Genomic DNA, 461,373 nt, shown 5'->3' with positions numbered 1-461,373 from the left:
GTTGTGAGATACCTGCGTGTTCGATGTGGTAGTTCCGCCTTGTAGTCCACAAAGGGGTCGATGTGAATGTATTTCTTCTGCTGCCCGATGCCGATGAGTTTCCGTAGGAAAATGACAACAATCTGAATGGTGGCAAGGGAGAGATTGCGCTCTGATTTAAGGTAGAAGTCCAGCTCCTCGATAAAGCCATAGTCCAACTGTGCGTATCGAATATCTTCCTGACCTAAGCGTTCACGCAGATAGGACTTAATGAGTTGTGCTGCATAGATGTAATTAGCAAAAGTCGGCTTGGCAATCGTCAGTCCTACGCATGGACGCTTTTCTTCAATAAATAGTCGTGTATCCTCCAAAAGAAAACCTTTAGGCTTGTCTTCTTCCATAAGTTCACGTTTGAGGAGCTCGGCGGTGATATAGCCACGTTGCCATATCAATTCCTGATACTTTGCTTTGGCTTGTTCCTCTTTGCTTTGTAAATAGCGGTTGATTTCCTTTGTCTCTTCGCCTGTTCCCTTGCATCGTCCCTTATGGCTGTCCCAAAGTTCAGGAGCAATTTCCTTGCCCGTGCTGTATTGTACCTGTTCTCTGTCTATGGTGATGCGCCCCATAATCGGGCATTTGCCGTTCTTCTTCTCTTTGGAACGGTTGATATAAAAGAGTGTCTTGAATGTGCTTCGTGCCATAATGTCAAAGTTTTAAGGTGAATGTATCTTGTATGCGTTGTTGTACTTTCTGCATATCTCGATGGATTCTCTCGGAGGAAACCGCCGCATAGATTTGTGTTGTTCTCAAATTTGTGTGTCCGAGCATACGGCTCACCGTTTCGATAGGTACACCCGCCGAGAGTGTGATGAGCGATGCAAAGGTGTGGCGAGCCATGTGAAAGGTCAGCGGAGTTTTCATCCCGATGTTTCTCTGTATGTAGTGCATGCCATTGAGGATAATGTCGGTAGTCGGCACGTCAAAAACAAAACCTGCCCTTATGCCTCTATAGCGATTCATAATTTCCAGAGCAGGAGGAAGTACCTGTACACGATACGGAGTCTTTGTCTTCATGCGTCTGCCCTTGATGCAGAGTTCACCCTCTTCAAAGACGATGTTTTCCTCTCTGAGATTGCGCACGTCAGAGATAGCCAGTCCTGTGAAGCAGGAGAAGACGAACAAATCACGGACAATGCGGTAGTTTTCCCACTCAATCTCCAAGTCAATTATCTTTTGTAGTTCGTCTTGCGTGATGCTTCTCGGCTCGCCTTTTGGTCGCTCGTAACTGTAGCCCAAGAACGGATAGAAGTCCAGCACGCCTTTCTTCACCGCCATGCGGACGATGGTCTGCAAAGTAGACAAGGTACTCGATATGCTACTGCGTTTCAGCTTTCGGTCAATGGTGAGATAATACTCGAAGCCCTCGATAAAGGCTTTGTCCAGCTGTGAGAGTGGAATATCGCTTACTTTGTGCTTCTTCTGCACATACTCACGGAGCAGGGAGAGTTGGTAGGTACGGAGTTTGAACGTCTTTAAGGCTCGATCAATGCCGATACGTTCCTTTGTCTGTGTAAGATACTCCCCAAAACTCTCCAAGAGCAAGGCTTGGCGGTGGATTTGCCCCTGATAGGCATCCCTCACGTCTGTGGCGGTAAAGGCTTCTTCTCTTTCACTGAATTCGTGAAAGCGTGCGTGAATGAGTGCGGTGCATTCACCGAGTTTCTGATTGACAGACACCGCCATTGCACTCTTGCCGACGAGCCGTTGCTTACGACTGTCCCAAAGAGTGAGCGGAGTCTTGCACTTGGTAGAAAAGCCAGAATGGGTTCTGCCTACTGAGAGGCGCCCGATAACAGGCACAAGTCCTTTCTTGTCGGTTCGTTTCGCCTGAACGAAGAACGATACTTTCAGTTTGTTTTCCTTCATTTTTCTGTCGTTTTTTCTAAATTTCCTTTGTTTGCAAAGGTACAGATGAGCAAGTATTCCTGAGCGATGCAGAAAAATGAAAGATGAGGAATAAAAACCTATGAAACAGTTGTTTAGCTTCAATTCGTTACCCCTTTTTGCTTTTCCCTTGATGGGTTACGATTTGGTAACGGAACTCATGCCGTTTGATGCTCGTTTTCGCTTACCCTCAAAATAGCAGGAAAAAGCTAAATAACACTATTTCAAATAGTTACATTCCCTGCGTTTCCCTCTGTTTCACTTAATTCTTAGCTACCGATTATGCCCGCAAGATGAGCCTTGATTTACGTATGATTGATGAAAATGCTTACTCAGATCATATCGACAACAAGGCAAGCCACTGCGCCAAGATGCTCAATGACTATTACCAAAAGTACGATGCACAGAAAGGAACACAGTTTGTTTTCTCTGATTTAGGTACTTACAAACCCGGTGGAGACTTCAATGTCTATTCGGAAATCAAGAGAAAGTTGGTGGAAGACTATCATATCCCATCCTATGAAATACGCTTCATTCAGGAATGCAAGAACGAGAAAGCTAAGAAGGCAATGGTAGATGCCATGAACCGTGGAGATATCCGTATTATTTTCGGCTCTACGTCTATGTTGGGTACTGGTGTGAATGCCCAGCAGCGTGCCGTGGTCATCCACCATTTGGATACGCCCTGGCGACCTTCGGACTTGGAGCAGCGCAACGGGCGAGCTGTGCGCAAGGGAAATCTTATTGCCAAGGAGTTTGCGGACAACAAGGTTGATGTGATTATCTATGCCGTGGAACGTTCCTTGGATAGCTACAAGTTCAACCTGCTGCACAATAAGCAGCTCTTCATCAATCAGCTAAAGACGAACACGCTTGGCAGTCGTACCATCGATGAGGGTTCGATGGATGAGGACAGCGGCATGAACTTCTCCGAGTATGTAGCAGTGCTTTCAGGTAATACCGACCTTTTAGAGAAAGCAAGATTGGATAAGAAGATTACCACCTTGGAATCAGAACGTAAGAACTTTCTCCGTGAGCGTGATGCCGCAACGAGCAAGTTGGCTGAGATTGAGAGTTCTGTATCCTTCCATACGGACAAAATCAAGGAGGCACAATCTGACTTAGCTCTCTTTGAGAAGCGTGTGGAGCGTAATGAGGAAGGTACACCTATAAATAAACTGACAATCAAAGGTGTGGAAGACAGTACCGACATCAAGGTCATAGCTGCACGTTTACAAGAAATAGACGAAAAAGCTCGCACCAAAGGAGAGTATAATAAAATCGGTGAAGTTTATGGTTTTTCCATCATGGTTAAGACGGAGAGCACTTCAAAAGACTTGTTTGACTGTTCAGTGAACCGCTTTTTTGTGAAAGGGCAGGAGTCTATCTACTACACTTACAATAATGGAAAGTTGGCAACTGACCCGAAACTTGCATGTCAGAACTTCATTAATGCCTTGGAGCGTATCCCAAAGGTGATAGAGTCGCATGAGAAGGAAATGGCAAAGGTTGTGGCAAATAAAGAAGTTTATACTAATATTGCTAACAGTTCTTGGAAAAAGGAGGACGAGCTTCGCACACTTAAAAGTGAAGCTGCGGAGCTGGGCAGAAAAATAGCCTTAACACTTTCACCTCCAGAAGAGGAACAAGATGCAAAGGAAGAAATGAAACAAGGAGAGGGCTTGTCCGGCAACAATCATTCTGTCGGGAAGGGGAATGATAACCTTTCTGTTCAGGATTCAGAAGAGGAGAAACATTCGCAGAGTTTTAAACCGAAATGGCGACATTATCTTTAATGTTATTCCTTAGTTCTCTCTATTAGATTTTGGCAAATAACGCTTATTATTGCCAAAATCTAACAAATTACTGGTGTTGTTTACTATTTGCTTATCCTAAACCTTTCTTGAAGTTCGGATAGTGCATCTAATAGTTCTTCAAATGAAGGTTTTCTCCCATAAATCATTGATTCAATCATTGCCTGATAGTCTGATTTCCATTCTTCAAGAATATCTTTCTGGGGGACAATCCGGAGACGTTTGCGTACATCGGGAGTATAATCCACATCTTTCACTGAAGTATAAATTTCTCTATGGTGACGAATAGATTCCCATAATGCATCATCTGCAATGGCTTTCTTTGCAAAATCTTTATTCATCATGACGTAAAGGTCATAAAGATGCCGGCTCTTGCGCTCTGCTATCATTCCGTGTCCGGGAATGGAGAATAGTTCGTGAAGCAAGAACGCCTTTTCAAGGAATGTCTTTGCGGGAATAGCAGTATGAATGGCACTGTCAGCCAATGGTGTAATCGAAAGATGCTCTCCAATAATACTTTTAATTTGTATTGATTCTGTCGGTTCAAGCAATGAACGTGCACTCACTTCCAATACAATATCAGGGCGGAGATATGTAAGCCCCTTGTCAAAAACTGATTTATAGTGAAGATAAATCTGACGTGGCTCGGGATAGGTGGCGTCACCTTCGCCATTGGGTTGAGCATTAACTGTGACAAACGACTGCAAGCCTTTTCTTTTTAGTTCTTCACAAATCATAGGGGTTAGTTCCTCTAAAACAAAAAGCGATGATGCCTTTCGCAATTTCTTGGCAACCCTACCTTATGTGCAACCGATTCATAGACACTTTTCCGTTGTGAGTCGGATAATCCAAGAAACCTATTCATATAGACCAACTATAAATTCCCTTACCTTTGAAGGCATTAGTTTGAGGTCGGCAACTTGAAGGTGAGGATTTTCGTTTAACTTCATTTTAATGATAGCAACCTGCTCATCAGTCAGGTTCTCTACTTTCCAGTCTTTAAGGGCTGTTGTTAAGAGAAGGGCTAACTGGCTACGGATGGAGAAATATCTGGGAGAGGCGCGCCTGAATTTTATGTTTTTCCCTTCGCCAAGATTTATAGTACGTGAGACGCCATCGGTTAAGTAAGCTATGTTCATCGGTATCTGTTGAGTCAGTCCTAACTGGTATTGGGCAAAAAGTCCCGTTGGGACAATTCTTGCGCCATCCCTTTTTGCCACTGCTTTGGCAATATCCTCAAGTGATGGAGGAACCACTCCAAGCCTATATATCTTTTCTATTTTAGGGTAGCAATAAATACCACGTGCCACCCTAATCATCAGTCCTTTTTCCGTGAGGCGCTCCAAAGCTTTATTGACTGCATTTCGATTCCCATACGAAACAAAATCTCCTACAAAAAACACAGAGCCTCTCCCGCACTTTTTTGACTTTATAAGTATATTGCTTTCAATGCTTTTACCCATAGTTATACTTTATTTTTGTCGCGAAACAATGCATTATTCACGACAACAAAGGTACATATAAAATTTCATAACCAGCACAAAAATGGAGAAAAACACAAGGTTGTCAAGCCATACAGATGTTCGCTGTCGATAAACGAAATGCCGGTGTATCCGCCAAAGGCATAGAGCTTCAAGAACAGCATCATCTTAAAGAAAACACGTGGTATGAGTTCCACGAATCGATTGTAGGAAACGGCATCCGGAAACTCCTGTTTTAGTTGACAACCAACGCAGCAGATATAGGACTCCTTGATGTTCCTATATGCTTGGTTAGCATCGTTTAAAAGTTTTGTAATCTATTGATTTTCATCTATAAAGATGCGAAAATTTAGCGAGATTACCAACTTTTACAAGACTTTCCTTATCCCGAACTCGCGTAGTGAATATAACAAAAAAGTATTTAGGAAAATCAGGAAAAGCCATTCATTAACTTTCTATTATGCCTGAAAAATTCAAGAACAGATGCTCCTCTAAACGATAAGGTGATGGATTTCCATGGTTCTTCTCCATGAAATCTATTACCTTACTGCACCTTGCCGACCATCTTTCTTCCTGTGTCATGCTAACTATGTTTGAAAGTCACATAAAACTGTCCATCTTTTTTTTCCACCTTACTTATATAATGCCCTTTCCTTTTTAGGTAGTCCAACAACGTGAAATTATGTTCATTTATATCAAAGCTAGCCCAACCACGAGCATAGGTTAGTTTGTGATACTCACCTCCTAATCCATCTATAAGTTTGTTTTCCAGTTCAGTATTATATTCCCATGTAGCATTGCACTTATTAATGAGGGTTATCTTTTGTTCCCAACTATCTCCACCTTGATAAATAGTTAATGCTATTACTACTAAATCCTTGTTAGCCCCATCAACACCACACTGGTTATAATAGAAGCAAACCAGTTTAGCCAATTCCCATGCGTCCTGACTCTCTTTCGTTATAAACAAGCATTCATTTAGGAATCGTTTCTTTTGCTCCAGCGCCAACTTACTATTAAGGATACGAACACCCATGCTATTCCTCATATACTCTTTCCACTCAATTGTTTCATCATCCATGAGTGCATCATAGTGAAGAATGAGATAATCATCCGCTACTTGAACAGAGCAGTTAACATTCAAATGCTTAAATATTTCTGAGTCTGCACTCACTTTTTTCTGTCTTATTACCTCGGCTATTCTTTCATCATCCATTTCTCCAAATTCAACTAAGGTAAATGTCATATCAAAGCTACGCAGCAACTTCACAAACTCAAGCATGGGTTGTTTCTCACCGGTAAATAATTGTTTATGCATCAACGTTACCAGGTTCTCATCCCCCACACACCTTTCTTTTGACAGTATGGTAGCATGTCTTGTCAAATATTCGTTCAGAGTATCATCCAAAGTTCCTAACACTTGATAAGCGCCAAGAACGCTATGCCATGCAACTGCCAGCTTATCCGCAGCCAGAATCAAGCCCACTGCTCTTGTGTCAAGGTCGCTTACATCATCAAAATCATATAATTGCTGGCTAAGATATTGTGTCAACCATTCATCATCGCCAACCGCCTCCTTTATCATATACACCAGCGTCTCTTTACTCTCCTCGTTACAACTCGTTTCAAACCATGTGGCTATGGTCTTCTGGTTATTTAGCAGGTATTTCTTCAACTTGTCATTTGACAGTTTAAAAATAGCCGTCATTGGTTTCTTAGTCAAACTATCACCCAAAATAACACCAAGATTTTTTTTACTAATCACGAATCCCTTATTAGTCAAGCAATATTCATATAAATCCTGTGATTCTTTGCTGGGTTTTACGAGTGTTTCAAAGCATAGATTGTACTTATTAATAAACTTCTTTAGTTTGGCAAGCTTATAGAACTTAATACTAGAATGCAAGAACTCATATTTACCCTCAAGATGCTTTATCTCTTCATCATTCAGTTTTATAGAGATGGGAGACTCTCTGAAGAAGAGTCTCAGTAATACATCACTATTCTCGGCTTTTTCTTGTCCCTTAATGATGTTAACACATGAATTCCAGCCTTCAAACACACGAGTAAAGAACTGATCGTTAACTTTTTCCGACATTTGGAAATAACTCACGATAAATTCAGGATTCTTTCGAGCGGTTTCTATGAAACTCGTCAGGAAATGTTCCTCTTTGTTATCAAGCAAGTAGTTCAGAATATCATAGTTAAGGATACTATTATTCTTAAAATCTTCAACTCTAAACTTGCGTATTACACTTTTGACATTATTTAGTTTATGATCGTACGCCCGTTCAGTACCCTGTAAAACAGCATTGATAAACTGATAATCACTCTCAGATGTAGATCCTTCATAGAATTTTGAAATATAGAGATAGTAATCTTCAGTGATATACCCGCCATAAATCATGGTTAATAGAGTATCTACCATTTCATTATTCATGGTCTTAGACTCATTTTCTTTGGCCGTGTACTCTTTGACGTATATCTTATTGAAAATCACACGGGCTTTTTCTCCCCCTATCTTTCTTAAGACTTCCCGTAAAGCAGTATTCTCGATTACCTTTATCTCCTTTTCGAGTTTCAGCCTTTCATCGTTACTCCTATTATATGCTTGTGAATGCTCGTCAATGGCCTCATAATAGCCTATATCCTCCGTGACTTTCTTCTCAATCTCATCAAATTCGAAATTATAGGTCATACTGCCAATTCCTCACGGTTATGGTCAGTGTAAGTATATCTATCAAACTCATCGTTAATAAACAGTTCAAAGAGATTATCCCTACTTGCCACCTGTCCCAAGGTATAATCATAGCCGTTTTTTATCAGAGTCGTAACTTCAACCTGATCGTTTAGTTTTTCAAGGTATTGTTTTCTAATATTGATTATCTTCTCCCGTGCCTCATTCATACTTTGAATTGAGGCATTTGCTTTCTTCCTTATTTCCTTTGTCTCGTCTTCACTAAATAATGACTTGTTCTTAAAAATCGCATAAAACAATCCCTGCTTTAAATATGCCTTAGCAAAATCTTGTGGGAACAGGTTCTTATAAACAATAACTGCAAGCAGGTTTTTGTTCGTAGTTCTCGTCATCACCACTTAAATGCGTCTTTAGACTCTTCTGGAAAAGCGTATATTCATTTACTATGTTCTTCAACTCACGCAGTCCCGTCACCTTACTCAACAACTGTTCCAGTACCGGCGTATCTACGGTTTTAAATAGACCTTTACTCTTATACTGTTTAATCAGATAGTCGGTCACATTGTAATGATCCATCACAGGGACAACCGCAATAATATAGTCAAAGCATTTTGTCCTAAGATCCCTGGTAAAGACATCATCCCTAATTGCATATATGAACCGAACAATACGCCTCCGCTTCTTAAACGTTTCCGACTCATTAATCAACATGTTCAGCTCTCGAATCTTCAAAAACAATTTGTCAGAATTATCTAATCGGTCTAAGTCTTCAAACAGTATATAATCATATTGGTTTTCTTGTATGATAAAGATAATCTCATCCAGATACTTATTGAATACGGACACATCCACATCTGCTGATGCTTCCAACTTAACACCATTTGCTTCAATTTTAATATTTCTGAATTGATTTAGCTTCAAAGCTGTTATTTTGCCAACCCAGAACAGAAACCAAACCAAATAGCCTACTGAACAAGCATCTGCTATAAGGTTAATCCACCATCCTACCTTCTCTCCAAAAAATCTATAATAGCCATCGTAGAAGCTATCAATTCTTAAAATGGAAGGTTCAAATGCTATAACAAAACAAGCTAAAGCAACAAGAATACAAATGATGTATTGTCCATAATTTCTCACGACCGGTTCGTGGATGCGTTTAAACCCAGAATGTGATATCTTATTTTTGTCGCATTTATACAGTAGATGCTGGACTATCTTGTATTCAATCTCATTTGAATTCTGATCTTCATTTTCAGAAGGTAGAGAAAAGGTTGACATGGAAATACGAAAGACTTTATTCGCTATTCCCATTTCATCTATACAGGTATTAGCAACAGAACTCTTACCGGAGCCATAATGACCGGTAATAGCAATATTCCTGGAATCGCTTTGCTCCAAAGCAAACTTCAGGTCATCCACGGCAAGGTGAGATGTGTCACCCGCAGGTATGTTACAAGGTGACAGAAGAGTTCGATATTCCTTAGGCATCTCTTCATCTTGAGCCTTACCCACTTCTTGTTTTTTAGATTCCTGTACTTTCATTCCTTAATTCATAACCTTTAATCAAAATAAAGTATTGAAAATCATTATGTTATCAAAATTGTAATTAGCAAAAGTCGACATTTTTTACAAACTTTCGCAAATTATATAGACAACCACCGTTCACCCTGCGTCATATTCCGTCCTTCCTTACCACCGTTCCTCTGTGGTTTCAGCATCCTTCGGATGTCTCACCCGAAGTTACACCTCTGTCAGCCATTTCCACACCGGCACCACGGGTATTCCCTCTTCCGTGCCCTTCTCATCATATGTAATCAGCAGACACTTCCAGTCCTCGTGTGCCTTGGCATACTTCACCAGTGGCGGCAACTCCCTGTTGTAAGTGGTCTCATCCTTGATGCTGTAGGACACCTGTATGGCTAGCTTCTCGTCAGGTACTATGAAGTCTATCTCCTTGTCAGCATTCAGATAATACACATTCTCCTTGCCGTATCGTCTGAATAGTTCCACCGCCACCATGTTTTCCAGTAGCGACGTCTCTGAGTTCATCAAGAACAGATTCAGCAATCCGTTGTCTATAAAATAATACTTCTTTTGCGTCTCCATCTCCGTCAGCTTCCCAATCTCATTCTCCATGGGCAGTATTAGCCAACTGTCAGCGGCATAATCCGCATAGTCTATCGTAGTAGGCACACTGATGGGTGACCCTGTTGCCACTATCACGTTCTTCAGCCTGTTATACGACAGCGGTTGCTTCACGCTCTCTGCAATCTTCTTAATCAGAATGTTCAACACCCTGTCGTTCTTAATGTTGTTTCGGGCACAGATGTCACCCAGGTAGATCTTCTGGTACAAACTCGAAAGCATAGCCCTTTTATTCTTGAATGACAATATCTCTGGCAGACCGCCGTAATAGAAGTACTCATTCAGATGCCGCTTTACTTTGCTTCTCTGGATAGTGTCATACTCCCAATGCTCCCTCAGTTCTACCTGCTGCGCTGCCAGATACTCTTTGAACGAATATGGGTACGCATCATAGATAAAGAACCGTCCTCCCAGCGTAGTTGCCACTTCCTTGCTCAACATCTTCGCATTATTGCCCGTCACATATACCCTGTATTTCGCATCAGTCAACCTCCGCACGAACTTGTCCCAGTGCGGAATATTCTGCACCTCGTCCAAAAACACCACCGGCTTCTTACCATACAGTTCCAGATGGGCTTCCAGCAGACTGTTAAAGTCTTCCGTCTGGAATTCCGCCAGACGCTCATCCTCAAAGTCCACAAACAGAATCTCGTCCCATCCCTTTCCTGCCGCCTGCAGCTGACGCACGCGCTGATACAGCAGGTACGACTTACCCGCATGTCTCACGCCAACTATCACATAGTTGCCATTCTCTTCAAAGTCTGTGGGGCGGTGCGTAATCACCGCCTCATCCACTTCGCGTTGCTTACTAATCAGGCACTGTTTGATGACATCTTTACTGACACCCATATAAATTATATTTAATAAGAATCGTACAATCTTATAAAGTTTGATTTACAAAATCAGGCATTTTCTATAAAACAAAATTGATAATCTTCGGTTTTTTACAATACTTTTACACTTTTTGTCGTGAATCATTATTTTCCTAGACCTATACTTGTGCTAGGGTTTGCCTATTGTATTTGGCATTGCCCTAAACACTTCTGTCAAATACGATACAATCCTTCTTCCACGTTGCCACTTTGAACTCTTGGAGGCGTCGAATTGTTTCTTCTCGTACAAAATGAAAGAATCAACTCCCTGGGCTGGATTATACTTGTATTTCTTCCCGGAGAAGTCGCAGATGGCAAGGAGAAACACAACAAAGGCAATATCTGGATCAAGATGGCGAGAACGGATGAGTTCCACCTTGATGTAGGCTGTGTTGTATTCGTGTTCCATATTGTTGAGTTATGAGGACGGTGTAAGCAATTTACGGCATTCAGCAAGTACATATGTCGGTCAAAGTTGAATATACGTTCAAGACAACTGAAGTCATTGTGCTCCATTTTTATCAATTCCACAGAGAAACGTGAGTATTCTTCTGGATGTTCCTGCTTCCAAGAATATACTCGATCTGGCGCCTCCTTCATGGCAGTCTTTTAAAATCTTCAAATGGTCTCATGCGAATAATAATATAATATACACGAGTTCGGGATAAGGTCAATATGCAAAGAGCTCCAATTGTCCTGATTTCTCTATCTGTACTGGTAGTGCCTCCGGTTTATTGTCAAAGAAGCAGTATGCCGTGAGTGCCGAGCACAGATTCATCATAAAGTTGTGTATGGACCTATGTCGCGAATACACGAGATTTGCTTTATTCTTAAGCAGCTCGTTGATACACTCGATAATGTACCTCTTTCTAAGCAGTAGTTCGTCCCATATGGGCATGAGCTTGTCCTTCATATTTGCCTTTAGACCATGTACGAGATGGACTCCCTAGTTGAAGAGACACCCAAAGAAGTCCTTCTTTATATATCCTCTATTGTAGGGCAATCGCAGGTTTTTATCCAACTCAGCATTCAAATTCTTATCAGACTCATCGATAATACAGAAAATTTCAGTGACTCCATTCTTTGTAATCTATTGATTTTCACCAACAAAGACTAAATTTTGGTAAGATTACCAACTTTTACAAGACTTTTCTTACCCCGAACTCGCGTAGTTACATAACAAAAAAGAGGAGAAGTATATCCAAAGCACCTACCATTCCTCTCGCTTTCGTACCATTTTATCTATCTCTTCCCAAAGAAAAAGCAATCGTCCATTGGCTTTGAGATAAGGAATTTTCCCTGCCCAAACCCAGTTGTAAATGGTTTTTTGTTCTACCTTCAAGATTTTTGAGACATCTATGATGTCCAAGTATTCCGGTTTCAATGGAGGGTGAACGGTTGTATCTATTTCCTGTTCCCGCAGGACGAGCAAACAGTCGAGCTTATCTTCCACATTCTTCAGTTTATCAAACAGGCATTTCTGCCATGTGTCTTCAGATTGTTGGTCTAAGTATGGCATAGTTCCCCTTTTTGATAATTTCCATTTACATCTTGTGTCAAGATACGTTGCTCTTTCATATAGACGATGTACTTCTTTGCGGTTCTGTCTTTGATTTCCATTTCGCGCATCAGAACCTCACACAGTTCTTGGTATGAGAGTTTGAAAGAACTTCGGAAAGCGTCTCTAATAATACCAATAAGTTCGTCGGTTTTGCACTTTTCCTTGTCTTCCTTGGATTTCTCACCACGATAGACGTGCATATCCTCTGCCTTATCCCAGCCGAAAAGCATCATCGGTACATCCAGCGGACTTCCGTCACGGACTTTCAATGCTTTTACCACCGAGTATTCCGGATTGTCGTCTTTCTCTATGGAAAGAATTCCCGCGGCTTTGCGTTGCAGCTCGGAACCGATGTGACCACGGAGCTTAATGCCATTCGGCACAAAGTGCAGCACGCAGATGATGCAAGTATTATATATGCCAGCTAAACGGTACAACTCATCTACAATGGCAATACTTTCCGTTTCATCGTTGGCGGAGCGTATCAAGTCGGCTATACCATCAATCACCACAAGATGGATGCCTCCATGCTTGTGGTGAAACAAATCCATGCTCTCACGGATAAGTCTCAATCTGTCCTTACGGGAGAGCGAGGCAAGGTACAGGGAGTGGTAAAACTCCGGTACGGTTTTCAATGAAGCACGTCGTAAGGTCTTACCCAAATTTTTGTGCAGTTGTGCCTCGGACTGTTCGGTGTCATAGTGCAGAACCGCCAAGCCTTTGGGATTGGCGGTAATCTCCAATCCCAAGGTCTTCTCTATCGGCAATCGTTTTTCTCCCAATGTTCCGGCAAGGATGGCACCAATATAGTTGCTCTTGCCCGTACCCTCACCTCCGGTAATGCAGAACAGATTATCCTGCGTACCGAGTGGAACACCATTCACAGTCACAACCGATTTGGAAATGTCCGGTGGATTCTCATAATCAATTTCACAGGAACGTAACATCATCATAGTTTGGCTATATAGGTCTGAGAACATCTTGGCAAGCAGCTCTTTCAATTCCTTTGCCCCGTTGCCCAAGGCAAAGAAATCTGAAATGTCTTTTTCAGACTTCGTGCCACTTAGCGGAAGTGAAAGGTTCAATACCTTGTATTCTGCCAGATGTTCTGCTTGTCTGTGACTCTCGCGTACGCCTGTCTCGTCAGCATCATACAGAAGTATGATATGTCGAAAGCGAAGCTGAAGGCTCTCGATGATGCTTGTCGGTATCTGTGCGGTTTCACTGTTGAAGCAGATTGCATTGAAGCCGTGTGCATACAATGAGAGTACATCCTTTTCTCCACCTGTTATGAAGAGCATATCGCCTTTAGCGGGAATCTGCTCCATACCGAAGCAATAGGTGGCAGGCATCCGTCCACCATAGAGAAAGCGGATTTTCGGACTGTGAGGTCGGTATATCTTTACATAGCCGTTTCCGATATAGGCAAACATAGGTTCCGTAGGTGAGCCATAAAGTTCAAACTTCCGACCTTCAGCAGAAATACTCTCATAGCGTTTAAGACTCCGTACCCGAAAGCGTCGGAGTGCATCCTCATGGATACCATAATGCGCCCAATAGTTTAGCAGCCCGTCATCAAAAGGCTGTATCTCAAAACTGTATGGTCGTTCTACCGTATGCTTGGGCATATCAGTCTCGGGACTGAAGCCAATAGTTTTTTTGTATGACTGTGTTATATGCTTGCTATGCTGTTCACCATCACATAAAGAATACAATCCAAGTTCTTGTACTATGGTTTCCAGGACCTCGGGAAAACTTGTTTTCAGGTTTAGGCCACGCATAGTTGCTACAAACCAAAAACAATCTCCCGAATAGGTTGTATCCCCATGATCATAGAACTTATAGGATGAACTCTTCCTATCATAGAAGATATGGCATGAAGCCCGCTTGTCATCATAGAAGGGACTGCGGAAGTTACGGTGCAGGTTCACCTCAAAGCCAAGGAAATGGGAGAACACGTTCAACCCTCCTTGTGTAAGCAAAAGTATTTGTTCTTTATCTATCATATTTATCTGTTTTTAGAATTAAGGCAAGAACTCATAATAAGGTTGTCCTTAAAGCGGTTGAGTCGTCCGAGAACCTCATCATTCCTCATCCCTGATACACGGAGCCGGTTACATTTCACGGCAATAATGATTGACTTGAAAAAGTAGCGCACATCACCACTCTCCGTGTAGCGGTAACGCAGCAACTGCTTTTTGCGCCAGCGGTAGAGGGTGGACTCTGAAACATTCAAACTCTCGATTAGGTCTTTCGTGGTCATTTCCAGCTCGTCATCTATATCCTGTATAAGGTGAGAGGTTCTCTCGACGTACTGCTCTATTCGATTGAGCCTATCTATCAATTCTTGATAAGCCAGACTCTCTACTGTGATTATTTCCATGACTATAACCGTTTTGTAGCCCCCGTCGCTTGTTCTGTTCCGAGTTCAATTAATAGTTGTGAAAGCTTATTGAACGCCTCCTCTGTAAAAACTTCTATATGCATCTCTACCATAGGTAAAGGTCTTGGCTGCCCATTCCGTGCAAGAACTTCAAACATTTCAGTAGAGCAGATGCCTACTTTAGAAGCATATTTTAGGATTTGGCAGAGAGTCATCTCTGTCTGTCCGTTTTCCCAACGTGAGATCCTACTTGAACTAACTCCCAGAATTCCAGAAAGATACTCCTGGGAATAACCTTTTTCTACTCTTGCTGACTTCAGCATTTCCAATAACTCTTTCATAATTATAAAGTTATTAAAGCACCGCCACAAGAGCAACCCGCTATATGCAAATGTTTTCACCCTATGCAATCCGTCTTGCAGCAGGTGCAAGGTTCAGCATCATAGCGGTAGCATAAGGACGAGAAATACGTAGTACAGACAAAAGAATCTTAAAGAATGACCTACTTTTAATGAAAAGATTTATAGTAAACTTATATAAGGGAATGTTAAAATACCATTCCTCTTAAAATCAACTATCATTTATAAAGAACAATCACTGTCAAAGAACAAAGAACTCACGGATCCCCCAGTGCAAGGTGCAAGTCCCTTTTTATATAAGGGCTTGCACCTTGCACTGGAAAATGTAGCAGTAAAATCTCTAAATATTTATGGTGCAAAGATTTGGAGGTTAGTACAATTTTATATACCTTTGTACCCAAGAAAAGAGAGCTGTTGTGCTTTCAAAAGGTAATCAGAACGGTAGTCATTAAGCAGTCAAAATACTGCTACAAAAATGCTACACAGATGATTTATCAAAATATATAGAAGATTTATATACAACGAGATACGAGAGCTTGGTTCATAAACCTCTCTCTCCGCAAATAAGGGTGTAAATCAGCGAGTTATGCGATTTGCACCCCTTATTACACCCAAAAATTATCGTTTAAGAAATGATTTCAAGGAAAGAGTCTTGAATCCTAAAATTTTTGATTTGAGTTGTAATCCATTATCAGACGTTAACATGATTGGATTTTGATCTTTATATTTCAACGCTACGGAAACAATCATATTGTCTGGTGAGCGCTTATCAAAATCTTCTGGTAAAAGAGACGTGTCGGCAAACTCATAGATAATCTCATGTTGAGTTTCGCTGTTGAGGTTACGGAGTGCTTTTTCTGCATTACGTTTGCCCTCATCGCTCAACTTTATCTTCATCTTATCGAGTTCATCAGTTACCTTAGCAGACAGAATAACAGGGTACTTCTTATCGATTTTTCTGATAATGTCTGGACAATTTACAAAGACATTTGTGTCGACGATGTAGTAGTTCTTCTTGTCTGAACTCAGTTCCTTCTTTTTGCACTCAAATTTCGACAGGTCTATCTTACCGACAACCTTCACGCCAATAGAAGAATTTGCAAATTCTTGTTTTGGAGATTCCTCTACATGTGGGCTAGGTTCTGCGATTGGTGTAGTTTCAAGTCTATCGTTTGAGATTACTCGCATATCACCATCATACTTATCGCAATTGTCAACGAATCGTATGACTGTTGGCGAAACGGTATGGAACTCGTTCAAAGGAATGTCAGAAATGATGAGCGTTGTGCTGAGCGAACGGCTGGTAGCCACATTGAAATGACGGTCTTCAAGTGCGAATCCTGGGTTGCGTCCAGGAACATAGAGCACAGCGTAATCAACTGTCATACCTTGGATTCGGTCGATGGTTTCAATAGTGATGTCCAATTCAATGTCTGACGTACAGAATCGCTTTTGCAGTTCTTTTACCGAATCGCGGAATGGAGTGATAATCGCCAGCGATCGCATTGGATAACACTTCTCCATCGTATAAATCACATTACGGATTATTGCATCTGCTTTATCAGAATACACGCCATTTCGAGCATCATTTGTGCAATGGTATAGTACACCGCCCTCGGATGGAAAAAGAGGGCTGTTTGCATCAGTAAAATCAAGGTATTCTTTCTTTACAGATACAAAGCGGTTGCCATAGAAATATTTTGTGAGTGCTGCCGAACGTCTGGTTAGACGGAATGTGGTGACGATACGGTACGACTTAATCTGCGAACCTAAAGCCATCGTTTTCAATCCTTCTACCTGCGTTGAAATATTCCACGAATTGTACTGAGGATTATTGAGTTTTACGATAGGCGGCAACTGCATTGGGTCACCCACGATCATGCAGTCAACACCTAACTGCTTGAATGCAATAATAGCTGTCAGGAATGCCTGAGAAGCCTCTTCTATGACTACCAAATCGTATTGTGGTAATTCATACAGAGTCATCTTCTGCTCGCTAAAAACGCTTGACAGCTGATAGTTCGTGGCACAAAGCATTTCGCCATCCGGAACTTGTAAGTCAACAGAGGAAGCTTTTACACCAGACACTTGTTTACGCTCGTCAATAGAAAGATTAGTCTTGCTGACACGACCTTCCTTCACATACTTCTGCAAAGGCTTCTGCTTGATAAGTTCTATAAGACCTTTGTTCGCCATAGTTGTGACGCAGACGTTTTTACCAGCGTCAAGATACGATGAAATTACAGAAGCGATGGTGTAGCTCTTGCCAGTTCCCGGAGGACCTTGTACGATACAACAATGTTCATTGGCGAGCGTGTCTATGATAGTGTCAGAGATACCTGTTGGCTTCTCCTCATCAAACGCAAGTTCCTCGGGAGCCCATTCTTCGTAATTGATGGTTGGTTCAAGGTTAAGTTCCTCGTTTGAAGAGAACGCATCCATGTAGTTGGCGAGGTTGCGAAAATACTCTACAGGAGGGAATGGATTGTGAACTATAAGTGAAAGGCTTTTGCCATCAGCCAATGCCTTTGATAATATATCATACAACTTAAAGCTGAACCCAGAGCATGCTACATAGTCATAATTGGAATCACCTGTATGCACATAGTACATCGGGGTCATATCAGAGCCAGGAGAATGGAAATCCTTATTACCCACGAACTCCTCCCAACGGCATATCCACTCCGTAACGTGCTCACCTAATGTCTGCTTTGCACCTTTCTTTATTATGCATACCCCCTTCTGTACTTTCAAGCGAGGAGCCATACGACGAGGGCATTTAAAGATAATCATACCTGTCTCATGCTGAATGGAATCTACATAAGCAAGAGACAACTCGCCTGTTTTGAACAAGTTTCTCATCTGCGAGCGGTTTATCTTTTGTTGCTCGTCGATAGCCTCCTTCACTTGGTCGGCGAAGAATGACTTATAGTTAGAAAGCTTGATATTGTCAATCATAATCAATAGTCGTTATCGTTGTAATCATCGTTACCATCTTCTGCTTCTGCCATAGCGCCAACATAGTGGGCGAATACGGCATCCATATTTGTACGTGCAGCTACACGTATCAAGGTATATACAGTACCCTTGGCACCTTCAAGCAATCCGCCATAGAGAGTCTTAACGACATCCACCTTCTCCTTGCCGGTAATCTTGATAACCACATCGTCCTTTTCTACGAGTTTCAGGAATTCTTCTGCGTTGTTAATGTAATGGAAGTTCTTGCCTTGTCCATCAAGATAAACACAAATCTTCCATTTGTCATCAACCATTTTATTCCATACAGAAGGAGAAGCGTACATTACGCCACGAGCCGCACTACAAGTGTGAATGTATCTGCCATCTTTAAGTTTGTGAACGGTTACATCACTCGCATTACGCACGAACTCTTCCATTGTTTCCTCAGGCTCTGCGTGCATCTCATTTCTGAGGTTCTGGTACAGACGCAACTGAGCAAGATAGTTGGTGTCGGCAATCTGCTCTGGCTTGATGTTACATTGAGCTAAGAGGTCTATTTCCTCCCTCGTTGGTGGTAATGATTCCAGTTCAAGAGGCGTTCCATGTGAGCGAAGGCGTTCTAATTCCTTTTTGGTGAAGATCTTCGGATGCTTACGTGTACGAGGTTTGTAAGGTCTGTCGCCAACAGGTTGATAATTCTTTTCCTTATCAACAGATCCCATGTACCCATTACGGTCAGGATCATAATCCTTATGAGGCATGTTTGATGAAGCGCGAGACGTGTTAGATGTATGAGTATTAGAAGACATTGTGCTGGCATTATCCGTTGTGTCAACATCTTCATCAACGTCAGCTTCTACATCGTCTGTGTCATCGTAGTCTTCAATATCCTCTTCATCGACCTGTTTGTATGTGTCATACTGACCAAAGTCATCTTTTGGCTCTTCCTCTGCTGTAGATGACGTTGTTTGACCAACTGGTGATTCAGTTTGTTGCGACTGCTGTTGTGGACGAGAGTCAGAAGTTGGCTGCTGCGATGCGGTTTGAATAGGTTCTTTTGGTAATGTCTCTGCTTCTTCCCCAACTTCAAGTTCGTTAACAGGTCTTGACGTTACATCTTTATTTGGTGCACCAGGCTTGTCATCCTCGCGAATAGTTTCCGTATCGTCAACATGCTGATTTTCTGTTGATGTCTCTGTCGTTGGTTCTGTAGCAGAATCTGTTGGTTCATTCGTAGCATTACTATAGTAATCGTTTTCTGTTTCGATAGGTTCTTCTTCCTCTGGCTCAACATTGATGGTCAAATCCAACGATCTAAGATAAGCGCGGAACTTTTCATCGTATGCAAGCGAAGAGCAATACTTCTCAATGCATTCTTCTACACTAACGCTATCAAGGACTTCCTCACATACGTCGTCATATACATCAAGTCCAACCAGTCGTTTCAATCCACGACAGAATTTTGCGAAGGTGCGTCTGTGCTTCCACGAGCTTACATAATAGAGATGGTAGTCGTCATTATAGATTCGCTCCACATCATTATGTATTGTGTCATAACCGAGGTCTATCTTTTCGCACACAACAAAATGATACTGTGACAGTCTTGTGTTATACCGCTCATACAATTCCTGGAATTTGTCGGGATTCTCAATCGCAGACAATATGAGTAGACGAGGTCTAAGTATGGCAACCATATCCATCGTCTGATCTTCTTTCCCTATAGGAGTTGCTTTGAAATCAGAACTTGTCAGACACTTTATCTTTAGCATGTCGCAAACTTTCACAAAAGAATCTGTGTCTTTTGGAAATGCGCTTGTCTGCATAACAAACTCATCGCCACGGAAGATATTTCTCTCCTGTGTTGCTTCTGGATGGATAGCATAGAGTTTTGTTATATGCTTCTTCTGACCTTTACCATTACGCCATTCTGCAGTTGGCGTTTTGCGATAGTTATCAACCAATCTTGCATCTTGATTAGGAGAAGAAAGCATCCAGTTTATCACAATACCACGGAAATGAGACTCATCTTCTCTTGGATGCGCGACACGAGCAAGGTAGTAAAGGCAATCTTCAAAAGAGAGTGCTTTGCAGAAGTTGATCTTTTCAAACAGTTCACGAGCTTCACGATTATCAATAGAGTCGACAACCGCTTTGCAAGGAACCTTTTCTTGCCACTGAGGAGCCTTGGCGCGAACGGCATAACCTGCTATATAAGGCGCATACAACAGTTCAGGCGTCTTAACAGAGTTCTCTGTTGGTATGCACATGCGGTTATTGAAACATCCATCTTCCACCCATGATTCATATTCGACCAAGCGACGAGAGAAACATTTCGACCAGAAATAACAAGCAAATGTGCGGTTTGCGAGATACTTCAAGTCCTCTCGCGTCATATTCTGATGCACGTTCTCCGCCTTGAAATATTGCTTGATGATATCCTTGTTATCTTCGAAGATGTAAGTGTCAGAAAGATACGACAATTCAGACACACCATTTGCCTCAAAGTCACAAGCTGGAGAATAAGAAGAACCAAGTGTCAATTCATGAGCATACTTGTAGATTGCCTCTTGCGACTTGACTAAATACTTAATCTGCTTACGGAGATTGATATTTATGTCGAACTCGTTCTGTATCTTGGCCACCTCGCGTACAAATTGGATGTGAATGGCAGCTACGCTATTCTCATCAGCACCAAACTGGTTAAGATAATCCTTAACCTTTGCATCAATCCACTTTTGTTTTGTGGTAATGAGGTTACGATTCTGGAATTCTGCTGAGATTGCAAGAAGTAACTCCTTGTTTGATTTCAAGATATCAGGATGCACCTCATTGGCGAGTGTGATATACTTGAACGGTTCAGAAACAGCATCTTCGTCCACCTTAACGATTGTGACTTGATCAAGAGTCTTATATTCACCAGATTGTGTGCGTACTCTCAACTGAATTATTTGGTGTTTCCTTTCCGCCCACTTATCCTTCAGATCTTTCAAATGCTTGGTCATCATCGCTACGACCGAATCCAATGAGTCAGTTTCAATAGTTGCAAGATTAGGCAAAATGTCGGAGAAAAGAATATCCTTGTTGTCTGATTTAAGACCAAGCTTCTTGAACAGCTTTATCCACTCGGCTTTCTCATTTTCATTAGTAGTTTCAATATACGATGAAGATACAAACTTTGCCTCCTTAACATATTTAGTCACCAACGATTCTATCTGCTCCTGTTGGTAAGTATCAGAGATATAAAGCAAGGTACTATTGATAAGTGCGTTATTCTTGTCAAGCAAAGGAATCGCCTTGAACTTGTCAACTGATGTAATCTGTTTTTGGTTAGCCCGTACCCATCGCCAGAAATCAATGCTGTTTGCTACAACTTTCACAGAATATTGCAAGAATGTATTTGTAACAAGGTTGTTAGTTGCAGTATTGAAATCAAACTTCATTATCTTGAATAACTGACGCATGTCTTGTGAGAAATCATCGGTATATTTTTGCGAAAGAATAACATATGTTTTCGGACACCATGTTTTCTCGAACAGAATCTTTGCGTCTTCGTCGTATTCTATATACTGTTTATTCCGTAACCTTGATCTTAATATGGTCCCGTCATAGGCAAGCAATGGCATATCTCTGATGTCGTTGAAGCTCATACTACCATCAAAGATTCTATCTGCATCACGCTTCAAATACTCCAAGAAGGTCAGCATGGTTGTTTCATCAACAAGGTTGGAATAGATAGCAGTCTTATTCTTGATAACTACATCCATGAAAAAAGACTTGTCAGTGAAAGTCTTTATCCCAAATTGTTGGCGTAAGAATGATTCCAACCTCTTACCTTCTTCCTTCTCATAGTCTTCAAAGTACGCATTTGAGAGTGCATACATCATATTTTCCTGCAACCATGCGTGATGGGTATTATCTGCATAGGTACTGTTTTGTGCAAATGCCTCCTGATTGAAGTATCGAACATCATCGTTGCAAAGATAAACTTCATTACCTTTGATATCAACACATCTCAAAACATAATCCCTGAAACTATTTTCTTTCAGCTGTGTCTCACAATTGAATATATAATCAACAAAAGCCTTGTTGGCTACATAATTGTTTTCTATGGCTGCATTAACCTTTGCACGAAAATTCGCATCGTTAACAACGACTGCTGTAATGAATGATTCTTTAACAAAATCGTGGAATCCGAGACGAGTAAAGATATTGATTAGATTATCTCTCTTGTCATCGCCCAAGCCATCAAAATAGATGTGCGATAGTACGTTGATAACATTCTCGCCCAACCATTTCTCACGTGTTAAGCCATGAGCTTCTTCGTTGAAGAAGTAGTGATAATTGGTATAGTCGGTACTTGCACCACCATCCTCGGTAATGTACGGAACCTTTGTCTTGTTAGCCTTTAAATCAACTTCCTTTACTGCAAGATAACGATAGAATGCAACAGAATTGCTTGGTACGTTAAGCAACTCCATAGCATCCTCATTGGATAGAATGTAATCTGTAATCATAGACGCAGCAGAGAAAGACAGGAAATACTTGTCTGCAAATGATTTCCAATTTTCATCTTCCTCAAAATTTGCTCTTGATGCCTCGCAAAGATGCGGTACAAATCTACGCAAGAATCCTATTCTATTACAATTCGTGTCAAAATCATAGTAGAGACTTCCTGCTGTAAACAAATTGCCTTTGTATTCAATAAATATATTTTTCTTCGCAAACTCGTTTAGTTCATCCTCACTCAACCAATGTCTTATAAATCGTGTATTGTTTTCGGGAACTGTCAACCATGTCTGGAAATCAGTTTCCTCACATTTCTTTACAACAGCATCAACCTTTACATCAAGGCTCGAAGGAGAATGCTTGTACAAGAAATCCATGAATGCCTCCGATTGTCTTAACTCGTCAACTGGCAAGGAGTAGTCACCCAACTCCATAAGAATTATGAAGTCTTCGTCTGAAATGACTCCGTTCGCTGTCATGCCAGTCATGTCGTTAATAATATTGTCGATGCATTCAAAGGTTTGTTCACCATCCTTATCCACGCATGGAACAAAAGGCTCTTCTTTTATGAGCTTTTCAAATTCTTCCTGGAACTCCTCTATAAACTTCTTATACACGCGTCTCTTCTTGCACTCATCAAAGTCTGGGATAAGTGCAAAGATAGAGTCAAGATCGTATTTTTTGCTTTCAATAAGCTGCTTGATCCAATAAAAGAACTGTTTACCTGCAATACGAGCAATAACGTGATTGAGTTCGATATCCTCAATATCATCACGCTGTCCGTTGGGCACCATATCGGTGTTCATTAGGAAATTGAAGCCCCAATCAGCCCGCTTTGCTGGCAGATAGCAATAAAGCATGGCATCATCAACTGGCATCAACTTTCTTTCAGCTTTCTTGCACGCAAACTTTACCGCAGTCTTACGAAAGTTCATGTACTTCTCTGGTATTTTCTCATAACCATCCGAACGAAGAGAGTCTGGATTTTCCAAGACATCGTTTATTTTATCTGTAATGTCCTCAGGAATATCATCTACAAGAGAATCTGATACACACCAGTCTTTATTGTCTTTCTCACGTACAATCGGTTCATCCTGACCATCAATAAAGATGCTAACCTTCTTGATGTTCGGGATAAACAATATGATGCGCTCTGATTCAAATACATCGGTAAACAAATCGATGTAGTTATCATCTCTGTCTTCGTCGGTCAGAATTTCCTTATCTCGTGGTTGAAGAGCGAACTTTACTCTGAACTCGTCATTAGGATGCTGGCGGAATACAAACTTGATGTCATTATCAATTTCATTATTCTCTGTCCAAATAGGCAGTATCTGCCATGGGGTGTTGATTACATCAGTTGCTGACTTATCAAACCTAAAAGTATAATTACCAGTATTTAGAAGCACATAGTCGTTGTCAAGGAATACGGTCTTAAAGCCAATGCCTTTATATCCAATGGCTTTTGTGTTGTCAGCCTTCTCGCCATCATTTATATCGCAAATGGCTGCAATATTCTTAGGATTGAAATATTCACCTGTATGCTGGAATGTTAGGTAGTTCTTTGTAATATGAAATTCCACATCTACGGGTAAGGCTTGATACTCGCCATTAATTTTAGCACGACGAGGATAGTCGTTTGCATTTTGCAACAGCTCATATATAAATACTTCTTTACCACTCTGTGTTAGCTGCTTTTTGAGTGTATCAAGTGAACGAGCAATCTTCTTTGCGGCACCAGCAGGATAACGCATAATGCCATCGTAAAGGCTGCTCACAATGTCTTTCGGCCATATTGGCGTTATTTCCTCGCGCAAGTCAATACCAAACTTGAGTGGTTCTATTTCAAGTAGCACCCACGTGAACTTATAATAAGCAAAACGATTAAAATCTTTATTGCTTCTGAATGGTATTGATAGATTCTTAACACCACGTTCCTTATCTTCAATCTTTGTGAAGTCAGTATTACGGATGTCTGTTATGGTGTACCAACCTTCATTCTTTTGCGGTGCAAACTGACCAATAAATAGGTTATTTTCAAGACGCAATCTTCGTTTGATATTTTCTGCATCTTTTGAATTTGCAGACAGAATATCCTTGCGTTGAGTGTTACGACGTTTCGATTCTAATTTCCTATTTACATACCAGATCTCTTGTTCTTTACAGAAAACAAAAATACCTGAATCTTTCAAGAACTCATTAAACCAGGTATAGCCCATGTCTTTGAAGTTAATTCGTTCTTTTAAGACTGCTTTTGCAAATTGGTTTTCGTTTACCCAACCATCTCCTTTTTTAGGCAAAGATTCCTTGGGCATTGAAAGAAATATATTGTGCAGTGATTCCTTTATTTTATTATCCAGCATATTGTATTTTTGTGAATAAATTATTCTACTAAATCTTTTGGTGACACACCGAGCAAGTCTGCCACTTTGAAGATGGTAGCAAGATTAGGCTGCTTGCGGTTGCAAACATAGGCGTTGGTTATACTGAAACTCATACCCAACTCTTTAGCGAGCCATGTTTGGGTGATGCCTCGCTTCTTCAAATGCTCCTTAATAAGGTTGCTATGCTCTTTCTTCTGTCCCATCGGATGATAGCTTATCTTGATATTGTCTACAAAGTTATGAACTTATAATGAATAAAACGAAGAAAATAGAGCTTTATCTCCACTGAAAATAAGTTTTCTTTCAAGAGGACACCAAAAGTAATCTCTTAAACAATCAATGATGGGTGAGAAACAATGTGCGTTTGCCCGAAATAGTCCACTTTTTGAATGTATATTGAGCGTTTTTGATTGTCTTTGATTTCCTTACATTTCCCTATACTTCCCGCTATATCCTTGCTTCTTGGAATAACATCAAAAGCCCTCTACTTTTGCATCGTCAGAACTGACAAATACCCTATGCGCAAGGGTGAGTTATTAACTTCAAGACACAAGGAATTATGACGATAAACGAATTATTGGGCAAACCTGTGTGGCAGATGACGGGTGAAGAATTGCTCTTCCTTGCACAGCACAGTAACATGTTCACAAGTGGAGAGGTAACAAAAGCTTCTTCCTCCAAAGAAGAAAGGCGGTATGTATATGGATTGGCTGGCATTGCACGCCTTTTTGGGTGCAGTCTGCCTACGGCCAACCGTATCAAACAGAGTGGTAAAATCAATCGTGCCATTACGCAAGTGGGGCGCAAGATTATTGTGGATGCCGACCTTGCGCTGGAACTGGCAGGACGAAAGACGGGAGGGCGAGGATGAATACAACTAACTATGAAAACATTTGGCAAGCATCGCTTATCCATGTTACGGACGAGTTTGCGCTTCCTCCAGTTGTACTGCAAGCAGGTGAAGCCATAATTGGCACATTGGGCAACTTCAGTGTGTCAACAGGTAAAGCCAAAGCAAAGAAAACTTTCAATGTGAGTGCCATCGTTGCAGCAGCCCTTGTCAATGGGCAAGTTCTGGAGTATCGGGCGTCATTTCCCGAGAGCAAGCGCACTATCCTCTACTTTGACACTGAGCAAAGCCCTTATCATTGCCAACTCGTGATGCAGCGCATTCTGCGATTGGCAGGATTGCCGACTGATAGAGAGCCAGAGCATTTGAAGTTCAGCCACCTCAGAGCCATTGCCGACCCAAATGAGCGCAGAGAAATAATCCGCTACGCCATCTACCATACACCCAACGTGGGCTTGGTGGTCATTGACGGTATTCGTGATTTAATGCTTGATATCAATAACTCAACGGAGGCGACTAAATTGGTGGGTGACCTGATGCAGTGGACGAGCGAGCAAAACATCCACATTCAAACCGTGCTTCACCTCAACAAAGGCGACGACAACGCACGAGGACATATCGGGACGGAACTCAACAACAAGGCAGAGAAAGTCTTGCAAATCACGAAAGACAACACGCTGCCTGAACGCAGTATTGTTGCGCCCTCCATCATCCGCTCCAAACCCTTTGAAAAATTTGCCTTTCGACTAAAGGAGGGTGAAGATGAGATTTGCATTCCCCAAATAGATTTCTCGTATTCCGACAATGAACGGAAGTCACATCGTTTCTCCTACCAAGAGTTAAGCACTAACGAACATCGAAAGGCGTTGGAACCAGTCTTCTCTACAAGCGAAATTTTGCCATATAGTAAACTTATCGTAGCTCTTAAAGAGGCTTATGCTAAGATTGTGGGGCTATCCTATGGGCAAACTAAACTCAAGGAACTTTTGCAATTCTTGCTCAACAAAGGCATAGTGGTTAAGGAAGAACGAGGAAAATATCGGCTCAGCCATAATTCTCTACAATAAAACCTTTGGTCGGTCGGACACAGGCTATATATACCTGAACCAATCCGACCAAAGAGAAACAAACTTGGTCGGACGTAAAGGTGTGCCTATAGTGTACGACTGTCCGACCAATCCTAAAACCTTCAGCCTCCAAAAGAAAAAGGCAGAAAGTTATTCATTTCAAACATTAAAACAAAATCACAATGGAAATACAAAATATCAAGCAAATCTCTATCACAGATTATTTGCAGCAACAGGGTTATTCACCTGCACGAGTACAAGGTATTCACTTTTGGTACTGCTCCCCACTTCGTAACGAAAGTACGCCATCATTCAAAGTAAATACAGAGCGCAACCAATGGTATGACTTTAGAACTGGCGAACATGGCGACATCATCGACCTTGTATGCGCTTTACATCGCTGCACTATCAGCGAAGCCATCGGGCTTTTGAGTGGTGCTAAACAAGTAGCGCATCAAGAATTTTCTTTTGGCGGTGAAAGAAAAATCTCCGAGTGCAAATTGGAAATTCTATCTACACAACCGCTTTCCAATCTTAATTTGCTTAGCTATCTCACAGTGCGTGCCATTCCCCTTACTGTAGCCAATTCCTACTGCTCGGAAGTTCTATTCCAAAACATGAAACGGACATACTATGCCATTGGATTTGCAAACGATGCTTTGGGATGGGAAATCCGCAATATGTATTTCAAAGGATGTATCGCCCCGAAGGCTATTACAACGATTAAAAGAGGAACCGACCGTCTACAAATCTTTGAGGGATTTATGGATTTTCTCTCGTGGCAAGTGCTAAATCCTTCTTCAACCTCCGATGCCATCGTTCTCAACTCTCTGGCTCTTTTGCCGCGCATTAGAAAACAGATTGCGGGCTATCGAGAAGTGGAAAGTTTTCTGGACAATGACGATGCTGGGCGCAAAACTTTTGCCGTTTTGAAGCAAATGTTTCCGCAAATCGTTGATGGTGCCACACGCTACCGAGCCCACAAAGACCTCAACGAATGGCTCGTTGCTCAATCTAAAATCAAAGAGAAACAAATGTTATTACCAACCATAAAATGTAGTATCAGAAGATAGTGTTTATCAGGGAAGCAAGTTTGTGTTTTGAGTATCTCAAAACCTACTTGCTCCCACCTTTGGGAGGTGAAAATCCCGTTGGTCTCATCAAAAAAAATAAAAATGGAACAGAAAAATAAAGGTGGACGACCCACTAAGACTTTATCAGAGAAACGGAAATATCAAGTGCTTCTTCGGCTTAATACAATGGAGTACTACACCTTGTTGGGAAAAGCACGTGAGGCCTCCATTCCTCGAACAGAGTTTTTACGGCTGCTCATTACAAATGCAGAAGTAAAGAGTCGAATCAAGCCAGAGGAAATGCAACTCATCCGTACAGTTTCTGGTATGGCAAACAATCTTAACCAAATTGCCCATCGACTCAATGCTTTCGGCATCTCTGCACTCAATGAAGGATTGAATGCGCTGAAACAACTTATTCACGAACTCATGAAACGATTGAAGCCATGATAGCCAAGATTATTAAAGGAACAAACTTCAGTGGAGTTGTCAGTTATATGCTTAGCAAGCGTGAAGGTCAAGTCAAGGTTTTGCAAGCTAATGGCGTGCGCAGTTCTTTACCAAATGACATTGCACACGACTTCAACTTGCAAGCCTCTATGCGTCCGAATGTACATAAACCTGTTTGTCATACGATACTCTCATTCTCGACACATGATTCAGAACGACTGACAGATGCAACAATGGTGAAGATTGCCAACGAGTATCTTCATGAAATGGGCTATAGCGACACACAGAGTCTTATCGTAAGGCACAGTGACCGCCAGCATCCGCACCTGCACATTTGTATCAATCGCATTGGAAATGATGGTAAGACCATCAGCGACCGCAACGAAAAGTATCGTTCAACGAAGATTTGTAGAGAACTGACTGAGCGTTATGGTCTAACCATTGGCGAAGGAAAGCAAGAGGTAAACCGCTCGCGATTGAGAGGAGAGGATAAATTGCGATATGAAATATTCGATACCATTAAGTCTATATTACCTCAATCTCAGACTTGGAAAGATTTTGTTGCAAGGTTAGAGCAACAAGATATTACCACTCGTTTCAAAACAAAAGGTAATACCGATGTTGTACAAGGAATCACCTTTGAAAAAGACGGATGTAGTTTCAGTGGCTCAAAGATAGACCGAACGTGCTCTTTCTCTCGCCTCAATGCAGCGATAGAACGAAATTCTCACAAACAAGAGCAAATTAATCAACAAAACGAACCTATGGTACATTCTGTAGATGAAAGCTATTTCATTACCGACCTATCTGAAGCAATTAGTGAAGTGTTTTCTATGCCAACACCAAGTAATGGCGTAGATGTTGATGAACTTCGATTTCAAAAGAAACTCCGTAATAAAGCTAATTGCAAACGTAGAATTTAATCACATCAAATTTATATCAGAATGAATAACGAAATAGCACCTGTTCTCGATATGCTCGAAGAACTCAAACAAGACTGCAAAGCCATCAGTAAGGCACAAGCAGAACTGCATACTACTATTGCAGAACAGCTATCTATTCCAAAGGGAAATAGTATTAAAACACAAGAAACCATGCAAAGCCATCTCTCGAAAGAAACTCAAGCTAAAATCAAAGAACATCAACTTTTTGTTTTGGAGGCACTATCAGAGTCGAATAAGAAACTCGAACCAAAGTTTGAAGCTTTGCACCAGCTCATCAGCAAGCAACAAAAGCCTGTAGGATATAAGAACTACTCGCTATTTGCAAGCGTACAATTAGCCGAGCGTATGCTGCTCTTATTAGTTTGTGGGCTGGTCATGGTTAGCTGTTGGTTCTTTGGTATGGGAGCCAACAAACTGCAAACAGCCTCAGATTACGACCTACGTTATCGCTATCTGCGAATGCAAGGCAAAGCTACCAAAAAAGATTTTGACTACCTTGACAGCATTTTTATCATGCATCGTAATCCCAAAGCCATCCAGCAAATGCAGCAGAAGGTTATTGATTATGAACAAGCCCTGCAACGGCAAGCAGAGTTGTTGTTGCAACAAGAACGTATCAAACAGGAACAAAGAAAACTTAAGAGGCAGTTGAGAAAATAGCAAACACTTCAAGAAATTGTTTAGTATAGTTTCTTGGAGTGTCTTCGTTTAGTAGTTGGTTTTTATGCTTGTAGGTAAACTAATAGTTTACTACTGAGTAAAAAATTAAACCTTTAATCCTCTTTTTGATAAATTACTAACGAATATAGATATTTCATCTTTCGCTATCTTGCTCTACTATCTTCGACAACTCTTCCTCAACTTCTTCCACCGTAGGCAGAGCCGACTTCAAATCATCAGGTATAGCCTTTGTCAGTTGATAATCACTGACACCAATAGGCTGATCATAGCCAGAAAGAGCATATTGTGCCACCACTTTATCTCCACCATTGCAGAGGAGCAAGCCGATGGTCTTGTTGTCGTGTTCGCCACGAAGGGTATCGTCCACAACATTGATATAGAAGTTCAGTTGCCCCATATATTCTGGTTTAAAAGGTGTAGCTTTTAGTTCGATAACCACGTATGCATGCAGTTGGATGTTATAGAGGATGAGGTCGGCATAGAAATCAGAATCGCCTACTTCAAAATGCTTCTGCTGTGCCACAAATGCAAAGCCACTGCCCATTTCTAGAAGATATTTGGTGATATGCGAAACCAATTGCCGTTCAATGTCTCGTTCTGCCATTTTATCTGTCTGTCCCATCATGTCAAAGATGTAAGGGTCCTTCATCAGATAGTTGGCAAGGTCGCTTTGCGGTTTGGGTAATCGCACAGAGAAGTTACTCACTTTCTTTGCCGTAATCTGCCGAGCGAAAAGGTTGGTTTCAATCTGCATTTGCAGAACATTACTACTCCAACCATTGGCAACCGCCTGCGTGATATACCAATAACGTTCACCCAAAGGCAGCTTGCTATTAAGCAATATAACATGGCTCGCCCAGTTAGTGCGAACTACAGCAGACTGCTTAAAAATGTCTTCTATCTGATTTATGTCGTGTTGGTAGATGACAGACACTGTTTCTGAAATCTCTCCTAATTGTGCAAGAGGTTCTTGCGTAATTATATTTCCTTGATTATCTGTAGCTTGAATTTACGCAAGAGGTTCTTGCGTAAATTGATTGAGCTCGTTTGTAAGTTGTAATACATTATCAACCGAAGGACTATTAAGCTGTTTTTCTGCCTTACCCATTTCTAATAGAATCTCCATAGGATAGGCTTTGGCGAATTGACACATATAGATAAGGTTACGAGTGGAATAACCTTTCTTATCTGGATATTTAGAACGTATCGCCTTGGAAAGATTATCTATGACCTTGCTGCCCCAACCTTCTTTCTTTTGGAGGTAGAGAATAAAATGCCCTACTTTCCAATAGTGGAAAAGCATATCTGCATTTGCAGAAGCTATCAAGCGTATTTGTGTATGCTCAAGGTCAGAACCAATGGCTCGGACAACAAGAGATAAATCTTGTTTCTCTACTTTATTGATTTCTTGGCTCATATTGTTTCGGTATTATAATTGATTGAATTTACTCATGGCATTCGCTTTGATGTCGTCTGCAATGTCTATGTATGGCTTCATAGCCTTGTAATCACTATGCCCTGTCCATTTCATCACAACTTGCGGAGGAATTCCCAATGCAAGGGCATTACAGATGAATGTTCTACGACCAGCATGTGTGCCGAGTAGGGCATACTTTGGGGTAACCTCATCAATGCGTTCATTACCTCTATAATAAGTTTGACGTACAGGCTCGTCAATGCCTACCAGTTCAGCTAATTCTTTAAGATAATCATTCATTTTCTGATTAGTAATAACAGGTAACACCTTATCATCTTCAAATGCCACATCCTTGTATTTATCAAGAATTGCTTTACTATGTTTATTCAATTCTATAATCAGGCTATCAGAAGTCTTAACTGTTGTTACCTCAATGTGGTCGCCCTTTATATCACTTCTACGAAGATTAAACACATCGGAATAGCGCAAGCCCGTGAAGCATTGGAAGAGAAATACATCACGCACCCTATCTAAAGCTTGCTTGGCAGCTGGTATTTCGAACTCTCGGAGTTTGTTCAGTTCCTCCCATGTGAGGAAGATGATTTTCTTCTGTGTGCTTTTGAATTTAGGTTTATAACTGTCGTAAGCATTGTTCTGATGCACATCTTTCTTGAAAGCCCAGCGTAAAAACCACTTCAAGAAACTTAATTGCTTACCAATGGTAGAATTGCGCATTTCCTTTACATCACGAAGATAGGTAACATAATCATTTAGACCTTTCTCATCAAAGAAATCAAATGTAAGTCCATCACGAAAGTTCATCAAATGATTTTTCACAGCAGCAAACTTCTCGTAAGTAGAATCAGTCCAATCATTCTGTTGTCCACAATCTCTCACAAAATCATCGAAAACCTTATAGAAAGCGTTAGGTGTTGGTTTTCTCGGTTTGACTTCTTCCTCTATAGGTTTGTGCAGCGCATTGAATGCTTCTTTAATTTGTTCAGGGGTTGGCATTATTTCTTCTACTTCAAACTTTTTGAAAATTTCCTGCACCTCGGTATAATAGCCCAAAAGTGAAGCATTGATTTCAGAAGCTGATTGTTTCAGTTTGTTTGTGCAACCATTTCTTACTCGCTGCTTATCAGAATCCCATTTCGCTGCATCAATACGATAACCTGTTGTAAATTCAATTCGTTTGGAAGCAAAATTAACACGCATACGGATAGGCACGTTCTCAACAATGAGAACTCCGTCCTTTTTCCTGCTTTCCAACGTGAAGATAATATTCCGCTTGATATTCATAATTACAATAAAGATTTTAATTTTCTAAACTCTATAGAATAATCAACGGCTGATTCATGATCCGATGTAATAAATACGTTTTCATCATTCCGATATTCAGCATTTGCCGACCAGTTATAACTCCCTGTTATAACAATTTGTGTGTCAATGACACAAAACTTATTGTGCATTATCCCTCCTCTAGTCCCGCGAATTTCTTTGTGGTCAAAGCTGGATAAGTCCACTCCACAGGTTGCATTTACACCATCTTTAAAGACTACAATTTCGATCCTTAGTCCCTCTAAACGTTTTTGTTCCAAGGCTTCTTTTATTATAGAGTTAGTAAACCATGCCATTGCCACTAAAATAGAAACTCTCGCACTTTTAATTGCATCAATGACTTTTTTTTCGTTTTCCTGAAATGATGCTAAATTTTGAATTTGCCTATCAACGATTACTCCTTCCCATTTAGCCTCTTCGTGATTGTCACCACATATTAGTTTTACTCCGTCTTGTTGTAAAATATAATTTATCTCTTCTATGGCTCTATCTGTGTCTGTTGAGTCATGAATAATTTCCATTATCAATGCTCTTAACTGCCCGTCGTTAAGTTGAAACAACCTATCTTTTGTGTATTGTGTTCTTGATGGCTTTGAAGTAGAACTATTAAGTTGTGGCAGCCCATCATTGTAAACATCATTTCTAAAACCATACTTTTGAAAGAGTGTCACAAGTTCTTGTCCTTTCCTATATTTCCATATATTCCCTTGATCTCCAGTGATGAGTGGACACAGATTTTCTTTAGATACATTGGTTATTGCCATATTGAAATTAGTTATATTGTTTTCTGCACCCAAATTTACACCCAAAAATTGATTCTACCAAAGATTTTCCATGAAATCTTATTTTATTAGTATTCTACTTAAAGGACTATTATACAATAGATTGAACGTTTATGATACTATTTGAAGGTTCAAGAGAAAGAGCCTCTCTCTCCGCTAATAGGCTTCAAAAGGACTTCACAAGGGTTGTCATTTTAGCCTTCAAAAATTAGATAATCGTTGTAAAATCAAGGTTTTACAACGATATTTCTTTGTATATACCTCCATAGCCTGACGGCATAACCCTATATTTTGACAGTCATCTTTCGGTCAATTTCTGCTACACTTTCTGCTACACAAAAATTGCAGCAGTAAAAAATGTAGCAGTGATGGGATTTTGAATACCATATTGACGGCATCAACTCTTTCTTTTTCAACGTATTAAGTATTAACTTTGCAGCCGAGTGCTACACAAAAGAATGATGCATTATGAGAACAAATTTCAAGGTGTCCTTCTACCTACGTTCAAACTATGAGAACAAAGAAGGAAAGTCGCCTGTAATGCTCCGAGTATTCCTTAACGGAGAGATGGCTAATTTCGGATCTACGAAAATATTCGTGGACAAGTCGCTGTGGAATAACACTACCAGCAGGCTCAAAGGTCGGACGGCAGAAGCCTTATCCGCTAATGCCGCATTGGACTCCATTTCCACAATGCTGAATAACATTTACCACAAATTCGAGGATGATGAATCCTTGTCATTGGATAAAATCCGCTCATTCTTTGTCGGGAAAGACAGGGAGTACACGACCTTTCTCCCTATATTCGACAAGTTCAACGAAGATGTCAGACAGCGTGTCGGACATACCATCAGCAAGGACAGCCTGCAAAAGTACAGCGTTTTAAGAAGGCATTTCGCAGAATTCCTTATCTATAAGTATGGGAAGAAAGATATTGGACTGGCAGAGTTCACGCCATCCGTAGTACAGGACTTTGAGCTGTACCTGAGTACGGCGGCTGGGTGTGCCTATAACACATCAGTCAAGAAATTGAAGGCACTGAAAACCGTGACCATCTATGCGCAAAAGCGTGGCTATCTTCTTCACGACCCATTTCTCAATCATCGTTTCCACTTGGAGCCGGTAAATCGTGGTTTTCTCACGGATGAGGAAATTATGAAGATAGCCAACAAGGATTTTGCTATTCAACGCTTGGAGTTAGTAAGGGATGTTTTCATCTTTTCATGTTTCACAGGTCTGGCATATATTGATGTTTCCAATCTCACACCGGACAATATCGTAACACTTGATGATAAGCAGTGGATTATGACCAAGAGACAGAAAACAAGTGTGGAGACAAATGTTTTATTGCTTGACATTCCCAAGAGTATCATCGCCAAGTACAGTCATAAGACCTATCGGAACGGCAAACTATTTCCCATCCTAACGAATCAGAAAACCAACGCATATTTAAAAGAAATTGCCGACCTTTGCGGTGTCAAGAAGAATCTGACCTTCCATCTTGCCCGGCATACATTTGCGACCATGTCGCTCTCAGCAAGGGCGTTCCTATGGAAAGTGTGTCGAAGATGTTGGGACATACCAACATTAAAACGACACAAATTTATGCCCGTATAACCAATAAGAAGATAGAACACGATATGGAACAGTTGGCTGGCAAGTTAGACAAGTTCAATGTTGCTATGGGCATCAACTCAAAATAATGTAAAACCCTAAACCAAGAAGATTATGACAACAACAAAGAAAGAGCTTTCTTACTTCCGTTTGAAGTTAGAGAACTACCTCAGTGAGCATTTTCCCGAAATGCTGGGTGATAAACCATTCATAACGGCAAGAGCCGGTGAAGCCCTTACTACCTACTGTGATGCAGTAGCGCAAGGCTTTTCTCATCCCGAGGCAGAGAGTATGGCAAGCGAAGTGTTGTATAGAGGACTGCATTTCTCAAAGTACGACACGCTTGTATCTGTCTTGGAGAATGAGTTTGAGAAAGAACTGCCCTCCCCACTCCCCGAAAGACTATCCCCGATACTCCTGAAGAACAAGGCTGTGCAAAGCGTTTTCGACAAGTATGAACTCACGGAAGATTTTGGCGCAAGTCCTGAGTATGAGAAACTCTACACCGAACTGACAGGAACAATCGTTCTGCTCATTGAGGTCAATGGTCTGCCAACGATAGGCGGTGAGAACATGACTTGATGCAGCACCATCGGGAGTTTTTGTAGTGTCAAGAGCCAAGATAACTATTCTTCCCCGCACACCAAGAGTTTGAACAAACACTTGGCTTTGTGAGGCAGAATATCTTGTTATTGCTCTTGAAACTATTAAAAGCTCCGATATGAATATAATCATCATGAATCAAGATGTTCACACACCTGCCTTCGTCAAGGCAGACGCATCGAACAAAACCGATAATATCAAACAGCAGCCGACTTCTCCCAAGCAAGTCCGCCACTTCGGTTGGACACGCTTCATCAAACTTACTACCCTGCTTTCTATCGTTATCGGTGCCATTTGGCTTACCTCGAAGATAGTAACGCCGCAAGTCGTAACTGTCGTCTCTAGGCTTTCTGATACTGCGCTTTATAGTTAGGGTGATTCTGAAAGTAACAATTACGCTGCTGAGCATTCTATTTTGGATGACTATTCTCTGTGCCATCCTGCTTTGCGTGCTTTGAGAAGCACAGCTCTGTAAAACCTTTCATGCTATTTCATCAGGTGGTTATCTCGCATTTTGAGATAGCCACCTTTTCTATTTTCCACTACGAGCGTTGCACTTTCGCTTCCTTTCCAATGCTCCACAATATGCGAAATAAAGAAGACGGATGCTGTTCCCTTTTTATCCGCAAAGGTAGTACGGGGCTTGTGGCTTTCAAAAGGTCTATGCCGCTTGGTTTGTCTGGAAAATCTCCACACCGTTGGGTCGTATTTTCCAACAAAACCTTGTGCAAACCCGCCCCGCTACCTCTATTTTGCTACAAAAAGGAATCAGCATACTCCGATCTTTGGACGCATAAAAAAAATGTCGCTATGGATAAGCAAAAAGTAAATACAACATCTTCGATGAAGAAAAAGGATATAGCTCCCCCTCTCATTACCGCATTAAATCTGTGGTTGGACAAAGTGAGCAAGTGTTGGCTACGAAGTTCGTGCAGTGGGACGTTGAGCCTTTGGATAAATTGAGTGGCAGTAAGGTGTATCTCCTGCGTATGAAACTCTATCGTGGCGAGTGTATGAGCCGTGAGGAAAAGAATTGGCTATGTGAAGCAGTGAACTCTAACACCTATTTCCGTACAGCCGTTCCACTGCAAGGCTATCGCTTTGACTTCTTTGACGTATTGAAGAAATACCTTGTCAATCAGTACGGACAATGGACAGAGTATTATGCACCTGACAGAACAAGCCTAAGAGCCTACCTATATGGGCGCATCAATCAAATAGTAGAAATTCCCAAGTATTAACAACATCAAAACATATACGACAATGAAAGGAACAGAACATTTCACACGGACAATAGCCGAGTATCTTAATCAGCGTGCTATGACAGACCCATTATTTGCCCCTAACTTGTTGAAGCCTAACAAGAACATAGAAGATTGTGTAACCTACATCTTAAACGAGGTGAAGAAAAGCGGTTGCAATGGCTTTGATGATGATGAAATCTTCTCTATGGCTGTTCACTACTACGATGAGGACGATATAGAAGTAGGTAAGGCTATTTCTTGCCAAGTTGCCGTTAATCACATTGTAGAACTCACGGAGGAAGAAAAAGCCGAAGCAAGGCAGGAAGCCATTAAGCAATATCAGCGTGAGGAACTTGCCAAGTTACAGAGCCGTAACGCACGAGTGAAAAAGACTGAGAACGCAGCAACCCAAGTACAACCATCACTATTCGATTTTTAAGCCTATGAAACCGAGAAACAAATTTGAGAAGGCGGTTTTGGAACAAAGCAAACATCTTTGCCCGATAACCAAGACACAAGACAAGTGGGCATTCCGTGAGTGCATAGACCACTTCGCCTACCGCTTGCCAAAAGGTCGCACTACTTGTATGGATTGTGGGCATAGTTGGGTAATGAACAAACATAGAGAAACTTGCACTTGCCCTCATTGCAGGGCAAAGTTGCAGGTCAAGGGAACCTACGAACGCAAGTTGCAGCAGAAGCAGTATTTCACTATACTTACCACTTGTGGAGAGTTTCAAGTATTACGTATGTTCCTACTTATCGTGGGTATGGAGAAAGGTTACAAAGCACAGACTTCCATAATAGAGATTGGGCAATATTGGTGGAATATGCAGGGACGAAAAGCTGTGGTTGCTATACAGAGGGTATTGGGACACTATGTTGATACCTTTTCCTATTTATAGCCCTATGGCAATCCGCAATGATAATGAAGCCTATCAGCATATTGCCTACTCACCGATATATCCGAAGTTCAAGGTTACAGACATACTTCGTAGAAATGGTTTTAAGGATAATTTCTATGGTATCGTGCCTATCCTGCTTATTCCTGCATTGCTTACAGACAGCCGAGTGGAAACATTGCTAAAGGCAGGTCGTACAGACCACTTACGTTACTTTCTTGGCAACAAGAGTGCTTTTGAAGAACTATGGCAGTCCTACAAAATTGCAGTCCGTAACGGCTATGAGATAGCAGACATTTCTCTTTGGAGTGATTATGTAGATACACTTAGAAGATTAGGAAAGGATATTCATAATCCAAAATATTTATGCCCAACAAACCTTAAAGGTGAACACGACCGCAAACACGAAGAACTTCTCAGACAGCGTGAAAGGGAGGAGATTAGACAGAAGCAGCAGAAGGCAATGGAAGACGAAAAACGTTTCAAGGAACTCAAATCAAAATTTTTCGGTATCTGTTTCACGGATGGCACAATCCAAGTCCACGTATTAGAGAGCGTGCAGGAGCATTTGGAAGAAGGTGTATCAATGCACCATTGCGTATTTTCTAATGCATACTACCTTAAGGAAGACTCCCTTATCCTTTCGGCTACCATTGAAGGCAAGCGAATAGAAACCATTGAAGTATCATTACGAACTTTGGAAGTGGTGCAAAGTCGTGGGGTATGCAACAAGAATACGGAATATCACGAGCAAATTGTAAACCTTGTCAATGCCAATCGAGGTCTTATAAGCCGAAGAATGAAAGCAACAGCATAAAGTATGAACCATTAAATTATCAGAGATATGAAGACAGAGATTGAAAACATCATCTACAATTGGACGGATGAGATACCGCATATTCTCATTAGGGTTATCAACGCAATAACCCTATCCGACAACAAAGAGGAGTTAAGGTCGGCTATCAACACAATAGCCGAAGAAACAGAACTTGACAAGTTCTTTGCATACGGTTATGGCACACACCATTTTTGGCTTACCCACCGCAGGTTATCAAATGGAGAGCCAAAGGAACACGGATTACTAATTGATAATTTTTGAGAATATGAAAAAGAGAGTTTTCAGAGTACGGATGCAATACATCGTCGATGGAGTGTTTGATGTGGTTGCGGAGAGCAAGGAAGACGCACGGCAGAAAGTCCTGCAAGATTGTGGGTTGGTCATGGGTGGAAGCATTCACAGCACTTTGCCCGATGATGAAATAAATTTTTCGAGCAATGCTCTCAACAACTCGTGGGCTTTTGACAGACACCCCAACAAACGAATAGACAGAATAACGAAAGTGCAAAAATATCCTTCTAAATAATAGCAAAAGCCACGCAAATTTTCGGTTTGCGTGGCTTCTTTTCTTTCTCTTTGAACGAGTAGGCGACCAAAGAAAAGAAGCAAAAGAAAGTCGCAAGAACAATCAATCATATCACGCTTTTATCTTCTTATACTCTGCAAGAAAATCCTTAATCTTATCTACGCAATCCTCTGTGTTTTGCAGATTGGTAGGAAATTCGTCTATCTGATAAATTTTTGCCCAATACATAAAAAACTGAACTAATAATACAGTGTATTTAGGATTGTCCTCTTTTATACACTCATAGACCTTAAATATTCTATCGTCCTCTGTAGGGTGAGTCTTATCAGGTTTTATTGATGGATTTAGGTAAAGTAATGAGAATAGGGCACAAAGAACCCCACAATTTGCAGAAAATTTTTCAGTTTCAGATATGTCAGAGTAAATATCCCAAAAGGATGAAAAGTCCGCGTCAATCTCGTCTTGTATAGCAGGGCTTTCCTTGTCCATATGCCCAAGAGAAAAATGTGATGCCTCATGTAGAAGGATAAAACAAATGCCAAAGCAATAAACAGAATTGATTTTCTGTCCATATGGGGTATTGATATTAATTGCAGAGAAGTCTTCTAAATTAAATACTTCTTTTTTCGTTAATTCGGACAATAATTTTATGTAATACTCTTGCTGACTACAAAACTCTATGTTATTTAATAGTTCAGGAATTCGTTTTAAATAATCAATATATTGTTCTATATTTATCTCTTTATATTCTGATGGAATCTGCTGACAAACCTGTTCTTGAGATAGACTTACTACTTGCTTTGAACCTTCTATAAATTGCTCTAAAGTAATTCCACATCGCTCACACTCCTCTCTAACAATGGACAGATCTATTTCTCTTATAATTATGCTGCACATTAGCCATAGATACTGACAATATGCAGCAGATAGACTAACATAACTTTTACCGTCTATTATGAATTTTACGATTTTAGCAATATCTGAAATAGGACAATCTTGGTCAGTAAAAAGAATTTCGTTGTTAAGTCCTTCCTTGATACTTTCATAAATACCAGCAGAAGGGATTTTTTTGATGAGCTGCGTAATGTTACTATTTAACGCCAGCACTGGAAAAAGATATTTCATGTTTTTTTCAGACAAAGTTACTAATTCATAGCGAGAAAGACGAATAAACCTGCAAGAAAAATGCCTCTTACAAAGTATCAAAATCATAAGAGGCGTATTTGAAAATCAGGATATATAAAACAATGCAAACTCAACCTTTCGCCGTTTAACTAACCCACGCAAAACTTTTCCCTTGTATTGGCAGAACGAAACATACTCCCGATAAAAGTTCTTGTCGCCAGCTTCTATCTTTCGTAGTAGTCTACACTTGGGGTGCTTTCCATAACCAAGCAGTCGCCCCACGCCCACATTATAGGCAAGGAGGCTGAGCAGCAGGGCATCCTTACCATACCCCTTGAAGTGTTCAAAGCATTTCCAAAGGTCGGCACGGAGCAGGGAGTCCGCTTGCCGTTCCGTCATATCCGCCGTGAAGTGTTCTCCAGGTTGCAGCTGATGCCCATAGCCGACATACGGATAATTCTTCCAGCCGTGCATGCCCTCAAAGTATTTTACTACAACTACTGCACGCTCAAAAGGAGGCAAGCCTGCCAGCCGCACCCTGCGCTGGGCAAGGGTCGGCTGACAGAACAGGCAGAATACACAAAGTAAAATGAAAGAATTTATCGTTCGCATCAATTATGGTCTTAGTGGCGAGAAGATGCAGGCTTATCCTTGCCCTCTTCCCGCTCGTTGTTAAAACTAAAGGTCAGCTGCTGAACCCTGCCGAAACTATCCTCCACATATACATCAATCGTCTGACGGTCAGATGACAACGAAGTGTAGTACAAGCGGAACACATCCTTCGTCAGCGGATAGCGGTCGTTAGGCTTGAACACCATACCGTTATCATTTCTTAGCAAACCTTTGCCATCAGACTGGAAATAACGTATCGTATAGCGAGTGTCGGCAAACTCACCGCCTCGCTTCAGCGTGCAGCGTATCTCAGCCGTCTGCCCCCTTATGATGTCCTTCTGAACCGGCATTGTCTCCACCGTAAACGGATAAGACTGCTGAACATCCAAATCCCTATCACAAGCAGATAGGCAAAACACGGCAAGGGTCAGCACACCCTTTACCCAAATCGTATTCAATATCTTCTTCATCTTTTCTTCTACTTAAAAGTTAAACCTTAGTCCTGCTAAAACAGCCGGACGGAAACGATGCACGTCCGTTCCAAAGAGGAAACGTCCCTGCGCCTTTACAAGAAAGAGAACCCTGTCCGTTAGGAATACTTCCACCGAGCCATGCACGGCACCACCATAGACAAAGCGGGAACGATTGAGCAGTGTCGCCCCATCGGGCAGCAGTTTTTTATCCTCGTTCAGTTGCTCATAACCACCCAAAGCAGATATACCACCATAGAGAAACACGTTCTTACCTCTGTCGGAGAGAACAGGGAGCATATAGCCCACCTGCAAAAGTGCATCCTTGAGTTTTACGTTATAACTTCTGTACGGCATATTCTGCTGTTCATACTCTGCCATAACAAAGGTATAATTCTCACGACCCAGATAGCGGGTGAGTGATACTCCCATGCCGAAATTGTCAGCTGCAAGGAACTTTTCACCCTTGATAAGCGGAACACTCCCTACGACCTCTACTCCCCTTTGCTTGGGTATCAGTCGCTGTGCCTGCGATGGCAAGCTTAAAAGCATAGCCACTGCAATGCATACTGTCATAATGATATTGTTCTTCTTCATTACCATTTCAGTTTGAGGTTATCAATCTTCTTTGCTATCTGCAGGTCTTCTGCCGTTACATAAAAGGTCAGCGTACGACCGCCATTTCTCTCATAGAGCGTCACTTCAAGCTGCTTGTCTTCAGCAAGAGAAAACTGCTCGAGTGCAAACACAGTGTGTTCACTACCCATGCCACGCACCTGCATTACCTGATGATAGGCACGAAGTGGCTGCAATATTGGCTCTTGTATGGCCGTACACTTTGCCATCTTCTTATCTACTACCTTGAAAGTGGTAAGATGCACAGCATAAAAGCACATTCTACCTCTAATGAGCTTATACTTATCATTCAACAAATGCTCACTCGACTGTTTTCAAAAATTAGTCGAGTATTTTTGAAAATTACTCGACTGTTTTCTTGTATTCTGATGATTGATTTTGTATCTTTGTAGTATTATTAAAAACCTGATACCGACAGAGGGCACGCGCTCCTAACCTCTGGAGGACTAACCTACGAGGAGCACCTGATATAAAACTATGTCAAACAGACCTTTAGCCTATGTGCTTTCAGAGCGCAAGGCAAATCTCGGAAAAATGGCTGGTAAGATTGTCATTCAGGCTCGTCCAACTGGGCGTAAGCGAGTAGATCATCGTAGTTTCTGTGATGAAGTAGCACATGCGACTACATTCACAGGAGCAGAGGTGGAAGCCGTCCTGCGACTTGCTGCCGAAATTGCAAAGCGGCACGTTGAGAACGGTGACATTGTGGACTTCGGCGACATTGGCACACTGAGCCCATCATTCCAAAGTAAGTTGGTAGAGAAAGACAAGGAGAAATTTAATCCCAACGTACACATTACCAAGCCTATTGTTCATCTTGCCCCTTCAAAAAAGTATTTCACGCTTACTGGCGTGAGCTACGAGCGTGTTACCGTAACTGACAAGGCATCCAAGAAGCCAGCTGAGAAGCATTCTCAATCGGGGCCAGAGCCAGCGGTAGAACCCTAAGGTAACAGACAAATCTGATTTTCTAATCTTTACATTGATGCGTGGAGTACAATGTTCCCCACGCATCAATTGTATTTGTCAGTATTATTATGCAAATCGGCGTAATGGACATTTGGTAGGCTGAAACCTCTCGGAATTCTTTTATTTACTACCTTTGCAGCATTTGAAAACCTATGAATAAAAAAACTGTATCTTCTGTAATAGCTCAAATGTTAAAAAGAATGGGCATCAACGTTCTGTTCAGATGTATTCCTGCAAGGATTGTGGTAGACAATTTCAAGGTGGTCTGCGTATAAATAATATTTCTCTATGTAATGACTATCTGACGGCAAATCGAACGATATCTGATCTATCCACTCTTTATAAATGTTCAGAGCGAACCATACGACGTAGGTTGAGCTTAGTGGTAGATAGCTTTACTGCTACTTACCCCAAATCTGCAGTAATAATATTGGATACAACATACTTTTCCAGGACATTTGGTGTGATGCTTTTTCAGGATGCTTCATCAGGCAAAATACTCTATCGCAAGTTTGTCAAAAACGAAACTAACAGAGATTATCTTGATGGACTTTGGTATATTGCGGAACGTGGAACTATGATAAAAGCAGTGGTGTGTGATGGGCATATAGGACTTTTACAAGCTATAAGTTTCTGTCCCGTACAAATGTGTCAATTTCACCAATTTCAGATAGTTAGAAGACTCCTTACTAACAACCCACATTTGCCTGCAGGCGTTGAACTATTGGCATTAATGAGAAGGATGTTCTATATGAAAAAAGAAGAGTTTATAACCGCTTTTGATAAATGGTGTGATAAATGGAAAGAGTTCCTAAATGAACGAACTCTCCTAATCTCGGGTAAGACAACTTATACACACAGAAGACTGAGAACGGCAAGACGTTCTATTAAGACACATCTGCCATGGCTCTATACGTGCGAGCAGCATCCAGATATACAAATACCTAATACAACAAACCTGTTGGAAGGATTTAACTCACAACTTAAAAGAGCACTGCATAATCATAATGGATTGAATGAAGCTAACAAGAAGATGTTTATAGATGGATTCATAAATACAAAAAAGTAGGCTGGAATAACCAGCCTACCAAATGTCCATTACTAAAACCCGAGAGGTTTTCAGCCTACCAAATGTCCATTACGCCTGCAAATCTTTTTAAGTTTAAGAGAGGTTTACTTATAAAATAGAGTTATCACAACAGGTGATCTTTTGATTATCGTTGAATTTTATCCATCTTTTATCTAATAATAAAATAAAAATGTTAATTTTGTTGCGTGTTTCTTCAGAGACATAATGACATCGTTGAAAAAATAAGAGGCGTTATGCTTATCTTGTAAAACTCAATATTTTAGAATGGGTGGCAAAATTGAATCAATTATAATTGAGAGTACATAATTGCTTAAAATATGACAAAAGAAGAATTATTACTATGGGGCGAGAAAACGGTTCAGCTGTATAATAAGATAGCAGACGAACGTGGTAGAGAAAATACTCCTGCATTCTATACTCAATCTGACTTAAACAAAATTATAGGAGTAAATTCTGTTGATATTTTAATAGCGGGTATTAATCCAGGGTCTGGTGGTACTTATCATCAAATGATAGAGAATCCAAATTGGGGAATAAGCTCGACTACAGGGATGACAGCAGAGCAACTAATCTCTGGAAATTTCAGTAGAGACCCACAACATGGGAACTGTACAAACTGGAGTCGTCGTCATACTTGGCGTTATTTTATGAATTTAAAGAGATTCTTTAAAGATATAGAGGGGCCTAATATTCTTGACGATGAAAGTAGATTTGTTCTAACAAATGCCTCTTTCTTCAACACTGTTAAGGAGAATGAACTGAGCCAATCATTGCTAAAGGCTACATTTCCACAGACTATAGATTTAGTCAGAAGAATTAAGCCTAAAATGATTGTATGGTTAAGCGGAAGGAAGGCGTTCAACAGATTAGCTTCGATTTCGATAGATGGCTTTTCTTTCAAGTATGATAAAAAGCAAAATCCTATAATGGCGCATATATATATGGGTACATTCGATGGTATACCATGTTTTGGAATTCCCCACCCTGGTGCGTTCCTAACTACAGAAGAAAGAACTTTAATTGCAAAATTCTTTTCTTATGTCTTTAATTATAAAAGTATTGAAGAGATAGACCTTAATAGCTTGGAGTCTTTCTGTATAAATGAAATTCAAGCATATCATAAGCGTTTAAAAGAGAAGAAACCTGCTTCTATAAAAAATAATATTGATGTAAAAAGTATAGAACATTCTATCCTCGAAAGGAAGAAAGCCTATATTTACAATAATGGAAATAGGATACGCAAAGATGAAAATGCCCAGTATGGAATTACACTTGCTAAGAATTGTATTTTTGTTCGGCAAGCTTATGAAGATAAATATAAGACTCCTCAAATCAACCCAAAAGATGGTGTTGTCATAGAAAAGCTAAAAGAAAGAGGTTATGAAAGCGGTAAAGGATGGCTTGGCTATCGAAAACTTACGGAATTTGGTAGTACTGAGAAAGAAATAGAACAGAATGTTATAAAGGAAATAAATGTCCTATTTGAGTTGTTAGATGTCTAATTTATAAAATATAATATCATAACATATTGGAAACGATGCCATGTGTACTATGCTACTCTTTAAGATAGTCTTAGGAAACAAATCGAATAATTAAGATAATAAGATGGTTTATAAAGAATTACTTGAAAGCGTATCTTTCTCAGAGATAGAACCATGGCTATATAAAATGTATCCTTCATTAAAATCCTCTATGGGCTGGATGAAGGTACACTATGATATGTTACGTATGATAGGATCTAAAAGTCATACTAATGCTGATAATGGAGAAATTACCATTGCGTTAGATGAAGAAGATGGTGAAACATTTCTTACTGCCTACTCTTTGGAAGGAGAAGTTTGGGAATGTGCTCTTGCAAAAGAGATTGTTATAGATAAAAAGGTAAAGGCTTCGTTACCAGAAATTGCAGCTTGTTGTTTGTGGCATTCTTCATTTTATGGATTTACACCAGAAACTGAAGAAGAGTGCTTTAGAGATATGTTTGGTTATGACTCCTGTAAAGAATTAGAATATAATAGGGAACTCATCCAAAAGTTTGGTGGTGTTGTCCCTTCATTTAATCAATTACCATCAAATGTAAAGGAAAAACTTAGGGAAATGGCGACTGATGAAGTCTTCATAAGTAAGGGTAATCGGAGCAAGCATAAGCAGGCGTTTCGTAAAAAATTAATGAGACTTCATTATGAGCGAATGGTTGTTATTTCTAATTTTATAATTTCATTTCTCTCTTTTAGAACGCTGAAAGAAACGGATATCAGTATTAAGGATTTATGTGATATGTTCTTTTCTACAGCTTTTAAAACCTCAATTATACCATCTTATTCTTTCGATGAGCCTGATATTGATTACCTTTGCAATATAATAGGGCAATACAATATGATTCCACAAATGAGTCGTCTCATTTTGTTGGTTGTTCTTAATAAAGATTCTCGTACTTTAGACGAGAAACAAAAAGAAAGGTTAGAAGGATTACTATCGTGTTATAATACTAAATATTGTAAAATCTTATTTATACAAAACAAGTCTTTGAAAAGGCAGGCGGCAATATATTACGCAGCATTTGACCTGTAAAATAAAATAGTAAGAAATAAATTCTGATTGTTATGGAAGAAGAATTCATGTGGTTTGTAAGACTAATATCTACTGACAAGGAAGGTGAACAAATTGTCGAGAGGCTTAGACTCGATGGAATATCCTGTTCGGAGGATGATGACACACCTCTTTTGAGTATAATATTGGCGTCTTCAGAGGATAGTTTGAAACATCTGAACATGTCTTCATTGAGGCAAAATAATAGACAAAAGATAGTCCTTCTCCAAATTTCTGGGATATTTGACATTGATGAGCAACATTTTTTCAACGCTATACTCTCATTCCCTCAGAATGATGATGTTTACAGTCAAATAAAGTCTTTTTTATATTGTGCTTATAATTTTATTGATGTCCATTCGATAATATCTGTTGATTTCCGTGATTTTTATTCCATTATAAGTGGACGAAAAATAATCTCTATGCAGCAATATGTTTATACAACAGATGTTGAAGATGCATTGTCTCAATTGAAGTATGACAAAACTAACAAACAAGATAAGTATATATATGCTATCAGGGGAGCACAAAGTCAAGAAGAAGAAGGTAAACAGCTGAAAACATTTGATAAGCATCTTTCAACAGAATTATGCGGTGAAGAATTTAAATTTAATATCGTTGCTGGAGAACAAAGACAAGTATTTTTACTGACTGCAACTCCTTATTGATAAATAATAGCAGAGGCTCGGTTTTATCGTATGACAGATATAGTTTGATCGTTTTACTTTTGCGCCACCCCTAGAACACTTTACAATATGAACAAAAACAATAGTTTTACAGATAGTATGAAAGTGGACGCTCGCCATCTTCCGAAACATCGCTGTCGCCATTCAATATGCTAGAGTCTGTTTCTGAATTTGGAGAAGCCCCTATATAGCCTTGCTGTAATTCCGCTTCTTCAGCCTTACGAATGGCAGCAAGCAGCTTTTGATGGTCTTTCTCCTGCTTGAGCATTGCCTCCTTAATATAACGTGAGTTCGACGAATTCAGAACAATGCAAGTAGTATGTCCATAGTTCTTTGTACATTGATGCACGGCTTCTTTGGAAACAGACAATAGGCGGCAATGGCTCCTAATAAGTTGACGATGAAATTGTCAAAGCATCTATGTCTGGAGTGTTCCGCTTGTGCAATGTTCTTAAGTTCATCATTCACCATTTCTATAATGGCTCTTTTTCTGAGTAAAAGTCTGTCTGAAACACTCATTAAACATCCTTTCATGTTACTTTTCAATTTGGTTATAAGCTGTATTCCATCAACAAAAAGCCTTTGAAAGAGATTCTTGCTGATGTACCCTTTGTCACCGAATAGTTTACCATGTATAAAATCTATGAATGCTTTGTACTCCAAAGGCTTACAGTCATCAACATCTCCCGGCGTTATCATAAAGTTGAGAAGTTCTCCTTTCTCATTGCAAATCAAATGCAATTTGAAACCGAAGAACCAACCCATAGAGCATTTTCCTCTTTGAGCTATGCCTCTGAAAACTTTGTGAATATGTATTCTTTGTTTTTTGCAGACACGCAATGGTGTGCTATCAACGAAGCTTATACCCGTGCATTTGCCTAAGAGAACCTTCTTGATAAACAAGGTTAAGGGTATGACTACATCCCTTTCCAATTCTACTATACGGTTATAAGAAACAACTTTTGGAAACAGATGGCGAAGATGCTTGCATACTTCTTCAAGATAGAAATGTTTGAAGCAGCGATAACCAGAATCGTGAAAAAGAATCATTATCAGTATAACTTCTGCCTTTGACATTGTAGAATTTCGATGATATTTTCTTTTTCCGGTAGGTTTTAGCGTATATTTTGTTGTCATTGCATCAAAAAACTTGCAGAAGTCGTCTGCCATACAAAATATTTCTGTAACTTTGTCCTCGGTGATCATAGCGATTTTTGTTTGTAACTATTTGTATGTTAACACCTTAAAGTTATAACAAATTTCGCTAATCACCAAATCTATAGACACTTATAATTCGTCGAACTCACGTTATATTACGTAATCATATAGTTGAGACATCGGTAATATCTCATACTTAAAAAGGATTATAGCTCTCATTAAAGTAACTATATTGGTGGATTTTAATTATTGGTACTTAAGATGGTAAAATTGTTATATGAATGTCTTTCTAACTGCGAGCACAATCTTATTTACTATTTTCTTTTTCCTGCTACACTAATTCTTCGCAATAACAGTCCCTCCAACCCTATTTTTGGTTTTTACGAATTTATCTATGAACTGCTTTTTATCCGTAATGAACTTTTATAAAATATCTTTTTGTATAATGATGTTTTGAGGAGATAGTGCTCCATGAACAACCTTTTTTGAGTAACTCCATCAATAAAATATAATAAAGATTAACTTATAAATGTCTTTTCACATTTAAATTGCAAGAATTACATATAATTTTTATAGCTTTGTGCCAGATTTGAGTATATTTGTAACTTATTAGATAAAACTTAAATATAAGAAATATGGCCATTTATGATTATGGAATTGGAGGAAATGAGGTGAATGTTGACGCTAATGAGTCAATTGCCGACATCCCTTCCAACAGAACTTTGTTAGTACAGAAGTTAACCGATGAGGCTCCAGCTAGTCCTGAAGCGGTTTATGGTTTACAAACAGTAGAAGATGTCTTTGAACATTTCTCACCATCTGTTACACTTGAGATGCAAGATGACAACGGTGAAGATGTCACAGAGACAATGCACTTTAATAATTTAGGAGATTTTGACTCAGAAAAGTTAAAAGAGCATAGTGCTTTCCTTAGTAAACTTGATGTGGAGAAAGAGCAGAATATAAAGATAGCTCGCCAACTTTCATCAAATAAAGCCTTACTGAAAGCTTTGGCTAATCCTGAAACCCGCCAAGCTGTAATTGATTTGTTACAGAGTTCACTTGACGAAATTAAGAATACAGAAGCCAAGTAAGAATCAAAACTAAATTAAAAATGGACAATAATAAAATAAAGGCTAAGGAACAGCAGGCTCCTTCTATTAGTAAAAGTACTATAGCACAGCAGGGAACCACTTCTGCAGCTAACGCAATAGACAAGCTGAAAGAATATGGTGGTTTTACTTTCTTAGAGAATATCATTGACGGCTTTTCTAATCTGAATCCTACACGCAAGGCACGCCGAAACATTTTCCTCTCTGATGCACAATGGGAGAATGAGCGTAAGGTTCTTGCCAATCGTCTTGAGGTTTGGATTGATCTTTTAAAATCTGGTCAGTCTGCTGAACAGATGAGAGATAAGGCTAAGGAAAGAGCATTGCATGTTGAGGACTTATTGAATAAAAATCTTAGTAAGGTTTTGGCTCGTACACGCGAACTTGAGACTTCTTACCGTTCAGTTGCTTTATTCTATCGTAATACAGAGAGTCAGAAGGTAAAGAACATAACGATTGTCAATGCTGAGATGGATCAATTGAAAGACTTAGACAATCCAGTTTTCATTGACTATATCAGCAACGAGCTTAAGCATAACTTCGACCGTCTCGACCTTCGTCGTAACTATTCTTTGCTTGTCATCCCTGGATATTTAGGTTCTAACGCTGTACTTGATAAGTGGGGTAAGATTGCACACAGCAATAAGGTAATGCTCCTAACCGACTTCCAGGATTTAGAAACACCAGACGATGTTGTTGATGTCTTCTTTAATGCTGACCATTCTGGTGGTGATATATACAAGTCAAACATTATTATGACATGTAACTGGCTTTTAGGACGTCAAAAAGTAGTACAGGTAGGAGAAGAAGACAATCTTTACGTTCCAGGCTCATCTGCACTTGCTGGTAAAATCTACAGCACATTGATGTCACAGGTTGTTGCTGGTAAGAAATTCGGTGGTCTTAATGATGTTGAGAGTGTACGTTTTGATCTGAAGAAAAGCGAGATTTCTGAAATAGAGCGCATGGGTCTTGTACCAATGGTCAACGAGTATAGTAAGGTGATGGCATTCTCTGCCAAGACACTCTTCAATGGTGATAACCTTGGATTGCAGACTTACTCTGTCGTTCGCGTATTCGATTATATCTCTAAAGTTCTTTTCGACTTCCTGAACCGTCGTGCATTCGAGAACTGGACTACTCGTACAGAGGCTGACTTGAGAAGTCAGATTGTGAAGTTCCTTGATAGCATACAAGGTCCAACTCGTCTGATAGAGAAATTCCGAGTGATGAGAATTGAGCAAGATCCAAACCAAAAGGATCGTGTATTACTTGATATTCACATTACTCCATACTTCCCTGCAAAGAGTTTCGTTATTCAGCTTGAGGGTCGTAAGGGAGAAGAACCGGAAGAGGCTAACTGGGAAAGCCAGTACTCACAAGATAAATAAGTTACTCTATTTCAGAGTCTTCAGAAATTTATAAGACTTGTCTCTTGCATTCAGAATTTTAGATGTAATGGACATTTAGTAGGCTGGTCATTCCAGCCTACTTTTTTTGTATTTATGAATCCATCTATAAACTTCTTTTTTATTGAGAATTCCCCCACACGATTCATTATAGGGTTTAAAAAACTCAATAACTATTACCACTTTATTATTGAATTTCTGAAACAGTACGACTGCGATGAATAAAAGAGACTTTTCTTTATTATAAGCTAAACCAAATAGTATAGACTCTTATCATACGATAGAATACTTCTATAGCGGCAGCAAGAATAGAAATGCTTTTTTAGTTTTATCTTCGTTTATTGCCTACTTTTCTGTTTTTAGGGGTATTCTTTATCCACAATGTAATTGCGAGTTTCTATTGGAATACCAATAATGAATATACATGGCAAAAATACAGGGAAGAAAAGCTTACCGATAATATTCCAAGTATTTCTCATAAGTCCTTTATCTATTTGCCAAAAGTGGTTCCATATCAAGAATTGTTCTTCCAAAAATTACGATCCAAAGTAAAATACTGCCAGCAACATAAATGTCCTTTGCACTGCGATTAAATACTTCTATTCGTTTGTCGCGTGGTACTCGCTCCAGTATCTTCACCTGCTTGGTAATCTGATTTATTCGTTCTTCCTTATCCATAATTTTCTATTCTGATAAATCTATTATTTTAACGTGAGTTCGACGAATTCAGAATAATGCAAGCTGTGTATCCATAGTCCTTTGTACATTATTAATACAAGGCTTCTTTGGAAACAGACAATAGGCGGCAATGGCTCCTAATAAGTTGACGATGAAATTGTCAAAGCATCTATGTCTGGAGTGCTCTACTTGTGCAATGTTCTTAAGTTCATCATTCACCGTTTCTATAATGGCTCTTTTTCTGAGTAAAAGTCTGTCTGAAACACTCATTAAACATCCTTTCATGTTACTTTTCAATTTGGTTATAAGCTGTATTCCATCAACAAAAAGCCTTTGAAAGAGATTCTTGCTGATGTACCCTTTGTCACCGAATAGCTTACCATGTATGAAATCTATGAATGCTTTGTATTCCAAAGGCTTACGGTCATCAACATCTCCTGGCGTTATCATAAAGTTGAGAAGCTCTCCTTTCTCATTGCAAATCAAATGCAATTTGAAACCAAAGAACCAACCCATAGAGCATTTTCCTCTTTGGGCTATGCCTTTGAAAACTTTGTGAATATGTATTCTTTAGTTTTTGCAGACACGCAATGGTGTGCTATCAACGAAGCTTATACCCGTGCATTTGCCCAATAGAACCTTCTTGATAAACAAGGTTAAGGGTATGACTACATCCCTTTCCAATTCTACTAAACGGTTATAAGAAACAACTTTTGGAAACAGATGGCGAAGCTGCTTACATACTTTTTCAAGATAGAAATGTTTAAAGCAGCGATAACCAGAATCGTGGAATAGAATCATTATCAGCATAACTTCTGCCTTTGACATCGTAGAATTTCGATGATATTTTCTTTTTCCGATAGGTTTTAGCGTATATTTTGCTGTCATTGCATCAAAAAACTTGCAGAAGTCGTCTGCCATACAAAATATTTCAGTAACTTTGTCCTCGGTGATCATAGCGATTTTTGTTTGTAACTGTTTGTATTTTAGCTCCTTAAAGTTACAACAAATTTCGCTAATCACCAAATTTATAGACATTTATAATTCGTCGAACTCACGTTAATATATTATGCAGAAAAAATATCATATCACGCAGACAACCAAACTTCTAATGAATGGTAGCATTATTGTAGAAAATTCTGTTACCCAGAAGTGGGCTGTATCGTTCCCTATTGAACGACATATACTCATAGAGGTTTTGGACGCACCGAAGCAAGAAGAGAATGCAGAAATATTTAAACTACTCACCATTATAAACAAACCTGCTTATAAGGTTATGTTCGACTTCGACAATGATGATAAGATTATAATCTGCAATAAAGAAGAAATAGAAGAAGAATGGGAAAAAAGTAAGGATGAAGTAGAAAAGACATTTGGTTCTGACGATTCTATAAAGAATTTCTTGGCTTTATCGAAAGAAGGCTATGCTTCTTTCGAGAACGAAATGAAAGACTCTTTACTTTATTATACATTATGGTCATGGTTTGGTGGAGGAAAATCATTTACCATTAGCCCAGCCTCTTCTCTTTTCAGCAATCATAAAGTAAGTGCAAAAGTAGAGAGAACCCGTAAAGAAACCTTACCCAATGGTGTTCTGGAACTGACACAACAAGGAGAAGGAGTTATAAAAGATATAGACACTATCGAAGAGCAATACAAGAGAGAAATTCTCCCCTTGACAGACCATGCAGTATTTGATTACCAATATCATATAGAGACTAAATATCTGTGTACAGACAAACAACTGGATTTCTTCGATTCAGCACAAACAATAGTGCATGAGCAGGCCAGTGAAGGTTACTCGTATATTACTCAGATAGAGTTTAAAATAGAAGGATCAGTATCATGAGTTTACAATATATACAAGACAAAGACATCACAGTATGCACACTTGGTGCACATCAGGCTTTGATTAAAGTAACAAGTCAAAATAGTGTCAAACGTAGTAATGGGAAACTAATCGCTACGGAGAATGACAGAATGGGCGAATGTTATAGATGCTATAAGACGCCAGCTTATATCAGTGTGCTTGCAACGGTATTGATGAATATGACTCTCTTTACCTCTGTTCTATGTCTGCGTGCCGCAATAGGTGGAGCTTTAGCAGGATTAGTAGTCGGTGGACTGAGAGGTTGGCGAGCGGGGAAAGATGCATCCAAGGATATGGGCTTCTTTAAAAAAGTTGGCACTATAGTTAGTGCAACAGTTCAAGGTGCCCAAGTAGGGAGTACTGCCGGTGCCGTGCTTGGTGCAGTGGGAATGTACTCTTTCCTGCATGGAAAAGTATCAAAGATGGTTCAAAATGTGATAATGCCAAATATCTGTGCCGCATATACAAAGATGTCTACTTGGACAAGAGTGCATCCATCTGTAAAAATCTGTGGGCAAAAAGCCCTACTTGAAGGAGCTATGCTGAATTGCATACAAGGAGGACTTATAACTATCATAAAACCCGACTTTTCCGAAGCCGCTAAAATGTTAGCCTTAAGTTACTTTGCTTATAATCGAACGACAAAAAAGAAAGATAAGGATGATTATGACATGGACAAGGCTATGGATGGGCTAAGCCTTGAGCAACAAGCTATGCTTAAGAGTGAAAAACTTGATGGGTATAAGCCACTGAATGATGAGGACATGCGTAAGTTAGATATAAAAGGTTCTGACCTAAAAGATCCCTCCACAGGATTCAAAGCAGATATCTATAAAGACAAGAATGGAGATTATGTACTTGTTTATCGTGGCACCTACAGTGACCCTGACCATCCTGAAAATGATTTGGTACATGACTGGAGTAAAGAATGGACTGACGATAACATGAGGCAGGGATTAGGTATGGGAAGTGAACAATATAAAAAGTCTATAAAATTAGCAGAAAAGGTTAAACAAGGCTCTGAAAAACAAGGTAAGCAAATGACTATTGCTGGTCATTCCCTTGGTGGCGGTTTAGCAACAGCTGCAGGTGCTGCAACTGGTAGTAAGACCTACGCTTTCTGCCCTGCAGGCGTTCATCCGAATACTTATAAAAAGTATGGCGTACAGAATCCTGATACTTCAAAGGTTCATACCTATTATTCAAATAAAGATTTCTTAAACATGGCAAGTAACAACCTATCCCTAATGCCAAAGGCTGCAGGCGAAAGAATTATGTTACACACTCTGGACAACTTTGATTTTGCTAAAGGACACGACCTACCTTTACTCCTTAAAGCAATACAAGCTGAGGAAGCAGAGTTAGGGAGACCAATTATTGCCAACATTCTTTAAAGAAAAAATCCACAACAATGAAAAAAATTATAGCATTATTATCATCACTTATTTTAACCTCATGCAGTATGTTTAACAATGAAGCACCTTACAAGCGTTTTTTCAGTGAGAAAGAATATCCCATTATTCAAGCCATCCATGATTGCGACAAGGATAAAATCCTTGATATGATGCACAAAGGATGGAACGTAAATTCTACGGGGGAAAATGGCATGTCCTATCTGCTTTATGCCATATGGGAACATAACTATGACATGACAAAGTTTCTTTTAGAAAATGGGGCAGACCCCAATTTTTTATCAGTATTTTGGGATGAGACACCAGAAGAAACCGTTTGCATGCTCCCTCTTGAAAGAACATGCTACGATAAATACGGAATGAATTATATGAAATTATTGCTCGAACATGGAGCTAATCCAAATGACACGCGAGCACAGCTTCCTTTATTTGCGGCTGCATTATATGAAGATAAGCAAAAGATAGAATACTTATTGGAGCATGGAGCAGATATTAATCAGTTTGATAGTGTAAAGGAAACTGTAATAATAGACCAAGCACTTGCAAGACAATGGGGCTTCGTACTGTGGTTATGGGACAAAGGTGCTGACCCGATGAAGACAGGAGGAGTCGGCGTTTTTGAAGGACAAATAAATGTAGCATATTGGGTACAAGTTTTTATAAACTATGGTAACGGAGATTACGATAATCCAGACTTTAAAAAGCTTGTTGCGCGACTAAAAAGTATAGGCGTAGAGTTCCCATATAAACCGGCTATGATTAATAGGAAAGACAATGAATGATAAGGCAATGAAATATATTATAGTATTATTATCATCACTCATTTTAACCTCATGCAGTATGTTTAACAATGAAGCACCTTACAAGCGCTTTTTCAGTGAGAAAGAATATCCTATTATTCAAGCCATTCACGATTGTAACAAGGATAAAATCCTTGATATGATACACCAAGGATGGAACGTAAATTCTACGGGGAAATATGGTATGTCCTATCTGCTTTATGCCGTATGGGAACATAACTATGACATGACAAAGTTTCTTTTAGAAAATGGGGCAGACCCTAATTTTGTGTCAGTATTCTGGGATGAGACACCAGAAGAAACCGTTTGCATGCTTCCTCTTGAAAGAACGTGCTACGATAAATACGGAATGAATTATATGAAATTATTACTCGAACATGGGGCTAATCCAAATGACACGCGAGCGCAGCTTCCTTTATTTGCGGCTGCATTATATGAAGATAAGCAAAAGATAGAATACTTATTAGAGCATGGAGCAGACATAAATCAGTTTGACAGTGTCAAGGAAACCGTAATAACAAATCAGGTGGTCACTGCCCAATGGGCTTTCGTACTATGGTTATGGGACAAAGGTGCTGACCCGATGAAGACAGGAGGAGTTGGGGTTTTCGAGGGAGAAGTAAATGTTGCCTTTTGGGTGCAAGATTTTATAGATAGCGGTATAGGAGATTACGATAATCCAGACTTTAAAAAGCTTGTTGCGCGACTAAAAAGTATAGGCGTAGTATTCCCATATAAACCGGCTATGAATAAAACTAAAGAGAATGAATGATAAGGCAATGAAATATATTATAGCATTATTATCATCACTCATTTTAACTTCATGCAGTATGTTTAACAATGAAGCACCTTACAAGCGCTTTTTCAGTGAGAAAGAATACCCTATTATTAAAGCCATCCATGATTGCGACAAGGATAAAATCCTTGATATGATGCAAAAAGGATGGAACGTAAATTCTACGGGAAAATATGGTATGTCCTATCTGCTTTATGCCGTATGGGAACATAATTATGATATGACTAAATTCCTTTTGGAAAATGGAGCAGACCCCAATATGGTTTCTCCACTGACAAGTACACCCGATGTGATAGAGCCTCGTCTTCCTTTAGAAATTTCATGTTATGATGATTATGGCATGAATTATATGAAATTATTGCTCGAACATGGGGCTAATCCTAATGACACGCGAGCGCAACTTCCTTTATTTGCGGCTGCATTATATAAAGATAAGCAAAAAATAGAATACTTATTAGAACATGGCGCAGATATTAACCAATTTAACCGTTCGAAAGAAACTGTAATAATAGATCAGGCGATAACCGCCCAATGGGCTTTCGTACTATGGCTATGGGACAAAGGTGCTGACCCGATGAAAACGGGAGGTATTGGAAGAAATACTGGAGGTAAGGAGAATGTTGCGTATTGGGTACAAGATTTTATAAACTATGGAAATGGAGATTACGATAATCCAGACTTTAAAAAAGTTGTTGCCCGATTAAAAAGTATAGGTGTTGAATTTCCATATAAACCAGCCATGGATAATACGGAAGACAATGAATGATAAGGCAATGAAATATATTATAGTATTATTATCATCACTCATTTTAACCTCATGCAGTATGTTTAACAATGAAGCACCTTACAAGCGTTTTTTCAGTGAGAAAGAATATCCTATTATTCAAGCCATCCATGATTGCGACAAGGATAAAATCCTTGATATGATGCACAGAGGATGGAACGTAAATTCTACGGGTAAACATGGCATGTCCTATCTGCTTTATGCCATATGGGAACATAACTATGACATGACAAAGTTTCTTTTAGAAAATGGAGCAGACCCTAATTTTGTGTCAGTATTCTGGGATGAGACACCAGAAGAAACTGTTTGTATGCTTCCTCTTGAAAGAACATGTTACGATAAATACGGAATGAATTATATGAAATTATTGCTCGAACATGGGGCTAATCCAAATGATACGCGAGCGCAGCTTCCTTTATTTGCGGCAGCGTTATATAAAGATAAACAAAAAATAGAATACTTATTAGAGCATGGCGCAGATATTAACCAATTTAACCGTTCGAAAGAAACTGTAATAATAGATCAGGCGATAACCGCCCAATGGGCTTTCGTACTATGGCTATGGGACAAAGGTGCTGACCCGATGAAAACGGGAGGTATTGGAAGAAATACTGGAGGTAAGGAGAATGTTGCGTATTGGGTACAAGATTTTATAAACTATGGAAATGGAGATTACGATAATCCTGACTTTAAAAAGCTTGTTGAGCGACTAAAAAGTATAGGTGTAGAGTTCCCATATAAACCAGCCATGGATAATACGGAAGATAATGAATGATAAGGCAATGAAATATATTATAGCATTACTATCATCACTCATTTTAACTTCATGTAGTATGTTTAACAGTGAAGCACCTTACAAGCGTTTTTTCAGTGAGAAAGAATACCCTATTATTAAAGCCATCCATGATTGCGACAAGGATAAAATCCTTGATATGATGCACAAAGGGTGGAACGTAAACTCTATGGGAAAACATGGCATGTCCTATCTGCTTTATGCCATATGGGAACATAATTATGACATGACAAAGTTTCTTTTAGAGAATGGAGCAGACCCCAATTTTGTATCAGTATTCTGGGAAGTAAAACCAGAAGAAACGGTACGTATCCTCCCCCTCGAAACAGTCTGCTATAAAGATTATAACATTAACTTTGTTAAGCTATTAATCAAATATGGGGCTAACCCCAATGATACGCAAGCGCAACTTCCTATATTTTCGGCAGCGTTATATAAAGATAAACAAAAAATAGAATACTTATTAGAACATGGAGCAGATATTAACCAATTTAACCGTTCGAAAGAAACTGTAATAATAGATCAAGCACTTGCAAGCCAATGGGCTTTCGTACTATGGCTATGGGACAAAGGTGCAGACCCCATGAAGACAGGAGGAGTCGGCGTTTTCGAGGGAGAAGTAAATGTTGCCTTTTGGGTGCAAGATTTTATAGATAGCGGTATAGGAGATTACGATAATCCAGACTTTAAAAAGCTTGTTGAGCGACTAAAAAGTATAGGCGTAGAGTTCCCATATAAACCAGCTATGAATAAAACTAAAGAGAATGAATGATAAGGCAATGAAATATATTATAGCATTACTATCATCACTCATTTTAACCTCATGCAGTATGTTTAACAGTGAAGTACCTTACAAGCGTTTTTTCAGTGAGAAAGAATATCCCATTATTCAAGCCATTCACGATTGCGACAAGGATAAAATCCTTGATATGATGCACAAAGGATGGAACGTAAACTCTATGGGAAAACATGGCATGTCCTATCTGCTTTATGCCGTATGGGAACATAACTATGACATGACAAAGTTTCTTTTAGAAAATGGAGCAGACCCTAACATGGTTTCTCCACTGACAAGTACACCCGATGTGATAGAGCCTCGTCTTCCTTTAGAAATTTCATGTTATGATGATTATGGCATGAATTATATGAAATTATTGCTCGAACATGGGGCTAATCCTAATGACACGCGAGCGCAGCTTCCTTTATTTGCGGCTGCATTATATAAAGATAAACAAAAAATAGAATACCTATTAGAGCATGGTGCAGATATAAATCAGTTTGACAGTGTCAAGGAAACCGTAATAACAAATCAGGCGGTCACTGCCCAATGGGCTTTCGTACTATGGCTATGGGACAAAGGTGCTGACCCGATGAAGACAGGAGGAGTCGGCGTTTTCGAGGGAGAAGTAAATGTTGCCTTTTGGGTGCAAGATTTTATAGATAGCGGTATAGGAGATTACAATAATCCAGACTTTAAAAAGCTTGTTGCGCGACTAAAAAGTATAGGTGTAGAGTTCCCATATAAACCAGCTATAAATAAAACTAAAGAGAATGAATGATAAGGCAATGAAATGTTTTATAGTATTATTATCATCACTTATTTTAACCTCATGCAGTATGTTTAACAATGAAGCACCTTACAAGCGCTTTTTCAGTGAGAAAGAATATCCCATTATTCAAGCCATTCACGATTGTAACAAAGATAAAATCCTTGATATGATGCACAAAGGATGGAACGTAAACTCTATGGGTAAACATGGCATGTCCTATCTGCTTTATGCCGTATGGGAACATAACTATGACATGACAAAGTTTCTTTTAGAAAATGGAGCAGACCCTAATTTTGTATCAGTATTCTGGGAAGTGAAACCAGAAGAAACGGTTCGTATCCTCCCTCTTGAAACAGTCTGCTATAAAGATTATAACATTAACTTTGTTAAGCTGTTAATCAAATATAGGGCTAACCCCAATGATACGCAAGCGCAACTTCCTATATTTTCAGCAGCGTTGTATGAAGATAAGCAAAAAATAGAATACTTATTAGAACATGGAGCAGATATCAACCAATTTAATAGTTCGAAAGAGACTGTTATAATAGATCAAGCCCTTGCAAGACAATGGAACTTCGTACTGTGGTTATGGGACAAAGGTGCAGACCCCATGAAGACTGGAGGTGTTGGAAGAAATACTGGAGGTAAGGAGAATGTTGCGTATTGGGTACAAGATTTTATAAACTATGGAAATGGAGATTACGATAATCCAGACTTTAAAAAAGTTGTTGCGCGATTAAAAAGTATAGGTGTAGAATTTCCATATAAACCAGCCATGGATAATACGGAAGACAATGAATGATAAGGCAATGAAATATATTATAGTATTACTATCATCACTCATTTTAACTTCATGCAGTATGTTTAACAATGAAGCACCTTACAAGCGCTTTTTCAGTGAGAAAGAATATCCCATTATTCAAGCCATTCATGATTGCGACAAGGGTAAAATCCTTGATATGATGCACAAAGGATGGAACGTAAATTCTACGGGGAAATATGGTATGTCCTATCTGCTTTATTCCGTATGGGAACATAACTATGACATGACAAAGTTTCTTTTAGAAAATGGGGCAGACCCTAACATGGTTTCTCCACTGACAAGTACACCCAATGTGATAGAACCTCGTCTTCCTTTAGAAATTTCATGCTATAATGATTATGGCATAAACTACATGAAATTATTACTCGAACATGGGGCTAATCCCAATGACACGCGAGCACAGCTTCCTTTATTTGCGGCTGCATTATATGAAGATAAGCAAAAAATAGAATACCTATTAGAGCATGGTGCAGATATTAATCAGTTCGATAGCACGAAAGAAACTGTAATAATAGATCAGGCGATAACCGCTCAATGGGCTTTCGTATTATGGCTATGGGACAAAGGTGCAGACCCGATGAAAACGGGAGGTATTGGAAGAAATACTGGAGGTAAGGAGAATGTTGCGTATTGGGTACAAGATTTTATAAACTATGGAAATGGAGATTACGATAATCCTGACTTTAAAAAGCTTGTTGAGCGACTAAAAAGTATAGGTGTAGAGTTCCCATATAAACCAGCCATGGATAATACGGAAGACAATGAATGATAAGGCAATGAAATATATTATAGTATTACTATCATCACTCATTTTAACCTCATGCAGTATGTTTAACAGTGAAGCACCTTACAAGCGTTTTTTTAGTGAGAAAGAATATCCCATTATTCAAGCCATTCATGATTGCGACAAGGGTAAAATCCTTGATATGATACACCAAGGATGGAACGTAAATTCTATGGGCAAACATGGAATGTCTTATTTACTTTATGCGATATGGGAACATAACTATGACATGACAAAGTTTCTTTTAGAAAATGGAGCAGACCCCAATTTTGTATCAGTATTCTGGGAAGTAAAACCAGAAGAAACGGTACGTATCCTCCCCCTCGAAACAGTCTGCTATAAAGATTATAACATTAACTTTGTTAAGCTGTTAATCAAATATGGGGCTAACCCCAATGATACGCAAGCGCAACTTCCTATATTTTCAGCAGCGTTATATGAAGATAAGCAAAAAATAGAATACTTATTAGAACATGGAGCAGATATTAACCAATTTAACAGTTCAAAAGAGACTGTTATAATAGATCAAGCCCTTGCAAGACAATGGGCTTTCGTACTATGGTTATGGGACAAAGGTGCTGACCCGATGAAGACAGGAGGAGTCGGCGTTTTTGAAGGACAAATAAATGTAGCATATTGGGTACAAGTTTTTATAAACTATGGTAACGGAGATTACGATAATCCAGACTTTAAAAAGCTTGTTGCGCGACTAAAAAGTATAGGTGTAGAGTTCCCATATAAACCAGCTATGATTAATAGGAAAGACAATGAATGATAAGGCAATGAAATATATTATAGTATTATTATCATCACTCATCTTAACCTCATGCAGTATGTTTAACAATGAAGCACCTTACAAGCGTTTTTTCAGTGAGAAAGAATATCCCATTATTCAAGCCATTCATGATTGTAACAAGGATAAAATCCTTGATATGATACACAAAGGATGGAATGTAAACTCTATGGGGAAACATGGCATGTCCTATCTGCTTTATGCCATATGGGAACATAACTATGACATGACAAAGTTTCTTTTAGAAAATGGGGCAGACCCCAATTTTGTATCAGTATTCTGGGATGACACACCAGAAGAAACCGTTTGCATGCTCCCTCTTGAAAGAACATGTTACGATAAATACGGAATGAACTATATGAAATTATTGCTCGAACATGGGGCTAATCCCAATGACACGCGAGCACAGCTTCCTTTATTTGCAGCTGCATTATATAAAGATAAGCAAAAAATAGAATACTTATTAGAACATGGCGCAGATATTAATCAGTTTGATAGCACGAAAGAAACTGTAATAATAGACCAAGCCCTTGCAAGACAATGGGCTTTTGTACTATGGTTATGGGACAAAGGTGCTGACCCGATGAAGACAGGAGGAGTCGGGGTATTTGAGGGAGAAGTAAATGTTGCATATTGGGTACAAGTCTTTATAAATTATGGTAACGGCGATTATGATGCTCCAGACTTTAAGAAATTAGTTGCGCGATTAAAAAGTATAGGTGTAGAATTTCCATATAAACCAGCCATGGATAATACGGAAGACAATGAATGATAAGGCAATGAAATATATTATAGCATTACGATCAATGTAGATAAGAGTTTGAAAAATCATTACATAATTTTGGATAAAACATCTATAAATAAAGGCAAAAATGCGTGTAAAAAGCAAGTTTGCAACCAACAGTAAATCAATTAGTTATAAAGTTGTGCAAGAAAAGGTGCTTAATTGGACTTCAAAAGGGCGTTAGTAACACCCAAAAGGGCATCTTTTGCAAGCCAATTAGGCTTCTTTTAGAAGCCAAAAGAGCATATATTAGTTTTGAGTTACATGAAAATAGTTTATAAATAGCGATTGATAAGGGAATAGGTTGTTTGTAGAAGACGGAAAGACATGGTAATGGATAGACATATATTTTCTATTGAGTCTTTCAATCCAATTGGTCGTATATATGCACCTTTGCACTTGCACAGGGAAGTCCATATATAAAGTAAGCGATGTTGCGTTCGGCTTTATACTTTTTCAATATTGGATATTTCTTTTCCCATTTGGCTACAAAAGTAATAAATTGTTCATATCCCAACAAAGATTCCACCTCTTTGTTTTTTCTAAAGCAAAGACCTCATTGAGTTCCTCAGCCAACTGCGGTTTGTCTTTATGTGAGACACAATTGAGATTACCGACTTTTAGAAGAACTTCCTTAAACCGAACTCACGTTAATTATGTTTGTTCAGTGTACTGAAACAATAAAGCATATGAACGTTGTTGTTATGCAAGCACATAAAACAACACACATTCAATATGATAGCATAATCAGTATGGAAAGATTAAAAGAAATGGACACCGAAAGAGATTCTCTTTTAAGGCTTCTAAAACTTAGTAAGGCGTTAATGATAAACTACCAGAAAATATTTGTCAGGCAGCAGTATAAGAAAATAGAATATGGATAAATACACCTGAAGTATGTCTGTGATGTATTTATCCATATCATTATATTCTATTACTTTTGTTCAAAGTGGTTTATGGAAGTTCCTTTAAAGGAATAAAGTAATAATTTTTACCAGCAATAGAAATGGTATTCAAGCGTCCAGACTTGAAGCGTGTCTCAAGATTAACAAGCTTCTTAAACATCTCTTTATAAGCCTGATCCCATTCACTTTCATTACACTTCTTACGGCGAATATCCTTTACACGTATAATATAGTTCAATGCATCTGAACTTGGAACTGAAACGCGATGATAATAAACCTTTGAAATTGCAGACTTGGTACTGAGAGCCTTGCGATAAGAAAGCATGTTTACCAGCTTGCTCTGACGCTTAAAGTTATTTCTCAATACTGCAAGTTCTTGGTTGCCAAGAGAGTCTGCATTGATATAAGGCATCAAATCACGATAGCCATCAAGAAGATTCTGCATCTCAGCCTTATCAAAAAGATATCCCTCATCATAAGTTGAAAGTTGCTGTGGTGTAAACCACATCTTCTTAAAGAGAAGGTCGTTGATGTTGTTCCTTTCAATGTCAGTTACAGATATAGCTGCACTGTCACATAGATTCACCACCTCTTGTGTAGGAATAGCACGTAGAACGCCATATTTATTCTCTGCATTACGTGTCACATTTACAAGTTCGTTGTTACGTGCATTGAGCTGCATAAACAGTGAGTCAAGCACATTTGAAAGACCTGAACTTGAGAGTTCAGAATAAAGTTTAGGATAGACAAAACCACCTGCAATAACACTGTTCTTTGGTGCATCGAGTAAATAAATATTCTCGTTATCGGTACTTATATCTTTGAATGAACCATTCTTTGTCCATTTTGGTTCGCAGATGTAGTCTCCTGAGAAACTCATATACTCCAAGATATTATTGTCAAGTAACTGCTTAGACTGAAAGATAAAGTCTTGATAAGGCATACCATCCTTAGAAAGGATTTGAGCAAGAAGGAGAGTAGCTGAGCGTGAATAAATCTCTGAGTTGATATCAGAGGTGAAAGTTGGAAACTCATCAGTACCTAATATAATGAATACATTATTTTCAAACTTGGAATAAGGTGTCTCTCTAAAGATTGTATTCATTGCATCGTGGAAGCCATAGCCACCATTTGCCCTAATTGTGTTTGGTGAAGTCATCTTTGTAAGATAATCAATCCACTTACCAAAGTCGGTTGTTGGTGAGAGATGTCTATTTCCCTTCTGAGAAACAGATGTCACCGAGAATTTCGCCTGCGAATCCTTTGATACCTTTTCGTTTATGCCCAGGAAAGCATTAACAAGGTTACGCACAAGTAGACGATCCTTATCAAAGAACACAAGGTGGACATTTATATTCTTGCTATTCTCGATGAGTTGATCGAGCTCTGTCACAGCAACATCTCCACCTTTTACATTGAGCATTAAAGTCTTCTTTCTGTCCCATACAGACAATGGAAGATTTATAGCCACTTTCTGGTCTGTCGAAGTGTTTATCCAATTCCCATCAGCAGTAAAAAGAAGTTTAGAACCCAATGGGAAACCAGCAAACTCTGGGTAATTAGCATCAAGCAGATAGACGCGATTCTGTCCTACCATTGCCGTGAGATCAGCAGGAATCCATCCGAGTGCTGTACGAGTAGAGTCTGAGAGTAAAGGACAATCAGAAACAAGTATAGCCTGTTTACTTACATCGTACTTATAAGCATACACAATCTGACCAGCTACAAGCTTTCCCTTGCTCTTATCGAGGAAGAAAGGATCGCCATAGAGGTTCAGAGAGTCAAGAGTAAAGAATCTCTTTATATTTGTCAATCGTGACACTGTGGATGCACCGATTCGATAACGTACTGGGAAGTTGTTATCTTTAGACACAAAGGCGTGATTATACTCCAGCACACTATTCTTATCAATCCATCCTACGAATGGTGAATTCTTAGCATCTTTAAAATGAGTTCTTGAACTGAAAAGTGGTGCAAACATACCCTTAGGCTGTCCAAGCAAGCTCTGGTCAGCAGCAACAACCTTATAGAATCCGTTTTTCTCACCAATAACATAGAATGGAGCACCAAGCTTCTGTTCACTCAGGATGCGCTGTGCATACGGTCCAGCGTATGCCTTGTTATGGTCACGATCAGAGAAGACGATATGCACATCCTTATTGTTGTGTGTCTTTTGCTTTCGTGTATCTTCTGTCAGGTAATTAAAACTCTTTTTACCGACAGCATGTGTCTTATCATATCTTCCCACCTGTGCCAGACTACTCTGAGCACCCAAAAAGAAAAATGCAAGACCTGCTATAATATGGAACGCTTTCATATTTCCTAATTTTATTTTCCTGTATTTCTTTGAGTTACTTCAATCTTTGTAATATGATGGAAATCATCTACCTTCACATCGTCAATAGTCACACGTCCGTAACGATTACTCTCGAGGAAGTGTAATCCTTGACAATAGTCTGGGAACACATTATAACGCTCGCCATTGATGTGTACAACGACCTGATTACCATTACCGCCGAGATAGTTATTGATAATGAAATTACGATGTGCATAGAACGCTTCCTTATCTCTTGCACCCGCATTGGCAATAGCTTGTAGATGCTTCTTAATACCATTCTGCACCATAGCTAATGTATCAATAGGCTCAGGTTGGGGCTGATCGACCTCATCAGCTGGATCTTCAATGATGTCTTCAACCTTTGGAAGGATAGTTATAACATGAGATACAGGATACAAAGTGGTGTTAGTCTTCAGTTTGACGAGATATTTACCAGGCTCGTCATATTTATAAACCACCTGACGCTCGAAAGCATCAATAGTTCCACTCTCACCGAACTCCCAAAGCCAGCTTGTCATACCGTCGCCTTCAGCTGAGAATACGAGCCGTTCACCTGCATAACCTTGCGTTGGTCCGACAATCTTAGGAATAGAATCAACTGCTACAGTGTCCTTGGTAATCTTCACAATATCAACAGTCTTCTCTTTGATAACCTTACCATCAACCTGTAGTGTGATGAGGTACTTTCCAGCCTGTTTGTAAACATAACTAATGTTAGGCTTACCAACGATACTGTCGCCATTACCCATTTTCCATAATACTCTCTTGTCAACAACTGCCGCAGAGTCATTAATGGTAAACTTCAAAGGCTCGTTTACTTCCAATTGACTATTCGCATTACGGTCCTGAATGAAAAAGTCAAGATTCTTGTTGACGTTGCGTGAAGGAAGAAGCAAAGCCACCAATAATCCGACTACAGCCAGTGCCGAAACGATAGCCAGAATGATTTTTTGTCTTTCAGTCATAATTATTGTTATTTAATTGCTATATCATAAGGGGTTTAATTTGTCAATTGTCAGCCACATACTACTTGGATGGTCGTAAACCAATGCTCTATTTTCATAGCAATAGGATTATGGAGAGCATACGTTTCTTGTGGATGAATGAGTTTATCAACTATTCCAGCAGAAAGGTAGACGAGAAACCAGCCAAAGCCAACAAAAACCTTATCTAATCTTAGTCTTCATTTCTTCGAGAATCTTTTTTCTGTCTTCCGTATTCTTGGTCGTCCAATAGAGTTTCTGCTTTATGTCGAAATAGTCTTGTATCGTTTTGAATGCACGCATACAATAGAGATATTTCGGATCATAAGAATGTTTGCGATAGTTGTCTTGCAGCTGTGTCATACGATCTTTTATTTCGCTGATACGCTGTGTCTGCTGTATCTCGAAATTAAGTGAGTCAATATCCTTCTTCATCGTAATCAGTTTCTCACTCATTTCTTTCTGATCTTCAAGAATAGCCTCGGCATCATTGATTTCGGTCACCGCATTACCTGTAATGGATTCTGGAATAGGTGTGACATACTTACAAAGGAGGATATAAAGTAAGGCCACAGAAAAGCATAACAAAAGCGTAAACTTAATACTGGACCATATTTTTTCGTCTCTTGTCATAATAATAAATTATTATTCTCTTTTTCTATTTAAAATTTCAGTTGCTTTCTGAATCTGTTCCATAATGTAGTCTAAGTCACGTTTCTCATCAAAGTAAGTCGCAGTGGTTTCCTGCGTAGCTTGTAGTTGATCAAACAGTGTCTTATAGAGAACATAGTTGGTGGTGTCATTATCATCACGATAGATTTCATCCTGCATGTCTTGTCTGTGACGAGCAATTATCATCTGATATTGCGCCTGCTCATTATCCGTACGCTTCTCAGTAACAAGATTGTTCATATCCTTGAACATTTGATCCATACGGAAATTATAGCTTGCCTGTTTACGGAATACCTCATCGTATCGCACTTTCTTTTCGTCTACCAAATTGATTCCTTGTTCAGCTGTTTTCAATGTGCAAACAGCAAAGAGTACGAAAAGCAATAGCGTGAAGCTAAAGATGAAAATAAAAGAATTCTTTGCCTGACGGCGTTCTTTTCTATTTTTTTCTACCATTGTCAAGTGTATCTGTTAATCCCACACCTTCCATGACTTGCGCTCACTCTCAGAGGCCTTGCCATTGTTATCTTCGCTAATAATAATATTCTCCTTAATGAGTCCAACGTATTCGAGTTCGCTCAACTTATGGAAAAGCGTATCAATTACATTGAGGAATGCTGCAATACTTATAAAGAGCGTATTCAACTCAAGGTGGTTATAATTCAGATGAGCAATATCGCTTGTCTTGTGCATGAAGTCAGACGGCTTAATATTTGTCCACTCATCAAAGTACTGCAACAGTGTCTCAAAGTCCTTCTCAGGTAAAGAACGGAGCGAAGTGAGTAGAAGATTAGCTAATGCATTTGCAAAGCGTACCGTATAGATTGGAGGCTGCTCAGCTGCAATATTCTTCAATTCAAAGCAATGCTGGCTATAAAAATTCTTCACCACATCGCAAAGAGCGAAAGTATTGTCTGCAAGCATACTGCGGTGAGGGTTAGAAACATTCTTAGCATATACCTTGAGTGCATTGTTGTGAATACGCTCAAGTGTTTCTGTCATATTCTCTAAAGCATACATAGCTCTCTCAGAACAGTTGATACGCTGAATAGCTGGGATATAATCGCTATCTATCGAGAAGGAACCACCATCAACGATAACCTTTCCTGCTACTATACTATTACCCTCAAGGAAAGCCTTATTAAGATTCTGCTCCAATACGAGCTGCAAGGTAACCTCTGGCAACATGTAAGGATGATGGAGCGGAGTCGTCTCAGGATCTGGCACACCAACCGGCAGCATCTTGTAAGGATTAACTGTAAGGAGGATGCAAACTACCTGACGTGTAGAGAGATCAATCTCAATATCTTTGAGCGTACACTTTGGTGTGAAATCGCCATACAATTCCTTTGTAAAGAGAATATGGTAACCATTACGAGTCACCGCATTACATGCTCTAAGTTCTACTGACAAAGTCTCTGCAGACTCACCCTTAATATCCATATCAATAGAACATTCTTCTTTTTCAGACTTTTCACCGAATCCATAGTTATAGCTTGTCAGTTCCTCTTCACGGTTCTGTCTTAGCATTTCAACTACATTGTAATAGGTCTCAAAGAAATGGGTATTATTAATCTTCTGACCGTTAACCCAGTTTATAGGCAAATGCTCAATCTTCTTCATGTTGTATCTGGTTTATGCTTTTTACTCGTTTTATATAGATAACTTGATTTTTCTTTATTTTGTTTTCTGTGGCTGTGCAACGTGGATCCAGCATCCGAATAAATAGAGGATAGCGGAACCATCGACTCGTATAGAATATCCAACCACTTTCAGCACCTTCCATATTAATCTCAATCTGAGCTTGTGGGAAACGTCGATTTTGGTCTTCAACAAGCCAGTCAAACCAGTCACCCAAAGCAATACCCTCAGCCAAGCGAACAGAAAGGGTCGTATAGTCGAAATCACCAATCTTTCGTTTAAGTTTTACTTTGACAGTTAATGCCTTGAAAGTATCGAGATTATCCCAATAGTTTCGATTAAATCCACTATGATTGATTCTCCACAAATCGTAGATAGCAGGTTGTATGTTTCGGAAATACTTGAAGCTACGGAAGACAAAGTAAGGAATCATAAACCAGCAGACAGCTGTCATCGCCCAAGGAGTATATTCCAATCCCCCGCTAATCCAGTTGAATACAAGATAGTAAATCCACATTCCGATAATGCCTGAGAGTACTGTTATGAGAAGCTCAATAGACATATCATCGTTCTTCTTGCTAATGACAACGCGCAATGCCCATAGATAGAAAAATCCGAGAATGAGATAAGAAGTAACAGTCAGTACAAGTCCTCCCCATACATATTCATTCTTCAAATAGCCGAAAAGAGAAGGAAGTCCAAGGAAAAGTCCTACCAAAAGGGCAAAGACAATAATCCTCTTCATGCTCAGCTGCTGTCGAATAGACTTTAGTGCTCCCATAACGAACACCATGACCATTGCAAGAAGCGGAGCCAATAAGTATTTCAAAAAGAAAAATATTAAAGGTTTCATTATTTCTTCTTATAAATTCGTATCATAACCTAAATAATTCTGTCCTAAGACGAGTTCTGTATTTGTCGTGACAGTATATATTATCTTTATATCTCTGGACGAAAGGAGAAAGAACGACAGCACATACTTTACTGTTTCTATCTGCTTTTTCAATACACTTTCTTTTATCGTATCATGAAAGCAGAGATTTACTTCAACATCATCCAGCTCACATAGTAATTGTCCATCAAGTCCTGAGTCAACTCCCAACATACAATCACCTAAACTGACGTAAGGAAGATTCTCTTCGTAATGATAGACATATCGTATCTTAGCATCAATAGCACAGACTACTGAAAGTAATTCTTCCAATGCAGAAAGATTCTCCTTGTAATGCTCTACCTTGAGAAGATACAAGAACATCTTATATCTTTCGTCAACAGAAAAAGGGGCAGTCTTCGGGAAGAAAAGACTGGTAACATTCTTGATAATAACATTCTCAGACGGTCTTTCAAACAAAGATAACTGCCGTTCAAAGATACGTACACTATCATGGAACATCATTGTATCAAACGGAGAGAAAAAGTGTATCGCCTTCTCTGCCTTCTTCCTATTCTCTCGAATCGCTTCAACAACCTCCTTGTTGCTCATTCTTGGCGAACTAAGAGAGATTGGGTGGAACATAAACTCAGGCAACTGATGATAAAACCCATTTCTTGCAAGGTTAAGTATCAGTCGTTCCCTTAATTGTCCATCCTTATAGACTTCCTCTTTTTGCAATTCAATAATATCCTGAGAGTTCACACGACTATTCATTCCGTGGCTCACAACAACAGTCTTATCAAGTAAATCCTCCCCAGTAATAAACTGCAGTTCAGCATAGAAGACTTCCGCAATGAGATGACGTGCATCACTATTACTGAATCCTTCTAAATCCCTGTTAGAAGTTGTTATGCGTGATTCCATTGCAGATTTCCATCTTTATAGGTTGCTATTATGTGGTCGCCAGGTTTGATAGCCTCTGAGACAATCAGCTTGGAAATAGTCTTCTTCAGATAAGTTCTTACGACACCTGCAATAGGACGCGCACCATACTGTGGTGAGAATCCCTTGGAGGTAAGGTAGGCTATTGTCTCTGGTGCTAAATCCAACTGAATATCCTTCTGTTCCAACAATTGCTTCTGTAGGCGTGAGAATTGGAGAAGGAAAATCTGCTGAGCAACCGCCTCGGTAATAGGTGAGAATGGAACTACCTCTGTCAAACGACCAAGGAACTCAGGCCGGAAGTACTTCGACATAACCTCTATCAGTTCGTTAGAGGTTGGCTGATGTCCCTTCTGAATCTGTTCAGCAATCCATTGACTACCAATGTTAGAAGTAAAGATGATGATAGAATTGGAGAAGTCACCTTCACGTCCTAATTTATCATGTACCTTACCTTCATCCATAATCTGTAGGAAGATATCGTAGACACTACTATGTGCTTTCTCAATCTCATCAAAGAGTACGACAGAATAAGGCTTTTGGCGGATTTTTGTCACAAGCAAACCACCCTCTTCATAGCCTACATATCCTGGAGGAGCACCATATAGCAAGGCTGCAGAATGCTCTTCCTTGAACTCCGACATATCGAAACGAATCATTGCCGTGTCATCATCAAAAAGAAGATCGGCTAACGATTTCGTCAACTCTGTCTTACCCGTACCAGTAGGACCAAGGAAGAAGAATGAACCGATAGGCTTCTTTGGGTCACTCAGACCACTTCGTGACTCGATGATAGCATCAGAAAGTGTACGAATAGCTTTATCCTGTCCCTTAACTCTTTCGTGCAACTTGGTTTCGATACCCAAGAGTCGGTCTTTCTCTTGTGCCTGAATCTTTCCGATTGGGATACCAGTGTCATCTGCCACAACTGATTCTATTTCTAATGAGCTAACCTTCTCAATACCTTTCTGTGAAAGAACTGAGAGTTCGTTCAACATCTTACCAAGCTTATCTAATTTCTCCTGTGTTGAATCATCATCCGTCAGTACGAAGTCGTCTTCTATCTTTGAAGTCAAAACAACACTCACCTTGTTAAAGATTGTGTGATAAAGCAGATGTAAGTCGAAATCGCTCACATCATCTACTGGCATTGCCTTGTACTTCTCATACTGCTCCACAAGTTGCTCTACAATACCTGCAGCATTCTTATTGCTCAGTCTTACCGAGGCTGCGGTACTATCAATGAGGTCTAATGTTGAGGCTGGTTGGCTCTTTTCCTTGTAGTATCTGTTAGAAAGATTATATGCACTTATGAATGCCTCCTCCGTCATTGGCAGACTATAGTAAGCCTGTAGAATTGTTCTATGTTTCAGTAATGCACTGCGGAGGATATTTGGTTCGAGTTCCTCTACATTTATAATATTCAGTCTATTTGCAATAGAATGTTTCTCAATGTGCTTACGGAAAGCATCCATAGAGAGAACCATCAGCAATGTGACTGCACCATCGCAAATTTGTGCATCAAGGTTGTTGAGTATATAGGTGGCTGCCGTTGGGTTACCACTTTCGAGCAACAACTGTAGGTCGTCAATGACAAGTACACCACGACTCTTTGCTTGATTCATCTTCTGCAAAAGTCCCGTAAGTTTTTGGGTAATCTCCGTTTCATTACCCGATTGTGCAAGAATCTTTGATGTGTTCAGCCCGACCAACGATGTCTGGTTGATAATCTCATCTTGGTTGATTTCCATTTCATGGGCAAGTGCTCTGATAATACCCGTCTTACCAACACCCGGTGCGCCTACAAGAAGAATACCTTGTCGTTCAGAACGTTCCAACGTTTCCAATATCAGACGTATTTCCTTACTACGTCCAATGATTGATTTACCTTCTTCTAAGAGTTCTGCTCGGCGGAGATCAGATACGTACTGGATAGAACTACCCATATCCATCTCTGCAACTGGAGATAAAGGAGAGGTTGAAGCCTCAAAATATTCCATTATCTCATCTTCTGTCACACCAATTGATTCTATTTGCTGATGGGAATAAACCACACCATCTCTGACAATTGCTGAGAACACACACAAGGCATCAACAGAGTCTGTACCAAGTTTTATCTTTGAGCGTTCTGCCTCATCAAGTACTGTCTCAACCTCGTGGTCGGCGATTATCTCACCTGCATCATGCTCAACACCGACATACATCTCACGATAAGTCTCAAACCAATCACTGATGTATGTCACTTCCTTTTGCATTGAGTTCAGAATCTCACGCAAACCAGTCTGTTCAGTCAACATAGCAATAACAAGATGAGCTACGCCGAACGACAGGTGTTTATCCTGATGTGCCATAGCCTTGGCCAACTTAATGGCAGCTATGAGGCTATTGCTGTAATTTTGTGTATTCATACGAAAAATATCTTGTAAGGCATCTTATTAATAGAACGCTTTGAAAGTTCGTTTTCTAAGAAACTTGTCATTGCAGGTAAATCAACATTCTCTTCTTTACTTGCACCTGAAAGTTCTATTCTTACTTCTGTTGTACGGATAATACCACGTCGCACATCGTTTGAGATAGCTATACCATCTCTGATATCTACAGATTTCGCCAATTTCCCTAAACTACAAAGTACGAAACTCTTTATATCTTCACGCGTAACAATACGGTCCTTTGATAGCAAACCATAACGGAGTCGATTAATCATATCACGTTCTGAGTCGTGAGCATTACCTTGTTTTGTCGTCGTCTGGAACAACAACCCACTTGCCGAGAATTTCTCATTCTCCGCTTGGTAGACTACCGTACGACTATCCAAACCATTAGCAACTTCGGCATCAGTAGTCCAATAACTCACCTCTACCTCTGATGTCTTCTTGTAAGGCTGTGTAAATAGAAAAGCACGAGGAATACTCTTATCTTGAGTGAAATCGTAGATGCTCTTTTCTATGTTCTCTATATTATTATAGAGATTGTTCAGCTGATCCGTGAGCGTATCTATCTCCATACTCTCAAAAGCACTTCCGTCTTCATGGATTAACTGAATTAGTTTGTTTATCAATATGCGAGCATTGTCTGAGTCAAATCTTTCTATGTTTCCAAAGTAAAGGCTGTAAGTACCTGTAGAGGACTCATTATAATTCCGCACAATATCCACGTACTGGTGGTTAGCATCATCATGAAAAGATTCTACATTGAGCAGGAAACGATTTTCTTTGCATCGTAGAGCTACGATATTACCTTTTCGTGCAAAATCATGTTGTATTGTTACCAAACTACGATTGACAACTGGATAAGTATTGAGTAGAAACCGTACTTTCCCAAAATCCACATGATTAAACATCACTGGAAATTTCAATTTTAACCATACAAGTTTACTGCTTTCATCGTCTCCCTCTTCAGAAACTTCCCATTCTGATGGATAGGTACTGAAAGGATTAGATGAGAGGGCTTTTGAATCAAGGCTTATCTGAACATAGTTTTTTGCATAATAGTCACTAATCTCATTAAAGTAGTGATATTTTTCACTGTGTTCCAGTGGAAACTGTGGAACCGATACTTCTAATCTCTCTCCAGCTCCATCATAAACATGCACATCTCTTAGGAAAGGCGTGAGGTTATTGTCTTCCAAAAGAATACACAATATCAGTTTATGAGTTGAACGTAGTAGGCTCTGCGTCATTTCCAGACCTATCCACACAATACTATCTTCTGACGGCACTACTACGTTTGGAAGTTCTGTTTCTTGCAGACTACCCTCATACGAATACATTACCCGACTATCGTAGGATAGGGCCTTTATCTTGGCATTTACTAAAGGGTAATTACTTAGGGGAGAGAAGTCAAGGTCTACCCATCCCTTTTCAAACATCATCTTCCTCGTATAAAAACGATCTGTTAATGTTAGTAAGCGAGACTCGTCACTCTTAGGTTCCACACTCAACAAAGCATGGGAAGGCATTGGAAGTGACCACTGCTGAGGTACTAACAAACATGCCAAACGATACAGAATATTTGAATCAGAATCAGATATATTCTGATGAAGTCTACTACTATTATAGGCTATTACGTCGAGAATTAAATCAATAACGGGATCCATCTGCCTCAGATCTGTGATATTCCACAAGTCCATTGCAAATCTCCGAAGACGTTCTTTTATATTCTGTTGTCTTTTATCTATCATATTTTATTTTCATCTCTAATAATGATGTATCTCACTTGGGTAAGCTACTTGGTCCTTTAACAAAGACTGTCAACGATTTGTATGCTCATTCCACCATAACACGTGCATACTGGGCTTGTACGGGATAATATTTTGGAGCCGTCAAAGCGGGCTGCCATACAAAAAGTGAATCGTTTCTCATATTGTCCATAGTTCTTTTACTGTCACACGATGTGCAACAGAAGAAAACTAACAAGAGTGTTAAGTAGTTCAATATGTTTATTCGTTTCATCTTCTTATATTACACTTTCCTTTTTATCAGCCAATCTTACTGTGATATTGGACTTATATAAAGATGTGTATTAAAGTTGAAGTGCTGGTCATTTCTTACAATAAGACCACTTACCCACAAGCGTACACGCTTTCGGGCATTAGGGAACTTATCTCTGACATCTTCCTCAACCTCAGTAAGTTCTACTCTTACATGGACGTCTTTTAAACGAGGTTCATACTTAATTATAGTGGCTTCAAGTGACTGTCTGACCTTATCTTCCCAGTCTTCGTTTTTCAAAACTTGATTGAATTCCAAGTCCCATATAATCGAACCGTAATCCTCTCTTCCTTCCACTTCTCCATGACGAGAAACCACCAACATCATGAGATGCTGGGCAATTGATTCCTCATAGGAGCATCGTTGAATTTGTCCATTTAAAGCCCCTGATAAATCCAAAGGCAGTTTTAGATAGTTCATTTTATACCAAAATATTGTGCAAATATATATTATTTTTAATAGATATGGGCATCTTTTTTCTGTTTTTTATACTTTATAAGTATTTGATTAAAGAAGTTCTCCACGTAAACAAGGATTTCTCATTTCTTAAAACAAGCTTTAACTCTGTATCTAAATCAATTGTTAGTATTATAAACGTTGTAGCTGAAAAGTTATTTAAAGAGCAATACTCCTTAATTACAAATGACTTGCTACGTTTTACACAATAAAAAACTCTATTGATATAGGAAAAAGGGCGAAGCGAAATGTCTTTACAGTATTGGGGGTTTTTAGTAGGGAAAATACGTTTGAAACTACAATTTTGGTAGTTTTATAAATAGCAAATAATCAAATACTTACGAGATAGCAAAACGAAAGGTGCTTAGTTAGCTTTCAAAAGGGTGTTAGTTAGCTTTCAAAAGGGCATCTCTTGCAAGCCAATTGGACATCTTTTCGAAGCCGATTAAGCATCAATAGAATTTTGAAAGATAAAATTGTTTACAAAGTACCTCAAGTAGATAAGTGAACGGGTGAACAGGTTGAGGGGGTAACAAGTTACTTCTTACATAATAATTATGGTCTTCAGAAATATGGAGTGATAAACTAAAGCTCTTACATAGTAAGGCACACAGAGAAGCAGAGAGGATGGATCTAAACGCAATAGTACAGAGATGTCAGAAGCACAAAGAGCAACAGAGGAATAATGGCTTGCTGATATTCGGGGATCACTTATTAATAGACCTTACAATAAAGTTCTAATACAATCTGCAAACAGCCTCCGTTGCTCCATGCACTGACAGTGCCTCCCTAACAACCATAACTTTGTATATAATACCCCTCCGTTCTCTCTGTTTCTCTGTGTAACTCTTAAAATTCTGGATATAAGAGGCAGGTCTTATCACTCCAAATTTCTTAAAGACCTATATTAAATTAGGGAATACTCTTACTCTTAAAAATAGTAATAAGATTTAGTATTTAGCTTATCAGATGTTAAACCCATTTTATTTTATGTTTTTCTTTTGCTTTTATAAAAATATCTTTTTACTTTTGATATCGTAAAACAACAGATTGCAAATCTTCCTCTTCTTCCAAGAGCAAGACTGTTTAACAGCCGTACAGAGGGGACTTCAAGAAGTTGTTGAGGTTTTCTCTTTTTTATTTTCCTATAATTAGGAGATGATAAGGGTGCCTCGTTTATCATTTTTTTTAATAACTTAAAACTTTTCAATTATGAGTTCATTTAGAGCAACTTTGGAATTGGGTGGTAAGGAGTACGATGTACTCTACTCTAACTACGAGTTCAGCCGTACAACTGACAAGAAGGGGCAGCCTGCATCAAGCATCTCTGGCGGTCGTATCAGTGTAACTATCGAGTCAACTGATGACACTTCTACTATTGAAGCTATGCTTAACAGCCAGTTTAAGCCTGTTGAGGGTAAGATTGTTTACAAGAAGAGCGAAGAGGATGCTAAGATGAAAGAGATTTCTTTCAAGAATGCTTACATCGTTCACTACAAGGAGACACTTGACGTTAACAATGAGGCTCCTATGACCATCGCTATGACTTTCTCTGCTGAGAATATCACCGTTGGTAATGCTGAACTTGACAACCGTTGGCCTCGCTCATAGGTCTAAGAAACTTAAGGATCGTGTCGGGCTATGTGCTTGACATGGTTCTTTTCACTTTCTATTTGGATCTCACCGCTGTAGGATATGCCTATAAGCAGCCGAATCCGACACCTTATTATATATATTGAGAATAAATCTTCTCAAAATGCTTTTAACCCTAATTACCTCAAAAAAGTAAATTCAATGGCAATACCTTTTAACCCCATCTCTATCACCATAGGAAAGGATAAACTTTCTTCTTTCAAATCACTTCATATTGACCAAAGAACTGGTGCACACCATCACTTTGACTTGAAGGTTGACCTTGAATCGGGCGGCAACAGACAGGTGCATAACATCAGTAGCAGTAAAGAGTGGCTCGGCAAAGATATCATAGTGAAGGCTGCGAGCAAACCATTCTTCTGTGGGATGGTGACGAACATTGAGTTGCATCGGGATGGTAGCGACTTCGGGTGTATACAAGTGTCGGGCTATTCTTCCACTTATCGTATGGAGACAGCACCAAGCTGTTACTCATGGAACGACAGGTCGATTGGCGATGTCGTAAAGAATCTGTGCGGAGATGGTAAGGTGCAGTTGGCTTTGAATGCGGCACACAAGAAACAGTTGGATTACATCTGCCAATACGAGGAATCTGACTTCGATTTCGTTCGTCGTCTTGCCTTGCAATATCAGGAGTGGATGTATTACGATGGTCTGAAACTTGTCTTCGGTAAGCCACGACGATTGCCAGACCCTATCAAGATGGAATTTGGTACGTCGTTGAGTTCCCTCAATATTGGTCTACAAACATTAGCTCGTCCAGAGCAGGTGTTCACGTTCCATTCTGGTGCAAACCGTGAGATGGATTGCAAGACACCTGATAAGGCTTACGGACATGACAGGATGGCGGGTGATGCGTTCCGCGCAGCGCTCCCATCCTACCCTAAAGCGGCTCGCCAGTACTCCATACAGCGTGTCAGCTCTACCGACGACCTCGAGAATTATGTGCTCCTAAAACAAGCGGCCGAAACAGCAGAGACACATTATATTACAGCCGAGAGCCAGGATCCAAGATTACATGTGGGTTCGGTGATAAGCTTGTATAGTTCTTTCTTAAAGGGAGTTGGCAATCTCTCGCAAGAGAGTCTGGGCAATTTCATCATTATTGAGATGACACATGAAGTGAGTGAGAGTTATTATTACAAAAACCGTTTCAAAGCCATCCCAAGTACTGTAATGAGTCTACCTAACCCGAAGGTGCGTATGCCGCTGGCTGAAACACAGATGGCAACCGTACTAAGCAATGCCGACCCACATGGAACGGGTCGTGTGCAGGTGCGTATGAATTGGCAGACCGACAACATGAGAACAAGTTGGGTGCGTGTGATGACACCTGATGGCGGCAGCAGCAAGGACGTAAAGAGCAACCGTGGTTTTGTGTTTATCCCAGAGGTAGGCGACCAGGTTCTCCTCGGCTTCCGCCATGGCGACCCAGCACGTCCTTACGTTATGGGTAGTTTGTTTAACGGAGTCACTGGTGGCGGCGGTGGTCAGGGAAATAACTGCAAGAGTCTCACCAGTCGTAGAGGTAGCTCCTTGAAACTTGATGACTCAAAAGGTAGTGTTACACTACACGACAAGGGTGGAGTAAAAATGAATTTTGATGGTGATGGTAATTCTAAATTAACTTCAAAAGCCACTCATACGGTGAATGCAGGCGATAATGCTTCTATAAATGTTGGAACTGCTGAAAAAGGGCAAAGTGCACCGTCTTGCCTGACTATGGATTCTGCTGGTAATATAAAGTTAAAGGGCTCCACAAATATTCGCTTGGAGATTGACGAAAATACTTATATAGACCTAACTTCAGGTAAAATTACGATTAAAGCAGCTACAGTTTCTGTTGTTGGTACTACCAGTGCTGCTATTGGTAGTGATGAAGGGGCTTCAAAGGGCTTGAAGGCTGACAATACAGGAGTAACCATTAAAGGTGGTGGCTTAAATGTTACTATAGATGGAAAAAATGTCAATATCAATTAGGTATTAGAAGCAAAAGAGGTTTTATGGACAATAAGGGAAATATGGGCAAAGGTCATGTTTATCAAAATAACAGAGTAAACACTGACGGTGAACAATTTACAGCTGATGCCCAAAAATATAATAATAAAATGGAGGAAGAAGAACTTCGTCTGTTATCTTCATTGGGGCTGACAGAGGAAGACATTATTGATAAAACAGACCCAGACCTCGGCACTACACGAAGTGCTGAGGCTATGCTTCGATCTATTGAACGTCAAAGACAGTATAAGCAGCGTGTCATAGAAGCGGCAAGGATAAAGAAAGAAACAGGAAAAGACATAGTAATAGAACAGGAGGATAGTAACAAAGAAAGAGATATTGAACGCATCTTAAAATATAGGTGTGAACAAATGTCTGCAACTCGCCTAAATGGTGTTTCTATTAATAATTCTCAGGTTAATCAAGATTTTAAAGTAGTTCAAAATGTTGATAATAAGGAAGGTTTATTTTTAGTAACTTTGTTAGACAACATTGTTAATGCTACTCCACAACCCCTAAAAGAATCAGTTGATTTGCTGATGGAGGTAGATAAAGCTCTACTCTCTAATGTTTTATTGGATATTGACGAACAGACGGGCAAAGTTAATCAGATTTTAAACCATGATGAGATTATTAAACAATGGGACCAATGTAAGGATTCTTTGAGAAAAAAATACGATTTTATTCGAAAAGAAGATACTCGTGATAAGTTGGAGTATTTCCTTAAGGTTGCAGAAGAACAGGCTCACAACTTAGATAGTTTGAGTATGATGTTTAATGCAAAACTGTTTGTTAATACATTCTTTGATAAATATTTGGTTACAGATAAGAACCTCTTCGACCCATATAAGCGAGTCTTTAACTCACAGCTCTTTGAGGATATTGCCGTTGAATTGGATTTTACTCAGGAAATTCTGAAAGAGTCACCAAATATGGTCCTCATTCAAAGAAAAAGCAAGATAAATAAAGACACTTTACCGTTATCACAGATTAAAGAGGGCTATGAGAAAAAGTTTCAACCAACGATTCAATATAAGTTTTCTGACTATAATTATTCTATGGTAGAGAAATGTGTTATCAACACGAAATATAATTTCATTGTCCAATCAGATGTTTTATTCATAGAGGAAGTTACCAATAACTTGGAAGTTGTAACAGATTTTAAACTGAGAAAATTAGTATAAGTATATGGCTGAATCGTATATTCCAGCAGAGGCTTATGTCATTTGTTCAAACATGACATGCGGTGTACCACGTAAGTTATTACCATCACGTGGTGCTAAAACAGTTGCCCACTCAAATGGTTCCAAGATTCTTCTGACAGTTGAAGACCGAAAGATTGACGAATCGTTTGAATGTGTGGAAAAAGGGTTGAGCTGGGGAGGATTTGAGGCGTTAGCAGCAGGTATATGTATAGGTGCATTGGTTGTTGCTACAGTTGCTACAGGAGGACTCGCCTTGGCTGCAACAGGCGTTATGTTTGCAGCTGCAGGCGCAACTGTCATCTCTGGAGTAGGGGGAATTATAAGTATTGCTCATGCTTGTGATTACACACTTGAATCAATATGGGCTGGTAAAAGTTCATCTGTTAAATTCAATAAGCATGCAGCCCTATTGAATAAATCTTCTATGAAATGTTTAGGCAGTGGTGGCGTTATCAACATAATATTAGATAAACAGATAGCTATGGATGCTGCAAAAGCCATCAGTGACAGTAATATGAATGCCTTTTATTGGAAGATGGGTTCTCAGTTTGTTATGGGTGCAATAACTGCTATTACTGCAGCATCAAGCAGTGTGTCTCTTGTTGCTGCAGCAGTTTTGGCTGTTCCTTCATACTTTAGTTGGAAAATACCAGAGAAATATTCACCAACAATACGTAATATAGGTGCTGGCGCTATTACCTACATCGCTGGTCTGGTTGGCACCAAAGAAGTTAAGAGTACGGCTTCATTAATAATGACAGGTGCCAAGACTGCAGGTGGATATGCCCAATATGGATATGCAGTGTTGAAAAAAAATTTGGATGCCCAATTGGAAGGAGCAATACGAGCTGCGATACACTCTAAGCAGATAAACCCAAGTCAATTAAAGGGATTTGCTGCTGGACTTGGAGGGGCTGCGGTAAATGTGGGAATTGGAATTGTGGCTGATAATAATATCGATGATTATAAAAATGAAGCTTTAGATGAAAATAAAAACGCAAATAAGGATGATAAATTAAACTCTATTAATGTTGTATCAATACGAGGATAATATATAATATGAAAAAGATTAATATGGGCTGGTTTCTGGGTGTCGGGCTTGTTGCAATGTTGTTGACTATTGGTAATCTGATTTACACCTGCACACGGAATGACGGGGAAAAGTATGTACAGCAGTATATTGACGAGTCGGAGTATGTTACATTGCATATTCCAGAAGGGATAAAGGACGTTACTTATAGAGCGGGGAGTATAATGACAGGTGTCCTAATGAACTCAACAGAAAGGATTAGAACGGATAGTATTCTTTTTTATGATAGCATTTATAAGAAATACTTCTGTGTATTCGTTATCGAGCCAGAGCGTCGGGATATGGGTAGACAAAGTTCATTTGTAGAGGATGATATAAGTTACCGTAAGACTATCAAAGCTCGGATAAACAAGTACGAACTAAACTCTCCTCGATACGGTTCTAAAGCCAACCCTGTCCCTGTGTTAGACTTTGACTATGATTTACAAGAATTCAGAGGTGTTTATTATGGCAAGGAATACGAATATGCGTTCAGTAGACCTGCCTATTACAAGAGAGCAGTAGAACTATATCTCACTTATATGATGAGTAAGGAAGAATTCAAGGAACGGTTTGAAAAGGAGTAATTTGAAGGGGCTATCAATACAACGGTAATACGTTATGAGAAAGAGCGGTATAGGCTGGTTTACAGGTGTTGGACTTGTTGCAATGTTGTTAGCAATTGGTAATCTGATTTACACATGCACACGGAATAATGGGGAAAAGTATGCACAGCAGTATATTGACGAATCGGAGTATTTTACATTGCATATTCCAGAAGGGATAAAGGATGTTACTTATAGAGCTGGGAGTATAATGACAGGTGTCCTAATGAACTCAACAAAAAGGATTAGAACGGATAGTATTCTTTTTTATGATAGCACTTATAAGAAATGCTTCTGTGTATTCGTTATCGAGCCAGAGCGTCGGGAGACTGTTAGGCAAGGTATGTGTGTAGAGGATGATATAAGTTACCGTAAGACCATCAAAGCTCGGATAAACAAGTACGAACTAAACTCTCCTCGATACGGTTCTAAAGACAATCCTGTCCCTGTGTTAGACTTTGATTATGAGATAGCACATTTCCAGAACGATAAGAATAGCAAATACTACGAATATGCGTTCAGCAGACCTGCCTATTACAAGAGAGCTGTTGAACTATATCTCACCTATATGATGAGTAAGGAAGAGTTCAAGGAACGGTTTGAAAAGGAGTAATTTGATGACTCTGCAGGTAGCGTAACATTGCATGATAAGGGTGGTGTAAGCATGAACTTTGATGGTGACAAAACAGTTGCCCACTCAAATGGTTCCAAGATTCTTCTGACGGTTGAAGACCGAAAGATTGACGAATCTTTTGAATGTGTGGAAAAAGGTTTGAGCTGGGGAGGGTTTGAAGCGTTAGCTGCAGGTATATGTATAGGAGCGTTGGTTGTAGCAACAGTTGCCACAGGAGGACTTGCCTTGGCTGCAACAGGCGTTATGTATGCAGCTGCAGGCGCAACCGTCATCTCTGGAGTAGGGGGAATTATAAGTATTGCAAATGCCTGTGATTGTACTCTGGAATCGACGTGGTCAGCTGAAAGCTCATCTGTTAGATTTAATGAATACGCAGCCTTACTGAACAGATCTTTTATGAAATGTAAGAATAAAGGCGTTATCAATATAATATTAGATAAACAGATAGCTATGGATGCTGCAAAAGCCATCAGTGACAGTAATATGAATGCCTTTTATTGGAAGATGGGTTCTCAGTTTGTTATGGGTGCAATAACCGCTCTTACTGCAGCATCAAGCGGTGTGGCACTCGTTGGTGCAGCAGTTTTAGCTGTACCTTCATACTTCAGTTGGGGGTTGTCAGATAATCTATCATCAACTACAAAGAACACAGCCTCTGGAGCTATAACCTATGGGGCTGGTTTGGCAAGTGGAGCTGGAGCTGCTGGTGTCGGAATTGGTATTATGGCAGGAAGTAGTGTGAAAGGAAGTCTTTCGGGAACAATTGTGGGTGCTGTCATAAATAAAATTGGTGTAAACGAACAGAAAGCTACAATTGAGACTTTAAAGAATGCTGGTCCTGCTATACGAAATACACCTGCAATGATAACGACTGGCACAAAGACAGCCTTTGGCTATATCCAATATGGGTGGGGAGTTTTAACTAAAAATATAGACTCACAATTAAAAGGCGCAATAAGGACAGCTGTACATTCTAAGCACTTCAAGGCTATTGAGGGGAAAGGATTTGTTGCTGGAATTGTAGGAGCTGCGGTAAATGTTGGAATTGGAATTGTTGCTGATAAGAAAATAGAAGATTATCAATACAAAGCTTCAAAAGAAAATAGTGTGGCAAATATATCTGATTCAATTAATTCTATTAATGTAGTATCAATACAATCGTAGTATATATGAGAAAGAACAGTATGGGCTGGTTTACAGGAGTTGGGCTTGTTGCTATGTTGTTAGCAATTGGTAATCTGATTTACACCTGTACGCGGAATGATGGAGAGAAGTATGCACAGCAGTATATTGACGAGTCCGAATATGTTACATTGCATATTCCAGAAAGGAAAGGTATTTCTTATGAACCTAATTATATTACTACTGGTGTTGTCATGAACTCAGCTGAAATATTAAGGACTGACAGTATAAGATTTTACGATAGTTCTTATAGAAAATACTTTTGTGTACTTGTGATTGAAAAGAAAAGGCGTAATATGGTTAGGCAAAGTATGATAGTTGTAAATGATATAGCTTACCGTAAGACCATCAGAGCTCGGATAAACAAGTACGAACTAAACTCTCCTCGATACGGTTCTAAAGAAAACCCAGTCCCAGTGTTAGACTATGACTATGATTTACAAGAATTCAGAGATGCTTATGATGACAAGGAATACGAGTATGCGTTCAGCAGACCTGCCTATTACAAGAGAGCTGTTGAACTATATCTCACCTATATGATGAGTAAGGAAGAGTTCAAGGAACGGTTTGAAAAGGAGTAATTTGATGACTCTGCAGGTAGCGTAACATTGCATGATAAGGGCGGTGTAAGCATGAACTTTGATGGTGATAAAACAGTTGCCCACTCAAATGGTTCCAAGATTCTTCTGACAGTTGAAGACCGAAAGATTGACGAATCGTTTGAATGTGTGGAAAAAGGATTGAGCTGGGGAGGATTTGAAGCGTTAGCTGCAGGTATATGTATAGGAGCGTTGGTTGTAGCAACAGTTGCTACAGGAGGACTTGCCTTGGCTGCAACAGGCGTTATGTATGCAGCTACAGGCGCAACGGTCATCTCTGGAGTGGGGGGAATTATAAGTATTGCACACGCTTGCGATTACACATAAAAATCTTCATGGGAAAAGGAAAGTTTATCCGTTAGATTCAATAATCATGCAGCCTTATTGAATAGATCTTCTATGTTTTGTTTAGGCGGTAATGGCACTATCAACATAATATTAGATAAACAGATAGCTATGGATGCTGCAAAAGCCATCAGTGACAGTAATATGAATGCCTTTTATTGGAAGATGGGTTCTCAGTTTGTTATGGGTGCAATAACTGCTATTACTGCAGCATCAAGCGGTGTCGCACTCGTTGGTGCAGCAGTTTTAGCTGTACCTTCATACTTCAGTTGGGGGTTGTCAGATAATCTATCATCAACTACAAAGAACACAGCCTCTGGAGCTATAACCTATGGGGCTGGTTTGGCAAGTGGAGCTGGAGCTGCTGGTGTCGGAATTGGTATTATGGCAGGAAGTAGTGTGAAAGGAAGTCTTTCGGGAACAATTGTGGGTGCTGTCATAAATAAAATTGGTGTAAACGAACAGAAAGCTACAATTGAGACTTTAAAGAATGCAGGTCCTGCTATACGAAATACGCCTGCAATGATAACGACTGGCACAAAGACAGCCTTTGGCTATATCCAATATGGGTGGGGAGTTTTAACTAAAAATATAGATACACAATTTAAAGGCGCAATAAGGACAGCTGTACATTCTAAGCACTTCAAGGCTATTGAGGGGAAAGGATTTGTTGCTGGGATTGTAGGAGCTGTGGTAAATGTAGGAATTGGAATTGTTGCTGATGATAAAATACGTGAAAACCAAATTGAAGCTTCAAAAGAAAATAGTGTGGCAAATATATCTGATTCACTTAATTCTATTAATGTGGTATCAATACAATCGTAGTATATATGAGAAAGAACAGTATGGGTTGGTTTACAGGTGTCGGGCTTGTTGCATTTTTGTTAGCAATTGGAAATCTAATTTACACCTGTACACGGAATAAAGGGGAAAAGTATGCACAGCAGTATATTGACGAGTCAGAGTATGTTACATTGCATATTCCAAACCGAATGAATGTTTCTTATAATCCAGATTTTGTCACTACAGGCGTTGCAATGAACTCGACTGATGCAATAAGGACAGATAGTATCATCTTTTATGATAACTCTTATAAAAAATACTTTTATGTTGTCGTTATTGAGCCAGATCATCGGAAGACAATTAGGCAAAGTATGATAGTTGTAAATGATATAGCTTACCGTAAGACCATCAGGGCTCGGATAAACAAGTACGAACTAAACTCTCCTCGATATGGTTCTAAAGAAAACCCTGTCCCTGTGTTAGACTATGATTATGATTTGCAACGATTAAGAAGTGCTTATGATGATAAGGAATACGAGTATGCGTTCAGCAGACCTGCCTATTACAAGAGAGCTGTTGAACTATACCTCACCTATATGATGAGTAAGGAAGAGTTCAAGGAGCGGTTTAAAAAGGAATAATTTGATAGGCTATCAATACAACGGTAATACGTTATGAGGAAGAGCAGTATGGGTTGGTTTACAGGTGTCAGTCTTGTTGCAATATTGTTGGCAGCTGGTAATCTGATTTATACTTGTACACGCAATGATGGCGAGAAATACGCACAGCAGTATATTGACGAGTCGGAGTATGTTACATTGCATATTCCTCAAAGAAAAAGTATTTCTTATGAATTCGATCATATTGTTACAGGTGTTGTCATGAACTCTGCTGAAACAGTATGGACAGACAGTATAACATTTTACGATAGTTCTTATAGAAAATATTTTTGTGTACTTGTGATTGAAAAGAAAAGGCGTAATATGGTGAGACAAAGTATGTTTGTAGGAGATGATATAGCTTATCGTAAGACCATCAAAGCTCGGATAAACAAGTACGAACTAAACTCTCCTCAATACGGGTCTAAAGAAAACCCAGTCCCAGTGTTAGACTATGACTATGATTTACAAGAATTCAGAGATGCTTATGATGACAAGGAATACGAGTATGCATTCAGTAGACCAGCCTATTACAAGAGAGCTGTTGAACTATACCTCACCTATATGATGAGTAAGGAAGAGTTCAAGGAGCGGTTTGAAAAGGAGTAATTTGGTGGGCATATCAATACAACGATAATATGTTATGAGAAAGAGCGGTATAGGTTGGTTTATAGGTGTCGAGCTTGTTGCAATGTTGTTGGCTATTGGTAATCTGATTTACACATGCACACGGAATAATGGGGAAAAGTATGTACAGCAGTATATTGACGAGTCGGAGTATGTTACATTGCATGTTCCAGAAGGGGTAAAGAATGTTACTTGTAGAGCGGGGAGTATAATGACAGGTGTCCTAATGAACTCAACAGAAAGGATTAGAACTGATAGTATTCTTTTTTATGATAGTATTTATAAGAAATACTTCTGTGTATTCGTCATCGAGCCAGAGCGTCGGGATATGGGTAGACAAAGTTCATTTGTAGGAGATGATATACGTTACCGTAAGACCATCAGAGCTCGGATAAACAAGTACGAACTAAACTCTCCTCGATATGGTTCTAAAGCCAACCCAGTCCCAGTGTTAGACTTTGACTACAAGATAGCACATTTCCAGAATGATAAGAATAGTAAATACTACGAGTATGCGTTCAGCAGACCTGCCTATTACAAGAGAGCAGTAGAACTATATCTCACCTATATGATGAGTAAGGAAGAGTTCAAGGAACGGTTTGAAAAGGAGTAATTTGAAGGGGCTATCAATACAACGATAATATGTTATGAGAAAGAGTGGTATAGGCTGGTTTTTGGGTGTCGGTCTTGTTGCAATGTTGTTGGCAATTGGTAATCTGATTTACACCTGCACACGGAATAATGGGGAAAAGTATGCACAGCAGTATATTGACGAGTCGGAGTATGTTACATTGCATATTCCAGAAGGGATAAAGGATGTTACTTATAGAGCGGGCGGTATGAGAATTGGAATCCTTATGAACTCAACTGAAAGAATTAGAACTGATCGTTTGGCTTTTTATGATAACTATTATAAGAAATACTTCTGTGTTTTCGTCATCGAGCCAGAGCATCGGGGGACAGGTGGGCAAGGCGAGATAGTTGTAAATGATATACGTTATCGTAAGACCATCAAAGCTCGTATAAACAAGTACGAACTAAACTCTCCTCGATACGGTTCTAAAGACAATCCTGTCCCTGTGTTAGACTTTGATTATGAGATAGCACATTTCCAGAACGATAAGAATAGTAAATACTACGAGTATGCATTCAGTAGACCTGCCTATTACAAGAGAGCAGTAGAACTATACCTCACCTATATGATGAGTAAGGAAGAGTTCAAGGAACGGTTTGAAAAGGAGTAATTTGATGACTCTGCAGGTAGCGTAACATTGCATGATAAGGGCGGTGTAAGCATGAACTTTGATGGTGACAAAACAGTTGCCCACTCAAATGGTTCCAAGATTCTTCTGACGGTTGAAGACCGAAAGATTGACGAATCATTTGAATGTGTAAAAAAAGGTCTGGATTGGGGAGGATTTGAAGCGTTAGCTGCAGGTATATGTATAGGAGCGTTGGTTGTAGCAACAGTTGCCACAGGAGGACTTGCCTTGGCTGCAACAGGCGTTATGTATGCAGCTGCAGGTGCAACCGTCATCTCTGGAGTGGGGGGAATTATAAGTATTGCAAATGCCTGTGATTGTACTCTGGAATCGACGTGGTCAGCTGAGAGCTTATCCGTTAGATTTAATAAAAACGCAGCCTTACTGAACAGATCTTTTATGAAATGTAAGAATAAAGGCGTTATCAATATAATATTAGATAAACAGATAGCTATGGATGCTGCAAAAGCTATCAGTGATAGTAATATGAATGCTTTTTATTGGAGGATGGGCTCTCAGTTTGTCATGGGTGCAATAACTGCTATTACTGCAGCATCAAGCGGTGTGGCACTCGTTGGTGCGGCAGTTTTGGCTGTACCATCATATTTTAGCTGGTGGTTACCTGATGATTTATCATCAACAACAAGTAATATAACCTCTGGAGCTATTACCTATGGATTAGGTTTGGCAAGTGGAGCTGGAGCTGCCGGTGTCGGAATTGGTATTATGGCAGGAAGTAATGTGGTAGGAAGTCTTTCGGGAACAATTGTGGGTGCTGTCATAAATAAAATTGGCGTAAACGAACAGAAAGCTACAATTGAGACTTTAAAGAATGCAGGTCCTGCTATACGAAATACACCTGCAATGATAACGACTGGAACAAAGACAGCCTTTGGCTATATACAATATGGGTGGGGAGTTTTAACTAAAAATATAGATACACAATTTAAAGGCGCGATAAGGACAGCTGTGCATTCTAAGCACTTCAAGGCTATTGAGGGGAAAGGATTTATTGCTGGAATTGTAGGAGCTGTGGTAAATGTAGGAATTGGGATTGCAGCTGATAATCATATCGATGATTATAAAAAAGAAGCTTCGGATAAAAATGATATTGCAAATAAGGCTGATAATTCAAACTCTATCAATGTTGTATCAATACGAGGATAATATATATGAAAAAGATTAATATGGGTTGGTTTACAGATGTCGGTCTTGTTGCAATGTTGTTGGCAATTGGTAATCTGATTTACACATGCACACGGAATAATGGGGAAAAGTATGTACAGCAGTATATTGACGAGTCAGAGTATGTTACATTGCATATTCCAGAAGGGATAAAGGATGTTACTTATAGAGCTGGGAGTATAATGACAGGTGTCCTAATGAACTCAACAGAAAGGATTAGAACTGATAGTATTCTTTTTTATGATAGCACTTATAAGAAATACTTCTGTGTATTCGTTATCGAGCCAGAGCATCGGGATATGGGTAGACAAAGTTCATTTGTAGGAGATGATATAAGTTACCGTAAGACCATCAGAGCTCGGATAAACAAGTACGAACTAAACTCTCCTCGATATGGTTCTAAAGACAATCCTGTCCCTGTGTTAGACTTTGATTATGAGATAGCACATTTCCAGAACGATAAGAATAGTAAATACTACGAGTATGCATTCAGTAGACCTGCCTATTACAAGAGAGCAATAGAACTATACCTCACCTATATGATGAGTAAGGAAGAGTTCAAGGAACGGTTTAAAAAGGAATAATTTGATGGGCGGTAATACGTTATGAGAAAGAGCGGTATGGGTTGGTTTACAGGTGTAGGGGGAATTATAAACATTGCACATGCTTGCGATTACACATTAAAATCTTCATGGGAAAAGGGAAGTTTATCCGTTAGATTCAATAAGCATGCGGCTTTGCTAAATAGGTCTCTTATGAAATGTATAAACAAGGGCACTATCAACATAATATTAGATAAACAGATAGCTATGGATGCTGCAAAAGCCATCAGTGACAGTAATATGAATGCCTTTTATTGGAAGATGGGTTCTCAGTTTGTTATGGGTGCAATAACCGCTCTTACTGCAGCATCAAGCGGTGTCGCACTCGTTGGTGCGGCAGTTTTGGCTGTACCTTCATACTTTAGTTGGAACATATCAGAGGAATATTCACCAACAATACGTAATATAGGTGCTGGCACTGCTACCTACATCGCTGGTATGGTTGTCACCAAAGAAGTTAAGAGTACGGTTTCATTAATAATGACAGGTGCCAAGACTGCAGGTGGATATGTCCAATATGGATATGGAGTGTTAGTTGAAAATATAGGAACCCAATTCGAAGGAGCAATACGAACTGCGATACACTTTAAGCAGATAAACCCAAGTCAATTAAAGGGATTTGCTGCTGGACTTGGAGGGGCTGCGGTAAATGTTGGAATTGGAATTGTGGCTGATGATAATATTGCAGATTATAGATATAATGCTAAAGATAAGAATGATACATCAAATACGGATGATGCATTAAATTCTATCAATGTTGTATCAATAAGGTGATAGTATATATGAAAAAGATTAATATGGGTTGGTTTACAGGTGTCGGTCTTGTTGCAATGTTGTTGGCAATTGGTAATCTGATTTACACATGTACACGGAATGACGGGGAAAAGTATGCACAGCAGTATATTGACGAGTCAGAGTATGTTACATTGCATATTCCAGAAAGGATAAAGGATGTTACTTATAGAGCGGGCGGTATGAGAATTGGAATCCTTATGAACTCAACTGAAAGAATTAGAACTGATCGTTTGGCTTTTTATGATAACTATTATAAAAAATACTTCTGTGTTTTCGTCATCGAGCCAGAACATCGGGGGACAGGTGGGCAAGGCGAGATAGTTGTAAATGATATACGTTATCGTAAGACCATCAAAGCTCGTATAAACAAGTACGAACTAAACTCTCCTCGATACGGTTCTAAAGACAATCCTGTCCCTGTGTTAGACTATGACTATGATTTACAAGAATTCAGAGATGCTTATGATGACAAGGAATACGAATATGCGTTCAACAGACCTGCCTATTACAAGAGAGCAGTAGAACTATATCTCACCTATATGATGAGTAAGGAAGAGTTCAAGGAACGGTTTGAAAAGGAGTAATTTGAAGGGGCTATCAATACAACGGTAATACGTTATGAGAAAGAGTGGTATAGGCTGGTTTACAGGTGTTGGACTTGTTGCAATGTTGTTAGCAATTGGTAATCTGATTTACACATGCACACGGAATGACGGGGAAAAGTATGCACAGCAGTATATTGACGAGTCGGAGTATGTTAAATTGCATATTCCAGAAGGGATAAAGGATGTTACTTATAGAGCGGGCGGTATGAGAATTGGTGTCCTAATGAACTCAACAAAAAGGATTAGAACTGATAGTATTCTTTTTTATAATAGCACTTATAAGAAATACTTCTGTGTATTTGTTATTGAGCCAGAGCGTCGGGAGACTGTTAGGCAAGGTATGTGTGTAGAGGATGATATAAGTTACCGTAAGACTATCAAAGCTCGGATAAACAAGTACGAACTAAACTCTCCTCAATATGGTTCTAAAGCCAAGCCAGTCCCTGTGTTAGACTTTGATTATGAGATAGCACATTTCCAGAACGATAAGAATAGTAAATACTACGAGTATGCATTCAGTAGACCTGCCTATTACAAGAGAGCTGTAGAACTATATCTCACCTATATGATGAGTAAGGAAGAGTTCAAGGAGCGGTTTAAAAAGGAATAGTTTGATGAGCTATCAACACAACGGTAATATGTTATGAGAAAGAGCAATATAGGCTGGTTTACAGGTGTCGGACTTGTTGCAATGTTGTTGGCAATTGGAAATCTGATTTATACTTGTACACGCAATGATGGCGAGAAATACGCACAGCAGTATATTGACGAGTCGGAGTATGTTACATTGCATTATCCTGAAGGAATACAGGATGTTACTTATAGAGCAGGGAGTATAATGACAGGTGTTCTAATGAACTCAACAGAAAGGATTAGAACTGATAGTCTGGCTTTTTATGATAACTATTATAAGAAACACTTCTGTATTTTCGTCATTGAGCCAGAGAGTCGGGAGACAGTTAGGCAAGGTATGATAGTTGTAAATGATATACGTTACCGTAAGACCATCAAAGCCCGTATAAACAAGTACGAACTAAACTCTCCTCGATACGGTTCTAAAGACAACCCAGTCCCTGTGTTAGACTTTGACTATGATTTACAAGAATTCAGAGAAGCTTATGATGACAAGGAATACGAATATGCGTTCAGCAGACCTGCCTATTACAAGAGAGCTGTAGAACTATATCTCACCTATATGATGAGTAAGGAAGAGTTCAAGGAGCGGTTTAAAAAGGAATAATTTGATGGGCTATCAATACAACGGTAATACGTTATGAGGAAGAGCAGTATGGGTTGGTTTACAGGTGTTGGACTTGTTGCAATGTTGTTGGCAATTGGTAATCTGATTTACACATGCACACGGAATAATGGGGAAAAGTATGCACAGCAGTATATTGACGAGTCGGAGTATGTTACATTGCATATTCCAGAAGGAGCAAAGGATGTTACTTATAGAGCTGGCGGTATGAGAATTAGTGTCCTAATGAACTCAACAGAAAGAATTAGAACTGATCGTTTGGTTTTTTATGATGACTATTAAGGAAAGCAAAGACTATATCTGCCAGTACGAAGAGTCGGACTTCAACTTTATCCGTCTTCTTGCACGTCAGTATCAAGAGTGGATGTATTACGATGGATCAAAGCTGATCTTTGGTAAACCAAGGAAATTGGCTGACCCTATAATATTGGAATATGGAACGACGCTGTCTTCACTCGACATTGGTTTACAGACCCTCGCACGCTCAGAACAGGTGTTCTCTTATCACTCTGGTGCTGACCGTGAGATGCAGCGTATGACACCCGACTTGGCTTATGGTCATGATAAACTTTCGGGCGATGCTTTCCGTGCATCATTAGGGATGTTCTCAAAACCCGCACGACAGCATGCGCTGCCACGTATCAGCGATGAATCAGAACTTATTAATTACATGGGGCGTAAGCAGGCAGCTGAGACAGCCGAGACACATTATATTACGGCTGAGAGTCAGGTACCAACCCTGCGTGTCGGTTCTGTCGTAAGTCTCTACAGCTCGTTCTTAGAGCGTGTAGGAAACATATCAAAAGAGAGTTTGGGTAACTTTATCATCATCGAGATTACGCATGAGGTAAGCCAAGGAAGCTACTACAAAAACCGCTTCAAGGCTATCCCTGCAACGATAAAGGTACTACCAAGTCCAAAGGTGCGTATGCCATTAGCTGAAACACAGATGGCAACCGTGCTCAGCAATGCTGACCCAGAGGGTAAGGGCCGTGTGCGTGTACGTATGAATTGGCAGACGGATGGCATGCAGACAGGTTGGGTGCGTGTGATGACACCGGATGGCGGTAGTAGTAGTGACGTAAAGAGCAACCGCGGTTTTGTGTTTATCCCAGAGGTAGGCGACCAAGTCCTCCTCGGCTTCCGTCATGGTGACCCAGCAAGACCATATATTTTAGGTAGTCTATTTAATGGAGTTACAGGTAACGGTGGCGGTAATAGTAATGCTATAAAGAGTATAACCACGCGAAGTGGTATCCATATTAGACTTGATGATAATGGTAAGTCATTGCACATTCAGGATGCCAGTGGCAATGTCGTTGACATGGATGGTAAAGGTAGCATGGTAGTCAATGCTCCAAATAACATACAACTAAATGCAACAAACATTGATATTACTGCAAGTAATAATATCAATATAAGTTCTGGTGGCAACCTTATAACTAATGTTGGCGCTAATTGGATGATAAACGTTGGAAAAATTATTAATAGCATAGCAAGTTACATGCGTAGTACTGTAGCTTTCTCCCATCAAATGTTCAGTGGAACTTCATTGTGGAGTTCCAGAGAAGAGATGAAAATCCAGTCTGAAGATATAACTGCCATCGGTACAAAGAAGATGTTTCTGCATTCTGAAAAAGAATTTCTTGCAAATAGCCGTGGGACGCTTGAAATGAAAAGTGATGGAGCTTTGTCATTATTACCTAAGGCTGATAAAGCAGAGACAGAAGAGCATGCGTCAATTACAATAGCTATGGTTGATTTTCGAACAACCCAAATGTATGATGGTAGCTTTGGATTCGACTGGCTTAGAGTTGATGACAATGGCTTAGAGAAAGAGGAACATTATTTGGGTGAAGAACCATATGATAAAATAATAGAAGGTGGCTATAATGATGGTGAAACAGATTTAACAAAGGATGAAGCATATAAGAAACTAAAGAAAGAATACGAAACAATCGTTGTTAATATGCCCAATATAGCTGAAAATAAGGAACGAGCAAAAGAATATTTTGTTCCTTATCTAACCCTTTATCCCAAGCCTTACGTTGATTCACTTAAAGATGTAGAGGAGTATGCAAAGCCTAAATACGAGGCAAAGTTACGTGTGTTAGTTGATATTGCAGTAGATGAGGTTGACAGTTTGGAATTTAAGTATAATAAAGACATCTTTGATTTGGATAACACAAAGTTATCCGATAAGAATAAAACACCCAAAGGAAAGGTTCAATCCAATGACAAGACTGTTAAGATTACTTGTAAAAAAGAAATAATCAAAGCCAGTGAAGGAGAAATATTTGTTTATGCCTATCCGAAAGAAGCTGCAGGAAAAACAGTAGCAGAACGTGAGTCTATGAGGACACTGGCAGGAAAAATAAGGGTGTTGCCAAATGGAAAGGAAGAAAGGAAAAGACAAAATATTGTTTTAGTACAGGTAAAGACAAAACCTTTATCAACAGATATAATTCCAAGAGTAGGAAAATTTGATGAAAATGAGATAATCTTATTGCATAAAATTATGCATCAATCACTTATAGAATGTGATATTCTACGCGTGAAAAAGGGACCAGATGGGAAAGATATTATTAATCCTAATAGTGGTAAAAAAATGAAGATAGAATTAGATTTAACCTCTGATAGTAACTTTAAAGTTGAATCTATCCAAAAGAAAGGTAGATATATATCAAAAGATGGAAACTTTTTGTTGAAATATGACCCTTATGGAAGTGAGAATTTAGTTAAGTATTTACGGCGTGAATTCTTAAAAGTTTCTGATAACCATGCTTATCAAAATAGTTTCACAGTCTTTGCTGTAGACCATTATGGTGGAACAGAGCAAAGTAAAATATTAGGTTATACGGATGCTGTTTGGAAATTGAAAATTAACAAATATATCCTTTTAAAATTTCTCAAGAATATTATACTTTTTAAGAATAGAAATACTGCAGATTATTCTACACTTCCGCATGAGGCGCTACATGGGTTGGGGCTATCTCATACACATAGAAATGATAGCCCAATATCAGAAAAGAGCAGAAAGTACATTTATGTGAAAAATGAAACAGACAACGTAATGAGTTATAATACTAATAATATGATTTCAACATGGAAATGGCAATGGGAATTCGTAAAAGGAAATATCTAATAATGAGTAAATTATCTGTAAGTTTATTGTTATTGTTATTTACGATAACTTGTGTTGGACAACATAATATAGAGAAGAATAATAAAATTGACAAGAATATGTTAAGATATAAAAGATTTGATATTGAAGAATATAAGAAGTTAGTAAGCAATAATCCTACTGCTTATCATATATACAAAGAAGGGCAGCCAGGTGAACTTATAGAGTTGGATGATGAATATGTTGATAACTCATTTTCAGGTTTTCGAGAATCTCATACATATAGAGACTCTCCATACGAGTATATATATATATAATACAGAAGGGTATATAACTGCGTATTGTGCATATTTTCACAAAATGCCTGTAGGAAAAGGCTATCAATTTGATGGTCATGGAAATGAAATAAAATGTATGGATTATGATTTGCCCTATAAGTTTAACATAGATGCATTAAAAAATAAGATGTTACATCAGTATGGCATTAATCTCATGGATATGAAACAAGTGTTTAGTATGAGACGTTATGAAGAACAAAAGTACATTAAAAGACCTGTTTATATAATCTCTGCTCGTCGGAAAGATAATAGGAATGACATTTATCTTATTAATGGGATTACTGGAGAAACATTATATATCCAGAAGAATGTTGAAATAAGTCGGGATGAAGATTCTCCTGCTAATAAGAAAAGCATAGAGGAAATGTATCACGATTTTAAGAAATCCTCATCAACGTCACCCCATCAATAATAGATTCTATAAACAATGTCAAAAATAGTAACTGACGGAGCTTTGATGTCATGCACATTAGGCGATATAGATAGTGCATTAATTGTTGATAGTCAATCTTTCGTAAGCATCTCCAGTAAGTTTATTGGAACGGAAACAGACAACCAAGGGCTTAAGAATATTCCATCATTTGGACTTTGTAAGTGTAGTTCTCCGAATCCTCCTTGTATTCCTCAGCCACAAGGCTGGCAGCATACAACACAGAAAGACTGCATCAATGGAATGAAAAAATTGACGGAGCAGTCATTCTGTATGTGTGCTAAAGGAGGAAGAATATCATTCGTTGATACTGGAAGTAACACTTTTGTTGAAAGCGAATAAAACTCAATCGGTCATTAGAACACAATATGTATAACTCTTAGATGCTATTGTTTCCTAACATATTTTATTATCGAGCATCTTGCTTGTCTTTGTTACTTGACGTAGCCCGCTACGACTGCGCCCAAAAGCCAAACAATCTGCTCGATAATAAAAAAAATATGTTTAGGCTCTAATAACCGATTCAGCTTAATTTTATCTCAAAACAAACAACCCATGTCAATTCCTTTCAACCCCATTACCATCAGCGTAGGAAAGAAGTCTCTTTCTTCTTTTATTTCTCTACAAATCGAACAAAACATAGGTAAACACCACCGATTCCAAATGTCTGTTGAGTTGGAAACAGGTAGCAATAGATATGTACATAATATCAACAGCAGCAAGAACTGGCTCGGGGAGAGTATCGTGGTCAAAGCGGCTAACAAGCCTATCTTTGTTGGTGTGGTGACAAATGTACAGTTACACAGAGAAGGAAGTGACTTTGGATGTATTATCGTTTCTGGCTACTCTGCTACTTACAGAATGGAAACGGCACACAGCTGCTTCTCATGGAATGATACAACGATTGGGGATGTGGTTAAGAAACTATGCGCAGAAGCTAAGGTGCAGTTGGAGTTAAATCCGGCATTCAAGGAAAACAAAGACTATATCTGCCAATACGAAGAGTCTGACTTCGACTTTATCCGCCGTCTTGCACATCAGTATCAAGAGTAGATGTATTTCGATGGAACAAAACTCATCTTTGGTAAACCAAGAAAATTGGCTGACCCTATAATATTGGAATATGGAACGACGCTGTCTTCACTCGACATTGGTTTACAGACCCTTGCACGCTCTGAGCAGGTGTTCTCTTATCATTCAGGGGCAGACCGTGAGATGCAGCGTATGACGCCAGACTTGGCCTATGGTCATGACAAACTTTCGGGCGATGCTTTCCGTGCACCATTAGGTATGTTCTCAAAAACCGCACGACAGCATGCACTGCCACGTATCAGCGATGAATCAGAACTTATTAATTACATGGGGCGTAAGCAGGCAGCTGAGACAGCCGAGACACATTATATTACGGCTGAGAGTCAGGTACCAACCCTGCGTGTCGGTTCTGTCGTAAGTCTCTACAGCTCGTTCTTAGAGCGTGTAGGAAACATATCAAAAGAGAGTTTGGGTAACTTTATCATCATCGAGATTACGCATGAGGTAAGCCAAGGAAGCTACTACAAGAACCGTTTCAAGGCTATCCCTGCAACGATAAAGGCACTACCAAGTCCAAAGGTGCGTATGCCATTAGCTGAAACACAGATGGCAACCGTGCTCAGCAATGCTGACCCAGAGGGTAAGGGCCGTGTGCGTGTACGTATGAATTGGCAGACGGATGGCATGCAGACAGGTTGGGTGCGTGTGATGACACCAGATGGTGGTAGCAGTAAGGACGTAAAGAGCAACCGTGGTTTTGTATTTATCCCAGAGGTAGGCGATCAAGTCCTCCTCGGCTTCCGTCATGGTGACCCTGCCCGCCCCTACGTTATGGGTAGCCTGTTTAATGGAACAACAGGTGGTGGCGGTGGTCAAGGCAACAACTGCAAGAGCCTTACCAGTCGCACCGGCAGTTCCCTCAAGCTTGACGACTCTGCAGGTAGCGTCACATTGCACGACAAGGGCACCGTAAACATGAACTTTGATGGTGCAGGAAATGCTTGCATAGATGCTCAATCAAAAATAGGTCTTTCAGTAGGGGATACTAATAGTGAACTCATACTTAAAAAAAATGGTAACGTTTTTTTATCTGCTGATTCTATTATTACCTTTATGGTTGGAAGTTCTTCTATCGTTATGGATAATAATAGTGTTAATATAAAAAGCCCTAATATTAATCTTAATGGTACTACAATAAGCATAAAGGGAACAACAAATAGTATTGAAGGAAAAAACAATACGATATCGGGGACTAACTCAATTACAGGTGGTCCGACGACAATAGACAAGGGCAAAATTAAACTGAATTAAAGATATGGATGATACATCACAAAACATTTTTACAGAAGGACTGTCTCTATATACCCAAGTGTTAAAATTTCCCTTATTATATAAAATTACCCAATATAATGAGATAAATATGAATGGAATGATTTTAAATGTGACAAAGACAGAATTTGACTTTAATATTGTCTCTTTTAATAAAATAGATGAAGGGGCTATTATGCACATTAAAATGGGAAACCATAGATTACTTGAATACAAAGGAATCTTTAAAAAGTTTATTGACTTTATGAATCTTTTTAATGTTCCATTCACCGATATACAACTTAGACTTAATTCCAGCGGAATTCCCATAGAAGTGTTGAATCAGCCAGAAATATTCACGCGCTGGATGAATCTACGTGAAGGAGAGTTAAAAAAATTAACAGATAACAGTGTCAAATCAATAATAGAAGGAGCAGACAAAGATTTTAGTGACTCCCTTCAAGCTATTAAGGATTCACTATTTTATCAATTTCTTTTACCTTCTGTTTATGGAGAACGATCTCAGAAACCCATACATAAAGTTATCGTACAGTCACAATTATATCAAAGTGAAAAATTCCCAGTTGTCATAGAAGATAACTTTAGGCGTAATGGACATTTGGTAGGCTGAAACCTCTCGGGTTTTAGTAATGGACATTTGGTAGGCTGGTTATTCCAGCCTACTTTTTTGTATTTATGAATCCATCTATAAACATCTTCTTGTTAGCTTCATTCAATCCATTATGATTATGCAGTGCTCTTTTAAGTTGTGAGTTAAATCCTTCCAACAGGTTTGTTGTATTAGGTATTTGTATATCTGGATGCTGCTCGCGCGTATAGAGCCATGGCAGATGTGTCTTAATAGAACGTCTTGCCGTTCTCAGTCTTCTGTGTGTATAAGTTGTCTTACCCGAGATTAGGAGAGTTCGTTCATTTAGGAACTCTTTCCATTTATCACACCATTTATCAAAAGCGGTTATAAACTCTTCTTTTTTCATATAGAACATCCTTCTCATTAATGCCAATAGTTCAACGCCTGCAGGCAAATGTGGGTTGTTAGTAAGGAGTCTTCTAACTATCTGAAATTGGTGAAATTGACACATTTGTACGGGACAGAAACTTATAGCTTGTAAAAGTCCTATATGCCCATCACACACCACTGCTTTTATCATAGTTCCACGTTCCGCAATATACCAAAGTCCATCAAGATAATCTCTGTTAGTTTCGTTTTTGACAAACTTGCGATAGAGTATTTTGCCTGATGAAGCATCCTGAAAAAGCATCACACCAAATGTCCTGGAAAAGTATGTTGTATCCAATATTATTACTGCAGATTTGGGGTAAGTAGCAGTAAAGCTATCTACCACTAAGCTCAACCTACGTCGTATGGTTCGCTCTGAACATTTATAAAGAGTGGATAGATCAGATATCGTTCGATTTGCCGTCAGATAGTCATTACATAGAGAAATATTATTTATACGCAGACCACCTTGAAATTGTCTACCACAATCCTTGCAGGAATACATCTGAACAGAACGTCGATGCCCATTCTTTTTAACATTTGAGCTATTACAGAAGATACAGTTTTTTTATTCATAGGTTTTCAAATGCTGCAAAGGTAGTAAATAAAAGAATTCCGAGAGGTTTCAGCCTACCAAATGTCCATTACGCCTAATAAAGCAGTTACGAAAATTGATTTTTGAGTAAAAAAGCTATTAAAAGATGTGCAGAAGTAAAGTGTTCTGCACATCTACATGGGTTACTAAACCAACGATTTTAGCTACTTAAGGATGAAAATTTTCGTCTATATCTGGATCAGAATGTTCTTCAGGTTTAGGCTTCTTTCCATCTGTGGCATTCACGATATCCTCCTGTGGTACAAATTCAAGAAGACGGGCATCAAGGGTGTCGCGCATGGTTGTACTCTTCGTAAATTGTACATTAACCTGCTTGATAAGTTGTGCGCCTTTCTTCTTTGCCTCGGCTGCAGTCGGAGCACCTTGCGATTTCATTGTGAGGCGGAACGAACCTAAATCACCAAGTCGGACTGTATTACCATTTTCTAATACCTCCATAACCTCGTATTGCAAAGCATCTAAAACGGCTTTAACGTCAGCACTTGAAACGGTCGAACGTTTTTCCACACGCTTTACTATCTGCGCAAGCGACATCGGTGTGGTTGGCGCCATTTGCGGATAATACTTAATCTCGTTTTTCTTCAGCGGATTTTTCTTCGCTTGAATTACATATTTTATCATATCCTATAAATTTAAGGAGGTTAGTAACGAGCGCAAAGGTAATGATTTTTCTTTATAATCTACAAAAAAACAAAATAATATTTTCTAACATTTCTTGAAAAATATTTTCTGAAAACACCGCTCCATCAGAGGCGCAGCGTGCAGAGACCGCTGCTTCTACGGCAAAGATAGAAAGCTCCATGCATCGCTATGAGGAGAATAATCGGCTCTTGAACTCTTTTTACGCTCCCGACCCACACGAGCAGGAGCGTGAAGCCTTGCGCTCGGAGATAGATAACCTCAAGAAGGAACTCTCTGTCAAAGACAGTAGGGAGGACAATGAAGAGAAACGGCAGCTTGCCTTGATGGAAAAGAGCTATCAGATGGCAGCGAAGTATTTACCCAAGGCTTCTGCCGCTGCACCATCTTTGGGTAATGACTTTACCGAGGGTAAAGGGCAAACGTCAACGAACAAAGGTCAGAGTATGGGCAGTAATATAAGCGGAGGTTCGGCCGACTTGCCTGCAATGGAAATCTTGGCGGAACGCAAACAGGCAGTATCCTCACTGGGGCAGCCGATGAGCGATGCTGACTTCATCAAGGAGTATGGCACGAAAGCACGCAACTTGGGCTTCCATTCGCTCGCAAGTGCGGCTGCACCCACGATGCGCAATACACTCAAAGTGGTGGTGGACAGGACAACGATGCTCAAAGAGGGCGACAATGTCGTGCTCCGTCTGCTTGAAAGTGCCAAAGTGCAGGGCTTGCGTATTCCACGACAGAGCCGACTCATAGCCGTCGCTAAGATTGAGGGCAACCGTATGCACCTGCTTATCAAAAGCATTGAGGTGGACGGCCATATCATAGCCGTCAAACTCTCGGCATACGACACAGACGGACAAGAGAGCGTGTATATACCAGGTTCGGAGGACATCAATGCTCTTAAGGAAGTCGGGGCGAACATCGGTGGTTCAATGGGAACCTCCTTTACCTTCGCTTCCTCTGCTAAGGACCAGATTATCTCCGAGGCTGCCCGTGGGGTGATGCAGGGTGCAAGTCAGCTGCTTCAGAAGAAACTGCGCACCATCAAGGTAACGCTCAAAGGTGGCTACCGCCTTTTCTTGGTTCAGTCCAAATAAAACAATCGAAAATGATAAGTAAAAAATAACATCAAATAAAAAAGGAACAATGAAGAAAATTATTTTATCAATGGCTATGCTTGCCATGGTGGGAGCAACAGCCACAGCACAGGAAAACAATGATGGTCTGACACCGAGTCGTCCGCTTACTTCGGGAGAGCTCTTTCAAGGTATGAGCCGTTCCATACCAACGGGGCGTGTCGTTCTTCCGTATGGTCTTGACGTCACCTTTGACAAGACCGTGCATCTTATCTTCCCTTCTGCCATCCGCTATGTAGACTTAGGTTCGCAGAACATCATTGCAGGTAAGGCGGAGGATGCAGAGAACGTACTACGTGTAAAGGCTTCGGTGAAGGACTTTGAAACGGAAACCAATATGAGTGTCATCTGTGAGGACGGCTCATTTTACGCTTTTAATATAAAGTATGCCGATGAGCCGGAGAAGCTCAGCATTGAGATGAAAGACTTCTTGTCACCAACGGACGGACGCCTGCCAAGCAATCGCTCTGACATTTACTTCAAGGAACTCGGTAATGAGTCGCCCGTATTAGTAAAGCTGATGATGCAGACCATCTATCAGAATGACAGACGCTGCATTAAGCATATCGGTGCACAGCAGTTCGGCATGAAGTTCCTGCTTCGTGGCTTGTATGCCCATAACGGCTTGCTGTATTTCCACACTCGTATGGAAAACGGCACGAATATGCCATATTCGGTGGACTTCATCACATTCAAGGTGGTAGATAAGAAGATGGCAAAGCGCACTGCCATTCAGGAGCAGGTATTGCAGCCACTTCGTGCCTATCATCAGGTGATGCAGGTGCGTGGCATGGGTAGTGAACACGCTGTGTTTGCGCTCGAGCAGTTTTCTCTTGCAGAGGACAAGCAGCTTGAAGTGACGCTTTATGAGAGAAATGGCGGTCGCACGCTGACCTTCCATGTAACGGCAGAAGACCTGCAACTGGCAAAGAAGATTGATAACCTCAAACTGAAATGGTAGACATTATGAAGAAGAAAATCATTTTATCGGTTTGTGCAGCGGTGGCAATGGCTTTCAGTCTGCCAACGCAGGCACAGCGACTGATCCCCAAGCAAAGGGGAATAGAAGTCGTGGGGAGTGTTCCACTTATTAAGGGTGAAAAGTTCCTTGCAGCTGACAATTTCGGTATGGGAGCATCACTCACCCGATATTTGAGTCGTGAGAATTATACCTTTGTTATGGCAGAGTATGAACAGCAGAATATGCCGTACAGAAGTTATAACGTAAAACTCAAGGATGCGCTCTTACAGGTGGGCTACATGCACCCGATACTCTCCGACAATGGCAAGAATGTGTTTTTCTATGGTGGTATATCCGCCCTGGGTGGCTATGAGCAGCTGAACGAGGATAAAAAGCTGCTGCCCGATGGGGCAACACTGCTCGACCGCTCTCGCTTTGTCTATGGCGGTGCCGTGCATGGCTCGGTGGAAGTGTTCCTAACGGACAGAGTTCTCTTTCTTGTAAAGGCGCAGGGACGCTTCCTCTTTGGATCGGACGTGCATCGTTTTCGTCCTGCTGTTTCAGCAGGACTAAGGTTTAACTTTTAAGTAGAAGAAAAGATGAAGAAGATATTGAATACGATTTGGGTAATGGGTGTGCTGACCCTTGCCGTGTTTTGCCTATCTGCTTGTGATAGGGATTTGGATATTCAGCAGTCTTATCCGTTTACGGTGGAAACAATGCCGGTTCAGAAGGACATCATAAGGGGGCAGACGGCTGAGATACGCTGTACGCTGAAGCGGGGCGGTGAGTTTGCTGACACTCGCTATACGATACGTTATTTCCAGTCTGACGGCAAAGGCTTGCTAAAAAATGACAACGGTACGGTCTTCAAGCCGAATGACCGCTATCCGCTGACAAAGGAAGTGTTCCGCTTATACTACACCTCGCTCTCCACCGACCGTCAGACGATTGACGTGTATGTGGAGGATAGTTTCGGCAGGGTTCAGCAGCTAAACTTTAGTTTTAACAACAAGCGAGAAGAGGGCAAGAAGCCTGCATCTTCTCGCCACTAAGACCATAATTGATGCGAACGATAAATTCTTTCATTTTACTTTGTGTATTCTGCCTGTTCTGTCAGCCGACCCTTGCTCAGCGGAGGGTACGGCTGGCAGACTTGCCACCTTTTGAGCGTGCGGTAGTCGTTGTGAAATACTTTGAAGGCATGCACGGCTGGAAGAATTATCCGTATGTTGGGTATGGGCATCAGTTGCAACCAGAAGAGCGTTTTACGGCGGATATGACGGAACGGCAGGCAGACTCCCTGCTCCGTGCCGACCTTTGGAAATGCTTTGAACACTTCAAAGGGTATGGTAAGGATGCCCTGCTGCTGACCTTGCTTGCCTACAATGTGGGTGTAGGGCGATTGCTTGGATATGGTAAGCACCCAAAGAGTAAGCTACTGCGAAAGATAGAGGCTGGAGATAGAAACTTCTATTGGGAGTATGTTTCGTTTTGCCGATATAAGGGTAAAGTTTTGAATGGGTTAGTCAAATGCCGAAAGGTTGAGTTTGCGTTGTTCTTTATCATCTGACTATATTAAACCAAGAATTATTCCTATGATGTTGTTTCTATTTTGCTGAAAAATTGTAACTTTGTATTACGATTAAATAGGATAAGCAATGAATAAAGAAACAAAAAAGGTACTCTTCGTCTTATTGAATGAGTACACAGATTGGGAAGGTGCTTTTCTCTCTACAGCCCTTCATGTTGGCGTAATACCAGGTAGTGAAATCAAGTACAGAGTGCATACAGTTGCTCCGACATTAGATGCAGTCTGTTCCATTGGTGGATTCAAAACATTGCCCGACTATTCTTTTGAGAACATGCCCAAAGAGTATGCAGCCTTAGTGCTTATCGGTGGCAATCAATGGAATTCTCCTGAAGCAGAACTTGTTGAGCCATTGGTACAAGAAGCATTGGATAAGGGTAAAATAGTAGGAGCGATATGCAACGGAGCATCGTTTCTGTGTGCTCATGGCTTCTTGAACAACGTAAAACATACGGGTAATGGTCTCGACCAACTTAAACAATGGGGTGGTGAAAGATACACGAACGAAACAGGATATGTGAACGCACAGGCTGTAAGTGATAAAAACATCGTTACAGCAAATATTACTGGTCACTTGGAGTTCACTCGTGAAATGCTCTTACTTCTGAAAGCCAATACCTCGGAAAAGATTGCAGCTTGGTATGACTTTTATAAGAATGGATTTGTAAAATAGTAGTCATACTACTAAATAAAATTGATGCGTGGAGTACATCGTCTCCACGCATCAATTTTATAGTTAGCAATCACACATACATCTTATTTTATGGATGCGGTTCTGGCTGAGGTCCTGGATTGGGATGTTCCTCACCAGACTTCTTGTCAGGTGCTGAAACACGTTCGTAGCTCACGCCAGTAAGTGTAAAATACTTCTTTGAAGGGGTGAGGTGTACCACAGGTTTCGTGATATGAACCTTTGGGTTGAACTCCGTTTTTCCCTTCTCAACCAATTTACTCTGGAAAGAAGGTGTAAGTGTCCCGATGTCTCCGAAGTCTACAATGTCTCCGTTCTCAACGTGCTTCTTTGCTATCTCAGCTGCAAGTCTGAGAACAGCCTCGACTTCTGCACCTGTGAACGTTGTAGCGTGTGCCACTTCATCACAGAAACTACGATGATCAACTCTCTTTCGTCCTGTAGGATGAGCCTGCACAACGATTTTCCCTTTCAAATTTCCAACTGTTCCTTTACGCTCCTTTAGCGTATAGGCAATAGGTCTGTTCGCCATAGTAATTAGTGTTGCCCCTGATTGTTAAGCCTTTGGAGGCTGGGGCTTTATCCTCCTCAACTTGTTAGTAGATTTATATCACAAAGGTAAGAAAATTCTTGACTGTCTCCAAGGAAAACACATACTTTTTTTTGATACTTCTCAACCCTTTTTCGCAAAAGGGTTCACCTATTTTAGTAAAACCATCTACCTATTATCAGAAAAGGGTCTACCTTTTCCGCCAAAAAGGTAGACCCTTTTTGAAGAAAGTGGCAAACCTTTCTGCAAAGATACTTTTGAAATGAAATTTATCTTGTAGTTTGTTAGTCTAAGTCAAACAATCAAAGATATTAGTGTCTCTAAAAATTGTTTGAATTTCTTTTTTATTTTACATTTAATTGATTACTTTTGCAGCAATAATATTAAATCTATAAATTATGGAGAATAATTGTTGTGTAGAAATTATAACAGCTGTAACAGCTATTTTAGGTGTATGTTTTTCTAGTATCTCATTATGGCAGAATTACCAACTGAATAAAAAACAAAGAAAAGATTCTCTGAATGGCAAATTAAATCATCTTTTAGAATTTGCTATTCAATATCCTGAATTAGAATCTCAAGCCTTTATAGACAAGTGGGTAGAAATGAAAGATAAAAATGTTAAAGAATATATGAGATATGACATATATTGTAACTTGCTGTTTAATTTTTTGGCTGAACTTTATGAATTCTATGATGGGAATAAAACAAATATTGAGAATTTCTGTGATGTTAAAACTTGGATTAGAATGCACAAGTTTAATTGGTTATATCCAGTAGACCCGAATGAAAATATTGATGGCTACAGTGAAGATTTTAGAAGATTTATAAATTCTTATTTAAAATAGTATGAGAAAAATAGCATTATTAATTGGTAACTCTGATGGTTTAGAAGGAGTGAAAACCGATTTATTTGAATGGAAAAAGTTTCTAACATCTCCAAAGGGTGGGGCTTGGGAGCATGATGAAATCGAAATGATTATGAATCCCCAAAGGAGTGAACTTTTAAGTCACATCAATGAGCTTCGTAAAACAAAGGTATATGATTTCGCAATTGTTGTATACAGTGGACATGGTGGCTATGATAGAAATACAATTTTAGAAATAAACGAGCAGGAAGAAACAATAGATGAAACTGACCTATATTCCATTGCTCCTAGACAGATTTCTGTTTTTGATTGTTGTCGTAGTCTTGTTGATGGGCATGAACCTATCAATGAAAGTCAAAGAACATTTTCTTCAGGTGGTATTCTTCCTAATCTACAAATGATTAGGATTGCTTATAATCGGCGAATAATGCAGGCTATACCTCAGCAGATCTGTTTGTATGCTTGTAGTATAGGTGAGATGGCTTTAGATACAGAAAATGGGGCACTCTATATCCAAACATTGCTAAGGCAAGCAAAGTTGTTCCCGAATAATGAAGAGTTTAGAACAGTTGAAGAGATACATAAGGAGGCATCGGAACTCACATATATAAAGGGATTGCTTAAAAAACATACCCAACATCCTGCTGCTAGTTTACCTAAATGTCTGACAAGCCAGAAACTGATACTGTCGATTAATCCCAATAGGATTTGAATTAATCTGCGACTTATTGCTTTAACCGCATAGCTGTTTAAGAACTAAGAAAAGATAGCCACGCAAATTATCGGTTTGCGTGGCTATTAGCATTGCTTGGCTTTAAAGACTGCTCAGTCACGAGGAGGAACATACGTAATACTTGAAACTCTCCACAAGTAGTAAGTAGGGTTAATGCGGTAATGAGAGGAGGAGCTATATCCTTTGCTGTTCATCGAAGATGTTGTATTTATTTTTTGCTTATCCATAGCGACATTTTTTTATGCGTCCAAAGATTGGAGTATGCTGATTTTTCGGGCAAGCCCTCAACAACTCGTCCTTTTTGTAGCAAAATAGAGGTAGCGGGGCGGGCTTACACAAGGTTTTGGCGGAAAATACAACCCGTAGGTGTGGAGATTTTCCAGACAAACCAAGCGGCTTAGGACCTTGAGAAAGCCACAAGCCCCGTACTACCTTTGCGGATAAAAAGGGAACAGCATCCGTCTTCTTCATTTCGCATATTGTGGAGCATTGGAAAGGAAGCGAAAGTGCAACGCCCATAGTGGAAAATAGAAAAGGTGGCTATCTCAAAATGCGAGATAACCACCTGATGAACGATAAATGAAAGTGTTTACAGATTACATCGTCGTGCTTCTCAAAGCACGCAAAGCAGGATAGCACAGAGAATTGCCAGCCAGAAGAGAATGCTCAGCAGCGTAAATGTCACTTTTAGAATTACCCTGACTATAAAGCGTAGTATCAGAAGGCCTGCAATGACAGAGACGGCAGTTACGACTTGCGGCGTTACTATCTTTGAGATAAGCCAAATGACACCGATAACGACAGAAAGCAGGATAGTGAGTTCGATGAAGCGTGTCCAACCGAAGTGGCGGACTTGCTTGGGAGAAGTCGGCTGCTGCTTGATATTATCGGTTTTGTTCGATGCGTCTGCCTTGATGAAGGCAGGTGTGTGAACGATTTCGTTAAGCCGTGAGGACAATGGAAGCTCGCTTCTATTGTCTCGGCGAGAAATCGCACTTTTAAGAACGTCTTGATTCATGATGATTGTATTCATATCGGAGTTTTTAATAGTTTCAAAAGCAATAACAAGATATTCTGCCTCACACGAGTTGTTGAGAGCTATGCTCGAAAAAAGCCAAGTGTTTGCTCAAACTCTTGGTGTGTGGGGAAGAATAGTTATCTTGGCTCTTGACACTACAAAAGCTCCCGATGGTGTTACATCAAGTCATGTTCTCGCTATTGACGGTTGGCAGACCATTGACCTCAATGAGCAAAACGATTGTCCCTGTCAGTTCGGTGTAGAGTTTCTCATACTCTGGAGTTGCGCCAAAGTCATCTGTCAGTTCATACTTGTAGAAAACGCTTTGCACAGCCTTATTCTTCAGAAGTATCGGGGAGAGCCTCTCGGGGAGTGGGGAGGGCAGTTCCTTCTCGAACTCATTCTCCAAGACAGATACAAGCGTGTCGTACTTTGAGAAGTGCAGTCCTTGATGTAACACTTCGCTTGCCATTATCTCTGCCTCTGGGTGAGAGAATCCTTGTGCCATTGCATCACAGTAGGTAGTAAGGGCTTCATCGGCTCTTGTCGTTATGAATGGTTTATCACCCAGCATTTCGGGGAAATGCTCACTGAGATAATTCTCTAATTTCAATCGGAAGTAAGATAGTTCTTTCTTTGTTTCCATAATCGTCTATTATTTTAGGGTTATACATTAATATATTATATGCCCATGGCTGTGTTGAACTTACTGAGTTTTCCAGCCAGTTCTTCCATATCATGCTCTATCTTCTTGTTGGTGATGCGAGCATAGATTTGTGTAGTCTTTATGTTGGTGTGCCCCAGCATCTTCGACACACTTTCCATCGGAACGCCCTTACTCAGCGACATTGTGGCAAATGTGTGGCGTGCAAGGTGGAAGGTCAGCCTCTTCTTGATACCGCAAAGGTCGGCAATTTCCTTGAGATAAGCGTTAATCTTCTGGTTTGTAAGTACCGGAAGGAGTTTACCGTCCCGATAGGTCTTATGCCCATATTTGGTGATGATACGCTTAGGAATGTCAAGAAGCAGCACATTGGTTTCCACGCTTGTCTTCTGTCGTTTGGTCATAATCCATTGCTTGTCGTCAAGCGTAACAATGTTGTCCGGCGTAAGGTTGGACACGTCTATATATGCCAGACCTGTAAAGCAAGAGAAGATGAAAATATCCCTTACCAGTTCCAGGCGGTTGATACCGAAATCCTTGTTGGCAATCTTCATGATTTCCTCGTCAGTGAGGAAGCCACGGTTTACCGGTTCCAAGTGGAAATGATGATTTATGAACGGGTCGTGGTTCAACGCGCCCATCTTCCTTCCCAGTATGGTGATGGTCTTGAAAGTCTTCATCGTTTTCGTGACCGTATTGGGATTCTGCCCAGCGGTTGTACGCAGATAAATGTCAAAGTCATGAATGACGGTGAATGTCAGTTCAGACAGGCGAATGTCACAACGCTTGTACTTTTCGTTCAAGAAGGCCGCAAAGTGTTTCTTACACACGTTGTATTTCTGCAATGTTGCCACACTCACCGAGACACCAACCTGTTCCTGTATGTCCGTATTATGCTTCTCGAAAAGCTGCATGAGTGTGCAGACATTGTCCTGCCTGCCGAGATACTCAGACTTGATGCGTTCCAAGCACAGGTCGTCCGTCATTTCCAACTTGCGATAGATGGTTTGCAGGTCGTTTTGGATGCTGTCCAACTGCAAGTTCATGCTTAGGGCTTCGGTATTGCGTCCTTTCACCCGTTCTCGCGTACTGTCCCATTGGTTCTGTTCAACGGCGACCCCGGCTGAGCCTATGCACAACCGTTCGTTGTTAAGGTAAATCCTCAACATCACAGGGGTCTTGCCCTCCTTGTTTACATAGTTGCTTCTGAGATAGAAGACTGTTCTGAAAATTGATTTCATACATTGACTGTTTTTAATTGTAGCTGGATTCATGGGAAATTGTTCCACATCGAAAGGAATTTTATCGCCTAAATGGATGGAATGAACTTCCATATATCCCACTGCAAAGTTCTACATAATCATTTGAATAACAGCAACATATAAGTACTCTAAACAATCTCTGTACGTACTCTTGGTTACAATTTTTATTCGGCTCATCTTTTTGTAACCAGATTGTAACCGTAGGAGAGTATTTTGGGCGTTTCGGCACCCTCCTTACGTACTCTGAAAAAACATGTAAGTATAAAACAAAAGTATCGTAACTTATTGAAGCTACGATACTTACTGATTTTTTGAAGTGTTTTCTGAAGTCTTCTCCAGAGTACTTCCTGCGGAGAGAGAGGGATTCGAACCCCCGGTACCTCTCGGTACGACGGTTTTCAAGACCGTTGTAATCGACCACTCTACCATCTCTCCAGAAAGTAACTATTGTAGTCAACCTGCTTCCTTATAGAAAGCGAGTGCAAAGATAGGAATAAATTCTTTAACTGCAAAATAATTAGATATTTTTTTCAAGAAAAGTGCTTTTAAGAGCGAAGAATCAGCTTAATAAGTTATAAATTGGGGAAGAAAGTAATAAACGATAGCATGAATAATAGAGTACTCCCCCACCCCATCCCTAAAATGAAAGGACTTGAGTGGTTGGAAATAACGAATATTCTTACAGAAACACCTATTTAATTTATGATTTAAGTTGCTGTCATTTTTAACACTTTTGCTAACATCTTTATCATCAACTACTTATCATCATTAAACGCATGACACTTATGACAGCAAAATTGATTTAGTTCTTCGCCCGACTCCCCAGCCCATAACAGGGATAAGTTGCAATAAAGTGGATCAGAGACTTGAGCGAATTAAACACTTCGCTAACCTTATCACAAACGAATTCAGATTCCCATGCAGATATTCACATGGAATATTTATCAATTTTGGGAAAACTCTTTACCAATGGGTAAGATATCATATCTAAATCAACTCACCCACTATAAGGATCATTCGGATAAGAGAAAACATATATAAACACGACATCCCATCTCCATAGCTAGCACCAGTTTACCCATTGTCTGATAACGTTTCAACCCACCAACATACAAACTATCAGCCCAACTTAAGTATATTGGCAATAATACTCCTATCATAAACCACTTGCCGTTTATTACAATTAAGGAATAGATAACGTCGTTCCACCGAACATAAGGTCGACATCATACGCCCCACCCTACCTATCATCCATTCGAAAATGACAAAAATAATGTACCGCTGTACACATCTTAATCACAGAAAAAACGGATTAAATAGAACATAACAGGAACACAGAGTTTATTGCGGAACATAAGAACACACGACAGGCGATGCCCTTGTGTAATTCAAGGAAGCCTCTTCTCCATCTGAAGAAAGCGTTTCTTCAGATCAAAGAAAGGCTTTCTTTATTTCCAACAACAATCATATTTTGTTTGGAAAATACTATTCATATTGATTTTAAAAAGGTATATTTGTACTTGAGAGGAATAACACTTTCAAATGTAAATAATGATTTAATTAAAGATAATCGCGTATTTCTTTGAAAGAGAAGACATAAGATAAGACCGATATTTACAAATATGTTACAAAGAAAAGACAAATATCTTAACGTAATATTACTCGCCTTAGAGTTTCCCTTTGCATGCTTCCTTGCATTGTTTACATTAGATGGCTCGTCAAGTATGCACGCATTCAAAGAACACCCTTGGGCTATATTTATGGAGAGATTTCTATTCACTTTAATTCCCATACTATCCGTTGTCTTCCTCTTTTTACTTAGTCTAAGTATTTCCTTTATTCTTTTTTATAAGGATAAGAATCCCAAAAAGACTTTTACATATAAGTTCTTTGCGATACATACCTTGCATGTCTCATTAATGGTTTTGCTATTACTTCTTTTGAAACTGTTAATCTTTGGATATTGTTAAAAGAAATGAGTGGACGGGTGAACAAGCTAACAAATCAACGAATAAAGTTGTATATTTGCTTTCGATATAAGAACAGATCGCAAGCATCTATTAAGATCAACGTTTCAAATATAGAGATAAAATAAAAGGAGGTACAAGTAATTTCAATCAAAGGATTATGACGATAAATAAAATAGAATATAAGCAGGCACGTAAATACCTTTTACTAATTACCATGGGATGTGTTATATATTTCTTTTATAGCATCATTGCCATCTATTATGAGAGAGAAGCCATAAAGAATGGTCCCATCAGGACATATAAAATAGTATCCAGACATAATGGAGCAATAAACGTAACATCATATAACATCATACGTTATTTGGGGAAAGAATATACCATCACTGTAAGTAGGAAGGAAATAAATGAAGGGAAGCTACAAAGACCTATATATTATAACAAATGGAATGACACGCTCATTTATGATGAAGCTGGAGATAATTACGTCAGATTGGGGATTCTCTCTTTAGGCTTGCTCGCAATACTCGGTTTAAAGCTCTATATCAAACACTATCATGGCGAAAGAAACGAACATTCAATGAATGGAGAATGATGATAAGTTGCTTATTTTATGGATGTCCATATATCGTTATCAACGAATTACTATATACAAATTCAATTCCACAAAGGCAAAATAGAAAAGAAAGCAATGTATAACTTGAATTATATTTTATTGGTTGTCTTTACTGTTATATACACAGGATGCACTCACAAAAAGGTACAAAAGATAAATGCAGACAGCGCATTATACGAAAAGATATGTGCGACAGAAGTCCCGAAAGAGAACTTGGATATTCCGATGATAGCCACTGCTACATATAATAACGGAACTCCTTTTTACGGGAAGGGAAGGAAGTATTATGAACTCTCCGAGAATGATTTGGCGGAAATAAAGTCTATCTTAAATAATCAGATACCGAAAGAGAAGTCTCTCAAAGCAATACATTTGAATATAGATAATTATTTCAGACAATATTTAGCATATACCAATCAAGACGGAATCTTCGTTTTGGTCAATCTTTATAAATATTATTATATCTCTCACCCAGCAAGCCAGACAAAAGGAATATATGCTCCAGCAAAAGGAATACATATCATTTCATTAATACAAGAAAGGAACAGAGCGAGGTATGACAACGTTCTTATTCTTTTGAACTTATCTCAAAAACGTATCAAAAAAGTTGATATCATCTGATGGATCGTCATAATTCATGACCCAAAATTGTGATTAGTTTAAAGTTAACGAGCGAATGAGTTGATCGTTCACTAATATAGTTTTAATTTTAGTTGCTGTCACTTTTAACATTTGAGTTATATCTCTTATTATCAACCACTTGTACACAACAATAAGATGACAGTAGTGACAGTAAAAACAAAAATGGCTTCACTCCACCCTCTTCACGTAGAGAGTGAGGGCTTAACAGGAAAGACTTCAGAGGCAGAAAGAATAAGAATACGTTTCAAGTTAGCCTCCACTCCTCCTGTGTTGATGCCAGACACGGGGCGTGATGAGCGTAAACACGGAACTGATAGAACATAGGTACTGGAGAACTGGAGGATATGCAAAGAGAAAAGGTACCCCAAAGGCATATTGTTTCAATGACTTACTTTTGAAGAAAAGCATAACAATATGCGGACAGACGAGGGCGTCTGTCCCTACTCTTGGCACTACATTCAATAGAAATAACAGCTTGATAACCTGTCAACTTACTCTCTCATCAACTTAAAACTAACAATTTACTCCACTTTAAAATAAGTAACAAAGTAGGGACAGACGCCCTCGTCTGTCCACCAGAATGCAACCAACAAGAACCCCTTCAAGTTCCTCTGAGGGAGAAAATGTTGCCTGAAGGGATGACACGAAAGGGTAAATTAGCGGACAGACGAGGGCGTCTGTCCCTACTTGTGGCACTACATTCAATAGAAATAACAGCTTGAGAACCAGTCAACCTATTCTCTCATCAACTTAAAACTAACAATTTACCCCACTGTAAAATAAGTAACAAAGTAGGGACAGACGCCCTCGTCTGTCCACTGGAATGCAACCAACAAGAGCCCCTTCAAGTCCCTCTAAGGGAGGAGATGTTGTCTGAAGGGATGACACGAAAGGGTAAATTAGCGGACAGACTCCCTCGTCTGTCCCTACTCTTGGCACTACATTCAATAGAACTAATAACTTGGGAACCAGCCAACCTATTCTCTCATCAACTTAAAACTAACAATTTACCCCACTGTAAAATAAGTAACAAAGTAGGGACAGACGCCCTCGTCTGTCCACCAGAATGCAACCAACAAGAGCCTCTTCAAGTTCCTCTGAGGGAGAAAATGTTGCCTGAAAGGATGACACGAAAGGGTAAATTAGCGGACAGACGAGGGCGTCTGTCCCTACTTGTGGCACTACATTCAATAGAAATAACAGCTTGAGAACCAGTCAACCTATTCTCTCATCAACTTAAAACTAACAATTTACCCCACTGTAAAATAAGTAACAAAGTAGGGACAGACGCCCTCGTCTGTCCACTGGAATGCAACCAACAAGAGCCCCTTCAAGTCCCTCTAAAGGAGGAGATGTTGTCTGAAGGGATGACACGAAAGGGTAAATTAGCGGACAGACTCCCTCGTCTGTCCCTACTCTTGGCACTACATTCAATAGAACTAATAACTTGGGAACCAGCCAACTCATCCATTCGGTAACCGAAATCTAATCATAACTTTGAGTTGTAAATAATGAATCGCGAATTAAAGGAAACAAGTTGGAACTATCAGAGAAGAGGGTAAGGAAGAAGAAAAGAGATATCAGGTTTTTTATAAGGAAACGAAAAATAACATGATAAAATTTTGAGAAATCAAATTAAAGCATTACCTTTGCACCCGCATTTGAGTTGGTGTTAAGTAATTCAGCTAACATACTTTTTAGGAAGGATGGGTGAGTGGCTGAAACCAGCAGTTTGCTAAACTGCCGTGCGCGTAAGCGTACCGGGGGTTCGAATCCCCCTCCTTCCGCATTACTCAACAGGCTTAGATGCAACCCTGGTCGATTCATCTAACGGTTAGGATACAAGATTCTCAATCTTGGCATAGGGGTTCGATTCCCCTATCGACTACCATCCCTTACATTTGAGTCAAGTTGCTATTCCGGTCGATTCATCTAACGGTTAGGATACAAGATTCTCAATCTTGGCATAGGGGTTCGATTCCCCTATCGACTACAGAAGCTCTTCCTTTTGGTGGAGCTTTATTTATTTTAAATTGATAGGGGGACTTCATCTAATCTTAATAATAGTTTGAAACTTATTTATTGGGTGCTTTCAAATTGTCTATACATATCCAACTTTAATAGTTAAAATCATTTAATTGCTATATTATTAGGGGCGTTTTATTCGATTATCAGTAATAAATTGTTACTTTTGCATGCGCTAAGGTACATTGAGTCTATCCTTAAATGGATTGTCTCATATAGGCTGCAATAGATAAGGAGTTGTGCCTTTAATGTGGAATTGTATAGTATCCTCATTGGTAAGATGGGATGAAGAACAATACAAAAACATTCGTCCAATAATATTGGGAGTGAATTGTTGGGAGACACATGAAACCTAAGAAATCGTAAGAACCTAAAAAATAAAACAAGTTCCTATATATAATAAGGTGTAAAAAGGATGGTTTGCAGTAGACGATAAATCTGTTATTTACTCCTTACGAATCCATTAGAAGTATAAAATCAAACATTCATATAATTAAAAACCTAAACCTGATGAAGAACTTTAAGGAATCTACGCAGAAGCATCTGTACTTCTCAGTTGCTTTTGCCTGCTCGATGGCTTTCATGCCAATGAGTGCTAATGCAGGTACGAGTATCGGCCAAGAAACATCTGTGCAAGCCGTTCAGCAGAGTGGTAATCACAAGGTGACTGGAAAGGTGGTAGACGCTTCGGGCGAGCCATTGATTGGTGCCTCAGTTATGGTCGAAGGTACGACCGAGGGTACAGTTACCGATATTGATGGTAACTTTATGTTGAACACGAAGCCTACAGCAAAGCTCGTCTTCTCTTACGTTGGTTATACTTCTCAGACGATTGCCGTCAACGGGAAGCAAACTTTCAATGTAACTCTGAAAGAAGAGGCAAACGCTATGAACGAGGTAGTTGTAACCGCTCTGGGTATCAAGAGAGCCGAGAAAGCATTGAGCTACAACGTTCAGAAGTTAGCTTCGGAAGAGCTTACTCGAAACAAGGATGCCAATTTCGTCAACTCCTTGAATGGTAAGATTGCGGGTGTAAGTATCTCTAAGAGTGCCAGTGGCGTTGGTGGTGCTACACGTGTCATCATGCGTGGTGCAAAGTCAATCGAGGGCGATAACAATGTGTTATACGTGATTGATGGTATCCCATTGTTCAACTTTAGCGGTGGAACAGATAGTGGTATTATGGGTGAGGGGCGCGTTAGTAGTGAGGGTATAGCCGACCTCAACCCTGAAGATATTGAGAGTATTAACGTCCTCGCAGGTCCTTCTGCTGCCGCACTCTATGGTAGTAACGCTGCTAACGGAGCGATCCTCATTACCACAAAGAAGGGTAAGGAAGGGCGTGTGGAGATAGCCTTCTCTACTTCTGCCGACTTCAGTTCGCCTTTGTTAATGCCTAAGTTTCAAAACAAGTATGGCAATAAACAAGGCTCGTATGAGAGCTGGGGTGAGAAACTGGATAAGCCCAGTTCGTATGATCCAAAGAAGGATTTCTTCCGTACAGGAACGAACTTCATCAATGCTCTGACTATAAATGCAGGTAACGAGATAAACCAAACCTTCGCTTCAGTAGCAGCCACTAACTCACGTGGCATAGTACCGAATAACACTTATGACAGATATAACTTTACGGTACGAAATACCACTCGCATGTTTAATAAAAAGGTGCAGTTAGACCTCGGTGCATCGTATATTAAACAGAAGGATAATAACATGGTGTCACAGGGCGAGTACTGGAATCCAATCGTCGCAGCCTATCTCTTCCCACGCGGGGAGTCGTTTGAAGCAATCAAGACATTCGAGCGTTACAATAATGTACGTAACTTCCCAACACAGTACTGGCCTATCCTTGATAGTCGATTTGCCAATCAGAACCCTTACTGGACAGCCTATCGTAACTTGGCTCCAGACGATAAGGATCGCTTCATGTTCAATGCTGGTCTAACCTATAACATCTGTGATTGGCTGAGTGTAGCAGCCCGTGTGCGTTTGGATCAGACCTTTATGACAAGTGAAAGAAAGATTTATGCGTCTTCTTACGATTACTTCGCAAAAGCCAACGGAGCGTATGACTATTACGATTATAAGGATCATCAGACTTACATTGATGCAATAGCTAATATCAACAAGCACTTTGGTGACTTCAGTATAGCAGCCAACTTGGGTTACAGCTATTCGGACTATGGATCGCTAACACGTGGTTATGGAGGTAACTTAGTATTAGTTCCTAACAAATTCTCACTCAATAACATCGACCCGTCGGATAGTAAGGTTCGTGAGAAAGGTGGTGAGTCGAACGTTAGAAACGTAGCTGCTTTTGCTAGTGCCGAATTGGGTTGGAAGAGTATGCTCTACCTCACTTTGACAGGTAGAAACGACTGGAATTCACGTCTTGTGAACTCTTCTGAGGAGTCATTCTTCTATCCTTCAGTGGGCTTATCTGGCATTATCTCCGAAATGGTTAAGCTCCCTTCATGTATCTCTTATCTGAAGGTTCGAGGCTCATATACCGAAGTCGGATCCCCTGTATCACGCTCTGGTATGACCCCGGGAACCATCACCACGCCTCTTGTTGGTGGAAGTCTTAAATCCACAGACATCTATCCCTTCACCGATTACAAGGCTGAGCGTACGAAGTCATACGAGCTTGGTTTGACTGCACGTTTCTGGCAGAAACTATCGTTTGACTTCACTTGGTACAAGTCAAACACATATAACCAAACATTCATCGGAGAGCTCCCGGAGAGTTCTGGATATAAAGCAGTTTACTTGCAAGCGGGCAATGTTGAGAACCGAGGAATTGAAATGTCTCTGGGCTACACCGATAACTTCGGAGGGCTTCAATGGAACTCTTCTCTTGTCTACTCAAAGAACGTTAATGAGATAAAAGAGATGGTTAAGGACTATCATCATCCGTTAAGTCCGAAGCCAATCAATATCCCCGAAGTATCGAAGGATAAGGGTCGTGTACTACTAAAGGTGGGTGGTTCCATCAATGACATCTATGCCCGTAAGGTGTTAGCAAAGGACAATCAGGGCTTTGTTAACGTAAGTCCGTCAGGCGGAATCAACCTCGAAACAGTCGACCCAATATACCTTGGCAAGACAACTCCAGACTTCACGATGGGCTGGAACAACACTTTCACGTACAAGAACTTCGGTCTTTCTTTCCTTATCAATGCTCGTTTCGGTGGCGTTGTGACCTCTTCAACACAGGCATTGTTAGATCGTTTCGGTGTGTCGAAGGCTTCAGCTGATGCCCGAGATGCTGGTGGTGTAATGCTACCTAACCAAGGTCTCTATGATGCAAAGAAGTATTATACGCTCGTTGCAACCGGTGAGACAGACCTTGCGGGATACTACTGCTATAGTGCTACTAACGTCCGATTACAGGAGTTGACATTGAGCTATAAGTTCAATCCACGCTGGTTTAACAATGTTGTTAGAGACCTTACACTATCGTTCGTAGCTACCAATCCTTGGATGATCTACTGCAAAGCTCCATTTGATCCTGAGCTTACTTCCTCAACAGGAACGTATGGTCAAGGTAATGACTACTTCATGCAACCAAGTTTGAAGAGCTATGGGTTCAGCCTAAAATTTAAGTTCTAAGCGTGTTGATAGGCATGTTTAATTCTAATTCTAACATAGTATGAAAGCAAAAGTATATAAATATATAGCAGGTGTATTGGTGCTTTCTTTGTTCGCATCATGCGACTTTGAGAAGATCAATACCAATCAGTTTGAACTGCTCCCAGAGGAGGGACTGATGGACGGAATAGTAATTGGTGGTCCTATAACAGCCATGGAGAAGTGTGTTGTCCCAGTAGGAACTCAAGCCGACGGAACCGATGTCGTCAATCGTTATCAGACGGCATATAACCTCGCAGCAGACTGCTGGAGCGGTTACTTCGGACAGAACAATAACTGGGGAGGACCTAATAACCTCAATTACTTCCTACGTGATGGTTGGGTTGCATCATCCTATACAGAGGCTTATTCAACAGTAGTTCCTCTATGGCAGGATCTCAAGGGGAAGACCGAGACGAAGTTCCCTGAAGCATTTGCATTAGCGCAGATCTTGAAGATATCTGCATGGCATAAAGCAACGGACATGTTCGGTCCCATCCCTTACAAAGAGGCTGGGAAAGGACTCATCACTGTGCCTTACGATAGTCAAGAGGATGTTTATAAAGCTATGTTCGAAGAGCTGACAGCAGCAATAGATGTGCTCACGCGATACGCTGATAATGGTACAACTCTCTTGTTACCAAAGGCTGATGCTGTTTATGGAGGCGATGTCCATAAGTGGGTCGTATATGCTAATTCATTGATGTTGCGCCTTGCTATGCGTGTTTACTACGCCGACCAAGACCTCTCTAAGAAGTATGCTATGCAAGCTATCAACCATCCTTATGGCGTGATGAGGGCTAAGGCTGACGAGGCAAAGATGGACAGAGGAGCTGGATTAGTATTCCAGAATAACCTCGATGTATTGATCAATCAGTATAATGAATGTCGAATGGGTTCATCCATGTTAGCCTACTTGGGAGGTTACCAAGACCCACGTTTGGAGAAGTACTTCACGACAAGCACCCTCCCTCAGGCAGTCTCTGTTGACGCTATGGGAAACTATCTTGCGGTGCCGACAGGTCACGATGTGAGTTCAAACAACACCTTCAAAGGTGCCTCCCGACCAGCTATCACGACAGCAACTCCTACGTATTGGATGCGTGCATCAGAGGTTTACTTCCTCTTATCAGAGGCTGCCCTCCACGGCTTCCCAGTAGGTCAAACGGCTGAAGACCTATATAAGAAAGGTATAGAAACATCTTTCGAAGAGAACGGCATACCATCTTCTGAGGTTGACACCTATATCAGTTCTGGACTCACCCCACTAACTTATTCATTGCACATGAGCAATCCTAACGTGAATGTTGATGCACCAGCTGTTACGAATGCGACGACGGAGTGGACTGGAACAGACGAGGAGAAACTCGAGAAGATTATGATTCAAAAGTGGATCGCACTCTACCCTAATGGTCAAGAAGCATGGTCAGAGTATCGCAGAACGGGCTATCCTAAACTCCACACAGCCATCTCTAACCACAGTAATGGTGAGGTTGACACACAGACGGGCATACGCCGTATGCGTTTCCCAACTAATAAGGCAACCTCAAAGGAGGACATTGAAAATCTGGAGAAAGCACGCCAGATGCTTCGTGGTGGGCAAGATAAAGCTGGCACAAGACTATGGTGGGACAACAAGAATCATTAATAATAAAGCGAAAGATAATGAAGAACTTAAGATATGCAAGTCTATTACTAACCCTTTGCGCAGGCTTTATCTTCTGTGCTTGCAGTAATATGACTGATGTTGAAAATGAGCCGTTTGACCACATTGGTGGTTATAACACAATGAACAACAAGCAGAGTGAGAAGTATTATGCCGACCTACGTGCTTACAAGCAGCAAGCAGTTAATTATGGTCGACCAGTAGCTTTTGGCTGGTATTCCAACTGGTCTCCTGCAGGTACTTATCGCCGTGGCTACCTCACCTCAATGCCTGATAGTATGGACATCGTGTCCATGTGGAGCGGTGCTCCTAACCGCTTCAAGATTACCCCAGAACAAAAGGCTGACAAGGAGTTTGTGCAGAAGGTTAAGGGCACAAAGCTGCTGGAAGTAACCCTATTATCCTACATTGGCAAGGGACGTACCCCTGATTCTGTCTATACGGCAGTAGAGAAACAAGCCGAGAAAGAGGGTTGGGCGAATGACGCCAATCGTTTGAACGAAGCCAAGAAACAGGCTCGTTGGAAGTTCTGGGGTTTTGATGGTAATGTTGACAGCGATAGTCATAAGCAGGCACTGAGCCGTTTTGCAAAGGCATTGTGCGACTCCTTAGTTGCAAACGACTGGGACGGATATGACATCGATTGGGAGATTGGCAGTGGAGTGTTCGATATGGACGGTACTCTAAGCCGTAACGAGGACCTCATCTACTTGGTTAAGGAGATGAATAAATACATCGGTCCGAAGAGTGATCCAGACCATAAAGGACACCGACTCATCTGTATCGATGGGCATATTTGGAGCTTAACTCAAGCCTTGGAAGGCTATGTTGACTATTGGATCGATCAGGCTTATGGACGTTCAACCTACTATGATCAATATGGTATCGATCCGAAGTCTATCATCACAACTGACAACTTTGAGTCATCCTTCAAGACGGGTGGTGTACTCTTGAGACAAGCTGCCAGTATGCCAACTAAGGGTTACAAGGGTGGCTTCGGAGCCTATCGCTTCGATAATGACTACGATAACACGCCGAACTACAAATGGATGCGTCAAGCGATACAGATCAATCAGAAGGTCTTTGAAGACTGGAAGAAGAATGGCACTCCGTACAAGTCTGGCAACTAAAAGAGGCTATCGTCGCATATTATTAAATTTCAAATAACACAGAGAATATGAAGTTTTCAATTATAAAATATCTATCCTTAGGCCTTGTAGCATTGTCTATTGCCGCTTGTCAAGATAGTGAGAGCGACCTCTTGAAAGCGAAGGTTTACTTTGAAAATAACGTGCAACACGTGTCCATGCCGGATACTGGTACGAGTCAGGATGTTGACATCACGGCACGAATTTCCAATAAGCAATCATCCTCAACGGCTGTTTCTTACTCATTGGCAGACCCTTCACTCGTCACTACTTACAATCACAAGTATGGCACTGATTATATTGCTTACAAGGCAGAAAACGCCACATTAAGCAAGACTTCATCGACCATTGAGGCAGGACAAATCTATGCCGATAAGGTGGTGTTGAGCCTTAATAACCTTGATCAACTCGAAGAGGGCAAGAACTATATGCTCCCTATTAAGGTTCATTCAAGCTCTACTTCCATCATAGAAGGCGAAGACATTGAGTACATCTTATTAGCTAAACCAATCAGAATTAGCAAGGTTGCTCTATTCTACGACAGCTTTATCTCGGTTAAATTCCCTACTGGAACGTACTTCAAGTCATTTACCTACGAGGCCTTAATTAACCCTTATTACTTTGGTAATAACAATACAATCATGGGTACTGAAGGTATAATGATTCTACGCATTGGAGATGTTGGCGGCGGTATTGCAAAGGATATTTTGCAGATTGCAGGACAGCAGCATTACGAAGCTCCAGAGGCTTTGCAGACCAATAAGTGGTATCACATCGCCTTGACTTACGACCAAGCTACGGGCAAGACAGTCATGTATCTCAATGGCACAAAGTGGGCAGAATCAGCTTGGAGCATACCCGGCTTCAATCCAAACAGCGATGTTGGCTTTAACATTGGTAAGATTCCTAACTTCCCATGGGGTACTCGCCCGTTCTATGGATACATGAGTGAGGTGCGCGTATGGAGTGTTGCTCGAACAGAGAATCAGATTAAACAGAATATGCTAAGCGTCGATCCGAAGTCGGAAGGATTGGAGCTTTACTTCAAGATGAATGGTTCGGAGAAATCAACGAGTTCGAAGATTACCGATGCTGCTAAGGGCATTGAATGTTCTACGAACAATGTGACTATCGAGAATCTTGACCACCCAATTATGCTGAAAGACTTGCAATAAGAGGGAAAAAGGAGCCTCACTTACAACTCCTCAACAGCCTCATCCCCAGCCCCTCTCCGAATGTTAAAACCTCCCCCCACCCCTCCCAAGGAGGGGAGTGCCTAGCGGGAGTTAGTTAGGGAAAAGTCTCTTTAATTCAAAGAGGGCGTTTCTTCAATGTGAAGAGACGCCCTCTTCATTGCAAGGAAACGCCCTCTTCAATGCGAAGAGGGCGTTCCTTTATTTAAAGAACATGCCAACCTGTAGGGACAGACGCCCTCGTCTGTCCGCCAAATTACAGCAAATAAAAAGCCTCCCCAAGGAGGGTGTGTCAAAATAGCCACACACTCTTTTTTATGCACAAAGCCCCGACTTTCTCAAGCCAGGGCTTTGCTATTTCCTAAAGTTTTTGTACCTTTAGGCATACAAAAAAATCTCATTATGACAAAGGTACACTTTCGTTCTTACATACACAAGAAAATGATTCTTTTTCCTCAAAGAATCGATAAGGACATCGCAGAAGATGATCCTGTTCGTCTTTTAGACGCCTTGGTGGATAATCTTATGTTGGATAATGTCTACAAGCTTTATAAGCCCAGTGGTCGCAAGCCTTATCATCCACAAATGATGCTCAAGGTGATTCTTTACGCCTATATGAATAATATCTATTCCTGCCGTCGTATAGAGTCGCTTCTCAAGCGTGACATTCATTTCATCTATCTGGCAGGATATGAGCAGCCTGATTTTATTACCATCAATCGTTTTCGTAATCGTGTGAAAAAGGAAATCAACAATATCTTCACACAAGTGGTATTAGTACTTGCAGCCAAAGGTTTGATAAGTCTTGACGTTGAATATATTGACGGCACAAAAATAGAATCGAAAGCCAACAAGTATACCTTCGTTTGGAAGAGAACCGTGGAAAAGAACCGCGCCAAGTTGCAGGAACAAATACGCACACTCTTGCTCCAGGTTGATGATGTCATAGCGCAGGACAATGCCGCTAAGACAGAAGGTGTCGAGTTTACTGCAGCTCTGCTCGATGAGATATCCGAGGAATTGAACAAGTCTTTGGAATCATCCCCTGAGCCTAAGACAAAAGAAGAGAAGCAGGCTGTTAGAACCAAGAAAAAACAGCTTAAAGAGCTTGAGAAGAAACGTAATAAACTCCAAGAGTATGACCAACACCTTGAGATTATGGGGGAGAGAAACTCCTACAGCAAGACCGACCTTGATGCTACGTTTATGCACATGAAGGAGGATGCTATGCGGAACGGACAGACTAAGCCTGGATATAATCTGCAGATAGCAACTGAGAACCAGTTTATCATCGACTTTGCACTCTATGCTAACCGTACAGATACGCTTACACTTCCTTCTTTCTTGGAGTCCTTCAACTCACGTTACCATCGTTATGCCAAGACAGTCGTAGCCGATTCAGGGTATGGCTCCGAGGAGAACTATCTGTTCATGGACGTACATAATATGGAAGCCTATGTGAAGTATAACTACTTCCATAAAGAGCAGCATCCACGCTATACACCTAACCCATTCTGTCCTGCAAGCCTTTATTATAATAAGGAACAGGATTTCTACGTCTGCCCTATGGGACAGCATATGAAGCGTATAGGCATGAAGCGTTCCCTAACCTCTAATGGATTCGTTACTTACAGTGTACGTTATCAGGCAGAACGCTGTGATGGTTGTCCGTTGAGAGGCTCATGTTTTAAGGCAAGAGGGAACAGAATTATAGAAGTAAACCATCAACTACAGCACTATAAACAAAAGGCACGGGAACTACTGACCTCGGAAGAAGGCATCAAGCATCGAGGACGAAGGTGCATAGAACCTGAAGCTGTTTTTGGACAAACAAAATATAATAAAGTCTACAAGAGATTTAGGCATTTGGGAAAAGACAAGGTCAATATGGACTTTGCCTTCTTTGCTATTGCCTTTAACATAGGAAAAATGTGCAAAAAAAATAATCTCAAGGAGCTAAAAGCTATTATGGAGGTACTTTTAGTCACCTTCAGATGCTCTATAGAAGTTTATATAAGCTATTGGAAGCCCAACAAATCATTTTATATGAAATTAGCGGCATAGCTGCAGTAAATAACGAATTATGCGGTAGATGAAGTAAAGAGGAGTAGAAAAGAGGATGTGTCCATTTTGACACACCCTCATGTTGCCTATCGGAATATCATGAAAGGGTAACTGAGCGGACAGACGAGGGCGTCTGTCCCTACTGTGTGGTATCCTTTTGTTCAGAAAGAACCATACAAATTAGCTTCCGGCAGGCACCCCTCCCCTTGGGGGAGGCTGGGAGGGGTTTCCAGACGGGGGCGTCTGTCCCTACTGTGTGGCATTCATTTTAATCAAAGTAGATAGTAAGTATTATCTAAAAAACGGTCTTCTCACAGTCCCTCTCTAAATGGAACAACCCTTACCAGCCTCCCCGAAAGCCTCCCCCACCCCTCCGAAAGGAGGGAATGCCTAACGGAAGTAAATTAGGGGAAGCTTACATCAATTCAAAGAGGGCGTTTCTTCGATGTGAAGAGACGCCCTTTTCATGGCAAGGAAACGCCCTCTTCAATGCGAAGGGGACGTTCCTTTATTTAAAGAACATACCAACCTGTAGGGACAGACGCCCTCGTCTGTCCGCCAGAGCATTACCTATAAAAAGCCTCCCCAAGCCCCTCCAAAGGAGGGGATGTTGCCTAACGGGATGTCATGAAAGGGTAAATGAGCGGACAGACGGGGGCGTCTGTCCCTACTGTGTGGCATTCATTTTAATCAAAGTAGATAGTAGGTATTATCTAAAAAACGGTCTTCTCACAGTCCCTCTCTAAATGGAACAACCCTTACCAGCCTCCCCGAAAGCCTCCCCCACCCCCTCCAAAAGGAGGGAATGCCTAACGGAAGTAAATTAGGGGAAGCTTACATCAATTCAAAGAGGGCGTTTCTGCACATCGAAGAAACGCCCTCTTTGTTTGCTAATAGTAGTATTTACTCCCCTCTCCATTCGGAGAGGGGTTGGGGGTGAGGCTTCTTCTCTCCCCTTGGGGGAGGCTGGGTGGGGTTATCCCATTCGGAGAGGGGATGGGGTGAGGCAGCCTCGTTACACACCGAGCAACCATCGTCAATAACACAAAAGTATGTACCTATTCCACAAAGAAAGAACTTTCACCACTTTAAAATATCGATATTCTCATCCGTGATTCAAGTATTTTTTATAATTTTGTCGGCGTAATGAGGTACACAGTTAAATGTAATGAATGTGGTCGCAACTTTGTGGCTGAGACGGAGAAGTATGGGACAATGAAGTATCGTTGTCCATATTGTGGTAATGTATTAACCTGTCGCTTCGATGCACCGACAGCTTTCCGCACCCGTGCCCGTTCAGTTCTTCCCTTGGCAGATGCTACTCCCATCGAAGTGAAGAAAGCGGCTAAGTTACCCACAGTGGAGACCAACCTCATTAATAATCCATCAAAAGAAAAGCTGACAGAGATGCGTGAGAAGCTGGCAGAAGCGTCTCACAAAGCCCTTCAGGCATCGTTACATGCTGGCGAAACATTGCGTAATGCAACCGATAACGCAAGCGAGTTTATGTCGAAATCAAGCTCTCGTCTGCGCCAATTTCAGGAGAAGTATGAGGATGGCGACCTATGGATATTCTTTGGATTTAGCCTTTTGTTCATCATATCAGTCGTCCTTTTCCTCTTTATCTCTGCAGAGATTGTAAAGGTTGTAGCCGATGCCAATGCCAGTTTGTTCAAGGCATATATCGAGTTTAGAAACACCTATTTATAGTTGAGGTATGCCTCTTTTGAATGAAGGGAGGGCGTTCCCTTCTCGTATATGTCATCCTTTTTCATTATTTTTGCAGTATAAAATAAAACCTAATGAACGGACAACAATTATCTACACTCATCCTGTTTTGTGCCATGAATACACTCGCAGGAACAGCAAAGACCCCTTCAAACATTTTTCCAGAACTCTCTTTTGTAAAGAAAGAAACATGTAATAACAACGTAGAGGATAACCAACAGCAACGCTTCACACTAAGTGGTTATGTGAAAGATAGCAATGGTGAGCCACTCATCAATGCAACTGTTTACGACCTCATAACGCGTCAAGGGACGATGACCAATGCTTATGGGCATTTCTCGTTGACCTTAGTTGAGGGGCAACATGAACTCCGATGCAGTTATGTGGGTTATAAAACACTCGTGGAGAAGGTGGTTCTCACAAACAATAGAAACCACGATTTCGTGTTGCAAGGGGACACCCAATTGGACGAAGTGACTATCACCACCGACCTCAATTCACCATTATTAAAGACACAAACAGGTAAGTTGTCGCTTTCACAAAGCGATATTAAGACCGAGTTTTCGCTGATGAGTAGCCCCGATGTCATCAAGACTTTGCAACGAACAAGCGGTGTGGCAGAGGGTATGGAACTCTCCAGTGGACTCTATGTACACGGTGGGAACAGCGATGAGAACTTGTTTCTTATAGATGGAACTCCGCTTTATCACACCAATCACAGCCTCGGTCTCTTCTCTTCCTTCAATGCTGATGTGGTGAAGAACGTCGACTTTTATAAGAGTGGATTCCCTGCTCGTTATGGTGGAAGACTATCAAGTGTGATCGATGTACGTACTGCCGATGGTGACTTCTATCGCTCTCATGGCAGCTACCGAATCGGTCTTTTAGATGGCAGTCTGCACTTTGAAGGACCTATCCGAAAGGGTAAGACTTCTTATAACATCGGTCTTCGCCGCAGCTGGTTAGACCTGTTAACGCGTCCATTCTTCGCTATCTATAATCGAAATAACCATGATGAAGACAAGATGGATGTATCTTATTTCTTCCATGACCTTAATCTCAAACTAACCAATGTGTTCTCTTCCCGATCACGATTGTCGCTGAGTATCTATTCAGGCGAGGATCGACTCCGCTCGAAAGATGAGTCACGTTACATCTATAATAACAATACTTCCACCGATTATGACGTCTATAAGAACCGCTTCCATTGGGGTAATTTCAATGCAGCAATCGATTGGAACTATCAGTTCTCACCAATGCTTTTTGCCAATCTAACGGCTGTTTACACGCATAACCGTTCAACTGTTAACACGTCGGATAAGTCGGTTATCACGCGAAAAGGACAGGACGATGAGGTGACATTACTATCGCATGGCTACCGGTCAACCATTGATGACATTGGTTATAGGGCTGCTTTCGACTTCAGACCAAGTCCACATCATCACATACTGTTCGGTCAGGACTACACACATCACATGTTTAGACCACAGACTTACACGCATTTTGATAGCTATGCAAGTGATGGGACTAATGCAAATGACACCATTTCGGGACATAGCAATAACCGAAATGTTGCCCATCAGGTGACTCTCTACGCTGAAGATGAGGTGACTATGAACGATAAGTGGAGCGTGAATGGCGGTGTAAATGCCGACATCTTCCATATTAATGGGAAGACTTTCACCACCTTGAGTCCCCGTCTTGCCATGAAATATCAGCCCTTTGAGAAGCTATCTATTAAGGTCAGTTACACGATGATGAGCCAGTTTGTACACAAGATAGCCAATTCTTTCCTTGATCTCCCTACTGATTACTGGGTGCCAACGACTGCTCGCCTGCACCCAATGCGCTCTTGGCAGGTGGCTGCAGGGGCATATATGCAACCCAACAAACATTGGACACTGTCGCTGGAAGGTTATTACAAACATTCAACTCACATCTTGCAATATGCGAGCTGGGCTGGTTTAGAACCGCCAGCAACCAATTGGGACTATATGGTAATGGATGGGGAAGGACGTTCATACGGCGTTGAATTGGATGCTGACTACCATCGCTCCAACCTCACCCTACATGGTTCTTACACGTTATCATGGGCTGAGAAGAAGTTTGATGACTTCTTCAACACTTGGTTCTATGATAAGTTTGACAACCGCCACAGGCTCTCGTTCTCTGCACGATGGCAACTCTGTCGTAAGATCTCGGCTTTCGCTGCATGGTCATTCCATACGGGTAACCGTATGACCATACCAACACAATACATTGGATTGCCTGTTGTTCCAGGTCAAGAAGGGGGACAAAGGCAGCACTTCGATGGTTCGGATGATAGTAATCTGAGCTTCGCTTACGAACGACCTAACAATGTTGTTCTCCCTGCCTACCATCGTTTAGACCTCGGGGTTGACCTCCATCACACTACAAAGAAGGGTCATGAGCGTATATGGAACATAAGCCTCTATAATGCTTATTGCCATCTTAATTCACTCTGGGTAAGGGTTAAAATCACTGGAGACCACCATGTGCGAGTAAAGAATAACGCCTTTATTCCAGTAATTCCATCGTTCAGTTACACAATTAAATTCTAATCATCTACAATATGAAAAAGCTATTTCTCCTCTTGTCTCTCACCTTATTTATAATGGGATGTAAGGATGATTTCAATATTGATAACCTGCCCGAAGCATCTGCAAAGATGGTGGTTTATTGTATGCCTTCTGCATCTGATACCACCTACATCACCGTTTCTCGCAGTATTCCCTTGAAGCAGTTGAATGATAGAAAACCGAACCCTATGATCGATAATGCACACATTCACTATCATTTGAATGGGCAGGCTCTTCCAGTAACAGCACTCGGTGACGGACGATATAGGGTCGTGGCGCATCAGAAAACAGGTGATAAAGTGAACCTGCATGTAGAAGCGGAGGGGGTGACATCAGTTGATGCTTCAACGGAGATACCCCCTGTTATCACTGCTAATAACCTATCAGTAAGGAAGGTAAAAGTAAAGGATTTATCATCATCCGAACTGCGAACTTACCAGCAGGTGATGGCTACGTTCACTGACCCAGCACCCTCACACGATTATTATGCGGTGCGAATAAAGGCAAAGGTGATCAATGCCTGTATTGTACATTGTTATCATCGAAATGCCGATAACACAATGCATTACGTGCAAAGTTTTGCCTCGTATGATGATTACATGCGCTATCGTGACACAGAGCATTGGGACAGTGTGGCTGTAAATATAGCCCATTCGGCGGAGTATCTGCCCATTGCCACATCAAGCGAGAGACTTTTGAACCCTATTACCGATATAGATGATGACTTCGATTTCAGCAGTGATTTCTATCAAGACTTCTATATCTTCGATGACGCAACGATAAATGGTCAGACCTACACATTGCACTTGAACGTTGCACCAAACTATCGTAGTATTCCCTTGAGTACGTTAGCAGCAGCAGAGCTAAAGGCAAAGTACGGCATTGAAGAGGGTTTTGAATTAGAGTTCTATCACATCACACCTGCCTATTACCGCTTCCTTCAAGCACTGAATGACGTGTCGAACAACTCATTGGCACAAGCCGGACTGTCGCAGGTACGCTCCACCTACAGCAATATCTATAATGGTATGGGAATTTGTGCAGGGTTTAATGTAGCCAAGTCAAGCATTGCTAAAACAGAGTGAAAGGGTTGGTTCAAGTTGACGAGTTGACAAGTTAACAAGTAAACGAGCATTTTGTAAAAGTAAAAAGATAAAGAAGTAAAGAAGTAAAACTGCTGTTTGTGTACAAGGCAGGCACTTCAATGTAGGGACAGACGCCCTCGTCTGGAAACTCCACCCAGCCTCCCCCAAGGGGAGGAGTGCCTAACGGAAGTCAGTTAGGATTGGTATTTTCGATTGAGGATGACACCACCAAGTAGGGACAGACGCCCCCGTCTGGAACCCCCACCCAGCCTCCCCCAAGGGGAGGAGTGCCTAACGGTAACCTATTTGAATAGTTCTTTCTATCCAAAGGGATGCCACAGAGTAGGGACAGACGCCCTCGTCTGTCCGCATAAGGGAGGCTGCTTGTAATGTAAGGTGGAATATTGGAGCGGACAGACGAGGGCGTCTGTCCCTACTTAAGAAGCCTCACCCCCGCCCCCTCTCCGAATGGAATAACCCCTCCCAGCCTCCCCCAAGGGGAGGAGTGCCTAACGGGAGCCGGTTAGGAAAAGGCATTCTTAATACAAAGAGGGCGTTTCTTCGATGTGAAGAGACGCCCTTTCCATTGCAAGGAAACGCCCTCTTCAAATTGAGAAGGGCGTTCCTTTAATTAATGATAATACTAACCTGTAGAGACAGATGCCCTATTTTTCAAATAGAGCTAATAACTTGTTTACTCGTCAACTCTCAACTCGTCAACTCTACCTAATCATAATTTTGAATTGTGAATTTTGAATTTTGAATTGCACTTGGGCATCTGTTTCCATGGATTCCCATGTTCCGTAAGGAACTCTGTGTCGCCTTCAGGCTTCGTGCCATCTGTGTATTCCGTGTTAAAAATGTCCCAGCAAAGAACTTTTTGATGCTTTTTAACAACAGAACTAATCACAATTTTGAATTATGAATTTTGCATTTTGAATTGAAGAGAAGTCTCTCCTAACTTGCTCCCGTTAGGCAACATCCCCTCCTTCGGAGGGGCTTGGGGAGGCTTTTGGGAGGCTGGGCGAAGTGTTAATTCCAGTTGATTTGCGTAATCCTACCGCTCTTCACCACCGCTGAAATCATGTATTTACGATTGGAAGTACCGCCTTGACGCTCAATGCTAAGCGTTGCAGGCACTTTAATCTTCAGTGGGGCATCATCGTCATTGCTGTCTTTTGTCACTTCAGCAGGCGACCCGAGCCGCCAATTCACCGTCTTCACATCAGCCTGATAGAGCTTATTGTGCACGTAGGACTGTATGTCCTTTGCCGTAGCACCACCCGCTCCGAGGAAGTTCAGTTGGCTGGCTACAGCCCCAGAGATCTTCTCGTTGCTCTTACTATTTATCCCTTGCAACAGCTGGCGGACTACATTAACAGCATTAGACTTATCCGCATCAGCCACAGTATGCTTCATCAACTTCTTCAACATGGCATCGGCTTCTGTGGCATGTGCCCCATCCTTGTGCATAGCAAGGTAACCGGCGTAGGCATCTTCATCGTTCTTTTTTACCGTCATAGCCCAGTCTATCTCGTCAATCTTCGTGAGTAACTGCTGCTTATGAGGAGAGTCTGGGTGCTTAGAAAGATACTCCTGCATTGCTTCCTTCGTGTTGCTTGACAGAACCTTAGCCCAGTCATTGTCCGCATGTTGCAATGCCTTGATCTGTAAAGCCACACTGTCGCGGTGCGCCTTAGGTGCATCTGGGTATTGCTTAAGGTAATTCTGCATAACAGTAGGCTCACCGCTTGCCATGACCTGGGTGTATTCTTCCTGTTCATCGTTCGCCATATTGTCCTTAACTCCTTGGTTATAAAGGAATAACAATACGGCTGCTGTAATAACAGCAATCAGTAGCGACACAGCCAGTGAAGCGTGGTTATGCTTCTTCTCCTGCTGTTCCTCCTCATCGTCCGAAGCCTCTTTTTCCAGTCTTTCAGCTGCATCTATCACCGCTGCCTCCTTTTCATTCTCCACGATAAAGTCGGCATCTACAACGTTATCATCCTCCTCATCGTCCCTTGCCGTCGGTTCTTCCCCTGGCAAACCAGCATGAATGGGCTCGTCAATAGGCTTTCCCACGATCTCATCCTCAACCTCCTCGGGAGCCTCCTTCTCGGTAATCTGCTCTACAGCAGAAACCTCTTTCGCTCCTTGTGGATTCTCCTTTGCATCCTGTTCAGCCGTTGTTTCCGCCTTAGGAACGTTCGTTTCAGTGTGATGACAATTAGGACATGAAGGCTCTTCTATAAGGTATAGCTCCCCACAATGGCTGCACTTGATGATATGCCCAGCTATCTCTACACCACAGCTGGGGCACACTGGAGCTTTATCACTCACCTGATGACCACATTCAGGACATTTAATTATCATGGATCTAACGTATTATTCAATTATTGCAAATAATTTCTTCTTCTCCTCTCAACGCGCTTCTGCTATCTTCGTCGGTGGTATCTAAGTTCGCGCATACTATGTTTTCCGAGCAAACGGCTCTTGTCGACGTACCCGTTCACACCATTGATTCGACCCTTACCAGTGTACTGCCAGGCAAGAATATCATGTCCGTCGGACAGTTCAGGCTCCTTGTTATTGTATTGCGCAATGAATAGCTTGTATCCATCCAACGCCCCCACGAGGTACCGATTATAGAAGTTTGTATAGGTGTAAACCAATGGTCTCACCCCATACTCCTTAGTCATTAGCACCAAGAACGTCTGTAAGCTATCACGCAAAGCCTGCGTACTTAGACCGCCAGTAGTCTCTATGTCAACCATTGGAATTAGGTCTTGATCCTGCGGGCGACACTGAGTTCGGAAATTGCGAAGCTGCTCTATCTGTGAAACCGATGGTCGATAGAAGTGGTAAGAGCCCACATTCATACCGTAGCGTTGCGCTGCCTCAATATTATCCAAGTATCGTTGATCGATTCTACCGCTGCCTTCGGTGGCTTTCAGATATACGTAATTGAGTTTGTGATTGCTGTTTGCTGCCACCGTCTCCCACCACACGTCACCTTGATAATGGCTCATGTCAAGTCCATGAATATGGCTACATGTGTCCTCACATTGTATAGTGTATTGTGCTCGTAAGCCCGTAAAAGAACATAAACAGACTATAATTGATAGTAAATATTTCATTTTCATAGATGCAAAGATAGTGTTTTATGTTGACATAGAGCCTGTGTCGTAATAGATTTAAGGGCTTAGAAACGTAATTTAACGTTGTTTTTTAGACAAAAAGTACATAACAGACAGAGGATTAGCAACATCTTTTTAGACAGGAAGTACATGATGAACAGAAGTCGATGGAACACATTTTTGACACGGAATACACGGATGACACGAAGCCTGAAGGCGACACAGAGTTCCTAAAGGAACATGGGAATCCACAGAAGCTGACGCCCACGTACAATTCAAAATTATGATTAGTTCGAGTTGATGAGTTGATAGTTGACGAGTTAACAAGTTATTTGTTCTGTGGAATAGAGCACCACAAAGTAGGGACAGACGCCCTCGTCTGTCCGCATAAAGCGGGGAAGTTGGTTGCGAATCTGGCGTGCTCTGGCGGACAGACGAGGGCGTCTGTCCCTACAGGTTGACATTATCTTTAATTAAAGAAACGCCCCCTTTCAATCGAAGAGGGCGTTCCGTTGCATCGAAGAGAGGCTTCCTTCATATCAAAGAAACGCCCTCTTTGTTTGTAAATAATACTATCTACTCCCCTCTCCATTCGGAGAGGGGGCGGGGGTGAGGCTGTAGTTGGGTTGGGGGTGAGGCTCCTTCTTTCCTCTTGGGGGAGGCTGGAGGATCTATTCGGGACAATGTCTCCCATCAAACAAACCACTTATTTATTTGTCAACTCGTTAACTCATTAACCTGAAAAGAACATTTGTTTACTTATTAATTAGTAATCTTATCAACCTGAGAAATATTTAAAATACTTAGAAATAGGTATTGTGGTAAGCGTGTCAACATGCTACCTTTGCACAAAATTTACAAACAATTCGTAAACAACTTGTCTACATGCAGTGGCATGCTAAACGATTAGCTGCTATAAAAGAAGAATCTTCGGATTCTCAACCCAATGCAAGGTTGCTATAAGTTTGATTACCTGAATTATGCTTTATAATACAAAATACATGTTGCCTCTACTGTTTGTTCTGACACCAATGAGCGTGTGTGCCCAGACACAAGACAGCCTACAAACAGAGAAAAAGAGTGCTTTAACTGACTCGGTTCATCGTATGACCGAAGTGATTGTACGCTCCAATCAAATGCTGGGGAGCAAGTTTGAAGCCCGTAACCGCACTGGTTCGGCTTATTATATATCTCCCACTGAGATTGTGAAATTCGGTTACACCGATATTAACCGTATGCTCAAGAGTGTGCCGGGAGTGAATGTTTACGAGGAAGACGGATATGGTCTTCGACCGAACATCAGTCTTCGAGGCACCAAAGCCGAGCGCAGTGAGCGCATCACCTTGATGGAGGATGGTGTGCTGGCAGCCCCTGCTCCCTATGCAGCTCCAGCCGCTTATTACTTTCCGAATGCGGGTCGTATGTACGCCATAGAGGTGTTGAAGGGTAGTAGTCAGGTGCAGTACGGTCCTTTCACGACGGGTGGTGCTATTAATATGGTGTCTACCCCCATTCCTTCCAAGTTCAGTTTGAAAGCGAACGCATCCTATGGTAGCTATAACACATTGAAGTCTTACTTCAGTGTAGGTAATCGCTTCAAGTACACTGGATTCATCATTGAGTATCTACGTTACCAATCGGATGGATTCAGAAAGGACGTTCCGAATGAGCGAACAGGATTCAAACGCAATGACATCATAGCCAAGTTTGCCGCCCAGACCAATAATGAGGAAGGGCTCAATCATCTGTTTGAACTGAAGTTCGGGTTTGCCAATGAGACCTCAGATGAGACCTATCTCGGATTGTCCGAACAGGATTTTGCTCTCCGCCCGTACTATCGCTATGCAGGAGCACAGAAGGATAACCTCAAGACGAGACATACCCAATGGGTGGCAACTTACGTCATCGAGTCGCCAAGGAAACTCAAAATAACCACCAACCTATACTATAATTACTTCTTTCGTAACTGGTATAAACTCAACGAAGTAAGGGTGGGGAATACTAAAGCTGAACGCCGTTCGATTGATGCAGTATTGGCTGACCCCGAGACAAATAAAGCCTACTTTGATATTGTGACAGGGCAGACCGATTACGTAGGGGAGGCTTTAATGCTGCGTGCCAACCATCGTGTTTATCACTCACGAGGCATTCAGTCGAAGGGAGAATACCGCACAATGCTATGGGACGGATACCTCACTGCCGAGCTTGGATTGCGTTATCATGCTGACAGTGAAGACCGTTTTCAGCAAGACGACGGCTATTCCATGCAAGGAGGACGCATGCAGCTCTTCTTGAAGGGGCTCCCCGGAAGCAACGCCAACCGCATTACTACGGCACATGCTTGGGCTGGTTATTGGTTGGCGAAATGGTCGAAAGGGATCGTCACCCTTACTGCCGGCATGCGTTACGAAGACGTTGATCTGTTGCAGAGAGACTACACTAAGGCCGATCCTCGTCGAACAGGAATGGTGCGCATAGAGACTTCTAACCATGCAAGAGCACTATTGCCTGGTATTGGAGTAAACGTTAAACTCCTGCCTACACTATCGGCTTTCGGCGGTCTTCATAAGGGTTTCGCTCCCCCCAGTGCCACTTTAGGTCAGAAGGCAGAGAGCAGTGTTAACGTTGAAGCAGGCTTGCGATACACCACCACAAAGATGAAAGTTGAGGCTATTGTGTTCAATAACAACTACTCCAATATGCTTGGGAGTGACCTCGCAGCACAGGGTGGGCAAGGTACACTGGAGCAATTCAACGTGGGTAAGGCACTGGTCAATGGGTTAGAATTCATGTTCCATTATCAGCCCATCCCGCAACATCTCGCTCTCCGTCTGCCCTTACAACTATCTTACACCTATACCAATACGAAGATGAAAAACGATTTCGTCAGTTCGGCATGGGGACATGTTGTTTATGGAGATGAGATACCTTATATATATAAGCACGCTGTGAACCTACAGATCGGACTTGAGTATAAATGGTTGGAAGCCAACTTTGGAGCACGATACAATGGTGACATGCGCACAACGGCAGGGCAAGGTCGCATTGCAGAAAGGGAAAAGATTCCACATCACCTTATATTAGATGCCTCATTGAAAGGGCGTATCAATAAGCGACTTACCCTCACTTTGAATGCTATCAACCTAACGAATAAACGCTACCTCGTGTCCCGTCATCCTTCAGGATTGCGTGCCGGTCACCCTTTGGGAGTGTATGGAGGATTGCAATTTAAGCTCTGATAGTGTATAAACCATCAATAGTTACAAGCAAAAAGAACAATCATGATAAAAGAGATAAATAGATTTATCAACAAACGAAAAGCTCTATTGACCCTCATCTTGCTGTTTATGACGCTCACACTGACGGCACAGACAACAGGAACCATCAGTGGAACGGTCAAGAACGAACAGGGCGAAACACTCATCGGAGCCTTTGTGCAGGTTGTAGAAACTAAGCAGAAAGCAGTGAGCGACATGGATGGTCACTTCACTATAAAGGCTTCGCAAGGACAGACCTTACAGGTGAGTTACATCGGAATGACACCTCGGAAGGTAAAAGTGAGCGGTCAGAACCTTACCATCACACTAAAGGCTGATGCGCGACAGATTGATGAAGTCGTTGTTACAGGCTATCAGAACATCCGTAATAGAGTATATACAGGAGCGGCAACATCGGTTAAGATGGATGATATTAAGCTGGAAGGTGTTGCCGACGTATCGCGTATGTTGGAAGGTCGAGTGCCTGGTTTGTCTATTCAGAGCATATCGGGAACCTTCGGATCAGCCCCTCGTATTAATATTCGTGGTGGTGCTTCAATCATCGGAAACGTGCAACCTCTGTATGTCATAGACGGTGCGGTGTATGAAGACTTGGTGCATCTCAGCCTCGATCAACTCGCATCTGGTGATGCTGTGACGCTCATCTCCTCGGCAATATCAGGTTTGAATCCTGCCGACATACAGGATATTCAAGTGTTGAAAGACGCTTCTGCTACATCAGTCTATGGTGCTCGTGCCTTGAACGGAGTAATCGTCATTACCACAAAAGCGGGTAGAAGAGAGTCTCCCCTACGTGTAACTTATTCCACAGAGAACTCCATTCGACTCAGACCGAGGTACTCCGACTTCGACTTACTGAACTCACAAGAGACCATGTCGCTCTATCAGGAGATGAATGATAAGGGCTATTTCGGTGTGACCAAATCGTTATATGGACGGCGAAGTGGCATTTATTACCAGCTATATAAGGCTGTTAGCACCGTCAATCCAGCAACGGGTACTTACTATCTGCCCAATACGCCTGATGCAAAGATGGACTTCCTGCGCAAGAGGGAGTATGCCAATACTGACTGGTTTAAGCTCCTTTTTACGATGAATCCTACCACTAATCACATGATAACACTGTCGGGTGGTGGAAAGAACACAGCTACTTACGCTTCATTAGGTTTCTATCATGATGCTGGATGGACGATAGCTGATAAGGTAAGTCGCTTTACGGCAAATGTAAAAAACACCTTTTACATTAACGACAAACTGACTGCCACGCTCACAGCACAGGGCAATATCCGTTCGCAGAAAGCACCGGGAACGATGCCGCAACGCAAGAATAACGCCTTAGGAGTGTTCGAACGCGACTTCGATATCAATCCTTTTTCTTACGCTTTAGGTACGAGTAGGACTTTAAGTCCTTATGATGACGAGGGCAATCTGGCATATTATCGCAACAACTGGGCACCTTTCAACATCTTGAATGAGTATGCTAATAACAAGATGGATATCGATGTCTTGGACTTCAAGATACAATCCGAAGCAACCTACCGAATCAACCCTGAGTTGGCTTTGAAAGGCTTAGTTGCACTCAGACATGCTTATACCAATACGACGCATGAGGTGCTTGAAGGATCGAATATCATACAGGCCTTCCGTGCGAATGAGAATCCTTTTGTTGCCAAGGAGAATATCTATTTGGTGCATGATAAGGACAATCCGCAGCTGCAACCAAAGGTGGGTCTGACCCACGGAGGCATTCTCAACAAGACAGAAGCATCCTTAAAGAGTTTCTTGGGACGTATAGCCATCGACTTTGATAAGCGGTTGGGACAACATGACCTAAAGGCTTTTGCCTTCACAGAGTTGCGTTCGGCTATTCGCACAACCAATCCTTTCGAGGGTTACGGCATCCAATACGACCGAGGCAATCAGGTATATACTAACCCCTTGATATTCAATAAGCTCATTGATGAAGGGAGTAGTTACTTCAGTTACCATAAGCGGAATGACCGAGGAGTAACCTTCTCTTTCAATGGTACTTATGGGTATGCTGGCAAGTACATATTCAATGTTGTGGTTAATACCGAGGGTTCGAACACATCGGGAAAGGGTGCTCGTGCCTTGTGGTTACCCACTTGGAACATCGGAGGAAAGTGGAACTTAGACCAGGAGGAATGGTTAAAAAACAATCAAACCATCTCTCGTTTGGCACTAAGAGCAAGTTACGGCTTGACCGCGAAGATGAATGAAGAGGCCATCAATGCTAATGCTGTCTATCGAAGCGGGATAGTGAATCGATTCCAGTTCGGCGATAGAGAGAACAAACTAAACATCTTTCACTTAGAGAACAGAGACCTCACATGGGAGAAGATGTACGAGTTGAACATTGGTATGGAACTAGGTTTATTCAACAACCGAATAAGTACAACACTGGATGTATATCAACGAAATACATTCGATCTCATCGATCTCGTCCGAACATCGGGAGTAGGAGGTGAATATTACAAGTATGCTAACTTTGGTGATATGCGTACGCAAGGTGTGGAACTCGGAGTGCATACAAAGAACATTATCAGTAAGGACTTTCAATGGTCGACAAGCCTCACCTTGAGTGCTATGAATCAAAAGATTACACGCTTACTGAACACTCCTAATGCCTTTGATATGGTCGCTGGGCGAGGCAGAGGAAACATAGTTGGTTACCCAAGAGGCTCTCTCTTCGCCTTTAACTTCCAAGGATTGGATCAGAACGGACTGCCTACTTTTGACTTCGGACTTTATCCCTCTAATCAAGGAGAGTATGCGAAGAATGCTGGGGCGGACTTCCTTGATACGCAGTATGCCAAATCTTACCTCTTATATTATGGACCTATTGAACCACAGGTAATCGGTGGTTTGTCCAATACTATTAGGTATAAAGACTGGGAACTGTCGTTCTTTCTGACCATGCAAGCAGGTAATAAGATCCGGCTGAACCCCACTTTCGACCCCGAGTTTGGTGACTTAAACGTCTTCTCGAAGTCTTACTACAATCGATGGCTCAATCCCGGAGATGAGAGAAAGACGGATGTTCCGGTGCTTCCATCGCAAGAGTTGATTGAAAAAGTGGGTAAGGAGAACATCGAAAGGGCGTATAATACTTATAACTACTCGCAGATGATGATTGCAGACGGTAGTTTCGTGCGCATGAAGAACATCTCTTTAGCCTATCATGTACCCAGTGACTTCCTAAAGAAGATGAGGCTCCAAACAATGGATCTACGCCTTAATGTGACCAATCCCTTCCTCCTTTATTCAGACAAGAAACTAAAGGGACAGGATCCAGAGTACTATAAGTCGGGTGGTGTGTCACTACCAACTCCTAAGCAATATACCCTAACATTGAATATTGGTTTCTAACTGAATGAAGATGAAGAAATACATATCATTACTGCTTTTAGCCGTTAGCTGTCTGCTTGTCGGCTGTAACGACTTCCTCGATAAGAGCCCCGATTCGGACTTGGATGTCGATATTGATTCTGAGAAGAAAGTAGCTGAACTACTTACGGGAGCCTATCCGGAAGCAAGCTATATACCCTTTCTTGAACCTCGAACAGATAATGTGGAGGAACGCACGAATGGGATTCATACACGGTTGAATGAGGCTATGTTCTTCTGGGAAGACTATGATCAAGAGGATTTAGACACGCCTCTCAACTATTGGAATGCATGCTACAAAGGTATTGCGCAGGCTAACAAAGCATTGGAACTATTAAGTCGTTACCCTAAAACGGAGCGTGTGAAAGCGTTGTACGGAGAGGCTTTCTTGTTGAGAGCCTATCTACATTTTATGTTGGTGAATATATGGGCGGAGCCTTATGGAGGAGCTTCGGATAACCCAGGAATACCCTATATCACCAAGCCAGAGAAGCACGCCTTGGTCAATTATGAACGTGGGACTGTAAATGAGGTGTACGATAAGATAGAGAAAGACTTACGCTTAGGTATATCCTTAGTATCGGATAACTATTATACACATCCTAAGTTCCATTTCAATAAGAAAGCCGCTTACGCTTTCGCAACTCGGTTCTATCTCATGAAAGGGGAATGGCAGTCTGTGATAGAGTATGCCGATTATGTCTTAGGGAGTGAACCGAAGAGTCAGCTTCGATCATGGCGTCATTACGCTGATGAAATGGAGTTTTCTCCACAAAACCTATACCATAGGTACATGGCTGCAGATGAACCAGCTAACCTCTTGCTAACAACTACTGAGTCGCGATGGGCACGTTCAGTGGTGAATGAAAAATATGGTTCTACATTCAACACCATTGATAAGATCTTTGCGCAAAGGGGCATAGAAGGAGGCGGAGATTACGCTAAGATGAATTTCATTGGTACTTATCTCTTCACTTCCTCACCAGCTCCTACAACCACAGGACGATATATGGCTAAATTTGATGAGTTGGCTAATTCAGAGCAAACAGGCACTAAGCCTCGTGGCATCTATGTGACCAATGCGCTCTTCACAGTCGATGAAGTGCTCCTCAACAGGATGGAGGCTTATGCTATGCTAAGGAACTATGATCATGCAATCGATGATTACCTGCAATATATGCAAGGCAAGTTTGGCTTCATGCCATCCGTCGAACGAGCAGTGTACACATCGACTAACAGCAATCGATATAACCTATATTCTCCCTTCTACGGGATGACCTTGAAGCAGCTTGCAATGGTACAACTAATACTCGACTTCCGCCAAAAGGAGTTCTTCCAAGAGGGCTTACGTTGGTTCGACATCCGCCGCTTTCACATTGCAGTGAAGCGTTCGTCGAAGAGCTCCTATTACTTCCCCTTGGAGAAAGATGACCCTCGAAAAGTTCTTCAGATACCAACAGAAGCTATCCAACGAGGGCTTACTCCTAATCCCCGTGAGCGTCAGCAATTGCCAAGATAAGTATGATGAACAAGTAAATGATTAGAAAGATGATAAAGATAAAAGCAATTCTTCTCCTGTTCGCAACCATCATTCTCGCTGCTTGCAGTAGTGAGAAACTAAATGAGACAAGCGTCATTGACGAAGGGAGAAAGCAGATAGCAACCACCGAACTGGATAAGTGGATCCTTGAGAATATCACAATCCCTTATGGGATAGAGGTGGTCTATCGATGGGAAAAGAACGCTGGTTCAGCTGGCTCTTACATTTATCCTCCAAAGCTGGAGAACGTTCGTGAGGTGCTTGAAGCAGTACGAGTAATGGGCTTGGAGACCTATCGGCTCAAAGAGACGGGTGGGGAAAAACTATTGCTCGGGAGGCTCCCTATCAAGTTATATCTATATGGAGGAGGGAATCCAGATACGCATGGTGTGGAGCGACTTAACAATCCGCAACTCACTGCGAAAGAGATGTGTATCTATCATGTAGACGATTTCAACCCTGCAGATAAGGATAAGGTCTTTGTCCTTATGCGCAGTGTTCACCATCAATTAGCCAAGTGCTTAATGCTACACATTGCCTATGACCGTGACAAATTCTCGATGATCAGTAAACAACGATACACTGGTTCGACTGAGTCTCTGGCTGCTCCTTTGAGCTATGCACGCACTGGCAAGGAACGTTTTGGGCTCGATTCCTATGCCAATAAACGTGGTTTTTATACGATGTTAGGCTTCCTCTCGCCTGAAGATGACTTTGCCGAAATCATCAGTGCCACGCTTACCAGTACGCCTAAGGAGGTTTATGACGCATCAACCACAGCCCAAACTCCCGACACAGACATCGATCCCGAGGTAAATGCCCGATATGCAGAAGAGGCGAAGCAAGCCTATAAGGAGTTTACTGAGAAACAGTCGTTTGTAACCGAATATGTACTCAAGTCGTGGCATATAAACCTAAAGCAAATGCAAGTAATAAGCATCAGAAGAATCAATGCTTACGTCAAACAACACCAGAGATGAATAACAATAAGATGAAATACTATCTATTAGCAATGGTGCTCCTCTTGGTTGCCTGCACCAGTAATGACGATGTTTTCGATAAGAGTCCAGCGCAACGCAATAGTGAGAGTATCGCTAACTTGAAACGAGAACTCGTCGAGGCACCTTATGGATGGCGTGTCCTTTATTTCCCAAAGACCGACTCCTTGCTCTTTTCCAACCCTTCAGAACTGATTTCGCAACAGGCTTTCAGGGGTCGATATGGCTATGGAGGCGACTGTTACACAATGCAGTTTAAGGATGATAACACGGTTGTAATGCGTGCTGACTACACCGAGCAGACTGCTACACAACCAATGACAAGCGAGTATCTTATTGGTAGGAACAGTTTCACCCAACTGACTTTCTCCACCTATAACTATATCCATCAATTAGTGAACGACCGCTTTGAAGGGTCGTCAGACTTCCTTTTCATGGGGCGAAATGAGGATGGAGATTTAGTTTTCCGCACGGCATCCTATCTTCAACCTGCACGTGAGTACATCGTCTTTTCGAAGTTGAAAGCACCAGAGGAAACAACCTCCTTCGTGCAAAAAGCGTATGAGAATCGGGCGTTCTTTGAGCGTATGACGAACCCACAACTGCGTATCCATCGTGGTGGGCGCACGTTCTTTCAAAGTGACATATACATCAAACGCAACGTAGAGACTAATCAAGCTCTATTGAAGGAGATTGTTGCGAAGCGTTATTATCTCTTCCTTTTCACACAGAAGAAGAATCCTATTCCAGGTTATCCAGCCAAAGAGATGACCGGATTAGGCTCTGGTTATGCAGGCACAGAACAGGGTATTACCTTCCGAGCTGGGCTTCGTTATGACAGTAAAACGATGTTTTTCGACTTCCAACGACAGGGTGATCGCTTTGTTGCCGAGCTTGTTTCGGTGTACGATCCACTATTGCGTACCACCCGACTGGTCAGTAAGCACCTTCATCCCGAAGGTGAGTTTACAGGCTTGGAAGCCGAAATCTGGGATGCACCCACCGAATAATTCTACAATAGAAGATAGGTAAATACATTCAATAAGACAATCAACTATGGTGAAAAAACTGATTCATTATATATTAATAGGTGTGCTGCTCCTTACTACGGGTTGCACAAGGAGTAGTGAAGAATATGCCGAGGAGGACTACGAGAAACTATTTCCTTTCAAAGGAATAGATAAACCGAAGCTCTCTTACGAAGATCAGGTTATACAGCTCGGGAACCCCGATGCACCTGTTACTGATTATAAGTATCCCGGTGTAGACATCACCGATAACGTAAGAGACTACACCGTTACGCTCACGTGTTCCTATACCGAGGTGAACCTTTTGGGGCAACTCGTGGCAGATAACGACATCTCTTCTCGATACACCGTAAGGTACATTTCGCCCGATAAACAGCTGCGTGTCATAGCAAGCAATCGCCGAGATGAAACAGCAACAACCTTCCTGACCAATGGAAAGGAGTATAAGCTCACCTTCACTGCACACTCTGGTTATCCTATGTATATCTGTGTGAATGGCGTCGGTCCACGTGGTTCTTCCATCAAGGCAACCATCTCTGCTGTATCAGAAGATGGACTCACTATCGTGAAGCCACTCACTGTCAACCAGCATCAAAACGAAGAGGGAATCGACAAGATAAAGTCTCCTTTCTGTGGTTATATTATCCTTCCATAATAGAGAAAATGATGAAGAAGAATCCAATCAATTATATCTTACTATTCTTATTACCGCTCTGCTGCTTCGCTTGTAACCAATGGGAAGGAGAGACGGTAGAGTCGGCTTATCGTGAACCAACTATCCCCGACCCTGTCTATCAGTTTAAACGCAATGGAGCAAGTAGCGTTGATTACTTGGAGTGTAGTTTGTTACGTGACCCCATGGACTATATCTATAACAGCTATTTAAAGATAGCGGCTATCATGTATCCAGCCAACATGACGAAGGTACAAGACTATTTTCAGAATGGCGAATTTGGCTTAAAACCAATAGAGGAAGTAGCTGCTTCGTCTTTACACAAGGCTGACCGCAAACGCATATTGGCTGATATTGACGAAATCTTCACCACTACGGGCAAGTTAAGCGGACTATCACAACCGAGTCCGGGAACGGCTCGTAATCATCGTGCAGCACGAGGAGAAGCAGGCTATGTGGGTACGAATATCGGTGATGTCAATATCGCTTTTGTTAATGAGAAAGGGCTTGTTGTGGCAGAGCTGTTTAATGGTATCGTATGGGGAGGAGTGTATCTTGACAAGGTGCTGAACGTACACCTCAATGACAGTTTATATACAGACAGCCGTCTACGACACGACCATGAGCAAACAAAACTACTGCCCGGTCGTAATTACACAGAGCTTGAACACCATTGGGACTTGGCTTATGGCTATTATCAATATTGGTTACCTGTGATCCAAACAAGCAGTTTGCCCGTGCTAAGGGAGAGTCGCATTAAGATTTACAACGCCTTTGCACGAGGTCGACAAGCACTCACGGAATATCGTTATGACGATGTACACGAACAGTTACAACTGATTAGGAGTGAGTTATCAAAGGTCGCTGCCGTACAAGCCATGACCTTCCTTGTGGGCGAGATAACACGTGTCAATCTTGATGAAGATGCCCAGAATGCCCTCGTTTTCTTGTCTCGTGGCTGTGGAGCTATATATGGTTTGCAGTTCACGGTGCAGTCTTCTGGCAAGCCCCACCTTAGTTATGACGAGGTGAAACAATATATCAATCAGCTCACAGCCGATGGCGGACTATGGGACACGCAACGCCTCTTAGCACCGGAAAGCACCGAGGGTTCGCTGCGCAATATTGCTTCGGCAATAGGCAAACACTATGGCTTGACGCTGGCAGACATCAATCAATTTAATCAATAAATGCGCATTCTATGACAAATAAAATCTATCTCTTTCTGTTCTGCCTATTGTCCTTCTCTTATACAGCAAAGGGACAAGTGGGACAAGAACTGATACTCAATGGGGGATTTGAAGACTATCCCCCTGAGACGAAGCAACCAAGTGATGATGAGGAAGAAGGCGAGGAACAGGATCCTAACTATTATGATCCTTACCTCAAACCACGCTATTGGTACTTCAATTCCTCATTGGCTTACTCAAGGACAAAAGATGCCCATAACGGCACCTATGCTATAAAACTCTATCCCAATGGAGGCTCTTTCTTCTCACGCGACAAGGAGTTTAATCCTTATCACATCGTGGTAGAACCGGGTGCTGAATATCAACTTACTTATTGGTACAAAGGCTCTTTGAAACGTCCAAACATTACTGTTACGGTGGACTGGTATCGTGACTTAACATCCATAAAAAAGGATACGCGCGAGAAAGAAAAGGTTCGGAAGTTTACGAATCAATGGCAGATGATGACCATAACAATCAAAGCGCCGGCAGGAGTGAATCGTGCAGGTGTGGGCTTGTATATCGAGAATGACTATGAGTCGGCAGAGTCTGGTGGATTCGTTCTCATCGATGATGTCTCCTTTAAAATGACGAAGAAAGGAACGGTGACACCTACCTTGGAGGCTCCTTCTAACCTCGTTGTCCGCCCGCAACAACGTGAGGTTGAACTTTCATGGAAGCCTGTTGCTGATGCTGATGTGCGTTATCAGGTGTTAAAGAATGGACAGGTAATTGCCACGACAACGTCAACCTCTTTTGTTGTTGAGGCTCTCGAGCCGGGCAGTTCCTATCAGTTTAGCGTGAAGACTGTCAAAGGTTCGGAGCAATCGAAGCCCACAGACCCTATCACCGAACAAACGCAACGCATGAACATGGGCGTTGAAGAGGAAGGACGCATACCTTATTTATATAAGGTGAGTGAGGCTGGAACCTGTCCTCGAAGCCTACCGCTTTATTATCACGACTTGGCTAATCCGAATGCAGCTATCACTTATCAAGTGGACGGCACACCGGTTACGCCAGTCGAAGGAAAGATTGTTTTCCCCTCAAAAGGGCAGCATCTTCTACAAATAGAGATTGTGGAGACGCCTGAAAGAAAGTGGGAGATTGAATATAAACTGATGGTAGATTAAGACGTTATGAGACAAAAGTTATATCTTATCTTACTCTTTGCTTGCAGCATTCTCTTTGTTGCTTGCGATAAAGACAATAGTCCTGAAGCGAAGGACATACAGCTTAATGGGGAGACACCGAACGAGGTTGCACTCACGAAACTATCCACACGTATGTTCCTCCTAACGGGTGGTACAGGGAAATATATCGCTTATGTTGCCGATTCAAAGGTAGCTGGTGTGAACATCAGTAAGGACACTTTGCGTGTAAATGGTATCTGGGAAGGTACGACCTATGCGACTATCATCTCTGGAGATAAGCGTCAGCGTATTGACATCCATGTGGTTGCTCCGGAAATCAGTATTAGTCAGTCGGAGATCAGACTCTTCCCTCGTGACGAGAGCAAGTTCGTTAGTTTGAACGGAGGAGGGGATATTGTCGACTTGAAAGTGGATGATCCTGACAAGGTGATGAGCGTTAAATGGAATGCAAAAACCAATATCTTGGAGATTCAAGCACACTATGAAGGGGAGGCAAAGATACGTGTTATCTCGCAAGACAAGCAAGAGAAAACATTGAAAGTGACGGTACGTTGTGAGGGAACTGCCTCTCGTGTGGGTGTTTATGGCACCACTTCGCACAGCCTTTATGCGCAGATGAACACGGTGATGGCGGTTCGCCGACCAGGAGTAGGCGTTTGGCTCTGCAATGGAGCACGCCCTTATTCTTCGAAGAAGGTCGTTAAGATTACGCCAGCCATCGTCAACCCAGTTGTTGGAACACGTATTCCTGTCTCGCTCTCTATGCTTTATCCCGATGAATTTAGTAGTAGTGGACTAAAAGAGGGAGCACAACAATTATATGTGGAAGAGGTTCGGGAGAAGGATGTTGTACTACGAGGACGTGGCTACAAGTTCGTTATCCCTTATGAAAAAAGATGATATTTATTAATAAAAAAACAATCAGTAACAAATGAAAGTCTTTACATCAAAGAAAGTATTAACCGTAATTGCACTGGCATGTGCGTGTTTCACAGCTCATGCTCAGGAGTCATTAACAGTGATAACAGAGGCTGGGAAACTCGCAACTCACATCCCAGAGGCTAAGAAGTATCAGATAACTGACTTGAAGGTGACGGGCGAAATCAACGGAACCGACATCCTGCTCCTCCGCCAAATGGCTGGTAAAGGGCTCAAGGAGGACGACCGGACGGAGGGGAAACTCACCTCTCTTGACCTCTCGGATGTGCGTATTGTTGAAGAAGGTGAGAACTATTGTGCGATAAAGCAAGGGCTGTCAACCAAGTTTTATAAGCCTACCGAAAAAGATGCTATACCCCCTTATATGTTCTATAGGCTCAATCAACTCACTAAGATCCAACTCCCTGCTTCGATAAAGAAAATAGACAAATTCGCTCTGACGGGTTGTACTGCTCTGGTGGAATGTGCCATCCCTGAGAAGGTAACAAGCATTGGGGATTATGCTTTCGCATCGTGTGAAAAGCTCACAACTATGACTTTCCCGTCTGCTTTGGGAGAGATTGGTGCGCATGTTTTTGAGGGTTGTTCTGCCCTTACTACGCTTTCCGAGTTCCCCCAGACATTGACAGATATAGGAGAGAATGCCTTTTATAAGACAGCTGTGACTGCATTCTCTGTATCAGAGGAAAGCGAAGATTATGCTGCTGTTGATGGTGTGCTTTATAATAAAGAGCTGACTTCTCTCATAGCTTACCCTACTGGTAGCACCTCAACAACAGTACAGTTTCCTGCAGAGATAGCCGATATAGAAGCAAACGCATTCGCCTATGCTAAGAACCTAAAGAGCATTGTTTTGCCTGAAGGACTTACCAACATTAGAGAGAGCGCATTTGCTTACTCTGGTCTAACTCATATAACATCTCTTGCCTCAGGGTTATCTATTGAGAAGCAAGCCTTTACTGGTTGTGTGGACTTAGTAAGCGTCAACTTTAAGGGAGCTGTCTCTGGTATCGATAATAAAGCATTCTATGGTGCAAAGAAGTTAGCTGTGGTTCATTTCGCAGGTACAGGTATCCCTTTGTTCGGGAAGTCGGTTTTTACACCTATCCGCACGCAACTCTCCATCTATGTACCTGCTGAGGTGATAACGAAATTCAAGGATGCTCTGGTGAAGAACAGCGTTGTCTTGGGCAGCCGATACGATGTACTCGATATTACGACATCGGATATTAAGACTGCAAATCAGCTTTACAACGTCTCTGAATCAGCACGTTATGACCTGAATGGCAACCGCCTCTCTGCACCAACAAAGGGCATTAACATCCTCAAGCTATCGAATGGTAAAGTCATTAAGAGGGTGGAGAAGTAGGAAAAACAAAGTCTCATAATCCACAACAACGAGCCTCACCCCCACCCCATCTACAGTTTCCCCCCACCCCCCTCTCCGAATGGAATAACCCCACCCAGCCCCTCCCAAGGGGAGAGAAGGAGCCTCACCCCCAACCCCTCTCCGAATGGAGAGGGGAGTAAATACTACTATTAGCAAACAAAGAAGGCGTTTCTTTGATGTGAAGAGACGCCCTTTTCATTGCAAGGAAACGCCCTCTTCAAATTGAAGGGGGCGCTCCTTTAATTAATGATAATACCAACCTGTAGGGACAGACGCCCTCATCTGGGAACCCCTCCCAGCCTCCCCCAAGGGGAGGAGCGCCTAATGATAACCTATTTGAATAGTTCTTTCTATCCAAAGGGATGCCACAAAGTAGGGACAGACGCCCTCGTCTGTCCGCATAAGGGAGGCTGCTTGTAATGTAACGTGGAATGTTGGAGCGGACAGACGAGGGCGTCTGTCCCTACATTGTGGTGCTCTATTCCACAGAACAAACAACTTGTTTACTTGTCAACCAGTCCACTCGTCAACTCGAACTAATCATAATTTTGAATTGTGAATTATGAATTTTGAATTACAACGAGAGGCTCTTATCCATGCTTGCAGCAGCCCTTCTACCATCGCCCATAGCGAGGATGACAGTCGCACCACCACGTACAATGTCACCACCGGCATATATCTCTGGACGCGAACTCTGCATCTGGTCGCTGACAACTATCGTGTTCTTACGACCTAACTCAAGCCCTTCGATAGACTTCGGAACCAATGGATTCGGTGAAACTCCTACTGCCACAATCACTTGATCGCACTCCACTGTCACCGTCTCGCCCGTTACCTCTGGACGTCGACGCCCACTGGCATCAGGCTCACCAAGCCTCATCACATCCAATACCGCAGCACAGACGCGACCCTTCTCATCGGCTTTGTACGATTGAGGATTATGTAACGTGAGGAAATGGACACCCTCTTCTTTGGCGTGTTTCACCTCCTCCAGTCGTGCAGGCATCTCTGCTTCTGAACGTCTGTATACCAATGTCACATCTGCCCCAAGACGCTTAGCTGTACGGCAGGAGTCCATCGCTGTGTTGCCTCCTCCTATAACGAGAACCTTCTTACCTATTATGATCGGCGTGTCCGTTTCGGGGTTAGCTGCATCCATGAGGTTTACTCTCGTGAGGTATTCGTTACTGGAGAGTATGTTGATAGAGTTCTCTCCTTCAATACCCATAAAGTTCGGTAAGCCTGCTCCGGAACCGACAAAGATACCTTTAAAACCATGTTCTTTCAACTCGTCAATACTGATGGTCTTGCCCACAATCGTGTCTGTTTGGAAGTGGACACCCATACGTCGGAGGTTCTCAATCTCTACATCTACTATCCTGTTAGGGAGGCGGAACTCGGGGATACCATACTTGAGTACGCCACCGATCTCATGTAATGCTTCGAACACATAAACCTCATATCCACGCTTTACCATATCGCCTGCAAAGCTCAAACCAGATGGTCCTGAACCTACAACAGCTACCTTGATACCATTTGAGGGGGCTACTTTTGGCAAGGTCATCTGCCCACTCTCACGCTCATAGTCGGCTGCGAAACGCTCGAGATAACCAATAGCTACGGCGGGCGAATTCATCTTTAGATGGATACAACGGCTCTCGCACTGCTTTTCCTGTGGGCATACACGACCGCAAACAGCGGGCAATGCCGATGTTTCCTTTAGTATGCTGGCTGCCTGAAGGAAGTCTCCATGCTCTATATGTTTGATGAAGTCGGGGATATGAATGCCCACTGGGCACCCTTCCACACACGTTGGTTTCGGGCAATCGAGGCATCGCTTCGCCTCTTGCATAGCCATTTCGGGTGTCAAACCAATGTTCACTTCCTCCAAACGAGTCGTTGCACGATAGGCAGGATCAAGTTCCGGCATCTGCACACGAGGGATGGCTGTACGCTCCTTAGGCTTCAACTCCTTGCGAAGAGCCTTGCGCCAAACCTCTTCGGGTTCGTTTGCTTCATCGGTGGAAACGTTGTTTTTGTCGATAGAAGATGATTTTGCACTATCCACAGAAGCCCCATCTCCTACATTATTAATAGACGAGTTTGAATGCTCGGAGCCCTTCTTATCAGCAGGATTAGGCACTGCCATGTCCTTAGCCTCAATCTCCTTGAAGGTGCCCATACGCTTAAACATCTCGTCCCAATCGACTAAGTCGCCGTCAAACTCTGGTCCGTCAATGCAGACAAACTTGGTCTTTCCACCGATAGTCAATCGACAAGCACCACACATACCAGTGCCATCCACCATGATAGTATTCAGTGATACATCGTTCGGAATACCGTATTTCTTTGCCAAGAGTGAGGTGAATTTCATCATAATAGGAGGTCCAATCGCCAACACCTTATCGACATGCTCACGTTGAATCACCTTCTCAACTCCCACCGTGACAACGCCCTTCTCACCATAAGAACCATCATCCGTCATGATGATCACCTCGTCTGAGTACTGTCGAACATCGTCCACCATGATAACAAGTTCCTTGCTTCTTCCTGCCAAAACAGATATTACCTTGTTGCCAGCTTGCTTAAGAGCTGTGAGGATGGGGAGTATCGCTGCAATGCCAATACCACCTCCCGCACATACGACTGTACCATATTTCTCAATGCGAGAAGGAGTGCCCAAAGGACCGACAATATCGACTATCTCATCTCCAACCTTTAGTTGGCAAAGCTTCGTCGAAGAGCGTCCCACCTCTTGAATAACCATTGTCAACGTGCCCTTCTGGGCGTCAGCTTTGGCAATGGTGTATGGTACTCTCTCACTGTGATGATCAACACGTACGATGATAAAGTTGCCTGGTCGACAACTACGAGCTATGAGTGGTGCCTCTACTTCAATACAAAACACCTTCTCAGAAAACTGCTTCTTGCTTATAATCTTGTTCATAGTCTAAAAGGCTCATCCACGTCCCCTCTCCGCTTGGAGAGGGGGGATTAGGATCCACGAGGGATGAGTTTTGTTAAAAGGTTGATTGTTAGGTTATGTCTTGTTCGTCGTTCCGTATTAGTGGGCTAAGGCTTAGTCCATCTTATCGTCGAGCATTTCAAAGCCGCAATAAGGTACGAGCACCTTCGGAACACGTATACCCTCTGGGGTTTGATTGTTCTCTATGATTGCCGCAACAATGCGTGGCAAGGCAAGTGCCGAACCATTCAGTGTGTGGCACAACTCTATCTTCTTATCCTCTGCATGACGGTAACGACAATGCAAACGGTTCGCTTGATAGCTCTCGAAGTTAGATACACTTGACACCTCCAACCAGCGTTCTTGGGCTGCACTCCATACCTCGAAATCATAGCAGATAGCCGATGTGAAGCTCATATCGCCACCGCAGAGACGAAGGATGTGATAGGGTAATTCGAGCTTTTTCAATAGACCTTCTACATGGTTCAACATCTCATCCAATGACTCATAAGAGTGTTCTGGCTTATCGATGCGCACGATCTCCACCTTATCAAACTGGTGTAGACGATTCAGTCCACGCACGTCTTTTCCATAGCTACCAGCCTCTCGACGGAAGCAAGCAGAGTAAGCACAACGCTTAATCGGAAGCTCTTTCTCGTCAAGAATCTCATCACGGAATATGTTGGTAACAGGCACCTCTGCCGTTGGAATCAAGTATAGATCATCGAGGTTAGCATGGTACATCTGACCCTCTTTATCAGGCAACTGACCAGTGCCAAGACCGGAGTCTTGATTAACAACCAATGGTGGTTGCACCTCAAGATAGCCGCTCTTTCGTGCCTCATCAAGGAAGAATGCCTCTAGAGCACGTTGGAATCTTGCCATCTTACCGATGTACAATGGGAAGCCAGCACCCGTTATCTTCACACCTAAGTCGAAGTCAACTAAATTGAACTTCTTCAATAGATCCCAGTGGCATTGGGCGTCAGCTGGGAGGTTAGGCTTCGTTCCGCCCTCCTTAACAACAACGTTGTCGTTAGCGTCCTTGCCCTCTGGAACATCGTCGTTAGGGATGTTTGGAATGGTTAAGAGCACCTCGGTCATCTCCTTCTGGGCATTCTCCATAATCTCTTGGAGTGCTTTGTCGGCCGATTTAAGCTCTGCCACCTCTTCTTTTATATTGTTGGCTTCATCCTTCTTACCGTCCTTCATCAGTTGACCAATCTGCTTTGATAGTTGGTTCTGATGCTGTTTATTGGTATCAAGTTTCTGCTGAGTCTCACGACGCAAGCGGTCATATTCCAATACTTTCTCTACTGCTTCACGTGCACCAGAGAAGTGTTTCTTCTCCAATCCTTTGATGACACGCTCGGTCTCTTCGCTTATAAGCTTTAATGTAAGCATATATCTATATCCTTTTTGATTGTTATTTATCTGAGAGCAAAGTTACAAAAATCTTCTATAAGTCAGTCATGTTTACCATACTTATTTGTTGTTTAAACCTCTCCTAACATCCCCCATAACCCCTCCCAGCCTCCCCAAAGGGGAGAGAAGGAGCCTCCCCCCCTGCCCCTCTCCAAATGTTAAAACCCCACCCAGCCTCCCCCAAGGGGAGAGGAGCAGCCTCACCTCCAAGGAGGGTGTGTCAAAATAGCCACACACTCTTTTTTATGCACAAAGCCCCGACTTTCTCAAGCCAGGGCTTTGCTATTTCCTAAAGTTTTTGTACCTTTAGGCATACAAAAAAATCTCATTATGACAAAGGTACACTTTCGTTCTTACATACACAAGAAAATGATTCTTTTTCCTCAAAGAATCGATAAGGACATCGCAGAAGATGATCCTGTTCGTCTTTTAGACGCCTTGGTGGATAATCTTATGTTGGATAATGTCTACAAGCTTTATAAGCCCAGTGGTCGCAAGCCTTATCATCCACAAATGATGCTCAAGGTTATTCTTTACGCCTATATGAATAATATCTATTCCTGCCGTCGTATAGAGTCGCTTCTCAAGCGTGACATTCATTTCATCTATCTGGCAGGATATGAGCAGCCTGATTTTATTACCATCAATCGTTTTCGTAATCGTGTGAAAAAGGAAATCAACAATATCTTCACACAAGTGGTATTAGTACTTGCAGCCAAAGGTTTGATAAGTCTTGACGTTGAATATATTGACGGCACAAAAATAGAATCGAAAGCCAACAAGTATACCTTCGTTTGGAAGAGAACCGTGGAAAAGAACCGCGCCAAGTTGCAGGAACAAATACGCACACTCTTGCTCCAGGTTGATGATGTCATAGCGCAGGACAATGCCGCTAAGACAGAAGGTGTCGAGTTTACTGCAGCTCTGCTCGATGAGATATCCGAGGAATTGAACAAGTCTTTGGAATCATCCCCTGAGCCTAAGACAAAAGAAGAGAAGCAGGCTGTTAGAACCAAGAAAAAACAGCTTAAAGAGCTTGAGAAGAAACGTAATAAACTCCAAGAGTATGACCAACACCTTGAGATTATGGGGGAGAGAAACTCCTACAGCAAGACCGACCTTGATGCTACGTTTATGCACATGAAGGAGGATGCTATGCGGAACGGACAGACTAAGCCTGGATATAATCTGCAGATAGCAACTGAGAACCAGTTTATCATCGACTTTGCACTCTATGCTAACCGTACAGATACGCTTACACTTCCTTCTTTCTTGGAGTCCTTCAACTCACGTTACCATCGTTATGCCAAGACAGTCGTAGCCGATTCAGGGTATGGCTCCGAGGAGAACTATCTGTTCATGGACGTACATAATATGGAAGCCTATGTGAAGTATAACTACTTCCATAAAGAGCAGCATCCACGCTATACACCTAACCCATTCTGTCCTGCAAGCCTTTATTATAATAAGGAACAGGATTTCTACGTCTGCCCTATGGGACAGCATATGAAGCGTATAGGCATGAAGCGTTCCCTAACCTCTAATGGATTCGTTACTTACAGTGTACGTTATCAGGCAGAACGCTGTGATGGTTGTCCGTTGAGAGGCTCATGTTTTAAGGCAAGAGGGAACAGAATTATAGAAGTAAACCATCAACTACAGCACTATAAACAAAAGGCACGGGAACTACTGACCTCGGAAGAAGGCATCAAGCATCGAGGACGAAGGTGCATAGAACCTGAAGCTGTTTTTGGACAAACAAAATATAATAAAGTCTACAAGAGATTTAGGCATTTGGGAAAAGACAAGGTCAATATGGACTTTGCCTTCTTTGCTATTGCCTTTAACATAGGAAAAATGTGCAAAAAAAATAATCTCAAGGAGCTAAAAGCTATTATGGAGGTACTTTTAGTCACCTTCAGATGCTCTATAGAAGTTTATATAAGCTATTGGAAGCCCAACAAATCATTTTATATGAAATTAGCGGCATAGCTGCAGTAAATAACGAATTATGCGGTAGATGAAGTAAAGAGGAGTAGAAAAGAGGATGTGTCCATTTTGACACACCCTCGTAGATAGCATTATTCGCAAACAAAGAGGGCGTTTCTTCAATGTGAAGAGACGCCCTTTTCATAGTAAGGAAACGCCCTCGTCAAATGGAGAGGGGCGTCCCTTTAATTAATGATAATACCAACTTGTAGGGACAGACGCCCTCGTCTGTCCGCCAGAACACAGCCAAGAAAAGCCTCCCCAAGCCCCCCAAAAGGAGAAGATGTTGCCTGACGGGATGATACATAGGGGTAAATGAGCGGACAGACGAGGGCGTCTGTCCCTAAAGGTTCTCCATTGTTTCCAACAGAACAAACAACTCGTTTACTTGTCAACCCGTCCACTCGTCCACTCATACCAACCACACTTTAGAAGTTAAGCAAGACCTTGGGGGAGGACATCCCCTCCTTCGGAGGGGCTTGGGGAGGCTTTAATTTGAATTATGAACTTTGAATTTTGAATTATAAAAGAGGGTCTTTTAATTGCAAGCCCATAACAATAAACAAGGCAGGAGGGGCGTTATATAGTCGTTATGATAGGTAAATATCTGAAAACAAGTATATTATTTGTGTTCTTCCTGATGGTTACGCAAGTAGCTATTGGTCAGTCTTTTACGCTGCAAGGAAAGGTTTCTGATAAAGATGGAAACCCCATTGAATTAGCATCCGTGATGGTTGTTTCGCAAGGAAAGTTGGCTATGACGAATCTAAAAGGCGAATTTCACATACTGTTACACAGCGAGGATTCGGTGAAAGTACGCTTTTCGATGATTGGTTATAAGAGTAAGGAGCGTGTGCTCCGACGCCCACAAGGGAAGCAGACGCTGCTCATTCAGCTCGCAGACGACAACGAATTGCAGGAGGTGATAGTAGAGGGTAAGACCAAGCAACACGGTACGACCGAGGAACTCGACGTCGATAAGGTGAAACAGGGACCCTCTGCTTCGGGCAATGCAGTCGAAGAGATGGTGCAGACACAAGCGGGTGTCTCCACTCATTCCGAGCTCTCCTCGCAATACAATGTGCGTGGTGGTACGTTCGACGAGAACTCTGTTTATATCAATAACATTGAGGTCTATCGCCCCTTCTTGGTACGTAGTGGGCAACAGGAGGGCTTGTCTATCATAAATCCTGACATGGTTCAGAGTGTCGGCTTCTCAACTGGTGGCTTTGAAGCAAAGTATGGTGATAAGATGAGTTCAGCCCTTGACATCACTTATAAGCGTCCGAAACGAACCGAAGCGAGCCTCACTGCCTCCTTACTTGGAGCCAGTGCAAACCTTGGAATAGCGTCAAAGAAGTTCACTTGGACTAATGGTGTGCGTTATAAAACGAACCGTTATCTACTCGGATCGTTGCAGACTAAGGGTGAATATAAGCCCTCGTTCTTGGATTATCAAACCTATCTTTCATGGCAGCCCAGCAAGCGTTGGCAGATAGACTTTATAGGAAATATATCGGACAACCACTATAACTTCCAACCAGAAGACCGTGAGACGAACTTCGGAACGCTGCAGAATGTGAAGAAGTTCCGTGTTTACTTCGATGGACAAGAGAAGGATCTCTTCCGCACTTACTTTGGTTCTCTCTCCATCACACGCCATCTCTCGCCTCGAACAGACGTATCGCTCTTGGCATCGGCATTCTCAACAAAGGAGCAGGAACGCTATGATATACAGGGACAATACTGGCTTACGCAAACCGAAACATCGGAGAATCTGGGCGTGGGAACCTATATGCAGCACTCGCGCGACTACCTGAAAGCGAACGTGAAGAGCCTCAAGTTAATGCTACAACATCGAATGGGTAAACACAAGATTGACGGTGGACTGACTTACAAGATAGAGCAAGTTCGAGAGAACTCTACCGAGTATGAGTATCGCGATTCGGCTGGTTATAACGTGCCACATACCGGTCGGGATCTTCGCATGATATATGCGCTTCGGGCGAAGAACGAGCTGAATGCTAAGCGAACAGAAGCCTATCTGCAAGACACATGGAACTTCCAAACACGTGATTCAGTGCCAACGCTCTTCACGTTAAACTATGGTGTGCGTTTTGCCCATTGGTCGTTTAATGGCGAGAGCATCGTTTCCCCACGTGCTTCCCTTACCATTACTCCGGGCTGGAATCGCAATCTTAGCTTCCGAATAGCAGGTGGTTTGTATTATCAAGCACCGTTCTATAAGGAACTGCGAGACACTTCCATGATCAATGGTGTTACCTATGCAACCTTGAACGAAAGGATTCGTTCGCAGCGATCTATCCATGCCTTGGCATCGATGTCCTATCGTTTTGAGATGATGGGCAGACCGTTTAAGTTCACAGCCGAAGCCTATTACAAAGCCTTGTCACGCCTCGTTCCTTATTCCGTAGACAATGTGAAAGTCACATACTACGGCGATCAGCAAGCCACGGGACATGCAACAGGATTGGATCTAAAGCTCTTTGGAGAGTTTGTTCCTGGTACTGATTCATGGTTGACACTAAGTGTTATGAACACAAGAATGCGTCTGAACGGAAAGAGCATACCGCTCCCGACCGATCAACGATATGCACTGAATCTATACTTCACAGACTATTTCCCGGGTACGACGAGATGGCGAATGTCACTCAAGTTAGCCTATGCGGACGGTCTTCCCTTTGCTGCTCCTCACCAAGAATTAGAGAACAATTCCTTCCGAGCACCAGCCTATAAGCGAGCCGATATAGGTATGAGTTACCGTTTGATAGGTTCTGATAATCGTAGAAACTCCGTCTTCAAGAATGTCTGGTTAGGGCTTGACTGCTTAAACCTATTCGGTATCAACAATGTCAATTCATACTATTGGGTGACCGACATAAGCGGTCAGCAATATGCCGTACCGAACTATCTTACGGGTCGACAGATTAATGGTAGAGTGACAGTAGAGTTTTAGTTCTCATATTCCGTAGGGTCTTCAACACCTGCATCAGCGAATGCCTCCTTGCGTTCCACACATGTTCCGCACTTGCCGCAGTGTATCTCTGAACCCTTATAACAGCTCCATGTCTTGGCGTAATCGATGCCAAGAGCAGTGCCACGGCGCACGATGTCAGCCTTAGAAATGTTCGTGTAAGGAGCTTCGACACGCACATCAACGAAGGTGCCAGCCGATGTTGCCTTATCCATGGCATCAATAAACTCGGGGCGACAATCAGGGTAAATCGTGTGGTCGCCACCATGATTTGCAATATAAACACGCTTTAGTTCGTGGCTTTCCGCTATACCCGTAGCAATCGCCAACATGATTCCGTTGCGGAAAGGAACCACTGTCGACTTCATGTTCTCCTCCTCATAATGCCCCTCGGGGATGGCTTCTGCACCTTCAAGCAGCGAACTCTTGAAGTATTGGTGCATGAAGGTAAGAGGTATGGTAATATGTGGGATACCTAGTTTCTGACAGTGGTATTCAGCATAAGGTAACTCCTTCTTGCCATGGTTCTGACCGTAATCAAACGATATAGCTAAGGCTATTGTCTCCGCCTTGTCATATAATAATGTGATGGAATCAAGGCCTCCACTGACGATAATAACAGAATCTTTCATATCCAACGAATTAATCAATAACAATACAGCTCAGTGCTAACTGCGCTTTACAAAATACCCGATTAAGGGTAAACCATACGTGCAAAATTACAAAAAAGATACTAATCTCTTCCCTAATTCATCGAAAAGTAGTATTTTTGCGGTAGGTTAGTAATCACATTAAAAAGTATTATATAAGAGATGAAAATTAATGATTTCAACTTCGCCGGACATAAGGCTATCGTCCGCGTAGACTTCAATGTGCCATTAGATGAGCATGGTCATGTAACAGACGACACACGTATCCGCGGTGCTCTTCCTACCTTGAAGAAGGTGTTGGAGGATGGTGGTGCCCTCATCATGATGAGCCACATGGGTAAACCAAAGGGTAAGGTTAAACCTGAACTATCATTGAGTCAGATCGTAAAGAACGTTAGTGATGCCTTAGGAGTTGATGTTAAGTTCGCTAAGGACGCTGGTAATGCTGATGCAGAGGCAGCTGCCTTGAAGCCAGGTGAGGCTCTCTTGTTGGAGAATCTACGCTACTATCCAGAAGAGGAAGGTAAGCCAGTAGGTGTTGAAAAGGGCACTCCTGAGTATGACGCAGCCAAGGCTGAGATGAAAGAACGCCAGCAGAACTTTGCAAAGAAACTTGCTTCTTACGCTGACGTGTACGTTAATGACGCCTTTGGAACAGCCCATCGCAAGCACGCATCAACGGCTGTTATCGCTGATTACTTCGATGCCGACCATAAGATGTTGGGCTTCCTTATGGAGAAGGAAGTTACTGCCATCGATAACGTCCTACGTAATGCTAAGCACCCATTCACAGCCATCATCGGTGGTTCAAAGGTAAGTTCTAAGCTCGGAGTAATCAAGAACCTCCTTGACAAAGTGGACAATCTTATCATCGGCGGAGGTATGGGTTACACCTTTATCAAGGCTCAGGGCGGTAAGATCGGTAAGTCTCTTCACGAGGATGACCTTATGCCAGAGGCATTGAATGTGATAGCTGCTGCGAAGGAGAAGGGCGTTAACCTCTCATTGTCAGTGGCTACTGTTTGTGGCAAAGAGTTCTCTAATGACACTGAACGTAAGGTGTTCCCAATCGATCAGATACCTGATGAGTGGGAGGGAATGGACGCTTCTGAAGAGAGCATTGAGGCTTGGAAGAAGATCATCCTAAGCTCTAAGACCATCCTTTGGAACGGTCCTGTAGGTGTGTTCGAGTTGGAGAACTTTGCTAAAGGAACAGGCGAGATCGCTAAGACCGTAGCACAGGCAACACAAGAGAACGGTGCTTACTCACTCGTTGGTGGTGGTGACTCTGTAGCTGCAGTCAATAAGTTTGGACTTGCAGATAAGGTTTCTTACGTATCTACAGGTGGTGGTGCTATGCTCGAGGCAATCGAGGGTAAGGTGCTTCCAGGAGTAGCTGCAATCAATAAGTAAGCGCATTGCTTGCACTTAGATATATAAGCCGTCGTTCCGTAGGGGGCGACGGCTTTTTTGCTAAATGACCCCTTCAACCTAAATAATGAGTATTAAGAACCTAATAATGAGTAGTTTATCGTTACTATCGGGACTATCTGCAAATGCGTTCACAACCGATAGTTTGACACAGATGAAAGGATTTCCTACGACCGAAACGGGTATCGAACAAGGTGTATCAGCCTGTTTCGCAGGACATATAGGAGCATATATTGTGATGGCAGGAGGCTGCAATTTCCCTGTTAACACGCTCGCTCCCGACAGCAAGAAGAAGTTTTATAAAGGTATATACAGCGCACGTTCCACCACAGGCGACCAACTGGCATGGACGCAGATAGGCTCCCTGCCCGAGCCAATAGCTTATGGTGTTGCCGTGTCATGTGCGGACGGAATGATCATAGCAGGCGGTCAGAACGAGAGCGGAAGCAAGCATGGTGTCTATCGCATTACGCTCGCTAAGGATGGTCAAGCACGTGTGACAGCCCTCCCCTCTATGCCTTGCAAGGTGGATAATATGGCTGGCGCACTCGTCGGTCGACACCTATATATCGTTGGCGGAATGGTAGATGGAAAGGCAAGCAATCGTGTGTTATGCCTCGACTTAGACCATCTCAACCGTGGATGGAAGGACATCCAACCCTTCCCCGGGCTACCTCGTGTACAGCCGATAGCCGGTTCTTTAGGCGAAAGAAAACTCTGTCTTTTCGGTGGATTTGCCCCTGCTACAAGCGAGAAAGAGGCACAGTTGGCTATGGATGGCTACCTCTTTGATGAAGAAACTGCCACTTGGAAAAACCTCGATTGCCCTAAGGATGACACCGGCGAAGACCTCTTTGTGGGTGGCGGAGCAGCTATCAACATTGCAACTGACCATCTCCTGGTCACGGGCGGAGTAAACAAAGACATCTTCCTGTCGGCTGTCAATCATCCACAACCCGACTATCTCTCTCACCCGATAGCGTGGTATCAGTTCAACCCTTACACCTTATTATATAATGAGGGTGGTTGGCAAGTATTGTCGAAACATACGGAAACAGCACGTGCGGGTGCTGCCATGGTCAAAACCGATGATGGTGTCTTTGTCATCGGAGGTGAGTTAAAACCCCGTGTAAGGAGCAATCAGATTATAAAATACCCCGAACAAGCTCCACACGAACGTGAGATAAAATAAGAAGAAACCTAATTTTAATATAACAAAATCCCTTTCCTCCATCCTTGAAAATTGTTACGATGGATGGAGAATAGGGTAAAAACCTATCAATGAAGAAGTATTATCCCTGGGTGCTTGTCGCCCTCTTATGGTTCGTAGCACTCTTGAATTACATGGACCGACAGATGTTGTCCACCATGCAAGAGGCTATGAAAGCCGACATCAGTGAGTTGAATCAAGCCGAAGCATTCGGTGCTTTGATGGCAGTCTTCCTTTGGATCTATGGCATCGTAAGCCCCTTTGCAGGTATTATAGCCGACAGGATGAGCCGTAAGTGGCTCGTCGTCGGTAGCATATTCGTATGGTCTGCGGTCACATTCCTTATGGGTTACGCTCACAACTTCACGCAGCTTTACTGGCTAAGAGCCTTTATGGGCATTAGTGAAGCACTCTATATCCCTTCCGCCCTGTCGTTAATTGCCGACTGGCATGAGGGTAAGTCGCGCTCATTAGCTATCGGAATCCACATGACCGGACTCTATGTTGGACAGGCGATAGGCGGCTTTGGTGCCACACTCGCAGCCATGCTCTCATGGAATGCGGCGTTCCATTGGTTCGGCGTTATCGGTATCATCTATTCAATCGTGCTCCTTCTCTTACTCAAAGAGAATCCGAAACATGCGCAGAAAACGCCCGCCGCAAATGGTGAAAAGCCCTCGCGTAATCCATTCCGAGGCTTATCTGTGGTCTTCTCAACGTGGGCATTTTGGATAATATTGTTCTATTTCGCCGTACCCAGCCTCCCCGGATGGGCAACAAAGAACTGGTTACCAACACTCTTTGCCGATAGTTTGAACATACCAATGGCTAATGCGGGTCCATTGTCGACGATTACTATTGCCGTATCGTCCTTTATTGGTGTCATTCTCGGAGGTATCGTTTCTGACAGATGGGTACAGCGCAACATCCGCGGAAGAGTCTACACAAGTGCTATTGGGCTTGGTTTGACCGTCCCAGCATTGATCCTCTTGGGCTTTGGACACAGTCTCGTCGCTGTCGTCGGAGCTGGTTTATGCTTCGGAGTGGGCTATGGTATCTTTGATGCGAACAATATGCCGATCCTCTGCCAGTTCATTTCTTCAAAGTATCGAAGCACTGCCTATGGTATAATGAATATGACGGGCGTCTTTGCCGGGGCTGCCGTTACACAAGTGTTAGGCAAGTGGAAAGATGGAGGAAACCTCGGATTGGGCTTTATGCTGTTAGGAGCTATCGTGGTTGTAGCCCTTATCTTGCAGCTTTCCTGCCTACGACCAACCACTGACAATATGGAATAGTAATACATTAAAATATAGTTATGGAAAAGATTATTGGACTTATCGACGCACCATTCACACCCTTTCATGCGAATGGCGATGTCAATCTCGAACCTATCGAGAAGTATGCAGCTATGTTGCAGAAGAATGGTTTGAAAGGTGTATTCATCAATGGTTCTTCAGGCGAAGGATACATGCTTACGACCGAAGAACGTAAGCAATTAGCTGAGAAATGGGTGCAGGTTGCGCCCGAAGGGTTTAAGGTTATCGTACACGTGGGGAGCTGTTGTCTACGTGAGAGTGTCGAACTGGCGAAGCATGCCGAGCGCATTGGTGCATGGGGAATAGGCGCAATGGCACCTCCTTTCCCTAAGATAGGACGCATCGAGGAGTTGGTGAAGTATTGCGAAACCATCGCTTCAGCAGCCCCTTCCTTACCGTTCTATTATTATCACATCCCAGCCTTCAACGGAGCCTTCTTGCCGATGCTTGACTTGTTAAAAGCCGTTGATGGACGCATAGAAAACTTTGCAGGAATCAAGTACACCTTCGAGAGTCTCTATGAGTACAATCAGTGTCGTTTGTATAAAGAAGGCAAGTATGACATGCTTCATGGTCAAGACGAAACAATCCTCCCAAGCCTTGCTCAGGGTGGAGCACGTGGTGGCATTGGTGGTACAACGAACTATAACGGGCGCGAGCTGACGGGTATCATCGAGGCATGGAACGCTGGCGACATCGAGACAGCACGTGAGAAACAGAACTTCTCACAGGCAGTGATCAATGTTATCTGCCACTTCCGTGGTAACATCGTAGGCGGTAAGCGCATCATGAAACTGCTCGGTTTCGACCTCGGACCGAACCGTGTTCCCTTCCAAAACATGACCGATGAAGAGGAAGCACGTATGCAGAAAGAACTCGAGGAGATTGGTTTCTTTGAGAGATGCAATAGGTTTTGAGAGAGGAACTACAGCCTCACCCCCGTCCATCTACAGCCTCACCCCCGCCCCCTCTCCGAATGGAGAGGGGAGTGAATAGTATTGTTAGCAAACAAAGAGGGCGTTTCTTTGAAGCAAAGAAAGGCTCTCTTCAATACGAAGGAACGCCCTTCTCGATTGGAGAAGGGCGTTCCCTTGTTTTTAGTTCTGCTGTTCCAGCTAACGAGGCATAGCCTCGCTACACCCCGACTATACACCATTTTGTACGCAAACAACTCTGTTTACTCCCCTCTCCATTCGGAGAGGGGGCGGGGGTGAGGCTGTAGATTGGTTAGTGGGAAGCCTGTTTCGCCTGAGGGTGAGGCTTCTTGTCCTCTCTCAATGAGCCATATAAAAGGCTGCACCTAAGGCTCCTTTATACTCCTCAACATCAATTCTATCCCCCTCATGATAGGTCTCATACTCCTTTTTCGATACTATTATCTCACCATCCTCTTGCATAGTTCCGCAGGAGGCAAAGCGCACTTTATACGCATGACTGCGTCCGTTCGTCTCAAACTTATCCTTCACATAACTGATGTGATGATCTGGTTCGGAGTAATCAAACACTACATTATAGGTTATGATGGTGCCAATCGCATAAAAGATAGCGAAGAAGAGGACAAAAATGAACTGCTCGGTTGGATTGTCCACGCGTGATTTTGTGAAACTGAAGTTGTACCAGAGGAACGGAATAGAGACCACAACAATGCACAGAAGCATATAGGGTATGAGCGGATAAATGTCTATTATGTTCTCACGCAACGATAGATACAACAGCACCAAAGACACTAAATAGGTACTACTAAACAGTGTTGGGCGGTCGGAACTATCACGATATACATCGAAAAGTGCCGTTCCTTTCGACTTGATAAACACAATGCTCGCCAGCCAGGGCATTGCTGCTGCCGCCAAAAAGACGTATCGGTAATAGGGCATTGGCACGAAGAAGAGGGCGACGGTGACGATGTTTGCAAGGATATTCACCGCTCGTGCCCATAGACGGTTGCGTTCGTTCTGATTGAGCCGTTCGACTGCGCTGACTCCTAAAGAGCTATTCTGCCTTATCGACTGGCGGTCTTTTCTCTTCTCACGGAGGAAGTAATTATGGAAATAACGCCCTGCCCAGCGTTCCACGTCATGGTAATCTCGATAGTAAACACCGAAGGTTATCTTCTTTCCTGCACCCTGATAGGGTACGAATTCGATACCATTCCCGTAAGAAGGTAGCACACATTCAATACTATTGAAGAACAGAACTCGAGTGCCAAAGAGGGTTTCCTTGACGATTCTATCTTCATAGATATACACCTTATCACGCCTTGTATAGAGGATGGCAAATACTGGAAAAAGGAGGAGGAAAAGCTCCATAAGTGTGGAGATAAAATCGTCCAGTGAGGCAGAACCATGTAAAATAGTGGTCAAAACGCCTGTTTGTACGGCATCATAGATGATTGCGATGCCGAAAGCAAAGAGTGCGATAGCAAAGAGATACAATATGATTTGTCCTGTAAGTGCCATCATATAGGGTCTTGCTACCCTACCCTCTCCCATCTTTCCATCCGTTGCCGAAGCTGGAATCTGTATGTTTTTTCTATGTTTCATTATCAATGTTTTAATATAAAGAAAAAGCCTCACTTCTACCCAACTACAGCCTCACCCCCGCCCCCTCTCCGAATGGAATAACCCCACCCAGCCTCCCCCAAGGGGAGGAGTGCCTAACGGGAGCCAGTTAGGAAACGCCTACTTTAATTCGAAGAGGGCGTCTCTTTGATGCAAAGAGAGGCTCTCTTCAATACGAAGAAACGCCCTCTTCGATTGGAGAAGGACGTTCCTTTGTATTTAGTTCTGCTGTCTCAACTACCGAGGCAGTGTCTCGTTACACCCCGAGCAACCTCCCTTTCGTATGCAAATAATACTATCTACTCCCCTCTCCATTCGGAGAGGGGACGGGGGAGAGGCTTTAATTTTGAATTGTGAATTATGAATTTTGAATTACCCAAAGCCCTATATTTCCTATTACGGTTCGCCCCTTCCGACTGCAAGAAACCGAATGATACGAGTTGACGGAGGTAACGTTTGGCAGTGGTTGGAGTAAGTTGGAACTCCCGTGTTATGAGTTCGGTCGTAAGCTCCTGATGGTTATTTGCGAAGTAAATAATATCGACCAGTTTCGCTGCCAATGATGGTTTTATCGACCATTTACCAATTATTTCCTCCTTTAAAGCCTCTTTATCGACCATTCCCTCACCTATCGACCGCATGAAGTGGTCGATCTCCTGCTGTAGATGCTGGCAATGTAAGAGCGTCATATAGTCAATAAAAACATCGCAATCATTACCTTCCCTCGCCCTAACCAAGGCTTGAATATATTCAGCTCTGTCCTCTTTTAGAACCTTTGTCGGCAATACATTAAACTCCATCTGAAGTAAATTCATCAACAAACGGGATGTTCGTCCATTACCATCTACCCACGGATGAATCGTTACCAACTCATAATGTGCCCAGAAACTCAACTCATATATTGCAGCAATATCTGTCGGATTGAGGTGCTCTCGCCGCCTATTTAGTTCGGAACAAAACGCCTCCAAACGGGAAGGAACTTTAAGATAAGATAAGTAAGAAGCCCCTCCGAATCCTGCTGTAACATTGAGTTTCCGCAGTTCGCCACGTGCTGCAGAGAAGTCGCCAACCATTGTGTGATACTCACCACCAGTGCGTGCCATCACCTTCGAAGCAAGTAGAATAAGGTTATCAACCGTTATCTTTTCATGTTGTTGAATCCATTTCATACCAAAGTCATAGGCAACTTTCAAGTCAAGATTCATCAGTTGCTCTATCATCGTTCGCTTGTTAGAGGTGATCCCCTCATCGAACAACAGTTGAGACTCAAGTTCGGTAACGGTCGATCCTTCGATAGCTGTAGAGTGAGTAATAATGGAGTAGAGATAGAATTTATCATAGTCTATCTGTTCATTGACCCTTAACTCCTCATATTGACGGAGTAAGTTCAGTAGTTTCTCTTTGTCTGCTTGCTTCATTCTTACTAATATTCAATCTCTGACGAGGGTAGTGTCTAAGCCTCACCCCGCCCCCTCAGAAAGGAGGGAAGTGCCTCACGGGAGTCCCTTCGTACCTATCTTCTTTTATCAAGTAGATACCTCAATGTAGGGACAGACGCCCTCGTCTGTCCGCCAGAGCACGCCAGATCCGCAACCAACTTCCCCGCTTTATGCGGACAGACGAGGGCGTCTGTCCCTACTCTTTAGCATCACCTCCGTTTGACAAGGGCGTTTCTTCATAGCGAAGAGACGCCCTCTTCATAGCAACGAAACGCCCTTTTGCTATCGAAGAAACGCCCTCTTACTTTTGAAGGAAGCACCCCCTTGTTTTTACTCCTGCTGTTCCAGCTAAAGAGGCACAGCTTCATTACGCACCAACCAACCATCCCTTAACTTACTTCCGTTAGGAACTCCACTCCTTTTGGAGGGGTCAAGGGAGACTTCCTCAACCATCCCTTCGTACGCAAACAGTACTATCCACTCCCCTCTCCATTCGGAGAGGGGGCGGGGGTGAGGCTGTAGTTGGGCTGATGGTGAGCCTGTATAGCTTGCGAGTGAGGCTTCCTTTACAGCAGACTCTCCCCAAAGATAGCGTTCTTGATGTCCTTTTCATGCTCGAAGACGAAGCGCGCCACGATAGCACTCAATATAGCTGTTGACGGCAACTTGATACTCGTAGCCGACTTCAAACGATCCAAGACGCTCTTCAAATCAGAGTCTATATACACCGTTGCAAGGCGTGAGTCGCGCATTTTATAGTCTCGCGCAAGGTCGAGGAAGAGCCGCCAACTGTCCTCACCACTGTCCTTTGCCATTGAATACTCACGTGCCAACTGTCGCCCCTCGGCTTTGGGCAACTTCTTAGCAGCTGGTGCCGTGCGGTCTTTCTCATCCTTGACAGCCTCGGTCACAGTATGCTGACCGAAGTGAGAAGTATGTGCTGTCGCCTCCGTTTCAGCCGTCTCATCCGTCGTTTCCGATGCCCTTTCGACCGTTTCTGCATGCTCGTTTTCAACTGTTTCGACCGCCTCACTCACTTCCTTTGGAGCCTCTTCAGCAATCGCTTCTGCGTCTTCAACTATCTCATTATCAGATTGTTTCTCTTCTGCATTAGTAGTAGCAGCATTCGTACTAACCCTCTGAACGCTATGTGCCAAGTCTGCCATTGCACCCGGCATCATTACCATTGTTTTCTTCTTCTTTGCCATGTTTAATTCAAAATAGTTCTTTTAAAGCCTCACCCCCGACCATCTACAGCCTCACCCCCGCCCCCTCTCCGAATGGAGAGGGGAGTGATTAGATAGTGTGGAAACTGTTGCCTATTAGGTTTCAATCCTTCCTCTTTGGTTCTATCTAATCTCCTTTTCTTTCGAGAAAGGCTAATTAGACAATGTGACTTATCGTCATCATCAAATATCCTAACTCCCGCCTTCTGTACTATCTACTCCCCTCTCCATTCGGAGAGGGGGCGGGGGTGAGGCTGGTTGGGGTCTGATTAGCTTCTATTTCATCCTCTTTATCATATACTCAAACGCTTCCTTCACCGCACTCCGTTGGGTAGCTAAAAGCTCAAAAGTATTCGTGCGCTTCAGTGTGGCACGACTGTTTACGGCTGGCGTAACCTTTCCGAACTTACCAAAAACATCGTCCGTTTTCTCCCACATGTCCTGCTCCTCCGCCGTACCAATGCGTGGATCAATGCGGTTAGGAACGAAGAACAGCTGTGCATGCATTTGTGGGTTATGCTCGCGTAAGACGTTGAGAACCTGCACGAAAGTACCTGTCGAATCGAGTGTCTTGTCCTCATATTCATACGGACAAACGATGTAATCGGCATCAACGAACAGTGGTGCCAATCCGTCCTCACTGATGTTACCAGGTGAATCGAACAACACGAAGCCGTCAACCTGCGATGCCGAATCCATCAATTCTTGCATGGTCTCGACATCAGTCACATCGAAATCCTGCACGTTGTAAGGCTCTTCTTCGCCCTCATAGAGCTGTGCATCTTTCTGACGTTGCATGAGGATGGTCTTCTGCAAGTCGGTATCGATAATGCAAACATCCTTGCCTTTTGAGGCGAGATAATTAGCAAACAGGATGCAGAGGGTGCTCTTCCCTACCCCACCCTTTTGGTTTGCAAATACTACTTTCTTATTCTTCATTATTGTTATTGATATTTGTTTCTATTCTTATTAATTATATTGTCGTATTATTGTCACCTATCAGCATTTTCTTCCAAAGCACTCCGATACCTATCACATCAGCGATAATAAAGATGGGAAGGGCATAGGAATAAACATCTGAAATCCATCCTTTTACTCCCGTATCAAGCCCCATAAGGAAGATTAGAAACGAACCGATAACGACCAAGACAAGGGCCGATAACATCCATATCTGTTTGATTATCAGATGGTAAAGTTTGCCTCCTGTAAGTATTATCAGGCGTACCATAAGGAATAAATAGGCGGTTATTGTCACCCAACGAGATAGACTCACGATGGTTTTCCAGCTTATATAGAAGGCTTCGCCACTATAGTCTGCCTCGGAGAAAAGCTCTAAGGGTTTTACATCCGTTAGGTAGATTACACCGAAGACTACGCATATCCATGATACGTAACTAACTATTGTCCAACCACTTACAGTTCGTCCCAAGCGGTGCGCCACACGTGCAAATACGGCGATCATAGCCATGAAGGAATAGCTCACCAAAAGCTCTGCTATCATGGAGAAATGGTCGATGAGCGTGTTTTGTTCATCTGTGAAAATGTTGTCATTAACGATCTCTAACTGACTACCTAATGCCATTACATCACCCAATACACCTAAGATGAAGAGCGAAAGGAGGGCACTCATCAGATTCTCTTCGAGCCTCGTTGCAGGCAAACGGTCTATTATCTTTTCTTTTCTCATTGCTTTATTCGTCTATAAAGGGGTCTTCTTCGTCGCGCAACAACCACATTCCATCGGTGGTGTTATCCATGCTCGGAGCATGGAGATGGGCTGCATCTAAAACTCTTCTCCATAGTATTCCGATGTAGAGAACAACGGAAACATAGGATAGAATCAATGGTATTTCAACAATCCAGGGGGCGTTAGTAGTGGCTGTAGGTAGGCAGAATTGAAATAGGATAAGGAATGCGCAAAAGGTAGCTAACTGCTTGACAAACAATATCCTAAGGTCTCCTTTGCTCAAAAAAAGCGACCGAACGAGGATGTAAACATAGCAGAGTAAGCTCAAAGAAATGCACGATAGGTACAGTCCGCTGGCTAAATTGAGAATGTTATTATCGGTCACGGCGACTGAAGAATAGTTGATTTCACACATGACAACGATGTCTGCACAGAGGTTGACGATCAGGAAGAAAGCAAACAGCCAAGCAGCTACTGCAATGCTCATCCAGCCGAAGTGCGACCGACCAATGCGACGGATTACGATTCCAAAGAGGGTCATCAATCCCGCAAAACCGCAATAGAATGGGACGATGGCAATAGTCTGAAGCTCCATTTGACTTAGTCCGGAACCATACCAAAAGAGGGTGTTTGGACCAAGGATATATACCACGCTATAGGCAATTATGCCCATGATATATAGCAAAAGGAGGATATTTGAAGCTCTTTGCTCCCATTTTCTCACAGGCAAAAAAGTTACATCTTTAGCATCCATAACGGTATTTAATCGCTGTTTGGGTGGCTTTTAATAGCCTTATTGAACATTATTTACTTATTAAACTATCATTTTGTAAACTCTACCCTACCCTTTTCTTCGTCATTTCTGGCGTATTTTAGACTTCCTTACCATCTGCCCGCAAATATCGAAAATATGCGCTGTATTAATGTAGAGAAATCTTACTTTGAGTAGGAGTAACGCCACTCTTCCACCTTATTATATATATATTATATGTAAATTCGTGGTTGGGAGGTAGCTTCTCTATGGTTGAGTCACCTCTACCCTATCACTTCTTCGTCTGGAATATCCGACGACATCGAACCGCGAAGGGCTATCGCTGGAATCAAACCGAGTACGAAGACAATCAGTGTGAGGATGGTTCCGTAAGTGTCAATGGCTGTCATTGACAGTCCGCCAACCTCATTGTACATATAATAAAACACTCCGCCAGTTAGGAAAATGAGTATCGGACAAATAATGAGGGACATTCCGTACAAACGAATCGAACCTCGGAACTTACGGATCAGACCGATTCCCAAGAATAGATTCAATAGACCAATAACAACGTTGTTGTAGCCTCGGAAAGTCTGAATCAATGCTTCCTCGCGTGGCGTTTCCATCATTAAGTCGTGCGCTGGCAACAATGCTTTGTAACAAACAGCAGCTGTTCCTAAAACAGACAAAACCATAATCACGAGCAGTGCCAACTGCAAAATGAAATGCTTACTATTATTCAGGCATCTGCGAAAAACCTCCCACATCACGAGCTGGGTGGCGCAAACAAGAATCGACTCAGCTATCTGAATGGCTGAAGAACTCTGAACAGTAGCAAAGGTCTCAGTCAATGAAGTCGACCCTTCAGTGGGTGCTCCTGTCCAATGATCTACGATGTTTACCAAACTAAACGCTATAAATAGTCCAATGCTCCAGTTGAGTGTCTCACTCTGAACAGCAGATATTTTAAACCTCTTCATACGTATTTATATATTTACATTAACGCTTATCTATACAAATAAAAACCTATTCGTTCATTTATATTAATGTGTATGCAAATATACACTTAAATACTGAAAGAAGCAAATACATTCAAATGTTTTTATTGAAAAAGATAATCATTTAAATCACTAAAAACGCATTTAAATAAGCAAACAAACATACTATTACGTTATTACATTTTTATATATATAATTACTCAAAAGCACTCTTTCAAATATAGACAAGTACTTAAATAAATATAGAGGTTCCATCAAGAGCACTTTAAAACATTATCAATTAAATATATATTTACGTATTAATAGAAGATGAGAAAATGCTTAAAACAAATATTATATATTTATTTATTCACATAAACAAACAATCTTAAAGCAACTAAAAGAGATACATATTTATATATAATAGCGTTATACAAGAAAGCAGAAAGATGAGAATTAAGGTATAAATATATATTTAAATAAAGATACAAAAGTATTGGGAAGAAAAGAAGAAACGCACTTCTATAAGAGAAGTATCAATAAATAAATAAATATATAAACATTTATAATATTGTTATTCAATGTATTATAAATTATTTATAAGTATTTTGTGATGTAGAGGAGATACATTGAACAGTGTGAGGAGATTGACTCCTGCAACAAATTAAAGTCTCTCTTAGGCAATAACATCATATTTTGACATGAAAAGAAAAGTAAGTGATAAGGTGGAGCCAAATATCTATTTATATATAATTGGATAATAAAGATAACATAAAAAGGATATAAGCAGATATATAACAGACGCCAACATGCAATTATAAAAGGTATAATATACTTTTATATTAATATATATTTTAAGGTTAAAACAAAGATAATTTTAAATGAATAGATATTTAATTAAAAACATAATAAGCATAAATAAAGATATAAACAATCAATAGTATATTTATATATAATTGGTAATTACAGAGAAAATAATTATCTTATTATGTTATTACACTTATGTATTTTTATATATCTAAGTGCTTAAACAAATAAGTAATAACGTATTAAAACAAAGGAGAAGATAGACAAAGATATATAAAAAAGAAAAGTATTTTTATATTTATATATAGATACGTTTAAAAATAAGGAAGTATAAATATAAATAAAAAGAAGTGTAAATAGACATAAAGGGGACTGGAGTTTAAGTCAGAGTAATGGGTTGGGAAAGACAGAGGAACATAGGAACACGAGACTTAGAAATCTATTCCTAAAACGGAAAAGTATAAAGACATGCTGTTTTAATGACGCATCCTTAGAAAGAAAAAGCATAATGAGCATACCTTGAATGAACATATTTCTTTCCTCTAAATACACCCAAAAAGTAGGGAGAGACGCCCCGTCTGTCCCTACTTGGAGGCATCCTTTGGATAGAAAGAAACAATGAAACAGATTACTGTTAGGTACTCCTCCCCTTGGGGGAGGCTGGGAGAGGTTTCCATCCACGGGCGTCTGTCCCCATTTGGAGGCACAAGGTAGCAGAGAGGTGGAGGAAAGGAAGATGAAAAGAAGGAACTAAATCAGTGTAAGAAAGGAGTTTTGTGATAGCAAAGAGGGCATATATTGAGCGTAAAGAGGGCGTTTCGTGATAACAAAGAAGGCGTTTCGTCAATTTCAAAAGATGTAGGATAAAACTATGAAAAAGAGTGAGTTAGATTAGGGAGGACGAATGGGTGAATAATTAAAGGCGGACAGACGAGGGCGTCTGTCCCTACTGGTGAGGAGGAAGAATGACACTGCAAAATGGATTAAGTTAGATTCGCATAACCTTTAAAGAGGTGGGATAGAGTCCTTCGGGGGCTGCGATAGGGTATTGGAAAGGGCTGGAATAGGCATTGGAGGGCTGCGATAGGCTATTGGAGAGAGCCGGAATAGGGTATTTTGGGGGCTGCGATAGGGTATTGGAAAGGGCAGGAATAGGCATTGGAGGGCTGCGATAGGGTATTGGAGAGAGGTGGAATAGGGTATTTTGGGGGCTGCGATAGGGTATTGGAAAGGGCTGGAATAGGCATTGGAGGGCTGCGATAGGGTATTGGAGAGAGGTGGAATAGGGTATTTGGGGGCTGCGATAGGGTATTGGAAGGGACTGGGATAGGGGATTGGAGAGGCTGGGATAAGGTATTGAGGGAGGTGCGATAAAGTGGTTGGGGAGATAAGATGGGGAAAAGGGAAAGGCAAAAAAGGGAAAAGGGGGAGGCGAAACAGAATTATAGCATGGGTGGATTATTTATTAAATGGCTGCTTTGCAATGTGGAAGAAACGACAAATTAGAAAAGAGAAGAGGGTGGGGGAGGGTTGAAAGAGCCACAAATCAATAAGGTGACGAGTGGTAAAGAGAAAGGGAAAGAACAACAAATTAATAAGGTGATGAGCGGCAAAGAGAAAGGGAAAGAACGGCAAATTAATAAGGTGATGAGCGGTAAAGAGAAAGGGAAAAAACAACAAATTAATAGGGTGATGAGCGGTAAAGTGAGGGGAAAGAGACGACAAATTAGTAATGTGGTAATTGATGGGGAGAAATGCAAAGAGCGACAAATAGGGAGAGAAAACTTGAGAGGGTAAAAGGAAGAAGTCCGACAAATTAGTAAGTAAAAACGCAAGGGAAGAGAGGAGGAAAGCGTTAAAAGGGCGACAAAAAAGGAAGTTTTAAATGGAAAGAAAGGCTTGCGACAAATTAGGAAGGTGTTTTCTTGGGTGCAGATAACGATGTATTCCCCTGTAAATCAGTATGTTTATGGTAGGAGTTAAAGGCAAACGGCGACAAAAAAGTGAATTGTTTGGACTGGTGTTAAATGTTTCGTGGAGAAGAGGAAAGTTATATATTTGTTTTACAGATGGTTAGTTAATATCATTGGAGGGATTTTGAAGAGAAATAAGTTACTAATATGTCGCACATAAAGAGGGCTTAATTGGCGACGAAAACAGGATAATTTAACAGAGAGGAGGGGGTTATTCGACAAAAAGGGAAGAAAAAACTCAAATTGAAAGAGGCGTCACTTCTAATAAAGGAGACACATTGGGAGCATTAAATAAACGACAAAAAGGGAAGAAAAATATGGTGCTGCACGATGTGAGAAGAAGTCGGATTTGAACCTTAAAAAGGGTAGAAGGAGTTGGAGAAAATCGATAGGAAAAATAGGAGAATATTGGTTGGGAAAATACCAAACGAGGCTTCTCTGAAATTGAGAACAAGGTAGACAAAAATAGAACTTACCGAATGACAGGAGGGTAAGGGAGGTCTGAAAGCGAACGTAAGAAAGACGAAACGGGACAGAGCTATACGACTAAGAACAAAACACTTATCCGATGAGTTGCACACAAGCTAAGCGATCAAGAGAATTGGAGGAGACCGATAGGCTCACACGCACGGGAGCGACAGAAAATGAACAAAAGACCGACAACGAACGATAAAACGAAGCCGAAGAAACAACGGAAAAAACGAACAGCAACAAACAAGCAAAGCCCTCCCTTTGAATGAGCGGACACCCTTCTGCAAACAAAGAGATGCCTTCTTCACATGGAAGAGACGCCTTCTTCACATGAAAGAAACGCCCTCTTTGAATCGAAGAAACGCCTTCTTCGCAGCGAGCAAACGCCCTTCAATGCTATGTGCGACAAATAGGGAGGGTCGCCCAAAACACCTTAGTAAAAGTCATCTCCACACAGGGAATAATCTTTTAAACCCTTAATTTAAAAACTTCTCTTCGAGTTAGATATCGTTATTTAATCAATTATAAGATATTAGTAAGGGTACTTTAAGATGCTGATACACAATAGTTTGAGAGGTTATTTGCCGACATATTAGTAAGTTAGCGACGACAGATTAGTAAGGTGGTAGCGACAGATTGGGAAGGAGAATGCGACAAATTAGTAAGTAAAAGGTGTATCGGTTCGACAGAAAAGGAGGGTTGGTTCGACAGGAAGGGAGGCTTTTTCGGTTTTTTGTGAATAGTTATGACAAAACAAGGGAATTGTTAGCTGTGATAGAGAGGATAGTCGTCTTTTTGATACGAAAAGCTGTTTTGGGGCGGAGTAAATAGTGAGAACTAATATAAAGGATAATCAGTTATAAGATACTAATTGCTTGATAGTTACAAAAGTAATCGTTTTTAAGGTCGACAATAAGGGAAGATTTTATGTGAAGAGAGTTATGCAAAGATACGACAAAATGGTAGTTTTTTGAAAAACCTTTACTTGCTTTGGGGATAGAGGAGGGTGAAGAGTGAGGCAGATGGGGCTGATTGGGCGGATAGAGGAAGGTGAGGAGTGAGGCAGATGGGGCTGATTGGGCAGATAGGTGAGGGTGAGGAGTGAGGCAGATAGGGCGGATTGGGCGGATAGGAGAGGGTGAAGAGTGAGGCAGACGGGGCTGATTGGGCAGATAGGTGAGGGTGATGAGTGAGGCAGATGGGGCTGATTGAGCGGATAGGGAAGGGTGAGGAGTGAGGCAGATGGGGCTGATTGAGCGGATAGGGGAGGGTGATGAGTGAGGCAGATGGGGCTGATTGGGCAGATGGGTGAGGGTGATGAGTGAGGCAGATGGGGCTGATTGGGCAGATGGGTGAGGGTGATGAGTGAGGCAGATGGGGCTGATTGGGCAGATAGGGAGGCATTGGAAAGCCACCAAACCAGTTGGTTATCCATCATTTTAAAGGCTGAATTTTGGATTATGAGAATAATTGCTTACTTTTGCCTATTGATATATAAGGTTCCTGCGAAACGTCGGTAAGACCATTGCGGACGGTGAGCAGGAGCGGAATTTATCGATAGAGACACGAGAAGATATGGAACCATTGGCAGAAAGGATGCGTCCTCGGACGCTGGATGAATACATTGGGCAGGAGCATCTTGTGGGTCAGGGAGCTGTCTTGCGACGTATGATCGACAGCGGTCATATCAGTTCGTTCATCCTCTGGGGACCACCGGGCGTAGGCAAAACCACGCTCGCTCAGATCATTGCCCATCAATTAGAAACACCCTTCTACACGCTCTCGGCGGTGACAAGTGGTGTAAAAGATGTACGCGAGGTGATCGAACGGGCGAAGAGCGGGAGGTTCTTCAATTCGGTTTCCCCGATACTCTTCATCGACGAAATTCATCGATTCTCTAAGTCGCAGCAAGACTCCTTGTTGGGTGCTGTGGAGAGAGGAGTTGTGACGTTGATAGGCGCAACGACGGAGAATCCCTCATTCGAAGTCATCCGCCCACTGCTGTCGCGTTGCCAGTTATATGTGCTGAAATCGTTAGAGAAAGACGACCTACTCCGCCTCGTGCAACGTGCAATCACGGAAGACACGGAGCTGAAGAAACTCACGATAAAGCTCTCCGAGACGACCGCCCTACTGCGTTATAGCGGTGGCGATGCACGTAAATTGCTCAATATTATCGACCTCCTTGTGAGTGCTCGGGCGTCAGATGAGATTGTTATCACCGATGAGTTGGTGGAGAAAGAGCTGCAGGAAAACCCCTTGGCATACGATAAGGACGGTGAGATGCACTATGACCTTGTGTCTGCATTCATCAAGTCGATTCGTGGAGGAAACGCCGATGCCGCCCTCTATTGGATGGCTCGGATGATTGAAGGAGGCGAAGATCCACGCTTTATCGCACGCCGAGTAGTGATCAGTGCAGCCGAGGATATCGGACTTGCGAACCCCAATGCTCTGTTATTGGCAAACGCTGCCTTCGCTGCAGTCGACCGCATAGGATGGCCGGAGGGACGCATACCTTTGGCGGAAGCGGTGGTCTATCTCGCTCGTTCCAAGAAGGACAATTCGGCTTATAAGGGTATCAATGCCGCCCTTGAGGAGGTGCGCCGTTCGGGTAATCTGCCCGTTCCGTTGCACCTTCGGAATGCACCGACAAAGTTGATGAAAGATCTTGGTTATGGCGATGGATATAAGTATCCTCACGATTACGAGGGGCATTTTGTCGAGCAACAGTATATGCCGGATGAGTTGGAGGGGAGGGAGTTTATACCCGACTAATAGCCTTATCCCCGTCCCATCACAGCCTCACCCCCGTCCCCTCTACAGCCTCACCCCCGCCCCCTCTCCGAATGGAGAGGGGCGTGAATAGTGCTGTTTGCGTACGAAAGTGTGGTTGAGAGAGCCTCCCCCGACCCCTCCGAAAGGAGGGGAGTTCCTAACGGAAGTAAGATAAGAGATGGTCGGTCGGTGTGTAACGAGGCAGTACCTCTTTAGCTGGAACAGCAGGACAGCAAACAAAGGGGTGCTCTTTTTAAAACGAAGGGGGCGTTTCTTTGAAGCGAAGAGAGGCTTTCTTCATAGCAAGGAAACGCCTTCGTCATGGCAACGAGAGGCTCTCTTCATAGCAAGGAGACGCCTTCGTTATGGCAACGAAAGACTCTCTTTATAATAAGGAAACGCCCTCGTTGATGGGGACAGGTGCTTTCGTTGGTAGGAATGGTTGCCTCAAAGTAGGGACAGACGCCCTCGTCTGTCCGCTAAAAACGGGCAATAGGGGTTCCCCCAAGCCCTTCAAAAAGGAGGGGATGTTGCTTGGTGGGATGCTGTATAAGGGTGTGGCAGCGGACAGACGAGGGCGTCTGTCCCTACTTGAGAAGCCTCACCCCCGCCCCCTCTCCGAATGGAGAGGGGAGTAGATAGTGCTATTTTCCACAGAACAAACAACTCGTCTACTTGTCAACTATCAACTCGTCAACTTATAAAAAACAAATAATAACAACAAAAAGAGGCTCTTCCTCTTATCCTAACTTGCCCCCGTTAGGCTACATCCCCTCCTTCGGAGGGGCTTGGGGCGGCTTTAATTAAATAATAAAAAAGTATGAAAATAGTCATTCTCGACTGCCATGCAGTCAACCCAGGCGACCTCTCGTGGGAGCCAATAAAGCAACTTGCTGATTGTACGATATACGAAAGAACACGACAGGAAGATGTCGTTGAACGTGCAAAAGACGCTGACGGAATACTCATCAATAAGGTGAATATCACAGAAGAAGTGCTCCAACAACTGCCTAAACTGAAGTATATTGGAGAGCTGGCAACAGGTTATAATAATATTGACATCGCTGCGGCACGTGCAAGGGGAGTTGTGGTTTGCAATATCCCAGCCTATAGTACCGATAGTGTGGCACAACATGTTTTCGCCTTACTGTTGAATGCCGCAACACGAGTAGACCATTACGCCGAGGCTGTCAGACGTGGCGAATGGTGCAAGCAGCAGGACTTTTGCTATTGGGACACACCTCTGATCGAGCTTGCGGGGAAAACTCTTGGTATTGTCGGACTCGGTCACATCGGTCAGAAAGTGGCGCAGATTGCGCACGCCATGGGCATGGATATCTCGGCATACACCAGTAAGAACAGCACCGATCTACCCGAGTGTATCCGCAAGACAACCCTCGAAGGACTCTTTAGTACGTCCGACGTCATCACCCTTCATTGCCCATTGACGGCAGAGAATGCGCACATGATCAATGCAGAAAGGCTACAGAAAATGCGCCCCGGAACCATCCTTATTAATACAGGACGCGGTGGGCTCATTGACGAACAGGCTGTTGCTGATGCCCTCGAAAGCGGTCATCTCAAAGCCTATTGTGCAGATGTTATGACCGACGAACCGCCTCGGAAGGACAATCCCCTTCTACAACAACCCAACGCATATATCACTCCGCACGTGGCATGGGCTACTCGTGAGGCACGCGAAAGACTTATGGCTATTGCCGTGGAGAATATCAGGAAGTTTATAGAAGGCACTCCGCAAAACTGCGTATGACCTACACTGACCCTCATCTCGTCCGTACCCTTCAGGTCATCTTGGAGTTCCTTGGTACCTTTGCGTTCGCCATCTCCGGTATACGGCACGCCGCCCAAAAGCACTTCGATTGGTTCGGAGGCTACGTATGCGGCTTTGCTGTAGCCATCGGAGGCGGTACGATACGTGATGCCATGCTTGGTGTGCGCCCGTTCTGGATGTCGAATATCATGTACGTGTTGGTTACTGGACTTGCACTCTTCCTCGTTATCCTATCAAGGAAATGGATCAAGAGGCTCGATAACGCATGGTTCGTCTTCGATACACTGGGCTTAGCTCTGTTCACCATAGCCGGTATTCAGAAGACCATCGCATTAGGTCATAGCTTCTGGGTAGCCGTTATCATGGGTTGTATCACAGGTGTGGCAGGTGGCGTCATACGTGATGTTCTGTTGAATAACATCCCCGTCATCTTTCATAAAGAGATTTACGCCGTGGCAAGTGTGGCAGGAGGTCTCACCTATTGGACGCTCTTCTCGCTCGGAATGGGGCTTCCCCTGACGGTGATAGTCTCCTTTCTTATGATCTGTATAATACGCTTTGTTGCAGTAGGTTATCATATTTCGCTGCCCACACTACACGATGAAGACGAAAAGAAAACGTAAAAAAGTTGATGAAAAGTTTGGTGGGTTGAAATAAAAGTGATACCTTTGCACTCGCAATTAAGCAATAGCATTATTGCTCTTAGCGTTTGCAACCATTTTAATGGTTCCGTAGCTCAACTGAATAGAGCACTTGACTACGGATCAAGAGGTTACAGGTTTGAATCCTGTCGGAATCACATAGAGGACATCTTAACGGTGTCCTCTTTTTTTGTGTGCGTGTGCAAAGACGGAGTAACAGGTTTTTTGAAGACAAAGTAATGGGTTTTTAAAGACAGAGTAACATAGGAACATGGGGGTAGTAACAGATGTTTTAGACAGAAGGACATAGTGACATGGGAACCCCACCCAGCCTCCCCCAAGGAGAGGAGCGCCTAACGGAAACCTATTTGAATGGTTCTTTCTATCTAAAGGGATGCCACAGAGTAGGGACAGACGCCCTCGTCTGTCCGCCAGAACACAGCCATAAGAAGCCCCCCAAGTCCCTCAAAAGGAGGGGAATGTTGCCTAACGGAGTGTCAAAAGGGGGCGAAAAGGCAGACAGACGAGGGGTCTGTCCCTACTTTGTGGCAACTCTTTTAATGGGAGAAGCAGCCTCACCCCCTTTCCTCTCTCCGAATGGAGAGGGGCGTGAATACTCCCATTTACATGTACGCCAATACCTGATAGATACAGAGGTAATAGTATTTTAAAATGAAAGAAACACCTTTCTTCAATATGAAGAGGGCGTTTCCTTGATGCAAGGAAAGCCTCTCTTCGATGTGACGGAACGCCCTCTTCCTTTTGACGAAGGCATCTCCTTGTTCTTGCTCCTGCTATTCCTGCTAATGAGACACCGCCTCGTTGCACTCCAATCCACCACCCCCTCTTATGCAAACAGCACTATTCACTCCCCTCTCCATTCGGAGAGGGGGCGGGGGTGAGGCTGGTTGTGTTTTGTTGTGAGGCTCCTCTTTGTTAACAGATGTTACTTCTTAGACTAATTTAAGGAAACTTTTTTATCGAGTGAACATCTTTTGCACAACTAAAGACTATCTTTGTCAGCGATTCAGGTGAGTGCTACTTTCCCCAGAGCGGTGCCCACTGATGACCAAAAGATGCCACATCCTGCCCATCTTCTCCGATCATTTAACGATGGTAATGAGCAGGAACAACGTGAGAGAAAACACAGTATAAATTGTTAGAAGAGATCATCTATGAACAATGAACACAAGAAAACTACGGCTTTGAAAGCGACAGTGAAGTGGACAGAAGAGGACAAGCAACGATTGAAGTCCACGATTATTAATGATTTTTACGACCTAATCAATCGAAGTGAGAAGGAGGGTTTGTATTGGAAAGGTGCCACCTGCGACCTTATTGATATGGCGCACATGGTATGGGAGAGTGGTGCTTTGCTGCGATCAGATGGGCGTCCGATGGATTTCATCACGATAGTGCGCAACATCTGTCGGGTGCTCCATGTGCTTGCTCCCCGCAACCCCTCTTCAACGATTATGGCGGTTCGTGCGCGCAAAAACGTGCGTGTCGGTCCCCTGTTGGATCGCTATTTATATGTTATGAATGCCGCTGGTATTCAGGATCCCATGCGGTTGGAGATTAGGAGGAGACGTAAAAGTAATCGCGAACCATAGCCTTCAACAGCCCCCTCTACAGCCTCACCCCCAGCCCCTCTCCGAATGGAGAGGGGAGTGAACACTACTATTAACAAACAAAGAGGGCGTTTCTTCACATCGAAGAAACGCCCTTTTCATTGCAAGGAAACGCCAACCTGTAGGGACAGACGCCCTCGTCTGTCCGCCCATTTACCCCTATGTGTCATCCCCTCAGGCAACATCTTCTCCTTTTGAGGGATTTGGGGAGGCTTTCGCTGGTTGTGTTCTGGCGGACAGACGAGGGCGTCTGTCCCTACAGGTTGGCGTGTTCTTTAAATAAAGGAATGCCCTCTTTGTTTGCTAATAGTAGAATTTACTCCCCTCTCCATTCGGAGAGGGGTTGGGGGTGAGGCTTTTCTTTCCCCTTAGGGGAGGCTGGGTGGGGTTCCCATGTTACTATGTCTTCTGTCTAAAACATCTGCTACTCCGCCCGTGTTCCTATGTTCCTTTGTCTTTAAAAACCTGTTACTCTGTCTTCAAACAACGATTTTATGCTTACCTTTGCAGCCTAAACAGGGAATCAATACATTATGATGTCTATCAAAACGAAGCTACAGGGACTATCTTTCCGGACGGGCGCAATCATCCTTCTGGTATGTGTTCCGTTCTATATACTGTCCTTTGCTCAGATGCTCCTACCGCTTTCCACCAGTACAAAGACGGTGTTATGGGCGGTGTTCTTTGGCATTGCGAAATTGTTTCAATATGGTGGTACTGCCATCCTCGGGGTCGAAGGCTACAAACGATTAAAACGCAGATTGACACGCAGAAGAGGCAAGGGAGGAAGAATAGAATTGGTGATCTTCGACTTTGATGGAACTCTCGGCGACTCGCAGAAGCTCATTACTGATACCATGCTTGCCACTGTTAACGAACTCGGACTGCCGTCGCCTACACGCGAGCAGTTTGCTACAACCATTGGACTCCCGCTGCGCGAGTGCTTCACGAGTATAATGACCTTGACCGAAGCGGAGGCCGATGCCTGCGAGAATACCTACCGTCGTATCTTCGACGAGAAGAATGTTAAGGGTGCTGTGACGCTGTTCTCTGGTGTGAAGGACACGCTCAAGCGATTGCATGCAAAGGGTATTCAGCTGTCGATAGCCAGTAGCCGTTGCCATCGAACACTGGCTTCATTGGTCAGCGATCTATCCCTCGGTTCATATATCCAGTACGTCATTGGCTCGGATGATGTACAGCAGCATAAACCTGAGGCGGAGTCTGTTTTAGTAACACTGGAGCATTTCGGTGTGCGTCCCGAGGCTGCTGTTGTCGTTGGTGATACCGAGTTTGATATCCTCATGGGGCGCAATGCTGGGGTGCATACCATCGGTGTAAGCTATGGAAACGGGAGTCGGGAGAGCCTTGAGAAAGCTGGTGCTGAACAGGTGATCGACCATTTTGAAGATTTAGAAAAAGTGCTGATGGTATGATGGAAAGTACCAATAAAACCATAGGAAGGTAATATTTTTTTCGATATTATTTGGTAGTTCGGATAAAAAGTAGTACCTTTGCACACGCAATTCAGGATTAGGACTAATTCAATTAGTCGTTATCTCTGATTAATATCGCGGGTTGGAGCAGTTGGTAGCTCGCCAGGCTCATAACCTGGAGGTCGCATGTTCGAGTCCTGCACCCGCAACACTTCATCGCTTAGGAATCCTTTTTCGAGGATTCCTAAGTTTTTTTTATATAGGAGTAATAAGTCTTTAAAGACATAATAACAAGTTATTAAAGACAGAGTAACATAGGAACAGAGGCAGGAATAGCAAGTTTTTAAGACAGAGTAACAGGTTTTTAAAGACAGAGTAACATAGGAACACGTGCGGAGTAGCAGATGTTTTAGACAGAAGGACATAGTGACATGGAACCCCCACCCAGCCTCCCCCAAGGGGAAAGAAAAGCCTCACCCCCAACCCCTCTCCGAATGGAGAGGGGAGTAAATACTACTATTAGCAAACAAAGAGGGCGTTTCTTCGATGTGAAGGAAGCCTCTCTTCGATGCAACGGAACGCCCTCTTCAAAGCGAGGAAGGCGTCTCTTTGTTTTTAGTTCTGCTGTTCCAGCTAACGAGGCATAGCCTCGCTACACCCCGACTATACACCACTTCGTATGCAAACCACTCCGTTTACTCCCCTCTCCATTCGGAGAGGGGACGGGGGTGAGGCTGCTTCTCCCATTAAAAGAGTTGCCAATCTGTAGGGACAGACGCCCTCGTCTGTCCGCCAGAGCACGCCAGATCTGCAACCAACTTCCCCGCTTTATGCGGACAGACGAGGGCGTCTGTCCCTACTTTGTGGCATCCTTTTGGATAGGAAGAACCATCCTCACTTGCTTCCGTTAGGCACTCCTCCCCTTTGGGGAGGCTGGGTGGGGTTTCCATACGAGGGCGTCTGTCCCTACGTTATAGCCTCACCTTCCAGCTCCTCTCCGAATGGAGAGGGGAGTGGATAGTACCATATGCCAACAAAGAGGGCGTTTCTTCACATCGAAGAGACGCCCTTTTCATTGCAAGGAAACGCCCTCGTCAAAGCGAAGAAGGCATCTCCTTGTTCTTGCTCCTGCTGTTCCAGCTAACGAGGTACAGTCTCGTTATACACCAACCCACCATCCCTTCGTACGCAAACAGCACTATTCACGCCCCTCTCCATTCGGAGAGGGGGCGGGGGAGAGGCTGTAGATGGGTTGAGGGAGAGGCTGTAGATAGGGCAGGGGAGAGGCATTTTCCTCCCCTTTGGGGAGGCTGGGGCGGCTCTAATCTGCCGTATGCACCTTCTTTCTCTTACCACTAAATTCGGTGAAGTCGATGCGTATTATCTCCACACGATGGAAACTCTTGTGGGCGTATTTATCGCCAATTTCCTTGAAGTCTGCCGATAATTTATCAATAAGAAGGTGTAGAGCGTGCATCTTCTCTTCGTCCGACAGATGTACACGAGCCCGTCCGAAGAAGATCGCACTCTCGTATTCTGTGGTGAAGTTACGCGGTAACAAGTGGACGTTACCAATGATGCATAACGACACATTAGGGTTCTTTTCAATCGCTTCCAACTTCCTTCCGGCTGGCGCACAATGGATATACACGCTGTGATCACCATCCCAAACGAAGTTGACGGGGATGCCATAACCAGCGTTGTCAGCCACCATGCTCAACACACCATATTCACCTTCTCTTAATAACTCAAGTGCCCGCTCCTCGTCCATCAGGCGATCCTGGCGACGCACCCCGTCATTTACATATTTCATTTTCATACTTTTTTATTGAGATCTTAAACGAGTACTTGATTTAAAACAAGTGTATCGTTTACGAATTATGTTTATAAATTAGGGTGTAAATAAGCCTCTTTTTTAGAGGAAAAAACCCTATACACTAAAAAAACCTTGACTGATTCACATCACCCAAGGTTTAAATACTAAAACTAAATTAACCACTAAAAAAACTTGATGCAAAGGTAGTGTTTTTCTTTTGAATACCAATACACTTACGCAGAAAACTTGCCTCTACACCCCAAACTTTAACCTTTATTTTGAAATGAGAGCCTTGTCTTGGCGATTGTGACATGTTAGGACAAATAGAGAAAAAGGTGGAGCAGATCAGAGGAGAGTACTGGTAAAGAACAACGGAGTGTTTATTATGAAAAATCTAAACACTTTATTGTTCGTAAAAAGCATGATATAGACGTCTATAAATGGACTTCTTTTTTCTTTATAATGGGCTTTTTTATCTATATTAGTATGTGTATTTTCTTTTACGAATGAGGGTCGTGCGGTGTGTAACGAGGCAGTACTTCGTTAGCTGGAACAGCAGGACTAAAAGCAAGAACGTGCCACAAAGTAGGGACAGATGCCCTCGTCTGGAAACCCCTCCCAGCCTCCCCTAAGGGGAGGAGTTCCTAACTACAACCTATTTGGATGGTTACTTCTATCCAAAGGGATGCCACAATGTAGGGACAGACGCCCTCGTCTGTCCGCTCCAACAGTCCACCTTACATTACAAGCAGCTTCCTCTATGCGGACAGACGAGGGCGTCTGTCCCTACTGTGAAGCAGATTCTTCAATCAACGAGAGGGACTTACTGCAATTCAAAATTCAAAGTTCATAATTCAAAATTGTGATTAGTTCTGTTTGAAATAAGGGTTTGCTGGAATGCTCGTGTAATATAGTTTCAGTGTATCGAGGTAGAGTTTCGTTCGCAAAGAGCAAAAGAGCAGAAACAAAGAGACGCCTTCGTTAAACAGAGATGAAGCCTCACCCCCAAGAGGGTGTGTCAAAATGGACACATCCTCTTTTCTACTCCTCTTTACTTCATCTACCGCATAATTCGTTATTTACTGCAGCTATGCCGCTAATTTCATATAAAATGATTTGTTGGGCTTCCAATAGCTTATATAAACTTCTATAGAGCATCTGAAGGTGACTAAAAGTACCTCCATAATAGCTTTTAGCTCCTTGAGATTATTTTTTTTGCACATTTTTCCTATGTTAAAGGCAATAGCAAAGAAGGCAAAGTCCATATTGACCTTGTCTTTTCCCAAATGCCTAAATCTCTTGTAGACTTTATTATATTTTGTTTGTCCAAAAACAGCTTCAGGTTCTATGCACCTTCGTCCTCGATGCTTGATGCCTTCTTCCGAGGTCAGTAGTTCCCGTGCCTTTTGTTTATAGTACTGTAGTTGGTGGTTTACTTCTATAATTCTGTTCCCTCTTGCCTTAAAACATGAGCCTCTCAACGGACAACCATCACAGCGTTCTGCCTGATAACGTACACTGTAAGTAACGAATCCATTAGAGGTTAGGGAACGCTTCATGCCTATACGCTTCATATGCTGTCCCATAGGGCAGACGTAGAAATCCTGTTCCTTATTATAATAAAGGCTTGCAGGACAGAATGGGTTAGGTGTATAGCGTGGATGCTGCTCTTTATGGAAGTAGTTATACTTCACATAGGCTTCCATATTATGTACGTCCATGAACAGATAGTTCTCCTCGGAGCCATACCCTGAATCGGCTACGACTGTCTTGGCATAACGATGGTAACGTGAGTTGAAGGACTCCAAGAAAGAAGGAAGTGTAAGCGTATCTGTACGGTTAGCATAGAGTGCAAAGTCGATGATAAACTGGTTCTCAGTTGCTATCTGCAGATTATATCCAGGCTTAGTCTGTCCGTTCCGCATAGCATCCTCCTTCATGTGCATAAACGTAGCATCAAGGTCGGTCTTGCTGTAGGAGTTTCTCTCCCCCATAATCTCAAGGTGTTGGTCATACTCTTGGAGTTTATTACGTTTCTTCTCAAGCTCTTTAAGCTGTTTTTTCTTGGTTCTAACAGCCTGCTTCTCTTCTTTTGTCTTAGGCTCAGGGGATGATTCCAAAGACTTGTTCAATTCCTCGGATATCTCATCGAGCAGAGCTGCAGTAAACTCGACACCTTCTGTCTTAGCGGCATTGTCCTGCGCTATGACATCATCAACCTGAAGCAAGAGTGTGCGTATTTGTTCCTGCAACTTGGCGCGGTTCTTTTCCACGGTTCTCTTCCAAACGAAGGTATACTTGTTGGCTTTCGATTCTATTTTTGTGCCGTCAATATATTCAACGTCAAGACTTATCAAACCTTTGGCTGCAAGTACTAATACCACTTGTGTGAAGATATTGTTGATTTCCTTTTTCACACGATTACGAAAACGATTGATGGTAATAAAATCAGGCTGCTCATATCCTGCCAGATAGATGAAATGAATGTCACGCTTGAGAAGCGACTCTATACGACGGCAGGAATAGATATTATTCATATAGGCGTAAAGAATAACCTTGAGCATCATTTGTGGATGATAAGGCTTGCGACCACTGGGCTTATAAAGCTTGTAGACATTATCCAACATAAGATTATCCACCAAGGCGTCTAAAAGACGAACAGGATCATCTTCTGCGATGTCCTTATCGATTCTTTGAGGAAAAAGAATCATTTTCTTGTGTATGTAAGAACGAAAGTGTACATTTGTCATAATGAGATTTTTTTGTATGCCTAAAGGTACAAAAACTTTAGGAAATAGCAAAGCCCTGGCTTGAGAAAGTCGGGGCTTTGTGCATAAAAAAGAGTGTGTGGCTATTTTGACACACCCTCCGGGGGTGAGGCTGTAGAAGGGCTGGGGGAAGGTCGTTTTTCTTTCTTTCTGAGGGGCGGGGGAAAACTTTCTGGGGGATCAGATGGGACTGTTCCCACACTCTTTAGTCTCGGCATAGACCATCATTAGTAATCAAATTATTAGACTTTATTCCGGCTCTGTATCATCTTGATAATTAAAGGCTTACACTGCTAACTGCCGACAAAATAGTAAGTTTCGACCGACCAGAGGGGAACTTCGAGCCGACAAATAGGTAGACTCTCTGCGACAAAATGGGAACTTATTTTAAACGAAAGCGACAGAAAGGGAAGAAGAGTGCGACAAATTAGTAGGTTGAAGTGCTTTTCTTTCCTTTTTCTTTACGTTTTCTTGATTATTTAGAACTTTTCCCTTGATTTCGATCTACTTTCTTCTCTTTTAAAGGTGTTTGTCTTTAATAATGGACTTGTATAACTATCATGTTATCAAAGATCTGCATTTATATGCGACAGATTAGTAAGGTTTTATAGAACAAAGCCTCCCCTGTTATGCGACAGATATGGAGTTTGTTGAAAAGAATTAAACTTTACACTTTTTTGTCGCCATTTATATAAATATATAATAGCACGTTTATGTTTGAAAATAGAGGAACCATTGGACAGAGTAAGGGGTTAGAAGCGACAGAGTAGACTCTAAGTTTGCAGCAAGAAACTTAAACAGGGTATAATCTCCCTTTAGGGAGTAAGGTTGATTCATTACCTTTGTTGTCAAAAAGAAGAACCAACCTACAGGATAGGGAAACTATAAAATGCATAGAACAGGAGCCTTATCCGACCTTAAAGAAGCCTCACCTCCGCCCCCTCTCCGAATGGAGAGGGGAGTAGATAGTACCATTTCCCACAGAAAAAACAACTCGTTTACTTGTCAACCAGTCACCTCGTCAACTCAAAGTAATCATAATTTTGAATTATGAACTTTGAATTTTGAATTAAAGAAAAGCCTCCCCTAACTAACTTCCGTTAGGCACTCCTCCCCTTGGGGGAGGCTGGGTGGGGTTTTCGGAAAACTTAGGAGGTGTTCTCTCTATATACCAAAAACAGGGATACACATGCTGTGTATTCCTGTTTGATATTAATATTCAGATTGATTGTGATTACTTACTCGTCATCATCGTTATCATCATCAAGCAACATTGTATCGGCTACCTTCATCCCTTCGATAGGTAGGGCGCGGTCGATAACGGCATTGTAAGAGATAGAACTCTCGCTACGTGACAGACCAAGGGGCATGAGTTTGTCATGGATGATAGACATCAGATGATGGTTATTATGTGCGTACATCTTTAAGAAGAGGTCGTATTCACCAGTTGTATAGTGGCACTCCACGATCTCTGGAATCTGCTTTAAAGCATCGACAACATCGTCGAACTTCTCTGGATTCTTTAGGTTAAGACCGATGAAAGCGCAGGTTTCGTAGCCTATACGCTCTGGGTCGATAACAAATTGCGAACCCTTTAGTACACCTAAGTTTGTTAACTTCTGAATACGTTGATGGATAGCTGCTCCACTCACATTACACGCACGGGCGACCTCAAGGAAAGGGATTCGTGCATCCTCAGATATTAAGTGCAATATCTTCTTGTCAAGCCTGTCTAAACTTCTATGTGCCATTCTGAATAAACTATTTATTTATCTGCAAAGATACAAAAAAGCCTTTAATCCGCAAAGAAAAAAGTCTTCTTTCGTAATAATCCACAACTAACAGTGATTATTCCTACCCTTTTTTATGGCTCATAGTGGCTGAGAAATTAACGTTGAGGATGTTTGCTTCACGCAGAGCTTGTTTAAGGTCAATGATCAAACCCATGTCTACGTGACGGTCAGCCTTTATGCTCACGCTTAACTGCTTGCGCTGTTCTGGAGGCATGGAGGCGGATAGATGGATGAGATAATTGCGTATCTCGGGAATGTTGGTGACCTTATCATTCATCTGCACAACGGGTGTTTGGCTTGTTACCTTGCCTGTTCCGTCCATCGGTCGACCTATATATATATGTTGAACGAGCGACTTATTGTCCAGTCGGGACAGTTCCGTAGCCGATGGCACTTGGTATTTTACGTGCACAGTAGCCTTTCGCATGTGTACAACTAACATGAAGAAGAAGAGGATGGAGAAGATAAGATCAGGCAAAGAAGCGGTGTTCAATGCTGGAATATCGTGGTTACGACGTCTGTAAAGTCTCATTCCGTACCTCCTTTCCCGGCTTTTCCTGTTGCAGGAATAGCATATACTTCGGATATTCTTAGCGGTATCTCGTCCATGATTTGAGCCTGTTGTTCATGACTACAAAGCTCAAATTCCTTTCCAAATAACTCCTCCGAACGAGCATTGCGAAGGGTATTATAAGCTTCAACTAACTGGTTTTGCACCTGCACATAGACGTCATACGAAGCCTTACGGGAGGTCTGCAGTTGTATCATGTGCGCCTTTCCGTTCGTCTCAACAAACTGTTGTACACGCTGATGGAGCGTCCCCACGGCAATAGCCTTACCCTCCAACTGCACCTTATTATCGTCCTCTATCGCAATACGCATCAGTTTCTTCCCATCAATGGCAGTTGCCTGTTTCTGCGTCTTATCCATCGGTGGTAACTGACGGGAGATTCCCTTGTCGAGGTCCATAGATGAGGCTACGAGGAAGAGGATCAACAACATGAATGAGATGTCGGCTGTTGATGTAGTGTTCAAGCTCGGTACTGTGCGTTTCTTTTCACGCCTAAATCGCATCATTTCTGGTGTTCCTTTCTATAATAACGGGTTGCTCCAAAGATCACAACACCAGCTGCTATGACCAGAAGTGACAATGAGGTATTGACGAACATATCGGTCACACGCAACCAAAAAGCATCTGTGAAGTGTGCTCCGTTGACCATCATTGCTTTCGAAGATCCCAATGCGAAAGACAGAACAAGGAGTAGAATCGTTACCCCGTAAGTAATATATGCAATCTTCCGAGACGGTATTCCATTGCTCAATCCCTCCTCTTGATTGCTCGTGCGCAGCCCTTTCACCATTGCTACTAACGCTGCAACAACAGCAACAACGAGCAAGAACCACATGAAACCGATCAGCACATCGGTGAGCAAAGGAGCATTAAATGCAGGGTCACTTGCCAATGGTTCGTTGAATCCAAATAGGTAGAATGCCATGAAGACAACGGCTATTAACGCGACTATCACGTAGAGGATTCGTTGCGAAATACGCTCCTCATCCATCTTAGTTATACCTTTTATCTTCTTCTTCATATAGTTAATTCAAAATTCAAAGTTCACAATTCAAAATTATGATGAGCATTAATTCACAATTCAAAGTTCATCATTCAAAATTATGATAAGCATTAATTCACAATTCAAAGTTCATCATTCAAAATTATGATAAGCATTAATTCACAATTCAAAGTTCATCATTCAAAATTATGATAAGCGTCAATTCACAATTCAAAGTTCACGATTCAGAATTATGATAAGTCCTGATTCCTAACTCATAAACCATCATTCTCAATTATAGATAGATGCTTTCAGCAATTGAAAGTAATCATAATTATGAATTTTGAATTATGAATTTTGAATTGAAACAAGCCTCCGTTCGCCCGCTATCTCTTGAGTTTATACTTCATAATAGCGTCTAATAAGGAGATTGCCGATTCCTCCATTTGCGCCGTGATGTGCTCTATCTTCGATAGAATATAGTTATAAAAAACCTGCAAAACAAGGGCTACGATGATACCAAAAATCGTGGTGATCAACGCTACCTTCATACCTGCTGCAACAATCGTAGGGCTGATGTCGCCCGCTTCCTGTATCTGATCGAATGCCATCACCATACCAATCACGGTTCCAAGGAAGCCCAGTGACGGTGCCATAGCGATGAAGAGCGTAATCCATGAACAGCCCTTTTCAAGGTTAGCACTTTGTACGCTACCGTATGAGGTAACGCTCCGTTCGATGTTATCAATCGAATCGTCAATGCGAAGCAAACCCTGATAACAGATTGAAGCAACGGGGCCGCGCGTGTCACGACTTAGTGTTTTTGCCCCCTCAATATCGCCTGCCTCAATCATATTCTCTAACTTACCAACGAAGCGTTTAGCGTCTATCTCTGACAGACTCAGATAGATGATTCGCTCAATGCAAAAGGCTAATCCTAATACTAATGATAGTGCCACAAGCGACATGAAGCCCGCATTTCCCTCAATAAACTTACGTTTCAACGACTGGTGGAAACCCATTGGCTGGGTCGCAGACTGCACCTTACTGGTATCGGCAACACCCGTATCGTTGAGAGCATCATCCGATAGAGTATCGGCTGACGCAACGGCTGTTACTGCTGGAGTTTGATTACTTTTCGTTTGTGCTGACACGATGGTTACGCCCGTTAAAGACATAACCGTTATCATTGCAAAAGCTGCAAATACTTTCTTCATAATTGATAACCACTTATGGTCTCCATTGATTTCTAAGGGCTACCTCGCCCTTTCTTTAACTTCGCAAAGGTATAGAAAATAATTCAAAATTCAAAGTTCACAATTCAAAATTATGATTAGGTAGAGTGGACGAGTTGATAGTTGACAAGTAAACGAGTTACTTGTACTGTTGTTAGATAGTATTATTTACAAACAAAGAGGGCGTTTCTTCGATATGAAGGAAGCCTCTCTTCGATGCGACGGAACGCCCTCTTCAAAGCGAAGAAGGCGTCTCTTTGTTTTTAGTTCTGCTGTTCCAGCTAACGAGGCATAGCCTCGCTACACCCCGACTATACACCACTTCGTATGCAAACCACTCCGTTTACGCCCCTCTCCATTCGGAGAGGGGACGGGGGTGAGGCTGCTTTTCCAACAGAACAAACAGCTCGTTTACTTGTTAACCAGTCCACTCGTCCACTCATACCAACCACACTTTAGAAGTTAAGCAAGACCTTTGGGGAGGACATCCCCTCCTTCGGAGGGGCTTGGGGAGGCTTTAATTTTGAATTATGAATTATGCATTTTGAATTACACAAGAGCCTCTTTAATGCGTGTTTTATTTACATTTTTTAAACAGAAAGATGCTTTTTAGTTGCATAAGATACGTATTTTTAGATTATAAATAACATTAGATACAATAAAATTGAGGGCTAAATGAATTTTTTATATCAATTGCTTGCTTTTATTCTAAATATTCCCTAAATTTGTCATCGAGCCTGTTAACAATGTATGATAGGCTTCAAAATATGATAATTAGTTACTAATAACATTAAAAAGTGGCAAAAGTCACAAAAAAAGAGACCTAATTCTATACTTAAAATAACTATGCGAAGCATTATTGCTGAGCGGTGTATTTAATAGTATAATATCACTATTTCAATTCAAGTTAAATCAAAAACGAGATCTATGGAGAAAAGATTAGCACTGTTCTTGTTTGCTCTCTTGCTGTCGATTGGTACAGCTTTCGGACAAACGAAGATTACGGGTACTGTTGTTTCTCAGGACGATGGTGATCCCATCATAGGTGCTTCTGTCATGGTACAGGGCACGACGATGGGTACAGTTACCGACATTGACGGTAAGTTCTCACTTGATGTTCCTGCAGGAAAGAAACTTGTTGTGAGTTACATTGGTATGGTTACACAAACCTTGAGTCCGAAGGCTGGGATGAGGGTTGTGCTTTCTAACGACAATCACACTCTAAATGAAGTGGTCGTAACTGGTATGACCCAACAGGACAAGAGATTGTTCTCTGGTGCGGCAACAAAGATTGATGCATCGAAAGCAAAGATAGACGGTATGGCGGATGTGAGCCGTTCTTTGGAAGGACGAGCAGCCGGTGTGAGCGTTCAAAACGTGTCGGGAACCTTTGGTACAGCACCTAAGATTCGTGTGCGTGGTGCTACTTCTATCTTCGGATCATCAAAGCCTCTATGGGTTGTAGACGGTGTCATCATGGAAGATGTGGTCGATGTATCGGCTGATGAACTCTCTTCAGGTGATGCTAACACCCTTATCTCTTCAGCTATTGCGGGTTTGAACTCTGACGATATAGAGAGTTTTCAGATCCTGAAGGATGGTTCTGCCACCTCTATATATGGTGCGCGCGCGATGGCGGGTGTGATTGTTGTAACGACAAAGAAGGGTCGTGCAGGTCAAGCACACATCAATTACACTGGAGAATACACCTTGCGACTGAAGCCAAGTTACCGCAATTTCAACATAATGAACTCTCAAGACCAGATGGCGATCTATCAGGAATTGCAGCAAAAGGGCTATCTTAACTATGCAGAGACGGCTAATGCAGCCAATAGCGGTATCTACGGAAAGATGTATCAACTGATAACTCAATACGACCCAGATAAGGGGCAGTTCGGACTTCCTAATACGGAAGCTGCGAAACTGGCGTATCTTCGTGATGCAGAGTACCGCAATACGAACTGGTTTGACGAACTCTTCTCTAATGCCATCATGCACAATCACTCTGTAAGTGTGTCCGGTGGTACGGATAAGAGCCAATACTATGGTTCTTTGTCAGCAATGTTCGACCCAGGATGGACGCTTGACAGTAGGGTTCAACGTTACACCGCAAACCTCAACTTTACACATAATATAAGTAAGAAGCTCTCTGTCAATCTCATTGGCAACGCTTCTTATCGTAAGCAGAAGGCTCCGGGAACGTTGAGTTCAGATACTGATCCAGTAACTGGAGCAGTAAAGCGTGACTTCGACATCAACCCTTATTCTTATGCGCTGAATACATCCCGTGCATTGGATCCACACACTTTCTACACACGTAGTTATGCACCGTTTAATATCTTCAGTGAGCTTGAGAATAACTATATGGACTTGGCAGTGAACGACTTCCGTATCTCTGGTAGCATTGATTATAAGCCTACGAGCAAGTTGAAGTTCACTTTCTTGGCTGCTGTGAAGTCAGCTGCTACATCGCAGGAGCATAATATTCTTGATAATTCAAATCAAGCGCTTGCTTATCGTGAGATGGGTACATCAACCATTCGCAAGACTAACCCATTCTTGTACAAAGACCCTGATCACATCTACGACTTGCCTATTACGGTTCTTCCTTATGGCGGTATCTATGAGAGAACAGACAATAGCTCGTTCGGTTGGGACACCCGTCTTTCTGTTTCTTATAATGATGTATTTGCAGAGAAGCACATCGTTAACGTCTATGGTGGTATGGAAACAAACTATACCAACCGCCATTCTACATGGTTCCGTGGCTGGGGTCTGCAATACACGAAAGGTGAGATTCCACTCTACGCATACCAAGTCTTCAAGAAAGGACAGGAGGAGAAGTCGGATTACTTTTGGATGAATAACACTCATTATCGTAGTGCTGCTTTCTTCGGAACAGCCACTTACTCTTTTGCACATCGCTATCAGGTGACTGGTACGGTACGCTATGAAGGAACCAACTACTTAGGTAAGGCACGTTCTGCCCGTTGGCTTCCTACATGGAACATATCAACCGCTTGGAATGCACATGAGGAGAGTTGGTTTGCCAATACATTTAAGGATGCACTCACACATGCTACTTTGCGCTTGAGTTACTCACTAACGGGTGACCGTCCAAATGTAACCAATGCGCTCCCAATTTATCGTAGTTCAACGCCTTGGCGTCCGTTTGCAAGTTTGTCAGAAACGGGTATGAGCATGACAATGGGTAACCCCGATCTTACTTACGAGAAGAAGCATGAGTTCAACATCGGTGCTGACTTAGGTTTCTTGAGCAATCGCATTAACTTCAGTATAGATGCTTACTGGCGTAATAACTATGACCTTATTGGTTACTTCAATAGCCAGTTGTATGGTGAGTTCATGCGTGCCAACGTTGCTTCTATGCGATCACATGGTTTGGAGTTCACGCTTTCTACACAGAATATCAAGCGTAAGAACTTCTCTTGGAACAGTGACCTTATCTTCTCACATGCCAAGAATAAGATTACTGACCTTTACTCTCCAGCACGTATCTTAGACCTTGTGAAGGGTACAGGTTTCCCACTCGTGGGTTATCCAGTACGCTCAATGTTCTCTATCCCGTTCCGTGGTTTGAATAAAGAAGGACTCCCAACGTTCCTCGATCAGAATGGTAATATTACCACAACGGGCATCTACTTCCAAGAACGCGACAAAGAGAAGACAAAGTTCCTCAAGTATGAAGGTCCTATCGACCCTACTATTACGGGTTCATTGGGTAACTCCTTCCGTTACAAGAACTTCTCGCTGAACATCTTCGTAACTTACTCTTTCGGCAATGTCATCCGTTTGGACGATATTTTCAGCAATGAGTATGACGACCTGACATCCATGACTAAGGAGTTCCGTAACCGATGGGTTGTACCCGGAAATGAGAAGACAACGAACGTTCCTGTTATAGCTTCTCGCCGTCAGAACTTCAATGATTCTAATCTAAAGTATGCTTACAGCGCATATAACTATTCGGATGTTCGTGTGGCAAAGGGCGACTTCATTCGTATGAAAGAGATCTCTTTGGGTTACGACTTCCCTAAGTCTATCGTGAAGATATTGGGTGTTAACACACTTGCAATGAAACTTCAGGCAACCAATCTCTTCTTGATTTATGCCGATAAGAAGCTCAACGGACAGGATCCGGAGTTCTTCAATACTGGTGGTGTGGCTGTTCCTACACCAAAGCAGTTTACTTTGACGCTGAGATTAGGACTTTAAGAGAGACAATAAGAAACTGTATTCTCATAATAGATAGATATTTATAATATGAAAAAGAAATATATTTTCCTATCGGTTCTGGCTACTGCAGTATCTGTAACTACGCTTTCTTCTTGCGATGATTACCTTGATACAATGCCGGATAACCGTACTGTTCTTGATACAGAGGATAAGATGTCAGACCTTCTGACAAGTTCCTATCCTTCTAACGAATACGCTCTTGTGAACGAACTGATGTCGGATAATGCTGATTACTATGGTGCAGAGAATCCTAACGGAGAGCGTTTGGGTGACCAGATATACTTCTGGAAGGATGTTACCGAGTCTGCGAATGAGGCACCGACACGCCTTTGGTCGTCATGTTACTTGTGTATTGCGAATGCTAATCAGGTGCTCGAATCACTCAAAGAGTATAAGTTTTCGGATGAAAAGGCACAACAGCTGAAGGCGGAGGCATTGCTATGTAGAGCTTATGCACACTTTATCTTGGTCAATGAGTTTGGTCTTGCTTACAACACAAAGACGAGCGCAAAAGATCCAGGAGTACCTTTGTCGACAAAGGTGGAGAAGATTGCTGCTAAGTATCAACGTGCTTCTGTGGCTGCTGTCTACGAACAGATTGATAAGGACTTACAGGAGGCTTTGCCATTAGTAGGCGATAACTATAAGGTGCCTAAGTATCACTTCAACGTGAAAGCGGCTTATGCTTTTGCCACTCGGTTCTATCTCTTCTATGAGAAATGGGATGAGGCTATCAAGTATGCCGACCTCTGTTTGGGTGGTCAAAATGGTCCGCTGCGTGACTGGTCAGTACTCGGAAGCATGGCAGATGATAATTATGCATTGATTGATCATTATATCAGTGCAGACTTAGGATGTAACCTTATGTTCTCCGACTTCTACTCTTCTTCAGGTATCTACCTCGGTGCATACGTTGTTTACAAGCGCTATTCTCATGGTCGATTCCTCGGTGCCAACGAGGACATCTTGGCTAACAATGTATGGGGATCAGGCGGTTATTACAAGCGACCAGTTAATATGGCGGGTGCGAACTTCGATATTTGTCTCTTTAATAAGATGGCTTACAAGTTCCAATATATCGACCCTGTGGCACAGACGGGATACCGTCGTCTGACCTTGCCATTGTTTACTACGGATGAAGTCTTGCTTAGTAGAGCAGAGGCACTCATAATGAAGAAGCAGTATGACAAGGCTTGCGAAGACCTCAACGCATGGATGCACAACATCGTAAATACTACTGTTACGTTGACTCCAACACTGATTCAAAACTTCTATAACGGCGTCAATTACTGTTATGATGATGCTGATCACTTGCAGTCAACAGTAAAGAAACACCTCCACCCAGCCTTTGATATTGATGCAGAAGGCTCTGTACAGGAGACGATGTTACAATGTGTATTAGGCTTCCGACGCATTGAGACTGTACAAGAAGGTAAGCGTTGGTGGGACATCAAACGCTATGGTATTGAGATTCCACGCCGTGAGATGGATGCCAGCGGTCAGCCAAGTAAGGTCTTGGATGTGCTGAAGAAGGACGATCCACGTCGTGCCGTTCAGATTCCTCTACCGCAGCGTAACGCCGGAGTTCAGCCTAACCCACGTAACGGGGAGAGCTCAACTGTGGTTGCACCAGCTGGTCCTTGGGATAAATTCTCTGGTAATGTAACAACGGATATAGACCTCTCGAAGCAGCTCATCAGGGCTCCGAAGAAGTAATAATGTTGGTTATTTAAATAAGACATAGTTATGAATAAATACTTTATATATAGCTTATTGCTGGCAATGGCAGGCATGACTTTCACTGCTTGTAGTGAGGATAAACTGGACAGCACCAGTGTTATTCAGCCTGATGAAACTGGCAATAGCGAGTTTGACAAGTGGTTGGATGCCAATTTCGTAGCACCTTATAATATTGAGTTCCTCTATCGTTACAAGGATAACGAGACTGATATGAACTATTTCAACATACCTGCAAAGGTGGAAGATGCGGTCAAATTGGCACATATCGTGAAGTATTCTTGCTTGGAGGCTTACGATCAAGTGGCAGGCGTGAACTTCACTCGTGCTTACTTTCCAAAGATGTTCTATGCTGTTGGAGACTTCGAGTATAAGAGCAATGGAACGATGATCTTAGGTACTGCCGAGGGTGGAAAGAAAATCTTTCTGGCTGGTACTAACCATTTAGATGAGTTCTTGACGAGTCGAGAAGAGCTCAACACGTATTACTTGAAGACGATTCATCATGAGTTCACGCACATCATGAATCAGACAAAGGACTATCCTGCAAACTTCAAACTCATCACGGGTGATGGATACGTGTCCGATGCTTGGAGTCAAGCTCCGTATGGAGGAAAGCCTTATTACCTAAAGCATGGCTTCATCTCAGCCTATGCGCAGCATTCACATGTGGAGGACTTCGCAGAGATGTTATCTATCTATATCACTAATCCAAAGACCCAATGGGATGCGTGGATGACGGAGGCTGGAACCGATGGGGCTAAGCTCATCCAACAGAAACTGGACATTGTTCGGTCGTACATGAAGACCCAATGGAAGATAGACCTTGATAAGTTGCGTGATACAGTGCTCCAACGTGAGGATGATATAGTGGCTGGCAGAGTGAATCTGACCGACCTTACCGTTAATCATTAATAGTTTTGAAGATTATGAAGATCAATAAGTTATTAGCATATTTATTGCTCCTTCTTCCGGCACTGATGCTTCAGTCGTGCCTGAAAGACCAAGAGGATGTGTTCCCTGATTCGTCATCTGCACGCATGCAGAAATATCTTGATAAAGCGAGAGAGGTGCTGGCAAGCTCCGAGAAAGGCTGGGTGATGGACGTATACCCCGATAAAACGCAGAAGTATGGAGGCTTTGCTTTCACGATGAAGTTCGATACAGAAAAGGTTACTGTAGGTAGTGAGTTGGCTAAAAATCCCTCTGATGTAATCACATCTTTATATAAGACCACATCAGATAACGGTCCTGTACTCACGTTCGACTCATATAATGAGTTGATGCACTTCCTTGCTACACCTTCTTCTGATCATACTACGGCTTTCGGTGGAGACTTTGAATTTGTCATTGATAGTATTGCCAGCGACTTAGTAGTGGTACACGGGAAGCGTAACCAGAATGTGATGTACTTCCGTAAGTTGACCGATAAGAGCATGACGGAGTATCTCACGGGCGTTAAAAAGATTAAATCTACCTTCAAGATGACCGAAGGAAAGGGCAAAGTCGGTGATAAAAAGGTCGTGATAAAGTTCTCTGGTCACAGATTAAACTTGTCCGTTGGTGGTGAAGTAGTAGCCAGTAAGGTGGCTTACACACTTACTGATAAGGGCATCCGGTTCTATAAGCCATTGGATATTAATGGTGTGAAAGTAACCGAAATGACCTTTGATGCAGAGGCAAACACGCTTACTGCAAAGGAAGATGCCAATATCGTGCTACACGGATTCATCTCTAAACTGTTCAAGAACGACGATGCCTTCGAGAAAGAACTCTATGTTGGCGATGACATCCAGTCGGTTTCTACCTCTGAAGGTTCCGAATGGCTGACGGTTACGCAGACCTCTACTGGTATAAAGGTAACGGCTCCTGCCAATACTTCTGGGCACATCCAAAAGGCTGTCATCAAGGTGAAAACCGCTGATGGAGTGTCTACTATCACTGTCACACAGGCTGACTTTGATAAAGACGTGGCGGGTAATTACACCCTATACTTCAATGACTTCTATAATGCCGCACAAACTACTCCAGCGACAATAAGCCGTGAGACAGATGGAAAGATACTCATGAAGTGGACGACCAATGGTGTACCTGTTACCATAGAGTTGACTTGGGATGCTGAGAAACTTGCCCTAAACATGGAAAGCGGACAGCTTATAGGAAAGGCTTTGATGTCTAGTGGCGATACATGGTACTTCTACAACATCTTCTTCTATGCAGGTAATGAATGGTCAGGTTACAATGGTAAGTTCACTTGTAGCTTCCCATTGAGTTATGCCAAGAATGCTTCTAACACTTACGAAACCTCCAGTTCTCTCACAGGAACATCTTCATCAGGTGGTTCAGTAGAAGCTATTTGGATGGCAGCATTCAAAGGTGAGGGTAGGAGTAAAGCTAATTACCTTGGCAACTATGAAGAGTTTAAGAAGTTGAAGATAGTTAAGAACTAAGTAATAGTACACATTTAATATTCTCGGAGTAGCCTTGCTGTGGGTGTAAAATATTACACTTCGCAGTGAGGTTACCCCGACTTTATAATAACAAACAGACGATGAAGAATTTATATTCTATGCTTATGCTGCTTATCACCACGTTTGTTATGGTCGGTTGCAGCGATGATACAGAGAATCCCTATGTAATGGAATCTCAAGTGAAGGTGCTGAAAGCAAATGTTCTCTTCGGTGCTAAAGGTGGTGAGGGGAGCGTAGAAGTATCAGCTCCAGGGGCTATTACAGCTACACTGAATAGTTCATGGGCGGTTGCAACGGTTGAAGGAAAGACCGTGAAAGTGGTTGCACAGCCTAATGAAAATGCTAATGGGCGTTCTACCAGACTTACTATTAAGAGTGGTAAGGATTCTACGCAGCTCACAGTTCAGCAGACTGGGTTAGTCTTCTCATTGCAGACTGATCCTTCCATTGTGGTTGGTGACCAAGCAGGAGAGAAGCAATACAGTCTTGAACATTCGAATACTCTTGATATATCTACGACTGCTGATTGGCTTACTGCAAGTTATGATGATGACAAATTCACGGTGAAATATACGCAAAACACCACAGGGCGCGTTCGAACAGCTAGGATTAATTACAGTAGCGGCAATGTTAGTAATTCCATCGTAGTGACCCAAGGTACGTTAGCAGACATCATTGACAAGTCATATCTATTGGTAGGTACTTTCGAAGCTAATGGTCAGCAACGTGGTATAGAGTTCCCTGCAAGCTTTGTGCAAGAGTCTGGTAAGCTCTTCCTGCATGTTAGTAGTACTAGTGCAGGCTTCGATTGGAAGATTCCTGTGACGTTTGATGAGGCAAACCTAAAGCTCTCTTTAAAGTCTGCGAACAATGTCGGTACCTTTACAGGAGATATTAAAGGCGATGGAACAAGTATGACTGCGAATGTGTTCCTATTGATGTATAGCACAAAGGGAGGTGGAAAGTCAATCGTAAGTGATGATAGCGGAATCTTCTCTGGTAGCTTCTTTGCTGCAAAAACAGGTGAGATGAATTGTAATCTTGATGGTAATGAAGCAAATGGCTACCGCCTTGATTCGTTCCTCTTTGCCGCTGCTACGGGTGCAACTTTCAGTGCCGATACATTTGTCGGAAGCCTTTTGTCGATGAAAGATCCATTCTTACGTGAGGTCATGCCAGCATCTACGAGCGCAAAAGCTAAATAGGATTAGCCTATTAAGGAGTTAAGAACTATACCTGAATACAAGTTCTTGAGAAGTGTGGTTAGCACTAACTTCTCTTCGTAAAAAATCCTTTCTTGTTATGAGGTATAGGTCTTAACCCCTTGTATCTCATCCTACATTATTAATACTAATACGTCAACTTATTATGAAAAAGAGTCTAACATGTGTAGTTTTTGCTACATTGCTTACCTTCTTACTCGCTGCATGTAGTGATAAGGAAGATACTGTTCAGCCGTTAAAATTGCAACTGAATCCAAGTGAACTCACACTTACAGTTGGTGAAAAAGCAACGGTTACAATTACAGGTGTCCCCCAAGATGCAGATGTCTTGTGGATGACTGATGCTGAAAATATTGCTTCCCCTGTCAATCGAATGCATGATAAGACAGATGTCCAAGCTGTTGGTGTGGGTAAGGCAAATGTTATAGCTGTCGTAAAAACTAATGGTCAGCGTCTCGAACTGAAGTGCCCTGTTACTGTTAAGCAGAGTCCTAATAAGCAACCCATTACTTTTGAGGATTCTAACTTAAAACGTCAACTCCTTGCCTTACAGCCTTCTATTGATAAAGATGGTGATGGAGAAATAACGCCGGAAGAGGCAAAGGCGGTGACAGATATTGATTTCCACTTTGATAATAAGAGTGATGCTACACCAGAGAAACTTATCAAGAGTCTTGTAGGATTGGAACAGTTCTCTAATTTAAAAACACTGAATCTGAAGAATCAAGGCATTACCAGCACTACTGCCATTGAGAAGTTAGCTAACTTAGAAGTACTGAATTTATGTGGAGATAATATCACAAAGCTGGATGTCTCATCGATGAATAATCTTAAAGACCTGCGTCTTTATGATACACAATTAACGGCTCTTGATCTTTCCAAGAATGTAAATTTGGAGCAACTCTACATTCAGCGAACAGGCATAAGCAGCCTTGATATTAGTCAACTAAAGAAGTTGAAGCTTCTTTTGGCTAATGGGGCAGCCCTTACGGAACTCACGGCAATAGACTTGCCAGCCCTTGAGCAGATTCAAGTCACTAAGAATAACATTAGGAAGATGACCATCCGTAACCTTCCAGCACTACAACAGTTGCATGCAAATAGCAATGTTTTGAAAGAGATTACACTTGAGAATCTACCATTGTTGCAGCGTCTTAACCTCTATGATAATGCTCTTGAGTCTCTCTCTTTGAACCTTCCTAAGCTGATGTTCCTCTTTGTTTATGACAATCAACTTAAGCAGCTTGATACATCGCACTTGCCAATGCTCTTCCAGATAAGCGTGTCTAACAATCCAATTAATAAACTCGACTTCTCTTCTAATCCTATGATTCGTAACATAGAAGCCGAGAATATGCCTGCAATGACAGAGCTAAATCTAAAGAACAATGGCGACTTTGACGAGGATTATGAGTATCTCATTATAGATGGGAACACCTCTTTAAAGACGATATATGTGGATGCTGGGAGTGAAGCAGCAGCCGTAAAACGACTTGTCGGATCGAAGCCAATCAATGTAATTGAATAACAGACTGGTGTAGTGGAGTTGGTAGGATAGGGACGATCAGAGGTGAGTTCTGATTCCTATCAATGATGAGGCTGCACACAAAGTAGTATTTTGATAGTTAAGATAGTAATTTTTTATGGTATTAAGTGAGCCTTGCGGACAGTGATGTTAGCAAGGCTTTTTGTTTTTGTCAATAGTATAATGCAGTATTATCTACCTGCATTTGTATAAGATTGAAAGGTGTGGAATAGGTGACGATACGATTGGTTTGCATACGAAAGAACGATCAGTCGGATGTAACGAGGCGGTAAAAGCCCCCTCCATTCCCATCCGAAAAGAGGGGAAAGAAGCCTCACCCTCAACCCCTCTCCGAATGTTAAAACCTATCCCAGCCTCCCCCAAGGGGAGAGAAGAAGCCTCACCCCCGCCCCCTCTCCGAATGGAGAGGGGAGTAGATAGTATTGTTTCCCACAGAACAAATAACTTGTTTACTCGTTAACCCATCCACTCGTCAACTCGAACTAATCATAATTTTGAATTATGAACTTCGAATTTTGAATTAAAGAAAAGCCCCTCTTAACTGGCTTTCGTGAGGTGCTTTCTGCCCTTGTTCCTATGTTACTCTGTCTCAAACACAGCTTTACTCTGTGCGAAGAATGTGTTTTTCTGTCTACAACAAAAAAGCCTTAGCGATGAAGCTAAGGCTTTCAGCGGTGCGTACGAGACTCGAACTCGTGACCTCCTGCGTGACAGGCAGGCATTCTAACCAACTGAACTAACGCACCATGCAATACGTGAAATGAAGCTTCAGCGGTGCGTACGAGACTCGAACTCGTGACCTCCTGCGTGACAGGCAGGCATTCTAACCAACTGAACTAACGCACCATCGCATTGCTAAAGAGTGCCCCATTTCCGTTTTGCGAGTGCAAAGATAGCAATAAAAAACTAATCCTACAAATTTTACTTACGCTTTTTCGATAAAAAGTTGCATTACTGCTGCATCTTGATAAGAGCCTTTGCAACAGAGCCATTGTTGAAGTATTACACCCGAGCTAAAGCCTAATGCCATCAGACAATGGCGTGAGATGCGGTTGTCAACACCCACAACTGCGTATATCTGTTTGAGATGTAAGGTGTTACGAACGTACTCCACTAATGCACGAATAGCCGATTTCGCATAGCCCCGACGCCTGTGTTGCTCCATGATGATGATTCCTAACTCTGCACGTTGGTGCTTGGCATCGAAGTTAACGAGGTCGATTACACCCACCACAATGCCCTCTTCGTTCTCAATCATCATGCGTATCTGCCCATCGATATAGATGTCGTTCTTCGCATCCGCTATGTAGTTATGCAGCGCGTAACGGCTGTAAGGAACATTCGTAGAGCCAATGTTCCACAATCGGCGGTCGTTCTCAATGCGATAAAGGGCGTCCAGATCCTCTGGTTCCATGGCTCGCAAGGTGACAACGGGTGCTGAGTTTGTTACCATCTTATCAACCAATTATTTCTTTAGAAGTGATGATTTTGTCTATAGAATGATGATAGAATCCCATGTGAATGGGCGCCATTGGGTGTGATTCAAAAGCTTCTAAGATATCATGGAAAGCAAAGAGTGAACAGTCATACACGATGTAGAGCGTTTCTTTCTGCCCATCCCAATCGGCTAATAAAGCGTTATGAATATTCGAGAGGCGGGCTTTCTCTGCCACATGCGACTCTGCTGTCAGTCCGTTGTCGGCTGCTATTTGTTGGCAACGAGCCGTCATCTCCTCTCCACCAACAAATATATAATGTGGCGAACGGTACTTTTTTCGACTTCGGAAGCCCAACATCTTACCAATAGCATGGTGTGTCATCCCCACAAGCGAAAGCAGTGCTCGGGCATAAATAGCCATTTTGATGGGTATAGTCAGCAATCGACTCGCCCCATCGTAATGCTTCTGAAAGAAGATCAACATGGCATTGTAGAACACATGTACGTATCGGAAGCTCGACTTCTGAGTGCTTTCTCCCTTGTAATGGAGTATCTGTACGGGCAAATACCAGTTCTCGTAGCCTGCTTGTAAGAGTCGGTAACTAAGGTCAACATCCTCTCCATACATGAAGAAGTCCTCATCCAGCAATCCAATCTGGCGCAACGCCGAGTGCCGAAGGAAGCAGTAAGCCCCACTAATCACCTCTATCTGTCCCGGAACATCCCACGACAAATTACCCATATAATAGTGTGCAAAGCTCTTGTGAGTGGGGAAGTGCTTGCAAAGACCAACCATTTTATAGAAGGCGACACGTGGAGTTGGCAGTCCACGACGGCTTTCCAAAGCTCTATCTCCTGTGTCCGTCAGCATCATCACGCCCAATCCTCCCGCCTTCTCATGCCCTTCCATGAAGGCAAGTGACGAATGGATTGCCTCTTCCCCCACGATCGTGTCGGGGTTAAGCAATAGTACATACTCCCCCTTGCATTGCTTGATAGCAATGTTATTCGCCTTTGCGAAACCTTGATTATGCCCACTTGTAATGAAGTGAACGGCTGGGAATCGAGGCTTGAGATAGTCTATTGACCCATCAGAAGAGTGATTATCCACAACGAGCACTTCGCCTTCAATGCCCTCCAAAGCCCTTTGTACGCTCAGAAGACATTGTTCGAGATAGTACTTAACATTGTAGTTTACGATGATAACACTAATCTTCATCTATTCATCCGTTGGGTTATCCAAATGACATTCATGCTCACATCGCTTCTTACTGGGATAGATGAAGACGAGACTAAGGGCTAAGATAACAGCGAGATAGAAGTAACTAACAACCTCACCAGTAGCATAATACAAGAAAACGTTGGCTACCATTGGCACACAGAGGAGCATCATGCGCACCGTTCCCCACATCAGTAAAGCCCTGTTCACATGGCTTTCATCCGTGCTTAAAGCGTCCCTTATCGATCCAATCTTGAATAAGAATAGAGCTAAGGGGATGGCTGCTAAGGTGGTTAACTGCATAATGAATTGCAGCATAACAAGTACGTGGTTCTCCGCACCTACCCACATCCCGGGTAAGAGCCATTGGCATTCATAGACAATGATAATGATGAATGCCAACGCACATGATGCTATTAACTCCGTCAAAAGAGTTTTTCTTGTTTCAGTCATTGCTAATTAGTAAGGCTCAACAAAGCCTGCTGTTAAGAATCAAAGGGCGTTCGGTTGAGAATACTTCGCCCCAGAGTGACCTCATCGGTGTACTCCAGTTCATCGCCAACAGATATTCCGCGGGCTATAATCGACAGCTTCACATCCTTGTCCTTGAGCTTCCGTGAGATATAGAAGTTGGTTGTGTCGCCCTCCATCGTGCTTGCCAAGGCAAGGATCACCTCCTTTACTTCGCCCGTATCTACACGTTCCACCAATGAATCAATCGACAGATCGTGAGGTCCGATACCATCCATTGGGGAGATAATACCGCCTAAAACGTGGTAAAGACCATGGAACTGCTGTGTGTTCTCAATAGCCATTACGTCCTGAATGTTCTCTACTACGCACACAACAGAGCTATCCCTGCGTGGGTCGGAACAGATCGAACAGATGTCAGTATCCGATATATTGTGGCAGACCTTACAGTATTTTATGTCGTGGCAAACGTGTGTTACGGCATCAGTAAAGCTTTCCACCTCTTCCACGGGTTGGCGAAGTAAGTGCAAAACAAGGCGTAAGGCGGTCTTACGTCCTACTCCCGGTAATTGCGAAAAACCCTCAACAGCACGTTCCAAGAGCTGTGATGAATATTGTTGCATGCGTGTTTTGTGTTGTTATCGTTGTGCCTTAATCATCGAAGAGATAGACACCAATGCCCACTTTGAGCCCTACTGTAGAGTAATCAGAACTCTTGAACGACTGATCGTAATAGACAGCTGGCTCGATGGTTACCGATCGATTGAGGAAGAAGGCATACCCCACTTCCATGCCCGGCATTATGTCGTTATATCGGTGATTGGCGTGTAGAAACTTCACACCAGCACCGAGGTACAGTCCGTTCTGCGTAATGTAATAACGTCCACCAGCACCCACACTGATGTGATCAGCCACAGTCTTCGATCCATTATGTACAGCGTCAACGGAAGCCAAAACCATCACGTTGTCCCAAGGGAAGTATCCCGCCTTAGCTTGAACACCCATATTAAGGCCGTCTTTACTATTATAATGCAAGTCAAGACCAGTCAGTGATGCACCCACATAGCCCTTTCCTTCTTGGAATTGAGCCGATGCGCAGAGGCTAACAATCATTGCCGCAGCAAGCAGCAGACACTTTCTTATCATATTGATACAAGTTAAAATGAATATTAATGATTGATTGATTGCACGTAACCTATACGTTCGCAAATCAAGACAAAGGTAAGGATAATATTTGGATTAAAGAAATCTTTGCTGTATCTTTGTGCTTTATTTGCATAAAGGAGGAGCCTCACCCCCATCCTATCTACAGCCTCACCCCCGTCCCCTCTCCGAATGGAATAACCCCTCCCAGCCTCCCCCAAGGGGAGGAGTGCCTAACGGGAGCTGGTTAAAGGGGGCATCGGTCGGGTATAACGAGGCAGTACCTCGTTAACTGGAATAGCGGGGGTGCAAATGAAGAGGGCGTTTCTTTCATGCAAAGAAAGCCTCTCTTCGATGTGAAGAGACGCCCCCTTTGTTTGCAAACAATACTATTCACTCCCCTCTCCATTCGGAGAGGGGGCGGGGGTGAGGCTGTAAAAGGGCGGGGGAGAGGCTGCTTCTCCCCTCCTTCGGAGGGGCTTGGGGAGGCTTTATAACATTCTTAATTCATTATTTATGAGACTTTTTTACCTTATTATATTAGGCTTATTTACATTGCAATCGCAGGCTCAAACGAATATTGCGGATTATCTCACTCTACCGCAACCAAAGCGAGAGACACGTGCAGTATGGCTCACTACACTATCGAACTTAGACTGGCCTAAGACTTACGCAACGTCGAAAGAGAATATAGAAAAGCAAAAGCAAGAGCTGAGAGACATACTCGATAGCTATCAAAAGGCGCATATCAATACCGTATTACTGCAAGCGCGTGTGCGTGCAGCGACTATTTATCCATCCGAGATAGAGCCTTGGGACCATTGTATCACAGGTGTGGAAGGGCGTGCGCCGGGCTTCGGTTATGACCCATTAGCCTTTGCTATCGATGAATGTCACCGCCGTGGCATGGAGATTCATGCGTGGATTGCCACCATACCAGTGGGTATGAAGAACACACTGGGCTGTCGGACGATTGTAAAAAGGGGCTTCCGTGTGCGCAACTATTCCACTGGTTCGTATTTAGACCCAGCCGACCCAGCTGTGCCGGGCTACCTTGCTCGCATCTGCGGAGAGATTACGAGGAAGTATGACATTGATGGTATCAACCTCGATTACATACGTTATCCCGATGGATGGCCGCTCCCTTCGTATCGAAATGGCGATACCCCCGAGGCGAGAAGGGCGCATATAACAGCGATTGTGCGGGCTATTCACGATGAAGTGAAGGCTATCAAGCCATGGGTGAAGATGTCATGTTCGCCCATCGGGAAGTACTCTGACTTGAGTAGATACAGCTCAAAGAACTTCAATGCACGTGATCGTGTGGCACAAGAAGCGCAAGAGTGGCTACGAGAAGGTCTAATGGATCAACTCTATCCTATGCAATACTTCCGTGGCGAGAACTACTTTCCTTTCATCGCAGACTGGGTGGAGAACCGATACAGCAGGGACGTTGTTACGGGCTTGGGAACGTACTTCCTCGACCCACGACAGGGCAACTGGCGATTGTCGGATATGACTCGACAGATGTACGTCAGTCGTTCCTTGGGTATGGGACACGCTCATTTCCGTTCTTACTTCCTCACTTCTAACCAACAAGGAATCTATGATTTTGAATGTAGATTCAACTCTTCTCTTGCCTTGCCACCCGTCACGAAGGGGGGACGAGCAGTATCGGCTCCAACGACAGAGGCGATGTCGCCACTCGTAGAATATGGTTCCGAACGAGGGATGACAATGCGTTGGAAGGGCAATGCACCTTATTATAATATATATGCCAGTAGGTCTTATCCTGTCGACATACGCAATGCACGTAATCTTTTATACGCCCGTTTCAGAGGTAACCAGTTGCACTTCTCCAATGTCAACGAGGGTCTTTACTTTGCCGTGACAGCGATGGACAGATACGGAAACGAGAGTCCCGCTCTTCAGGAACTGTCGTCTCAACCCTCTCAACACAAAGCCCCCTTGCTCGCAACCGATGGTCAATCGGTCACCTTACCACCGATGGTGAAGCAGGCAGACATCGTGCAGTATGAACTGCGGAGCATGCAGGGTGTCACTCTCCTCCGCCTCCCGAATCCCACAAACAGGCATTCTTCCCTCAACATTTCCTCCCTCTCTCCCGGTATGTATCAGCTCTTTGGCATTACAAAGAAGCGTAGGGAGTATTGCATAGGAAGCTTGGCAAAGAAGGACAAGTAGTCCTTCTTTAATTCAAAATTCATAATTCACAATTCAAAATTATGATTAGGTAGAGTGGACGAGTGGAGAGTTGACAAGTTAACAAGTTGTTTGTTCTGTTGGAAACAATGGAGAACCTGTAGGGACAGACGCCCTCGTCTGTCCGCTCCAATATTCTACCTTACATTACAAGCAGCTTCCCCTATGCGGACAGACGAGGGCGTCTGTCCCTACTTTGTGACTACACATCCAACAGGACAAGGCTCCTTTTGGATATTATTTTACAATCTGTAAGAAAGGAGGGGAGGGACTTTAGGATAAGTCATAACCTATGGACAACAAAAAAGCGATGGCCTTCTCAGGTGATCGCTTACAGTCTAATAGGTATTAGTCATTCCTAAAAGGTAAAAGATTGTGTTCAGGATAACACTGCAAAGATATGTATTTAAATTGTAACTAACAAACTTATCGAGTACTTTTTTATGACATCTTACATGTGCGCGAACACATGTTTTAAATAGAGAAGGTGCACAAGTCTCATCCAGCTACAGCCTTATTCCCTACTATATACAGCCTCACTCCCATCTCCTCTCCGAATGGAGAGGGTCGTGAATACTACCACTTGTATTCAAGCTAATACTCTACAGAAACATTGGTAACAAGATCTTAAAATTAAAGGAACGCCCTCTTTAAACAGAAGTATCCTCACAATGTAGGGACAGACGCCCTCGTCTGTCCGCCAGAACACAACCAGCGAAAGCCTCCCCAAGCCCCTCAAAAGGAGAAGATGTTGCCTGACGGGATGACACATAGGGGTAAATGGGCGGACAGACGAGGGCGTCTGTCCCTACATTGTGGTGCTCTATTCCACAGAACAAATAACTTGTTTACTTGTCAACCAGTCAACTCGTCAACTCGAACTAATCACAATTTTGAATTACACGTGGGCGTCTGCTCTTTTCGTCCCTTTCATTTCTTTTTTCCTTTCTGACATCAAAAAAGATACGAAAAAAGACTTTCATATAAAAAAATTAACCTATCTTTGGGGCGTTAGATATAATACTTCTGGGTTATAAATCATTGTTATTTGACACCAAAAAGCTATGATAATGCTTGCAAACAAAGGGTTTGATGAGTAATTGTTAATCTATATGGTCTCATGGAAATAACATGTTTAAATACCTTTAATAACACTTAGAAACAAAAGAAGACTTAATTTATTAAATACTTATGAATAGAAAGCTACTCCTGTGTTTGGGCATGCTCTTTCTTTGTATCAGCATGACTTTGGCACAAACCAAGATTACGGGTACGGTGGTGGCAGCCGATGATAACGAGCCAGTTATTGGTGCAACTGTCACTGTCGTGGGTGCTAAGATGGCTACAGTCACCGATGTTGACGGTAAGTTCTCATTGACTACTGACGTCGCAAACCCACAAGTGACAGTGGCGTACATCGGTATGGTGTCGCAGACGCTAAAGGCTTCCACGGACATGCATGTAGTACTGAAATCGAATGCAACAACCCTCAATGAGGTGGTTGTGACAGGTCTTACTCGCACCGACCGCCGCCTCTTCACGGGTGCTACCGATAAGTTGGATGCCGACAAAGCGCGCCTCAATGGTGTGGCAGACATCAGTCGTTCGCTTGAGGGACAGGCTGCTGGTGTATCTGTACAGAATGTTAGCGGCACCTTTGGTACATCACCTAAAATACGCATCCGTGGCGCAACGTCCATCTATGGAAGTAGTAAACCGCTGTGGGTTGTGGATGGTGTTATCATGGAAGATGCGGCTAATGTGGGTGCTGACGACCTTGCCTCTGGTAACCCCGAGACGCTTATCTCTTCGGCAATCGCTGGTTTGAATGCCGACGATATAGAGAGTTTTCAAATCCTTAAGGACGGTTCCGCCACCTCTATCTATGGTGCGCGTGCGATGGCAGGTGTCATCGTTGTAACCACAAAGAAGGGTAAGCAGGGACAGTCGCACATTAGTTATACGGGCGAGTTCACCACTCGCTTGGTGCCATCCTACAGCAATTTCGACATCTTAGATTCGAAGGAGCAGATGGGTATCTATCGTGAATTGGCGGATAAGGGATGGCTGAATCTCTCGGAAGTGCTCAATGGTAGCGAGTATGGTGTATATGGTAAAATGTATGAACTCATCAATCATTACGATCGTACAACGGGGCAGTTTGCATTGGAGAATACGCCCGAAGCACGCAATCGTTACCTACAACGTGCAGAGTTCCGGAACACCAACTGGTTCAAAGAACTATTCTCTTCGAACATCATGCAGACCCACTCTGTTAGCTTCAGTGGCGGTACGCAGCGTTCAAACTACTATGCTTCGTTTAGCGCACTACTTGACCCAGGATGGTACAAGCAGAGTAGTGTGAATCGTTATACACTCAACATCAATCTCACGCAGCACCTTACTGATAAACTCTCATTGAACCTTATCGGTGGAGCAGCTTATCGCAAGCAGCGTGCGCCAGGTACTCTTGGACAGGATGTAGACGTTGTGGGCGGTGAAGTGAAGCGTGATTTCGACATCAATCCATATTCTTATGCGAGCAACACATCACGTGTTTTGGATCCAAATGAGTATTACGTGGCAAACTATGCACCGTTTAATATCTTCCACGAGTTGGACAATAACTACATAGACTTGCATACTCTTGATGCGAGATTCCAGTTAGAATTGAAGTATAAACCTATCCATGACCTTGAGTTGTCAGTGTTAGGTGCATTCAAATACATGGCATCTACGCAGGAACATAACATTAAGGACGATTCCAACCAGGCGTTGGCTTATCGTGCAATGGGCAATGGTATCATCCGAGATGGCAATAAGTACTTGTACAAAGACCCATCGAATCCAAACAAACTACCGCAGACAGTATTGCCATACGGCGGTCTCTACCATAAGGGGGACAACCGAATGAGTGACTACGACTTGCGTGCTACGGCTAATTATAACCACACTTTCGCTGATAAACACATAGTGAACTTGTTCGGAGGAATGGAGCTTAAGAGCATTGAAAGACAGCGTAATGTGTCCGAAGGAATGGGTTTGCGCTACAATGCGGGTATGGTTCCTTTCTACGTATATGAGTACTTTAAGCGTGCAATAGAGGCTGGCAACACCTATTACACCATAGTCCCAACCAATTCACGTAGCGTTGCTTTCTATAGCAATGCCACGTATAGTTACATGGGAAAATACGTCTTCAACGGTACTTTGCGATACGAAGGTTCTAACCAAATGGGACGTGATACGAAGGCAAGATGGATGCCTACATGGAACGTGTCGGGCGCTTGGAACGTGCATGAAGAGAGTTGGTTCAATAAGTTATCACCATTGAATAAACTCACGCTGCGTGCTTCTTACAGTCTTACGGGTACTCCCCCAGATGCCTCCTACAGCAATTCAACCGCCATCATAACGGCTTCTAATCCCTTTAGACTATTCTCCGAAGACCAAGAACCACAGCTTGAAATAAGCGAATTAGCCAATGCGAACCTCACATACGAGAAGAAGAACGAGTTGAACTTGGGCTTTGATGCATCGCTGTGGAATAATCGACTCGGTATCACACTGGACTATTATACACGTAAGAACTTCGATGAGATCGGTCCAATGGTTACTGCCGGGCTGGGCGGACAGATAATTCGTGCAGCCAACGTAGCCTCTATGAATTCAAGTGGTGTTGAGTTAAGTCTATCGTTAGTAGGCGTTAGGAACAAGTATTTCACATGGTCGACGAACTTCATCTATTCGTATGCTAAGACCAAGATCACTAAGCTCTTCAACCAAGGGAATGTAATGAGCTTAGTCAGTGGAAACGGCTTCGCCAAGCGCGGCTATCCTGCTCGTGCATTGTTCTCGATACCTTTTGTGGGCATAAACGACGAGGGTATGCCTATGGTGCGCAATGAGAAAGGAGAGGTAACAACCGATGATATCAACTTCCAAGAGCGTACCCAGACTGACTTCCTCAAGTATGAAGGACCGACAGACCCGCCTCACACGGGTTCACTTGGCAACCTCTTCACGTATAAAGGCTTCACACTTAACGTCTTCGTTACCTATGCTTTCGGTAACGTTGTACGCCTTGATCCTAAGTTCCGAGGGCGTTATAACGACTTAGTCTCTATGACTAACGACTTCAAGAACCGCTGGATGAAACCTGGCGATGAGGCTGTTACAAATGTTCCGGGTATATTGTCAAAGAGCCAGTATATGGCAAATACGAATGTGCGCATGGGTTACAACGCTTATAACTATAGTGATGTACGCATTGCAAAGGGCGACTTTATTCGCATGAAGGAGATTTCCCTCGGTTATAACCTACCTGCACAATGGTTCAAGAATAGCGTTATTCAGAACCTTTCTCTCAAACTCCAAGCCACTAATCTCTTCTTGCTTTATGCTGACAAGAGACTCAATGGGCAGGATCCAGAGTTCTATAACGTGGGTGGTGTGGCGTCACCAATGCCAAAGCAATTCACCCTTACTGTAAAAGTTGGACTTTAAAACTTATGAAGATGAACGTCAATAAATATATAATGTGCCTATCGCTTGCGTTCGCTGCACTTGCCTTTACATCGTGCAACGACTTCTTGGACAAGTATCCCGATAGTCGTATGGACTTGAAGACACCCTCTGAATCAAGCCAACTACTCGTCAGTGCTTATCCACAAGGACACCCTGCTTACCTCTTGGAGATGTACTCTGACAATACAGATGAGCAGTTGCACAGCACTTGGAGTGCCTTCGATCGCTTTCAAGAGCAGGCTTATCAATGGAAAGACATTGATGAGGTAAGCAATCCCGAGACGCCCCATCAGTTGTGGGAAGCGCATTACGCTGCTATCTCAACATGCAATGAAACGCTTGATCACATCGATAAGGTGAAGGACAAAGAGGCGTATGATGCGCAGAAAGGAGAGGCTTTGTTATGTCGTGCCTTCGCTATGTTCCAGTTGTCAACAGTATTCTGTCAGGCTTATGACAAGACCACTGCGCAGAACAATCTGGGCTTGCCTTATCCTAAGCAACCCGAACGTGTCGTGGGCAGACTCATGGAGCGTGGCACCTTGGCAGAGCTTTACAAGAATATAGAAAACGACTTGGTGGAAGGCATGAAACTTGTTGGAACGAAGTATGCTAAGCCTAAATTCCACTTCACTAAGCAGGCTGCTTATGCCTTCGCAACCCGTTTCTATCTCTATGCACAGCAATACGACAAGGCGGTGGAGTATGCTAATAAGGTGTTAGGAGACCACCCTGAGGACATACTACGCAACTGGGCAGAGTGGAACAGACTGGGTCCCAGTGGCAACGTGCAGCCTTATGACTTCATAAAAGCAAGTAAGAACGCCAACATCATGCTGCTTCCTGCACCTTCACAGTGGGGTGTTATCAGTATTCCAATACTTGCTGGTAGCAAGTACGCACACGGAGAGTTGATCAGTAAGAACGAGACTTTACAGGCTGCCGGACCGTGGGGTAACAGCGGAACAGACCTTAACTACACCGTTACCTATAATAATGGTGTATCGAAATACGCCTTGCGTAAGATTCCATACATGGCTAAGGTCATCGATACACAGGCTGAAATAGGTATTCCCTATGGTGAGTTTGCAGTCTTCACAACCGATATCACCCTCCTTGAACGCGCCGAGGCTTATGCCCTCTTAGGTCAGTATGACAAGGCAGTAGCCGATATCAACAGCGAACTGGCAGCCTTTTCGAAGCGTCATGTGGTCTTGACTCTGAACCAGATAAAGGACTTCTACAACACGTTGGCATATTACACTCCATCGCAGCCAACGCCTAAGAAGGAGCTACACCCACTGTTCACTATTGAGCAGACAACGCAAGAGCCCCTCTTACAATGTATATTGCAACTGCGTCGATTGGTGACCATTCACGAAGGTTTCCGCCTACAAGATGTGAAGCGATATGGCATTACGATATACAGACGAAAGGTCGACGTGCAATCGAATGTCACGGCTATCACCGATACGATGAAGGCTGGCGACCCACGTTTAGCCATCCAGTTACCGCAAGACGTGATAACTGCTGGCATTACTCCTAACCCACGTAATAAATAAAAGGAGACCTATTTATGAAAAGAAATATTCTATTGGCTGCTATCGTAATAGCCTGCGGAACCATGGTTCTCACGGCTTGCAACGATGAAAAAGTGGGCGGTGATTCCATCTTCCCAACCACTGCCTTGAAGCGAAACAAGTTCGATCAATGGCTGTATAACAACTATACTATGCCTTATAACATCGAGTTCCAATACCGCTTGAAGACGGAAGAAACCGATAAAGCCTACAACTTCGTGCCTGCCGATTCAGCAAAGACTGCCAAGTTAGCTATCATCACTAAGTACATGTGGTTCGATGCTTACGCCGAGACAGTGGGCTTGGATTTCGTCAAAGAGAACGTTCCGCGCATTATTGTTGCAGTAGGTATTCCGGGCTACACACGCTATCGCACGGAGGTAGTAGGTAGTGCAGAAGGTGGTTACAAGGTGACATTAAGTAAGGTGAACGCCCTTACTGACGACCTATTAAAGGACTACGGCAGTATGACGGGGTTCTATTTCCACACCATGCACCACGAGTTTATGCATATTCTGAACCAAAAGAAACCTTACGACGAGTCGTTTGATGACATCTCACGTGCTGATTATGTCAGTGGCAACTGGACGTCAGTACCAGAGAAGCAAGCCTACTCACAGGGTTTTGTCTCACCTTATTCAATGGAGAATCCAGCAGAGGATATTGCAGAGCTGTACTCTATCTACGTTACAAGTACGCCTCAGGAATGGAATAAAATCTTGCAGATTGCAGGTCCAAAGGGTACGAGTATCATCAATCGGAAGCTGAAGATGGTGCGTGAATACATGCGTAATTCATGGGATGCAGACATTGATTTGCTCCGTAACGCTATCCTTCGTCGTGGTTCGAAGATAGCAACGCTCAACTTGGAAAGCCTGGAATAAGAGCGATAAAAGAGGATTCTTGGGAAAGTAAAAAGAGTAAGAAGTAAAAGCGTAAAGCCTTAGCAATCTTGCTATTGTCTCTCACTTCCTTAACTCCCTTCATCTCTTTAAATCCAAAGAAAGCCTCCCCTTGAATGGAAGAGAGCCTCCCTTCGCATCAAGGGAACGCCCTCTTCGCATCAAAGAGACGCCCTCTTCAAATTGAGGAAACGCCTTCTTCGAATCAACGACGTGCCGCCCTTCACATCAACAATGTGCCACCCTCACATCAACAACGTGCCACCCTTCACATCAACGACACGCCACCAGTAGGGACAGACGCCCTCGTCTGTCCGCACAAGGGAGCATGATCGACTATGACACAAGGGATTTCTGGCGGACAGACGAGGGCGTCTGTCCCTACACCGAGGCATCATTAGGATAAGAAAGAACCACCCCAACTGGCTTCCGTGAGGCACTCCTCCCCTTAGGGGAGGCTGGGTGGGGTTTCCATCCGAGGGCGTCTGTCCCTACACAGAGGCATCATTAGGATAAAAAAGAACCACCCTAACTGGCTTCCGTTAGGCACTCCTCCCCTTTGGGGAGGCTGGGTGGGGTTTCCATCCGAGGCACTCCTCCCCAACTTTAAACGCATTTGAAACAACGAAATAAACGAAAGAAGAAAATGAAAAAACTATGTTTTCTATTCTTAACCATCGTGCTGGGACTGTCTATGCAGTCGTGTTTACATGATGATAAGACACTCTTTGACCAGCCAGCAGCCGAGCGTATCGACAAGAGTGTATCGGATTACACCCAGCTACTGGAGTCCTCCGAGGGTGGTTGGATGTTACATTATTATGCTGGAAAAAACTATAGTTATGGTGGTTACACGCTCTTGTTGAAGTTCAAGAATGGGCATGTAACGGCTATGGGTGACGTGCAAGATCCAGAGGAACAGGCTACTTCTGGATACGAGGTAGTCAAGGATCAAGGTCCGATGTTGTCCTTCAATGAGTATAACAAGGTGATCCATCCACTTGCAGAACCATGGTTGGGCAACCCTGATGGAGTGCAAGGTGACTATGAGTTTAGTATTCTTCGTGCTACAAACGACAGCATCTACTTGCGCGGAAGGAAGTGGAAAAACGAGATGGTACTCACTCGCTTGCCTAAAGACGTTAGCTGGGAAGAGATGATGATGGGCATTATCACCGTCAAAGATGGGATGAATGTCAACACCTACGATTGCTTCCTTGGCACCGACTCAATCGGTCAGTGCAACCTCGACGGATCGACTCGTCGCTTCACAATGACTATAGGTGATAAGACATTGGATATGCCTTATTGCACCACACCAACAGGTATTTCGCTACGCGAACCATTGCTCTTCAATGGTAAGAAATACCAAAACTTCACATGGAACGAAGCGTCGCGTTCGCTCACAGAGGGCGATTTGCGCATCGTTCAATTCCTACCGAAAAACCATAAGGACATCGACTTCTGGATTGGTACTTGGCGTCTGAAGACCAGCTTGAGGAAGAAGATTACGCTCACACTAAGCATGGGTTCGGTGGCAAACACACTAAAGGGAAAGTTGCAGATAGGTAATGTTGAATATGAGATACTCATGACTTATAACCCTGCAACAGGCAAACTCGAATTGCCTGGGCAACCTGTTACTGACCCCACATATACCTATCCTGCAGGTATAGTTCTTATACCGGGATCGAAGCAGGAAGGCAAGCTCTTCGGTGAAGGAAAGGGTAGTTTACTCTTCACATGGGACGAGGATATGCAGCGCGCAATGGCTGAAGACAGTGGACAAATCACTGGTCATACTGTCGATTCGTTCTTTGGTGTGGCTTATGGAGAGGACTTGTCGCCTATTATGAAGCCTGATGGCAGTTACACCTATGCGTTTACTCTGCCGGGAATAGAGTACATGACGAAAATAAATTGATACTGATTATGAACAAATATATCTATATCTTCATAGCTGCCGTATCGGTCTTCTTCGGTGCAGCATGCAGTAGTGACAATGATTTACCAGTGTATGCAACGGGGCTGAAGGTGGTGAAAGCAGAGACAGACTTCGGTGTGCTCGGTGAGACCAAAGAGGTGATTATGAGTAAAGAACCCACTCGTGCCTATGCACTTGACGCTTGGCTTACGGTGTCGAAAACGGCAGAGAAGCTATCACTGACGGCTCAACCGAACACGAGCGAACAGTCGCGTAACACGCTATTGGTGGTTAAGAACGAGCAAGGAGACTCTATCACACTGAATATCCAACAGGAGGGTGTGACCTTCGGGTTGCCTACTGGCGAGGATATCTATGCTGGCGATGAGGCTGTTGAACGCTCTTTGATTGCTACTTCTAACGTCCCAGTTGAGTATAGTGGGACGGCTGATTGGATTAAGGTAGGCAATACGAATGGGAAAATCAACGTCAAGGTCGAAGCCAATACGACTGGGCGTCCACGTGTAGGGTGGGTTACAGCCAAGGCAATCGGGCTTGTTGACTCATTGAAAGTGGTACAGGCTTCGCTCAACGATGTGGTTGGCGATTATGTTCAAACGGCTAAAATGCGCCTTCCAAGTCGTGACTTAGCAGAGAAGACATCGTCTGTTCGCATTGAGGCAACGGGTACGAACAAGGCAAACTTCATCGTTGACAATCAATACAAGTGGGAGGTTAGCTTCACACCGGGCAAAGGCTTTGAGATGATGAACGGTAAGATCGTGGGCAAGAAAGAGGTTGTTCCAGGCGTATATGAGTACCTCATCACCGTAATCGTGGCTGACGACTTCAGTAAGGAGCATGAGACTGCCATCAACGGAACGAAGGAGAGCATCCTTCTCACGTTCGATAACAAGGGTAATCTCGTGTTCCGTGAGGCACAGAAGTTAGCTTCCGAACAAACCTTCTCATCCTATGGTTGGAACCGATTTACCGACACGAAGCCCGTTATGGGTGCTTTCCGTGGAATCGGAGAGGTGTACGTTAATCCGAAGCTAACCCGTAGATAAGCGCAACTTTAAACTCTATCATGATATAGAAAAGGGTGTTTCCACCCTGACTCCGCCCTTGCATGTGAATGTAGGGGCGGAGTTTTTGTTATCAAGAAAAGCCTCACCTTTAATTCAAAATTCAAAGTTCACAATTCAAAATTATGATTAGTTCGAGTTGACGAGTGGACGGGTTAACGAGTTGACGAGTGATTAGCTCTGTTGTTGAAAAGCATCAATAAGTTCTTTGCTGGGGCATTTTTAACACAGAATACACGGATAGCACGAAGCCGCAAGGCGACACAGAGTTCCTAAAGGAACATGGGAATCCACAGAAGCTGACGCCCACTTGTAATTCAAAATTATGATTAGGTAGAGTTGACGAGTGGACTGGCTAACAAGTTGACTGGTTATTTGTTCTGTACAATAGAACACCATAATGTAGGGACAGACGCCCTCGTCTGTCCGCTCCAACATTCCACGTTACATTACAAGCAACCTCCCCCATACGGACAGACGAGGGCGTCTGTCCCTACTTTGAAGCAGGCTCTTCAATCAATGAGAGGGACTTACTGCAATTCAAAATGCAAAGTTCATAATTCAAAATTATGATTAGGTAGAGTTGACGAGTGGACTGGTTAACAAGTAGACTGGTTATTTGTTCTGTGCAATAGATTACCACAAAGTAGGGACAGACGCCCTCGTCTGTCCGCTCCAACATTCCACCTTACATAACAAGCAGCTTCCCCTATGCGGACAGACGAGGGCGTCTGTCCCTACTTTGAAGCAGGCTCTTCAATCAATGAGAGGGACTTACTGCAATTCAAAATTCAAAGTTCAAAATTCAAAATTGTGATTAGGTAGAGTTGACGAGTGGACTGGTTAACGAGTAAACAAGTTATTTGTTCTGTGGGAAACAATACTATCTACTCCCCTCTCCATTCGGAGAGGGGTTGGGGGTGAGGCTTCTTAAGTAGGGACAGACGCCCTCGTCTGTCCGCCCATTTACCCCTATGTATCATCCCGTTAGGCAACATCCCCTCCTTTGGAGGGGCTTGGGGAGGCTTTCGCTGGTTGTGTTCTGGCGGACAGACGAGGGCGTCTGTCCCTACAGGTTGACATTATCTTTAATTAAAGAAACGCCTTCTTCAATTTGAAGAGGGCGTTTCCTTGTATCAAGGAGAGGCTTCCTTCACTTCAAGGAAACGCCCTCTTTGTTTGCTAATAGTAGTATCTACTCCCCTCTCCATTCGGAGAGGGGACGGGGGAGAGGCTGTAGATGGAATGGGGGAGAGGCTGTAGTTGGGTTTTGATGAGGCTCCCTTTCCTATTTAACAACAAATCTGCTCATTTCTTTGGAAGACTTCTTAAAAAGTATTACATTTGTGTCGACAAACCTAAATGGGGGTGATTACGGGAGATTAGACTCGCTGACTATGATTCTGACAGCCCTCCTTTAAAACCTAAAAGTAAGTCATTACCTATGCAAACTAAAATCCTATACTGCATAACAGGCACCCTCGCCTTGGGAGCCATCCTACCTGCTCAGGCACAGAAGAAGCCCATGAATATCGTTTATATCATGAGTGACGATCATTCCTATCAAACGATTAGTGCCTACGACAAGCGTTTCATTGATACACCGAACATCAATTGGATTGCTAATCATGGTGTGAAATTCCAAGAGAGCTTCGTTGCAAACTCCCTTAGCGGACCCTCCCGAGCATGTATGTTAACAGGTAAGCACAGTCATGCAAATGGTTTCACAGATAACACAAAGACGTTTGATGGAGGACAGCAAACCTTTCCTAAACTCTTACAGAGTGCAGGGTATCAGACCGCAATGATCGGTAAGTGGCACCTTACATCACTGCCTACTGGCTTCAACTATTGGGACATTCTCATTGGACAAGGCGACTATTACAACCCCGATTTCCTATGTAATGGCAAGCCACTACAGCGTCAGGGATATGTAACGAACATCATTGCTGACCTCGCAATAGACTGGATGGAGAATAAAAGAGACCCCTCCAAACCCTTCTGCTTATTGATGCACAACAAGGCTCCTCACCGTGTTTGGAACCCCGACACATGCGACTTGAACCTCTTTGATGATATACAGTATCCGCTGCCCGAAACGTTCTATGACAACTATGAAGGGCGTTTGGCAGCACAGAAACAGAAGATGAGTATTATCAAAGATATGGACATTGTCTATGATAATAAGATGGCGGATCATGAGCAGGAGATACACTCTGACAAGGAGTTGGAGGCGTGGGGAAGACGAAACTATGAGCGTATGACACCCTCACAAAAGGCTCAATGGGATCGCTATTATGACCCAATTATACAGAAGTTTAAGGCTGATAAGCTCACCGGAAAGGCGTTAGCTGAATGGAAGTACCAGCGTTACATGCATGATTATATGCGTGTGATTCGATCGGTAGATCGCAATGTTGGACGTGTAATTGAGTATCTCCGTGAGAAAAATCTATTGGACAATACGATGATAGTCTACACCTCCGACCAAGGTTTCTACATGGGTGAACATGGTTGGTTTGATAAGAGATTCATGTACGAAGAGTCGTTCCGTACACCACTGCTAATCTATTGTCCGGGAGGGAAACAAGGCGTTGTTAATGAGATGGTACAGAACATTGACTATGCTCCAACATTCTTGGAAGCGGCAGGTGTAAAGGTTCCTTCGGATATTCAAGGGCGTTCGCTCTTGCCTTTGTTACAGGGTAAGAAGCCTGCTAACTGGCGTAAATCGCTGTATTACCATTACTATGAATACCCCGCAGAGCACTCTGTCTGCCGTCATTATGGTATTCGGACGAAACGTTACACACTGATTCATTTCTATAACGATATTGATTCTTGGGAGTTTTATGACCTCAAGAAAGACCCCTCACAACTGCATAACATCTATGGAGAAAAGGGTACAGAGAAGCTCACTGAATCGCTCAAGAAGGAGCTAAAAGAGCTTCAAGTGCAATACAATGACCCCATAAGAAACCAATATTAACGTGAGTTCGATATAAGAAAGTTGTTTTAAAAGTTGTAGGAGTGGAATATTTTTCGTACCTTTATACTTGTAAACCAAAGAGTTACAAACAAATACCCACTCCTATGACTGATACAAATTTAATAGAAATATTCTGTATATTCGACGATTTTTGCAAGTATTTTACTCCTGAGTTGAAAAAACATACGCTTCAAGTACCCGGCAAGCGGCACCGTAACCGTACTTCCCATATGTCGGACAGTGAAATCATGACCATTCTGGTCCTGTTCCACACTCACCGCTTCCGAGACCTCAAGTCCTTCTACTTAGGCTATATCTGCCAGCATATGCGTGGAGACTTCCCACATCGGCTTTCCTACAACCGCTTTGTCGAGCGGCAGGCACAGGTCGCACTGCACCTGCTGCTGTTTTTCCAGACATGTGCACTGGGCAAGTGTTCAGGCATATCCATCATTGATTCCACACCACTGGCTTCCTGCCACATCAAGCGTGAGCGGCAGCACAGAACCATGAGGGGCTGGGCTGCAAAGGGAAAGTGCACGATGGGCTGGTTCTACGGCTTCAAACTCCATCTTGTCATCAATGACAGAGGAGAGATTATCCAGTGGAAGCTAACGCCGGGCAACGTAGATGACAGGGAGCCACTGAAGGATAAACGCTTCACCGAGAGGTTGTTTGGAAAACTCTTTGCAGACAGGGGGTATATCAGTCAGAACCTCTTTGAGATGCTCTTTGTGGACAATATACATTTGGTGACCAAGATAAAGAAGAACATGAAGAACTCCCTGATGAGCCTGTATGATAAGTTGTTGCTCAGAAAGCGTTCTGTGATAGAGACGGTGAACGATGAACTGAAGAATGTGTGCCAGATAGAACACACCAGACATCGCTCTTTTGATAACTTTGCAACAAATCTGATAGCAGGACTCATTGCATACAATCTGTTGCCAAAGAAGCCAGAAATGAACATAGAAATAATTGATAAAAGCAGGATAATTGCATAGAGCTTATATCGAACTCACGTAATATTAGGTAGCGACCTTTGTACTTTTCAAGGACTGTTAACTATCATGAAGAAGCCTTGGCTCGGGAGAGTCAGGGCTTCGCTTTTTGACAGAAGAAGCCTCACCCCCCAACCCCTCTCCGAATGGAACAACCCCACCCAGCCTCCCCGAAGGGGAGGAGTGTCTAACGGGAGTTAGTCAGGAAATAGTTTCTTTAATTCAAAGAGGGCGTTTCCTTGCAATGAAAAGGGCGTCTCTTCGATGTGAAGGAACGCCCTCTTTGTTTGCTAATAGTAGTATTTACTCCCCTCTCCATTCGGAGAGGGGCTGGGGGTGAGGCTCCTTCTCTCCCCTTTGGGGGAGCTGGAGGGGAAGAGCACAGCCTCTTTATACCCCTTCTTCTTCGGAGATCTCCTCTTCAGTCTTAGGCTTTGAGGGAGCATCCTGATCGCTACCAGTGTCTAACTCGGTGGCATTTGAGATACGAACACGGCACGACTTATCAATGACAAAGTCCATTGGAACATACTCATCGCTATTGGGGTCAGGCGAACCAACGCTCACTCCGAAACGCAAGGCATCGCCTTCTACATGGTCAAACATAAACCCTACGAGTGAACCATGCTCTCCGTAGTGGTTGTTGGTGAACTCTTTAAAGTCGTTCTTAGTAAATGTTCTGTCATAGAAAGTGGTGCCATCTGGACGCTTGATGGATAATTGCACCTTATTGTCGTAATACTTTCTTCCGTCTTCATCTACGGCTAATTCGAGGTCTTTGTCAGCATATCGATGAATCGTGATAGTATATGTTCCGCCCATCCATTCGACCTTCTTTTCGTATTTAAAGTCCGATAGGCTCTTCGGTCCGGTTGGTACTTTCGGGCGCGGAGCCATCTTAGTTATGATATCATTCGACTTTCTCTCTTTCTTACAAGCAGCCACACTGCAGAGAGCAAGGGCTATGATAAGAGCAGTAATAAGGTTCTTTGTCATAATAAAGTGTAGTTATACAGTACAAAAGTACATATTTTCTTTGAATTTCGCAAGCGTTGTTATAGATAGAGTGGTTTGTCATCGCCCTATTAACACACAAATAGCTTTGTTGATTGCAAAGGCTTTGGACATTGCTGCCGATCTCTTGCTTCGGTTACAAGCAAGGGATAAAATTATCATGTCTAAGCGTAACCACTCTTATATGGAACGCATGGATAAGATTAGGAAGATTGCTGCAGTGCTTTGATAAGGGCTAAGGATTTGGTGGTGAAAAGCCCAAGTAAGGCAATGTCAGTTTGAAAGTTGCTGTCACTACTGTCATACTTTTAATGGGTGTAATATGCTGTTTATAAGGGAGTTGTCGTAAATGTTAAAAGTGACAGCAACTATAATTAAAACTAAATTACGGTATTAGAGAGTGATAGAGTGCGTGTTTTTATGACTTCCGGAAACCTCTAAATTCAACAAATTGACCATGCTATGGAATGTAAATATACGAGAATAGCTGCGAGTGATAAGTGATGTCTGTTAGAGGAGATACAAAGGGAGCAGAAGTAAGGATGCCGAAGAGTGATTGACGTAAGGTTTAATTTTTCTGAACTAAATCGTAACTTTTTATAGTCAGTGTTGCTTATATCTCATTTATTTATTATCTTTGTGCATGATTTACTAAAAGAATTATAGCGAAAAAGATGGCTAAAATAAAGACAATAGGTATTCTGACTTCAGGAGGCGATGCGCCTGGCATGAATGCTGCTATCCGTGCAGTGACACGTGCAGGCATCTATAATGGTTTTAATATCAAGGCTGTCTATCGTGGATATGACGGTTTGGTAACTGACGATATAAAGCCTTTTACAACAGAGAATGTGAGTGGAATTATCGGGCAAGGCGGTACGATTCTAAAGACTGCACGCTCGAAAGCATTTGCAACAGTGGAAGGCAGAAAGACAGCTTATGACAATCTCGTGGCTGAAGGCATTGATGCTCTTGTTGTAATAGGCGGTAATGGCTCGCTAACGGGTGCTATGAAGTTTGCACAGGAGTATGATTTCTGTTGCATTGGATTGCCGGGAACGATTGATAACGACCTCTATGGAACGGATAGTACCATTGGTTACGATACGACGATGAATACTATCATGGAGTGTGTAGACCGTATTCGCGATACTGCGCAGAGCCATGAACGAATCTTCTTCGTTGAGGTGATGGGGCGTGATGCAGGTTTCTTGGCACAGAACTCGGCTATTGCAAGTGGTGCAGAGGCTGCTATTATTCCAGAAGACTCTACTGATGTTGACCAGTTAGCGCGCTTCATGGAGCGTGGAATACGCAAGTCGAAGAGAAGTTGTATCGTCATCGTGTCAGAAAGCCCGAAGTGTGGTGCGATGTTTTATGCCGATCGTGTGCGTAAAGAGTTCCCTGATTACGATGTGAGAGTGTCCATCCTTGGACACTTGCAACGCGGTGGTCGTCCTTCAGCACGTGACCGTATTCTTGCGAGCTGTACGGGTGTTGGCGCCATCGAAGCGATTATGCAGGGTCAGCGTAACATCATGGTTGGTGTGAGAAACAATGAGGTTGTTTACGTTCCATTGTCTGAAGCCATCCGTTCGGATAAGCCTTTCGATCGCAAACTCATTAAGGTGTTGGACGAACTAAGTATTTAGTCCATCGCTCCGAATGGTCACCTGCAAAGGTGTTACACCTTATTATATATAGAGAGAAGAAATAATAATAAAAAACAAACATATTTTATGTCACAGATTAATGGGCGTATCTCCCAGATCATCGGCCCTGTTATCGATGTATTCTTTGATACTAAGGGAGAGAATCCAGAGCAGGTTTTACCTAAGATTTACGATGCCCTGCGTGTTAAAAGACCCTCTGGGCAGGATTTGATTATCGAGGTGCAGCAGCATATCGGGGAAGATACTGTGCGCTGCGTAGCCATGGATAATACTGAAGGTCTGCAACGCGGACTTGAGGTTGTACCAACTGGCAGTCCTATCGTCATGCCTGCCGGTGAGCAGATTAAGGGTAGAATGATGAACGTGATAGGTCAGCCTATCGATGGTATGGAGGTCTTGAAGATGGAAGGTGCATATCCTATCCACCGTGAAGCACCAAAGTTTGAGGACTTGTCTACCCACAAAGAGATGCTTCAGACAGGTATTAAGGTCATCGACCTACTTGAGCCTTATATGAAAGGTGGTAAGATTGGTCTCTTTGGTGGTGCTGGTGTAGGAAAGACAGTGCTTATCATGGAACTGATTAATAACATCGCTAAGGGTCATAACGGATACTCTGTTTTTGCTGGTGTAGGCGAGCGTACTCGTGAAGGAAACGACTTGATTCGTGATATGTTGGAGTCTGGTGTTATCCGATATGGCGATAAGTTCCGCAAAGCAATGGAGGAAGGCAAGTGGGATTTGTCGTTAGTTGACCCCGAAGAGTTGCAGAAATCACAGGCAACACTTGTCTATGGGCAGATGAATGAGCCTCCTGGGGCACGTGCATCAGTGGCACTCTCTGGTTTGACAGTTGCTGAGGAGTTCCGCGATCATGGTGGTAAGAATGGCGAAGCAGCCGATATCATGTTCTTTATTGATAATATCTTCCGTTTCACGCAGGCTGGTTCTGAGGTGTCAGCATTGCTGGGTCGTATGCCATCAGCCGTGGGTTATCAACCTACATTGGCGAGTGAGATGGGCGCAATGCAGGAGCGTATCACCTCAACCAAACGCGGTTCTATTACTTCTGTACAGGCAGTTTATGTACCAGCAGATGACTTAACCGACCCTGCTCCAGCTACGACTTTCACCCACTTGGATGCTACGACAGAGTTAAGTCGTAAGATTACGGAGTTGGGTATATACCCTGCTGTAGATCCATTGGGCAGTACATCTCGTATTCTTGACCCATTAATCGTGGGAAAAGAGCATTATGAGTGTGCACAGAGAGTAAAGCAATTACTACAGAAGTACAATGAGTTGCAGGATATCATTGCTATTCTTGGTATGGATGAGTTGTCAGATGACGATAAGTTAGTCGTTAATCGTGCTCGTCGTGTACAGCGTTTCCTCTCTCAACCATTTACTGTTGCCGAGCAGTTCACGGGTATTAAGGGTGTAATGGTTCCTATCGAAGAAACCATCAAGGGTTTCAATGCTATCTTGAATGGTGAAGTTGATGACCTTCCAGAGCAGGCTTTCTTGAACGTTGGTACGATAGAAGATGCCAAGGAGAAGGCTAAACAACTCCTTGCAGCTACGAAGTAATGGTCTTCCATACCGAAATAGAATAATAATAGGATTGTCTATGCTGACACTTAAAATAGTATCTCCTGAAAGGATTGTCTATACTGGTGAAGTTGATAGTGTGCTCGTTCCGGGTACAGTGGGGCAGTTTGAGATACTCAACGACCATGCCCCTATCATCTCAACGTTGGTAGAAGGTAAGGTTGTCTATAGTACGAAGGGCACGAAGAACGAGCTTCAGATCGTTGGCGGTTTCGTCGAGGTGAAGAAGAATGAGGTGAGTCTTTGTGTGGAGATATAAAGATAGTACTCTCTTAGAGACGAGGTTTTTGAATGATGGATTATAATAAGGTGTATAAGAGGTATCACAAGATGAACCTTTGGATTATCTTTGGGTTGTACCTTGTGGGTATATTGATTGCGCAAGTGACTACGCACTCCTCTTACCTTAACATGCTAACGATTAGTGCGTTATTCTCCCTCATCACAGCCTCAATCTATGGAGGAGCTTGGAAAGCGATAGCGGCTAAGTCGCCAGCTGTTTTGGGTAAGTTTTATCTTGCTGGTTCGGCTTTCCGTATGCTATTAGCCTTCCTTACGATTCTGGTTTATGCCTTGATTGTAAAGGAAAGAGTTATGATTCTGAGCTTTGCGGTCATCTTTATGATTTTCTATCTGGTGCTATTAGCATTCGATACCATCTATTTTTCTAAAGTAGAAAAGAACAATAAAACTAATAATTGACGAATGAAATATCTCAAGCATTTGCTTTGCATGGCTGTAATGCTATTTCTTCTCTTACCTGGTGCGGCTGCATCAGAGAGTAAGGGAGACGGTGTTGACTTGCAAGGCATATTGTGGGGACACATCAAAGACTCCTATGAATGGCATGTTACCAATATAGGAGATAAGCCCGTCATCATCAATCTTCCAGTTATCGTGAAGACATCGGATGGCTGGTACACGGGTTGGGCAGAAGACTTTGAAGAAGAACCTTTAGAGCATGGTCCACACGCTGGTTATCGTCCTTGTAAGAACAACCCGAACTTGTTTATAGCGACAAAGGGAAATTATGAACGGCGTATTGTTGAATTGAAACCAGATGGAACAGAGGTACGTCCATTCGATATTTCGATTACAAAGTCGGTGTGTGTACTCTTTATTGATGCTATCCTTTTGTTACTTTGTATATTGATACCAGCACGCTGGTGTCGCCGTCACAAGGTTACAGATAAGGCTCCGAAGGGATTCACTGGATTGATGCACATGTTCGTGATGTATGTCTATGATGAGGTGATAAAACCAACATTAGGTAAGGAGGCAGATAAATATGCACCTTACTTATTGACCTGTTTCTTCTTCATCTTTGTGGCTAACATCATGGGTATCGTACCATTCCCACCGGGTGGAGGAAACCTCACGGGTAATATTACAATTACCTTCTTTTTGGCTATCTGCACCTTCTTAGTAACCAACTTCTCGGGTACGAAGCATTATTGGAAGGATATCTTTTGGCCAGACGTACCCGCATGGTTGAAGGTACCAGTACCTTTGATGCCAGTGATTGAGATTTTTGGTATCTTCACGAAACCCTTTGCATTGATGGTGCGTCTCTTTGCTAATATGATGGCAGGACATGCTATTGCATTGGCTTTGACCTGTATTATCTTCATCATGGCGACTATGGGTATTGTACTTAGTTCTTCCATGACCATTGTGAGTGTGGGAATGAGTATCTTTATGATGCTTTTAGAGATTCTTGTTAGCTTCATTCAAGCATTGGTATTCACGATGTTGAGTGCTGTATTTATCTCTTTGGCACGTGTTCATGAGCCTGCAGAAGAGAAGGTGAAAGCTTAGGGAATAAGGATAGAATAGAGAGATAATCCTTTAAAATACAGGTGATACTTTCCTAATCTATCATAAGTAACGAAATAAATAATAAGAAATAATTAATATTAAAAGTAAAAAACTATGTTGACATCATTGTTATTAGCAGCAGAGACTGCAAAGTTAGGCGCCGCAATCGGTGCAGGTATCGCAGCTGTAGGCGCAGGTCTTGGTATTGGTCGTATCGGTGGTCAGGCTATGGATGCTATGGCTCGTCAGCCAGAGAAGATCGGTGACCTTCGTTCCTCAATGATTATTGCTGCAGCATTGGTAGAGGGTGTTGCCTTCTTCGCAGCGATCATCGCTCTTCTTTGTGTATTCTAAACTACACAAGAGGAGTTAGTTAATAAGAGTAATAAGAAAAGTAATTTAGCAGCTTATGTCATTATTATTGCCAGATGGTGGTTTGCTCTTTTGGATGACAATTGTCTTTCTGGTGGTCTTCTTCATCCTATGGCGATGGGGCTTCCCATCGATTATTAAGATGGTGAATGAGCGCAAGAACTATATAGATGAGAGTTTAGCAAAGGCAGAGGAAGCTAACTTGAGGCTTGCTAATATTCAGAAACAAGGTGAGGAGCTGCTTATGGAAGCACGCGAGAAGCAGGCGCAGATACTTCGTGAAGCGTCTCAAACGCGTGACTCTATAGTTGAACAGGCTCAGGAAAAGGCGCACGAAGAGAGTGCTCGAATCCTATCAGAAGCCAAGGCAGAGATAGAGAGTCAGAAGCAAGCGGCTATACGTGATATCCGTTCACAGGTAGCTGAGTTGTCTGTACAAATTGCTGAGAAGATTCTTCGCAAACAGTTGACAACATCTGCAGAACAGGCTCAACTCATCGATAGCTTATTGGATGAAGTTGCTTCTTCTAATGGTACAGAAAGTAAATAAACGCTTATGAATACAGGTGTAATATCGGTTCGCTATGCTCGTGCGTTATTCAAGGCTGCTTGTGAACAAGGGCTTGAAGACAAGGTATATGCAATTATGCAGACCCTTGCTCAGGCTTATTTGCAAGTAAAGGATTTACGTGTGACTATCGAAAGTCCGATGCTTCCTAAGGATAAGAAGCGCAGGCTATTGGAAGTAGCCTGTGGTGACAAATGTCCCGAGTTGGTTAGTAACTTCTTTTCCCTTGTACTGAAGGAGGATAGAGAAGACCTGTTACAGTTAATGGCAAACGATTATGTCTCTCTGTATAGAAAGCAGAAACATATCATTCAGGGCAAGGTTATCACCGCTTCACCCGTCTCTGAAGAAACAGAGAATAAGATGAAAGCATTGGTGGAAGCCCGTAGTCAGGGTATTGTCGAGTTCAACACCGAAGTCGATCCATCGCTCATTGGGGGATTCATACTCGAGTATGATACTTACAGGATGGATGCGAGTGTGAAGAACAAACTGAATGCTATCCTCACACAATTAACAAAGTAATAAATTAATAACATGTCAGATAAAATTAAACCAAGTGAGGTGTCTGAGATCCTTGTAAAGGAATTGCAAGGCATTAACTCAGAGGAGAAGTTTGATGAAGTCGGCACTGTGTTAACCGTTGGTGATGGTGTAGCACGTGTGTATGGTCTTCGTAATGCTGAAGCCAATGAGTTGCTTGAATTTGAGAATGGCACTATGGCTATTGTCATGAACTTGGAGGAAGACAATGTCGGATGTATTCTTCTTGGTCCAACAACGGGTATCAAGGAGGGACAAAGCGTTAAGCGTACACATCGTATCGCCTCAATCCGTGTGAATGACAACTTCTTGGGACGTGTGGTAAACCCTCTTGGAGAAGCGATTGATGGTAAGGGTGATATCGACCTAACCGACTCTTTCGAAATGCCATTGGACCGTAAAGCTCCTGGTGTGATCTATCGTCAACCAGTGAAGGAACCGCTCCAAACAGGTTTGAAGGCTGTCGACTCAATGATTCCTATTGGTCGTGGTCAGCGTGAGCTTATCATTGGTGACCGTCAGACAGGTAAGACTGCGATTGCTGTTGATACCATCCTCAACCAGAAGAGTTTCTATGAACAAGGCAAACCTGTATATTGTATCTATGTTGCCATAGGGCAGAAAGCATCTACAGTAGCTACTTTGGTGCAGAATCTAAAGGAACGTGGTGCATTACCATATACGATTGTCGTGAGTGCAACAGCGGCTGATCCTGCAGCTATGCAGTATTATGCTCCGTTCGCAGGTGCCGCTATTGGTGAATACTTCAGAGACCGTGGTTACTCTGCTCTTGTCGTTTATGACGACTTGTCAAAACAAGCTGTTGCCTATCGTGAGGTATCTTTGATCCTTCGTCGTCCATCTGGTCGTGAGGCTTACCCAGGCGATGTGTTCTATCTTCACTCACGTCTGTTGGAACGTGCAGCACGTATCAATGACCAGCAAGAGATTGCTGAGCAGATGAACGATCTACCTGAGTGTATGAAGGGACATGTCAAGGGTGGTGGTTCGTTAACAGCCTTACCTATCATCGAGACTCAGGCAGGAGACGTGTCAGCTTACATTCCAACTAACGTGATTTCCATTACTGACGGACAGATATACCTCGAGTCAAACCTCTTCAATCAGGGCTTCCGTCCAGCCATCAATGTCGGTATTTCAGTATCTCGTGTAGGTGGATCTGCACAGGTAAAGAGTATGAAGAAGGTGGCAGGAACACTGAAGATTGATATGGCACAGTATCGTGAGCTTGAGGCATTCTCTAAGTTCTCTTCTGATATGGATCAGGTGACAGCAATGACACTCGACCGTGGTCGTAAGAATAACCAGCTTTTGATACAACCTCAGTACAGCCCAATGCCAGTAGGAGAGCAGATTGCCATCCTTTATTGCGGTGTACATGGTTTGATGCGCGATGTACCAGTTGATCAGGTTCGTCATTGTCAGGATCAATTCCTCGACAGCATGCGTTCATCTTACGCCGACGTCATCAGTTCCCTTGCTGCAGGTCAGTTAGAGGATTCTTCTATAAAGGTAATAGAAGAAGTGATGGGCAATATTGCCGGACAATATAAATAAGACAATACATAATGGCATCGTTAAAGGAAATAAAGACTCGTATAGCCAGTGTCCAAAGCACGCGTAAGATTACGAGTGCAATGAAGATGGTAGCATCGAGTAAGTTGCATCATGCACAGAATGCAATCGAGAACATGCTCCCTTACGAAGCGATGCTCGAGCATATTCTCAAGGCTTTCCTTGTCTCTACACCGAATACCGAGACTCCTTTTGATGTACAGAGACCGGTCAAGCGTGTAGCCTTGCTTGTGTTCTCCTCCAATAGCTCGCTCTGTGGTGGATTTAATGCGAATGTCATCAAGCTCATGCAGCATACGATAGATGAATATCATGCGCAGGGGTTGACAAAGGATGATATTGTGATCTATCCTGTTGGTCGAAAGGTGGCTGAGACAGCGAATAAACGTGGTTACACATGCGTCTATCCTTATCCAAACCTTGCTGATAAGCCTAACTCGGAAGAGTGTCGTAACATTGCTAAAGAGCTGGGACAGAAGTGGTTGAAAGGCGAGTTTGATAGGGTAGAGATGATTTATCACCACTTTAAGAGTGCTGGTAGTCAGATTCTCCAGCGCAAACCTTTCCTACCAATAGACCTTAGCGAAGAGCTGAGTCGTGATACTGAACGTGACCTATCATCGGATATCTCAACCAAAGCAGCACAAGACTATTTGAAGAAGAAAGGGCAGGTTAAAACACAGAAGACGAATAATGAGGTCGTTACTCCATTGAATGATGACTTCATCGTTGAGCCTGATTTACCTACAGTATTGCAGGCTTTAGTGCCAAAGCTGCTCCATCTTATGGTGTACACAGCACTTCTTGACAGCAATGCCTCCGAACATGCAGCCCGCATGGTGGCTATGCAAACGGCAACAGATAATGCCGATGAGTTGCTTCGTTCACTCAACTTGCAATATAACAAGTCGCGTCAAGCAGCCATCACATCCGAGTTGTTGGATATTGTTGGAGGTACGGTGAATAATTAATATGCTTGTTGCGTTGTCGTCGTAACGGCACATAACGTTATAGAAAAGGTACAGATCATAAAGAGTCTGTACCTTTTTTAATTCAAAATTCACAATTCATAATTCAAATTGGGGATTGTGTAGAGTTAACAAGGAAACGAGTTAACGAGTAGACGAGTTGTTTGTTCTGTTGGAGAATAGCTTCACAAAGTAGGGACAGACGCCCTCGTCTGTCCGTCCCGAGTCCCTCTTTTTTGTTCGGAACATTGCTGAGTTTGCGGACAGATGAGGGCGTCTGTCCCTACATTGAAGGGGTCATTTCGATCAAGATGGACACTTCTTTTAATTCAAAAATTCACAATTCATAATTCACAAGTATGATTAGTAAGGACAGATGCCTCCACCCATATACCTGTTCATAAATCTCTTTGACAGGATGGTATAAGGACATATTGCCGTAACGACATGTTCCTTCTATTCTAATGGGCTATTTGTGTGGACGGGCGAGAACTTCTTTCCCAACAAACCCACTATCTTTTCCAACAGAACTAATAACTTGTTTACTCGTCGACTCGTTTCCTTGTTAACTCTACCTAATCATGATTTCGGATTAAATGACATACTCCTTCTGTCTCAAAACACCTGTTTAAGTTTTTTATTATAGTTGCTGTCACTTTTAACATTTGAGCTAACTATTTAATTGCCAGAGGCTTGTAAACATAAGAACCGTGACAGAAGTGACAGCAAAAATAAAACTTCTATTCAATGATACTAATCTCACCAGCAATCGAACGGTTCATGTAATAACGCACCATATCAGCGTCATCATATCGTGCTTGAAGGTACATCAACTTCGTTACAGCAGCCTCGACCGTACTGTCATAACCACTGATAACACCTGCATCCTTGAGTTGGTAACCCGTATCATAGCGGCTCATCTCAACGCGTCCACTGATACATTGACTGATGTTCACGACGATAACTCCACGTTCTGACGCCTGTTTCAATAATTTCATCAGCCAAGGACGTTGTGGAGCATTGCCACTTCCGTAAGAACGCATTACGATACTGCGTAATTCTGGGGCATCGAGAAGATGGTGCATGAGCCCTTCCTCCATTCCAGGAAAGAGGGAGAAGATAATCACATTATTATCCAGCTCGGTGTGTGTGATCAATGGTTTTGAATAGTCAGGAGTAAGTATTCGGTGTTCATCAAAGGTGAAGTTGACCCCAGCCTCACATAAATGCGGATAATTAAAAGAGTCGAAAGCATTGAACTCATCGGCATTCTGCTTCGTAGAACGGTTGCCTCTCAACAAGTGCCCACTGAAGTAAATGCACACTTCAGGTACCATAGCCGTTCCATCCTTATGATGTGCTGATGCCAACTCTATACTCGTCATGAGGTTCTCTTTGCCGTCTGTACGCAACTGACCAATAGGTAGTTGAGACCCCGTAAGGATAATTGGTTTCGTCAGATTTTCGAACATGAACGATAGAGCCGATGCTGTATAAGCCATCGTATCTGTGCCGTGGAGAATCACAAAACCATCATAGTCATCATAGCATTCGGATACGATCTGCACAAGTTGCGCCCAACGACAAGGGGTCATATCAGACGAGTCGATGGGTGGATCGAACTGATAGGTATCTACCTCCGTAGGTACTAATTTGAACTCTGGAACATTATCAACAAGATGACTGAAGTCCAATGGTTCTAATGCACCCGTACGTTTGTTATGCCCCATACCGATGGTTCCACCAGTGTAAATGAGTAACACTTTATTCGTTCTCTTCATCGCACATTTATTTGTTATTATTTACCAACTGAATTGAATGAACATATTGAAAGCATTTCTCCATATTATTATTCATATCCAACTCAGGTGAGGATTGTAACGTGGGAAAGGTCTTGCTTTTGCTTTCAGATTGTCATTCAAGACTCTACACTGCAAAGATAAGAAAAACATTTAAGTATTACCTCGCTTGGACATAATTATATTTATAAAATGAGACAAAGTTTTTCCGAAGCGTTGAAAAAGCGTTTATGGGACGGATGAAACATGGTTCTTTAATTCAAAATTCATAATTCGAAATTATGATTAGGTAGAGTTGACGAGTTGCTTGTTCTGTGGGAAACAATACTATCTACTCCCCTCTCCATTGGGAGAGGGGGCGGGGGTGAGGCTTCACAGTAGGGACAGACGCCCTCGTCTGTCCGCCAAAACACAAGCAATAGATGTCTTCTTACCCCCCTCGAAGAAGGGAATGTTGCCTGACGGGAAGCCATGAAGGAATGGAAAGGCGGACAGACGGGGGCGTCTGTCCCTACTTTGTGGCATCCTTTTGGATAGGAAGAAACTCCTTCTCCACCTGTTCCAACTAACTTCCGTTAGGCACTCCTCCCCTTGGGGGAGGTTGGGTGGGGTATTCAAGGGAAGCAGAATGGGGTTATCCCTACCGCAACAACTCCAATTGTGGGACGATGATAACACCACGACTGATGGTTATCAGACCTTCTGCCTGTAACCGGTTGAGCATACGGGAGACGTTCAGACGACTTTGATGAAGCTCATGCCCGAGTGTTTCCATCTTTATTTTGAGCACTTTCTTACCGGCTTGCGTGATACAACGGAGGCGTAAGAAAGCAAAGAACTGTTGGCGAATTTCACTCGGATTCTGCCTCCATGGAATGCGACCCTGCCGTTGCGCTTGCATGGAAAGGATGTTGAGAAAATTCAAACGGAAGATGAGGTAGGAATCAAGGAGGCGGAGAATCTCCTCCTTACTGAGTGCCAGTAAGCTGCAATCGGTCTTTGCAGAGAATGTACGGGAGTATCTTGACATGAGTCCGAAGAGGTGTTCTGGTTGTATGACAGCTGGTGCTGATAACTCTTCGATGATACTGTATCGATGGTTATCAGCATGACTCTCCACACTCAGTGAGCCTGCCATGAGAAAGAAGAGTTGTGTGCATCGGTCGCCTTCTGCCGCCAGTAGCTGCCCTGCCGACAGTTTATAGAATCCAAACTTGGTGTGTCCAACAATCTCGGAAAGCTCATCTGTGCCTATTCCGAGGAAGAGTGGGAAGCGGAGAAGGTCGTTGTGAAGTTGTAACATAACAATTAAATAAACCCAAACAAGTCCCGATCAAGCCCCAACCTTGCCCCTCTCAAGCCTCACCCCCGCCCCCTCTCCGAATGGAGAGGGGAGTGAATAGGTAGAAAGGGTATGGTTTTCTTTGATATATCCTAACCTCATTTACAGTACTATCTACTCCCCTCTCCATTCGGAGAGGGGGCGGGGGTGAGGCTTTTATTGGGCGGGGGTGAGACCTTTACTATACCAAACTCTTAGCTTCCCCCTGCTATCTGAATAAATAAAATACGCCATCAACTCGGGGTGACGATCGAGTAACTGCTTGGCTTTCTCTATGCCCATCACCATGAAGGAGGTGGCGTATGCATCCGCAGTGGCGCAGTTCTTGGCAAGAACAGTAGCCGAAAGGAGGGAGTGTTGGACGGGGTATCCTGTCTTAGGGTTGATGGTGTGCGCATATTTCTTACCTCCTTTATAATAGAAGTTACGATAGTTTCCACTCGTCGCCATAGCTCGGTCGGTCACATTCAGCACCGCCTCGTAATCTTGATTGACGTTCACACTGTCGTCCGTAGGCTTTGTCACACCAATACGCCAGGGCAATCTCTTTTCGCTGTTGCCCTTGGTTACGATCTCACCACCTATCTCTATCATGAAATTCGTTACTCCCTTGCTTTGCAGCAAACGTGCTACGCAATCGGAACCATAGCCCTTTGCAATCGCAGAACAGTCTAACATAACGCGCGGATCTTGCTTGCGAATGGTGTTACCAACCAGTTTCACCTTATTAAAACCAACGATTTGTCGCAAGCTATCAATCTTCTCTTTCGATGGATGAACACCCGTTTTGAAGCCGAAGCCCCACAGGTTTACCATTGGTGCTACCGTGATGTCGAACGCACCATTGGTCTCTTTCGATACCTGTTGAGCGAGTGTAAACACCTCATCAAACATCTCATTCACCTTGACGGGTTTGTTCTGATTGATCAACGAAATGACCGATGATGGCTCAAAAGTTGAGAAGGTCTGGTTGACACGTTTAAGTTCTGCATCAATCTCGGGCTGCAGGTCTTCGTCACTCTGGTACGTGATGTGATAGACAGTACCGAAGATAAAGCCCGTATTATGCTGATACGGCATATCGTGCTGACACCTCACAATGGCGATAGAACCAATGAGCAGCACCAAAAGAAAGGGTATTTGCCAATAGAGTTTCTTATTCTTCATTATCGTAATCTGGTCATTTTAGTGATGGAAAAGGATGTTTGTTAGATGAGTGGTTATAGTTCGAGAAGAACGTTAAATGTGGCTCCAAGCGTTGAGGAACCGCCCCTTCCGTATCCCGGCACATACCAAGGTTCGCCCAAGTCATTGCTTTTCTGATGCGCACGAATCTTGTATCTCACGCTCCAACCCATACGTATTGGTCCCCAGATTTTGGCATCTACGCCGAAAGAAGCCTCTAACCAAAGCAGGTGCGAACGCACGTCAGTACCGCCAAAGGGCACTAATCCGCCCCAAATGGGGTCTTTCACGGCAGGCGCGTTGACGTCATATTTGAAGCTGGTATAGCCCACCCTGCCGCCAACCAAGACGCGATAGACATCGTGCTTGTCTTTGAGTACATTGAAGTCCATACCCACACGACCGTATGGGGCACGTGTTTTATACTGTGTTGAGGTCTCATCAGCGGTCTTATCAGCGTGTCCCACACCGAGTTCCAGCACTGGATAATACTTGTCGCGGATGTTCACTCGCAATAAGGCTTCGTATTGTCCGTAGGCAGAAAGAGCCTTCATAGCGGGCCCGACGATGTCTACTCCAACTGCAACGCCCCTGAAGAACGATACAGTATCAGCCTGTACGGGTTGTGCCTTACGCTTCTGTTGTGCCCGGAGAGCCGTTGGCTGCAACAGAAGAAGACTAAGGGCGAGTAATACGAATGTGCATATTCTCTTTCGTTCCATCGTAGTCTACGTTGGGATTGTTGATACTTATCTGACTAATTCCGCGTCCCGTTGTACTCACGGCAGTGAGTTTATGGAAGAAAGCGGGCGCACAATCAACACTTTCAAAGTGGCTCACATTGGTCTTACTAATCGTTATCGTGTCAACGACAGAACGCCCAGCTGCATTGGTGAGGACGAACCGCAGGCGGTCTTGCGCACCTCCGTAGCTCATCGGCAGACTGAATTTTGTGGTCTTAATAAGGCGGTTGACGAGTACAGTGTCGGGCTTGCTGCCACGGATGGCACTGATAGTCAGAGTATCACGAAGGCTGTCGCCCTGTATGACATAATTAGCCATTACAGGATTGTGAACGCCACAGTCAAGGTCAGAGCAGCCTGTCAAAGCAAGGAGTGAACCTATGGTAAAACAGCTGAAAACGCCTAAGACATATTTTATCAGCCCTCTTCGGCTTATCGTCTTACGCCTCATATCATTCGTTATTAGTCATTATTTACACTTTATAAGTTACTTATTTACAGTTCTTTCTCTATCTGGTAATCATTGCGTCGAGGGTTACTCCGACTGATCAAATCGCCTATGAAGCCTGCAAGAAAGAGTTGTGTACCCAAGAGAATAGCAGTCAGAGCGATATAAAAAGAGGCATGATTCGACAAGAGATCACCATATTCTCCATTGTACAACATTATCATCTTCTCGACGAATAAGGTAATAAGAGCGATGAAACCAATGAAGAATACGAATGAACCAAGCAGTCCGAAGACGTGCATAGGCTTCTTTCCAAAGTTAGTCAAGAACCATAAGGTGAGTAGGTCGAGATAGCCATTAAAGAAGCGATTAATGCCGAATTTCGACTTACCATACTTGCGCGCCTGATGGTGAACCACCTTCTCTCCGATACGAGCGAAGCCTGCTTCCTTGGCAAGATAAGGTATATAGCGATGCATCTCACCATAGACTTCGATGTTCTTCACCACATCCCGGCGGTAAGCCTTCAGTCCACAATTAAAGTCATGGAGGTTATGTACACCACTGATCTTACGTGCCGTGGCATTGAAAAGCTTAGTAGGCAAGGTCTTAGATAATGGGTCGTAACGCTTCTGCTTATAGCCACTTACGAGGTCAAACTTATCCTCCGTGATCATTTGGTAAAGCCCTGGTATCTCGTCAGGAGAGTCTTGCAGGTCTGCATCCATTGTAATGACAACATCGCCTTTAGCCGCTTTGAAGCCACAATAAAGGGCTGGACTCTTACCATAGTTACGGCGGAATTTAATGCCGTGAACGTGCTCGTCCTTGTGATGAAGCTCCTCGATGATTCCCCAACTATTGTCGGTTGAACCGTCATTAACAAATATTATTTCATAAGAAAAGCCGTTGGTATTCATCACGCGTTGTATCCATGCGTGCAATTCAGGCAGACTCTCTTCCTCATTGAATAGAGGAACTATAACGGAAATATCCATTGCGTATGTTCAAATTAATATTGTTTTGAATTAGAGGTGCGTACTTGCTTCATCATTAACGCAGCAATGATTAATGAGAAAACAACGCCCGATAACACTGCTGTTATAAAGCTATTTGCAGCCAAGACAGTCGGTTCCGTCATCATTGAAAGGAGCCGAATTACATCGTTGTAAGATACGTTCAACTGACTGTACATCTGCTTTGCTTCGGGCGTGGAATAGATAGTTGTGAAGACAGCTAACAGTCTCCCGTTGTCAACATAGTTCATATACAACCATTGAAGAAGGCTGAAGATCAACGCTGCATTGAAGTAAACTCGAAGGCAATAAAACAACCCACGCCTAAAAGAAATTACCCCATTGCGACCTTCCTCACGGAACTTTTTAAAGCGATAAGCCACGAAGAAAGGTGTAGAAAAGAGCAATATCGTATAGACCTGACCTAAGAAAGGAACGTAAGTTGTATATAACAAACAAGCAAAACTGGCAACCCAAAGGATTGCAAGATAGAACCCGTCGTATCGAGAATACGCCGATAACTGTTTGATCTCATCGTGTGTCATACTGCAAAATTACGGATTATTTATTATATAAAGGTGCGTCTTTATCAAAATTAAGATTATTTGTTAAAATGCGAAAAAGGCGTCCTTTCTTTTCGTAGTTATAAATTAATTGTGTACCTTTGCACCGCTTTCTCCAAGTAGGGAGAGCGTTTCATACGGACAAGTCTCCTACGACCAGCTCCCTTCAAATCCCCCAGGTTGGGAACAAAGCAAGGGTAGAAGGTTGTAGCGGTGCGATAGGAATCGCTTGTCCACCTGCCTCTTTAGCTCAGTTGGCCAGAGCACGTGATTTGTAATCTCGGGGTCGTTGGTTCGAATCCGACAAGAGGCTCGAATAGATAAAATGGCTAAGAACAATAGAGAAGGTATGTCGTGAGACATACCTTCTTTTGTTTTTAGCAATGCTGATGGGGGTTGGTATGACCCCACCCAGCCTCCCCCAAGGGGAGGAGTGCCTAACGGGAGACTGTTAGACAAAGCCTCTCCCCCGGCCCCTCTCCGAATGGAGAGGGGAGTAGATACTACTATTAACAAACAAAGAGGGCGTTTCTTCGATGTGAAGAGACGCCCTTTTCATTGCAAGGAAACGCCCTCTTCGTATCAACGGAACGCCTTCTTTGTTTTGAAAGGGGCGTTCCTTTAATTAAAGATAATGCCACACAGTAGGGACAGACGCCCTCGTCTGTCCGCCCATCTACCCTTTCATGACATCCCGTTAAGTAACATCCCCTTCTTTGGAGGGGCTTGGGAAGGCTTTTCTTAGCTGTGTTTTGACGGACAGACGAGGGCGTCTGTCCCTACTCTGTGGCATCCCTTTGGATAGAAAGAACCATTCAAATAGATTACCATTAGGCACTCCTCCCCTTGGGGGAGGCTGGGAGGGGTTTCCAGACGATGGCGTCTGTCCCTACTTTGAAGACTCACCATCAGACAACGGGGGCGTTTCTTCATTGTCAAGAGAGGCTTTCTTCGAAACAAAGAAACGCCCCTGTTGTATCAACGGACGCCCTCTTTGTTTTGAAAGGGGCGTTCCTTTAATTAAAGATAATGCCACACAGTAGGGACAGACGCCCTCGTCTGTCCGCCCATCTACCCTTTCATGACATCCTGTTAGGCAACATCCCCTCCTTCGGAGGGACTTGGGGAGGTTTTTATTAGCTGTGTTTTGACGGACAGACGATGGCGTCTGTCCCTACTTGTGGATATGTCCTTCATTTAAAGAGGGCGTTCCTTCACATCGAAGAGACACCCTTTTCATGATGAAGGAACGCCCTCTTCAAAACGAAGAGGGCGTTCCGTTGTTTTTAGTTCTGCTGCTCCTGCTAACGAGGCATTGCCTCACTACACCCCGACTATACACCACTTTATAAGCAAACAATTCTGTTTACTCCCCTCTCCATTCGGAGAGGGGCTGGGGGTGAGGCTCCTTCTCTCCCCTTGGGGGAGGCTGGGTGGGGTTTAAACTACGCCCCACAGAAGAACAGCACAATGATTTGTGCGGTGAAAATACGCAAGAACATGCTTAAAGGATATACCGTTGAATAACCAATGGCAGGGGCTTCACCATTACAGATGGAGTTCGCGTATGCCAGTGCTGGTGGGTCGGTATAGGTTCCGGCAAGCATTCCCATGATCGTAAAATAGTTGAATTTATACTTCATGCGAGCGATAGTACCAACGATGAGGATCGGTATGATCGTGATGAGGAAACCTGTATATACATACTTCAAACCGTCTCCTTGCACCACAGTATCCCAGAAACCTGCACCTGCTTTAATGCCTACTGAAGCAAGAAACAAGGCTAATCCGAACTCGCGTAACATCATGTTTGCGGAGGTTGTGGTATAGGTGACGAGGTGCATGCGATAGCCAAATCGACCAATGAGGATGGCTATGATCAATGGACCACCAGCCAAACCGAGCTTCAATGGCACGGGCATGTGTGGTATAGTGAATGGTAGGCTACCAAAGAGGATGCCCACAATGATGCCGATAAAGATGGTTGCGATATTCGGAGTATTTAGGCGTTTTTCAGAGTTACCCATTAGTTCGGCAACACGATTAACATTCTCTTCTGGACCCACAACCATAATGCGGTCGCCCACATTAAAGTGGTGGTTACGACTTGCGAAGAGATCCATTCCCTGACGACTAATGCGCGTTACGTTCACACCATACACTGAACTGAAGTGCATCTTAGCCAGTGTTTTACCATTCATAGCACTGTTGGTGATGATAATACGCTTGCTGACCATCTTCTTGGGTTGGTCTTCTTCATGCCAATCAACCTCAATCTCCGGACCAATGAAAGCCTGAATAGCCTTTGCATCGACCTCTGCTGAAACGATGATCACCTCATCGTCCAACTCAAGAATTGTATCACGAGTAGGCACAGAAATCACCCCGTTCTTCATAATACGTGTACAAACAATGTCGCGATTAAGGAACTCTGAGATCTCTTGCAATGTACGTCCTGCAATGTAAGCATTGGCTACCTTGAGTGACATAATGTGTGGTTTGGCATTCGGGTTCTCCCCTTCTTCTTCCATCAACTTGTCGTTCTCCGCTTGAAGATTAACCTTGCAGATGTAGCGAACAGCGATAGTTGCACCGATGATACCCACTACTCCCAATGGATAAGCGCATGCGTAACCATTGGCGATATCGAAGTTCATGTTGTCTTTGAACACACTATGCAAGGCTTCGGTGGCTGCACCAAGACCTGGGGTATTGGTTACGGCACCATAAAGTGTACCTACCATCATAGGCAGGTTGCTGCTGTTTGAGGTGTCAAAGAAGATGTAATAGCATGCAAACATCATCAAGATGTTCAGCAGAATGGCTACGGACGAGAGGATATTGAGCTTCAGTCCGCCTTTACCGAAGCTCTCAAAGAATCCCGGACCAACCTGTAGACCAATCATAAAGACGAAGAGTATCAGTCCAAAGTCTTGTAGGAAGTTCAATACAGGGCGTGGTCCAGTGAAGTTAATGTGCCCTGCGAGGATGCCAACAAAGAGTACGAAGGTGACGCCGAGGGATATTCCTCCGATCTTAATCTTACCTAAGTAGACACCAAGAGCAATGACGATAGAATACAGTAACACGATGTGTGCTACCGAGTCTTGTGTTTGGAATAAATTAATTAACCAGTCCATAAGTATTAATATATCGCCTACAAAGTTAGACTTAATATTTTACTCCTGCAAATTTAATGCTTAGAAAAGGGAAAGAAGTAGCCTCACCCCCGCCCTTCTACAGCCTCTCCCCCGTCCCCTCTCCGAATGGAGAGGGGTGTAAATAGAGTTGTTTGCTTATAAAGTGGTGTATAGTCGGGGTGTAGTGAGGCAATGCCTCGTTAGCAGGAGCAGCAGAACTAAAAACAACGGAACGCCCTCTTCGTTTTGAAGAGGGCGTTCCGTTGATACAAGAAGGGCGTTCCGTTGATACAAGAAGGGCGTTTCTTTGTTTCGAAGGAAGCCTCTCTTGACAATGAAGAAATGCCCCCGTTGTCTGATGGAGAGTCTTCACAGTAGGGACAGACGCCCTCGTCTGGAAACCCCTCCCAGCCTCTCCCAAGGGGAGGAGCGCCTAACGGTAACCTATTTGAATAGTTCTTTTTATCCAAAGAGATGCCACAGAGTAGGGACAGACACCCTCGTCTGTCCGCCAGAACACAGCCATAAAAAGCCTCCCCAAGTCCCTCAAAAGGAGGAGATGTTGCCTAACGGGATGCCGTGTAAGGGTAAGTAAGCGGACAGACGAGGGCGTCTGTCCCTACTTTGTGGTGATCTATTGCACAGAACAAGCAACCCGTTTACTTGTCAACCAGCTGACTCGTCAACTCTACCTAATCATAATTTTGAATTATGAATTATGAATTTTGAATTGCAGTAAGTCCCTCTCGTTGATTAAAGAGTCTGCTTCAAAGTAGGGACAGACGCCCTCGTCTGTCCGCATGGGGGAGGTTGCTTGTAATGTAAGGTGGAATGTTGGAGCGGACAGACGAGGGCGTCTGTCCCTACAGATTCCCTATTTTTCAAATAGAGCTAATAACTCGTTTACTTGTCAACCAGTCCACTCGTCAACTCGAACTAATCATAATTTTGAATTTTGAATTATGAATTTTGAATTAAAGGAGAGCCTTTGCTCTGACAGAGAAGTTGCGATTTGAAACTTGTAAGGCGTACACCCTTTGATTCTAAAAAGCGCATAAAATTGAGGTAAAAGCACATTATTAAGTTATAAATATAAACGTTTTAAACAAAAGTACACGCCAATTGTAATTTTTTATGTGAATCTCTTGCATCTAAATTAAATATTTCCTAAATTTGTGACCAGTGATTGTGTTCAAGTTTAAAAGTATCAAAACATAACGAATTGTTACTGGCGATATATATAATAAGGTGAAGCCTCCAATAGTGACAACCGTTAGATGGTTCTCAAAAGGCTATTTTCAGCATTCGAGCTGATTTGACATAATGAAAGCAAAGTATCATAATATAAATTCAGTTAAACAAAAGAGATCTATGGAAAGAAGATTCGCTTTATTTTTGTTTGGACTATTGCTGTCCATCGGAACAGCCTTTGGTCAGACAAGAATCAATGGAACCGTAGTTTCTCAGGACGATGGTCAAGGGGTCATCGGAGCCTCTGTCATGGTACAGGGCACGACGACTGGAACTGTTACCGATATAGACGGTAAGTTCTCACTTGACGTTCCTGCAGGCAAGAAACTCGTAGTTAGTTACATTGGAATGACCACTCAGACCGTCACACCTAAGGATGGTATGAAGGTCACCTTGGCTAATGATAACCACCAACTCACGGAGGTTGTCGTTACAGGTATGACCCAACAGGACAAGAGATTGTTCTCTGGTGCAGCTACAAAGATTGATGCTTCGAAAGCAAAACTCGATGGTGTGGCAGATGTGAGCCGCTCTTTGGAGGGTCGTGCAGCAGGTGTCAGCGTTCAAAACGTGTCTGGTACCTTTGGTACGGCACCAAAGATTCGTGTGCGTGGTGCCACTTCTATCTATGGATCTTCTAAACCACTTTGGGTTGTAGATGGCGTCATCATGGACGATGTAGCCGAGGTGAATGCCGACAACCTATCATCAGGTGATGCTGCAACATTGATTTCTTCGGCTATTGCAGGACTCAATGCAGATGACATCGAGAGCTTCCAGATATTGAAGGATGGTTCTGCCACCTCTATATATGGTGCACGTGCAATGGGTGGCGTCATCGTAGTTACGACCAAAAAAGGTAAATCAGGAAGTAACCGAATAAGCTACACTGGCGAGTATACAATGCGTCTTCGTCCTAGTTACTCACAGTTTAATATCATGAACTCACAGGAGCAGATGGGTGTTTACAAAGAGATGGCTGCAGACGGATTGTTCTCCTTCTCTCGTACACTTCGTGCTGCCACAAGTGGTATCTATGGTAAGATGTACAAGCTCATCAACAGCTACAACGAGAGCACGGGTAAGTTTGGTCTTGCCAACACAGAGGAAGCTATGAATGGTTACCTGCGTGAGGCAGAGATGAGAAACACTAACTGGTTTGACGAGTTGTTTACTAACTCGGTTTCAATGAACCACTCCATCTCTATGTCTTCAGGTACTGACAAGGCTCAATACTACACCTCGTTCTCATTCATGGATGACCCGGGATGGACCGAGCAGAGCAAGGTTAGACGTATGACATATTCAATCAATGCGAACTACAACATCAATAAGAAGGTGTCGTTAAACCTAATTGGTAACACCTCATATCGTAAGCAACGCGCCCCAGGATCATTCAATCAAGAGGTCGACCCAACGTCTGGTGCGGTGAGTCGAAACTTCGATATCAACCCGTTCTCATACGCAATGAATGCTTCACGCGCATTGGATCCGAATGCTTCTTACATACGTAATTATGCTCCATTCAACATTCATAACGAGTTAGCCAATAACTTCATTGACTTTGATGTGCTCGATATGAAAGTGCAAGCCGAACTGAAGTATAAGCCTATCAGCAAACTTACACTTGCCGTACTCGGTGCTTATAAGTTCTCTACAACGACGCAGGCTTCACAGGTTCGCGAGCGTTCTAATATGGCAATGGCTTATCGTGCTATGGACGATGCCACTATCCGTGACAACAATCCATGGCTCTATCAAGACCCTGACTTACCAAACTCTCTGAAGTACTCTGTGCTTCCTCAGGGTGGTTTCTACAATGAGAAAAAGTACAAGATGAATAGTTGGGATTTCCGTGCAACGGCCAGTTACAATGATGTCTTTAATGATCGTCACATCGTAAACCTATATGGTGGTATGGAAGTCAACAACATTGTTCGTAAACAAAGTGCTTACGACGGTGTCGGCATGCAGTATGATATGGGTTACCTTCCTAGTTACGACTACCACTACTTCAAGCAGGCAGTGGAAGATGGTAACCTCTATTACCAGTTGAGCAACAGCTATATGCGTGACGTTTCATTCTTCGGTACAGCTAACTACTCGTGGAAAGGACGCTATGCAGCTAACTTCACCACCCGTTACGAGGGTAGTAATCGATTAGGTAAGGCACGTTCTGCACGTTGGTTGCCTACTTGGAACGTATCAGGAGTATGGAATGTTCACGAGGAGCCATGGTTCCAACAGACATTCAAGAACTCTTTGACTCACGCTACTCTTCGTGCATCTTACTCACTGACAGGTGATAAGCCAGCTATTACCAACTCACAGGTAATTATCCGCAGTACCAACATCTGGCGTCCATTCGCAGTCGATCAGGAGTCAGGTTTGTATATCAGTCAGTTCGCAAATAAGGATTTGACTTATGAGAAGAAACATGAGTTTAACATTGGTGCAGACCTTGGTTTCTTCAATAACCGCTTGAATGTAGTCTTCGACTGGTACACTCGTAACAACTACGACCTCATTGGTCCACGTACAACTAATGGTACAAAGGGTTCAATCATAGAGTATGCTAACGTTGCATCTATGAAGTCTCATGGTGAAGAACTTTCTATTTCGAGTAAGAACATATTGAAGAAGAACTTCCAATGGAGCACCGACTTCATCTTCTCACACGTAAAGACTGAGGTTACATCACTCGATAGTCGTTCACGCATTATGTCGATGGTTTCAGGTACAGGATTTACTATGGTGGGTTATCCTTATCGTGCCCTTTTCTCCTTCGACTTCAAAGGCTTGAATAAAAACGGTATCCCTCAGGTAATCAATCAAGATGGTAAATTGACCACAAGTAACGTTGACTTCCAAAGTTACGACCTTAGTCACTTGAAGTATGAAGGTCCAACTGACCCAACCATTACCGGTTCTTTGAACAATACCTTTAGTTATAAGGGTTGGCACTTGAGCCTCTTTATGACCTACGCCTTTGGTAACAAGGTTCGTTTGGATCCGTTCTTTAGCACAGGCTATAGTGACATGTTGGCTATGCCTAAGGAGTTCCGCAACCGTTGGACAAAGGCTGGTGATGAAGAGAAAACCACTATCCCTGCTATTGCCGACCTACGTACACAACAGCAGGATGGTTACCTCATTCGTGCTTATAACGCTTATAACTATTCGAACGAGCGTATTGCAAAGGGCGACTTCATCCGTATGAAAGAGATTTCACTGTCGTATGATTTCCCTGTACAACTGATTCGTCACTTGTCATTGAGTGCGCTCAGTCTGAAGCTCCAAGCTACCAACCTCTTCCTTATCTACACTGATAAGAAGCTCAACGGACAAGATCCAGAGTTTATGAATGCCGGCGGTGTGGCTCTTCCAACACCTCGCCAGTTCACCTTGACATTGCGTCTTGGCATCTAACACATTATTATATATAGACAAGAACATGAAGAATTTAAATATACTGCTTGCTGGATTAGGGCTCATTGCCCTATCCTCTTGCAACGACTTCCTCGATAAATTGCCTGACGATCGAGCAGAGGTTAATACCTTTGAGAAAGCTAAGAAGCTCGTAGCTTCAGCCTATTCAGAGGGGTCACCAGACTTCCTAATGGAGTGGAGTAGCGATAACGTCATAGACAATGGCAAGACATTCATGTATCAAACTAACCAAAGTGAAGTCTATCGCTGGAAGCCTGTTACGACCGATGGTAATGATGATCCACGCAGCGTGTGGAATAGTTCTTACCGCGCAGTAGGGCATGCCAACGAGGTGTTAGCAAGCCTTAGTAAGGTGAAAGATCGCGATCCTTCACCAGTACGTGCTGAAGCCTTGCTGTGCAGAGCATGGACAATGTTCCGCCTTTCAAACATCTTCTGTATGGCATACGATGGTACGAAAGCCAACCAATACTTAGGTCTTCCTTATCCAAAGGAGCCCGGAGTATCTGTTAACGAACGTGGAACTCTGAAGCAACTATACGAGAATATCAATGCAGACATTGAAGAAGCTCTGCCGTTACTGGACGATAGTTACTTGACAGCTCCTAAGTATCACTTCAACAGTCGTGCGGCTTATGCCTTCGCAGCTCGCTTCAATCTCTATTATGGACAATGGCAGAAAGCAATCGATTATGCTACTAAGTCGTTGGGTTCTGCTCCATCAGCTGACTTGCGAAACTGGCCACATTATAAGACACTCAGTGGTTCGGTAGATATCCACAATGCCTACATTAGTTCAAGTGAGAAGGCTAATTACATGCTTCAAACAGCTTACTCTTCATTGGGACGGTTGATTAGTACGGGTGCTCTTCGCTTCAACTTCGCACAGCAAGTGATAGCAAAAGAACTCTTCTGGGCACCTATGCCATGGGGTAGAGGTTCACAGAATAACACGCTATATCAGTCTCGTATGCTCTATGGTAATACACAGCTTACGTTCTTCCCAAAGATTATGTCCGAGATGCAGTACACCAATGCAGCTAAGACGGCAGGCTATATTCATAGCTTGGATGCCGTGTTTACAGCTGATGAAACCCTATTGGTACGTGCAGAGGCAGAGATCTTGTTGAAGAATTATACAGCTGCTTTGGCGGATATGAATGCGTGGGTTGTATCACACACAGAGGAGACTGCGGGTTCTGCCACACGTCCTACTCTGACCGAGGCATCAATCAACAGTTTTTTTAATGGGCTTCCAACAGTTCCTGCAAAGGTGATGCTGGATGCACAGATGGGTATCAAGAAGCCATTACATCCACAAGGCTTTAGTGTTGAAGATGGCACACAGACCAACATGCTTTACGCCCTCTTGCAGATGCGTCGTATAGAGACTTGGCAGCAAGGATTGCGTTTCCAGGATATTAAACGTTATGGCATTGAGATCACCCACCGCATAGATGGTGAAGATCCGCTCTATTTCGTGGCTGGCGATCTACGTGGTGCTATACAGTTGCCATCCGATGTTATCAATAGTGGACTACAAGCTAATCCACGTAACTAAACGGTGAAGGAGGTAATAAAATATGAAGAATATAAAGTTAATGCTTATAGCAGCTGTACTCGTACTAACGGCTGCGGCTTGCTCAAATGATGATGTCGATAAGGGAAATTCAATATTCCCTACGAAGTCAACGGAGCGTCAGAACGATTTTGATAAGTGGTTGTATAAGAATTACACCGAGCCTTACAACATCAAATTTAATTATAAGTACGTTGACCAGAACACCAACCTTGGCTATAACGTGACGCCTGCTGAGCTGAAACGTTCTATCGCTTTGGCAAAGATCATCAAGCATGTTTGGTTGGACGCATACACTGAGTTGATGGGACCGAAGTTCTTGAAAGAGCATTGCTTCCGTGAGTTTCAGCTTGTAGGATCAGCCCAATACAATGGTCAGGGGTCAATTACCTTGGGTTTTGCAGAGGGTGGTGTACGTGTGAATCTGTTCCAAGTTAACAACCTCGACTTCAATAACCTCTACATCGAGGAACATGACCCTTATAACACATCAGGCGTCTTTGACTTGAATTTTGCATACTTCCACACTATGCACCATGAGTTTGCTCACATTCTAACGCAGCTCAAGAACTATTCAACAGACTTCCGTACGATCTCTCAAGGTAAGTACCATTCATCCGACTGGGTCAATGTGAAAGATATAAATTCAGGTGCTGAAGGATTCGTAACAGGCTATGCCAGCAGTGAATACAACGAGGACTTTGCCGAGGTATTCGCGTGTTATGTGACCGACACAGACGAGATGTGGCAGAAGAGACTGGCGCAGGCTGTTACCGCCGCAGGTGGTAAGGAAGACGGAAAGAAAGCTATTCTCGCTAAGTTGTCACTGATTCGCAGCTACCTAATGGACTCTTGGGGCGTTGATATCGATAAGTTACATAAGATCGTATTGAAGCGTGAGAGCGAGATAAGTAGCCTGGATTTGGAAACATTAAATTAAGAGAGTTAGATTATGAAGAAGTTATTTAGTATGTTACTTGTACTGACATCAATCCTGCTTTTAGGTGCTTGTACACCAGAAGTGGATAGTGTCTTTGACAAGTCTTCAGCGAATCGTATAGCTGAATCAATCAGTAACACAAAGGAGATTCTGACCTCTGCTCCTAACGGATGGAGGATGACCTATTATGGTGCAGAGCAGTATGGCGGATACAATGTGTTCTGTAAGTTCGATGCAACGGAGAATGTGAAAGTGATGGAAGAGACCGAACAGACGGAAGCTGAATCACATTATCGTGTAAGCCAGTCACAGGGCGTTCAACTCTCATTCGATACTTTCAACAAAGCCTTCCACAAGTTTTCTGACCCTGTAGGAAAGCTCGATGGCGCACAAGTAGGGCAGGCTGGTAAGGGCTTCGAAGGCGACTTTGAGTTCCGTGTGTTGTCTTGCTCGAAGGATAGTGTGGTTCTGCAAGGTAAGAAGGGAGGTGCTCGCATTGTCATGACACCTATGCCGGAGAATAAGACATGGGATGATTATGTTGCTGATGCACGCTATATGAAGACGTTGATGACCACTGATCACTATCGTCTCGTGCTGGGGAATGACACCTTGAAAGCCGTTAAGACCGATTATAATGTTATTGCGGCAACCGATACAAACGGTGTTGTTATCGACCTCCCATTCGTTTACACCGATAAAGGAATGGACTTGCTTGCACCAAAGAAAGTGCATGATAAGATCGTAAGAAACTTCACTTACTCTGAAGATGACAAGTGGGCAGACAAAAACGACAATACCGTCAAGCTTTTGCCATACTATCCTTCACCTGTTGAAGCCCTCATTTCGGGTCTATGGACAGTCAACGTGAGTGAGACAAACTCCCAGACTGTAACTGTATGGAAGACTGTTAATACTTATGCAAAGGCTGTTTCTGGTAATAAGTATCCACTCCGAAGCCTGTTTATAGGTACTTATGATGGTGATGATGTGTTCACTATTGGTGCTGTGTATGGTCAGTTTGGAGGTCGAGTAGTCTATGATTACGAGAAAATAGATGATAACCACGTTCTCTTCTTAGGTCCTAATGAAGCAAAGAATGCTGGGTTGAGCGGTGCTGCCAACAATAACTACCCAATCTTTAAGCAATATCTTAGCTTTGAAGATGCACTCGTTCGCTTCAAACTGAATGGTCTTGAAACAACCTACGAGGTATCGCTTGATGATCCGAAGAGCCCAACGAAGTTGACACTAACATCTACTTTGGATCCTTCCTACAAGCTCGTCTTCGATAAAGGATTACGGCTTGTGAACTTTAATTAGGTATGAGCTTAAATGAATTAAATATGATATTCATAGATAAATAGCGGTGAAGAGGTACGTTGCCAGGGTGCAATGTGCCTCTTCTTGCTATGATTCTTACCTATATTGAATCAATGAATATTTATCGAAAAGCCACTTAGTAACATAAGAGGAAATCGATCAAAGAAGAACAATTAATAACCAAAACCCTTAAAAGTATGAGGAAATTATACTCTATTATGCTGTTGGCAGTCATGCTGCTATTGTCTGCCAACGTCTTTGCCCAGGGCGGGGACAATAAAGAGACGGCTGTAATTGTCAAAGTCGATGATGTTAATCATGTGGCAGTACGCGTCAACTATGGTCAGCCACTGACCTTAGTTAATGGAGACAATACCGTGAAGGTGCCACAGTATGGATCGATTCAGATTGAGGCAAAACAGGGCTGTATCCTTTTAGGAGTGACGAAGAGTAAACTTGGTGAAGAGCCTGTTGACCAGGCTATCAGCAATTATAAGAGCTGTGCTGTATATGTTTCTAACCTTGATGCAGGTGCACTTTTTGAAGTGGAGTCAGGCGTGTTGGACGATTATCGCGACGCATCCTTTACGTTGAAGGTAGACGATGCTTCGAAGGTTCGTGCGAGCTTACAAGAAACCCAATCTCCCCTTTCTCTGCAAAATGGTAATAATACTGTTAAGTTTATAAATGGCACAGAGAACACCCTTATCCTTGGTTCCGCGAACTATGGTGGAGCACCTATATATAAGGTGACACAGGATGGTAGGGACGTTCAAGGCAGTGATGGTGAATACAGGCTACCACTTACCTCTAACACAGTTATCGATGTTCAAGCCAACTATCCAGATGTTGATTGCCCCGTAAAGTTCACTTTTTCCGATGAAGCAGCTAAGGGAGTAATCGCCAGTGTGATGGTTGATGGACAGGCTGTTAGCAATTTCCTTGCTGGCAACTTCACAGTGAAAGCAGGCAAGAAAATTAGTTTAAACTTCAATACCAAGGACTTCGCTCTGGACGAACTCAAGATAAATGGTAAGAAGATAACCATCTATGGCATCTCTTATGATTATCTCGTTACAGGCGAAACCACCATTGATGTGAAGTCACATAAGTATGCTATGCTTCACGCCAAAGTGTCTATCGACAATCCAGCTAATGCCATTCTCTATCATGGACAGAGCTATCAAAATAAGGTAGTTAGCCTTGTTGCAGGCGAAAACAACATTGAGTTCGGCGAGCGCAGTAAACAATTTGAATTAAAGCCGACAGCTGATTGCAAAATTGAAAGCGTCAAGATCAATGGTGCACAGCAGTCTGCCAATTATGATGGATCCTATCAGTTCTACCTTTCTGAAGGTTCGGTTGTTGAGATCAAGACCTCTAAGATTGTAAGAGATAAGAAGGCAACCGTTGTTATTGATGACCTTTCTGCAAGTCCGTATGGCTTCAACTTCGAGCGTGCCGACCACTCTAAAGTTGCCATGCAAACTGGTGAGAACACCCTCATGTTCATGTCTGAAGACAATCCATTCCGCTTCTCTGCCTATGGAGCAGACGCCAATAAGATGCTCGTGAAACTTAATGGCACTAAGGTTGAAAGTGCTTATGAAAATAGCACCGCGTATGAGGTTACATTGCAGGATGGCGATCTCTTAGAGATTAAGATTAAGGGAGATCCAACTGGAATTGAGGCTGTTCGCCAATCAGCAAACGGCAAGAACGAAGTCTATCGTTTGGATGGAACACGCGTAAATGAGACCAAGTTACCACGTGGAATATACATTATTAATGGTAAGAAAGTAATAATCAATAAGTGATGAGAAAATTTCTATTTACTGTTTTAAGCCTCGGTTTGGCTTGGACTGCACATGGTCAGTCCAAGTTAGACCTACAGAGTCAGATGGAGTTGTTGCGTATGCGCAATACCTCTATACCGACTTATAATGCCCGTACTCGTGCTTATGAGTTCCAGAAATCGTTGCCAAAAGGAACCATGGCAATGGTTGAGTTTAAGGGTGATGATGCCTTGCAGAAACTCGAAGAACAAGGTGTAAAGGTGCTTCGTGTGCGTGGTAACATCGCAATAGTTTCTTTGCCTGTTGCTGATGTAGAGCGTGTTGCAAGTCTGAAGTGCGTTCATCGCATTGAACTCCCACGTCGCGTGTATCAGAAGATGGATGTTGTTCGTAAGGAGATAGGTGTCGACAAGATTCATCAAGGGCTCGACCTCCCACAGGCTTACACTGGTAAAGGCGTTGTGACGGGTATTGTTGATGGTAGTATCGAGGCTAACCATATCAACTTCCTCAAGTCTGATGGCACCACACGTTTCGGTTACATCAGTAAGATCACGAAGTCATCAGCCACAAAGGAAGGCTACCTCTATCAGAATTATTATCCACAGGCTGTGATCGACACTATGGCACACAAGGATGAGACTTATTCGATAGAGAAGGAATTCACAACCGACTCTGAAAAGAGTTTCCATGGTACGCATACTACTGGAATCATGGCTGGTGGCTATAGAGGAAACATCACTTATGCTCAGAGAGTGACTGACCAAACATCCAAGCAAGTGGTTGGTCCGAATCCATTCTACGGCTGTGCGCCCGAATCCGAGCTTGTTGCTTCATGCGGCGACTTGCAAGATATGTTCATCGCAATGGGTGTTGACGACATTGTCAACTATGCGAAGCTGTCTGGCAAAGAGCCTAAACCTTGCGTTATCAACCTTTCTTTAGGTAGTAACGTTGGTGCTCACGACTCTACAAGTGTGATGAATAAGTTCCTTGCAGAGTGTGGTAAGGATGTAATCATTTGTGTGGCAGCCGGTAACGAAGCTAATTATCCTGTGGCATATACGGCTAAGTTCGATAAACCGGGGCAAATCAAGCAAACCCTCATACGCCCAATGGCAGAGGGAGAGTTTAAGATGACGAGTAAAACTTACTATAACTTGCGCAACGGACAGGTAGCTGCTTATAGTCAGGACTCCACCGAGTTCGAGATGCAAGTCATCATTTACAATGGACAAACGGGTTTTATCGCTAAGCGATTCACCGTTAAGAGCAATACTAACGGTCAGCCCGTTACCATCTCATCAGGTGGCGATTATGCTGTTAATGGTGCTGCCACGGATGTTACTTTCGCAAAGGCTTTCGATGGATATATCGGTCTTGCGTCAATGAAAGACCCTGAAACAGGTCGTTACTACGCTCTTGTTCAGTTCCTGACCAGCGACAATCAAACCACAAATAAGGATGGGCAGTACAAGCTCGGACTCTTGTTTAAGAGCAAGAAAGCCGGTCAGCGCATTGATGCCTATGGTGATGCACAGTTTGTTTACTTCGATAACTATGATATAAAGAAGTTCGATAAAGGTTCGCGCAATGGCTCAATTAGTGATATGGCATGTGCCAAGAATGTTATTAGCGTGGGCAGTTACAATGTTCGTAAACACTGGCCCAGTCTCGACGGATGGGTCTATGGTTATAATGTAAAGGATGGTATTGATGAGTATCCAGATGGACAAGCCACTCGATTCTCATCTTATGGCACTATTGCTGACGGCAGAAGCCTACCTAATATATGTGCACCTGGTGCAGCAGCTATCATCTCTTCTTACAATGGCTACTTCGTTGACGATCCTGCCAATGGTGTTACTGATGCCGGACTACAGGGTAAGTTGAAGAAAGGGAACAAGACTTATTACTGGGCGCAGACGTTGGGTACATCCATGGCAACGCCTGTTGTAGCAGGTTCCATTGCTCTTTGGCTTCAAGCTAATCCTAAATTGAAGTACAAGGATGTGTTCCGTATCATCCAGAAGACTGCCGTTAAGGACGATAAAGTGCTCCATACAGGCGATCCTGTGCAGTGGGGTGCGGGCAAGTTCAACGCTTATGCTGGTTTAAAAGAGGTGTTGAATGAGATGAAGACAGGTATTGATGGTGTGAAGACAGTGGCTGAGAAGACCGAACCACTCATCACCATGACCGGCGAGCGTTCGTTCCGTGTATTCCTCGCAGGGGCTAAGCAGTTTGGTCTGCGCGTCTATACCGTCTCTGGACAGCTTGTTCATGCACAGCAGTGTGTGGGCGATGAGGCTGAAGTTAATGCCGCTTCATGGGGCAAGGGCGTGTACCTTGTGCAAGTAGCAGGCGGAGTTTCAAAACGAATAATCATTTATTAATCTATTCAATGGATATGAATAAAAAGTTTACCTACCTATCATCATTCCTCATAGGATTGGTGGTAATGCTGTTAAGTCCGCTCGTTGTGCATGCACAAGAGGGCGAGCCTATCATCTCCTTCCATACTAATGTGTATGCAAAGGCTAAGAGTGCTGGTACCACTCCAATGGTTTATCTATCTCTCGGAGCCACCGAATCGACTACACTTAGCGTCGATGGCGGTAACGGAGAGGAAGAAGCTGAGATCGGAATAGCCAGCTTGACGACTACAGAACAGGGTGAAGTTGCTGTGAAAGGTTCACCTGTTTCTGTGCAAGTAGACGATAAAGGCTGGGTCAAGATCTATGGTGATGCAAGCAAGATCGACTATTTCAATGCTTCTGGTCAAGAGATTGATCAAATCAAGTTCAGCGATCAGTTGGGCTTAAAGATTCTCAACCTCGAACATAACTCGTTGCAGGCTTTGAACATTGATAAGCTCCAGAAGTTGCAAGTAATCTATTTGGAGGACAACCCCTTCACAGCTGCAACACCGTTGATGATTGGTCGTTTGCCTAACCTTCAGGTGTTGGAAGTAACGCAGATAGGGCATATCTCGCCAAGTTTCACACTAAAGAACTTCCCGAAGTTAGTATCTTTCGATGCTTATCACACACTTAGTCTGACTTCTTGCGACCCTACAGGATGTGAGAATCTACGCCGTTTGAGCTTGGACATGACCTCTGTCTCTTCTGTAAATCTTAGCAAGAACCCTCTTTTGGAGGTGCTGAATATCAGCGACTCACGCATTAAGAACCTTGATCTCAGCCGTAGTGGAAAGATCAAGCAGTTATATGCCTCTCATTCATCGGGTAGCGTTAATACAGACATCAAGTTTGATAACATTGATGTAACAAGGTGTCCGCTACTTACGATCTTCTATTGTGATGGTAACAATCTAACCAATCTCAACCTCACAAGAAACCCTGAACTCTTCACCTTCTCATGTGCTCGTAACAAGCTAAGAAGCCTTGATTTAACAAAGAACACAAAGCTCTATAGCGTGAATGTTCGTTATAACTATCTTGACTTCGTAACGCTCCCTCAACCTAAAAACTGGTTCGAGTATTATCACGAACAGAATGATCTTGAAGTGAACCCAACCTATAGTGTCGGTTCTGTTGTCGACCTTTCCAGTCGTGTCAATCGTCCTAATTCAACCACAAATGGTGTGCTCTATCGTGTGCCAAAGGATGACCCAACGAAGCCAGAGAAGCTCTCTGGCGAGTATTACGACTATAACAATGGTAAGTTAACACTGAAGCGTGCGGTTGAAGGTGAAGTCTTTATCCAGTATGAGAACTCTGTCTTGAAGGATTACTCACTACGCACTGCGAACTTCCGAGTAAAGACTACAGCTGAATTTGGGCAGGACGACAAGGCTTTCTCATTTGTTACTGGCAACGCACAAGGCTCTGCCATCAAGATGGCGATTGGTGTGAAGGATGCTACGGCAGCTGCTCCTGTAAAGGTGAAGATCGACTTTGGTGATGGCACGAAGGTTGAGAGAACCATTGTAGACGAGCTTCCTACGGCCGTTAATGTTACAGGAACTCTTACCGGATCAAACGTTGTTACGGTTTATGTACCACAGGATAAGCAGATCACAGCATTAGGAACTGATGGCGTGAAGATGTCTAAGATTGACCTCGATAACCTCCCTCAACTCCGTCACCTCGCTTTGATTCATGCCGACTTAGACTCTGTTGGGCTTGGATATAACAACAAGCTCGAGACGTTAGACCTCTCTTATAACAACATGAGAAAGGTGAGCTTGAAGGGACCTTCTACTTACTTCGATAAGAGTATATTGACTGACATCAACCTTAGTCACAACAAGTTGGAGACGATCGAGTATAACAACATCACTGTTGTTCGTCATCTTGATGTAAGTTACAACAACCTCGTTAAGCTCGGAGTAAACAATGCCGACAACCTCCGCTCATTTGATGCTTCACACAACCAGTTCAACACCATGTTGCTGAACCATAGTGAGTTGCTTGAGAATCTGAATATTTCTTATAACCAGTTGTCGAAGTTCTACGTTCCTGCTAATGCTCCATTGAAGACATTGGACATCCGTGGTAACTTCTTCACATTGGCTACTATGCCTGATTATCTCGGTCTCGGGCAGGGCAAATTCCTATATGCTCCACAGAACCCATTGGAGATCTCTACTGCTTCCCCTGGTATCGACCTATCCGAACAATATGTAACCAAGAACGGAAAAGTTACTCAGTTCGTATGGAAGAAACTGAATAATCAGGCTCTTATAGAGGGCACAGACTATACCATCAACAAGGGTTCTTCTAAGTTCAAGAACACCAGTACGGGGCGTATCTATTGTGAGATGACACACGAGGCATACCCTGATTTCAAGGGTGTCAATGTGTTCAAAACAACCTCAACAACGCCTATCCCAATGCCAACAAACGTATTGGCAGAGTTCACAACAGTCAACCAGACCGATAGTGTAGAACTCTCTTTGGCAAGTCCAGTAGCAGGTACTTCGGTTTATTTCGAGTGGAGTGGCGATAATAATGTCTATCAATATACACTAAAGAACACCTACACCCGCTTCCGTGCTAAGTCTAAGGAAGGAGCCAGAGTACGTGTGCTTGTTGCCAACCCAACCGATGAGCTTTCAGTCTTCAGTGTATCAAATGTACAGATGGAGAACGCTGATCTCTCTAAACTGGGGCGTACACACGCTATCACGCTATCGAATACAGGCTTGGAAAGTGTTAAGCTCCCGGCCGACGGACAGTATATTACTCAGCTCAATCTAAGCGGTAATAAGCTCGCTAACTTTGATGTGTCTAAGTATCCAAACTTGTCCTTCCTCACATTAGCTGACAATAAGATCACATCCATTGACCTTTCTTCTGCAAAGAAGTTAGAGCTTGCGATGATCTCAAACAACAGCTTGACAAGCATTGTCCTCGATAACCCAATCTTGTGGAACTTAGACTTGAGTGTGAACAAACTGGAGTCTATCGACGTGTCAAAGTTGCCTAAATTGCAACAGTTGTTCTTAGCTTCTAATAGATTGACAGCCGTTTCTGTACCTTATACACAGAACCCAGAGTTGCAGATCCTCAACCTTGTTGGTAACCGTCTACGCTTCTCTACGATGCCTCCGGCTAATGAGAAAGTAACGAAAGGACTATCCAAGAAGCAGCGTTATAACAGATACTCGTACAACCTTCAGGACCCAATTAAGGTTGAATGTGTCAATGGTAAGGTTGATCTCAGCTCTGAGGTGACAGCTGGCGGAGAGCCAACTACCTTCCGTTGGTTCGTTGGTAAGATACAAGTTAGGGATGGCGAGCTTGATGGCGAAGAGCTGGAACTCAACGAATCATACACACTTGAGAATGGTGTCACTACACTGAAACTGGATAAGGCTATTAATAACCTCGTATGCGTAATGACGAATCCTGCCTTCCCAAAAGCCGTTCTTAGCACTGATTACGTTAAGTTTACTCCAACAGGCATTGACGCAGTGAAGACCAATGAAGACGTCAAGATTCAGTTCGTTGCAGGTGGTATTAACATCGTAGGAGGCGAGAACAGCCCTGTAGCTGTTTACTCCATTGATGGCAAAACCATCTATCGTGCCAAGGTCGCAACCGCTGATCTCCACATCTCATTGGCTCCCGGCACATACGTTGTGCGTGTAGGCAATAAGGCTACAAAGATCTGTTTGAAGTAAAAGAGCAGCCTCAATGCGGCTCCTCTACAGCCTCACCCCCGCCCCCTCTCCGAATGGAGAGGGGAGTGAATAGTATTATTTGCATACGAAAGGGGTGTCACAAGTAGGGACAGACGCCCTCGTCTGTCCGCCTTTTCGCTCCCTTTTGTCATCCCGTTAGGCACATCCCCTCCTTCGGAGGGGCTTGGGGAGGCTTTCGTTAGTTGTGTTTTTGCAAACAAAGAGGGCGTTTCTTCACATCGAGGAAACGCCCTCTTTGTTTGCTAATAGTAGTATTTACTCCCCTCTCCATTCGGAGAGGAGTTGGGGGTGAGGCTTCTTCTTTTCCTTTCGGGGAGGCTGCGTGGGATCTTCCCCATCGATAAATTACAATGGAGATAATCAATCTATAAAAAAGCATAAAAGTGCTTGAATCAATACAACTGGATTTTGTTTTTCACATAATTATATGTACCTTTGCACGCCGTATCAAATTAGGATAACGGAAATCAACCATTTTTTTAGGAGAAATTAATAGGTTCTTAAAGGAGGAGATAGCAATTATTCATGAGACAACTTAAGATTTCTAAGAGCATCACAAACCGTTCTAGCGAGGCGTTAGATAAGTATCTTGTTGAGATAGGACGCGAACCGATGATTACGGTTGATGAGGAGATTGAACTCGCACAGGAGATCCATAAGGGCGGACGAAAGGGTGAACGCGCTAAGGAGAAACTGATTAAAGCCAACCTCCGATTCGTCGTTTCTGTTGCTAAACAGTATCAGCACCAAGGTTTGTCACTAACCGATCTTATCGACGAGGGCAACATTGGTTTAGTAAAAGCAGCTGAGAAGTTCGACGAAACGCGTGGTTTTAAGTTCATTTCATACGCTGTGTGGTGGATTCGTCAGAGCATTCTGCAGGCTATTGCAGAGCAGAGTCGTATCGTGAGATTGCCTCTTAATCAGGTTGGTGCTATATCGAAAATCAACCAGGTAACGAACGAATTTGTGCAGAAACACAACCGTCGTCCATCTATCCATGAGCTTGCTGAGCTCACGGGGATCGAAGAGTCGCGCATCAGACAGAGCCAGAGTGCGGATAACCACCACATGAGTATCGATGCACCTTTCAGTGACGATGATGACAATTCAATGAGTGATATGCTCTCTTCTGGTGATGATTCTCGTACAGACAAGGGCGTTGACTTCGAGTCAATGTCGGATGATTTGCGTGCCGTTCTACAGAATACTCTGAAGGACCGAGAGATTAAGATCGTCACAGAATGCTTCGGTATCGGGTGCCAAGAGAAAGGTCTTGAGGAGATCGGAACCGAGATGGGGCTTACTCGTGAGCGTGTTCGACAGATTCGAGAAAAGGCTATAGAGAAGATACGTGAGAGTGGTAACGCCCGCGTGTTGATGAAGTATCTGGGCTAAAATACGACTTCTTTCAATCAGAGGGCAGCCTCACTCCCAGCCAACTACAGCCTCACCCCCAGCCCCTCTCCGAATGGAGAGGGGAGTAAATACTACTATTAGCAAACAAAGAGGGCGTTTCTTCGATGTGAAGAGACGCCCTTTTCATGGCAAGGAAGAGGGTGTGTCAAAATGGACACATCCTCTTTTCTACTCCTCTTTACTTCATCTACCGCATAATTCGTTATTTACTGCAGCTATGCCGCTAATTTCATATAAAATGATTTGTTGGGCTTCCAATAGCTTATATAAACTTCTATAGAGCATCTGAAGGTGACTAAAAGTACCTCCATAATAGCTTTTAGCTCCTTGAGATTATTTTTTTTGCACATTTTTCCTATGTTAAAGGCAATAGCAAAGAAGGCAAAATCCATATTGACCTTGTCTTTTCCAAAATGCCTAAACCTCTTGTAGGCTTTATTGTATTTTGTTTGTCCAAAAACAGCTTCAGGTTCTATGCACCTTCGTCCTCGATGCTTGATGCCTTCTTCCGAGGTCAGTAGTTCCCGTGCCTTTTGTTTATAGTACTGTAGTTGGTGGTTTACTTCTATAATTCTGTTCCCTCTTGCCTTAAAACATGAGCCTCTCAACGGACAACCATCACAGCGTTCTGCCTGATAACGTACACTGTAAGTAACGAATCCATTAGAGGTTAGGGAACGCTTCATGCCTATACGCTTCATATGCTGTCCCATAGGGCAGACGTAGAAATCCTGTTCCTTATTATAATAAAGGCTTGCAGGACAGAATGGGTTAGGTGTATAGCGTGGATGCTGCTCTTTATGGAAGTAGTTATACTTCACATAGGCTTCCATATTATGTACGTCCATGAACAGATAGTTCTCCTCGGAGCCATACTCTGAATCGGCTACGACTGTCTTGGCATAACGATGGTAACGTGAGTTGAAGGACTCCAAGAAAGAAGGAAGTGTAAGCGTATCTGTACGGTTAGCATAGAGTGCAAAGTCGATGATAAACTGGTTCTCAGTTGCTATCTGCAGATTATATCCAGGCTTAGTCTGTCCGTTCTGCATAGCATCCTCCTTCATGTGCATAAACGTGGCATTAGGGTCGGTCTTGCTGTAGGAGTTTCTCTCCCCCATAATCTCAAGGTGTTGGTCATACTCTTGGAGTTTATTACGTTTCTTCTCAAGCTCTTTAAGCTGTTTTTTCTTGGTTCTAACAGCCTGCTTCTCTTCTTTTGTCTTAGGCTCAGGGGATGATTCCAAAGACTTGTTCAATTCCTCGGATATCTCATCGAGCAGAGCTGCAGTAAACTCGACACCTTCTGTCTTAGCGGCATTGTCCTGCGCTATGACATCATCAACCTGGAGCAAGAGTGTGCGTATTTGTTCCTGCAACTTGGCGCGGTTCTTTTCCACGGTTCTCTTCCAAACGAAGGTATACTTGTTGGCTTTCGATTCTATTTTTGTGCCGTCAATATATTCAACGTCAAGACTTATCAAACCTTTGGCTGCAAGTACTAATACCACTTGTGTGAAGATATTGTTGATTTCCTTTTTCACACGATTACGAAAACGATTGATGGTAATAAAATCAGGCTGCTCATATCCTGCCAGATAGATGAAATGAATGTCACGCTTGAGAAGCGACTCTATACGACGGCAGGAATAGATATTATTCATATAGGCGTAAAGAATCACCTTGAGCATCATTTGTGGATGATAAGGCTTGCGACCACTGGGCTTATAAAGCTTGTAGACATTATCCAATATAAGATTATCCACCAAGGCGTCTAAAAGACGAACAGGGTTATCTTCTGCGATATCCTTATCGATTCTTTGAGGAAAAAGAATCATTTTCTTGTGTATGTAAGAACGAAAGTGTACCTTTGTCATAATGAGATTTTTTGTATGCCTAAAGGTACAAAAACTTTAGGAAATAGCAAAGCCCTGGCTTGAGAAAGTCGGGGCTTTGTGCATAAAAAGAGTGTGTGGCTATTTTGACACACCCTCAGTAGATAGTATTATTTACAAACAAAGGGGGCGTTTCTTTGATGTGAAGAGACGCCCTTTTCATTGCAAGGAAACGCCCTCTTCAAATGGAGAAGGGCGTTCCTTTAATTAATGATAATACCAATCTGTAGGGACAAACGCTCTCGTCTGGAAACCCCTCCCAGCCTTCCCCAAGGGGAGGAACACCTAATGATAACTTATTTGGATGGTTCCTTCTATCCAAAGGGATGCCACAATGTAGGGACAGACGCCCTCGTCTGGAAACCCCTCCCAGCCTCCCCTAAGGGGAGGAGTTTCTAACTACAACCTATTTGGATGGTTCCTTCTATCCAAAGGGATACCACAATGTAGGGACAGACGCCCTCGTCTGTCCGCTCCAACATTCCATGTTACATTACAAGTAGGCTCCCTTATGCGGACAGACGAGGGCGTCTGTCCCTACTGTGAAGCCTCACCCCCGCCCCCTCTCCCAATGGAGAGGGGAGTAGATGGAATCATTTTCCACAGAACAAACAGCTCGTTTACTTGTCAACCTGTCCACTCGTCCACTCCTACCAACCACACTTTAGAAGTTAAGCAAGAGCTTTGGGGAGGACATCCCCTCCTTCGGAGGGGCTTGGGGAGGCTTTAATTTGAATTATGAACTTTGAATTTTGAATTAAAGAAGAGCCTTTCCTAACTAACTCCTGTTAGGTACTCCCTCTCCTTGGGAGGGGTGGGGAGAGGTGTTCAAAGCCCTCTCCACACTCTCTACCAACATCACTATGCACTTCTTCCTTGCTTTTGCTTGCTCGAAATAGTACCTTTGCAATGTGTTCAGAAAGTATCTGAACATATAAAAAAGGTATAATATAAATATATAAGTATATGAATAATAAAATTCGAACTCCAACCTTTGTTGACTTCGATCAACGCCTTTCCCCTCACTTTACACTCGGTGAGATGTTGCGATCAGGACGCGCTATACTGCTCCAAATAGATAATGTTCCGAGTGAGAAAGCAAGCCCTTTTGAATCTTCTTATACGGAGGTTGTTGAGAATATGAAGGCATTGGCAATGAATGTGTTAGAGCCTCTCCGCCAACAAGTGGGACGCGTGATCATCACAAGCGGATTCCGTTGTAAACAGCTTAATGACGCTGTTGGCGGTGTAGCTAACTCTCAGCATCTGCGTGGCGAGGCTGCTGATATCCATATCACAACGCGTGAGATGTTGGATAAATACACCCGAATATTGCTCAAAACCGACTTCGATCAACTCATCTTAGAGCCTATCAACTCCCCTATAAAGCGTTGGATTCATGTTAGTTACAAACGTTCTGGCAAGAACAGGCACGAATTGATCGATAAGAGATAAGGCCCATTATGAATCAAAACTACACTTTTATAGTATTATCTTTATATATATTTACATTTTCAATCATTTGTTTTTTACATCATTAATTATTCACTTTTTAAATCTTAAAAACTATGGCAATTAAGTATCGAATGTACCAGGACAATCGTAAGAACAGTAAGAACAAGGGGGCATGGTACGCCCGCGCTTACTCTCCCGACCTTGTGGGAATGAAGGAGTTAGCCACTCGCATCAACAACACCTGTACGGTGACAGAGTCGGACGTGTTGGCTGTTATCACCGCACTTGTGGTCGAGATGAACTACGCCCTGCGTGAGGGTAAGCGTGTGAAACTCGACAGTTTGGGAATATTCCGAGTAGGGATTCACTCTCAGGGGGTGAAGAACATCAAGGATTTCAACGTCCAGAAGCACATCAGTCGTCCGCATGTTATCTTCACGCCAGCCGTTAACGTGGGTGCAGACCGCCGTCGCACACCGCTTTTGCTGAATGGTTTGAAGATGCAGGAGGCGCTCATCTTCAAGGGTTCTGCTAAGAAGAAAGCGGGCAAGAAGGACGGTGGTTCGCCTTCAGGAGCAGGCTCCGAGAGTGGTGGTCCAGAGCTTGACAGCAGTCATTCTGCCTAATCGCTTGTGTCGAGTTAACTTTTAATTCATTCACTATTAACACTTTACAATTATGATCAAACCATCAACATGGAGAACAATTCTCCAATTGGCTGTGACCATCATCACGGCTATTGCAACTTCACTGGGCGTATCATCCTGTATGTAATCAGCCCACTCCTGTAACGCAGCTGGCGGACAATCAAGTGTGTATTGTTCGCTGGCTGTAATCTTATAAACCTGTTAGCTGTAATCTGGCAAGCCATTAACTGTTATTTTGAAAATCATTGTTTACCATTTTGCAAACCTTTGTTTTCACCTTTTCAAGTCCATTAGCTACTGTTTCTCAAGCCTTTAGTTTTACCTTTTCAAACCCATTAGCTACTATTTCCCAAACCTTTGTTTTCACCTTAGCAAATAGGTCTCCTCCCCTTTTGGGGAGGTCGGTTGGGGCTTTGTTTTACCTCTTATTATTACTTTTAATATTATTGCTGTCCGGTAAAAAGAAACTGAAACCTCTGTGTATCTTTATCCATCGGTATTGCAGCCGTTTTACCCATCCAGAGCAGAGGCTTGGTTTTCAGTTTCAAACTATAAGCATCATAAAATGCGCTCATTTTAGCAAGAGAAGACCTATAATAACCGATAATTCTAACAAATACGCCAGTTCGGGTTAAGCTTAGTATGCAAATAGTTCTAACAGCCTTGATTTCTCTATATATACAGGTAGTGCTTTAGGTTTATTCTCATAAAAGCAATATGCCGTAAGGGCAGAACATAAGTTCATGATAAAGTTATGTATCGATCGGTGTCGTGAGTGTACGATGCTCGCTTTGTTCTTTAGCAGTTCATTAATGCACTCGATGATATATCTATTCCTTAGCATAAGCTTATTCTTCATCTTTGCTTTAAGATTGAATACCTTGACTGAATAGACTTTCGAAGAGTTCTTGCTTAATATACCCTCTGTCAGCAAAAACCTTTCCATAGAGTAGTACCTTTGCAAATACCGACCACACTCTTCTATCCCTGTCATCAACGTTTGCTCCTGTAAGACAGAATGTTATTACTTCACCTGAATCATTGCAAAGAAGATGAAGCTTAACTCCATGACATCAATCCATAGTCCCCTTGCCACTCCCGGCAAGTCCAGCAAAGACCTTGTTAAAATACCGTTTTACATTGTAACAAACAGGAATCATCATATTGTCAACGAACGTTATACCTGTACATTTACCAAAGGCATAGAGCTTCATGAAAAGCATCATCTTGAAGAATACACGAGGCATGAGTTCTACAAAACGGTTATAGGATACCGAAGCAGGGAAGTCATCCTTGAGCCAACCACGGATACAATTCAGATAAATACTCCTTAAAATTACGATATGTACCGAAATGATAACATATAAGTATGGTCATGATCTCACTCTCGCTAAGCCTTCCCTTGCTATTTCTGCAACGTTTCCCATTCCCATTATAAGAAAGTAAACATAGGTTTTTGCCCAGTTCAACATTTAAATTCTTGTCAAACTCATCAATAATACAGAAAATTTCTATAACTTTGTCTTTGGTAATCACCGCTTAGTTGTTTTGTAAATTATTGAATTTCAACTATAAAGTTACGAAAACTAACGAGATTACCAACTTTTAGAAGAACTTTCTTAAACCAAACTCACGTAATATCTAAATAGTTTAATCTTTATTTGCTGTCACTTTTAACGTTTTGTGTAAATGCCATTTAATGAATTACTTACAATTCATATTGTTATAGCGAGAGTGATGGTAAAGTTGAAAAGTCTTGTAACATATAGAATGTAGATAGGTTGAAATATCTTTGACTTTCCCTTTTGTTACTTCACCTAAATGCTCTATTGTTATTCCGTTGACCATGTTGTGATACAGACAGACGACTGCATTTGTCCCTACTTTTTACTATAGTCCCAAACTAAGTAAGAGAGGGTATGAAGTAATGAGGGTTGTTTATGCTATGGGATTGGGGCACTTAGGGGGGAAAGTAATGATAAAGAAAGATATTAAGAATTCTTAACTAAGAGAGAAAGAAGCGTGTTGATAAAATGATTATATTTGCAATTATATTATTCTAAACATTCATTTCTATTACAAAAACAGAGTATTATGAAAAAAATCGGATTATTTGTATTTGCTGTAATAGCATTTAGTTTTGTTGCATGTAACAATCAAAAGAGTCAAGGAAAGGCAAGTGAAACGCCAATGGAACAGGCTAGTCCAGCTTCAAGCGATGATTCTGATGCAACGGCTGCATCAGCAGATAGCGGAAAAGAAGTTGCTGATTCAGATGACCCAGAGGCTCTTATTAAAGCCTACGACTCCTACGCAGACGATGTGATCAATCTTATGCAGAAAGCAGCAAAGGGCGATGCTTCAGCTATGTCAGAATACTCAACAATCATGCAGAAAGCTCAAGATTTGAGTGCAAAGTTGGATAAGGTTAAGGACAAATTAACCCCAGAACAGACAAAGCAGTTAGCTGAGATAGCAACAAAGATGACAAAGGCTGCACAGGGAATGCAGAAGTAATACGAGAAATCTAAGTGTCCTGATAGAGTTGAGGAATAGTTTTTCTAGTGGAGTTAGCCAGCTATAGTTGTTCTAAAGCAACTAACCATTTTAGAAGAAATTGCTTAATTCTGAAAAAGCAAGGTAGACTTCTCAGAGAAGAAGCAGCATTAAAAAGGACAAAAAAGAAGTAGGAGGGGAACAAAACAGTTCTTCTCCTACTATGCTTTATTAGCTATTCACATCGGAAATCACTCTTTTAAAGGATATTCTTCCGTATTAGCTAAGCCCTATCTATCGGTTATAAAACGATAGAAATCGCCTGCGAACGGGTGCTTTCTAATCGAATAGTTTATGTTTTAAAATGGTTATTGGTGATGGCTCCCACCACTAATAACCTATGTTCAAACTAATAATTTAATATTTACAGAGTACCGTTGTTTGCCTGGCGAACCATCTCTTGGGATGCATATAGATACACTTCTACGCGGCGGTTCTTCTGACTAACGGTCTTATTCTCAATCGGGTTCTGGCTTCCGAAGCCTTCTACCGAACGGATCTGACGGCTTGTTACACCTTGATTCTGCAAGTAAGAAGATACAGAAGACGCACGACGCTGAGACAATGGGATGTTAATCTTGTCGTTACCAGAGGCATCTGTGTAACCTTGAATAGCCACGTCACAGTTTGAATTACGCTTCATAAGACCTGCCAACTTCGTTAGATCATTCTTAGCAGCCGCATTCAAGTCAGAACCATTGAGTGGGAATAGAATACCAGAATCGAATGTTACCTTCACACACTCAAGTCCGTTAGCATCCGTAACCTTGTCAACACTGGCGTTAGGAAGCTGTTGTGCAGCCTCACGAGCCACCTTATCCATGTGGCGACCGATGATAGCTCCAGCGCCAGCACCTACTGCGCCACCAATAGCAGCACCTATGGCAGTACTCTTACCATTCTTTCCTATGATCTGACCAACGATGCCGCCGAGTACTGCACCAGCACCACCACCGATCAATGTTCCTGTTCCTTGCTTTGTTTGACAGCTTACGACAGAGAGCACACACAGCCCTGCTGCCATCATTTTCATATTCTTCATAACTATATATATTATAATGTGATAATCCTCTTTTGCCTTTCCTGCAATTAATCTGATGGTCAGTTCTCCTTTAATCCATGCAAAGTTAAACAATTATTGCAGTATTGGGTCTTTTGCAAACTATTTTTTGTAATTTTGCACAAAGATAGACATTATACCCCTTAAAAGGGTGGGGGAAATGCCTAAATGAAAGTGGCTTTTCCCTAAAACAAGCAATAAGTAAGATTATAGATATATGGCAAAAGAACTAAAACACATGACCAAGAGAGCTGAAAACTACTCTCAATGGTACAACGACTTGGTAATCAAAGCCGACTTAGCAGAGCAATCTGCAGTCCGTGGATGTATGGTTATCAAGCCTTACGGATACGCTATTTGGGAGAAGATGCAGGCTCAACTCGATAAGATGTTCAAGGAGACTGGTGTGCAGAATGCCTATTTCCCCCTCCTTATTCCTAAGAGTTTCCTATCAAGAGAGGCTGAGCATGTAAAGGGATTCGCTAAAGAGTGCGCTGTAGTCACACACTATCGTTTGAAGGCAACTGACAATGGTAATGCTGTTGAAGTTGACCCTAACGCTAAGTTGGAAGAGGAGCTAATCATCCGTCCAACGAGTGAAACAATTATTTGGAACACCTATAAGAATTGGATTCACTCGTGGCGTGACCTGCCACTGATGTGTAACCAATGGTGTAATGTGATGCGTTGGGAGATGCGCACGCGCCCCTTCTTGCGTACTTCAGAGTTCCTTTGGCAAGAGGGACACACGGCACACGCTACTCGTGAAGAGGCCGAGAAGGAAGCACAAACAATGCTTCATGTCTATGCCGACTTCGCTGAGAAGTGGCTCGCCGTGCCTGTCGTTCAGGGTGTAAAGAGTGAGACTGAACGCTTTGCAGGTGCTTTGGACACCTACACTATCGAGGCTATGATGCAAGACGGAAAGGCCCTGCAGAGTGGTACATCACACTTCCTTGGTCAGAACTTTGCTAAGTCTTTCGATGTTACCTACCTAAATAAAGACAACAAGCCAGAATATGTTTGGGCTACCTCATGGGGCGTTAGTACACGCTTGATCGGTGCTCTCATTATGACACACTCCGATGATAACGGACTCGTTCTACCACCGAAGATTGCGCCAATACAGGTTGTTATCGTTCCAATCTTCAAAGGCGAAGAGCAGTTGAAAGAGTTAACTGCAAAGCTACAACCCGTCATTGATAGTCTTCGTGAGCTTGGTATCACTGTTAAATACGATGATACTGACAACAAGCGACCGGGCTTTAAGTTCGCAGATTATGAGCTCAAAGGTGTGCCAGTGCGCCTTGCAATGGGTGGACGTGACCTTGAGAACAATACAATCGAGTTCATGCGTCGTGACACATTAGAGAAAGAGAGCGTTAGTTTCGATGGTATTGTCGAGCGCGTTAAAGCCCTTCTTGACGACATTCAAGACAATATCTTCCATAAGGCAAAGGCGTTCCGTGACGCGCATATCTACGAATGCGACAACTACGAAGAGTTTAAGGAGAAGGTGAAAGATGGCGGTTTCTTCCTCTGTCATTGGGATGGAACTGAAGAGACAGAAGCCAAGATCAAGGAGGATACACAAGCCACTATCCGTTGCGTCCCATACATGTTTGAACAGACACCGGGCGTTGATATGGTAAGTGGAAAGCCTGCTAAATATCGCGTTATCATCGCAAGATCATATTAAAAACATATTGTCTCCAATCCGAGGAATCAACTTCTTGGGTTGGAGATAATTGCTTTATACAATATTAATATTCTATTCACTAAAAACCAAAAGCGTATGAAAAAGACATTTCTAACATTCGTCCTCTTATTCACAGCAGTAGCTTTACAGGCGCAAACGCTCATCAAAGCGAACTTTAATAAGGGCGATAAAGCTACCTATGAATATACTGCAAACATTGATTTGGCAAGTATGATGCAAGGCAAAACACTGACTGCCAACGTGACAAGTAAGCTACATGTCGATGTGAAGGAAGCCAATGCCGAGGGCTATCAGATCGAACTCCTCTTCTCCGATTTAAAGGTAGATGGTGATGAGACAGCACTCCAGCAGGGAGGTGGACAGCTATTGACAATGCTGAACGACGTACCTTTGCTCTATCAAACCGATAAGAATGGAGCTCTCAAGAAGTTGCTTAATTCCGAGGAAGCAGTGGGCAAGATGAGTAAGACAGGCATAGCTAAGATTGATTCATTATACGCCAAGAACCCAGAGATCGAAAAGGTTAATCCAAAGATGAACATGCTCATGGCACTTAGTAACACACTCACAGAAGAGTTCATAACAGAGTATGTTAAGGAGCAAACTGTATTCAGTCTCTATGGCAAGACATTGAAGACTGGCGATCAAGAAGATAAGTCGGTTCAGGGCATGAAGACCACTACCTCTTATGATGTCAACCAAATCCTTGGAATGCTCACCATCGTGGGTAAGGTCAAAGCGAACATGTCAGAAGATGACGTAAAGGGCTTCCTCATCGGTAATATGAAGAAGTTTGGAGTAGGCGATGATGCCGTTTCGCAGATTGAAAAGAACTGGTCGCAAATGAGAGCAATGGGCATGACTACTATCACTTATAACGCCACTGACACCTATCATTTCACCCCTTCTTTTTGGGTAAATGACTATACCACGGAGTCGAGAATGAAGCTCATGGGGATGGATGTAAAGGGTAAAGGCGAGTTTAAGTTGGGTGAGCATAGTTGGAAGTAAAGCCCCTCGAAACCCCACCTAACCTCCCTGAAAGGAAAAGGAGAAGCCTCACCCCAAACCCAACTACAGCCTCACCCCCGCCCCCTCTCCGAATGGAACAACCCCACCCAGCCTCCCCCAAGGGGAGGAGTTCCTAACGGGAGTTAGTCAAGAAATAGTTTCTTTAATTCAAAGAAGGCGTTTCTTCGATGTGAAGAGACGCCCTTTTCATAGTAAGGAAACGCCCTCTTCAAAGCGAAGAAGGCGTTTCTTTGTTTTGAAAGGGATCATTCCTTTAATTAAAGATAATGCCACACTGTAGGGACAGACACACTCGGCTGGAAACCCCTTCCAGCCTCCCCCAAGGGGAGGAGTGCCTAATGGTAACCTATTTGAATGGTTCTTTCTATCCAAAGGGATGCCACAGAGTAGGGACGGACACCATCGTCTGGAAACCCCACCCAGCCTCCCCCAAGGGGAGGAGTGCCTAACGGTAACCTATTTGAATGGTTCTTTCTATCCAAAGAGATGCCACACAGTAGGGACAGACGCCCTCGTCTGTCCGCATAGGGGAGGCTGCTTGTAATGTAACATGGAATGTTGGGGCGGACAGACGAGGGCGTCTGTCCCTACATTGTGGTGCTTTATTGCACGGAACAAACAACTCGTTTACTTGTCAACCAGTCCACTCGTCAACTCTACCTCATCATAATTTTGAATTGTGAACTCTGAATTTTGAATTTCAATGCGCCCTTTCCTTCCTCAATATCGTCTGCATTTTAAACACTTCCTCGGGCTGTTCAGCTGCGCAATTATGCGTTTCGTACTTCTCTGCCTGCATATCATAAAGCTGGGGGACAGGCGCATTGCCCGTCTCAATCTTCGGTCCCCATTGAATCATCGGACTACCATCGTTCGGTTCAATATACCGCCATCTGTGGGTGAGGACAGACAGGACATGATTGCTGGAAAGCCCAATGACATAATCGCGACCCTGTTTATTGCGACCGAGTAAGGTTGAGAGATAATCCTTACTGTCCGGTGCGCTCCCCTTTGGAAGGGTGGCATGAATGAGCGAACCGAGCGATGAAAGAAAATCAATCTGGCTCACCAAGGCATCCGAAACCTCGCCTCCTTTCACCTGTTTAGACCATGACACGATCAGAGGAATAGCCGTCCCACCCTCGAAAGCACTGTATTTATTCCCACGGAAAGGACCTGCCGGGCTATGACCATGCAGCAGTTCCTCGGCTCGGTCGGCATATCCATCATCCACAACGGGACCGTTGTCGCTCGTAAGAATCACCAAGGTGTTATCGTCAAGGTGCAGTTCTTTGAGCTTGCGGAGCAACTCTCCGACCGTCCAATCAAACTGTTCGATGGCGTCGCCACGCACTCCCATGATGTTATGACCCCTGAATCGGGGATGAGGAAAGCGTGGGACGTGTACATCGTTGGTAGCGAAATACATGAAAAAAGGCTCCGTCTTGTGCTGTTCCATGAATCGCGTGGCATGCACAAGGATAGAGTCTGCGATGTTCTCATCCTTCCATAACGCCTTACCCCCGCCTTTCATGTAACCGATCCGACCGATTCCATTGACGATAGACATATCATGTCCGTGGCTTGCATGCTGATTGTAAAGGAGTTCGGGATGGTCCCGTCCAGTCGGCTCACCGTCGAAGTTCTTTCGATAAGACACCTCAATCGGATGCTCGGGATCATAGTTTGCCACCTTCCCATTCTCTATGAATACGCAAGGAACACGATCCGCCGTAGCCGCCATGATGTAGTGATAATCGAAACCAATGTCCCCCAACGCCTGTGGCAAGGGTGCGTTCCAATCCTGCTCACCGGTCTTATCACCCAGTCCGAGGTGCCATTTGCCGATGGCGCAAGTGGCATATCCCTGACTCTTAAACATATCTGCCATTGTAAACTGGCTCGGTTTGATAATCATCCCAGCGTTACCCGGTGCCACATCTGTCCCCTCTCGTCGCCAAGCATACTCCCCCGTGAGGAGCGAGTAACGTGAGGGCGTACTCGTGGCAGCCACAGCATGCCCATTAGTAAAGCGTATGCCCGACTGTGCCAAACGGTTGATATTCGGCGTGTGAACGTTCTTTGCCCCATAACACTCTATGTCTCCATAGCCCAAGTCATCGGCTAAGATGATGATAACATTTGGTTTGTTAAGATGTTTCCCAGCTTTTTGTGCCATAGTCGGAATGCTTGCTCCCATGGCAGAAGAGAGCAACGCCAGTGTGATAAGTCTTTGTTCCATATAGGTTTTAATTGTCTTCAACGTGTCATTAAAGGCTCCCTTATGGGAGAGTTTGTCTATCTTCTCGGATGGATTTAGGCATACAAAGAAAGTAAAAAAATATGGAGTAATCAAATAAATAAGCACTTTTTTTCTATAATAAAATATATGATTTGAAGCAAAGATGATAATATAAAAAATGTGAAAACGAGCCTTTCTGTTTGAAAAATACGGGTTTTTATACTTGAATATAAGTATAACCTCGTATCTTTGCATTGAAAGATTGAATAAGGGAGGAGGCTTCAATGAAACGGAAAGGACAATCAGTAGCATCTCAAACCTTTTACCTAATGTCTCGAGGAGATGCCTATCTCCGTCGCAGATTATTCAAGTTTACAGTATAACAACTAATAGGTTTGGGCTTATGAGACGGATTTCACTTCTGGCATTCGACGCTGATGACACCCTATGGGGCAGTCAGACGTACTTCAATTCAGTAGAACATGTGTACTGCGAGATACTTGCTTCGTATGCAGATGCGGCTGAAATCACCAAGTCATTATTGTCTACTGAATATAATAATAGGGTTCTCTTTGGTTGTGGAAGTAAGGCATTCATACTGTCCTTGGTAGAGAATGCGGTTTATGTAAGCCAAGGTAAGGTTACAGGAGACGAAATAGAACAGATTATAGGGATAGGGAAAGAGTTGCTGCGATTGCCTGGTAGACCCTTTGATAGGGTTCGGGCAACTTTGGAGCAACTGCAAGCTACGGGCTTATATCACATGGTTGTATTCACACGAGGCGAACTGCTCGATCAGGAAAAGAAGATGGATCGATCGGGATTAAGACCTTTCTTTGATGATGTCATCATCGTTTCGGACAAGACACAAGATGCTTATCACCGCTTATGCAAGCGTTATAACATCACAGCAGACCAGCTGCTGATGGTGGGTAATTCGTTTTCTGCGGACATCGAACCCGTTTTGAATTTTGGAGGATGGGGTGCCTATATTCCTATAGAGGATTTGGAACAGGAAAACACAGCCGTTGATTATGTTCATCCCAGGCTCCTGCGCTTGTCAAAGATTACGGATCTTGGACTGTACCTAAACTCTCCATCAATGCTTATTGACACCTCGAAACTCTCGTGAAAAAGCCTCACCTGAAGCCTCCCCAAGCCCCTCCGAAGGAGGGGATGTTCCAGTGGGAGCTAGTTGGGAGAGGCTCTTCTTTAATTCAAAATTCAAAGTTCATAATTCAAAATTATGATTAGTTCTATTTGAAATAAGGCTTTGCTGAAATGCTCGTATCATATAGTTTCAGTGTGACGAGGTAGAGTTTTGTTCGCAAAGAGCAAAAGAACAAAAAGAAAGAAACGCCTTCTTCACTTTGAAGGGGGCGTTTCCTTGATGTGAAGGAAGCCTCTCTTCGATGCGACGGAACGCCCTCTTTAATAGAACAAACAACCCGTTAACTTGTCAACCCGTCCACTTGTCCACTCTACCTAATCATAATTTTGAATCGTGAACTTTGCATTTTGAATTGCACGTGGGCGTCTGCTTCTGTGGATTCCCATGTTCCGTAAGGAACTCTGTGTCGCCTTGTGGCTTCGTGCCATCCGTGTATTCCGTGTTAAAAATGCCATAGCAAAGGACTTATTGATACTTTTCAACAACAGAACTAATCATAATTTTGAATTATGAATTATGCATTTTGAATTAAAGAAAGGCTCCCTCTCCCCAAGTACTGACCTGTAAGACTTTCCTTGCAGTTGGCTACCTCCTCTGGAGTACCAGCTATCACGAGGCGACCGCCTTTGTCTCCTCCTTCGGGACCAAGGTCGATGACGTGGTCAGCACACTTGATGACGTCAAGGTTATGTTCGATGACTAGGATGCTGTGACCACGTTCGATGAGTGCATGGAAGGCTTTGAGTAATCGCTTAATATCGTGGAAATGAAGTCCTGTAGTCGGTTCGTCGAAGATAAAAAGCGTTGGTTCCTGTTGCTCTTGACCAATGAAATAAGCCAATTTAACACGTTGGTTCTCTCCACCTGACAGCGTGGACGAGTTCTGACCGAGCTTGATATAACCTAAACCAACATCTTCCAAAGGCTTTAACTTATTCACTATGGCACGTCGTTTATGCTCCGTAAAGAACTGAATAGCCTCTGATACGGTCATATTCAACACGTCATTGATGTTCTTACCATGGAACTGCACATCAAGAATCTCACGTTTGAAACGTTGCCCGTGACAGGCTTCACACTCCAAAACAAGGTCTGCCATGAACTGCATCTCAACCGTTATGACGCCCGCCCCCTTGCATTCTTCGCATCTACCACCGTCTATGTTGAACGAAAAGAACTGTGGGCTGAAGCCCATCTGTTTGGCTAATGGCTGTTCAGCAAATAGCTTTCTGATCTCATCATACGCCTTCACGTAAGTCGCCGGATTAGATCTTGTACTCTTACCGATGGAGTTTTGATCGACAAACTCCACGTGTTTTATCTGCTTCCAGTCGCCTCCAAGACTTGAATACTCGCCCGGGACTTCGGCAACCTCATCCAGCCTGCGCTTCATGGCAGGGTAGAGTATGCCCTTGACGAGCGACGACTTTCCACTGCCACTCACCCCTGTTACAACCGTGAGGACGTTTAATGGGAATCGAACATTTATGCCCTTGAGGTTGTTCATGCGTGCTCCTTTCAGTTCGATAGCCATATTCCAAGGGCGACGAGAGGTTGGAGTTGGGATCGTTTCAGTCCCCGTAAGATATTGAATAGTATGTGATTTCGGATATTCCGACAGTAGTTTCTTCGATTCGGCATTGCCTGCTTTGTCCTTACCAGTGGGGTCAAGGTGCTTAATATCAGACACTTTGCCTTGGAAAACAATCTCACCTCCAAGCCTACCAGCGTCAGGTCCCACGTCAATTAAGTAATCCGCCGCCCGCATAATCTCCTCATCATGCTCCACAACTATCACCGTGTTGCCCAGAGCTTGCAACTCCTTGAGTACGTGGATGAGCCTGTCAGTATCGCGACTATGCAGTCCGATGGACGGTTCATCAAGTATATACAACGATCCAACGAGCGAGGATCCAAGCGAGGTGGTGAGGTTAATGCGTTGACTCTCACCTCCACTCAACGTGTTCGATTGGCGATTTAGGGTCAAGTAACCCAATCCCACGTCCAAAAGGAACTGTAATCTGTGGGTGATTTCAGTGATAAGTCGCCTGCTAACTTCCTTTTCGTGTTCCGTAAGTTGCAGTTTGTCAAACCATTGCTTAAGCTCAACTATAGGCATATCAACGAGGTCTGTGATTGCACGTCCGCCTATCTTCACCCACGAAGCCTCCTTTTTTAATCGCGTTCCGCGGCAGTCTGGGCATACAGTCTTCCCCCTGTAACGACTCATCATGACGCGATATTGAATCTTATATTGGTTCTCTTTGACCATTTGGAAGAATGAATCAATGCAGACACGGTCGTGTATATCCTTCTTCCGATCGCTTGGTAGTCCTTTCCATAGGCACTCCTTCTCTTGCTTCGAAAGCTCGAAGTAAGGTTTAAAGATGGGGAAGTCGTCTTGAGCAGCACGTCGGCAGAACTCCTCCCTCCATGCTTCCATCTTGTCACCATGCCAACATTGCACGCAACCATCATACACTGACAACCCCGAATCAGGTATGACTAACTTCTCATCAATGCCTATCACGGAGCCAAAACCCTCACAGGTTGGGCACGCACCGAGCGGTGAATTGAACGAAAACATATTGTCGTTGGGTTCTTCAAAGCGTATCCCGTCTGCTTCGAAACGTGTAGAAAAGGTGTAAGTGAGCTTTGCGGGCAGTATCATCAGGCGTAGTGTGCCATCTCCCTCATAGAAGGCTGTCTCGCAAGAGTCGGTTAATCGCGAAAGAGCATCCTTTGAGTTCTCCACCGATATACGGTCTATTACAAGGTAGATTTCGGCTTTCTCTTTCTCTTCCAATGGTTTTTTCTTATCCTCAGAAGAGTTATCAGCCTCATTTACAGGGTGTTCTTCGAGCCAATCCTCTATGCGGATGAACTCGCCGTTGACATAGATACGAGAATAACCCTCCTGCATTTCCATCTCCAGTTGCGCCTCCTGCGACCGCCCTTCGACTACATGTAGAGGCGAGAGAATGCAGAACTTTGTCCCTTCAGGATATGTTTTTACACGTTCGATGACGTCATCAACGGTGTGATGCTTCACCTCCTCGCCCGAAATAGGGCTGTAGGTGCGCCCGATACGAGCGTAAAGCAGACGGAGGTATTCGTAGATTTCAGTCGAAGTACCCACCGTTGAACGTGGATTACGTGCTATCACCTTCTGCTCAATGGCTATTGCTGGGGGCAAGCCTTTGATGAAGTCGACCTCAGGCTTCGCCATTCTCCCAAGGAACTGACGTGCGTATGCCGACAAGCTCTCTACGTATCTACGTTGTCCCTCGGCGTAGAGTGTATCAAAGGCAAGGGACGATTTGCCCGAACCCGACACTCCCGTGATAGCAACGAAATCGCCTTGAGGAATCTTAACATCAATGTTTTTGAGGTTATTCACCCGTGCTCCTTTTACCTCGATATACTTCTTCATAACCTTAATAAATCTTATCTCTACACAACGGACATACTTAAAAGAAGTTTAAGCATGGTTGGGAATTGTGCAAAAGTACGAAAAAACTTTGGTTCTTTGTGGCTTTTCGCTTATATTTGCAGCGTATTTTTGATTTTAAAAGAATAAGATTATGAGAGTTAAAAAGTTATTGGTAATGGCTCTGATAGCCCTTCCTACAATGGTAATGGCGCAGAGCACTTATGAGCCAGTGGGCAGTTCGGATAACAAAACACCATTAGAGAACAAGACTATAAACCCTGTTTACCAGCAGTGGTTGAGCCAGTATGTAGAGGTAGGACGCAAGATTAACGATATATCTGCACAATACCAACGTGAGGTGGACAAGCGTGGTTACCCTAAGAAGAAGACAGTTCAAGCTAAAATGGAGCTTGTTAGCCAGTACATCTATTTGTTGAAACAAGAGCGTGATACGCCCGATTTGAATCAAAACCTTGATGTTCAGAAGGTCAACGATAAGATTAATCTATGGCAAAGTCAGCTTGATGGCTTGGCAAACTTGCTGAAGAAGATCTAAAAAAGAGCATTAGACAATACGCATGAAGGCGTCAGAAGTTTTGTTAATCGAACTTCTGACGCCTTCAGTTGTTTGTGGGGACGAGTGGAATTAAGGGTTTGGATCAATTCTTGGGGTGCTCCTTTCCGTCCGTATCAAGCAATACCTCTCGGTCACCGATGCGTGCCTCGAAGTACGGCGGTTCGTCTCTTAGCGATATACTGTCATATATGAAAGGTGCGACGATGGTGTCTTTTCCATCAGGGAGGATCAGTCCCAACTTACCGTCCAGTTGTGCGATAAGCGGCATGGTACGCAAGTCGTCTACATAAACATAGCATGTGCGGAGGAACTCATACTTAGGTTCTACGAGTATGCGACCCCTATGGTCAAGGATACCAAAGCGTCCGTTGCGCTCAATGACCTCGTGATACTTGATGTAAATCTCACGTATCAAGTTCAAGTATCTGACCATCTTTCGCTTGTCATTGACCAACGTGATGAGGTAAGCAAAGGTGTCAGAATAGTTCGCCATAGCACGAGCAAGGACGATCTTCATGTCTAATCCCTTGATAACCTTGCGATTCAAGTCGATGTAATGGGCAATGGCTGCCTCCTTCTCCTCCAACGATAAGTCCTTTAAATGCTCTTCGAAGCGCAACATCTGTTGCTTACTTCCGCGCATAGCCTTGATATATCGGTGGATACGACGCCCCATTTCCATGCAAACGAAATGGCGTATTCGTTGCTCCTCTATCGGATCCGTGTATTCTTGGTTGAAGTTATCTATCGTAATCATGGGCGTTACCTCCTATGTTTTTCGCCAAAGTTACTGACTTTTCGTGGCTCCACCAAGAATTATAAAGAGTTTTTTATAAGTTCAATGTAACATCCTTTCCGAATGGAGCAAGGCATAATCCAGCCATCTTAAAGTGCTGCTTTGCGAAGGGAATCCCTATAATGGTTATCCCCAAGAGAAGCCCGAAAAAGACATGACAAAGCCATGCCCACAATCCACCGAAGATAATCCAAAGGATGTTAAGGGGCAGAGTGAGGCACCCAAAAGTATTGTCGGTGTTATGCACCTCGGCTCCGAACGGCCATAAACAGAGCAATCCGAGCTTGAAAGTTTGTATAGCGACAGGGATGCCAACGATGGTTAATGCCATGGCAAGACTCCCCGTGAAGTAACCGATGGCAGCCTCCAGACCACCGAAGAGCCACCACAGAAGGTTTCCAATAAAGCGCATATATATAATAAGGTGTAAGTTGTTAAATAAGGTAGAAAGCGTGGCGAGGTTAAGTTATACTATCTCCGTAATCTCCTCCAAAGGCTTCCGTTTCTTCTCGTTTATCGGACAGTCAGGGGCGATGTGACCAATAGGAATCACCGCAATAGCCTCATATCCAGGGCGAGCGAAGAGTTCGGCGAGTTTCGCCACCTTATAGTTACAAACCCAGCAGCTGCCCAATCCCCGTTCAGCAGCAGCCAAACAGAGGTGCTCGGTGGCAATGGCTACGTCAATATCTCCGTGTGACTTGCCATCTTGGGGGCGTACCCAACAGGCATCCACAGCCTTCATACAAATGATGTAAAGCGGTGCTGAATTGATCCACTCACGTGCGTAACATTCCTGCAAACGCTTGCGTGCCTCTGACGACTTGACCACAACGAACTTCCAAGGCTGTTTGTTCACTGCCGAAGGTGCCATGCGTGTCACTTCAAGGATATACTTTAAGTCCGCTTCCGACACTGGTTCGTCAGTGAATTTACGTACTGAAAAGCGCTTTTGTGATAGTTCTAACAAGTTCATAATACCTTTGTTTTTAATTGATCTTTATAATAGAGAAGCGCCTTGATAACCACCTGTTCCGCCTCTTCGAGCGTACAATTCAGTTTGCCACCGGCTGCATCTGCATGCCCACCACCATTGAAGAACTTTGTAGCCATGGGTTGACAATGGAACCCGTTACATGACCTTAGGCTCACCAAGACGGTGTTTTGCTTCTCAGTATCCTCTCTTAACGATATACTGAGTTTAAGTCCTTTGATCTGTTGAGGTATGTTCACGAGTCCTTCCATGTCTCCTTTGACAAAGTGGAATTGCGTCATATCCTCCTTCGTCACCGTATAATACGAAGCATGTAACTCCTCAACGACCTTCATCTTATTAAGAATAATATGCGAGCGAAGGCGTAGTGCATTCGTAGAATAGTTGTGGAACACTCGGTTATAAATCTCATCTTTATCAATCCCCTTCGTTAGTAACTGTCCAATTATGTAGTAGATCTCTGGTCGGGAAGAGTTATAAGTGAAGCCACCGGTGTCTGTCATCATACCGCAATATATACATTCAGCACACTGACGGGTCATCGTCTCGAATCCATCTAACTGACAGATGAGGCGGAAAACAATCTCACTTGTGCTCGACATATCCGGTCGGGAGATAGCCAGCGCACACCCTTCATCAGGATCCAAGTGGTGGTCGATGAGTAAACGAGGGGCTTCGGACGATTCCAATGCCTCCTGCATTGCATCCACACGGGAGGGCTGGTTGAAATCGAGACAACACACCAGATCAGCCTCTTTAAAGATTCGCTCCACCTCACGAGGGCGTCGGTCATAACGAATGACAGCGTTGCTACCTGGCAACCAATGTAAGAAATCGGGTGTAGCATCAGGCATACACACCTTCACGTTGGTTTTTCCTGTCCCATTCAGATAGTCCATCCATGCCAGAGAAGAGCCCATGGCATCTCCATCGGGAGCTCTGTGAGCACAGATAACAATATTTTTTGCAGTGGTAAGCAACTGCCGCAACGAGGCGAGTTCCTCCTCTTTTAATAGGTTTAAATCCATTGTGTGTTGTTCTTCTTTTAGATGGATTGGGGTGAAAAGAGCCTTATCTCAAGGAGTAAGACTCGGATAGAAAGAATCTATTAGACATGAGGATGCGTGCCTCCTGTAGCTTGCATGATTCACACATCCTCAATGTCCTCATTGTTTAAAATAGCTTAGCTGGGTAAGTACCATCGTCTATCAACGACTGAATCTTCGCAACGACACTCTCACGATCGGCAGCGTATGTAACGCCAAACCACTTGCTCGTCGTGTCGAGCACCTTCACTGTTGCAGTGCCATCGTTGATGAGTTTGTTCACCATCAGCGGTATGAAGTACTCCGCCTTCTTGTTTTCTATATTCTTCGGATCCGATAGGAACTCCTTGAAATAAGCCTCGCTATAATCGAAGTAATCAGGTGTGAAGCCCCATACGTTCATAGAGACAGGTGTGTTATCGCTCACTGCCACCCATTCACCCTGCTCATCCTTGTATTTCACTTCGCCGTCGCGACGTTCAATCTCGGTGCGTTCCACAACCGTTGTGAGGTTACCCTCTGCATTCGTAGAACAGATACCGCGCGCCACAGTTCCATTATCGCTAAGGGTGTTACCAACGCGGAATCCAACCATAGCATACTTGTTCTTAGCACCTTCGGGGAGGTCGGCAAGGAACTTACCAATGACCTTGAAGCAGTCACGATTGTAGAAATCGTCGCAGTTGATGACGCAGAAAGGCTCCTTGATAACGTCCTTTGCCATCAAAACAGCATGATTGGTGCCCCATGGTTTCTCACGTCCTTCAGGTACAGAGAAGCCCTCTGGCAGTGCATCAATGCTTTGGAAGACTAACTCGGCAGGGATATGTCCTTCATACTTAGATAGTACCTGCTTGCGAAACTGTGCCTCGAAGTCCTTGCGGATAACGAACACAATCTTACCAAAACCAGCCTGAATGGCATCGTAAATAGAGTAGTCCATGATGGTTTCACCATTGGGTCCGAGCTCATCGAGTTGCTTGAGACCACCGTAGCGGCTTCCCATTCCAGCCGCAAGGAGTAATAATGTAGGTTTCATTCTTTTGTATTTATATCATTAATCTATCGTGGTTTGTCATACAAACCAATTATCGTTCTATCTGCAAAGGTAACAAAAAGATTCATATATCAGCGTGTTTTTAGACAGAATGAACATGCTCCTTAAATTCAAAATTCAAAGTTCATAATTCAAAATTGTGATTAGGTAGAGTTGACGAGTTGATAGTTGACGAGTTAACAAGTTGTTTGTTCTGTTGGAAACTATGGAGAACCTGTAGGGACAGACGCCCTCGTCTGTCCGCCCATTTTCCCTTATATGGTATCCCGTTAGGCTACATCCCCTCCTTCTGAGGGGCTTGGGGAGGCTTTTATTTGCTGTGCTTTGGCGGACAGACGAGGGCGTCTGTCCCTACTGGTTGGCAACTCTTTTAATGGGAGAAGTAGCCTCACCCCCGTCCCCTCTCCGAATGGAGAGGGGTGTAAACGGAGTTGTTTGCATACGAAGTGGTGTATAGTCGGAGTGTAGCGAGGCTATGCCTCGTTAGCTGGAACAGCAGAACTAAAAACAAAGAGACGCCTTCTTCGCTTTGAAGAGGGCGTTTCCTTGCAATGAAGAGAGCCTCTCTTCACATCGAAGAAATGCCCCCTTTGTTTGCAACCAGAAGTATTCACTCCCCTCTCCATTCGGAGAGGGGGCGGGGGTGAGGCTACTTCTTTCTTCGTCGGGGAGACCGGCTGGGGTCTTAACATTCGGAGAGGGGGCGGGGGTGAGGCTACTTCTTCCCTCCTTGGGAGGGGTGGGGGAGGTTTTAACATTAATCTTCTCTATCACAGCTAACGTCAAAAAAAAACTCAAAAAAGTTTGGTCAGTTCATTAAAAAACAATACCTTTGCACTCGCAAAAGCGAAATGAGCGCCCTTAGCTCAGCTGGTAGAGCAACTGACTCTTAATCAGTGGGTCTAGGGTTCGAGTCCCTAAGGGCGCACAACTAATAGTTTTTTGACCCAGAACTATCGCTTAGCATGCGCCCTTAGCTCAGCTGGTAGAGCAACTGACTCTTAATCAGTGGGTCTAGGGTTCGAGTCCCTAAGGGCGCACAAAGAGGATTCCTATTTTATAGGAGTCCTCTTTTTGTATGCTTTAATACTATTCTTTCTCCTCTTTGCAATGCCTAAAACTAAAATTAGATACTTCTTCTATCGTTATTATCATCTATATCTTTTGTAAGAGATAAACGATCCGTTTATATCAAACAAATTGATTGTCTGATATAAATAACACTTTCTGCTATATAAGCTGACAATGAGTAAGATTCTTGCGGATCAATGTTTTCCAGTGGAGAAAAGGGTTGAGCGGAATACGGGAATCGAACCCGCCTCTCAGGCTTGGGAAGCCCGTGCACTACCGATATGCTAATTCCGCAATGGAGCCGATACCCGGACTCGAACCGGGGACCTACGCATTACGAATGCGTTGCTCTACCAACTGAGCCATATCGGCGGTCTTGCGAGTGCAAAGATACAGCAAAAAAAACAAACAACCAAATTTTACTTCTTTTTTATAAAGGTTTGTGTGCAAGTTGATGAGTGTGCAAGTCGACAAGTCCACGAGTTGACAAGTTCATGAGTAGACGGGTGGGTGAGTTGTTGGTCAAGTCGACGAGTGAACGAGTTGACAAGTAGACGAGTTGTTGGAGTAAGTTGACAAGTTCACGAGTAGACAGGTGGATGAGTTGTTGGTCAAGTCGACGAGTGAATAAGTTGACAAGTCGACGAGTTGTTGGAGTAAGTTGACAAGTTCACGAGTGGGCAGGTGGACGAGTAATTTGTTCTGTTGTTAATGGTACTCTTCACTCCTCTCTTCATTCGGAGAGGGGTTGGGGGTGAGGCTGTGAGGGATTTTGGACTGATTCCTCTTTTTCTTTTTTGCTGTCACTCCTGTCACCCTTTTGAGTATAGCAAAAGCTTAGTAATGAGTTAGTTACAGTAAATGTTAAAAGTGACAGCAACTTAAATTTAAATTTAGTTTGTGTTTTGATAGGGTAGAGGAGTGGATATGTAAGCAGCTTATTAGTTGTATGCTCTTGTATAGTTAAAAATACTTATAATAGTTAAATAGCTAAGGAAAGTGTGTTGTTATTACCATTATTTTCTTAATTTTGTACTCGTGAGGATTAAACAAACCTATACAATACAAGGTGATGTTATAAGTATCTCTTTGATTGTCAGTCTGTTATTATGTGCAGATAAACTGTTGTGAGTATGATTACAGAGTGATGGAAGAGTGATAAGTAACCCTAATAACAACCTAACGTGAACAAGACCTAAGACGAAAAGTTCCGTATTTAAAATATAAGTGGATAATCTGAATCAGTGAAATCCCTTATATATATAAGGTGTAATAGAATCAGACACAAATGTAGATAAACTACGGAAGTGTTTGAATCCTCCATTTGAGCATTTGAAAAGGAATATTAAATAATAATGTTTAAAAGCCTAAACCTAATGAAATTCTTTAAAGAATCAAAGCAGAAGCACCTGTATTTCTCAGCTGCTTTTGCATGTGCTCTGTCGTTGGCTTCAACGAATGTTTATGCTAACAGCAGTACTGTTCAAGCAACCTCTGTGCAGTCAGTGCAACAGAATGGTAATCACAAAGTAACAGGTAAAGTTGTTGACTCTGCGGGTGAACCACTTATTGGTGCAACCGTAATGGTTGAGGGTACCACAAATGGTACTGTTACCGACATTGATGGTAACTTCGTTCTCAACACAACACCTAATGCCAAGCTTGTCTTCTCGTACATTGGTTACACTGCGCAGACCATCCCTGTGGCTGGTAAGTCAACCCTTAACGTATCCATGAAAGAAGAGACTAACACCATGAATGAGGTGGTTGTGACTGCAATGGGTATTATGAGAAAGGAGAAATCACTTACTTATGCAACCCAGCAAGTGAAGGCTGAGGATCTTATGAAGGTACAGGATCCTAATGCCGCAAACTCTCTTGAAGGTAAGGTAGCTGGTATCACGATTACACCAAGTGCTGGTGGTGCCGGTGGTGCATCGAAGATCGTTCTTCGTGGTAACCGTTCTATCCTTGGTAACAGTTCGCCATTGATTGTTGTTGATGGTGTGCCAATGAGTAATGGTATTCGTGGTCAGCAGGGTATGAGTGGTGAAGGCTTCGGTTCAACAGGTATGTCCGAAGGTTCTGACCCATTATCATTGATTAACCCAGATGACATCGAGTCAATCAACGTCCTCAAGGGTGCTAATGCTGCTGCGTTGTATGGTTCGCGTGCAGCCAATGGTGTTGTCATGATTACAACGAAGCGTGGTCGTGAAGGAAAGGTGGATATCAATGTTACCTCTAACATCACTTTCGATTCTCCACTATTGACACCAAAGATTCAAAAGACATACGGTTCAACATACGACCCAGCAACAGGTGCATTGTCATTGAATAACTGGGGAGGTAAAGTGGCAGATCGTGCTGATAACGATCTCATCGTTCGTTCTCCATTAGACGATCGTTGGGTAGGTTATGAACCAGAGCAGATTGGTACCGATGCTATGACGGGGGCACCCATCATGGCACGCCGTCATGACGTACACTTGCGTAATCGCACTGTAAATGATGTAGACAACTTCTTCCGTACAGGTGTAACCACTAACAATTCTATCTCACTATCAGGAGGAACTGAGACATCACGTACCTATGTTTCAGTAGCCAATAGCCACGCAACAGGTATGATGCGTAACAACTCCTACAATCGTAATTCTATCAGCTTCCGACAGACTTATAACTTCTTTAAGCGTCTTCACATCGATGCTTCAATGAACTATACTGAGACGAAGACAAGAAACCGTCCGGGTGGTGGTACGGTTGGTAACCCATTGTATCACTTGTACACTGCACCACAGAATATCGATATGGAATATTATCGCGACCATTATGTAAATGCAGAAGGAAAGTGGTTGTCTAATCCATCATCATATTATAAGTTGGATGGTAAAAACTTTACTTGGGCTGCAGGACAGCGTACAACCTTAACAGGTCCACAGCAGGAATGGGCATTCCTCTCACATCCAAACAATAACCCATACTGGTTGTTGAACATGGGTAACAGTCAGCAGAAGGAGAGCCGCCTCTTTGGTACATTGCAAGCAAATGTTGATATCTATGATGGTTTGACCTTCCAGGCACGTGTCAACTACAGTCAACTTCGCTTCAAGAACCACGCTACACGTTATGCAACTACCTTCTTACCAGCATCAATGGAAGACTACGGTCGCCTTTGGGATTCAGATGAGAAGACAACAGAGTTCTATACCGATTACCTTTTATCATATAATAAAGCCTTCGGAGACTACTCTGTTTCTGCAACAGCAGGTTTCGTTGGTCATACCATCAAGGGTGAAACAAAGAGTACAGACGTTGTTGCAACCTATTATGATCGCTTGATGCGTAAGCTCCCAACTATGGTTAACTACTTTGAAACGAGTGCCGGTGGCTATGGCGCAACCAGTACATCAAAGAGTTCTAACTGGGATCGTTCTTACCTCTTCACTACGCAATTAGGTTGGAAAGAGACGATCTATCTCGATGCTTCTTATCGTCGTGACTGGTATCGTCCGTTCCGTTACTTCAAGCAGTTAGGTAAGATCAACACTGATAACTACGGTTACTTTGGTATCGGTGCGAATGCTATTGTTAGCCAGTTGGTTAAGTTGCCAGATTGGATTAACTTCTTGAAATATCGTGTATCTTACTCTTCTGTAGGTAACTCTATACCAAATAAGGCATACGGTGCTATGAGTCGCAACCTTCAGACAGGTGCGCTTTCTGGTAACAAGTTACTTGACTTTGCTCCAGTACCAGAGGAGACGGGTTCTTTCGAGACGGGTATTGAGTCATTATTCCTCAATAATCGTTTGAGTTTCGACTTCACTTTCTATAATACGGTGGTAAGACATCTATATATGGAGTTGGGTTCTCTTGGTGGTAACACTGAATTGTTGAACTCTGCAAAGGTTCGTAATACAGGTTTTGAAACCACTATCGGTTACGACTTCAAGCTCGGTAAGGACTTGCGTTGGCGTACTTCTTACAACCTCTCATTCAATGATAACAAGATTCTTGAGACGGGTTACGATAAGGACGGAACCTCTCGTAAGTATCAGCAGACAGTAGGTGAGGCTAAAGTTGTTTATCAGAAGGGTGGCTCTATTGGTGATATTTACGCTGGCGACTTCATGCGTGATGCCAATGGTCACATCGTCTTGACAGCTAAGGGTGAGCCAACATTTGATAAGACAGGCTCTAATGACCGTTATCTCGGTAATATGAATTCTAAGTGGCAGATGGGTTGGACAAACACATTTAACTATAAGGACTTCCAGCTCTCAGTACTTATCAATGGTCGTATCGGCGGTAAGGTGTTCTCATTGACAGAGTCTTATCTTGATTACATCGGTGCTTCACAGCGTACAGCAGATGCACGTTTAGCAGCAGAGAAGAACAATATTGTTGCTAAAGACTATGGTAATGTTCCGGGAATGGTACTGAATGATGGTAGTGGTCGCATTGTTCCAATACAGGCTTACTATCAGGCATTGGGTGCTTCAAGCAACCCATCAAGCTACCTCTATAGTGGTACTAACTTCCGTCTCCGTGAGCTATCATTGGGTTACACCTTCCGTGATGTTTTCGGTATGAACCGCAACTTGACACTCTCATTCATTGCTCGTAACCTGTTCTTCCTGTATAAGGATGCACCAACAGACCCAGATGTATCACTCTCTACACAGAATGGTCTCGGAGCATTTGAGAGCTTCAATATGCCATCATCACGTTCATTCGGTTTCTCTGTGAAGGCTAATTTCTAAGAGAGAAAGAGAGTTTTTAGGAGTTAAAGGGGCGAAAGGGAGTGAAAGAAGTTAAGATAATAGTGCTGATTGCGAAACTTCTTTGATAACCGAAGGGATTAGAGATGTTATCCTTTACGTGTACTTTCTCTTTTTACTCCTACTCTCTATAGATAAGGAAAATCAATAAACTAACAATCTAAAGAATAAAGTAATGAAAAGTAAACATATAATCGTACTCATGGCGATGGCATTGCCTACATTCGGTTTACAGTCATGCCTCGACTATGATAACCCTGGTGATGAGTTCAACTCAACAACTAAGAACGTTGAGAAAGTTACCAGCCGTGGTGATGTGGATAAGATTCCTTTCCGTCAAGCTACTGATGCAGCGGCTGCTGGTGCAGCATTGACTGCTATGCAAGATTTGCTCGATGCAGGTGTTGGTGGACAGTTCTCTATGCGTGGAGGTAAGAATGGTGAGAACCCAGGTCCACATGCTTATCAATACCAGTATTCTCTCGGTGTAGACAACTATGCAGAGTATTCTGTCGTTCCACACACCTTCTTCCAGTATTCAAAGATTCGTTTGGCATCATCTTACGCTATTGATCAAAAGTGTTATGGTGGTGCATGGGGTTCATTCACAGAGATGAAGACGAGTCTTGTACCTATCTTGAATAACGAGAAAATCAATGCTATTCCAGAGCTGAAGGCTGCTTACTTGACACTTTTCAATCAGCAAGCTGTAGAAGTTGCTGACGTTTATGGTCCAATGCCCTATCGTGAGTTGAAGACGAACTTACAGGTTGGTCCTTATACATATAATAAGGTGGAGGATGTTTACAATGATGTTATTGCCAACCTTGACACCGCTGTTGCTTGCTTCCATTACTTCGATCAGAAGCCAGCAGCTTATAAGCAGAAGATTAAGGACGCTTTCGTTGAACGCTTCGTAGTAATGAACAATGGTGGAACTGCTGACGGAACATTGAAGGAGTGGGCTCGTTACGCAAACTCTTTGAAGCTCCGTATTGCCATGCACATGGTAAAGAGCGACCCAGTTCGTGCACAGAAGTTAGCGGAAGAGGCTGTTACTGATGGTGTCATTGAGAATGAGTCTCAGAGTGTTTCTATCCGTCCGGGTGTGATGGGATTCAGTCATCCATTGCCAGGAGTAGAGAATTGGGGTGATGCTCGTATGAGTGCAACGATGGAGATAACCTTAAAGACCTTCGATCACCCATGGTTGAAATACCTCTTTAAGAAGAACGATAACGTAATTAAGAACAACAAGACGGGTGAGACGACACCAGCAAATACTCGTATTTGTGGTATACGTACAGGTACACACCCAGGTGAGGGACAAGGTTACGATGAGAACCAGTACATCGCATTCAGTAAGTTGAATGAACAATACTTCACCACTGCTCCGCTTTATCTTATGAAGTATGCAGAGGTTTGCTTCCTACGTGCTGAAGGTGCACTTCGTGGTTGGAACATGGGCGGAACACCACAGCACTTCTATGAGGAAGGTATTCTTCATGGTAACTGCGAAGACCCAGAAATGAAGTCGAATGACGGTGAAGGACCTGCAGGTCAGCATGGTGTCAACTGGTATGACGCATGGATTCATAAGTACATGGAGCAAGAGAATCCTGTTGCTTACGTCTATAAGGATCCTACGGGTGATACCCCTGACGCTGCTTCTCCTATCCATGTTGGTGTGAAGTGGAATGATGGTGACTCTCAAGAAACCAAACTTGAGAAGATTATCACACAGAAGTATCTTGCCACATATCCTAATGGTTTCGAGGCATGGGTAGACCTTCGTCGCACTGGCTTCCCACGTATGTTGCCTGTTCTTAACATTGATGAGGCTGACGGTAGTTTGCATCCTGGTGACATTATGCGCCGTTTGCCATTCCCTGGAACAAGTGATATTGCTACCAAGCAGGATGTTGACAATACTGGTATTCCTGCCTTGGGTGGTCAAGACAAGATGGCAACTCGCCTCTTCTGGGATAAGTTGACTCCTAACTTCTAATCGTATCGTTATTTTGAAACAACGTCTTAGCAGAGAGCATGAATCGGCTCTCTGCTGGGAATCAAATTATAGAAAGCTAATAACCAAGCCTAAATTATATGAATAAAAAAATTACTCTTAGTGCATGGCTCATTGCAGCCATGATGACAATGGCACCTGTTGGTGCTAATGCACAAACCTATTCTCCAACTGCTTCAACGCAAGTTTATGATCTTTCTAAGCTTAGCGATCAAGTCTTGTTAGAGCATTTTGCAAAGCTCGCAGACCAAGGGAAGAAGTATCCAACAGATGCTGATCTGAAGGAATGGGGCATTAAAGACGAGGTGGAATTCATTCGTTCTCACGTGAAGAAACGTGCTATTGAGTCGCGTGAAGACCGTCTTATCAAAGGCACATACGAGAAGCGTAACCTCTTTATGAATATCCCCGGCGGTGCTGGAAAGAACCTCGGCGGTTATCCATCAAAGACTTTTGCGAATGATAACTTCTCTATGTGGAACTATACCAACCTATTTGGTGCATGGAACTACGGGCTTTTCCAGGCTCCGGGTTCATGGGCTGATGCTGCGCACCGCAATGGTACAAGCATCTTTGCTGGTATCAAGTTCTTCGATCATACGACTGGTTCTGCAGCTGATAGTTGGGCTACTTTCATCATGAAACGCAATAAAGATGGTAACTTCCGTTATACACATGCAATCATCAACTGCATGCGCTTCCTCGGTTTCGATGGTATCAACTATAACTGGGAAAATACAACCAAGTATAAGAATCGAGACAATGTAGCATTCCATCAGGAGCTTTATAAGATTGCAAAGGATGAAGGGTTCAATGATTTCAAAATCATGTATTATACAACGAACTCAAGTCTAACAGACTATACTTCAAAGTTTATGTGGGGACAAGACCCTGATCATCGTATCTCTGAAGTAATGTTGAATTACGATGGTAATGACTTCAGTCGTTCTATGGACAGCTCTGTAAGAGAAGCAGAGAGGACAATGAACTCTGCTGATGGTCTATATGCTGGTGTATGGATTGTTAGTATGAACAGAAGTTGGAACAGCCTCAATAAGAATGACGATGCTAAGCGTTGTGGTATCTGCCTATGGGGTGAACATGCAGAAAGTCGCTTCTGGAGCTATAATACAGGTGGTGATGCTTTGTCGCGTATGTCTAATTATCAAGAGTATTTAGAGCGTGCTTTCTCTGGTGGTAATCGTAATCCTTTGTTACGCCCAGAGATTAGAGACTATGGTAATGAGGTTGAGGCACAAGGTAGCACACCTCCATTGAAAACATTTGCAGGTCTTGCTTCATGGATTCCAGAGCGTACTGCCATTTCTGGAAAACTACCTTTTGCAACTCACTTCAACATGGGTAATGGCGAACTTTATAATTATAAAGGTAAGAAAACAGCTGGCTCATGGTATAACATGAGTAGTCAGGACGTTGTTCCAACCTATCGTTGGTTGGTTGTTAATGCAGGTACAGAGACTGCAAGCACAGCTATTCAACCATCTTTGACAAACGAAGATGCCTATACAGGTGGTGCTTGCTTGAGCTTGAAAGGTGTAAGCAATGCAGGTCCAACAGACGTTGTTCTCTATAAGACTAACCTCACCCCTTCTAAGGGTAAGGTCGTAGCTAAGGTTGCTATTAAGACTGGTAAAGAGGGAACAACAGACTCTAAACTTTCTTTGATTGTACGTGTGAATGGTGCTTGGAAAGCATACGAACTGGGTAAAACAGAGAATAGTAATTGGACAGAAAAACGTGTAGAACTGAATGATATCACTACTAATCAGAAGATTGATCGTATCGGTTTGCGTGTAAATAATCCAGATGCTAACTATAAAGTTCTTGTTGGTAAGCTCGAAATCAATGATGACGTGACTGCCACACCAGCAAATGTTAAGGATCTGACCATCCAAGTGAAGGAAGAGACCAAGACCTCTCTTTCTGTAAAGGCTGTATGGGGTATTGATAAGGAATCAGGCTCGGCTCCAATCGTATATAACGATGATGCAAACATTGATCACTTCGAGATTCTCTATAAGAATGGACAGAACGGAACTGTTTCAGAGATCGGTCGTACTTCACAGTGGGCTACTTTCGTTCCTAACATTCAGTTTACAAGTGTAAATGATAAGCCATTTATCGGTGTTCGTTCAGTAGGAACTGACCTCAAGACATACTCTAAGGTAGTATGGAAAGAAGTACCTCGTGCTAATCAATCAGAGCTTCCTGCTGCGAAAGAAGAGGAGTATGGAACCGTAGAACTCGATAATGCTGCAGCTGGTGCTGCCATTGCAAAGCGTTTTCGTTATGTTGAGAAGTTCCAGACAGAGGGCGGTACACAGAACATAGACTACACTGCTTCTGGTCCTGCTGGTAATGAAACCAACTATGTTGACGCAACTAATCATAAATTGGTAGTGGCTCAAGGCGCAAAAGTTACGGTGAAGATTAAGGGTCGTGAAGCAAAAGATTATCCTGATGGAACGCATGATGACCTCCGTTACTGTATGGGTAAAGCATGGATGGACTTTGATGGTGACCATCAGTTCAATCCTGATAACCTCTCTGAAAAGCCAGAGTCTGGCGAGTGTGTAGTCTTCTTTGGTAAGGTTCGTGCTGGTGTTCCAGAACAGGTACAACAGCTTAATACATACGAGTTCACCGTTCCTAAGGATGCTAAACCGGGTAAGAGTCGTATCCGCCTCGTATTCTGTGACGCATGGTTCCAGGGTGGTTTGACCCCAACGGGTAAGTTCAATAAGGGCTTTGCTATCGATTTCGACGTGGAAATCACAGGTACAAATAAGGCTCGTGGCAGTAAGGTTGACACCCACGATAAGGGCACAGCAGACCAGCCAGAGATGCTTGAAGGTGGTTCAACTAACATTGAGACAGCTAATGCCGGTGCGGCTTCTTCAGTTGTAGTTGCCGATGGTAAGGTTAACTTTAGCAATGTTGAGCGTGCATGGATCTTCTCTGCTGATGGTCAGACTATCAAGAGTATGGTTCAGCCAAAGGCGTTCAATACAAACGAGTTAGTACCAGGTGTTTACCTTGTTAAGATGTTGAATAAGAATGTTATCCGCACACAGAAGATAGCAATCAAGTAATAAAAACGGAATAAGGTTAACTGACTTGCACACTACAAGTTGGTTAGCCTTATTCTATTTTATGGTACAAACCGATGCCCTCATCCATCTTCTATGATGAAAAAATTGATGGTGAGGCATAGGAAAACAAGTCTTTAATAGAAAACCTAATCAATAAACGTAAAACTTAAATTATTTATGAAGAAATTAAATTTGCTCCTTTTGGGCTGTTGCTTGGCTCCTTCTACGCTTATGGCGCAGGAACTAAAGGATGGCTACATCTCGTGGGGATTCGAGTCACAACAGTTCCCCTCAAAATTGAGAGATTGGTCAAAAACCAGCCCAAAGATTACTGATGATGACAACTTCTTTATCTCTCGTGTGAAGCCAAAGATGCGTTTCCGCAATGCTGATACACAGGTAAGAACAAACATTACAGCGGAGAATGATAAGCGACTTATAGCTTGGTTGCCATGGAACGTGCCGAGCAAGAATGCTCTTCCTGATGGTGTCTTCGATTCCGAGGTGTTCTCAATGTGGCCTTACGTTACCCATTGGGGTGACTGGAACTGTGGCTTAGGTCGTATTCCAGCTGCGCTGCTTGACGTTGCTCATAAGAATGGTGTGCCTGTAACATCGGTTGCTGGTATTCCTAATGCGAACTTGTCGGGTAATTGGAAATCAGCTTTAGAAACCCTCTCTAAAGTTGATGCTAACAAGGCAGCAGCCTATATGAATTACTTTGGTTATGATGGTTTCGGTTATAACTCAGAGTATTATGAGACTTATACCCGTGGTAGGACAACTAAGGCAATTAGGGACTTACACGTTAACTTGAATAAGCTTATGAAGCCTATCAACCCTATTTTTGAGAATGTATGGTATGATGGTACACAAGAGAATGGCAGTATCAATTTTGACCAGGGATTGACAGATAATAACAAGAGTATCTTTGGTGAGGCTGGTAAAGAGGCTGCTTCGCTATTCTTTAATTACAATTGGAATCGTTCATGGTTATTGAAGAACTCAGTAGAGAAAGCTAAGGAAATCCATCGTGACCCATTATATCTCTATGCAGGTATCAATATGCAAGGTGGTGAACCACACTCAATGCCTCGTTGGACATTGTTGAAGGACTATCCAATCTCTATTGGCTTGTGGGGTGCTCACTCTCAGAACATGTTCTTTGAGAGCCGTGGTGAGAAGGGAAGTGACCCTGAAACCAAGCAACGCACCTATATGTTGCGTACAGAGCGTTGGTTCTCAAGTGGCTCACGTAACCCTGTTAACAACCTTGAAATCAATAACAGTTTGAATTACAACGCTGACAACTTTGATTTTGCAGGTATGTCTGCTATGATGACAGCGCGTAGTTCAATGTCATGGGATTTAACAGAAGAGCCATTCATTACCCACTTCAACCTTGGTAATGGTAAGTTCTTTAATTACGATGGACAGCGTAAGAACGACCGCCCATGGGTTAACGTTGGTGTACAGGACTACTTACCAACATGGCGTTGGTGGTTTGCTACCAAGTTATTAGGTCGTCAGCCTATTGATGTCCCAGATGATGGAACAGGCTTAGATGCCGAGTTTGTATGGGATGATGCTTATCTTGGTGGTTCTACTGTACGCATCTTTGGTAACACTCCTAAGGAGTATCTCCACCTCTTCAAGACCGATTTTGAGTTGAAGTCAGGCGATAAGATCACCTTCCGTTATAAGGTGAAGGCTGGTAAGTCAGATGCTTCTTTGGTTCTTTTAACAAAGGATAATGTAAGTGCCGAGAATGATTATAAGGTATTGAATGCTTCTGATGAGACAGATGAAGATAAGTGGGTAGAGAAGACTATCACCGTTGATGGCACCTTAGCTAACAAGCACCTTGCACTCGTTGCATTGAAGATGGAGAATGCAAGTAACCTTAATCTCTATCTTGGTGAGTTCTCTATTGTACGTGGTACATTCGAGAAACCAGCAAAGCCAGAGGTAGTATCTACCACCTTGTTGCACTCTGCAAAGAATGGTGTTGATGGTAAGATCATCTTCAACATGCCTAACAACAAAGCTACAGGTGAGCCTTGCTACAATACCGATGTGAAGACTTCTCTCTTCAAACTCTGGGCACAGCAGGGTAATGGAGATCCTATCTTGATGGGTGTTACAACCTCTTGGGCAGGTATGTACTACTCTGTTCCGGTTAATCTTGAGGGCGAGGGTACGATTAAGTTCGGTGTTTCTGCCGTATCTCTTGATATGAAGAAAGAGAGTGACATAGCATGGGGCACAGAGCAACACTCTATCTTTACTCAGTACGAATATAATGATGAAATCAAGGCTAATAAGTCTATCATCAAACCTAACGAAGAGTTTACAGTAGCTTATGTAGACCCACGTCATGAGGCAGGAAACTGGAAGATTGAGCATAATGGGAATGTTGTTGCAAGCAGTGACAACACTAAGGAGATCCATGTTAGTGGCTTAAACGATACGGGCTTCTATGACCTTGTGCTTACAGGTATGGTTAAAGAGAATGGACATCGCGTCAATAAGGAAGTAAAATACTCTAACTACATTCAGATTACTTCTGATGCTGTCGGTGCTGTACCACATATCAACTCTCTAACTGCCAACGATCAGACAACTTCTATCGAAGTTCTTCCAAATGCGGAAGTGACAATGAAGTACGAGGGTAAGAAGGCTGACGGTGCCGGCTCAAGAGCTATCAAGGCACTTGAAAAACCTATTGCTGTTAAGGTTTCCGACCTTGGTCTGACAAATAACAATCAGCCTTGGTCACTTGCTTTCTGGGTGAAGTTCAATAGCTTCTCTGGTGGTACTCAGATAATTGATATGCGTAGTCCAGGTATTGGCTGGCCACAGAATCACTGGGGAACAATGTGGTCTACATATGATCCAAACACTGGTATCTACGAGTTAACACTACGTGCAAAGAATGGTGGTGGCTCTCCAGAGTACAAACAACGTTGGAAGGTTGACTTCGTTCCAGGTGCTTGGACACACTTTACATTGGCTATGGATGGTGATGGAACAACAACCAAACCTATGCTCTATATCAATGGTAAACAGGCTGAAGCTACTACTTGGGACAATGGTACTAATGGTACAGGTCTATGCCCTCATAGATTTGCTAACAATGGTTGGTGGGATACTAATATTCTCGGCATCAGTCTCGGACGTCATCAAACAGCTGCAATGAATGCCACGGTAGACGATGTTAAGTTCTATAATAAGTATCTCTCTGAAGCCGATGCCACAAAGTCTATGATGTCAACCGACATCAATGAAGACGGTTTGAAGGCTTATTGGAACTTTGAAGACAATGCTGATGGTGACAACTACTTTGTTAGTAAGGTTGGTTCAGCTAAGTTGGCTCATGGTGAACTACGTGCTGGAGTAGGTGAGGGTGTTGCAGGATTTGTGCCAGATGCACCTACTTACGATGCTGGTAGTCCATTCGTTACAGGTAACTTCAAGGTTACTACAACCGCAGAGTGGGCAGCAAAGAAGGCAACCATCATAGAGAAATCAGGTAACGACCTCGCTGGTAGTGCTAAACTGAAGTATGCTAAACCAGGCGATTATGAGGTAACTTTGACATTGAAGAATGCTCATGGTTCAGATACTCGCACCTTCAAGGTAATCAAGGTGAAGGCTGATCCAACAGGTATCAATGGTACTGAGGCTGCTGACATGAAGGTTTATTCAGTTGATCGTGATGTATTACTCGACATTGAAACAGCGGGTAACTATCTTGTTCAGATCTACTCTACAAATGGTCAGCTCGTAGCTGGTAAGAGTCTATCAGTCAATGGTGCCGATAATGTTCGCCTCCATCTTGGTGCTCAAGGCGTTTACATTGTAAACGTAAAGAAGGATGGTAAGACACTTCGTACCGTTAAGTTAATCTGCAGATAAGATGTTTTTTGAGAAGTGAGGGGAGTCCAATAAAATGAAAGTATCTCCCTTTGCTTCTCAAAACTCTGTTCACTTCTCAAAATAACTCCCCTTAAAAACCTAAAATAATAACCCCTTAAACCAATTATTAACTAAACATTTAAATCATGAAAAGGTTTACGCTTTTTGCGTCCTTGGCTCTGGTTAGTTGTTTGAGTGCTACTGCACAGCGCACTCCGACACATCCGTTAGACATTCAGGACGCTAAGTTTGAAGATCTCCCTAATTATCTGGAAGCCTGGATGAAAGGAGACATGAAACAGCCACAGGGCGTTAGTGCGATTGATGATCAGTTCTACATCTCTCGCGTTCGTCCGTTGGAACGTATCAAAGATGGTGATTATCAGGTACGTCCGGCAGTTAACCCAGAACGCAAGATGTGTCTCTGGACACCACTTGATGACCCTACCTCTAAGTGGAAGGCATTGCCTCGGTATTGTTTTGAAGGCGATAACTTCAGTCTTTGGTCATACATTGACATTCACGGAAACTGGACTTCTCCATGGGTTCGTTCGTCTGCCGGTCTTACTGACGTAGCCCATAAGAATGGTGTGTCAGTAGGTTGCGTGATGTCAATAGGCTATGGTGCTTATGTTTATCCTAATCCTTTTGCGGGTAATACCTATGGTAAAATCCTGTACAAACTGCTTCAGAAACAAGGCGACAAGTATAAGTATGCTGCGCCATTCGTGCGTTTAATGAAGTATTACGGCATCAATGGTGTCGGTTTCAACTCGGAGTTCCACACCTCTGCCGCTGTAATGGAAGAGCTAACTAACTTCTTCGTTGAGTGTCATAAAGAGGCTAAGAAGATTGATTGGAAGTTTGAGGTACACTGGTATGATGGTACTGGTGATAATGGCGGAATCCACTTTGATGGTGGTTTAGGTGACCATAACAAGAAGATCTTTGGTGATAAAGACCACATTGCAACCGATATGCTTTTTGCCAATTACAACTGGTATGGTGGGCTTCTGAGCGGTTCTGTCAACACTGCGAAGAGCTTAGGTCGCAGTAGCTTCGACTATTATGCAGGCTTTGATATACAAGGACGTGCATTGCGGAATGACCATTGGAGTGCATTACTAAACAATGACATCTCTATCGGCTTTTGGGGTGCTCACTCACAAAGTCTCATCCATCAGAGTGCAACCGACGATGGAACATCAGACGTAGCGATACAGAAAGCCTATCTAAAGAAGCAAGAATTGATATTCAGTGGAGGTAATAACAACCCCGGTTATCTGCCTGGTATCAAAACGAATTGTACGTTGGCTAACTCGAGCCTAAGGAACTTCCACGGTCTTGCAACATTCCTTACAGCGAAGTCAACCATACAACAGATACCATTTGTCTCACGTTTCAACCTTGGTAACGGATTGAGCTTCCGCAAGGATGGACAGGTTGCTTTTGATCATAAGTGGTATAACCTCAATACCCAAGACTACATGCCAACATGGCGTTGGTGGATTACTGATCGCACCGACCAAGTCAATGGTGGTAACATCAACGGACTGGTGAAAGCAGAGCTAACGTTCGATGATGCTTATTGGGGAGGCTCTTGTTTGTCACTCTCCGGACAGACAGACTTCTCTCGTGTGAAGCTCTTTAAGACCATGCTTGAGGTGCAGCCTGACTATGAGTTCTCGGTTACCTATAAGACATTGAAGGGTACAGAGTCACACGCGAAACTCTTTGTTGCATTGAAGGATCATACTACTGACTATAAACAAGTTGATTTACCAGCTACAGAGACAGCAGGTAAATGGAGCACATTCACCGTTAAGGCGTCCGAACTTGGGCTTGCTGCAGGTGATAAGGTGGCTATGATGGGACTTGTTGTAGAGAATAGTCCTGCTGATTATCAGCTCCATGTTGGTGAGATGGCATTGCGTAATAAGGCACAATCATTCAATACTGTTACTCCTACCATTAAGCAAGTACAGGTGCTCCGTGGGCGTTACAATGCTTGTGACTTTAAGTTGCAGTATGCTTCAAAGGAGGAGAAAGACTGGGAGAAGACCTATAATGATGAGGTTGGCACATGGTATTATGAGATCTACTTCCAGCAGAAAGGACAGGAAGAAAAGCTCCTTACCGCCACAACTTCATGGGCTGCTTACGTTGTAGATGCACCTATGTTGTCAGGTGCCGACAAGCGTGAATGCCGCTTCGGAGTGCGTGCCGTTGCCCCTGATGGTAAGCAGGGTTCAGCGATCGTATGGTCTAACTATCAAACAGTTGATTATGACCAGCCATTAAGCGACGTAGTTGCTGACCGCCCAGTCATCAAGCCGAACGAGGAGTTCACATTGAAGTATCTTGACGAGATGGTGCCTGCTGCAAAGTCATGGACATTGAAGAACTCTGTGACGGGAGCTACTGTTGCAACCGTGGAAAATGGTACAAGTGCTACATTCAAGGTTGAGCAGGAAGGAACTTACGACCTCGTTGTTGTTGATAGTAAGGGTAAGTCAACCACAACACGTGGTAAGGTGAAGATTACACCAGAAGCTACTGGTGCTGTTCCTCACATCAACTCGCTCACAGCAAACAAGTCAATGGAGCAGACCACCAAGCCCGTTACTTACACCTACGACGCTCGTTTGGGTGAAGGTAAGGCTTCTCATGGTTTGGTAATCAATGATCCTAAGATGTTCCGCATCCCTGGTGACGTTCAAAGAGGTAAGTCTTATTCATACGCATTGTGGTTCAAAGCTGATAACTTCAACCATGATAAGCAAGGAACAAACCTTATCAACAAGAACTCTATCTATGATAAGTGGCCTCACAACAACTGGGGTGACCTTTGGGTAACTATCCGTCCGGAGTGGAGAAGTCACCCTGCTAATGAGGTGTCATTCAATACAATGGGTTGGACCGAACATGACAATCCATACGAGGATGTGATGACTAAGGACTATAGCATTACTCCTGGTGTATGGAACCACATTGTTGTGACCCACGATGATGGTAACATTCAAAAGATCTACTTCAACGGTCGTCAAGTTGCAAGTCACAGCTTCGCAAACTCTAAGCGTCGTGAGGATGTAGCGCAGAGTGACCGTCGTATCGATCCAAGCAAGGTTGCCGACATCTTCATCGGTGGCGGTGGTGTTTACAAGAGCGGCTTCAATGGTGTCATTGATGAGGTTCAGGTATGGGACAAACCACTGTCTGAAACTGAAGTTTTAGAGGCTATGCAGGGTTATAAAGAAGGCTCTGTACCTTCTCACCTAAAGGCTTACTTCACCTTTGAAGAGGCTAATGGTATGAAGTTCAAGAACCTTGGTAGTGCTGGTAGCGATTATGATGGTTCTGTTGTCGTTGTCTCTGGTAGCGGTGGTGAAAACACCTCCGGAGCTTCTTATGTAGACCAACAACCTAACAACGATGTACTCGGTTTCCCTGGTATCGTTGGTACCTACGATGTGAAGACCACTCCTACATGGGTATTAGGTGATGGTAAGATCTCATCAGAAGCAGATAAGACAGCAGTTGTTACATACGCTGCTCCGGGTAAGAAGAATGTCACCTTGAAGTTGAAGAACGGATGGGGTGAAGATGAGAAGACGGTGAATGAAATCGTTGAAATCACTGCTTTACCAGACGGCATATCTACTGTTGAGACCGAAACAGGCTTGAGTGTTTATCCGAATCCATTTGTTGAAAGCGTCAACATGCGCTTCGCTGAGGGTGGTCATTACACATTAAATATCCTTGGCGCAACCGGTTCGCTCTTACAGAGCAATCAGTTTGATGCAGTACAGGGACAGGTTGTTAACGTTGCTATCAGTGGTACACGTGGCATCTATTTCGTACAGGTAATGAAGGATGGAAAGACTTACAAGACCTTGAAAGTAGTCAAGAAATAATTTAGGTTTAAGTTTTATATCAGTGAGCTGGGCAGCTCCTGCAAGTAATTGTGGGTGCTGTTTCAGCTCACTTCTCGTTAGACAGAGTACCTAATAGGGTGTGTTAAAGACAGAGTAACATAATAACAGGTCATGTTGTAACACGTTTTTAGACAGAATGACACGATGACATGCAATTTTACTGATATATTCTTAGACAGAATGACACAATGACATGCGGTTTTACTGATATATTCTTAAGCAAAAGAACACGATGACATGCGATTTTACTGATATATTCTTAGGCAAAAGAACACAATGACATGCGGTTTTACTGATATATTCTTAGCCAAAAGAACTTTAAGATCCTTGCTGCAAACTTAGAGTCCTTTTTGTCTTAAACAAGCTGTTCCTCTGTTCTTTTCTTTGGTTAATTATTATTAAAGATACCCTGTTTAATACAATAAACAAGGTGAAGGTATGGCGGAAATTGTTATCTTTGTAGCTAATATAAAAGCATTCGTCTATGGTAAAAAAGATATTTACTCCTTTCATACTCACCTTAATACTTCTCATGGGGGGTGTTACTACGGCTCGTGCAGAAGCTCCCGCTGATATGATAGAACAGGAGATTCCGTCAATCACCATTACTATCACAAGCAACATCCTACATGTTGTTGGGGCAGAGAATGAGGTTCTTTCGATCTATAACATTACAGGTGTAAAGGTACTGAATGTGCGTGTTGATGGTAGCGATAAGCACTACACTCTGAACTTCCCAAGGGGTTGTTACATCGTGAAAGTAGGTAAGTTAGTCCGCAAAATATCAATTCGTTAAGACAAGTGAGCCCTCTTGTCTGATACAGAAATAGCTTTTTGACAATCGTGTCTCCCCTCGATGAATCGGAAGAAGTTCGCTTGTTGGCGAGCTCGGAAGAGCGACAAAAAGCGTTCGAAGACATTGTTAACCAGTATAGTGAGCAGCTATATTGGAAGATTCGTAGTATTGTTCTTACGCATGATGATGCCGATGACGTGTTGCAGAATACGTTGTTAAAGGCATGGAAAGGACTTGACAATTTTCAAGGTAAGTCCCAGCTAAGTACGTGGTTATACCGCATTGCTATCAACGAGTCGCTCGCTTTTCTACGCTGTAAGCGTTCGGAGGTCATCGCAGGGGTTGAAGCTGAAATGCACATCGCCAGTGAGTTGTTGGCTGATGAGTATTTCGATGGTGATAAGGGACAGGCGGTGTTGCAAGAAGCCATCGCCACCTTGCCTGATGTGCAGCGTATGGTATTCACCTTACACTACTTTGATGAGATGAAGTATAGCGATATGAGCGACTTACTGGGTACGAGTATCGGAGCATTAAAAGCCTCCTATCACATTGCAGTAGAGAAGATTACAGCGATTATGAAGCGTTACGAGTGATGTTCCTCATCGTTCAGAACGAAATTAAATGGCACCTTGTTTAAACCAATGGGTCGACTCTGAATCAAAGAAGTAACAAGTATAATACTCTTATGAAACCAGAATTTTACCTACAAACAACCTATGGAAAGGTGCGTCCCTTCCGTGTTCCCGATGATTATTTTGCGTCTTTTCCCAGCCGACTGATCGATAAGCTGTTAGCGAATGAGGCTGTGGCAAGTTGTGAGGAGCTGTGCCAGCGGATGAATGAAGACCATCACCTGTCTGCTAATATATAATAAGGTGTAGCGGAGGAGACCGATTTTAATAATTAAAAACATGACAAAGAGAAAGATAAAACACATGAGACAGATTCGTGAAGGCATGAAAGTTCTATCGTTGATAGTACTTTTCATGGCTGTGAGTATGGGCACCTTTGCCAAGAGTCAACCGTCAAAGCGTGAGTTTCGTGGGGCTTGGATCCAGTGTGTCAATGGGCAGTTTCAGGGTATCGGAACGCAACAGATGCAGCAAACCCTGCGCTATCAGTTGGACGAACTACAAAAGGATGGGGTTAACGCCATCATCTTTCAGGTGCGACCAGAGTGCGACGCCCTCTATCCGAGTAAGTTAGAACCATGGAGCAAGTTCCTCTCTGGGCGGCAAGGACAGGCTCCTTCGCCTTATTGGGATCCCTTACAATGGATGATTGAAGAATGTCATAAGCGGGGAATGGAGCTGCATGCGTGGATCAATCCCTATCGTGCTAAGACGAAGACAACCAACCAGTTGGCTAATAACCACATCGCTGTGCAACATCCCGAACGCGTCTTTTCATACGACGGACAATACATCTTGAATCCAGCTTTGCGTGAGAACCGTGAGTATATATGCCAGGTTGTTAACGACATTGTGACCCGCTACGATGTAGACGGGCTTCATATTGATGATTACTTCTATCCTTATCCTGCTGCCGGACAGCCCATTCCCGATCAACGCAACTTCCAACAGGATCCGAGAGGATTCTCGAATATCAACGACTGGAGGCGTGATAACGTTGATGTCTTCGTCAAGGAGTTAGGCGAAACGATACATAAAGCGAAGCCATGGGTGAAGTTTGGCGTGTCACCCTTTGGTATTTACCGCAATCAAAAGACCGACCCTCGTAACGGAAGTAGGACGAATGGACTTCAAAACTACGATGATCTCTATGCCGATGTACTAAAGTGGGTAAATAACGGATGGGTTGATTATTGTGTTCCACAGCTCTATTGGGAGATCGGCAATCGTGCTGCTGACTACAAGGAGTTGATTGGTTGGTGGAATCGCAACGCTGGGAAACGCCCATTATACATAGGTGAAGACGTGCTGCGAACCGTCAAATTCGCTGATCCACAGAACCCTTCTATCCATCAGTTAGCGGCTAAGCGCCGCTTACACCAGCAGTCGGCAAATGTCAATGGAACGGTACTTTGGTATGCAAAATCGGCTGTTGACAACCCCGGAAACTATGGAACTCTCTTGCGAACAGACTACTGGCGCTATCCAGCCTTGCAACCCTTAATGCCTTTCATAGACTCTGATGCACCGAAGCACCCTAAGCGGTTGAAGGCAAAATGGGAGCGCGATGGCTATTACCTGACGTGGAAAGCTCCGAAGGGAAAGGGCTGGCAGGATGAAGCCTACCGATATGTTGTCTATCAGTTCACGCCCGATGAGCCTCTTAATACCGATGACCCATCAAAGATTATAGCCATGCCTTACGACAATAAGGTGCGTTTGAATTATAAAGATGGCAGTCGTAAGTACGTCTATGTGGTCACTGCTCTGGATCGAATGAGCAATGAGAGCGCAGGAAAGAAGAAGAAGGTGAAGCTGTAAAGAGGTTCTATTCTCAGCCACAACCAGCCTCACCCCAAGGCGATACAGGCTTCCCACCAGCCCAATCTACAGCCTCACCCCCGCCCCCTCTCCGAATGGAGAGGGGAGTAGATAGTATTATTTACAAACAAAGAGGGCGTTTCTTCGATGTGAAGAAACGCCCTCTTCATTGCAAGGAAACGCCCTCTTCGATTGGAGAAGGGCGTTCCTTTAATTAATGATAATACTAACCTGTAGGGACAGACGCCCTCGTCTGTCCGCATAAGGGAGGCTGCTGGTAATGTAAGGTGGACTGTTGGAGCGGACAGACGAGGGCGTCTGTCCCTACAGGTTCTCCATTGTTTCCAACAGAACAAACAACTTGTTAACTCGTCAACTATCCACTCGTCAACTTTACCTAATCATAATTTTGAATTATGAACTTTGAATTTTGAATTAAAGAAGAGGCTTCTTTTACTAATTATCCATCGTCTAAATAGATTAGTTGAGAGGTAAAAGTATGTGAAAAGAGTTGCTTGTTTCGGATATAATTCATACCTTTGCAACGTGATTTGGAATAATTACAAAAATACTAAAAGGATAACACTTGATGGCGAGCTGATCGTTAGGAGCGATGGAGCTATCAATGAAGAATAAGATAGATATACATTATTTAAATACAAAAACATTATGAAGAAGAAGTTTATTTGCACAGTTTGTGGTTACATGTATGAGGGTGCTGAGGCTCCTGCTGAGTGCCCAGTTTGTCACGCAAAAGCCGATAAGTTCAAGGAGTTTAACCCATCAGCTTTGAAGGGAACAAAGACAGAGCAGAACCTAAAAGCAGCTTTTGCAGGTGAGAGTCAGGCTCACACTAAGTACCTCTACTATGCTTCTAAGGCAAAGAAAGACGGTTACCAGCAGATCGCCGGGTTCTTTGAAGAGACCGCACTAAACGAGAAGGAGCATGCTAAGCTATGGTTCAAGTTCTTGCATGAAGGCGATATCCCAACAACGACGAAGAACTTAGAAGACGCTGCAAATGGCGAGAACTACGAGTGGACGGATATGTATGATCAGATGGCAAAGACCGCTATGGAGGAAGGCTTCCCAGAGTTAGCTGTTAAGTTCCGCGGTGTTGGTCAGGTTGAAAAGCACCATGAGGAGCGTTATCGCAAGCTGTTGAAGAACATTGAGGACAAGGTTGTCTTCTCTCGTGATGGCGATTGCATTTGGCAGTGCCGCAACTGTGGTCATATCGTAGTAGGTAAGTATGCACCTGCTGTATGCCCTGTTTGCAACCACCCACAGAGCTTCTTCCAGGTTCAGGAGAATAACTTCTAAATTCTCGCCGAGCGTGACGACGATAAGACAATAAGTCGGTCTTTATAATTCCACATCGTCAGTCGCACTGGAGAAGAAAGACTATAAGAGTTGTATCAACGCTTGATACAACTCTTTTTTATATCACCTTTTGCCACGAAAGGACCCGTTTTCTCAGATAATTTTCGTACTTTTGCGCCACTTTTTGCCCTTTGGCAACAACATAAACATAACGTTTTACGATGGAAACTGCAATGGATAACGAAACAGAAAGTCTACAAGCATGGACTGAAGTAAATCACCAGTCAGAAGATTATAACCCTTTCGTGAAGGCACCGCTACTAACTCGTGCCACACGATTCAGCCTTTGTCGCACGGGACGGGAGCCTGAGCAGGTGCGCCAGAGCTTTGTTGTTTTTCGTGCGAAAGGCACTACCGAGTGGGAAGATAATGCCCCACTGGGACGCATTGAAGCGATGGTCTTAGGCGATGATGACGAGGAGGTGCGTCCTACGGAAGTAATCAATTTAGGTGTAGACCCAGCCGATTTCCTCACGATGGTGCGCCAGGATGCCGAGTCAACAACCTTTCGGATTGATTGGTATCATGGTGAGGTACGGGTCGAAGGAGCGAAGAAGACCGATGAAGGATACAAGGTTCATAAGGCGGATTGTGCTGATGGTAAGCCACTGACGTGCACCCTCACACCTGATAAAGAGGGCGATTCGTTCACTTTGGAACTGCAGTTACCCTTTTCCGGGTTTAATATCACGGGCGAAGATGGGGCTATGGTAGTGGGCGATCTGACCATTTCTTCTGACGAATTAGACAAATATACCTATCGTTTCGAAGGTAACGAGGATGATGATCGGTTTGCTGTTAGCCTCGACGACTTGGCTCAGAGCTATCAATATATATGGTATGAGGATGGCACGCTATCGGTTCGCAACCTCCGAAAGAAGATGGAGAAGGTGCGCGAGCAGGCTGCCCAAGGAAAGCTGTCGGAGCTGTTACAGGGTTCGCGCAACGCTTTGGTGAAACATAAAGACACCCGTTGGCGAATCATCGTTACGAAGGCATTGCAGACAGAAGAGGCTATGGATCTGAATGCGGTGGACTTATGTCGGATGGTATTCACACGTTTTCAGACCACAGATGTGGATGAGGATGCATTGATACAGGAGCTAATTGCGATGGAAGACCACCATTATTTCCAATGGATGTGGCTCAAATCGGACGATTGGCAGCATGAGCATCTGGCTGATTTGATGGGACTTGATGGTATAGAGCAGGATCAGGAGAAGATGATGCAACTGGCATTACGTTATAATCAGTTCGAACGGTTCATGCAGAAACTGCGCCGTGCTTCATTGGATGAGGTTGGTCCGGTACAGGCTGATGCACTCCAGATGCGCAACAACAAACGTAAGATTGCACGTTGTCTGAAGCGTTTAGAGCGTCATCAACAAGGCGAGGAATCCCTATGGGAAGCCGATTTGGAGGAGCGAGAAGAGCAGTTGCTGTTCTTCCGCAGCTACCATAGTGCATTTGAGACAGTCGATTGATTGCTTTGCAGTTCGGATTCTTTTTTGTATTTTTGCAGTGCTGTCTGAGTTGGCGAGTAGACGAGTTAGCAAATAAACAAGTTGCTTGTCTTGTGGGAAACACCGCACCGAAAAGTCAGTTGGGATGGTCGGTTGGTGTGTAACGAAACTGCGCCTCATTAGCAGAAACAGCAGGGGCAAGAACGAAGAGACGCCCTCGTCAAAAGGAAGAGGGCGTTCCGTCGCATCGAAGAGAGGCTTTCTTCACATCAAGGAAACGCCCTCTTTAAATTGAAGAGAGGCTTTCTTCAAATGAAGCGAACATCACCGTGTAGGGACAGACGCCCTCGTCTGTCCGCCAAATCACGATTAATCCTCCCCAATCTACCTCTCTTTAGGCGGACAGGTGAGGATGCCTGTCCCTACATTGAGGCACTACATCCAACAGAACAAGTAACTTATCTACACGTCAACTCGTTAACTTGTTTACTCAAACAAACAACTACAATAAATCAAGACAATGGCAAAATTAATTGTAAATAACTATGATGAGCTTGCTGCCCGATTAGGTGAGAAGCTTGGAGAAAGTGAGTGGTTACTGGTTGATCAGGAGCGTATTAACCTCTTTGCTGACGCTACCCTTGATCATCAATGGATACATGTTGACCAAGAGCGGGCTAAGGTGGAGAGTCCTTATAAGAGTACGATTGCACACGGATACCTTACCCTTTCGCTCTTACCACACATGTGGCAGGAGATCATCGAGGTGCATAATCTTAAGATGATGGTTAATTATGGCATGGACAAGATGCGCTTCGGAAAGCCTGTATTGTCTGGCTCACGCGTTCGACTCGTTGCCAAACTCGACAGCATTGAGAACCTCCGTGGCATTTGCAAAGCAGGTATCAAGTTTCAAATTGAGATTGAAGGCGAGCGCAAACCAGCCCTTGAAGGCGTTGCAACTTTCCTTTATTACTTTGAATAAGGACATCGCCTAAGTTTTAGGAAAGGGGTGTTTCAAAGGTTCGGGCGCATGAAGAGTGTGCCCGTAGAAGCTCATCTTGTGGGATATGTGAATCGTTTTATCCTTTAAAAGATAGTGAGAACGACCTTTGAAGCACCCTTTTTACTATCAAAAAGTGTTAAATGTTTTATGCTATCAGCTGATAGTTAGAACATTATAGTACCTTTGTACATTATTCTAAGAGGGATAACAACACAAGAAAGTTAGCTTGATAGCAAGGCTGACACAAACAAACACAAATTAAAACAAGATATAGAAATATGGCATACGACCAACTTAAACTTCGCAATCAGATATGTTTTAGATTGTACACAGCAAGCAGACTCGTCACACAAACATATTATCCTCTGTTGGAGAAGTTGGGGATTACTTATCCACAATACCTCGTCCTCATGGCATTATGGGAGGAAGATGGACAGAAGGTGATGGAGTTGGCGCATAGACTCTACCTTGATTCCAATACGGTAACACCGCTTATTCAGCGCATGGCAACCGAAGGACTCGTGACGAGAAAGAAGGGTGAGAAGGACGCAAGAGAGACTTACGTTTACTTGACGGAGAGTGGAAAAGCACTTGAAAGTGAGGCTGCCAGCATTCCTTCTTGTATGTTGGGAAAGATTCTCAGTGACGCTACCGGCGTTGAGACTTTACGCTCTTTATCAGTCGAATTAGACGGCGTTATCAAGACACTCTCCGAGCAACGTGCTATGGAGAAGGCACTTGCAAAGGATAAAGGTAGCCAAGTTTTGTAGTAAAGAAAACTACTAAATAGTAAAGAGAAAACAATGGACAAAAAAGGAATATACGGTCTGACGAAAGGTACAGGACTTGAGAAATTTATCGAGGCAGTCGCTATGAGCAAGGCAATGGGTGTGATGAACTATTACTCATTGGCGTTGATGGCAGAAGAGCAGGGGCTTCCTGAGGAATTGGCAAAGTGTTTCCGCGAGTTGGCGGATCGGGAGTCTGTGCATGCCGGGTTCTATGCAACGCTGAATGCAAAGCTCCCTTCGGATGTCTTCCAGATGATGGAAAACATGCAGAAAGGCGAGTTGGGGGCAGGAAAGTTCCTACAACCTCTTGCCGACAAGTTGCGTGAGTTGGGTCGAGAGGATGTAGCTCTTCAGATTGAGGAGTATATCCGGCAGGAGCTTCACCATGGTGAGATTCTTGGCGAATTGTTGGCTAAGTATAAGAAATAAGGAAGCCTCACTCCGTCCCCCTCTCCTATTGGAGAGAGGCGTAAATAGTGCTGTTTGCATTCAAGCTAATACTCTACAGAAATATTAATAACAATATCTTAGAATTAAAGGAACGCCTTCTTTGTTGGCAGATGGTACTATCCACTCCCCTCTTCATTCGGAGAGGAGCTGGAAGGTGAGGCTATAAAGTAGGGACAGACGCCCTCGTCTGTCCGCCCATTTACCCTTATATGGCATCCCGTTAGGTAACATCCCCTCCTTGGAGAGGCTTAGGGAGGCTTTTTATTTGCTGTGCTTTGGCGGACAGACGAGGGCGTCTGTCCCTACAGGTTGGTATTATCATTAATTAAAGAAACGCCCTTCTCCATTTGAAGAGGGCGTTTCCTTGCCATGAGAAGGGCGTCTCTTCACATCAAAGAAACGCCCTCTTTGTTTGCTAATAGTAGTATTTACTGAGGGTGTGTCAAAATGGACACATCCTCTTTTCTACTCCTCTTTACTTCATCTACCGCATAATTCGTTATTTACTGCAGCTATGCCGCTAATTTCATATAAAATGATTTGTTGGGCTTCCAATAGCTTATATAAACTTCTATAGAGCATCTGAAGGTGACTAAAAGTACCTCCATAATAGCTTTTAGCTCCTTGAGATTATTTTTTTTGCACATTTTTCCTATGTTAAAGGCAATAGCAAAGAAGGCAAAATCCATATTGACCTTGTCTTTTCCCAAATGCCTAAACCTCTTGTAGGCTTTATTGTATTTTGTTTGTCCAAAAACAGCTTCAGGTTCTATGCACCTTCGTCCTCGATGCTTGATGCCTTCTTCCGAGGTCAGTAGTTCCCGTGCCTTTTGTTTATAGTACTGTAGTTGGTGGTTTACTTCTATAATTCTGTTCCCTCTTGCCTTAAAACATGAGCCTCTCAACGGACAACCATCACAGCGTTCTGCCTGATAACGTACACTGTAAGTAACGAATCCATTAGAGGTTAGGGAACGCTTCATGCCTATACGCTTCATATGCTGTCCCATAGGGCAGACGTAGAAATCCTGTTCCTTATTATAATAAAGGCTTGCAGGACAGAATGGGTTAGGTGTATAGCGTGGATGCTGCTCTTTATGGAAGTAGTTATACTTCACATAGGCTTCCATATTATGTACGTCCATGAACAGATAGTTCTCCTCGGAGCCATACCCTGAATCGGCTACGACTGTCTTGGCATAACGATGGTAACGTGAGTTGAAGGACTCCAAGAAAGAAGGAAGTGTAAGCGTATCTGTACGGTTAGCATAGAGTGCAAAGTCGATGATAAACTGGTTCTCAGTTGCTATCTGCAGATTATATCCAGGCTTAGTCTGTCCGTTCCGCATAGCATCCTCCTTCATGTGCATAAACGTAGCATCAAGGTCGGTCTTGCTGTAGGAGTTTCTCTCCCCCATAATCTCAAGGTGTTGGTCATACTCTTGGAGTTTATTACGTTTCTTCTCAAGCTCTTTAAGCTGTTTTTTCTTGGTTCTAACAGCCTGCTTCTCTTCTTTTGTCTTAGGCTCAGGGGATGATTCCAAAGACTTGTTCAATTCCTCGGATATCTCATCGAGCAGAGCTGCAGTAAACTCGACACCTTCTGTCTTAGCGGCATTGTCCTGCGCTATGACATCATCAACCTGGAGCAAGAGTGTGCGTATTTGTTCCTGCAACTTGGCGCGGTTCTTTTCCACGGTTCTCTTCCAAACGAAGGTATACTTGTTGGCTTTCGATTCTATTTTTGTGCCGTCAATATATTCAACGTCAAGACTTATCAAACCTTTGGCTGCAAGTACTAATACCACTTGTGTGAAGATATTGTTGATTTCCTTTTTCACACGATTACGAAAACGATTGATGGTAATAAAATCAGGCTGCTCATATCCTGCCAGATAGATGAAATGAATGTCACGCTTGAGAAGCGACTCTATACGACGGCAGGAATAGATATTATTCATATAGGCGTAAAGAATCACCTTGAGCATCATTTGTGGATGATAAGGCTTACGCCCACTGGGCTTATAAAGCTTGTAGACATTATCCAATATAAGATTATCCACCAAGGCGTCTAAAAGACGAACAGGGTTATCTTCTGCGATATCCTTATCGATTCTTTGAGGAAAAAGAATCATTTTCTTGTGTATGTAAGAACGAAAGTGTACCTTTGTCATAATGAGATTTTTTTGTATGCCTAAAGGTACAAAAACTTTAGGAAATAGCAAAGCCCTGGCTTGAGAAAGTCGGGGCTTTGTGCATAAAAAAGAGTGTGTGGCTATTTTGACACACCCTCTCCTTTATTTAAAGAACATGCCAACCTGTAGGGACAGACGCCCTCGTCTGTCCGCCAAATCACAGCAAATAAAAGCCTCCCCAAGCCCCTCCGAAGGAGGGGATGTTGCCTAACGGGATGCCAAGAGGGGGGTGAAAAGGCGGACAGACGAGGGCGTCTGTCCCTACAGGTCCTCTATTGTTTCCAACAGAACAAACAACTTGTTAACTCGTCAACTCTCCACTCATCAACTCGAACTAATCATAATTTTGAATTGTGAACTTTGAATTTTGAATTGCACAAGGGCATCCGCTTCTGTGGATTCCCATGTTCCGTAAGGAACTCTGTGTCGCCTTCAGGCTTCGTGCCGTCTGTGTATTCCGTGTTAAAAATGCCCCAGCAAAAAACTTATTGACGCTTTTCAACAACAGAACTAATCATTCGTCAACTTGTTAACTCTCCACTCGTCAACTCTACCTAATCATAATTTTGAATTATGAACTTTGAATTTTGAATTAAAAGAGACCATTTACTATCTGTTTTAAAAAAGTTTCGTATATTTGTCTCTCAAATCATTTCGATGGATGGTAACGACTCAATACAATAGATGAAGACGAGTAGAACAAAAGAGATAATTGTGACATTGGCGGCAAGCTGCCTACTCCTGTTCTTCTCGGCATGTACGGCTCCACATAGACAACTGGCGGATGACTATAATGAAAAGGCGTATGCTGCCCATTATAGGAATCTTGACTCGGTACGAATCTATGCGAAGCAAGCCCTCGCCTTGTCGGATGGTTACAGCGCAGGTAAGGCTGAGGCGCTGAACAATCTGGCGTTTGTCGACTTGATGCAAATGCACTTCGACAAGGCTTATACTAAGCTCAATAAGGTGATCCAAAGCACTGATGACCAAGTAGAACTGCTTGTTGCCGACATACAAATGATGCGTCTTTGCCAGCGCGAATCGAACAATAAGGAGTTTTACGATTATAACGAGAAAGCCAACAAACGCTTTCATCGTATCTATGAGGATAACCGACTCCTGACCGAAAGACAGCGACGTCGCATGGTATATGCCCGTTCGGAATATGCCATAGTGAGCTCTACTTATTACTATTATGTCGGTTTGGAGCAACCGTCAGTACGTGCTCTTGAATCCATCAACCCCGATGGTGAGATTCAAACAGACATGCCTCAACTGCTCGCGTACTTATATAATGTGGGTGCAGGAGGTGTCTTTACGAAAGGAAAACAAGAGGAGATTAACCAGAAGGAGTTCGATTATCTCATTCGCTGTTACATGCTTGCTATCCATAATAACTACCCTTATTGGGAGGCAAACTCATTGCAGGCTCTGAGTGAGCACTTGGTGAATAACGAGAGTAGAGAGAAACTTATCCGTGATAACCTGCCCTCTTTTCAATACTTAAATGTCACGAACTTGCCCGATAGTCTTATCGCGGGCAACCTCGCCGAACGCTCTTTAAGTATCTTCAAGAAGTATGGGGATGTCTATCAAACAGCTGGTTCTTACCGTACTCTGGCGTCTTGTTACTGGCAGATAAAGGACTATCGCTCCGCACTTATCTGTCTTCAGAATGCCTTAAAACAGAATCCTGCCATTAACCAAGCCCCCGACTTGGTGGCTTCTATTCGTGAACAACTCTGCGTGGTGTACTCTGCTATAGACAATAAACAGGCGAGTGATTATAACAGGAACATATATCTTGACTTGCAGGAACAGACCCGTCAGGACCGATACTACGAAGCGCGTGCCGATCAACTGGACTCTACTTCGCAGCAGTTGAACATCATGATCTTCGCAATCGGGTTCATCATCGTTGCAATTCTGTCCTTGTTAATCATCTTCCATTACCTTCGCAGGCGCACAGGAAACCAATCGGAACTGGACAATCTACTCTTGCCTTTAGAAGAATGGAAGCAACATAACATCGCTTATATGGCTCAACTCGGCGATGAATATGCGGAGATTTCAGAGCAGTTGACCATTAGTAACATTCATCTTGTCGATAACAAGCGACGCTATCTGGAGCAACGTGCGAAGGTATCGTTGGTTAACAGCATCATGCCACTTATCAATCGAATGCTACATGAGGTCAACAAACTAAAGACGGGAGGCGAGTCTGAGGCAGTGAGAAGCGAACGCTTCACTTATATTAGGGAACTCACGGACATGATCAACGACCTTAATTCGACGCTGACAGAGTGGATTCAACTCCGACAAGGGCGTCTCTCCTTACATATTGAGAGTTTCCCTGTACAGCAGGTGTTCGACATTGTGAAGAAAGGACGCATGGGTTTCCAATTAAAGGGAGTGGAGCTGAATGTGGAGGATACGCCTGCCATCGTCAAAGCCGACCGCATCCTCACGCTCTTCATGGTAAATACTCTTGCCGACAATGCGCGTAAGTTCACGCCAGCAGGGGGCGAGGTATGTATCAAGGCAGTGGAGGAAGCCGACTATGTGGAGCTTTCTGTGGAGGATACAGGCTGTGGCATCAATGAGGAAACACAGCAACATCTATTCGACCGAAAGCCTATTCACGATCAAAAAGACAGTACTTCACATGGTTTCGGACTAATGAATTGCAACGGAATTATCAATAAATACCGCAAGATCAGTCAGATATTTTCAGTCTGCCAGATAGGAGTTAAGAGTGAAGAAAACAAGGGATCACGCTTCTTCTTCCGCCTTCCTAAGGGCGTGAGTCGCATCCTCTTGTTCCTACTTATCGCCACTTCGTCCCTCTGTTCGGCACAGGCACGACCCCAGCGGAACGACGATAAGGCAGCAGCCATAGCCCGAAAGGACTACAAGACATTAGCGGGTATCTATGCCGACTCGGCTTACTTCAGTAATATCAACGGTCAGTACGAGCAGACCCTACGCTTTGCAGACACGTGCCGATATTATCTTAACCAGCAATACCTTAGGTTCAATCCTCATGGGAAGCTCCTCATGCAACGCATCGGAAGCCTTTCTAATGTGCCGGCAGAGATTAAGTGGTTTCATGCCAACGTCCCCATTGATTACAGGGTGGTTCTGGATATACGCAACGAGAGTGCTGTTGCAGCCTTAGCTCTGCATCAATGGGACATCTATAAGTACAATAATAGTGTTTACACACACCTCTTCAAGGAGCGATCAGCCGATAGTTCGCTGGGCGAGTATTGCCGAATGATGATGAAGTCAGAGACCAATAAGAACGTAGCTATCGCCCTCTTGGTGCTCTTACTATTGTCTATTTTCCCTGTGTATTACGTGATGTACTATCGTCATAGGCTCACTTATCAATTCAGCATAGAACGAGTAAAGCATATCAATGCCGTTCTCTTGAGTGATGTAAGCGTCGAAGAGAAACTCAAGGAGGTTGATCGTGTAAACAGCGACCGCTTCCCTGAGCGTCTACGGAACATTGTTCAGCAAATCAGAGAAGCCTTGGTAGCATCACAGGAAGCAAGCCAGAAGAGTAGAGCTGACATTGAGGCACTGGAAGACGAAGTGCATTGTGTGGAATACGAGAATGAACGCTTGCATATTAGTAACAGTATTCTCGACAACTGCCTATCGACGCTCAAGCACGAAACAATGTATTACCCGTCACGCATCCGACAGTTGGTTGAGTCCGACACAGACAGACCTTTGGAGGCTATTGATGAGTTGGCTGTCTATTACAAGGAGCTTTACAGTTTGCTAAGTCAGCAGGCGATGCACCAGTTAAGGGCTGTGAAATTGGTAGCAAAGAGCGTTGATATTACAGCAATCGTACCCGAAAATAAGTTGAAACAGCCGTTAGCACCCATCCCATTGGTGGCTGGCGACCCTGTAATGATTGCTTATCTCTTCGATATACTCTACTCTGAAAACCAGAACCAACCGCTCGTTATCAGTGCAGAAGAGTATCAACAGCGATATGTCGCACTGCATGTTCAGCTCTCATCGTTGCACCTCTCGACTGAAGTATGCCATGAACTCTTCTCACCACAAGCGCAGGGAATGATGTTCTTTATATGTAGGCAGATCGTGAGAGACAATGGAGAAGCAACCAACAAGCGCGGTTGTGGCATTACAGCTAAGCCCGCAGACGAGGGGACAGAGATAGATATTATCCTGTCAAAAGCCTAATAGGAGGAATAAAGAAAATACCGAATTAAATAGAAAAAGATATATAAAATGGAGAAGTTCAAAGTAGTAATAGTGGAAGATGTGCCACTCGAATTGAAAGGTACGGAGGGTATCTTCCGCAACGAAATACCCGAAGCTGAAATCATCGGAACGGCTGAAAACGAAGTAGCATACTGGAAGTTGATTAAGCAACAACTACCTGATCTGGTGCTCTTAGACCTTGGTTTGGGTGGATCAACTACTGTTGGTGTAGAGATCTGTAGGCAGACTAAGGAGGCATATCCCAACGTTAAGGTCTTAATCTTTACTGGTGAGATACTCAATGAGAAGCTTTGGGTGGACGTATTAGACGCTGGTACCGATGGAATATGCCTAAAGAGTGGGGAGTTACTTACCCGTGGTGACGTGTCGAGTGTGATGTCTGGTAAACGCTTAGTATTCAATCAGCCGATCTTAGAAAAGATAGTTTCGCGGTTCAAACAGAGCGTGAATAGCATGCTAATGCACCAAGAAGCGATGGTAGGATACGAGATCGACGAGTACGACGAACGCTTCCTTCGACACCTTGCACTCGGTTACACGAAGGAGCAAATAACCAATCTTCGAGGCATGCCATTCGGTGTGAAGAGTCTTGAAAAACGCCAGAATGAACTCGTGCAAAAGCTCTTTCCAGATGGTAATAAGGGTATGAGCGTCAATGCCACACGCCTTGTTGTGCGCGCATTGGAGCTTCGCATCATCGATATAGATAATCTCCGTGCTGATGAAGAATAAGTTAGGTTATGTTGTCATAGTGCTTTCCTTAACGCAGATAGCCGTCATCCTACTGTCATGGTTGATAACCGCAGCCAATCCAGACTGGGCTCTTCACTCATTGTTGAGCAGTGAGGGAATACGCTGGTTCTTCGGTTCTTTCGTTAGCAATCAACTAACGTCATGGCTTGTATATCTCATGGTTGCGAGCATAGCGGTGGGTGCTTTCGTGCGCACAAGGTTCTTGAAAGCCTTACAGCGGAGGCTCTCCCGACAGCAACGACATCGTTTTCCCCTGACTTACCCAGAGCGAATAGGACTGCGCATAGCCCTTGTTGAGTTCATAGCCTTTATAGTGGTAATGGTGCTGCTGACGCTTGTTCCGCATGCAATCTTACTGAGTGTGACGGGTCAACTCTATCCCAGTAGCTTCTCCGCAAGCCTCATTCCCGCTCTATCCTTCATCCTTCTTGTCATGTCACTATCCTATGGTATAGCGAGCAAAACCATCGACAGCATTACTACCATGCACGACATGCTCACCTACGGGTTACTTCTTTCCTCCCGCTATGTCCCCACTTACGTCCTTGCCATCCAGCTATACATGTCCTTGAGGTATGTGTTTCAGTAGGAAGGAACACCCTCCCTTAATTCAAAATTCAAAGTTCATAATTCAAAATTATGATTAGGTAGAGTGGACGAGTGGACAGGTTGACAAGTTAACGAGTTGTTAGTCCTATTGAAGAGGGCGTTTCTTCGATGTGAAGAGATGCTTTCCTTAATGCAAAAAGACGCCCTCCTCGAATTGAGAAGGGCGCCTCTTCATTTGCTGCTTTATGACTCGTGCTAACGAAGTACGGCCTCGCTACACTGAACTATATAGTACAGAACATCTTAGCAGTCCATCATTTCAAACAGAACTAGTCATAATTTTGAATTATGAACTTTGAATTTTGAATTGTACGTGGGCGTCCGCCTCTGTGGAATCTCGTGTTCCGTAAGGAACTCTGTGTCGCCTTTGGGCTTCGTGCCATCCGTGTATTCTGTGTTAAAAATGCCCCAGCAAAGAACTTATTGATGCTTTTCAATAACAGAACTAATCACTCGTCAACTTGTCAACCAGTCAACTCGTTAACTCGAAGTAATCATAATTTTGAATTATGAACTTTGAATTTTGAATTGTACGAGGGCGTCTGCCTCTGTGGATTCCCATGTTCCTTTAGGAACTCTGTGTCGCCTTTAGGCTTTGTGCTATCCGTGGATTCTGTGTTAAAAATGCCCCAGCAAAAAACTTATTGACGCTTTTCAACAACAGAACTAATCACTCGTCAACTTGTTAACTCTCCACTCGTCAACTCTACCTAATCACAATTTTGAATTATGAACTTTGAATTTTGAATTAAAGAAGAGCCTTTCCTAACTAACTCCCGTTAGGCACTCCTCCCCTGGGGGGAGGCTGTGAGGGGTTGTTCCATTCGGAGAATGGGTTGGGGGAGAGGCTTCAAAGTAGGGACAGACGCCCTCGTCTGTCCGCTCCAACATTCCACGTTACATTACAAGCAGTCTCCCTTATGCGGACAGACGAGGGCGTCTGTCCCTACGTTGTGGCATCCCTTTGGATAGAAAGAATTATTTAAATAGGTTATCATTAGGCGCTCCTCTCCTTGGGGGAGGCTGTGAGGGGTTTCCAGATGAGGGCGTCTGTCCCTACTTGTGTAGTGTGTTTAAACGAAAGAAATATGTATATTTTAATCCTGTTCATTATATCTTCTGTGATAAAGATGCGCAGACTCAATATCTGTTCATTATGTTTTCTGTGATAAAGATGTGTACATTCAATATTTGAACATTATCTTCCCTCTGTCTAAGAAAGCATCATCTATTATATAAGGTGTAGATGTCTATCATCGTAAAGAATCATTGATTAGGTTTTAAGACAGGGGCACAAGGGATAAAAGGAAGTGGTGATCACCACATCATTTAACAAAGTTATTAAAAAAACATAAGGCTTTTGCCTGTCATTCGAAATATTTATCTATCTTTGCAAATGGTATTCTTACCATTTTATAAAGCCATTACCAAAAGAGAATATAACGATATTTATCTATAAAAACAACAGATGATAAGCTACTTAAAAACACTTCGCTCGCTGGTTACAGCCCTTTTATTAATATTCTGTACGGTGCAGGTTCAAGCGCAACAATGGGATGATAAGATTCTTATCTCGCAATGTGACGAACAATACGCATTGACTTTTGATGGCGACAAGCCCATTGTTAAGAACACAGAAAAGATTACTTATCTGTCTAATTCGGTAGCGAAAGTACTGCCGCAAACCACCGTCTTCTACGGAGAATTTATCTCTTTGGATAACATCTCGGGGCATGGTCAGAAGCAATATACGAATGTTACGCCAGAAAATGTGTTCTACGACGATACGAAGGCATGCACCCTTCAAGGTGAGATAAGTAAGAAAGGCAAAACAAGCAGTGCCTCCTTCGAGCGCACCTTCAAGGATATTAAGTATTTCACACGCGTTTACTTGCTCGAAGAATACTTCATTCAGCACAAGACACTGACCATCACTATTCCGAAGAAGTTGGCTGGTTATAGGCTTAAAGAGATGAATTTTGAGGGGTATAACATACAGGTTGCGCACGAGTCGACCGCCACGAATGACGTTTATCGCTATACTTTGACGAATTGCAATCGCATGAAAGAGGATGCGCAAATGCCCCCTTCGTCGAGTGTCTATCCTTATTTGTTGATTCTCGGACCCTTTGCTGATGTCAACGCATTGTACAGCTGGTCGATGAAAATGGCTGATGTTGATTGCAATATACCGAATCTTCAGTCGCTCTTAGCCGAGATTAACAAGACAAGTAAGACCCCCGAAGACCGTATCAGCAATACTTATCGATGGGTACAGGACAATATTAGATACATAGCCTACGAAGCCGGGATAGCCGGGCACCGCCCCGATACACCTGCCGAGGTACTCCGCAAGCGTTATGGTGATTGTAAGGGAATGGCGTTACTGCTCACTACCTTGCTCAAAGCACAGGGTTTCGATGCACGTTGGACGGACATTGGTACGGAGGAGATACCGTTTAAGATGAGTGATGTACCTACTCTCGCGAGTGCCGATCACGTGATTTGTACGCTCTTATATAAGGGTAAGACTTACTTTATTGACGCCACTTGCAAGCATATCCCATACACTTATACACCGCAAGGAATACAAGGTTCGCAGGCAATGATAGCCAACGGCGACCGCCCAAGACTTGAGATTGTGCCTGTCAGGAAGCCTGATGAATCGATTGATAGCCTCTCTTACAATTATCAACTACAAGGGGATGCGCTCGTGGGAACGGCTACCTATATGACACGAGGCGATATGAAAGAGTGGTTCATGTCGGTTTCTGATGGTGTAGGAAGCAAGCGCACCGATGATCTCCTTGCTAACAACCTTAACTCGGATGCGCATAATATGACCGTATCGGACGTTAAGTGGATCGATGATGACGCTCGCCACGAGTGGGGGAAGTTTACGGGTAAGGTCGTAAACAAGCCTGCTGTACAGCAAGCGGATGGTGAGGTTTACATTGAGATGAACCCTCATAACAATCTTTTCGATGCCCGCATTGATACCACCCAACGCACACACGACTATTATCTGCCTGTTCGCTGTAACGTTGTTAGGCAGTCGGTATTGACGATTCCGGCTGGTTATCGTGTGGATTACCTGCCCGCTTCTGCCACTTTCAACACTCCCGAGGGTACGCTTACCTGCCGTTTTACACAGAAAGGGAACGTCGTTACTTTCCATCAGAAGATGCAAATTAACCACAGAAGAATACCTTTAAAGAACATACCACAATGGAATGACGCCCTAAGGAAGTGGACGGATGCCTGCAACGAGCAAGTTGTCTTGAAGCGAAAATAGTCCCTTGACCATTCCACCTAATAGCTATTAACAATATTCAAAACATATCTTATGAAGAAAATCATTGCATTGCTTTTCCTCACCATCATAACTCTTCCGATGATGGCATTCGATGAGGAGGATTACAAACAGTTTGCACGTGAAGTGAAGAAGGAGGTCTGGAACAAGGATCTACCACAATTCAACAACCGCACAGTACCGGCAAAGTATAATAAAGAGTCGGCTGTTGTCTTGGCAAGATATGAGGAGGTTGGAGTCGATTACACCAACCACTTCAACCCTCTCAGCCTTGGTAAGGTGAAGCAATGCACGGGTACTCACCTCGTCCGAAGCCTTATTAAGATCAATGATAAGGCTGCTTTGGATAAGTTCTCCACGTTTGAGTTCCGCACATACGACTACTCCCTCAACAACGGACTATGGCGTAATGACCGCCGAACAGTGCTCGGTGTGCGCGTTATCAAGCCTAACGGAACCATTAAGGAGGTAGAGGAAAAGGACTACCAAGACGATAACGAGGGAAGGAAAGGAGAAGAGAAACATGCCAAACTTGCCGTTCCGAACCTCCAAGTAGGCGATATGCTCGACTACTTCTACTATGACTTTGACAAGCTAAGAGAGGAGAACATCGACCCGATGGCATTCTTCTTTGGCAGTCAATATCCCATCCTTGACTATCAAATTCATTGCTCTATTGATAAGGACCTGTGTACTCAGTACCGCACGATGAATGGTGCTCCAGACTTCAAGCAAAGCACTGACAAGGATGCTATTATCCTCGATGCTCGTGTGAAAAACATCGATAAGACGATGCCAGACTACGCCTATAACCCATTGGCGCAGACCCCTTATACAATGCTATTCATCAATGCGAACGTGGCGTTGGAGTACATTCCAAAGAGCATGAAGACCAAAGGCTTGCAGGCAAACCCCGATGCGAAGGCTATTCAAGAGGATGCTTGGACACTCTGGAATGCGTCTACCAGCAAGTGGAGCTTCTATAAGGCGTTCAACAAAGTGATTGATGATGCGAAGAAGATAAGCGATCCGACAGAAAGAGCTAACTATGTTTACAACTACATCATGTTGAGAACCTTGGTGCATGGTAAACCTTATTTCAATTATAGCAACTTTGCTTCTGCGTTCTCATACATACTCGATAAGCTCAAAGTTCCATACTCTCGTGTGTTGGTAACTGACCGCATGACCGAGCCTATTGGGCAATTAGCGAACATCTGGAACGCAACGTATGGAATCATGTTAGATAATGGTCAGTGTTACTTCCCAGTAAGTACTCGATACGGCACAACGGCTAACACCATCCCTTCTATCTATCAGAACCGGGACGCAGTGGCTACTAATGCGAAGAAGAAGTTCCAAAATGGACCTTTTAGAAACGTGACTATCCCAGGCAGCCAGGCGAAAGATAACACGGAGAAGGTGGATGTTGATGCTACAGTCGATGGTATCTTGCTCAACATCAAACGCCAAGATGCCACCACAGGATGCGACAAGGAGGGTAACATCATGGACTATACTTCAGCCGAGCAGATGGCTCAGTCATGGGGAGCCGACTATGGCGTGACAAAGTTCGCACAGCTTTTCGACAAGGGACTAAACGTTGCTGACCAGCGAGCAAGCGAACGCGCGGAGCAAGACAAGAAGTCGATTGCGGAGAACTTCAGCGATGAGATAAAGGCATATCACGACCACGCAGCAGTGAAAGTGAATGAAACTAAGGTGCTGTCATGCGGTGAGAAGGATAAACCCTTTACTTACCTTATTGATTACCAGATGGACGGCCTGGTGAAGAAAGCCGGTCGCAACCTTGTAATCTCCGTCGGTCAGCTTGTCGGGCAACAAATGCATATCGAGGGAGCAGAGCGTCAGCGCAATGTAGATATCATCTATTCTTACCCCAGAACCTACTCTGTTACGGTGCGCTTAGCCATCCCTAATGGTTACAGCGTAGCTCCCGAGAGTTTGCAAAAACTCAATTCTCATGTAGATAATAGTGCTATTTCCTTTACTTCCAAAGCTTCTGTCGAGGATGGTAAACTATTGGTAACTTTCGAAAAGGTATATAAGCAGTATCGAGTACCCGCTTCCCAGTGGTCGAGCATACTATCCGTTCTTGATAAAGCCTACGACTTCAATAGTGTGCAAGTGGTGCTGAAGAAAGGGTAGGAACAGCAAGACTAAAAAGAAGAACGTGCCACAAAGTAGGGGTAGACACCTTCGGATGGAAACCCCACCCAGCCTCCCCCAAGGGGAGGAGTGCCTCACGGAAGCTAATTTGTATGGTTCTCTCTATCCAAATGAATGTCACAAAGTAGGGACAGACGCCCTCGTCTGGAAACCCCTCCCAGCCTCCCCCAAGGGGAGGAGTGCCTAACGGAAGCTAATTTGTATGGTTCTCTCTATCCAAATGAATGCTACAAAGTAGGGACAGACGCCCTCGTCTGTCCGCCCATTTACCCTTATATGGCATCCCGTTAGGCAACATCCCCTCCTTTGGAGGGGCTTAGGGAGGCTTTTAATTTGCTGTGCTTTGGCGGACAGACGAGGGCGTCTGTCCCTACAGGTTGGTATTATCATTAATTAAAGAAACGCCCCCTTCGCATTGAAGAGAGCGTTTCCTTGCAATGAAAAGGGCGTCTCTTCACATCGAAGAAACGCCCTCTTTGTTTGCTAATAGTAGTATTTACTCCCCTCTCCATTCGGAGAGGGGCTGGGGGTGAGGCTGCTTCTACCATTAAAAGAGTTGCCACACAGTAGGGACAGACGCCCTCGTCTGTCTGCCTTTTCGCCCCCTTTTGACATCCCATTAGGCACATCCCCTCCTTCGGAGGAGCTTGGGAAGGCTTTCATTTCCTATGTTCCTCTCTCTAAAGCATTCTGCTTTTCTGTCCGAAAAAACTTGTTACTTTCCGCTTTTTTACGTATCTTTGTCAATTAAGAGATAGTAGTTATAATATTTACCCAAACACCTTTTGATATGGAGAAGAAGTATTTTGCTCCCTCAGAGCTCATTATCAATAATGATGGAAGCGTTTTCCATCTACACTTAAAACCTAAAAATTTAGCTGACAAAGTCATCCTTGTGGGTGATCCCGGGCGTGTGGCACTCGTTGCGTCACATTTTGAAGACATTGAGTGTGAGGTATCTAACCGTGAATTTAGAGCCATTACGGGTACTTACCACAAGAAGCGTATCACGGCATTAAGCACAGGTATCGGTTGTGATAACATCGACATTGTTGTTAACGAACTGGATGCTTTGGCAAACATCGACTTTAAGACACGTTATGAAAACGAGCAGTTGCGACAGTTGACATTGGTTCGCATTGGTACATGTGGTGGTCTGCAGCCTTACACCCCAGTGGGTACTTACATCGCGTCAGCCAAGAGTATTGGTTTTGATGGGCTTCTGAACTTCTATGCCGGGCGCAATCAAGCATGTGATTTAGACTTTGAACGGGAGTTTAAAGAGCAGGTGCAATGGGACTTACAGATGGGTAATCCTTACGTGTCATGCGCTGATAGCGAGTTGCTCGACCGTATTGCGGGCGATGATATGGTGCGAGGTGTGACCATCGCGTGCGGTGGCTTCTTCGGTCCGCAGGGTCGCGAGCTACGCTTACCACTGCAAGATCCAATGTTAAATACGAAGATTGAGAAGTTTGAATACCATGGTTTGCGCGTGACGAACTTTGAGATGGAGTCGTCAGCGTTGGCTGGCTTGGCTACACTCATGGGTCATAAGGCTGTCACCTGTTGCATGGTTATTGCCAACCGATTGGCTAAAGAGGCGAATGCCAACTATAAGAATTCCATCGACGGATTGATTGAGACCGTCCTCAGACGTATATAATAAGGTGGGAGAGAAGTAGTCTTTATGGTATTAGACACGATTTCTTCGACCGCAACAGATACGATTACAGCACTCGCAACGCAGCCCGGTGGAGCTATTGGAGTGGTCAGAGTGAGTGGTGCAAAGGCGATTGAACTGACAGAGAAGGTCTTTCGTGGGGTGGGAAAGAAGCCGCTCCACGAAGCAAAGGGGAACACGCTACATTATGGAGTGATTGTCGACAAGGACGGAAAAGAGATTGATGATGTCCTTGTGAGTGTGTTCCGTGCCCCGCATAGTTATACGGGTGAGGATAGTACGGAAGTCTCGTGTCATGGTTCGGCATACGTTCTTAATCAGGTGGTAAAGGCACTTATCGATGCTGGATGCCGACAGGCTCGACCGGGGGAATACACCCAACGAGCGTATCTGAATGGTAAGATGGACTTAAGTCAGGCGGAGGCTGTTGCCGACCTAATTGCTGCAACGAACAGAGCCTCCCATCAGGTGGCATTGAGCCAACTGAAGGGTCACTTCAGTTCGGAACTCTCCAAGCTACGAGATCAGCTCTTGAAGATGACGTCCCTACTTGAGTTAGAGCTCGACTTCTCCGATCATGAGGAGTTAGAGTTTGCTGATCGGGGGCAGTTGAAGGCGTTAGCAGAGACAATACACGAGCGTATCTCGGTGCTTATCAAGTCGTTTGAAACAGGTAACGCACTGAAGCGTGGAGTGCCGGTAGCCATCATTGGCAAGACAAACGTGGGTAAATCAACGCTTTTGAATTGCTTGTTACACGAAGAGAAAGCGATAGTTTCAAATATTCATGGTACGACCCGCGATGTCATTGAAGACACGACAGAGATACAGGGGATCACTTTCCGCTTTATTGACACAGCTGGTTTGCGTAACACGGACGATCAGGTTGAGCAACTCGGAATCGAACGATCGTATAAGAAACTGGCGGAGGCTCGCATCATCCTGTGGGTGGTTGACACTCCGCCCAGAACATCGGAACTGTCTGATATGCAGGCTCGTTGCGAAGGAAAGAGCCTTATTCTTGTGCGCAATAAAGTGGATGAGAGTGCCGCAGAAGAGGTTTCCGCGAGCGATAGTCCATGCCCCGTGGTTGCCATATCTGCCAAGTATAAGCGTAATATCGACCAACTGGAACAACTTATCTACACATCGGCTAATATTCCAGAGATCAACGAGAATAGTGTAATCATCACTTCCGTCCGCCATTACGAAGCCCTCACTCGTGCCAACGAGTCCATCCGCCGTGTCATAGAAGCCCTCGCCACGAACCTTTCCGGCGACCTCATCAGCGAGGATCTCCGCATTTGTCTTAACGAATTAGCCGATATTACCGGTGGACAAATTACCCCCCATGAGGTGTTGGGGAATATCTTTAAGCACTTTTGCATAGGTAAGTAAGGACGGAAAGACGGTCTCCCATAATCCCATCTACAGCCTCACCCCCGCCCCCTCTCCGAATGGAGAGGGGAGTAGATAGCATTATTTGCAAACAAAGAGGGCGTTTCCTTGATGTGAAGGGACGCCCTTTTCATTGCAAGGAAACGCCCTCTTCATATTGAAGAAGGCGTTTCTTTAATTAAAGATAATGCCAACCTGTAGGGACAGACGCCCTCGTCTGGAAACCCCTCCCAGCCTCCCCTAAGGGGAGGAGCGCCTAATGATAACCTATTTGAATGGTTCTTTCTATCCTAAGGAATGCCACAAAGTAGAGACAGACGCCCTCGTCTGTCCCTACTTTTGGTACTACATTCAATAGAACTAATAACTTGTTAACCTGTTAACTCGTGTACTCGTCAACTTGAAGTAATCACAATTTTGAATTATGAACTTTGCATTTTGAATTACACAAAGTGCTTAAAAGCTATACTGGAAGCCGACAGATGCGAACTCTTTGAGCTGCCAGAAAGCATAATGGGAGTCTCGGCTCACACCGTCATCGAAGCGGGGATAGATGAACAACTGGCTTGAGATGAAACGATTGAAGCGGAGGGTGAGGGTGTTCTCCCACTCCAGTTCGGCGCGCTTATAGGTGGTGTAGCCATAAAGACGGGTCTTCCATGAGAGCATATCCATAATTTTCCACTCCAAGTCGACGGTGAACTCCGATCCAAAGTCGTGTAGGAAGTGATTGTCATTACCGATTCCCAACCGCTTTGACAGGCTCCGGAAGCGGGTGTACTTCATGTTATATGCCAACGGAGCAAGGTGTACATTGCCTTTCAAACGATGTTCAAACCAGTCGACCGAATAGTCCATACCGAGAGAGAGGTTCAATGTGAAAGGTGCAAGGAAGTCGGCATATATCGTTGGATCATTCGACTTATACGCCCGCGAGAATTGCGTTTGTCCGATGAACTGAAGCGTATAGTACCATCGTTTCGTAGCCTGTAAGCCCAGCTTGGAAGTAAGGCGTATCAAGTCCTCCGTACTCTTGAAGCTATGTAACGAGTCCGACCTGCTACTCTGCAAACCGTATCTTAGCTCCAAGCAGTTATCCCATTTCACCTTTTGTTTATTGTTATAATTAGCCTGCATGACCACTAATCCACGTGCAGCATAGTTGCTTTCGCCCCCTCGATACCAGTTTCCTGACACGTAGTTCTGCAAGAACTGCAGGGCATAATCGCCTTTGTAAGTCCAGAAGTTAGGCTTTTTAACGAGCACTTCAACCGGTACCTCGATAGGCTCAACAGGTGGTTCTTTCACCCTACTGACCATCTCCGCCTCATGCTGAATAGGCTTTTCTATATCGTTGATGGTCGTTTGCTGCTGTTGCACCGCCCGTTCCGTCGTACTCACTAAATCGGGTCGATTGAGGTAAAGGTGCATGAGATTGGCATTGAAATCACGCTCGGCATTGGCGTTAGAGAACAACTGTTGCGTCACATCCCGATAGAATGTCAATGGGAAGAGAAGCCGCATGTGGTTCTCATCTGCCACTTTCAGCGATATTAGTTTCTGTTTTTTCGGTTTGAAAAGACTGTCTCTCAACGATTGCAAGGAGTCGGCATAGGCTTGAGCAACACTGCTTGTTGCATTGTCACCACGCACGGCCATGGTCGAATGATGCGATTGCGCAGCCACCTCAAGACCGATTGAGAGGAATAAAAAGAACAATATTTTCTGCTTCATATAATAGATATTCACCAATAATAGACTTACTGAATTGCAAAAGTACATCATTCTTTTTAATTACCTCGCAATTACCTGAAAAAACTAAGCGGAGCCTCCGCTCTATCCTTGAATATCGCTGGGTACAGAAAGCGAAGCAGTCTTTTATCGTACTGATGACACATTTTTCCATCGTTTTATTTGCTACTCTCGTTCTTTTTTAAGAACTTTGTCAACCGAAGTCTAAGCCTTTCTCTATCCATGGGAACGCCCAAATGGACTTTAAAAACCTATAGATTAATTATTTATTCTAACCTACATAATTTACAGAATGAGGCAAATTAAACTCTTACTATTGGCAGTCTGTCTGCTGGCAGCAGGTTCTGTCGTGGCTGCAAAACAAACGAAACATACGTTCGCCATCGCTAATGGCAACTTTATCTACGATGGGAAGCCCATCCAGATACACTCGGGTGAGATGCACTATGCGCGTGTTCCGGCTCCATACTGGCGTCATCGCATGAAGATGATGAAGGCTATGGGGCTCAACGCAGTGGCTACTTACATCTTTTGGAATCATCACGAGACGAGTCCGGGGGTGTGGGATTGGACCACAGGAACGCACAACTTGCGTCAATTCATTAAGACTGCGGGCGAAGAGGGACTGATGGTTATCCTCCGACCAGGCCCTTATTGCTGTGCAGAATGGGAGTTCGGCGGTTATCCGTGGTGGCTTCCTAAGGCAAAGGACTTGGTGATTCGCACCGATAACAAGCCTTTCTTAGACTCCTGCCGAGTGTACATCAATCAGTTAGCAAAGCAAGTGCTTGACCTTCAGGTGACGCAGGGTGGACCCGTGATAATGGTTCAAGCAGAGAATGAATTTGGTTCCTACGTGGCTCAACGCAAGGATATTCCACTCGAAACACACAAGAGGTACGCTGCACAAATACGTCAGCAGTTGCTCGATGCGGGCTTTACTGTACCCATGTTCACGTCTGATGGCAGTTGGCTCTTTAAGGGTGGAGCCATCGAAGGAGCACTTCCAACAGCCAACGGAGAGGGGGATATTGATAAACTCAAGAAAGTTGTCAATGAGTATCATGGTGGAGTTGGACCTTACATGGTGGCTGAGTTCTATCCAGGATGGCTCAGTCACTGGGCGGAACCCTTCCCACGTGTATCGACGGAGAGCGTTGTTAAGCAAACAAAGAAGTATCTCGACAATGGTATCAGCTTTAATTATTACATGGTACATGGCGGTACTAACTTCGGATTCAGCGCTGGGGCGAACTATAGCAACGCAACGAATATACAGCCAGATATGACCAGCTACGATTATGATGCACCTATCAGCGAGGCGGGTTGGGCTACTCCTAAATACAACGCATTGCGCGACTTGATTGCAAAGTCGGTCTCTTATAAGGTGCCCGAAGTGCCTGAACGCATCCCAGTCATCGCTATTCCAAACATAACCTTGGGTAAATCGGTCGACGTAATGACGATGATTAACACGATGAAAGCCGTTGAGAGCGACCATCCTATGACTTTCGAGGAACTCAACCAAGGCTCTGGTTATGTGCTCTATCGCCGCCATTTCAACCAACCCATCAGTGGACTCATGCGCATGAAAGGCTTGGCTGATTACGCCGTAGTCTATGTGAATGGTGAGAAGAAGGGCGAGTTAAACAAGGTATTCGACAAAGATAGCATGGAAATCGACATTCCTTTCAACAGCACCTTGGATATTCTTGTGGAGAACATGGGGCGCATTAACTACGGAGCACGTATCGTTCAGAGTTCGAAAGGCATAACCCGTCCTATCACAATAGACGATAACGAGATTACTGGCGAGTGGCAGATGTACCCGTTGCCAATGGCTTCTATGCCTGATACCAACCGATTACCAGCAGGCTACAAAGCAGGTTTGCCAGTTCTTTATAGTGGTTCGTTCAACCTCGACAAAGTAGGTGATACGTTCTTAGATATGGCTCAATGGGGCAAAGGAATCGTCTTTGTCAATGGTATCAACTTAGGTCGTTACTGGAAAGTGGGACCTCAGCAAACCCTTTACTTACCTGGTTGTTACCTCAAGAAAGGCAAGAATGACATTGTAATCTTCGAACAACTCAACGACAAGAAGCAGTCCTCTCTATCGGGAGTCACCGTTCCGGTGTTGGATAAGGTAGTGAAGTAAAGCCTCCCCCAGCCCCTCAAAAGGGGAAAGAAGGAGCCTCCCCCCCGTCCCCTCTCCGAATGGAACAACCCCTCCCAGCCTCCCCCAAGGGGAGGAGTGCCTAACGGGAGATAATTAGGAAAAAGTTTCTTTAATTCAAAGAGGGCGTTTCTTCGATGTGAAGAGACGCCCTTTTCATTGTAAGGAAACGCCCTTCTCCAATCAAGAAGGGTGTTCCTTTAATTAATGATAATACCAACCTGTAGGGACAGACGCCCTCGTCTGTCCGCCAGAACACAGCCATAAAAGCCTCCCCAAGTCCCTCAAAAGGAGGGGATGTTGCCTAACGGGATGCCATGTAAAGGTAAATAAGCGGACAGACGAGGGCGTCTGTCCCTACTTTTGGTACTACATTCAATATAACTAATAACTTGTTAACCTGTTAACTCGTCCACTCGTCAACTCTACCTAATCATAATTTTGAATTTTGAATTATGAATTTTGAATTAGACAAGAGCCTCCACACGCAAACACTCGGTGGTTGATTCGGTGAGGCGGAAGTGGTGATTGATACGCTGACCGACTACCCATAGGATCGTGCCAGTGGCATCTTGCAAGACAAGTTGGGTGCGCTTCTCAAAGCGGTTACACTTCCGATTGGTTAAGAAGTCGCTTACTAATTGTGTTCCCTGCATACCCAATGGGGTGAAACGATCGCCTACCTCTGTTCGACGAAGGGTCAAAGGGAAACGGATGGAGGCTGCATCTAAGTCGATGATATTCGCATCCTTCGAGAAAGAAAGGGGTGTTTGTGGGTTGCGAAAAGACGTCGTTAGTCGGATAGAAGTATGTTCATCATAGATATAACGCCCCGTTTCAGGAATGACGAGTGGGCGTGGAACATCGTGTTCAAGCGGTAGAACGAGCAGAGAATGCCGATCGTGAGTAAGCTCATAAGCCGCTGACTCCCATAGTTGCCCCGTCTTTTCGTCTGCAAGTTCGGCAACTTCTGTAATCTGCGAAGTGGTAAATCCGAGTGGTTTCAACACATAAAAAAGAAGGTAAGAAGGCGCAGAGAATTGCCGAACGACCTGTAAATCAAGAGTGAAAGGAACATTCTCTTCAGGTTTAAAAGGACGTTTGAAAGATATTTCCTGACCTTTCCTAAGGGGCTTGACAGCCGATTGTAACGCCTGTAATAAAGATGCCTCTACAATCTTATCAACATCCATTAAGTGCCGAGCCGTTGTAAGAATAGCATCGTTAACAGACGGGTTGATAGCTGCTAACTGGGGTAAGATATTCAATCGGAGTTTGTTTCTTACAACGTCATCAACAAGGTTTGTACTGTCTGTAACATACGAGATAGCTTGCTGATGGAGGTATTCTTCTATCTCCTTACGGCTCACGCAGAGCAGAGGACGCACAATGTCGCCCTTCTTCGGACGGATTCCAAGCATACCACTAAGCCCCGTTCCACGCACAAGATTGATGAGTATCGTCTCGACCGAATCCTCTTGATGGTGCCCAACACATATCGCATCAGCCCCAAGAGCCTCTTTCAACTGAAAGAAGTAACGATAACGCAATTCACGTGCAGCCATCTCTATGCTCACTTTATGCGCCTCGGCATAGGTCAAGGTGTCAAAGTGAGCAATGTGAAGAGGTATGTTTAATTGTTTACACAGGCTCTGGCAATACTCCTCATCACGATTGCTTTCATCGCCACGGAGGTGGAAATTGCAATGAACAGCGTCTGTCTCGTAACCTAACTGGCGCATTGTCAACAGCAGGGCGACGCTATCAGCACCGCCCGAAAGGGCTACAAGGCAATGAGCCTTAGGCTTTAAGAGCTGTTCCGAGGCTATGTAACGCTTGATCTTATTCAACATATAGCACCAAGCCCTTCAAGTATTCGCCTTCAGGATGATATATATTGATAGGGTGATCGGCTGGTTGATGGAGCTGATGGAGTATCCGCACCTTTCGACCCGCTTGTGCAGCAGCTGTGAAAACAGCCTGTCTAAAGTTGTCTTTAGTCACTACCTGCGAGCAACTGAACGTAAAGAGAATACCGCCAGAGCGTATCTTTTCAAAGCCTTTCACATTAAGACGTGTATAGCCACGAAGCCCGTTCTTCAATGCTTGTCGGTGTTTGGCAAAGGCGGGGGGATCGAGTATAATAAGGTCATACTTGCCTTCGTTGTCATCAAGATACTTAAAGGCATCCTCGCAGAAAGCCGCATGTCTCTTATCATCAGGGAAGTTTATTTCGATGTTCTTATTGGTTAGTTCGATGGCTTTCGCCGAACTATCGACAGAATGAACACACTTAGCTCCACCGCGCATAGCGTACACTGAGAATCCACCCGTGTAACAGAACATATTGAGAACACTGCGTCCTTGGGCATAGTATTCCAATAAACTGCGGTTCTCCCGTTGGTCAATAAAGAAGCCTGTCTTCTGTCCTTTCAACCAATCAATATGGAACTTTAAACCGTTCTCAATCGCTATGTTGTTATCCGTCTGACCATAGATAAACCCGTTCTCCTGCCCTAAGTCGGCTTTAAAGGGTAAGGTTGTCTCACTCTTGTAATAGATACTATCGAGTTGATCCCCCATCACTTTCACCAGTGCGCGAGCAATGACTTCACGACAGACGTGCATCCCGACAGAGTGAGCCTGCATAACAGCTGTTGTGCCATATACGTCTATTACAAGTCCGGGAAGGTTGTCGCCTTCACCATGAACGAGGCGGTATGTGGTATTGGGATAGCCCTCCTTGACATCACCCGACTGACGAATTACCCCGATGGCATTGCGTACCTGCAAGGCAGCAGAGAGCCTACTCTCCCAAAACTCATCGTCAATCTCGATATCATGGAATGATAAAACACGTACAGAGATAGAGCCTATTTGGAAGTGACCAACAGCTATAAAGCGGTTGTCATGAGTCATCACTCGGACGATATCTCCCTCTTCCAATCCTTCATCTATTCGACTGATTGCACCCGAGAAGATCCATGGATGGAAACGAAGCAGGCTGTCTTCCTTTCCTCGCTTTAAGTATATTTGCTTATACATAAGTGTTTTTTCGTTTTTAATTCCTTTCATCTTATAAACAATAAAAGGCTTGCACACAGACTTATTCAGCCTTGTGTGAAGCCTCAACAGGGGTTGCTGGTTCCGGAGTGGGTACAACAACTAATTGGTAATCGCCCGTCTCCTTCATCTCATGCAGGCGTTCATAGAGTTTGATGCAAGTCCAAGCATCGGTGGAAGCATAGAGTTTCTGCTTATCATTCAACACCTCGTTCTCCCAGTTGGAGAGCTGTTGACGCTTGGTAATACGTTCATGGAAGACGTTAGCATATAGTTTCTGAAGACTCATGTCTTCGATTCCTAACGACTTAACATAGTCTTGTAAGTCAATAAAATAGCCCGGTTTGAAGTTGGCGCGTTGGTGAAGCATGAGCATATCATCGCTTAGTGAGAGTCCAACCTTGGGCACTGTGGTATCTTCCAAGAACCGCTTTATGCAATCAGGAAACCCTATGTAGTTCAGACGAAAGAGGAAACACACCTCATGATCACATGCTTGTAAGAGCGCAACCTTGCGTCGGTGCCCCTTTTTGAACACTGGTCTTGTCTCCGTGTCGACGCCTATAATATCTCTGGAGAGCAAGTAGTCTACTGCTTTCTCAGCCTCCGTCTCATTGAGAATGACAACAATTCGACCGGGAAAGGTCACTCTTGGTAATTGAGATATCCTACTTTTATCGAACTTATTATATATTACTTTATTCATTTCCAATACTCAACTGACTTGCAAAAGTATAAAAAAAGTATTAAAACCTGTACTTATGTGGCATGAAATTATTACTTTTGCAAGGATAAAACATTGATAAGATAAATGGCAAAGAAGAAATCCGAACGCAAGAGCAAGACGTTCACTGAGGCACTGGGACTCGATAATATCATCAATGACAAGACGGGGTTTGTGGTCGGACTCATACTTTTGTGCGTTGCTATATTCATCTGCATTGCTTTCTTCAGTTACTTTTCTACGGGACAGGCAGACCAGAGTTTGGTTGTAGATATGCGTCCCGGAGAGGTTCAGAATAGTGCTCGTGAGTTCCAAAACTACTGCGGTTCTATCGGAGCATTGCTTTCTTACTGTCTTATCTCACGTTGTTTCGGTATTCCGGCATTCCTTATTCCCGCCTTCATAGCACTTTGTGGCGTTCGAATGATGGGTGCTTACAAGAAGATAAGTTTGTTGAAATGGTTTCTTGGAATGGCTCTTATGATGGTATGGGGCTCTGTTACGTTTGCGAAGTTCCTAACTCCTTTGATGGGAGATCAAGTCTTTAATCCCGGAGGAGACCATGGTGCGTTCTGCGTGCAATATATGGAGAACCTTATAGGAGCACCCGGTTTGGTGTCATTATTAGTGATAGTTATGATCGCATACCTTACCTATTTGACCGCAGAAACTATCACCATCGTACGCAAACTACTGAATCCTGTGGGCTACATACGTAATAAGGTGAAGTTCACGGTGGTGCATGATCATTTCCACGGAGGTACTGACAATGAGCAAGAAGATGATGAGGTCATGCCGAATGAGGCGTTGGATGATGAGGAGGAAACGATCGATCCAACTCTTGCAGAGCCTATCGACTTATCAACCACAGCCTCTGGTGTGGAGCGACTCCCCGATTCGTTCCCTGACATAAAAGCCCCTTCTGCAAAGAAGAATACCGATAAGCAGGATGACAAACCGGGCTTTGATGTGGAAGACACACATAAGACCGAGGAGGCAAAAGGGAACACTGTTGCCAATGAAGAATTACTCTTAACGCCGATAAACCCACGTGAGCCGTTCACGAATTGGAAGTTCCCTACACTCGACCTGTTGAAGCAGTACGACTCAGATAACAAGACTAACTATGTGAGCCATGATGAGTTAGAAGCCAACAAAGACCGCATTATAAAGGTTCTAAGCGACTTCGGCGTACAGATCCGAAGCATACGTGCAACGGTAGGACCCACTATCACGCTCTATGAAATTACTCCCGCACAGGGCATACGCATATCTAAAATAAAGAACTTAGAGGATGATATCGCCCTAAGTCTTGCTGCCATCGGTATAAGAATCATAGCTCCTATGCCGGGAAAGGGCACCATTGGCATTGAAGTTCCTAATGCGAAACCTAATATAGTATCGATGTTCTCCATCCTAAACTCTAAGAAGTTCCAAGAGTCGAAGATGGAGTTACCAATCGCATTAGGCAAGACGATCACCAATGATGTGTACATGGTCGACCTCGCGAAGATACCTCATCTACTCGTAGCGGGCGCCACTGGACAAGGAAAATCCGTTGGTTTGAATGCTATCATCACTTCGCTCTTATACAAGAAACACCCGAATGAATTGAAGATAGTGCTTGTTGACCCTAAAAAAGTTGAGTTCAGCGTGTACTCCCCAATAGCTAAACCATTCATGGCAGCCGTTGAGGAGAACGAAGAAGAGCCTATTATCACTGACGTGCAGAAGGTTGTTAAGACGCTGAAAGGACTTTGTGTGCTCATGGATGAGCGTTACGACAAACTCAAGGCAGCCCGTGTTCGTAACATAAAGGAGTACAATCAGAAGTATCTGAACCATCACCTCAATCCCGAGGAAGGGCATGAATACATGCCATACATCGTTGTTATCATTGATGAGTTCGGTGACTTGATCCTCACGGCAGGTAAGGAAGTGGAGATGCCAATCACTCGTATCGCCCAATTAGCACGTGCCGTTGGTATCCACATGATTATTGCTACACAGCGACCAACGACCTCTATCATCACAGGTAACATCAAGGCGAACTTCCCAGGACGCATTGCTTTCCGCGTTGGAGCGATGATGGACTCTCGAATTATCCTCGATCGACCGGGTGCGCAACAGCTTGTTGGACGTGGAGATATGCTTTATCTCAACGGAGCCGACCCTGTTCGTGTGCAGTGCGCATTTGTAGATACACCCGAAGTAGAGAGTATCTCGAAGTTTATCGCTAATCAGCTGGGGCCTGTGGCACCATTGGAAATACCAGAGCCATTGTCTGATGACGAGGCAGCTGGCGGTGGTTCGCTCGATACCCACAGCCTCGATCCGCTCTTCGAAGAGGCTGCTCGCGCCATTGTTGTCAATCAACAAGGATCAACGAGTATGATTCAACGCCGCTTCTCTATCGGTTACAACCGTGCCGGAAGACTGATGGATCAGATGGAGAAAGCCGGTATCGTGGGGGCTGCGAAAGGCTCTAAACCACGTGAGGTACTGATCAGTGACGAGGTAAGCCTTGATAATCTCATGGCAACACTACGTGGGTAACACTCACCGAAGAACAACTTTAAGAAGAAAGAAACACGTCGATTAAAACAATACGACAATGAAACAAATTAAGTATCTACTATTATTTGCAGCCATCCTGATGGCTAACAGCACCTTTGCACAGAGTGCGGCAAAGGCTAAGGAATGCCTCGATAAGGCAACTGCGATCGTCTCTAACCAGAGCGGAATCACGGCTCGTTTCACACTGTCAAGCCCCAGCACGGGTCGCACCAGCGGTTCTATCTCTGTCAAAGGGGCTAAGTTTGTTGCCACAACACCGCAAGCTACGATTTGGTTTAACGGCAAGACGCAATGGACTTACATGAAGTCTACGAACGAGGTAAACGTTTCTAACCCTACAGAGAGTCAACGAGTAGCCATGAACCCATACGCTTTGATGACCATGTACCGCCAAGGTTACAACCTCTCAATGACGTCTCAAGGTGGCTCATACGTCGTTCACATGAAGACTACTAACGCTAAACGCAGTGTGTCAGAGGCTTTTGTAACCGTTAGCAAGGGCTATCAGTTGCAGGGAATAAAGATGAAGCAAGGAGGGAAATGGACTACTATTAAGGTTAGTTCTATCCAACGCAAGAGTCTGTCAGACGGCATTTTTAACTTCAATAAGAAGCACTGCCCGAGTGCAGAAGTTGTCGATTTAAGGTAGTATATCACCTCTCTTCAAGTCTTATTCATCGATAAATAAGAATATAGGAAGAGCCGAAGATGACTTATTGGGAGACCCTTCTAACCATTCACCAACACTTCTCTCTCGCTGTAAAACGTATTAAACAAAGGAGAGCCAACCGCATAGCAAGGTATATCTACTATGTGGTGAGGCTCTTTGCCTATGGTTATATTGCGTGGGGCGGATGGCAACTTGCGACCATGGCAACGCAGGATGGTTATGGTGGCTATCGTCTTATCTTCGTTCTCCTACCTCTCTTTCTCATCGTAGATTACCTCTTTCGATGTGCTACCACACGTCAGGAGTTTCTCCGATTACGCCCTTATCTACTCTTACCCCTACCTCGTTATGCTTGTGCCGACTATCTCATCTTTCGTCAAATAGCACAACCAAGCAACCTATTCTTACTCCTTATCGCCGTTCCCTTTGGTCTCCACACGTTGACACCCGCTTTCGGAACGATGGAGATAGTAGGGTATATCATTGGTTTCTACGTACTTAGTCTCATCAACGGACAGTTTTATCAACTCTCGCAAACGCTCATTTCGCACCATATCGCCTATTGGCTCCTGCCCATAGTGGTTTATCCTCTCCTCTTTATCCCCATCTTCTTCGTCCCATCCATCGATGCCCTCTTCGAATGGGCAGCCCTCTTTGCACAATTAGTAATGCGGGGGAACATCGCTTTTTATCTACCAGCTCTCCTCTTACTCACCCTTCTCTTTGCCCTAAACAGGCGTATTGTCCTGCGTCATATCTATTATGAAGCATATACAATAACGGCTCAGAAGAAGACAAAACGCCGTGTTCTATCGCTCAACTTCTTGGAACATTTCGAAGAGTTAAGCGAATACTTGAAATTGGAAGTGCGTTTCATCCAGCGTAACAAACGTATGCGTCGAGCCTTCATCGGCAACACCTGCTTTATAATCTTCTATTTGTTCTTGACGTCCTACAGCTCGGATGCGAGTTCCGCAACGTCCGATTCCATCCTCCTCTATTGTTTCTCTACCTACGGCATAGCCTTTCTTACCCCCTTGATGTGCTATGATGGCAACTATTTCGAGTGCCTCATCATGCTACCGAATAGCTTATATCAACTCTTGTTAGCCAAGTATTATTTCTATTCTGCGCTCCTCCTCATCCCCGTTCTGTGCTCTGTTCCGGCAGTGATTGTGGGTAGTGTGAGTGCATGGACAGTCCTTGCTTTCCTCCTTTATACCGTTGGATTCACCTATAGGATACTCTTTCAAATGGCTATATATAATAAGGTGTCATTCCCAATGAATGCCTCGCACTCTGCCAGCCGTTCGAACACGAAGATTCCTTACATGCAATACCTCATGCCATTCATAGTGCTCGGTCTGCCCGTACCTATCATCATCTTAGGAAGAAACCTCAATCTTGAGCATCTCTCCAACCTCCTCCTTGCCCTCATCGGATTACCCTTTATCCTCACACACCGCCACTGGCTCCGACAGATCAACCGCCGAATGGAGGAACAGCAGTACGACCAGATCGCTGGCTTCCGAGGCTGTTAGACAGAAGAACTAAGGGACTGGTAGAATGGAGAGGAAGCCTCACCCCCGCACACTACCAGCCTCACCCCCAACCCCTCTCCGAATGGAGAGGGGAGTAGATAGTATTATTTACAAACAAAGAGGGCGTTTCTTCGATATGAAGGAAGCCTCCCTTCGATGCAACGGAACGCCCTCTTCAAAGCGAAGAAGGCGTCTCTTTATTTAAAGAACATGCCAACCTGTAGGGACAGACGCCCTCGTCTGTCCGCCAGAACACAACCTGCGAAAGCCTCCCCAAGCCCCTCCAAAGGAGGGGATGTTGCCTAACGGGATGATACATAGGGGTAAATGGGCGGACAGACGAGGGCGTCTGTCCCTACTTTGTGGTGCTCTATTGCACAGAACAAATAACTTGTTTACTCGTTAACCCGTCAACTTGTCAACTCGAACTAATCATAATTTTGAATTAAGAACTTTGAATTTTGAATTAAAGAAAAGCCTCCCTTAACTCGCTCCCGTTAGGCACTCCTCCCCTTGGGGGAAGCTGGGTGGGATTATGGGGGAGGTTAGGAGAGGTTATGGGAAAGGCTGGACGGCTCTTTCCTATTACTTTGCTGGGGTGAAGATGTCCTGACATGCCTTCCAATCGTAGTGCTTGTAAAGCATGTTCAACTTCGCTTCGCGCTCCTTAAAAGAGGTGTAGTTCTTCTTCGTGTTATCGGTCCATCCCGTCTCTGCCAAGGCTGCCACACGTGGTAAGAGTTGGTAGAAAGCGAGGTCACGACCCATTATATACTCTGTCCAAAGGTTAGCTTGTACACCCTTAACATGCGCCTTTAACGCTGGTGTTGCATCATCAGGAACGGGGTTATAGCTATATGTCTTCTCTGTCGGGAGGTACCCTCCTATGAGCGTGAGCCTATTGTCCTTCGTCTGGTAGTAATCGATGTAGTAGTACGTAGTAGGCGACATGATGACATCCAAACCACGCTTAGCAGCTTCGAAACCTCCGTCTGTTCCACGCCAACTCATCACTGTTGTGCCCTTGTCGACATCGCCTTCGAGGATCTCATCCCAGCCTATTATCGAGCGTCCCTTAGCGGCTAAATGCTTCGCAACTTGGCTCATGAAGTAGCATTGTAATTGTGCTTCTGCGGTAAAGCCGTTCGATCCCTTCAAGCCGAGTCGTTTAATCTCCGCTTGGCAACGGGGGCATTGTTTCCATCTGTCGCGAGGCGACTCATCACCTCCGATATGGATGTATTTCGATGGAAAGATGTCCGTTATCTCATCGAGAACATTATAGATAAACTCGTAAGTCTTCGGATTCCCGGCACAGAGGATATCGGCAAACACGCCCCAAGACTCAGCCACTTTGTAAGGTCCACCAGTACATCCGAGCTCTGGATAAGCAGCCAGTGCGCCCAGCATGTGACCGGGCATATCGATCTCAGGAATCACTGTTATGTGGCGGTCGGAGGCGTACTTTACTATCTCACGCATATCTTCCTTCGTATAAAAACCACCGTAAGGAATACCATCATAAAGCCCTGTGTTGCGCCCAATTACCGTCTGCGCACGCTTTGAACCGACCTCAGTTAACTTCGGATAGCGGTCTATCTGCACTCGCCACCCTTGGTCTTCTGTGAGGTGCCAGTGGAACGTGTTGAGGTTATGAAGTGCTAACATGTCGATGAACTCCTTAATGAATTCCACCTTAAAATAGTGTCTCGCACAATCGAGCATCGTACCACGATAACCGAAACGAGGCTGATCCACGATTTGAGCAGTAGGGAAACTGACGTTCTGTGCCTGCTCTACTGGCAACGACTTACGCAATGTTTGTATGCCATAGAACACTCCTGCGGCTGTCTTCCCTTCGATAGTTATGTTCTTAGTTTTTACTGTTATGACATATCCTTCGGCGTTTTCAATCTTGTCATTGAGCTTTAATAGGATAACAGAACCTTTCTTGCTGGTGCCTTCGGGACTAATGCCTGTGGTCTCACGAATATATTGTTTCAGGAATTGAACATTGCGTTGCATCGCCTCATCGGTGCTTAGTGAGAGCACAGAAGTTGTACCATCAAGGACGAAGGCATCGCCTTTCTGCATTGTAATTGATTGTGGTAAAGGTACTACCTGATAGTTTGCATCCGTGGCATGTAGGGCTATTGACGCCATCATAAGAGCCACGGAAAGTAGGATCTTTCTCATTTTCTTCGTTGTTTCTAAATGTTTTGTATTGATAAATAAATTGTTTTCTTCGTTAGAAATAGAACTTGGTAAGATCATTGCTCATAGTCCCGTGAGATTGTCTAAAGTGTGAGTTCGAGAACATAGTCAATCTCCTTAGGAGCCTCACCCATGTTAACTGTAATACCATCACCCGTCTTTGTGAATCGAACAGGCTTACCCGTGGCAAAGACTTTAGCACTCTTTACCTTGCGATTGCCCATTGGGAGGAACAGACTGGAGTCTATGCAATCAAGGATGTGGACGTACAGCTTGTTGCCACGCTGCGTACTTACGCCCCAGTCGTGAGGCGCAATAATACCGCCACGAGTGCCGTAGATGGTCTCACCATATTGTTTCAACCATTCGCCCATAGCCTTTAGTCTATTCAAGGCAAGGTCTGGCAAGGCTCCACCAGGCTCTGGACCGATGTTGAGCAAGAGGTTTGCATTCTTACCGGCAGCCCTCACGAGCATCTGAATCAACTCCTTCGGCGATTTGTAAAGGGTATCGGTAATGTTGTAACCCCAGTGATCGTTGATTGTTTGACACGACTCCAACGGTAACCGACTGATGTCTTGTCCTGACAAACCAGCCTTGTTCTCGCCCGGTAAGTCACGCTCGAATATCTGGATGTCTTCGCCTTCGTTAGGCGTTTGATGGTGGTTATTGGCTACGAGGCATTGCGGTTGTAGCTTGTGAATGAGGGCATATTGCTCTGGTAACTGCCAATCGAAAGGCTTTGAATCGCTATCATGATCCCACCAACCATCAAACCATATCGCACCGACGGGACCATAGTTTGTGAGCAACTCGGTTAGTTGTGTGTTCATGAAATGATAGTAACTTGCCCAGTTTGCTTTGCTCTTGTCACGCCCAGTACCAAGTCCTGTGCGCCCTTGTGGATAGTCCTCCCTCCCCCAATCGAGGTGTGAGTAATAGAGGTGGAGCTTGATCCCTTGCCGCTGACAAGCCGCTGCCAGTTCCTTAATAATATCCCTTTTGAAGGGCGTTCCATCGACAGTGTTATAGGTACTTGTCGCTGTCTTGAAGAGCGAGAAACCATCGTGATGACGGGTGGTAATGGTAATGTACTTCGCACCAGCATCCTTGATAGCCTTCACCCAAGCGTCTGCATCGAACTCAGAAGGGTAGAAGGTCTTAGCCAACTTAGGGTATTCTCGATAGCTGATGTCCTTGTTTTGCATCACCCACTCGCCCACTCCCATCATCGAGTAGAGCCCCCAATGCAGGAAGACACCGAACTTCTCATCTTGAAATTGTTGACGTGCTTGAATGTTTTCAGGCGTGGGATGATAGGCTTCTTGTGCCCAACTCGTGTGCGCAAGGAGCATAATTGCTACTGAAAGTAAAGTCTTTTTCATTCTAATAGGTAATTGTTTAGGTTGTTTGCAAAGATAGTTAAAAACTTTGATAAGTATGCACTCAAAGGGAAGAAGATATGTCCTTTATACAGGTTAAACCTCTTTTCGATTGCAGGAAACCCACCTTTAGTGGATTACCTGCACCTTTCTTGGCTCTTCCTCGCCCACCTTTATTATATAGACACCTGATGGTAAGTTGTCGAAGTAGAGCTTCTCTCCCTTGCTCATCATACTCTTAACCAGCATACCTGCCGTGTTATAAATACCAACAAGAGTACCAGTCTTCGTGCCCGTGAGCGTTATCTGTCCTTTATATGTAGTGATGTTAATGGCATCTGAAGCCTTGGTTGTGGAGATACCATCGGGTGTGTTGCCCGCAGTATCAGTCTTTCTACGTTCGATAAAAAGCTGTATACCACTTGTCTTCCCGCCTCGTTTCACTGTCCATGTGCGTGTGGTGAGGTTGTCGTCAGTAGTTTCCGTATAAGTGACAGGTACCATCTGTCCCTGTACTGATGCTGTGATATTTGGTTTCGGAGGCATTTCATCGTTTTTGCCAATGGTGATATAGGTCTCTTCAGGAACTCCACTGAACTCTACCTCAGCCTTCGTAACCTCAATACCACCGTCTTTTTTCGAGTTATTCGATATGTCGTAATAACGGATATCATCACCGATTGTTTCTATACGGAGTAGTCCCTCACTGGCAAAATATATGTCTATTCGCTCTCCGGTCTCGGGTACTACATAAGTATAAGTAGGCACTCTCTTCATCAATCGTTGTGGGATAAAGACGTCACAAGCGCCATCGTTGTCCGTTGAAGGGAGTAAGACGTGGCGGAAGGTATGCCCCATATCATCCGACATCAGCACTCGCACCTTACTTCCTGATCGAAAGAATGACTTGTCAACTGTCCATGTCAAATGCAGGAGATCACCCTTCTCATAATGGTTATCAATGGTTGTTGTAAGTTTAAAAGGCGTAGCTTTTACGACCTTGATGTTCGCTATGTAACTATCATAAAGGGGTGCTTGATGTTTCTTCATAGCCTCCTCTACAGGGAGAGCATCACTCACACTGAACCAGAAACGATAGTCTCCTACAGGGATACTATTCGAATTGGTCACCTCCGCACCAGTGCCATTATACCTCACACCAAAGTCTATTACATTGCTTTGTTGTGGTGCATAAACAGGGAAGTGAGCGGGCTGCTGCGGTGTACATCCATATTGATTAAAGGTGTAATTAAGCGTTTTTTGCTCTTGATCCGTTGCATAAATAGGAATAGAGAAGAACGTTCCTTCTGGTACAACATAAGTGTCCTTCATGCGTTCGCGATCGATGTGTGGCGCTGTATTAGTCGTATTTGGGAATCGTTCCACCAATCGGTAATCAGCCTTCGGAGTCTCATGAAGAATCCTCTTGAGGCACTCCAACGAGACAAAGTCCTGCTCCGATGATGATCCATAACTAATGATTGACTGTCCAGAACCAGGTTCCGTGCCATATCCGAGCATCCCTTGACTCCGTGTGAAGGGGTGGTTTGAACCCAGTAAATGCCCCAGTTCGTGGGCGATGGTAGGCATGGATTGATTGATGACAATGCCCGAAGCCTTCCAAGTATCATTCACTATCGCACCGACAGAAGCAAGTCCTTGCATGCCACCACTATCCGAATAGTCGAGAACAATACCTATATCGTAGTTGTCAATACCGATAGCTGCATTGATGAGAGGGGTTCCATCTTGATAAGTATAGTCCCGATGGTAAGTCTTTTCAACTAATCGTTCGTCCTTAATAACCTTGAATTGCAGTCCAAAGTCACGTACATAGATACTATTTAGATAGGTCTCCAATTCTGTCCAAAAGGCTTTGATCTTATTGTAATCGCGGTTGAATTTATCGGAGTTATACTCTTTTGCACTCATAAAGACAGCCAGTCTCATTACACGATAGACACCATCGGTTACCTTTGTGTTGTCCTCATCGTTTCCTCTTGTGCGTACTTTCTGTTGCAGGGGATCAATTCCCAATACCCCACACTTCATTTCTTTTGTTCCTAACGGGTGGTTTACAACCTGTGCATGGAGCTTCGATAGCGATGCTGGAAATACTGTTAATACACTTACGAGAGTGATAGTTGGTAAGATTCGACTCATGTTGTAATGTCTTAAATAGTTGATTATTAGAAATAAATAGAACTCTGTTTGATTACTGCAAAGGCTTGACAGGTATCTTATCGACATACTTTTTCAATAGATCTCGTCGACAGAAATTGAAACCAGCAAGGCTTAGGTAGGCTGCATCCTTCGATATTCTTTCACGGAAACTATCGTAGTTTTTGAGCTTTTCGGGCGTCCATCCTGCTTCAGCAACAGCCAAGAGACGTGGCAAAGCGAGGTATTCTAAGTAGGAAACAGTCTTTACATGCTCTGTCCAAAACGTCGCTTGCACACCTTGATAATAGGTTTGTAAGGATGCTGGTAAGCCTTCGGGAACAGGTTTGACACAATAGGTTACACGCAAGCTATCCGCTCCCTTGCCTGCTGCGTTAGGCTCATCTGCTGCCGTACTCTGCCTCCTGTTGATATAATAAGGACCGAAGAAAGTAACGATGTTATCGAGCTTCTGCCCCGCTGCCATGCGTGCCGACTGTGCTGCGGGATACCAACAATAGACCTTCACGTTCGCTTCCTTGATCAGCTCTAACTCTGCTCCTTCAGCCGTAATAGCCTCGTTCCACACCGCTGTCGTGCGTCCTCTCGAATGGAGATAATCCGCCATCTGCTTGATAAAACGGCTCTGTAACTGTCGGTAGTTATGGAGTCCTTCTGTCTTATAGAGGCTTTGGCACTCCTCATTCTGCCGCCACGCATCATCTGGACACTCGTCCCCTCCAATGTGAACAATGCGTCCGGGGAAGAGATCGCACACCTCTTTTAATATGTCACGAGCGAAGTTCACGGCTGCAGGATTAGCCACATTCAACACGTCATGAGATACTCCCCACTCTGTCCAAACGCTGTGCTGCCCTGCAGGGGTGCAACTATACTCTGGGTAAGCGGCCATGGCTGCCATGAAGTGACCGGGCATGTCGATCTCAGGAATCACGTTGATATGTCGCTGATGAGCGTAAGCTACAACCTCCCGAATCTCCTCTTGCGTGTAAAAGAAGGGTCCGTAAGGTTCGTTACTACGCACTTCTCCCAACTTCACATCCGAGTATTTCGTGCCCGGGGCAGTAGCTCCAACGGTGGTTAAGCGCGGATACTTCTTTATCTCGATACGCCATCCTTGATCGTCAGTGAGGTGCCAATGAAAGTTATTCATCTTATAGTTCGCCATGAGATCAAGCAGTCTTTTAATCTCAGAGACGCCGAAGAAGTGGCGAGCCACATCTAACATGAAGCCACGATAAGCAAAACGTGGACTATCCGTAATGCTCATGCAAGGTAGAGTGGGGGCTGTCTTCTCCATCTTCTGACGGGCTGCGAAGGCTGGTGGCAGGAGCTTTTTAATAGTTTGGAAGGCATAGAAAAATCCTGCTGTGGTCGTTGCCTTAATTGTAATATCCTGCTGCGTGATATGGAGCTGATAACCTTCTACGCCCTCGGTTGTCGTGCGTATGAGATGGATAAAAGGGTTCTTAAGATTCTTCGAAACCTTGAGTTGGCGGTTAGTTACCTGCTGGTAATGGGCAGCAAAGTTCTTAGCTTCCGCCAAGATAGTATCTGGAAGTTGTCGACCACCTATCGAGAACGTGGCGGGCAAACGCAGTGTTCCACCCGTCGCAACGATTTCGCGCGGTTGAGGAATGAGTCCGATGGCTTGTTGCGCACGCATGGCACAACTGAAAGTAACGGCTATCAGTAAAAGAAAGAATCTATTCTTTTGCATGAGGAGATAGTTATATAATAAGGTATTGGTTATATTGGTCTACATAAAGATTAGGTTTTCATGTGCCATAAACACGCCCACAAAGATAGCAAATTATTTTGACTTGTTCACTTCTTCACCCCTTTTTTGTATCTTTGCAGCAAGTTAACTAAAATGTAAGGAATCGTTATGGGAATGATAGATAAATGTTGTTCGTGGATGAAGAGACGCATGGGAGGACAGGTAACAGTCGGTGAGATATTCTTTTCGATGTTACTCCTTTCACTCCTTCTTGCATGGCCTTTAGTTGCCTTGGGGACGCTCTTTTTATATGACAGAAGCAGTGTTCCGCTGGCTATTGATATATCCAGATGGGTGGTTACATTCGTTATCTGGCTTTATCCTGTATATATCATTCCCTTGCTCTTCATGGCTAAGAAGATGGCAAGGAAGCATGGGAAAGCATCGTTGTTTTATATCATCTCGGGCGCACCTATTATATTACTGGCACTCTGCACACTCTTAGCTGTGAGTCCATTAGCGCAGGAGTTGCCAAAAGGAGCAGACTTCTTCACTTATAAACGGATTGGAGATGACATCGACGGGAGCTACTCGAAGGATAAAAACCATGTGTATTATATGCTTCAAGAGGTTAAGGGGGCGGATGCCAAGACATTCCAGGTTATGACCAACGAAGGCGATTATGCCGTGGATAAAAACCATGTTTACTATCTTGGGGAGGTGCTGAAAGGGGCTGATCCAACGACCTTTAAGGTGGGAAAGAACGGCAAGGCTTACGACGGAAAGGACTATTTCATCTATGGAAAACCCTATCATGTCGCCGATTATAAGACGTTCCGCATGGGTAAAGGGAACTGGGATTTGGATTGTAAATACGCCTATTATGTGGGTGAGAATGTGCAGGAAGAGGATCCAAAGAGGCTTCGGATCAGCGATTGGAAGTCGTTTAAAGGCTTGAACGAACTATATGCCAAGGACAATAAACAGGTGTATTTTAAAGACAAAGTGGTGCAGGGTGCCGATGCCTCCACGTTCTTTATCTATAAAGACAATAGGCATGTGGGACAGGATAAGACCTGTGTTTATTACGATGGACAGCCTCGCGAATTGAAAGATTATCGGTTGTTAACGCCGTCAAACATCAATGATAACTATTATACTTATGGGCAATCAGTTTATAACTTTGAGCTTCTGAAGATGCCTTCAGGTACTGACTTAAAGCACTTGCAATCGCTTGATTACACCGATTGGAGTAAGGACTTGCACCACGTCTATTGGAAGAATAAGGTTGTTAAAGGGGCTAACCCAGCCACATTCAGCCCCTTGCCATCGTTGTTATTAACGATTGATTCGAGTGATGACATTAATAAAGATAACGATTACGGGAGGGATGCGACGCACATATACTATCGTGAGGTAATGCTCAAGGATGCCGATTACAACAGCTTCACCTGTGGGTGGGATGCACAGGAGCAGATGCCTTTCGCCTTCGATAAACACCGATATTATGAGGGACACCCAACGCCCCTTATCCGTAAGTATAGAGGCTCCACCAACACCCACAACCAGCCTCACCCCCAGCCCCTCTCCGAATGGAGAGGGGAGTAGATAGTATTATTTACAAACAAAGAGGGCGTTTCTTCGATGTGAAGAAACGCCCTCTTCATTGCAAGGAAACGCCCTCTTCGATTGGAGAAGGACATTTCTTTAATTAAAGATAATGTCAACCTGTAGGGACAGACGCCCTCGTCTGTCCGCCAAATCACAGCAAATAAAAGCCTCCCCAAGCCTCTTCAAAGGAGGGGATGTTGCCTAACGGGATGCCATGAAAGGGTAAATGAGCGGACAGACGAGGGCGTCTGTCCCTACTTTTGGCACTACATTCAATAGAACTAATAACTTGTTAACTCGTCAACCCGTCCACTCGTCAACTCTACCTAATCATAATTTTGAATTACAGCGAATAGCATGTACGATGATAAAACCCCCTCGCTTTGTCTAAAAAACATTATTATAAGCGGGCTAATTCATAGAAAAGTAGTATCTTTGCACATTAGTATGTAATTATAAAACATAGGTAGTTTAGACAATAATTAAACATTCATAATCGTGGCTGAAACAAAGTATATCTTCGTAACGGGCGGTGTCGTTTCCTCTTTAGGGAAAGGTATTATATCGTCATCTATCGGTAAGCTCCTGCAAGCAAGGGGTTACAACATCACCATCCAGAAGTTTGATCCGTACATAAACATTGACCCGGGAACGCTAAACCCATACGAGCATGGGGAGTGCTACGTAACTGTTGATGGTATGGAAACCGATCTCGACCTCGGTCACTATGAGCGTTTTACAGGCATACAGACCACTAAGGCAAACTCAATGACCACTGGTCGTATCTACAAGAGTGTCATTGATAAGGAGCGTCGGGGCGATTATCTCGGTAAGACGATACAGGTTGTTCCGCACATAACAGACGAGATTAAGCGGAATATCAAGCTCCTTGGCAAGAAGTATCACTATGACTTTGTGATTACAGAGATTGGTGGTACGATCGGAGATATTGAGTCGGCACCATTCTTGGAGGCTATTCGTCAGATGAAATGGGAACTCGGCAAGCGTGCTATCAACCTCCATTTGACATACGTGCCCTACCTCCGTGCAGCGGGCGAGTTGAAGACTAAGCCCACACAACATAGTGTGAAAGAGTTGCAGAGTGTGGGTATTCAGCCTGATATCCTCGTGCTTCGTACAGAGAAGCACCTCGATGATGACATTCGTAAGAAGGTAGCTGCTTTCTGTAACGTAGACATGGATTGCGTTGTTCAAAGCGAGGATCTGCCCAGCATTTATGATGTTCCTATCAACATGCAGAAGCAAGGTTTGGATGCAGCAATACTCCGTAAGTGTGGCGAGGAGGTTGGTCCTACACCGGGCTTAGGTCCTTGGAAGGAGTTTCTTGACCGTCAGCGCAAGGCGAAGAAAGAAGTATATATTGGTCTCGTGGGCAAATATGATCTGCAAGATGCATATAAGAGTATTCGTGAAGGACTGCTTCAAGCAGGTGTATATAACGATCACAAGACCGTTATAACATTCATTTCTTCAGAGGAGATAACCGAAGATAACGTTGCAGAAAAGCTAAAGGGACAGGACGGAATAGTGATTTGTCCGGGCTTTGGACAGCGTGGTATCGAAGGTAAGATCGTAGCTGCTCATTACACACGAACCCATGACATCCCGACGTTCGGAATCTGTCTTGGTATGCAGATGATGGTTATTGAGTTCGCACGTAACGTCCTCGGATATAAGGATGCGAACTCTCGTGAGATTGACGGAAAGACTCCGCACAACGTTATTGACATCATGGAGGAGCAGAAGAACATAACCAACATGGGTGGAACCATGCGTTTGGGAGCTTACGAGTGTGTGCTTCGTCAGGGTTCAAAGACATTTGATATTTATAAAAAAGAGCATATTCAGGAACGCCATCGTCACCGTTATGAATTTAACAACGACTATGAGAAAGAGTTTGAAAAGCATGGTATGCAGTGCGTCGGACACAATCCTGAGAGTGAGTTAGTCGAGATTGTAGAGGTATCGGGACTACGTTGGTACATCGGAACTCAGTTCCATCCGGAGTATCAATCGACTGTTCTTCACCCCCACCCATTGTTCCTCTCTTTCGTAAAAGCATCTATAGACAATCAGAAAAAACAATAAATGGATAAGAAAACTATTACTGGGTTTATCCTTATAGCCCTGGTACTTTTTGGTTTTGCATGGTGGCAACAACCATCTAAAGAGCAGCTTGAACAACAGCAAAAAGAGGCTCGTCTCGATTCGATAGCAGCGGCTAAGAAAGCTCAAAGTCAGCAACTGCAAGCAGCAAAACTGGCGCAGCAGAAGGCACAGGCTGCCACTGATACTACTGCTCTCTTTCACTCGGCACTGAATGGAAAGGCGCAAGATATCACACTAAAGAACGGTAAGGTGGAGTTGACCCTATCGACTAAGGGCGGTGTTGTTCGTAAGGCAGTTATCAAGAACTATGTAGGTCATGACATCGATGTAAAGGATGGTTCTAAGGATCAGAAAGACCTTACTTTATTCAGTGGGAACGATCAGAACCTTAACTTCATGCTGTCTGCTAAGACCTCAAACATCGAAACAAAGGATCTTTACTTTACACCTTCTAACGTCACCGATAGCACCGTTACGCTCACTGCTGATGCTGGACAGGGTAAGACCTTGACGCTGAACTATACCCTTGGAAAGGATTATCTCCTTCACATGTCATTGCAGGCTGAAGGCATGAGTGGTATGTTTGCACCTAATTATAACCAAATGGATATCAACTGGGAGGATAGGTGTAGACAGCAAGAACGTGGCTTTATGTTTGAGAATAGATATGCTACTCTGACTTACAAGAAGCACGATGGCAGTACAGACTACCTCAGTGAGACCTCCGAGAAAGAGGAGACTACAGAGGAGCCAATGGACTGGGTGGCTTTCAAGAATCAGTTCTTTTCAGCGGTGATGATCGCTAAAGACAACTTTGCAACAGGTGCACAGCTCAAGAGTACACCGCTTGAGAAAGGGACAAAATACCTCAAGCAATATGCAGCCAACATGAAGGCTGGATTCGATCCAACGGGTAAGAAGGCATCAGAATTTGAGTTCTACTTCGGTCCGAACGACTTCCGTCTATTGCAATCAGTCGAAAAGGAGAGTCGCTTCGGGAAAGACCTTGACATGCAGAGACTCGTCTATCTCGGGTGGCCACTGTTCCGTATTATCAACCGATGGTTCACTCTTTACGTCTTCGATTGGCTAAGTAAAGTGTTCCCAATGGGCGTTGTGCTCATCCTTATCACCTTATTATTAAAGCTCATCACATACCCAATGGTGAAGAAGAGTTATATGAGTTCGGCTAAGATGAGGGTGCTGAAACCAAAGCTCGATGAGGCTACTAAGCAGTTTAATAAGCCTGAAGATCAAATGCAGAAGCAGCAAGCTATGATGCAAAAATACGCCGAGTATGGTGTGAGTCCATTATCTGGTTGCTTGCCAATGCTTATCCAAATGCCTATTTGGATTGCGATGTTCAACTTTGTTCCAAACGCCATCCAATTGCGTGGGGAGAGCTTCCTTTGGATGAAGGATCTCAGTACTTACGACCCGATTCTATCGTGGAATAGCGACTTATGGCTTATCGGTGACCACCTCTCACTGACGTGTATTCTATTCTGCGGAGCCAATCTTCTCTACTCTTGGTTCACAATGCAACAACAGAAAGATCAGATGGTTGGACAGCAAGCAGACCAAATGAAAATGATGCAATACATGATGTTTGCGATGCCACTCTTCTTCTTCTTTATGTTCAATAACTACTCTTCTGGACTGAACTTCTACTATTTCGTCTCCCTCTTCTTCTCGGCTGCTATCATGTGGACATTGCGTAAGACGACCAATGACGAGAAGCTTTTAGCAATCCTCGAGGCGCATAGGAAGGAAGCAAAAAACAATCCGAAGAAGTCGAGCGGTCTCTTTGCTCGTATGCAGGCATTGCAAGAGATGCAGCAAAAACAGCAAGAGGAAATGCGTAAGAAACAGGACGATTTAAACAAACGAAAGAAAGGTCTATAACTATGAACAGGAACTTAACCGTTGCAATGACAGCTGCACTGATGATGACGGGGACTGCCACTCAAGCACAGGATGTCAATATCGGACGTAGCAACATCACGCTGAAAAGCGACCTTATGACGCCTGAAGCTCTTTGGGCTATGGGTAGAATCGGGTCGGCACAAGCCTCTCCTGATGGCAAGAAGATCGCTTACCAAGTAGGCTACTACAGCGTTAAAGAGAATCGAGGACATCAAGTGATTCGCATCATGGATGCCGATGGTAAGAATGACAAACTACTGACTACCTCTGCTAAAAGTGAGAGTGATGTAGTATGGTTGGACAACCGGACTCTTGCCTTCCTAACCGATGGTCAACTATGGACAATGTCGATTGATGGCAGTAATAGACATCAATTGACTCACTCTGACATAGCCATCGAAGGCTTCCGATTCTCACCTGACAAGAAGCGCGTGGTATTGGTCAAGAGCATTCCTTATCACGGCACTATCAAGGAAAATCCAGATGATCTTCCAAAGGCAACAGGTATGTTAATCACTGATATGAACTATCGCCATTGGGATCACTACGTAACTTCTAATGCTCACCCATTCGTTGCCAACGTCACTGCTAATGGCGTGGATGCAGGCAAGGACATACTTGAGGGCGAGCCGTATGAGAGTCCGATGGCGCCTTTCGGAGGGATAGAACAGATTGACTGGAGCACTGATTCAAAGTCAGTTGCCTATACTTGTCGTAAGAAGGAGGGCACTCAATATGCTATTTCTACCGATGCCGACATATATATATATAATGTGGAAACGGGTAAGACAACCAATCTCTGCAAGCCAGCCGACTATGTTGAACCTAAGATTGATGCGACAAAGAGCATGCGAGATCAGGCTGTCAACCATCAGTCAGGAGACTTTAATGTAGGCTATGATGTCAACCCTAAGTTCTCACCTGACGGCAAATACATTGCTTGGCAGAGCATGAAACGCAATGGATATGAGAGTGATCGCAATCGACTCTGCGTCTACGAACTGGCAACAGGACGCAAGACTTATGTTACAGAGAGCTTCGACTCGAATGTAGATGACTATACTTGGAGTGCTGACTCTAAGTCTTTATACTTCATCGGAGTATGGCATGCAACCGTTAATGTCTATCAGACCAACCTCAAGGGGGCTGTTCGTCAACTAACAAAGGGCGACCACAACTATGTAAGTATCGCTCTGTTAGGTAATAAACAGCTCTTAGGTATTAGACAGAGCATATCTCAACCGAATGAAATCTACGCTATCACGCCCTCAAAAGGCAATGCGGATAGCCAACAGACACAGCTTACTTTCGAGAATAAACACATCTTCGACCAACTCGCTTTAGGCGAGGTTAAAGATCGCTGGGTCGCTACTTCAGACGGAAAGAAGTTACAGGAATGGGTCATTACACCGCCTCACTTCGATCCTAACAAGCGTTATCCAACTCTCTTGTTCTGCGAGGGTGGACCTCAAAGTCCCGTCTCTCAGTTCTGGAGTTACCGCTGGAATCTACAGATCATGGCGGCTAATGGCTATGTAGTAATAGCCCCGAACCGTCGCGGACTACCGGGTTATGGCAGTGAATGGAACGAACAAGTGAGTACCGATTGGACGGGTCAGTGCATGCGTGATTACCTATCGTCTATTGACGACGCAGCGCAGAATTTGCCCTTTGTTGACAAGGATAACTTAGCCGCAGTAGGTGCTTCTTTCGGTGGATTCTCGGTTTACTACCTTGCAGGAATACACAACAAGCGATTCAAGTGTTTGATTGCTCACGATGGAGCATTCAATCTTGAGAGCATGTACACGGACACTGAAGAGGCTTGGTTCAGCAACTGGGAGTATGATGATGCGTATTGGAACAAGGACAAGAGTGCGTCTGCTCAACGCACATACGCCAACTCTCCACATCTAAACGTTGATAAATGGGACACCCCGATACTATGTATCCATGGTGAAAAAGACTATCGTATTAATGCCAACCAAGGCATGGGCGCATTTAATGCCGCTCGATTGCGTGGCATCCCAGCAGAGCTCTTGCTCTTCCCAGATGAGAATCACTGGGTGTTGAAACCACAAAATGGTATCCTCTGGCAGCGTACCTTCTTTAATTGGCTCGACCGCTGGTTGAAGAAGAAATAAGCATGAGGAGGACTGGTTCTAGGTATCCTAATTGTTTTTAAGATACCTAGAACTTCTAGGAAACTAGCACTCATGAGAAATACAAAAGATAATAATCAAGAAAAAACAAAACAATCAATTATAATGGTAGAAACAATTCAAAGAAAGCTCAGTGACAGTCCTAAAGCCCGTTGGACAGCCCTGATTATAGTTGCATTTACTATGATGATGGGGTACTTCCTCACTGATGTAATGTCGCCATTGGAGGCACTCTTGGAGACTCCAAAGGCTCAGGGCGGACTCGGTTGGACGTCAAGTAACTACGGATTCTTCGCTGGTAGTTATGGACTTATCAATGTCTTCCTACTCATGTTGTTCTTCGGTGGCATCATATTAGACAAGATGGGCATCCGATTCACAGGTGTTATGGCATGCTCGTTGATGGTCGCCGGTGTTGCAATTAAGTACTTCGGCGTTAGCACCGACTTTGGTGATAGCGTCTTCTCTATCAGTGCTTTCAACTTCAGCTTACCAATGTCTGCGGCCGTAGCATCGCTTGGTTACGCTATATTCGGTGTGGGTTGTGAGATCTGCGGAATCACAGTTTCAAAGGTAATCACTAAGTGGTTCACTGGTCACGAACTTGCTCTTGCGATGGGAATACAGGTAGCTTTGGCTCGTCTTGGTACTGCCGGTGCCATGATGGGTTCGTTACCTTTTGCCAAAGCGATGGGCGGTCACGTTAGTGCGCCAGTCCTTCTTGGTCTCGTTCTACTCATCATTGGTTTGCTTGCATTCATTGTTTACACCGTAATGGATAAGAAACTCGATGCGTCAACAGAGGCAGTTGAGGGACAGAATACGGCAGATAGCGAGGATGAAGGGTTCCACTTCTCCGACTTGAAGTTTATCTTCTCCAACCCAGGTTTCTGGTGTATTACAGCTCTATGTCTGCTCTTCTACAGTGGAGTATTCCCATTCCTAAAGTTTGCAACAAAGCTGATGATTGCCAATTATAACGTTTCCGACACCTTTGCTGGAGTGCTCCCAGGATTGATACCATTCGGTACCATCCTCCTCACCCCATTGTTCGGAACGCTTTACGACCGCATTGGTAAGGGTGCAACTCTTATGCTCATTGGTAGTACAATGCTCACCTGTGTACACTTCATCTTTATGATTCACATCCTCCCAGTGGGCTGGTTTGCAGTTGTAATCATGCTTGTTTTGGGTGTAGCATTCTCTTTGGTGCCATCTGCGATGTGGGCAAGTGTACCTAAGATCATCCCTATGAAGCTCCTCGGTTCAGCGTATGCAATCATCTTCTATATACAAAACATCGGGTTGAGTTTAGTTCCAATGGCAGTTGGATCATTCAATAAGAACGACCCAAGCTACTTCTCCATGGAAGCGTTCTTCACCTCTTGTGGCGTTGCAGCCATCGTTGTTTCGCTCGTTCTTATCGTCATTGATAAGAAGAAGAAGTATGGTCTTCAGGAGGCAAATATCAAGAAGTAAAGCTCCACCCAGCCCTCTAAAGGGAAAAGGAGGAGCCTCACCCCCCAGCCCCTCTCCCAATGGAACAACCCCTCCCAGCCTCCCCCAAGGGGAGAGAAGGAGTCTCACCCCCAACCCCTCTCCCAATGGAGAGGGGAGTAAATACTACTATTAGCAAACAAAGAGGGCGTTTCTTCGATGTGAAGAGACGCCCTTTTCATGGCAAGGAAACGCCCTCTTCAAAGCGAAGAGGGCGTCTCTTTAATTAAAGATAATGCCAACCTGTAGGGACAGACGCCCTCGTCTGTCCGCCAGAGCACAGCAAATAAAAAGCCTCCCTAAGTCTCTCCAAGGAGGGGGATGTTGCCTAACGGGATGCCAAAAGGGAGTGAAAAGGAGGACAGACGAGGGCGTCTGTCCCTACATTGTGGTGCTCTATTGCACAGAACAAACAACTCGTTTACTTGTCAACCCGTCTACTCGTCCACTCATACCAACCACACTTTAGAAGTTAAGCAAGACCTTTGGGGAGGACATCCCCTCCTTCGGAGGGGCTTGGGGAGGCTGGGAGGAGTTTCCAGATGCGCTCTCTCAACCAGAAATAAAGCTCTTCTTGCAGACGGAAGAGGAGCCAAGAACGGCGGAAAGGATGGTAGCCAAACTTGCGGAGAAGGCTGGGGCGGACAAGAGAAAGGTTGATTGTTGCCCACACATGATGCATGATGTCCAGTCCACGACGGCGGTCGGATGGGGAGAGCGAACGGCGATGACGATAGTAAAAGAAGTAGAGTCCCACGAGATTCAACCATCGTTCGGTCTCGTAAAGAGCAAGGATTTCATCGGAAACATGCAAGTCGAGCAGCTGACGATGCATACTCTCATTGGCAAGGAGATAATCGAAACGGCGCACACTCACCGCATGCGTGACCGAAGCAGCTTGTTGTCTGTAATAATAGATACCCTCACAAAGAGCTATGCGACGCGATTTGTAATAATGTATTCGAGTAGTGTTATCATCGCTATATGCCCTTTGCGACTCGTCGTATGGGTATGCTTTGTGTATCTCACGATGCACAACATAGCACCCATGTATAGCCCATGTGAGACTCTTTCGGAACCCTTCTTCACCTGTCATCGTGGTGAATTGGGGCATAGGATAATCCTCTGTATGCCCGTCTGGATAGGTATAAACGAGGTGAAAGAGAACCGAATCAACCTCCTTTTCGTCGAATGCTTTAACCACAGAAGACAGTGCATCCAAAGACAACCAGTCATCACTATCCACAAAAGCGATATACTCGCCCGTTGCACGTGATAGTCCAACGTTGCGTGCGTGAGCCTGTCCTTTATTTTCATCAAGACTTATGACCTGCACACGTGGGTCTTTCGTGGCATATTGTCGCAGTATTTTTAAGGAAGAATCAGTCGACGCATCATCCACACAAATCACCTCAATGTCATGCAACGATTGGTTAAGAAGCGAGTTAAGGCAGGCTGGCAGATAGTCAGCTGTGTTATAAACCGCAACGAGAACACTTACTTTTGGTATCATTTCAAGCCTTTTTTCTGAGTTTATGGGTTAATATTGTCCATAGGTCGGTCTTACTCCTTAACACCCGAACGGACGCTATCGCACTCACGAGGCAAAGCCCACTTGCCACGCACCAACGCCATTGCCACAGTTCAGAACGTACGCAGAAGAAGGTGAGAAGACCCAATGTAAACTGGAAAGCAGCGAGTTTCACGACATCAGCCGACAGTCGGTAATGATAGTTGCGAGCCATATAAACATAGACAATGAGCAGGTGGAGCGTGCCAGCAAGGGCTATTCCGATACCCGCACCAGTGATTCCCCACTTGTTGAAACACGTGAGGAGCAATGCTACTAACAATAGATCGTAAGCCGATTCGAGGATGAGATAGGCACGAGAAGCGCCTTTTGCCAAACTAATATACTCCATCGGCAAGCGCACGGCACGCACATACATAGCCAAGACGAGCACTTGTGCCATGCCAAGCGCAGGCAGGAATCGCCCTGAATAGAGCACTTCAAGGAGCTGCGGAAGCAACAGAAGGAAGAGAGCAAGCAGTGGGGAAACGAGCAAAAGGGTTACTTCAATCTGGCGATTGACGGTCTGACGGAAAGTAAACGACAGCTGATTGACCCCCGAGAGACGTGGGAAATAATCGGTTTCCATGGCAGAGAAGATCATTCCAGCATATACCATTGTCATCATATAAGCGGCATTATAGAAGCCGACAGTCGCTGTATTGGCTACGTTGTTGAGGTAACTTCGGATGATGAAGTCGGCTCCTGAACCCAATACACCAGCCAGTACGAACGCCACACCGAGCCGAATCATTCCTAAGCCAGCACCCAAATCGGAACGTGAAAAGGATAGTTTGAACGGATAGAGACGCCAAGAAGCACTGAGGGTGAGCACCACTTGCACCAAAGCAGCAAGCAGTAAAGAGGGGACGATGGCACGCTCTCCGAAGAAGTAATATAATGGGATGGTGAGCAGGGAAGTGCCAAGAACGTTATAAACGGATAGTTCTGCCAGCTGTCGGAGGCGTCGGACGGCTTTCAAAATAGCCATTTCTCCATTTGTGATAGCCGTCAATGCGATGATAGGAGAGAGTAGAATGAAATCGAAGGTATAACCATTCCACGAAAAGGAATAGTGACTCAACAACGGACTCAAGGCTATGCAGACCACCATTCCGAGCACAGCTGTAAGCAAACTCCACGACCGCACGATGCGAATATCAGCCTGTAAACGTTCGTCCTCACCATTGTCATAATCGCTGGAGAGGTTTCGCACGGCACTTATCGCTATGCCGAAGTTGGTGGAATCACTAACTAATCGTATCGAAGAGTTGAATAATGAGATGAGACCAACACCTTGCGGACCTAACAACAAAGCCACGATTTTGTTGCGGATAATGCCTATCAGCACATTAAGTCCTTGTACACCACCAAACAAGCTGATATACTTCAAGACATGGAGATAACCATCGGTATTAGTGCTTTTTTTCATCTTCTATATGAACGGAAACCATTCTTTTTTATTATATTTGCACCAAACAATATTACATGTTACTGTCAATTATCATTCCAATCTATCGTGTTGAAGACACCATCCAACGCTGTTTGGAGAGTGTGCTCATGCAGTTGGACGATAGGATGGAACTGATTATCATTGACGATGGAAGCCCTGATGATTCGGCAAAGATAGCCTCGAGAATGATTCAAGGACGTGCGAATTGCACGCTTATTCATCAATCGAATCAAGGCTTATCAGCGGCTCGCAACACGGGACTGGAGCATGCGCAAGGGGAGTATGTGACCTTCATTGACTCTGATGACTTTATCCAAGAGGGTACGATTGAGGCGTTACTTGCAGTGCTGGATATGCACCCGGAATATGACATACTGGAGTATCCTGTGATGCAACATCACGGCAATAAGCAATGCGAGAAGTTGCTTACTTTCTCTGAAAAGGCGTTCACCTCGGCTCGAGACTATTGGCTTGGTGGGGGCTACCGGCATACTTACGCCTGTAATAAATACTATCGTCGACGGCTCTTCGAGGGCGTTCGCTATCCTGTTGGAAAGGTGTTTGAAGATGCTTACACATTGCCCTTCTTACTCGCAAAAGCGGGTGTGATAGGGACAACGGAACGGGGTCTTTATTACTATACAGATAACCCTCAAGGCATTACGGCACATGCTGGAGGACAAGAGCTAACCCATCTTTTGGCGGCTCACTTGCGTCATCTCACACAATGGGGGACGTTGACAGCAGCTTATTATGAGTCACTTTTGAACATTCAAATGGATGTTTATGAGGCAACGAAGGCTGCTCCTGTGCTCCCAGTACTCCCTTATAAGGGTACAACGAAACTATTGATTCTTCATTTAATAGGGCTTAAACGCTTATGTCAACTCAATCAATTTATACACAAAATGGGCTTACGAAACCGTTAGTTAGCTTCATCGTGACCTATCACAATGAGCCTCTTGAGATGCTTCGAGAGTGTATCAACAGTATTCTTGCGCTCTCGCTCGCTGAGACGGAACGCCAGATTATTGTCGTAGATGATGGTTCTGAACGCTCACCCATCGCTGAACTCATGGAGTTGTCATCGACTATCTATTATCTAAGACAGGACAATCAAGGGTTGAGTCAGGCTCGAAATAGAGGCATAACATTGGCTGAAGGCGACTTTATTCAGTTCGTTGATGCTGACGACTATCTGCTTATTAGCCCTTACGAGCAGTGCCTTGACATCGCAAGATACAAGGATGCAGACATGGTGATGTTCTTTCCTTCGGACAAACCAACGGCTACTCCAAGTCCAGACTGGACTGGTCCGGTGAGCGGAACGGACTATATGACGCATAACAACATACACGCCAGTGCCTGTGGATACCTCTTCCGCCGTCGCTGCCTACATGAGTTACGATTCCCAAAGGGCTTTGTGCATGAGGATGAAGAGTTTACTCCGCAACTCATGTTACGCATAGAAAAACTTTACGTAAGCAACAACAAGGCTTATTACTATCGTCAGCACGAGGGTTCCATCACCCATTCTCGGGACTTAAAGAGCAAGTTGAAGCGTCTAACTGACTTCGAGAAGATCATCAACCGACTGAAGGATAAGGTGGAATACTTGCCTGTTAAGGATCGAATTGCTATGGAGCGGCGCATTGCGCAACTAACGATGGACTATCTATATAATGTTATTCGCCTCACTCATGACGCTGGTCACTTGGAGAAAATATTGCAACGACTGACCGACCAAGGGCTCTTCCCATTGCCAGAAAAGGACTACACGCGTAACTATAAACTGTTCCGAAGACTCATCAACACCGCTTGGGGACGTAAGATCTTGCTGTTGGCTCTTAGCCTAAAACGATGATTTAAGATACGAAGTAATGGGTTTTATACATACACTTGAGCAATTAAAGGATGAATACTATGGCTTAAAAGGAACGCCCAAACGTGATAAGTTAGAAGAAGAAATGGCTCTACTTCGCAAGAAACTAAAATCGTTTGGTTTATGAAAATCCTCCTCTTAGGCGAGTATAGCAATGTTCATAACACGCTGGCAATGGGTTTGCGCGCACTTGGACATCGAGTGACTGTGGTCTCAAATGGCGACTTTTGGAAGAATTATCCACGTGACATTGATGTGAGCCGACCAACGGGACGACTGGGAGGTGTGCGCCTCTTGGCAAAGATATACGCTCTTTTACCACGTTTGAGAGGCTATGATGTGGTGCAATTCATCAACCCTATCTTCTTTGAACTGCGTGCCGAACGCCTTTTCTACATCTTTCGTTACCTCAAAAAGCACAATAAAAAACTCTTTCTGGGGGCTTTCGGCATGGATTACTATTGGGTGCATACCTGTTCCACGACGATGCCTTTGCGGTATAGTGACTTCAATTTCGGTACGAAACTGCGCCAGAATGAAGAGGCTGTAAGCGAGCGGAAGGATTGGATTGGCACTGAGAAGGAACGCTTGAACCGCCTGATGGCAGCGGAATGTGATGGTATTATCACTGGACTCTACGAATACTGGTGTTGCTATCAGCCGTTTTTTTCCACAAAGACAACCTTTATTCCCTTTCCAATCGTTGTGGGGGACGAACCGAAGATAGCCCCTGAACCACCAAAACAATTAAATCTCTTTATCGGAATCAGCCGTAACCGGTCAGTGTATAAAGGCACGGATATCATGTTGCGAGCGGCTGAGAAGGTGAAAGCCGACTATCCCGATCGATTGAATCTAAAGGTAGTTACGGGCTTACCCTTCGATGAGTATGTGCGGACGATGCGTGGTTCTGATGCTATCATGGACCAACTCTACAGCTATACTCCATCAATGAATCCACTTGAAGCGATGGCACATGGCATTATATGTATTGGTGGGGGCGAACCCGAACACTATGCTCTTCTGCACGAGACAACGCTTCGCCCAATCATTAATGTCCTCCCCTCGTATGAGAGTTGTGTGTCAGCTCTTACGCAGCTTGTCACTCATCTCAATCAAATCCCAGCCCTTCGCCACCAGAGTTACGCCTATGTTCGCAAGCACCATGACCATATCAAAGTAGCACGGGAGTATGTGGCGGTGTATGAGAGGGCGCTCAATACTTGATTCGGAAGTAATCCAAAAGCTTTAATTGTGTGCTCGGATGGCTCATACTTATTAGCAAATTGTTTCACTGATATGTACCCCATACGCTGCTATCGGCAAACTTTTAGATGTGAATTAGGCTACAAATACTGTGTTTTTTGCCGATACCGGCAAGGAAAGGAGGCGTTTCCTTTAATTCAAAATTATGATTAGGTAGAGTTGACGAGTGGACGGGTTAACGAGTTAACAAGTTGTTTGTTCTGTGGAATAGAACACCACAATGTAGGGACAGATGCCCTCGTCTGTCCGCCTTTTCATCCCCTTTTGGCATCCCGTTAGACAACATCCCCTCCTTTTGAGGGGCTTGGGGAGGCTTTCGCTGGTTGTGTTCTGGCGGACAGACGAGGGCGTCTGTCCCTACAGGTTGGCATTATCATTAATTAAAGAAACGCCTTCTTCAATATGAAGAGGGCGTTCCGTCGCATCGAAGAGAGGCTTCCTTCACATCAAGGAAACGCCCTCTTTGTTTGCAAACAGTACTGTTCACTCCCCTCTCCATTCGGAGAGGGGGCGGGGGTGAGGCTGTAGAAGGGTGGGGGTGAGGCTTTTCCTCTTCTTGTGGGGGAGGCTGGTTGTGTTTTAACTTACCATTATTAACTAAAAAACCAACGAATATTACGGTTTATAATTGATATATATCAATAAATGATGGATTCGATAAGAAATATCCTACGAAACGTTTGGTAGTTCAAAAAAAGACTGTACCTTTGCATCAGAATCACGAGATAATACATAATGGGTCATAGATTAGGTCTTAGTGACTTATAGGTATTTAAGATTGCTCAGGATTTCTATTTAAATAAGAAGATTTGTTTAGGTTAGTAATAGATTTAGGTTTTTAGTTATATTTTAGGTAAAGATTGTAGAAACATCAACGTCGTGAGATGGTGGTTATTCGGAGGTAACGGAAGAGCGAGTGCTCTGCCGTTTCTTTTTTTTATGATGGTTATGAGAGACGCAGAGTAGCTTTTTGTTCTTTATTTTTAGGTGTTTTCAAGAGGCTTGGAGGACTAGGGACTCTGATGCAGCTATGGGGTCTGAAGTTTCTGGCGAGGCTGGGAAAGTAAGAAAGAATAGGGCATCGAGAGAACCGAAAGAGCCTCAATAAACGAGAAAAGCTAGTTCCCTTAGGATTCCTAAGACAACTAGCTTTTTTATTTGTAAGGGTTTGTAAAGCTCTATTCTATACCTTATCCAATGAATAAACAGCCTATTTGGAAGACCACCGTACTGACCACCCACGCCAGAGCTGTAGTGTATCCTGCAGCAAAAAGAGCCCATCCCCAACTGCCCGTCTCGCCTTTTATCGCTGCAATCGTGGCTATACAAGGGAAATAAAGCAGCACAAAAAGGAGGAAGCAGAAGGCGGTCAGCGTTGCTATTGGCTGTGCTTTCTCATAAGAAATACCATGTAATTGCGCTACATCTTGCGTTATCAGTTCGTGTAACTTCACATACTTCCCTGATTCGGAACAGAAGTTACTGTCATCCTTAAAGCTATCGTCGTTAGAATAAAGCACTCCCATCGTGGATGCAACAATCTCTTTTGCACCCACACCAGCCAACAGTCCGACATCTAACTTCCAGTTGAATCCCATCGGACGGAACACTGGTTCGACCGCACGACCTACTCTTCCGATGTAGCTCTGTTCCTGTTGTTGCTGATTAGAAACGCTCGGATCGTCCGTATGAGGGAAGTAACCGAGAGCCCAAACGATGATAGATGCAACGAGGATAATGCCTCCCATCTTCTTCAAATACTGCTTTCCCTTCTCCCAAGTATGCCTTCCAATCGCCTTCCAAGTAGGGAATCGATAAGGAGGAAGCTCCATCACGAAGGGCGTATCTTCGCCTTTTACAACGAAGGCAGAGAACAATCGACTCATTACAATTGCCATTAACACACCGATGACATAGAGTGACAACATGGCTAATGACCGATATTTAAGGGCAAAGAACGAACCTGTTATCATAACATAAATAGGTAGCCTTGCCGAACAACTCATCAATGGAAGGATTAACATTGTTATGAGTCTACTGCGCTGACTCTCAATGGTTCGGGTCGACATCACCGCTGGTACGTTACATCCAAAGCCCATAATCAATGGAATGAAAGACTTTCCATGCAGCCCCATCTTATGCATTAAGCGGTCCATAATGAATGCCGCGCGTGCCATGTAACCGCTATCTTCCATGTAAGAGATGAAGAAGTAGAGGATAAGAATCTGTGGTAAGAACACGATAACAGCCCCAACTCCGCCGATAACTCCGTCTACCAGCATCGCTTTGACAGGTCCGTCAGGCATATTCTGGCTGATGAAGTCGCCTAACCAGGCTACTCCTGCATCAATCCAGTCCATCGGGTACTGTCCAATAACGAATGTTGCGGTGAACATCAAGAGCAAGATAAGAAAGAAGATAGGGAACCCTAAGTACTTATTCGTTAGTATCTTGTCGATGAGATGGGTTGTTTGATAGGTGTCTTTCTTATCCCCTGTGGTATAACCCGACTCTTCCAAGGCTCCGTGAATGAACCCGTATTTAGCGTCCATGATGGCTGTTTCGCAATCGTTGTGCGTTTCTTCTTTCACACGTTGCGCTGCTCTGTCACGGTGCTGGAATATTTCTAGGGAATCGCCAAGCGGTTGGACGAGTCGTTCCACATCCTTATCGCTCTCAAGGAGTTTGATGGCAAGATAGCGGGTAGAATACTTTTGGCGTAAATCAGGGTAGTTCTTCAAATGTTCCTGAATATCTCTTATACCGTGTTCTATCTCATGTCCGTGGTTAATATGGATGTGCCTGAACTGTAAACTCTCATCTTCTTTGCCCTCATAAACGGCTATCACCTGATGAAAAAGCTCCTTCACACCACGTCCGGAGGTAAAGACAGTAGGCACCATAGGCGTTCCGAAGAGTTCAGATAACTTCTCGTAATCAATATGGTCGCCCCTTTCTTCGGTCTCATCATACATATTTAGGGCGCAAACCATGCGCACGTGCATGTCAATGAGCTGTGTGGTGAGGTAAAGGTTACGCTCCAAATTGGACGCATCAATGACGTTGATGACGATATCGGGCGTCTCCTCGACCAACTGTTTACGCACATATAGCTCCTCAGGACTATATGCTGACAAGCTATAAGTGCCTGGTAAGTCGACGAGATGGAACTCATATCCTTCATACTCAGCACGTCCCACCTTCGCATCTACGGTCACTCCAGAGTAGTTACCGACGCGTTCATGTGCGCCAGAAGCGAAGTTGAACAAGGAAGTCTTCCCACAGTTCGGGTTGCCAACGAGTGCTACACTGATCGTCTTACTGCGTCTCTCCGCCTCTTTCAATGCTCCGTTCGGGGTCAGGGCGTGGTCTTCCGCATCCTTCGGGTCGGCAGTTACACCTTTATTCTTATTCTGTTTCCCTTCTTGTTGTTGCCCCTTTTGCATTTTATCAACGGGTACAACCTCTATTTGATCAGCCTCACTATGTCGCAAACTGACCTCATATCCCATGATCTTATACTTCACTGGGTCGCGAAGAGGCGCATTCAAGAGCACCTCCACCTGCTTCCCTTCGATGAAACCCATCTCTATGATTCGTTTTCGGAAGCCCCCGTGTCCAGAGACTTTAACGATGATTCCGGTCTCACCCGTTCGTAATGCTGATAGTTTCATATCTATTTCCTTGTTTGCATTGTCCGCCTGGGTGCATCAAAGGCATTGCTGACCTGCTCCCCTTTTTATCATCCTGACTAACCAACAAAGGTAAAGAAAAAAACTGATAAAACGCCGTTCATTGGCTTTTTCATACAATAAAATACCTATTAGTAGGTATTAATATGAATAAAAGGGGCTCTGACAGATTAAATACAAATGATGTGGTTCCAATTTTATAGCATCATTAGTAATTTTGAATTATGAGTTATGAAATAGTGTACTTCGCATAATTAGTTGTGAATGTATATACTTTCACAATCCGTACATTTTGTATCTTCTGTCTTAAAAAAACTAAAATCATCTATCTAATAACACCTCTCCTTGAATTATTTAATAAATTTGTAGCGTGCTGGATCGTGGGCACGTAGATGTAAGACAATACATGAATAATGAAGAAGAAACCAACTTATAAAGTACCAGTAGCTATATGTGCCATCGTTTTGGCAGTAGGTTCTCTTGTTTTGGGTGTACTCATGGAAACGCGAGAGATGGCACCTCCACGGAAGTACGAGGTGGATATGTCGGGTGAAGTTATTGGTGTTGATAATGGTCCGAAGATACCTGTTTTGACAAAAGAGGAGGTGAAAGAAGAAGTGAAGGAGGAGGTTAAGAAAGAGGCACCGAAGCCTGTTGAGAAAAGACAAGAGGAGTCTGCTGATGAGTCTGAGGAGCCCGTTATTGTTCCAACTGTACCCGAGGGGCAGGCGGAGACTACGCCAGCTGTTAAGGTTCCGAAACCAGAGATAAAGAAACCAACTGTGGAGAATATTGGAGATTAATCTCCAATTGGGCTCTTAAGTAGTGTACTCTTTGAGCTAAGACGAACTTCTTTTTCCTGTTATTACAAGTCCCTATCTTTTTTCTGATTACTTCTTGTCAAGCTTTCCTCAGATATTATATATATAAGGTGTAGGCTATTTCTTCTCCTCTCTATCGCAAAAAAATCATTTTTTATCAAACTTTTCTTTCAAAATATTTGGAGGGTATCAAAATTATCCATACCTTTGCACTCGCTTTTACGAAATAGGCGGTTTGCTTATAACGTATAGAGTGATAAGAAAAGAGTTCTTTGAAAAGATTTACATAAACAGAGAAGTAGTACAAGAAGCGTCTGTTTGTTTATGAATCAAACAGATGGGTAAAAGAAACGAACCGATCAATTCATTGTTTTTGCTTTTGAGGCGTTGCCTCAAAATATAAGGAACAAATTGAGTAGGTGCTTTTTAACTTGATACTTAAGGATAGGCATTCTGATACAGAGACAAACGGATGGCTTGTATTTATATAAGTTGTCACAAATGATATTTTACAATGGAGAGTTTGATCCTGGCTCAGGATGAACGCTAGCTACAGGCTTAACACATGCAAGTCGAGGGGAAACGGCGTTGAGTGCTTGCACTCTTCGGACGTCGACCGGCGCACGGGTGAGTAACGCGTATCCAACCTTCCCATAACTAAGGGATAACCTGCCGAAAGGCAGACTAATACCTTATGTAATCCTTTGACGGCATCAGATTAGGATTAAAGATTTATCGGTTATGGATGGGGATGCGTCTGATTAGCTTGTTGGCGGGGTAACAGCCCACCAAGGCAACGATCAGTAGGGGTTCTGAGAGGAAGGTCCCCCACATTGGAACTGAGACACGGTCCAAACTCCTACGGGAGGCAGCAGTGAGGAATATTGGTCAATGGACGTAAGTCTGAACCAGCCAAGTAGCGTGCAGGATGACGGCCCTATGGGTTGTAAACTGCTTTTGTATGGGGATAAAGTCAATCACGTGTGATTGTTTGCAGGTACCATACGAATAAGGACCGGCTAATTCCGTGCCAGCAGCCGCGGTAATACGGAAGGTCCAGGCGTTATCCGGATTTATTGGGTTTAAAGGGAGCGTAGGCCGGAGATTAAGTGTGTTGTGAAATGTAGACGCTCAACGTCTGACTTGCAGCGCATACTGGTTTCCTTGAGTACGCACAACGTTGGCGGAATTCGTCGTGTAGCGGTGAAATGCTTAGATATGACGAAGAACTCCGATTGCGAAGGCAGCTGACGGGAGCGCCACTGACGCTTAAGCTCGAAGGTGCGGGTATCGAACAGGATTAGATACCCTGGTAGTCCGCACAGTAAACGATGGATGCCCGCTGTTGGTACCTGGTATCAGCGGCTAAGCGAAAGCATTAAGCATCCCACCTGGGGAGTACGCCGGCAACGGTGAAACTCAAAGGAATTGACGGGGGCCCGCACAAGCGGAGGAACATGTGGTTTAATTCGATGATACGCGAGGAACCTTACCCGGGCTTGAATTGCAGAGGAAGGATTTAGAGATAATGACGCCCTTCGGGGTCTCTGTGAAGGTGCTGCATGGTTGTCGTCAGCTCGTGCCGTGAGGTGTCGGCTTAAGTGCCATAACGAGCGCAACCCCTCTCTTCAGTTGCCATCAGGTGATGCTGGGCACTCTGGAGACACTGCCACCGTAAGGTGTGAGGAAGGTGGGGATGACGTCAAATCAGCACGGCCCTTACGTCCGGGGCTACACACGTGTTACAATGGCCGGTACAGAGGGACGGTGTAATGCAAATTGCATCCAATCTTGAAAGCCGGTCCCAGTTCGGACTGGGGTCTGCAACCCGACCCCACGAAGCTGGATTCGCTAGTAATCGCGCATCAGCCATGGCGCGGTGAATACGTTCCCGGGCCTTGTACACACCGCCCGTCAAGCCATGAAAGCCGGGGGTGCCTGAAGTCCGTGACCGCAAGGATCGGCCTAGGGCAAAACTGGTGATTGGGGCTAAGTCGTAACAAGGTAGCCGTACCGGAAGGTGCGGCTGGAACACCTCCTTTCTGGAGAGAATGTTTATTAGTTAGTAAGTTGACAAGTATTTAAGTATATGAGTTGACGAGTTAACGGTACTCAAGATAAGAGAAGAACCTTTGGTTCGTTTTTCTTCTTGTACTCACTGAAACTGTTATTAAGAATAAGAGAAAAGGAAGTCAGGTAGAAACACCACAAGCTTTCTTCCAACTCAGTCCTATAGCTCAGTTGGTTAGAGCGCCACACTGATAATGTGGAGGTCGGCAGTTCAAGTCTGCCTGGGACTACTTCTTTTATTATTGAATGTAGAGTTTCTAAATTAAAACTTCTAATTCAATACTCTAAAATTCCCTTGGGGGATTAGCTCAGTTGGCTAGAGCACCTGCTTTGCAAGCAGGGGGTCAACGGTTCGAATCCGTTATTCTCCACTTCGCTGTTTTATACAGCACAAGATCTTTGACATATTGACACAAGCAAGACTGTAAAGTAGAACGATTCTTTCTTTTAAATGGAAGAATTAGTATTCTAATTATTGAAGGTTAAAACTTCAAATTCTTTAGAATCACACAACAGCTGAAAGTATGAGCTACATTCTTTGTAAGTAATTACGAAGAAGGCGAAGAAAGTAAGAAAGGGCGCATGGCGGATGCCTTGGCTCACGGAGGCGACGAAGGACGTGATAAGCTGCGATAAGCCTTGGGTAGGTGCAAATAACCATTGATCCAAGGATTTCCGAATGGGACAACCCAGCAGGTTGAAGACCTGCTATCACTACAGACGTAGTGAGGCAAACGGAGGGAACTGAAACATCTTAGTACCTCTAGGAAGAGAAAATAAACTAATGATTCCCCTAGTAGTGGCGAGCGAACGGGGAATAGCCCAAACCAGTGACGTAGCAATGCGCCACTGGGGTTGTAGGACCACGCTGTCGTACTTAGATTGTGAGAAGAATGTTCTGGAAAGAACAATCATAGAGGGTGATAATCCCGTATTCGAAGCATGACGAGACGTAGTGGTATCCTGAGTAACGCGGAACACGTGAAATTCTGCGCGAATCCGCCGGGACCATCCGGTAAGGCTAAATACTCCCGTGAGACCGATAGTGAACGAGTACTGTGAAGGAAAGGTGAAAAGCACTCCGATGAGGAGAGTGAAATAGTTCCTGAAACCATGCGCCTACAAGCGGTCGGAGCTGTTAATTCAGTGACGGCGTGCCTTTTGCATAATGAACCTACGAGTTACCATGTCTGGCAAGGATAAGCGTCATGAGATGCGCATCCGTAGTGAAAGCGAGCCTGAACAGGGCGTCAAGTCAGATGGGGTAGACGCGAAACCAAGTGATCTACACTTGCCCAGGTTGAAGTTCGGGTAACACCGAATGGAGGACCGCACGGATAAGCGTTGAAAAGCTTCCCGATGAGGTGAGTGTAGGAGTGAAAGGCCAATCAAACTTGGAGATAGCTCGTACTCCCCGAAAGGCATTTAGGTGCCGCGTGCATCGATCTCCATAAGAGGTAGAGCGACCGATAGGTCAAGAGGGCTTCACCGCCTATCGAGACCTGACGAACTCCGAATGCTTATGGACAGCAGATGTGCAGTAAGGGGGCGGGTGCTAAGGTCCGTCCCCGAGAGGAGAAGAATCCAGACCGCCGTCTAAGGTCCCGAAATTCTGTCTAAGTTAGTCTAACGAAGTCTGGTCCCCGTGACAGCTAGGATGTTGGCTTGGAAGCAGCCATTCATTCAAAGAGTGCGTAACAGCTCACTAGTCGAGGGTCTGGGCATGGATAATAATCGGGTATAAGTCAGATACCGAAGGCGCGGGATAGTAATGTAAATTAAAAGTATCGGTAGGGGAGCATTCCATCGACGTCGAATGGTGAAGGTAACTGATCCTGGAGTTTATGGAAAAGCAAATGTAGGTATAAGTAACGATAAAAAGGGTGAGATTCCCTTTCGCCGAAAGACCGAGGTTTCCCGGGCGATGCCAATCAGCCCGGGGTTAGTCGGGTCCTAAGTCTCAGCCGAACGGCGAAGGCGATGGCAGATGCGGTTAATATTCCGCAACTCGTATGTTCAGTGATGTGGAGACGGAGCAGTGACACTGCCGCGCCCTGACGGAATAGGGCGTTTAAGTGTGTAGGTTATGAGAGTGGCAGGCAAATCCACCACTTGAGCTGAACCACGAAAGTACAACACTTCCTTCGGGAAGAGTTGAGTGCAGGTAATCATACTTCCGAGAAAATCCGCTAAACTTAATGTTCATACGACCCGTACCGCAAACGGACACACGTGGTCGGGTAGAATATACTAAGGCGTTGAGAGATTCATGGTTAAGGAACTAGGCAAATTGACCCCGTAACTTCGGGATAAGGGGTCCTCATAGCAATATGAGGCGCAGAGAATAGGTCCAGGCAACTGTTTAACAAAAACACAGGGCTGTGCAAACTCGAAAGATGAGGTATACAGCCTGACACCTGCCCGGTGCTGGAAGGTTAAGAGGAGATGTCACTAGCAATAGGAAGCATTGAATTGAAGCCCCAGTAAACGGCGGCCGTAACTATAACGGTCCTAAGGTAGCGAAATTCCTTGTCGGGTAAGTTCCGACCTGCACGAATGGTGTAATGATCCGGACGCTGTCTCAACCATGATCTCAGTGAAATTGTAGTATCGGTGAAGATGCCGATTACCCGCGATGGGACGAAAAGACCCCGTGAACCTTTACTACAGCTTAGCATTGACCTTGGTCATCCGATGTGTAGGATAGGCCGGAGGCTTCGAAGCGGGTGCGCCAGCATTCGTGGAGCCATCCTTGAAATACGGTCCTTTGGCTGTCTGAGGTCTAACACGCAGATTGCGTGGACACTGCTTGGTGGGTAGTTTGACTGGGGTGGTCGCCTCCAAAAGCGTAACGGAGGCTTCCAAAGGTGCCCTCGGACCGATTGGTAACCGGTCTCATAGAGTGCAATGGCATAAGGGCGCTTGACTGGGAGGCAGACATGCCGAGCAGGCAGGAAACTGGGGCATAGTGATCCGGCGGATGTGTATGGAAACTCCGTCGCTCAAAGGATAAAAGGTACTCCGGGGATAACAGGCTGATCCCCCCCAAGAGCTCATATCGACGGGGTGGTTTGGCACCTCGATGTCGGCTCGTCACATCCTGGGGCTGGAGAAGGTCCCAAGGGTTGGGCTGTTCGCCCATTAAAGTGGCACGCGAGCTGGGTTCAGAACGTCGTGAGACAGTTCGGTCTCTATCTATCGTGGGCGTTGGAGTTTTGCGTGGTGCTGACACTAGTACGAGAGGACCGTGTTGGACAGACCTCCGGTTTACCAGTTGTGCCGCCAGGTGCACCGCTGGGTATCTGAGTCTGGATTGGATAAGCGCTGAAAGCATCTAAGTGCGAAGCCAGCCGCAAGATGAGAACTCCTCATAAGGGTCGTCATAGACGATGACGTTGATAGGGTGTAGGTGTAAAGACGGTGACGTCAAAGCCGAGCACTACTAATTGCCCGAAACTTTCTTCGGGTCTCCCGCCTCCCTAGAGTGGAGAGCGGGGACCAGTGACTCAGACTTTGAGCTGTGTAATCTTCTTGATAGAAGTAGAAAAGTTCTATAATGTTTTGCTTGTGGAAATACGTCACCTTATACGGCTGACAAGTCAGTAGACGAGTTAACAAGTATACGAGTAGACAAGTTAAAAGTGTACAAGAAAGCGAGTTAAAAGTGAACGAGTAAACAAGTTATTAGTTCTAAGGACAATGTTTAATAACGAATCTACTGATAAGAAGACAGAAGGAAGACAAGAATAAAGACAAACAACTAGTTAACTTGTCAACTTCAAAACCAGTCAACCGAACAAGACATTAGGTGGTTATTGCGTCGGGGTTCCACCTCTTCCCATTCCGAACAGAGAAGTTAAGCCCGTCTGCGCCGATGGTACTGCAATGCAATGCGGGAGAGTAGGTCGCCGCCTTCTTTCACTTTAGAGAGCTTCGAAGATTTCTCTTCAAAGCTCTCTTTTTTTGTTTGTCCCACTCTTAATCCTATAGCTCTCAACGCCATAACTCTCAATGCCATACCTTTCAACCTCATACCTCTTAACTCTCATCGCCCCATCCCCTTCAACAGTTCCTCCCAACTCTTTCCCCATCCTCTCCCCAACTTTTCCCAAATCCTCTCCGAACGATCGCTCACCGTCCGCAGGAAAGTAATGCTGGTAGAGAGTAAACGAGAAACGTTTGATGCGCATAGGGTGTTTAACACCTTTGCCCGAGAGTGTTTAACACCCTTACCTAAGAGTGTTTAACACCCTTGCCTAAGAGTGTTTAACACCTTTATCCACGATTGCTTAATACCCTTATCTGAGTAGTAGGACTTATAGGGTACGGCTGTACGACCCGTGGGGCACGGAAGTATACTCGTGTCCCCACGAAAGTATATCTTGTTGATGTTAACAACTCGTGCCTTACCTTAATAATCTTACGCCAAGAAGACCTTATGATAGAACCAAGAAGAAGCACTTCTAAGGCAGGCTAAAAATTGTTCGCGAACAATTCAAGAAGAGTTCGCGAACAAATTGGGAAGAGTTCGCGAACAATTTTTTGAGTGTCTTGTGGAGTGTAAAAAGTGGAGATAGTAGTTTTATAGAGAGCTTAGAGATGAAGTGTATATATGCCTCTGTCTTTATTTATTTATGGATATTAGTTGTGAAGGGACTTTATGCGTAAGACGGTTAGCGCATTTAATGGAAAAGAAGTAAGTAAACATTTGTAAAATAGCTAGTTAATACTTACATTTGTATCAAAAGTTGCTCTGCAGTCGTAAGTGGCATCTTTAGATGGTAAACCTCGTGTTGAAATTAGCTATGGAGATTAAAGCAATGAAATGGATATCAAGTCTATCTTTAATTTTATTACTCGCTGCAATGTTGTTTAGTTGTGGTAGACCTAAGCGAGAGGTAAAGGTTATGAGTCCTACAAAAAAGCCTCAAATAGTATCGAAAGATTTACTTCAAATGTATGACAAGCAAATCAGGTCTTATTATATGGATCTGATGAAAGTGTCAGATGGTGGGATTCTCTCTTTGCCGAATAAAGCCCAAGTTGAATACACTGACGTTGCCGTTGAATTGTTGAACGCTGCACTTCGCAAGAGAGGTTTCTGCCCAGTTGATGATGAGTCAGCGCGAAAAGCTATCTTAAAGTATTTCAATATTGATGTAACCCAGAGTAATTCTGCTTTAAGTAAGTTGCAGTTTAGAAAGTTTATCTTCAAGGATGATAACCATGCAGAGCGTATGCAACAGACCAAGAGTATACGATGTGACTTCTTTGAGCAGCCTAATTACTTTTGGAAGTGCCTTATTTATATTCCAAAGTATAACTATCTTATGAGTGTGCCTCCTGTTATTGAAGATGCAGTTCGTATCGAGGGGGTGACAGATCAAGGCTCTGATGAGTTATATAAAGCGAAAGTAAGGCATGGGAAATTAGTCCTTAATCTCGTAGATGATAATTATTTCTATGAGAATGAGTTTATTTTTCACGATAGTAAGATTGCTTTTCAATGGTTAAAGAAACACGATGCAGAGTTTCTCACGAACTTACTTTATGATTATGGATACGATAAGAATGAGGATATTAACAGACTTGTAATGAACGAAATGTTATCGAAGTACAAAGAGGAAAAGCAAGTCTACATGTTTGAAAACACCTTTGCTTGTAAGAAGAATACGAAACATTCATCTGTTGAGATTCGAGAGGGATTGTTGAAAACTATCCTCAACCAACCTGTTAATAATGCACATTATTCTGTGTGGGGGAACCTTCTTCAGGCATATTTATCCCAATTCGTATTGATGAATGAAGGCGAACAACCGGAGTGGGTGAGTGCTTTCACGAAGCAAGAACGCTTTCAAATAGTGGCTTATATCAGTTATTATCTTTATCAGTTAGGTGCTAAAAGCGGACAAGATTGGACGTCAGTATTGGGTCATGAGCTTTATTATGAAGGTGCTTTCAAGTCTTATCTTGAGAAGAACAATTACTTAAATCTTCCGAACTATAGGAAGTTATGTGAGAGAGTTTATCAGGAGTATGATACTGAGGCAGAGGCGAGTAGTGATATAGGTGACGAGTAGTTCATCATATTACATCCGATACCTATGTATCGGGCAGCGGCTTCCTCTTCACTTATCTCACATTCTTTTCTATAATTTCTGTGAATTTATAGAAGAAATAGAGATTATTGTTTATCTTTGCACGGATTATTTATAGCATATACAAAGGGCGTGTGGTATGACAAAGCACGAACCGATTTAAACCAGAGACAAGCGAAGTCTTGAAGTGAAGTGAATGTTAGTTGCCAGCACGATAACCCACAATTAGATGTTTTATGAAGAGGTTTTCAAGTCTTATGTTCCTATTAGCCGTGTTGCTATGGGGCTGTCATTCGAAGAAAGCGGAGCAACAAACCAATGCCGTTTACACATCAACAACGCCATTGGTCACTGATGTAAACCTTCCGCAAAGTTATGTTGCTAACATTCAATCGTTGCGTAACATTGAGGTTCGCTCACAGCAAGAAGGAATCTTGCAACAAATCTTTGTGAGTGAAGGACAGCATGTTCGCGCTGGTCAACCCTTGTTCCGTATAGCCATTGTGGGCGAGGATGAGGAGATTGCAAAGGCTCGTTCAGAGCAAGAACAAGCCGAAATTGATTTGCAAAATACAAGTAAACTGACTGAAAATAACGTCATTTCACCGAATGCAAAACGCATGGCAAAAGCTAAATTGCAGTCTGCCAGTGCCGATTATAAACTCGCCGTACTACGCAAGAAGTTGGCTGTTATCCGCGCACCCTTTGCTGGTGTCTTAGGGAGGATACCGCAGAAGATGGGTAGTTTCATTCAACAGGATGACCTCTTAACTACGCTTTCTGACAACTCACAAATGCAGGTTTACTTCAACATCTCAGAGACTGATTACCTCGTTTTTCAGCAACATCCCGACCTTTATATGCACCTTCCTCTGAAGCTACTGTTGGCTAATGGCAGCACATTCCCAGCCCAGGGACATATCAAGGACATATCGGGTCAATTCGACAATGCCACTGGAACAATTTCTGTTCGCTCTTTGTTTGCTAATTCTAAGGGGCTTTTGCGCAACGGACAGACGGGAACTGTGCAACTGTTAGTGCGTAAGAGCCATGCAATAGTTATCCCTCAAGAAGCCGTGTATGAGTTGCAAGACCGCAAATATGTCTTTGTCATCGATAAAAACAACGTTGTTCACCAGCGTCAGATACAGATTTCTTCCGAGGCAACAGGCATTTATGTCGTTGCTTCAGGGCTTCGTCCAGAGGATCATTACCTAACTGATGGCATCCAAAAGGTCAACGATGGCGATAGAGTTCGCACTCGTTTCGTAAGTCCCCGACAAGCAATAAAGTCTAACGAAATCACTATTTAGGTAGATGTTTAAGATATTTATTCGTCGACCGGTTCTATCTATTGTGATAGCACTGGTCATTGCCTTTATTGGAATCCTTTGTCTTTTCAACCTCCCGATCACGCAGTTTCCATCAATCTCACCGCCTAAGGTGAACGTAACTGCCGAATACCCGGGGGCTAACAATGAGTTGCTTGTGAAGTCGGTCATCATTCCGTTGGAGCAAGCCCTCAATGGTGTGCCAGGCATGAAGTATATTGAGAGTGATGCAGGTAACGATGGTGAGGCAGAGTTGAATGTGGTCTTCAAGCTCGGAACCGACCCTAACGTCGATGCCGTCAATGTGCAGAATCGTGTCTCTGCAGCCACTAATAAGCTCCCGCCAGAGGTCATTCGTGAGGGTGTGCAGATATCACGTGAGGAGCCAAACATCCTTATGTACATCAATCTCTACAGTGACGACCCCAGCGTGAATCAAGACTTTCTATTCAACTACTTCGATATTAACATCTCACCAGAGCTGCTTCGTGTAGATGGAGTGGGCGATCTTGATATCCTCGGAACGCGTAGTTACGCCATGCGTGTGTGGTTACATCCGGATAAGATGACCGCTTACGGACTGTCAACCGATGATGTCAGCGATGCCTTGGAAGACCAGAATATAGAGGTGTCACCAGGTAAACTCGGTGAGAGTGGAGGTACACGTCCACAGGTGAAGGAGTTTGTCTTGAAATATCCTGGGCGTTACACTACTGCCGAACAATATGGTAATATCATCCTCAAAAGTACTCCTGACGGTCAAGCTGTGCGTTTGAAAGATATTGCCGACATACATCTTGGTAGTGAGGTATATGATATCTATTCCACACTGAATGGTCGCCCATCTGCCGCCGTGACGTTGAAACAAGCCTACGGAAGCAATGCCAGCAACGTTATCAAGCAGGTGAAACAAACCATGACACGCCTTCAGAAAGACATGCCAAAGGGTATGCACTATGAGATCAGTTATGACATTAGCCGCTTCCTGAACGCCAGTATCGAGAAAGTAGTACACACTCTTTTCGAAGCATTCGTGCTTGTTGCACTCGTAGTCTTTATCTTCCTTGGTGACTGGCGATCGGCTGTTATCCCTGTACTTGCCGTCCCCGTCTCTCTCTTGGGTAGCTTCATTGCGATGTTAGCATTCAATATCACGCTCAACATGATATCCCTCTTTGCGTTGGTGATGGCTATCGGTATCGTCGTTGATGATGCGATAGTTGTGATTGAGGCAGTGAATGTTCAGATTGCACGAAACAAACTCTCACCCGTCGAAGCGACGGAGAAAGCGATGAAGGAGATATCTGGTGCCATCATAGCAATATCCCTTGTCATGGCTTCGGTGTTTATTCCTGTGGCATTCATGGGCGGTCCTGAGGGTATGTTCTATCGCCAGTTCTCTATCACGATGGCTTCAAGTATTCTCTTTTCAGGCTTCGTTGCCCTCACACTGACACCTGCTCTTTGTGCGTTGATATTGACTAAAGAACAGGAACATAACGTCAAATTAGGATTCATCGGACGCCTATTAAAGAAGTTCAATACCACTTTCGATGCTGGTAGCAAGCGGTATGCTAACTTACTGCAACACACCGTTAAGCACAAAGCCTTTACACTGCTTGCCATCTTAGTGTTCTGTGGTCTTGCCTATTGGGTGAACCTTGGTCTGCCTTCAGGATTCATTCCGCAAGAGGATCAAGGTATGATTTACGCTGTCATCGAGACGCCCCCAGGCTCAACCATAGAGCGCACGAACGAGGTTGCTCACCAACTCCTCGCCATTGCCAAGAAAGAGGAAGGAGTCGAGAGTGTGTCCTCTTTGGCTGGTTTCGAGATCCTTTCAGAGGGAACAAGTGCCAACTCTGGTAGCTGTCTGATCAATCTCAAGGACTGGAAACACCGCAAGCGTACAGCCAAAGAGATTATCGCTGATCTTGAACAAAAGTGTAAGGTCATCACGACGGCGAACATTGATTTCTTCGAACCACCATCGATTCCAGGTTATGGAGCAGCCAGTGGATTCGAGTTGAGACTATTAGATAAGACTGGTAATAACGATTATCACCAGATGGAGAAGGTTAGTAAAGACTTCGTAAAGGAGCTTAATAAGCGTCCAGAAATAGGTAACGCTTTCACGTTCTATTCGGCTAGCTTCCCTCAATACATGCTCAACGTCAATGACGCAATGGCGCTTCAAAAGGGTGTAGAACCCGGTAAGGCGCTCAATAACTTATCGATCTTGGTGGGTTCAGACTATCAAACGGGATTCATCGAATTTGGCAAGCCTTATAAAGTAATTGTGCAAGCCGCGCCACAGTATAGGGCGTTCCCAGAGGATTTACTCCACCTCTATACAAAGAATGATGAGGGCAATATGGTGCCTTATTCAGACTTTATGACGTTGCAGAAGGTGTATGGTATGAGTGAAATCACACGTCATAACCTTTACAACTCATCAGAGGTAACAGGTGCACCAGCCCCCGGTTATTCCAGTGGACAGGCTCTGAACGCCATTAGTGAAGTAGCAGAAAAGTCCTTACCAAAGGGTTATGACTATGATTGGGCTGGTATTTCAAAGGATGAAGTGGACCAGGGTAACACCGCAATCATCATCTTCATCGTCTGTCTTGTCTTCGTTTACCTCATCTTGGCAGCGCAGTATGAGAACTTCCTATTGCCTCTTCCGGTCATTATCTTCCTACCCGTTGGTATCTTCGGAGCCTTCCTCTTCCTGAAACTATGCGGTCTGGAGAATAATATCTATGCGCAGATAGCCCTCGTCATGCTTATCGGTCTATTGGGCAAGAACGCTGTGTTAATGGTTGAATATGCCGTACAACGAAAGAATCTCGGACAGCCTATTCTGCACGCAGCGATCGAAGGTGCGGTAGCGAGATTCCGCCCAATTCTAATGACAAGTATCGCTTTCATCGCTGGTTTGATCCCACTCGTCTTTGCCTCGGGAGCTGGTGCTATTGGCAACAAAACCATCGGTACGGCTGCAGTGGGTGGTATGATCGTCGGAACGATGTTCGGACTTCTGCTCATCCCAGGGCTTTACAACATCTTTGCATCTATGGCGGATAAGATCGTCCACTACCAGAAAGACAAGCCATTAAGCGAAGAGAAGGACAAACGTTACCACAAGGAAGAATCTAAGGAGGAATCAAAATGATGAAAAAGAACCATAGACAGTTACACATTATATATAATATAGCAGCCCTGTTGGGGCTGTTATCTCTCGCAGCATGTAAGACTCCGCAAGCGACCTTACCGAAGGACACCATCAAAGCAAGCCTCCCTGTTGCAACGAGTGACACGGTGAGCGCCATCCCTGTTTGGCGTGATTTCTTCCAGGATGAAACGCTCCGTGCGCTCATCGATACGGCTTTGAACAATAATCAAGACCTAAAGATAACCTTGCAGGAGATGGCTATTGCGAAGAGTAATATTCTATCCAAACGTGGACAGATGTTGCCTTCCATCACTGCAAACATGGCTGTTGGCGCATCGAAAGTGGGGCGTTATACGGCTGACGGTGCCGGTAACGTGGGTACGCAAATCACACCCGGTCATAACATCCCAACCGTTACGCCAGATATAGCACCCAGCCTGCAACTCAACTGGACGATTGACCTTTGGAATCAACTCAATAGCGATAAGCGTGCAGCAGTCGAACGTTACCTTGCTTCGGAGGATGGTCAACGCACGCTAAAGAGCCAGTTGGTGGCTGATGTAGCAGAGAATTACTACTTGTTGTTGGCGTTGGATTGCAAGTTGGACATTATGCACCAATATATCAAACTACAGGAACGTGCGGTGCAGATAGCCCGTGTGCAGAAAGAAGCTGATGCCGACACGCAGTTGGCAGTGGATAAGTTTGAGGCCGAATTAGCCAAAGCCTCTGCCGATGAATACCAACTCCGACAGGCGATAACAGAGACGGAAAACAACCTGAACATGCTACTTGGGCGTTATCCAACGCCTATCTTGCGTAACAAAGCGAACTTGATGAGTCGACAGGTGCCATCGTCTTTGCAGACAATTCCAACGAGTCTCTTACTCAAACGACCTGATGTTGTACAGGCAGAGCACCAACTTGAAGCGGCAAAATGGGATGTCGAAGTGGCTCGCAAGGCTTTCCTTCCCTCGCTGAACGTGTCTGCTGCATTGGGAATAGACGCTTTCAACCCGAAGTATCTATTACGTATTCCGAAGTCAATCGCCTTTAACGTCGTGGGCGGATTGGCTGCTCCAATCATCAACAAAAAGGCTATTCAAGCTAATTTCGACCAAGCGAATGCCCTGCAATTAGAGGCTCTTTACAATTATGATAAGGTGCTGCTATCAGCTTACAGCGATATGACTACCTTGCAGTCGAAGGCTCATAACCTCGCACAATACCAGTCGATGAAGACCAAACAGGCGGAGGCTCTGGCGCGAGCAGTGACCGCTGTCCAGCAACTCTACAACTATAACCGTGCAACCTACCTTGAGGTTCTTGATAGCGAGCGCGAACAGCTCGATTGCCAAGTGGAGCTTATTGACACACAGTTGCAGCAACTCTCCGCCCTTATTGACCTATATCGAGGGTACTTCTAAAGCCTCACCTCGATCCAACCAACAGCCTCATAGCCGTCCTTCTACAGCCTCTCTCCCCCGTCCCCTCTCCGAATGGAACAACCCCACCCAGCCTCCCCCAAGGGGAGGAGTGCCTAACGGGAGCCAGTTAGGGAAGGCTTTTCTTTAATTCAAAATTCAAAGTTCAAAATTCAAAATTATGATTAGCTCTGTTTGAAGTAAGGCTTTGCTGAAATACCCGTGTAATATAGTTTCAGTGTAACGAGGTAGCACCTCATTAACAGGAACATCCAGAACAAAAACAAGGAAACGCCCTTCTCCAATCGAAGAGGGCGTTTCTTCGCATTGAAGAGAGCCTTTCTTTGCATCAAAGAGACGCCCCCTTTGTTTGCAAACAATACTATTCACGCCTCCTCTCCATTCGGAGGGGGGGCGGGGATGAGGCTTCTCTTAACACGGAATACACAGATGGCACAAAGCCTAAAGGCGACACAGAGTTCCTAAAGGAACATGGGAATCTACAGAGGCAGACGCCCAAGTGCAATTCAAAATTCAAAGTTCAAAATTCAAAATTATGATTAGGTAGAGTGGACGAGTGGATAGTTAACAAGTAGACAGGTTATTTGTTCAGTGCAATAGAGCGCCAGAATGTAGGGACAGACGCCCTCGTCTGTCCGTATAAAGATAAGCAATAAAAGCCTCCCCAAGCCCCTCCAAAGGAGGGGATGTTACCTAACGGGATGTCATGAAAGGATAGATGAGCGGACAGACGAGGGCGTCTGTCCCTACGTTGTGGGGATGCTTCTGTTTAAAGAGGGCGTTTCTTCGATGTAAGGAGACGCCTTCCTTAATGCAAAGGGATGCCCTTCTCAATTCGAGAAGGGCGTCTCTTCATTTGCAGCTTTATGACTCGCGCTAACGAGGCACAGCCTCGTTACACAGAACTATATGGTACAGAGTATCTTAGCAGACCATCATTTCACACAGAACTAATCATAATTTTGAATTTTGAACTTTGAATTTTGAATTACCAGAAAGCCCCACCATGTCACTGTTGAGATGGGTAACAAAGATCTGTTGACCGCCTTTGCTGAAGCTGACCTTATACACTCCTCCTTGCTTATCCTTATGTTCGTAAGTGAAAGCGAAGTTGTTAATATGCCAACAGGTGTCGTGTTGTGCAGCGGTCTCAACCGACTGATAGAAGGCTTTGGAAGGGATGGTGTCGAGCAGAAGAGTTGCCGAGTAATTACCGCTGGAGACGGTCTCTTCGTCCGCTGCAATACTAACGGAATCGGGGATGAAAGGCGTTGCTTTGGAGAGTTTATACTTAGGGAATGCAACGGAGGTAATGCCTTTTAGGTCGATTGATAACTTACCATTATCGACCAAAGGGGCAAAATCCTTCGCCGCAACAGTGTCTTTACTGTCTTCAACCTCAAGCCTGTTTTTATGGTGACAGGAGGCTATTACGCCCACAGCCAATAGTATGCTGAGGAAGATAAAACTGATGATTCGAGATTGATTATTATTCTTTTTCATGCAATTTAATTCTATTTTGGGAGTCAGAATACAGGATATAGGAGTTGAGACAGCACCTTTTTAGGAGTCGGGATACAGGAAACAGGAGTTAAGACATTAGTCTTTGAGAGTACAACTAACAGCAGCCAGTGCTATTGTATTCACTCCCTTTCACTCCTCCTCACTCCTTTCACTCCTTGAATCTACCCCCCAACAGCACTAATCGAATATGTATTTTGCATCAAGGCAGGACTTGGAGGGAACACATCCCCTCCTTTGGAGGGGCTTGGGGAGGCTTTTTATTTTGTATTACGGGCATAGCTGTTCGAGGCGTCCCCGTGCTATCGGGTTATCTTCATAGAGCCTCACTGCCTTCTCATAGTTGGCTATGGCAGCTTCACGCATCCCCTCTTTCTCGCATTCCTTACCCATCATCACATATTCAACAGAAAGTTGTTTGAGAAAATCCTCATGCTCGCGTTGTTGCTGCCGCAAGGCTTCGTTCTCTCGTCGGAGCTGATTAATCGTTTCGAGTTTACGGCGGATATACCGCTTGACAACAGGCTTCTCTATGTCATATCGACTATGGATGGCAAGGAAGAAATTGTTTAGAAAACTGTCATAATCGCCTTCGTCGAATGCTCGTACAGCATCGTAATATTCCTTATCGGCTTTACTTTGCTTCAAGGCGGTGGCAATTCTATTGCGATCATTATAATGACGTGCAAACTGCGTAACCTCTGCTCGGACGAAAACCTCATCCCTCCTCAATGGGTCTTTGAGGCTGATTCCATTCAAACTGGTGCATCGGGAGAGTGCGACATAAGCCTGACCACCTGCGAAAACACCGCCCGTGAAGTCGATATTAACGTTCTTGAACGTTAATCCTTGACTCTTATGTACGGTGATAGCCCACGCTAGTTTCAATGGGAATTGCACGTAGGTTCCTATCTGTTCTTCCTCTATCTTCTTCTCAATCTCATTGAAGGTGTAACGCACGTTAGCCCACATTTCACGCTGAACCTGCAAGTCTTCGCCCTCTTCCGTGCGTACATAGAGCACGCCCTCCTCATCATCTATACCGATGATAATGCCCAGTGTGCCATTGACCCACTGCTTGTCTATATCGTTCTTAATGAACATTACGTGTGCACCCACCTTGAGATTCAATTCCATGGGGGTGGGGAGACTGCTCTCGGGGAACTCTCCCTTGATCTCACCAAGGAACATCACGGGGTCGCCATCGAGCTTGTTTAGTCCCTCATTATTGATCCAGTCGACCGTATCGCGGCGTGTTGAAAGTGTGATAGTAAAGTTTTCTTTGTCCTTATCCTGCGGTTCCAAGGATGCACCCACACGTGCGTTTATACTGTTGAAATCGCTGTCTGTAGCTTGATTGGTGCGTATGTGGTCGAGAATGGATATGAAGGTGGAATCGTTCTGACGATAAACTTTATTCAACTCAATGCTGACCAAGGGGTAATCCTGAAATACCTTTGCATCGAAAAAATAGTTGCTTGCATAATAAGGTTGCAATAGTTTGCGGTCATCCTCCTTGACTACGGGCTCTAACTGATAGATGTCTCCAACCAAAAGGAGCTGCTTTCCACCGAAAGGCTCACGCATATTGCGATTGTAAACACGCAATACTTTATCGATAAAATCAATGATGTCGGCACGAACCATGCTTATCTCATCGATGATGATAAGCTCCACTTCGCGCAAGAGCTTGCACTTGTCGCCGTTATAACGCATTGTCCCGCGCAGGTGGCGAGGCGTGTATCGACTATCATCAGGCACTAATGGATGGAAAGGTAACTTGAAGAAGCTATGCAAAGTGCTGCCTCCTGCATTGATGGCAGCTATACCGGTCGGGGCGAGGATAACGTGCTTCTTCTTCGTAGTAGACGATATATAACGCAAGAAAGTAGACTTCCCCGTACCTGCCTTACCGGTCAGGAACAGGGAATGATGTGTAAACTGAATGATCTGCAAAGCCTTTTGCAGCTCTGGATTCTGTAGGTCTATTGCGTTACTGATAGCCGCTTCCATGATGTTGACGAACGCCGCTTAGTCCCATTCAATATTACTTACCGTTGGGTCTTTAGCAGCCTTTATCTTCTTTTCCTTCTTTTTTTCTGCCTTGCTCTCATGGGTGTTTCCGCCACCTTCTGAGCCGTTTTCAACCTGGTGTCTACTAACAGGTTCGGCTGGTGGAGCAGGTTCGGGAGGCATGCCCTCAACATTGTCTTCATCTGAAGGAATATCCTCCTCAATATCACCCTGCTGATGTCTGCGAGCTGCATTTTGCCCTTTTAACGAGTCAGGGAGCTGTCGTTGGACTGGAGGCGGCAGACAATTATACATTGATGGGTCGATGTCATCATCCTCATCTACCTCCCATTTGGCATGATAACGCTGATAGGTGCGGTCGTACATGAGGCTATGAAGGAACTCACCCACCACCGGTAAGGCCGTTTTAGAGCCTTGTCCGAGGGCACCTGTACGGAAGTGTATGGAGCGATACTCGCCTCCTACCCATGCACCAACTACTAGATTCGGGCTGACAGCCATAAACCATGCATCGGAGTGGTTATTACTTGTACCTGTCTTTCCACCCCAGTCTGTATCGGTAGGAACGTATTGGCGCAAAGCCAAACTGGTGCCTCCTCCTTGATTAACACCTGCTTTGAGCATTTGTTGCATTAGGAAGGCAGACTTCGTATCTACGGCTCTCTCATGGTTTTGTGGAGCCGTATAGACCTCGTTGCCATTCATGTCTACGATTCGAGTAACTACCACTGGATCAATCTGTTCACCGTAGTTTGCGATCGTAGAGTAGGCATCCACCATCTCAAGTAGGTTAACATCACTTGAGCCAAGAGCCAATGATGGCTCGTCATCCAACGGACTCTTGATACCCATCTTCTGCGCTGTCTCGATAACATTTGGTATAGTGACTTCCTGTCCAACACGCACTGCGATGGAGTTAATACTTCGAGCGAAAGCAGTCATCAAAGGTATCGAGTCGTTAGAAAAACGTCCATTGGCATTATGAGGAGTCCACGTCTTCATCTGTCCAGTCTTCTTATCGAGAACCTGCATACTGATGTATTCGTCACGTCGACGAGTGCATGGGGTCAATCCCTGTCGCATGGCCTCGGTGTACACAAAAAGCTTGAAGGTAGACCCCGGCTGACGCTCTGCTACGACCTTATCATACTTCCATGTGTTGAAGTCGATATCGCCTACCCACGCCCTTACTGCACCACTTTGAGGTTCCATGGCGACCATCGCGCAGTGCATAAACTGTACCATGTAACGGATGGAGTCCATCGATGACATCTCTTTCTCAATGGTGCCTTTTGCATAATCAAAGAGCTTTACCTTGTGAGGTTTATTTAGATAGTAAAGGACGCTATCGGGCTGGTTGGGATACTTTTGAACAAGTTTCTTATAGAAGGGTTGACGCTGGGCTATACCCTCAATGAAGCCCGGTATTTCCTGTCCACGCGCATCTCTCCATGGGTTCTGACCCCGCCAATGGTTGTTAAAGGTGTTTTGCACACGCTCCATCTGCTTCGACACAGCTTGCTCGGCATACTTCTGCATGCGAGTGTCGATCGTGGTGTAGATCTTGAGACCACTACTATATAAGTCGTAACCATGCTCTTTCATCCAGTCCTTGAACTCGTCTGCAACATATTGACGGAAGTACTGAGCTTGACCGTCATAGTTCTCTTCCATGTGTACATCAAGGCGTAGTGGGCGCTGCGAGTAAGCGGTGTACTCCGATTGAGGTAATACATGGTGGGTCACCATATTATATAATACTGTGTTGCGTCGACGGATAGAGTTTTTGGGGTGCGTGATGGGGTTGTAGTAGGTAGTAGCCTTTAGCATACCCACGAGGGTGGCTGCTTGATCAACCGACATCTTCGATGGTGTGGTATTGAAATAGGTCTTTGCTGCGGTCTTGACTCCGTATGAATTGTTACCGAAATCGACGGTATTTGCATACATTGTCAATATCTCTTTTTTGGAATAGATAAGCTCAAGTTTCACCGCAATGATCCATTCCTTGCTCTTCATAATGAGCATGCGAAGCCCTGGAACGTGCCCTAATAAGCCTGTAGAATACTGTGTTCTCACACGGAACATGTTCTTTGCCAGCTGCTGAGTAATCGTCGATGCGCCTCGTCCATCACCACGAGTAACAGCGTCCTTGATCGCTCCGCCGATGCCCATGAAGTCGATTCCATGATGGCTGTAGAAGCGTTCGTCCTCCGTACTAATCAGTGCATTCCAGAAGGCGGGAGTAACTTCACTATACTTAACAGGTGTTCGGTTTTCCTTATAAAACCGTCCAATGAGTACGGAATCAGCACTATATATCTCCGAAGCAGCATACGTTGGAGGTGTTTTAATCTCTATAAAGCCAGGCGATCTACCAAAGAGCCAAAGGAAGTTAGTATCTACCATGCCTAAATAGAGGAATATGGCAACGATGAAGGAAGTAATCCCCAGTGCTGCTTTCGTGTACCATGCACGACCCTTATAGAGCTTTATGTACCAAGGAAAGAAGTGTATAATTCCTTGGAAAATAGCTTTAATAAATGAATAAAGTCTCTTTATCATTGCCTTTACAATCTTCGTTTTATAATATAACTCACCGATTACTGCAAAAGTAGTTATTTACTTGCTTACAGGGAGATAGTATATAGATAATTTAAGATTTCTTCAATGTTATCGGGCGAGAACCACGTCATCTCTTGGTCACGTTTGTACCATGTGAGTTGCTTGCGGGCGTAACGTCGGGTGTTGCTTTGGATCTTGAAGATAGCTTCATCAAGTGTTGTCAGTCCGTCAAGATATTCAAATAGTTCCTTATAGCCCACTGTGTTAAGCGAATTAAGCATTCGCTTGGGATAGACGCGTTGCGCTTCTTCGATCATACCATCGTCTATCATTTGCAGAACTCGCTGATTGATGCGCTGATAGAGGGTGTCACGATCACGATTCAAACCAATCTTGATGATATTAAAAGGACGTTCTTTGATGGTATTAGAACGGAAAGATGTGTAGGTTCTACCCGTCTGTTTGCATATTTCAAGGGCATGGATAACACGCCGAGGATTGCTTTGATCAACTACAGCCCAGTGCTCTGGATCCCATTCATGAAGCAACTCGCACATCTTTGCTAAGCCTTCTTTCTCAAGGAGCAGCATCATCTCTTGCCGTACTTCTGGGCGTATGGTTGGAATGTCATCAATTCCTTTACAAACCGCATCAATGTACATCATCGAGCCACCCGACAGTAAGGACACCTTCGAAGAAGACTCATTAATGAACTTCAAAACGTCTTCTTCAAACAGACTTGCCGAATAGTAGTCCTCTAAGTGATGGTTCCCAACGAAGTAATGACGCACCCGTGCCTGTTGAGCAGCCGTTGGTGCAGCTGTTCCGATAGGTATTTCAGCAAAGATCTGACGTGAGTCTGCGTTGATAACAGGTACACCGAAGTGTTCGGCAAGGCGTAAGGTTGCCTCCGTCTTGCCCACCCCTGTTGGTCCCGTGACGACGATTAATGTCTTTTCCTTCAACCTCTTACTTGATCAAACCGCGTTGCGAAGCCTCTGCGAAGTCAATGATTCGCTGTACTTCAGGCGTCACCTGCAATTCACTCTTTATACGAGCTATATTCTCTGCACGCGTTCCTGTACCATAAAGGATGCGATAGGTGTTATGGATGAGTTCGATCTGCTCATTCGTAAAACCACGTCTACGCAATCCGATGAGATTAACCCCCATGTAGCGAGCAGGCTCCTTGCCTACTATAATATAAGGTGGAATGTCCATAGAGAAACGGCTTCCTCCTTGTATCATGACGTACCCACCAATACGGCAGAACTGGTGACAAAGGACATTAGCAGATATGATGGCACAGTCTTCAACGACCACTTCTCCAGCGAACTTAGTCGAATTGCCGATGATGACGCCAGACCCAACTACACAGTCGTGGGCTATGTGCATGCTTTCCATAAGGAGGTTGTTACTACCAACAACTGTCCTCCCTTTCGATGCTGTACCACGTGAGATTGTAACGTTCTCACGTATGGAGTTGTTATCCCCGAGGACGCAGATTGTGTCCTCACCACGGTACTTCAAGTCCTGTGGTTTAGTAGAGATACTTGCGCCAGGGAATATCTCGTTGCCATCACCTATTCGTGCTCCAATATGGATGGTAACGCCATTTTGGAGCACATTATTACTACCGATTACGGTGTTCTTGTCGATATAACAGAACGGACCAATAATGTTGTTGTCACCTAATTGAGCCTCTGGATGAACAAAGGCAAGCGGACTTATTTGGTTCATATCATTATGTTTTGGGGAGGAGTTCCTAAACTCCTCCTTACTTATTCTTCACTATCTGCGCCGTAAAAGTTGCTTCGGCAACAACGTGATCACCTACGAACATATAGCCTTTCATAGAGCTAATTCCATGGCGAACAGGACCTAACAGCTCCACACGGAACAGGAGAGTATCACCTGGAACAACCTTCTGACGGAACTTAACATCGTCTATCTTCAAGAAGTAAGTTGACCATCTCTCTGGCTCCTCAAGCTGTGATAGCACCAAAAGACCGCCACATTGCGCCATTGCCTCTACCTGAAGTACACCCGGCATAACGGGCTCTTGAGGGAAATGTCCTTGGAAGAAAGGCTCGTTACTCGTGACGTTCTTGACCCCTACTACACTATTGGCACCCATGGAGATAACCTTATCTACCAACTGCATGGGGTACCTATGTGGCAACAACTCACGTATGCGGTTGTTGTCCATGAGAGGCTCTTCATTAGGGTCGTAGATCGGTGCCTGCACCTCGTGCTTACGTATCTCTTTACGCATTAAACGCGCAAATTTGTTGTTCACAGTATGCCCCGGTCGAGTGGCAATAATGCGTCCCTTGATAGGTTTACCTATGAGTGCCATGTCTCCGATGATATCAAGGAGCTTATGACGCGTACATTCGTTGTACCACTGCAAAGGCTTATGTTGGATGTAACCAATGTTATTTGCATCCATGCGAGGCACTTTCAAGAGATCTGCCAGTTGGTCTAGTTTCTCTTGAGAAACCTGTTGTTCATAGATAACAATAGCGTTATCCAAGTCGCCACCCTTAATGAGGTTCGCCTGTAACAACGGCATAATGTCACGCACGAAGACGAAGGTTCGAGCTGGCGCAATCTCCTCTGCGTAGGTACCAAAGTCATCCAACGTTGCGAACTGACTGCTGATAAACTTTGAATCAAAGTTACACATGGCAGTAATAGAGAACTCGTCGTCAGGCAAGATAGTAATTACTGACCCGTTCGCCTCCTTTATCTCTATCTTTTTACGTATGATGTAATAGTCCTTTGGGGCTGTTTGATCAACAATACCCACTTCCTTGATCTTATTAACATACATCGCTGCAGAACCATCGAGGATAGGGAACTCCGGTCCATTAATCTGTATCAAGCAGTTGTCAATACCCATTGCATACAGAGCAGACATGCCATGCTCTACTGTACTTACACGTGCATCTCCCTTTGCCAAGACCGTTCCGCGCTGTGTATCCACTACATTCTCTGCAACAGCATCGATGATTGGCTGCCCCTCAAGATCTATACGTTGTATCTTATAGCCAGTATTCTCTGGAGCCGGATTAAACGTCACGGTAAGACTCAAACCAGTGTGAAGTCCCTTGCCAAAGAGCGAGAAACTCCCTTTTAATGTCTTCTGTTTTATTGTATCCATGAATGTTATCTGTTCTTTTTCAATTGGTCTATTTCTTTCTGCAAGTCGCTTAGTTGCTTGTACATCTCAGGCAGTCTGCGGAAGATGGCTTGCGACTTAAAGTATGAGCGTTGCTCCATTGGAGGTGTACCAATCAGTTGTTGGTTAGCCTTCAAACTTCCAGGTACACCTGATTGTGCGCCTAGGAAAACCTTATCTCCTATCTCTATATGCCCTGCAATGCCCACTTGTCCACCGAACATGCACCACTGACCCACCTTTGTAGAGCCTGCGATACCCACTTGGGCAGACATGACTGTGTTCTCGCCAATGTCTGTGTTGTGAGCAATCTGCACGAGGTTATCCAGTTTAACACCCTTACGAACATAGGTGCTACCCATCGTTGAGCGATCCACACAAGTGTTAGCTCCAATCTCAACATCGTCTTCTAAGGTCACAATACCTATCTGTGGTATCTTGTCATAACTATTTGTTTCAGCGTTAGGAGCGAATCCGAAACCATCAGCACCTACCACTGCGCCAGAATGGAGGATAACTCTATCGCCCAACTTACAGCCTTGGTAAATGCTAGCATTAGGATAGATAATGCAGTTCTTACCCATCTCTACGCCTTCCATTATCGTTGCATGAGGATAGATCTGACAGCCATCTCCAACCGTCACACCGTCCCCTACGTATGCAAAGGCACCAATATAAACATCCTTACCGATGGTCGCTTTGGGCGACACAAAGGCTAGGCTGTCAATGCCCTGGCGCTTAGGTTTCATGCTCTCATATAACTGCAACAACTTCGCAACACAATCACGTGCATTCTTAACACGTATCAATGTGGCTTTAACGGGCTTCTCCAACTGAATGTCCTCATCAACGAGAACGATCGACGAAGCCGTATTATATAAATAATGTGTGTATTTCGGATTAGCAAGAAAAGAGATTGCTCCCTCTTTTCCGTCCTCTATCTTGGCGAAAGTATGGATGGTTTTATTCTCGTCACCATCAACACGTCCTTGTATGAATTGCGCTATCTGTTTCGCTGAAAACTCCATGTATTATACCACTAATTGGTTATTATCCCTGCAAAGATAGGTAATTTTTATCAGAAACATTGCTTACATGGGTATAATTTGCAGATTTTTTGGGAGCGGAGCGGCTAATGGGAGCGAGTTAGGAGAGGCTCTTCTTTAATTCAAAATTCATAATTCATAATTCAAAATTATGATTACTACTGTTTAATGTAAGACTTTCTGCTAAAGTTAAAGATTAAAGATGCCCCTTATGTATGTTGTATTCGATAATGCAAACTATTTAAAGTTGATGCCCTTTATGGTATTTTCTATCATAATATCCGAAGGCAGCAGGCACATTTTTCGAAATCCTAATACTTTAATATTATGTCTTCGCCCTTTCGATATATCAACTCCAGCAGAAAGGTAAGCACGCCAGACTAATTCCGTGCAATAAAACTTTGTTGTGTCAGCCATATCGAAATTATCATCGAAAGGAAAGTTTCTTTTATGTAAAGCGTATTGCACCGCTTTTTCTGCAACACTAGCATCACAATGCGAACGGACGACTTTTGCCTTTACACATCTATCGGGTTGAAGAAACATGCCGAGGGGTTCCGACTTCACGATGTCTACGTTATTATCAGATTCTCCGGGAACAGCGTGCACAACGTTCCAGCCATTCTTTGTTTTAAATAGTAAGCCTACGTGAGAAAAGCTGTTACTGTCAATTGCTTTTACTAATGCGCTTTCAGCACTTTTCCCCTCTCTGAAAATAAGGTCGCCATTACGCAACGACAATGTATCAATATAGGCAGCAAAATGATTCGTTCTTTGCTGCCTATAACAAGAGGTGAACAAGAAAACTGCGGCAGACAATGCTGCAAACAGTCTATATTTCATCTGTCAAAGAATTGTTAAAGACCGAGTGTCTTGTTCTTCTTCTTCAAATCGCTAAATGCGTCCTTATCGAGCCCAGATGTAAAGACATGTCCTAAAATACCGAACGAAACTACCTTGCTTTTCGTTCCATTTTGTAAGGAACCTACGCTGAAAATAAAATAATTGCTTACATCTAACTTCGAAACGAGCACCTTATCTATGATACCTGCGCCCAAAGACGCATATACCGTCGCTTCGCTACCACCTTGTTGTTCTAAGGCCTTCATTAATTCCATGTGAATAGCCTCAACATGTTTAGTCTTACTTGGATTCGTAAAACATAACAACAGAAGAACAGCCACGGGAATAATAATGCGCCAAGCCTTTTTAGGAACGTTGAATAGCTTATCCTTACGTGATTGCTCCGTATAACTCTCATTATCGTCTTGATGTTGCGGAGTTCCACATTGAGAACAAAATTCAGAACCTTCGTTAAGCGGAGAACCGCAGTTTTTACAGTATGCCATAATTATATTATTTTGAAATTAGCCATTCGTTAATTTGAATCCGATATCTTAATATTAATAGCATCTTGAGCAAGAACGATAGCCCTCGCTTCGTGCGGAACTTAAAGATATGCGGGAGTAGTTTCCGCGCCACAATGCCGGACATGATGGCGTAGAATGGTAACAAGAACCCGTTGGAGTGATATACACCGTCTGTCCTACGTTGGCTGAGCGAGTTGATCGATTCTTACGAGTTCTATTCTTACGTGTCTTCGAACGTTTGTGAGTTTTTCTTCCACTATGTTTCTTTTGTTTCTGTATGCTGGTATATTCGGCATTGGTTGTAGAAGTTGTTTCATACGTGAAGCTGCTGGTTCCAATTAAAGTTACCGCAAGGAGAAGGATAGAAAGTAAATGTCTCATAACTTTGTTTATGATTGTTATTAATAAAGATTGCAGCTGCAAAGGTACAATTTCCCTTTTAGTTTTCCATCGTATGAGCGATACTTTTTGATATCAAATCTTGTGTAGATCGTCTTATCCAATCCCTGCTGAATGCGTATTGCGTCTCTGTTGAATGCGTATCTAACTGCTGGCGAATACGTATTCCCTTGCCGACAGATGCGGTGAGCATTGCTGACAGATGCGTATCTAACGGCGGCGCAATACGTATCTACGGGCAGTTAGATACGCATCCGCCAGCGCGTAGATACGGTGAGCGCAGCGACGGAATACGCATTCGCCGGCGAGCCTCCCCAGGGCAACATCTCATGTTATAAGACAAGCAAAAAATTGTTCGCGAACAAAATCAAAATTGTTCGCGAACTCTTTGCGAATTGTTCGCGAACTCTTTTATGGCTGTCTTAGCAGAAACGATAGACCGACTGATAAAATGGTTTTTACACGCACAAGAAGTACGATTGTATTGCATGGAATGTACCTTTGCCAAAGGGCATTTGAACCGGAATATAGTTTGCCAAAAATGCGGATGCGGTTTGCCGGAAATTTATATGCTGTTTGCATGAAATTTCTAACCTGTTTGCGTGAAATTTCTAACCTGTTTGCCATAGATTTCCAACCTGTTTGCGATAAATTTATATACGGTTAGAAATTTACGGGGAACAGGTTAGAAATAAGTTTATATCAAATAAAAATTTTCCGCTAACCGTATAGGCTTGGAACTTTAACCTTTCACCTTAGAATATTGACCTTTGAACTTTAAATTAATCTTGGAACTTTAAAAGCAAGTAATATCCCCGCATTTGACGAAATGTACTTTCGTGCTCGACAATATATACTTTCGTACCCCACGAAATGTACTCCCGTGCCCCACGATATATACTTTCGTCACTTCTAATCCTAAACCCCTTCTTTAATAATCTAATTCTTATCTATTTATTATATAAATTTTTGTATTACCTTTGCATCCATTATCTCGTATTATAAGTCATTGCAGGTGAAGTAAAAGGATTATAGCAATTACAGCGATCTTAGGCAGATTGTCAGGATTATTACGTATATATAAAATTAAAACAGTATGAAAGAAAGCATCGTCATCAAGTATCGCCATACGGCACTCTTCTATCTCTTAGCTACTCTTATCCCCTGGGCTTTTTGGTTTGCAGCCAGCTATGTAAGTCATCATGTGGTTTATTCACAAAGCACATGGGCGGCACCGTTGCTGGGACTGGTAGGACTTTGTTTCCCAATGATCTTGACCATTATGCTGGTTTTTAGCAATCAGACTCTGCGAAAGGATTACTTCGGTAGAATATTGAACCTATCTCCCAGCAAGTGGAAGTATTATCTCACAGCCTGCCTACTGATGCCTGCAAGTATTCTTTGTGCTATGACAATATCTCTTCTGTTTAGTTATAGCCCATCTCAATTCGTTATCACTGGTCATTACACATTCACCTCGGGCGTCTTTCCTGTATGGTTTCTCCTTATCCTTGCCCCAACACTCGAAGAACTTGCATGGCATGGCTACGGCACTGACAGCCTACGTTCGCGGATGAATCTCTTCAAGACTTCCATGCTTTTTGCTGCTTACTGGGCTGTTTGGCATTTCCCTCTTGCTGGTATCAAAGGCTACTATCATGCCAATGTAGTGCATGAGGGGTGGCTTTACAGTCTGAACTTCATTGTCAGCATATTTCCGTTTGTCATCTTGATGAACTGGCTCTATTACAGAACCAACCGCAACATCCTTGTGGCAATCGTATTCCATATTACGGCAGGATACTTTAATGAGATCTTCTCCACCCATCCCGACAGTAAGTGCATACAGACTCTCTTGTTACTTGTTGTCTCTATCATCGTTGTACTAAAGGATCGCCAGCTCTTTTTCGAGCGTGCATTGGTATGATAGCATTATCAACAAGATCAACCTTATGACCCAAGAAGAATACAACCAATTAGACTACGACTACGTACTCTGTGCTGGTTCTTACTGCAAAAAGATAGCCAGTGCCTTCGAGTCTGAAGTCTACTACAAGTTGAAGCAGCAGCGGCATACCATCATTGAGGAAGAGCAGGAAATGGCTCGCCTTTCATTTACCGAGATGGACTACGAGAGTAATGTCATAGAGTTCGATCGCTATGAAGAACAATATCCTGCATTGCTGAGGATAGCAAGATATAAGCAGGTATTCCGTTCTCCATCTTAAGCATATTCTGATAGTTTCTTGATACGTCTATTTGATTAATTTATTTAAATATGCACAATATGATTTATCTCCATCATATATGCAGCATATTATTTTTTCTTTATTCCTGATGTGAGTATTTATTTCTTCTTCTATTGATGTGAGCCTATCTTTTAATATCTTTTCTATGGGGTCATTATTTATATTATTGAAAATCAGGATAAACACCCCCCTAGAGAAGGGCTTCCAATCTTTAGATTGTTTAGTTTCTGAAGTAGAATCAATGTATAGTTGTAGCTTTTTTAGGTCATTACAAATTAGTTCCCCTGATAAATTATGTTCTCTTTTAAATTCACATACTATATAATTTTCATCACAATCTCCCTGCCCTTTATGTAAAACCATATCAGGATAGACATTATTATATATACACTCTCCTTCATTCTTTATTTTACATTTATCCAAGAATTGTTTAGGTATTTCTGCATCAATTCTAACATTCTTATCAATATTAAGGAGATCAGTACGCCATTGGTAATAAAATTCATAGGCAAATGTCCTTTCTACATATGTAAAGTCTTCACCACTATCATGATAATTATCATGTATATAACATTTGTTAACCATTTTCATGGAACGGAATAAGGACTTCAAATAATCATCTACTTTTTTTGATGGATCCATATCGTTATTTTTATAGTTTTGTTTGCGAATTTACATAAAAGCTATGATTTATAAGCCAGAAGGATAAAGAATTTACTTTTTTAAGAGGAAGATTTCTATTTCTCTTATAAAAGAAGACATTCTATTCAATTCTATTATGGAAAGAGGGAAATAGTATGAACCATTAGGGGTGACTGTTTTCTCTATTACAAAGCAAATGTTTCAACAACCCCAAAGTGGGACAATACCTTTTGGGGAGATAATGCTCCTGATGGCATTTTTTAACAAGAGAATATCAGCATTAATTTATGTATAGGTATGCCTAAAAAAACCATATTGGACTGTCGTTGATAGGGATATTGTCAACTCTTTGTTTCTTTTCCCTTATGTCTCTTCTACTCGACTAAAAAGCTAAAATCTATTAAAGGTAATTTTAAAATCTGCAAGAACTATGTTTTTTAATTTACAATAAGTTAAAAAACAGTTGCTGTCATTTTTAACACTTGATATAGTAAATTGATTTACAATAAGTTATAACATAAAAAGTGTGACGGGAGTGACAGCAAATTAAAAATAACTTGCGAAAGACTTGACAAGGGGTACTTCGGTTTTGTATCTTTGCAAGCAGATAACAGGAGGATAACGGCACGTCGGGTGTGAATTATTACAGACGGTCATCACTATCCTTTGTAACTTTAATTCTTTAAACTAATCTATGTATGTGTACAGATTTTTCTAACATGCCCAAAGATTGGGCAGTGTGCTTTATGCACGATTGTATTGTTAAAGAGCAGTGCCTGCGCTATCACACAGGTAAGGCTCTCCCGAGTGAACAACATGCAGCATTGACGATTCTCCCTGCCGCTCGTTCTGACAATAACTGTCGGGAGTTCCGTGCTATGAGAACAGAACAGTTAGCATGGGGCTTTTCTCATCTTTTCGATGATGTGAAGTGCGGTGACTACCGTCCTCTACGTCGCGCTCTGGAGGACTATTTCGGAAGTCGTTTTGTGTACTATCGTTATCATCGAGGCTTTAATAAATTGCATAAAGAAGAGCAACAATGGATAGACCAACTCTTCCAAAGTTATGGTTATTCTGCCCCACGTATGTATGAAAACTATCAAACGAGTTATGTGTTTGATGTATAGAAATAAGATGTGTTGATCCTTGACACCACCTGTGTTTACTATGAACACTATTCGTGTTGAGGCATGACACAAGAGATTTCCTCGTAATTTGGAGTTGTAATTTAGTACTCTCTTTGTTAAACAAAATAATTATTATGAACTATGAAAAGTAAGAATCTTAAAAATGTAAAGGCTGAAAATCAGCGTAATCGAAAGGCGGATAAAATGAAACATGATGTTACCCGTCGGCTTCTTGACTATCTTGAGCGGAAGTATGAGATGCGATATAATACTGCTTTAGGATGTACTGAAATCCGAAAAGCTAACAGCAGCGAACCATTCGTGCCTGCTGATGATCGAGTACGCAATACTTTGGCTATCAAGGCACGCCTTGATGGTATAGATGTATGGGACAAGGATATACGAAGATACACAGAATCGAGATTTGTCAAGACTTTTAATCCCGTGGACGCCTTTCTCAAACGACTGAAAGGAAAATGGGATGGGAAAGACCATATCGGTGCTTTGGCAGGCTGTGTGCCCAATGATAATGCACGATGGGGAGATTGGTTTCACACGTGGTTTCTTGCAATGGTAGCACAGTGGATGGGGCTGGACGCTACGCATGGGAACAGTGTGGCACTGCTACTCATCTCGCGACAGGGATATAAGAAGTCAACCTTCTGCAAACGTCTTCTACCTGAGGAGTTGCAGTGGGGATATAATGACAATCTTGTCATCAGTGAGAAACAGAATACGCTGCGTGCTATGAGTCAGTCATTATTGATAAATATTGACGAATTTAATGCACTGTCTGCCAAGACGCAAGAGGGATTCTTGAAGAATATCATGCAGCTTGCAAACATCAAACTCCGCCAACCTTACCGCCAACAACAGGTTACGCTACCACGTGTTGCCTCTTTCATTGCTACAGCAAATGTCTCGGATGTCTTCAGTGATCCCAGTGGCTGCCGCCGTTTTATAGCCGTTACTTTGACAAGCCCTATTCGTCTGCCCGAGCATATAGACTATGAGCAGCTTTATGCACAGGCTGTTGCCGAACTGGAGAGTGGAATGCGGTATTGGTTTAATGCGGTTGATACCCAAGTAATTATGGAAAATAATGTACAGTATCAGCAACATACTCCTATTGAAGCATTGTTCTTTGATAGTTTCACTATCCCTAAAGACCTTGCCAAGGGAGCTTATATGACTGCTTCTGCCATCTTCAACCTGCTTCGCCAGCGATATGGTAGTCAGTTAAGTCTGACGAGCCTTTCTCATTTTGGGCGTATGCTTGCCAATATTCCGAATCTCCACAGTAAACATTCTTCACACGGTACGGAGTATTTAGTGGCGATACGGGATAGTGCGAAGCTAACCTAAGGAGTGGGGAATGAAAGGAGTGAGAGGGAATAAAAGACAAATGTTTTTGTCTGGCACCTTATATTGAAAATCATTTCCACAAGTAGGAAGGACGCTACAGAAGTTTTGAAGTTGCTGTCACTGCTGTCATGTACTGCTACATTGTAAGTAGCTTATAATGTGGAGCTTGCATGAAGTGTTAAAAGTGACAGCAACTAAAAACAAAACTAAAACTCTTCTATTGATGTTCTATGTATAAGCTGCGTTCTTGATAAAAAAGTATTGCTATTCTCCTATATGTATTTTTTTTATACTATCTTTGTAGAATACTCCCATAAGTGTGAGCTAATAGCAGAGATTCTACTTATGAAAGAGTATAAAGGACAATATAGGAAATTAACCTGCTTCTTTAACGATTGTGAAGTGAGGGAGGTGTGTGTAGAGAAACAAAACAGTTGGTGTTTTTCAGCACAGATATTGTTAGTGCTATTAACAATAAATCTGAAAATACAAAGCAGGTAACTATTGTAATGGTTGAAAAGGAAGTTGAAGCAAGAAGCCTTTAAACTCGTGAGTGCCTCTCACGGAATCAAATTTGAAGCATCCGATGGAAAGTTTCGTGTTGCAGAAGTTCTTGATTGTGAAGTACACATATCAAGGCTTTAGCACGACCTACACTCACCACCAAGATTAATGACCGAGAAATGTTCATGAAAAGTATTGATTATTCATATTATTACGAACAAGATTAATGATTATGGCAAAAAGCGTACAATCAATAGAACCTAATATCGCAGATTTAGCTAATGGTTGGCTAAAATCATATAAGTTAGATTATAAACTTGAGCAAGAGTCTTTAAATACCGAAATCGATAAGGCTCTTGCAGACTACTTTAGTAAGAATGGTGGCAGTGGAGCAAATCGTCCAGATGCGAAGTTGCTTTTACAAGATAAGAAACTTAATTACTATCCTGTGCTTATTGAGTACAAAGGATATAAAGATAAGCTGGTAAAGTTAGATGCTGAAGGGCGGGTAGAAAATAAAAATGCAAAGAATGAGCCTAACTTTAAGAATATCAACTCATATGCAGTAAACGGAGCAGTACACTATGCAAATGCGCTTCTCCATTATACAAGTTATACGGAGATTATTGCTATTGGTATGACTGGTTATAAAGATGAGTTTGGAAAGATACAGCACGAAATAGGCGTTTATTATGTTTCACGAAAGAATTTAGGTATAGGACAAGAAGTTGGAAAATTTACCGACCTGTCTTTCTTAGCTCCTAACAACTTTGATGCATTCATCGAAAAAGTAGAATCGTTAAGCCTTACACAAGAAGAATTAGATAATCTTAAGGCAAAACGAGAGCAAGAAATAACGGCAAGTCTTGTAAAACTGAACAATCATATTTACCAAAACGAAAAAGGACTGGGTGAAAATGATAGGGTATATCTTGTTGCTGCATCTATTATTGCAACATTGGGAATAGCAGGCAAAGTAAGTCCGCTTGAGAAAGAGGATTTGAAATCGTCTGTTGAACAAGGTAATACTGATGGTGAAATAATTCTCCGCAAAATAATAGCTTTCTTAAAAGAAAAGAATTTGCCAGATGCAAAGCGAGATTTGATAATCCGAACTTTGCAGAATACGCTTACTGCAGAGAATGTGAATAAGGTAGAAAATGGAGAAAGCCAACTGAAACGTGTATTTACAAATATAGTAGATGATTTGGGAATATATTATAAGATTGGACTAACAACTGACTTTACAGGTAAACTCTTCAATGAAATGTATGGTTGGTTAGGATTCTCACAAGATAAACTTAATGATGTTGTACTAACTCCTTCATATGTAGCTACTCTTTTAGTTAAGTTAGCACGAGTAAATAAGGATTCGTACGTTTGGGATTTTGCGACTGGTTCTGCAGGTTTACTTGTAGCTGCAATGAACGAGATGCTCATTGATGCTAAAAACAATATTGATTCGCCTAACGAATTAGCAATAAAGGAAGCACATATCAAAGCCGAACAACTTTTAGGTATTGAGCTTTTGCCAAGTGTTTATATGCTTGCCATCCTCAATATGATATTGATGGGCGATGGTAGTTCTAACATTTTAAATAAGGATTCGCTAAAAGATTTTGATGGCAAATATGGCTATGGAAGACCAAAAGAACAATTTCCTGCTGATGCTTTCGTACTGAATCCTCCTTATTCCTCTTTGGGAAATGGAATGAATTTCGTAGAAAAAGCTTTGAGTATGATGCAAAAAGGGTACGCTGCTATTATTATACAAAACTCAGCAGGCTCGGGTAGAGCTACGGAATACAACAAGCGTATTCTGAAACGTAACACGCTTCTGGCAAGTATCAAAATGCCTATTGACTTGTTTATAGGTAAATCGAGCGTACAAACCAACATCTATGTTTTCCGCGTGAATGAGGCACATAAGAAAGACGATGTCGTTAAGTTTATTGATTTTTCTAACGATGGTTATACACGTACTAATAGAAAGAAAGCAAGTGTAAACCTAAGAGATACCGACCATGCAAAGGAACGTTATGAGGAAGTATTTAATCTTGTTCGCTTTGGCAAAAGCAAACTTAATTTCTTAACAGAAAAAGAATATTACGAAGGAACCATTGACCCCAACAGCGGAGCAGATTGGAACCAAACAGCACCCATAGATACAAAGCCAACACTTGCCGACTTTAAGAAAACAGTTAGCGACTATCTTGCGTGGGAAGTGTCTAACCTATTAAAACAAAAAGCAGACGAGGAGGATAGCTTGGGAAAATAGATGCCTCACTTAACAAACGTCTAAATGAAGTTAAGTGGGGCGAATATAAAATAGGAGAACTTTTTGCAAAGATAAAAATCAAGGCATTAAAGTATAAAACTGCTGATTTACCCAAATCTCCACAAGGGAACTATGTATTGCCAGCATTGACTGCTGGAATACAAAACCAAGGACTTAATAATTACGTTCCAAAAAATAATGCAACAATTTTGAAGAATGTTATTTCGATTTCTGCAAATGGAAAGAATACAGGAGCTACTTTCTATCAAAACAAAGAGTTTACTGTATTACAAGATGCATATGCCATTCGATGGAAAGATAAAAATGACATCTTGAATGATTGCCATTATCTATTTCTTGCAGGTACAATTAGTAAAGCCATTTATGGTAATTATGAATGGACTAATAAGGCTGGATGGGAGAGAATTAAAACAGATAAAATCTTTCTACCTATCACTTCTGCAAAAAAAATAGACTTCGATTTCATCGAAGAATTTATAGCGGAGCTCGAAGAGCGGAGCGTGGCGGAGCTCGAAGCATGGCTTCGAGCTGCCGGCTTTGAAGATTATAATTTAACCGAAAGAGAGCAAATAGCTCTTAAAGAAATAGATAAGTTGGAATATCAAATATTCAATGTGGAAGAGTTGTTTGGCAAGTCAACACGAGGAAAGCGACTTAAAAGTGCCGATAGGGTAACTGGTTCTTTACCTTTTGTTACAGCAGGTGAAACAGACGAAGGCATCTCCGCGTTTATTGGCAATCGTGTAACAATCTTTCCTGCAAATACTACAACAATAGACATGTTCGGTTCAGCAAAGTACAGAAACTATGAATACGGAGCAGACGATCATATAGCAGTAGTGCACACACAAAGATTGCAAGAAGATGCTGCTATATTTGTTACGTCAGCTATTCATAGATCATCGCACAATGGACAGTTCGATTATGGTAAAAACTTCTATGCCAAAGATGCAGATACTTTGAATATTATGTTACCTGCAAATGGTGTTGTACCTGATTATTCTAAAATGGCAACTATCATTTCTGCCGTCAAGAAGTTAGTTATAAAAGACGTAGCAGAATATGCCAATAAGAAGATTAGAGTTGCACAACAAGTTGCTGCAAAATGAGCTATCAATGATGACATTCAAGATGTTCTCCTAATTAATACTATTTAAATTGAACTTGTATTAAGGAAGAAAAGGCTTACAATCACACAAATATACTCTGCAGCGACCATTTGGTGGTTGCTGTTTGTTACTTTGTCTCATCCAATATGTACTTATCGCCTTACTGCTTTATCGTAATCAATACTGTTCAGTACAAGGCGAGAACGATGCTGATTGAATAGTGGAGAGATGATATTTCGCTCTGCTTTATAGTCTTTTGTTTTTATTCCAGCTAAATAGAATAGTAGGTGCGGGAGGTCATCAGTCATAAACTTATTGTTTCGAGCTTGCAGAGTTTCTATGAAGATTTTATGATGTTTACGCCTGTAAGTTGTTGAGCACCATATCCAGAAGGGAATCTCAAACTCCTCGTGATACTTTTTGATATCGATTTGTTCGGCTTCAGTTAGTCTGCCTGCCATCTGCGCATCTTTACCATAACAATCTTCTCCATGGTCAGACAGATAGATAACAATAGCCTCCTTGTCTTTGAATTGTTCGATTATCTTACTTAATACATAATCATTGTAAAGGGTTGCATTATCGTAATCTGCAATGGTTTGTTTCTCTTCCTTTGTAAGATCAGTACGTGGGTAATCATTTGTTCCGAACCTCTTCATATTACTTTTACAGCGTAATGAATATTGGAAATGCTGCCCTAAAAGATGAAAGATAATCAGTTGTGACTTCTCTTTAATACCTATGTTTTTATAGTCATTTAAGAGTTCCTCATCATATTCATGGATATTAGTATTCCTGTAATCAAACATCTGCTTGTTCAGTTGTGGGTGGTTTAAGAAGAAGCCACCAGAAAGATTATTCGTCCAATCGGGTGTGTAGTTGATTCCATACGGGAATTGGTTTGATAAGAAACTGACGTGATAACCAGCTTTCTTAAATACTGCTGGGAAGAGAGTGTAGTTGCTCCAATCGCCTTTTACACCAACAGATTGTAAAGAAAATATCTGCTTGAATACTCTACTTGTTAGATTCCAAGGGGAGACAACATCGGTAAATACAGCTAATGAATCCTTTCCTTTCATCAGAGTAAGTTGGCGAGGTGTTGTTGAAAGAGGGTAGCCGTACAATTGAGAATGGTGCCGATTGGCACTCTCACCTATGATAAGTACGATGATGGGGGACGTAAATTCGCATGAATTTACCCTTATCTGGCTATTAGCCATAATCACTCCATCCACCTGCTTTGCTATTAAACGATTGGAGTAAAGCCCATATACAACGCGTTCAACAGGATGGTAAATGTGTGCAAAGCCGTTAGTTACAGCTGCTTCCAGCTCCGACAAGTTCTTAGAAGAATAGAGTTGTACTTTATCATAAACGCTTAGACATGCCCCTATTACAAGTGTTAACATCAAAGCTGAGGCGATGAAAGGTTGCTTTAGATAATAGGTTGGAATCTTCACCTTCCTTATAACCATAACAGCATGGCAAACTGCGAGTAAGACGATTACGTCAGCTACAGAATATAACAGCTCTGGTTTAAGATATTGAGAGAAGAACTCTGTTGCCTCCCTACCAGTAGTTTCTTGAGCTAAAAGAACCATGGTCGGTGTAATAGGAGTATCGAAAAGGGTCTTGCAACAGGCATCTATTATGGCTATCACATAAACGATACAGCTCAACATTACCTGCAATCCGTGATGTAATACTCGTGGGGAAAGGTTCAACAAGAAGCAAATGAAATATACATCAGCCGTCAGTTCCACATAACCAAATATGTTACGATGGCTTACATTCATAATGGCTCCTACTAACAACATAAACACGAAGAAAAGAGAATTCCTTTCTATCGGCTTTATGAGATTATCTATTAAGGTGCGTTTCATACTTATTTTGCTTTGCTAAATTCCCTTATTATGATGCTCATATTGTTTACTAAGTGCAAAGGTACAAAATAGTAGCAGTATTTTCAAACAATCCGATGCCTCATCTATTTGCTTCAGAGGGATTTAGGGAGGCTTTGATCCGAACGTTGAAGGGTGTATTTTGAATTTAAAAAGAGCCTTAAAAAGAAAGGACACACTCGGTAGAATCTGAATGTATCCTTATTTTATTTAATTCCATTAAACGATGAGAAAGAGCTGGGAATATGATCTAAAGTAACAGTTGTACAAGCCAATAGAGCCTGGAGTATAGCGCACCTGATCCTTAGCCATCCCATGGATGGTAGCATGGAGAGCGTCAGAACCTTTCTTCTTAGACGACTTCTCACGATAGAGAAAACCAGTAAATTAGCTCCCAATAATCATTGAGTTAAGCACCTATTAGCTTACTCGTTTGTCCTCTTCCATAGCCTTTAGGCATGCTGGACAGATTCCCTTATAATATAGTTGAGTATCGTCAATGCGGAAACCTTTACCGATCTCACCCGTATAACGAGGCATTTCCATAGCTTCGAAGTCGAATACCTTCTCGCAACGCTTGCAGAAGAAGTGAGCATGAGGATCGGTCACTCCATCATAACAAACACGATGTTCATCAATGGTGATCATCGATGCGGCATGGTGTTCGGACAGCATACGAAGGGTATTGTAAACCGTTGTTCGACTTACAGTTGGTAGTTGCTTCTTCAACGCCAAGAACACATCTTCAACCGTAGGGTGTGTGTGATGAGCCTGCAAATACTTCATAATTGCAACGCGTTGGATAGATGGGCGAATGCCCAAAGCGATAAGTTTATTGTATGCAGAATCCACTTTCTTTGTCTTTATTAAATGATTATTAAATGAGAGGAAATCAGTCAGAAGCAATCTTTTTCATCGTCTCTTATGGTCTCCTATACGCTGTTTGCAAAGGTAATAAAATTATCAGAACTGGCAAGCAATAGCATTGGAAAAGATACAAAATATAGTTTTCTATAACGTGTATCATCGCTTATCTCCATTTCTTTTGATGCTTTTTTCACATCGAAGAGAGGCTTCCTTCAATATGAAGCAAGGCTCTTCTCGCATGGAGAAGAGCCTTGCTTTGATTTATAAGAATTATCCTATTAAATCATTAGAGGTTATTATTTTATCTATACTATACATGCTATATCGATTGAAAATAGGCACATATAATTTCTGATTGATAGGCTTATTTGAGCTAATTAGAAGCTATAACCAAGTCCAACGATTAGTCCATTAACACCATAGTGCTTAAAGGCTTGTCGATAAGCAATATCCAGTTTGAAGCCAGCCCATTGCCCTCCGGCACCAAAGGTGAACGCATCCGACCCTTTGTCAGCATGCTGATAGCCTACACGGGCAGACACTATACGGTTGTAAGTGTACTCCAAACCAGTTCCCACGAGGGTTTCGTGCGCATCTTTCGGTGTGAAATAGCGATACGAGAGGGCGTAAGTAAGCGCATGTTTAGGTGCAACTCCTACGCTCCAATCGCCTCCTATGACAAGAGAAGTGGGCAGACTTTGAGGAATACCAGTGTTGTCAAACTTCACATCTTTGCCGAAGTCCATCAATCGTGCGCCCACTGTTAATTTCGTTGGCATATCCTTTGCGAGGTTGAAGTCCGTTTGATAAGCAGCTCCCACACTGAAAGCTAAAGCGTTAGCACTCGTTTCGGCATGGGTACGAGCATAGGTTGCTGTGGCATAGACAGCCACTTCCTTTGTTATAGGAAACGAATAACCGAGATCGAGCGCAAGGTCATAAGGCTTTATCTCTTTAATTCCGCCCATTGCAGCTATCGGTTGTATGGTCAGTCCACCCATGTAACGTACACCCGCCATGAGTGCTGAATGGTTTTTAAACTGATACCCCGTAGCGAGGTTATATTGCATGAGTCGCCCCTCATCTGTCTTTGGCTGTCCTGCTATTGACGCATCAATGGAGAACTGCTTATCGCCATAAGTGAAGGCAGCAGGATTGGTATAAATGTGCATCTGGCTCGTGTTGCCAAGCAGTGCACCACCCATCGCCTCCGTGCGAGCGTTCGGGTTGGATTCGAGTACAGGTATAATCCTACTCTGTGCGGCTGTCTTCATCGTCATACCCGTACTCAAGACGAGAAGAACTATTGTTATCTTCTTCATAAGTTACCGATTATTTCTTTATAAAAACGTGCTTACTTGTTAGGCGATCCGTCGTTAGTAAGAGGTAATAAGTACCTGGTGCGAGGCGGTCGATACCGATCGTTATTTCATGAGTTCGGCTATCTGGCGTCATCGTCTGATCGATGAGTTTCTGCCCATGAAGCGATGTTACGATGGCTTTAACCTTAGTTACATTACTGCGCATAAGGGCTTTGATGTAGCTGTGTGCAGGGTTCGGATAGATGACGTGAACGTCCGGTGCATTCTTATCAGTTACTCTCACGAGAGCCGAAGTGATTGTTCGTCTACCGCCATCAACGGCTGTGATGGTGAGTTTCGTAAGTCCTTTCTGTCCCGGGGTGACGGTTAACTTGGTTCCATTAACAGCCACCTTTGCCACTTGTTCATTGTCGGAAGTAACGGTGAAGTGCATTGCTTGTCCGCTTGAAGCAGTGAATACGTGAGCAAGATCAAGGTTGAGTGCTTCGCCATTCGCAAACAACGAGATGTCACCGATAGGTCTTGTAAGTTCGGGGGCAGTGTGAGCAACGATCTCATAAGCGATAGTTTGCGTTGTTTTACCACCCAGTTGATCGGTGAGCGTGATATCAAACTGATATTTACCCTGTGCTCCTACCTTGATGAGCAAGTCGAAAGTATCACCGATACGCTTTAGCTCTACGCCTTGAGGAAGTGCTGTTGTTGTGTACGTCCAAGTGTGTCCATCCTCATCTTTCACGGGTAATATCTTATGATAGTAAGGCTGTGTATCAAGTAAGCGAAGGTTCTTTTCAATCATATCTGTGAATATTGGAGCATGGTTCAGACGTGTTTTAAAGCTCGTTGATACCTCTGCCGAACGATTGTTGAAGCGGTCGCGAGCAATCATCTTAACGACATAATCCATGTCAGTCTCCAGTCCTGTAAACTCTTGCTGCATCTCTGTTCCGACAGACATGTTATAAGAGAAGCGTGTAAAAGACTGAACAGGAGTGCTCAAGTCTGACTTCTTGAAGAGTTGAATATCGTATGCAAAGGCTGTGTGCTCATCGTTTAGAGCATCATTATCAGCCGTCACATTCCATGCGATGTTAGCATCGTAATAACCCTTTGTAGCATGTGAAGAGTAGTCGGTGACAGTGATAGTTGGGGCTTCAGGAGCCTCTGTCTCTGGGTCAGAAAGCGCATAGAGCGCATCGATGTAACCGAGTCCCATCTTTCCAGCTAAGTTCGCATCCGTCTTTACCTCATAGGGACTCTTGGCTTTAAGAGCACCTAAGATGCGACGCCGAAGATCCTCATTTGTGAAGTTAGGATTCGTCTTTCCGAACTTAGATACTACAAGAGCTGCAATGCCCGTAACGTGTGGTGTCGCCATAGAAGTACCTTGCGCAAAGGCATACTTATGGTCAGAGGGCAGCGTAAAGTCAGTATTGGGATAAGGACCAGTCATGCCTGATTCATAGTCAATAGGCACCGTGCTCAATACGCCCTGATTGACTGATCCAGCATCAGTTGTACCACCGGGAGCAAGTACATCGACCCATGGTCCCTTGTTCATATAGGCTGTTGGCACACCGAGACTATTGATTGCTCCAACCGCTACTACACGATTATAAGAGGCCGGAATCATATCAATGTCATATTGAGAGTCATTACCCGAAGCAAAGAAGATGAGACCACCTTTCATATAAGCATCAGGTTTCTTCTTTCCGTCTTTATCGCATCCAGCAACGTCAGTAAAGTAATTGATGCCATCTTTCAGTAGGTCGAATTGATTCTTGAAGATGGTTTGGAAGTTCTCATTATTAAGGTATTTCTTACGGTCGAAAGCGTATCCCCAAGAACAGTTCATTACTGATGCACCATTCTCGGCAGCAAATTCAAACGCCTTAACAATGTACTTTGTCGTTGCAGTCTCCGTTGTTCCGTCATGCCCATAGATCTCACAACTCATCAAGCGGACGCCCGAATTGGCATCACCATTACCACCGGCAATACCGCAAACTCCGATTCCGTTGTTGTTACGAGCAGCGATGGTACCAGCTACGTGGGTACCATGAGCACCTGCAATGATATGATTCGGATTGTCTTGACCGGTCTCTTCTGCCCAGAAGTTACGCCCATGGATGGTCTCTCCCGTTTTAGGGTCTTTACCTTGCCAAGCTGCTCCTTCAAGGTCTTCATGTGTGAAGTCTATACCCGAATCCATCACAGCTACGACTACATGTGGGTCTCCCGTTTCTTTCTGCCAAGCAGGGAAAAGGTCTATATCAGCCCCAGGTTGGAACATTTGATATTGTTCTATGGTCGTGCTGTAATGCCATTGATATTTCAAGTAAGGGTCACTGAAAGAGAGAGGACCTTGTCCGTCATTGGCATCACGAAGTCTTCTTGGATTGATAGGAGAGCGTGTAGCAGGAGTGTAAGTCACTTCTGAAGGGACAATAGGAATGCTTCCGTGTACCTTTTCAATTGCTGGGTCGCGCTTGAGTTCATTAATCACTTCGGCTACATCTTTATCTTTGTCGAACTTGACAACGAACCATCTATCCAAGCCACGAGCCCTCTTGAGGTTTGCATACTCATTCGTCATGTCAAACACCTGTTCGACTTTCACGGTTGCATCATCAAGTATGGCGGCACGTGTAACACTCTGAGTTGCTGTGCGTGTAGTGGGTGATACGCTTGCTTTTAACTTGATATAAGCCATGCCGGGTTCCCATGGGAAGCTGTCATCGGAGGGCTTTGTAGTTGTCTGTTGATTGCTTGGCTCAAGCATATCATCGTGACAGGACGTACAGAGTCCAGCGATGAGAGCCATGCTAATAACCGTTAGATATATATTTCTAAACTTTTTCATTGTGCGTAAAGTCTAATAGTTAAGGTTCTTCTTAATTAAGTCAACATAGTGCTTACTCTTGTAGTAAGTGATGACAGTACGGCTCTCTTGCGGGCGAAGGTCTATCAGATTCTCACTGCCGCGATAGAAGGTTGCGAATCCACCACTTGCCTCTCTGAATAGGCTGTAACCCTTGTCTTCAACCGCACGGCGTGTGCTGAACGGTATAGAATATTCATACCAAGTATATACACCAGGCGTTCCTTGCTCCTCACGATTGTAGAAGACATCACCTCCCTGATAGAACACTTGACATGAACCAACAGTACCACTAAGGTCTTTATCTTTGACTAATCCAGCATCAATATCTTCTTCCGTGATACCTTGCCAATTAAAGAAGTAGATAACATAAGCTAATGTTCCGGGCTCGTAACTCTCGTTCTCTGGCACAAATATTAAGCGTGAGTAACGACAGAGCGGATCCTCTGTTGTGGCTGTTACGTTCTCTGAATTAAACTGGTTGTTATAGTCTGGTTTCATACCACGTTGACGCTCGAACGCAACCACCTGATCGAGTTTGAACGCCTTATTATGTAGGTAATCAGAAGGGAAGACAGGGAATGTTTCCGCCTTACCATTACTATTGAGTTTCAAGCTATTAGGCGTTTCGAGATACTTCATGCAGGCACTTCTAAAGATACCACCAGCCATCTTGAAGTTGTCAACAGAGTTATAAATCGTAATGAGACGGGTCTTATCTATCTCTTCATTAAAATACTGTGACTCTGTATCAAGGCGTTGCTTGTTACCTAATTTGAAGTTATTTTGCTTTAACCAAGGCTCGTATGAGTCTTGTTGGAATAGCTTACCTTTGGGTGCTTTAAGCCATGCGCAATACATATCCGTACCACTGTTCTTCTGCTGATAGAGGATGTGTGGAGCTTGTTCACCTGGTGAATGGAATACCGTAAACACCTTCTTTTGATCCTGATGATAGGGTAAGAGCGAGTCAATCTCAAATGCTTTATCACGGAGATTATGCCTTTCTGCCTCCATTGCTATTACCTTATTGATATCGAAGTTATCGAAATCCCACACTGGTAACTGGAACTGAACGTACCCATTCTGCATAACGGTTAACTCGTAATGCTTATTGCCATTGGATAGGAATAGCTTCTCACTTCGGCTGGTCTGTGCCCATTGGCTGTTACGCTCAATAGCGGTGAGGTTGAGTGTTAACTTGCGTTGTTTGAGGTCAACGTCATAGCTAAGCCAGTTGTTGGTAGCCTTGTCTAACTGTTCAACTGTCCAATTATCTGAATTGGAGATAACCTTTACCTCCACTCCTGTATGTGCCTCATGATTGAGGATCAGCGTACCATTACCGCCCTCAACAGCAATCGTTGGGTCTGTTCCGAATTGTGTCACAATAATCGTCCGTTTGCTTGTTGGAGTCGCAATAGTAACCTCTGTGCGACGTTCGTCAGCATCATTATTGGCTGTGGCGGTTAACTCTAAGGTTGTGCCTCTTCGATTTGTTGTGAGCCAGGCATTGTGTGCCTCATTCTCAATCTGCCAATCATCGCCTAAAGAAGAGACATCAACAAGTTTCGTTTCACCCTCTTGTACAAGCGTTACTGCGGTTGATTCACCTAAGACAATACGCTCAGTCCCTCCTAAGACAAGATCCTTTTGGCATGCAACGGCTAAGACTGCTATTGCTAAGAATGCCCATATTTTTATTCTCTTATACATAGTGTTTCTTTTTTAATTATGCGTTATCTATTTATCTCCCCATCCTGGGTTAGGTAAGAGGTTGGTATTTATTAAGGTCTCATTCTTAGGTAATGGCCATACAAACATATAGTTGTCTGGTTGTATGTCGACCTTATATCCGCCTGCATAGAATGCTGCTGGTACCTTGTAATAATTCTCTCTTCCTTGGAAAGTACGCTTCTTTACGCCTTGTTTCCAGCGTCTCAAGTCCCAGAGGCGGAAGCCTTCATAAGCCAGCTCACGTGCTCGCTCATTCTTTATCTCTTTATATAGAGCATCGCCAGTGAGGGTTGTTGGATCTAAACCACGTGATCTGCGCAATTGATTAAGATAGTTTTGTGCATCACTGATATTGCCTAAGTCGTATGCAGCCTCAGCTACAATGAGATATTGTTCAGCAATTCGGAATGGCTTTGGAGCTTGATTCCCATTAGGCACATAACCACCCCAATGCGTGCTATTGAGTGTTGCGTAGTTAGGATTACCTTTAAACTTCGATATGACATAGAGCTGAGTTGAGGCATTCATATCATTGACTGTCGTATGGACGAACTCGAATAGAACCTGTGCACGGTGGTCGTTCTCGCCTGTAAAGAGATCGTTGATAACCTCCCGAGTTGGTACGTAGGCAGGCTTGTTGTAATCGCCTATCTTACTTGCATCATGTTGATTATCCCAATATGTGGCAGTAGACAAGTCAGCCCCGTAGAAACCTGTTGTTGTGGCAATCTCATTCTCTTTGTCCACGAAAGGTTGCCATATTTGTTCCATACCATTATCGTAGAACCACATCTGCGCAAAGGCATCTTTGCGTGAATCCACCTTATTGTTGGCATCCAATTGACCATAATAAGGAGTAATGAGAGGGTATATTCCGCGGTCGATTAGTTGCTTAGCCTCGGTATAAGCATTTGTCATGTCTCCCATATAAAGGTACACTCTTGCACGTAAAGCTTTAACTGCATCAGCACTAATCTCCGTATTTCCTTGTACGGCAGCAACGTCATTTAGAAGAGAATCAGCCTTATGCAGGTCTGCAAGAATGAGCTTATAGGTATCTGCATTAGTAGCTCTTTTCGGTTTATCAATTGATCCAGGCTCTGTCTCCAATACCACTCCAAGATCCTTGTCAGCCGTATTTTTATCGTAAATCATACCCCAGCGTAAGGCTAAATTGAAGTGATAAAAGGCACGAGCAAAGTAGGCATCACCAAGAAAATGATTCCTTTGTACCTGTTCATCACTGCTCACCTCCATCTTTGGTAACAGCTTCAAGACAACGTTTGCATCGATGAGTGCTGCATAATAAGAGTGGTATAACTCCTGTAAAACAGCACTCTCTGGCTTGATAGTCCACCCATGGAACTCACCATAAAGGTTGCCGAAAGCGGCGTGCGCATTAAGCATGTCTGCTTGAGCCTCTTGTGGAATAACATATCCACCACCGAACTTTCCACGTAGAGTTGAGTATATTCCATTATCCCACTTCTTGGCATCTTGCATGTTGCGATACGACTTTCCATAGTCTATGTAGTTAGCAGGATCACGATCCAAGTCGCATGCTTGCAACGTAAACAAGAGTGCGAATGCCCAAAATAATATCTTTGTTCTTTTCATATAGATACTCATTTTTTATGTTATTGTTAGAGACCAAGTTCCACTCCAACGCTCATCTGTTTTGTATTAGGGTTCACTCCATAAGAGACGTTGCGGTTTACTTCAGGGTCAATACCACGGAACTTCGTAAATGTTAATAGGTTACGACCTGTGAAGAATACCTTTGCTGAACGTATAACCTTTTGCTGTCCAAGCATTCTGCGAGGTAACTCATAGCCCAGAGTGAAGTTCTTTAAGCGCATGAAAGAAGCGTTTTCCAGCATCTTCGAGTCTAAGTATGTACTCTGGTGAGAAGGGTCACGAACCCATGCAAGAGATGGAAATTCCGTCTTATCTCCTGGTTGTTTCCAATAGTCGAAGAGTCTTCTTGAACCATTGAAATTATCTTTCTTGTCACGAACAAAGTAGTCATTCTCATAGAATTGCTTATCCATTGAGATCATGTGTTTACCTAATGCAAAGAAGAAGTCAGCGTTCAGATAAAAGCCTTTCCAGTATGCGGAGATGCCCCAACCACCAGTGAATGGAGTGTAAGCATCAACTCCTGTGTTCTGATTCAGCGAACTTGACCACTCGTTAACCACGTCCTTATCATCACGATGAGGCTTGTTTTTGTCTGCTCCCGGGCGATACCATTCAGGCACACCAGTATCAGGATTCACACCTTTATATAATGGTAAGACGAATTGAACAGGCTTTCCAACAACGTAAGAGAGCTGTCCGCCTGGTTCTTGCCATGATTGCCTACCCTCGAAGAGTTCGAGAACTTTATCCTTATTATAGTTGAGGTTCGCATTAGCTGATACTCCCCAGTCGCGTCCACGTAGGATGTCTACATTTAACTGGAGGTCGATACCTTGGTTCAGATAGCGTCCTGCATTCTCGTAACGAGTAGGATAACCAGCACTACCAACTGTTAAACCAGATGTATAAGGTAGAGGAACTTCAAAGAGCATATCGCTTGTTACACGATTATAATACTCCACATTCAAGTCCAAACGATTGAGAATACGAGTCTTCACACCCACTGTGAACTTGCTTTGATGCTCCCATCCAAGGTCGGGATTACCCAGACTTATGAAGCCAAGACTCATGTCTCCCTTCTTCTGACCGACCTTTCCTGCATAAGCTGAAGTGCTATATGGCGGAATAGAAGAGTTACCTTGAGTACCGTAGCTCGCCTTTATGTCTAAGTCATTCAACCATGCCACATCTTGCAAGAACTTCTCTTTCTTTGCTTTCCATAACAATCCCAATGACCAGAAAAGACCGTTTCGCTTGTTCTTGCCGAAGCGTGAAGAGGCATCGTTACGTAGGACAAGATCAACGAAGTAACGCTCGGAGAAATCGTAAGATAACTGTGTGAAGAATGACAAGAAAGCGTATTCATTCGTGTCTTCACCGATGTTCTTATTCTTAGTTGCATTGTTAAGCAAGTAGAGACGATCGTCCAGTATGCCTGAACCAGCAGCCGAGAAGCCATCATCCTTATAGTTGGTGTATTCATGTCCGAGCAGTGTTGTCAGGTGATGATCACCAAAGGTCATATTATACGAAGCCGTATTGGTGATGGTAATATTCGATGCCATTGAGAACGAACGTTCGGAACTTCCATTACCGTAAGCACGATAATAGCTTGGAAGGGTACGTGAACGACTATTACCATAATCGAGCTCCAGGCCTATTAAAGAGCGTAAGGTGAGGTTCTTAATAGGTGTAATAGTAAGATTACCATTGGTAGACAGGATGAAATTATTCGTCTTCGCAGGGTTCGTAGAGATAACATGTGAAGGTGTGGCGATGTCTAATAAAGGAACGCGCACCAGTTCTTTGCCTGTATTAGGATCGTAAGGTGAGGCAAAAGGAGCATTCATTGCTGCCAGTCCACCACCAACTGCATTGTTGTTACCAAAGGGAGATACGCGTGTAGCATCGTATGATACTTGGGTGTTAATATTGGCTCTTACCCAATCATTCAACTTCGCATCAAGGTTGATACGACCGAACACCTTTTTATAACTGGAGCCCATTCTCAAACCATCCTGACTGAGTGCTCCACCAGAAAGATAGTATCTTACGCCCGTGTTTCCACCAGATACAGAGACATCAGCTGTGTACATTGGAGCTGATTGATAAACGTATTTATACCATTGAAAGTCGGTTTCTTTGAAGTATTTCTCTTTAAAGGTTGCAACCTCTTGAGGCGTATATATGCCTGTTTCTTCATAGTATCTTAGTAGTTCAGGTCCCGTCATCAACTGATCGAAGTAATCGGTATTTGCAAGTGAAGAGACTGCATATTGCGCACGAACATTTATACTGGGACGAGTCTCGGTGCGCCCTCTTTTCGTAGTTACATACATAACACCATTGGCAGCACGAGCACCATAGATAGAGGTTGCAGCAGCATCTTTGAGGAACTGCACGCTCTCGATATCATTAGGATTCATTGCTTGCAACACAGCCATACTGACCTGCATTCCATCCATGATAACCAATAGACCAGTACCCGCACCAAGCGATCCTTGCCCGTGAAGAGCCATAGATAGGCGTGCAGAAGGTTCACCGGAAGAGGAGAAGACTTGTAGTCCGCTCACCTTACCCTGCACGGCATCCAAGGGGTTAGCAACAGGTTTCATCTCAAGATCCTTAGCACCGACTTTAATGACGGAAGCTGATGTGTTGGCAACTTTTCGTTCCATGTAACCAACGACAACAACGTCATTCATCATTTGCTCAGTGGGTTCCATCTTGATATTCATTTGTGGAGCTGCGGTGCGTTCAACGCTGTTGTAGCCCACAAAACTGAATGTTAACTTTTCACCACTACGCACGTTTAGGGTAAACGAACCGTCTATGTCCGACACAATACCCGACTTAGGTGCTGACTTAGGGATAATACTTACGCCTGGTAAGGCTTCCCCATTCTCATCTACAATGTTACCCTTTACTGTTATAGACTGGGCTAAGGCAGAGCTTAATCCAGTGAACAGAAATAGGATAAACATCCACATTCTTAGTTTCATAAATGTAATTATTCAGGTTGATTATTATCTTTGATACGACTTGGTTTGGCTATTAGAACGAGCTTAAAGCTTGCTTTCTTTGTGATATTGGATGGTTCTTAGTTTTCCTATGGAGGTTCATTACCACAGGTTAAACATGTTTGCAAATATAGGCATAATATTTGTTAAATAGGAAGTGAACGGTAATTTTTTTTTGATAAAAGCGTATTTTTATTACTAATTGCATATATCTTTTATATATATACTTTATAGAAAGGATCTCAAAAAATCCCTATTTATTTTTAATTCAGTTTGCTGTCAGTTTTAACATTTACGTTATTTCATTCATTATCAATGGTTTATACACAGAAGCACAATGACAGTAGTGACAGCAAAAATAAAACTCCTCTCTATTCCGTAAACACTTTCTCATCCTGAGACTATTTCTTCTTAACACTCTCCCCACTATCTTCCAGAATCTAAAATAACAGGAAAGAACTATGTGAGAAACCTCTATTCTACCTTTTTTAAGTCCTCTTTGGTATCAAAATAAACCAATAACAGCACAGCTCACAACTCTCAATAATAATCATAGCTATGGACTTTGAATGATGAATGATAAATTAATAATCTCCTTCTTGATGGTTATTATCATTAATTATTTATAACTTTGCAAATGATAGATATATAATGTTGAACAGATGATAACTATCTGGAGAAAGATAAAAAACAACTCTAACCAATTTTCAAGACCTATGAGAAAAGTCATTACTACCTTACTCCTCGCACTCTCCATGGGTGCCTTTGCGCAGGATTTCAACCATTATTTCGAGGATGCAACGCTGCGTTTGGATTATATCTTCGCTGGGAATGCGAAAGAGCAGACCATCGCTGTGGACGAACTATCACGTATCCCACATTGGTATGGCAAGCACGAACGACTCGCCGAAGTGCCTGTCGAGGGCAATGGACAGGTCATTGTGCGTGATCATCGCACGCAGAAAGTGATCTATCGAAACTCTTTCTCCACCTTATTTCAGGAGTGGCTCACCTACGACGAGGCGCAGGGTGATAGCAAGAAATCGTTTGAGAATGTCTTTCTCGTACCTTATCCAAAGGACACGGCAGATGTAACTATCGAACTAAGGAACAACCGGCGCGAGGTTACTAACCGCATGACGCACACCGTTGCACCACGGGATATACTCATCCGGCACATCGGTGAGCGTAATGTCACACCTTACGAAACCTTGCAACAGGCTGCCGATCCTTCGCACTGCATACACATTGCGTACATTGCGGAGGGTTACACCGAGACCGAAATGCCCATCTTTATAAAGGATTGTCGCATTGCGATGGAAGCCCTCTTCGCTCACGAGCCTTTCAAATCGCTGCGTTCTCGATTCAATATCGTGGCTGTCAAGGCTCCATCCGTTGATAGCGGGACGTCCGAACCATCAAAGGGTATATGGAAGAACACGGCTCTCCACTCACATTTCGACACTTTCTATAGTGACAGATACCTCACGACTCTCCACCTCAAAGACCTCCACAACTGGCTGGCGGGTACACCTTACGAGCACATCATCGTATTGGTAAACACGGAGAAGTACGGTGGTGGCGGTATTCTGAACTCTTACAACCTATCAATGGCACATCACGCTTACTTCAAACCAGTGGTCGTTCACGAGTTTGGACACTCTTTTGCGGGTCTCGGCGATGAGTATGCTTATGCCAAAGAGGAGATTAACATGTATCCAAAAGACGTCGAACCGTGGGAACCGAACCTAACAACTCTGGTCGACTTCCACAACAAGTGGGAAGGAATGATTGATAAGAAGACTCCATTACCGACGCCCGAACCAACCGACTTAGATAAGCCGAACGCACGTAGAGATAAGTGGAAAGTGGGTGCATACGAGCCTGCTGGCTATGCTCAACACGGTGTTTACCGTGCTTACCCAGACTGTCGTATGCGCACAAATGCCCATCCCGAGTTCTGTCCGGCATGCACCCAAGCCATCACCCGATTGATTAAGTTCTATACAGGAGAGGCTCCTCTTTAATTCAAAATTCAAAGTTCACAATTCAAAATTGTGATTAGGTAGAGTGGATAAGTAGACTGGTTAACAAGTTGACGAGTTGCTTGTTCTGTGGAAAACAATACTATTTACTCCCCTCTCCATTCGGAGAGGGGACGGGGGAGAGGCTTTTCTTAACACGGAATACACGGATGGCACGAAGCCGCAAGGCGACACAGAGTTCCTTACGGAACATGGGAATCCACAGAAGCTGACGCCCTTGTCTAATTCAAAATTCATAATTCACAATTCAAAATTATGATTAGGTAGAGTTGACGAGTAGACTGGTTAACAAGTAAACGAGTTGTTAGTTCTGTGGGAAATGGCACTATCTGCTCCCTCTTCTCCATTGGGAGAGGGGGCGGGGGATGCTTCACAGTAGGGACAGACGCCCTCGTCTGTCCGCCCCAACATTCCACCTTACATTACAAGTAGCCTCCCTTATGCGGACAGACGAGGGCGTCTGTCCCTACATAGTGGGGATGCTTCTGTTTAAAGAGGGCGTCTCTTCATATCGAAGAGAGGCTTTCTTCACATCGAAGAAACGCCCTCTTCAAAGCGAAGAAGGCGTCTCTTTGTTTTTAGTTCTGCTGCTCCAGCTAACGAGGTATAGCCTCGTTACACGGAAACTATAATACACGGGCATTACAGCAACCCCTTACTTCAAACAGAAGTAATCATAATTTTGAATTATGAACTTTGAATTTTGAATTAAAGAAGAGGGGTTGGGGGAGTCTTTCGGGGGGCTGGATTGACTTCTGTTCATCTGTTACTCTGTCTTTAAAAACCTATTACTCTATCTTATCAAACAGGTAAAAAATGTTTAAAAATAACTTTTTAACATACAATCATTTGCTTTTTACTTTTATTTTGTCTATCTTTGTGCATGTCATTTAACAACGATTCGACATACAATTTACTAATTAATCTAATTTACGGAGGTAATTACAATGAAAGAGACTAAGACTTTAGATTTCTTCGATGACTACAACTTCGAGAATCAGAGCTATCAGGAGAGCACCAATGCAGAGCATCTGCTTGGTGGTGAAATTTGGTATAATTAGTGTTAAGGTAATGTTTTGATTTTTATTAGGCGATTACTTTAATAATAAAGTAGCCCTGAGGGTTCTCTTAAGAGAACCCTCAGGGTTTTTCTTATTATCGATTGTTTCGATAAGAGAGGGATAATATTCTCATAGTCAGGTAATTGATAGACTGCTGTCGAAGAGACGCCCTCTTTGAATAGAGGAAACGCCTTTCTTGATGGAAAGAAAGGCTCTTCTTCAATCGAAGGGAGGCTTTCTTTAAAATTAAATTGTCGTGGTGGATAGGATTGGTGAGGCTTTTATAGGACGATAGGGAAGTGCGCAGCCGAATGTGAAAAGGTCGTGATGAGAAAGGTGCGGAGTATTAGTTAACTGTAAAGATAATATCATAATGATTAATCTGAAATATATTTTATGCTTGAATGGTTGCTTTTCTCATATATTCTTGTTATTTTTGCGAAAGAAATCAGACCATTGAGTACATTTATCAAAGTCACACTATGAGAAAGGTTTTGACAATTCTTTGCCTATTGCTAACGTGTCAATGCATTCAAGCACAGTACTCCGATCGCAACTCGATGATGCGTAAAGAGCTCGTGAGTTACCATCGTAACGGACTGGGATACTATGAGGTGGTGACGAATAGGATGGTGCGTGAGGTCAATGATATCGTTGAGAACTATGCTTATGATAAATCGACTAATTGCCTATATGTGCTTACAAACAACAGTAATGTTGCTATTGTTTTGGAAAAGGAGTTCGCTAAGTATATCAGGAAAAGCAAGGATATCCCACATTTGTCGGGCTCTGCTCTGAGGCAAGCCATTGATAAACGCAACCGACAGTTGGCTGATAAATATTATATGTTGAACCAACGTCGTGGTCAGGAGATTGCTGATTCCACAGCCAAAGCGCAACAGGACTCGCTTGATGAGGTATTGCGTCGACAGATGGCAGAGATTGATGAGGCTAATCAAAGGGAGCGGTATCGGCGCACCCATTCGGCTCATCGTATGGATCTAAGCAATTATTCTTTGTCTTGTTCAATCTGCGATGAGTTGATAGACGGCTTGAATGTGACGGAAGTAATCGGTATTAAAAACGATTCCATCTACTTCTTTACGGAAGAGGAGGGCGATCTCGGCTTAGAATATAAGGTGCCACATCAGGCAGAGATAACCGAAGGTATGCGTGAAGACTCCGCTTTCATGTATCATTGGAAAGCCTTTCAACGAGAGCTTGCAATGAATGAGCAGAAGGGAGTTAATGCCATGGCAGACTTTGCGGATAGGTATGCGAGTTATATCACAAGACTCCGTGAGATTGCACCTTACGGCTACGTGAAGGATTGGGATTGGGATGATAAGGACGGAAAGATCACTATGAGCCTTTCATTTGTCAATACCCGCAAGAGCACAATACGCTATATTCACTTCCATTTCGTTGTTTTGAATGATGTTGGTGATGTATGTTCTCAAGGTGTATTTAGGGCTACTGGTCCTGTAGAAGAGTTCGAATCGGGTTCGTGGGAGTGGAACAACTCTTATTATTATACGTATGGCGATGCAACGACAATGAAGTTTACTAAGATCGTAATAACCTATATGAATGGCACTCAAAAGGTGCTTATGGGTGGGAACATTGTCATAGATGATTAAGAATATATCGTTGATCTCCACCTACTTTCCTATTTAATGAGAGTCCACCAGACCTCCGAAAGCCTTCCTCAACTCCTCCGAAAGGAGGAGAGAGAGTCTAACGGAAACCAGTAAGGATAAGACATCCTTAATACAAAGAGGGCGTTTCTTCACATCGAAGAAACGCCCTCTTCGATGCAAGGAAACGCCCTCTTCAATGCGAAGGGAGCGTTTCTTTAATTTTAAAATATTATTACCCCTGTTTCTGTCAGGTATTGGCATACGTGTAAATGATAGTATTTACTCCCCCTCTTCATTCTCGGAGAGGGGTGGGGGTGAGGCGTCTCTTCGGAGGAGAAGGATTCCACCTATCATGCTCCACGCACTTCATTAGGTGCTTCTCACCCTTTGGAAGGCTTGAGCGAAGCACCATTTGAATGATAGAAAAGCCCCCTGTGCATGCACACAATCCAACAATTATTCGTAAATTTGCACTGAATAATGAAATTATTTAGCATCCTCTATGGCGGAGAAAATTAGAATCAAGGATATTGCAAAGCAAGCTGGTGTGAGTGTCGGAACGGTTGACCGCGTTCTTCATAAGCGTCCGAACGTGTCGAAATCGGCTCTTGAGAGGGTCGAGAAAGCCCTCAAAGAGATGGATTACCAGCCTAATATGTATGCCAGCGCACTGGCTCATAACAAGAGCTACACCTTTTATTGCCTCATACCAAAGCATGCCAGCGAGGCTTACTGGGAAGAGATTGAGATGGGCGCAATGAAGGCCGTCGAACAGAGAAGGGACTTTTCTATTGACATAGTCATCATGTATTACAGTCGACTGAACCCTCAGTCTTTCATCGATACCTATCGGAAATGTCTGGAGAAGAACCCTGATGGCGTTGTTCTCGTACCTACCACGTTGGACTTAACACGCCAGTTTACTGATGAGTTACACGAACGTAACATCCCTTTCATACTCCTCGATTCATATATGCCAAGCCTTCAACCTCTTGCTTTCTTCGGTCAGGACTCTATTCAGAGTGGGCATTTTGCAGCGCGTATGCTCATGCTCTTGGCTCGAAATGAGCGTTCGATCATGCTGATGAAACAAACGAAAGACGGCAAGATGGCGAGTAGGCAGCAGGAAAACAGGGAAGTTGGCTTCCGCAACTACATGGCTAAACACTTCCCGGAGGTGGACATCTTCGATGTAAACTTACCGCTTGACGAGGAGAGAAAACGTTATGATGGAATCTTGGAGAAGTTCTTTACAACCCATCCGGAGGTGCATCACTGCATCACTTTCAACTCAAAAGCGCACATCGTAGGCGAGTTCTTGCTCAAAACAAAGCGTCACGACATACAGATAATGGGCTATGATATTGTGCATAAGAATGCTGACTGCCTCAGAGCAGGGAGTATTTCCTTCCTCATCGCACAGCATGCTTACCAGCAAGGGTTCTTTAGTATCGACACACTCTTCCGTGCCATCGTATTGAAGAAGAAGGTTGAACAAACGAACTACATGCCTATTGACCTCCTTACAAAGGAGAACATTGACTTCTATTTGCGCTCTTGGGATCTGTAAGGGAGAGTATTTTATTAAATTAAAAACAGAATGATCAATCATAAAAAAGGGTTATTAGCACTAAGCCCGTTGCTTGTCTTTATCCTACTTTACTTAGTCACTTCGATCGTATCGGGCGACTTCTACAAGGTACCCATTACTGTTGCTTTTATGGTGGCAAGCATCTTTGCCATCATAATGTCGGGTGGCTACCCTCTTAATAAGCGTATCGAGATATACAGCAAAGGCGCAAGTACGGACAACATGATGATGATGTTGTGGATATTTGTATTAGCGGGAGCATTCGCAAATGCCGCTAAGCAGATGGGAAGTATCGATGCCACGGTCAACATGACACTGTCAGTTCTACCGAGCAATATGCTCCTTGCGGGCTTATTCCTTGCTTCTTGCTTCATTTCGATAAGCATTGGTACGAGCGTGGGAACCATCGTTGCACTCGCACCCATTGCTGCCGGCATAGCCAGCTCGACAGGTTCTTCCATGCCATTTGTCGTTGCTGTGGTCGTTGGAGGTAGTTTCTTTGGCGATAACCTGTCGTTTATCAGTGATACAACGGTCGTTGCTACACGCACACAAGAGTGTAAGATGGCTGATAAGTTTCGTGTTAATTTCTTCATCGTAGCCCCTGCTGCCCTCCTTATCCTTGCTGCTTACGTCTTCTTGGGATGGGATATTCACACATTGGCAGCCACTCCCTCGGTAAGTTACTATAAGATCATACCTTACATGGCGGTGCTTATCTGCGCCGTATTCGGTATGAACGTGATGGCGGTGCTGACCATTGGTCTTGTCCTGACAGGCGTTATTGGCATTGCAGATGGCACCTACGACGTGTACGGATGGCTCTCCAGTATGGGCAACGGAATCACCGGTATGGGCGAGTTAATCATCATTACGATGATGGCGGGCGGTTTGCTTGAGATGATAAGGGCTAATGGTGGTATTGAATACATCATCCGCATCATCACACAGCACGTTAGTAGTAAGCGAGGAGCAGAACTCACGATAGCCTTTCTGGTGTCTCTTGTGGACGTATGTACGGCTAATAACACCGTAGCCATCCTCACCGTGGGAGGTATATCGAAGCAGATTGGCGATAAATACGGCGTTGATAAACGCAAAGCAGCGAGTATTCTCGATACTTTCTCATGTGCTGCGCAGGGCTTAATACCCTATGGGGCGCAGCTCTTAATGGCTGCTGGACTGGCAAAGATAAACCCTGTCAGCATTGTACCTTACTTATATTACCCCTTCTTGATAGGTATTTTTGCCCTCTTATCCATCCTCTTCCGTTATCCAAGGAGGTATTCTTAATGTCAATAATATTCAATCATTATGGACGTCATACAGCGTAACTTCTTCCGTATTCTAAGCTCTGGTGCCTTCGGAACACAGTCGAGTATTGAACCTATGTCACCCTTCAAGTGGCGCAGACTCATGCAGATGGTGGAGGCACAACAGGTTACTTCCATTTTTATTAATGGTATTGCGGCTCACAGCATGGATGAGGGTCTGAACCTCCCGGACGCTATCATTGCCGAACTAAGGACGAAGATGGGGGATAACAAGACGCTGACAGCGAAAGTTCCAAAGGTCGTTCGCCTTAGTAACTCACTGTTGAATAGGAGGTTGAAGAAGCTCATCCACGACGAACTGCATAGTATAGACACCTCCGTTGAGGCTTTGGATATATTGAAGCTCATCGTCGCTAACTCGGATGCAATGCTCAATCGGGGCATGAATCTGGGGGGAATAATCACCATCGGACAGTACTTGAGGATGCGAGGAGACAAGGTGGACTTTGTGAAACTGGACTCTTGGTTGACCCACCTACAGCTTCAGTCGATGGCAGAACTGCAAGGGAACATCCTCATCTCGGTCTTTGGTTTTGAGGAAGATGAGCTTCCGTTCGTCAAGAAATATGATAAGAAAGCCTACGAACTGACGCTTCGTAGCATTTCCGACTTGGCTAAAGACACTGCACAGGAGTGGCATTTCAAACAGAACTCGGCAGGTTTCGTGCGAAACAATGGTGCCGTCTTGCGTCGTAACCTGCGTCGCAGCGTGCGTTATATGGGCTATGCTCCCGTGGAAACCATTAGTAACTTCGCTAACAACTTCGTGCGTAGTCTGTCGGAGATAGAGGAGTAGGAGCATCCAAAAGAAGCCCCTCTTTTAATTCAAAATTCATAATTCAAAATTCAAATTAGAGCCTCTCCCCCAACCCCTCTCCGAATGGAGAGGGGAGTAAACACTACTAATTGCAAACAAAGAGGGCGTTTCTTCGATGTGAGGAGACGCCTTCCTTAATGCAAAGGGACGCCCTTCTCAATTCGAGAAGAGCGTCTCTTCATTTGCTGCTTTATGGCTCGCGCTAACTAGGGATAGCTCCGCTACACAGAAACTATATGATACATCGCATTTAGCAAAGCCTTACTTCAAATAGAAGTAATCATAATTTTGAATTTTGAATTTTGAATTAAAGAAAGGGGCTTGGGGAGGCTTTAAACAGCGTGAAATTGACGCTGCCATAGCTTCGGTGCTCCACAAAATGGGGGTGCGAAGAGAAGTCGTTGTGCTTGCCATGCTCGAAGACAAGGAGCCCATCGGGTGCAAGGAGGTCTTGCGAGAAGATGAGATCGGGAATGGTTGGCAGTTCGGGGAGGGCATAAGGAGGGTCAGCAAAGATGAAATCGAACTGCTGATGACAGCTCTTTATGAATCGGAAGACGTCACCCTTGATCAATACATGTTCATCGGCACCTATCTTCTCCATGCACTGTGCGATGAAACGAGCGTGATCCCTGTCCTTTTCAACACTAACGACTTCCTTGCAGCCACGCGAGAGTAGTTCGAGAGAAATGCTCCCCGTACCCGCAAAGAGATCGAGTGCCACGGTCTCTTCCCAGTCCAGATAGGCATTGATGACATTAAAGATATTCTCCTTAGCAAAGTCTGTTGTAGGTCGTGCCTTGAATGTGCGAGGGATGTCAAAGTGCCTTCCCTTATATTTTCCCGTTATGATTCTCATTCGTTGTGAAGTATTGTTATTTTGTGATGTTGCTGTTTGTTCAATCCAGATAGATGGCTTTGATGTCGTAAGGAATGTCCTTTCTCTCTGCCAAGACATGGTGTTGTGCGAAATCATCTGCCTGATTTACGACCTTATAGAAGCGCAAGTACTTAGCCAGTTCATCGGTGAGCAGCTCTGCTTGTGGCATCTCCCCGATGAGCAAGAGTTCGTCTTGTTGCGCATCCATACCCGTCAGTTTCCATATATATAATAAGTAATAGAGGGCATCGTGGGCGTTGACAATCTTGTAAGTATTGGCAAATCGGAATCTATTCTGCTGAAAACTAAACACTTCCATACGCTTTTCATGGAAATAAGCATATAACTTTCGGCGCACACCAGCGTATGTTCTTCGATAGAGATGCGTCCAGACAGGACACATCAAAGGTTGTATGCGAATGTCTTCGAAGTGGTCATCGATAACGAGTTTCAGGTCTTTATTTATCGAGAAAGCCACCATCACGTTAAGTTCCATCAGTTGATGAGCCAAGACCTCCTCGTTTCCTTTGTGGTGAAAGGTGTGATAATAGAGCGTTTCCACATCCTGCGTCTTATACTCATCCACGGGCATGAGCATAACAGGAGAGTCCATTTGAACCAACACGCGTTTGTATCCACTCTGCAAGAGTTCTGATGTTTTGAGGGCTTCCCGTAGGTTAGCAGCCATGGAGATACCCATATTCATTTCATAAGGTTCGTATGCCAACACACCATTCTCTTGTGGGTCCCCAACCGAGAACGTCATATTACTACGACCAAATCTGACGATTAGTCGCAGCTTCTTATCCGTTATATTATTCTCAATCTCACTCATCCTGAGGTCTACATAATCATTATTAATTTACTTGCAAACTTACACAAATTATTTGATTAACGCCGTTTTGTTCTTGATAAATATCATCTATTCTCCCTTTATAGGCTTCTTTACGAACGATGGAGAGGGCTGATTGGTTAAAAAAGTATAACTTTGCAGCCACTTTTCTGCACTCAAACGGATTATAAATCAGCGTTAATGCTGTCACTGAAAATACATCTTTTCTAAATGGCAATACAATTCTTTGTGATCTTCGGATGCTTGGCATTGGGAGAAATTATCGTATGGGCGACTGGAATAAAGCTGCCGTCCAGTATCATCGGTATGTTATTTCTTACCTTATTCCTTAAGTTGGGATGGGTAAAACTTAGTTGGGTGGAGCACTTATCGGAGCTGCTTATCGCCAACTTGGGCTTCTTCTTCGTTCCACCTGGGGTGGCATTGATTCTCTATCTGGATCTGATTGAGAAGGAGTGGTTCCCTATTGTGACGGCAACTATCGTCAGTACGGTGCTCGTTCTGGTGGTTACTGGACACATGCACCAGCTTGTTATCAAGTTAGAACGTCGAATGATAGCACTCGACCTATTGCATCATCGGGCGCACAGAAGGCAGGCGGAAGAGATGAAGCAGATACTCAAAGAATATGCAGAATACACCGAGGAGGAACAGATTCTCACGACTGAAGCCTTGCAAGGAAAGGATATTATGGATGAAAAGGAGGCTAAGTTATGATTTCAATTGACCAAACCATCGATCAGACGGTGAACCTCATTCAGGACGGACGAGACATCTTCTCTAATCAATATGTCATCCTGACGCTCACCTGCGGGACGTTCTTTTTGATTAAGCGATTACAAAAGAAGACAGGCTGGATGCTGTTAAATCCAATCCTCATTGCTATCATTCTTATCATTATATACTTAAAGGTGACGGGTGTTCCCTTTCGAGTGTATAAGCAAGACGCACAGCTCATTGACTTCTGGCTGAAGCCTGCGGTCGTAGCCTTAGGGGTTCCACTTTATTTGCAGTTAGACGCTATCAAACGATTGTGGTTGCCCATTGTTCTGTCGCAGCTAGTGGGCTGTTTGGTCGGAATTGTGAGTGTTGTCACGGTCGCCAAACTATGTGGTGCATCGGATGTTGTCGTGCTGTCAATGGCGAGTAAGTCGGTCACAACCCCTATAGCAATGGAGGTTACGCAGAGCTTGGGAGGTATTCCTTCACTCACAGCTGCCGTTGTTGTCATCACAGGTATTATAGGAGCTTTGGTTGGATTCAAGGCTTTGGCGATAGGACATGTGCGTAGTCCGATAGCTCAGGGACTATCTATGGGCGCTGCTTCTCACGCTGTTGGCGCATCCACGGCGATGGCTTATAGCAGTAAATATGGCGCATTTGCCAGTCTTGGAATTACATTAAATGGTATCTTCACTGCGCTCTTCACCCCTTCTATCTTGCATTTCATCGGGGTTTCGTAAGGGCTGAACGAAATAAAAGAAAGTCTCACTAAGATTTCTATATACGATAGAATTCTTAGTGAGACTTTCTTTTTTTAATGCTTCGAAGGCGTTGCCTCGCCTTAATTCTTCACCTCAACAATCTTCGTTGGGGCTTGTTCTTTATTCCGTCTATTGACTACTGTCACCACAGACTGCGCCAGACTCAAGAACGCCTGACCGGTCACGGTGTCTACTTGAGAGGCTGCCGGTGTACCTTTATCGCCGTTTTCACAAATGCTCTGAACGATTGGTATCTGTGCAAGTAACGGACAGTTGAGCTCTTTCGCAAGGTTCTTACAGCCGTCCTTACCGAAGATATAATACTTATTCTGCGGTAGTTCGGCTGGAGTAAACCATGCCATGTTCTCTACCAAGCCTAAGATTGGAATGTTAACCTTGTCATTTCGGTACATATCAATGCCTTTTCTCGCATCGGCAAGGGCTACACTTTGAGGAGTGGAAACAATCACAGCACCTGTAATTGACAGTGTTTGCATCAGTGTCAAGTGGATATCACTGGTCCCAGGAGGCGTGTCAAGGATGAAATAATCAAGCTCTCCCCAATCGGCATCAGCGATGAGTTGTTTCAAAGCTGACGTCGCCATACCCCCTCGCCACAGCGTTGCTGTATCGGGATTAACGAAGAATCCGATGGAAAGAAGCCGCACGCCATACTTCTCAACAGGCTCTATTAGCTGTCTACCATCCTTCTCAATGCCATACGGACGGACGTTTTCTACACCGAACATCTTAGGCATACTCGGTCCGAAGATATCGGTATCGAGCAATCCAACCTTATACCCCAAGCGGGCTAAAGCGATAGCGAGATTGGCAGAAACGGTGCTCTTGCCAACACCACCCTTACCCGAACTAACGGCGATAATATTCTTCACTTGTGGCAACAACTTGCCTACCTCTGGGCGAGGAGCACTCTTGAACTCGGTTTCGATGGTCACTTCTACGTCCTTCCCCACCGAGTAGTGAATCTGCGCCTCGGCTGCTTTAAGGGTCGACTTGAGGAACGGGTCGGTCTCACGAGGGAATATCAACGTAATCTTTACCTTGTTTCCATTAATACTCGGAGTATCTGCCAACATCTCACTCTCTATGAGATTCTTCTTCGTCCCGGGGTAGATTACCTTCTCCAGGGCGTCTGTTATCAATTTTGGATATAGTGTCATAATCAATTAATTTACTTATTCTTACATTATTGATAATACCTTGTTATAAGCAACGGGTGATATCACAGTAGGGACAGACGCCCTTGTCTGTCCACCTATTTATCCCTTTCAAACACTCCGCTATGCGACGTCCCATCCTTCGAAAGGGGGTGTGGAGACTCCCTCTTAGGCTACCTTTGGCGGACAGACGAGGGCGTCTGTCCCTACTTTGAGGTGGTTTCTTGGTTGGAATACCCCCCCAAGTTAGCTACCGTTAGGCACTCCTCCCCTTTCGGGGAGGCTGGGTGGGGCTTCTAAACGAGGGCGTCTGTCCCTACTCGGTGGCGTTATTTTGATAGGAAACGACTATCTAACTGGTTTCCGCTAGGCACATCCCCTCCTTCGGAGGGGCTTGGGGAGGCCTCCCATTCCTCCATCGCTTTCCTCCAATCAGTCATCTCTCCAGCCTCAATCGCACGCCGTTCTGCCTCAGCCTTATCACGTTCCTTGTCTCGAGCACGCTTCGCCTTCATATCCTCAATAGTAGCATCATCAAGTATTTGGATGGCACCGCGGTCGATAGCCTCATAGAGTTCGGCTTCACCGAAAGCCTTTCCCGGAACGTTGAAGTCGGATATATTAAACTCAAACAACGTCCTAAGATCATGCCGGACGAGCTTTTGTTTCGCCCTGTTCCCCGCATTCTTCAGTCGAAGCAACTTCGCTATGTCTTTAATCTCAGCGTCTGAAAACTTATTCCTACCCATTGTTACGATTACTCTTTGACTTGCGAAGATACTAAAAAGATTATGAAATCGCAAGTTTTCTGCCATGTTTAACGACAGAGATAAAGCCTCACCCCCGTCCCCTCTCCGAATGGAGAGGGGAGTAGATAGTATTGTTTACAAACAAAGAGGGCGTTTCTTCACATCGAAGAGACGCCCTCTTCATGGCAAGGAAACGCCCTCTTCAAAATGAAGAAGGCGTCTCTTTAATTAATGATAATGCCAACCTGTAGGGACAGACGCCCTCGTCTGTCCGCTTTTTTACCCTTTCATGGCATCCCATCAGGCAACATCCCCTCCTAAAGAGGAGATTCGGGAGGCTTTTGGGGGTGTGTTTTGGCGGACAGACGAGGGCGTCTGTCCCTACTTTAAAAGCCTTATTCCCAGCCCCTCTCCTACAGAGAGGAGAGCTAAATACTACTATTATCAACATAACAAGTCACTCGTAACTTGTCTACCCATCAACTCGTCAACTCGAAGTAATCACAATTTTGAATTACACAAGGCTTTTTAAAAATTTCCGTTAATTATCTCCTCAATAAGAGGAAAGTCTTTTTTTTTGTTTACCTTTGTACTTTGATTGAGAATGAAAGATATAATATGACAGATAAAACACCAACAGAAGGGACACACAAAAACCCTTTCTTTCTACCATACGATACACCGCATGAGACGGTGCCATTCGATCGCATTCGCATAGAAGACTATGAGGAAGCTATGATGGAGGGCATTCGTCGTGAGGATGAACAAATAGAGAAGATCGTTAATAACCCTGAAGAACCAACCTTCGAGAATACTATCATACCCGAAGATGATGTACAGGGACGAAAGCATTACTACGATCTGTTGAATCGTGTGGAGGCTGTTTTCTTTAATATGCTAAGTGCTGAAACGAACGATGAGATGGATGCTCTGGCACAGAAGATGAGCCCTATTCTCACGAAGCATAGCAATGATGTGAGTCTGAACCCTAAGGTGTTCGAACGGATCAAACGCGTGCATGAGCACCATCGGGAGCTGACACCAGAGGAAGCCAGACTACTGGAGAATAGCTATGACGGCTTTGTTCGTAGTGGTGCGTTGCTCGATGAGGATGGAAAAAACCGCCTCCGCCAACTCACCGAAGAGGCTTCTATGCTCTCATTGCAGTTCTCTCAGAACCTTCTTAAGGAGAATAAGGCTTACACCTTACATATTATTAACGAGCAGCAACTCGATGGTTTACCTGATACGGCACGTGAGGCAGCACGCGAAGCAGCCAAAGAACGCGAGCTTGAAGGGTGGGTGTTCACACTCGATGCACCGAGTTATGGACCATTCATGATGTACAGTACGCAAAGAGACTTGCGTCAGGAATTATACATGGCACGCAATACTCTGTGCATAAAGGACAATGATACGAATAATCTTGAGGTCTGCAAGCGGCTCGTGAACCTACGTCGTGAGATGGCACAGTTGCTTGGTTACGATACATACGCTGATTATGTCATGAAATATCGCATGGCTTCTTCGGTGGAAAATGTATATAAACTGCTTAACGATCTCATAACAGCCTATAAGCCTACTGCACTATCTGAACATGCGGAAGTAGAGGCTTTGGCAAAGGAAATGGAGGGCGATGACTTCAAGATGGAGCCATGGGATGCAGCTTATTATACGCATAAGCTGAAGATGAAGAAGTATGATCTCGACCCCGAGATGTTACGTCCCTACTTTGAAGTAAATAATGTCATTAAAGGTGTATTCGGGCTTGCCACTCGCCTTTATGGTATTACTTTCAAGGAGAATAAGGCAATTCCTGTGTATCATCCAGACGTTAAACCATACGAAGTCTACGACAAGGACGGCAGCTACTTAGCGGTTCTCTACGTTGATTTCTACCCTCGTAAAGGCAAGAGGGATGGTGCTTGGATGACCGAATTCCAGGGTCAGTGGATCGATAAAGACGGCAAGAACGTGCGCCCGCATGCGTCTTTAGTGATGAATCTATCTAAGCCAACGGAGGACAAACCAGCGTTACTTCGATTGGGAGAGGTCGAGACTTTCCTGCATGAGTTTGGGCATTCTCTACATGGAATGTTCGCTAACACGCGCTTTGAAAGCATGTCTGGTACCAACGTTTGGTGGGACTTTGTGGAGCTACCCTCGCAATTCATGGAGAACTTCGCAGTAGAGAAAGAGTTCTTAAAGACCTTTGCCTTCCATTATCAAACAGGTGAACCGATGCCCGATGAACTGATTGACAAGATCGTTGCCAGTCGTAACTTCGGTGCTGCAACAGCCTGTTTAAGACAGGTGGCATTCGGTTTGCTCGATATGGCGTACTACACACAAAAGGATGAGTTTACCGATGATATCATTCCTTTCGAGAAGCAGGCTTGGGCAAAGGCGATTATCGGTGAACAACGCAAAGACACGTGTATGACGGTGCAATTCTCGCATATCATGGCGGGAGGATACGCTGCCGGATACTATAGCTACAAGTGGGCTGAGGTACTGGATGCCGATGCATTCAGTGTGTTCAAACACGAAGGAATCTTCAACCAAAGCACTGCGCAACGTTTCCGCGACAATATTCTCTCTCGCGGAGGGACGGAACATCCAATGGAACTCTATAAGCGTTTCCGCGGTCAAGAACCAACGATAAAGGCGCTGATGGAGCGTGATGGCATTAAAAACAACAAGCAGCTCGAGGCATGAACACCAAGCAATCTCTTCTTGACTACCGTTATCTACGGATGGCGAGGATATGGGCGGAGAACTCATACTGCCGTCGGCGACAGGTCGGGGCATTAGTGGTTAAGGACAAGATGATCATTAGTGACGGGTACAATGGTACGCCAAGTGGATTCGAAAACATCTGTGAGGACGAGTCTGGAACAACGTTTCCTTACGTCTTGCATGCCGAGGCCAACGCTATCACGAAACTGGCAAGAAGCAGTAATAACAGTGATGGTGCAACACTTTACGTGACGGCTTCTCCATGTATTGAATGCTCTAAACTGATTATCCAAGCAGGCATCCGTCGGGTCGTATATGCCGAGAAGTACCGTCTAACTGATGGTGTCGACTTGCTGGAGAAGGCTGGTGTAAAGGTTGAATATAAGGCTTTGGAAGACAGACAGGACTAATATAATAAGGTGTAGGAATGCCCGTTGACAATTTAAATGTTTATGAATCAAGATAGAAAAAATCGTTTCGTTCCATTGTTGATGGCTGCTTCAGTAGTCGTCGGAATCCTCATTGGCACCTTTTATGCCAATCACTTCTCGGGTAACCGATTGAACATCATCAACAGTGGAAGCAACCGATTGAACAACTTACTACATATTATTGACGATCAATATGTCGATTCGGTCAACATCGACGAACTGGTCGAAAAGGCTATACCAGAGATCCTTTCAGAGCTTGATCCACACTCTGTTTACATCAGTGCAAAGGATGTTCAAGCTGCTACAGATGACTTAAAAGGATCGTTCTCGGGCGTTGGCATTGAGTTTATCATACGTAACGACACATTGAGAGTACAGAACGTTATCAAGAATGGACCAGCCGACAAGGCAGGCATTCTGGCTGGTGATAAGGTCGTGAGTATCGGTGGTAAGCCCTTCGTGGGGAAGTCGGCTACGAACGAAGAAGCCATGCGCAGGCTCAAAGGACCTAAAGACTCTAAGGTCAAGATAGGCATTTTGCGCTATGGAGATCATCAACCGAGAGTGTTCACAGTAACGCGTGGTGACATCTCAGTTAAGAGTATTTCAGCAGCTTACATGTTGAATGACTCCACTGGATATATACGTGTTAAGAACTTCGGCGAACGCACTTATGCGGAGATGCTTGCCGCTCTGCAGTCATTGAATATACAAGGAGCTAAGCAGCTGGTAATCGACCTTCGCGACAATGGAGGGGGCATTCTTGATGCCGCCGTACAAATGGCTAATGAGTTCCTACCGAAGAATAGGCTCATTGTATATACACAAGGAAGGAAGAGCCCAAGGGTTGATTACCGCAGTGATGGGCGTGGAAGCTATCAGCATATACCAATGGTTGTACTCACAAACGAGAACTCTGCGTCCGCAGCAGAGATCTTCGCGGGGGCAATGCAGGACAATGATCGAGCCTTGATAGTGGGTCGCAGGTCGTTTGGAAAGGGTCTTGTACAACAGCAAATACAGTTCCCTGATGGCAGCATGATACGCCTTACAATAGCAAGATACTACACTCCGTCAGGCAGATGCATACAGAAACCATTCAAGCCAGGCGATAACATCGACTATGAGAACGACATCCTCACACGTTACAAGAATGGGGAATTCTTCTCACAGGATAGTATCAAGCATAAAGGACCAGCCTATCACACTCATAACGGGCGCACTGTTTATGGTGGAGGAGGCATTACGCCTGATATATTCGTGCCCGAGGACACATCGAAGGTGACGTCTTATTTCAAAGAAGCGGTGCTTAGTGGACTGATGATGCAGTATTGCTTCAATTACACGGACAAGTATCGTAAGAAGTTAAGTACCTACACCGAGATGCGCCCACTGGCTGCTTATCTGGGCAAGCAGAACCTTGTCAGCGATTTTGCTAACTATGCCGACCGCAACGGGCTACGCCGTCGTAACCTCATGATCATGCGTTCGCACACCCTACTGGAGGATTACCTCAACAGTAGAATCATCTATAATATCCTTGACGAGCAGGCTCTTTACGAGTATGCTAACCTCACGGACGAAACCGTAAAGCGGGCTTTAAGCGTCTTCAAGATGCCCCAGAGCCTTCTTCTAAAACCTCAAACTCATGCACGGGATACGTCTGTTTCGCACAGACAAGCCCGTCCTAATGTAAGAAAATAATGACATACAACCTGTCTCCCAACCCATCCTCTCCCACATGGGAAGAGGACGTTAGGGGGAAAACGAAGCCTGAGTTACGCCGTTATGTACGACTGCTCAAACAGCAGTTTACGGCTGAAGAACTCACAGAACAGTCACACCTCATTATAAATAAGGTGCAGGCTCATCCGCAATTAAGGGTTGCTAATACCATTTTCTTATATACCTCAATGCCCGACGAAGTCAACACACACGGGCTTATTCAGCAACTCTACGATGACGGGAAGCGCATACTGCTCCCCGTAGTAGTGAGTCCGACGGAGATGGAACTGCGTCTCTTTCGGGGATGGGAAGCAATGGAATGCAGTTCATTTGGAATCATGGAACCCACTGGTAACTACTTCGATGATTATGAAAGCATTGAATTTGCCCTTATTCCGGGCATGGCTTTCGATGCTGAATGTAATCGCCTCGGACGTGGAAGAGGCTATTACGATCGCTTCCTACCGCTGATAAGCCGTGCTTATAAGCTCGCTGTCTGCTTCTCCTTTCAGTTCTTTGCACACATCCCAACAGAAACAACGGACTTAAAAGTGGATGAGGTTCTGACGGGAGAGGCATTCTAAGCGATGCTAACATTGGGCTTTTCGACTACAAAGTAGTGGCTTCTATTATTTAAAACATTATTTAACCAAAAGCCAAAAGGATTTAACATCCTTAGGTAACAAATGTTATCTCAAGCGCAACTAACGATGAGTACCTTTGCAGCAGATGAATTTTAAGCAGTAACAAGTTATGGTTAACAAGATGAAAGACTATCTCCCAGAGATAGAAATGGATAAGATGAAGACGCTTCTTGACGTTGAGGAGCGTTACGAAACAGGTAAGATAACACTCGAGGAAGCACGTGAAATCATGCGAACAAAGGTGGGGAAGATTCGCCCCTATCACATTGCTTACATGGAGCAAACGCTTAAAGATGGTGCAGAAGATGAGTGTGTACGTGTGGATATGCGCAAGGTGAACGAGCTACTGGAGGGCTTCATGGACACGAGCCGACCAGAGTTACCAGCCGACCATCCGCTTACACATTATTATAAAGAGAATGATGAGATGCGCAAACTGCTGCTCGCTGCGGAGGACTTGGTGCAATATCCCGTCATAAAGAACCAATGGCTCGAATTGTACGATCAGTTCCGTCAATACCCAAAGCACTATCATCGCAAGCAAAACCAGCTCTATCCGCTATTGGAGAAGAAAGGTTTTGATCGCCCAACAACAACGATGTGGAACTTTGATGACATCGTTCGGGATGAGATCAAACGCTGTTATCAACTCCTCGAAGACGGTAAGGACGATGAGTTTATAGCTGCTCAAAAGGAGATGATAGCCCTTGCGCGCGACCTTATGGATAAGGAGGAACGCATCCTCTACCCCACTTCCTTGGCATTAATCAGCCCTGCCGAATTTGAGGATATGAAGTCAGGAGATCAAGAGATAGGCTTTGCTTTCTTCGATGTTAAGCATGAAGAAACGCCCAAGACTGCCACAACGTCCACCGCTGATGATAGTTCGTTTGCGGCTGACGTACAGGCTCTTTTGAAGAAACATGGCTATTCCGTTGGCAGCGACCAAGAGTTAGACGTGACTACAGGAAAGCTCACTTTGGAGCAAATCAACCTTATTTATAAGCACTTACCAGTAGACATCTCTTTCGTTGATGAGCATGAATTGGTGAAGTTCTATTCGGACACTGACCATCGAATATTCCCTCGTTCGAAGAATGTCATTGGTCGCGAGGTCTCTAACTGTCACCCTCGCAAGAGTGTGCATATCGTTAAGGAGATTGTCGAGAAGTTCCGTAATGGGGAGCAGGATAAGGCTGAATTTTGGATTAACAAGCCTGAGGTGTTCCTCTACATCGTCTATTTTGCAGTGCACGATGACGCCGGTAACTTCCGCGGTGTACTCGAAATGATGCAGGATTGTACGCATATTCGTTCGCTAACAGGCTCGCAAACACTACTTACATGGGCTAATCAGGAGCAGACATCACCCACTGGTAACAAAAAGGGAAACACCCCCAACGCTCCTGATAAAAGCCCAAATTTAACCGAAGAGACGGCAAAGAAACCTATTGCCATCACTTCCGAGACGCAGCTGAAAGACCTTTTTGCAGCTTATCCGACACTGAAGAAGGAACTTGCAGCACGTTACACCCCTTTCAAAATGCTAAATTCTCCACTCGGAAAGCTCATCCTCAAGAAGGCTACCATCGCCTCCGCTGGTGAGCGTTCAGGCTTAGGTGAGGAGAAGCTCATCGCTATGATCAAGGAGATTGTTGGGTAAGAAGGGAGAAAAGGAAGCCTAGCAAAACCTCACAACCAGCCTCATCACATCCCATCTACAGCCTCTCCCCCGTCCCCTCTCCGAATGTTAAACCCCACCCAGCCTCCCCCAAGGGGAGGAGTGCCTAATGATAACCTATTTGGATGGTTCTTTCTATCCAAAGGAATGCCACGCAGTAGGGACAGACGCCCTCGTCTGTCCGCATAAGGGAGGTTGCTTGTAATGTAAGGTGGAATGTTGGAGCGGACAGACGAGGGCGTCTGTCCCTACTTTGTGGTAATCTATTGCACAGAACAAACAACCCGTTTACTTGTCAACCAGTCCACTCGTCAACTCTACCTAATCATAATTTTGAATTGTGAACTTTGAATTTTGAATTAAAGAAAAGCCCGTCCCAACCAACTTCCGTTAGGCACTCCTCCCCTTCGGGGAGGTTGGGTGGGGTTTTAGGGGGAACTTAGGTAAGGTGATAGGAGGGGCTGACTGGGCTTCAACTGTCAGTAAAATTTGGTAGTATCAGTTGTTATTTGTATCTTTGCACGTATTTAGAAAATAAGCAAAATAACATAGATAATATGGCAAAGAGATTCGCCGAGCACAAGGGGCTTGACCTTGTTAAAACAAACCAAGACATGTTGAAGGAGTGGGAGAAGCATGACATCTTCCACAAGAGTATTGACGAACGAGAGGGAGAACCGCAGTTTATCTTCTTTGAAGGACCTCCTTCGGCTAACGGACATCCGGGTATTCACCATGTTCTTGCACGTTCCATCAAGGATACCTTCAACCGTTATAAGACCATGCAAGGCTATCAGGTGCGCCGCAAAGCAGGCTGGGATACACACGGACTACCCGTTGAGTTAGGTGTTGAAAAGGAGCTTGGTATCACCAAAAAGGACATCGACAACCATAGCTCGGAACGCTATATTTCAACTGAAGACTATAATCATAAGTGTCGTGAGAACGTAATGAAGTTCACTGCAGAGTGGCGACAGGTTACGGAAGAGATGGGCTACTTTGTAGACATGGAACACCCTTATATCACTTACGACAACAAATATATTGAAACCTTATGGTGGCTCTTGAAGCAGCTTTATAATAAAGGGTTACTCTATAAGGGATATACTATCCAACCTTATTCCCCAGCTGCTGGTACGGGCTTGTCAAGCCATGAGTTGAATCAACCGGGCTGTTATCGCGATGTCAAGGACACCACGGTTACGGCGCAATTTGCTATCCCCGAAGAAGATTGGAAGGCATTGGCTGAGAAGGCAAACTTACCTCAGTCGACTTGGGGTAAACCTTGTTTCGTTGCATGGACAACCACTCCTTGGACCTTACCATCTAATGTTGCGTTGTGCGTCGGACCGAAGATTGAATATGTTATCATCGAGACTTACAACCCTTACGATGCGCAGAAAGTAACCTTGGTAATGGCTGGCAGTCGTGTAGCTGCCTATCTGAAACCAGAAGGCGAGATAACTGATGGAGGCGAATTACCTGCTTTCGAGCGTGGCGACAAGTATGTTCCTTATCGTGTCGTAGGGCATGTGATGGGTACAGAACTTGAGGGTTTGCATTACAAACAGCTCATGCCTTGGGTGAAGCCAGTGGAGAAGACAGGCGAATTTGCGCCTCAATTCGTGAACAACTATGCGGCTGCTCACCCTGAGAAGGTGTTCAAGAGTGAGGAAGGACGCGATCAGTTCGTTGAGATGGAGAGCGAGGCTTTCCGTATTATCCTCGGTGATTACGTTACGACGGAAGATGGTACTGGTATCGTGCATATCGCTCCTACCTTCGGTGCTGACGATGCTAAGGTGGCAAAGGATGCGAATATTCCTGCGCTATATCTTATCTCAAAGAAAGGCGAAACACGCCCTATGGTCGACCTCCAAGGTAAGTATTACACCCTTGATGAGCTGGATAAGAACTTCATCAAATCGTGCGTCAATAAGGAAGCATACGCCCATCATGCTGGCGATTACGTAAAGAATTCATACGACCCACGCTTTAATCCAAATGGAGTATGGGACAAGAAAGCCTCTGAAAAGGCTGAAGATCTGAACATCATCATCTGTATGGAGATGAAGCAGGAAGGCTCTGCTTTCAACATCCAAAAGCATGTTCACAACTATCCACACTGCTGGCGTACAGACAAGCCTATCCTTTATTACCCGTTAGATAGCTGGTTTATCAAGGATACGGCACGCAAGGCTCGCATGGTGGAACTCAATAAGACGATACACTGGCAACCGGCATCTACGGGTACAGGAAGGTTCGGTAACTGGCTTGAGAACTTGAATGATTGGAACCTAAGTAGGTCTCGTTTCTGGGGTACACCATTACCTATCTGGCGTGATGAGAACCATGGCGAGAAGTGCATTGGGTCAGTAGAAGAACTCTACAATGAGATAGAGAAGGCAGTTGCAGCAGGTGTCATGGAGAAGAATCCACTGAAGGAAGCAGGCTTCGTAGTGGGTGATTATAGCAAAGAGAACTATGATAAGATCGATCTCCATCGCCCTTATGTGGATGACATCGTACTTGTTAACGACGAGGGTAAGCCTATGCACCGTGAGAGCGACTTGATTGATGTATGGTTTGATAGTGGTTCTATGCCATACGCACAGTTGCATTATCCATTCGAAGGAGAGATTAATTCTGATGGTCTCAAGGCTACGGGTATGAGCGAGGCAGCTTATCGTGATGCCTTGATACACTCTACCTACGAGGGAATAGCTGTACCTCCTGCATTCTTCCCAGCCGACTTCATCAATGAAGGAGTTGACCAAACGCGTGGTTGGTTCTTCACTCTTCATGCCATAGCAACCATGGTCTTCGACTCAGTTGCATTTAAGAATGTGATCTCAACAGGGCTTGTCTTGGATGCAAAAGGTAATAAGATGAGTAAGCATGTAGGCAATGTTACCGATCCATTTGAGATGCTTCATAAGTACGGAGCAGACCCTGTTCGCTTCTACATGATGACCAATAGCGAGCCTTGGGATAACCTGAAATTCGATCCAGAGGGCGTTGATGAATGTAGACGTAAGTTCTTCGGCACCTTATATAATACGTATAGCTTCTTCGCTCTATACGCTAACGTCGATGGTTACGAGCCAACAAACTGCAAGGCTATTAAGGCTGACGCACCAGAGATCGACCGCTGGATTATCTCTAAGCTGAACTCTTTGATTAAAGGTGTTACAGCCGAGTTAGAAGACTTCGACCCAACACGTGCAGGTCGACTCATCGACTCTTTCGTTAATAACGACCTCAGTAACTGGTACGTCCGACTGAATCGTAAACGCTTCTGGGGCAAAGAGATGAGTGCAGACAAGCAGAGTGCGTATGACACCTTATATACTTGCTTGATGACAGTAGCACGTCTCTTGGCTCCGTTCGCACCATTCTATGCGGATCAACTGTATAGAGATTTGGGCGGAGAATGTGAGAGTATTCACTTGGATCGTTGGTCTGTTGCTGACGAGGCAGTCATCGATACTGACCTTGAAGCACGTATGGACATGGCTCAACGCATTACTTCTATGGTCTTGGCATTGCGTCGTAAGGTCAATATAAAGGTTCGCCAACCATTAGCACAGATAATGATTCCAGCCATAGACAGCACTCAGAAGAAGCATATAGAGGCTGTTGCTGATCTTATTAAGCATGAGGTGAATGTGAAGGAACTCTCTTTTGTTGAGGGACAAGGTATCTTGGTAAAGAAAGTAAAGTGCAACTTCCGTGTCATGGGCAAGAAGTTTGGTAAGCTGATGAAGCTCGTTGCAGCACGTATGGATACACTGTCTCAAGATGAGATAGCTGCTTTGGAGACTACTGGTGAGTTCAACTTCGAATTGGAAGGACAGCCTATCAAGGTCGAAGCAGCCGATGTTGACATCATATCAGAGGACATTCCGGGCTGGTTAGTGAGCAATGAAGGCAACCTAACTGTGGCACTTGAGGTGGAACTAACCGATGAGTTGCGTCGCGAGGGAATGGCTCGTGAGTTGATCAACCGCATCCAGAACCTCCGTAAAGAGGCTGGGCTCGAGATCACCGACCGCATTTCTGTTATCATCGAACCTAATGAGGAAGCCGCGAAGGCAGTAGAGTCTTTCGGTGAACTAATCAAGACACAAGTATTAGCTAACGCCATTTCACTGGCTAAAAACGCTGGTACAGAGGTTGAATTCGACGACTTTAAACTTCATATAGACATCCAAAAAGACTAAAAAACATAGTGGGGTGCACCCTTACGGATGCCCAGAAGTCTGACGGGATGGCTGTACCAACCGTGCAACCATCCCCTCTCGGGACTTCAAATCCCACCTCACTATATCTCAAATAATGTTTAATAACCTAATTCACTTTATTCCTTATGGAGACAAAGAAGCGTTATAGCGATGAGGAACTCGAGGAGTTTCGCGCTATAGTAAACAACAAATTAGCCATAGCTAAGTCTGATTACGAAGAGACGATGAAGATTCTTACAAACAAGAACACTAATGACGTCAATGACACATCACCCACTTATAAGGCATTAGAAGAGGGTAGTTCGAATCAAACAAAGGAAGAACTCGTGCAGATGGCACAGCGTCAACAGAAGTTCATAAAGGGTCTTCAAGCCGCACTCGTGCGTATTGACAATAAGACCTATGGTATAGATCGAATCACAGGAGAGCTTATTCCGAAAGAACGACTGCGTGTTGTCCCTCATGCAACACTAAGTGTAGCATCTAAGGAAGCTAATAAACATCATTAATGAATAGTAATAAGAAAAAGGGCTTGATGGCTGCTTCTCTGATTGTATCGTTGCTTATCATCGATCAAATCATTAAGTTAGCTGTCAAGCTAAACATGACCTTAGGCGAGTCAATTCATATATTTGATTGGTTCCAGATAGAGTTTGTTGAGAACAATGGTATGGCATGGGGAATGGAGCTCGGAAGCAAGTTGTTCCTCAGTCTCTTCCGTATCTTCGCAGTCGTTGGATTGATATGGTATGTCAGAAATCGCATCCAGCAGGGAGCGAGAACGGCGTATATTGTAGTCTTATCTATGATATGTGCAGGTGCAGCAGGCAATATCTTCGACTCGTTGATATATGGTCAGATATTCACTGCCTCTACACCTTATTATATAGAGGGAGCCGTTCCTTCAACTCTTACAGCATGGGGAGAAGGGTACGCACCAATGCTTATGGGCAAGGTAGTTGATATGTTTTATTTCCCCCTCTTCACCGGTACCTTTCCTGATTGGATGCCGTTTTGTGGAGGCGAATCATTCGTCTTCTTCTCCCCTGTCTTCAACTTTGCTGATGCCTGCATAAGCGTGGGTGTCATCACCATTCTACTGTTTTTTAGAAAGGACTTCAACGGTTGGAAGCCAGAGAGAAGTTAGGAGTTAGGAGTGTTGAATGAGGAGTTTTGAGAGGATCAAAAGCCTAATGAGAATGAGAGATAGATATATAACTCACTTGCTTACAGCCCTTTGTGGATTACTACTCACAACCTTTTTTGTGGGTTGTAAACCATCTATTCCATCCGAATACATACAGCCATCGAAGATGGAAGACATACTGTATGACTATCACATAGCGATGGCGATGGCAAATAATGGTAATACTTCTGCGGCGAAAGCAAAGGCTTATAAGCTGGCAGTAATGAAGAAGTACGATGTGACGGAGGCGCAGTTTGATAACTCCCTGAAGTATTACATGCGTCACACCGAACATCTTCATGACATGTATGTAGACATCTCCAAGCGTCTTGAAGACCAAGCTCGTGCAGAGGGCGCATCGGAGTCTGAACTATCACAATACGGTGCTATTACCTCCAAAGGAGACACTACTGATATATGGAAAGGCGGTCGCTCGCTCATTCTCTCCCCTTACGCACCTGTCAACAAAGAAACTTTTGAAATCAAAGCAGATACCGCCTTTCATAAAGGCGACCGCTTAATGCTCAATTTCGATTCGCAGTTTATCATACAAGATGGCGCACGCGATGCCGTAATTGTTATGGCGGTCACCTTCACCAACGATAGTATTACAACGCAATACACGCATATCTCCTCTGATTCTCATCAAACACTTATGGTGGACGGGGGCGACTCTTTACGGATAAAGAACATCCGTGGCTACTTCATGATGCTAAAGGGTCAAGAGCCAACTACCACCTTTAAGATGTTAATTCTTAATAACATTCAACTCGTCCGAATGCACGTTCGCAAGCAAGAGAACGTCAGTTCAGGCGACTCAACGAATACTTCTGACCCGATAAGAACGATCGGTGGAACACCAGTAAACCCCAGTTCGGCACCTGCACAGGGTGACCGTCCCCCTCGCACACCCACTGATGCTATGCGTGAAAGGGGCTTACCCGTAAAGAGGACACGATAAACTTGAACAGATGCGACGCATAGCAGCGAACTTCATCCACACTCCCAACGAGACAATCGAGCAAGGAATCGTTGTCATCGAGGCTGGAGTTGTCACGGAGATATACCCCTTCACACACGAAGAGGCTATGACTGAATGGATGAGCGGAACGATTGATGTGCGCAAAGACAGCGATGGGACGTTCCGTGCCTATCGACAGAATACACCCATAGAATAACCTTTGAACAGATTAAAAACATAAAAACTACAGCTTATGAAGAAGTCATTTGCAACGCTCGCAATGCTTTTTATGATGTCATACACCTATGCGTGTACGAACTTCATAGCCACTAAGGGCGCAACAAAGGATGGTTCCGTCCTCGTTACTTACAATGCTGATGATTACGGCTTGTTTACTAACTTATGTCATTATCCGGCTGGTTTTCATGACAAAGATGCGCGTCGTGAGATCATTGATTACGACACACACGAGAGTCACGGGTACATTCCTGAGGCGCAAGTAACCTACAATGTCATCGGAAACATCAATGAATACCAGGTCAGCATAGGTGAGACTACCTACGGCGGACGCGAAGAGATGGTGGATAAAAACGGCATTATCGATTACGGATCACTGATGTATCTGGGCTTACAACGCAGTAAGACGGCAAGAGAAGCTATCAAGGTGATGACGACACTGGCTGAGACTTACGGCTATAACTCCGAGGGGGAAACCTTCACAATAGCAGATCCTAATGAAGTGTGGTTGCTTGAGATGCAAGGATGTGGTGGTGATAAGAAGCAGAAAGTGGTGTGGGTTGCAGTGCGCATACCCGATGGGATGATTTCAGCTCACGCCAACCAGAGCCGCATTGGGCAATTTTCTACTTATCCAACAGAGGTCATCACGTCTAAAAACTGCATTAGTTTCGCACGTTCAAAAGGCTGGTTTACTGGAAAGGATAAGGACTTTAACTGGAAAATGGTGTATGCAAAGCCCAACTTCGGAGGGCGTCGTTGGTGTGATGCACGCGTTTGGAGCTACTTTAATCACTTCAAAGATATGTCGCACTGGTTGCCTTGGGCACTCGGAAAAGACGCCAACGCCGAAGACATGCCACTATGGATTGCACCAGACAAGAAGCTCGATGTAGCTATAATGGAGGCTTGTATGCGTGATCACTATGAGGGTACTCCACTCGCACTAGACAATGACGTCGCTCAAGGGAATTGGGATTGTCCTTATCGTCCAACCCCTCTTCAATACGAGGTTGACGGTAAGAAGTATTTCAACGAGCGTCCAACGTCTACCCAGCAGACGGGTTTCTCCTATGTAGCACAGCTCCGTTCATGGTTGCCAAGAGAGCTTGGTGGAATCCTATGGTTCGGTAACGACGATGGCAATATGATAGCTTATGTGCCTATCTATTGTAGTAATACGGAGCGTGCAGAGTGCTTCAATACACCTGGCGCAGACGCTGTTACCTTCTCAGATAAGAATGCTTTTTGGGTTTGCAACTGGGTAAGTAACATGGTTTACCCACGTTATTCGCAGCTCTTCCCATCGCTGAAAGCAGTGCGCGATTCGCTTGAGAACGCTTATTTCGCAGCCCAACCAGAGGTGGAAGCAAAGGCTCTTAGCCTGTACAAGACGGATAAGTCCGCCGCAGTGAAGTATCTTAACGACTACTCCATACAGAAGAGTAACGAAATGCTTGCCCGTTGGAAGCAGCTTGCCATCTACCTGATTGTGAAGTACAACGATATGGCTGTGAAGCCAGAAAAGGATGGTAAGTTCCTTAAAACACCAACTGGTCTTGGTGAGCGTGTGGCTCGTCCAGGTTATAGTGACTATATGAAGCATGAGATCGTCAAGCAGACTGGCGATAAATATGCCGTACCAACAAAGTAAGGGAAAGCCTCACACACAACCCAACTACAGCCTCACCCCCGCCCATCTACAGCCTCTCCCCCGCCCCCTCTCCGAATGGAGAGGGGAGTGGATAGCATTGTTTGCAAACAAAGAGGGCGTTTCTTCGATGTGAAGAGACGCCCTTTTCATTGCAAGGAGACGCCCTCTTCAAAGCGAAGAGAGCGTTCCTTTAATTAATGATAATGCCAACCTGTAGGGACAGACGCCCTCGTCTGTCCGCCAGAGCACGCCAGATCCGCAACCAACTTCCCCGCTTTATGCGGACAGACGAGGGCGTCTGTCCCTACTTTGTGGCATCCTTTTGGATAGGAAGAACCATCCTCACTTGCTTCCGTTAGGCTCTCCTCCCCTTGGGGGAGGCTGGGTGGGGTTTCCATTCGAGGGCGTCTGTCCCTACTTTGTGGCATCCTTTTGGATAGGAAGAAAACTCCTTCTCCACCTGTTCCAACCAGCTCCCGTGAGGCACTCCTTCCCTTTTGGGGAGCTGGGTGGGGCTTAGGGGGAATGCTGGCAGGACTTCTCTTGTAGGCTGGGTGGGGCTTCCTCCTTTTCTCGGAACCGATTACAACCTTTTTTATTGAGGCTCTTTGTTATGTCAAAGGTTTGTATTATCTTTGTAAAATAATGATTGACAGACCAACAGTAGATCGAATAATGGATGCTACGAATATCGTTGAAGTCATCAGCGATTTCGTATCTCTACGCAAGGCAGGAACGAGCTTTAAGGGGCTATGTCCATTCCATGACGACCGCACACCATCGTTTTCTGTAAGCCCCGTAAAGGGAGTTTACAAGTGTTTCGCATGTGGGGCGGCGGGCAATGCAGTGAAGTTTATCATGGAGCATGAGCAGATGACCTACGTAGAAGCATTGAAGTGGCTTGCGAATAAATACCATATTGAAGTACACGAACGCGAACTCTCTGCTGAAGAAAAGCAACAGGAGAACGAGCGCGAATCGATGTTTCTGGTAAACGAGTGGGCAGCGAAGTATTTTGAAAACATCCTCCACAATGACGTGGATGGTACTGCTATAGGCTTGCAGTACTTTCGTAGCCGTGGTTTCAGGGATGATATCATCCGCAAGTTCAAGTTAGGTTTCTGCCTATCACGCCGCAATGCCTTCTCTGAAGCAGCCTTGCAAGCTGGGTACAAACGTGAGTTTCTGGTGAAGACGGGACTTTGCTTTGAACGAGAGAACGGCGAATTGATTGATAGATTCAATGGTCGTGTGATGTTCCCATGGGTTGGCGTGAGTGGAAAAGTAACCGCTTTCGGTGGTAGACTATTGGATGAACGCACCAAGGGAGTGGCTCAGAAGTATGTAAACTCGCCCGATAGCATTATATATCACAAGGAGCGTGAGCTTTACGGGATATTCCAATCGAAGAAAGCAATAGCCAAACACGACCTTGTCTACATGGTGGAAGGATACACGGATGTGCTTTCTATGCACCAATCAGGCATTGAGAACGTTGTAGCTAACAGTGGTACAGCATTGTCGGTGTACCAGATTCGTATGTTACACCGCTTCACTTCGAACATAGTTCTGCTCTATGATGGTGACGCCGCAGGTCAACATGCAGCCTTGCGAGGTACTGATATGCTGCTTGCCGAGCGTATGAACGTGAAGGTTCTACTGCTTCCTGACGGGAAAGACCCCGATGAGTTCGCCCGAACTCATAGTGCGGAGGCATTCAGACAATATGTTGAAGAGAACCAAACAGACTTCATTGTCTTTAAAATTAACCTCCTGCTTAAAGGCGTAACAGACCCTATTAAACGTTCGGAAGCCATCAGCTCCATCGTTCAGAGTATATCGGTTATCAAAGACCCAATACTCCGTGACACTTATATTCGTGAGTGTTCCAATCGCACGGGAGTGTCCGAACGCACGTTGATGGAGCAGATGAACCGCAATATACATCAGTATCGTGAGCAGCAGACACGCGAACAGCAAATTCAAAAGGAGGCTGCTATTCGTGAGCAGCAATCCGTTGCGCAACCTGCTGCGAGCACTGTTTTGCAGGTGTCGAAGGTGGAACGAATGATCATGCAAACCATTGTGAAAGATGGAGATAAGATCATTTTGCGTGACATCAAAGATGAGTCTACGGGGCAATTACTCAATATTACAGTGGCTCAATATATAGCTTATACATTGATGGAGAACGGTCTTTCGCTTACCAATCCACTGTATGTTAAGATGCTGCAAGAGGCTGTTGAACATTGTGCCGACCCACAGTTCAAAGCCGAAGAATACTTCACTCAACATGTGGACATCGATATTGCCAATGAAGCGGTACGCCTAAGTGTTGACCGATTCCAGCTCTCTGAGAGTCTACAAGTTAAGGAAACGGAGCACAGTCTGCGTGAGCGTGTGTTGCACATTATGACCGATTACCTGTTAGACTACTATGACTCGCATCTCAAAGAACTTGTTGCAAGGATGAAGCAAACCAAAGATACGGACGAGATGATGGGTATGTTGAAGGAAATTAACGCTATGCAAAACAAGAGGAATATCCTCGCTAAACGCTTAGGAAGCGATATTTTGATATGATTGAGAAGATAAAACGACTCTTTACACAGCCCCTCTCACTGGGCGATATTACCTCCGATACTAACAAACAGATGGTGACTAAGGCACTCAAGGAGCTTAATTGTGAGGTGGAATGGACTCAAGAAAAGTCTGGAGTGCGGTTCGTTCAGTACGACTTCCAGCGTGGGCACTTCGGAATCCACCTCTTTCCGGGTACGAAGATGATAGAGTTAACCTATCTCTATATCGCTGATACAGATTTAGCTAACGTGCATCTTGTTCGCCAACTGTGTAATGAGATGAACATAAACTCTGATGGTCCGCGCTTCTGTTACACGCTGAATGAAGCGAAGAACAACGTTAATATTCACCTATTCTTTGACCTTCTCTTAGACAGCGATCGTGCGAAAGATATTCTGTCGGCGGCTATGTCGAATCTATTTGGGAGTCAGAACGCTTTCTGCCAACGCTTTGATACGGTGGAAAAGGAGGCTAAAGAGAACGAAACAGACGACTTGGAAGCTGCAAAAAGCGATGTGGAGAGAAGCTGCTACATGATTCGTGAACAAGAGCTAACGCATCAGAAGATTGCACCGGGATGGCGACAGAATGATAATAAACCTGCTTCTCTAATGCAGTGGATGGATGTCGCCTTTGGGATGGCAAACTTTGTTCCGTCTGAATTAACCATTGTCACGAATGAAATTCATCACTTGGCTGATAGGCAGGCGATCGAAGTATTCGACCTCTCCACACCGCTGATTGAAGGTGGAAAGTTCGTGCGACAACATGCGATGTTAGACCTGATTTTCTTCCTTCCATCGGCTCCTGACACCCGACAACGCATGACTATCAGCTTGCAACAAGTAGGGAAAGCGAAGGACATATTATATTACAGGATTACAGGAACGCTGCTCCCATTGCCTGCAACGCCCTCTCGTTCATTGTCATCTGTCGAAACCAACGTTCGCATGGAGAGTGCTCTTATAGCTTACGACTTGCGTACTGACAAGCAACTCAACGATGAGTTCATCTACACATGGAAAGAGGCTCAAAGCAAACTCGCCAATAGTCAGGAGGGAGAACTTACTGATGAAGAACACTTACTGGCTACTGTTCTGTTGCAACCAGTGGCTTCTTATCTCTATCGAGGGCGTCGGCTCTATCTTCAAAAGCGTTACGTGGAGGCGATACCACACTTGTTTAATGCGTTCTATCGGCTCTTTTACGACTTTACAACGCTGAATAACAGTGCCAAAGAGACGTTCCTTGAAATCTGTTTCATGCTCGGTTCCTGTCACATGGAGATGCTGCAATATGACAGGGCATTCTTCTTTCTATCGTTCACAGTGGGTCGGAATAGCATAAGATACGCCGAAACGTATATCAACTGCTTAGTGAATATGAATGATTTTCGTGCTCTTGCGACTATTGAGGATATGCTGAATGACGTGTATAACAGCCTCCGTGACATCGAAGATGACCAAGTGGAAGAGCCCTTGCAGGACTTTCGTCGCTTCTTATTACGCCGTAAGTCGTATGTTCTCATTGGTCTGCAACGACTCAATGAGGCTGAAAAACTACTGCGAGAGATGCTGAAGAATCAAGAAGATATGGATTACGCGAAGCAGGAACTGGCATATATTCAATACTTGCGAACTGCTAACCAGAATGAAAAAAAGGCATCTGACACATCGCAGGGAGCACTTATATAATAAGGTGAAAAATAACGTTAAGAGGCGAAACGATGCTGAATACAAAAAGATAATACAACGATGATATACGTACACTGGCTCTTCCTCGTAGCTTACTCCATCATTGTTATCATGGCAATGGTTCGAGTTCTAATGGACAACCGGCAGCCTGCCAAGACCATGGCATGGATGTTGGTGCTAATGTTCGTACCCCTTTTAGGAATCGTTCTGTATATCTTCTTCGGTCAGAATACACGCAAGGAACGCAAGATATGGCAGCAGAGTCTCGACCAGTTAACGAAGCGTTCTATGCTGGAGTTCGTCGAACAGAAGGACTTCAATATACCTGAAGAATACCGCAACATCAGTAACCTTTTTATGAATCAAAGCCTCGCCTTGCCTTTCAAAAACAATGAGGTTGAGATCTACACAAGCGGTTATGACTTCTTTCCCTCACTACTGATGGAGATTGGAAAAGCCGAACATCACATCCATCTTGATACGTTTATTATCTCTGACGACCCACTCGGTCGAATCGTTGCCGATGCTCTTATCGACAAAGCGAGACAAGGAGTTGAGGTGCGACTCATCTATGATGACGTAGGCTCATGGCGTACCCCTAACAGCTTCTTCACACGTATGCGCAACGAAGGAGTGGAGGTTTATGCCTTTATGCCAGTGCGTTTTCCAGCCTTCACAAGTAGAGTGAATTATCGAAACCATCGTAAGATTTGTGTCATTGATGGAGAGGTTGGCTTCATCGGAGGTATGAACATCGCCCGAAGATACGTCCAAGGGACTGTGCGACAGCCGTGGCGTGATACGCATGTGAAGATCACGGGTGCCGCAGTCTACGGTCTGCAACGTGCCTTCTTGGTAGACTGGTACTTCGTATCGAAGATTCTTATCACCGAACGGAGCTATTATCCGGAGATCATCATAGGGCAGAATGACAACTTGGTACAGGTGGTTACGAGTAGTCCAACAAGTCTTTGGCCAGAGATCGAACAAGGGTATGTGCGCATACTAACCAATGCGAAGCATTATGTCTACATGCAAACGCCTTACTTCCTACCAACAAATCCCATCCTCTTTGCCATGCGTGTGGCAGCGTTGTCGGGTGTTGATGTGCGCCTAATGATACCTTATGAAACCGATACAAAGGTTGTTGAGTGGGCATCAAGGTCGTATGTTATGGAGGCAGCAAAGGCTGGTGTGAAGATACTTCTGTATCGCGAGGGCTTTAATCATTCGAAACTTCTGGTCTCAGATGACGCCATGGCGACCATAGGATCTACCAACGTCGACTTCAGGAGCTTTGAGAATGACTTTGAGGCAAACGCTTTCTTCTATGATAAAGAGATTGCTCTGCGTGTGAAAGAAGTATTTTTAAAGGATCAATCCGGCAGCCTTGACTTAGAAGATGTGCGCCGTTTGATCAAGAGACCTTTCTTGCAACGATTGTGGGAGTCGGTTGTTCGTCTGCTTAGTCCGCTGTTGTAAAACCCCTCCCAGCCTCCCCCAAGGGGAGAGAAGGAGCCTCACCCCCAGCCCCTCTCCGAATGGAGAGGGGAGTAAATACTACTATTAGCAAACAAAGAGGGCGTTTCTTCGAGATGAAGAGATGCCCTTTTCATTGCAAGGAAACGCCCTCTTCGATTGAAAGAAGGCGTTTCTTTCATTTTAAAATACTATTACCTCTGTATCTGTCAGATATTGGCGTACATGTAAATGGGAGTATTCACGCCCCTCTCCATTCGGAGAGGGGAAAGGGGGTGAGGCTTCAAAGTAGGGACAGACGCCCTCGTCTGTCCTCCCATTTACCCCTATGTATCATCCCGTCAGGCAACATCTTCTCCTTTTGAGGGGCTTGGGGAGGCTTTCGCTGGTTGTGTTCTGGCGGACAGACGAGGGCGTCTGTCCCTACTTTGTGACATTATCTTTAATTAAAGAAACGCCTTCTTCGCTTTGAAGAGGGCGTTTCCTTGCAATGAAAAGGGCGTCTCTTCACATCGAAGAAACGCCCTCTTTGAATTAAAGTAAGCCTCCCCTGCCTAACTTTCGTTAGGCATATCCCCTCTTTCGGAGGGGCTTTAGAAACCCTGGAGGAGGTTAGGTGGGGTCTAAAAATTACTTGCGATCGCCTAACTTGCTATCGATGTGTGCAATAGCATGGCTTGACAAGTGAGAGAAGGAATCGAGTATGTCTTGTACATTACGCTCTTCTTCAACCTGCTCATCGATGTATTTTGCGATGAAGTTCTGCGATGCGCGATCCTTTTCCTCATCTGCTACATCAGCCAAGCGATTGATAGATTCGGTTACTTTCTGCTCATGTGCCAATGTGTCAACGAATACTTCTTTAGGATCAGACCAGCTTGTCTTGACTGCATCTATCGCTGTCAACACAACTTCACCACCACGATGTAGAACGAACTGAGCCATGTCCATGGCATGTGAACGCTCCTCTTCTGCCTGCTTGTACATCCAACTGGAGAAGCCTTTCCAGCCCTCTTTACGGAACCAGCAAGCCATCTGGAGATAAAGATTAGATGAATAGAGTTCTGCTATGATCTGCGTGTTGAACGCATCTTGCATCTTACTTGTAATACTCATTGTAATGCCTTTCTTTATTATAAATAAACTTTGTTTGTGTCAGTCTTTACAATAATTCCATCTGCAAAAGTACCACTTTATCACCACAACACCAAATATTTTATATACTAAATGTTGCTTACGATGGATCCTATCAATAGACTGATTATATTCTAAAAAACGCCCTCTTGCTTACTCAATAACGACGGTTGTCCATCCATGTTTGTCTTCGATCGTACCATATTGTATGCCACGAAGGGTCTCATAGAGCTTCTTTGACCAAGGTCCCGGTTGATCTCCAAAGTTGTAAACCTTACCTGTCTCTAAGTCATCAAGGTGTGAAATAGGTGAGATAACAGCTGCAGTACCACATGCGCCAGCCTCTTCGAAGCTGTCTAACTCATCCTCCGCAATAGGTCGGCGTTCGACTTTCATGCCCAAGTCTTCGGCTATCTGCATGAGACTCTTATTAGTGATTGAAGGTAAGATAGACGTTGACTTCGGCGTAACATAGGTGTTATTCTTGATTCCGAAGAAGTTAGCTGCACCGCACTCATCAACATATTTCTTCTCTTTAGCATCCAGATAGAACTCCGAAGCATACCCTTTTTCATGCGCCATCTTATTGGCTCTCAATGAAGCGGCATAGTTTCCTCCCACCTTAAACATACCTGTTCCCAGTGGAGCAGCACGATCGACGTCACGCACAATGACGTATGGATTGGAAGAGAAACCACCTTTGAAGTAAGGACCTACTGGTGTGGCAAAGATCAAGAAACAATATCCTGTTGCCGGACGAACGCCCACGCCTGCTGTAATACCAAACAGTAACGGGCGCAGATAGAGCGTTGCTCCACTCTCATAAGGTGGGATGTACTCTTGATTGAGGCGTACCACCTTCTTCACCATATCAACGAATAGCTCGGTCGGAACCTCTGGCATGACAATACCACGGGCTGTGCTCTGCAAACGAGCGGCGTTCTCTTCTGCTCGGAAGACGCGTACCTTGCCATCAGGACAGCGGTAAGCCTTTAGTCCCTCGAATGCTTCTTGACCATAGTGGAGGCATGTCGCAGCCATGTGTAACTTCAAGTACTCATCCGAACAGACCTCTACTTCGCCCCACTTACCGTCTCGGTAATAACAACGAACATTGTAGTCGGTGCGCAGATAACCGAATGTCAAACTCTTCCAATCTATATCTTTCATATCATATAAGTATTTAATTGCATCTTGCCATAGCCTAATGCAAAAGTAAACAAATTTATCTTTCCCTGCAACCCATCGTTCGCTTTATTGCTACTGATTGGCTAACAGCTTCTGAATCTCATCATCGGTGTGCTTGAGCTTCTGCTTACACAGCTTCACAAGAGCCTGTGCTTGCTTCAGTTGAGCAGCCATTGAATCAACATCGAGTTCGCCTCGTTCCATCTTGTCAACTATGCTCTCGAGTTGCTGAACGGCGTCTTCATATTTCATTTCTTTCATCTTCTTGATTGTATTAAAGGGTTTAAAGGGTTCCTTTTAGCTATTTTTTCACTACACTCTCCACCTCTCCTTGCTCAAAGCGAGTGGTGATAACGTCTCCAGCCTTCAGTTGTGAGGCATTGCGAACAGCCTTCCCATTGTGTAAGGTAATGCTATATCCTCGACTTAAAAGCAACTTCGGATCCATCAGTTGGGCACGTTGAGCGAGCATATCTATGCGACGTTGCTCGTTAGAAAGGCGTCCTACAAGGGTTGGAATAGCATATCGCATCATCGAATCAAGGTCGTATCGGGCTTTAGAAAGCCTTTCCTTCATCCTATTCACCAACCTTTGTGAAAGACTATCGAGCCGTGCTTCCTGTTGAGTACGTACCACGGAAAAGAGCATGGGGATGTGAGTTGCAATGTGTTGTATGTGCATCTTCTCCCGTTCTAACCTGCGTTGAACAGCCTCCACAATGCTTGCTTGTGCGTTCTCAACCCTTGCCAGCGTCGCAGCCAACTGATTGATGAGATAAGCGGCAGCTGCTGTTGGGGTTTTCACACGCATGAATGAAACCATATCCAGCACACTCTCGTCACGTTCGTGGCCAATTCCTGTGATTATCGGGAGTGGGAAGTTCGCCACATTCTCCGCCAAATTCAAGGTGTCGAAACCACTCAAATCGGCTGTCGCACCGCCTCCTCGGATGATAACAACGCAATCGAAATCCTCTTCCCGTTCGTTAATTAGGTTCAAAGCATTGATAATGCTCTGTTCAACCTGGTCTCCTTGCATCACTGCGGGGAACAGTTCTACATGAAAGGCAAGCCCAAACTCGTTATGAAGTAACTGATTGCAAAAGTCGCCATAACCTGCTGCTGTCTCGGAGGAGATGACGGCTATGCGTTGAGCAAACATCGATAAGCACAATTCGCGTTGCAAGTCATAGACGCCTTCTGCCTTTAGCTGTCGGATAATCTCCTGTCGTTTGCGCATCATGTCGCCCATGGTAAACTCGGGATTGATGTCATCTACAATCCAAGAAAACCCATATTGAGGATGGAACTGAGCGTGTACAAGCAACATAACTTTCATACCTGCATGGATCGTCTGACCCGTTATTTTGATGAAAGAAGGCTGTATCTCCGCCCACACGTTATGCCAACACTTGGCTTGAGCACGTGCAATGGGAACATTGCCACGAGCGTCCTTCTCGATCAGTTCCATATAACAGTGTCCACGGCTCTCACGTGCTTCGGACAATTCAGCCTCAACCCAGTAAGAATGCGACAAGGTGCTACTGATAACATCCGATACCAATGCGTTCAGTTCATAGAGGGTGAGTGCTTTTGTCGTCATGTGTGCTTCTATATATATAATGAGGTGTGAATTACATTACTTACCATTGGGCAATACCACTTGGCGATACGCCTCCATGAAATCGGGAACACCATAACCCATGATGTTATTGGGCTTCAGATGATTATCAGATGTCTGCCGAATCACCTTTATCAAGTCCTTTGCACACGTGTTAGGAGCGGCTTGCCACAAGCAAGCAACCATCCCTGCCACCAACGGACAAGCAAAGGATGTGCCCGTATCGGGCGTGATATAACCTCTACCCGATACCACATTTGTTGGACAACCATACGCCATCACGTCTGGTTTCACTCGATTATCTGCCGTTGGACCAATCGATGAGAAAGCTGCATTAATGCCGTCTGGTGCAATCGCACCTACCGTGAGTATGTCATGCGCATCGGCTGGTACATTGATCTTCTTCCACGGTCCCATGCCATCATTCCCCGCACTGTTGACAAGGATAATACCTTTAGATGCAAGCAAGGAAGCCGCCTTTGAGATGGGTGCCGTCAGTCCATTGAGGTCGGAATAATGATAGTTTAGACTCTTATCATCGAAGCCGTGATAGCCTAAAGACGAACTAATGACATCGACACCGACGGAGTCAGCAAACTCAGCAGCGGCTATCCAGTAGTCTTCCTCCGCCGAACTCTCTGTAAGATAATCCTCTGAACGCAACAACCAAAAGCTCGCTTTCGGTGCAGAACCTACGAAGGTAGAGGGCTGATTGACTGCTATAACGGACAAAGTCTTCGTTCCGTGATCCATTTCCTTGTACACATCAGCATCATAACCAGCAACGAAATTATGCGTTCCAACGATGTTGACATTCTTAAAAGCAGCCATCTTATCCACGTTCATGAAGCCCGCATCAAGCACAGCGATGGTCATTCCCTGTCCTTGAAAGCCCATATTGTGCAACTTCCGACCATTGAGATTCTCCAACTGTGCCTTTCCCATACCATAATAATCATGTATGGTGGAATCGAGAACCTGTAAGTCTGGACGATAGCGAACGCGCTGTGATAACGGACGAATGGAGTCGGGAGAGGTGAAAACGAGCTTGCTATCTCTCACAAAAGGTAACACCTTGAGATCTTCTAACGTCTGCCTGTTATTGCCACGCACTAAGACAGAGTTGTTCCACTTGCTTATTGCGACCACATTCCCACCTTCTTTGCGTATCTTCTGAATGTATGTTGGTGACACGGGGAGGTCAGTTGAGTCAAGTTGAAGGTGCTGCCTCTCACGCCGTTTCAGTGCAGCTTCGGATAAGAAAAGCCTCGGTTTATCCAAAGAATAAGGCGATTCAGCCTTGTCGCGAAGCGTTACTCGAAACATATAACACTTCCCGCCGGGGTAACTAATGAAGCTTTTCTCATCATTACTGGCTCCTACTACTGCCGTAATGAGAGTAAATAGGCATATAAGATATATCTTTCTGAGGTTCTGTTTCATAACATGCAAACTTACACAAAATAATTGAATTATAGATTGTATGATGCCCTTTTTCTATAAATTAATCTCTTTCTACATTGTAGGATGGTATTCCCTTTGATACCAAGGAACACCCTCTTTCTATCAAGGAAACGCCCTCTTTGATACCAAGAGATGCCCTCTTTCTATCAAGGAAACGCCTTCTTTGACACCAAGAAACGCCTTCTTTCTATCAAGGAAACGCCCTCTCAAATTTAAAAGGTTTTCCCTAACGATCTTCCGTTAGGCTTTCCCATAGTCTGTCAGACTATGTTTGAGGAAGCATTCAAATTATTTTTGCTGTCATTACTGTCACAAATTAACTGAGATTAAACTTCTGATAATAAACGAGTTATGGTAATTGTTAAAAGTGACAGCAAGTTGAATTAAAAATAAATTAGGTTTTTAAGGGGATAAACGGAGACGATTATGTTGTAAAATCATACGACAAAACAGATGGAATCAAAGTGGATGTATATCAAAAGAGTGTATGGATATAGGAAATAAAATATCCTACAACTCTGTGATAATATGAATAGTTAAAGGTAAATTACATATAAATACTGGACGTAATAATTCTTAAAAAAGAGCGAGAAAATAGTTGTAGGTTTATGAAACAAATATTACCTTTGTCTCTATAAAACGAAAGAAGGTGAGTTGCCCCACCTTGTTTGTTTTCACAACGGAATAATCCTTATTGTGACTTGCTTGAAAATATCTGAGTGCAAATATAGGAATTAAATAACTAAAAACCAAACAAAACAAGAAGAAAATGAAAACAATTCTTGGTTTAGACTTGGGAACCAATAGTATTGGTTGGGCTAAAGTCTGCGTTGATGACAACGGTAATTACTTGAGAGACATTAAACTTGGTAGTCGTATTATCCCTATGAGCCAAGATGTTCTTGGTAATTTTGATAAGGGTGTGACGGAGTCTCAGACCTCAGTGCGTACTGGGTTTCGTGGAGTACGAAGGATAAGAGAACGCTCTTTGCTACGCCGTGAGCGTTTACATAGGGTCTTGCATGTCCTTGGATATCTACCTCCTCACTATGATAGTGCCATAGGTTGGAATAAGAATGAGCCTTCGACTTATGGTAAGTTTTTGAATCATGGTGAACCAAAGTTGGCTTGGGAACACAAAGAGGATGGGTCTATGCGTTTCCTTTTTATGGAATCTTTCCATGAGATGATGGCAGACTTTGCTAAAAGTCAACCATCATTGGTTTCTGATGGGAAAAAGATTCCACTCGACTGGACTATTTATTATCTTCGTAAGAAAGCCCTTAGCCAGCCAATTCGGAAAGAAGAACTTGCATGGTTACTACTAAATTTCAATCAGAAACGTGGTTATTATCAATTACGTGGAGAGGAAGATGACGATAATCCTACGAAGTGTGAGGAGTATTATGAGTTAAAAGTCGTAGGTATCGAAGCTGATGAAGAGGGTAAGAATGGGAATACTTGGTACAATGTTAAGTTAGAGAATGGTTGGATCTATCGTCGTCAGAGTAAGATTCCGTTGGATGATTGGATTGGTAAGGTCAGAGAGTTTATTGTCACGACAGAATATGAAAAAGATGGAATAACTCTCAAAAAGGATAAGAATGGAGACGTCAAACGATCTTTCCGCTCTCCAAGTGAGGATGATTGGGGACTTCGAAAAAAACGAACGGAAAAGCTGTTGGATTCTTCTAAAATGACAGTGGGGGCTTTTGTATATGATCATCTCTTGGCAGAACCATCTGATAAGATTCGTGGAAAGTTTATTCGTACGATAGAGCGTAAATATTATAAGAAAGAACTATATGCGATTCTTTGTGAGCAAAGTAAATATCATGAAGAATTACGTAGCGGAGATTATTTGAATAAATGTGCTGAAGAATTATATAAGAATAATCAACCTCATCGCAATAGTCTGTTGACAAAGGATCTTGCCTATCTACTTCTGGAAGACCTCATCTTCTATCAGAGACCATTAAAGACAAAGAAATCATTGATAGCAGAATGTCCATACGAAGCCTATAAATATGTAGATAAAGAGACAGGGGAGATAAAACGACAGGGAATTAAGTGTATTGCGAAGTCGAATCCTTATTATCAAGAATTCCGTTTGTGGCAGTTTATATCCAATCTCCGTCTCTTTAACAAAGCTGATGATAAAGAAGTCACAGCTGATTATCTTCCTACTCAGGATGATTATGTGCGTTTGTTTGCCTATCTTAATGACCGAAAGGAAATAAATCAAGAAACATTACTGAAAGAGTTCTTCAAGTTGAAGAAGATAACAGTTAATTCGGAGAAAGTTTTCCCTATTCGTTGGAACTATATAGAAGACAAAGAGAAGAAATATCCTTGTAATGAAACACGGCATGAATTACTGCTTGCTCTTGATAGAGCAAGAATCGATCATTCTTGGTTAGAGAAGCCTGGGCAAGAATATCGGTTATGGCATTTACTTTATTCAGTTGAGTCGAAAGAGGAGACAAAGGAGGCATTGCGCAAGCTAAAAGATGATGATGCGTTTGTTGAATCCTTCTTGAAAGTTAAGCCTTTCAAGAGAGAGTATGGTGCTTACTCAGAAAAGGCAATAAAGAAACTCTTAGCTGTTATGCGAATGGGAAGTCTTTGGCGAGAAACAGATATTTGTGATACAACAAAGGGGAATATCACTAAGATACTGCAAGGAGAGATAGATGAGAAACTTAAAGAGAAGATAAGTGCTTCTGTTTCTTCATATAATCAATTGTCAGATTTCCAAGGGTTACCAGTATGGTTGGCTTGTTATGTTGTATATGGACGTCATTCAGAGGCTGCAGAAATACAACATTGGAAAACTCCTGAAAGTCTTTTGGCATATATC

General features: G+C 43.5%; 333 protein-coding genes, 15 tRNA genes, 3 rRNA genes, 1 other RNA gene and 18 pseudogenes (2 of these 370 only partly in view). 228 read left to right on the top strand and 142 right to left on the bottom strand.

From position 1 onward, the window contains the following. Together J5A55_RS10460 and J5A55_RS10455 are read right to left on the bottom strand one after the other, a co-directional pair. Positions 1–680, bottom strand: partial view of a site-specific integrase gene (locus J5A55_RS10460; protein ID WP_004384049.1) — the 5' portion only. The gene continues 574 nt to the left of window position 1, outside the view; only the first 680 of its 1,254 coding nucleotides appear in the window; its start codon is at positions 678–680; its stop codon lies beyond the left edge, outside the window. Between the two features lie 4 nt (positions 681–684). After that, entirely contained in the window at positions 685–1,905 is a 1,221-nt protein-coding gene (locus tag J5A55_RS10455; RefSeq protein WP_004384050.1) for a site-specific integrase, read from the bottom strand. 287 nt (positions 1,906–2,192) lie between these two features. Between J5A55_RS10455 and J5A55_RS10450 the strand changes: the two are divergent. After that, positions 2,193–3,719, top strand: a pseudogene (locus tag J5A55_RS10450) (helicase-related protein); the annotation flags it as partial. A gap of 83 nt (positions 3,720–3,802) precedes the next feature. On the opposite strand, the gene J5A55_RS10445 reads toward J5A55_RS10450, so the two are convergent. From J5A55_RS10445 to J5A55_RS10375, 17 genes and pseudogenes are all read right to left on the bottom strand, one after another. Beyond that, on the bottom strand, positions 3,803–4,474 hold the full coding sequence (locus J5A55_RS10445) for a nucleotidyl transferase AbiEii/AbiGii toxin family protein (RefSeq protein ID WP_004384052.1): 672 nt from the start codon (positions 4,472–4,474) through the stop codon (positions 3,803–3,805). 120 nt (positions 4,475–4,594) lie between these two features. Continuing rightward, on the bottom strand, positions 4,595–5,200 hold the full coding sequence (locus J5A55_RS10440; protein WP_004384053.1) for a DUF6088 family protein: 606 nt from the start codon (positions 5,198–5,200) through the stop codon (positions 4,595–4,597). Between the two features lie 122 nt (positions 5,201–5,322). Further along, positions 5,323–5,502, bottom strand: a pseudogene (locus tag J5A55_RS12585) (IS982 family transposase); the annotation flags it as partial. 163 nt (positions 5,503–5,665) lie between these two features. After that, positions 5,666–5,800: a hypothetical protein gene (locus J5A55_RS12490; RefSeq protein WP_004384055.1), complete on the bottom strand. Its 135-nt coding sequence runs from the start codon at positions 5,798–5,800 to the stop codon at positions 5,666–5,668. A 1-nt stretch (position 5,801) separates the two neighbouring features. After that, positions 5,802–7,916, bottom strand: coding sequence for a hypothetical protein (locus J5A55_RS10435; RefSeq protein ID WP_004384056.1), 2,115 nt, complete (start codon positions 7,914–7,916; stop codon positions 5,802–5,804). Continuing rightward, positions 7,913–8,308 (bottom strand): hypothetical protein, encoded by a 396-nt coding sequence (locus J5A55_RS10430; RefSeq protein ID WP_004384057.1) that lies wholly within the window; start codon positions 8,306–8,308, stop codon positions 7,913–7,915. The genes J5A55_RS10435 and J5A55_RS10430 overlap by 4 nt, the downstream gene beginning before the upstream one ends. Next, positions 8,262–9,458 (bottom strand): YobI family P-loop NTPase, encoded by a 1,197-nt coding sequence (locus tag J5A55_RS10425; RefSeq protein ID WP_004384058.1) that lies wholly within the window; start codon positions 9,456–9,458, stop codon positions 8,262–8,264. Before J5A55_RS10425 ends, J5A55_RS10430 begins: the two co-directional genes overlap by 47 nt. A gap of 198 nt (positions 9,459–9,656) precedes the next feature. Continuing rightward, positions 9,657–10,910, bottom strand: coding sequence for an ATP-binding protein (locus J5A55_RS10420; RefSeq protein WP_004384059.1), 1,254 nt, complete (start codon positions 10,908–10,910; stop codon positions 9,657–9,659). Between the two features lie 153 nt (positions 10,911–11,063). Then, entirely contained in the window at positions 11,064–11,342 is a 279-nt protein-coding gene (locus J5A55_RS10415; protein WP_019968928.1) for a hypothetical protein, read from the bottom strand. Between the two features lie 261 nt (positions 11,343–11,603). Further along, positions 11,604–11,927, bottom strand: a pseudogene (locus J5A55_RS10410) (transposase); the annotation flags it as partial. 216 nt (positions 11,928–12,143) lie between these two features. Then, a complete protein-coding gene (locus J5A55_RS10405) occupies positions 12,144–12,452 on the bottom strand; it encodes a helix-turn-helix domain-containing protein (protein WP_004384063.1) in 309 nt (102 codons plus the stop codon). After that, a complete protein-coding gene (locus J5A55_RS10400; protein WP_004384064.1) occupies positions 12,440–14,500 on the bottom strand; it encodes an AAA family ATPase in 2,061 nt (686 codons plus the stop codon). The genes J5A55_RS10405 and J5A55_RS10400 overlap by 13 nt, the downstream gene beginning before the upstream one ends. A gap of 2 nt (positions 14,501–14,502) precedes the next feature. Further along, positions 14,503–14,877, bottom strand: a complete 375-nt coding sequence (locus J5A55_RS10395) for a MurR/RpiR family transcriptional regulator (RefSeq protein ID WP_004384065.1) — start codon at positions 14,875–14,877, stop codon at positions 14,503–14,505. A gap of 2 nt (positions 14,878–14,879) precedes the next feature. After that, the gene (locus J5A55_RS10390; protein ID WP_004384066.1) at positions 14,880–15,218 is read right to left on the bottom strand and encodes a helix-turn-helix domain-containing protein; all 339 of its coding nucleotides are present in this window, start codon (positions 15,216–15,218) and stop codon (positions 14,880–14,882) included. Positions 15,219–15,854: 636 nt separating this feature from the next. Next, positions 15,855–18,194: a PIN domain-containing protein gene (locus tag J5A55_RS10385; RefSeq protein WP_004384068.1), complete on the bottom strand. Its 2,340-nt coding sequence runs from the start codon at positions 18,192–18,194 to the stop codon at positions 15,855–15,857. Between the two features lie 2 nt (positions 18,195–18,196). Next, complete coding sequence (locus J5A55_RS10380; RefSeq protein WP_004384069.1) at positions 18,197–25,063, bottom strand: sacsin N-terminal ATP-binding-like domain-containing protein; 6,867 nt, start codon at positions 25,061–25,063, stop codon at positions 18,197–18,199. A 20-nt stretch (positions 25,064–25,083) separates the two neighbouring features. Further along, positions 25,084–25,287 carry a helix-turn-helix domain-containing protein gene (locus tag J5A55_RS10375; RefSeq protein ID WP_004342802.1) on the bottom strand — a complete coding sequence of 68 codons (204 nt, stop codon included), beginning with the start codon at positions 25,285–25,287 and terminating at the stop codon, positions 25,084–25,086. Positions 25,288–25,643: 356 nt separating this feature from the next. Here J5A55_RS10375 and J5A55_RS10370 point away from each other — a divergent pair, with 356 nt between their 5' ends. From J5A55_RS10370 to J5A55_RS10345, 6 genes are all read left to right on the top strand, one after another. After that, positions 25,644–25,955, top strand: coding sequence for a DUF3853 family protein (locus J5A55_RS10370; RefSeq protein WP_004342801.1), 312 nt, complete (start codon positions 25,644–25,646; stop codon positions 25,953–25,955). After that, positions 25,952–27,001, top strand: coding sequence for an AAA family ATPase (locus J5A55_RS10365; protein WP_004384070.1), 1,050 nt, complete (start codon positions 25,952–25,954; stop codon positions 26,999–27,001). Before J5A55_RS10370 ends, J5A55_RS10365 begins: the two co-directional genes overlap by 4 nt. A 182-nt stretch (positions 27,002–27,183) precedes the next feature. Continuing rightward, the gene (locus J5A55_RS10360) at positions 27,184–28,074 is read left to right on the top strand and encodes a toprim domain-containing protein (RefSeq protein ID WP_004384071.1); all 891 of its coding nucleotides are present in this window, start codon (positions 27,184–27,186) and stop codon (positions 28,072–28,074) included. A gap of 102 nt (positions 28,075–28,176) precedes the next feature. Continuing rightward, a complete protein-coding gene (locus tag J5A55_RS10355; protein ID WP_004384072.1) occupies positions 28,177–28,524 on the top strand; it encodes a plasmid mobilization protein in 348 nt (115 codons plus the stop codon). Beyond that, the gene (locus J5A55_RS10350; RefSeq protein WP_004384073.1) at positions 28,521–29,447 is read left to right on the top strand and encodes a relaxase/mobilization nuclease domain-containing protein; all 927 of its coding nucleotides are present in this window, start codon (positions 28,521–28,523) and stop codon (positions 29,445–29,447) included. Before J5A55_RS10355 ends, J5A55_RS10350 begins: the two co-directional genes overlap by 4 nt. Before the next feature lie 21 nt (positions 29,448–29,468). Then, the gene (locus J5A55_RS10345; protein WP_004384074.1) at positions 29,469–30,128 is read left to right on the top strand and encodes a hypothetical protein; all 660 of its coding nucleotides are present in this window, start codon (positions 29,469–29,471) and stop codon (positions 30,126–30,128) included. A gap of 154 nt (positions 30,129–30,282) precedes the next feature. On the opposite strand, the pseudogene J5A55_RS10340 reads toward J5A55_RS10345, so the two are convergent. From J5A55_RS10340 to J5A55_RS10330, 3 genes and pseudogenes are all read right to left on the bottom strand, one after another. Further along, positions 30,283–31,566: pseudogene (locus J5A55_RS10340) on the bottom strand (PDDEXK nuclease domain-containing protein). 12 nt (positions 31,567–31,578) lie between these two features. Continuing rightward, positions 31,579–32,868: a site-specific integrase gene (locus tag J5A55_RS10335; protein WP_004384077.1), complete on the bottom strand. Its 1,290-nt coding sequence runs from the start codon at positions 32,866–32,868 to the stop codon at positions 31,579–31,581. Positions 32,869–32,870: 2 nt separating this feature from the next. After that, on the bottom strand, positions 32,871–33,671 hold the full coding sequence (locus tag J5A55_RS10330; protein ID WP_050755907.1) for a phospholipase D-like domain-containing protein: 801 nt from the start codon (positions 33,669–33,671) through the stop codon (positions 32,871–32,873). Between the two features lie 486 nt (positions 33,672–34,157). On the opposite strand from J5A55_RS10330, the pseudogene J5A55_RS10325 reads away from it, so the two are divergent. From J5A55_RS10325 to J5A55_RS10290, 8 genes and pseudogenes are all read left to right on the top strand, one after another. Next, positions 34,158–35,392 (top strand): annotated as a pseudogene (locus tag J5A55_RS10325) (site-specific integrase). A 25-nt stretch (positions 35,393–35,417) separates the two neighbouring features. Beyond that, on the top strand, positions 35,418–35,885 hold the full coding sequence (locus tag J5A55_RS10320) for a DUF1896 domain-containing protein (RefSeq protein ID WP_004384081.1): 468 nt from the start codon (positions 35,418–35,420) through the stop codon (positions 35,883–35,885). A gap of 139 nt (positions 35,886–36,024) precedes the next feature. Then, positions 36,025–36,364, top strand: a pseudogene (locus J5A55_RS10315) (hypothetical protein). Positions 36,365–36,716: 352 nt separating this feature from the next. Next, a pseudogene (locus J5A55_RS10310) lies at positions 36,717–37,147 on the top strand (hypothetical protein). 22 nt (positions 37,148–37,169) lie between these two features. Further along, positions 37,170–37,589: a PcfK-like family protein gene (locus tag J5A55_RS10305; protein ID WP_004384086.1), complete on the top strand. Its 420-nt coding sequence runs from the start codon at positions 37,170–37,172 to the stop codon at positions 37,587–37,589. 4 nt (positions 37,590–37,593) lie between these two features. Then, positions 37,594–38,869: pseudogene (locus tag J5A55_RS10300) on the top strand (PcfJ domain-containing protein). 27 nt (positions 38,870–38,896) lie between these two features. Then, a complete protein-coding gene (locus tag J5A55_RS10295) occupies positions 38,897–39,151 on the top strand; it encodes a hypothetical protein (RefSeq protein ID WP_004384089.1) in 255 nt (84 codons plus the stop codon). A 4-nt stretch (positions 39,152–39,155) separates the two neighbouring features. Continuing rightward, positions 39,156–39,416: a hypothetical protein gene (locus J5A55_RS10290; RefSeq protein WP_039851495.1), complete on the top strand. Its 261-nt coding sequence runs from the start codon at positions 39,156–39,158 to the stop codon at positions 39,414–39,416. Positions 39,417–39,527: 111 nt separating this feature from the next. Here the strand turns inward: J5A55_RS10290 and J5A55_RS10285 are convergent, their stop codons facing one another. From J5A55_RS10285 to J5A55_RS10265, 5 genes and pseudogenes are all read right to left on the bottom strand, one after another. Further along, positions 39,528–40,541: a phage exclusion protein Lit family protein gene (locus tag J5A55_RS10285; protein WP_004384092.1), complete on the bottom strand. Its 1,014-nt coding sequence runs from the start codon at positions 40,539–40,541 to the stop codon at positions 39,528–39,530. A 105-nt stretch (positions 40,542–40,646) separates the two neighbouring features. Continuing rightward, positions 40,647–41,153, bottom strand: a complete 507-nt coding sequence (locus J5A55_RS10280) for a glycoside hydrolase family protein (protein ID WP_039851497.1) — start codon at positions 41,151–41,153, stop codon at positions 40,647–40,649. Between the two features lie 11 nt (positions 41,154–41,164). Next, a complete protein-coding gene (locus J5A55_RS10275; RefSeq protein WP_004384094.1) occupies positions 41,165–41,623 on the bottom strand; it encodes a DUF3872 domain-containing protein in 459 nt (152 codons plus the stop codon). A gap of 12 nt (positions 41,624–41,635) precedes the next feature. Beyond that, on the bottom strand, positions 41,636–42,226 hold the full coding sequence (locus tag J5A55_RS10270) for a conjugal transfer protein TraO (RefSeq protein ID WP_004384095.1): 591 nt from the start codon (positions 42,224–42,226) through the stop codon (positions 41,636–41,638). Next, a pseudogene (locus J5A55_RS10265) lies at positions 42,220–42,510 on the bottom strand (DUF4138 domain-containing protein); the annotation flags it as partial. The pseudogene J5A55_RS10265 and the gene J5A55_RS10270, both read right to left, overlap by 7 nt. A gap of 226 nt (positions 42,511–42,736) precedes the next feature. Here J5A55_RS10265 and J5A55_RS10260 point away from each other — a divergent pair. The 6 genes and pseudogenes from J5A55_RS10260 (at position 42,737) to J5A55_RS10240 (ending at position 47,575) form a co-directional block, all read left to right on the top strand. Further along, the gene (locus tag J5A55_RS10260) at positions 42,737–43,207 is read left to right on the top strand and encodes an HU family DNA-binding protein (protein WP_004384097.1); all 471 of its coding nucleotides are present in this window, start codon (positions 42,737–42,739) and stop codon (positions 43,205–43,207) included. Between the two features lie 190 nt (positions 43,208–43,397). Then, positions 43,398–43,445: pseudogene (locus J5A55_RS12580) on the top strand (hypothetical protein); the annotation flags it as partial. Positions 43,446–43,451: 6 nt separating this feature from the next. Then, positions 43,452–44,297: an IS256 family transposase, variant Zn-binding type gene (locus J5A55_RS10255; protein ID WP_039851358.1), complete on the top strand. Its 846-nt coding sequence runs from the start codon at positions 43,452–43,454 to the stop codon at positions 44,295–44,297. A gap of 338 nt (positions 44,298–44,635) precedes the next feature. Further along, positions 44,636–45,820, top strand: coding sequence for a hypothetical protein (locus J5A55_RS10250; protein WP_004384101.1), 1,185 nt, complete (start codon positions 44,636–44,638; stop codon positions 45,818–45,820). Between the two features lie 103 nt (positions 45,821–45,923). Continuing rightward, entirely contained in the window at positions 45,924–46,889 is a 966-nt protein-coding gene (locus J5A55_RS10245) for a DUF6557 family protein (protein WP_004384102.1), read from the top strand. 32 nt (positions 46,890–46,921) lie between these two features. Next, complete coding sequence (locus J5A55_RS10240; protein ID WP_004384103.1) at positions 46,922–47,575, top strand: hypothetical protein; 654 nt, start codon at positions 46,922–46,924, stop codon at positions 47,573–47,575. A 106-nt stretch (positions 47,576–47,681) separates the two neighbouring features. Here the strand turns inward: J5A55_RS10240 and J5A55_RS10235 are convergent. Both J5A55_RS10235 and J5A55_RS10230 read right to left on the bottom strand, forming a co-directional pair. Further along, positions 47,682–47,876: pseudogene (locus tag J5A55_RS10235) on the bottom strand (hypothetical protein); the annotation flags it as partial. Between the two features lie 17 nt (positions 47,877–47,893). Then, the gene (locus tag J5A55_RS10230; RefSeq protein WP_004384105.1) at positions 47,894–48,799 is read right to left on the bottom strand and encodes an IS982 family transposase; all 906 of its coding nucleotides are present in this window, start codon (positions 48,797–48,799) and stop codon (positions 47,894–47,896) included. A 587-nt stretch (positions 48,800–49,386) separates the two neighbouring features. Between J5A55_RS10230 and J5A55_RS10225 the strand changes: the two genes are divergently transcribed. Next, positions 49,387–49,845 (top strand): hypothetical protein, encoded by a 459-nt coding sequence (locus J5A55_RS10225; protein WP_004384106.1) that lies wholly within the window; start codon positions 49,387–49,389, stop codon positions 49,843–49,845. 20 nt (positions 49,846–49,865) lie between these two features. Further along, positions 49,866–51,254 carry a DUF5458 family protein gene (locus J5A55_RS10220; protein WP_004384107.1) on the top strand — a complete coding sequence of 463 codons (1,389 nt, stop codon included), beginning with the start codon at positions 49,866–49,868 and terminating at the stop codon, positions 51,252–51,254. Positions 51,255–51,758: 504 nt separating this feature from the next. On the opposite strand, the gene J5A55_RS12405 is transcribed toward J5A55_RS10220, so the two are convergent. Together J5A55_RS12405 and J5A55_RS10210 are read right to left on the bottom strand one after the other, a co-directional pair. Then, the gene (locus J5A55_RS12405) at positions 51,759–51,950 is read right to left on the bottom strand and encodes a hypothetical protein (protein WP_004384108.1); all 192 of its coding nucleotides are present in this window, start codon (positions 51,948–51,950) and stop codon (positions 51,759–51,761) included. Positions 51,951–51,998: 48 nt separating this feature from the next. Further along, a pseudogene (locus J5A55_RS10210) lies at positions 51,999–52,907 on the bottom strand (IS982 family transposase). Between the two features lie 112 nt (positions 52,908–53,019). Between J5A55_RS10210 and J5A55_RS10205 the strand changes: the two are divergent. The 12 genes from J5A55_RS10205 (at position 53,020) to J5A55_RS10150 (ending at position 63,127) form a co-directional block, all read left to right on the top strand. Then, a complete protein-coding gene (locus tag J5A55_RS10205) occupies positions 53,020–53,799 on the top strand; it encodes a hypothetical protein (RefSeq protein WP_004384111.1) in 780 nt (259 codons plus the stop codon). Continuing rightward, positions 53,796–55,214 carry a Tle-like phospholipase domain-containing protein gene (locus J5A55_RS10200; RefSeq protein WP_004384112.1) on the top strand — a complete coding sequence of 473 codons (1,419 nt, stop codon included), beginning with the start codon at positions 53,796–53,798 and terminating at the stop codon, positions 55,212–55,214. Before J5A55_RS10205 ends, J5A55_RS10200 begins: the two co-directional genes overlap by 4 nt. A gap of 68 nt (positions 55,215–55,282) precedes the next feature. Then, the gene (locus J5A55_RS10195; RefSeq protein ID WP_004384113.1) at positions 55,283–56,014 is read left to right on the top strand and encodes an ankyrin repeat domain-containing protein; all 732 of its coding nucleotides are present in this window, start codon (positions 55,283–55,285) and stop codon (positions 56,012–56,014) included. Next, positions 56,007–56,804: an ankyrin repeat domain-containing protein gene (locus J5A55_RS10190; protein ID WP_004384114.1), complete on the top strand. Its 798-nt coding sequence runs from the start codon at positions 56,007–56,009 to the stop codon at positions 56,802–56,804. The genes J5A55_RS10195 and J5A55_RS10190 overlap by 8 nt, the downstream gene beginning before the upstream one ends. Beyond that, positions 56,797–57,594: an ankyrin repeat domain-containing protein gene (locus J5A55_RS10185; protein ID WP_004384115.1), complete on the top strand. Its 798-nt coding sequence runs from the start codon at positions 56,797–56,799 to the stop codon at positions 57,592–57,594. Before J5A55_RS10190 ends, J5A55_RS10185 begins: the two co-directional genes overlap by 8 nt. Further along, positions 57,587–58,387: an ankyrin repeat domain-containing protein gene (locus tag J5A55_RS10180; RefSeq protein WP_004384116.1), complete on the top strand. Its 801-nt coding sequence runs from the start codon at positions 57,587–57,589 to the stop codon at positions 58,385–58,387. Before J5A55_RS10185 ends, J5A55_RS10180 begins: the two co-directional genes overlap by 8 nt. Further along, positions 58,380–59,177 carry an ankyrin repeat domain-containing protein gene (locus tag J5A55_RS10175; protein WP_004384117.1) on the top strand — a complete coding sequence of 266 codons (798 nt, stop codon included), beginning with the start codon at positions 58,380–58,382 and terminating at the stop codon, positions 59,175–59,177. The genes J5A55_RS10180 and J5A55_RS10175 overlap by 8 nt, the downstream gene beginning before the upstream one ends. Beyond that, positions 59,170–59,964 (top strand): ankyrin repeat domain-containing protein, encoded by a 795-nt coding sequence (locus tag J5A55_RS10170; RefSeq protein WP_004384118.1) that lies wholly within the window; start codon positions 59,170–59,172, stop codon positions 59,962–59,964. The genes J5A55_RS10175 and J5A55_RS10170 overlap by 8 nt, the downstream gene beginning before the upstream one ends. Continuing rightward, a complete protein-coding gene (locus J5A55_RS10165) occupies positions 59,957–60,757 on the top strand; it encodes an ankyrin repeat domain-containing protein (RefSeq protein WP_004384119.1) in 801 nt (266 codons plus the stop codon). The genes J5A55_RS10170 and J5A55_RS10165 overlap by 8 nt, the downstream gene beginning before the upstream one ends. After that, the gene (locus J5A55_RS10160; protein WP_004384120.1) at positions 60,750–61,547 is read left to right on the top strand and encodes an ankyrin repeat domain-containing protein; all 798 of its coding nucleotides are present in this window, start codon (positions 60,750–60,752) and stop codon (positions 61,545–61,547) included. Before J5A55_RS10165 ends, J5A55_RS10160 begins: the two co-directional genes overlap by 8 nt. Continuing rightward, positions 61,540–62,337 (top strand): ankyrin repeat domain-containing protein, encoded by a 798-nt coding sequence (locus J5A55_RS10155; RefSeq protein ID WP_004384121.1) that lies wholly within the window; start codon positions 61,540–61,542, stop codon positions 62,335–62,337. Before J5A55_RS10160 ends, J5A55_RS10155 begins: the two co-directional genes overlap by 8 nt. Further along, positions 62,330–63,127 (top strand): ankyrin repeat domain-containing protein, encoded by a 798-nt coding sequence (locus J5A55_RS10150; RefSeq protein WP_004384122.1) that lies wholly within the window; start codon positions 62,330–62,332, stop codon positions 63,125–63,127. Before J5A55_RS10155 ends, J5A55_RS10150 begins: the two co-directional genes overlap by 8 nt. Positions 63,128–63,388: 261 nt before the next feature. On the opposite strand, the gene J5A55_RS12515 is transcribed toward J5A55_RS10150, so the two are convergent. From J5A55_RS12515 to J5A55_RS10095, 11 genes are all read right to left on the bottom strand, one after another. After that, entirely contained in the window at positions 63,389–63,589 is a 201-nt protein-coding gene (locus tag J5A55_RS12515; RefSeq protein ID WP_428842332.1) for a transposase, read from the bottom strand. A gap of 504 nt (positions 63,590–64,093) precedes the next feature. Further along, a complete protein-coding gene (gene tssR, locus J5A55_RS10140; protein ID WP_004384125.1) occupies positions 64,094–66,361 on the bottom strand; it encodes a type VI secretion system protein TssR domain-containing protein in 2,268 nt (755 codons plus the stop codon). Positions 66,362–66,372: 11 nt separating this feature from the next. Beyond that, positions 66,373–67,347, bottom strand: coding sequence for a PKD domain-containing protein (locus tag J5A55_RS10135; RefSeq protein WP_004384126.1), 975 nt, complete (start codon positions 67,345–67,347; stop codon positions 66,373–66,375). 201 nt (positions 67,348–67,548) lie between these two features. Continuing rightward, entirely contained in the window at positions 67,549–67,998 is a 450-nt protein-coding gene (gene tssO / locus J5A55_RS10130; protein ID WP_004384128.1) for a type VI secretion system TssO, read from the bottom strand. A gap of 12 nt (positions 67,999–68,010) precedes the next feature. Continuing rightward, positions 68,011–68,493, bottom strand: a complete 483-nt coding sequence (locus tag J5A55_RS10125; protein WP_004384129.1) for a type VI secretion system TssO — start codon at positions 68,491–68,493, stop codon at positions 68,011–68,013. Between the two features lie 15 nt (positions 68,494–68,508). Continuing rightward, positions 68,509–69,660 carry a hypothetical protein gene (locus tag J5A55_RS10120; protein WP_004384130.1) on the bottom strand — a complete coding sequence of 384 codons (1,152 nt, stop codon included), beginning with the start codon at positions 69,658–69,660 and terminating at the stop codon, positions 68,509–68,511. Further along, a complete protein-coding gene (locus J5A55_RS10115) occupies positions 69,647–70,531 on the bottom strand; it encodes a TssN family type VI secretion system protein (RefSeq protein ID WP_004384131.1) in 885 nt (294 codons plus the stop codon). The genes J5A55_RS10120 and J5A55_RS10115 overlap by 14 nt, the downstream gene beginning before the upstream one ends. A 9-nt stretch (positions 70,532–70,540) precedes the next feature. Then, positions 70,541–71,476 (bottom strand): hypothetical protein, encoded by a 936-nt coding sequence (locus tag J5A55_RS10110; RefSeq protein WP_004384133.1) that lies wholly within the window; start codon positions 71,474–71,476, stop codon positions 70,541–70,543. Continuing rightward, entirely contained in the window at positions 71,461–73,902 is a 2,442-nt protein-coding gene (locus J5A55_RS10105) for an AAA family ATPase (RefSeq protein ID WP_004384135.1), read from the bottom strand. Before J5A55_RS10105 ends, J5A55_RS10110 begins: the two co-directional genes overlap by 16 nt. Then, entirely contained in the window at positions 73,899–75,674 is a 1,776-nt protein-coding gene (locus J5A55_RS10100; protein ID WP_004384136.1) for a type VI secretion system baseplate subunit TssF, read from the bottom strand. Before J5A55_RS10100 ends, J5A55_RS10105 begins: the two co-directional genes overlap by 4 nt. 307 nt (positions 75,675–75,981) lie before the next feature. After that, complete coding sequence (locus tag J5A55_RS10095; RefSeq protein WP_004359687.1) at positions 75,982–76,404, bottom strand: GPW/gp25 family protein; 423 nt, start codon at positions 76,402–76,404, stop codon at positions 75,982–75,984. A gap of 1,248 nt (positions 76,405–77,652) precedes the next feature. On the opposite strand from J5A55_RS10095, the gene tssD reads away from it, so the two are divergent. The 27 genes and pseudogenes from tssD to J5A55_RS09970 all read left to right on the top strand — a co-directional run bounded on the left by tssD (position 77,653) and on the right by J5A55_RS09970 (position 100,369). Continuing rightward, positions 77,653–78,051: a type VI secretion system tube protein TssD gene (gene tssD / locus J5A55_RS10090; protein ID WP_004384141.1), complete on the top strand. Its 399-nt coding sequence runs from the start codon at positions 77,653–77,655 to the stop codon at positions 78,049–78,051. Between the two features lie 183 nt (positions 78,052–78,234). Continuing rightward, positions 78,235–80,073 carry a type VI secretion system Vgr family protein gene (locus J5A55_RS10085; protein WP_039851516.1) on the top strand — a complete coding sequence of 613 codons (1,839 nt, stop codon included), beginning with the start codon at positions 78,235–78,237 and terminating at the stop codon, positions 80,071–80,073. 23 nt (positions 80,074–80,096) lie between these two features. After that, complete coding sequence (locus J5A55_RS10080) at positions 80,097–81,275, top strand: hypothetical protein (RefSeq protein WP_004384143.1); 1,179 nt, start codon at positions 80,097–80,099, stop codon at positions 81,273–81,275. Positions 81,276–81,279: 4 nt separating this feature from the next. Then, positions 81,280–82,347 (top strand): hypothetical protein, encoded by a 1,068-nt coding sequence (locus J5A55_RS10075; RefSeq protein ID WP_004384144.1) that lies wholly within the window; start codon positions 81,280–81,282, stop codon positions 82,345–82,347. Between the two features lie 8 nt (positions 82,348–82,355). After that, entirely contained in the window at positions 82,356–82,952 is a 597-nt protein-coding gene (locus J5A55_RS10070; protein WP_004384145.1) for a DUF8188 family protein, read from the top strand. A gap of 34 nt (positions 82,953–82,986) precedes the next feature. Beyond that, a complete protein-coding gene (locus tag J5A55_RS10065; RefSeq protein WP_004384146.1) occupies positions 82,987–83,583 on the top strand; it encodes a DUF8188 family protein in 597 nt (198 codons plus the stop codon). Between the two features lie 51 nt (positions 83,584–83,634). Beyond that, positions 83,635–84,768, top strand: coding sequence for a hypothetical protein (locus J5A55_RS10060; protein ID WP_004384147.1), 1,134 nt, complete (start codon positions 83,635–83,637; stop codon positions 84,766–84,768). A gap of 5 nt (positions 84,769–84,773) precedes the next feature. After that, positions 84,774–85,367 (top strand): DUF8188 family protein, encoded by a 594-nt coding sequence (locus J5A55_RS10055; RefSeq protein ID WP_004384148.1) that lies wholly within the window; start codon positions 84,774–84,776, stop codon positions 85,365–85,367. Between the two features lie 51 nt (positions 85,368–85,418). Then, on the top strand, positions 85,419–85,712 hold the full coding sequence (locus J5A55_RS12400) for a hypothetical protein (protein ID WP_004384149.1): 294 nt from the start codon (positions 85,419–85,421) through the stop codon (positions 85,710–85,712). 72 nt (positions 85,713–85,784) lie between these two features. Next, positions 85,785–86,555, top strand: coding sequence for a hypothetical protein (locus tag J5A55_RS10050; RefSeq protein ID WP_004384150.1), 771 nt, complete (start codon positions 85,785–85,787; stop codon positions 86,553–86,555). A 5-nt stretch (positions 86,556–86,560) separates the two neighbouring features. Beyond that, complete coding sequence (locus tag J5A55_RS10045; protein WP_004384151.1) at positions 86,561–87,154, top strand: DUF8188 family protein; 594 nt, start codon at positions 86,561–86,563, stop codon at positions 87,152–87,154. A gap of 33 nt (positions 87,155–87,187) precedes the next feature. Continuing rightward, positions 87,188–87,781, top strand: a complete 594-nt coding sequence (locus tag J5A55_RS10040; protein ID WP_039851499.1) for a DUF8188 family protein — start codon at positions 87,188–87,190, stop codon at positions 87,779–87,781. A gap of 34 nt (positions 87,782–87,815) precedes the next feature. Next, positions 87,816–88,412 carry a DUF8188 family protein gene (locus tag J5A55_RS10035; protein WP_004384153.1) on the top strand — a complete coding sequence of 199 codons (597 nt, stop codon included), beginning with the start codon at positions 87,816–87,818 and terminating at the stop codon, positions 88,410–88,412. Positions 88,413–88,446: 34 nt separating this feature from the next. Then, on the top strand, positions 88,447–89,043 hold the full coding sequence (locus J5A55_RS10030; RefSeq protein ID WP_004384155.1) for a DUF8188 family protein: 597 nt from the start codon (positions 88,447–88,449) through the stop codon (positions 89,041–89,043). A gap of 51 nt (positions 89,044–89,094) precedes the next feature. Then, on the top strand, positions 89,095–90,228 hold the full coding sequence (locus tag J5A55_RS10025) for a hypothetical protein (protein WP_004384156.1): 1,134 nt from the start codon (positions 89,095–89,097) through the stop codon (positions 90,226–90,228). Between the two features lie 5 nt (positions 90,229–90,233). Further along, entirely contained in the window at positions 90,234–90,830 is a 597-nt protein-coding gene (locus J5A55_RS10020) for a DUF8188 family protein (RefSeq protein WP_004384157.1), read from the top strand. Between the two features lie 21 nt (positions 90,831–90,851). Next, on the top strand, positions 90,852–91,622 hold the full coding sequence (locus tag J5A55_RS10015; RefSeq protein ID WP_004384158.1) for a hypothetical protein: 771 nt from the start codon (positions 90,852–90,854) through the stop codon (positions 91,620–91,622). Between the two features lie 8 nt (positions 91,623–91,630). Further along, on the top strand, positions 91,631–92,227 hold the full coding sequence (locus J5A55_RS10010; RefSeq protein ID WP_004384159.1) for a DUF8188 family protein: 597 nt from the start codon (positions 91,631–91,633) through the stop codon (positions 92,225–92,227). 34 nt (positions 92,228–92,261) lie between these two features. Beyond that, a complete protein-coding gene (locus tag J5A55_RS10005) occupies positions 92,262–92,858 on the top strand; it encodes a DUF8188 family protein (RefSeq protein WP_004384160.1) in 597 nt (198 codons plus the stop codon). A gap of 33 nt (positions 92,859–92,891) precedes the next feature. After that, positions 92,892–93,488, top strand: coding sequence for a DUF8188 family protein (locus J5A55_RS10000; RefSeq protein ID WP_004384161.1), 597 nt, complete (start codon positions 92,892–92,894; stop codon positions 93,486–93,488). A 33-nt stretch (positions 93,489–93,521) separates the two neighbouring features. Continuing rightward, positions 93,522–93,785, top strand: a pseudogene (locus tag J5A55_RS09995) (DUF8188 family protein); the annotation flags it as partial. 1 nt (position 93,786) lies between these two features. Beyond that, positions 93,787–94,789 (top strand): annotated as a pseudogene (locus J5A55_RS09990) (phage baseplate assembly protein V); the annotation flags it as partial. 1,960 nt (positions 94,790–96,749) lie between these two features. Further along, entirely contained in the window at positions 96,750–96,947 is a 198-nt protein-coding gene (locus tag J5A55_RS12395) for a hypothetical protein (RefSeq protein ID WP_249118613.1), read from the top strand. Positions 96,948–96,990: 43 nt separating this feature from the next. Then, positions 96,991–97,380, top strand: a complete 390-nt coding sequence (locus J5A55_RS12390; protein WP_004384165.1) for a hypothetical protein — start codon at positions 96,991–96,993, stop codon at positions 97,378–97,380. A gap of 15 nt (positions 97,381–97,395) precedes the next feature. Beyond that, positions 97,396–97,740, top strand: coding sequence for a DUF4280 domain-containing protein (locus J5A55_RS09980; RefSeq protein WP_004384166.1), 345 nt, complete (start codon positions 97,396–97,398; stop codon positions 97,738–97,740). A 213-nt stretch (positions 97,741–97,953) separates the two neighbouring features. Next, positions 97,954–99,741: pseudogene (locus tag J5A55_RS09975) on the top strand (type VI secretion system Vgr family protein). A gap of 4 nt (positions 99,742–99,745) precedes the next feature. Continuing rightward, complete coding sequence (locus J5A55_RS09970; RefSeq protein WP_004384170.1) at positions 99,746–100,369, top strand: hypothetical protein; 624 nt, start codon at positions 99,746–99,748, stop codon at positions 100,367–100,369. A 49-nt stretch (positions 100,370–100,418) separates the two neighbouring features. Here J5A55_RS09970 and J5A55_RS09965 read toward each other — a convergent pair whose 3' ends face one another. The 3 genes and pseudogenes from J5A55_RS09965 to J5A55_RS09960 form a co-directional block, all read right to left on the bottom strand. Continuing rightward, positions 100,419–101,264 (bottom strand): IS256 family transposase, variant Zn-binding type, encoded by an 846-nt coding sequence (locus tag J5A55_RS09965; protein WP_211802956.1) that lies wholly within the window; start codon positions 101,262–101,264, stop codon positions 100,419–100,421. Positions 101,265–101,270: 6 nt separating this feature from the next. Beyond that, positions 101,271–101,318, bottom strand: a pseudogene (locus tag J5A55_RS12575) (hypothetical protein); the annotation flags it as partial. A gap of 204 nt (positions 101,319–101,522) precedes the next feature. Continuing rightward, entirely contained in the window at positions 101,523–101,996 is a 474-nt protein-coding gene (locus tag J5A55_RS09960; RefSeq protein ID WP_004384173.1) for an HU family DNA-binding protein, read from the bottom strand. A gap of 101 nt (positions 101,997–102,097) precedes the next feature. On the opposite strand from J5A55_RS09960, the gene traM reads away from it, so the two are divergent. The 6 genes from traM to J5A55_RS09930 all read left to right on the top strand — a co-directional run bounded on the left by traM (position 102,098) and on the right by J5A55_RS09930 (position 106,378). Further along, positions 102,098–103,114, top strand: a complete 1,017-nt coding sequence (gene traM / locus J5A55_RS09955; RefSeq protein WP_155813799.1) for a conjugative transposon protein TraM — start codon at positions 102,098–102,100, stop codon at positions 103,112–103,114. A 49-nt stretch (positions 103,115–103,163) separates the two neighbouring features. Beyond that, positions 103,164–104,114, top strand: coding sequence for a conjugative transposon protein TraN (gene traN, locus J5A55_RS09950; RefSeq protein WP_004384176.1), 951 nt, complete (start codon positions 103,164–103,166; stop codon positions 104,112–104,114). Next, positions 104,108–104,701, top strand: a complete 594-nt coding sequence (locus J5A55_RS09945; protein ID WP_004384177.1) for a conjugal transfer protein TraO — start codon at positions 104,108–104,110, stop codon at positions 104,699–104,701. Before traN ends, J5A55_RS09945 begins: the two co-directional genes overlap by 7 nt. A gap of 12 nt (positions 104,702–104,713) precedes the next feature. Beyond that, the gene (locus J5A55_RS09940; RefSeq protein WP_004384178.1) at positions 104,714–105,169 is read left to right on the top strand and encodes a DUF3872 domain-containing protein; all 456 of its coding nucleotides are present in this window, start codon (positions 104,714–104,716) and stop codon (positions 105,167–105,169) included. Between the two features lie 11 nt (positions 105,170–105,180). Beyond that, positions 105,181–105,687 (top strand): glycoside hydrolase family protein, encoded by a 507-nt coding sequence (locus J5A55_RS09935; RefSeq protein ID WP_004384179.1) that lies wholly within the window; start codon positions 105,181–105,183, stop codon positions 105,685–105,687. A gap of 88 nt (positions 105,688–105,775) precedes the next feature. Continuing rightward, complete coding sequence (locus J5A55_RS09930; RefSeq protein ID WP_004384180.1) at positions 105,776–106,378, top strand: type 1 glutamine amidotransferase family protein; 603 nt, start codon at positions 105,776–105,778, stop codon at positions 106,376–106,378. A gap of 88 nt (positions 106,379–106,466) precedes the next feature. Here J5A55_RS09930 and J5A55_RS09925 read toward each other — a convergent pair whose 3' ends face one another. Then, positions 106,467–106,928: an HU family DNA-binding protein gene (locus J5A55_RS09925; RefSeq protein WP_004384181.1), complete on the bottom strand. Its 462-nt coding sequence runs from the start codon at positions 106,926–106,928 to the stop codon at positions 106,467–106,469. Between the two features lie 416 nt (positions 106,929–107,344). Between J5A55_RS09925 and J5A55_RS09920 the strand changes: the two genes are divergently transcribed. Together J5A55_RS09920 and J5A55_RS09915 are read left to right on the top strand one after the other, a co-directional pair. After that, positions 107,345–107,794, top strand: a complete 450-nt coding sequence (locus J5A55_RS09920; RefSeq protein ID WP_004384182.1) for a hypothetical protein — start codon at positions 107,345–107,347, stop codon at positions 107,792–107,794. A gap of 1 nt (position 107,795) precedes the next feature. Continuing rightward, positions 107,796–108,527, top strand: a complete 732-nt coding sequence (locus tag J5A55_RS09915; RefSeq protein WP_004384183.1) for a caspase family protein — start codon at positions 107,796–107,798, stop codon at positions 108,525–108,527. Between the two features lie 634 nt (positions 108,528–109,161). Here the strand turns inward: J5A55_RS09915 and J5A55_RS09910 are convergent. The 4 genes from J5A55_RS09910 to J5A55_RS09895 form a co-directional block, all read right to left on the bottom strand. After that, the gene (locus J5A55_RS09910) at positions 109,162–109,581 is read right to left on the bottom strand and encodes a hypothetical protein (protein WP_004384186.1); all 420 of its coding nucleotides are present in this window, start codon (positions 109,579–109,581) and stop codon (positions 109,162–109,164) included. Between the two features lie 166 nt (positions 109,582–109,747). Further along, the gene (locus J5A55_RS09905; protein ID WP_004384187.1) at positions 109,748–110,212 is read right to left on the bottom strand and encodes a DUF1896 domain-containing protein; all 465 of its coding nucleotides are present in this window, start codon (positions 110,210–110,212) and stop codon (positions 109,748–109,750) included. A 35-nt stretch (positions 110,213–110,247) separates the two neighbouring features. Continuing rightward, positions 110,248–111,471: a site-specific integrase gene (locus tag J5A55_RS09900; protein WP_050755909.1), complete on the bottom strand. Its 1,224-nt coding sequence runs from the start codon at positions 111,469–111,471 to the stop codon at positions 110,248–110,250. Between the two features lie 371 nt (positions 111,472–111,842). Further along, positions 111,843–111,927, bottom strand: a tRNA-Ser gene (locus J5A55_RS09895). Positions 111,928–113,619: 1,692 nt separating this feature from the next. Between J5A55_RS09895 and J5A55_RS09890 the strand changes: the two genes are divergently transcribed. The 14 genes from J5A55_RS09890 (at position 113,620) to J5A55_RS09825 (ending at position 131,856) form a co-directional block, all read left to right on the top strand. Then, on the top strand, positions 113,620–114,054 hold the full coding sequence (locus J5A55_RS09890; protein WP_004384193.1) for a hypothetical protein: 435 nt from the start codon (positions 113,620–113,622) through the stop codon (positions 114,052–114,054). An 18-nt stretch (positions 114,055–114,072) separates the two neighbouring features. Then, a complete protein-coding gene (locus J5A55_RS09885; RefSeq protein WP_004384194.1) occupies positions 114,073–114,696 on the top strand; it encodes a hypothetical protein in 624 nt (207 codons plus the stop codon). 156 nt (positions 114,697–114,852) lie between these two features. Further along, positions 114,853–115,041, top strand: coding sequence for a hypothetical protein (locus J5A55_RS09880; protein ID WP_004384195.1), 189 nt, complete (start codon positions 114,853–114,855; stop codon positions 115,039–115,041). 1,376 nt (positions 115,042–116,417) lie between these two features. Continuing rightward, positions 116,418–116,504 (top strand) — tRNA-Ser (locus J5A55_RS09875). A 29-nt stretch (positions 116,505–116,533) separates the two neighbouring features. Further along, positions 116,534–116,608, top strand: a tRNA-Glu gene (locus J5A55_RS09870). A 30-nt stretch (positions 116,609–116,638) separates the two neighbouring features. Then, positions 116,639–116,710, top strand: a tRNA-Glu gene (locus J5A55_RS09865). Between the two features lie 542 nt (positions 116,711–117,252). Continuing rightward, positions 117,253–120,354 (top strand): SusC/RagA family TonB-linked outer membrane protein, encoded by a 3,102-nt coding sequence (locus tag J5A55_RS09860; RefSeq protein WP_004384198.1) that lies wholly within the window; start codon positions 117,253–117,255, stop codon positions 120,352–120,354. Between the two features lie 40 nt (positions 120,355–120,394). Further along, a complete protein-coding gene (locus J5A55_RS09855) occupies positions 120,395–122,020 on the top strand; it encodes a RagB/SusD family nutrient uptake outer membrane protein (RefSeq protein WP_004384199.1) in 1,626 nt (541 codons plus the stop codon). Between the two features lie 17 nt (positions 122,021–122,037). After that, complete coding sequence (locus tag J5A55_RS09850) at positions 122,038–123,168, top strand: glycoside hydrolase family 18 (protein ID WP_039851524.1); 1,131 nt, start codon at positions 122,038–122,040, stop codon at positions 123,166–123,168. Positions 123,169–123,215: 47 nt separating this feature from the next. After that, entirely contained in the window at positions 123,216–124,361 is a 1,146-nt protein-coding gene (locus J5A55_RS09845) for a DUF1735 and LamG domain-containing protein (RefSeq protein ID WP_004384201.1), read from the top strand. Between the two features lie 420 nt (positions 124,362–124,781). Further along, positions 124,782–126,443 (top strand): IS1182 family transposase, encoded by a 1,662-nt coding sequence (locus tag J5A55_RS09840; RefSeq protein ID WP_211802930.1) that lies wholly within the window; start codon positions 124,782–124,784, stop codon positions 126,441–126,443. Between the two features lie 1,146 nt (positions 126,444–127,589). Then, positions 127,590–128,153: a TFIIB-type zinc ribbon-containing protein gene (locus J5A55_RS09835; protein ID WP_004384292.1), complete on the top strand. Its 564-nt coding sequence runs from the start codon at positions 127,590–127,592 to the stop codon at positions 128,151–128,153. 92 nt (positions 128,154–128,245) lie between these two features. Next, positions 128,246–130,753, top strand: a complete 2,508-nt coding sequence (locus J5A55_RS09830) for a TonB-dependent receptor (protein WP_004384289.1) — start codon at positions 128,246–128,248, stop codon at positions 130,751–130,753. An 11-nt stretch (positions 130,754–130,764) separates the two neighbouring features. Further along, positions 130,765–131,856 (top strand): DUF4249 domain-containing protein, encoded by a 1,092-nt coding sequence (locus J5A55_RS09825; RefSeq protein ID WP_004384287.1) that lies wholly within the window; start codon positions 130,765–130,767, stop codon positions 131,854–131,856. 1,032 nt (positions 131,857–132,888) lie between these two features. On the opposite strand, the gene J5A55_RS09820 is transcribed toward J5A55_RS09825, so the two are convergent. The 3 genes from J5A55_RS09820 to J5A55_RS09810 all read right to left on the bottom strand — a co-directional run bounded on the left by J5A55_RS09820 (position 132,889) and on the right by J5A55_RS09810 (position 135,460). Next, a complete protein-coding gene (locus tag J5A55_RS09820) occupies positions 132,889–134,232 on the bottom strand; it encodes a zinc ribbon domain-containing protein (protein WP_004384281.1) in 1,344 nt (447 codons plus the stop codon). A 62-nt stretch (positions 134,233–134,294) separates the two neighbouring features. After that, complete coding sequence (locus J5A55_RS09815) at positions 134,295–135,002, bottom strand: glycoside hydrolase family 25 protein (RefSeq protein WP_039851504.1); 708 nt, start codon at positions 135,000–135,002, stop codon at positions 134,295–134,297. A 314-nt stretch (positions 135,003–135,316) separates the two neighbouring features. After that, on the bottom strand, positions 135,317–135,460 hold the full coding sequence (locus tag J5A55_RS09810) for a hypothetical protein (RefSeq protein ID WP_004384277.1): 144 nt from the start codon (positions 135,458–135,460) through the stop codon (positions 135,317–135,319). 516 nt (positions 135,461–135,976) lie between these two features. On the opposite strand from J5A55_RS09810, the gene J5A55_RS09805 reads away from it, so the two are divergent. From J5A55_RS09805 to J5A55_RS09760, 10 genes are read left to right on the top strand one after another with little or no spacing between them, the layout of a single operon-like run. Next, entirely contained in the window at positions 135,977–138,235 is a 2,259-nt protein-coding gene (locus tag J5A55_RS09805; RefSeq protein ID WP_004384275.1) for a TonB-dependent receptor family protein, read from the top strand. Between the two features lie 42 nt (positions 138,236–138,277). Further along, complete coding sequence (locus J5A55_RS09800) at positions 138,278–141,664, top strand: SusC/RagA family TonB-linked outer membrane protein (protein ID WP_004384274.1); 3,387 nt, start codon at positions 138,278–138,280, stop codon at positions 141,662–141,664. A 10-nt stretch (positions 141,665–141,674) separates the two neighbouring features. Beyond that, entirely contained in the window at positions 141,675–143,201 is a 1,527-nt protein-coding gene (locus J5A55_RS09795) for a RagB/SusD family nutrient uptake outer membrane protein (protein ID WP_039851530.1), read from the top strand. 17 nt (positions 143,202–143,218) lie between these two features. Beyond that, positions 143,219–144,202 carry a putative zinc-binding metallopeptidase gene (locus J5A55_RS09790; RefSeq protein WP_004384272.1) on the top strand — a complete coding sequence of 328 codons (984 nt, stop codon included), beginning with the start codon at positions 143,219–143,221 and terminating at the stop codon, positions 144,200–144,202. After that, a complete protein-coding gene (locus tag J5A55_RS09785; RefSeq protein ID WP_004384271.1) occupies positions 144,199–145,230 on the top strand; it encodes a DUF4302 domain-containing protein in 1,032 nt (343 codons plus the stop codon). The genes J5A55_RS09790 and J5A55_RS09785 overlap by 4 nt, the downstream gene beginning before the upstream one ends. 46 nt (positions 145,231–145,276) lie before the next feature. Continuing rightward, positions 145,277–145,903, top strand: coding sequence for a hypothetical protein (locus J5A55_RS09780; protein ID WP_004384270.1), 627 nt, complete (start codon positions 145,277–145,279; stop codon positions 145,901–145,903). 8 nt (positions 145,904–145,911) lie between these two features. Next, positions 145,912–147,111 carry a DUF4856 domain-containing protein gene (locus tag J5A55_RS09775; RefSeq protein ID WP_004384269.1) on the top strand — a complete coding sequence of 400 codons (1,200 nt, stop codon included), beginning with the start codon at positions 145,912–145,914 and terminating at the stop codon, positions 147,109–147,111. 11 nt (positions 147,112–147,122) lie between these two features. Then, the gene (locus J5A55_RS09770; RefSeq protein WP_004384268.1) at positions 147,123–148,283 is read left to right on the top strand and encodes a fibronectin type III domain-containing protein; all 1,161 of its coding nucleotides are present in this window, start codon (positions 147,123–147,125) and stop codon (positions 148,281–148,283) included. A 6-nt stretch (positions 148,284–148,289) separates the two neighbouring features. Then, positions 148,290–149,204: a hypothetical protein gene (locus tag J5A55_RS09765; RefSeq protein ID WP_004384267.1), complete on the top strand. Its 915-nt coding sequence runs from the start codon at positions 148,290–148,292 to the stop codon at positions 149,202–149,204. Positions 149,205–149,235: 31 nt separating this feature from the next. Next, on the top strand, positions 149,236–150,612 hold the full coding sequence (locus tag J5A55_RS09760; protein ID WP_004384266.1) for a leucine-rich repeat domain-containing protein: 1,377 nt from the start codon (positions 149,236–149,238) through the stop codon (positions 150,610–150,612). A gap of 595 nt (positions 150,613–151,207) precedes the next feature. Here the strand turns inward: J5A55_RS09760 and J5A55_RS09755 are convergent. Both J5A55_RS09755 and serS read right to left on the bottom strand, forming a co-directional pair. Then, positions 151,208–153,580 (bottom strand): bifunctional dihydroorotate dehydrogenase B NAD binding subunit/NADPH-dependent glutamate synthase, encoded by a 2,373-nt coding sequence (locus J5A55_RS09755; RefSeq protein WP_004384263.1) that lies wholly within the window; start codon positions 153,578–153,580, stop codon positions 151,208–151,210. Between the two features lie 132 nt (positions 153,581–153,712). Further along, positions 153,713–155,002 (bottom strand): serine--tRNA ligase, encoded by a 1,290-nt coding sequence (gene serS, locus J5A55_RS09750; protein WP_004384262.1) that lies wholly within the window; start codon positions 155,000–155,002, stop codon positions 153,713–153,715. Positions 155,003–155,353: 351 nt separating this feature from the next. On the opposite strand from serS, the gene J5A55_RS09745 reads away from it, so the two are divergent. Next, positions 155,354–157,015 (top strand): IS1182 family transposase, encoded by a 1,662-nt coding sequence (locus J5A55_RS09745; protein ID WP_211802930.1) that lies wholly within the window; start codon positions 155,354–155,356, stop codon positions 157,013–157,015. 637 nt (positions 157,016–157,652) lie between these two features. Continuing rightward, on the top strand, positions 157,653–159,989 hold the full coding sequence (locus J5A55_RS09740; protein ID WP_234396093.1) for a TonB-dependent receptor: 2,337 nt from the start codon (positions 157,653–157,655) through the stop codon (positions 159,987–159,989). Here J5A55_RS09740 and queC read toward each other — a convergent pair. Beyond that, complete coding sequence (gene queC / locus J5A55_RS09735; protein WP_004384256.1) at positions 159,986–160,639, bottom strand: 7-cyano-7-deazaguanine synthase QueC; 654 nt, start codon at positions 160,637–160,639, stop codon at positions 159,986–159,988. The two genes, J5A55_RS09740 and queC, sit on opposite strands and share 4 nt — an antisense overlap. Positions 160,640–160,819: 180 nt before the next feature. Between queC and J5A55_RS09730 the strand changes: the two genes are divergently transcribed. The 4 genes from J5A55_RS09730 to J5A55_RS09715 all read left to right on the top strand — a co-directional run bounded on the left by J5A55_RS09730 (position 160,820) and on the right by J5A55_RS09715 (position 165,534). Continuing rightward, positions 160,820–162,070: a phosphoglycerate kinase gene (locus J5A55_RS09730; RefSeq protein ID WP_004384255.1), complete on the top strand. Its 1,251-nt coding sequence runs from the start codon at positions 160,820–160,822 to the stop codon at positions 162,068–162,070. An 85-nt stretch (positions 162,071–162,155) separates the two neighbouring features. Beyond that, complete coding sequence (locus J5A55_RS09725; protein WP_004384254.1) at positions 162,156–163,280, top strand: cyclically-permuted mutarotase family protein; 1,125 nt, start codon at positions 162,156–162,158, stop codon at positions 163,278–163,280. Positions 163,281–163,369: 89 nt separating this feature from the next. Then, positions 163,370–164,596: an MFS transporter gene (locus tag J5A55_RS09720; protein ID WP_004384253.1), complete on the top strand. Its 1,227-nt coding sequence runs from the start codon at positions 163,370–163,372 to the stop codon at positions 164,594–164,596. Between the two features lie 20 nt (positions 164,597–164,616). Then, positions 164,617–165,534 carry a dihydrodipicolinate synthase family protein gene (locus J5A55_RS09715; protein WP_004384252.1) on the top strand — a complete coding sequence of 306 codons (918 nt, stop codon included), beginning with the start codon at positions 164,617–164,619 and terminating at the stop codon, positions 165,532–165,534. Between the two features lie 357 nt (positions 165,535–165,891). On the opposite strand, the gene J5A55_RS09710 is transcribed toward J5A55_RS09715, so the two are convergent. From J5A55_RS09710 to J5A55_RS09680, 7 genes are all read right to left on the bottom strand, one after another. Further along, positions 165,892–167,157: a hypothetical protein gene (locus J5A55_RS09710; protein WP_004384249.1), complete on the bottom strand. Its 1,266-nt coding sequence runs from the start codon at positions 167,155–167,157 to the stop codon at positions 165,892–165,894. A 317-nt stretch (positions 167,158–167,474) separates the two neighbouring features. Continuing rightward, positions 167,475–168,593 carry a Fic family protein gene (locus J5A55_RS09705; protein ID WP_004384248.1) on the bottom strand — a complete coding sequence of 373 codons (1,119 nt, stop codon included), beginning with the start codon at positions 168,591–168,593 and terminating at the stop codon, positions 167,475–167,477. Between the two features lie 587 nt (positions 168,594–169,180). After that, positions 169,181–169,822 (bottom strand): hypothetical protein, encoded by a 642-nt coding sequence (locus J5A55_RS09700; RefSeq protein WP_004384246.1) that lies wholly within the window; start codon positions 169,820–169,822, stop codon positions 169,181–169,183. A 294-nt stretch (positions 169,823–170,116) separates the two neighbouring features. Then, complete coding sequence (locus J5A55_RS09695; protein ID WP_004384244.1) at positions 170,117–170,779, bottom strand: ParA family protein; 663 nt, start codon at positions 170,777–170,779, stop codon at positions 170,117–170,119. A gap of 34 nt (positions 170,780–170,813) precedes the next feature. Further along, positions 170,814–171,527 (bottom strand): hypothetical protein, encoded by a 714-nt coding sequence (locus tag J5A55_RS09690; RefSeq protein WP_004384243.1) that lies wholly within the window; start codon positions 171,525–171,527, stop codon positions 170,814–170,816. 4 nt (positions 171,528–171,531) lie between these two features. Next, on the bottom strand, positions 171,532–172,281 hold the full coding sequence (locus J5A55_RS09685) for a hypothetical protein (RefSeq protein WP_004384242.1): 750 nt from the start codon (positions 172,279–172,281) through the stop codon (positions 171,532–171,534). Between the two features lie 281 nt (positions 172,282–172,562). Beyond that, positions 172,563–173,258: a hypothetical protein gene (locus J5A55_RS09680; RefSeq protein ID WP_004384241.1), complete on the bottom strand. Its 696-nt coding sequence runs from the start codon at positions 173,256–173,258 to the stop codon at positions 172,563–172,565. Positions 173,259–175,592: 2,334 nt separating this feature from the next. Between J5A55_RS09680 and J5A55_RS09675 the strand changes: the two genes are divergently transcribed. The 9 genes from J5A55_RS09675 to J5A55_RS09635 all read left to right on the top strand — a co-directional run bounded on the left by J5A55_RS09675 (position 175,593) and on the right by J5A55_RS09635 (position 184,993). Beyond that, positions 175,593–175,859 carry a hypothetical protein gene (locus J5A55_RS09675; RefSeq protein ID WP_004384235.1) on the top strand — a complete coding sequence of 89 codons (267 nt, stop codon included), beginning with the start codon at positions 175,593–175,595 and terminating at the stop codon, positions 175,857–175,859. Positions 175,860–178,081: 2,222 nt separating this feature from the next. Beyond that, on the top strand, positions 178,082–179,284 hold the full coding sequence (locus J5A55_RS09670) for a replication-associated recombination protein A (protein ID WP_004384231.1): 1,203 nt from the start codon (positions 178,082–178,084) through the stop codon (positions 179,282–179,284). A gap of 365 nt (positions 179,285–179,649) precedes the next feature. Beyond that, positions 179,650–179,922, top strand: coding sequence for a hypothetical protein (locus J5A55_RS09665; protein ID WP_004384228.1), 273 nt, complete (start codon positions 179,650–179,652; stop codon positions 179,920–179,922). Between the two features lie 182 nt (positions 179,923–180,104). Then, positions 180,105–181,055: a D-2-hydroxyacid dehydrogenase gene (locus tag J5A55_RS09660; protein ID WP_004384226.1), complete on the top strand. Its 951-nt coding sequence runs from the start codon at positions 180,105–180,107 to the stop codon at positions 181,053–181,055. Beyond that, positions 181,052–181,699, top strand: coding sequence for a trimeric intracellular cation channel family protein (locus J5A55_RS09655; RefSeq protein WP_004384225.1), 648 nt, complete (start codon positions 181,052–181,054; stop codon positions 181,697–181,699). The genes J5A55_RS09660 and J5A55_RS09655 overlap by 4 nt, the downstream gene beginning before the upstream one ends. A 102-nt stretch (positions 181,700–181,801) precedes the next feature. Then, positions 181,802–181,875: transfer RNA gene (locus J5A55_RS09650), tRNA-Arg, on the top strand. 1,017 nt (positions 181,876–182,892) lie between these two features. Next, positions 182,893–183,330, top strand: coding sequence for a hypothetical protein (locus J5A55_RS09645; protein ID WP_004384221.1), 438 nt, complete (start codon positions 182,893–182,895; stop codon positions 183,328–183,330). 551 nt (positions 183,331–183,881) lie between these two features. Continuing rightward, positions 183,882–184,784 carry an HAD family hydrolase gene (locus J5A55_RS09640; RefSeq protein ID WP_004384217.1) on the top strand — a complete coding sequence of 301 codons (903 nt, stop codon included), beginning with the start codon at positions 183,882–183,884 and terminating at the stop codon, positions 184,782–184,784. 136 nt (positions 184,785–184,920) lie between these two features. Beyond that, a tRNA-Met gene (locus J5A55_RS09635) sits at positions 184,921–184,993 on the top strand. Between the two features lie 537 nt (positions 184,994–185,530). Here the strand turns inward: J5A55_RS09635 and J5A55_RS09630 are convergent. The 8 genes from J5A55_RS09630 to J5A55_RS09595 all read right to left on the bottom strand — a co-directional run bounded on the left by J5A55_RS09630 (position 185,531) and on the right by J5A55_RS09595 (position 193,931). Continuing rightward, entirely contained in the window at positions 185,531–185,734 is a 204-nt protein-coding gene (locus J5A55_RS09630) for a hypothetical protein (RefSeq protein WP_004384215.1), read from the bottom strand. 371 nt (positions 185,735–186,105) lie between these two features. After that, on the bottom strand, positions 186,106–186,597 hold the full coding sequence (locus tag J5A55_RS09625; RefSeq protein WP_199879837.1) for a pyridoxamine 5'-phosphate oxidase family protein: 492 nt from the start codon (positions 186,595–186,597) through the stop codon (positions 186,106–186,108). A 1,091-nt stretch (positions 186,598–187,688) separates the two neighbouring features. Continuing rightward, positions 187,689–189,350, bottom strand: a complete 1,662-nt coding sequence (locus tag J5A55_RS09620; protein ID WP_211802955.1) for an IS1182 family transposase — start codon at positions 189,348–189,350, stop codon at positions 187,689–187,691. Positions 189,351–190,606: 1,256 nt separating this feature from the next. After that, positions 190,607–191,119, bottom strand: a complete 513-nt coding sequence (locus tag J5A55_RS09615; protein WP_004381606.1) for an Lrp/AsnC family transcriptional regulator — start codon at positions 191,117–191,119, stop codon at positions 190,607–190,609. Positions 191,120–191,222: 103 nt separating this feature from the next. Next, positions 191,223–191,693, bottom strand: a complete 471-nt coding sequence (locus tag J5A55_RS09610; RefSeq protein WP_004381607.1) for an ExbD/TolR family protein — start codon at positions 191,691–191,693, stop codon at positions 191,223–191,225. Further along, entirely contained in the window at positions 191,690–192,238 is a 549-nt protein-coding gene (locus J5A55_RS09605) for an ExbD/TolR family protein (protein WP_004381608.1), read from the bottom strand. Before J5A55_RS09605 ends, J5A55_RS09610 begins: the two co-directional genes overlap by 4 nt. Beyond that, positions 192,235–192,753 carry a hypothetical protein gene (locus J5A55_RS09600; protein ID WP_004381609.1) on the bottom strand — a complete coding sequence of 173 codons (519 nt, stop codon included), beginning with the start codon at positions 192,751–192,753 and terminating at the stop codon, positions 192,235–192,237. Before J5A55_RS09600 ends, J5A55_RS09605 begins: the two co-directional genes overlap by 4 nt. Before the next feature lie 347 nt (positions 192,754–193,100). Next, positions 193,101–193,931, bottom strand: a complete 831-nt coding sequence (locus J5A55_RS09595; RefSeq protein WP_004381610.1) for a MotA/TolQ/ExbB proton channel family protein — start codon at positions 193,929–193,931, stop codon at positions 193,101–193,103. Positions 193,932–194,876: 945 nt separating this feature from the next. On the opposite strand from J5A55_RS09595, the gene J5A55_RS09590 reads away from it, so the two are divergent. From J5A55_RS09590 to J5A55_RS09565, 6 genes are all read left to right on the top strand, one after another. Further along, positions 194,877–198,185, top strand: coding sequence for a SusC/RagA family TonB-linked outer membrane protein (locus J5A55_RS09590; protein WP_004381614.1), 3,309 nt, complete (start codon positions 194,877–194,879; stop codon positions 198,183–198,185). Between the two features lie 48 nt (positions 198,186–198,233). After that, on the top strand, positions 198,234–199,922 hold the full coding sequence (locus J5A55_RS09585) for a RagB/SusD family nutrient uptake outer membrane protein (RefSeq protein ID WP_004381615.1): 1,689 nt from the start codon (positions 198,234–198,236) through the stop codon (positions 199,920–199,922). Between the two features lie 30 nt (positions 199,923–199,952). Next, positions 199,953–200,858, top strand: a complete 906-nt coding sequence (locus J5A55_RS09580) for a zinc-binding metallopeptidase (protein ID WP_004381616.1) — start codon at positions 199,953–199,955, stop codon at positions 200,856–200,858. Between the two features lie 14 nt (positions 200,859–200,872). Continuing rightward, on the top strand, positions 200,873–202,393 hold the full coding sequence (locus J5A55_RS09575) for a DUF4302 domain-containing protein (RefSeq protein WP_004381617.1): 1,521 nt from the start codon (positions 200,873–200,875) through the stop codon (positions 202,391–202,393). Between the two features lie 101 nt (positions 202,394–202,494). Further along, positions 202,495–203,619, top strand: coding sequence for a BACON domain-containing protein (locus J5A55_RS09570; RefSeq protein WP_004381618.1), 1,125 nt, complete (start codon positions 202,495–202,497; stop codon positions 203,617–203,619). Positions 203,620–203,782: 163 nt separating this feature from the next. Continuing rightward, positions 203,783–205,165 carry a hypothetical protein gene (locus J5A55_RS09565; RefSeq protein WP_004381619.1) on the top strand — a complete coding sequence of 461 codons (1,383 nt, stop codon included), beginning with the start codon at positions 203,783–203,785 and terminating at the stop codon, positions 205,163–205,165. Positions 205,166–205,855: 690 nt separating this feature from the next. On the opposite strand, the gene J5A55_RS09560 is transcribed toward J5A55_RS09565, so the two are convergent. The 7 genes from J5A55_RS09560 to J5A55_RS09530 all read right to left on the bottom strand — a co-directional run bounded on the left by J5A55_RS09560 (position 205,856) and on the right by J5A55_RS09530 (position 209,457). Then, positions 205,856–205,929: transfer RNA gene (locus J5A55_RS09560), tRNA-Asp, on the bottom strand. A 26-nt stretch (positions 205,930–205,955) separates the two neighbouring features. Then, a tRNA-Asp gene (locus J5A55_RS09555) sits at positions 205,956–206,029 on the bottom strand. A 79-nt stretch (positions 206,030–206,108) separates the two neighbouring features. Continuing rightward, the gene (locus J5A55_RS09550) at positions 206,109–206,636 is read right to left on the bottom strand and encodes a GNAT family N-acetyltransferase (RefSeq protein ID WP_004381621.1); all 528 of its coding nucleotides are present in this window, start codon (positions 206,634–206,636) and stop codon (positions 206,109–206,111) included. Between the two features lie 4 nt (positions 206,637–206,640). Then, on the bottom strand, positions 206,641–207,840 hold the full coding sequence (locus tag J5A55_RS09545; RefSeq protein WP_004381622.1) for a glycosyltransferase family 2 protein: 1,200 nt from the start codon (positions 207,838–207,840) through the stop codon (positions 206,641–206,643). Then, positions 207,841–208,293: a hypothetical protein gene (locus J5A55_RS09540; RefSeq protein WP_004381623.1), complete on the bottom strand. Its 453-nt coding sequence runs from the start codon at positions 208,291–208,293 to the stop codon at positions 207,841–207,843. It lies immediately after the preceding gene. Between the two features lie 32 nt (positions 208,294–208,325). Next, a complete protein-coding gene (gene recR, locus J5A55_RS09535; RefSeq protein ID WP_004381624.1) occupies positions 208,326–208,934 on the bottom strand; it encodes a recombination mediator RecR in 609 nt (202 codons plus the stop codon). A gap of 28 nt (positions 208,935–208,962) precedes the next feature. Further along, on the bottom strand, positions 208,963–209,457 hold the full coding sequence (locus J5A55_RS09530) for an outer membrane beta-barrel protein (protein WP_004381625.1): 495 nt from the start codon (positions 209,455–209,457) through the stop codon (positions 208,963–208,965). 513 nt (positions 209,458–209,970) lie between these two features. On the opposite strand from J5A55_RS09530, the gene J5A55_RS09525 reads away from it, so the two are divergent. The 9 genes from J5A55_RS09525 (at position 209,971) to J5A55_RS09485 (ending at position 225,691) form a co-directional block, all read left to right on the top strand. Further along, entirely contained in the window at positions 209,971–211,659 is a 1,689-nt protein-coding gene (locus J5A55_RS09525) for a glycoside hydrolase family 10-like protein (protein ID WP_004381628.1), read from the top strand. A gap of 1,209 nt (positions 211,660–212,868) precedes the next feature. Further along, complete coding sequence (locus J5A55_RS09520) at positions 212,869–216,183, top strand: SusC/RagA family TonB-linked outer membrane protein (RefSeq protein ID WP_199879815.1); 3,315 nt, start codon at positions 212,869–212,871, stop codon at positions 216,181–216,183. A gap of 11 nt (positions 216,184–216,194) precedes the next feature. Continuing rightward, the gene (locus J5A55_RS09515) at positions 216,195–217,766 is read left to right on the top strand and encodes a RagB/SusD family nutrient uptake outer membrane protein (protein WP_039851008.1); all 1,572 of its coding nucleotides are present in this window, start codon (positions 216,195–216,197) and stop codon (positions 217,764–217,766) included. Positions 217,767–217,780: 14 nt separating this feature from the next. Then, positions 217,781–218,668 carry a zinc-binding metallopeptidase gene (locus J5A55_RS09510; protein ID WP_004381634.1) on the top strand — a complete coding sequence of 296 codons (888 nt, stop codon included), beginning with the start codon at positions 217,781–217,783 and terminating at the stop codon, positions 218,666–218,668. Between the two features lie 134 nt (positions 218,669–218,802). After that, positions 218,803–219,018 carry a hypothetical protein gene (locus J5A55_RS09505; protein WP_004381636.1) on the top strand — a complete coding sequence of 72 codons (216 nt, stop codon included), beginning with the start codon at positions 218,803–218,805 and terminating at the stop codon, positions 219,016–219,018. A 314-nt stretch (positions 219,019–219,332) separates the two neighbouring features. Next, positions 219,333–220,610 carry a DUF4302 domain-containing protein gene (locus tag J5A55_RS09500; protein ID WP_004381638.1) on the top strand — a complete coding sequence of 426 codons (1,278 nt, stop codon included), beginning with the start codon at positions 219,333–219,335 and terminating at the stop codon, positions 220,608–220,610. An 8-nt stretch (positions 220,611–220,618) separates the two neighbouring features. Then, positions 220,619–221,680 carry a BACON domain-containing protein gene (locus J5A55_RS09495; RefSeq protein WP_004381639.1) on the top strand — a complete coding sequence of 354 codons (1,062 nt, stop codon included), beginning with the start codon at positions 220,619–220,621 and terminating at the stop codon, positions 221,678–221,680. Between the two features lie 1,462 nt (positions 221,681–223,142). Beyond that, the gene (locus J5A55_RS09490; protein WP_004381644.1) at positions 223,143–224,687 is read left to right on the top strand and encodes a sulfatase family protein; all 1,545 of its coding nucleotides are present in this window, start codon (positions 223,143–223,145) and stop codon (positions 224,685–224,687) included. Between the two features lie 104 nt (positions 224,688–224,791). Next, entirely contained in the window at positions 224,792–225,691 is a 900-nt protein-coding gene (locus J5A55_RS09485; RefSeq protein ID WP_004382181.1) for an IS982 family transposase, read from the top strand. Positions 225,692–226,078: 387 nt separating this feature from the next. On the opposite strand, the gene J5A55_RS09480 is transcribed toward J5A55_RS09485, so the two are convergent. Beyond that, positions 226,079–226,684, bottom strand: a complete 606-nt coding sequence (locus tag J5A55_RS09480) for a DUF4738 domain-containing protein (RefSeq protein ID WP_004381647.1) — start codon at positions 226,682–226,684, stop codon at positions 226,079–226,081. Positions 226,685–226,724: 40 nt separating this feature from the next. Between J5A55_RS09480 and J5A55_RS09475 the strand changes: the two genes are divergently transcribed. The 11 genes from J5A55_RS09475 to J5A55_RS09425 all read left to right on the top strand — a co-directional run bounded on the left by J5A55_RS09475 (position 226,725) and on the right by J5A55_RS09425 (position 235,854). Further along, on the top strand, positions 226,725–226,931 hold the full coding sequence (locus tag J5A55_RS09475) for a hypothetical protein (protein ID WP_234396034.1): 207 nt from the start codon (positions 226,725–226,727) through the stop codon (positions 226,929–226,931). A gap of 445 nt (positions 226,932–227,376) precedes the next feature. Continuing rightward, positions 227,377–228,354, top strand: coding sequence for a 6-phosphofructokinase (gene pfkA / locus J5A55_RS09470; protein ID WP_004381649.1), 978 nt, complete (start codon positions 227,377–227,379; stop codon positions 228,352–228,354). Between the two features lie 87 nt (positions 228,355–228,441). Then, complete coding sequence (gene atpD / locus J5A55_RS09465) at positions 228,442–229,965, top strand: F0F1 ATP synthase subunit beta (RefSeq protein WP_004381650.1); 1,524 nt, start codon at positions 228,442–228,444, stop codon at positions 229,963–229,965. A 40-nt stretch (positions 229,966–230,005) separates the two neighbouring features. Continuing rightward, positions 230,006–230,245 carry an ATP synthase F1 subunit epsilon gene (atpC, locus tag J5A55_RS09460; protein ID WP_004381651.1) on the top strand — a complete coding sequence of 80 codons (240 nt, stop codon included), beginning with the start codon at positions 230,006–230,008 and terminating at the stop codon, positions 230,243–230,245. Between the two features lie 32 nt (positions 230,246–230,277). Next, on the top strand, positions 230,278–230,688 hold the full coding sequence (locus J5A55_RS09455) for a hypothetical protein (RefSeq protein ID WP_004381652.1): 411 nt from the start codon (positions 230,278–230,280) through the stop codon (positions 230,686–230,688). Positions 230,689–230,691: 3 nt separating this feature from the next. Beyond that, entirely contained in the window at positions 230,692–231,804 is a 1,113-nt protein-coding gene (gene atpB, locus J5A55_RS09450; protein ID WP_039850845.1) for a F0F1 ATP synthase subunit A, read from the top strand. 114 nt (positions 231,805–231,918) lie between these two features. Beyond that, positions 231,919–232,158 (top strand): ATP synthase F0 subunit C, encoded by a 240-nt coding sequence (gene atpE, locus J5A55_RS09445; protein WP_004352373.1) that lies wholly within the window; start codon positions 231,919–231,921, stop codon positions 232,156–232,158. A gap of 55 nt (positions 232,159–232,213) precedes the next feature. After that, entirely contained in the window at positions 232,214–232,726 is a 513-nt protein-coding gene (gene atpF / locus J5A55_RS09440; protein WP_004381654.1) for a F0F1 ATP synthase subunit B, read from the top strand. 6 nt (positions 232,727–232,732) lie between these two features. Further along, positions 232,733–233,269 carry a F0F1 ATP synthase subunit delta gene (locus J5A55_RS09435; RefSeq protein WP_004381655.1) on the top strand — a complete coding sequence of 179 codons (537 nt, stop codon included), beginning with the start codon at positions 232,733–232,735 and terminating at the stop codon, positions 233,267–233,269. A 12-nt stretch (positions 233,270–233,281) separates the two neighbouring features. Then, positions 233,282–234,865, top strand: a complete 1,584-nt coding sequence (gene atpA, locus J5A55_RS09430) for a F0F1 ATP synthase subunit alpha (RefSeq protein WP_004381656.1) — start codon at positions 233,282–233,284, stop codon at positions 234,863–234,865. 11 nt (positions 234,866–234,876) lie between these two features. Next, positions 234,877–235,854, top strand: a complete 978-nt coding sequence (locus tag J5A55_RS09425; RefSeq protein WP_004381657.1) for a F0F1 ATP synthase subunit gamma — start codon at positions 234,877–234,879, stop codon at positions 235,852–235,854. Positions 235,855–236,591: 737 nt separating this feature from the next. Here the strand turns inward: J5A55_RS09425 and J5A55_RS09420 are convergent. The 7 genes from J5A55_RS09420 to J5A55_RS09390 all read right to left on the bottom strand — a co-directional run bounded on the left by J5A55_RS09420 (position 236,592) and on the right by J5A55_RS09390 (position 242,929). Continuing rightward, positions 236,592–237,632: an asparaginase gene (locus tag J5A55_RS09420; protein WP_004381659.1), complete on the bottom strand. Its 1,041-nt coding sequence runs from the start codon at positions 237,630–237,632 to the stop codon at positions 236,592–236,594. Positions 237,633–238,290: 658 nt separating this feature from the next. Beyond that, positions 238,291–238,953: a Crp/Fnr family transcriptional regulator gene (locus J5A55_RS09415; protein ID WP_004381661.1), complete on the bottom strand. Its 663-nt coding sequence runs from the start codon at positions 238,951–238,953 to the stop codon at positions 238,291–238,293. A gap of 195 nt (positions 238,954–239,148) precedes the next feature. After that, complete coding sequence (locus J5A55_RS09410; RefSeq protein ID WP_004381662.1) at positions 239,149–240,159, bottom strand: FAD:protein FMN transferase; 1,011 nt, start codon at positions 240,157–240,159, stop codon at positions 239,149–239,151. Between the two features lie 53 nt (positions 240,160–240,212). Beyond that, positions 240,213–240,899, bottom strand: a complete 687-nt coding sequence (locus tag J5A55_RS09405) for a DUF6048 family protein (RefSeq protein ID WP_004381663.1) — start codon at positions 240,897–240,899, stop codon at positions 240,213–240,215. Beyond that, positions 240,856–241,371: a DUF6452 family protein gene (locus J5A55_RS09400; RefSeq protein ID WP_004381664.1), complete on the bottom strand. Its 516-nt coding sequence runs from the start codon at positions 241,369–241,371 to the stop codon at positions 240,856–240,858. Before J5A55_RS09400 ends, J5A55_RS09405 begins: the two co-directional genes overlap by 44 nt. A 44-nt stretch (positions 241,372–241,415) precedes the next feature. After that, the gene (locus tag J5A55_RS09395; protein ID WP_004381665.1) at positions 241,416–242,366 is read right to left on the bottom strand and encodes a glycosyltransferase family 2 protein; all 951 of its coding nucleotides are present in this window, start codon (positions 242,364–242,366) and stop codon (positions 241,416–241,418) included. A 14-nt stretch (positions 242,367–242,380) separates the two neighbouring features. After that, positions 242,381–242,929 (bottom strand): DUF4199 domain-containing protein, encoded by a 549-nt coding sequence (locus tag J5A55_RS09390; RefSeq protein ID WP_004381666.1) that lies wholly within the window; start codon positions 242,927–242,929, stop codon positions 242,381–242,383. A gap of 157 nt (positions 242,930–243,086) precedes the next feature. On the opposite strand from J5A55_RS09390, the gene ffs reads away from it, so the two are divergent. Together ffs and J5A55_RS09380 are read left to right on the top strand one after the other, a co-directional pair. Further along, positions 243,087–243,183: signal recognition particle sRNA small type (gene ffs / locus J5A55_RS09385), an RNA gene on the top strand. 3 nt (positions 243,184–243,186) lie between these two features. Continuing rightward, positions 243,187–243,260 (top strand) — tRNA-Thr (locus tag J5A55_RS09380). Between the two features lie 1,132 nt (positions 243,261–244,392). Here the strand turns inward: J5A55_RS09380 and J5A55_RS09375 are convergent. Beyond that, positions 244,393–246,087, bottom strand: a complete 1,695-nt coding sequence (locus tag J5A55_RS09375; RefSeq protein ID WP_004381670.1) for a putative transporter — start codon at positions 246,085–246,087, stop codon at positions 244,393–244,395. A gap of 1,371 nt (positions 246,088–247,458) precedes the next feature. On the opposite strand from J5A55_RS09375, the gene J5A55_RS09370 reads away from it, so the two are divergent. The 8 genes from J5A55_RS09370 (at position 247,459) to J5A55_RS09335 (ending at position 263,996) form a co-directional block, all read left to right on the top strand. Beyond that, entirely contained in the window at positions 247,459–250,767 is a 3,309-nt protein-coding gene (locus tag J5A55_RS09370) for a SusC/RagA family TonB-linked outer membrane protein (protein ID WP_039851013.1), read from the top strand. Positions 250,768–250,792: 25 nt separating this feature from the next. Beyond that, positions 250,793–252,349 (top strand): RagB/SusD family nutrient uptake outer membrane protein, encoded by a 1,557-nt coding sequence (locus tag J5A55_RS09365; RefSeq protein WP_004381676.1) that lies wholly within the window; start codon positions 250,793–250,795, stop codon positions 252,347–252,349. 22 nt (positions 252,350–252,371) lie between these two features. Next, on the top strand, positions 252,372–253,307 hold the full coding sequence (locus J5A55_RS09360; RefSeq protein WP_004381677.1) for a zinc-binding metallopeptidase: 936 nt from the start codon (positions 252,372–252,374) through the stop codon (positions 253,305–253,307). A gap of 12 nt (positions 253,308–253,319) precedes the next feature. Further along, positions 253,320–254,630, top strand: coding sequence for a DUF4302 domain-containing protein (locus tag J5A55_RS09355; protein ID WP_004381678.1), 1,311 nt, complete (start codon positions 253,320–253,322; stop codon positions 254,628–254,630). A gap of 197 nt (positions 254,631–254,827) precedes the next feature. Further along, positions 254,828–256,447 carry a hypothetical protein gene (locus J5A55_RS09350; RefSeq protein WP_039850847.1) on the top strand — a complete coding sequence of 540 codons (1,620 nt, stop codon included), beginning with the start codon at positions 254,828–254,830 and terminating at the stop codon, positions 256,445–256,447. Beyond that, positions 256,447–258,822 carry a S8 family peptidase gene (locus tag J5A55_RS09345; protein WP_004381680.1) on the top strand — a complete coding sequence of 792 codons (2,376 nt, stop codon included), beginning with the start codon at positions 256,447–256,449 and terminating at the stop codon, positions 258,820–258,822. Before J5A55_RS09350 ends, J5A55_RS09345 begins: the two co-directional genes overlap by 1 nt. An 8-nt stretch (positions 258,823–258,830) precedes the next feature. Beyond that, on the top strand, positions 258,831–262,577 hold the full coding sequence (locus tag J5A55_RS09340; protein WP_004381681.1) for a leucine-rich repeat domain-containing protein: 3,747 nt from the start codon (positions 258,831–258,833) through the stop codon (positions 262,575–262,577). 546 nt (positions 262,578–263,123) lie between these two features. Next, positions 263,124–263,996 carry a sigma-70 family RNA polymerase sigma factor gene (locus tag J5A55_RS09335; RefSeq protein WP_004381684.1) on the top strand — a complete coding sequence of 291 codons (873 nt, stop codon included), beginning with the start codon at positions 263,124–263,126 and terminating at the stop codon, positions 263,994–263,996. A 236-nt stretch (positions 263,997–264,232) separates the two neighbouring features. Here J5A55_RS09335 and J5A55_RS09330 read toward each other — a convergent pair whose 3' ends face one another. Then, complete coding sequence (locus J5A55_RS09330; protein ID WP_211802954.1) at positions 264,233–265,894, bottom strand: IS1182 family transposase; 1,662 nt, start codon at positions 265,892–265,894, stop codon at positions 264,233–264,235. A 984-nt stretch (positions 265,895–266,878) separates the two neighbouring features. On the opposite strand from J5A55_RS09330, the gene J5A55_RS09325 reads away from it, so the two are divergent. From J5A55_RS09325 to J5A55_RS09315, 3 genes are all read left to right on the top strand, one after another. Then, positions 266,879–267,367, top strand: coding sequence for a D-Ala-D-Ala carboxypeptidase family metallohydrolase (locus J5A55_RS09325; protein WP_004381691.1), 489 nt, complete (start codon positions 266,879–266,881; stop codon positions 267,365–267,367). A 113-nt stretch (positions 267,368–267,480) separates the two neighbouring features. After that, a complete protein-coding gene (locus J5A55_RS09320; RefSeq protein WP_004381692.1) occupies positions 267,481–267,993 on the top strand; it encodes an HU family DNA-binding protein in 513 nt (170 codons plus the stop codon). Positions 267,994–268,045: 52 nt separating this feature from the next. Further along, positions 268,046–268,141: a smalltalk protein gene (locus J5A55_RS09315; RefSeq protein WP_262502528.1), complete on the top strand. Its 96-nt coding sequence runs from the start codon at positions 268,046–268,048 to the stop codon at positions 268,139–268,141. Positions 268,142–268,651: 510 nt separating this feature from the next. On the opposite strand, the pseudogene J5A55_RS09310 reads toward J5A55_RS09315, so the two are convergent. After that, a pseudogene (locus J5A55_RS09310) lies at positions 268,652–269,550 on the bottom strand (IS982 family transposase). A 558-nt stretch (positions 269,551–270,108) separates the two neighbouring features. On the opposite strand from J5A55_RS09310, the gene J5A55_RS09305 reads away from it, so the two are divergent. After that, entirely contained in the window at positions 270,109–270,531 is a 423-nt protein-coding gene (locus J5A55_RS09305; RefSeq protein WP_004381700.1) for a DUF6591 domain-containing protein, read from the top strand. Between the two features lie 403 nt (positions 270,532–270,934). Here J5A55_RS09305 and J5A55_RS09300 read toward each other — a convergent pair whose 3' ends face one another. Next, positions 270,935–271,612 carry an OmpA family protein gene (locus tag J5A55_RS09300; protein WP_026284683.1) on the bottom strand — a complete coding sequence of 226 codons (678 nt, stop codon included), beginning with the start codon at positions 271,610–271,612 and terminating at the stop codon, positions 270,935–270,937. Between the two features lie 235 nt (positions 271,613–271,847). On the opposite strand from J5A55_RS09300, the gene proS reads away from it, so the two are divergent. Beyond that, positions 271,848–273,329, top strand: coding sequence for a proline--tRNA ligase (proS, locus tag J5A55_RS09295; RefSeq protein ID WP_004381705.1), 1,482 nt, complete (start codon positions 271,848–271,850; stop codon positions 273,327–273,329). Positions 273,330–273,425: 96 nt separating this feature from the next. Beyond that, entirely contained in the window at positions 273,426–274,361 is a 936-nt protein-coding gene (locus J5A55_RS09290; RefSeq protein WP_018911265.1) for a hypothetical protein, read from the top strand. 721 nt (positions 274,362–275,082) lie between these two features. Here the strand turns inward: J5A55_RS09290 and J5A55_RS09285 are convergent. Continuing rightward, entirely contained in the window at positions 275,083–276,624 is a 1,542-nt protein-coding gene (locus J5A55_RS09285; RefSeq protein WP_039851021.1) for a sulfatase-like hydrolase/transferase, read from the bottom strand. 403 nt (positions 276,625–277,027) lie between these two features. Between J5A55_RS09285 and J5A55_RS09280 the strand changes: the two genes are divergently transcribed. Beyond that, positions 277,028–277,756, top strand: a complete 729-nt coding sequence (locus J5A55_RS09280) for an HAD family hydrolase (protein ID WP_004381712.1) — start codon at positions 277,028–277,030, stop codon at positions 277,754–277,756. A 553-nt stretch (positions 277,757–278,309) separates the two neighbouring features. Here the strand turns inward: J5A55_RS09280 and uvrA are convergent. Continuing rightward, entirely contained in the window at positions 278,310–281,228 is a 2,919-nt protein-coding gene (gene uvrA / locus J5A55_RS09275) for an excinuclease ABC subunit UvrA (RefSeq protein ID WP_004381715.1), read from the bottom strand. A gap of 151 nt (positions 281,229–281,379) precedes the next feature. Between uvrA and J5A55_RS09270 the strand changes: the two genes are divergently transcribed. Then, on the top strand, positions 281,380–281,784 hold the full coding sequence (locus tag J5A55_RS09270) for a hypothetical protein (protein WP_004381716.1): 405 nt from the start codon (positions 281,380–281,382) through the stop codon (positions 281,782–281,784). Between the two features lie 103 nt (positions 281,785–281,887). Here J5A55_RS09270 and J5A55_RS09265 read toward each other — a convergent pair whose 3' ends face one another. From J5A55_RS09265 to J5A55_RS09245, 5 genes are all read right to left on the bottom strand, one after another. Further along, the gene (locus tag J5A55_RS09265; protein WP_004381717.1) at positions 281,888–282,562 is read right to left on the bottom strand and encodes a hypothetical protein; all 675 of its coding nucleotides are present in this window, start codon (positions 282,560–282,562) and stop codon (positions 281,888–281,890) included. A gap of 73 nt (positions 282,563–282,635) precedes the next feature. After that, positions 282,636–283,013: a YccF domain-containing protein gene (locus tag J5A55_RS09260; protein WP_004381718.1), complete on the bottom strand. Its 378-nt coding sequence runs from the start codon at positions 283,011–283,013 to the stop codon at positions 282,636–282,638. A gap of 54 nt (positions 283,014–283,067) precedes the next feature. Further along, positions 283,068–283,577: a nitroreductase family protein gene (locus J5A55_RS09255; RefSeq protein WP_004381719.1), complete on the bottom strand. Its 510-nt coding sequence runs from the start codon at positions 283,575–283,577 to the stop codon at positions 283,068–283,070. Continuing rightward, positions 283,574–284,623, bottom strand: coding sequence for a DHH family phosphoesterase (locus J5A55_RS09250; RefSeq protein ID WP_004381720.1), 1,050 nt, complete (start codon positions 284,621–284,623; stop codon positions 283,574–283,576). Before J5A55_RS09250 ends, J5A55_RS09255 begins: the two co-directional genes overlap by 4 nt. 145 nt (positions 284,624–284,768) lie before the next feature. Further along, the gene (locus J5A55_RS09245; RefSeq protein ID WP_004381721.1) at positions 284,769–285,680 is read right to left on the bottom strand and encodes a glycosyltransferase family protein; all 912 of its coding nucleotides are present in this window, start codon (positions 285,678–285,680) and stop codon (positions 284,769–284,771) included. 873 nt (positions 285,681–286,553) lie between these two features. On the opposite strand from J5A55_RS09245, the gene J5A55_RS09240 reads away from it, so the two are divergent. Beyond that, a tRNA-Lys gene (locus J5A55_RS09240) sits at positions 286,554–286,626 on the top strand. A gap of 39 nt (positions 286,627–286,665) precedes the next feature. Beyond that, a tRNA-Lys gene (locus tag J5A55_RS09235) sits at positions 286,666–286,738 on the top strand. 254 nt (positions 286,739–286,992) lie between these two features. On the opposite strand, the gene J5A55_RS09230 is transcribed toward J5A55_RS09235, so the two are convergent. Together J5A55_RS09230 and J5A55_RS09225 are read right to left on the bottom strand one after the other, a co-directional pair. Continuing rightward, a tRNA-Gly gene (locus J5A55_RS09230) sits at positions 286,993–287,063 on the bottom strand. Positions 287,064–287,065: 2 nt separating this feature from the next. Then, positions 287,066–287,141: transfer RNA gene (locus tag J5A55_RS09225), tRNA-Thr, on the bottom strand. A gap of 1,004 nt (positions 287,142–288,145) precedes the next feature. On the opposite strand from J5A55_RS09225, the gene J5A55_RS09220 reads away from it, so the two are divergent. The 14 genes from J5A55_RS09220 (at position 288,146) to J5A55_RS09155 (ending at position 312,866) form a co-directional block, all read left to right on the top strand. Further along, complete coding sequence (locus tag J5A55_RS09220; RefSeq protein WP_211802953.1) at positions 288,146–291,532, top strand: SusC/RagA family TonB-linked outer membrane protein; 3,387 nt, start codon at positions 288,146–288,148, stop codon at positions 291,530–291,532. Positions 291,533–291,725: 193 nt separating this feature from the next. Beyond that, positions 291,726–293,558, top strand: a complete 1,833-nt coding sequence (locus J5A55_RS09215) for a SusD/RagB family nutrient-binding outer membrane lipoprotein (RefSeq protein WP_004381729.1) — start codon at positions 291,726–291,728, stop codon at positions 293,556–293,558. Between the two features lie 98 nt (positions 293,559–293,656). Continuing rightward, entirely contained in the window at positions 293,657–296,689 is a 3,033-nt protein-coding gene (locus J5A55_RS09210; RefSeq protein WP_004381730.1) for an endo-beta-N-acetylglucosaminidase, read from the top strand. A 177-nt stretch (positions 296,690–296,866) separates the two neighbouring features. Next, positions 296,867–300,607, top strand: a complete 3,741-nt coding sequence (locus J5A55_RS09205) for an endo-beta-N-acetylglucosaminidase (RefSeq protein WP_004381731.1) — start codon at positions 296,867–296,869, stop codon at positions 300,605–300,607. A gap of 146 nt (positions 300,608–300,753) precedes the next feature. Further along, a complete protein-coding gene (locus J5A55_RS09200) occupies positions 300,754–304,521 on the top strand; it encodes an endo-beta-N-acetylglucosaminidase (RefSeq protein ID WP_004381733.1) in 3,768 nt (1,255 codons plus the stop codon). Positions 304,522–305,026: 505 nt separating this feature from the next. Continuing rightward, the gene (locus tag J5A55_RS09195; protein ID WP_004381734.1) at positions 305,027–305,338 is read left to right on the top strand and encodes a T9SS type A sorting domain-containing protein; all 312 of its coding nucleotides are present in this window, start codon (positions 305,027–305,029) and stop codon (positions 305,336–305,338) included. 47 nt (positions 305,339–305,385) lie between these two features. Beyond that, entirely contained in the window at positions 305,386–305,934 is a 549-nt protein-coding gene (locus J5A55_RS09190; protein ID WP_004381735.1) for an RNA polymerase sigma factor, read from the top strand. Positions 305,935–306,026: 92 nt separating this feature from the next. Continuing rightward, positions 306,027–306,212, top strand: coding sequence for a hypothetical protein (locus J5A55_RS09185; protein WP_004381736.1), 186 nt, complete (start codon positions 306,027–306,029; stop codon positions 306,210–306,212). 64 nt (positions 306,213–306,276) lie between these two features. Beyond that, complete coding sequence (locus J5A55_RS09180) at positions 306,277–307,794, top strand: glycoside hydrolase family 10-like protein (RefSeq protein WP_039851023.1); 1,518 nt, start codon at positions 306,277–306,279, stop codon at positions 307,792–307,794. A 669-nt stretch (positions 307,795–308,463) separates the two neighbouring features. Further along, entirely contained in the window at positions 308,464–309,117 is a 654-nt protein-coding gene (gene rbr, locus J5A55_RS09175; protein ID WP_004381741.1) for a rubrerythrin, read from the top strand. A gap of 221 nt (positions 309,118–309,338) precedes the next feature. After that, positions 309,339–310,661 carry a hypothetical protein gene (locus tag J5A55_RS09170; RefSeq protein WP_004381742.1) on the top strand — a complete coding sequence of 441 codons (1,323 nt, stop codon included), beginning with the start codon at positions 309,339–309,341 and terminating at the stop codon, positions 310,659–310,661. A gap of 499 nt (positions 310,662–311,160) precedes the next feature. Then, positions 311,161–311,625, top strand: a complete 465-nt coding sequence (locus J5A55_RS09165) for a MaoC family dehydratase (RefSeq protein WP_004381745.1) — start codon at positions 311,161–311,163, stop codon at positions 311,623–311,625. 299 nt (positions 311,626–311,924) lie between these two features. Beyond that, positions 311,925–312,416 carry a MarR family winged helix-turn-helix transcriptional regulator gene (locus J5A55_RS09160; protein ID WP_004381746.1) on the top strand — a complete coding sequence of 164 codons (492 nt, stop codon included), beginning with the start codon at positions 311,925–311,927 and terminating at the stop codon, positions 312,414–312,416. A gap of 33 nt (positions 312,417–312,449) precedes the next feature. Next, positions 312,450–312,866, top strand: coding sequence for a ferritin family protein (locus tag J5A55_RS09155; RefSeq protein ID WP_004381747.1), 417 nt, complete (start codon positions 312,450–312,452; stop codon positions 312,864–312,866). A 533-nt stretch (positions 312,867–313,399) separates the two neighbouring features. Here J5A55_RS09155 and J5A55_RS09150 read toward each other — a convergent pair. Further along, positions 313,400–315,061 carry an IS1182 family transposase gene (locus tag J5A55_RS09150; protein WP_211802952.1) on the bottom strand — a complete coding sequence of 554 codons (1,662 nt, stop codon included), beginning with the start codon at positions 315,059–315,061 and terminating at the stop codon, positions 313,400–313,402. A gap of 705 nt (positions 315,062–315,766) precedes the next feature. Here J5A55_RS09150 and J5A55_RS09145 point away from each other — a divergent pair. From J5A55_RS09145 to mnmE, 7 genes are all read left to right on the top strand, one after another. Further along, on the top strand, positions 315,767–319,309 hold the full coding sequence (locus tag J5A55_RS09145; RefSeq protein WP_004384007.1) for an ATP-binding protein: 3,543 nt from the start codon (positions 315,767–315,769) through the stop codon (positions 319,307–319,309). Positions 319,310–319,357: 48 nt separating this feature from the next. Beyond that, positions 319,358–320,083 carry a DUF5932 domain-containing protein gene (locus J5A55_RS09140; RefSeq protein WP_004384006.1) on the top strand — a complete coding sequence of 242 codons (726 nt, stop codon included), beginning with the start codon at positions 319,358–319,360 and terminating at the stop codon, positions 320,081–320,083. Further along, complete coding sequence (locus J5A55_RS09135; protein ID WP_004384005.1) at positions 320,073–320,693, top strand: AbgT family transporter; 621 nt, start codon at positions 320,073–320,075, stop codon at positions 320,691–320,693. Before J5A55_RS09140 ends, J5A55_RS09135 begins: the two co-directional genes overlap by 11 nt. A gap of 1,488 nt (positions 320,694–322,181) precedes the next feature. After that, positions 322,182–324,008 (top strand): transglutaminase domain-containing protein, encoded by a 1,827-nt coding sequence (locus J5A55_RS09130; RefSeq protein WP_004384002.1) that lies wholly within the window; start codon positions 322,182–322,184, stop codon positions 324,006–324,008. A gap of 51 nt (positions 324,009–324,059) precedes the next feature. Further along, positions 324,060–326,195, top strand: coding sequence for a DUF3857 domain-containing protein (locus tag J5A55_RS09125; RefSeq protein ID WP_004384001.1), 2,136 nt, complete (start codon positions 324,060–324,062; stop codon positions 326,193–326,195). 811 nt (positions 326,196–327,006) lie between these two features. Continuing rightward, on the top strand, positions 327,007–327,882 hold the full coding sequence (locus J5A55_RS09120) for a nucleoside phosphorylase (RefSeq protein WP_004383997.1): 876 nt from the start codon (positions 327,007–327,009) through the stop codon (positions 327,880–327,882). A gap of 24 nt (positions 327,883–327,906) precedes the next feature. Further along, entirely contained in the window at positions 327,907–329,298 is a 1,392-nt protein-coding gene (mnmE, locus tag J5A55_RS09115) for a tRNA uridine-5-carboxymethylaminomethyl(34) synthesis GTPase MnmE (RefSeq protein ID WP_004383996.1), read from the top strand. Positions 329,299–329,754: 456 nt separating this feature from the next. Here the strand turns inward: mnmE and J5A55_RS09110 are convergent, their stop codons facing one another. Further along, positions 329,755–331,032 carry a DUF3078 domain-containing protein gene (locus tag J5A55_RS09110; RefSeq protein WP_004383995.1) on the bottom strand — a complete coding sequence of 426 codons (1,278 nt, stop codon included), beginning with the start codon at positions 331,030–331,032 and terminating at the stop codon, positions 329,755–329,757. A 310-nt stretch (positions 331,033–331,342) separates the two neighbouring features. Between J5A55_RS09110 and J5A55_RS09105 the strand changes: the two genes are divergently transcribed. Then, positions 331,343–333,208 carry a beta-galactosidase gene (locus tag J5A55_RS09105; RefSeq protein WP_004383993.1) on the top strand — a complete coding sequence of 622 codons (1,866 nt, stop codon included), beginning with the start codon at positions 331,343–331,345 and terminating at the stop codon, positions 333,206–333,208. A gap of 485 nt (positions 333,209–333,693) precedes the next feature. On the opposite strand, the gene tilS is transcribed toward J5A55_RS09105, so the two are convergent. The 3 genes from tilS to J5A55_RS09090 all read right to left on the bottom strand — a co-directional run bounded on the left by tilS (position 333,694) and on the right by J5A55_RS09090 (position 336,995). Beyond that, positions 333,694–335,079 (bottom strand): tRNA lysidine(34) synthetase TilS, encoded by a 1,386-nt coding sequence (tilS, locus tag J5A55_RS09100; protein WP_004383991.1) that lies wholly within the window; start codon positions 335,077–335,079, stop codon positions 333,694–333,696. Continuing rightward, a complete protein-coding gene (locus J5A55_RS09095) occupies positions 335,069–336,271 on the bottom strand; it encodes a class I SAM-dependent rRNA methyltransferase (RefSeq protein ID WP_039851487.1) in 1,203 nt (400 codons plus the stop codon). Before J5A55_RS09095 ends, tilS begins: the two co-directional genes overlap by 11 nt. Before the next feature lie 61 nt (positions 336,272–336,332). Continuing rightward, positions 336,333–336,995, bottom strand: coding sequence for a 3'-5' exonuclease (locus tag J5A55_RS09090; RefSeq protein WP_004383989.1), 663 nt, complete (start codon positions 336,993–336,995; stop codon positions 336,333–336,335). Positions 336,996–337,100: 105 nt separating this feature from the next. Between J5A55_RS09090 and J5A55_RS09085 the strand changes: the two genes are divergently transcribed. From J5A55_RS09085 to J5A55_RS09075, 3 genes are read left to right on the top strand one after another with little or no spacing between them, the layout of a single operon-like run. After that, positions 337,101–339,569, top strand: coding sequence for an FtsK/SpoIIIE family DNA translocase (locus J5A55_RS09085; RefSeq protein WP_004383988.1), 2,469 nt, complete (start codon positions 337,101–337,103; stop codon positions 339,567–339,569). 58 nt (positions 339,570–339,627) lie between these two features. Further along, positions 339,628–340,239: an outer membrane lipoprotein periplasmic chaperone LolA1 gene (gene lolA1 / locus J5A55_RS09080; protein ID WP_004383987.1), complete on the top strand. Its 612-nt coding sequence runs from the start codon at positions 339,628–339,630 to the stop codon at positions 340,237–340,239. Between the two features lie 59 nt (positions 340,240–340,298). Then, positions 340,299–341,801 carry a DUF5687 family protein gene (locus tag J5A55_RS09075; RefSeq protein ID WP_004383986.1) on the top strand — a complete coding sequence of 501 codons (1,503 nt, stop codon included), beginning with the start codon at positions 340,299–340,301 and terminating at the stop codon, positions 341,799–341,801. A 585-nt stretch (positions 341,802–342,386) separates the two neighbouring features. Here J5A55_RS09075 and J5A55_RS09070 read toward each other — a convergent pair. The 4 genes from J5A55_RS09070 to J5A55_RS09055 form a co-directional block, all read right to left on the bottom strand. Then, on the bottom strand, positions 342,387–343,997 hold the full coding sequence (locus J5A55_RS09070) for a beta-N-acetylhexosaminidase (protein ID WP_039851485.1): 1,611 nt from the start codon (positions 343,995–343,997) through the stop codon (positions 342,387–342,389). Positions 343,998–344,098: 101 nt separating this feature from the next. After that, positions 344,099–345,400, bottom strand: a complete 1,302-nt coding sequence (locus J5A55_RS09065; protein ID WP_004383982.1) for an alpha-L-fucosidase — start codon at positions 345,398–345,400, stop codon at positions 344,099–344,101. Positions 345,401–345,526: 126 nt separating this feature from the next. After that, positions 345,527–347,560, bottom strand: a complete 2,034-nt coding sequence (locus J5A55_RS09060) for a zinc-dependent metalloprotease family protein (RefSeq protein ID WP_004383981.1) — start codon at positions 347,558–347,560, stop codon at positions 345,527–345,529. A gap of 52 nt (positions 347,561–347,612) precedes the next feature. Beyond that, on the bottom strand, positions 347,613–349,298 hold the full coding sequence (locus tag J5A55_RS09055) for a beta-N-acetylhexosaminidase (protein WP_004383980.1): 1,686 nt from the start codon (positions 349,296–349,298) through the stop codon (positions 347,613–347,615). Positions 349,299–349,472: 174 nt separating this feature from the next. Between J5A55_RS09055 and J5A55_RS09050 the strand changes: the two genes are divergently transcribed. The 5 genes from J5A55_RS09050 to J5A55_RS09030 all read left to right on the top strand — a co-directional run bounded on the left by J5A55_RS09050 (position 349,473) and on the right by J5A55_RS09030 (position 358,606). Then, positions 349,473–350,906, top strand: a complete 1,434-nt coding sequence (locus J5A55_RS09050; protein ID WP_249118612.1) for a DKNYY domain-containing protein — start codon at positions 349,473–349,475, stop codon at positions 350,904–350,906. A gap of 501 nt (positions 350,907–351,407) precedes the next feature. Further along, positions 351,408–353,018 (top strand): CTP synthase, encoded by a 1,611-nt coding sequence (pyrG, locus tag J5A55_RS09045; protein WP_004383974.1) that lies wholly within the window; start codon positions 351,408–351,410, stop codon positions 353,016–353,018. After that, on the top strand, positions 353,019–354,944 hold the full coding sequence (yidC, locus tag J5A55_RS09040) for a membrane protein insertase YidC (RefSeq protein WP_004383972.1): 1,926 nt from the start codon (positions 353,019–353,021) through the stop codon (positions 354,942–354,944). Between the two features lie 2 nt (positions 354,945–354,946). Further along, positions 354,947–357,109, top strand: coding sequence for a dipeptidyl-peptidase Dpp5 (gene dpp5, locus J5A55_RS09035; protein ID WP_004383971.1), 2,163 nt, complete (start codon positions 354,947–354,949; stop codon positions 357,107–357,109). 72 nt (positions 357,110–357,181) lie between these two features. Next, on the top strand, positions 357,182–358,606 hold the full coding sequence (locus tag J5A55_RS09030; protein WP_004383969.1) for an MFS transporter: 1,425 nt from the start codon (positions 357,182–357,184) through the stop codon (positions 358,604–358,606). 490 nt (positions 358,607–359,096) lie between these two features. Here J5A55_RS09030 and J5A55_RS09025 read toward each other — a convergent pair whose 3' ends face one another. After that, on the bottom strand, positions 359,097–360,134 hold the full coding sequence (locus J5A55_RS09025; RefSeq protein ID WP_050755902.1) for a glycosyltransferase family 2 protein: 1,038 nt from the start codon (positions 360,132–360,134) through the stop codon (positions 359,097–359,099). A 4-nt stretch (positions 360,135–360,138) separates the two neighbouring features. After that, positions 360,139–361,626, bottom strand: coding sequence for an oligosaccharide flippase family protein (locus J5A55_RS09020; RefSeq protein WP_004383965.1), 1,488 nt, complete (start codon positions 361,624–361,626; stop codon positions 360,139–360,141). Positions 361,627–361,682: 56 nt separating this feature from the next. Between J5A55_RS09020 and J5A55_RS09015 the strand changes: the two genes are divergently transcribed. The 4 genes from J5A55_RS09015 to J5A55_RS09005 are packed head-to-tail and all read left to right on the top strand — an operon-like array spanning position 361,683 to position 364,756. Beyond that, a complete protein-coding gene (locus J5A55_RS09015; RefSeq protein WP_004383964.1) occupies positions 361,683–362,576 on the top strand; it encodes a glycosyltransferase family 2 protein in 894 nt (297 codons plus the stop codon). Continuing rightward, complete coding sequence (locus J5A55_RS09010) at positions 362,528–363,511, top strand: glycosyltransferase family 2 protein (protein ID WP_082239128.1); 984 nt, start codon at positions 362,528–362,530, stop codon at positions 363,509–363,511. The genes J5A55_RS09015 and J5A55_RS09010 overlap by 49 nt, the downstream gene beginning before the upstream one ends. A gap of 16 nt (positions 363,512–363,527) precedes the next feature. Beyond that, complete coding sequence (locus tag J5A55_RS12485) at positions 363,528–363,656, top strand: hypothetical protein (RefSeq protein WP_004383962.1); 129 nt, start codon at positions 363,528–363,530, stop codon at positions 363,654–363,656. Then, on the top strand, positions 363,653–364,756 hold the full coding sequence (locus tag J5A55_RS09005) for a glycosyltransferase family protein (RefSeq protein WP_004383961.1): 1,104 nt from the start codon (positions 363,653–363,655) through the stop codon (positions 364,754–364,756). Before J5A55_RS12485 ends, J5A55_RS09005 begins: the two co-directional genes overlap by 4 nt. Positions 364,757–365,985: 1,229 nt before the next feature. Here the strand turns inward: J5A55_RS09005 and feoB are convergent. Beyond that, positions 365,986–368,469, bottom strand: coding sequence for a ferrous iron transport protein B (gene feoB, locus J5A55_RS09000; RefSeq protein WP_004383959.1), 2,484 nt, complete (start codon positions 368,467–368,469; stop codon positions 365,986–365,988). A gap of 431 nt (positions 368,470–368,900) precedes the next feature. Here feoB and J5A55_RS08995 point away from each other — a divergent pair, with 431 nt between their 5' ends. The 6 genes from J5A55_RS08995 to rrf all read left to right on the top strand — a co-directional run bounded on the left by J5A55_RS08995 (position 368,901) and on the right by rrf (position 375,295). Then, the gene (locus J5A55_RS08995; RefSeq protein ID WP_004383958.1) at positions 368,901–369,290 is read left to right on the top strand and encodes a hypothetical protein; all 390 of its coding nucleotides are present in this window, start codon (positions 368,901–368,903) and stop codon (positions 369,288–369,290) included. 529 nt (positions 369,291–369,819) lie between these two features. Further along, a 16S ribosomal RNA gene (locus J5A55_RS08990) occupies positions 369,820–371,350 on the top strand. A gap of 184 nt (positions 371,351–371,534) precedes the next feature. Beyond that, positions 371,535–371,608: transfer RNA gene (locus J5A55_RS08985), tRNA-Ile, on the top strand. 67 nt (positions 371,609–371,675) lie between these two features. Next, positions 371,676–371,749 (top strand) — tRNA-Ala (locus J5A55_RS08980). Between the two features lie 191 nt (positions 371,750–371,940). Beyond that, positions 371,941–374,843, top strand: a 23S ribosomal RNA gene (locus J5A55_RS08975). 339 nt (positions 374,844–375,182) lie between these two features. Further along, positions 375,183–375,295, top strand: a 5S ribosomal RNA gene (rrf, locus tag J5A55_RS08970). The 16S, 23S and 5S rRNA genes sit together here with 2 tRNA genes alongside, the layout of an rRNA operon. A gap of 30 nt (positions 375,296–375,325) precedes the next feature. Here rrf and J5A55_RS08965 read toward each other — a convergent pair. Continuing rightward, positions 375,326–375,568, bottom strand: coding sequence for a hypothetical protein (locus J5A55_RS08965; protein ID WP_004383147.1), 243 nt, complete (start codon positions 375,566–375,568; stop codon positions 375,326–375,328). A gap of 717 nt (positions 375,569–376,285) precedes the next feature. Between J5A55_RS08965 and J5A55_RS08960 the strand changes: the two genes are divergently transcribed. The 4 genes from J5A55_RS08960 (at position 376,286) to J5A55_RS08945 (ending at position 383,409) form a co-directional block, all read left to right on the top strand. Then, positions 376,286–377,458 (top strand): hypothetical protein, encoded by a 1,173-nt coding sequence (locus J5A55_RS08960; RefSeq protein ID WP_234396068.1) that lies wholly within the window; start codon positions 376,286–376,288, stop codon positions 377,456–377,458. Between the two features lie 254 nt (positions 377,459–377,712). Then, entirely contained in the window at positions 377,713–378,789 is a 1,077-nt protein-coding gene (locus J5A55_RS08955; protein WP_004383150.1) for an efflux RND transporter periplasmic adaptor subunit, read from the top strand. Positions 378,790–378,793: 4 nt separating this feature from the next. Beyond that, positions 378,794–381,982, top strand: coding sequence for an efflux RND transporter permease subunit (locus J5A55_RS08950; RefSeq protein WP_004383151.1), 3,189 nt, complete (start codon positions 378,794–378,796; stop codon positions 381,980–381,982). Next, complete coding sequence (locus J5A55_RS08945; RefSeq protein ID WP_004383152.1) at positions 381,979–383,409, top strand: TolC family protein; 1,431 nt, start codon at positions 381,979–381,981, stop codon at positions 383,407–383,409. The genes J5A55_RS08950 and J5A55_RS08945 overlap by 4 nt, the downstream gene beginning before the upstream one ends. A 182-nt stretch (positions 383,410–383,591) precedes the next feature. Here the strand turns inward: J5A55_RS08945 and J5A55_RS08940 are convergent, their stop codons facing one another. The 11 genes from J5A55_RS08940 to J5A55_RS08890 all read right to left on the bottom strand — a co-directional run bounded on the left by J5A55_RS08940 (position 383,592) and on the right by J5A55_RS08890 (position 395,528). After that, positions 383,592–383,756 (bottom strand): hypothetical protein, encoded by a 165-nt coding sequence (locus J5A55_RS08940; RefSeq protein WP_018911286.1) that lies wholly within the window; start codon positions 383,754–383,756, stop codon positions 383,592–383,594. 625 nt (positions 383,757–384,381) lie between these two features. Next, the gene (locus J5A55_RS08935; protein WP_004383157.1) at positions 384,382–384,930 is read right to left on the bottom strand and encodes a hypothetical protein; all 549 of its coding nucleotides are present in this window, start codon (positions 384,928–384,930) and stop codon (positions 384,382–384,384) included. A 288-nt stretch (positions 384,931–385,218) separates the two neighbouring features. Continuing rightward, positions 385,219–386,961, bottom strand: a complete 1,743-nt coding sequence (locus J5A55_RS08930) for an ATP-dependent DNA helicase (protein WP_004383158.1) — start codon at positions 386,959–386,961, stop codon at positions 385,219–385,221. An 18-nt stretch (positions 386,962–386,979) separates the two neighbouring features. Then, the gene (locus J5A55_RS08925; RefSeq protein WP_004383159.1) at positions 386,980–389,547 is read right to left on the bottom strand and encodes a transglycosylase domain-containing protein; all 2,568 of its coding nucleotides are present in this window, start codon (positions 389,545–389,547) and stop codon (positions 386,980–386,982) included. 65 nt (positions 389,548–389,612) lie between these two features. Further along, positions 389,613–390,512, bottom strand: coding sequence for a tRNA (adenosine(37)-N6)-dimethylallyltransferase MiaA (gene miaA, locus J5A55_RS08920; protein ID WP_004383160.1), 900 nt, complete (start codon positions 390,510–390,512; stop codon positions 389,613–389,615). A gap of 4 nt (positions 390,513–390,516) precedes the next feature. Continuing rightward, positions 390,517–391,287 (bottom strand): acyl-ACP--UDP-N-acetylglucosamine O-acyltransferase, encoded by a 771-nt coding sequence (gene lpxA / locus J5A55_RS08915; RefSeq protein ID WP_004383161.1) that lies wholly within the window; start codon positions 391,285–391,287, stop codon positions 390,517–390,519. A 37-nt stretch (positions 391,288–391,324) separates the two neighbouring features. Continuing rightward, positions 391,325–392,713 carry a bifunctional UDP-3-O-[3-hydroxymyristoyl] N-acetylglucosamine deacetylase/3-hydroxyacyl-ACP dehydratase gene (locus J5A55_RS08910; RefSeq protein WP_004383162.1) on the bottom strand — a complete coding sequence of 463 codons (1,389 nt, stop codon included), beginning with the start codon at positions 392,711–392,713 and terminating at the stop codon, positions 391,325–391,327. Positions 392,714–392,718: 5 nt separating this feature from the next. Beyond that, positions 392,719–393,759 carry a UDP-3-O-(3-hydroxymyristoyl)glucosamine N-acyltransferase gene (lpxD, locus tag J5A55_RS08905; protein ID WP_004383163.1) on the bottom strand — a complete coding sequence of 347 codons (1,041 nt, stop codon included), beginning with the start codon at positions 393,757–393,759 and terminating at the stop codon, positions 392,719–392,721. A 255-nt stretch (positions 393,760–394,014) separates the two neighbouring features. Continuing rightward, entirely contained in the window at positions 394,015–394,620 is a 606-nt protein-coding gene (locus tag J5A55_RS08900) for a YiiX/YebB-like N1pC/P60 family cysteine hydrolase (protein ID WP_004383164.1), read from the bottom strand. Positions 394,621–394,634: 14 nt separating this feature from the next. Then, the gene (locus tag J5A55_RS08895) at positions 394,635–395,126 is read right to left on the bottom strand and encodes a zinc-ribbon domain-containing protein (RefSeq protein ID WP_004383165.1); all 492 of its coding nucleotides are present in this window, start codon (positions 395,124–395,126) and stop codon (positions 394,635–394,637) included. 54 nt (positions 395,127–395,180) lie between these two features. Then, positions 395,181–395,528: a hypothetical protein gene (locus tag J5A55_RS08890; protein ID WP_155813780.1), complete on the bottom strand. Its 348-nt coding sequence runs from the start codon at positions 395,526–395,528 to the stop codon at positions 395,181–395,183. A gap of 1,114 nt (positions 395,529–396,642) precedes the next feature. On the opposite strand from J5A55_RS08890, the gene J5A55_RS08885 reads away from it, so the two are divergent. Next, a complete protein-coding gene (locus J5A55_RS08885) occupies positions 396,643–397,473 on the top strand; it encodes a CPBP family intramembrane glutamic endopeptidase (protein ID WP_004383168.1) in 831 nt (276 codons plus the stop codon). Between the two features lie 25 nt (positions 397,474–397,498). Further along, complete coding sequence (locus J5A55_RS08880) at positions 397,499–397,774, top strand: hypothetical protein (protein WP_082239107.1); 276 nt, start codon at positions 397,499–397,501, stop codon at positions 397,772–397,774. 27 nt (positions 397,775–397,801) lie between these two features. On the opposite strand, the gene J5A55_RS08875 is transcribed toward J5A55_RS08880, so the two are convergent. Then, positions 397,802–398,437 (bottom strand): hypothetical protein, encoded by a 636-nt coding sequence (locus J5A55_RS08875; RefSeq protein ID WP_004383170.1) that lies wholly within the window; start codon positions 398,435–398,437, stop codon positions 397,802–397,804. A gap of 698 nt (positions 398,438–399,135) precedes the next feature. On the opposite strand from J5A55_RS08875, the gene J5A55_RS08870 reads away from it, so the two are divergent. The 5 genes and pseudogenes from J5A55_RS08870 (at position 399,136) to J5A55_RS08855 (ending at position 404,844) form a co-directional block, all read left to right on the top strand. Next, on the top strand, positions 399,136–399,567 hold the full coding sequence (locus tag J5A55_RS08870; RefSeq protein ID WP_199879827.1) for a DUF6078 family protein: 432 nt from the start codon (positions 399,136–399,138) through the stop codon (positions 399,565–399,567). A gap of 141 nt (positions 399,568–399,708) precedes the next feature. Beyond that, positions 399,709–400,932, top strand: a complete 1,224-nt coding sequence (locus J5A55_RS08865; RefSeq protein ID WP_004383173.1) for a VapE domain-containing protein — start codon at positions 399,709–399,711, stop codon at positions 400,930–400,932. A gap of 623 nt (positions 400,933–401,555) precedes the next feature. After that, positions 401,556–401,663, top strand: a pseudogene (locus J5A55_RS12570) (cell filamentation protein Fic); the annotation flags it as partial. Next, positions 401,663–403,714, top strand: coding sequence for an HsdM family class I SAM-dependent methyltransferase (locus J5A55_RS08860; protein ID WP_004383176.1), 2,052 nt, complete (start codon positions 401,663–401,665; stop codon positions 403,712–403,714). The pseudogene J5A55_RS12570 and the gene J5A55_RS08860, both read left to right, overlap by 1 nt. Further along, positions 403,711–404,844: a restriction endonuclease subunit S gene (locus J5A55_RS08855; RefSeq protein ID WP_082239104.1), complete on the top strand. Its 1,134-nt coding sequence runs from the start codon at positions 403,711–403,713 to the stop codon at positions 404,842–404,844. The genes J5A55_RS08860 and J5A55_RS08855 overlap by 4 nt, the downstream gene beginning before the upstream one ends. Positions 404,845–404,996: 152 nt before the next feature. On the opposite strand, the gene J5A55_RS08850 is transcribed toward J5A55_RS08855, so the two are convergent. From J5A55_RS08850 to J5A55_RS08820, 7 genes are all read right to left on the bottom strand, one after another. After that, positions 404,997–406,730 (bottom strand): phosphoethanolamine transferase, encoded by a 1,734-nt coding sequence (locus J5A55_RS08850; RefSeq protein ID WP_004383178.1) that lies wholly within the window; start codon positions 406,728–406,730, stop codon positions 404,997–404,999. A gap of 438 nt (positions 406,731–407,168) precedes the next feature. Further along, positions 407,169–407,600, bottom strand: a complete 432-nt coding sequence (locus J5A55_RS08845) for a Fur family transcriptional regulator (RefSeq protein WP_039851234.1) — start codon at positions 407,598–407,600, stop codon at positions 407,169–407,171. A 392-nt stretch (positions 407,601–407,992) separates the two neighbouring features. Then, on the bottom strand, positions 407,993–408,937 hold the full coding sequence (locus J5A55_RS08840; RefSeq protein WP_004383182.1) for a PorV/PorQ family protein: 945 nt from the start codon (positions 408,935–408,937) through the stop codon (positions 407,993–407,995). 10 nt (positions 408,938–408,947) lie between these two features. Then, positions 408,948–411,800, bottom strand: coding sequence for a S8 family serine peptidase (locus J5A55_RS12480; RefSeq protein WP_004383183.1), 2,853 nt, complete (start codon positions 411,798–411,800; stop codon positions 408,948–408,950). 12 nt (positions 411,801–411,812) lie between these two features. Then, entirely contained in the window at positions 411,813–413,534 is a 1,722-nt protein-coding gene (locus tag J5A55_RS08830; RefSeq protein ID WP_004383184.1) for a BACON domain-containing protein, read from the bottom strand. Positions 413,535–413,561: 27 nt separating this feature from the next. Then, positions 413,562–415,184, bottom strand: coding sequence for a RagB/SusD family nutrient uptake outer membrane protein (locus J5A55_RS08825; RefSeq protein ID WP_004383185.1), 1,623 nt, complete (start codon positions 415,182–415,184; stop codon positions 413,562–413,564). Positions 415,185–415,198: 14 nt separating this feature from the next. Continuing rightward, a complete protein-coding gene (locus tag J5A55_RS08820; protein WP_004383186.1) occupies positions 415,199–418,198 on the bottom strand; it encodes a SusC/RagA family TonB-linked outer membrane protein in 3,000 nt (999 codons plus the stop codon). A 734-nt stretch (positions 418,199–418,932) separates the two neighbouring features. Between J5A55_RS08820 and J5A55_RS08815 the strand changes: the two genes are divergently transcribed. The 5 genes from J5A55_RS08815 to J5A55_RS08795 all read left to right on the top strand — a co-directional run bounded on the left by J5A55_RS08815 (position 418,933) and on the right by J5A55_RS08795 (position 426,683). Continuing rightward, the gene (locus J5A55_RS08815; RefSeq protein WP_039851314.1) at positions 418,933–420,243 is read left to right on the top strand and encodes a M64 family metallopeptidase; all 1,311 of its coding nucleotides are present in this window, start codon (positions 418,933–418,935) and stop codon (positions 420,241–420,243) included. A 1,639-nt stretch (positions 420,244–421,882) separates the two neighbouring features. After that, the gene (locus tag J5A55_RS08810) at positions 421,883–422,962 is read left to right on the top strand and encodes a hypothetical protein (protein ID WP_004383192.1); all 1,080 of its coding nucleotides are present in this window, start codon (positions 421,883–421,885) and stop codon (positions 422,960–422,962) included. 502 nt (positions 422,963–423,464) lie between these two features. Then, positions 423,465–424,532: a LacI family DNA-binding transcriptional regulator gene (locus J5A55_RS08805; RefSeq protein ID WP_004383195.1), complete on the top strand. Its 1,068-nt coding sequence runs from the start codon at positions 423,465–423,467 to the stop codon at positions 424,530–424,532. A 30-nt stretch (positions 424,533–424,562) separates the two neighbouring features. Beyond that, on the top strand, positions 424,563–425,846 hold the full coding sequence (locus J5A55_RS08800) for a Na+/H+ antiporter NhaC family protein (protein ID WP_004383196.1): 1,284 nt from the start codon (positions 424,563–424,565) through the stop codon (positions 425,844–425,846). A gap of 21 nt (positions 425,847–425,867) precedes the next feature. After that, positions 425,868–426,683 (top strand): hypothetical protein, encoded by an 816-nt coding sequence (locus J5A55_RS08795; RefSeq protein WP_004383197.1) that lies wholly within the window; start codon positions 425,868–425,870, stop codon positions 426,681–426,683. Positions 426,684–427,011: 328 nt separating this feature from the next. Here the strand turns inward: J5A55_RS08795 and rsmD are convergent, their stop codons facing one another. The 3 genes from rsmD to J5A55_RS08780 are packed head-to-tail and all read right to left on the bottom strand — an operon-like array spanning position 427,012 to position 428,627. Further along, the gene (gene rsmD / locus J5A55_RS08790; RefSeq protein ID WP_262502358.1) at positions 427,012–427,662 is read right to left on the bottom strand and encodes a 16S rRNA (guanine(966)-N(2))-methyltransferase RsmD; all 651 of its coding nucleotides are present in this window, start codon (positions 427,660–427,662) and stop codon (positions 427,012–427,014) included. Then, positions 427,604–428,419, bottom strand: coding sequence for a DUF3822 family protein (locus J5A55_RS08785; protein ID WP_004383199.1), 816 nt, complete (start codon positions 428,417–428,419; stop codon positions 427,604–427,606). Before J5A55_RS08785 ends, rsmD begins: the two co-directional genes overlap by 59 nt. Positions 428,420–428,441: 22 nt before the next feature. Further along, positions 428,442–428,627, bottom strand: a complete 186-nt coding sequence (locus tag J5A55_RS08780) for a hypothetical protein (RefSeq protein ID WP_004383200.1) — start codon at positions 428,625–428,627, stop codon at positions 428,442–428,444. 20 nt (positions 428,628–428,647) lie between these two features. Here J5A55_RS08780 and J5A55_RS08775 point away from each other — a divergent pair, with 20 nt between their 5' ends. Further along, the gene (locus J5A55_RS08775) at positions 428,648–429,154 is read left to right on the top strand and encodes a CidA/LrgA family protein (RefSeq protein WP_004383201.1); all 507 of its coding nucleotides are present in this window, start codon (positions 428,648–428,650) and stop codon (positions 429,152–429,154) included. Further along, the gene (locus J5A55_RS08770) at positions 429,151–429,900 is read left to right on the top strand and encodes an LrgB family protein (RefSeq protein ID WP_004383202.1); all 750 of its coding nucleotides are present in this window, start codon (positions 429,151–429,153) and stop codon (positions 429,898–429,900) included. The genes J5A55_RS08775 and J5A55_RS08770 overlap by 4 nt, the downstream gene beginning before the upstream one ends. Before the next feature lie 101 nt (positions 429,901–430,001). On the opposite strand, the gene J5A55_RS08765 is transcribed toward J5A55_RS08770, so the two are convergent. Together J5A55_RS08765 and J5A55_RS08760 are read right to left on the bottom strand one after the other, a co-directional pair. Then, complete coding sequence (locus J5A55_RS08765; RefSeq protein WP_004383203.1) at positions 430,002–431,102, bottom strand: Mrp/NBP35 family ATP-binding protein; 1,101 nt, start codon at positions 431,100–431,102, stop codon at positions 430,002–430,004. 326 nt (positions 431,103–431,428) lie between these two features. After that, the gene (locus tag J5A55_RS08760) at positions 431,429–431,848 is read right to left on the bottom strand and encodes a hypothetical protein (protein WP_234396069.1); all 420 of its coding nucleotides are present in this window, start codon (positions 431,846–431,848) and stop codon (positions 431,429–431,431) included. Between the two features lie 618 nt (positions 431,849–432,466). Here J5A55_RS08760 and J5A55_RS08755 point away from each other — a divergent pair. The 11 genes from J5A55_RS08755 to J5A55_RS08705 all read left to right on the top strand — a co-directional run bounded on the left by J5A55_RS08755 (position 432,467) and on the right by J5A55_RS08705 (position 447,350). Then, complete coding sequence (locus tag J5A55_RS08755) at positions 432,467–434,566, top strand: M3 family metallopeptidase (RefSeq protein WP_004383208.1); 2,100 nt, start codon at positions 432,467–432,469, stop codon at positions 434,564–434,566. Continuing rightward, entirely contained in the window at positions 434,563–434,997 is a 435-nt protein-coding gene (locus J5A55_RS08750; RefSeq protein WP_004383209.1) for a deoxycytidylate deaminase, read from the top strand. The genes J5A55_RS08755 and J5A55_RS08750 overlap by 4 nt, the downstream gene beginning before the upstream one ends. Positions 434,998–435,039: 42 nt before the next feature. Beyond that, positions 435,040–436,722 carry a S41 family peptidase gene (locus J5A55_RS08745; RefSeq protein ID WP_039851241.1) on the top strand — a complete coding sequence of 561 codons (1,683 nt, stop codon included), beginning with the start codon at positions 435,040–435,042 and terminating at the stop codon, positions 436,720–436,722. Further along, positions 436,722–437,327, top strand: coding sequence for a 5-formyltetrahydrofolate cyclo-ligase (locus tag J5A55_RS08740; protein WP_004383211.1), 606 nt, complete (start codon positions 436,722–436,724; stop codon positions 437,325–437,327). The genes J5A55_RS08745 and J5A55_RS08740 overlap by 1 nt, the downstream gene beginning before the upstream one ends. A 169-nt stretch (positions 437,328–437,496) precedes the next feature. Continuing rightward, positions 437,497–439,050, top strand: a complete 1,554-nt coding sequence (locus tag J5A55_RS08735; protein WP_004383212.1) for a DUF438 domain-containing protein — start codon at positions 437,497–437,499, stop codon at positions 439,048–439,050. A 575-nt stretch (positions 439,051–439,625) separates the two neighbouring features. After that, entirely contained in the window at positions 439,626–443,291 is a 3,666-nt protein-coding gene (ileS, locus tag J5A55_RS08730) for an isoleucine--tRNA ligase (RefSeq protein ID WP_004383214.1), read from the top strand. Positions 443,292–443,437: 146 nt separating this feature from the next. Further along, a complete protein-coding gene (locus J5A55_RS08725; protein ID WP_004383215.1) occupies positions 443,438–443,821 on the top strand; it encodes a TraR/DksA family transcriptional regulator in 384 nt (127 codons plus the stop codon). Next, a complete protein-coding gene (locus J5A55_RS08720) occupies positions 443,821–444,459 on the top strand; it encodes a lipoprotein signal peptidase (RefSeq protein ID WP_004383216.1) in 639 nt (212 codons plus the stop codon). Before J5A55_RS08725 ends, J5A55_RS08720 begins: the two co-directional genes overlap by 1 nt. Before the next feature lie 52 nt (positions 444,460–444,511). Then, positions 444,512–445,459: a DUF4296 domain-containing protein gene (locus tag J5A55_RS08715; protein WP_082239105.1), complete on the top strand. Its 948-nt coding sequence runs from the start codon at positions 444,512–444,514 to the stop codon at positions 445,457–445,459. 10 nt (positions 445,460–445,469) lie between these two features. Continuing rightward, entirely contained in the window at positions 445,470–445,676 is a 207-nt protein-coding gene (locus J5A55_RS08710) for a hypothetical protein (protein ID WP_004383219.1), read from the top strand. A gap of 36 nt (positions 445,677–445,712) precedes the next feature. Beyond that, positions 445,713–447,350 carry a dipeptidase gene (locus J5A55_RS08705; RefSeq protein ID WP_004383220.1) on the top strand — a complete coding sequence of 546 codons (1,638 nt, stop codon included), beginning with the start codon at positions 445,713–445,715 and terminating at the stop codon, positions 447,348–447,350. A 194-nt stretch (positions 447,351–447,544) separates the two neighbouring features. Here the strand turns inward: J5A55_RS08705 and J5A55_RS08700 are convergent, their stop codons facing one another. Then, positions 447,545–447,778, bottom strand: a complete 234-nt coding sequence (locus J5A55_RS08700; protein ID WP_199879829.1) for a hypothetical protein — start codon at positions 447,776–447,778, stop codon at positions 447,545–447,547. Between the two features lie 217 nt (positions 447,779–447,995). Here J5A55_RS08700 and dnaG point away from each other — a divergent pair, with 217 nt between their 5' ends. From dnaG to cls, 3 genes are read left to right on the top strand one after another with little or no spacing between them, the layout of a single operon-like run. Further along, entirely contained in the window at positions 447,996–449,933 is a 1,938-nt protein-coding gene (dnaG, locus tag J5A55_RS08695) for a DNA primase (RefSeq protein WP_004383226.1), read from the top strand. Then, positions 449,930–451,627, top strand: a complete 1,698-nt coding sequence (locus tag J5A55_RS08690) for a hypothetical protein (protein WP_004383227.1) — start codon at positions 449,930–449,932, stop codon at positions 451,625–451,627. Before dnaG ends, J5A55_RS08690 begins: the two co-directional genes overlap by 4 nt. Before the next feature lie 60 nt (positions 451,628–451,687). Beyond that, complete coding sequence (gene cls, locus J5A55_RS08685; protein ID WP_004383228.1) at positions 451,688–453,109, top strand: cardiolipin synthase; 1,422 nt, start codon at positions 451,688–451,690, stop codon at positions 453,107–453,109. 627 nt (positions 453,110–453,736) lie between these two features. Here cls and J5A55_RS08680 read toward each other — a convergent pair. The 5 genes from J5A55_RS08680 to J5A55_RS08660 form a co-directional block, all read right to left on the bottom strand. Then, positions 453,737–454,222, bottom strand: coding sequence for a ferritin (locus J5A55_RS08680; protein WP_004383230.1), 486 nt, complete (start codon positions 454,220–454,222; stop codon positions 453,737–453,739). 171 nt (positions 454,223–454,393) lie between these two features. Next, the gene (locus J5A55_RS08675) at positions 454,394–455,410 is read right to left on the bottom strand and encodes a branched-chain amino acid aminotransferase (protein WP_004383231.1); all 1,017 of its coding nucleotides are present in this window, start codon (positions 455,408–455,410) and stop codon (positions 454,394–454,396) included. A 90-nt stretch (positions 455,411–455,500) separates the two neighbouring features. After that, positions 455,501–455,689 (bottom strand): exodeoxyribonuclease VII small subunit, encoded by a 189-nt coding sequence (gene xseB, locus J5A55_RS08670; RefSeq protein WP_004383232.1) that lies wholly within the window; start codon positions 455,687–455,689, stop codon positions 455,501–455,503. Between the two features lie 40 nt (positions 455,690–455,729). Beyond that, entirely contained in the window at positions 455,730–457,031 is a 1,302-nt protein-coding gene (gene xseA, locus J5A55_RS08665) for an exodeoxyribonuclease VII large subunit (protein ID WP_004383233.1), read from the bottom strand. 36 nt (positions 457,032–457,067) lie between these two features. Next, positions 457,068–458,492 carry a S8 family peptidase gene (locus tag J5A55_RS08660; RefSeq protein ID WP_004383234.1) on the bottom strand — a complete coding sequence of 475 codons (1,425 nt, stop codon included), beginning with the start codon at positions 458,490–458,492 and terminating at the stop codon, positions 457,068–457,070. Positions 458,493–459,282: 790 nt separating this feature from the next. Here J5A55_RS08660 and cas9 point away from each other — a divergent pair. After that, positions 459,283–461,373 carry the beginning of a type II CRISPR RNA-guided endonuclease Cas9 gene (gene cas9, locus J5A55_RS08655; RefSeq protein WP_004383236.1) on the top strand. The gene runs 2,400 nt beyond the window's last position, so the window shows 2,091 of its 4,491 coding nt (coding positions 1–2,091); the start codon lies at positions 459,283–459,285; the stop codon falls past the right edge of the window.

The organism is Prevotella veroralis (assembly GCF_018127765.1).
GTDB classification, from domain to species: domain Bacteria; phylum Bacteroidota; class Bacteroidia; order Bacteroidales; family Bacteroidaceae; genus Prevotella; species Prevotella veroralis.
The sequence above is the reverse complement of the archived record's forward strand: the minus strand, read 5'-3'. Positions and strand labels throughout refer to the sequence as shown.

Coding starts and splice junctions, on each gene's coding strand:
- J5A55_RS10455 (WP_004384050.1), bottom strand. CDS start 1,905: ATGAAGGAAAACAAACTGAAAGTATCGTTCTTCGTTCAGGCGAAACGA.
- J5A55_RS10445 (WP_004384052.1), bottom strand. CDS start 4,474: ATGATTTGTGAAGAACTAAAAAGAAAAGGCTTGCAGTCGTTTGTCACA.
- J5A55_RS10440 (WP_004384053.1), bottom strand. CDS start 5,200: ATGGGTAAAAGCATTGAAAGCAATATACTTATAAAGTCAAAAAAGTGC.
- J5A55_RS12490 (WP_004384055.1), bottom strand. CDS start 5,800: ATGACACAGGAAGAAAGATGGTCGGCAAGGTGCAGTAAGGTAATAGAT.
- J5A55_RS10435 (WP_004384056.1), bottom strand. CDS start 7,916: ATGACCTATAATTTCGAATTTGATGAGATTGAGAAGAAAGTCACGGAG.
- J5A55_RS10430 (WP_004384057.1), bottom strand. CDS start 8,308: ATGACGAGAACTACGAACAAAAACCTGCTTGCAGTTATTGTTTATAAG.
- J5A55_RS10425 (WP_004384058.1), bottom strand. CDS start 9,458: ATGAAAGTACAGGAATCTAAAAAACAAGAAGTGGGTAAGGCTCAAGAT.
- J5A55_RS10420 (WP_004384059.1), bottom strand. CDS start 10,910: ATGGGTGTCAGTAAAGATGTCATCAAACAGTGCCTGATTAGTAAGCAA.
- J5A55_RS10415 (WP_019968928.1), bottom strand. CDS start 11,342: ATGGAACACGAATACAACACAGCCTACATCAAGGTGGAACTCATCCGT.
- J5A55_RS10405 (WP_004384063.1), bottom strand. CDS start 12,452: ATGCCATACTTAGACCAACAATCTGAAGACACATGGCAGAAATGCCTG.
- J5A55_RS10400 (WP_004384064.1), bottom strand. CDS start 14,500: ATGATAGATAAAGAACAAATACTTTTGCTTACACAAGGAGGGTTGAAC.
- J5A55_RS10395 (WP_004384065.1), bottom strand. CDS start 14,877: ATGGAAATAATCACAGTAGAGAGTCTGGCTTATCAAGAATTGATAGAT.
- J5A55_RS10390 (WP_004384066.1), bottom strand. CDS start 15,218: ATGAAAGAGTTATTGGAAATGCTGAAGTCAGCAAGAGTAGAAAAAGGT.
- J5A55_RS10385 (WP_004384068.1), bottom strand. CDS start 18,194: ATGATTGACAATATCAAGCTTTCTAACTATAAGTCATTCTTCGCCGAC.
- J5A55_RS10380 (WP_004384069.1), bottom strand. CDS start 25,063: ATGCTGGATAATAAAATAAAGGAATCACTGCACAATATATTTCTTTCA.
- J5A55_RS10375 (WP_004342802.1), bottom strand. CDS start 25,287: ATGGGACAGAAGAAAGAGCATAGCAACCTTATTAAGGAGCATTTGAAG.
- J5A55_RS10370 (WP_004342801.1), top strand. CDS start 25,644: ATGACGATAAACGAATTATTGGGCAAACCTGTGTGGCAGATGACGGGT.
- J5A55_RS10365 (WP_004384070.1), top strand. CDS start 25,952: ATGAATACAACTAACTATGAAAACATTTGGCAAGCATCGCTTATCCAT.
- J5A55_RS10360 (WP_004384071.1), top strand. CDS start 27,184: ATGGAAATACAAAATATCAAGCAAATCTCTATCACAGATTATTTGCAG.
- J5A55_RS10355 (WP_004384072.1), top strand. CDS start 28,177: ATGGAACAGAAAAATAAAGGTGGACGACCCACTAAGACTTTATCAGAG.
- J5A55_RS10350 (WP_004384073.1), top strand. CDS start 28,521: ATGATAGCCAAGATTATTAAAGGAACAAACTTCAGTGGAGTTGTCAGT.
- J5A55_RS10345 (WP_004384074.1), top strand. CDS start 29,469: ATGAATAACGAAATAGCACCTGTTCTCGATATGCTCGAAGAACTCAAA.
- J5A55_RS10335 (WP_004384077.1), bottom strand. CDS start 32,868: ATGAATATCAAGCGGAATATTATCTTCACGTTGGAAAGCAGGAAAAAG.
- J5A55_RS10330 (WP_050755907.1), bottom strand. CDS start 33,671: ATGGCAATAACCAATGTATCTAAAGAAAATCTGTGTCCACTCATCACT.
- J5A55_RS10320 (WP_004384081.1), top strand. CDS start 35,418: ATGACAACAACAAAGAAAGAGCTTTCTTACTTCCGTTTGAAGTTAGAG.
- J5A55_RS10305 (WP_004384086.1), top strand. CDS start 37,170: ATGAAAGGAACAGAACATTTCACACGGACAATAGCCGAGTATCTTAAT.
- J5A55_RS10295 (WP_004384089.1), top strand. CDS start 38,897: ATGAAGACAGAGATTGAAAACATCATCTACAATTGGACGGATGAGATA.
- J5A55_RS10290 (WP_039851495.1), top strand. CDS start 39,156: ATGAAAAAGAGAGTTTTCAGAGTACGGATGCAATACATCGTCGATGGA.
- J5A55_RS10285 (WP_004384092.1), bottom strand. CDS start 40,541: ATGAAATATCTTTTTCCAGTGCTGGCGTTAAATAGTAACATTACGCAG.
- J5A55_RS10280 (WP_039851497.1), bottom strand. CDS start 41,153: ATGCGAACGATAAATTCTTTCATTTTACTTTGTGTATTCTGCCTGTTC.
- J5A55_RS10275 (WP_004384094.1), bottom strand. CDS start 41,623: ATGAAGAAGATATTGAATACGATTTGGGTAAAGGGTGTGCTGACCCTT.
- J5A55_RS10270 (WP_004384095.1), bottom strand. CDS start 42,226: ATGGTAATGAAGAAGAACAATATCATTATGACAGTATGCATTGCAGTG.
- J5A55_RS10260 (WP_004384097.1), top strand. CDS start 42,737: ATGTCAAACAGACCTTTAGCCTATGTGCTTTCAGAGCGCAAGGCAAAT.
- J5A55_RS10255 (WP_039851358.1), top strand. CDS start 43,452: ATGTATTCCTGCAAGGATTGTGGTAGACAATTTCAAGGTGGTCTGCGT.
- J5A55_RS10250 (WP_004384101.1), top strand. CDS start 44,636: ATGACAAAAGAAGAATTATTACTATGGGGCGAGAAAACGGTTCAGCTG.
- J5A55_RS10245 (WP_004384102.1), top strand. CDS start 45,924: ATGGTTTATAAAGAATTACTTGAAAGCGTATCTTTCTCAGAGATAGAA.
- J5A55_RS10240 (WP_004384103.1), top strand. CDS start 46,922: ATGGAAGAAGAATTCATGTGGTTTGTAAGACTAATATCTACTGACAAG.
- J5A55_RS10230 (WP_004384105.1), bottom strand. CDS start 48,799: ATGATCACCGAGGACAAAGTTACAGAAATATTTTGTATGGCAGACGAC.
- J5A55_RS10225 (WP_004384106.1), top strand. CDS start 49,387: ATGGCCATTTATGATTATGGAATTGGAGGAAATGAGGTGAATGTTGAC.
- J5A55_RS10220 (WP_004384107.1), top strand. CDS start 49,866: ATGGACAATAATAAAATAAAGGCTAAGGAACAGCAGGCTCCTTCTATT.
- J5A55_RS12405 (WP_004384108.1), bottom strand. CDS start 51,950: ATGGATAAGGAAGAACGAATAAATCAGATTACCAAGCAGGTGAAGATA.
- J5A55_RS10205 (WP_004384111.1), top strand. CDS start 53,020: ATGCAGAAAAAATATCATATCACGCAGACAACCAAACTTCTAATGAAT.
- J5A55_RS10200 (WP_004384112.1), top strand. CDS start 53,796: ATGAGTTTACAATATATACAAGACAAAGACATCACAGTATGCACACTT.
- J5A55_RS10195 (WP_004384113.1), top strand. CDS start 55,283: ATGTTTAACAATGAAGCACCTTACAAGCGTTTTTTCAGTGAGAAAGAA.
- J5A55_RS10190 (WP_004384114.1), top strand. CDS start 56,007: ATGAATGATAAGGCAATGAAATATATTATAGTATTATTATCATCACTC.
- J5A55_RS10185 (WP_004384115.1), top strand. CDS start 56,797: ATGAATGATAAGGCAATGAAATATATTATAGCATTATTATCATCACTC.
- J5A55_RS10180 (WP_004384116.1), top strand. CDS start 57,587: ATGAATGATAAGGCAATGAAATATATTATAGTATTATTATCATCACTC.
- J5A55_RS10175 (WP_004384117.1), top strand. CDS start 58,380: ATGAATGATAAGGCAATGAAATATATTATAGCATTACTATCATCACTC.
- J5A55_RS10170 (WP_004384118.1), top strand. CDS start 59,170: ATGAATGATAAGGCAATGAAATATATTATAGCATTACTATCATCACTC.
- J5A55_RS10165 (WP_004384119.1), top strand. CDS start 59,957: ATGAATGATAAGGCAATGAAATGTTTTATAGTATTATTATCATCACTT.
- J5A55_RS10160 (WP_004384120.1), top strand. CDS start 60,750: ATGAATGATAAGGCAATGAAATATATTATAGTATTACTATCATCACTC.
- J5A55_RS10155 (WP_004384121.1), top strand. CDS start 61,540: ATGAATGATAAGGCAATGAAATATATTATAGTATTACTATCATCACTC.
- J5A55_RS10150 (WP_004384122.1), top strand. CDS start 62,330: ATGAATGATAAGGCAATGAAATATATTATAGTATTATTATCATCACTC.
- tssR (WP_004384125.1), bottom strand. CDS start 66,361: ATGAAAGCGTTCCATATTATAGCAGGTCTTGCATTTTTCTTTTTGGGT.
- J5A55_RS10135 (WP_004384126.1), bottom strand. CDS start 67,347: ATGACTGAAAGACAAAAAATCATTCTGGCTATCGTTTCGGCACTGGCT.
- tssO (WP_004384128.1), bottom strand. CDS start 67,998: ATGACAAGAGACGAAAAAATATGGTCCAGTATTAAGTTTACGCTTTTG.
- J5A55_RS10125 (WP_004384129.1), bottom strand. CDS start 68,493: ATGGTAGAAAAAAATAGAAAAGAACGCCGTCAGGCAAAGAATTCTTTT.
- J5A55_RS10120 (WP_004384130.1), bottom strand. CDS start 69,660: ATGAAGAAGATTGAGCATTTGCCTATAAACTGGGTTAACGGTCAGAAG.
- J5A55_RS10115 (WP_004384131.1), bottom strand. CDS start 70,531: ATGAAACCTTTAATATTTTTCTTTTTGAAATACTTATTGGCTCCGCTT.
- J5A55_RS10110 (WP_004384133.1), bottom strand. CDS start 71,476: ATGGAATCACGCATAACAACTTCTAACAGGGATTTAGAAGGATTCAGT.
- J5A55_RS10105 (WP_004384135.1), bottom strand. CDS start 73,902: ATGAATACACAAAATTACAGCAATAGCCTCATAGCTGCCATTAAGTTG.
- J5A55_RS10100 (WP_004384136.1), bottom strand. CDS start 75,674: ATGATAGATAAAAGACAACAGAATATAAAAGAACGTCTTCGGAGATTT.
- J5A55_RS10095 (WP_004359687.1), bottom strand. CDS start 76,404: ATGAACTATCTAAAACTGCCTTTGGATTTATCAGGGGCTTTAAATGGA.
- tssD (WP_004384141.1), top strand. CDS start 77,653: ATGAGTTCATTTAGAGCAACTTTGGAATTGGGTGGTAAGGAGTACGAT.
- J5A55_RS10085 (WP_039851516.1), top strand. CDS start 78,235: ATGGCAATACCTTTTAACCCCATCTCTATCACCATAGGAAAGGATAAA.
- J5A55_RS10080 (WP_004384143.1), top strand. CDS start 80,097: ATGGACAATAAGGGAAATATGGGCAAAGGTCATGTTTATCAAAATAAC.
- J5A55_RS10075 (WP_004384144.1), top strand. CDS start 81,280: ATGGCTGAATCGTATATTCCAGCAGAGGCTTATGTCATTTGTTCAAAC.
- J5A55_RS10070 (WP_004384145.1), top strand. CDS start 82,356: ATGAAAAAGATTAATATGGGCTGGTTTCTGGGTGTCGGGCTTGTTGCA.
- J5A55_RS10065 (WP_004384146.1), top strand. CDS start 82,987: ATGAGAAAGAGCGGTATAGGCTGGTTTACAGGTGTTGGACTTGTTGCA.
- J5A55_RS10060 (WP_004384147.1), top strand. CDS start 83,635: ATGAACTTTGATGGTGACAAAACAGTTGCCCACTCAAATGGTTCCAAG.
- J5A55_RS10055 (WP_004384148.1), top strand. CDS start 84,774: ATGAGAAAGAACAGTATGGGCTGGTTTACAGGAGTTGGGCTTGTTGCT.
- J5A55_RS12400 (WP_004384149.1), top strand. CDS start 85,419: ATGAACTTTGATGGTGATAAAACAGTTGCCCACTCAAATGGTTCCAAG.
- J5A55_RS10050 (WP_004384150.1), top strand. CDS start 85,785: ATGTTTTGTTTAGGCGGTAATGGCACTATCAACATAATATTAGATAAA.
- J5A55_RS10045 (WP_004384151.1), top strand. CDS start 86,561: ATGAGAAAGAACAGTATGGGTTGGTTTACAGGTGTCGGGCTTGTTGCA.
- J5A55_RS10040 (WP_039851499.1), top strand. CDS start 87,188: ATGAGGAAGAGCAGTATGGGTTGGTTTACAGGTGTCAGTCTTGTTGCA.
- J5A55_RS10035 (WP_004384153.1), top strand. CDS start 87,816: ATGAGAAAGAGCGGTATAGGTTGGTTTATAGGTGTCGAGCTTGTTGCA.
- J5A55_RS10030 (WP_004384155.1), top strand. CDS start 88,447: ATGAGAAAGAGTGGTATAGGCTGGTTTTTGGGTGTCGGTCTTGTTGCA.
- J5A55_RS10025 (WP_004384156.1), top strand. CDS start 89,095: ATGAACTTTGATGGTGACAAAACAGTTGCCCACTCAAATGGTTCCAAG.
- J5A55_RS10020 (WP_004384157.1), top strand. CDS start 90,234: ATGAAAAAGATTAATATGGGTTGGTTTACAGATGTCGGTCTTGTTGCA.
- J5A55_RS10015 (WP_004384158.1), top strand. CDS start 90,852: ATGAGAAAGAGCGGTATGGGTTGGTTTACAGGTGTAGGGGGAATTATA.
- J5A55_RS10010 (WP_004384159.1), top strand. CDS start 91,631: ATGAAAAAGATTAATATGGGTTGGTTTACAGGTGTCGGTCTTGTTGCA.
- J5A55_RS10005 (WP_004384160.1), top strand. CDS start 92,262: ATGAGAAAGAGTGGTATAGGCTGGTTTACAGGTGTTGGACTTGTTGCA.
- J5A55_RS10000 (WP_004384161.1), top strand. CDS start 92,892: ATGAGAAAGAGCAATATAGGCTGGTTTACAGGTGTCGGACTTGTTGCA.
- J5A55_RS12395 (WP_249118613.1), top strand. CDS start 96,750: ATGTTAAGATATAAAAGATTTGATATTGAAGAATATAAGAAGTTAGTA.
- J5A55_RS12390 (WP_004384165.1), top strand. CDS start 96,991: ATGCCTGTAGGAAAAGGCTATCAATTTGATGGTCATGGAAATGAAATA.
- J5A55_RS09980 (WP_004384166.1), top strand. CDS start 97,396: ATGTCAAAAATAGTAACTGACGGAGCTTTGATGTCATGCACATTAGGC.
- J5A55_RS09970 (WP_004384170.1), top strand. CDS start 99,746: ATGGATGATACATCACAAAACATTTTTACAGAAGGACTGTCTCTATAT.
- J5A55_RS09965 (WP_211802956.1), bottom strand. CDS start 101,264: ATGTATTCCTGCAAGGATTGTGGTAGACAATTTCAAGGTGGTCTGCGT.
- J5A55_RS09960 (WP_004384173.1), bottom strand. CDS start 101,996: ATGATAAAATATGTAATTCAAGCGAAGAAAAATCCGCTGAAGAAAAAC.
- traN (WP_004384176.1), top strand. CDS start 103,164: ATGAAGAAAATTATTTTATCAATGGCTATGCTTGCCATGGTGGGAGCA.
- J5A55_RS09945 (WP_004384177.1), top strand. CDS start 104,108: ATGGTAGACATTATGAAGAAGAAAATCATTTTATCGGTTTGTGCAGCG.
- J5A55_RS09940 (WP_004384178.1), top strand. CDS start 104,714: ATGAAGAAGATATTGAATACGATTTGGGTAATGGGTGTGCTGACCCTT.
- J5A55_RS09935 (WP_004384179.1), top strand. CDS start 105,181: ATGCGAACGATAAATTCTTTCATTTTACTTTGTGTATTCTGCCTGTTC.
- J5A55_RS09930 (WP_004384180.1), top strand. CDS start 105,776: ATGAATAAAGAAACAAAAAAGGTACTCTTCGTCTTATTGAATGAGTAC.
- J5A55_RS09925 (WP_004384181.1), bottom strand. CDS start 106,928: ATGGCGAACAGACCTATTGCCTATACGCTAAAGGAGCGTAAAGGAACA.
- J5A55_RS09920 (WP_004384182.1), top strand. CDS start 107,345: ATGGAGAATAATTGTTGTGTAGAAATTATAACAGCTGTAACAGCTATT.
- J5A55_RS09915 (WP_004384183.1), top strand. CDS start 107,796: ATGAGAAAAATAGCATTATTAATTGGTAACTCTGATGGTTTAGAAGGA.
- J5A55_RS09910 (WP_004384186.1), bottom strand. CDS start 109,581: ATGAATACAATCATCATGAATCAAGACGTTCTTAAAAGTGCGATTTCT.
- J5A55_RS09905 (WP_004384187.1), bottom strand. CDS start 110,212: ATGGAAACAAAGAAAGAACTATCTTACTTCCGATTGAAATTAGAGAAT.
- J5A55_RS09900 (WP_050755909.1), bottom strand. CDS start 111,471: ATGAAATCAATTTTCAGAACAGTCTTCTATCTCAGAAGCAACTATGTA.
- J5A55_RS09890 (WP_004384193.1), top strand. CDS start 113,620: ATGACGATAAATAAAATAGAATATAAGCAGGCACGTAAATACCTTTTA.
- J5A55_RS09885 (WP_004384194.1), top strand. CDS start 114,073: ATGGATGTCCATATATCGTTATCAACGAATTACTATATACAAATTCAA.
- J5A55_RS09880 (WP_004384195.1), top strand. CDS start 114,853: ATGACAGTAGTGACAGTAAAAACAAAAATGGCTTCACTCCACCCTCTT.
- J5A55_RS09860 (WP_004384198.1), top strand. CDS start 117,253: ATGAAGAACTTTAAGGAATCTACGCAGAAGCATCTGTACTTCTCAGTT.
- J5A55_RS09855 (WP_004384199.1), top strand. CDS start 120,395: ATGAAAGCAAAAGTATATAAATATATAGCAGGTGTATTGGTGCTTTCT.
- J5A55_RS09850 (WP_039851524.1), top strand. CDS start 122,038: ATGAAGAACTTAAGATATGCAAGTCTATTACTAACCCTTTGCGCAGGC.
- J5A55_RS09845 (WP_004384201.1), top strand. CDS start 123,216: ATGAAGTTTTCAATTATAAAATATCTATCCTTAGGCCTTGTAGCATTG.
- J5A55_RS09840 (WP_211802930.1), top strand. CDS start 124,782: ATGACAAAGGTACACTTTCGTTCTTACATACACAAGAAAATGATTCTT.
- J5A55_RS09835 (WP_004384292.1), top strand. CDS start 127,590: ATGAGGTACACAGTTAAATGTAATGAATGTGGTCGCAACTTTGTGGCT.
- J5A55_RS09830 (WP_004384289.1), top strand. CDS start 128,246: ATGAACGGACAACAATTATCTACACTCATCCTGTTTTGTGCCATGAAT.
- J5A55_RS09825 (WP_004384287.1), top strand. CDS start 130,765: ATGAAAAAGCTATTTCTCCTCTTGTCTCTCACCTTATTTATAATGGGA.
- J5A55_RS09820 (WP_004384281.1), bottom strand. CDS start 134,232: ATGATAATTAAATGTCCTGAATGTGGTCATCAGGTGAGTGATAAAGCT.
- J5A55_RS09815 (WP_039851504.1), bottom strand. CDS start 135,002: ATGAAAATGAAATATTTACTATCAATTATAGTCTGTTTATGTTCTTTT.
- J5A55_RS09810 (WP_004384277.1), bottom strand. CDS start 135,460: ATGTCAACCTGTAGGGACAGACGCCCTCGTCTGTCCGCCAGAGCACGC.
- J5A55_RS09805 (WP_004384275.1), top strand. CDS start 135,977: ATGCTTTATAATACAAAATACATGTTGCCTCTACTGTTTGTTCTGACA.
- J5A55_RS09800 (WP_004384274.1), top strand. CDS start 138,278: ATGATAAAAGAGATAAATAGATTTATCAACAAACGAAAAGCTCTATTG.
- J5A55_RS09795 (WP_039851530.1), top strand. CDS start 141,675: ATGAAGAAATACATATCATTACTGCTTTTAGCCGTTAGCTGTCTGCTT.
- J5A55_RS09790 (WP_004384272.1), top strand. CDS start 143,219: ATGATTAGAAAGATGATAAAGATAAAAGCAATTCTTCTCCTGTTCGCA.
- J5A55_RS09785 (WP_004384271.1), top strand. CDS start 144,199: ATGAATAACAATAAGATGAAATACTATCTATTAGCAATGGTGCTCCTC.
- J5A55_RS09780 (WP_004384270.1), top strand. CDS start 145,277: ATGGTGAAAAAACTGATTCATTATATATTAATAGGTGTGCTGCTCCTT.
- J5A55_RS09775 (WP_004384269.1), top strand. CDS start 145,912: ATGATGAAGAAGAATCCAATCAATTATATCTTACTATTCTTATTACCG.
- J5A55_RS09770 (WP_004384268.1), top strand. CDS start 147,123: ATGACAAATAAAATCTATCTCTTTCTGTTCTGCCTATTGTCCTTCTCT.
- J5A55_RS09765 (WP_004384267.1), top strand. CDS start 148,290: ATGAGACAAAAGTTATATCTTATCTTACTCTTTGCTTGCAGCATTCTC.
- J5A55_RS09760 (WP_004384266.1), top strand. CDS start 149,236: ATGAAAGTCTTTACATCAAAGAAAGTATTAACCGTAATTGCACTGGCA.
- J5A55_RS09755 (WP_004384263.1), bottom strand. CDS start 153,580: ATGAACAAGATTATAAGCAAGAAGCAGTTTTCTGAGAAGGTGTTTTGT.
- serS (WP_004384262.1), bottom strand. CDS start 155,002: ATGCTTACATTAAAGCTTATAAGCGAAGAGACCGAGCGTGTCATCAAA.
- J5A55_RS09745 (WP_211802930.1), top strand. CDS start 155,354: ATGACAAAGGTACACTTTCGTTCTTACATACACAAGAAAATGATTCTT.
- J5A55_RS09740 (WP_234396093.1), top strand. CDS start 157,653: ATGGTTACGCAAGTAGCTATTGGTCAGTCTTTTACGCTGCAAGGAAAG.
- queC (WP_004384256.1), bottom strand. CDS start 160,639: ATGAAAGATTCTGTTATTATCGTCAGTGGAGGCCTTGATTCCATCACA.
- J5A55_RS09730 (WP_004384255.1), top strand. CDS start 160,820: ATGAAAATTAATGATTTCAACTTCGCCGGACATAAGGCTATCGTCCGC.
- J5A55_RS09725 (WP_004384254.1), top strand. CDS start 162,156: ATGAGTATTAAGAACCTAATAATGAGTAGTTTATCGTTACTATCGGGA.
- J5A55_RS09720 (WP_004384253.1), top strand. CDS start 163,370: ATGAAGAAGTATTATCCCTGGGTGCTTGTCGCCCTCTTATGGTTCGTA.
- J5A55_RS09715 (WP_004384252.1), top strand. CDS start 164,617: ATGGAAAAGATTATTGGACTTATCGACGCACCATTCACACCCTTTCAT.
- J5A55_RS09710 (WP_004384249.1), bottom strand. CDS start 167,157: ATGAAACATAGAAAAAACATACAGATTCCAGCTTCGGCAACGGATGGA.
- J5A55_RS09705 (WP_004384248.1), bottom strand. CDS start 168,593: ATGAAGCAAGCAGACAAAGAGAAACTACTGAACTTACTCCGTCAATAT.
- J5A55_RS09700 (WP_004384246.1), bottom strand. CDS start 169,822: ATGGCAAAGAAGAAGAAAACAATGGTAATGATGCCGGGTGCAATGGCA.
- J5A55_RS09695 (WP_004384244.1), bottom strand. CDS start 170,779: ATGAAGAATAAGAAAGTAGTATTTGCAAACCAAAAGGGTGGGGTAGGG.
- J5A55_RS09690 (WP_004384243.1), bottom strand. CDS start 171,527: ATGAGAAAAGAAAAGATAATAGACCGTTTGCCTGCAACGAGGCTCGAA.
- J5A55_RS09685 (WP_004384242.1), bottom strand. CDS start 172,281: ATGGATGCTAAAGATGTAACTTTTTTGCCTGTGAGAAAATGGGAGCAA.
- J5A55_RS09680 (WP_004384241.1), bottom strand. CDS start 173,258: ATGAAGAGGTTTAAAATATCTGCTGTTCAGAGTGAGACACTCAACTGG.
- J5A55_RS09670 (WP_004384231.1), top strand. CDS start 178,082: ATGGAACCATTGGCAGAAAGGATGCGTCCTCGGACGCTGGATGAATAC.
- J5A55_RS09665 (WP_004384228.1), top strand. CDS start 179,650: ATGGCAACGAAAGACTCTCTTTATAATAAGGAAACGCCCTCGTTGATG.
- J5A55_RS09660 (WP_004384226.1), top strand. CDS start 180,105: ATGAAAATAGTCATTCTCGACTGCCATGCAGTCAACCCAGGCGACCTC.
- J5A55_RS09655 (WP_004384225.1), top strand. CDS start 181,052: ATGACCTACACTGACCCTCATCTCGTCCGTACCCTTCAGGTCATCTTG.
- J5A55_RS09645 (WP_004384221.1), top strand. CDS start 182,893: ATGAACAATGAACACAAGAAAACTACGGCTTTGAAAGCGACAGTGAAG.
- J5A55_RS09640 (WP_004384217.1), top strand. CDS start 183,882: ATGATGTCTATCAAAACGAAGCTACAGGGACTATCTTTCCGGACGGGC.
- J5A55_RS09630 (WP_004384215.1), bottom strand. CDS start 185,734: ATGGAAACCCCACCCAGCCTCCCCAAAGGGGAGGAGTGCCTAACGGAA.
- J5A55_RS09625 (WP_199879837.1), bottom strand. CDS start 186,597: ATGAAATATGTAAATGACGGGGTGCGTCGCCAGGATCGCCTGATGGAC.
- J5A55_RS09620 (WP_211802955.1), bottom strand. CDS start 189,350: ATGACAAATGTACACTTTCGTTCTTACATACACAAGAAAATGATTCTT.
- J5A55_RS09615 (WP_004381606.1), bottom strand. CDS start 191,119: ATGGCACATAGAAGTTTAGACAGGCTTGACAAGAAGATATTGCACTTA.
- J5A55_RS09610 (WP_004381607.1), bottom strand. CDS start 191,693: ATGAGACTTTACAGACGTCGTAACCACGATATTCCAGCATTGAACACC.
- J5A55_RS09605 (WP_004381608.1), bottom strand. CDS start 192,238: ATGATGCGATTTAGGCGTGAAAAGAAACGCACAGTACCGAGCTTGAAC.
- J5A55_RS09600 (WP_004381609.1), bottom strand. CDS start 192,753: ATGAAGAAGAAGATAAAAGGTATAACTAAGATGGATGAGGAGCGTATT.
- J5A55_RS09595 (WP_004381610.1), bottom strand. CDS start 193,931: ATGAAGAAAGTATTTGCAGCTTTTGCAATGATAACGGTTATGTCTTTA.
- J5A55_RS09590 (WP_004381614.1), top strand. CDS start 194,877: ATGGAGAAAAGATTAGCACTGTTCTTGTTTGCTCTCTTGCTGTCGATT.
- J5A55_RS09585 (WP_004381615.1), top strand. CDS start 198,234: ATGAAAAAGAAATATATTTTCCTATCGGTTCTGGCTACTGCAGTATCT.
- J5A55_RS09580 (WP_004381616.1), top strand. CDS start 199,953: ATGAATAAATACTTTATATATAGCTTATTGCTGGCAATGGCAGGCATG.
- J5A55_RS09575 (WP_004381617.1), top strand. CDS start 200,873: ATGAAGATCAATAAGTTATTAGCATATTTATTGCTCCTTCTTCCGGCA.
- J5A55_RS09570 (WP_004381618.1), top strand. CDS start 202,495: ATGAAGAATTTATATTCTATGCTTATGCTGCTTATCACCACGTTTGTT.
- J5A55_RS09565 (WP_004381619.1), top strand. CDS start 203,783: ATGAAAAAGAGTCTAACATGTGTAGTTTTTGCTACATTGCTTACCTTC.
- J5A55_RS09550 (WP_004381621.1), bottom strand. CDS start 206,636: ATGGTAACAAACTCAGCACCCGTTGTCACCTTGCGAGCCATGGAACCA.
- J5A55_RS09545 (WP_004381622.1), bottom strand. CDS start 207,840: ATGAAGATTAGTGTTATCATCGTAAACTACAATGTTAAGTACTATCTC.
- J5A55_RS09540 (WP_004381623.1), bottom strand. CDS start 208,293: ATGACTGAAACAAGAAAAACTCTTTTGACGGAGTTAATAGCATCATGT.
- recR (WP_004381624.1), bottom strand. CDS start 208,934: ATGCAACAATATTCATCACAGCTCTTGGAACGTGCTGTTGAGGGTTTT.
- J5A55_RS09530 (WP_004381625.1), bottom strand. CDS start 209,457: ATGATAAGAAAGTGTCTGCTGCTTGCTGCGGCAATGATTGTTAGCCTC.
- J5A55_RS09525 (WP_004381628.1), top strand. CDS start 209,971: ATGAGACTTTTTTACCTTATTATATTAGGCTTATTTACATTGCAATCG.
- J5A55_RS09520 (WP_199879815.1), top strand. CDS start 212,869: ATGAATAGAAAGCTACTCCTGTGTTTGGGCATGCTCTTTCTTTGTATC.
- J5A55_RS09515 (WP_039851008.1), top strand. CDS start 216,195: ATGAACGTCAATAAATATATAATGTGCCTATCGCTTGCGTTCGCTGCA.
- J5A55_RS09510 (WP_004381634.1), top strand. CDS start 217,781: ATGAAAAGAAATATTCTATTGGCTGCTATCGTAATAGCCTGCGGAACC.
- J5A55_RS09505 (WP_004381636.1), top strand. CDS start 218,803: ATGGAAGAGAGCCTCCCTTCGCATCAAGGGAACGCCCTCTTCGCATCA.
- J5A55_RS09500 (WP_004381638.1), top strand. CDS start 219,333: ATGAAAAAACTATGTTTTCTATTCTTAACCATCGTGCTGGGACTGTCT.
- J5A55_RS09495 (WP_004381639.1), top strand. CDS start 220,619: ATGAACAAATATATCTATATCTTCATAGCTGCCGTATCGGTCTTCTTC.
- J5A55_RS09490 (WP_004381644.1), top strand. CDS start 223,143: ATGCAAACTAAAATCCTATACTGCATAACAGGCACCCTCGCCTTGGGA.
- J5A55_RS09485 (WP_004382181.1), top strand. CDS start 224,792: ATGACTGATACAAATTTAATAGAAATATTCTGTATATTCGACGATTTT.
- J5A55_RS09480 (WP_004381647.1), bottom strand. CDS start 226,684: ATGACAAAGAACCTTATTACTGCTCTTATCATAGCCCTTGCTCTCTGC.
- pfkA (WP_004381649.1), top strand. CDS start 227,377: ATGGCTAAAATAAAGACAATAGGTATTCTGACTTCAGGAGGCGATGCG.
- atpD (WP_004381650.1), top strand. CDS start 228,442: ATGTCACAGATTAATGGGCGTATCTCCCAGATCATCGGCCCTGTTATC.
- atpC (WP_004381651.1), top strand. CDS start 230,006: ATGCTGACACTTAAAATAGTATCTCCTGAAAGGATTGTCTATACTGGT.
- J5A55_RS09455 (WP_004381652.1), top strand. CDS start 230,278: ATGATGGATTATAATAAGGTGTATAAGAGGTATCACAAGATGAACCTT.
- atpB (WP_039850845.1), top strand. CDS start 230,692: ATGAAATATCTCAAGCATTTGCTTTGCATGGCTGTAATGCTATTTCTT.
- atpE (WP_004352373.1), top strand. CDS start 231,919: ATGTTGACATCATTGTTATTAGCAGCAGAGACTGCAAAGTTAGGCGCC.
- atpF (WP_004381654.1), top strand. CDS start 232,214: ATGTCATTATTATTGCCAGATGGTGGTTTGCTCTTTTGGATGACAATT.
- J5A55_RS09435 (WP_004381655.1), top strand. CDS start 232,733: ATGAATACAGGTGTAATATCGGTTCGCTATGCTCGTGCGTTATTCAAG.
- atpA (WP_004381656.1), top strand. CDS start 233,282: ATGTCAGATAAAATTAAACCAAGTGAGGTGTCTGAGATCCTTGTAAAG.
- J5A55_RS09425 (WP_004381657.1), top strand. CDS start 234,877: ATGGCATCGTTAAAGGAAATAAAGACTCGTATAGCCAGTGTCCAAAGC.
- J5A55_RS09420 (WP_004381659.1), bottom strand. CDS start 237,632: ATGAAGAGAACGAATAAAGTGTTACTCATTTACACTGGTGGAACCATC.
- J5A55_RS09415 (WP_004381661.1), bottom strand. CDS start 238,953: ATGTTACAACTTCACAACGACCTTCTCCGCTTCCCACTCTTCCTCGGA.
- J5A55_RS09410 (WP_004381662.1), bottom strand. CDS start 240,159: ATGAAGAATAAGAAACTCTATTGGCAAATACCCTTTCTTTTGGTGCTG.
- J5A55_RS09405 (WP_004381663.1), bottom strand. CDS start 240,899: ATGGAACGAAAGAGAATATGCACATTCGTATTACTCGCCCTTAGTCTT.
- J5A55_RS09400 (WP_004381664.1), bottom strand. CDS start 241,371: ATGAGGCGTAAGACGATAAGCCGAAGAGGGCTGATAAAATATGTCTTA.
- J5A55_RS09395 (WP_004381665.1), bottom strand. CDS start 242,366: ATGGATATTTCCGTTATAGTTCCTCTATTCAATGAGGAAGAGAGTCTG.
- J5A55_RS09390 (WP_004381666.1), bottom strand. CDS start 242,929: ATGACACACGATGAGATCAAACAGTTATCGGCGTATTCTCGATACGAC.
- J5A55_RS09375 (WP_004381670.1), bottom strand. CDS start 246,087: ATGGACTGGTTAATTAATTTATTCCAAACACAAGACTCGGTAGCACAC.
- J5A55_RS09370 (WP_039851013.1), top strand. CDS start 247,459: ATGGAAAGAAGATTCGCTTTATTTTTGTTTGGACTATTGCTGTCCATC.
- J5A55_RS09365 (WP_004381676.1), top strand. CDS start 250,793: ATGAAGAATTTAAATATACTGCTTGCTGGATTAGGGCTCATTGCCCTA.
- J5A55_RS09360 (WP_004381677.1), top strand. CDS start 252,372: ATGAAGAATATAAAGTTAATGCTTATAGCAGCTGTACTCGTACTAACG.
- J5A55_RS09355 (WP_004381678.1), top strand. CDS start 253,320: ATGAAGAAGTTATTTAGTATGTTACTTGTACTGACATCAATCCTGCTT.
- J5A55_RS09350 (WP_039850847.1), top strand. CDS start 254,828: ATGAGGAAATTATACTCTATTATGCTGTTGGCAGTCATGCTGCTATTG.
- J5A55_RS09345 (WP_004381680.1), top strand. CDS start 256,447: ATGAGAAAATTTCTATTTACTGTTTTAAGCCTCGGTTTGGCTTGGACT.
- J5A55_RS09340 (WP_004381681.1), top strand. CDS start 258,831: ATGGATATGAATAAAAAGTTTACCTACCTATCATCATTCCTCATAGGA.
- J5A55_RS09335 (WP_004381684.1), top strand. CDS start 263,124: ATGAGACAACTTAAGATTTCTAAGAGCATCACAAACCGTTCTAGCGAG.
- J5A55_RS09330 (WP_211802954.1), bottom strand. CDS start 265,894: ATGACAAAGGTACACTTTCGTTCTTACATACACAAGAAAATGATTCTT.
- J5A55_RS09325 (WP_004381691.1), top strand. CDS start 266,879: ATGAATAATAAAATTCGAACTCCAACCTTTGTTGACTTCGATCAACGC.
- J5A55_RS09320 (WP_004381692.1), top strand. CDS start 267,481: ATGGCAATTAAGTATCGAATGTACCAGGACAATCGTAAGAACAGTAAG.
- J5A55_RS09315 (WP_262502528.1), top strand. CDS start 268,046: ATGATCAAACCATCAACATGGAGAACAATTCTCCAATTGGCTGTGACC.
- J5A55_RS09305 (WP_004381700.1), top strand. CDS start 270,109: ATGAAAAAAATCGGATTATTTGTATTTGCTGTAATAGCATTTAGTTTT.
- J5A55_RS09300 (WP_026284683.1), bottom strand. CDS start 271,612: ATGAAGAATATGAAAATGATGGCAGCAGGGCTGTGTGTGCTCTCTGTC.
- proS (WP_004381705.1), top strand. CDS start 271,848: ATGGCAAAAGAACTAAAACACATGACCAAGAGAGCTGAAAACTACTCT.
- J5A55_RS09290 (WP_018911265.1), top strand. CDS start 273,426: ATGAAAAAGACATTTCTAACATTCGTCCTCTTATTCACAGCAGTAGCT.
- J5A55_RS09285 (WP_039851021.1), bottom strand. CDS start 276,624: ATGGAACAAAGACTTATCACACTGGCGTTGCTCTCTTCTGCCATGGGA.
- J5A55_RS09280 (WP_004381712.1), top strand. CDS start 277,028: ATGAGACGGATTTCACTTCTGGCATTCGACGCTGATGACACCCTATGG.
- uvrA (WP_004381715.1), bottom strand. CDS start 281,228: ATGAAGAAGTATATCGAGGTAAAAGGAGCACGGGTGAATAACCTCAAA.
- J5A55_RS09270 (WP_004381716.1), top strand. CDS start 281,380: ATGAGAGTTAAAAAGTTATTGGTAATGGCTCTGATAGCCCTTCCTACA.
- J5A55_RS09265 (WP_004381717.1), bottom strand. CDS start 282,562: ATGATTACGATAGATAACTTCAACCAAGAATACACGGATCCGATAGAG.
- J5A55_RS09260 (WP_004381718.1), bottom strand. CDS start 283,013: ATGCGCTTTATTGGAAACCTTCTGTGGTGGCTCTTCGGTGGTCTGGAG.
- J5A55_RS09255 (WP_004381719.1), bottom strand. CDS start 283,577: ATGAACTTGTTAGAACTATCACAAAAGCGCTTTTCAGTACGTAAATTC.
- J5A55_RS09250 (WP_004381720.1), bottom strand. CDS start 284,623: ATGGATTTAAACCTATTAAAAGAGGAGGAACTCGCCTCGTTGCGGCAG.
- J5A55_RS09245 (WP_004381721.1), bottom strand. CDS start 285,680: ATGAAACCTACATTATTACTCCTTGCGGCTGGAATGGGAAGCCGCTAC.
- J5A55_RS09220 (WP_211802953.1), top strand. CDS start 288,146: ATGAAATTCTTTAAAGAATCAAAGCAGAAGCACCTGTATTTCTCAGCT.
- J5A55_RS09215 (WP_004381729.1), top strand. CDS start 291,726: ATGAAAAGTAAACATATAATCGTACTCATGGCGATGGCATTGCCTACA.
- J5A55_RS09210 (WP_004381730.1), top strand. CDS start 293,657: ATGAATAAAAAAATTACTCTTAGTGCATGGCTCATTGCAGCCATGATG.
- J5A55_RS09205 (WP_004381731.1), top strand. CDS start 296,867: ATGAAGAAATTAAATTTGCTCCTTTTGGGCTGTTGCTTGGCTCCTTCT.
- J5A55_RS09200 (WP_004381733.1), top strand. CDS start 300,754: ATGAAAAGGTTTACGCTTTTTGCGTCCTTGGCTCTGGTTAGTTGTTTG.
- J5A55_RS09195 (WP_004381734.1), top strand. CDS start 305,027: ATGGTAAAAAAGATATTTACTCCTTTCATACTCACCTTAATACTTCTC.
- J5A55_RS09185 (WP_004381736.1), top strand. CDS start 306,027: ATGAAACCAGAATTTTACCTACAAACAACCTATGGAAAGGTGCGTCCC.
- J5A55_RS09180 (WP_039851023.1), top strand. CDS start 306,277: ATGAGACAGATTCGTGAAGGCATGAAAGTTCTATCGTTGATAGTACTT.
- rbr (WP_004381741.1), top strand. CDS start 308,464: ATGAAGAAGAAGTTTATTTGCACAGTTTGTGGTTACATGTATGAGGGT.
- J5A55_RS09170 (WP_004381742.1), top strand. CDS start 309,339: ATGGAAACTGCAATGGATAACGAAACAGAAAGTCTACAAGCATGGACT.
- J5A55_RS09165 (WP_004381745.1), top strand. CDS start 311,161: ATGGCAAAATTAATTGTAAATAACTATGATGAGCTTGCTGCCCGATTA.
- J5A55_RS09160 (WP_004381746.1), top strand. CDS start 311,925: ATGGCATACGACCAACTTAAACTTCGCAATCAGATATGTTTTAGATTG.
- J5A55_RS09155 (WP_004381747.1), top strand. CDS start 312,450: ATGGACAAAAAAGGAATATACGGTCTGACGAAAGGTACAGGACTTGAG.
- J5A55_RS09150 (WP_211802952.1), bottom strand. CDS start 315,061: ATGACAAAGGTACACTTTCGTTCTTACATACACAAGAAAATGATTCTT.
- J5A55_RS09145 (WP_004384007.1), top strand. CDS start 315,767: ATGAAGACGAGTAGAACAAAAGAGATAATTGTGACATTGGCGGCAAGC.
- J5A55_RS09140 (WP_004384006.1), top strand. CDS start 319,358: ATGGAGAAGTTCAAAGTAGTAATAGTGGAAGATGTGCCACTCGAATTG.
- J5A55_RS09135 (WP_004384005.1), top strand. CDS start 320,073: ATGAAGAATAAGTTAGGTTATGTTGTCATAGTGCTTTCCTTAACGCAG.
- J5A55_RS09130 (WP_004384002.1), top strand. CDS start 322,182: ATGATAAGCTACTTAAAAACACTTCGCTCGCTGGTTACAGCCCTTTTA.
- J5A55_RS09125 (WP_004384001.1), top strand. CDS start 324,060: ATGAAGAAAATCATTGCATTGCTTTTCCTCACCATCATAACTCTTCCG.
- J5A55_RS09120 (WP_004383997.1), top strand. CDS start 327,007: ATGGAGAAGAAGTATTTTGCTCCCTCAGAGCTCATTATCAATAATGAT.
- mnmE (WP_004383996.1), top strand. CDS start 327,907: ATGGTATTAGACACGATTTCTTCGACCGCAACAGATACGATTACAGCA.
- J5A55_RS09110 (WP_004383995.1), bottom strand. CDS start 331,032: ATGAAGCAGAAAATATTGTTCTTTTTATTCCTCTCAATCGGTCTTGAG.
- J5A55_RS09105 (WP_004383993.1), top strand. CDS start 331,343: ATGAGGCAAATTAAACTCTTACTATTGGCAGTCTGTCTGCTGGCAGCA.
- tilS (WP_004383991.1), bottom strand. CDS start 335,079: ATGTTGAATAAGATCAAGCGTTACATAGCCTCGGAACAGCTCTTAAAG.
- J5A55_RS09095 (WP_039851487.1), bottom strand. CDS start 336,271: ATGTATAAGCAAATATACTTAAAGCGAGGAAAGGAAGACAGCCTGCTT.
- J5A55_RS09090 (WP_004383989.1), bottom strand. CDS start 336,995: ATGAATAAAGTAATATATAATAAGTTCGATAAAAGTAGGATATCTCAA.
- J5A55_RS09085 (WP_004383988.1), top strand. CDS start 337,101: ATGGCAAAGAAGAAATCCGAACGCAAGAGCAAGACGTTCACTGAGGCA.
- lolA1 (WP_004383987.1), top strand. CDS start 339,628: ATGAAACAAATTAAGTATCTACTATTATTTGCAGCCATCCTGATGGCT.
- J5A55_RS09075 (WP_004383986.1), top strand. CDS start 340,299: ATGACTTATTGGGAGACCCTTCTAACCATTCACCAACACTTCTCTCTC.
- J5A55_RS09070 (WP_039851485.1), bottom strand. CDS start 343,997: ATGAGAAAGATCCTACTTTCCGTGGCTCTTATGATGGCGTCAATAGCC.
- J5A55_RS09065 (WP_004383982.1), bottom strand. CDS start 345,400: ATGAAAAAGACTTTACTTTCAGTAGCAATTATGCTCCTTGCGCACACG.
- J5A55_RS09060 (WP_004383981.1), bottom strand. CDS start 347,560: ATGAGTCGAATCTTACCAACTATCACTCTCGTAAGTGTATTAACAGTA.
- J5A55_RS09055 (WP_004383980.1), bottom strand. CDS start 349,298: ATGCAAAAGAATAGATTCTTTCTTTTACTGATAGCCGTTACTTTCAGT.
- J5A55_RS09050 (WP_249118612.1), top strand. CDS start 349,473: ATGATAGATAAATGTTGTTCGTGGATGAAGAGACGCATGGGAGGACAG.
- yidC (WP_004383972.1), top strand. CDS start 353,019: ATGGATAAGAAAACTATTACTGGGTTTATCCTTATAGCCCTGGTACTT.
- dpp5 (WP_004383971.1), top strand. CDS start 354,947: ATGAACAGGAACTTAACCGTTGCAATGACAGCTGCACTGATGATGACG.
- J5A55_RS09030 (WP_004383969.1), top strand. CDS start 357,182: ATGAGAAATACAAAAGATAATAATCAAGAAAAAACAAAACAATCAATT.
- J5A55_RS09020 (WP_004383965.1), bottom strand. CDS start 361,626: ATGAAAAAAAGCACTAATACCGATGGTTATCTCCATGTCTTGAAGTAT.
- J5A55_RS09015 (WP_004383964.1), top strand. CDS start 361,683: ATGTTACTGTCAATTATCATTCCAATCTATCGTGTTGAAGACACCATC.
- J5A55_RS09010 (WP_082239128.1), top strand. CDS start 362,528: ATGTCAACTCAATCAATTTATACACAAAATGGGCTTACGAAACCGTTA.
- J5A55_RS12485 (WP_004383962.1), top strand. CDS start 363,528: ATGGGTTTTATACATACACTTGAGCAATTAAAGGATGAATACTATGGC.
- J5A55_RS09005 (WP_004383961.1), top strand. CDS start 363,653: ATGAAAATCCTCCTCTTAGGCGAGTATAGCAATGTTCATAACACGCTG.
- feoB (WP_004383959.1), bottom strand. CDS start 368,469: ATGAAACTATCAGCATTACGAACGGGTGAGACCGGAATCATCGTTAAA.
- J5A55_RS08995 (WP_004383958.1), top strand. CDS start 368,901: ATGAAGAAGAAACCAACTTATAAAGTACCAGTAGCTATATGTGCCATC.
- J5A55_RS08965 (WP_004383147.1), bottom strand. CDS start 375,568: ATGCGCATCAAACGTTTCTCGTTTACTCTCTACCAGCATTACTTTCCT.
- J5A55_RS08960 (WP_234396068.1), top strand. CDS start 376,286: ATGAGTCCTACAAAAAAGCCTCAAATAGTATCGAAAGATTTACTTCAA.
- J5A55_RS08955 (WP_004383150.1), top strand. CDS start 377,713: ATGAAGAGGTTTTCAAGTCTTATGTTCCTATTAGCCGTGTTGCTATGG.
- J5A55_RS08950 (WP_004383151.1), top strand. CDS start 378,794: ATGTTTAAGATATTTATTCGTCGACCGGTTCTATCTATTGTGATAGCA.
- J5A55_RS08945 (WP_004383152.1), top strand. CDS start 381,979: ATGATGAAAAAGAACCATAGACAGTTACACATTATATATAATATAGCA.
- J5A55_RS08940 (WP_018911286.1), bottom strand. CDS start 383,756: ATGCAAAGAAAGGCTCTCTTCAATGCGAAGAAACGCCCTCTTCGATTG.
- J5A55_RS08935 (WP_004383157.1), bottom strand. CDS start 384,930: ATGAAAAAGAATAATAATCAATCTCGAATCATCAGTTTTATCTTCCTC.
- J5A55_RS08930 (WP_004383158.1), bottom strand. CDS start 386,961: ATGGAAGCGGCTATCAGTAACGCAATAGACCTACAGAATCCAGAGCTG.
- J5A55_RS08925 (WP_004383159.1), bottom strand. CDS start 389,547: ATGATAAAGAGACTTTATTCATTTATTAAAGCTATTTTCCAAGGAATT.
- lpxA (WP_004383161.1), bottom strand. CDS start 391,287: ATGAACCAAATAAGTCCGCTTGCCTTTGTTCATCCAGAGGCTCAATTA.
- J5A55_RS08910 (WP_004383162.1), bottom strand. CDS start 392,713: ATGGATACAATAAAACAGAAGACATTAAAAGGGAGTTTCTCGCTCTTT.
- lpxD (WP_004383163.1), bottom strand. CDS start 393,759: ATGGAGTTTTCAGCGAAACAGATAGCGCAATTCATACAAGGACGTGTT.
- J5A55_RS08900 (WP_004383164.1), bottom strand. CDS start 394,620: ATGAAATATAGACTGTTTGCAGCATTGTCTGCCGCAGTTTTCTTGTTC.
- J5A55_RS08895 (WP_004383165.1), bottom strand. CDS start 395,126: ATGGCATACTGTAAAAACTGCGGTTCTCCGCTTAACGAAGGTTCTGAA.
- J5A55_RS08890 (WP_155813780.1), bottom strand. CDS start 395,528: ATGAGACATTTACTTTCTATCCTTCTCCTTGCGGTAACTTTAATTGGA.
- J5A55_RS08885 (WP_004383168.1), top strand. CDS start 396,643: ATGAAAGAAAGCATCGTCATCAAGTATCGCCATACGGCACTCTTCTAT.
- J5A55_RS08880 (WP_082239107.1), top strand. CDS start 397,499: ATGACCCAAGAAGAATACAACCAATTAGACTACGACTACGTACTCTGT.
- J5A55_RS08875 (WP_004383170.1), bottom strand. CDS start 398,437: ATGGATCCATCAAAAAAAGTAGATGATTATTTGAAGTCCTTATTCCGT.
- J5A55_RS08870 (WP_199879827.1), top strand. CDS start 399,136: ATGTGTACAGATTTTTCTAACATGCCCAAAGATTGGGCAGTGTGCTTT.
- J5A55_RS08865 (WP_004383173.1), top strand. CDS start 399,709: ATGAAAAGTAAGAATCTTAAAAATGTAAAGGCTGAAAATCAGCGTAAT.
- J5A55_RS08860 (WP_004383176.1), top strand. CDS start 401,663: ATGATTATGGCAAAAAGCGTACAATCAATAGAACCTAATATCGCAGAT.
- J5A55_RS08850 (WP_004383178.1), bottom strand. CDS start 406,730: ATGAAACGCACCTTAATAGATAATCTCATAAAGCCGATAGAAAGGAAT.
- J5A55_RS08840 (WP_004383182.1), bottom strand. CDS start 408,937: ATGAAGAAGATAACAATAGTTCTTCTCGTCTTGAGTACGGGTATGACG.
- J5A55_RS12480 (WP_004383183.1), bottom strand. CDS start 411,800: ATGAAAAAGTTTAGAAATATATATCTAACGGTTATTAGCATGGCTCTC.
- J5A55_RS08830 (WP_004383184.1), bottom strand. CDS start 413,534: ATGTATAAGAGAATAAAAATATGGGCATTCTTAGCAATAGCAGTCTTA.
- J5A55_RS08825 (WP_004383185.1), bottom strand. CDS start 415,184: ATGAGTATCTATATGAAAAGAACAAAGATATTATTTTGGGCATTCGCA.
- J5A55_RS08820 (WP_004383186.1), bottom strand. CDS start 418,198: ATGAAACTAAGAATGTGGATGTTTATCCTATTTCTGTTCACTGGATTA.
- J5A55_RS08815 (WP_039851314.1), top strand. CDS start 418,933: ATGAGAAAAGTCATTACTACCTTACTCCTCGCACTCTCCATGGGTGCC.
- J5A55_RS08810 (WP_004383192.1), top strand. CDS start 421,883: ATGATGCGTAAAGAGCTCGTGAGTTACCATCGTAACGGACTGGGATAC.
- J5A55_RS08805 (WP_004383195.1), top strand. CDS start 423,465: ATGGCGGAGAAAATTAGAATCAAGGATATTGCAAAGCAAGCTGGTGTG.
- J5A55_RS08800 (WP_004383196.1), top strand. CDS start 424,563: ATGATCAATCATAAAAAAGGGTTATTAGCACTAAGCCCGTTGCTTGTC.
- J5A55_RS08795 (WP_004383197.1), top strand. CDS start 425,868: ATGGACGTCATACAGCGTAACTTCTTCCGTATTCTAAGCTCTGGTGCC.
- rsmD (WP_262502358.1), bottom strand. CDS start 427,662: ATGTCTTGGCAGAGAGAAAGGACATTCCTTACGACATCAAAGCCATCT.
- J5A55_RS08785 (WP_004383199.1), bottom strand. CDS start 428,419: ATGAGTGAGATTGAGAATAATATAACGGATAAGAAGCTGCGACTAATC.
- J5A55_RS08775 (WP_004383201.1), top strand. CDS start 428,648: ATGGCAATACAATTCTTTGTGATCTTCGGATGCTTGGCATTGGGAGAA.
- J5A55_RS08770 (WP_004383202.1), top strand. CDS start 429,151: ATGATTTCAATTGACCAAACCATCGATCAGACGGTGAACCTCATTCAG.
- J5A55_RS08765 (WP_004383203.1), bottom strand. CDS start 431,102: ATGACACTATATCCAAAATTGATAACAGACGCCCTGGAGAAGGTAATC.
- J5A55_RS08760 (WP_234396069.1), bottom strand. CDS start 431,848: ATGGGTAGGAATAAGTTTTCAGACGCTGAGATTAAAGACATAGCGAAG.
- J5A55_RS08755 (WP_004383208.1), top strand. CDS start 432,467: ATGACAGATAAAACACCAACAGAAGGGACACACAAAAACCCTTTCTTT.
- J5A55_RS08750 (WP_004383209.1), top strand. CDS start 434,563: ATGAACACCAAGCAATCTCTTCTTGACTACCGTTATCTACGGATGGCG.
- J5A55_RS08745 (WP_039851241.1), top strand. CDS start 435,040: ATGAATCAAGATAGAAAAAATCGTTTCGTTCCATTGTTGATGGCTGCT.
- J5A55_RS08740 (WP_004383211.1), top strand. CDS start 436,722: ATGACATACAACCTGTCTCCCAACCCATCCTCTCCCACATGGGAAGAG.
- J5A55_RS08735 (WP_004383212.1), top strand. CDS start 437,497: ATGGTTAACAAGATGAAAGACTATCTCCCAGAGATAGAAATGGATAAG.
- ileS (WP_004383214.1), top strand. CDS start 439,626: ATGGCAAAGAGATTCGCCGAGCACAAGGGGCTTGACCTTGTTAAAACA.
- J5A55_RS08725 (WP_004383215.1), top strand. CDS start 443,438: ATGGAGACAAAGAAGCGTTATAGCGATGAGGAACTCGAGGAGTTTCGC.
- J5A55_RS08720 (WP_004383216.1), top strand. CDS start 443,821: ATGAATAGTAATAAGAAAAAGGGCTTGATGGCTGCTTCTCTGATTGTA.
- J5A55_RS08715 (WP_082239105.1), top strand. CDS start 444,512: ATGAGAGATAGATATATAACTCACTTGCTTACAGCCCTTTGTGGATTA.
- J5A55_RS08710 (WP_004383219.1), top strand. CDS start 445,470: ATGCGACGCATAGCAGCGAACTTCATCCACACTCCCAACGAGACAATC.
- J5A55_RS08705 (WP_004383220.1), top strand. CDS start 445,713: ATGAAGAAGTCATTTGCAACGCTCGCAATGCTTTTTATGATGTCATAC.
- J5A55_RS08700 (WP_199879829.1), bottom strand. CDS start 447,778: ATGCCACAAAGTAGGGACAGACGCCCTCGAATGGAAACCCCACCCAGC.
- dnaG (WP_004383226.1), top strand. CDS start 447,996: ATGATTGACAGACCAACAGTAGATCGAATAATGGATGCTACGAATATC.
- J5A55_RS08690 (WP_004383227.1), top strand. CDS start 449,930: ATGATTGAGAAGATAAAACGACTCTTTACACAGCCCCTCTCACTGGGC.
- cls (WP_004383228.1), top strand. CDS start 451,688: ATGATATACGTACACTGGCTCTTCCTCGTAGCTTACTCCATCATTGTT.
- J5A55_RS08680 (WP_004383230.1), bottom strand. CDS start 454,222: ATGAGTATTACAAGTAAGATGCAAGATGCGTTCAACACGCAGATCATA.
- J5A55_RS08675 (WP_004383231.1), bottom strand. CDS start 455,410: ATGAAAGATATAGATTGGAAGAGTTTGACATTCGGTTATCTGCGCACC.
- xseB (WP_004383232.1), bottom strand. CDS start 455,689: ATGAAAGAAATGAAATATGAAGACGCCGTTCAGCAACTCGAGAGCATA.
- xseA (WP_004383233.1), bottom strand. CDS start 457,031: ATGACGACAAAAGCACTCACCCTCTATGAACTGAACGCATTGGTATCG.
- J5A55_RS08660 (WP_004383234.1), bottom strand. CDS start 458,492: ATGAAACAGAACCTCAGAAAGATATATCTTATATGCCTATTTACTCTC.